Annotated in this window: 448 protein-coding genes, 13 tRNA genes, 1 other RNA gene, 13 pseudogenes and 1 other annotated feature (1 of these 476 running past the window's edge); of the genes and pseudogenes, 224 read left to right on the top strand and 251 right to left on the bottom strand. The window is 55.2% G+C overall.

The window, feature by feature from the left end:
• The first annotated feature begins 180 nt into the window (after window positions 1–180).
• Window positions 181–1,089 carry a uridine diphosphate-N-acetylglucosamine-binding protein YvcK gene (gene yvcK, locus AAGR22_RS07725; RefSeq protein WP_067702508.1) on the top strand — a complete coding sequence of 303 codons (909 nt, stop codon included), beginning with the start codon at window positions 181–183 and terminating at the stop codon, window positions 1,087–1,089.
• A 14-nt stretch (window positions 1,090–1,103) separates the two neighbouring features.
• Here yvcK and uvrB read toward each other — a convergent pair whose 3' ends face one another.
• Together uvrB and AAGR22_RS07715 are read right to left on the bottom strand one after the other, a co-directional pair.
• Entirely contained in the window at window positions 1,104–3,131 is a 2,028-nt protein-coding gene (uvrB, locus tag AAGR22_RS07720; RefSeq protein WP_067702504.1) for an excinuclease ABC subunit UvrB, read from the bottom strand.
• Between the two features lie 293 nt (window positions 3,132–3,424).
• Complete coding sequence (locus AAGR22_RS07715; protein WP_345831184.1) at window positions 3,425–3,631, bottom strand: hypothetical protein; 207 nt, start codon at window positions 3,629–3,631, stop codon at window positions 3,425–3,427.
• Window positions 3,632–4,059: 428 nt separating this feature from the next.
• On the opposite strand from AAGR22_RS07715, the gene AAGR22_RS07710 reads away from it, so the two are divergent.
• Entirely contained in the window at window positions 4,060–4,776 is a 717-nt protein-coding gene (locus AAGR22_RS07710; protein WP_067702498.1) for an ATP-binding cassette domain-containing protein, read from the top strand.
• Between the two features lie 71 nt (window positions 4,777–4,847).
• On the opposite strand, the gene bioD is transcribed toward AAGR22_RS07710, so the two are convergent.
• The 4 genes from bioD to bioB form a co-directional block, all read right to left on the bottom strand.
• A complete protein-coding gene (bioD, locus tag AAGR22_RS07705) occupies window positions 4,848–5,522 on the bottom strand; it encodes a dethiobiotin synthase (protein ID WP_067702495.1) in 675 nt (224 codons plus the stop codon).
• A complete protein-coding gene (bioC, locus tag AAGR22_RS07700) occupies window positions 5,515–6,273 on the bottom strand; it encodes a malonyl-ACP O-methyltransferase BioC (protein ID WP_345831183.1) in 759 nt (252 codons plus the stop codon). The genes bioD and bioC overlap by 8 nt, the downstream gene beginning before the upstream one ends.
• Window positions 6,270–7,478: an 8-amino-7-oxononanoate synthase gene (bioF, locus tag AAGR22_RS07695; RefSeq protein ID WP_345831182.1), complete on the bottom strand. Its 1,209-nt coding sequence runs from the start codon at window positions 7,476–7,478 to the stop codon at window positions 6,270–6,272. Before bioF ends, bioC begins: the two co-directional genes overlap by 4 nt.
• Window positions 7,479–7,557: 79 nt before the next feature.
• Complete coding sequence (bioB, locus tag AAGR22_RS07690; RefSeq protein ID WP_067702489.1) at window positions 7,558–8,589, bottom strand: biotin synthase BioB; 1,032 nt, start codon at window positions 8,587–8,589, stop codon at window positions 7,558–7,560.
• Between the two features lie 90 nt (window positions 8,590–8,679).
• On the opposite strand from bioB, the gene bioA reads away from it, so the two are divergent.
• The 4 genes from bioA to AAGR22_RS07670 all read left to right on the top strand — a co-directional run bounded on the left by bioA (window position 8,680) and on the right by AAGR22_RS07670 (window position 12,295).
• Entirely contained in the window at window positions 8,680–9,972 is a 1,293-nt protein-coding gene (bioA, locus tag AAGR22_RS07685; RefSeq protein ID WP_345831181.1) for an adenosylmethionine--8-amino-7-oxononanoate transaminase, read from the top strand.
• A gap of 96 nt (window positions 9,973–10,068) precedes the next feature.
• The gene (locus AAGR22_RS07680) at window positions 10,069–11,112 is read left to right on the top strand and encodes an NADP-dependent oxidoreductase (protein WP_345831180.1); all 1,044 of its coding nucleotides are present in this window, start codon (window positions 10,069–10,071) and stop codon (window positions 11,110–11,112) included.
• 10 nt (window positions 11,113–11,122) lie between these two features.
• Complete coding sequence (locus AAGR22_RS07675) at window positions 11,123–11,803, top strand: type 1 glutamine amidotransferase domain-containing protein (protein WP_067702480.1); 681 nt, start codon at window positions 11,123–11,125, stop codon at window positions 11,801–11,803.
• Window positions 11,804–11,818: 15 nt separating this feature from the next.
• Window positions 11,819–12,295, top strand: coding sequence for a kinase inhibitor (locus AAGR22_RS07670; RefSeq protein WP_345831179.1), 477 nt, complete (start codon window positions 11,819–11,821; stop codon window positions 12,293–12,295).
• 46 nt (window positions 12,296–12,341) lie between these two features.
• Here the strand turns inward: AAGR22_RS07670 and pgl are convergent, their stop codons facing one another.
• Window positions 12,342–13,340, bottom strand: a complete 999-nt coding sequence (gene pgl / locus AAGR22_RS07665; RefSeq protein WP_345831178.1) for a 6-phosphogluconolactonase — start codon at window positions 13,338–13,340, stop codon at window positions 12,342–12,344.
• Window positions 13,341–13,498: 158 nt separating this feature from the next.
• Here pgl and AAGR22_RS07660 point away from each other — a divergent pair, with 158 nt between their 5' ends.
• Complete coding sequence (locus tag AAGR22_RS07660; RefSeq protein ID WP_345831177.1) at window positions 13,499–14,317, top strand: pyridoxal phosphatase; 819 nt, start codon at window positions 13,499–13,501, stop codon at window positions 14,315–14,317.
• On the opposite strand, the gene modC is transcribed toward AAGR22_RS07660, so the two are convergent.
• The 4 genes from modC to AAGR22_RS07640 all read right to left on the bottom strand — a co-directional run bounded on the left by modC (window position 14,299) and on the right by AAGR22_RS07640 (window position 17,135).
• Window positions 14,299–15,375, bottom strand: a complete 1,077-nt coding sequence (gene modC, locus AAGR22_RS07655; protein ID WP_345831176.1) for a molybdenum ABC transporter ATP-binding protein ModC — start codon at window positions 15,373–15,375, stop codon at window positions 14,299–14,301. The genes AAGR22_RS07660 and modC overlap by 19 nt on opposite strands.
• Window positions 15,369–16,064 carry a molybdate ABC transporter permease subunit gene (gene modB, locus AAGR22_RS07650; protein ID WP_067702465.1) on the bottom strand — a complete coding sequence of 232 codons (696 nt, stop codon included), beginning with the start codon at window positions 16,062–16,064 and terminating at the stop codon, window positions 15,369–15,371. Before modB ends, modC begins: the two co-directional genes overlap by 7 nt.
• A complete protein-coding gene (gene modA / locus AAGR22_RS07645; RefSeq protein ID WP_345831175.1) occupies window positions 16,061–16,834 on the bottom strand; it encodes a molybdate ABC transporter substrate-binding protein in 774 nt (257 codons plus the stop codon). Before modA ends, modB begins: the two co-directional genes overlap by 4 nt.
• Before the next feature lie 145 nt (window positions 16,835–16,979).
• Window positions 16,980–17,135, bottom strand: coding sequence for an AcrZ family multidrug efflux pump-associated protein (locus AAGR22_RS07640; protein ID WP_073980956.1), 156 nt, complete (start codon window positions 17,133–17,135; stop codon window positions 16,980–16,982).
• Between the two features lie 144 nt (window positions 17,136–17,279).
• On the opposite strand from AAGR22_RS07640, the gene modE reads away from it, so the two are divergent.
• The 6 genes from modE (at window position 17,280) to gpmA (ending at window position 23,977) form a co-directional block, all read left to right on the top strand.
• Window positions 17,280–18,059 (top strand): molybdenum-dependent transcriptional regulator, encoded by a 780-nt coding sequence (gene modE, locus AAGR22_RS07635; protein WP_345831174.1) that lies wholly within the window; start codon window positions 17,280–17,282, stop codon window positions 18,057–18,059.
• Between the two features lie 75 nt (window positions 18,060–18,134).
• Window positions 18,135–19,610 (top strand): molybdate ABC transporter ATP-binding protein ModF, encoded by a 1,476-nt coding sequence (gene modF / locus AAGR22_RS07630; RefSeq protein ID WP_345831173.1) that lies wholly within the window; start codon window positions 18,135–18,137, stop codon window positions 19,608–19,610.
• 244 nt (window positions 19,611–19,854) lie between these two features.
• The gene (galT, locus tag AAGR22_RS07625) at window positions 19,855–20,901 is read left to right on the top strand and encodes a galactose-1-phosphate uridylyltransferase (RefSeq protein ID WP_067702456.1); all 1,047 of its coding nucleotides are present in this window, start codon (window positions 19,855–19,857) and stop codon (window positions 20,899–20,901) included.
• 2 nt (window positions 20,902–20,903) lie between these two features.
• Window positions 20,904–22,052 (top strand): galactokinase, encoded by a 1,149-nt coding sequence (gene galK, locus AAGR22_RS07620; RefSeq protein ID WP_345831172.1) that lies wholly within the window; start codon window positions 20,904–20,906, stop codon window positions 22,050–22,052.
• Complete coding sequence (galM, locus tag AAGR22_RS07615; RefSeq protein WP_345831171.1) at window positions 22,046–23,083, top strand: galactose-1-epimerase; 1,038 nt, start codon at window positions 22,046–22,048, stop codon at window positions 23,081–23,083. Before galK ends, galM begins: the two co-directional genes overlap by 7 nt.
• A gap of 141 nt (window positions 23,084–23,224) precedes the next feature.
• Window positions 23,225–23,977 (top strand): 2,3-diphosphoglycerate-dependent phosphoglycerate mutase, encoded by a 753-nt coding sequence (gene gpmA, locus AAGR22_RS07610; protein WP_067702447.1) that lies wholly within the window; start codon window positions 23,225–23,227, stop codon window positions 23,975–23,977.
• A 99-nt stretch (window positions 23,978–24,076) separates the two neighbouring features.
• On the opposite strand, the gene aroG is transcribed toward gpmA, so the two are convergent.
• Window positions 24,077–25,129 (bottom strand): 3-deoxy-7-phosphoheptulonate synthase AroG, encoded by a 1,053-nt coding sequence (gene aroG / locus AAGR22_RS07605; protein ID WP_067702444.1) that lies wholly within the window; start codon window positions 25,127–25,129, stop codon window positions 24,077–24,079.
• Between the two features lie 288 nt (window positions 25,130–25,417).
• Here aroG and AAGR22_RS07600 point away from each other — a divergent pair, with 288 nt between their 5' ends.
• Together AAGR22_RS07600 and zitB are read left to right on the top strand one after the other, a co-directional pair.
• Window positions 25,418–25,774 carry a protein YbgS gene (locus tag AAGR22_RS07600; RefSeq protein WP_067702442.1) on the top strand — a complete coding sequence of 119 codons (357 nt, stop codon included), beginning with the start codon at window positions 25,418–25,420 and terminating at the stop codon, window positions 25,772–25,774.
• 251 nt (window positions 25,775–26,025) lie between these two features.
• Window positions 26,026–26,949 carry a CDF family zinc transporter ZitB gene (zitB, locus tag AAGR22_RS07595; RefSeq protein ID WP_067702439.1) on the top strand — a complete coding sequence of 308 codons (924 nt, stop codon included), beginning with the start codon at window positions 26,026–26,028 and terminating at the stop codon, window positions 26,947–26,949.
• 1 nt (window position 26,950) lies between these two features.
• Here zitB and pnuC read toward each other — a convergent pair whose 3' ends face one another.
• The 3 genes from pnuC to AAGR22_RS07580 all read right to left on the bottom strand — a co-directional run bounded on the left by pnuC (window position 26,951) and on the right by AAGR22_RS07580 (window position 29,593).
• Window positions 26,951–27,670, bottom strand: coding sequence for a nicotinamide riboside transporter PnuC (gene pnuC / locus AAGR22_RS07590; RefSeq protein WP_067702437.1), 720 nt, complete (start codon window positions 27,668–27,670; stop codon window positions 26,951–26,953).
• Between the two features lie 35 nt (window positions 27,671–27,705).
• The gene (gene nadA, locus AAGR22_RS07585) at window positions 27,706–28,746 is read right to left on the bottom strand and encodes a quinolinate synthase NadA (RefSeq protein ID WP_345831170.1); all 1,041 of its coding nucleotides are present in this window, start codon (window positions 28,744–28,746) and stop codon (window positions 27,706–27,708) included.
• 319 nt (window positions 28,747–29,065) lie between these two features.
• Window positions 29,066–29,593 carry a methylated-DNA--[protein]-cysteine S-methyltransferase gene (locus tag AAGR22_RS07580; protein WP_067702430.1) on the bottom strand — a complete coding sequence of 176 codons (528 nt, stop codon included), beginning with the start codon at window positions 29,591–29,593 and terminating at the stop codon, window positions 29,066–29,068.
• 221 nt (window positions 29,594–29,814) lie between these two features.
• Between AAGR22_RS07580 and AAGR22_RS07575 the strand changes: the two genes are divergently transcribed.
• Window positions 29,815–31,266 carry an AlkA N-terminal domain-containing protein gene (locus tag AAGR22_RS07575; protein ID WP_345831169.1) on the top strand — a complete coding sequence of 484 codons (1,452 nt, stop codon included), beginning with the start codon at window positions 29,815–29,817 and terminating at the stop codon, window positions 31,264–31,266.
• A 95-nt stretch (window positions 31,267–31,361) separates the two neighbouring features.
• Here AAGR22_RS07575 and AAGR22_RS07570 read toward each other — a convergent pair.
• The 22 genes from AAGR22_RS07570 to sdhC all read right to left on the bottom strand — a co-directional run bounded on the left by AAGR22_RS07570 (window position 31,362) and on the right by sdhC (window position 51,422).
• A tRNA-Lys gene (locus AAGR22_RS07570) sits at window positions 31,362–31,437 on the bottom strand.
• A gap of 35 nt (window positions 31,438–31,472) precedes the next feature.
• Window positions 31,473–31,548 (bottom strand) — tRNA-Lys (locus AAGR22_RS07565).
• Between the two features lie 35 nt (window positions 31,549–31,583).
• Window positions 31,584–31,659: transfer RNA gene (locus tag AAGR22_RS07560), tRNA-Lys, on the bottom strand.
• Window positions 31,660–31,823: 164 nt separating this feature from the next.
• Entirely contained in the window at window positions 31,824–32,651 is an 828-nt protein-coding gene (gene cpoB, locus AAGR22_RS07555; RefSeq protein WP_067702427.1) for a cell division protein CpoB, read from the bottom strand.
• Between the two features lie 9 nt (window positions 32,652–32,660).
• Window positions 32,661–33,188: a peptidoglycan-associated lipoprotein Pal gene (pal, locus tag AAGR22_RS07550; RefSeq protein ID WP_067702424.1), complete on the bottom strand. Its 528-nt coding sequence runs from the start codon at window positions 33,186–33,188 to the stop codon at window positions 32,661–32,663.
• 44 nt (window positions 33,189–33,232) lie between these two features.
• Window positions 33,233–34,525 (bottom strand): Tol-Pal system beta propeller repeat protein TolB, encoded by a 1,293-nt coding sequence (tolB, locus tag AAGR22_RS07545; protein ID WP_067702421.1) that lies wholly within the window; start codon window positions 34,523–34,525, stop codon window positions 33,233–33,235.
• Window positions 34,526–34,646: 121 nt separating this feature from the next.
• Entirely contained in the window at window positions 34,647–35,996 is a 1,350-nt protein-coding gene (gene tolA / locus AAGR22_RS07540; protein WP_345831168.1) for a cell envelope integrity protein TolA, read from the bottom strand.
• Window positions 35,997–36,025: 29 nt separating this feature from the next.
• Window positions 36,026–36,457 carry a colicin uptake protein TolR gene (gene tolR / locus AAGR22_RS07535; protein ID WP_067702418.1) on the bottom strand — a complete coding sequence of 144 codons (432 nt, stop codon included), beginning with the start codon at window positions 36,455–36,457 and terminating at the stop codon, window positions 36,026–36,028.
• Between the two features lie 13 nt (window positions 36,458–36,470).
• The gene (tolQ, locus tag AAGR22_RS07530; RefSeq protein ID WP_197473287.1) at window positions 36,471–37,148 is read right to left on the bottom strand and encodes a Tol-Pal system protein TolQ; all 678 of its coding nucleotides are present in this window, start codon (window positions 37,146–37,148) and stop codon (window positions 36,471–36,473) included.
• Window positions 37,149–37,153: 5 nt separating this feature from the next.
• Window positions 37,154–37,558 carry a tol-pal system-associated acyl-CoA thioesterase gene (gene ybgC, locus AAGR22_RS07525; RefSeq protein WP_067702416.1) on the bottom strand — a complete coding sequence of 135 codons (405 nt, stop codon included), beginning with the start codon at window positions 37,556–37,558 and terminating at the stop codon, window positions 37,154–37,156.
• Window positions 37,559–37,893: 335 nt separating this feature from the next.
• Entirely contained in the window at window positions 37,894–38,187 is a 294-nt protein-coding gene (gene ybgE / locus AAGR22_RS07520) for a cyd operon protein YbgE (RefSeq protein ID WP_345831167.1), read from the bottom strand.
• The gene (cydX, locus tag AAGR22_RS07515; RefSeq protein ID WP_067702413.1) at window positions 38,187–38,297 is read right to left on the bottom strand and encodes a cytochrome bd-I oxidase subunit CydX; all 111 of its coding nucleotides are present in this window, start codon (window positions 38,295–38,297) and stop codon (window positions 38,187–38,189) included. The genes ybgE and cydX overlap by 1 nt, the downstream gene beginning before the upstream one ends.
• Window positions 38,298–38,312: 15 nt before the next feature.
• Window positions 38,313–39,452, bottom strand: a complete 1,140-nt coding sequence (cydB, locus tag AAGR22_RS07510; RefSeq protein WP_067702410.1) for a cytochrome d ubiquinol oxidase subunit II — start codon at window positions 39,450–39,452, stop codon at window positions 38,313–38,315.
• Window positions 39,453–39,467: 15 nt separating this feature from the next.
• Window positions 39,468–41,036 carry a cytochrome ubiquinol oxidase subunit I gene (cydA, locus tag AAGR22_RS07505; protein ID WP_067702407.1) on the bottom strand — a complete coding sequence of 523 codons (1,569 nt, stop codon included), beginning with the start codon at window positions 41,034–41,036 and terminating at the stop codon, window positions 39,468–39,470.
• A gap of 687 nt (window positions 41,037–41,723) precedes the next feature.
• On the bottom strand, window positions 41,724–42,596 hold the full coding sequence (sucD, locus tag AAGR22_RS07500; protein WP_067702404.1) for a succinate--CoA ligase subunit alpha: 873 nt from the start codon (window positions 42,594–42,596) through the stop codon (window positions 41,724–41,726).
• Window positions 42,596–43,762 (bottom strand): ADP-forming succinate--CoA ligase subunit beta, encoded by a 1,167-nt coding sequence (sucC, locus tag AAGR22_RS07495; RefSeq protein WP_067703655.1) that lies wholly within the window; start codon window positions 43,760–43,762, stop codon window positions 42,596–42,598. The genes sucD and sucC overlap by 1 nt, the downstream gene beginning before the upstream one ends.
• 103 nt (window positions 43,763–43,865) lie before the next feature.
• On the bottom strand, window positions 43,866–45,086 hold the full coding sequence (gene odhB, locus AAGR22_RS07490) for a 2-oxoglutarate dehydrogenase complex dihydrolipoyllysine-residue succinyltransferase (protein WP_067702401.1): 1,221 nt from the start codon (window positions 45,084–45,086) through the stop codon (window positions 43,866–43,868).
• Window positions 45,087–45,100: 14 nt separating this feature from the next.
• Entirely contained in the window at window positions 45,101–47,908 is a 2,808-nt protein-coding gene (gene sucA, locus AAGR22_RS07485; RefSeq protein ID WP_345831166.1) for a 2-oxoglutarate dehydrogenase E1 component, read from the bottom strand.
• Between the two features lie 283 nt (window positions 47,909–48,191).
• A complete protein-coding gene (locus tag AAGR22_RS07480) occupies window positions 48,192–48,908 on the bottom strand; it encodes a succinate dehydrogenase iron-sulfur subunit (RefSeq protein ID WP_067702395.1) in 717 nt (238 codons plus the stop codon).
• A 17-nt stretch (window positions 48,909–48,925) separates the two neighbouring features.
• On the bottom strand, window positions 48,926–50,692 hold the full coding sequence (gene sdhA, locus AAGR22_RS07475) for a succinate dehydrogenase flavoprotein subunit (protein ID WP_067702392.1): 1,767 nt from the start codon (window positions 50,690–50,692) through the stop codon (window positions 48,926–48,928).
• A complete protein-coding gene (gene sdhD / locus AAGR22_RS07470) occupies window positions 50,692–51,039 on the bottom strand; it encodes a succinate dehydrogenase membrane anchor subunit (RefSeq protein WP_067702389.1) in 348 nt (115 codons plus the stop codon). The genes sdhA and sdhD overlap by 1 nt, the downstream gene beginning before the upstream one ends.
• Window positions 51,033–51,422, bottom strand: a complete 390-nt coding sequence (gene sdhC / locus AAGR22_RS07465; RefSeq protein WP_067702386.1) for a succinate dehydrogenase cytochrome b556 subunit — start codon at window positions 51,420–51,422, stop codon at window positions 51,033–51,035. Before sdhC ends, sdhD begins: the two co-directional genes overlap by 7 nt.
• 636 nt (window positions 51,423–52,058) lie before the next feature.
• Between sdhC and AAGR22_RS07460 the strand changes: the two genes are divergently transcribed.
• Window positions 52,059–53,342 carry a citrate synthase gene (locus tag AAGR22_RS07460; RefSeq protein ID WP_067702383.1) on the top strand — a complete coding sequence of 428 codons (1,284 nt, stop codon included), beginning with the start codon at window positions 52,059–52,061 and terminating at the stop codon, window positions 53,340–53,342.
• 188 nt (window positions 53,343–53,530) lie between these two features.
• On the opposite strand, the gene AAGR22_RS07455 is transcribed toward AAGR22_RS07460, so the two are convergent.
• From AAGR22_RS07455 to AAGR22_RS07395, 13 genes are all read right to left on the bottom strand, one after another.
• Window positions 53,531–53,950, bottom strand: a complete 420-nt coding sequence (locus tag AAGR22_RS07455; RefSeq protein ID WP_067702381.1) for a hypothetical protein — start codon at window positions 53,948–53,950, stop codon at window positions 53,531–53,533.
• Window positions 53,950–54,642: a hypothetical protein gene (locus tag AAGR22_RS07450; RefSeq protein WP_345831165.1), complete on the bottom strand. Its 693-nt coding sequence runs from the start codon at window positions 54,640–54,642 to the stop codon at window positions 53,950–53,952. Before AAGR22_RS07450 ends, AAGR22_RS07455 begins: the two co-directional genes overlap by 1 nt.
• Window positions 54,643–54,987: 345 nt before the next feature.
• Window positions 54,988–55,779 carry an endonuclease VIII gene (gene nei, locus AAGR22_RS07445; RefSeq protein WP_345831164.1) on the bottom strand — a complete coding sequence of 264 codons (792 nt, stop codon included), beginning with the start codon at window positions 55,777–55,779 and terminating at the stop codon, window positions 54,988–54,990.
• A 24-nt stretch (window positions 55,780–55,803) separates the two neighbouring features.
• Window positions 55,804–56,451 (bottom strand): pyroglutamyl-peptidase I, encoded by a 648-nt coding sequence (gene pcp, locus AAGR22_RS07440; protein ID WP_345831163.1) that lies wholly within the window; start codon window positions 56,449–56,451, stop codon window positions 55,804–55,806.
• A gap of 7 nt (window positions 56,452–56,458) precedes the next feature.
• Entirely contained in the window at window positions 56,459–57,448 is a 990-nt protein-coding gene (locus tag AAGR22_RS07435) for a DUF979 domain-containing protein (protein WP_345831162.1), read from the bottom strand.
• Entirely contained in the window at window positions 57,448–58,176 is a 729-nt protein-coding gene (locus tag AAGR22_RS07430) for a DUF969 domain-containing protein (RefSeq protein WP_345831161.1), read from the bottom strand. The genes AAGR22_RS07435 and AAGR22_RS07430 overlap by 1 nt, the downstream gene beginning before the upstream one ends.
• 78 nt (window positions 58,177–58,254) lie before the next feature.
• Window positions 58,255–58,995, bottom strand: a complete 741-nt coding sequence (gene pxpA / locus AAGR22_RS07425; RefSeq protein ID WP_345831160.1) for a 5-oxoprolinase subunit PxpA — start codon at window positions 58,993–58,995, stop codon at window positions 58,255–58,257.
• Window positions 58,985–59,917, bottom strand: coding sequence for a 5-oxoprolinase subunit PxpC (pxpC, locus tag AAGR22_RS07420; protein ID WP_345831159.1), 933 nt, complete (start codon window positions 59,915–59,917; stop codon window positions 58,985–58,987). Before pxpC ends, pxpA begins: the two co-directional genes overlap by 11 nt.
• On the bottom strand, window positions 59,911–60,567 hold the full coding sequence (gene pxpB, locus AAGR22_RS07415) for a 5-oxoprolinase subunit PxpB (RefSeq protein ID WP_345831158.1): 657 nt from the start codon (window positions 60,565–60,567) through the stop codon (window positions 59,911–59,913). The genes pxpC and pxpB overlap by 7 nt, the downstream gene beginning before the upstream one ends.
• Before the next feature lie 177 nt (window positions 60,568–60,744).
• A complete protein-coding gene (locus AAGR22_RS07410) occupies window positions 60,745–61,488 on the bottom strand; it encodes a type 2 GTP cyclohydrolase I (protein ID WP_067703653.1) in 744 nt (247 codons plus the stop codon).
• Between the two features lie 17 nt (window positions 61,489–61,505).
• Entirely contained in the window at window positions 61,506–62,927 is a 1,422-nt protein-coding gene (phrB, locus tag AAGR22_RS07405; protein ID WP_345831157.1) for a deoxyribodipyrimidine photo-lyase, read from the bottom strand.
• Window positions 62,928–62,944: 17 nt separating this feature from the next.
• On the bottom strand, window positions 62,945–63,901 hold the full coding sequence (locus AAGR22_RS07400; protein WP_345831156.1) for a 2-thiouracil desulfurase family protein: 957 nt from the start codon (window positions 63,899–63,901) through the stop codon (window positions 62,945–62,947).
• 120 nt (window positions 63,902–64,021) lie between these two features.
• The gene (locus AAGR22_RS07395) at window positions 64,022–64,228 is read right to left on the bottom strand and encodes a YbfA family protein (protein ID WP_067702351.1); all 207 of its coding nucleotides are present in this window, start codon (window positions 64,226–64,228) and stop codon (window positions 64,022–64,024) included.
• 331 nt (window positions 64,229–64,559) lie between these two features.
• Between AAGR22_RS07395 and kdpE the strand changes: the two genes are divergently transcribed.
• Entirely contained in the window at window positions 64,560–65,243 is a 684-nt protein-coding gene (gene kdpE, locus AAGR22_RS07390; RefSeq protein WP_345831155.1) for a two-component system response regulator KdpE, read from the top strand.
• Between the two features lie 53 nt (window positions 65,244–65,296).
• Here the strand turns inward: kdpE and pgm are convergent, their stop codons facing one another.
• Complete coding sequence (gene pgm / locus AAGR22_RS07385; protein ID WP_067702344.1) at window positions 65,297–66,937, bottom strand: phosphoglucomutase (alpha-D-glucose-1,6-bisphosphate-dependent); 1,641 nt, start codon at window positions 66,935–66,937, stop codon at window positions 65,297–65,299.
• A 31-nt stretch (window positions 66,938–66,968) separates the two neighbouring features.
• Window positions 66,969–67,511 (bottom strand): replication initiation negative regulator SeqA, encoded by a 543-nt coding sequence (gene seqA, locus AAGR22_RS07380; protein WP_067702341.1) that lies wholly within the window; start codon window positions 67,509–67,511, stop codon window positions 66,969–66,971.
• Between the two features lie 258 nt (window positions 67,512–67,769).
• Here seqA and ybfF point away from each other — a divergent pair, with 258 nt between their 5' ends.
• The 4 genes from ybfF (at window position 67,770) to fur (ending at window position 70,476) form a co-directional block, all read left to right on the top strand.
• Window positions 67,770–68,534 (top strand): esterase, encoded by a 765-nt coding sequence (gene ybfF, locus AAGR22_RS07375; protein WP_345831154.1) that lies wholly within the window; start codon window positions 67,770–67,772, stop codon window positions 68,532–68,534.
• Between the two features lie 147 nt (window positions 68,535–68,681).
• On the top strand, window positions 68,682–68,963 hold the full coding sequence (gene ybfE / locus AAGR22_RS07370) for a LexA regulated protein (protein ID WP_067702338.1): 282 nt from the start codon (window positions 68,682–68,684) through the stop codon (window positions 68,961–68,963).
• A 163-nt stretch (window positions 68,964–69,126) separates the two neighbouring features.
• Window positions 69,127–69,657 (top strand): flavodoxin FldA, encoded by a 531-nt coding sequence (fldA, locus tag AAGR22_RS07365; protein ID WP_067702335.1) that lies wholly within the window; start codon window positions 69,127–69,129, stop codon window positions 69,655–69,657.
• Between the two features lie 375 nt (window positions 69,658–70,032).
• The gene (fur, locus tag AAGR22_RS07360) at window positions 70,033–70,476 is read left to right on the top strand and encodes a ferric iron uptake transcriptional regulator (RefSeq protein ID WP_067702332.1); all 444 of its coding nucleotides are present in this window, start codon (window positions 70,033–70,035) and stop codon (window positions 70,474–70,476) included.
• A 61-nt stretch (window positions 70,477–70,537) separates the two neighbouring features.
• On the opposite strand, the pseudogene AAGR22_RS07355 reads toward fur, so the two are convergent.
• The 5 genes and pseudogenes from AAGR22_RS07355 to nagE form a co-directional block, all read right to left on the bottom strand.
• Window positions 70,538–73,189: pseudogene (locus AAGR22_RS07355) on the bottom strand (beta-N-acetylhexosaminidase).
• Window positions 73,189–73,398, bottom strand: coding sequence for a lipoprotein (locus AAGR22_RS07350; RefSeq protein WP_345831153.1), 210 nt, complete (start codon window positions 73,396–73,398; stop codon window positions 73,189–73,191). The pseudogene AAGR22_RS07355 and the gene AAGR22_RS07350 overlap by 1 nt, the downstream one beginning before the upstream one ends.
• Window positions 73,399–73,449: 51 nt before the next feature.
• Window positions 73,450–74,853, bottom strand: coding sequence for an OprD family outer membrane porin (locus tag AAGR22_RS07345; protein WP_067702323.1), 1,404 nt, complete (start codon window positions 74,851–74,853; stop codon window positions 73,450–73,452).
• A 629-nt stretch (window positions 74,854–75,482) separates the two neighbouring features.
• Window positions 75,483–77,147 (bottom strand): glutamine--tRNA ligase, encoded by a 1,665-nt coding sequence (gene glnS, locus AAGR22_RS07340; RefSeq protein WP_067702319.1) that lies wholly within the window; start codon window positions 77,145–77,147, stop codon window positions 75,483–75,485.
• Between the two features lie 153 nt (window positions 77,148–77,300).
• Complete coding sequence (gene nagE / locus AAGR22_RS07335) at window positions 77,301–79,256, bottom strand: PTS N-acetyl glucosamine transporter subunit IIABC (protein ID WP_345831152.1); 1,956 nt, start codon at window positions 79,254–79,256, stop codon at window positions 77,301–77,303.
• 328 nt (window positions 79,257–79,584) lie between these two features.
• On the opposite strand from nagE, the gene nagB reads away from it, so the two are divergent.
• The 12 genes from nagB to AAGR22_RS07275 all read left to right on the top strand — a co-directional run bounded on the left by nagB (window position 79,585) and on the right by AAGR22_RS07275 (window position 86,508).
• On the top strand, window positions 79,585–80,385 hold the full coding sequence (nagB, locus tag AAGR22_RS07330) for a glucosamine-6-phosphate deaminase (RefSeq protein WP_067702313.1): 801 nt from the start codon (window positions 79,585–79,587) through the stop codon (window positions 80,383–80,385).
• Window positions 80,386–80,512: 127 nt separating this feature from the next.
• Window positions 80,513–81,661, top strand: coding sequence for an N-acetylglucosamine-6-phosphate deacetylase (nagA, locus tag AAGR22_RS07325; RefSeq protein ID WP_067702307.1), 1,149 nt, complete (start codon window positions 80,513–80,515; stop codon window positions 81,659–81,661).
• A gap of 7 nt (window positions 81,662–81,668) precedes the next feature.
• Entirely contained in the window at window positions 81,669–82,886 is a 1,218-nt protein-coding gene (locus AAGR22_RS07320; RefSeq protein ID WP_067702304.1) for an N-acetylglucosamine repressor, read from the top strand.
• A 17-nt stretch (window positions 82,887–82,903) separates the two neighbouring features.
• Window positions 82,904–83,671 carry an HAD-IIA family hydrolase gene (locus tag AAGR22_RS07315; RefSeq protein ID WP_067703648.1) on the top strand — a complete coding sequence of 256 codons (768 nt, stop codon included), beginning with the start codon at window positions 82,904–82,906 and terminating at the stop codon, window positions 83,669–83,671.
• A gap of 260 nt (window positions 83,672–83,931) precedes the next feature.
• Window positions 83,932–85,599 (top strand): asparagine synthase B, encoded by a 1,668-nt coding sequence (gene asnB / locus AAGR22_RS07310; protein ID WP_345831151.1) that lies wholly within the window; start codon window positions 83,932–83,934, stop codon window positions 85,597–85,599.
• Window positions 85,600–85,817: 218 nt separating this feature from the next.
• A tRNA-Met gene (locus AAGR22_RS07305) sits at window positions 85,818–85,894 on the top strand.
• A 7-nt stretch (window positions 85,895–85,901) separates the two neighbouring features.
• Window positions 85,902–85,986 (top strand) — tRNA-Leu (locus tag AAGR22_RS07300).
• 23 nt (window positions 85,987–86,009) lie between these two features.
• Window positions 86,010–86,084: transfer RNA gene (locus AAGR22_RS07295), tRNA-Gln, on the top strand.
• A 38-nt stretch (window positions 86,085–86,122) separates the two neighbouring features.
• Window positions 86,123–86,197 (top strand) — tRNA-Gln (locus AAGR22_RS07290).
• A gap of 37 nt (window positions 86,198–86,234) precedes the next feature.
• Window positions 86,235–86,311, top strand: a tRNA-Met gene (locus tag AAGR22_RS07285).
• 7 nt (window positions 86,312–86,318) lie between these two features.
• Window positions 86,319–86,393 (top strand) — tRNA-Gln (locus tag AAGR22_RS07280).
• A 40-nt stretch (window positions 86,394–86,433) separates the two neighbouring features.
• Window positions 86,434–86,508: transfer RNA gene (locus AAGR22_RS07275), tRNA-Gln, on the top strand.
• Between the two features lie 291 nt (window positions 86,509–86,799).
• Here the strand turns inward: AAGR22_RS07275 and ubiF are convergent.
• Window positions 86,800–87,978 (bottom strand): 3-demethoxyubiquinol 3-hydroxylase, encoded by a 1,179-nt coding sequence (gene ubiF, locus AAGR22_RS07270; RefSeq protein ID WP_067702298.1) that lies wholly within the window; start codon window positions 87,976–87,978, stop codon window positions 86,800–86,802.
• A 195-nt stretch (window positions 87,979–88,173) separates the two neighbouring features.
• On the opposite strand from ubiF, the gene miaB reads away from it, so the two are divergent.
• The 10 genes from miaB to AAGR22_RS07220 all read left to right on the top strand — a co-directional run bounded on the left by miaB (window position 88,174) and on the right by AAGR22_RS07220 (window position 99,482).
• Window positions 88,174–89,598 (top strand): tRNA (N6-isopentenyl adenosine(37)-C2)-methylthiotransferase MiaB, encoded by a 1,425-nt coding sequence (gene miaB / locus AAGR22_RS07265; RefSeq protein ID WP_067703645.1) that lies wholly within the window; start codon window positions 88,174–88,176, stop codon window positions 89,596–89,598.
• Between the two features lie 210 nt (window positions 89,599–89,808).
• Window positions 89,809–90,870, top strand: coding sequence for a PhoH family protein (locus tag AAGR22_RS07260; protein ID WP_067702295.1), 1,062 nt, complete (start codon window positions 89,809–89,811; stop codon window positions 90,868–90,870).
• On the top strand, window positions 90,867–91,340 hold the full coding sequence (gene ybeY / locus AAGR22_RS07255) for an rRNA maturation RNase YbeY (RefSeq protein WP_345831150.1): 474 nt from the start codon (window positions 90,867–90,869) through the stop codon (window positions 91,338–91,340). Before AAGR22_RS07260 ends, ybeY begins: the two co-directional genes overlap by 4 nt.
• 91 nt (window positions 91,341–91,431) lie before the next feature.
• Complete coding sequence (gene corC / locus AAGR22_RS07250; protein WP_345831149.1) at window positions 91,432–92,310, top strand: CNNM family magnesium/cobalt transport protein CorC; 879 nt, start codon at window positions 91,432–91,434, stop codon at window positions 92,308–92,310.
• A gap of 6 nt (window positions 92,311–92,316) precedes the next feature.
• On the top strand, window positions 92,317–93,855 hold the full coding sequence (gene lnt / locus AAGR22_RS07245) for an apolipoprotein N-acyltransferase (RefSeq protein ID WP_345831148.1): 1,539 nt from the start codon (window positions 92,317–92,319) through the stop codon (window positions 93,853–93,855).
• Between the two features lie 92 nt (window positions 93,856–93,947).
• Entirely contained in the window at window positions 93,948–94,220 is a 273-nt protein-coding gene (locus tag AAGR22_RS07240; protein ID WP_345831147.1) for a hypothetical protein, read from the top strand.
• A 2,019-nt stretch (window positions 94,221–96,239) separates the two neighbouring features.
• On the top strand, window positions 96,240–97,142 hold the full coding sequence (locus AAGR22_RS07235) for an amino acid ABC transporter substrate-binding protein (RefSeq protein ID WP_345831146.1): 903 nt from the start codon (window positions 96,240–96,242) through the stop codon (window positions 97,140–97,142).
• A 196-nt stretch (window positions 97,143–97,338) separates the two neighbouring features.
• Entirely contained in the window at window positions 97,339–98,079 is a 741-nt protein-coding gene (locus AAGR22_RS07230) for an amino acid ABC transporter permease (protein ID WP_067705536.1), read from the top strand.
• Window positions 98,079–98,756 (top strand): glutamate/aspartate ABC transporter permease GltK, encoded by a 678-nt coding sequence (gene gltK, locus AAGR22_RS07225; RefSeq protein WP_067705535.1) that lies wholly within the window; start codon window positions 98,079–98,081, stop codon window positions 98,754–98,756. The genes AAGR22_RS07230 and gltK overlap by 1 nt, the downstream gene beginning before the upstream one ends.
• Window positions 98,757–99,482 (top strand): amino acid ABC transporter ATP-binding protein, encoded by a 726-nt coding sequence (locus tag AAGR22_RS07220; protein ID WP_067705533.1) that lies wholly within the window; start codon window positions 98,757–98,759, stop codon window positions 99,480–99,482. It abuts the gene before it with no gap.
• Between the two features lie 127 nt (window positions 99,483–99,609).
• Here the strand turns inward: AAGR22_RS07220 and AAGR22_RS07215 are convergent, their stop codons facing one another.
• Window positions 99,610–100,092 (bottom strand): zinc ribbon-containing protein, encoded by a 483-nt coding sequence (locus AAGR22_RS07215; protein ID WP_067705531.1) that lies wholly within the window; start codon window positions 100,090–100,092, stop codon window positions 99,610–99,612.
• 223 nt (window positions 100,093–100,315) lie between these two features.
• Here AAGR22_RS07215 and leuS point away from each other — a divergent pair, with 223 nt between their 5' ends.
• From leuS to lipA, 13 genes are all read left to right on the top strand, one after another.
• Complete coding sequence (gene leuS / locus AAGR22_RS07210) at window positions 100,316–102,898, top strand: leucine--tRNA ligase (protein ID WP_345831145.1); 2,583 nt, start codon at window positions 100,316–100,318, stop codon at window positions 102,896–102,898.
• 14 nt (window positions 102,899–102,912) lie between these two features.
• Complete coding sequence (lptE, locus tag AAGR22_RS07205; protein WP_345831144.1) at window positions 102,913–103,509, top strand: LPS assembly lipoprotein LptE; 597 nt, start codon at window positions 102,913–102,915, stop codon at window positions 103,507–103,509.
• Entirely contained in the window at window positions 103,506–104,537 is a 1,032-nt protein-coding gene (gene holA / locus AAGR22_RS07200; RefSeq protein ID WP_345831143.1) for a DNA polymerase III subunit delta, read from the top strand. Before lptE ends, holA begins: the two co-directional genes overlap by 4 nt.
• A complete protein-coding gene (gene nadD / locus AAGR22_RS07195; RefSeq protein ID WP_067705525.1) occupies window positions 104,530–105,186 on the top strand; it encodes a nicotinate-nucleotide adenylyltransferase in 657 nt (218 codons plus the stop codon). The genes holA and nadD overlap by 8 nt, the downstream gene beginning before the upstream one ends.
• Before the next feature lie 82 nt (window positions 105,187–105,268).
• A complete protein-coding gene (gene rsfS / locus AAGR22_RS07190) occupies window positions 105,269–105,586 on the top strand; it encodes a ribosome silencing factor (RefSeq protein WP_067705523.1) in 318 nt (105 codons plus the stop codon).
• Between the two features lie 3 nt (window positions 105,587–105,589).
• Window positions 105,590–106,060: a 23S rRNA (pseudouridine(1915)-N(3))-methyltransferase RlmH gene (gene rlmH / locus AAGR22_RS07185; protein WP_067705520.1), complete on the top strand. Its 471-nt coding sequence runs from the start codon at window positions 105,590–105,592 to the stop codon at window positions 106,058–106,060.
• 34 nt (window positions 106,061–106,094) lie between these two features.
• Window positions 106,095–107,999 carry a peptidoglycan DD-transpeptidase MrdA gene (gene mrdA, locus AAGR22_RS07180; protein WP_067705518.1) on the top strand — a complete coding sequence of 635 codons (1,905 nt, stop codon included), beginning with the start codon at window positions 106,095–106,097 and terminating at the stop codon, window positions 107,997–107,999.
• Between the two features lies 1 nt (window position 108,000).
• Complete coding sequence (mrdB, locus tag AAGR22_RS07175; protein WP_067705516.1) at window positions 108,001–109,113, top strand: peptidoglycan glycosyltransferase MrdB; 1,113 nt, start codon at window positions 108,001–108,003, stop codon at window positions 109,111–109,113.
• Window positions 109,114–109,126: 13 nt separating this feature from the next.
• Window positions 109,127–110,335 carry an endolytic peptidoglycan transglycosylase RlpA gene (gene rlpA / locus AAGR22_RS07170; protein ID WP_345831142.1) on the top strand — a complete coding sequence of 403 codons (1,209 nt, stop codon included), beginning with the start codon at window positions 109,127–109,129 and terminating at the stop codon, window positions 110,333–110,335.
• Window positions 110,336–110,488: 153 nt separating this feature from the next.
• Entirely contained in the window at window positions 110,489–111,700 is a 1,212-nt protein-coding gene (gene dacA / locus AAGR22_RS07165; protein WP_067705512.1) for a D-alanyl-D-alanine carboxypeptidase DacA, read from the top strand.
• Window positions 111,701–111,843: 143 nt separating this feature from the next.
• Window positions 111,844–112,107, top strand: coding sequence for a DUF493 family protein YbeD (gene ybeD / locus AAGR22_RS07160; RefSeq protein WP_067705510.1), 264 nt, complete (start codon window positions 111,844–111,846; stop codon window positions 112,105–112,107).
• Between the two features lie 84 nt (window positions 112,108–112,191).
• Window positions 112,192–112,851 (top strand): lipoyl(octanoyl) transferase LipB, encoded by a 660-nt coding sequence (gene lipB, locus AAGR22_RS07155; protein WP_345831141.1) that lies wholly within the window; start codon window positions 112,192–112,194, stop codon window positions 112,849–112,851.
• Window positions 112,852–113,068: 217 nt separating this feature from the next.
• The gene (gene lipA, locus AAGR22_RS07150) at window positions 113,069–114,034 is read left to right on the top strand and encodes a lipoyl synthase (RefSeq protein WP_067705506.1); all 966 of its coding nucleotides are present in this window, start codon (window positions 113,069–113,071) and stop codon (window positions 114,032–114,034) included.
• Between the two features lie 110 nt (window positions 114,035–114,144).
• On the opposite strand, the gene tatE is transcribed toward lipA, so the two are convergent.
• From tatE to AAGR22_RS07120, 6 genes are all read right to left on the bottom strand, one after another.
• Entirely contained in the window at window positions 114,145–114,351 is a 207-nt protein-coding gene (tatE, locus tag AAGR22_RS07145) for a twin-arginine translocase subunit TatE (RefSeq protein ID WP_067705504.1), read from the bottom strand.
• A 132-nt stretch (window positions 114,352–114,483) separates the two neighbouring features.
• The gene (locus AAGR22_RS07140; protein WP_067705502.1) at window positions 114,484–115,254 is read right to left on the bottom strand and encodes an amino acid ABC transporter ATP-binding protein; all 771 of its coding nucleotides are present in this window, start codon (window positions 115,252–115,254) and stop codon (window positions 114,484–114,486) included.
• Window positions 115,251–116,339, bottom strand: a complete 1,089-nt coding sequence (locus AAGR22_RS07135) for an amino acid ABC transporter permease (protein WP_345831140.1) — start codon at window positions 116,337–116,339, stop codon at window positions 115,251–115,253. The genes AAGR22_RS07140 and AAGR22_RS07135 overlap by 4 nt, the downstream gene beginning before the upstream one ends.
• Entirely contained in the window at window positions 116,336–117,217 is an 882-nt protein-coding gene (locus AAGR22_RS07130; protein ID WP_345831139.1) for an ABC transporter substrate-binding protein, read from the bottom strand. Before AAGR22_RS07130 ends, AAGR22_RS07135 begins: the two co-directional genes overlap by 4 nt.
• A gap of 51 nt (window positions 117,218–117,268) precedes the next feature.
• Window positions 117,269–118,063: a deaminated glutathione amidase gene (locus AAGR22_RS07125; RefSeq protein ID WP_345831138.1), complete on the bottom strand. Its 795-nt coding sequence runs from the start codon at window positions 118,061–118,063 to the stop codon at window positions 117,269–117,271.
• Window positions 118,064–118,074: 11 nt separating this feature from the next.
• A complete protein-coding gene (locus AAGR22_RS07120; RefSeq protein WP_345831137.1) occupies window positions 118,075–119,025 on the bottom strand; it encodes a nitrate ABC transporter substrate-binding protein in 951 nt (316 codons plus the stop codon).
• Window positions 119,026–119,156: 131 nt separating this feature from the next.
• On the opposite strand from AAGR22_RS07120, the gene AAGR22_RS07115 reads away from it, so the two are divergent.
• Window positions 119,157–120,515 carry an aminotransferase class I/II-fold pyridoxal phosphate-dependent enzyme gene (locus AAGR22_RS07115; RefSeq protein WP_345831136.1) on the top strand — a complete coding sequence of 453 codons (1,359 nt, stop codon included), beginning with the start codon at window positions 119,157–119,159 and terminating at the stop codon, window positions 120,513–120,515.
• 11 nt (window positions 120,516–120,526) lie between these two features.
• Here AAGR22_RS07115 and AAGR22_RS07110 read toward each other — a convergent pair whose 3' ends face one another.
• Together AAGR22_RS07110 and cspE are read right to left on the bottom strand one after the other, a co-directional pair.
• Window positions 120,527–120,961 (bottom strand): GNAT family N-acetyltransferase, encoded by a 435-nt coding sequence (locus tag AAGR22_RS07110; protein ID WP_345831135.1) that lies wholly within the window; start codon window positions 120,959–120,961, stop codon window positions 120,527–120,529.
• Window positions 120,962–121,269: 308 nt separating this feature from the next.
• Complete coding sequence (gene cspE / locus AAGR22_RS07105) at window positions 121,270–121,479, bottom strand: transcription antiterminator/RNA stability regulator CspE (protein ID WP_004156612.1); 210 nt, start codon at window positions 121,477–121,479, stop codon at window positions 121,270–121,272.
• A gap of 1,004 nt (window positions 121,480–122,483) precedes the next feature.
• On the opposite strand from cspE, the gene AAGR22_RS07100 reads away from it, so the two are divergent.
• Window positions 122,484–123,785, top strand: coding sequence for a hypothetical protein (locus AAGR22_RS07100; RefSeq protein ID WP_345831134.1), 1,302 nt, complete (start codon window positions 122,484–122,486; stop codon window positions 123,783–123,785).
• Between the two features lie 85 nt (window positions 123,786–123,870).
• On the opposite strand, the gene AAGR22_RS07095 is transcribed toward AAGR22_RS07100, so the two are convergent.
• On the bottom strand, window positions 123,871–124,530 hold the full coding sequence (locus AAGR22_RS07095) for a hypothetical protein (protein WP_345831133.1): 660 nt from the start codon (window positions 124,528–124,530) through the stop codon (window positions 123,871–123,873).
• 452 nt (window positions 124,531–124,982) lie between these two features.
• On the opposite strand from AAGR22_RS07095, the gene AAGR22_RS07090 reads away from it, so the two are divergent.
• From AAGR22_RS07090 to AAGR22_RS07040, 11 genes are all read left to right on the top strand, one after another.
• Window positions 124,983–125,987, top strand: a complete 1,005-nt coding sequence (locus tag AAGR22_RS07090; protein WP_082804140.1) for a sigma 54-interacting transcriptional regulator — start codon at window positions 124,983–124,985, stop codon at window positions 125,985–125,987.
• 145 nt (window positions 125,988–126,132) lie between these two features.
• Window positions 126,133–126,423 (top strand): hypothetical protein, encoded by a 291-nt coding sequence (locus AAGR22_RS07085; protein ID WP_345831132.1) that lies wholly within the window; start codon window positions 126,133–126,135, stop codon window positions 126,421–126,423.
• A 113-nt stretch (window positions 126,424–126,536) separates the two neighbouring features.
• Window positions 126,537–126,908 carry an EscI/YscI/HrpB family type III secretion system inner rod protein gene (locus AAGR22_RS07080; RefSeq protein ID WP_345831131.1) on the top strand — a complete coding sequence of 124 codons (372 nt, stop codon included), beginning with the start codon at window positions 126,537–126,539 and terminating at the stop codon, window positions 126,906–126,908.
• A 7-nt stretch (window positions 126,909–126,915) separates the two neighbouring features.
• On the top strand, window positions 126,916–127,698 hold the full coding sequence (sctJ, locus tag AAGR22_RS07075; RefSeq protein ID WP_345831130.1) for a type III secretion inner membrane ring lipoprotein SctJ: 783 nt from the start codon (window positions 126,916–126,918) through the stop codon (window positions 127,696–127,698).
• A gap of 3 nt (window positions 127,699–127,701) precedes the next feature.
• The gene (locus AAGR22_RS07070; protein WP_345831129.1) at window positions 127,702–128,310 is read left to right on the top strand and encodes a type III secretion protein HrpD; all 609 of its coding nucleotides are present in this window, start codon (window positions 127,702–127,704) and stop codon (window positions 128,308–128,310) included.
• On the top strand, window positions 128,276–128,893 hold the full coding sequence (gene sctL / locus AAGR22_RS07065) for a type III secretion system stator protein SctL (protein WP_345831128.1): 618 nt from the start codon (window positions 128,276–128,278) through the stop codon (window positions 128,891–128,893). Before AAGR22_RS07070 ends, sctL begins: the two co-directional genes overlap by 35 nt.
• A 126-nt stretch (window positions 128,894–129,019) precedes the next feature.
• A complete protein-coding gene (locus AAGR22_RS07060) occupies window positions 129,020–129,247 on the top strand; it encodes an HrpF protein (protein ID WP_345831127.1) in 228 nt (75 codons plus the stop codon).
• On the top strand, window positions 129,234–129,629 hold the full coding sequence (locus AAGR22_RS07055; protein WP_345831126.1) for a hypothetical protein: 396 nt from the start codon (window positions 129,234–129,236) through the stop codon (window positions 129,627–129,629). Before AAGR22_RS07060 ends, AAGR22_RS07055 begins: the two co-directional genes overlap by 14 nt.
• 13 nt (window positions 129,630–129,642) lie before the next feature.
• Entirely contained in the window at window positions 129,643–131,751 is a 2,109-nt protein-coding gene (sctC, locus tag AAGR22_RS07050) for a type III secretion system outer membrane ring subunit SctC (protein WP_345831125.1), read from the top strand.
• A 19-nt stretch (window positions 131,752–131,770) separates the two neighbouring features.
• A complete protein-coding gene (hrpT, locus tag AAGR22_RS07045; RefSeq protein ID WP_067705472.1) occupies window positions 131,771–131,956 on the top strand; it encodes an HrpT family type III secretion system protein in 186 nt (61 codons plus the stop codon).
• Entirely contained in the window at window positions 131,953–132,276 is a 324-nt protein-coding gene (locus tag AAGR22_RS07040) for a hypothetical protein (protein WP_067705470.1), read from the top strand. Before hrpT ends, AAGR22_RS07040 begins: the two co-directional genes overlap by 4 nt.
• Window positions 132,277–132,288: 12 nt before the next feature.
• Here the strand turns inward: AAGR22_RS07040 and sctU are convergent, their stop codons facing one another.
• From sctU to sctW, 11 genes are read right to left on the bottom strand one after another with little or no spacing between them, the layout of a single operon-like run.
• Complete coding sequence (gene sctU / locus AAGR22_RS07035; protein ID WP_345831124.1) at window positions 132,289–133,380, bottom strand: type III secretion system export apparatus subunit SctU; 1,092 nt, start codon at window positions 133,378–133,380, stop codon at window positions 132,289–132,291.
• Window positions 133,380–134,183 carry a type III secretion system export apparatus subunit SctT gene (gene sctT, locus AAGR22_RS07030; RefSeq protein WP_067705466.1) on the bottom strand — a complete coding sequence of 268 codons (804 nt, stop codon included), beginning with the start codon at window positions 134,181–134,183 and terminating at the stop codon, window positions 133,380–133,382. Before sctT ends, sctU begins: the two co-directional genes overlap by 1 nt.
• Before the next feature lies 1 nt (window position 134,184).
• Complete coding sequence (gene sctS, locus AAGR22_RS07025) at window positions 134,185–134,445, bottom strand: type III secretion system export apparatus subunit SctS (RefSeq protein ID WP_067705464.1); 261 nt, start codon at window positions 134,443–134,445, stop codon at window positions 134,185–134,187.
• Between the two features lie 7 nt (window positions 134,446–134,452).
• Window positions 134,453–135,106, bottom strand: a complete 654-nt coding sequence (gene sctR, locus AAGR22_RS07020; protein WP_345831122.1) for a type III secretion system export apparatus subunit SctR — start codon at window positions 135,104–135,106, stop codon at window positions 134,453–134,455.
• Window positions 135,107–135,112: 6 nt separating this feature from the next.
• On the bottom strand, window positions 135,113–136,159 hold the full coding sequence (locus AAGR22_RS07015) for a FliM/FliN family flagellar motor switch protein (RefSeq protein WP_345831120.1): 1,047 nt from the start codon (window positions 136,157–136,159) through the stop codon (window positions 135,113–135,115).
• Entirely contained in the window at window positions 136,156–136,863 is a 708-nt protein-coding gene (locus tag AAGR22_RS07010; RefSeq protein ID WP_345831118.1) for a type III secretion system HrpP C-terminal domain-containing protein, read from the bottom strand. The genes AAGR22_RS07015 and AAGR22_RS07010 overlap by 4 nt, the downstream gene beginning before the upstream one ends.
• Entirely contained in the window at window positions 136,860–137,321 is a 462-nt protein-coding gene (locus tag AAGR22_RS07005; RefSeq protein ID WP_345831116.1) for a type III secretion protein, read from the bottom strand. The genes AAGR22_RS07010 and AAGR22_RS07005 overlap by 4 nt, the downstream gene beginning before the upstream one ends.
• The gene (gene sctN, locus AAGR22_RS07000; RefSeq protein ID WP_345831560.1) at window positions 137,305–138,678 is read right to left on the bottom strand and encodes a type III secretion system ATPase SctN; all 1,374 of its coding nucleotides are present in this window, start codon (window positions 138,676–138,678) and stop codon (window positions 137,305–137,307) included. The genes AAGR22_RS07005 and sctN overlap by 17 nt, the downstream gene beginning before the upstream one ends.
• Window positions 138,672–139,568 (bottom strand): FHA domain-containing protein, encoded by an 897-nt coding sequence (locus tag AAGR22_RS06995; protein WP_345831114.1) that lies wholly within the window; start codon window positions 139,566–139,568, stop codon window positions 138,672–138,674. The genes sctN and AAGR22_RS06995 overlap by 7 nt, the downstream gene beginning before the upstream one ends.
• 10 nt (window positions 139,569–139,578) lie before the next feature.
• Complete coding sequence (gene sctV / locus AAGR22_RS06990) at window positions 139,579–141,687, bottom strand: type III secretion system export apparatus subunit SctV (RefSeq protein ID WP_345831112.1); 2,109 nt, start codon at window positions 141,685–141,687, stop codon at window positions 139,579–139,581.
• Window positions 141,688–141,699: 12 nt separating this feature from the next.
• The gene (sctW, locus tag AAGR22_RS06985; protein WP_345831110.1) at window positions 141,700–142,860 is read right to left on the bottom strand and encodes a type III secretion system gatekeeper subunit SctW; all 1,161 of its coding nucleotides are present in this window, start codon (window positions 142,858–142,860) and stop codon (window positions 141,700–141,702) included.
• 298 nt (window positions 142,861–143,158) lie between these two features.
• Between sctW and AAGR22_RS06980 the strand changes: the two genes are divergently transcribed.
• The 3 genes from AAGR22_RS06980 (at window position 143,159) to AAGR22_RS06970 (ending at window position 146,054) form a co-directional block, all read left to right on the top strand.
• Window positions 143,159–143,701 (top strand): RNA polymerase sigma factor, encoded by a 543-nt coding sequence (locus AAGR22_RS06980; RefSeq protein ID WP_345831108.1) that lies wholly within the window; start codon window positions 143,159–143,161, stop codon window positions 143,699–143,701.
• A 198-nt stretch (window positions 143,702–143,899) separates the two neighbouring features.
• Window positions 143,900–145,363, top strand: coding sequence for a PAS domain S-box protein (locus AAGR22_RS06975; protein ID WP_067705444.1), 1,464 nt, complete (start codon window positions 143,900–143,902; stop codon window positions 145,361–145,363).
• A 49-nt stretch (window positions 145,364–145,412) separates the two neighbouring features.
• Window positions 145,413–146,054, top strand: coding sequence for a response regulator transcription factor (locus tag AAGR22_RS06970; protein ID WP_067705443.1), 642 nt, complete (start codon window positions 145,413–145,415; stop codon window positions 146,052–146,054).
• A gap of 58 nt (window positions 146,055–146,112) precedes the next feature.
• Here the strand turns inward: AAGR22_RS06970 and AAGR22_RS06965 are convergent, their stop codons facing one another.
• Window positions 146,113–147,222 carry a hypothetical protein gene (locus AAGR22_RS06965; RefSeq protein ID WP_197473320.1) on the bottom strand — a complete coding sequence of 370 codons (1,110 nt, stop codon included), beginning with the start codon at window positions 147,220–147,222 and terminating at the stop codon, window positions 146,113–146,115.
• Between the two features lie 1,205 nt (window positions 147,223–148,427).
• Between AAGR22_RS06965 and AAGR22_RS06960 the strand changes: the two genes are divergently transcribed.
• The 7 genes from AAGR22_RS06960 to AAGR22_RS06930 all read left to right on the top strand — a co-directional run bounded on the left by AAGR22_RS06960 (window position 148,428) and on the right by AAGR22_RS06930 (window position 156,661).
• The gene (locus AAGR22_RS06960) at window positions 148,428–149,852 is read left to right on the top strand and encodes a cytochrome ubiquinol oxidase subunit I (protein WP_067705442.1); all 1,425 of its coding nucleotides are present in this window, start codon (window positions 148,428–148,430) and stop codon (window positions 149,850–149,852) included.
• 1 nt (window position 149,853) lies between these two features.
• On the top strand, window positions 149,854–150,861 hold the full coding sequence (cydB, locus tag AAGR22_RS06955) for a cytochrome d ubiquinol oxidase subunit II (protein WP_067705440.1): 1,008 nt from the start codon (window positions 149,854–149,856) through the stop codon (window positions 150,859–150,861).
• A 21-nt stretch (window positions 150,862–150,882) separates the two neighbouring features.
• Window positions 150,883–151,032, top strand: a complete 150-nt coding sequence (locus tag AAGR22_RS06950; RefSeq protein ID WP_082804139.1) for a DUF2474 domain-containing protein — start codon at window positions 150,883–150,885, stop codon at window positions 151,030–151,032.
• Between the two features lie 288 nt (window positions 151,033–151,320).
• Window positions 151,321–151,548, top strand: coding sequence for a hypothetical protein (locus tag AAGR22_RS06945; protein ID WP_345831101.1), 228 nt, complete (start codon window positions 151,321–151,323; stop codon window positions 151,546–151,548).
• A 2,992-nt stretch (window positions 151,549–154,540) separates the two neighbouring features.
• Window positions 154,541–154,795, top strand: a complete 255-nt coding sequence (locus AAGR22_RS06940) for a CsbD family protein (RefSeq protein ID WP_067705439.1) — start codon at window positions 154,541–154,543, stop codon at window positions 154,793–154,795.
• Between the two features lie 272 nt (window positions 154,796–155,067).
• Entirely contained in the window at window positions 155,068–155,340 is a 273-nt protein-coding gene (locus AAGR22_RS06935) for a hypothetical protein (protein WP_345831098.1), read from the top strand.
• Window positions 155,321–156,661 carry a carbohydrate porin gene (locus AAGR22_RS06930; RefSeq protein ID WP_345831096.1) on the top strand — a complete coding sequence of 447 codons (1,341 nt, stop codon included), beginning with the start codon at window positions 155,321–155,323 and terminating at the stop codon, window positions 156,659–156,661. Before AAGR22_RS06935 ends, AAGR22_RS06930 begins: the two co-directional genes overlap by 20 nt.
• A 35-nt stretch (window positions 156,662–156,696) precedes the next feature.
• On the opposite strand, the gene fetB is transcribed toward AAGR22_RS06930, so the two are convergent.
• The 12 genes from fetB to AAGR22_RS06870 all read right to left on the bottom strand — a co-directional run bounded on the left by fetB (window position 156,697) and on the right by AAGR22_RS06870 (window position 168,399).
• Complete coding sequence (fetB, locus tag AAGR22_RS06925; protein ID WP_345831094.1) at window positions 156,697–157,464, bottom strand: iron export ABC transporter permease subunit FetB; 768 nt, start codon at window positions 157,462–157,464, stop codon at window positions 156,697–156,699.
• The gene (gene fetA, locus AAGR22_RS06920; protein WP_345831093.1) at window positions 157,451–158,119 is read right to left on the bottom strand and encodes an iron ABC transporter ATP-binding protein FetA; all 669 of its coding nucleotides are present in this window, start codon (window positions 158,117–158,119) and stop codon (window positions 157,451–157,453) included. The genes fetB and fetA overlap by 14 nt, the downstream gene beginning before the upstream one ends.
• Window positions 158,120–158,218: 99 nt before the next feature.
• On the bottom strand, window positions 158,219–159,298 hold the full coding sequence (locus AAGR22_RS06915) for an ABC transporter substrate-binding protein (RefSeq protein ID WP_345831559.1): 1,080 nt from the start codon (window positions 159,296–159,298) through the stop codon (window positions 158,219–158,221).
• A gap of 73 nt (window positions 159,299–159,371) precedes the next feature.
• Window positions 159,372–160,031, bottom strand: coding sequence for a response regulator transcription factor (locus AAGR22_RS06910; protein ID WP_345831092.1), 660 nt, complete (start codon window positions 160,029–160,031; stop codon window positions 159,372–159,374).
• 201 nt (window positions 160,032–160,232) lie between these two features.
• On the bottom strand, window positions 160,233–160,616 hold the full coding sequence (arnF, locus tag AAGR22_RS06905; RefSeq protein ID WP_345831090.1) for a 4-amino-4-deoxy-L-arabinose-phosphoundecaprenol flippase subunit ArnF: 384 nt from the start codon (window positions 160,614–160,616) through the stop codon (window positions 160,233–160,235).
• A 51-nt stretch (window positions 160,617–160,667) separates the two neighbouring features.
• Window positions 160,668–161,000, bottom strand: coding sequence for a 4-amino-4-deoxy-L-arabinose-phosphoundecaprenol flippase subunit ArnE (gene arnE, locus AAGR22_RS06900; RefSeq protein ID WP_345831088.1), 333 nt, complete (start codon window positions 160,998–161,000; stop codon window positions 160,668–160,670).
• Window positions 160,997–162,658, bottom strand: coding sequence for a lipid IV(A) 4-amino-4-deoxy-L-arabinosyltransferase (gene arnT, locus AAGR22_RS06895; protein ID WP_345831086.1), 1,662 nt, complete (start codon window positions 162,656–162,658; stop codon window positions 160,997–160,999). The genes arnE and arnT overlap by 4 nt, the downstream gene beginning before the upstream one ends.
• Window positions 162,659–162,664: 6 nt before the next feature.
• Window positions 162,665–163,558 carry a 4-deoxy-4-formamido-L-arabinose-phosphoundecaprenol deformylase gene (gene arnD, locus AAGR22_RS06890; protein WP_345831084.1) on the bottom strand — a complete coding sequence of 298 codons (894 nt, stop codon included), beginning with the start codon at window positions 163,556–163,558 and terminating at the stop codon, window positions 162,665–162,667.
• On the bottom strand, window positions 163,555–165,537 hold the full coding sequence (gene arnA / locus AAGR22_RS06885) for a bifunctional UDP-4-amino-4-deoxy-L-arabinose formyltransferase/UDP-glucuronic acid oxidase ArnA (protein WP_067705421.1): 1,983 nt from the start codon (window positions 165,535–165,537) through the stop codon (window positions 163,555–163,557). Before arnA ends, arnD begins: the two co-directional genes overlap by 4 nt.
• Window positions 165,534–166,523: an undecaprenyl-phosphate 4-deoxy-4-formamido-L-arabinose transferase gene (arnC, locus tag AAGR22_RS06880; RefSeq protein ID WP_345831082.1), complete on the bottom strand. Its 990-nt coding sequence runs from the start codon at window positions 166,521–166,523 to the stop codon at window positions 165,534–165,536. The genes arnA and arnC overlap by 4 nt, the downstream gene beginning before the upstream one ends.
• A gap of 1 nt (window position 166,524) precedes the next feature.
• Entirely contained in the window at window positions 166,525–167,664 is a 1,140-nt protein-coding gene (gene arnB / locus AAGR22_RS06875) for a UDP-4-amino-4-deoxy-L-arabinose aminotransferase (RefSeq protein ID WP_067705587.1), read from the bottom strand.
• Between the two features lie 513 nt (window positions 167,665–168,177).
• Complete coding sequence (locus tag AAGR22_RS06870; protein WP_067705417.1) at window positions 168,178–168,399, bottom strand: YdgH/BhsA/McbA-like domain containing protein; 222 nt, start codon at window positions 168,397–168,399, stop codon at window positions 168,178–168,180.
• A 209-nt stretch (window positions 168,400–168,608) separates the two neighbouring features.
• Here AAGR22_RS06870 and AAGR22_RS06865 point away from each other — a divergent pair, with 209 nt between their 5' ends.
• Entirely contained in the window at window positions 168,609–169,139 is a 531-nt protein-coding gene (locus AAGR22_RS06865) for an AAA family ATPase (protein WP_345831078.1), read from the top strand.
• A gap of 73 nt (window positions 169,140–169,212) precedes the next feature.
• Here the strand turns inward: AAGR22_RS06865 and AAGR22_RS06860 are convergent, their stop codons facing one another.
• Complete coding sequence (locus tag AAGR22_RS06860; protein WP_067705413.1) at window positions 169,213–171,606, bottom strand: glucose/quinate/shikimate family membrane-bound PQQ-dependent dehydrogenase; 2,394 nt, start codon at window positions 171,604–171,606, stop codon at window positions 169,213–169,215.
• A 149-nt stretch (window positions 171,607–171,755) separates the two neighbouring features.
• A complete protein-coding gene (gene pqqU / locus AAGR22_RS06855; RefSeq protein WP_345831075.1) occupies window positions 171,756–173,903 on the bottom strand; it encodes a TonB-dependent receptor PqqU in 2,148 nt (715 codons plus the stop codon).
• A gap of 501 nt (window positions 173,904–174,404) precedes the next feature.
• Here pqqU and AAGR22_RS06850 point away from each other — a divergent pair.
• The 3 genes from AAGR22_RS06850 to AAGR22_RS06840 all read left to right on the top strand — a co-directional run bounded on the left by AAGR22_RS06850 (window position 174,405) and on the right by AAGR22_RS06840 (window position 176,723).
• On the top strand, window positions 174,405–174,803 hold the full coding sequence (locus AAGR22_RS06850) for a hypothetical protein (protein WP_231877604.1): 399 nt from the start codon (window positions 174,405–174,407) through the stop codon (window positions 174,801–174,803).
• A 38-nt stretch (window positions 174,804–174,841) separates the two neighbouring features.
• Window positions 174,842–175,981: an iron-containing alcohol dehydrogenase gene (locus AAGR22_RS06845; RefSeq protein WP_067705409.1), complete on the top strand. Its 1,140-nt coding sequence runs from the start codon at window positions 174,842–174,844 to the stop codon at window positions 175,979–175,981.
• 172 nt (window positions 175,982–176,153) lie between these two features.
• Window positions 176,154–176,723 (top strand): RcnB family protein, encoded by a 570-nt coding sequence (locus AAGR22_RS06840; RefSeq protein WP_345831072.1) that lies wholly within the window; start codon window positions 176,154–176,156, stop codon window positions 176,721–176,723.
• Window positions 176,724–176,807: 84 nt separating this feature from the next.
• Here AAGR22_RS06840 and AAGR22_RS06835 read toward each other — a convergent pair whose 3' ends face one another.
• Window positions 176,808–177,017, bottom strand: a complete 210-nt coding sequence (locus tag AAGR22_RS06835) for a hypothetical protein (RefSeq protein WP_067705406.1) — start codon at window positions 177,015–177,017, stop codon at window positions 176,808–176,810.
• A gap of 602 nt (window positions 177,018–177,619) precedes the next feature.
• Between AAGR22_RS06835 and AAGR22_RS06830 the strand changes: the two genes are divergently transcribed.
• Window positions 177,620–178,438 (top strand): AraC family transcriptional regulator, encoded by an 819-nt coding sequence (locus AAGR22_RS06830; RefSeq protein ID WP_345831069.1) that lies wholly within the window; start codon window positions 177,620–177,622, stop codon window positions 178,436–178,438.
• On the opposite strand, the gene AAGR22_RS06825 is transcribed toward AAGR22_RS06830, so the two are convergent.
• The 3 genes from AAGR22_RS06825 to AAGR22_RS06815 all read right to left on the bottom strand — a co-directional run bounded on the left by AAGR22_RS06825 (window position 178,409) and on the right by AAGR22_RS06815 (window position 181,888).
• On the bottom strand, window positions 178,409–179,047 hold the full coding sequence (locus AAGR22_RS06825; RefSeq protein WP_345831067.1) for a LysE family transporter: 639 nt from the start codon (window positions 179,045–179,047) through the stop codon (window positions 178,409–178,411). The genes AAGR22_RS06830 and AAGR22_RS06825 overlap by 30 nt on opposite strands.
• Window positions 179,044–180,345, bottom strand: coding sequence for a hypothetical protein (locus tag AAGR22_RS06820; protein ID WP_345831065.1), 1,302 nt, complete (start codon window positions 180,343–180,345; stop codon window positions 179,044–179,046). Before AAGR22_RS06820 ends, AAGR22_RS06825 begins: the two co-directional genes overlap by 4 nt.
• Before the next feature lie 568 nt (window positions 180,346–180,913).
• Window positions 180,914–181,888 carry a nitrilase family protein gene (locus tag AAGR22_RS06815; RefSeq protein ID WP_345831061.1) on the bottom strand — a complete coding sequence of 325 codons (975 nt, stop codon included), beginning with the start codon at window positions 181,886–181,888 and terminating at the stop codon, window positions 180,914–180,916.
• A gap of 100 nt (window positions 181,889–181,988) precedes the next feature.
• Between AAGR22_RS06815 and AAGR22_RS06810 the strand changes: the two genes are divergently transcribed.
• A complete protein-coding gene (locus tag AAGR22_RS06810; protein WP_345831059.1) occupies window positions 181,989–182,867 on the top strand; it encodes a LysR family transcriptional regulator in 879 nt (292 codons plus the stop codon).
• A gap of 220 nt (window positions 182,868–183,087) precedes the next feature.
• On the opposite strand, the gene AAGR22_RS06805 is transcribed toward AAGR22_RS06810, so the two are convergent.
• The 10 genes from AAGR22_RS06805 to iraP (AAGR22_RS06760) form a co-directional block, all read right to left on the bottom strand.
• Entirely contained in the window at window positions 183,088–183,543 is a 456-nt protein-coding gene (locus AAGR22_RS06805; RefSeq protein WP_067705391.1) for an RcnB family protein, read from the bottom strand.
• A 206-nt stretch (window positions 183,544–183,749) separates the two neighbouring features.
• Window positions 183,750–184,160, bottom strand: coding sequence for a type III secretion system chaperone (locus AAGR22_RS06800; protein ID WP_345831057.1), 411 nt, complete (start codon window positions 184,158–184,160; stop codon window positions 183,750–183,752).
• Between the two features lie 9 nt (window positions 184,161–184,169).
• Window positions 184,170–189,500: an AvrE-family type 3 secretion system effector gene (locus tag AAGR22_RS06795; RefSeq protein ID WP_345831056.1), complete on the bottom strand. Its 5,331-nt coding sequence runs from the start codon at window positions 189,498–189,500 to the stop codon at window positions 184,170–184,172.
• A gap of 329 nt (window positions 189,501–189,829) precedes the next feature.
• Window positions 189,830–191,092, bottom strand: a complete 1,263-nt coding sequence (locus AAGR22_RS06790; protein WP_345831054.1) for a cytochrome c — start codon at window positions 191,090–191,092, stop codon at window positions 189,830–189,832.
• A gap of 5 nt (window positions 191,093–191,097) precedes the next feature.
• A complete protein-coding gene (locus AAGR22_RS06785; protein ID WP_345831053.1) occupies window positions 191,098–192,867 on the bottom strand; it encodes a GMC family oxidoreductase in 1,770 nt (589 codons plus the stop codon).
• A 45-nt stretch (window positions 192,868–192,912) separates the two neighbouring features.
• Window positions 192,913–193,638, bottom strand: a complete 726-nt coding sequence (locus AAGR22_RS06780) for a gluconate 2-dehydrogenase subunit 3 family protein (RefSeq protein WP_345831051.1) — start codon at window positions 193,636–193,638, stop codon at window positions 192,913–192,915.
• 343 nt (window positions 193,639–193,981) lie between these two features.
• Window positions 193,982–194,476, bottom strand: coding sequence for a DUF1198 family protein (locus tag AAGR22_RS06775; RefSeq protein WP_067705379.1), 495 nt, complete (start codon window positions 194,474–194,476; stop codon window positions 193,982–193,984).
• 537 nt (window positions 194,477–195,013) lie between these two features.
• Window positions 195,014–195,457 carry a DUF4186 domain-containing protein gene (locus tag AAGR22_RS06770; RefSeq protein ID WP_345831049.1) on the bottom strand — a complete coding sequence of 148 codons (444 nt, stop codon included), beginning with the start codon at window positions 195,455–195,457 and terminating at the stop codon, window positions 195,014–195,016.
• A gap of 61 nt (window positions 195,458–195,518) precedes the next feature.
• Window positions 195,519–195,815 carry a DUF3761 domain-containing protein gene (locus tag AAGR22_RS06765; RefSeq protein ID WP_231877603.1) on the bottom strand — a complete coding sequence of 99 codons (297 nt, stop codon included), beginning with the start codon at window positions 195,813–195,815 and terminating at the stop codon, window positions 195,519–195,521.
• 358 nt (window positions 195,816–196,173) lie between these two features.
• On the bottom strand, window positions 196,174–196,548 hold the full coding sequence (iraP, locus tag AAGR22_RS06760; protein ID WP_067705375.1) for an anti-adapter protein IraP: 375 nt from the start codon (window positions 196,546–196,548) through the stop codon (window positions 196,174–196,176).
• A 260-nt stretch (window positions 196,549–196,808) separates the two neighbouring features.
• On the opposite strand from iraP (AAGR22_RS06760), the gene AAGR22_RS06755 reads away from it, so the two are divergent.
• Complete coding sequence (locus AAGR22_RS06755) at window positions 196,809–197,705, top strand: substrate-binding domain-containing protein (protein WP_345831047.1); 897 nt, start codon at window positions 196,809–196,811, stop codon at window positions 197,703–197,705.
• 112 nt (window positions 197,706–197,817) lie between these two features.
• Window positions 197,818–198,261, top strand: coding sequence for a hypothetical protein (locus tag AAGR22_RS06750; RefSeq protein WP_067705369.1), 444 nt, complete (start codon window positions 197,818–197,820; stop codon window positions 198,259–198,261).
• A 268-nt stretch (window positions 198,262–198,529) separates the two neighbouring features.
• Here the strand turns inward: AAGR22_RS06750 and AAGR22_RS06745 are convergent, their stop codons facing one another.
• The 3 genes from AAGR22_RS06745 to AAGR22_RS06735 form a co-directional block, all read right to left on the bottom strand.
• Entirely contained in the window at window positions 198,530–198,769 is a 240-nt protein-coding gene (locus AAGR22_RS06745) for a hypothetical protein (RefSeq protein ID WP_067705367.1), read from the bottom strand.
• A gap of 348 nt (window positions 198,770–199,117) precedes the next feature.
• Entirely contained in the window at window positions 199,118–199,501 is a 384-nt protein-coding gene (locus AAGR22_RS06740) for a MarR family transcriptional regulator (protein WP_067705365.1), read from the bottom strand.
• A 4-nt stretch (window positions 199,502–199,505) separates the two neighbouring features.
• On the bottom strand, window positions 199,506–199,871 hold the full coding sequence (locus AAGR22_RS06735; RefSeq protein WP_067705363.1) for a DUF6516 family protein: 366 nt from the start codon (window positions 199,869–199,871) through the stop codon (window positions 199,506–199,508).
• Window positions 199,872–200,136: 265 nt separating this feature from the next.
• On the opposite strand from AAGR22_RS06735, the pseudogene AAGR22_RS06730 reads away from it, so the two are divergent.
• Both AAGR22_RS06730 and AAGR22_RS06725 read left to right on the top strand, forming a co-directional pair.
• Window positions 200,137–200,637, top strand: a pseudogene (locus tag AAGR22_RS06730) (tyrosine-type recombinase/integrase); the annotation flags it as partial.
• Between the two features lie 111 nt (window positions 200,638–200,748).
• Window positions 200,749–201,957: an IS256 family transposase gene (locus tag AAGR22_RS06725; RefSeq protein WP_345831042.1), complete on the top strand. Its 1,209-nt coding sequence runs from the start codon at window positions 200,749–200,751 to the stop codon at window positions 201,955–201,957.
• Window positions 201,958–202,145: 188 nt separating this feature from the next.
• Here the strand turns inward: AAGR22_RS06725 and AAGR22_RS06720 are convergent, their stop codons facing one another.
• From AAGR22_RS06720 to AAGR22_RS06710, 3 genes are all read right to left on the bottom strand, one after another.
• A complete protein-coding gene (locus tag AAGR22_RS06720; protein WP_345831041.1) occupies window positions 202,146–202,469 on the bottom strand; it encodes a hypothetical protein in 324 nt (107 codons plus the stop codon).
• Window position 202,470: 1 nt separating this feature from the next.
• Window positions 202,471–202,713: a DNA polymerase V gene (locus tag AAGR22_RS06715; RefSeq protein WP_345831040.1), complete on the bottom strand. Its 243-nt coding sequence runs from the start codon at window positions 202,711–202,713 to the stop codon at window positions 202,471–202,473.
• 1,257 nt (window positions 202,714–203,970) lie between these two features.
• A complete protein-coding gene (locus AAGR22_RS06710; RefSeq protein WP_345831038.1) occupies window positions 203,971–204,156 on the bottom strand; it encodes a hypothetical protein in 186 nt (61 codons plus the stop codon).
• 294 nt (window positions 204,157–204,450) lie between these two features.
• Between AAGR22_RS06710 and AAGR22_RS06705 the strand changes: the two are divergent.
• A pseudogene (locus AAGR22_RS06705) lies at window positions 204,451–205,559 on the top strand (IS3 family transposase).
• A 111-nt stretch (window positions 205,560–205,670) separates the two neighbouring features.
• Here the strand turns inward: AAGR22_RS06705 and AAGR22_RS06700 are convergent.
• The 6 genes and pseudogenes from AAGR22_RS06700 to AAGR22_RS06675 form a co-directional block, all read right to left on the bottom strand.
• Window positions 205,671–206,354 carry a hypothetical protein gene (locus tag AAGR22_RS06700; protein ID WP_345831037.1) on the bottom strand — a complete coding sequence of 228 codons (684 nt, stop codon included), beginning with the start codon at window positions 206,352–206,354 and terminating at the stop codon, window positions 205,671–205,673.
• A 37-nt stretch (window positions 206,355–206,391) separates the two neighbouring features.
• On the bottom strand, window positions 206,392–206,889 hold the full coding sequence (locus AAGR22_RS06695) for a hypothetical protein (RefSeq protein ID WP_013203184.1): 498 nt from the start codon (window positions 206,887–206,889) through the stop codon (window positions 206,392–206,394).
• Between the two features lie 68 nt (window positions 206,890–206,957).
• On the bottom strand, window positions 206,958–207,272 hold the full coding sequence (locus AAGR22_RS06690) for a hypothetical protein (protein WP_345831031.1): 315 nt from the start codon (window positions 207,270–207,272) through the stop codon (window positions 206,958–206,960).
• Between the two features lie 189 nt (window positions 207,273–207,461).
• Entirely contained in the window at window positions 207,462–208,166 is a 705-nt protein-coding gene (locus AAGR22_RS06685) for a Rha family transcriptional regulator (protein ID WP_345831029.1), read from the bottom strand.
• 84 nt (window positions 208,167–208,250) lie between these two features.
• The gene (locus AAGR22_RS06680; RefSeq protein WP_345831027.1) at window positions 208,251–208,478 is read right to left on the bottom strand and encodes a hypothetical protein; all 228 of its coding nucleotides are present in this window, start codon (window positions 208,476–208,478) and stop codon (window positions 208,251–208,253) included.
• A gap of 53 nt (window positions 208,479–208,531) precedes the next feature.
• A pseudogene (locus AAGR22_RS06675) lies at window positions 208,532–208,786 on the bottom strand (terminase small subunit); the annotation flags it as partial.
• A 19-nt stretch (window positions 208,787–208,805) separates the two neighbouring features.
• On the opposite strand from AAGR22_RS06675, the gene AAGR22_RS06670 reads away from it, so the two are divergent.
• Complete coding sequence (locus tag AAGR22_RS06670; protein ID WP_345831025.1) at window positions 208,806–209,066, top strand: hypothetical protein; 261 nt, start codon at window positions 208,806–208,808, stop codon at window positions 209,064–209,066.
• 14 nt (window positions 209,067–209,080) lie between these two features.
• On the opposite strand, the gene AAGR22_RS06665 is transcribed toward AAGR22_RS06670, so the two are convergent.
• Both AAGR22_RS06665 and AAGR22_RS06660 read right to left on the bottom strand, forming a co-directional pair.
• On the bottom strand, window positions 209,081–209,245 hold the full coding sequence (locus tag AAGR22_RS06665) for a hypothetical protein (RefSeq protein ID WP_345831023.1): 165 nt from the start codon (window positions 209,243–209,245) through the stop codon (window positions 209,081–209,083).
• A gap of 52 nt (window positions 209,246–209,297) precedes the next feature.
• Complete coding sequence (locus AAGR22_RS06660; protein WP_345831021.1) at window positions 209,298–209,864, bottom strand: hypothetical protein; 567 nt, start codon at window positions 209,862–209,864, stop codon at window positions 209,298–209,300.
• A gap of 381 nt (window positions 209,865–210,245) precedes the next feature.
• Here AAGR22_RS06660 and AAGR22_RS06655 point away from each other — a divergent pair, with 381 nt between their 5' ends.
• From AAGR22_RS06655 to AAGR22_RS06640, 4 genes are read left to right on the top strand one after another with little or no spacing between them, the layout of a single operon-like run.
• The gene (locus AAGR22_RS06655; RefSeq protein WP_345831019.1) at window positions 210,246–211,151 is read left to right on the top strand and encodes a RecT family recombinase; all 906 of its coding nucleotides are present in this window, start codon (window positions 210,246–210,248) and stop codon (window positions 211,149–211,151) included.
• Window positions 211,135–211,617 (top strand): siphovirus Gp157 family protein, encoded by a 483-nt coding sequence (locus tag AAGR22_RS06650; RefSeq protein WP_345831017.1) that lies wholly within the window; start codon window positions 211,135–211,137, stop codon window positions 211,615–211,617. Before AAGR22_RS06655 ends, AAGR22_RS06650 begins: the two co-directional genes overlap by 17 nt.
• Before the next feature lie 8 nt (window positions 211,618–211,625).
• Window positions 211,626–212,033: a hypothetical protein gene (locus AAGR22_RS06645; protein WP_345831015.1), complete on the top strand. Its 408-nt coding sequence runs from the start codon at window positions 211,626–211,628 to the stop codon at window positions 212,031–212,033.
• Window position 212,034: 1 nt separating this feature from the next.
• Window positions 212,035–212,556, top strand: coding sequence for a DUF551 domain-containing protein (locus AAGR22_RS06640; protein WP_345831013.1), 522 nt, complete (start codon window positions 212,035–212,037; stop codon window positions 212,554–212,556).
• Window positions 212,557–212,567: 11 nt separating this feature from the next.
• On the opposite strand, the gene AAGR22_RS06635 is transcribed toward AAGR22_RS06640, so the two are convergent.
• Window positions 212,568–213,251, bottom strand: coding sequence for an SOS response-associated peptidase family protein (locus AAGR22_RS06635; protein ID WP_345831011.1), 684 nt, complete (start codon window positions 213,249–213,251; stop codon window positions 212,568–212,570).
• A gap of 124 nt (window positions 213,252–213,375) precedes the next feature.
• Between AAGR22_RS06635 and AAGR22_RS06630 the strand changes: the two genes are divergently transcribed.
• The 6 genes and pseudogenes from AAGR22_RS06630 (at window position 213,376) to AAGR22_RS06605 (ending at window position 216,883) form a co-directional block, all read left to right on the top strand.
• Entirely contained in the window at window positions 213,376–213,624 is a 249-nt protein-coding gene (locus tag AAGR22_RS06630) for a hypothetical protein (RefSeq protein WP_345831010.1), read from the top strand.
• A gap of 409 nt (window positions 213,625–214,033) precedes the next feature.
• Entirely contained in the window at window positions 214,034–214,441 is a 408-nt protein-coding gene (locus AAGR22_RS06625) for a hypothetical protein (protein WP_345831009.1), read from the top strand.
• Between the two features lie 279 nt (window positions 214,442–214,720).
• Window positions 214,721–214,918, top strand: a complete 198-nt coding sequence (locus tag AAGR22_RS06620) for a hypothetical protein (protein ID WP_345831008.1) — start codon at window positions 214,721–214,723, stop codon at window positions 214,916–214,918.
• 161 nt (window positions 214,919–215,079) lie between these two features.
• Window positions 215,080–215,409, top strand: a complete 330-nt coding sequence (locus tag AAGR22_RS06615; protein ID WP_345831006.1) for a hypothetical protein — start codon at window positions 215,080–215,082, stop codon at window positions 215,407–215,409.
• 83 nt (window positions 215,410–215,492) lie between these two features.
• Window positions 215,493–215,558 (top strand): annotated as a pseudogene (locus AAGR22_RS06610) (DNA-binding protein); the annotation flags it as partial.
• 161 nt (window positions 215,559–215,719) lie between these two features.
• Window positions 215,720–216,883 (top strand): site-specific integrase, encoded by a 1,164-nt coding sequence (locus AAGR22_RS06605; protein WP_345831004.1) that lies wholly within the window; start codon window positions 215,720–215,722, stop codon window positions 216,881–216,883.
• 15 nt (window positions 216,884–216,898) lie between these two features.
• Here AAGR22_RS06605 and AAGR22_RS06600 read toward each other — a convergent pair.
• Window positions 216,899–216,975 (bottom strand) — tRNA-Arg (locus tag AAGR22_RS06600).
• A 183-nt stretch (window positions 216,976–217,158) separates the two neighbouring features.
• On the opposite strand from AAGR22_RS06600, the gene folD reads away from it, so the two are divergent.
• Together folD and ybcJ are read left to right on the top strand one after the other, a co-directional pair.
• The gene (gene folD, locus AAGR22_RS06595; protein WP_345831002.1) at window positions 217,159–218,025 is read left to right on the top strand and encodes a bifunctional methylenetetrahydrofolate dehydrogenase/methenyltetrahydrofolate cyclohydrolase FolD; all 867 of its coding nucleotides are present in this window, start codon (window positions 217,159–217,161) and stop codon (window positions 218,023–218,025) included.
• On the top strand, window positions 218,025–218,237 hold the full coding sequence (gene ybcJ, locus AAGR22_RS06590) for a ribosome-associated protein YbcJ (protein ID WP_067705357.1): 213 nt from the start codon (window positions 218,025–218,027) through the stop codon (window positions 218,235–218,237). The genes folD and ybcJ overlap by 1 nt, the downstream gene beginning before the upstream one ends.
• A 79-nt stretch (window positions 218,238–218,316) precedes the next feature.
• Here the strand turns inward: ybcJ and cysS are convergent, their stop codons facing one another.
• Window positions 218,317–219,705, bottom strand: a complete 1,389-nt coding sequence (gene cysS / locus AAGR22_RS06585) for a cysteine--tRNA ligase (protein ID WP_345830999.1) — start codon at window positions 219,703–219,705, stop codon at window positions 218,317–218,319.
• A gap of 229 nt (window positions 219,706–219,934) precedes the next feature.
• Between cysS and ppiB the strand changes: the two genes are divergently transcribed.
• The 5 genes from ppiB (at window position 219,935) to AAGR22_RS06560 (ending at window position 223,952) form a co-directional block, all read left to right on the top strand.
• A complete protein-coding gene (gene ppiB, locus AAGR22_RS06580) occupies window positions 219,935–220,429 on the top strand; it encodes a peptidylprolyl isomerase B (protein WP_345830997.1) in 495 nt (164 codons plus the stop codon).
• Window positions 220,429–221,154, top strand: a complete 726-nt coding sequence (gene lpxH, locus AAGR22_RS06575; RefSeq protein WP_345830995.1) for a UDP-2,3-diacylglucosamine diphosphatase — start codon at window positions 220,429–220,431, stop codon at window positions 221,152–221,154. The genes ppiB and lpxH overlap by 1 nt, the downstream gene beginning before the upstream one ends.
• 157 nt (window positions 221,155–221,311) lie before the next feature.
• The gene (gene purE / locus AAGR22_RS06570; RefSeq protein WP_067705349.1) at window positions 221,312–221,821 is read left to right on the top strand and encodes a 5-(carboxyamino)imidazole ribonucleotide mutase; all 510 of its coding nucleotides are present in this window, start codon (window positions 221,312–221,314) and stop codon (window positions 221,819–221,821) included.
• A complete protein-coding gene (gene purK / locus AAGR22_RS06565; protein ID WP_345830993.1) occupies window positions 221,818–222,888 on the top strand; it encodes a 5-(carboxyamino)imidazole ribonucleotide synthase in 1,071 nt (356 codons plus the stop codon). The genes purE and purK overlap by 4 nt, the downstream gene beginning before the upstream one ends.
• Window positions 222,889–223,217: 329 nt before the next feature.
• Window positions 223,218–223,952 carry a LuxR family transcriptional regulator gene (locus AAGR22_RS06560; RefSeq protein ID WP_345830991.1) on the top strand — a complete coding sequence of 245 codons (735 nt, stop codon included), beginning with the start codon at window positions 223,218–223,220 and terminating at the stop codon, window positions 223,950–223,952.
• A 47-nt stretch (window positions 223,953–223,999) separates the two neighbouring features.
• On the opposite strand, the gene ybbP is transcribed toward AAGR22_RS06560, so the two are convergent.
• Entirely contained in the window at window positions 224,000–226,417 is a 2,418-nt protein-coding gene (gene ybbP / locus AAGR22_RS06555; RefSeq protein WP_345830989.1) for a putative ABC transporter permease subunit YbbP, read from the bottom strand.
• Window positions 226,414–227,100, bottom strand: coding sequence for a putative ABC transporter ATP-binding protein YbbA (ybbA, locus tag AAGR22_RS06550; protein ID WP_067705344.1), 687 nt, complete (start codon window positions 227,098–227,100; stop codon window positions 226,414–226,416). Before ybbA ends, ybbP begins: the two co-directional genes overlap by 4 nt.
• On the opposite strand from ybbA, the gene tesA reads away from it, so the two are divergent.
• From tesA to AAGR22_RS06520, 6 genes are all read left to right on the top strand, one after another.
• On the top strand, window positions 227,071–227,691 hold the full coding sequence (gene tesA / locus AAGR22_RS06545) for a multifunctional acyl-CoA thioesterase I/protease I/lysophospholipase L1 (RefSeq protein WP_345830987.1): 621 nt from the start codon (window positions 227,071–227,073) through the stop codon (window positions 227,689–227,691). The genes ybbA and tesA overlap by 30 nt on opposite strands.
• Before the next feature lie 34 nt (window positions 227,692–227,725).
• Complete coding sequence (locus tag AAGR22_RS06540; RefSeq protein WP_067705342.1) at window positions 227,726–228,499, top strand: SDR family oxidoreductase; 774 nt, start codon at window positions 227,726–227,728, stop codon at window positions 228,497–228,499.
• A 76-nt stretch (window positions 228,500–228,575) separates the two neighbouring features.
• Window positions 228,576–229,433 carry a co-chaperone YbbN gene (locus tag AAGR22_RS06535; protein WP_345830985.1) on the top strand — a complete coding sequence of 286 codons (858 nt, stop codon included), beginning with the start codon at window positions 228,576–228,578 and terminating at the stop codon, window positions 229,431–229,433.
• A 105-nt stretch (window positions 229,434–229,538) separates the two neighbouring features.
• A complete protein-coding gene (locus tag AAGR22_RS06530) occupies window positions 229,539–230,453 on the top strand; it encodes an SPFH domain-containing protein (RefSeq protein WP_067705339.1) in 915 nt (304 codons plus the stop codon).
• A complete protein-coding gene (locus tag AAGR22_RS06525; RefSeq protein WP_345830983.1) occupies window positions 230,453–230,938 on the top strand; it encodes an NfeD family protein in 486 nt (161 codons plus the stop codon). Before AAGR22_RS06530 ends, AAGR22_RS06525 begins: the two co-directional genes overlap by 1 nt.
• A 19-nt stretch (window positions 230,939–230,957) precedes the next feature.
• Window positions 230,958–231,098: a hypothetical protein gene (locus AAGR22_RS06520; RefSeq protein WP_345830981.1), complete on the top strand. Its 141-nt coding sequence runs from the start codon at window positions 230,958–230,960 to the stop codon at window positions 231,096–231,098.
• Here AAGR22_RS06520 and cueR read toward each other — a convergent pair.
• Window positions 231,095–231,493 (bottom strand): Cu(I)-responsive transcriptional regulator, encoded by a 399-nt coding sequence (gene cueR / locus AAGR22_RS06515; RefSeq protein ID WP_345830979.1) that lies wholly within the window; start codon window positions 231,491–231,493, stop codon window positions 231,095–231,097. The two genes, AAGR22_RS06520 and cueR, sit on opposite strands and share 4 nt — an antisense overlap.
• 97 nt (window positions 231,494–231,590) lie before the next feature.
• On the opposite strand from cueR, the gene copA reads away from it, so the two are divergent.
• The 3 genes from copA (at window position 231,591) to ybaK (ending at window position 235,662) form a co-directional block, all read left to right on the top strand.
• The gene (gene copA / locus AAGR22_RS06510; RefSeq protein WP_345830977.1) at window positions 231,591–234,101 is read left to right on the top strand and encodes a copper-exporting P-type ATPase CopA; all 2,511 of its coding nucleotides are present in this window, start codon (window positions 231,591–231,593) and stop codon (window positions 234,099–234,101) included.
• Between the two features lie 94 nt (window positions 234,102–234,195).
• Entirely contained in the window at window positions 234,196–234,996 is an 801-nt protein-coding gene (locus AAGR22_RS06505) for a TraB/GumN family protein (protein WP_345830975.1), read from the top strand.
• Window positions 234,997–235,179: 183 nt separating this feature from the next.
• Complete coding sequence (gene ybaK, locus AAGR22_RS06500; RefSeq protein WP_067705330.1) at window positions 235,180–235,662, top strand: Cys-tRNA(Pro)/Cys-tRNA(Cys) deacylase YbaK; 483 nt, start codon at window positions 235,180–235,182, stop codon at window positions 235,660–235,662.
• 83 nt (window positions 235,663–235,745) lie between these two features.
• Here the strand turns inward: ybaK and AAGR22_RS06495 are convergent, their stop codons facing one another.
• Window positions 235,746–236,612 (bottom strand): LysR family transcriptional regulator, encoded by an 867-nt coding sequence (locus AAGR22_RS06495; RefSeq protein WP_345830972.1) that lies wholly within the window; start codon window positions 236,610–236,612, stop codon window positions 235,746–235,748.
• A gap of 87 nt (window positions 236,613–236,699) precedes the next feature.
• Here AAGR22_RS06495 and AAGR22_RS06490 point away from each other — a divergent pair, with 87 nt between their 5' ends.
• On the top strand, window positions 236,700–237,131 hold the full coding sequence (locus AAGR22_RS06490) for a multidrug/biocide efflux PACE transporter (RefSeq protein WP_067705328.1): 432 nt from the start codon (window positions 236,700–236,702) through the stop codon (window positions 237,129–237,131).
• A gap of 8 nt (window positions 237,132–237,139) precedes the next feature.
• On the opposite strand, the gene ushA is transcribed toward AAGR22_RS06490, so the two are convergent.
• Entirely contained in the window at window positions 237,140–238,855 is a 1,716-nt protein-coding gene (ushA, locus tag AAGR22_RS06485) for a bifunctional UDP-sugar hydrolase/5'-nucleotidase UshA (RefSeq protein WP_345831558.1), read from the bottom strand.
• A gap of 371 nt (window positions 238,856–239,226) precedes the next feature.
• On the opposite strand from ushA, the gene ybaL reads away from it, so the two are divergent.
• Entirely contained in the window at window positions 239,227–240,897 is a 1,671-nt protein-coding gene (gene ybaL, locus AAGR22_RS06480) for a YbaL family putative K(+) efflux transporter (RefSeq protein ID WP_345830971.1), read from the top strand.
• A 36-nt stretch (window positions 240,898–240,933) separates the two neighbouring features.
• Here the strand turns inward: ybaL and AAGR22_RS06475 are convergent, their stop codons facing one another.
• The 7 genes from AAGR22_RS06475 to AAGR22_RS06445 form a co-directional block, all read right to left on the bottom strand.
• The gene (locus AAGR22_RS06475) at window positions 240,934–242,238 is read right to left on the bottom strand and encodes an inosine/guanosine kinase (RefSeq protein ID WP_067705322.1); all 1,305 of its coding nucleotides are present in this window, start codon (window positions 242,236–242,238) and stop codon (window positions 240,934–240,936) included.
• An 84-nt stretch (window positions 242,239–242,322) separates the two neighbouring features.
• A complete protein-coding gene (gene hemH, locus AAGR22_RS06470; protein WP_067705320.1) occupies window positions 242,323–243,282 on the bottom strand; it encodes a ferrochelatase in 960 nt (319 codons plus the stop codon).
• Window positions 243,283–243,398: 116 nt separating this feature from the next.
• A complete protein-coding gene (gene adk, locus AAGR22_RS06465) occupies window positions 243,399–244,043 on the bottom strand; it encodes an adenylate kinase (protein WP_345830966.1) in 645 nt (214 codons plus the stop codon).
• 92 nt (window positions 244,044–244,135) lie between these two features.
• Window positions 244,136–245,038, bottom strand: a complete 903-nt coding sequence (locus AAGR22_RS06460) for a DMT family transporter (RefSeq protein ID WP_345830964.1) — start codon at window positions 245,036–245,038, stop codon at window positions 244,136–244,138.
• On the bottom strand, window positions 245,035–245,910 hold the full coding sequence (locus AAGR22_RS06455; RefSeq protein ID WP_345830962.1) for a DUF6024 family protein: 876 nt from the start codon (window positions 245,908–245,910) through the stop codon (window positions 245,035–245,037). Before AAGR22_RS06455 ends, AAGR22_RS06460 begins: the two co-directional genes overlap by 4 nt.
• The gene (locus AAGR22_RS06450) at window positions 245,910–246,308 is read right to left on the bottom strand and encodes an NUDIX domain-containing protein (protein ID WP_067705312.1); all 399 of its coding nucleotides are present in this window, start codon (window positions 246,306–246,308) and stop codon (window positions 245,910–245,912) included. The genes AAGR22_RS06455 and AAGR22_RS06450 overlap by 1 nt, the downstream gene beginning before the upstream one ends.
• 55 nt (window positions 246,309–246,363) lie before the next feature.
• The gene (locus AAGR22_RS06445) at window positions 246,364–247,071 is read right to left on the bottom strand and encodes a hypothetical protein (protein ID WP_067705310.1); all 708 of its coding nucleotides are present in this window, start codon (window positions 247,069–247,071) and stop codon (window positions 246,364–246,366) included.
• Window positions 247,072–247,274: 203 nt separating this feature from the next.
• On the opposite strand from AAGR22_RS06445, the gene AAGR22_RS06440 reads away from it, so the two are divergent.
• Window positions 247,275–248,150, top strand: a complete 876-nt coding sequence (locus AAGR22_RS06440) for a LysR family transcriptional regulator (protein WP_345830958.1) — start codon at window positions 247,275–247,277, stop codon at window positions 248,148–248,150.
• Between the two features lie 81 nt (window positions 248,151–248,231).
• Here the strand turns inward: AAGR22_RS06440 and htpG are convergent, their stop codons facing one another.
• From htpG to apt, 5 genes are all read right to left on the bottom strand, one after another.
• Entirely contained in the window at window positions 248,232–250,100 is a 1,869-nt protein-coding gene (gene htpG, locus AAGR22_RS06435) for a molecular chaperone HtpG (protein WP_197473319.1), read from the bottom strand.
• A gap of 104 nt (window positions 250,101–250,204) precedes the next feature.
• The gene (gene recR, locus AAGR22_RS06430; protein ID WP_067705306.1) at window positions 250,205–250,810 is read right to left on the bottom strand and encodes a recombination mediator RecR; all 606 of its coding nucleotides are present in this window, start codon (window positions 250,808–250,810) and stop codon (window positions 250,205–250,207) included.
• Window positions 250,810–251,139, bottom strand: coding sequence for a YbaB/EbfC family nucleoid-associated protein (locus AAGR22_RS06425; RefSeq protein ID WP_067705305.1), 330 nt, complete (start codon window positions 251,137–251,139; stop codon window positions 250,810–250,812). The genes recR and AAGR22_RS06425 overlap by 1 nt, the downstream gene beginning before the upstream one ends.
• 53 nt (window positions 251,140–251,192) lie before the next feature.
• Complete coding sequence (dnaX, locus tag AAGR22_RS06420; RefSeq protein ID WP_345831557.1) at window positions 251,193–253,220, bottom strand: DNA polymerase III subunit gamma/tau; 2,028 nt, start codon at window positions 253,218–253,220, stop codon at window positions 251,193–251,195.
• Window positions 251,790–251,851 (bottom strand) — a sequence feature (DnaX frameshifting element). Its footprint overlaps the gene before it by 62 nt.
• An 82-nt stretch (window positions 253,221–253,302) precedes the next feature.
• Window positions 253,303–253,854 carry an adenine phosphoribosyltransferase gene (gene apt / locus AAGR22_RS06415; protein WP_067705302.1) on the bottom strand — a complete coding sequence of 184 codons (552 nt, stop codon included), beginning with the start codon at window positions 253,852–253,854 and terminating at the stop codon, window positions 253,303–253,305.
• 331 nt (window positions 253,855–254,185) lie between these two features.
• Here apt and AAGR22_RS06410 point away from each other — a divergent pair, with 331 nt between their 5' ends.
• Genes AAGR22_RS06410 through rsmS form a run of 3 tightly spaced genes read left to right on the top strand, consistent with a single transcriptional unit; the run spans window position 254,186 to window position 255,200 of the window.
• The gene (locus AAGR22_RS06410) at window positions 254,186–254,716 is read left to right on the top strand and encodes a primosomal replication protein (protein ID WP_067705301.1); all 531 of its coding nucleotides are present in this window, start codon (window positions 254,186–254,188) and stop codon (window positions 254,714–254,716) included.
• Window positions 254,717–254,776: 60 nt separating this feature from the next.
• On the top strand, window positions 254,777–255,022 hold the full coding sequence (locus AAGR22_RS06405) for a GlsB/YeaQ/YmgE family stress response membrane protein (RefSeq protein ID WP_067705299.1): 246 nt from the start codon (window positions 254,777–254,779) through the stop codon (window positions 255,020–255,022).
• A gap of 28 nt (window positions 255,023–255,050) precedes the next feature.
• A complete protein-coding gene (rsmS, locus tag AAGR22_RS06400) occupies window positions 255,051–255,200 on the top strand; it encodes a pleiotropic regulatory protein RsmS (protein WP_345831556.1) in 150 nt (49 codons plus the stop codon).
• Here rsmS and acrR read toward each other — a convergent pair.
• Complete coding sequence (gene acrR, locus AAGR22_RS06395; RefSeq protein ID WP_067705296.1) at window positions 255,197–255,847, bottom strand: multidrug efflux transporter transcriptional repressor AcrR; 651 nt, start codon at window positions 255,845–255,847, stop codon at window positions 255,197–255,199. The two genes, rsmS and acrR, sit on opposite strands and share 4 nt — an antisense overlap.
• A gap of 140 nt (window positions 255,848–255,987) precedes the next feature.
• Between acrR and AAGR22_RS06390 the strand changes: the two genes are divergently transcribed.
• The 4 genes from AAGR22_RS06390 to ykgO all read left to right on the top strand — a co-directional run bounded on the left by AAGR22_RS06390 (window position 255,988) and on the right by ykgO (window position 260,996).
• A complete protein-coding gene (locus AAGR22_RS06390; protein WP_067705295.1) occupies window positions 255,988–257,169 on the top strand; it encodes an efflux RND transporter periplasmic adaptor subunit in 1,182 nt (393 codons plus the stop codon).
• 17 nt (window positions 257,170–257,186) lie between these two features.
• Window positions 257,187–260,339, top strand: coding sequence for an efflux RND transporter permease subunit (locus AAGR22_RS06385; protein ID WP_345830955.1), 3,153 nt, complete (start codon window positions 257,187–257,189; stop codon window positions 260,337–260,339).
• Between the two features lie 249 nt (window positions 260,340–260,588).
• Complete coding sequence (locus AAGR22_RS06380) at window positions 260,589–260,846, top strand: type B 50S ribosomal protein L31 (protein WP_345830953.1); 258 nt, start codon at window positions 260,589–260,591, stop codon at window positions 260,844–260,846.
• A gap of 9 nt (window positions 260,847–260,855) precedes the next feature.
• Window positions 260,856–260,996 (top strand): type B 50S ribosomal protein L36, encoded by a 141-nt coding sequence (gene ykgO, locus AAGR22_RS06375; protein ID WP_073980990.1) that lies wholly within the window; start codon window positions 260,856–260,858, stop codon window positions 260,994–260,996.
• Between the two features lie 90 nt (window positions 260,997–261,086).
• On the opposite strand, the gene AAGR22_RS06370 is transcribed toward ykgO, so the two are convergent.
• From AAGR22_RS06370 to AAGR22_RS06355, 4 genes are read right to left on the bottom strand one after another with little or no spacing between them, the layout of a single operon-like run.
• Window positions 261,087–261,965, bottom strand: a complete 879-nt coding sequence (locus AAGR22_RS06370) for a metal ABC transporter substrate-binding protein (RefSeq protein WP_345830952.1) — start codon at window positions 261,963–261,965, stop codon at window positions 261,087–261,089.
• Window positions 261,962–262,831: a metal ABC transporter permease gene (locus AAGR22_RS06365; RefSeq protein WP_345831555.1), complete on the bottom strand. Its 870-nt coding sequence runs from the start codon at window positions 262,829–262,831 to the stop codon at window positions 261,962–261,964. The genes AAGR22_RS06370 and AAGR22_RS06365 overlap by 4 nt, the downstream gene beginning before the upstream one ends.
• A 5-nt stretch (window positions 262,832–262,836) precedes the next feature.
• Window positions 262,837–263,520 (bottom strand): ABC transporter ATP-binding protein, encoded by a 684-nt coding sequence (locus AAGR22_RS06360; protein WP_067705577.1) that lies wholly within the window; start codon window positions 263,518–263,520, stop codon window positions 262,837–262,839.
• Window positions 263,520–263,645: a hypothetical protein gene (locus AAGR22_RS06355; RefSeq protein ID WP_345830951.1), complete on the bottom strand. Its 126-nt coding sequence runs from the start codon at window positions 263,643–263,645 to the stop codon at window positions 263,520–263,522. The genes AAGR22_RS06360 and AAGR22_RS06355 overlap by 1 nt, the downstream gene beginning before the upstream one ends.
• Before the next feature lie 286 nt (window positions 263,646–263,931).
• Between AAGR22_RS06355 and AAGR22_RS06350 the strand changes: the two genes are divergently transcribed.
• From AAGR22_RS06350 to AAGR22_RS06340, 3 genes are all read left to right on the top strand, one after another.
• The gene (locus AAGR22_RS06350; RefSeq protein WP_345830950.1) at window positions 263,932–264,285 is read left to right on the top strand and encodes a hypothetical protein; all 354 of its coding nucleotides are present in this window, start codon (window positions 263,932–263,934) and stop codon (window positions 264,283–264,285) included.
• Window positions 264,286–264,433: 148 nt separating this feature from the next.
• Window positions 264,434–264,814: an Hha toxicity modulator TomB gene (gene tomB / locus AAGR22_RS06345; RefSeq protein ID WP_067705573.1), complete on the top strand. Its 381-nt coding sequence runs from the start codon at window positions 264,434–264,436 to the stop codon at window positions 264,812–264,814.
• Window positions 264,815–264,843: 29 nt separating this feature from the next.
• Window positions 264,844–265,062, top strand: a complete 219-nt coding sequence (locus AAGR22_RS06340) for an HHA domain-containing protein (RefSeq protein WP_067705285.1) — start codon at window positions 264,844–264,846, stop codon at window positions 265,060–265,062.
• A gap of 62 nt (window positions 265,063–265,124) precedes the next feature.
• Here the strand turns inward: AAGR22_RS06340 and ffs are convergent.
• An RNA gene (gene ffs / locus AAGR22_RS06335) (signal recognition particle sRNA small type) lies at window positions 265,125–265,221 on the bottom strand.
• A 155-nt stretch (window positions 265,222–265,376) separates the two neighbouring features.
• Between ffs and AAGR22_RS06330 the strand changes: the two genes are divergently transcribed.
• Window positions 265,377–265,688 (top strand): MGMT family protein, encoded by a 312-nt coding sequence (locus tag AAGR22_RS06330; protein ID WP_067705283.1) that lies wholly within the window; start codon window positions 265,377–265,379, stop codon window positions 265,686–265,688.
• Window positions 265,689–265,714: 26 nt separating this feature from the next.
• Here the strand turns inward: AAGR22_RS06330 and AAGR22_RS06325 are convergent, their stop codons facing one another.
• Complete coding sequence (locus AAGR22_RS06325; RefSeq protein WP_067705282.1) at window positions 265,715–266,272, bottom strand: YbaY family lipoprotein; 558 nt, start codon at window positions 266,270–266,272, stop codon at window positions 265,715–265,717.
• 211 nt (window positions 266,273–266,483) lie between these two features.
• Between AAGR22_RS06325 and tesB the strand changes: the two genes are divergently transcribed.
• Window positions 266,484–267,347 carry an acyl-CoA thioesterase II gene (gene tesB, locus AAGR22_RS06320; protein ID WP_345830949.1) on the top strand — a complete coding sequence of 288 codons (864 nt, stop codon included), beginning with the start codon at window positions 266,484–266,486 and terminating at the stop codon, window positions 267,345–267,347.
• Window positions 267,348–267,423: 76 nt separating this feature from the next.
• On the opposite strand, the gene amtB is transcribed toward tesB, so the two are convergent.
• From amtB to AAGR22_RS06295, 5 genes are all read right to left on the bottom strand, one after another.
• Window positions 267,424–268,713 carry an ammonium transporter AmtB gene (amtB, locus tag AAGR22_RS06315; protein ID WP_067705572.1) on the bottom strand — a complete coding sequence of 430 codons (1,290 nt, stop codon included), beginning with the start codon at window positions 268,711–268,713 and terminating at the stop codon, window positions 267,424–267,426.
• A gap of 35 nt (window positions 268,714–268,748) precedes the next feature.
• The gene (glnK, locus tag AAGR22_RS06310) at window positions 268,749–269,087 is read right to left on the bottom strand and encodes a P-II family nitrogen regulator (protein WP_067705278.1); all 339 of its coding nucleotides are present in this window, start codon (window positions 269,085–269,087) and stop codon (window positions 268,749–268,751) included.
• Between the two features lie 376 nt (window positions 269,088–269,463).
• A complete protein-coding gene (locus tag AAGR22_RS06305) occupies window positions 269,464–271,233 on the bottom strand; it encodes a SmdB family multidrug efflux ABC transporter permease/ATP-binding protein (protein ID WP_067705276.1) in 1,770 nt (589 codons plus the stop codon).
• Entirely contained in the window at window positions 271,226–272,995 is a 1,770-nt protein-coding gene (locus tag AAGR22_RS06300; protein ID WP_345830947.1) for a SmdA family multidrug ABC transporter permease/ATP-binding protein, read from the bottom strand. The genes AAGR22_RS06305 and AAGR22_RS06300 overlap by 8 nt, the downstream gene beginning before the upstream one ends.
• Before the next feature lie 47 nt (window positions 272,996–273,042).
• The gene (locus tag AAGR22_RS06295) at window positions 273,043–273,513 is read right to left on the bottom strand and encodes an Lrp/AsnC family transcriptional regulator (RefSeq protein WP_067705272.1); all 471 of its coding nucleotides are present in this window, start codon (window positions 273,511–273,513) and stop codon (window positions 273,043–273,045) included.
• A 95-nt stretch (window positions 273,514–273,608) separates the two neighbouring features.
• On the opposite strand from AAGR22_RS06295, the gene AAGR22_RS06290 reads away from it, so the two are divergent.
• Window positions 273,609–274,553: a DMT family transporter gene (locus AAGR22_RS06290; RefSeq protein WP_067705270.1), complete on the top strand. Its 945-nt coding sequence runs from the start codon at window positions 273,609–273,611 to the stop codon at window positions 274,551–274,553.
• A 110-nt stretch (window positions 274,554–274,663) separates the two neighbouring features.
• Window positions 274,664–275,359: a 7-cyano-7-deazaguanine synthase QueC gene (gene queC, locus AAGR22_RS06285; RefSeq protein WP_345830946.1), complete on the top strand. Its 696-nt coding sequence runs from the start codon at window positions 274,664–274,666 to the stop codon at window positions 275,357–275,359.
• 93 nt (window positions 275,360–275,452) lie between these two features.
• Here the strand turns inward: queC and AAGR22_RS06280 are convergent.
• The 9 genes and pseudogenes from AAGR22_RS06280 to bolA all read right to left on the bottom strand — a co-directional run.
• A pseudogene (locus AAGR22_RS06280) lies at window positions 275,453–275,842 on the bottom strand (YbgC/FadM family acyl-CoA thioesterase); the annotation flags it as partial.
• 104 nt (window positions 275,843–275,946) lie between these two features.
• Window positions 275,947–276,282, bottom strand: a complete 336-nt coding sequence (locus AAGR22_RS06275) for a helix-hairpin-helix domain-containing protein (RefSeq protein WP_345830945.1) — start codon at window positions 276,280–276,282, stop codon at window positions 275,947–275,949.
• 139 nt (window positions 276,283–276,421) lie between these two features.
• On the bottom strand, window positions 276,422–278,293 hold the full coding sequence (gene ppiD, locus AAGR22_RS06270; protein ID WP_345830944.1) for a peptidylprolyl isomerase: 1,872 nt from the start codon (window positions 278,291–278,293) through the stop codon (window positions 276,422–276,424).
• 250 nt (window positions 278,294–278,543) lie between these two features.
• A complete protein-coding gene (gene hupB, locus AAGR22_RS06265) occupies window positions 278,544–278,816 on the bottom strand; it encodes a nucleoid-associated protein HU-beta (protein ID WP_067705265.1) in 273 nt (90 codons plus the stop codon).
• A 222-nt stretch (window positions 278,817–279,038) separates the two neighbouring features.
• Window positions 279,039–281,393: an endopeptidase La gene (lon, locus tag AAGR22_RS06260; RefSeq protein WP_067705264.1), complete on the bottom strand. Its 2,355-nt coding sequence runs from the start codon at window positions 281,391–281,393 to the stop codon at window positions 279,039–279,041.
• 191 nt (window positions 281,394–281,584) lie between these two features.
• Window positions 281,585–282,859: an ATP-dependent protease ATP-binding subunit ClpX gene (gene clpX, locus AAGR22_RS06255; protein WP_067705262.1), complete on the bottom strand. Its 1,275-nt coding sequence runs from the start codon at window positions 282,857–282,859 to the stop codon at window positions 281,585–281,587.
• Between the two features lie 115 nt (window positions 282,860–282,974).
• Window positions 282,975–283,598, bottom strand: coding sequence for an ATP-dependent Clp endopeptidase proteolytic subunit ClpP (clpP, locus tag AAGR22_RS06250; protein WP_067705260.1), 624 nt, complete (start codon window positions 283,596–283,598; stop codon window positions 282,975–282,977).
• Window positions 283,599–283,938: 340 nt separating this feature from the next.
• Window positions 283,939–285,243: a trigger factor gene (tig, locus tag AAGR22_RS06245; protein WP_067705258.1), complete on the bottom strand. Its 1,305-nt coding sequence runs from the start codon at window positions 285,241–285,243 to the stop codon at window positions 283,939–283,941.
• Between the two features lie 321 nt (window positions 285,244–285,564).
• A complete protein-coding gene (bolA, locus tag AAGR22_RS06240) occupies window positions 285,565–285,879 on the bottom strand; it encodes a transcriptional regulator BolA (RefSeq protein WP_067705256.1) in 315 nt (104 codons plus the stop codon).
• A 311-nt stretch (window positions 285,880–286,190) separates the two neighbouring features.
• On the opposite strand from bolA, the gene AAGR22_RS06235 reads away from it, so the two are divergent.
• The 8 genes from AAGR22_RS06235 (at window position 286,191) to AAGR22_RS06200 (ending at window position 295,113) form a co-directional block, all read left to right on the top strand.
• Entirely contained in the window at window positions 286,191–286,769 is a 579-nt protein-coding gene (locus AAGR22_RS06235; RefSeq protein ID WP_067705253.1) for a lipoprotein, read from the top strand.
• Between the two features lie 48 nt (window positions 286,770–286,817).
• Entirely contained in the window at window positions 286,818–288,299 is a 1,482-nt protein-coding gene (gene ampG, locus AAGR22_RS06230) for a muropeptide MFS transporter AmpG (RefSeq protein WP_345830943.1), read from the top strand.
• 512 nt (window positions 288,300–288,811) lie between these two features.
• Complete coding sequence (gene cyoA / locus AAGR22_RS06225; RefSeq protein WP_345830942.1) at window positions 288,812–289,738, top strand: cytochrome o ubiquinol oxidase subunit II; 927 nt, start codon at window positions 288,812–288,814, stop codon at window positions 289,736–289,738.
• A gap of 4 nt (window positions 289,739–289,742) precedes the next feature.
• A complete protein-coding gene (gene cyoB / locus AAGR22_RS06220) occupies window positions 289,743–291,734 on the top strand; it encodes a cytochrome o ubiquinol oxidase subunit I (protein ID WP_067705247.1) in 1,992 nt (663 codons plus the stop codon).
• Window positions 291,724–292,338 (top strand): cytochrome o ubiquinol oxidase subunit III, encoded by a 615-nt coding sequence (locus AAGR22_RS06215; RefSeq protein WP_067705245.1) that lies wholly within the window; start codon window positions 291,724–291,726, stop codon window positions 292,336–292,338. The genes cyoB and AAGR22_RS06215 overlap by 11 nt, the downstream gene beginning before the upstream one ends.
• Complete coding sequence (locus AAGR22_RS06210; RefSeq protein WP_067705243.1) at window positions 292,338–292,667, top strand: cytochrome o ubiquinol oxidase subunit IV; 330 nt, start codon at window positions 292,338–292,340, stop codon at window positions 292,665–292,667. The genes AAGR22_RS06215 and AAGR22_RS06210 overlap by 1 nt, the downstream gene beginning before the upstream one ends.
• Window positions 292,668–292,680: 13 nt before the next feature.
• Window positions 292,681–293,568: a heme o synthase gene (cyoE, locus tag AAGR22_RS06205; protein ID WP_067705241.1), complete on the top strand. Its 888-nt coding sequence runs from the start codon at window positions 292,681–292,683 to the stop codon at window positions 293,566–293,568.
• 180 nt (window positions 293,569–293,748) lie between these two features.
• Window positions 293,749–295,113: an MFS transporter gene (locus tag AAGR22_RS06200; protein WP_345830941.1), complete on the top strand. Its 1,365-nt coding sequence runs from the start codon at window positions 293,749–293,751 to the stop codon at window positions 295,111–295,113.
• A gap of 69 nt (window positions 295,114–295,182) precedes the next feature.
• Here the strand turns inward: AAGR22_RS06200 and AAGR22_RS06195 are convergent, their stop codons facing one another.
• Complete coding sequence (locus AAGR22_RS06195; protein WP_067705237.1) at window positions 295,183–295,674, bottom strand: YajQ family cyclic di-GMP-binding protein; 492 nt, start codon at window positions 295,672–295,674, stop codon at window positions 295,183–295,185.
• A 185-nt stretch (window positions 295,675–295,859) separates the two neighbouring features.
• Here AAGR22_RS06195 and panE point away from each other — a divergent pair, with 185 nt between their 5' ends.
• Both panE and yajL read left to right on the top strand, forming a co-directional pair.
• A complete protein-coding gene (gene panE / locus AAGR22_RS06190; RefSeq protein ID WP_345830940.1) occupies window positions 295,860–296,780 on the top strand; it encodes a 2-dehydropantoate 2-reductase in 921 nt (306 codons plus the stop codon).
• Window positions 296,734–297,339, top strand: a complete 606-nt coding sequence (gene yajL, locus AAGR22_RS06185; RefSeq protein ID WP_345830939.1) for a protein deglycase YajL — start codon at window positions 296,734–296,736, stop codon at window positions 297,337–297,339. Before panE ends, yajL begins: the two co-directional genes overlap by 47 nt.
• A 261-nt stretch (window positions 297,340–297,600) precedes the next feature.
• On the opposite strand, the gene AAGR22_RS06180 is transcribed toward yajL, so the two are convergent.
• Window positions 297,601–298,398, bottom strand: coding sequence for a LysR family transcriptional regulator (locus AAGR22_RS06180; protein ID WP_067705231.1), 798 nt, complete (start codon window positions 298,396–298,398; stop codon window positions 297,601–297,603).
• Window positions 298,399–299,124: 726 nt separating this feature from the next.
• Here AAGR22_RS06180 and AAGR22_RS06175 point away from each other — a divergent pair.
• Window positions 299,125–299,664 carry a DUF2514 family protein gene (locus AAGR22_RS06175; RefSeq protein ID WP_345830936.1) on the top strand — a complete coding sequence of 180 codons (540 nt, stop codon included), beginning with the start codon at window positions 299,125–299,127 and terminating at the stop codon, window positions 299,662–299,664.
• Between the two features lie 90 nt (window positions 299,665–299,754).
• Here AAGR22_RS06175 and thiI read toward each other — a convergent pair whose 3' ends face one another.
• A complete protein-coding gene (gene thiI, locus AAGR22_RS06170; RefSeq protein ID WP_345830934.1) occupies window positions 299,755–301,203 on the bottom strand; it encodes a tRNA uracil 4-sulfurtransferase ThiI in 1,449 nt (482 codons plus the stop codon).
• Between the two features lie 230 nt (window positions 301,204–301,433).
• On the opposite strand from thiI, the gene xseB reads away from it, so the two are divergent.
• The 4 genes from xseB to AAGR22_RS06150 all read left to right on the top strand — a co-directional run bounded on the left by xseB (window position 301,434) and on the right by AAGR22_RS06150 (window position 305,527).
• Window positions 301,434–301,676: an exodeoxyribonuclease VII small subunit gene (xseB, locus tag AAGR22_RS06165; protein ID WP_067705568.1), complete on the top strand. Its 243-nt coding sequence runs from the start codon at window positions 301,434–301,436 to the stop codon at window positions 301,674–301,676.
• Window positions 301,676–302,575, top strand: a complete 900-nt coding sequence (gene ispA / locus AAGR22_RS06160; protein WP_067705227.1) for a (2E,6E)-farnesyl diphosphate synthase — start codon at window positions 301,676–301,678, stop codon at window positions 302,573–302,575. The genes xseB and ispA overlap by 1 nt, the downstream gene beginning before the upstream one ends.
• 19 nt (window positions 302,576–302,594) lie before the next feature.
• Window positions 302,595–304,460, top strand: a complete 1,866-nt coding sequence (dxs, locus tag AAGR22_RS06155) for a 1-deoxy-D-xylulose-5-phosphate synthase (RefSeq protein WP_345830932.1) — start codon at window positions 302,595–302,597, stop codon at window positions 304,458–304,460.
• A 92-nt stretch (window positions 304,461–304,552) separates the two neighbouring features.
• Entirely contained in the window at window positions 304,553–305,527 is a 975-nt protein-coding gene (locus AAGR22_RS06150) for an aldo/keto reductase (protein ID WP_345830931.1), read from the top strand.
• A 162-nt stretch (window positions 305,528–305,689) separates the two neighbouring features.
• Here the strand turns inward: AAGR22_RS06150 and pgpA are convergent, their stop codons facing one another.
• From pgpA to nrdR, 6 genes are all read right to left on the bottom strand, one after another.
• On the bottom strand, window positions 305,690–306,196 hold the full coding sequence (gene pgpA / locus AAGR22_RS06145) for a phosphatidylglycerophosphatase A (protein WP_067705221.1): 507 nt from the start codon (window positions 306,194–306,196) through the stop codon (window positions 305,690–305,692).
• Complete coding sequence (thiL, locus tag AAGR22_RS06140; RefSeq protein ID WP_345830929.1) at window positions 306,174–307,151, bottom strand: thiamine-phosphate kinase; 978 nt, start codon at window positions 307,149–307,151, stop codon at window positions 306,174–306,176. Before thiL ends, pgpA begins: the two co-directional genes overlap by 23 nt.
• 54 nt (window positions 307,152–307,205) lie before the next feature.
• Complete coding sequence (gene nusB / locus AAGR22_RS06135) at window positions 307,206–307,625, bottom strand: transcription antitermination factor NusB (protein ID WP_067705217.1); 420 nt, start codon at window positions 307,623–307,625, stop codon at window positions 307,206–307,208.
• Between the two features lie 16 nt (window positions 307,626–307,641).
• Entirely contained in the window at window positions 307,642–308,112 is a 471-nt protein-coding gene (gene ribE, locus AAGR22_RS06130) for a 6,7-dimethyl-8-ribityllumazine synthase (RefSeq protein WP_067705215.1), read from the bottom strand.
• Window positions 308,113–308,227: 115 nt separating this feature from the next.
• The gene (gene ribD, locus AAGR22_RS06125; protein ID WP_345830928.1) at window positions 308,228–309,337 is read right to left on the bottom strand and encodes a bifunctional diaminohydroxyphosphoribosylaminopyrimidine deaminase/5-amino-6-(5-phosphoribosylamino)uracil reductase RibD; all 1,110 of its coding nucleotides are present in this window, start codon (window positions 309,335–309,337) and stop codon (window positions 308,228–308,230) included.
• 3 nt (window positions 309,338–309,340) lie between these two features.
• Window positions 309,341–309,790, bottom strand: a complete 450-nt coding sequence (gene nrdR, locus AAGR22_RS06120) for a transcriptional regulator NrdR (protein WP_067705210.1) — start codon at window positions 309,788–309,790, stop codon at window positions 309,341–309,343.
• Window positions 309,791–309,998: 208 nt separating this feature from the next.
• On the opposite strand from nrdR, the gene lysM reads away from it, so the two are divergent.
• Window positions 309,999–310,439, top strand: a complete 441-nt coding sequence (lysM, locus tag AAGR22_RS06115) for a peptidoglycan-binding protein LysM (RefSeq protein WP_345830927.1) — start codon at window positions 309,999–310,001, stop codon at window positions 310,437–310,439.
• A gap of 26 nt (window positions 310,440–310,465) precedes the next feature.
• Window positions 310,466–311,041, top strand: coding sequence for a DUF3251 domain-containing protein (locus tag AAGR22_RS06110; protein ID WP_345830925.1), 576 nt, complete (start codon window positions 310,466–310,468; stop codon window positions 311,039–311,041).
• A gap of 135 nt (window positions 311,042–311,176) precedes the next feature.
• On the opposite strand, the gene secF is transcribed toward AAGR22_RS06110, so the two are convergent.
• From secF to queA, 5 genes are all read right to left on the bottom strand, one after another.
• Window positions 311,177–312,145 (bottom strand): protein translocase subunit SecF, encoded by a 969-nt coding sequence (gene secF, locus AAGR22_RS06105; RefSeq protein ID WP_067705203.1) that lies wholly within the window; start codon window positions 312,143–312,145, stop codon window positions 311,177–311,179.
• 10 nt (window positions 312,146–312,155) lie between these two features.
• Window positions 312,156–314,003, bottom strand: coding sequence for a protein translocase subunit SecD (gene secD / locus AAGR22_RS06100; protein WP_073980989.1), 1,848 nt, complete (start codon window positions 314,001–314,003; stop codon window positions 312,156–312,158).
• Window positions 314,004–314,030: 27 nt separating this feature from the next.
• Window positions 314,031–314,363, bottom strand: coding sequence for a preprotein translocase subunit YajC (gene yajC, locus AAGR22_RS06095; protein ID WP_067705199.1), 333 nt, complete (start codon window positions 314,361–314,363; stop codon window positions 314,031–314,033).
• Window positions 314,364–314,387: 24 nt separating this feature from the next.
• Complete coding sequence (gene tgt / locus AAGR22_RS06090) at window positions 314,388–315,512, bottom strand: tRNA guanosine(34) transglycosylase Tgt (RefSeq protein ID WP_067705197.1); 1,125 nt, start codon at window positions 315,510–315,512, stop codon at window positions 314,388–314,390.
• An 86-nt stretch (window positions 315,513–315,598) separates the two neighbouring features.
• The gene (gene queA / locus AAGR22_RS06085; protein WP_345831554.1) at window positions 315,599–316,669 is read right to left on the bottom strand and encodes a tRNA preQ1(34) S-adenosylmethionine ribosyltransferase-isomerase QueA; all 1,071 of its coding nucleotides are present in this window, start codon (window positions 316,667–316,669) and stop codon (window positions 315,599–315,601) included.
• 190 nt (window positions 316,670–316,859) lie between these two features.
• On the opposite strand from queA, the gene AAGR22_RS06080 reads away from it, so the two are divergent.
• Entirely contained in the window at window positions 316,860–317,441 is a 582-nt protein-coding gene (locus AAGR22_RS06080) for an ACP phosphodiesterase (RefSeq protein WP_345830921.1), read from the top strand.
• A gap of 183 nt (window positions 317,442–317,624) precedes the next feature.
• On the top strand, window positions 317,625–318,227 hold the full coding sequence (locus tag AAGR22_RS06075; protein ID WP_067705193.1) for a peroxiredoxin C: 603 nt from the start codon (window positions 317,625–317,627) through the stop codon (window positions 318,225–318,227).
• Between the two features lie 41 nt (window positions 318,228–318,268).
• Here AAGR22_RS06075 and AAGR22_RS06070 read toward each other — a convergent pair whose 3' ends face one another.
• Window positions 318,269–318,445 (bottom strand): hypothetical protein, encoded by a 177-nt coding sequence (locus AAGR22_RS06070; RefSeq protein ID WP_156484979.1) that lies wholly within the window; start codon window positions 318,443–318,445, stop codon window positions 318,269–318,271.
• 118 nt (window positions 318,446–318,563) lie between these two features.
• Here AAGR22_RS06070 and AAGR22_RS06065 point away from each other — a divergent pair, with 118 nt between their 5' ends.
• The gene (locus AAGR22_RS06065) at window positions 318,564–319,841 is read left to right on the top strand and encodes a histidine-type phosphatase (protein WP_345830920.1); all 1,278 of its coding nucleotides are present in this window, start codon (window positions 318,564–318,566) and stop codon (window positions 319,839–319,841) included.
• Window positions 319,842–320,050: 209 nt separating this feature from the next.
• On the opposite strand, the gene proY is transcribed toward AAGR22_RS06065, so the two are convergent.
• From proY to AAGR22_RS06030, 7 genes are all read right to left on the bottom strand, one after another.
• Window positions 320,051–321,409: a proline-specific permease ProY gene (gene proY / locus AAGR22_RS06060; RefSeq protein WP_067705189.1), complete on the bottom strand. Its 1,359-nt coding sequence runs from the start codon at window positions 321,407–321,409 to the stop codon at window positions 320,051–320,053.
• Window positions 321,410–321,477: 68 nt separating this feature from the next.
• Entirely contained in the window at window positions 321,478–322,800 is a 1,323-nt protein-coding gene (brnQ, locus tag AAGR22_RS06055) for a branched-chain amino acid transport system II carrier protein (protein ID WP_067705186.1), read from the bottom strand.
• 404 nt (window positions 322,801–323,204) lie between these two features.
• Window positions 323,205–324,308 carry a cobalamin-independent methionine synthase II family protein gene (locus AAGR22_RS06050; RefSeq protein ID WP_345830919.1) on the bottom strand — a complete coding sequence of 368 codons (1,104 nt, stop codon included), beginning with the start codon at window positions 324,306–324,308 and terminating at the stop codon, window positions 323,205–323,207.
• A 232-nt stretch (window positions 324,309–324,540) separates the two neighbouring features.
• A complete protein-coding gene (locus AAGR22_RS06045; protein WP_067705182.1) occupies window positions 324,541–325,473 on the bottom strand; it encodes a phosphate ABC transporter substrate-binding protein PstS family protein in 933 nt (310 codons plus the stop codon).
• A 14-nt stretch (window positions 325,474–325,487) separates the two neighbouring features.
• Window positions 325,488–326,804, bottom strand: coding sequence for a phosphate regulon sensor histidine kinase PhoR (phoR, locus tag AAGR22_RS06040; protein WP_345830917.1), 1,317 nt, complete (start codon window positions 326,802–326,804; stop codon window positions 325,488–325,490).
• Window positions 326,805–326,825: 21 nt separating this feature from the next.
• Window positions 326,826–327,515: a phosphate response regulator transcription factor PhoB gene (gene phoB, locus AAGR22_RS06035; RefSeq protein WP_345830915.1), complete on the bottom strand. Its 690-nt coding sequence runs from the start codon at window positions 327,513–327,515 to the stop codon at window positions 326,826–326,828.
• 2 nt (window positions 327,516–327,517) lie between these two features.
• The gene (locus tag AAGR22_RS06030) at window positions 327,518–327,835 is read right to left on the bottom strand and encodes a hypothetical protein (RefSeq protein WP_345830913.1); all 318 of its coding nucleotides are present in this window, start codon (window positions 327,833–327,835) and stop codon (window positions 327,518–327,520) included.
• Window positions 327,836–328,876: 1,041 nt separating this feature from the next.
• On the opposite strand from AAGR22_RS06030, the gene sbcD reads away from it, so the two are divergent.
• From sbcD to AAGR22_RS06010, 4 genes are all read left to right on the top strand, one after another.
• Window positions 328,877–330,109, top strand: coding sequence for an exonuclease subunit SbcD (sbcD, locus tag AAGR22_RS06025; protein ID WP_345830911.1), 1,233 nt, complete (start codon window positions 328,877–328,879; stop codon window positions 330,107–330,109).
• 75 nt (window positions 330,110–330,184) lie between these two features.
• Window positions 330,185–333,859, top strand: a complete 3,675-nt coding sequence (locus AAGR22_RS06020) for an AAA family ATPase (protein WP_345830910.1) — start codon at window positions 330,185–330,187, stop codon at window positions 333,857–333,859.
• A gap of 47 nt (window positions 333,860–333,906) precedes the next feature.
• Entirely contained in the window at window positions 333,907–334,770 is an 864-nt protein-coding gene (locus AAGR22_RS06015) for an alpha/beta fold hydrolase (RefSeq protein WP_345830908.1), read from the top strand.
• A gap of 222 nt (window positions 334,771–334,992) precedes the next feature.
• Entirely contained in the window at window positions 334,993–335,406 is a 414-nt protein-coding gene (locus AAGR22_RS06010; protein WP_082804136.1) for a cell envelope integrity TolA C-terminal domain-containing protein, read from the top strand.
• 166 nt (window positions 335,407–335,572) lie between these two features.
• On the opposite strand, the gene AAGR22_RS06005 is transcribed toward AAGR22_RS06010, so the two are convergent.
• Together AAGR22_RS06005 and AAGR22_RS06000 are read right to left on the bottom strand one after the other, a co-directional pair.
• The gene (locus tag AAGR22_RS06005) at window positions 335,573–336,607 is read right to left on the bottom strand and encodes an AraC family transcriptional regulator (protein WP_231877608.1); all 1,035 of its coding nucleotides are present in this window, start codon (window positions 336,605–336,607) and stop codon (window positions 335,573–335,575) included.
• 289 nt (window positions 336,608–336,896) lie between these two features.
• Window positions 336,897–337,901, bottom strand: a complete 1,005-nt coding sequence (locus AAGR22_RS06000) for a phosphotransferase (protein ID WP_345830907.1) — start codon at window positions 337,899–337,901, stop codon at window positions 336,897–336,899.
• 234 nt (window positions 337,902–338,135) lie between these two features.
• On the opposite strand from AAGR22_RS06000, the gene eat reads away from it, so the two are divergent.
• The gene (eat, locus tag AAGR22_RS05995; protein ID WP_067705166.1) at window positions 338,136–339,500 is read left to right on the top strand and encodes an ethanolamine permease; all 1,365 of its coding nucleotides are present in this window, start codon (window positions 338,136–338,138) and stop codon (window positions 339,498–339,500) included.
• 50 nt (window positions 339,501–339,550) lie between these two features.
• Here eat and mak read toward each other — a convergent pair whose 3' ends face one another.
• Window positions 339,551–340,459 carry a fructokinase gene (gene mak / locus AAGR22_RS05990; protein WP_067705164.1) on the bottom strand — a complete coding sequence of 303 codons (909 nt, stop codon included), beginning with the start codon at window positions 340,457–340,459 and terminating at the stop codon, window positions 339,551–339,553.
• 144 nt (window positions 340,460–340,603) lie between these two features.
• On the opposite strand from mak, the gene rdgC reads away from it, so the two are divergent.
• The gene (rdgC, locus tag AAGR22_RS05985; protein WP_067705162.1) at window positions 340,604–341,515 is read left to right on the top strand and encodes a recombination-associated protein RdgC; all 912 of its coding nucleotides are present in this window, start codon (window positions 340,604–340,606) and stop codon (window positions 341,513–341,515) included.
• A gap of 42 nt (window positions 341,516–341,557) precedes the next feature.
• On the opposite strand, the gene ppnP is transcribed toward rdgC, so the two are convergent.
• From ppnP to aroL, 4 genes are all read right to left on the bottom strand, one after another.
• Window positions 341,558–341,848: a pyrimidine/purine nucleoside phosphorylase gene (ppnP, locus tag AAGR22_RS05980; protein WP_067705159.1), complete on the bottom strand. Its 291-nt coding sequence runs from the start codon at window positions 341,846–341,848 to the stop codon at window positions 341,558–341,560.
• A gap of 68 nt (window positions 341,849–341,916) precedes the next feature.
• The gene (locus AAGR22_RS05975) at window positions 341,917–342,771 is read right to left on the bottom strand and encodes an AroM family protein (RefSeq protein WP_345830905.1); all 855 of its coding nucleotides are present in this window, start codon (window positions 342,769–342,771) and stop codon (window positions 341,917–341,919) included.
• 298 nt (window positions 342,772–343,069) lie between these two features.
• Entirely contained in the window at window positions 343,070–343,261 is a 192-nt protein-coding gene (locus AAGR22_RS05970) for a YaiA family protein (protein WP_067705156.1), read from the bottom strand.
• A 103-nt stretch (window positions 343,262–343,364) separates the two neighbouring features.
• Window positions 343,365–343,889: a shikimate kinase AroL gene (gene aroL, locus AAGR22_RS05965; protein WP_345830904.1), complete on the bottom strand. Its 525-nt coding sequence runs from the start codon at window positions 343,887–343,889 to the stop codon at window positions 343,365–343,367.
• 301 nt (window positions 343,890–344,190) lie between these two features.
• Here aroL and AAGR22_RS05960 point away from each other — a divergent pair, with 301 nt between their 5' ends.
• Window positions 344,191–344,892 (top strand): DUF2076 domain-containing protein, encoded by a 702-nt coding sequence (locus AAGR22_RS05960; RefSeq protein WP_345830903.1) that lies wholly within the window; start codon window positions 344,191–344,193, stop codon window positions 344,890–344,892.
• A gap of 42 nt (window positions 344,893–344,934) precedes the next feature.
• On the opposite strand, the gene AAGR22_RS05955 is transcribed toward AAGR22_RS05960, so the two are convergent.
• Window positions 344,935–345,390: a YaiI/YqxD family protein gene (locus AAGR22_RS05955; RefSeq protein ID WP_067705149.1), complete on the bottom strand. Its 456-nt coding sequence runs from the start codon at window positions 345,388–345,390 to the stop codon at window positions 344,935–344,937.
• A gap of 178 nt (window positions 345,391–345,568) precedes the next feature.
• On the opposite strand from AAGR22_RS05955, the gene proC reads away from it, so the two are divergent.
• Window positions 345,569–346,378, top strand: coding sequence for a pyrroline-5-carboxylate reductase (gene proC / locus AAGR22_RS05950; RefSeq protein WP_067705147.1), 810 nt, complete (start codon window positions 345,569–345,571; stop codon window positions 346,376–346,378).
• A gap of 103 nt (window positions 346,379–346,481) precedes the next feature.
• Here proC and AAGR22_RS05945 read toward each other — a convergent pair whose 3' ends face one another.
• The 6 genes from AAGR22_RS05945 to cspA all read right to left on the bottom strand — a co-directional run bounded on the left by AAGR22_RS05945 (window position 346,482) and on the right by cspA (window position 351,127).
• On the bottom strand, window positions 346,482–348,017 hold the full coding sequence (locus tag AAGR22_RS05945; RefSeq protein ID WP_345830902.1) for an FAD-dependent oxidoreductase: 1,536 nt from the start codon (window positions 348,015–348,017) through the stop codon (window positions 346,482–346,484).
• Window positions 348,018–348,233: 216 nt separating this feature from the next.
• Entirely contained in the window at window positions 348,234–348,542 is a 309-nt protein-coding gene (locus tag AAGR22_RS05940; RefSeq protein ID WP_345830901.1) for a PsiF family protein, read from the bottom strand.
• Window positions 348,543–348,704: 162 nt separating this feature from the next.
• Window positions 348,705–348,965, bottom strand: a complete 261-nt coding sequence (gene iraP, locus AAGR22_RS05935; RefSeq protein ID WP_067705141.1) for an anti-adapter protein IraP — start codon at window positions 348,963–348,965, stop codon at window positions 348,705–348,707.
• 222 nt (window positions 348,966–349,187) lie between these two features.
• Entirely contained in the window at window positions 349,188–349,352 is a 165-nt protein-coding gene (locus AAGR22_RS05930) for a hypothetical protein (protein ID WP_156484978.1), read from the bottom strand.
• Window positions 349,353–349,538: 186 nt separating this feature from the next.
• Window positions 349,539–350,744 (bottom strand): multidrug efflux MFS transporter, encoded by a 1,206-nt coding sequence (locus AAGR22_RS05925; RefSeq protein ID WP_345830899.1) that lies wholly within the window; start codon window positions 350,742–350,744, stop codon window positions 349,539–349,541.
• Window positions 350,745–350,914: 170 nt separating this feature from the next.
• Window positions 350,915–351,127: an RNA chaperone/antiterminator CspA gene (gene cspA / locus AAGR22_RS05920; RefSeq protein ID WP_013200976.1), complete on the bottom strand. Its 213-nt coding sequence runs from the start codon at window positions 351,125–351,127 to the stop codon at window positions 350,915–350,917.
• A gap of 467 nt (window positions 351,128–351,594) precedes the next feature.
• On the opposite strand from cspA, the gene AAGR22_RS05915 reads away from it, so the two are divergent.
• The 3 genes from AAGR22_RS05915 to AAGR22_RS05905 all read left to right on the top strand — a co-directional run bounded on the left by AAGR22_RS05915 (window position 351,595) and on the right by AAGR22_RS05905 (window position 353,521).
• Window positions 351,595–352,266 carry a MarC family NAAT transporter gene (locus AAGR22_RS05915; protein WP_067705136.1) on the top strand — a complete coding sequence of 224 codons (672 nt, stop codon included), beginning with the start codon at window positions 351,595–351,597 and terminating at the stop codon, window positions 352,264–352,266.
• A gap of 202 nt (window positions 352,267–352,468) precedes the next feature.
• A complete protein-coding gene (locus tag AAGR22_RS05910; protein WP_345830893.1) occupies window positions 352,469–352,714 on the top strand; it encodes a biofilm development regulator YmgB/AriR family protein in 246 nt (81 codons plus the stop codon).
• Between the two features lie 294 nt (window positions 352,715–353,008).
• Window positions 353,009–353,521: a redoxin domain-containing protein gene (locus AAGR22_RS05905; RefSeq protein ID WP_345830891.1), complete on the top strand. Its 513-nt coding sequence runs from the start codon at window positions 353,009–353,011 to the stop codon at window positions 353,519–353,521.
• Between the two features lie 30 nt (window positions 353,522–353,551).
• On the opposite strand, the gene AAGR22_RS05900 is transcribed toward AAGR22_RS05905, so the two are convergent.
• Complete coding sequence (locus AAGR22_RS05900; protein ID WP_345830889.1) at window positions 353,552–353,848, bottom strand: I78 family peptidase inhibitor; 297 nt, start codon at window positions 353,846–353,848, stop codon at window positions 353,552–353,554.
• A 187-nt stretch (window positions 353,849–354,035) separates the two neighbouring features.
• On the opposite strand from AAGR22_RS05900, the gene AAGR22_RS05895 reads away from it, so the two are divergent.
• The 7 genes from AAGR22_RS05895 (at window position 354,036) to AAGR22_RS05865 (ending at window position 361,490) form a co-directional block, all read left to right on the top strand.
• Window positions 354,036–354,692 carry a CPBP family intramembrane glutamic endopeptidase gene (locus AAGR22_RS05895; protein WP_345830887.1) on the top strand — a complete coding sequence of 219 codons (657 nt, stop codon included), beginning with the start codon at window positions 354,036–354,038 and terminating at the stop codon, window positions 354,690–354,692.
• Window positions 354,693–354,831: 139 nt separating this feature from the next.
• A complete protein-coding gene (locus AAGR22_RS05890; protein ID WP_067705120.1) occupies window positions 354,832–356,400 on the top strand; it encodes an ABC transporter substrate-binding protein in 1,569 nt (522 codons plus the stop codon).
• Window positions 356,400–357,452, top strand: coding sequence for an ABC transporter permease (locus AAGR22_RS05885; RefSeq protein WP_345830886.1), 1,053 nt, complete (start codon window positions 356,400–356,402; stop codon window positions 357,450–357,452). The genes AAGR22_RS05890 and AAGR22_RS05885 overlap by 1 nt, the downstream gene beginning before the upstream one ends.
• The gene (locus AAGR22_RS05880; protein WP_067705112.1) at window positions 357,449–358,309 is read left to right on the top strand and encodes an ABC transporter permease; all 861 of its coding nucleotides are present in this window, start codon (window positions 357,449–357,451) and stop codon (window positions 358,307–358,309) included. Before AAGR22_RS05885 ends, AAGR22_RS05880 begins: the two co-directional genes overlap by 4 nt.
• Window positions 358,299–359,147, top strand: coding sequence for an ABC transporter ATP-binding protein (locus AAGR22_RS05875; RefSeq protein WP_345830884.1), 849 nt, complete (start codon window positions 358,299–358,301; stop codon window positions 359,145–359,147). The genes AAGR22_RS05880 and AAGR22_RS05875 overlap by 11 nt, the downstream gene beginning before the upstream one ends.
• Window positions 359,140–359,805, top strand: coding sequence for an ATP-binding cassette domain-containing protein (locus AAGR22_RS05870; protein WP_067705563.1), 666 nt, complete (start codon window positions 359,140–359,142; stop codon window positions 359,803–359,805). Before AAGR22_RS05875 ends, AAGR22_RS05870 begins: the two co-directional genes overlap by 8 nt.
• Window positions 359,806–359,912: 107 nt before the next feature.
• Complete coding sequence (locus AAGR22_RS05865; RefSeq protein ID WP_345830882.1) at window positions 359,913–361,490, top strand: ABC transporter substrate-binding protein; 1,578 nt, start codon at window positions 359,913–359,915, stop codon at window positions 361,488–361,490.
• A gap of 41 nt (window positions 361,491–361,531) precedes the next feature.
• Here AAGR22_RS05865 and AAGR22_RS05860 read toward each other — a convergent pair whose 3' ends face one another.
• Together AAGR22_RS05860 and AAGR22_RS05855 are read right to left on the bottom strand one after the other, a co-directional pair.
• Entirely contained in the window at window positions 361,532–361,726 is a 195-nt protein-coding gene (locus tag AAGR22_RS05860; protein ID WP_067705562.1) for a hypothetical protein, read from the bottom strand.
• A 139-nt stretch (window positions 361,727–361,865) separates the two neighbouring features.
• Complete coding sequence (locus tag AAGR22_RS05855) at window positions 361,866–362,222, bottom strand: DUF305 domain-containing protein (RefSeq protein WP_067705102.1); 357 nt, start codon at window positions 362,220–362,222, stop codon at window positions 361,866–361,868.
• Window positions 362,223–362,775: 553 nt separating this feature from the next.
• Here AAGR22_RS05855 and AAGR22_RS05850 point away from each other — a divergent pair.
• Together AAGR22_RS05850 and AAGR22_RS05845 are read left to right on the top strand one after the other, a co-directional pair.
• A complete protein-coding gene (locus tag AAGR22_RS05850; RefSeq protein WP_156484977.1) occupies window positions 362,776–362,997 on the top strand; it encodes a hypothetical protein in 222 nt (73 codons plus the stop codon).
• Between the two features lie 128 nt (window positions 362,998–363,125).
• A complete protein-coding gene (locus AAGR22_RS05845) occupies window positions 363,126–364,130 on the top strand; it encodes an acyltransferase family protein (RefSeq protein ID WP_067705088.1) in 1,005 nt (334 codons plus the stop codon).
• Window positions 364,131–364,200: 70 nt separating this feature from the next.
• Here AAGR22_RS05845 and AAGR22_RS05840 read toward each other — a convergent pair whose 3' ends face one another.
• Both AAGR22_RS05840 and AAGR22_RS05835 read right to left on the bottom strand, forming a co-directional pair.
• A complete protein-coding gene (locus AAGR22_RS05840) occupies window positions 364,201–364,431 on the bottom strand; it encodes a hypothetical protein (RefSeq protein WP_345830878.1) in 231 nt (76 codons plus the stop codon).
• Window positions 364,432–364,516: 85 nt separating this feature from the next.
• On the bottom strand, window positions 364,517–365,104 hold the full coding sequence (locus tag AAGR22_RS05835) for a methyltransferase domain-containing protein (RefSeq protein ID WP_197473318.1): 588 nt from the start codon (window positions 365,102–365,104) through the stop codon (window positions 364,517–364,519).
• A gap of 570 nt (window positions 365,105–365,674) precedes the next feature.
• On the opposite strand from AAGR22_RS05835, the gene yjbE reads away from it, so the two are divergent.
• Entirely contained in the window at window positions 365,675–365,920 is a 246-nt protein-coding gene (gene yjbE / locus AAGR22_RS05830) for an exopolysaccharide production protein YjbE (protein ID WP_345830875.1), read from the top strand.
• Window positions 365,921–366,298: 378 nt separating this feature from the next.
• A complete protein-coding gene (locus tag AAGR22_RS05825; protein WP_067705077.1) occupies window positions 366,299–366,502 on the top strand; it encodes a hypothetical protein in 204 nt (67 codons plus the stop codon).
• Window positions 366,503–366,641: 139 nt separating this feature from the next.
• Here the strand turns inward: AAGR22_RS05825 and iraP (AAGR22_RS05820) are convergent, their stop codons facing one another.
• The gene (iraP, locus tag AAGR22_RS05820; RefSeq protein ID WP_067705074.1) at window positions 366,642–366,938 is read right to left on the bottom strand and encodes an anti-adapter protein IraP; all 297 of its coding nucleotides are present in this window, start codon (window positions 366,936–366,938) and stop codon (window positions 366,642–366,644) included.
• A gap of 363 nt (window positions 366,939–367,301) precedes the next feature.
• Between iraP (AAGR22_RS05820) and AAGR22_RS05815 the strand changes: the two genes are divergently transcribed.
• The 4 genes from AAGR22_RS05815 (at window position 367,302) to AAGR22_RS05800 (ending at window position 370,396) form a co-directional block, all read left to right on the top strand.
• Window positions 367,302–367,682: a hypothetical protein gene (locus tag AAGR22_RS05815; protein ID WP_345830872.1), complete on the top strand. Its 381-nt coding sequence runs from the start codon at window positions 367,302–367,304 to the stop codon at window positions 367,680–367,682.
• 178 nt (window positions 367,683–367,860) lie between these two features.
• The gene (locus tag AAGR22_RS05810; protein ID WP_067705072.1) at window positions 367,861–369,315 is read left to right on the top strand and encodes a sugar porter family MFS transporter; all 1,455 of its coding nucleotides are present in this window, start codon (window positions 367,861–367,863) and stop codon (window positions 369,313–369,315) included.
• A gap of 111 nt (window positions 369,316–369,426) precedes the next feature.
• Window positions 369,427–369,624: a hypothetical protein gene (locus AAGR22_RS05805; RefSeq protein WP_067705068.1), complete on the top strand. Its 198-nt coding sequence runs from the start codon at window positions 369,427–369,429 to the stop codon at window positions 369,622–369,624.
• Between the two features lies 1 nt (window position 369,625).
• Window positions 369,626–370,396 (top strand): hypothetical protein, encoded by a 771-nt coding sequence (locus tag AAGR22_RS05800; protein ID WP_345830868.1) that lies wholly within the window; start codon window positions 369,626–369,628, stop codon window positions 370,394–370,396.
• 58 nt (window positions 370,397–370,454) lie between these two features.
• On the opposite strand, the gene crcB is transcribed toward AAGR22_RS05800, so the two are convergent.
• Window positions 370,455–370,832, bottom strand: a complete 378-nt coding sequence (gene crcB, locus AAGR22_RS05795) for a fluoride efflux transporter CrcB (protein WP_067705062.1) — start codon at window positions 370,830–370,832, stop codon at window positions 370,455–370,457.
• A 160-nt stretch (window positions 370,833–370,992) separates the two neighbouring features.
• Here crcB and AAGR22_RS05790 point away from each other — a divergent pair, with 160 nt between their 5' ends.
• Entirely contained in the window at window positions 370,993–372,021 is a 1,029-nt protein-coding gene (locus AAGR22_RS05790) for an FUSC family protein (protein ID WP_345830866.1), read from the top strand.
• Window positions 372,022–372,151: 130 nt separating this feature from the next.
• On the opposite strand, the gene AAGR22_RS05785 is transcribed toward AAGR22_RS05790, so the two are convergent.
• From AAGR22_RS05785 to AAGR22_RS05760, 6 genes are all read right to left on the bottom strand, one after another.
• The gene (locus tag AAGR22_RS05785) at window positions 372,152–372,349 is read right to left on the bottom strand and encodes a hypothetical protein (protein ID WP_067705055.1); all 198 of its coding nucleotides are present in this window, start codon (window positions 372,347–372,349) and stop codon (window positions 372,152–372,154) included.
• Between the two features lie 337 nt (window positions 372,350–372,686).
• Window positions 372,687–374,003: an MFS transporter gene (locus AAGR22_RS05780; protein ID WP_345830864.1), complete on the bottom strand. Its 1,317-nt coding sequence runs from the start codon at window positions 374,001–374,003 to the stop codon at window positions 372,687–372,689.
• 109 nt (window positions 374,004–374,112) lie between these two features.
• Complete coding sequence (locus AAGR22_RS05775; protein WP_345831553.1) at window positions 374,113–374,670, bottom strand: dienelactone hydrolase family protein; 558 nt, start codon at window positions 374,668–374,670, stop codon at window positions 374,113–374,115.
• Window positions 374,671–374,723: 53 nt separating this feature from the next.
• Window positions 374,724–375,695 carry a glutathione S-transferase family protein gene (locus tag AAGR22_RS05770; RefSeq protein ID WP_345830862.1) on the bottom strand — a complete coding sequence of 324 codons (972 nt, stop codon included), beginning with the start codon at window positions 375,693–375,695 and terminating at the stop codon, window positions 374,724–374,726.
• Window positions 375,696–375,706: 11 nt separating this feature from the next.
• The gene (locus AAGR22_RS05765) at window positions 375,707–376,114 is read right to left on the bottom strand and encodes a DoxX family protein (RefSeq protein WP_345830860.1); all 408 of its coding nucleotides are present in this window, start codon (window positions 376,112–376,114) and stop codon (window positions 375,707–375,709) included.
• A gap of 100 nt (window positions 376,115–376,214) precedes the next feature.
• Window positions 376,215–377,123: a LysR substrate-binding domain-containing protein gene (locus AAGR22_RS05760; protein ID WP_345830858.1), complete on the bottom strand. Its 909-nt coding sequence runs from the start codon at window positions 377,121–377,123 to the stop codon at window positions 376,215–376,217.
• A gap of 204 nt (window positions 377,124–377,327) precedes the next feature.
• Here AAGR22_RS05760 and AAGR22_RS05755 point away from each other — a divergent pair, with 204 nt between their 5' ends.
• The 9 genes from AAGR22_RS05755 to crtB all read left to right on the top strand — a co-directional run bounded on the left by AAGR22_RS05755 (window position 377,328) and on the right by crtB (window position 386,794).
• On the top strand, window positions 377,328–378,092 hold the full coding sequence (locus AAGR22_RS05755) for an SDR family oxidoreductase (protein WP_345830856.1): 765 nt from the start codon (window positions 377,328–377,330) through the stop codon (window positions 378,090–378,092).
• Between the two features lie 189 nt (window positions 378,093–378,281).
• A complete protein-coding gene (locus AAGR22_RS05750; RefSeq protein ID WP_345830855.1) occupies window positions 378,282–379,046 on the top strand; it encodes an SDR family oxidoreductase in 765 nt (254 codons plus the stop codon).
• 40 nt (window positions 379,047–379,086) lie between these two features.
• Window positions 379,087–379,641: a YtfJ family protein gene (locus AAGR22_RS05745; protein WP_345830854.1), complete on the top strand. Its 555-nt coding sequence runs from the start codon at window positions 379,087–379,089 to the stop codon at window positions 379,639–379,641.
• Window positions 379,642–379,829: 188 nt separating this feature from the next.
• Window positions 379,830–380,735, top strand: a complete 906-nt coding sequence (locus tag AAGR22_RS05740; protein WP_067705034.1) for a polyprenyl synthetase family protein — start codon at window positions 379,830–379,832, stop codon at window positions 380,733–380,735.
• A gap of 111 nt (window positions 380,736–380,846) precedes the next feature.
• Window positions 380,847–381,890 carry a type 2 isopentenyl-diphosphate Delta-isomerase gene (gene fni / locus AAGR22_RS05735; protein ID WP_345830852.1) on the top strand — a complete coding sequence of 348 codons (1,044 nt, stop codon included), beginning with the start codon at window positions 380,847–380,849 and terminating at the stop codon, window positions 381,888–381,890.
• On the top strand, window positions 381,887–383,158 hold the full coding sequence (locus tag AAGR22_RS05730; RefSeq protein ID WP_345830851.1) for a glycosyltransferase: 1,272 nt from the start codon (window positions 381,887–381,889) through the stop codon (window positions 383,156–383,158). The genes fni and AAGR22_RS05730 overlap by 4 nt, the downstream gene beginning before the upstream one ends.
• A complete protein-coding gene (crtY, locus tag AAGR22_RS05725) occupies window positions 383,155–384,321 on the top strand; it encodes a lycopene beta-cyclase CrtY (protein WP_345830850.1) in 1,167 nt (388 codons plus the stop codon). The genes AAGR22_RS05730 and crtY overlap by 4 nt, the downstream gene beginning before the upstream one ends.
• The gene (locus AAGR22_RS05720; RefSeq protein WP_345830848.1) at window positions 384,318–385,799 is read left to right on the top strand and encodes a phytoene desaturase; all 1,482 of its coding nucleotides are present in this window, start codon (window positions 384,318–384,320) and stop codon (window positions 385,797–385,799) included. The genes crtY and AAGR22_RS05720 overlap by 4 nt, the downstream gene beginning before the upstream one ends.
• Window positions 385,796–386,794, top strand: coding sequence for a 15-cis-phytoene synthase CrtB (crtB, locus tag AAGR22_RS05715; RefSeq protein ID WP_345830846.1), 999 nt, complete (start codon window positions 385,796–385,798; stop codon window positions 386,792–386,794). Before AAGR22_RS05720 ends, crtB begins: the two co-directional genes overlap by 4 nt.
• Here the strand turns inward: crtB and AAGR22_RS05710 are convergent.
• The 3 genes from AAGR22_RS05710 to AAGR22_RS05700 form a co-directional block, all read right to left on the bottom strand.
• Window positions 386,733–387,266 (bottom strand): sterol desaturase family protein, encoded by a 534-nt coding sequence (locus AAGR22_RS05710; protein WP_067705011.1) that lies wholly within the window; start codon window positions 387,264–387,266, stop codon window positions 386,733–386,735. The two genes, crtB and AAGR22_RS05710, sit on opposite strands and share 62 nt — an antisense overlap.
• Window positions 387,267–387,903: 637 nt before the next feature.
• Complete coding sequence (locus AAGR22_RS05705; protein WP_067705008.1) at window positions 387,904–388,329, bottom strand: VOC family protein; 426 nt, start codon at window positions 388,327–388,329, stop codon at window positions 387,904–387,906.
• A 178-nt stretch (window positions 388,330–388,507) separates the two neighbouring features.
• Window positions 388,508–388,753, bottom strand: a complete 246-nt coding sequence (locus AAGR22_RS05700) for a YmjA family protein (RefSeq protein ID WP_067705005.1) — start codon at window positions 388,751–388,753, stop codon at window positions 388,508–388,510.
• A 275-nt stretch (window positions 388,754–389,028) separates the two neighbouring features.
• Between AAGR22_RS05700 and AAGR22_RS05695 the strand changes: the two genes are divergently transcribed.
• A complete protein-coding gene (locus AAGR22_RS05695; RefSeq protein ID WP_345830845.1) occupies window positions 389,029–389,637 on the top strand; it encodes a hypothetical protein in 609 nt (202 codons plus the stop codon).
• Between the two features lie 8 nt (window positions 389,638–389,645).
• Here the strand turns inward: AAGR22_RS05695 and AAGR22_RS05690 are convergent.
• Window positions 389,646–389,963, bottom strand: a pseudogene (locus AAGR22_RS05690) (transposase); the annotation flags it as partial.
• A 502-nt stretch (window positions 389,964–390,465) separates the two neighbouring features.
• Between AAGR22_RS05690 and AAGR22_RS05685 the strand changes: the two are divergent.
• The 6 genes and pseudogenes from AAGR22_RS05685 to AAGR22_RS05660 all read left to right on the top strand — a co-directional run bounded on the left by AAGR22_RS05685 (window position 390,466) and on the right by AAGR22_RS05660 (window position 398,167).
• Window positions 390,466–390,903: a DcrB-related protein gene (locus AAGR22_RS05685; protein WP_345830844.1), complete on the top strand. Its 438-nt coding sequence runs from the start codon at window positions 390,466–390,468 to the stop codon at window positions 390,901–390,903.
• 17 nt (window positions 390,904–390,920) lie between these two features.
• Window positions 390,921–395,126, top strand: coding sequence for an RHS repeat-associated core domain-containing protein (locus AAGR22_RS05680; RefSeq protein ID WP_345830843.1), 4,206 nt, complete (start codon window positions 390,921–390,923; stop codon window positions 395,124–395,126).
• On the top strand, window positions 395,123–395,575 hold the full coding sequence (locus AAGR22_RS05675; RefSeq protein ID WP_345830842.1) for a hypothetical protein: 453 nt from the start codon (window positions 395,123–395,125) through the stop codon (window positions 395,573–395,575). The genes AAGR22_RS05680 and AAGR22_RS05675 overlap by 4 nt, the downstream gene beginning before the upstream one ends.
• Window positions 395,568–395,711 (top strand): annotated as a pseudogene (locus AAGR22_RS05670) (helix-turn-helix domain-containing protein); the annotation flags it as partial. The gene AAGR22_RS05675 and the pseudogene AAGR22_RS05670, both read left to right, overlap by 8 nt.
• Window positions 395,712–395,730: 19 nt before the next feature.
• Window positions 395,731–397,779 (top strand): annotated as a pseudogene (locus tag AAGR22_RS05665) (RHS repeat-associated core domain-containing protein); the annotation flags it as partial.
• A gap of 10 nt (window positions 397,780–397,789) precedes the next feature.
• Window positions 397,790–398,167 (top strand): hypothetical protein, encoded by a 378-nt coding sequence (locus AAGR22_RS05660; protein WP_345830841.1) that lies wholly within the window; start codon window positions 397,790–397,792, stop codon window positions 398,165–398,167.
• A 53-nt stretch (window positions 398,168–398,220) separates the two neighbouring features.
• On the opposite strand, the gene AAGR22_RS05655 is transcribed toward AAGR22_RS05660, so the two are convergent.
• The 5 genes from AAGR22_RS05655 to proB form a co-directional block, all read right to left on the bottom strand.
• Window positions 398,221–398,565, bottom strand: a complete 345-nt coding sequence (locus AAGR22_RS05655; protein ID WP_345830840.1) for a hypothetical protein — start codon at window positions 398,563–398,565, stop codon at window positions 398,221–398,223.
• Between the two features lie 191 nt (window positions 398,566–398,756).
• A tRNA-Thr gene (locus tag AAGR22_RS05650) sits at window positions 398,757–398,832 on the bottom strand.
• 217 nt (window positions 398,833–399,049) lie between these two features.
• Window positions 399,050–399,679, bottom strand: a complete 630-nt coding sequence (locus AAGR22_RS05645; RefSeq protein ID WP_345830839.1) for a LysE family translocator — start codon at window positions 399,677–399,679, stop codon at window positions 399,050–399,052.
• A 49-nt stretch (window positions 399,680–399,728) separates the two neighbouring features.
• Window positions 399,729–400,982, bottom strand: a complete 1,254-nt coding sequence (gene proA, locus AAGR22_RS05640; RefSeq protein WP_067704942.1) for a glutamate-5-semialdehyde dehydrogenase — start codon at window positions 400,980–400,982, stop codon at window positions 399,729–399,731.
• A 10-nt stretch (window positions 400,983–400,992) separates the two neighbouring features.
• Complete coding sequence (gene proB / locus AAGR22_RS05635; protein ID WP_067704940.1) at window positions 400,993–402,096, bottom strand: glutamate 5-kinase; 1,104 nt, start codon at window positions 402,094–402,096, stop codon at window positions 400,993–400,995.
• A gap of 243 nt (window positions 402,097–402,339) precedes the next feature.
• On the opposite strand from proB, the gene AAGR22_RS05630 reads away from it, so the two are divergent.
• On the top strand, window positions 402,340–403,455 hold the full coding sequence (locus tag AAGR22_RS05630; protein ID WP_345830836.1) for a porin: 1,116 nt from the start codon (window positions 402,340–402,342) through the stop codon (window positions 403,453–403,455).
• A gap of 56 nt (window positions 403,456–403,511) precedes the next feature.
• Here the strand turns inward: AAGR22_RS05630 and crl are convergent, their stop codons facing one another.
• The 3 genes from crl to gpt all read right to left on the bottom strand — a co-directional run bounded on the left by crl (window position 403,512) and on the right by gpt (window position 405,811).
• Complete coding sequence (gene crl, locus AAGR22_RS05625; RefSeq protein ID WP_067704923.1) at window positions 403,512–403,913, bottom strand: sigma factor-binding protein Crl; 402 nt, start codon at window positions 403,911–403,913, stop codon at window positions 403,512–403,514.
• Between the two features lie 69 nt (window positions 403,914–403,982).
• Complete coding sequence (frsA, locus tag AAGR22_RS05620) at window positions 403,983–405,233, bottom strand: esterase FrsA (protein WP_345830834.1); 1,251 nt, start codon at window positions 405,231–405,233, stop codon at window positions 403,983–403,985.
• A gap of 119 nt (window positions 405,234–405,352) precedes the next feature.
• On the bottom strand, window positions 405,353–405,811 hold the full coding sequence (gene gpt / locus AAGR22_RS05615; RefSeq protein WP_067704917.1) for a xanthine phosphoribosyltransferase: 459 nt from the start codon (window positions 405,809–405,811) through the stop codon (window positions 405,353–405,355).
• 262 nt (window positions 405,812–406,073) lie between these two features.
• Between gpt and pepD the strand changes: the two genes are divergently transcribed.
• Window positions 406,074–407,531, top strand: a complete 1,458-nt coding sequence (pepD, locus tag AAGR22_RS05610) for a beta-Ala-His dipeptidase (protein ID WP_345830831.1) — start codon at window positions 406,074–406,076, stop codon at window positions 407,529–407,531.
• An 84-nt stretch (window positions 407,532–407,615) separates the two neighbouring features.
• Here the strand turns inward: pepD and dinB are convergent, their stop codons facing one another.
• On the bottom strand, window positions 407,616–408,671 hold the full coding sequence (gene dinB, locus AAGR22_RS05605) for a DNA polymerase IV (protein ID WP_345830829.1): 1,056 nt from the start codon (window positions 408,669–408,671) through the stop codon (window positions 407,616–407,618).
• Between the two features lie 242 nt (window positions 408,672–408,913).
• Between dinB and dpaA the strand changes: the two genes are divergently transcribed.
• The gene (gene dpaA, locus AAGR22_RS05600; protein ID WP_067704908.1) at window positions 408,914–409,654 is read left to right on the top strand and encodes a peptidoglycan meso-diaminopimelic acid protein amidase; all 741 of its coding nucleotides are present in this window, start codon (window positions 408,914–408,916) and stop codon (window positions 409,652–409,654) included.
• Here dpaA and AAGR22_RS05595 read toward each other — a convergent pair.
• Together AAGR22_RS05595 and lpcA are read right to left on the bottom strand one after the other, a co-directional pair.
• Window positions 409,625–410,392, bottom strand: coding sequence for a class II glutamine amidotransferase (locus tag AAGR22_RS05595; RefSeq protein WP_067704905.1), 768 nt, complete (start codon window positions 410,390–410,392; stop codon window positions 409,625–409,627). The genes dpaA and AAGR22_RS05595 overlap by 30 nt on opposite strands.
• 46 nt (window positions 410,393–410,438) lie before the next feature.
• Window positions 410,439–411,017: a D-sedoheptulose 7-phosphate isomerase gene (lpcA, locus tag AAGR22_RS05590; RefSeq protein ID WP_345830825.1), complete on the bottom strand. Its 579-nt coding sequence runs from the start codon at window positions 411,015–411,017 to the stop codon at window positions 410,439–410,441.
• Between the two features lie 209 nt (window positions 411,018–411,226).
• On the opposite strand from lpcA, the pseudogene fadE reads away from it, so the two are divergent.
• A pseudogene (fadE, locus tag AAGR22_RS05585) lies at window positions 411,227–413,632 on the top strand (acyl-CoA dehydrogenase FadE); the annotation flags it as partial.
• A gap of 347 nt (window positions 413,633–413,979) precedes the next feature.
• Here fadE and mtnK read toward each other — a convergent pair.
• Window positions 413,980–415,179, bottom strand: a complete 1,200-nt coding sequence (mtnK, locus tag AAGR22_RS05580; RefSeq protein WP_067704901.1) for an S-methyl-5-thioribose kinase — start codon at window positions 415,177–415,179, stop codon at window positions 413,980–413,982.
• Between the two features lie 157 nt (window positions 415,180–415,336).
• On the opposite strand from mtnK, the gene mtnA reads away from it, so the two are divergent.
• Window positions 415,337–416,371, top strand: coding sequence for an S-methyl-5-thioribose-1-phosphate isomerase (mtnA, locus tag AAGR22_RS05575; protein WP_345830824.1), 1,035 nt, complete (start codon window positions 415,337–415,339; stop codon window positions 416,369–416,371).
• Here mtnA and AAGR22_RS05570 read toward each other — a convergent pair.
• From AAGR22_RS05570 to AAGR22_RS05560, 3 genes are read right to left on the bottom strand one after another with little or no spacing between them, the layout of a single operon-like run.
• Entirely contained in the window at window positions 416,353–416,895 is a 543-nt protein-coding gene (locus tag AAGR22_RS05570; protein ID WP_067704896.1) for an acireductone dioxygenase, read from the bottom strand. The genes mtnA and AAGR22_RS05570 overlap by 19 nt on opposite strands.
• Window positions 416,892–417,581, bottom strand: a complete 690-nt coding sequence (mtnC, locus tag AAGR22_RS05565) for an acireductone synthase (RefSeq protein WP_345830821.1) — start codon at window positions 417,579–417,581, stop codon at window positions 416,892–416,894. The genes AAGR22_RS05570 and mtnC overlap by 4 nt, the downstream gene beginning before the upstream one ends.
• Window positions 417,578–418,192 carry a methylthioribulose 1-phosphate dehydratase gene (locus AAGR22_RS05560; RefSeq protein ID WP_067704892.1) on the bottom strand — a complete coding sequence of 205 codons (615 nt, stop codon included), beginning with the start codon at window positions 418,190–418,192 and terminating at the stop codon, window positions 417,578–417,580. Before AAGR22_RS05560 ends, mtnC begins: the two co-directional genes overlap by 4 nt.
• A 201-nt stretch (window positions 418,193–418,393) precedes the next feature.
• Here AAGR22_RS05560 and AAGR22_RS05555 point away from each other — a divergent pair, with 201 nt between their 5' ends.
• Window positions 418,394–419,554 carry a pyridoxal phosphate-dependent aminotransferase gene (locus AAGR22_RS05555; protein WP_345830819.1) on the top strand — a complete coding sequence of 387 codons (1,161 nt, stop codon included), beginning with the start codon at window positions 418,394–418,396 and terminating at the stop codon, window positions 419,552–419,554.
• Window positions 419,542–420,309, top strand: coding sequence for an amidohydrolase (locus AAGR22_RS05550; protein WP_345830817.1), 768 nt, complete (start codon window positions 419,542–419,544; stop codon window positions 420,307–420,309). The genes AAGR22_RS05555 and AAGR22_RS05550 overlap by 13 nt, the downstream gene beginning before the upstream one ends.
• Here the strand turns inward: AAGR22_RS05550 and AAGR22_RS05545 are convergent.
• The gene (locus tag AAGR22_RS05545) at window positions 420,299–421,102 is read right to left on the bottom strand and encodes a helix-turn-helix transcriptional regulator (RefSeq protein ID WP_345830815.1); all 804 of its coding nucleotides are present in this window, start codon (window positions 421,100–421,102) and stop codon (window positions 420,299–420,301) included. The genes AAGR22_RS05550 and AAGR22_RS05545 overlap by 11 nt on opposite strands.
• Window positions 421,103–421,219: 117 nt before the next feature.
• Here AAGR22_RS05545 and AAGR22_RS05540 point away from each other — a divergent pair, with 117 nt between their 5' ends.
• Window positions 421,220–422,008, top strand: coding sequence for a sulfite exporter TauE/SafE family protein (locus tag AAGR22_RS05540; RefSeq protein ID WP_345830814.1), 789 nt, complete (start codon window positions 421,220–421,222; stop codon window positions 422,006–422,008).
• Window positions 422,009–422,120: 112 nt separating this feature from the next.
• Here the strand turns inward: AAGR22_RS05540 and tssD are convergent, their stop codons facing one another.
• From tssD to hpxU, 12 genes are all read right to left on the bottom strand, one after another.
• Window positions 422,121–422,600, bottom strand: a complete 480-nt coding sequence (tssD, locus tag AAGR22_RS05535) for a type VI secretion system tube protein TssD (RefSeq protein WP_345830812.1) — start codon at window positions 422,598–422,600, stop codon at window positions 422,121–422,123.
• 47 nt (window positions 422,601–422,647) lie between these two features.
• Complete coding sequence (locus tag AAGR22_RS05530) at window positions 422,648–422,836, bottom strand: hypothetical protein (RefSeq protein WP_345830810.1); 189 nt, start codon at window positions 422,834–422,836, stop codon at window positions 422,648–422,650.
• 2 nt (window positions 422,837–422,838) lie between these two features.
• Window positions 422,839–423,531, bottom strand: a complete 693-nt coding sequence (locus AAGR22_RS05525) for a hypothetical protein (RefSeq protein WP_345831552.1) — start codon at window positions 423,529–423,531, stop codon at window positions 422,839–422,841.
• 269 nt (window positions 423,532–423,800) lie between these two features.
• Entirely contained in the window at window positions 423,801–424,136 is a 336-nt protein-coding gene (gene uraH / locus AAGR22_RS05520; protein WP_345830808.1) for a hydroxyisourate hydrolase, read from the bottom strand.
• Window positions 424,123–424,626, bottom strand: a complete 504-nt coding sequence (uraD, locus tag AAGR22_RS05515; protein WP_067704865.1) for a 2-oxo-4-hydroxy-4-carboxy-5-ureidoimidazoline decarboxylase — start codon at window positions 424,624–424,626, stop codon at window positions 424,123–424,125. The genes uraH and uraD overlap by 14 nt, the downstream gene beginning before the upstream one ends.
• Window positions 424,627–424,653: 27 nt before the next feature.
• On the bottom strand, window positions 424,654–425,922 hold the full coding sequence (gene hpxK / locus AAGR22_RS05510) for an allantoate amidohydrolase (protein ID WP_345830806.1): 1,269 nt from the start codon (window positions 425,920–425,922) through the stop codon (window positions 424,654–424,656).
• The gene (locus AAGR22_RS05505; protein WP_345830805.1) at window positions 425,922–427,160 is read right to left on the bottom strand and encodes an alanine--glyoxylate aminotransferase family protein; all 1,239 of its coding nucleotides are present in this window, start codon (window positions 427,158–427,160) and stop codon (window positions 425,922–425,924) included. Before AAGR22_RS05505 ends, hpxK begins: the two co-directional genes overlap by 1 nt.
• A gap of 15 nt (window positions 427,161–427,175) precedes the next feature.
• Window positions 427,176–427,928, bottom strand: coding sequence for an amino acid ABC transporter ATP-binding protein (locus AAGR22_RS05500; protein WP_345830804.1), 753 nt, complete (start codon window positions 427,926–427,928; stop codon window positions 427,176–427,178).
• Window positions 427,909–428,565, bottom strand: a complete 657-nt coding sequence (locus AAGR22_RS05495; RefSeq protein WP_067704854.1) for an amino acid ABC transporter permease — start codon at window positions 428,563–428,565, stop codon at window positions 427,909–427,911. The genes AAGR22_RS05500 and AAGR22_RS05495 overlap by 20 nt, the downstream gene beginning before the upstream one ends.
• Complete coding sequence (locus AAGR22_RS05490) at window positions 428,562–429,230, bottom strand: amino acid ABC transporter permease (protein ID WP_345830803.1); 669 nt, start codon at window positions 429,228–429,230, stop codon at window positions 428,562–428,564. Before AAGR22_RS05490 ends, AAGR22_RS05495 begins: the two co-directional genes overlap by 4 nt.
• A gap of 7 nt (window positions 429,231–429,237) precedes the next feature.
• Entirely contained in the window at window positions 429,238–430,023 is a 786-nt protein-coding gene (locus AAGR22_RS05485) for a transporter substrate-binding domain-containing protein (RefSeq protein WP_067704848.1), read from the bottom strand.
• Window positions 430,024–430,313: 290 nt separating this feature from the next.
• Window positions 430,314–431,153 (bottom strand): MurR/RpiR family transcriptional regulator HpxU, encoded by an 840-nt coding sequence (gene hpxU / locus AAGR22_RS05480; RefSeq protein ID WP_345830800.1) that lies wholly within the window; start codon window positions 431,151–431,153, stop codon window positions 430,314–430,316.
• A 154-nt stretch (window positions 431,154–431,307) separates the two neighbouring features.
• Between hpxU and AAGR22_RS05475 the strand changes: the two genes are divergently transcribed.
• The 13 genes and pseudogenes from AAGR22_RS05475 (at window position 431,308) to AAGR22_RS05415 (ending at window position 444,353) form a co-directional block, all read left to right on the top strand.
• Entirely contained in the window at window positions 431,308–432,894 is a 1,587-nt protein-coding gene (locus AAGR22_RS05475) for a gamma-glutamyltransferase (RefSeq protein ID WP_345830798.1), read from the top strand.
• Window positions 432,895–432,903: 9 nt separating this feature from the next.
• Entirely contained in the window at window positions 432,904–433,092 is a 189-nt protein-coding gene (gene hpxX, locus AAGR22_RS05470) for an oxalurate catabolism protein HpxX (protein ID WP_067704839.1), read from the top strand.
• Window positions 433,089–434,489: an AtzE family amidohydrolase gene (locus AAGR22_RS05465; protein ID WP_345830796.1), complete on the top strand. Its 1,401-nt coding sequence runs from the start codon at window positions 433,089–433,091 to the stop codon at window positions 434,487–434,489. The genes hpxX and AAGR22_RS05465 overlap by 4 nt, the downstream gene beginning before the upstream one ends.
• The gene (gene hpxZ / locus AAGR22_RS05460; protein WP_067704831.1) at window positions 434,486–434,869 is read left to right on the top strand and encodes an oxalurate catabolism protein HpxZ; all 384 of its coding nucleotides are present in this window, start codon (window positions 434,486–434,488) and stop codon (window positions 434,867–434,869) included. Before AAGR22_RS05465 ends, hpxZ begins: the two co-directional genes overlap by 4 nt.
• A gap of 270 nt (window positions 434,870–435,139) precedes the next feature.
• Window positions 435,140–435,215 (top strand) — tRNA-Phe (locus AAGR22_RS05455).
• 782 nt (window positions 435,216–435,997) lie between these two features.
• Window positions 435,998–436,285, top strand: coding sequence for a Bor family protein (locus tag AAGR22_RS05450; protein ID WP_345830793.1), 288 nt, complete (start codon window positions 435,998–436,000; stop codon window positions 436,283–436,285).
• Between the two features lie 371 nt (window positions 436,286–436,656).
• Window positions 436,657–436,816: pseudogene (locus AAGR22_RS05445) on the top strand (IS6 family transposase); the annotation flags it as partial.
• A gap of 256 nt (window positions 436,817–437,072) precedes the next feature.
• Window positions 437,073–437,897, top strand: coding sequence for a winged helix-turn-helix domain-containing protein (locus AAGR22_RS05440; protein WP_345830792.1), 825 nt, complete (start codon window positions 437,073–437,075; stop codon window positions 437,895–437,897).
• Window positions 437,894–438,358, top strand: coding sequence for a hypothetical protein (locus tag AAGR22_RS05435; RefSeq protein ID WP_345830790.1), 465 nt, complete (start codon window positions 437,894–437,896; stop codon window positions 438,356–438,358). Before AAGR22_RS05440 ends, AAGR22_RS05435 begins: the two co-directional genes overlap by 4 nt.
• Before the next feature lie 901 nt (window positions 438,359–439,259).
• Window positions 439,260–440,003 (top strand): hypothetical protein, encoded by a 744-nt coding sequence (locus AAGR22_RS05430; protein ID WP_345830788.1) that lies wholly within the window; start codon window positions 439,260–439,262, stop codon window positions 440,001–440,003.
• Window positions 440,004–440,027: 24 nt separating this feature from the next.
• Window positions 440,028–440,516, top strand: coding sequence for a CS1 type fimbrial major subunit (locus tag AAGR22_RS05425; RefSeq protein ID WP_345830787.1), 489 nt, complete (start codon window positions 440,028–440,030; stop codon window positions 440,514–440,516).
• Window positions 440,517–440,622: 106 nt separating this feature from the next.
• Entirely contained in the window at window positions 440,623–443,118 is a 2,496-nt protein-coding gene (locus tag AAGR22_RS05420; RefSeq protein ID WP_345830786.1) for a CS1-pili formation C-terminal domain-containing protein, read from the top strand.
• A gap of 8 nt (window positions 443,119–443,126) precedes the next feature.
• Window positions 443,127–444,353: a hypothetical protein gene (locus AAGR22_RS05415; protein WP_345830785.1), complete on the top strand. Its 1,227-nt coding sequence runs from the start codon at window positions 443,127–443,129 to the stop codon at window positions 444,351–444,353.
• A 123-nt stretch (window positions 444,354–444,476) separates the two neighbouring features.
• Here AAGR22_RS05415 and AAGR22_RS05410 read toward each other — a convergent pair.
• Window positions 444,477–444,642: pseudogene (locus AAGR22_RS05410) on the bottom strand (IS6 family transposase); the annotation flags it as partial.
• 323 nt (window positions 444,643–444,965) lie between these two features.
• On the bottom strand, window positions 444,966–445,151 hold the full coding sequence (locus AAGR22_RS05405) for a hypothetical protein (RefSeq protein WP_345830783.1): 186 nt from the start codon (window positions 445,149–445,151) through the stop codon (window positions 444,966–444,968).
• Window positions 445,152–445,500: 349 nt separating this feature from the next.
• Here AAGR22_RS05405 and AAGR22_RS05400 point away from each other — a divergent pair.
• Window positions 445,501–445,641, top strand: a pseudogene (locus AAGR22_RS05400) (hypothetical protein); the annotation flags it as partial.
• A 231-nt stretch (window positions 445,642–445,872) separates the two neighbouring features.
• Here the strand turns inward: AAGR22_RS05400 and AAGR22_RS05395 are convergent.
• The 4 genes from AAGR22_RS05395 to AAGR22_RS05380 all read right to left on the bottom strand — a co-directional run bounded on the left by AAGR22_RS05395 (window position 445,873) and on the right by AAGR22_RS05380 (window position 450,301).
• A complete protein-coding gene (locus tag AAGR22_RS05395) occupies window positions 445,873–446,400 on the bottom strand; it encodes a hypothetical protein (RefSeq protein ID WP_345830781.1) in 528 nt (175 codons plus the stop codon).
• Between the two features lie 165 nt (window positions 446,401–446,565).
• Window positions 446,566–447,033, bottom strand: coding sequence for an AfaD family invasin (gene afaD / locus AAGR22_RS05390; RefSeq protein WP_345830779.1), 468 nt, complete (start codon window positions 447,031–447,033; stop codon window positions 446,566–446,568).
• Window positions 447,034–447,061: 28 nt separating this feature from the next.
• A complete protein-coding gene (locus AAGR22_RS05385; protein WP_345830777.1) occupies window positions 447,062–449,545 on the bottom strand; it encodes a fimbria/pilus outer membrane usher protein in 2,484 nt (827 codons plus the stop codon).
• Window positions 449,546–449,578: 33 nt separating this feature from the next.
• A complete protein-coding gene (locus tag AAGR22_RS05380) occupies window positions 449,579–450,301 on the bottom strand; it encodes a fimbria/pilus periplasmic chaperone (RefSeq protein ID WP_345830775.1) in 723 nt (240 codons plus the stop codon).
• 1,318 nt (window positions 450,302–451,619) lie between these two features.
• On the opposite strand from AAGR22_RS05380, the gene AAGR22_RS05375 reads away from it, so the two are divergent.
• Window positions 451,620–452,120, top strand: coding sequence for a hypothetical protein (locus tag AAGR22_RS05375; protein ID WP_345830773.1), 501 nt, complete (start codon window positions 451,620–451,622; stop codon window positions 452,118–452,120).
• 318 nt (window positions 452,121–452,438) lie between these two features.
• Window positions 452,439–453,164, top strand: a complete 726-nt coding sequence (locus AAGR22_RS05370) for a phosphatase PAP2 family protein (RefSeq protein ID WP_345830771.1) — start codon at window positions 452,439–452,441, stop codon at window positions 453,162–453,164.
• 401 nt (window positions 453,165–453,565) lie between these two features.
• Here AAGR22_RS05370 and AAGR22_RS05365 read toward each other — a convergent pair whose 3' ends face one another.
• Entirely contained in the window at window positions 453,566–453,739 is a 174-nt protein-coding gene (locus tag AAGR22_RS05365) for a Tn3 family transposase (RefSeq protein WP_345830769.1), read from the bottom strand.
• A 797-nt stretch (window positions 453,740–454,536) separates the two neighbouring features.
• Between AAGR22_RS05365 and AAGR22_RS05360 the strand changes: the two genes are divergently transcribed.
• Together AAGR22_RS05360 and AAGR22_RS05355 are read left to right on the top strand one after the other, a co-directional pair.
• Complete coding sequence (locus AAGR22_RS05360) at window positions 454,537–455,229, top strand: fimbria/pilus periplasmic chaperone (protein WP_345830767.1); 693 nt, start codon at window positions 454,537–454,539, stop codon at window positions 455,227–455,229.
• A gap of 14 nt (window positions 455,230–455,243) precedes the next feature.
• Window positions 455,244–456,498, top strand: the 5' portion of a protein-coding gene (locus AAGR22_RS05355) for a fimbria/pilus outer membrane usher protein (RefSeq protein ID WP_345830765.1). 1,313 nt of this gene lie beyond the right edge of the window; the window shows 1,255 of its 2,568 coding nt (coding positions 1–1,255); its start codon is at window positions 455,244–455,246; the stop codon falls past the right edge of the window.

Genomic DNA, 456,498 nt, shown 5'->3' with positions numbered 1-456,498 from the left:
TAAACCATGGTCTGGAAATTCTACCGCTAAACCGTCCGGGATTCCAACATCATCTTTCGCTATGTATTTTGATATATAACGTATTTTAGCCGCCTGTTCCCTGCCAGTTTAGGGTAAAATGGCACAAATGCATGTGGCCCGTTTCGGGTCAATAAACCGCTTCAAAACAGAAGGAATTTTATGCGTAATCGCACATTGGCCGATCTCGATCGCGTGGTGGCTATCGGTGGCGGGCATGGTCTGGGTCGCGTGATGTCGGCGCTCTCCCCACTTGGATCGCGGCTCACTGGCATCGTCACCACCACCGATAATGGCGGTTCAACCGGGCGCATTCGTCGTGACGAAGGAGGCATTGCCTGGGGCGATATGCGTAACTGCCTGAATCAGCTGATTACCGAACCGAGCGTGGCCTCTGCCATGTTTGAGTATCGCTTTGCCGGAAACGGCGAGCTGGCCGGACATAACCTCGGTAACCTGATGTTGGTAGCCTTGGATAACCTCAGCGTGCGCCCGATTGAGGCCATTAATCTGATCCGCAATTTGCTTAAGGTAGATGCGTTTCTGATCCCCATGTCAGAGCAGCCGGTGGACCTGGAGGCCATTGATGAAGAGGGGCAACGGGTGCACGGCGAGACGGAAATCGATCGGATGTGTCGTCCCCCCCGCGAGCTGATGCTCTCTCCTGCGGTGACGGCCACCCGCGAAGCGGTTGAGGCCATCGCCGAGGCCGATCTTATCCTGATTGGGCCGGGCAGTTTTTACACCAGCCTGATGCCGGTACTGCTGATGCCCGATATGGCACAGGCGCTGCGCCGTACGCCAGCCACGATGGTATTTATCGGAAATCTGGGTAAAGAGCTGAGCCCTGCCGCCGCTCAGCTCACGCTGGCCAACAAGCTGGCAATTATGGAAGAGTACATCGGTAAAAAGGTCATTGATGCCGTTGTCGTCGGCCCCGGTACCGATACCCACAACGTCACCGATCGCCTGATTATCCAGGAGCCGCTTGAGGCGGCAGATATCCGCTACCGGCACGACCGACAGCTGCTCCACATTGCGCTGGAGCATGCTATTCAGTCGATTGTTTAAGCGGAAACGCGCGGCTAGGAAGCCGCAATAAAGAGCTCGCGCGCCTCGTGTAGCCGATCGCGTACGCGCGCGGCCTCCTCGAACTCCAGGTTCTGCGCATGCTGCTGCATCTCCGACTCCAGCTCGTGGATCTTCTTCTGCAGCGCCTGCGGCGTCATTGCCAGGTAAGGGCTGTCGTCCTCAACAACAGGATGGGAGGTTTTGCCGCCGCGCCCCCGGGTTTTGGTCTTGTTAATGCCCTGCCCCAGCTCAAGAATATCGGCGATTTTCTTGTTGAGACCCTGGGGTACGATGCCCTGCTCCTTATTGTGCAGCTCCTGCTTTTCCCGACGACGCTCGGTTTCACCAATCGCCCGCGCCATGGAGGGCGTAATTTTATCGCCATACAGAATTGCCTTACCGTTAAGGTTTCGCGCGGCACGGCCGATGGTCTGGATCAGCGAACGCTCGGAGCGCAGGAAGCCCTCTTTGTCGGCATCCAGTATCGCCACCAGCGACACCTCCGGCATATCCAGCCCTTCCCTCAGCAGGTTGATCCCCACCAGCACGTCAAACTTGCCCAGCCGCAGATCGCGGATAATTTCCACGCGCTCCACGGTATCAATGTCCGAGTGCAGATAGCGAACGCGCTCGCCGTGCTCTTCGAGATACTCGGTTAGGTCTTCCGCCATCCTTTTGGTCAGTACCGTCACCAGCACGCGCTCATTGATCACGGCGCGCTTGCGGATTTCAGACAGCAGGTCGTCAACCTGGGTACCGACCGGGCGCACCTCAATCAGGGGATCGAGCAGCCCGGTAGGACGCACCACCTGGTCGATCACCTCACCGCCCGATTTCTCCAGCTCATAATTACCCGGCGTGGCAGAGACGTAGATGGTCTGCGGTGCCAGCGCCTCAAACTCTTCGAATTTCATTGGGCGGTTATCCAGCGCGGACGGCAGCCGGAAACCATACTCCACCAGCGTCTCTTTACGCGCCCGGTCACCGCGATACATCCCCCCGATCTGCGGAATGGTGACGTGTGATTCGTCAATAACCAGCAGCCCGTCGGCAGGCAGGTAGTCAAACAGGGTCGGGGGCGCTTCGCCCGGACCGCGCCCGGAGAGATAGCGCGAGTAGTTTTCGATCCCCGAGCAGTAGCCCAGCTCGTTCATCATTTCAAGGTCGAACTGGGTACGCTGGGTGATGCGCTGCTCTTCCAGCAGCTTATTGTTTTCCAGCAGAACGCGTTTACGGTCGACCAGCTCCACTTTAATCTCTTCCATCGCCTGCAAAATGCGCTCGCGCGGCGTTACATAGTGCGTTTTGGGATAGATGGTATAGCGTGGGATCACCGATTCGATCTGCCCGGTCAGCGGGTCAAATATTGACAGCCGTTCCACCTCTTCGTCAAACAGCTCTACGCGCAGGGCATAGTCATCGGACTCCGCCGGGAAGATATCGATCACCTCGCCGCGTACCCTGAACGTCCCGCGCTGGAAAGCCTGATCGTTGCGGGTATATTGCAACTCGGAGAGCCGACGCAGGATCGAGCGCTGGTCGATAACCATACCCCGCGTCAGATGCAGCATCATTTTGAGATAGAGATCGGGATCGCCCAGACCGTAAATGGCCGACACCGACGCCACCACAATCACGTCGCGACGTTCCAGCAGCGCTTTGGTCGCTGACAGGCGCATCTGCTCAATGTGCTCATTCACCGAGGCGTCTTTTTCAATAAAGGTATCGGAGCTGGGCACATAGGCCTCAGGCTGATAATAGTCGTAGTAAGAGACGAAATACTCCACCGCGTTATCGGGGAAAAACTCCTTCATCTCGCCGTAAAGCTGCGCAGCGAGGGTTTTGTTAGGTGCCAGCACCATGGTCGGGCGGTTCAGATCGGCAATAACATTGGCCACGGTGAAGGTTTTGCCCGATCCGGTCACCCCCAGCAGGGTTTGATGAGCCAGCCCATCCTCCAGCCCCTCTTCAAGACGGCGAATAGCCTCAGGCTGGTCACCTGCTGGCTGGAAATCGGAGTTGAGTTTAAAGACTTTGCTCATTGGATTGCTACCTGATGATAAATGCTCGCGGACAGGAGATTAATTTTACTCTGCCGTGGCGATTTTGCCAGCAAAAAAGACTGGATATATCCACAGTTATTTTGCATGATAAAGTGAACCTGCCGTTAAGTCCTTATAGATAATCGGTTAAATACTTAATCAAACAGGGAATAGTGAGGTTATCCCCAGAAGGGTCTGCCACTTTAACATTTGTCAAGCGTGGCTGACAAAATGCGGGAAGCGCGCGGCCGGTTTTTTTATCCTGCTTGATTTTCATCAAGTCGTTGATAGTGTTATGCATTCACCGTAAGATGAGTTTCACAGCAACTCGTGCCCAGGCCGCGCTGGCTCTCGCCTGGCGTGAGTTTTAAGCCGCTCATGCACATGGTTATCCACAGGAATGGTGGATAACTGATTTGAGCGCCCGAACCGTCTGCTGTGTATAAAGCTGCGCTGCCGGTAAAAAAGGATGCTAAAAATTTTTTTTTGCTTTTTTTCACTGTCAATCTTCAGCATTGGCATGATGAGTAAGCATAGTTTTGGTGCCGCCGCCAGCCCTGGTTACCCCTTATTTACTTATATCCTTTCCCCTCTCACTGCTTCTCAGACAGGCAACTGCACCATCACCAGCCTGCACGGGGCACCGCCGCAGTGCAGCACCAAATCACTACCGGTAATTATTAAATAAACATTACCAATAACCGCAGCAAAATGCCTGTCGGTATCATGATTGCGTGCAGCACTTAACAACCTGGCCTGTCAATTGCAAGACACTACGGGAAGCAGGTCACCACCCGGCGAGCTCCTTACACCAGAACGAAGCTCAGAGCCGCAGGTTTCTTATACAAGGCATTGAAGACTGTTTGACAGACGACGGAGAGCGGATGCAATCAGGTGCGATCGATAACTGTCTGAAGGAGAGTGTCAGATGCTCAGCTTACGTTCAATTAATCAGTTTTACGGACAAAACCATATTTTGTGGGATGTCGATCTCGAATTACCGCCTGGCACCTGCACCGGCGTGCTGGGCCGCCCCGGCATGGGCAAAACCACTCTGGTTAACTGTATTATGGGTAATCTGCCCATTAACAGCGGCTCGATTATCTGGCAGGAGGGGAGCCTGCCGCCGCAGGATCTGCTGCTGCAGCCAGTAGAACAGCGGGCCGCGCTGGGGATAGGCTATGTTCCGCAGCGGCGTCAGCTCTTTTCACAGCTAAGCGTGGAGGCCAATCTGCAAATCGCGCTGCTTGCCGGTGCGGGTCCCGATAGGCATCGGGCCATCCCCCCGGTGGTGTACGATCTCTTTCCGGCGCTCTGGTCCCTGCGCCACCAGCGCAGCGGCGATCTGCGTGCCGATCAGCAGCAACAGCTGGCCCTGGCGAGGGCGCTGGTGCTGGAGCCCAGGCTGCTGATTTTGGATGAGCCGATGGAGGGAATGTCCTCCTGGCTGGAGGAGGAGATGGGCAATCTTATCCATCGCCTTAACCATGACTTCGGCCTGACCATCCTGCTGCTTGAACAGCGCATTTCGTTTATCCGCCGGGTGGCCGACTACTTTCTCCTGCTGCACCAGGGCCGCAACGTGGCGCACGGCACCGTTGCTCAGCTTGATGAGAATATGGTTAACACCTGGCTGGCGGTTTGAGCGCTCTGTAGCGGCGCGTTATACCGCTCCAGCATGCTGCCTGCCCCGGTTGCGCTGTCTGGCGCCGCTATTCACACCGGCAGTCTGACGTATTGCCCCAGCTGTTCAAAGTCCTCCGCCTCGGTCAGGTAGGGAATTTCGCCCAGCATCGGCGCCGGGAGCCGCTGCGCCAGCGTGGTCAGATACTCCTGATGCCGCTTGCCCGGCGGCTGAACAGCGTTTGCTATCCACCCTGCCAGCCTCAGACCGCTGGCCAGAATTGCCTGCGCGGTCAGCAGCGCATGGTTAATACAGCCCAGCTTAATCCCCACCACCAGCACAACCGGCAGCTGTTCAGCCCGCACCCAGTCGGCGAAGGTTGCGCTGTCGGTGAGCGGGGTGAACCAGCCGCCAGCCCCCTCGGTCAGCACCCAGTTCGCCTGCTGCGTCAGGGCCTTCAGCCCGGCAGAAAGCTGCTGAAAATCGATAGGCCTGCCCTCCTCCGCGCTGAGGATATGCGGAGCGGTAGGCTCCACAAACGCCATCGGATTAATGCTGTCGTAAGGGAGATCCACGGCGGACGCCTTTTGCAGGGCTAAGGCATCCTCATTGCGCAGCCCCTGTGGCGTGATCTCACTGCCGGAAGCGACGGGCTTGTATCCCACGCAGCGAAAACCCGCCTGCCTGGCCGCCTGTAGCAGGGCGGTGCTGGCGACGGTTTTCCCCACTTCGGTGTCCGTTCCGGTTATAAACCAACGTTCAGTCACGGTTAATTACTCCATAAATCAGATGGTAGCTAAGCAGGCAGCCGCGCGCGTCGCGGGGCCAGACCTGTTCGAGCTGATGAAGATGGCGGCGGGTCAGCAGGGCGCCATTCCGCCCCTGATGCAGGTGCGTTGCTCCAATCCCCTTCAGCGAGCGCAGCGCACTCAGCACGTCGGGGAAGGCCAGCGTCAGCGTCTGGCGGTGTAACGTCAGCGCCATCCCCTCTCCCGCTTCGGCAATCTGCCCGGTGGATAAAAACCGGTTAACCGGCGCGGGAAGGTTGAGATGCTGCCAGGCGAGCTGAACTTCGCCGAGTGAACCTGCTTCCAGGGTGGAAAACAGAACCTGTCCTCCCGGGCGGGTCACCCGGCACAGTTCAGCCAGGGCCTGGCGCAAATCACTGCACCACTGCACCGCAAGGTTGCTCCAGCAGAGATCAAATTCTGCTGCGTGAAAGGGCAGCGCTTCGATATCGCCCTGGCGGTAGTCATTGGCGGTCTTTCCGGCTCGCGCCCGCTCCAGCATCTGGGCGGAAAGGTCGAACGCGGTAACGTGGTTTCCCGCCTCGCGCCAGCGCTGGCTGAACCAGCCGGTGCCACAACCGGCATCCAGCACGTTCAAATCCCGCTGGCGGGTGGCAAAACCGGCCAGCGCCTCGCCGCTCAGACGCTGAAGTTCAGCATGCTGGTTGTAACCCTCTGCGGCGCGACCAAAGGCCTGGGCGATGGCCTGTTTATCGACAGCGTGCGTCATGCTCCTCCTCCGCACGCCGGGTGAGGCGCGGCGTCAGTCGGTAACCCGTCCGCCGGACAAGTCGCCTGATGCAGCAGGTCCAGCAGTTGTTCAATATCCTCCGCCTGATGCGCCGCGCTGAGCGTAATGCGCAGCCGCGCCGTGCCCGGGGGAACGGTGGGCGGTCGGATGGCCGTCACCCAGCAGCCAAGCTGACGCAGCCTCTCTGCCAGCGCCAGCGCGCGATGCTCATCACCGACAACCAGCGGCTGGATAGCGGTGAGAGAGGGAAGCAGCGTCAGGCCTCGCGCGCGCGCGCCGTCGCGAAACTGATGGATATTCTGCGCCAGTCGCTGACGGCGATCGTCTCCCTGCTGAACGCAGGTCAGTGCGGCAGTCAGCGCACAGGCCTGCGCGGGCGGCATGGCGGTGCTGTAAATCAGGTGGCGGGCAAATTGCAGCAGGTAGTCGGCGGTGTCCTGCTGGCAGAGTACCGCCGCGCCGCTGACGCCAAAGGCTTTGCCAAAGGTCACTACCAGCAGCTCGGGACGGACATTTTGCTGCCAGCAGCTGCCGCGCCCCTGCTCTCCGACGGTACCGATGCCGTGAGCGTCATCCACCATTAGCCAGCCGCCATACTGACGGGTCAGCCGATGGATCGGTGCCAGCGGTGCGCTGTCGCCATCCATGCTGAACACCCCCTCGGTGACCACCAGCGTTTCCCCCGCTGCGTTGCCCGCCAGCAGCCTGTTCAGTGCGTCAGGCTGGTTATGCGCGAAGCGGCGCAGCGTCGACGGGCTGAGCACCGCGGCTTCCAGCAGCGAAGCGTGGCTGAGCTTATCGGCGAAAAGCCGATCCCCTTTCGCCATCATCGCCGTAATGACCGCCTGGTTAGCGGCAAAGCCAGAGATAAACAGCAGCGCGCGGGGAAAGCCCAGCCACGCGGCCAGCTGCGTCTCCAGCGCCGCACAGGGGGCGCTGTAGCCGGTGACGTGGCCGGAGCCGCCGGCCCCCACGCCATACTGTTCCGCCCCCTGCTGCCAGGCACGAATAATGCGCGGCTCGTGACTCAGCCCAAGGTAGTCATTGGCGGAAAAGTTGAGATAGCGACGCCCGTCGATCTGTAATGTCCGCGCATCGCCCTGCTGGTTGATCCGCCGCTGGCGAAACTGCCCCTTCTCCCGGCGTTCGGCGAGGGCGAGATCGATCCGTTGCTGCCAGCTCATAGGGTCCACCACAGATTTAAACGACAGCCTGTCTGGCTCATACAGGCCACCGCGAATTTAAGGCACATCCAGGACGCATTCAGACCGCCGCGTTATAGAACTGCTCGGTATCGGCGTTCAGCAACTGTCCGGCCAGAGACTGCTGCTGCTCGTTATCGCCCGCCTCGGTGGTGGTGTGCTGCGGATTGAGGCCCAGCTTGCGGAAGAGCAGCATATCCTTATCCTCTTCAGGATTGGGGGTTGTCAGCAATTTACAGCCGTAGAAGATAGAGTTTGCGCCGGCCATAAAGCACATTGCCTGGGTCTGCTCGCTCATCTGTTCACGCCCGGCAGAGAGACGCACGTGCGAGGCTGGCATCATGATGCGGGCGACGGCAATGGTGCGGATAAAATCGAAGGGATCGACGTCATCATTGTCCGCCATTGGCGTGCCTTTGACCTTGACCAGCATATTAATCGGTACGCTTTCCGGCGGCGTGGGCAGATTTGCCAGCTGAACCAGCAGCCCGGCGCGGTCGCTGACGGTTTCACCCAGCCCGACAATGCCCCCGGAGCAGACCTTAATTCCGGCATCGCGGACTTTGCCCAGCGTATCCAGACGTTCCTGATAGCTGCGGGTGGTGATGACGCTGCCATAAAACTCCGGGGAGGTGTCCAGGTTATGGTTGTAGAAATCCAGCCCCGCCTCTGCCAGACGCTGCGCCTGTCCGTCGCTCAGCATGCCCAGCGTCATACAGGTTTCCAGCCCCATCGCCTTCACGCCTTTTACCATCTGCTCAAGGTAAGGCATATCGCGGTCGTTGGGGTTTTTCCAGGCGGCCCCCATACAGAAGCGATCGGAGCCGGCGGCCTTCGCCTTACGCGCGGAGCTCAGCACCTCCTCCACTTCCATCAGCCGTTCGGACTCCAGCCCGGTTTTGTACCGCGCGCTCTGCGGGCAATATTTGCAATCCTCCGGGCAGGCCCCGGTTTTAATCGACAGCAGTGTACTGACCTGCACCTGACGCGGGTCGAAGTGCTGACGATGCACCTGCTGCGCTTCAAACATCAGTTCGAGAAAAGGCTTATTAAACAGGGCTTGAGCCTGTGAGACCGTCCAGCGAGTTGCCATTGCTTGCTCCAAAAAAGTACTGTCGTGTCGGGTCGTTGCCCGGTTATACTTGTAAACTAATTTTTTTGAAATTGGTTTACAAGTAATTTTATGACCCCTTCAGACCTCGCCTTCGATCGCAGCCACATCTGGCACCCCTATACCTCAATGAGTCAGCCGCTGCCGGTCTACCCGGTGGTCGGTGCCCAGGGCACCTCGCTTCAGCTGGCCGATGGCCGTACGCTGGTGGACGGCATGTCCTCCTGGTGGGCTGCGATTCACGGTTATAACCATCCCCGGCTTAATCAGGCGATGACCGCGCAAATAGCACAGATGTCGCACGTGATGTTTGGCGGGATTACCCATCCTTCTGCGGTCGCACTTTGTCGCAGGCTGGTCGACATGACGCCAGCCGTGCTGGAGTGCGTGTTTCTGGCGGATTCGGGATCGGTAGCGGTAGAAGTCGCCATGAAAATGGCCCTGCAATACTGGCAGGCACGCGGCGAGAAGCGGCAGCGTTTTTTGACGCTGCGAAATGGCTACCACGGCGATACCTTTGCTGCCATGTCGGTGTGCGATCCGCACAATTCGATGCACAGCCTCTATCAGGGCTACCTGCCCAGCCATCTGTTCGCCGCCGCCCCCGCCTGCCGCTTTGATGAAGCGTGGCGCGACAGCGATGCCGATGACATTGAGCGGCTGATAACGCATCACGCTGGCGAGGTCGCCGCAGTGATCCTGGAGCCGGTGGTTCAGGGCGCGGGCGGCATGCGGTTCTATCACCCGCGCTATTTGCAGCGCGTACGGGCGCTGTGCGACAGGTACGGCATCCTGCTGATTGCCGATGAGATTGCCACCGGCTTTGGCCGCACCGGTAAGCTGTTCGCCTGCGAACATGCTGATATCGCGCCGGATATTCTCTGCGTGGGTAAGGCCCTGACCGGCGGAACCATGACGCTCTCAGCCACGCTGACCACCCGTCACGTCGCCGATACCGTCAGCAACGGCGAGGCGGGCTGCTTTATGCATGGGCCAACCTTTATGGGTAACCCTCTGGCCTGCGCCGTCGCCAGCGAGAGCCTGGCGATGCTCCAGGAGAACCAGTGGCCGCAGCAGGTCGCGGATATTGAAGCGCAGCTCCGCCGCTCGCTTCTGCCCCTTGCCGACCACCCTGCAGTAAAAGATGCGCGCGTACTGGGCGCTATCGGGGTGATTGAAACTCATCAGCCGGTCAATATGGCCGCTTTGCAGGCATTTTTTGTCGAGTGCGGCGTGTGGATACGCCCGTTTGGCCGGCTGATCTACCTGATGCCGCCTTATATTATCAGCCCTGAAGCATTGCAGCGCCTGACGGATGCCATTGCCGGGGCGCTGGAAAAGCCCGGCCACTTTATCGGGGCCTGAGGGTCTCTGATGCGGTAATGGCACAGGGCGCCAGGCATCAGGTCCGCTGATGCACTACGCTTTTACCAGGCCGCATTCCGCATTAAGGAGAAAATTATGCCGCAAGATAAACAGACTAATCGCCGCATCGTACTGGCATCCCGCCCGCACGGCGCACCGACAGAAGCTAATTTCCGGCTTGAAACCGGGCACGTTCCGACGCCAGCGGCAGGACAAATTCTGCTGCGCACCATCTGGCTTTCGCTGGACCCGTATATGCGTGGACGGATGAGCGAGGGCCCCTCCTATGTCCCGCCCGTGGCGATTAACGAGGTTATGGGCGCAGGCACCGTCGCCATTGTCGAACACTCTGACCACCCTGACTATGCCGAAGGTGACTGGGTGGTCAGCAACAGCGGATGGCAGGACTTCGCACTCTCTGACGGCAAGGATTTGTTTAAGCTGAGCGGCCCGGTATTAAAGCACCCCTCATGGGCACTCGGGATGCTCGGTATGCCGGGCTTCACCGCCTATATGGGGCTGCTGGATATCGGTCAGCCGCAGCCGGGTGAAACGGTGGTCGTTGCCGCCGCCACCGGCGCGGTAGGATCCATCGTCGGGCAGATTGCGAAATTGAAAGGCTGCTACGTGGTGGGAATTGCGGGCGGCGCCGATAAGTGCCGCTATGCAGAAGAGTCGCTGGGCTTTGACCGCTGTCTGGATCACCGCGCCGGCGATTTCGCGGAATCCCTCAGGCGCCACTGTCCCGAGGGGATTGACGTCTACTTCGAAAGCGTTGGCGGTAAGGTATTCAGTGCGGTACTGCCGCTGATGAATACAAAGGGACGCATACCGGTCTGCGGACTGATTGCCGACTATAACAGTACCGAACCTGCCGCCGGCCCCAACCAGCTGCCACAGTTTCAGGGAACTATCCTGCGCAAACGCCTGCGCGTTCAGGGCTTTATCATTACCCAGGACTATGGCCACCGCTTCGGCGAATTCTTTAGCCAGATGAGTCAGTGGGTGGCAGAAGATCGCTTTGTTTTCCGTGAAGATAGTGTGGAGGGTCTGGACCATGCGCCGGAGACCTTTATCGGCATGCTTGAAGGTAAAAACTTCGGCAAGGTACTGATTCGCGTGGCCGGTGACCAACCCTGAGGATAGAAAAATGAAAGTATTAATGGTGCTGACTTCGCATGACAGGCTGGGTGATACCGGTAAAAAAACGGGCTTCTGGCTGGAAGAGTTCGCCGCGCCCTGGTATGTCTTCCGTGATGCGGGGATAAACGTGGTGCTGGCCTCACCTGCCGGGGGACATCCCCCGCTCGATCCAAAAAGCGACGAGCCAGACGCCCAGACCCTGGACACCGAACGCTTTCGCCAGGATCTCGTGGCTCAGCAGGCGCTGGCCAACACGCAGATGCTGGCCAATATCGAAAGCAGCACGTTCGATGCGGTGTTCTACCCCGGTGGACACGGTCCCCTGTGGGATCTGGCAGAGGATCGTAAAAGCATTGAGCTGATAGAGAACTTTTATGCCAACGGCAAGCCGGTAGGTGCCGTTTGTCACGCGCCGGGCGTACTGCGCCACGTTAAAAAACCTGACGGTACCCCGCTGGTCGCCGGTAAACGGGTCACCGGCTTTACTAACAGCGAGGAAAAAGCCGTCGGCCTGACAAATGTGGTACCTTTTCTGGTCGAGGATGTGCTGAAAGCGCTGGGCGCGGACTATGAAAAAACCGATGACTGGGGCGTGTTCACCCTGACGGATGGGCATCTGGTGACCGGTCAGAATCCCGCGTCATCGGCCGCCGCCGCCGAAGAGCTATTAAAACTGCTTCACAAATAATAACAGGGAGATGGAATGAAACTGACCAGTCAGGATTTCAACAATGGCGATAAATTGCCCCTCCGCCATGTGTTTAACGGCATGGGCTACCAGGGAGATAACCTCTCCCCACATTTAGCCTGGGACGAGGTGCCGGAAGGCACCAAAAGCTTTGTCATTACCTGCTTTGACCCCGATGCGCCTACCGGTTCAGGCTGGTGGCACTGGGGAGTGGCGAATCTTTCCGCCGATACCCACACGCTGCCGCAGGGAGCCGGTTCAGGCGTTGCTGCGCTTCCCGCCGGTGCGGTGCAAACCCGTACGGATTTCGGCAGCCAGGGCTACGGCGGCGCCGCGCCGCCAAAAGGCGAGAGCCACCGCTATATTTTCACCGTCTATGCGCTGGACGTGGATAACCTCGAGGTGGATGAACATGCCAGCGGCGCGATGCTCGGCTTCAACGTCCATTTCCACAAGCTGGGCAGCGCCTCGCTAACCGCGCTTTACGCGTAACCAACAGGGCGCTTCAACAGGGCAGATATCTGCCCTGTTTCCTTTCTCAGTCAAGCCGGTGAATCACCACCCACATTGGGCCCTGGCCAACCGCGTAGCGTGCCCGCGGCGTGAGTGCGCCCTGCTCGCCGTCGATGCTGTACACTTCGATATGATGTGACTTCTGCCCGGCCGCCACCAGATATTTCCCGCTGTGATCAATGTTGAAGCCGCGCGGCTGCGTTTCGGTTGGCTGATAGCCGGTTACCGTCAGCAACCCACCGTCTTCACTGACGCTAAAGTGCGTCAGGATACTGGCGGTGCGATCGCAGCTGTACAGATGGCGGCCATCCGGCGTCAGGTGAATATCCGCCGCCCAGCGGGTGTCGCTGAATCCGGCAGGCATCATGTCCAGACTCTGCACGCGTTCGACCGTGCCATGCGCATTCGCCAGCTGCCACACGTCCACGGTACTGTCCAGCTCATTGACGCAGTAGGCGTACTGCTGATTGGGGTGGAAAACCATATGGCGCGGCCCGGCACCTTCCACGGTAGTCACCTGCGCCTGGCGGTGCGGCTGAAGCTCACCGCTGCTTTGCAGGTCAAACAGGCAGATACGATCCTGCTTCAGCGCCGGAACAAACAGCGTTTTATTGCTGAGATCGATATTGGCTGAATGGCAGCCCTCCAGCCCTTTAATCACCTGGAGCGGCTCGCCCGGCAGGCCATCAGCGCCGATCGGCGACACGCTGACGCAGGCATCGTTATAAGAGCCAACGAAGATAAAGCGCCCCGCTTTGTCGGTTGAGATATGCGTTGGGCTGCCGGGTAGCGGCGCCTGTCCGGCTTCGGTCAGCTTACCCCCGGCGTCAATGCGGTACGCTACGATGCGAAATCCCGGGCGCACGCCCACATAGAGAAACTGCTTATCGGGGCTGACCACCATCGGCTGCACCTGGCCTGGGGCATCCACGACCTGGAGCAGCGTGAGCGCGCCCTCGCTGTCAAGCTGCCACGCGTGGATCTGGTGGCTCTCCGGGCTGGCGGTATAGACGATCTGTTGCATAAATTCTCCTTTCAGTGGGAAACCTGGCTGCCGCAAAGCGTAGCGTATTTTCAGGAAATAATAACGCGACGATCCCCTCTGCGGGGCGTGTGATTTTGTGGCGGACGGCACAGGGTGTAGACTACTGGCGTTTATTTAACCCCCATTCGGAACTGATTATGAGCTATCGCGTTATTGCGCTGGACCTGGACGGCACCCTGCTGACGCCGCAAAAAACCATTCTGCCCGAATCGCTGGACGCGTTAAACAAGGCCCGGCAGGCAGGAGCAAAGGTGGTTATCGTTACCGGACGCCACCACGTGGCTATCCATCCTTTTTATCAGGCGCTGGCGCTGAATACACCTGCAATCTGCTGCAACGGTGCCTATTTGTATGATTATCAGGCGAAAAAGGTCTTGCAGTCTGACCCGCTTCCTACCGCTCAGGCGCTGCGGGTGACTGAGATGCTGGATGAGGCCGCCATTCATGGGCTGCTCTACGTGGATGATGCGATGCTTTATCAGCACGAAACCGGGCATGTAAGCCGCACCATTAACTGGGGGCTGTCGCTGCCGGAAGCGCAGCGTCCGGTCTTCAGGCAGGTGGCCAGCCTGGCGCAGGCGGCAGCGGAGGCGCAGTCAATCTGGAAGTTTGCCCTCTCCCACGCCGACACCACCGCGCTCCAGCAGTTTGCGCAGCGGGTGGAAAAGGAACTGGGCCTGGCCTGTGAATGGTCATGGCACGATCAGGTGGATATTGCCCAGGCGGGCAACAGTAAAGGCCGCCGTCTGGCGCAGTGGGTTGCCGCTGAGGGCTACCAGATGAGCGACGTACTGGCGTTTGGTGATAATTACAACGACCTCAGCATGCTGGAAACGGCGGGGCTGGGGGTGGCGATGGGTAACGCCGATGAGGCGATTAAAGCCCGGGCGGGCCGGGTCATTGGCACCAACCTGGAACCGGGCATCGCCGAAACAATCTATCGCGAAGTGCTGTAATCCGTGGTGAGTGAGACGCTTTTGATTTGCGCGTACAGCCACATGCCCGTTTTAATCATCAGTTCGTCCCGTGCCCAGGGCGTGATCCGCGCCCACAGCTCGCTCTGCCCGATGCGCAGTTTGACTTCAATCTGATCCTCCACCGTCAGCAGCTCGGTCACCTGCGCCGGGATGACGTTGCGGATCGAGCTGTTAACCGGAGGCTGTAGCACCAGCGAGACGTCAGCGGACTGAATGCGGATGCGCAGGGGCGTTTTCACTGGGGCATTTACCCGGCTGACCCAGATATGCTGATCGCCCAGCGACAGCGCGGTCATTTCATAGCGGGGATGCTGCTCCAGAACCTGGACGCGCAGCACGCTGCTCAGATCGGCGCGCGGCAGCCAGGGGCGCATTGCGCTGCTGGCCCACACCTTTTCCAGCGGGCCCGACGCCTTAACCCGGCCATTATCCAGCACCAGCACGCTATCGGCCAGCTGGAGGATTTCATCCAGGCTGTGGCTAACGTAGAGGATCGGGATAGCCACCTGCCCTGCCAGCCGCTGGAGCCAGGGCAGCAGCTCACGCTTGCGGGGCAGATCCAGCGAGGCCAGCGGCTCATCCATCAGTAGCACCTCCGGGGCGGTGAGCAGCGCCCGGCCAATGGCCACGCGCTGTTTTTCGCCGCCGGAAAGCGATGCCGGATAGCGCGTCAGCAGCGCCTCCAGCCCCAGCAGCCCGACCAGCGCATCAAACTGGGCGCGCATACTTTTCGCCATACCGTATTGCAGATTTCCGCGCACGCGATAGTGCGGGAAAAGGCGCGCGTCCTGGAACACGTAGCCGATGCGCCGCCGCTCGGGCGGCAAATGCACCCCGGCGGCGGCATCGCTCAGCACCCGGCCATTCAGTACGATGCGCCCCTGTTGCGGTTGCGTCAGACCACCAATCGCATTAATCAGCGAGGTTTTTCCCGCGCCGGACACGCCGAAGATAGCGGTGATCCCCTGCGCAGGGAGCTGAACGTCCAGTTCGAGCTGATGGTCGCCAAGACGCTGGCTGAAGCAGAGTTCTAACATTCTCCCCCCAGTTTTTTCCGGCCCCAGCGGGCCAGCCACTCGGAAATCAGCAGCGAGCCCAGCGCCAGCGCAATAGCAATGATGCACAGCCGCGCGGCGGCGTCTTCCGCACCGGGTGTTTCAATCAGGGTATACATGGCGGAAGGTAGCGTGCGGGTTTCACCCGGGATATTGGAGACGAAGGTAATGGTCGCACCAAACTCACCCAGCGAGCGGGCAAAGGCCAGAACCGTTCCGGCAATCACGCCCGGCAGCGTCAGCGGCAGCGTAATGGTAAAGAACACCCGCCAGCGCCCGGCCCCCAGGGTGCGCGCCGCCATTTCCAGCCCGGCATCCACGCCTTCCAGCGACAGGCGAATGGCGCGAACCATTAACGGAAAAGCAACCACCGCCGACGCCAGCGCCGCCCCGCGCCAGCTGAAAGCGAAGGTAAAGCCAAACCAGTCATACAGGGCGGCACCAATGACGCCGCGCCGGCCAAAACCTATCAGCAGCAGATACCCTACCACCACCGGCGGCAGCACCAGCGGCAGATGGATCAGACTGTCGAGCAGCGCTTTACCCGGGAAACGACAGCGAACCAGAATCCAGGCCATCAGTATCCCAAACGGCAGGCTAAACAACACCGCCACCGACGAGACCTTCAGGCTGAGGGCGACGGCCTGCCATTCCGGTTCGCTAAGGATCATGAGGCAGGCGTGAAGCCATACTGTTTAAAGATAGCCGCCGCCTGCGGGCCTTTCAGGTAGTCGTAAAAGGCCTTTACGCTGGCGCCGGTATGGTTTTTGACGATGGCCATCGGATACTCCACCGGCTTATGGCTGTTTTCAGGGAAAACGCCGACTACCGTCACTTTCTTGCTGGCGACGGCATCAGATCCGTAAACGATGCCATACGGCGTTTCGTTACGTTCGACCAGCGCCAGCGCAGCACGGACGCTGTTTCCGCGTGCCAGCAGCGGGGAAACGGTTGGCCATGCCCCCAGCGACTCCAGCGCCTCCTGAGCGTAAATCCCCGCCGGTACATGGTCGGGATCGCCCACGGAGAGGCGCTGCCCTTTCAGCAGGTTTTTCCAGTCGGTAGTTTTAGAAATCGTCACCTGCGGCGCATGACTTTCCGTCGGCGCCACCAGCACCAGCTGATTACCCAGCAGGGTAAAGCGGCTGGCCTCATCAATCGTTTGCTTCTGCGCCGCGTAGTCCATCCACTGCCGATCGGCAGAGATAAACAGATCCGCTGGCGCGCCCTGCTCTATCTGCCGCGCAAGGGTGGACGACGAGGCGAATGACGAGACAATCTTCACCTCTTTGCCCTGCTGATACTGCTCAGCAATGGCCTGCAGGGCATTGGTTAACGAGGCGGCAGCAAAGACGGTGATATTCTCCGCCGCAACGGCCTGCCCCGCCACGCTGGCGCTCAGTACCGCACCGGCAAAGAAAAGACGTAGTTTTACGGACATGGTGTTCTCCAGAGGGTTTCGTTATATGGTTGATAATATAACGAGAAAAAAAACACTGTCATGAAATTTATCGGCAGAGATGAGAAGAAGTTGAGCAGGCGCAGGAAAAAGCGCGCCCGGCGGGTGCCGGGCGCGGCGAGAGACGTTACTGAGGGTTTTTAGCCTGCCGATCGCGGCGATGACCAATTTTAGAAATAACGTTAAAGACTTCACCCAGACCGTAAATCAGGCCAAGGATTATCGCCATTACCACCGGAACCATCAGGATCGCGACGGCCAGGCCTTTTAATAACTCCAGCATTGAAGCCTCCCTTACTGAATAAAAAAGCCATTGTAACCAGCAAGCCGAAAAGTGCACTGTTCTTTTGTGCGTTTCCGCACAATTTATGCCCCGGCCGCCTGACGGTGTACACTTTGCAGATCGTCGTTTTTAACAGGAGCCGCTATGCAGGCCGAAATCTCTCTGACCCTTAAATTGCAGCAGCGCCTGTTTGCCGATCCGCGCCGCATTGAGCTGCTAAAGCAGATCCAGCATACCGGATCTATCAGCCAGGGCGCGAAGCTGGCCGGGATCAGCTATAAGAGCGCCTGGGATGCCATCAACGAGATGAATCAGCTGGCCGATCGCACGCTGGTCGAGCGCGTTACCGGCGGTAAAGGCGGAGGCGGGACGCAGCTGACGGCCTACGGCGAGCGGCTGGTGCAGCTGTTTGCGCTGATGGAGCAGATTCAGCAGAAGGCGTTCGACGTGCTACAGGATGACGTGCCGCTCGGCAGCCTGCTGGGAGCCATTGCGCGCTTTTCACTGCAAACCAGCGCGCGCAATCAGCTTTCGGGAACGGTGGTCGGGCGTGACCATATGCGCGTCCAACAGCACGTTGAGGTGCAGCTTGCCGACGGCCAGACCCGTATAAAAGCGGCAATCACCGAACAAAGCGCCAACCGCCTGGCGCTGAGCGCCGGAAAAGAGGTGCTGGTATTGATTAAAGCGCCCTGGATTGAGGTCACGCTGGAGGCCAGTACGGCAGATAACCAGCTACGCGGTACCGTCGCCGAGGTGCTGCGCGGCGAAACCCATAGCGAGGTGCTGATCGCCCTGCCGGGCGGGGAGACGCTTTGTGCCACGCTCAGCAATGAGGCGGTTGACCAGCAAAAACTGCAGCCTGACCTGTCCGTAACCGCACATTTTGATGCGGATAAGGTGATCATCGCGACGCTGCTCTGATCGGGATGCAGGGATTTGACATTAGTCCGGCTGACGATTATTAGTTTGGGTACCCTGCACAAAATGGAATAAATAATGACATCGTTGCATATTTCGCAAGGCACGTTTCACCTCAGCGCAACCCGCTCCCTCTCACTCCCGGCGCTGACGCTTGCGGCCGGCGAAAGCTGGGCCTTCGTTGGGGCCAACGGCAGCGGTAAATCATCGCTTGCCCGGGCGCTGTCTGGCGAGCTTAGCATCGCCAAAGGGGAATACCTGAACGGTTTTGCCCGTCCCACCCGTCTTTCGCTCGAACAGCTCCAGAAGCTGGTATCCGAAGAGTGGCAGCGTAACAACACCGATTTGCTGAGTGCGGATGAAGATGATACCGGTCGCACCAGCGCGGAAATTATTCAGGAAACGGTCAGAGATGCCAGCCGTTGCCAGCATCTGGCCGGCCTGTTTGGGATAACCCACCTGCTGGATCGGCGATTCAAATATCTCTCGACCGGCGAAACCCGTAAAACGCTGCTTTGCCAGGCACTGATGACCGGGCCGGACCTGCTGATCCTTGATGAACCCTTTGACGGGCTTGACGTTGCTTCCCGCGCCAGTCTGGCAGAGGTGCTGGCCGCGCTGCATCAGCACGGCCATACGCTGGTGCTGGTGTTAAACCGGTTCGACGATATTCCCGACTTTGTCGATAAGGTCGGCGTGCTGGCAGAATGTACCCTCACCCACGTCGGGCCGCGGCAGGAGATTCTGGCCCAGGCGCTGGTCGCCCAGCTGGCCCATAGCGAACTGCTGGAGGGCATGGCCCTGCCGGAAGCGGACGGCGTTGACAGCGAAGCGCCACGCCTCGCGGGCGATATCTCCCCCATCGTGCTGCGCGACGGCGTGGTGAGCTACAGCGATAAGCCCATCCTCAATCATCTTAGCTGGGAGGTGAAGCCGGGCCAGCACTGGCAGATTATCGGCCCCAACGGTGCCGGGAAATCGACCCTGCTGAGCCTGGTGACGGGCGATCATCCTCAGGGCTACAGCAACGACCTCACCCTGTTTGGCCGCCGTCGCGGCAGCGGGGAAACTATCTGGGATATCAAACAGCATATCGGCTACGTCAGCAGCAGCCTGCATCTTGAATACCGCGTCAGCAGTAGCGTCCGTAACGTGATCCTCTCGGGCTACTTTGATTCCATCGGTATCTATCAGGCGGTGTCCGACCGCCAGCAGCAGCTTGCCGGCCAGTGGCTCCATCTGCTGGGAATGAGCCCTGCGGCGGGCGATGCGCCGTTTCATGGACTCTCCTGGGGTCAGCAGCGGCTGGTACTGATTGCCCGTGCGCTGGTGAAACACCCGGCCCTGCTGATCCTTGATGAACCCTTGCAGGGGCTGGACCCGATTAACCGACAGCTGGTCAGGCGATTTATTGATGTGCTGATCGGGGAAGGCGACACCCAGCTGCTGTTTGTTTCTCATCATGCTGAGGATGCGCCACGCTGTATTACCCACCGCCTGACCTTTGTGCCCGACGGGGATAGCTACCGCTACGAGCAGGCATCGCAGCGGTAGCGGCCTGAATAGCCTGCTATAGAGTACCGCCGCGTGGGGTGAAGGAGAAGTGTAACCGCTTCCACTTATTGGTATTGTTCAACGTTCTCAACGCTAAATATATTGTGCTATCAGCCGAAAGTTCGGAATTATCAGCTTGTGTAAACGATTCCATTTATCCAGACTTGATCACGCTTTGTTTTTTCCCACTGTGCTATTTTTCTTTAAGGCTTCCGACGCATAGAGAAGGTTATCAGGACGCAACATGCAAAAATTTAATCCGGTCGATCACCCCCATCGCCGCTATAACCCGCTGGCTGACCAGTGGATTCTGGTTTCTCCTCACCGTGCTAAACGCCCCTGGCAGGGCGCGCAGGAGACGCCTTCTCAGCAGCAGCTTCCGTCCCACGATCCGGACTGCTTTCTCTGCCCGGGCAACACGCGAGTAACGGGTGACAAAAACCCGGACTACACCAGCACCTGGGTGTTCACCAATGACTATGCGGCACTGATGACCGACACCCCGGACGCGCCGGAAAGTGACGATATGCTGATGCGCTGTGAAAGCGCGCGCGGCACCAGCCGGGTGATCTGTTTTTCCCCGGATCACAGTAAAACGCTGCCGGAGCTGTCGCTTCCCGCCCTTGAGCAGATAGTCAGAACCTGGCAGGAGCAAACCGCCGATCTCGGTCAGCACTATCCCTGGGTGCAGGTGTTTGAAAATAAAGGCGCGGCGATGGGCTGCTCCAATCCGCACCCGCATGGGCAGATCTGGGCCAACAGTTTTCTGCCGAATGAAGCCAAACGCGAAGACGATCTCCAGCGCCGCTGGTATCAGCAGCACGGATCGCCCATGCTGGTGGATTATGCCGCCCGCGAACTGAAAGATGGCAGCCGCACCGTCGTGGAAACGGCGCACTGGCTGGCCGTGGTGCCCTGGTGGGCCGCCTGGCCGTTTGAGACCCTGCTGCTGCCCAAAACGCCTGTTCGCCGCCTGGTGGATTTGACCGACGCGCAGCGTCAGGATCTGGCGCTGGCGCTGAAAAAACTGACCAGCCGCTATGACAATCTTTTCCAGTGCTCTTTCCCTTACTCAATGGGCTGGCACGGCGCACCCTTCAACGGGGAAGCTAACGAACACTGGCAGCTGCACGCGCACTTTTATCCCCCGCTGCTGCGTTCCGCGACGGTGCGTAAATTTATGGTCGGCTACGAGATGCTGGCTGAAACCCAGCGCGATTTAACCGCGGAACAGGCCGCCGAGCGCCTGCGTTCCGTCAGTGATATCCATTTCCGCGAGACGGGAGCATAACCATGACGTTAAAGACCTCTGCCCAACAGATCTTCCAGGACAATTTCGGCTACGCGGCCGACCATCACATTCAGGCGCCGGGTCGCGTCAATCTGATAGGTGAACATACCGATTATAACGACGGATTTGTCCTGCCCTGCGCCATCAATTATCAGACGGTGATTGCCTGCGCACGCCGCGATGACCGCCAGGTACGGGTGATTGCCGCCGATTACGAAAATCAGCAGGATACTTTTTCACTGGATGAGCCGATCCTCAGCCACAGCGACTGGATGTGGGCAAACTACGTCCGGGGCGTGGTGAAACACCTCCAACAGCGCCATAAAGATTTTGGCGGCGTGGATATGGTGATTACGGGTGATGTGCCACAGGGTGCCGGCCTGAGCTCCTCGGCATCGCTGGAAGTGGCGGTCGGAACGGTATTCCAGCAGCTCTGGCATCTGCCGCTCGACGGCGCAGAGATCGCGGTGAACGGACAGGAAGCCGAGAATCAGTTTGTCGGCTGTAACTGCGGCATTATGGATCAACTTATCTCCGCGCTGGGTAAGAAAGATCATGCGCTGCTGCTGGACTGCCGCACCCTGGGAACGCGCCCGGTCCCGGTCCCAGCGGACGTGGCGGTAGTGATTATTAACTCCAACTTCCGCCGCAGCCTGGTGGGCAGTGAGTACAATACCCGCCGCCAGCAGTGCGAAACCGGCGCACGCTTTTTCAGCCAGCCGTCGCTGCGTGACGTCGACCTTAACCAGTTTAAAGCGGTGGAGCATGAGCTGGATCCGCAGGTGGCGAAACGCGTCCGTCACGTACTGACTGAAAATGCCCGTACGCTGGAAGCCGCCGACGCGCTGGCGAAGGGCGATCTGGCGCGGATGGGCGAGCTGATGGCGGCGTCCCATGCCTCCATGCGCGATGATTTTGAAATTACCGTCCCGCCCATTGATGCGCTGGTAGACATTGTGAAAGCAACCATTGGTGAGCGCGGTGGCGTACGCATGACCGGCGGCGGCTTCGGCGGCTGCGTGGTAGCGCTGGTCCCGCTGGCGTTAGTGGATGCCGTGCAGGTAGCGGTGGCGGAACAATACGAGGCGAAATCCGGCATCAAAGAGACCTTCTACGTCTGTAAAGCCTCAGCGGGAGCCGGTCAATGCTAACAGAACCGCATTCTCATGCTCCTGACGGCCAGCCGTGGCGGATCACCCACCTGCGTAATGCGGGTGGCATGGTCACTACTTTTATGGACTGGGGCGCGACCTGGCTGTCGGCGCGGGTGCCGATGAAAGATGGCTCGGTGCGTGAAGCACTGCTCGGCTGCGCCACACCGTCAGACTACCTCATCCAGACCGCCTATCTGGGCGCGACCGTGGGCCGCTATGCCAATCGCATCACCAATGCGACCCTTCACGCCGGCGGCAGGACGGTGCAGCTCGCGGCGAATCAGGGCGCCCACCAGCTGCATGGCGGTCCCGATGGTTTTCATAATCGCCGCTGGCAGATCGTGCGTCAGGCTGAGCAGGAAGTGGAGTATCGCCTGGACTCACCAGCGGGCGATCAGGGCTATCCGGGACAGCTGCTGGCCTCGCTGGTCTACCGTCTGGAGGACGATAATACGCTGACGATAAGCTACCACGCGACGGTCGATGCGCCCTGTCCGGTGAATCTGACTAACCATGCCTATTTTAATCTGGATGCTTACCACGGCGATGCACGTGAGCACCGGCTCCAGGTCAGCGCCGATCGTTATCTTCCGGTCAGCAGCGAGGGGATCCCCAATGCCGATCTGAAGCCCGTCGCCCACACCAGCTTTGATTTCCGCCAGGCAAAAACGCTGGCGAAGGACTTTATGCAGGATGAAGATCAGCGCGCGGTGAAGGGCTACGATCACGCCTTCCTGCTGAACGCGCGCGACGCGGCCACCCCTGCCGCGCAGCTCTGCTCTGCCGATGGGCAGCTGATGCTAAGCGTATTTACCTCTGCTCCCGCCCTACAGGTTTATAGCGGTAATTATCTGGCGGGAACGCCCGCGCGTGAGCAGGGCGTCTACGCGGCGCACCAGGGTATTGCGCTGGAGAGCGAGTTTTTACCCGATTCGCCGAATCATCCTGAATGGCCGCAGCCGGACTGCTGGATTAAACCGGGTGAATCGTTTCAGTCTGTCACCCGCTACCGGCTGACGGCGGTTTGATTAAGCGCATGAAAACGTGCATCCTGAGTGCTTCAGGCTTACGTGCCGTGAAGATTTCCGCTATGGTAGGTCACAATCAAATTGCCAGGGCAATTTGCAGTTTACCAATATCATAGAAACGTCAGATTAAGGAGTTGAGCTATGGCTGTAACTAAGCTGGTTCTGGTACGTCACGGCGAAAGCCAGTGGAACAACGAAAACCGCTTTACCGGATGGTACGATGTTGACCTGTCCGATAAAGGCCGTACCGAAGCCAAAGCAGCAGGTGAGTTATTGAAGAAAGAAGGTTTTACCTTCGACTTTGCTTACACGTCCGTGCTGAAACGAGCCATCCATACCCTGTGGGCTATTCTCGACGAAGTTGATCAGGTCTGGCTGCCGGTTGAAAAATCATGGCGTCTGAACGAGCGTCACTACGGTGCGCTGCAGGGGCTGGACAAAGCTGAAACCGCACAGAAATACGGTGACGACCAGGTTAAGCAGTGGCGTCGCGGCTTTGCCGTTACGCCACCGGAACTGGATCGCAGCGATGAGCGTTTCCCGGGCCACGATCCACGCTACGCGGGCCTGACCGCTGAGCAGCTGCCGACCACGGAAAGCCTGGCGCTGACCATCGATCGCGTGCTGCCCTACTGGAATGAGTCCATTCTGCCGCGCATGAAAAAAGGTGAGAAAGTGATCATCGCTGCTCACGGTAACTCACTGCGTGCGCTGGTGAAATACCTGGACAACATGAGCGAAGAAGAGATCCTCGAGCTGAACATCCCAACCGGCGTACCGCTGGTGTATGAGTTTGACGAAAACTTCAAGCCGATCAAACACTACTATCTGGGCGATGCCGACGAGATTGCCGCTAAGGCAGCCGCCGTGGCTAACCAGGGTAAAGCGAAGTAAGCTTTCTCCCTTCCCTTTTGGGAACAAAAAATCCGCCCTTGGGCGGATTTTTTTATGCCTGTTTCCGGGAGCAACAGCGGCTGTCACCCCCTTCTGCCATCAGCCGCGACGGACTCTGACGGCCTCGGCCAGCTGGCGAAGCACCTTAGTGGTATCGTCCCAGCCGATGCAGGCATCGGTCACGCTCTGGCCGTAAACCAGCGGCTCACCGCTCTCCAGGCTCTGGTTGCCTTCAACCAGATGGCTTTCAATCATCACGCCCATAATAGCCGCTTCGCCGCCAGCAATCTGCTGAGCAACGTCACTGGCAACGTCCATCTGCTTCTGATACTGCTTACTGCTGTTGGCATGGCTAAAGTCGATCATCACCTGCGGGGTCAGCCCGGCCTGCTCCAGACCGCGCTTAACGGTATCGACATGCTCAGCGCTGTAGTTTGGCTCTTTGCCGCCGCGCAGGATGATATGGCAGTCAGCGTTTCCGCTGGTTTCGACAATGGCTGAGTGGCCATATTTGGTCACCGACAGGAAGCAGTGCGGCGCACTGGCCGCATTAATGGCATCGATCGCCACCTTGATGGTGCCGTCGGTACCGTTTTTGAATCCTACCGGGCAGGAGAGGCCGGAAGAGAGTTCGCGATGAACCTGCGATTCGGTGGTTCGGGCACCGATTGCACCCCAGCTCATCAGGTCAGCGACATACTGCGGGGTGATCATATCCAGAAACTCACCGGCGGTGGGTAAACCGGAATCGTTAATTTCCACCAGAAGGTTACGGGCAATGCGCAGCCCATCGTTGATCTGGAAGCTGCCATCCATATGCGGATCGTTGATTAACCCCTTCCAGCCTACGGTGGTACGCGGCTTTTCAAAATAGACCCGCATTACCACTTCCAGCGCATCACCCAGCTCTTCGCGCAGGCTGAGCAGGCGCCCGGCATACTCTTTTGCCGCCGCCGTGTCATGGATGGAGCACGGCCCAATCACCACTAAAAGGCGATCGTCCTCTTTTTTAAGGATAGCGTGAATGGCCTGGCGGGAGCGGGCTACGGTCTGTGCCGCCAACTCCGTGGCCGGAAACTTTTCGAGCAGAGCTACAGGGGGTAAAAGTTCCTTTATCTCTTTGATTCTTAAGTCATCATTCTGATAGTTCATAATCTTTCCAGTATCGTAGTCGCAGTACTGCACACCTGGCGCATCCCGCCCAATTTATCGCGTGCACAGGTTGGTGTAAATCGACGGAGAGAAATTCCTGATAAGGATATTTGCCGTTTTTCCATCCTTAACTACACTTTATTGTGCATACACCTAAAAAAAACGCATAAAGATCACCAGCTTCAGGCGGGCGAACGTTATGCGTCTGGGTATTTATCACCATACTCAGCGTTATTTGGACTGCTTTTATGCCGACTTTTCGGCACTACACAAAATGAATGGGGCAAAATGATGAATAAGATCGCAATCGTACTTCTGGCAACCGCAATGACTTTCGGCAGCACCGCAGCAATGGCTGCAGGCAGCGGCGAAGGTAATTCCAACAACGCCGCCGCAGCGGGCGCGGTAGCCGGTGGCGCAAAAGATAACCTTGCACCTAATAATGTTGATAACAACAAAATCAACACCGGGAGCGAAACCACCACGCATCCGGTGAAAAAGCATCATAAAAAGGCCCAGCATCATAAAAAAATGACCGCTGACCAGATGGATAAAAACGCCCAGTGTAAAGACGGCAAATGCCCGGACATGAACAAAAAAGTGGGTCCAGGCGCGGATACTAAAACCGATGGCACCACCAACTAATTCGTCCTTATGACAAAAGGGGGCGCTGCATACTCCCTTTAGTTGGCCGACAAACCCCACTCTCAGGTGGGGTTTTTCATTTTTAGCGATTTTATCGGCGGGCCCGACATCGGAGTAAGCAAACGCTTTCACCTCTCCCTGACCCAGTCAACCCTCGCGGACCACAACGGCTAAAAGCCCGACCGCCTGATATGACCGCGCTGAATTTATTGATATCATTAGCAGAAGTATACTGACGGAACTGGAAATTTATGGCTCACACCCACACTGAAGATAAGGGCAACCAAAACCGCCTGCTGGCGGCGTTTATTGTCACTGCGGTATTTATGGTGGCAGAAATTGCGGGTGGCCTGCTTTCAGGCTCACTGGCGCTGCTGGCCGATGCCGGACATATGCTGACCGATACGGCTGCCCTGCTGATGGCGCTTCTGGCGGTGCATTTCGCCCGGCGTAAACCGAGCGCGCGTCACACGTTCGGTATGCTGCGTCTGACCACGCTGGCAGCCTTTGTTAATGCCATCGCCCTGCTGGTGATCACCGTACTGATTGTCTGGGAAGCGATTCGCCGCTTTATGCATCCGGAGCCTGTCGCCGGCGGCGTCATGCTGGTCATTGGCGTGGCCGGGCTCTTTGCCAACCTGTTCTCTTTCTGGCTGCTGCATCACGGCAGCGAAGAAAAAAACCTCAACGTACGGGCGGCTGCGCTGCACGTACTGGGCGACCTGCTCGGCTCGGTCGGCGCCGTCGCGGCCGCGCTGATTATTATGTATACCGGCTGGACGCCAATCGATCCGCTGTTATCCATTCTGGTCTCCCTGCTGGTGGTGCGCAGCGCCTGGGCACTGCTGAAAGAGAGTCTTCATGAACTGCTGGAAGGTGCGCCATCACGGCTGGATGTGGAAAAGCTCACGAAGATGCTAAAGCGCGGCATCCCGGAAGTGCGCAATGTGCATCATATCCACCTGTGGCAGGTGGGTGAGAAACCGGTCATGACGCTGCACGTGCAGGTTATTCCCCCGCACGACCACGATGCATTGCTGCACCGCATTCATGAGTATCTGCACGAACACTATCAGATAGCCCATGCCACGGTGCAGATGGAGTATCAGCACTGTGAGGAAGCGGACTGTACGCTAAGCGCAGAGTCAGCCGGACACGCGCACCATCACCACTGAGTTATAACGAGAGCGCCCGCTCACCCTGCTGCCGGGCGCTCCGGATCCACAGCCAGCTACCATTGAGCGCAATCAGCGTCAGAATGACATATTCTACCGCCATCGCCCAGACGCCCTGCCGGGCAAAAATCATTACGCTTATCACGTTAATGACCACCCAGATCAGCCAGTTTTCGACGTATTTTCGCGTCATTAAGATCATCGCAACAATGGATAGCACCATCAGACAGGAGTCCCAGAACGGGAACGCGTCCGGCTGCAGCGTCGGCTGCGTCACCGCCAGCCCCATCGCCTGCATGCCCTCCACCGCAATGGCGGTCAGCCAGGCAAATACCGGATTGATATAGCGCGTCATCAGTGCGATAGCGACAACGCAGACCACCAGCCAGGCCAGCGCCTTCGGCAGTCCCATCCAGCGGATTTTTAGCGCCTGCTGATGATCCGCCGTCTGCCTGCTCCAGGCATACCAGCCGTAAATATTGGCTACCAGGAAAAAGAGCTGGAGCAACAAACTGGCGTAGAGTTGGATCTGAAAGAAGATCACCGCGAAAAGGGTGACGTTTACCAGACCAAACGCATAGTTAATTATTTTTTCCTGGCTGGCAAGCCAGATGCAGAGCAGCCCTGCCAGCGTGCCTATGGCTTCAATCCACGAGAGATCGTAACCGCCTGCGCCGAGGGGAATGTGAACCAGAATATTATGCGTGCTGAAAAAATCCATATTGACACCTTTTGCTGAGCAGTAAGGAGGCCCGTTTATTTTTTTAAACCCGCTGCGAAGGTTAACATACGATTCAGCGGGATCAACGCCGCTTCACGCAGTGTAACCGCCACCTGAATTTCATGCGTGTCGCCCGCCTGTTCCAGCCCGTCGGCAATCGCTTTCAGCCCGTTCATGGCCATCCAGGGACAGTGCGCGCAGCTGCGGCAGGTGGCTCCCTCTCCTGCCGTCGGCGCTTCAAGCAGTTCTTTTTCAGGGCAGGCCTGCTGCATTTTGTAGAATATGCCCCGATCGGTGGCGACGATAAGCTGCGGATGCGGCAGCGTTTTAGCCGCCTGGATAAGCTGGCTGGTGGATCCGACTGCATCAGCCAGGTCGACAATGGCCTGTGGCGATTCAGGGTGTACCAGCACCGCCGCCGCCGGATAGAGCGACTTCATACGATGCAGCGCCTGGGTTTTAAACTCATCATGGACGATACAGGCTCCCTGCCAGCAAAGGATATCGGCTCCGGTTTGCCTGGCAACATATTGCCCAAGGTGACGATCCGGCGCCCAGAGGATCTTCTCACCCAGACCGTCCAGATAATCAATCAGTTCTACGGCAATGCTGGAGGTCACCACCCAGTCAGCGCGGGCTTTGACGGCCGCAGAAGTGTTGGCATAGACCACGACGGTGCGGTCGGGATGGAGATCGCAGAAGCGGCTAAATGCTTCGTCCGGGCAGCCAAGGTCGAGGGAACACTCCGCTTCAAGGGTGGGCATCAGGACGGTTTTCTCCGGGCTGAGGATTTTAGCCGTCTCCCCCATAAATCGTACGCCTGCCACCAGCAGCGTTGAGGCGCTATGCTGGCTGCCAAATCGCGCCATTTCGAGCGAATCGGCCACGCAGCCGCCGGTCTCTTCCGCCAGCGCCTGTATTTCCGGGTCGGTGTAATAGTGGGCCACCATCACCGCATCACGCTTTTTCAGTAATTCTTTGATTTTTTCCCGGTAGAAAGCCTTCTCATCGGCAGTTAGTCGTGCGGGTTTAGCCGGGAAAGACCAGGCCGTCTCAGGATTGAACATCAGGCTCATATCGCGACTCTCGTTTCTGGAACTTAACCCATTCAGCAGAATTAAGGCTTCATTACGCTTAAATTCGGATTTTTGTTTGATATGCTAAACAAGATAGCCGAATTTTTTTTCCCTGTCGTCGGTTTTTTCATCTGTGGCGAGAGGGGCCTGCTCCGTCTCGCAGTGAAATATTTGCGGCTGAGGGCAGTTTCCCGCTCGCAATGCATTGTTTGCCGGTGTGGGCTGCTTCCCGCTCGCAATGCATTGTTTGCCGGTGTGGGCTGCTTCCCGCTCGCAATGCATTATTTGCCGGTATGGGCTGCTTCCCGCTCGCAATAAGTTATTCTCCGGTGTGGGCAGGGCTCAGCAGGCTGCCTGAATCACCATAGTGGGTGGCTTCAAGTCGTAGCAGCAGCGCCTTGACCTCAAGCCCGCCAGCAAAACCCGTCAGTTTGCCATTGGCACCGATCACACGGTGACAGGCGGCAATGATTGAGATTGGGTTTTTTCCATTGGCCGCGCCCACTGCGCGCACCGCCGCAGGGTGGCCGATTTGACGGGCAATCTGCGCATAGCTGCGGGTTTCACCAAAGGGGATGTCCAGTAGCGCCTGCCACACCTTTTTCTGAAAATCGGTGCCGACAAAATCGAGAGGCAGGCTAAAACGGGTACGCTCACCGGAAAAATACTCGTTAAGCTGTCGCGCCGTCTCCAGCAGTACCGGATGCGTGGGATCCTCCTGCGGCGACATCTGCCGGACACGCTTAGGGTTTTCATTTTCCCACAGTACCGCCGCCAGCCCTCTGTCGCTGGCGATCGCCGTCAGCTCACCCACCGGTGAAGATATCCTTTTAAAGAAGTAATTCATCATACTCACCCTGCGTTACGCCTTGTAGAAACAATAACGCTTATTATCCTTAATCCTGCAGGGTCTGCCAGCCGTTTTCGGACAGGGGAATAAACCGGTTTGCCGTCCGAAAACCGCCAGTTATAAAAATGAATCATTGCTATCTTCGGTGTCAGGCGATGCCTCCGGAGAGCAGAAAACTGCATGCTCTTCCCCTCCACCCGATGCAATAAGGCAGCAGAATGATCGATCGTACCGTAGCCTGGCGTGCCATGACCTCACGCGATGTCCGCTTTGACGGCGTGTTTTATGTTGGCGTCACCTCGACAGGGATTTATTGTCGGCCCGTCTGCCCGGTCAAACCGCCCCATCAGCAGAACTGCCTGTTTTTTGACAGCGCCGAAGCTGCAGAAAAAGCCGCCTTTCGCCCCTGCCTGCGCTGTCGGCCTGAGCTGGCACCGGGTAATGCGCCGATCGATAACGGCCAGCGAATCGCTAATCTGCTTATCCAGCATATTGAAAACGGCCAGATCGATGCGGCAGAAGGATTAGAGCAGATTGCCGCCCGCTTTGCGCTCAGCTCCCGGCAGCTACGACGCATCATGCATAAAGAACTCGGCGTTTCTTTCGTTGAGCTGCGGCAAACCCGGCGTCTGCTGCTGGCAAAGCAGCTGCTGACCGAAACAGCACTGTCAGTCACCGATATCGCCTATGCCAGCGGCTTCGCCAGCCTGCGGCGGTTTAACGAGGTGTTCAGCAGGCAGTACCGGATGCCGCCTGGGCGCCTGCGTAAAACCGTTCGCGAAACTGGATCCGCGGTCCAGGGGGAAACCTCAACGCTGCTGCTGAGCTATCGCCCACCCTACGACTGGGCGTCCCTGCTTGACTTCCTGCGCCTTCGCGCACTAAAAGGCATAGAGACCGTGGATCACGAGAGTTATGCCCGTACGGTGCGTCTGGGGCAATATACGGGCTGGGTACGCCTGTCACATCAGCCGCATAAGAACAGTTTGCGCGTGGAGTTTACACACTCCCTGATACCGGTCCTGCCCGTACTGCTCCGGCGGCTGAGACATTTATTCGATCTGGACGCTCATCCCGATCGCATCACCACCCACCTTGAGCAATCCCCGCTGCTGCGGGAAAGCCTGCAAAAAAACCCGGGGCTCAGGCTTCCCGGCACGTTTGATAGCTTTGAAACGCTGGTCAGAGCCGTTCTGGGCCAGCAGATTACGGTTAAGGCCGCTACCACGCTCGGAGGGCGCTTCGCCGCAGCCTTTGGCGAGCCGTTCGCCACCCCGCTGCCGACGCTTACGCATCTGACGCCGCGGGCGGCAGACTTGGCTCAGGCCAGCCTGGATGAGGTTGCCCGCCTGGGTATTATCAGCGCACGCGCACGGACGCTTATCGCCGCCGCGCAGGCCTGTGACAGTGGGGCGCTGACGTTTGATGCCGTAGCGCATCCGGAGCAGGCTATTGCCGCACTGACTGCCCTGCCCGGCATCGGCCCCTGGACCGCACACTATATCGCCATGCGCGCGCTGCACTGGCCGGATGCCTTTGTCAAAGAGGATGTGGTCGTGAGGAAGAATCTGGGCGGCGTTACCGCCAGAGAGGCGGAGGCGCTTGCGGAAGCCTGGCGTCCATGGCGCGGCTATGCCGTTATGCATATCTGGAAAAATCTGGCGCCCTGAGCGTGAGCTTCGTTATCAGACCCGACCTGCTGTAGCTTCGCACCCTGCACAAATGCAGAAAAGCAAAAAGGCGCCTTTAGGGCGCCTTTTGACATTGGTGGGTCGTGCAGGATTCGAACCTGCGACCAATTGATTAAAAGTCAACTGCTCTACCAACTGAGCTAACGACCCGCTGAAGCGGTGTACTGCCTGTTATTACCTGATAGTGGTGGGTCGTGCAGGATTCGAACCTGCGACCAATTGATTAAAAGTCAACTGCTCTACCAACTGAGCTAACGACCCGCTGAAGCGGTGTACTGCCTGTTACTATCTGATAGTGGTGGGTCGTGCAGGATTCGAACCTGCGACCAATTGATTAAAAGTCAACTGCTCTACCAACTGAGCTAACGACCCACTTTCGTGCTGTCAGAACGTTTTAACATATGTCCCGGCAACGGCGGCATATATTACTGATTTACCGATTCAGCGCAACCACTATTTTAAACTAACCCGTTCAACTGACTACCTTTCGCGCGTATGGACCAGAAATCACGCGATAACAGGTCAAAGCGTGACACTTACTGCGCGCCAGCCCGTTTTTGCGCATTTTTCGCCGCGTCACTGTTCGGATAAAGTTTGACCACCTGCTGCCAGACGGCTTTCGCTTTTTCCGTGTCGCCCTTCTCCTGCATGATCACGCCAACCTTGTAGAGTGCGTCAGGACTTTTCGGTGACTTAGGGTATTTCTTGACCACGGTGGCAAAATAATAGGCCGCGTCGTCTTTTTTACCTTTGTTGTAATTCAACTGCCCCAGCCAGTAGTTCGCATTTGGCTGGTAGGTTGAATCCGGGTATTTTTTTACAAATGCCTGAAAAGCAGTAATCGCCTGGTCGTTCTGTTTTTTCTCCAGAACAAGGGCGACCGCCGCATTGTAATCGGTATTGGCATCTCCGCTTTGCACGCCAGCCGCCGCCGCGCCGCCGTTAGCGTGCGTGCCGCCTGAGGCCGCTGCGGCATCCTCACCCGATACGGTCGGCTGAGCCTGAGCATCAGAACCTGTATTGGCACCAGCAGTAGCATTAGCGCTGCCAGCGCTGCTGCTTAGCGTATCAATCTGCTGATAAAGGTTTTTTTGACGCTCGGTGACCTGATTCAGCTGATACTGATTTTCCTGAATCTGTCCACGGAGGGAATCGATATCGCGCTGGGTGTCGGAGAGCTGCTGCTGAAGCTGCTGGAGAAGTTGTCCCTGAGCATTCGAGATACGCTCAAGGGTAGTGACGCGGTCATCGACCGAGCCTGAGCCAACGTTACTGATTGACGCCTGGGCATTAGCGGCCCAGGGAGCCGCTACGCCAACCAGTAACGACAGACCCAACAGGTGAAGTCTGAAGTTACTAATCATGTGATTCTCTTAGTAGACCAGTACGGCACGACGGTTTTTAGCATAAGCCGCTTCGTCATGACCCAGCACCGCTGGCTTCTCTTTACCGTAGGAGACGATAGAGATCTGATCGGCAGAAACGCCTTTGCCCTGCAGGTACATTTTAACCGCAGTCGCACGACGTTCGCCCAGGGCGATGTTGTACTCAGGCGTTCCGCGCTCATCCGCATGACCTTCTACGGTCACTTTGTATGATGGGTTGTTACGCAGGAAAGTCGCATGCGCGTCCAGCATCTGAGCGAAGTCAGACTGGATGTCATACTTGTCCAGACCGAAGTAAACGATGTTGTTTTTCTGCAGTTCCTGCATCTGCAGGCGAGCCTGCTCGTCAGAAGACATGTTGCCGCCGCCGTTCATGCCGCTGTTCATGCCGCTATTTGCACCATCGCCCATACCGCTGGTCTGGTCGTTGTTGTTGTTTTTGTGTGAGCTACAAGCAGCCACTGCGATTACTGGCAGTGCCAGCATTAAGCCTTTCAGCACTTTATTCAGTTGCATTTCTACAATCCTATTATTGTTTGCCATACATATTTACACATGCATCACAGATACGGCGACCAGGCAGGTGATTTTACCTGTCCATCGGTTGCCGGAAGACGCGCTTTGAAACGCCCATCAGTCGAAACCAGCTGCAGAACGGAACCCATACCCTGTGTAGAGCTGTAGATTACCATCGTGCCGTTTGGCGAGAGGCTTGGCGTTTCATCCAGGAACGTGTCCGTTAATTGTTGCACGGCTCCCGTTTCCAGATCCTGCCTGGCGATGTGCTGCGCACCACCGTTGGTGCTAACCATCACCAGTGATTTACCGTCAGTGCTGACGTCGGCATTCTGATTCTGAGAACCTTCCCAGGTCAGACGCTGGGCTGCGCCACCGTTAACACTGATTTTATAAATTTGTGGACGACCTGCCTGATCGGAGGTATAGGCCAGCGTCTGGCTGTCCGGGAACCAGGTAGGTTCGGTATTGTTATAGCGACCGTCCGTTATCTGGCGGATCTGACCGGAACCCAGATCCATCACGTACAGGTTCATGCTGCCGGTCTTCGACAGGGTGAAAGCCAGCTTAGTACCATCCGGTGAGAAAGCCGGTGCGCCGTTATGGCGTGGGAATGAGGCCACCTGACGGATAGCACCGTTTGCCAGCGTCTGAATGACCAGCGCTGATTTACCGCTTTCAAAGGTCACATAGGCCAGTTTGCTGCCATCTTTTGACCAGGCCGGAGACATCAGCGGCTGCGGTGAACGATGAACGACAAACTGGTTATAGCCGTCATAGTCGGAGACGCGCAGTTCGTACGGGAACTGACCGCCGTTAGTCTGTACGACATAGGCGATACGCGTACGGAATGCACCCTTAATGCCGGTCAGCTTCTCGAAGGATTCGTCACTGGCGGTGTGCGCGGCGTAACGCAGCCACTGTTTGGTTACCTTATACTGGTTTTGCGCCAGAATAGCACCGGGATTCCCTGATGTATCCACCAGCTGGTAAGAGACCAGATAGCTGCCATCAGCCCCCGGCTGTACCTTACCCACTACCACGGCATCAATGCCCAGTGCGGTCCACGCCGCAGGCTGGACTTCCGCCGCCGTCGTCGGCTGCTGTGGCAGACGGGCGCGATCCAGCGGATTAAATTTCCCGCTGTTGCGTAAGTCTGCCGCCACGATGCCGCCGATATCTTCAGGTGCGGCACCCGGACCGTCCCATTTGAAAGGCACGACGCCAATTGGACGCGCGGTGTTCACCCCCTGGGTGATTTCAATACGAACTTCTGCATGCGCGACCGCGACAAACAGCAGTAAAAAACTCAGTGCTACACGAAATGCCTGCTTCATCTTTTCTCCCTTACCTGAACGCGATGTCCACGATAATTAGCAGTGTTTCAAAGAACCGTGAATGCATATGTAGAGTCCGGCACGAGAGTTTTGGTTCCCCCTGCCGGAACATACCGGTTTATTATGGCTTGAATATCAGCGTTGCGTCTTTCACCGCCTGATAAACATCCGCGCTTGGCGGCTTCGGTATCCGCGCCATTCTGGCTGCATTGATTGCCGCCTGGCACAGCGCCGGATCGCCCCCCGACTGCACGGCCGAAATTAACAAACCATCAGGTGCAAGTTTGATGCGAACGTCGCAGGTTCTGCCCTTGAACGTATCTGAATCATAGAACTTACTCTGAATTGCGCCCTGCACCTGGCCAAGATAGCTGTCAATGGCCGCGCCGGAAGCGCCGGATTTTTTCTGGTTACCCTGCCCCGCCGCGCCACCGGATTTACCCTGCTTTGGCGCATTCTTGCCAGAACTGAGTCCGCCCAGCAGATCGTCAACATCACTGCTGTCTTTTGCGGCTTCAGCAGCTGCTTTTTTCTTCGCATCGGCCGCGGCTTTTGCTTTGGCAGCAGCGGCGGCTTTCGCTTCCGCTTTTGCCTCTGCTTTGGCTTTCGCTTCTGCCTGAGCCTCAGCTTTCGCTTTCGCTTCCGCCTTAGCCTCTGCTTTCGCTTTCGCCTCTTCCGCAGCCTGTTGTTTGGCTTCCTGCGCCGCTTTGGCCTCTTCGGCGGCCTTCGCTTTCGCATCGGCGGCGGCTTTGGCTTTCGCCTCCTGCGCAGCCTTCACCTTAGCGGCTTCAGCCGCAGCCTCTTTGGCCTCGGCTTCCGCCTGCTTTTTAGCCTCGGTGGCTGCTTTTTTGGCTTGAGCCTCCGCTTTCTTGTGCGCATCAGCCGCCGCTTTAGCCTGCGCGTCAGCTTTCGCCTTTGCGTCAGTCTGAGCTTTAGCCTGCGCGTCAGCTTTGGCCTTTACCTGCGCGTCTGCCGCCGCCTTAGCCTGCTCATCCGCCTGCGCCTTCGCATCAGCCTTAGCCTGGGACGCAGCAGCCTCAGCCTGCTTCTGCTGCTCCTGGGCCTGCTTTGCCGCTTCCTGCGCCTGCTTCTGTTCTGCTGCCTGCTCGGCCGCCTGCTGCTTCGCTTCCTGCTGCGCCTGCAAACGCTCTTTTTCCATCTGCTTTAGCTGCTGCTGTTCCGCCGCCTGCTTCTGCTGTAGCTCTTCCGCCTGCTGTTTTGCCTGCTTCTGACGCTGCTGCTCGGCACGCTTGCTGTCGCTCTGTTGATTCTGCTGACGATTGTACTGTTCAACCACCGCGCCAGGATCAACCATTACTGCATCAATATCACTACCGCCGCCGCCGCCGCTGGCTTCGATATGTTCGTCAAAAGAGCTCCAGATCAGCAGTGCAATCAAAAAGATATGCAGAATAACTGAAATGATAATCGCTCGTTTTAACTTATCGTTTTGCTCGGTTGCCTTCGACACTCTCGGTTCCCAAAAACGGTTCGAATGAATTAAATCGGCTGCGTCATTAAGCCAACAGACTTAACGCCTGCCTGATGCAGCAGGTTAAGCGCCTTGATGATCTCGTCATAGGGCACGGTCTTCGCACCGCCAATCAGGAAAACCGTCTTCGGATTCGCCTGGATACGACGCTGCGCTTCAGCAATGACCTGTTCAGGAGGGAGCTGCTCCATGCGGTCGTGATCGACCACCAGGCTGTACTGCCCTACTCCCGCCACTTCCACGATCACCGGTGGATTATCATCGCTGGAAACGGTTTTTGAATCCGTTGCGTCCGGCAGGTCAACTTCCACGCTCTGGGTAATGATGGGAGCCGTTGCCATAAAGATCAGCAGCAGCACCAGCAGCACGTCCAGTAAAGGCACGATGTTGATTTCGGACTTCATGTCGCGGCGACCGCTGCGACCACGCTTTCTGGCCATAGAGCCTCCGCTGTTACTTGCTGACGTCGCTGGAGAACGCCTGACGATGCAGAATGGCCGTGAACTCTTCCATAAAGTTATCGTAATTCTGTTCCAGCCGGTTCACGCGCTGATTCAGGCGGTTATACGCCATGACCGCCGGGATTGCCGCAAACAGACCGATCGCCGTGGCAATCAGCGCTTCTGCGATGCCCGGTGCCACCATCTGTAGCGTGGCCTGTTTAACCGCGCCCAGGGCGATAAAGGCATGCATAATCCCCCAGACCGTACCAAACAGCCCGATATAGGGGCTGATCGACCCCACGGTGCCAAGGAAAGGAATATTGTTTTCCAGCGCTTCCAGCTCGCGGTTCATTGAAATGCGCATAGCGCGCGTCGCCCCTTCCACCACCGATTCAGGCGCATGGTTATTGGCGCGATGCAGGCGGGCAAACTCTTTGAAGCCCGCATAGAAAATTTGTTCAGATCCCCCCAGCTCGTCGCGACGCGCCTGGCTCTCCTGATAAAGGCGCGAGAGTTCGATTCCCGACCAGAATTTATCTTCGAATGCGTCCGCATCACGCCCTGCCGCATTCAGAATGCGGGTACGCTGAATAATGATTGCCCAGGAGGCGATAGAAAACCCAATCAAAATCAACATGATAAGTTTGACCAGAAGGCTCGCCTTCAGGAACAAATCAAGAATGTTCATGTCAGTCACTGCTTGAACTCCGCGACAATAGACTTGGGAAGCGCAATTGGCTTCATTAGGTGTGGATTAATACAGGCGATAAGGACTTCCGCTTCGTTCAGCGTCTGCCCCTCTGCATTCACAATTCGTTGTGCGAAAGTCATCGTCGTTCTGGTCATCCTTACTACCTCCGACTGCACCTCGAGAAGATCGTCAAGGCGCGCAGCGGCAAGATAGTCAACCGTCAGGCGACGCACGACAAACGCAACCTGCTGTTCCAGCAGCGTCTGCTGATTGAAATGGTGCTGGCGCAGCATTTCAGTTCGTGCCCGTTCATAAAAAGCGACATAGCTGGCATGGTAAACCACACCACCGGCGTCCGTGTCTTCGTAGTAAACACGCACCGGCCATCGAAACAGCGTTGTACTCACTTCTACATCCCGGTATGGCTTTTAAAAAGTCAGGCTGCATCCCCAGGGGACGTAGCGTTGTTGCTATCTCTGGCGTTAGCGTAGAGACGGCTGAGGCAATAACTCCCCGCGTAACGGCTTAAAATTAACGTAACGCTTGCCGTACTATACGCAAGAGATATGCCCTTGGGAATGGGTTGCCAGAGGGGAGAGAAAATAATTATCGTTTGGAAACAACTTGATTGTTTTTGACAGACTTTTCAGACAGAACATGACAGTGCCTGAAGCAGATAGAGAGGGGTAAACGTAACCTGACGCAGCCGGGATAAGGGCGACGTAAAAGCCGCCCGACACGCTCACTTAAAAAAGAATAACAGCCCTGCCAGCAGCACGCACCAGGCTAGGGGGGGAAAGAAAAAGGCCTGCCAGCACAGCCGCCGTGGCCGGAACCCTACGCCGTGTATAACGCCTGCGCAGACGGCCCAGATCGCTAACAGCCCCTGCCAGACCGCCAGCTCACCGCTGTTAGCCGCAAAGCGGGCGGGCTCCCAAAAGATACAGCCTGCCAGCAGCAGTGCCATCAGCAGGGACAGCGCCCGTATTGGGCTGCTGTCCATCACCTTAAGCGCACGAAAAATTCCCGTTGTCATCAGCGTTCGTTTTTCACTTCGCTCTCTTCGATATGCTCTATCGCCAGCGCCGTAATGATGCCAAAGGCGCAGGCCAGCAGCGTGCCAAGTATCCAGGCAAAATACCACATTGTGCAGCTCCTCGATCAGTAGAGTGAATGGGTGTTATTTTCAATCTGCTCACGCGTGATGCGACCGAACATTTTGTAATAACACCAGGTTGTGTACGCCAGAATAATCGGCACAAAGATGATGGCGGCCACGGTCATAATTTTCAGCGTCAGCAGGCTCGAGGTCGCATCCCACATTGTCAGGCTGATATTCGGAACCGTGCTGGATGGCATAATGAACGGGAACATCGCCACCCCCGCCGTCAGGATCACGCAGGCCAGCGTCAGGGAAGAGAAGAAAAACGCCCAGGCGCCCTTCTCCAGCCGCGAACAGAGCACCGTCAGCAGCGGCAGTACCACGCCCAGCGCCGGGATAGCCCAGAGTATTGGGGCACGGTTGAAATTCACCAGCCAGGCACCCGCTTCACGCGTCACCACCTTAGCCAGCGGATTCGACGGGGCATTGTGATCCAGCACAGAGCTCAGCACGTAACCCTCTATGCCCTTCATCACCCACACGCCGGCCAACACAAAGCACACCATCATCACCAATGCTGAAATCTGCGCGGCCCCGCGAGAACGGATGTGCAGTTCGCCAGTGGTGCGCATCTGTAAATAGGTGGCGCCCTGCGTCAGGATCATGCTGACGCTGACGATACCCGCCAGCAGCGCAAACGGATTCAGCAGCTGGAAGAAGTTGCCGGTATAGAACAGACGCAGGTATTCATCGGTATGAAAAGGCACACCCTGCAACAGGTTGCCGAAGGCCACGCCAATCACCAGCGGCGGCACAAAGCTACCGATAAAAATGCCCCAGTCCCAGGTACGACGCCAGCGTGGGTCTTCAATCTTCGAACGGTAGTCAAAACCCACCGGGCGAAAGAACAGCGAGGCCAGCACCAGGATCATTGCCACGTAGAAGCCGGAAAAGGCCGCCGCATAGACCATTGGCCAGGCGGCAAACAGCGCTCCCCCGGCGGTGATCAGCCACACCTGATTGCCGTCCCAGTGCGGGGCGATACTGTTGATCATAATGCGTCGATCGGTATCGGTCCGCCCGAGAATGCGTGAGAGCATGCCCACGCCCATATCAAATCCGTCCGCCACGGCGAAGCCAATCAGCAGTACGCCGATCAGTGCCCACCAGACGAATCGCAGCAGTTCATAAGTAATCATCAGTAGACTCCTGTCTTAGCGTGCTGCCGGTGTGGTAAGGGGAGACTGTTCATAGTGATAGCGACCCGTTTTCAGGCTGCTTGGGCCCAGTCGGGCAAACCTGAACATCAGATACATTTCAACCACCAGGAACATCGTGTAAAGCCCGCAGATTAGAATCATCGAGAACAGCAGATCGCCAACCGTCAGTGAGGAGTTCGCCACCGCCGTCGGCAGCACCTCGCCGATAGCCCAGGGCTGACGGCCATATTCCGCGACAAACCAGCCGGACTCGATGGCGATCCACGGCAGAGGAATGCCGTAGAGCGCGCACTTAAGCAGGAAGGTACTTTTGCCAATGCGGTTACGGACTACCGCCCAGAACGCAGCGCCGATAATCAGCAGCATCAGGATGCCGCTGGCGACCATGATGCGGAATGAGAAGTAAAGTGGCGCGACCTGAGGAATGGAGTCTTTGGTCGCCTGGGCAATCTGCGCTTCAGTGGCATCGCTGACGTTTGGCGTATAGCGTTTCAGCAGCAGGCCGTAGCCCAGATCTTTTTTCACCGCGTTGAAGGCGGTGCGTACCTGAGCGTCATCGTTGCCGGATCGCAGCTCGGCCAGCAGCTGATAAGCTTTCATCCCGTTACGGATGCGCACCTCATGCTGCCCCATCAGCTCTTTCAGCCCGGTCACCTGCTTATCAAGTGAGCGGGTAGCAATCAGCCCCAGCGCCCAGGGGATCTGAATAGCGTATTTATTTTCCTGTGCCTGCTGATCGGGTATACCAAACAGCGTAAAAGGAGCCGGCGCAGGCTGGGTTTCCCATTCGGCTTCAATCGCGGCCAGCTTCGTCTTCTGAACGTCGCCGATTTCATAACCTGACTCGTCCCCGAGCACGATAACCGACAGTATTGCCGCCATGCCGAAGCTTGCCGCAATCGCAAAGGAGCGTTTAGCGAAGGCCACGTCGCGGCCGCGCAGCAGGTAAAAGGCGCTGATACCCAGAATAAACATCGCGCCGCAGGTGTAGCCCGCCGCCACGGTATGGACGAATTTCACCTGAGCGACCGGATTGAAGATAAGCTCTGAGAAGCTGACCATCTCCATGCGCATCGTTTCAAAGTTGAAGTCAGAGGCGACGGGGTTCTGCATCCAGCCATTCGCGACCAGGATCCACAGCGCAGAAAGGTTTGAGCCTAATGCCACCAGCCAGGTCACCGCCATATGCTGGACTTTTCCCAGTCGATCCCAGCCGAAGAAAAACAGCCCGACAAAGGTCGATTCCAGAAAGAAAGCCATCAGACCTTCAATCGCCAGCGGTGCGCCGAATATATCCCCGACGTAGTGTGAATAATAGGACCAGTTGGTCCCGAACTGGAACTCCATGGTCAGTCCGGTAGCCACGCCCAGGGCAAAGTTAATACCAAATAACTTGCCCCAGAATTTAGTCATATCTTTGTAGATTTGCTTACCTGACAGCACGTAAACCGTTTCCATTATCGCCAGCAAAAACGCCATTCCCAGCGTTAAGGGCACAAACAGAAAGTGATACATAGCGGTCAGAGCAAACTGTAAGCGCGACAGTTCGACAATATCAAACATCTTGACTCCTTGCTCCTCGTTCGAGGGTGTTGGCCCTTGAGATGCGCCCTGCCAGGCGGGGCGGTGGGCCAATGCCAGTAACTAAAAAAGATCCCACGGGTGAGTAAAATAAAGATAATTAATCTCTTTTCAGCGCGCTTTATTTGAAATACCCGCGCTTAAAGGGATATCCGTGGCAAAAAGGGAAAGCGGCCACCTTTAATGATAAATAAAACTTAATTATTAAGAATTATAAATTTCAGCGTGAAGATCATTCTTCAAAATAGGCACCCGACAGGTGCATTTTGATGTAACGCAATTTAATCCAAAAGGCTGCATCTAATCCAGAACTAACAATTTAAATAGATTGTACTTTCTTGATATTAATCAAGGTGTGTACTTTGATTTATATGCTAGCGAGGTTTCGTTGTTAATTTATTGTATTTTTCTGGACGGCATTGGAAATAATAAAACAATAATCACCTGGATTATTTAACCGAAGCGGCAGGCGGGAGGGAGGCGAGGTAACAGAATAATAAAGGCTGAAGCACGAAGGACCAGGATTATGCTGAACAGGATACGGCCCAGCCCGCCATAAAAAAGCCTGAATCCGCCGATGTGGCGAACTCAGGCCGGGGGTGCTGCCGATTCAACCTCCCCTGCGCAGGCTTAGCTCAGGGCGGCGGCACAGTAATGCAATACGTCGGGTTAGCGAGGCAGAACGGCTTTCACCGCTTCGCCGATGTCGGCCAGGCTGCGCACGGTTTTCACCCCTGCGGCTTCCAGCGCGGCAAATTTCTCATCCGCTGTGCCCTTGCCACCGGCAATGATCGCGCCCGCATGGCCCATACGTTTGCCTTTTGGCGCGGTCACACCGGCAATATACCCCACCACCGGCTTGGTGACGTTTGCCTTGATAAAGGCGGCCGCCTCTTCTTCAGCGCTGCCGCCGATCTCGCCGATCATCACAATCGCTTCGGTCTGTGGATCGTCCTGGAACAGGGTCAGAATATCAATAAAGTTAGAGCCGGGGATCGGATCGCCACCGATACCAACGCAGGTTGACTGGCCGTAGCCGATATCCGTGGTCTGCTTAACGGCTTCATAGGTCAGCGTACCCGAACGGGAAACGATACCGATACGTCCTGGCTTATGAATATGGCCCGGCATGATGCCGATTTTGCATTCGCCGGGGGTAATAACGCCCGGACAGTTAGGGCCAATCATGCGCACGCCCGCTTCGTCCAGCTTCACCTTCACCGTCAGCATATCCAGCGTAGGGATACCTTCGGTAATGGTGATGATCAGCTTAATCCCCGCTTCAATGGCTTCCAGGATACCGTCTTTACAGAAAGGAGCCGGAACATAGATAACGGATGCGGTCGCACCGGTCGCTTCTACGGCTTCGCGCACGGTATTGAAGACCGGCAGGCCCAGGTGTTCTGTGCCGCCTTTGCCCGGCGTTACGCCGCCCACCAGCTGCGTGCCATAGGCCAGCGCCTGTTCAGAGTGGAACGTCCCCTGCCCGCCGGTGAAGCCCTGGCAGATTACTTTGGTGTTTTTATCGATCAGAATGGACATTATTTACCCTCCGCTGCGGCCACAACGCGCTGCGCCGCGTCGCTCAGGCTGGTTGCTGCAATGATATTCAGGCCGCTGTCTGCCAGTTTTTTGGCACCCAGTTCGGCATTGTTTCCTTCCAGACGCACCACGACCGGTACGTTGACGCCCACTTCCTCAACGGCGCCAATAATGCCGTCTGCAATCAGATCGCAGCGAACAATACCGCCGAAGATATTAACGAAAACCGCTTTGACCGCGTCGTCGGAGAGGATGATTTTAAACGCTTCGGTAACGCGTTCTTTCGTCGCACCGCCGCCCACGTCGAGGAAGTTAGCAGGCTGGCCGCCGCTGAGCTTCACGATGTCCATGGTGCCCATCGCCAGACCGGCACCGTTGACCATACAGCCAATATTCCCTTCCAGCGCCACGTAGTTAAGTTCCCACTGTGCAGCCTGCGCTTCACGGGCATCTTCCTGGCTCGGGTCGCGCATTTCGCGCAGATCCGGCTGGCGGAACAGCGCATTGCCGTCGGCACCCAGCTTGCCATCCAGGCAGATCAGATCGCCCTCTTTGGTGATAACCAGCGGGTTAATCTCAACCAGCGCCAGATCGCGCTCCAGGAACAGATTTGCCAGGCCCATGAAAATTTTGGTGAACTGCCCTACCTGCTTGCCGGTCAGACCAAGCTTAAACGCCAGCTCACGGCCCTGATACGGCTGCGGACCGGTCAGCGGATCGAGCGCCATTTTGTGGATCAGGTGCGGGGTTTCCTCTGCGACTTTCTCAATTTCCACGCCGCCCTCGGTAGAGGCCATAAACACCACGCGACGGGTGCCACGGTCCACGACCGCGCCCAGATACAGCTCCTGGTCGATATCGGTCGCCGCTTCCACCAGGATCTGGTTAACCGGCTGACCCTGAGCATCGGTCTGATAGGTGGTCAGGCGTTTGCCTAGCCAGTGCTCGGCAAAGGCGCGGATCTCTTCTTTGCTTTTCACCACTTTCACACCGCCCGCTTTACCGCGGCCTCCGGCATGAACCTGACATTTCACTACCCACGGACCGGCGCCAATCTTGGAGGCGGCTTCTTCTGCTTCACGTGGTGTGGTGCAGGCATAACCGGTGGGTGCCGGTAAACCATACCGTGCAAACAGCTGTTTTGCCTGATATTCGTGTAAGTTCATGATGTTAATCCATTTAGTCGGGATAAACTCAGCCGCATCCGGCAGCGTGCCAGAGTATTGGCTCTCATAGGGTGGGCGCGGCATTCACCGCGCCCGACAGGGTTCAGACGTCCAGCAGCAGACGAGTGGGATCTTCCAGCAGCTCTTTAATGGCGACCAGATAGCTGACCGACTCTTTACCGTCGATCAGGCGGTGATCGTAGGAGAGCGCCAGATACATCATCGGCTGGATAACCACCTGACCATTGACCGCCATTGGGCGATCCTTGATGGCATGCATTCCCAGGATGGCGCTCTGCGGTGGGTTGATGATCGGCGTTGACATCAGGGAACCAAAGACGCCGCCGTTGGTAATGGTGAAGTTACCGCCGGTCAGTTCGTCAACGGTCAGCTTGCCGTCGCGGCCTTTGATCGCCAGCTCTTTGATTTTCTTCTCAATGTCGGCCATACCCAGCGCATCCACATCTTTCAGCACCGGCGTCACCAGCCCGCGCGGGGTGGATACGGCAATGCTGACGTCGAAGTAGTTGTGGTACACCACGTCTTCGCCGTCGATTGAGGCATTCACTTCCGGGAAGCGCTTCAGCGCCTCCACTACCGCTTTCAGGTAGAAAGACATAAAGCCCAGGCGTACGCCGTGACGTTTTTCAAACGACTCGCCGTACTGCTTGCGCAGGCTCATGATCGGCTGCATGTTGACTTCGTTAAAGGTGGTCAGCATGGCGGTGCTGTTTTTCGCTTCCAGCAGACGCTCCGCTACGCGCTTGCGCAGGCGGGTCATTGGCACACGCTTTTCACTGCGTCCGGCCAGCGCGGGTGCTGCTGCTCCTTCCGGCGCTTTCGCTTCCGACGGAGCCGCAGCAGGTTTTTTCGCCAGATGTTTTTCGACATCTTCACGCGTCAGTCTGCCACCCACGCCGGTGCCGCTGATGGCGGCCGGGTCGAGGCCGTGTTCGGCGATCAGACGGCGAATGGCCGGGCTGAGTGCGTCATTGCTCTCGTCACTCAGGGACGCGCTCTGGCGCTGCGCAGGCGTAGAGGCTGCGGCTTCAGACTTCGCTGAACTCTCTTTTCCACCGCTGTTACCCTCTTTCAGACGGCCCAGAGGCTGGCGTGAGGTCACCGTTGCGCCCTCATCTTCCAGAATGGCTTCCAGTATGCCGTCTGCGGAGGCCGGAACTTCCAGCACCACTTTATCGGTTTCGATCTCTACCAGGACTTCATCGCGCTGCACGGCATCGCCCGGTTTTTTGTGCCAGGTCGCCACGGTGGCATCGGCAACGGATTCAGGCAGGTCGGGAACGACAATATCTACGCTACTCATTATTTTTCCTTTAATTAATTAACGTTCAGCGCATCATTAACCAGATCTTGCTGCTGCTGCTGGTGAACGGACATATAACCTACTGCCGGCGAGGCCGAAGCTGGACGGCCGGCATAACGTAATGAAGCCTGAGCGGGTACGGCTTCGCGGAAATGATGCTGACTGCTGTACCAGGCGCCCTGGTTCTGCGGCTCTTCCTGACACCAGACAAAATCAGTGACGTGCTTATAGTGCTTAAGCACTTCCTGTACCACTTTGTGCGGGAAGGGGTAGAGCTGCTCAATACGCACGATAGCGACATCGGTCTGCTCGTTCTTACGGCGTTTTTCCAGCAGATCGTAATAAACCTTACCGGCACACAGCACCACGCGCTTCACGCCCTGCGGATCGAGGTCGTCGACTTCGCCAATCGCGGGCTGGAAGCCGCCGTTCGCCAGCTCTTCAAGAGAAGAGACCGCCAGCGGATGGCGCAGCAGGGATTTCGGTGACATGACCACCAGCGGACGACGCATCCCGCGCAGCGCCTGACGGCGCAGCATGTGGTAGACCTGCGCCGGGGTGGAGGGTACGCAAACCTGCATGTTCTGCTCGGCGCAGAGTTGCAGATAGCGTTCCAGGCGGGCGGAGGAGTGCTCCGGCCCCTGCCCTTCATAGCCGTGCGGCAGCAGCATCACCAGCCCACACATGCGGCCCCACTTCTGCTCACCGGAGCTGATAAACTGATCGATAACCACCTGCGCACCGTTGGCGAAGTCGCCGAACTGCGCTTCCCAAATGGTCAGCGTACGCGGCTCAGCCGTCGCATAGCCATATTCAAAGGCCAGCACGGCTTCTTCCGACAGGACAGAATCCCAAACCCGGAAGGTGCCCTGCCCGTTATGAACGTGCTGAAGCGGAGTCCAGGTGGAGCCATTAGCCTGGTTGTGGATCACCGCATGACGATGGAAGAAGGTGCCGCGCCCCATATCCTCCCCGGAGAGACGGCAGGGAATGCCCTCATCGACCAGCGTGGCATAGGCGAGATTTTCCGCAGCGCCCCAGTCGAAGGGCTTGTTACCGGCGGCCATTTCAGCGCGATCGTTGTAGATCTTCGCCACGCGCGACTGCATTTCGATCGACTCCGGCACCGTGCTGATGCGCTTCGCCAGATCCTGCAAGCGCTGGAAGTCCAGGGTTTCCGGGTAGCTCTCATCCCAGTCATGATTCAGATAGGGTGACCAGGTGAAAGAGTGCAGGCTCATCGGACGCCATTCTGGCACCACGCACTCGCCCGCATCCAGCGCATCGCGGTAGAGATTAACCATCTCCGTCGCGTCTTCCAGGCTGGCAACCTTCTCTTCCTGCAGGCGGTCGGCATAGATCTTACGCGGCGTAGGATGCTTTTTGATCTTCTGATACATCACCGGCTGCGTGGCGCTTGGCTCGTCGGCCTCGTTATGGCCGTGACGGCGATAGCAGACCAGATCGATAAACACATCGCGCTTGAAGGTGTTGCGGAAATCCAGCGCCAGGCGGGTAACAAATGCTACCGCTTCGGGATCGTCAGCGTTGACGTGGAAAATCGGTGCCAGCACCATTTTACCGATATCGGTACAGTACTGCGTCGAACGGGCATCTTTCGGATTGGAGGTGGTAAAGCCAATCTGGTTATTGATCACGATGCGCACCGTGCCGCCCACCTCGTAGCCGCGCGCCTGAGACATGTTCAGCGTTTCCTGAACCACGCCCTGACCGGTTACCGCGGCATCGCCGTGAATAGTAATCGGTAATACCTGATTGCTGCCCGGCTGGTCCAGCCTGTCCAGACGCGCGCGTACCGATCCCATTACTACCGGGCTGACAATCTCCAGGTGCGACGGGTTGAACGCCAGCGCCAGATGAACCATGCCGCCTTCGGTTTCAACATCGGACGAGAAGCCCATGTGGTACTTCACGTCGCCGGTGCCGAGATGCTCTTTGTGCTTGCCGGAGAACTCATCGAAGAGATCCTGCGGCTTTTTACCCAGCACGTTGATCAGTACGTTCAGGCGGCCACGGTGAGCCATCCCCAACACCACTTCACGGGTGCCGCTTTTACCGGCGTGACGGATCATTTCATTCAGCATCGGTACCAGCGCGTCGCCCCCTTCCAGCGAGAAGCGCTTCGCGCCGGGGAATTTAGCCCCGAGGTAGCGTTCCAGACCTTCCGCAGCGGTGAGCTGTTTCAGAAAGCCCTTTTTCTCATCGGTTGAGAATGAAGCCTGGCCCGCCACCGATTCGATACGCTGCTGGATCCAGCGCTTCTCTTCGGTGTTGGTGATGTGCATATATTCCGCACCAATCGAACCGCAGTAGGTCTGCTTCAGCATCGCGAACAGGTCGCCCAGCTTCATCGTGTCCCTGCCAAACGCAAAGGACCCCACGTTGAAGGTTTCCTGGAAATCCGCTTCGGTCAGATCGTGGAAGGCCGGATCGAGATCGGGCACCGATTCCTGCTGCCACAGGCCTAACGGATCGAGGTTAGCCAGCTGATGGCCGCGGAAACGGAAGGCGTTTATCAGCTGAAGAACCTTCACCTGTTTGGCATTGGTATCGGGATCGCTAACGGAAGCGGTGTAGCGGGTGGCATCTTTCGCCAGGCGCTTGAAGTACTCGCGGGTGGTCGAATGGAATTGTTCAGGTCTGACTCCCTGACCTGGAAGCTGTTCAAACAGCGATTTCCAGGCAACATCAACAGAGTCAGGATCGGTCAGGTAGTCCTCATAGAGCTGCTCTATGTAGGTCTGATTCGCGCCGGCCAGCCAGGATGAGTCTAGCCAGGGTTTCATCGCGCTGTTCTGCATTGTGATCCCTTAAGCATTTGTGCTTTCTTTCGCCGTGATTTATTTAAAGGGGAGCTTTACAGTTCCCACGCCGCACAGGCGGCTTGCCCTCGGTCGTGTTCCGCAACGTGCTGCGGGACGCGGCCTGAAAGTTCATCGATACGAGCGCTGTGCGCAACTGCTGGCGCCCGGGCCCGTAAGGGAACCCTGGTGAAAAGTTTCTGTTAGGCGTTGTCGAAACCTTTCATCAGGGCCACCTGATATCTGCGATCCGGGAACCTTTCGGTTCCCGGTTTACGGCTAATCAGGCACTGCGCTGCAACAGCATTGACTTAATATGGCCGATGGCGCGCGTCGGGTTCAACCCTTTCGGACACACGCTCACACAGTTCATAATGCTGTGACAGCGGAAAACGCTGAAAGCGTCATTCAGATTATCCAGACGCGCATCGGTTTCCGTATCGCGGCTGTCAATCAGGAAACGGTAGGCGGCCAGCAGGCCTGCCGGGCCGATGAATTTCTCCGGATTCCACCAGAATGACGGGCAGGAAGTGGAACAGCAGGCGCAGAGAATACACTCGTACAGGCCATCCAGCTTTTCACGCTGTTCCGGTGCCTGCAAATGCTCACGCGCCGGTGGTTTCTCCCCGTTATTCAACAGGTAAGGCTTGATCTTCTCATACTGAGTATAGAACTGGCCCATGTCCACCACCAAATCCCGGATTACCGGTAACCCCGGCAGCGGGCGAATAACAATCTTTTTCTTACCGCCGCCCAGCGCCGAAACCGGTGTAATGCAGGCCAGGCCATTTTTACCGTTCATATTGATGCCGTCGGAGCCACATACCCCTTCCCGGCAGGAGCGACGAAACGCCAGCGTCGGATCTTTCTCTTTCAGGCGGATCAGCGCATCCAGCAGCATCATGTCGCGCCCTTCATCCGATTCCAGGCTGTAATCCTGCATACGCGGCGCGTCATCGACGTCCGGGTTATAACGATAAATAGAAAATTCGAGTCTCATCGTTTTATCTCCGCAACCTAGTAAGTACGTGCTTTTGGCGGGAACGCCGCGCGCAGCTTCGGCGCCATGTTCACCTCACGGCGAGTCATGCTTTCGCTCTGCGGCAGATACACGCTGTGGCACAGCCAGTTTGCATCGTCACGTTCAGGATAATCGAAGCGGCTGTGTGCGCCCCGGCTTTCGGTACGGAAGTTAGCCGCAACCGCAGTGGCGTAGGCCGTTTCCATCAGGTTATCCAGCTCCAGGCACTCTATACGCTGGGTATTAAAGTCGGCGGAACGGTCATCCAGACGGGCATTTTTCAGGCGTTCACGCAGCAGTTTAAGCTCAGCCAGCCCTTTCGCCATCGCCTCGCCTTCGCGGAAAACGGAGAAGTTGTTTTGCATACAGGTCTGCAATGCTTTACGCAGCTCGGCGGGATCTTCCCCGGTGGTATTGTTGTTCCAGCGGTTCATGCGGGCCAGCGAGGCGTCGATCTCTTCATCGGTCGCTTCCAGCAGTTCACCCTGTTCCTGAATGGATTCCTGCAAATGCAGGCCCGCAGCGCGGCCAAATACCACCAGGTCCAGCAGTGAGTTACCGCCGAGGCGGTTAGAGCCGTGCACGGAGACGCAGGCAATTTCACCCACGGCAAACAGCCCCGGCACCACCACGTCTTCGCCCTGTTCGTTAACCGTAATCGCCTGACCGGTCACTTTGGTCGGAATGCCGCCCATCATGTAGTGACAGGTCGGGATGACCGGGATCGGCTCTTTTACCGGATCAACGTGTGCGAAGGTGCGCGACAGCTCAAGGATGCCAGGAAGACGGGCTTCCAGCACTTCGCTGCCCAGATGGTCCAGCTTGAGCTTGATATGCGGTCCCCACGGACCTTCACAGCCGCGCCCTTCACGAATTTCAATCATCATTGAGCGGGCAACCACATCGCGTCCTGCAAGGTCTTTCGCATTAGGGGCGTAGCGCTCCATAAAGCGTTCGCCGTGCTTATTCAGCAGGTAACCGCCTTCGCCGCGGCACCCTTCGGTCACCAGCACGCCCGCCCCGGCAATACCGGTCGGGTGGAACTGCCACATTTCCATATCCTGCACCGGTACGCCCGCGCGCAGCGCCATACCCACGCCGTCGCCGGTGTTGATGTGCGCATTGGTGGTGGACTGATAGATGCGTCCTGCGCCACCGGTAGCCAGCACCGTCGCCCGCGCTTTGAAGTAGACCACTTCACCGTCTTCAATATTGAGTGCGGTACAGCCGACAATCGCACCGTCGGCGTTTTTCACCAGATCCAGCGCGTACCATTCGGAGAAGATGGTGGTTTTGTTTTTCAGGTTCTGCTGATAAAGCGTGTGCAGCAGGGCATGACCGGTACGGTCAGCTGCAGCGGCAGTACGTGCAGCCTGCTCGCCGCCGAAGTTTTTCGACTGTCCACCGAAGGGGCGCTGATAAATGCGACCGTCATCAAGACGGGAAAAAGGCAGCCCCATATGCTCAAGCTCCAGAATCGCTTCCGGGCCGGTTTTACACATATATTCGATGGCGTCCTGGTCACCGATATAGTCGGAACCTTTTACCGTGTCATACATATGCCATTCCCAGTCATCTTCATGGGTATTGCCCAGGGCAACGGTAATGCCACCCTGCGCAGAGACGGTATGGGAACGGGTAGGGAAAACTTTGGATAACAGAGCACAGCTCTGTCCTGATTGTGAAATCTGTAGCGCCGCACGCATGCCCGCACCACCTGCGCCGACAACCACGGCATCAAATTCTCTTACTGGCAACTTCATTACGCACCCCACACAACAACGGTTCCATAAATTGCATACACTAACAGTGCAACGACCACAATCAGTTGCAGTATCAGGCGTGTAGCCACGGCCTTGACGTAATCTGTTAATACCTGCCACATCCCAATCCAGCCATGCACCAGAATGGAGAACAGCGTTAAAAGGGTGAAGACCTTGGTCAACGGAGAGGCGAAAAAGCCCCGCCAGATCTCATATGTCAGCGTGCCAGACATAACGATAAAGCCGAGAACATACAGAACATACAGGGTGATAATCATGGCAGCGGCGCGAAGCAGCAGCCAGTCATGAACGCCGTTACGACCCAGTGCAGAAGCGTTGCTTACCATACGAGGACTCCAGCCAGAATTGAAAGCACGACAGTAATAACAAATGTAATATGCGCAGAGCGCTTACCCGTCTCCATTGTTTCGGCCAGAAAGCCAAAGTCCATCAGCATGTGGCGAATGCCGCCGGCGATGTGATACGCCAGTGCGGTCAGAATGCCCCAAACGATGAATTTGACGAAAAAGCTGCCCATAACGGCTGAGGCTTGCAGGAAGCCCTCGGGAGAGGAGAGTGACAGGCCCAGTAACCAAAGCAGAATTCCAACGGCCACAAAGGTTATGACGCCAGATACGCGGTGGAGAATAGACGCTATTGCAGTAACGGGAAACCGGATCGTGGAGAGATCCAAGTTGACAGGTCTTTGTTTTTTCACGGTTTTGCCCACACAGCCTTTCTTATTTTGCTTCCTCCGGTCCTGAGGGCGGGTCAGACAGCGTTTAATCAAGCACTGCGCCAGGCACTAAAACTTCAACGTCCAGAACTTCAACGTCCAGTGTCAAAACGACGCGTATAAAACGCTGGGTGGCTCCTACAGCAGGGTTTTCCGGAGACCTGGCCGAAGTATAGGGGGTTCACAAACTCATTACAATTCCCCTACAAACATCCTTGTCACATTTAGGTGGAACAGTGATCATCATCACATTTTTCACAATTTATACAAATTTAATTATCTGATTTGACAAAAGTTCAACATTCCTGTTACAAACTAGCGATCGAAATTTATATGATGCACAAAAGTTAAGGGGATACACTTCCCCCTCATGACAAGTTATGTAACATTGGCTTCAACTATACTTAAAGAACCCGATAATAATCACCGACAAGTTATGACCAGAACGGATCTTTAACAACCGCGAAACGCAGACAGATTGTACCCGCCGACCTGCACGCGCCCATCGCTCTGTACCCTGCACGATAAAAGATGCCACAGAGTCGATCACCTGCGCACCAGTATCAACCGCGGATACAGCGGCATTTCCGTTGTCAAAGGTTCACCGATAAGGCGCTAAGGAGACTGTAAATGGCTGATAAAAAAGCAACGCTAACCCTACCAGGCGAAGCTCCTATTGAACTTGATGTGCTGAAAGGTACGTTAGGCCAGGAAGAAATTGATGTCCGTAGCCTGGGTTCACAGGGATACTTCACCTTCGATCCGGGTTTTACCTCTACTGCGTCCTGTGAGTCGAAAATCACCTATATTGATGGTGACGAAGGTATTCTGCTGCATCGTGGTTTCCCTATTGATCAGCTGGCCCTGCACTCCAACTATCTGGAAGTGTGCTACATCCTGCTGAACGGCGAAGCGCCGACCAAAACCCAGTTTGAAGAATTCCGCACTATCGTTACCCGCCACACCATGATTCATGAGCAGATCCATCACCTGTTCCGGGGTTTCCGTCGTGACTCTCATCCGATGGCGGTCATGTGTGGGGTGACGGGCGCGCTGGCCGCGTTCTATCACGATGCCATGGACGTTAACATTGAACGCCACCGTGAAATCGCGGCATTCCGCCTGCTCTCTAAAATGCCTACCGTGGCGGCGATGTGTTACAAGTATTCGATTGGTCAGCCTTTCGTTTATCCACGCAACGACCTCTCCTATGCCGGTAACTTCCTGAACATGATGTTCTCGACGCCCTGTGAAGAGTATGTGGTTAACCCAATCCTTGAACGCGCTATGGACCGCATCCTAATTCTGCATGCAGACCATGAGCAGAACGCCTCTACCTCTACCGTCCGTACCGCAGGCTCATCCGGCGCCAATCCGTTTGCCTGTATCGCTGCCGGTATTGCGTCTCTTTGGGGGCCTGCACACGGCGGGGCAAACGAAGCCTGCCTGCGGATGCTGGAGGAGATCAGCAACGTCGAGCACATTCCTGAGTTCCTGAAGCGTGCGAAAGACAAAAATGACTCTTTCCGCCTGATGGGCTTTGGTCACCGCGTATACAAGAACTACGATCCACGCGCTACCGTGATGCGTGAAACCTGCCATGAAGTGCTGAACGAACTGGGCATGAAGGATGACCTGCTGGAAGTCGCCATGGAGCTGGAGCATATCGCCCTGAACGACCCGTACTTTATCGAGCGTAAGCTCTATCCTAACGTCGACTTCTACTCCGGTATTATCCTGAAGGCGATGGGTATTCCGTCCTCTATGTTTACGGTGATTTTCGCTATGGCGCGTACCGTGGGCTGGATCGCGCACTGGAAAGAGATGCACGATGACGGCGTTAAAATCGCCCGTCCCCGTCAGCTCTATACCGGCTACGATAAGCGCGATTTTAAATCAGAGACCGCGGAGTAACGCTTTCCGTTCGGGCGGGAAACCGTCCGGACGGGCTGATGCCTTCGCGCTTAAGCTTAACGGTGGGCTATGCTCACCGTTCTCCACCCTGGATGGCGAATTCCAGATCATGCGCTATCTGGCGAGGTCAATCTCCATATGCAGAAGATTTTAGGGTGTGTCTGCTGTTCGGTGCAGAAAGCTTAAAGTTAATTAGACAAAATTGAATCAACCCCACGTATCAAGCCGGGGAAATATGACTGGTCTATCACTATTCCGCCCTTGAGCATCCAGCCTTCATCCTCGTGCGGACTGGCTGTGAAATTGAAACCAAACTCATCAGCACCCACCACCTGCCGGACTTCACAGGTGAAAGTTTCTATTCTCGGAACAAATGCGATCGCTGCGGGTTTAACTTTATAGGGAAGGCATTCGTAAAATGCCGACAGTTTGTCGCGTAATTCTTCAAGCTCAAACTGGGCTAGCTCACACTGGCATTGTAGTTTTATGCAAGGTTCTTCGATCTCCAGCCAACACATGATGAGGTCCAGGCTACGTTCTTCCGGTTCTTCGAGTCTTTCGATAAAAGAGAGGCGAAACAGCACGTCTTCATTTTTGATCTCAAACATTATTTGATTTCCTTAATATGGAAATGCATAACTGTCCAGTCCTTCTCTCGCATCAGCACATGTAAGGTATACGATTTCGGTTTATAAACTACCGCCTTACCCACTATAGATCTCGTTAAGCGGGTCATTCCAATGCTATATATGAAAAGACCGGCCTTTCTGCGCGGATCTGGGCTTCGGACTCCATACCGAATGGCTTTTTCGATTATCTGAATGGGTATGTAGCGACCAGAATCGGCCATATGTAAAGCGGTTGTTTTAGAGAACTTTATGCTTACTGCGGACAAACCAACTTTAAAGCGCCCCCTTAAAATACTCAGGGTCGCCTCGCTCATTGCAACCTTCATCCGGTTAATTGCAGCCCCTTCAAGTAATGCTTTTCCGGTACGAAGTAGGCGAAACGCGCCAAACATAAACAGAGCAATATCAAGAGGGTCAACGAGCGGCGTTTCTAGCGGAGATTCTTCCAGCGTGATGAATCTCCCGTCAGCATCATAAATCTGCCATAGCCCTGGTGCCTGAGCCACAGAGTAGCCAAGACAAACATTTGTTTGTTCGTCGACTATGGGTTTCGCAATATGCGGCGGACGAAATGAGGGGGTAATTGCAAAATATTCACCCGGCCGCAGGTGCGTTCTAAAGGTGTAATATTGCCCAGGCTCGTTCGGATCAATAAGATCATACTCAGTCATCATATTCCCTTTAATGATGAACTTCTGGTACCGATTAAATCACCACAGTGGGAGTAATGGCAAACAGTAATAACTGCCCAAATTTATAACTCCTCCAAGATTAGACAACTTGCTAAAGAAATATTCAGGGAAGGAAAAGTTGTTCTTCCACGTCATCGCTAAACGGTATAAAAAAAGCGTGAAGATCCTATGCTCTGATCTCTGATAACCTGGATGCCTGCAAGGGGATCACACGACATCCCAACGGCTATATTTATCATGGTGAAACACCAGAATTTATTAAGGGGAAAAAATATCCCTATGGCAACGGGTGACACAGATGGGAAGGCTCAGCACAGTACCCCCTTAATGCTGGCAGCCCGGGCACCAGTAAAAGGGCCGCGATGAAAGCGTGGTCCGCTCGATGATGCCGCCGCAGCGCTCGCACGCCTTCCCTTCGCGATGAAAGACCTCAAAACGAAATAATGCGCCGTGATGCCGTTTTTCACTGACTACGCCCCGCGTCTGATACGAAAGGCGCGGCACCGCCAGCAGCGCCTCCGCCAGTCGTTGCAGCGCTTCTGGCGACAAATCCTGAGCGCGATGGTGTGCGGCAATCCCCGCCTGCCAGAGAATTTCAACCCGCAGGTAATTGCCAAGCCCGGCCAGAAAAGCCTGATCCAGCAGCAGACCGCTGAACTGACGCCGGTGAAAACGCGTTGAAAGCAGGCGGCCCGCCACCTCGGCCACGGTCAGCGACATATCCAGTACGTCTGGCCCCACGCGCTGCAGGAAAGGATGCGTTGTCAGCGAATCGCAGTCCAGCATCTCAATGTCCGAGGCGCTATAGAGCAGAATAGTTTTATCCTCCGCCCCCAGCCTGACGCGCAGTACGCGATTAGAGTCAGGCGTTTTACCGCTGTCGGTCACGCGCCAGACGCCGTAAAGCTGATTGTGGCTGTAGAGCGTCTGACCGCTGGAAAAGTGGCTGAGTATCGCTTTACCACGGGTCTCAATAGCCTCGATGCGTTCACCAAGCAGCACCGGCTCCCAGACTTTCAGTTCAGGGAACGCGAACCACACGTCGGTCAGCGTTTTGCCTTTTATTGCCTTTTCCAGCGTGTCGGCCGCACGGCGAATTTCAGGTCCTTCTGGCATCAAATATGCCCTCCAGATAACAGGTTAATGCGTTGCGCCGCCTTCCAGACGACGATCTTCCTCGACGGTCAGGGCAATACTTATCGCCATTTCCAGCGCCAGGTCTACCGTCTGCACCGGCATACTCGCCAGGCCTGGATGCTTAACCGCCTGCTCAGGCAGCAGGGGAATATGGATAAAGCCGCCGCGCACCGGGTCTTTCTGCTTAGCCAGGGCGTGCAGCAGGCCATACATCACGTGGTTGCAGACATAGGTACCCGCAGTCTGCGACACCGTTGCCGGAATACCCGCCTCGCGGATCCCTTCCACAATGGCCTTTATGGGCAGAGTAGAAAAATAGGCTGCCGGACCGTCTTCGACGGTGGCCTCATCAATCGGCTGATTGCCGGCGTTATCGGGAATGCGCGCATCGTTGATATTGATTGCCACCCGTTCAACGCTGATATCGGTCCGTCCTCCCGCCTGGCCGACGGCAATAACCAGGTCAGGTTTGAGTGCATCCAGCGTCTCATTAAGCACCCTCAGGGACTCATTAAACACGCAGGGTAGCTGTTTAGCCACGACGTGTGCCCCACAAATCATCCGCTCATGCAGGTGGCGGACCGCCTCCCATGAGGGATTCACCCGCTCGCCGTCAAAAGGTTCGAAGGCAGTAATCAGAACCGTTTTCATCTAAGCCTCACAGAAACATCAGATACCAGAGTAGGAAAATATTCACTATTAACAATAGCACGCCGGTCGGCACCTGAGCTTTGATCACCGCGTTGCGATCGGGTAGCTCCAGCAGCGCAGCCGGAACGATATTGTAATTAGCCGCCATCGGCGTCATCAGCGTGCCGCAGTAGCCCGAGAACATCCCTATTGCCGCCATCACCGCCGGATTGCCGTGGTGCTGGAGCACCAGGACCGGAATGCCAATACCGGCGGTAACAATCGGGAAGGCGGCAAACGCATTGCCCATCACCATGGTCAGCAGCGCCATGCCGATGGCATAGCTGGCGACGGCGACAAAGCGGTTATTAACGGCCAGATAGGTTTCCGTCAGGTGCGCAATCGCGGTCCCCACGCCCGCGCTGGTAAACAGCAGCCCCAGCGTCGCCAGCAGCTGCGGCAGTATAAAGGCCCAGCCGATGGCATCCAGCAGGCGGCGCGCCTCCTGAACCGACTGCGCCGGGGTATCCCGGGTCATTTTTAGCGCAATCAGCCAGCCCGTCAGGCAGCCGACCATCATGCTAAACAGCGTGACCAGGGTGGCATGATTACCCGCACCAAATACGGCGTTTTGCAGGCCGGGCAGATTATTAAAAGCCACTACCCCTGCCACGGTCACTACTGGAATTGCCAGCGCGGGCAGAAACAGGCGGTTACGCAGCCGTGCGGCACTCTCATCACGCTGCTGCTGGCTGCGCTGATGATAAGAGCCCAGTTTTACGCCGCCCAGCCCGGCAATAAGCGCGGTGATCACCACCAGAACGCCGGTGAGGATATGCAGGTTACGCGCCCCCAGCAGGTTTTCCGCGCCGTCCCCGATAAAAAAGATCGCGCCGTACAGCGCCCAAAACAGTCCGGTCGTCAGACGGCGGGGATTAGCCTTATCGCGCCATGACATGCCCGCGACCCCCAGCAGAATGACACCCGCCAGCCAGAAGAGATAGTGCTGTTGAAACATTAGCGTTCTCCTTTGGCTTTCAGGGCCGTGCCGTTCAGCGCCGAGAGTTCGGCCGCCAGGGATTTATCCAGACGCCGCAGGCGGAACGCATGGATCAGAAAAGCGCAAAGTGCCGTAGGTAAACCCCATGCGGCAATATGCAGCGGCTCGGTCTGGATACCCGCCGATTCCTGCATAAAATTATGCATAAAGATGATGGCCCCAAAGGCAACGAATACGTCCTCGCCAAAGAACAGCCCGACGTTATCGGTTGCCGCCGCCATCGCGCGTAGCCGATAGCGCACCTCAGGCGGCAGCTCGCCGTAGCGGTTTTCCGTTGCGCCCTCGGCCATTGGGGCCAGCAGCGGGCGCACCATCTGTGGATGTCCGCCCAGGCTGGTCAGCCCCATGGCGGCGGTGATTTCACGAACCAGCAGATAAACTATCAGCAGACGCCCCGCCGTCGCCGTTTTGATTTGAGCTATCCACGCCTGTGCGCGCTCTTTTAAGCCATGCCGCTCAAGCAGTCCGATAATCGGCAGCGGCAGCAGCAGGATCAGCGCCAGATTGCGCGTATTGAGGAAGCCGGAGCCGATCTTATCCAGGATATCGCCGATCGGCATATGGGCTGCCAGCCCGGTGATCCAGCCGGCAATCAGCACCACCACCACCGGATTAAAGCGCAGTAAAAAACCCACAATAATCGCTGCGATACCGGCCAGCGGCCACAAATTCACTGCAGTTTCCATCTCTTCTCCTGGTTTTTCTGAATATCGCCCGCGCCGTACCGGGAAACTGAAAATATTGCACCCTGCCCGCTTTTTAAATTAGCGTTCGCTGGTCACAAGGATATGCTGTTCGGCAAAAGCATTGCGCAGCTGGCGGGCAAAGGCCAGTGCATGTGCGCCGTCCCCGTGTAAACAAACCGTTTCTGCCCGCACCCGCACCCACTCGCCGCTCAGACTTTGCACCTCACCGCGCGCGACCATGCCCAGCGTCTGGGCTATCGCCTGTTCGTCGCTGTCGACCAACGCGCCAGGCTGAGAGCGCGGCACCAGTGAACCATCTGACTGATAGCCGCGATCGGCAAACACCTCTTCCCGGGTGCTCAGCCCCAGGGCCTGCGCCACGCGGATTGATTCGCTGTTCGCCAGCCCTACCAGCACCAGCCTGGGATCCACCGCTTTCACCGCACGGGCGATGGCGTCGGCCAGCGCGGGATCCTGCGCGGACTGGTTATAGAGCATCCCGTGCGGCTTAACGTGCGCCAGACTTCCCCCTTCACTCTCCGCCATCGCCTTCAGTGCGCCAATCTGGTAAACCACCTGGGCGTAAACGACCCCGGGCGGCAGCGTCATACGCGTGCGGCCGAAATTTTCACGATCGGGGAAGCTGGGGTGGGCGCCAATCGCCACGCCACTGGCCAGCGCCCAGCGCACGCTTTGCAGCATGGTCTCTGCATCACCCGCGTGAAAACCGCAGGCAATGTTGGCAGAGGAGACCAGCTGTAGCAGGGCGTGGTCGTTGCCGCACCCTTCGCCGAGATCGGCGTTTAAATCAACCTTCATGTGCTAACCCCCAGGCCATCTGATCGAGTGAGCGCTGACGTTCGCGTTTTGCCTGTAGCGCCTCTTCTAACGTGCAGTGAACAAAGTGGATCGGTTCACCCAGCCGGATCTGCGCAAGGTGATAAAGATCGGCCTCGATCACGCAGCCAATACGGGGATAGCCGCCGGTGGTCTGCGCGTCGGCCATCAGCACAATGGGCTGACCGTTGGGTGGAACCTGAATGACGCCGGGCATCAGCCCGTGCGACAGCATATCCCGCATGGCGATGCGTTTTAGCGCCCTGCCCTGCAGGCGATAGCCCATACGATTACTCTGCGGGTTAAGCTGCCAGCCGGTCCGCCAGAAGGCCGCCCGGCTCTCCGGGCTGAACTCATGAAATTCAGGGCCAGCCATGGCGCGGATGCGGTTGCCAAACAGCAGCTGACGAACGCCAACAGGCTTGCTAAAGCGCTGCTGCGGTACGGCCTGCGGCAGCAGGTCGCCCTCTTCGAGTTTTCTCCCCCCGAAGCCGCCAAAGCCCGCTTTAACATCCGTGCTGCACGAACCCAGCACCGGCAATATGTCAAAGCCGCCGTCAAGCGCCAGATAGCTCCGCATACCGCGCTGCGGCATTTTTAGCGTCAGGCGCTGACCCTTCCTTACCGCCGTACGCCAGCCTGTCCACACCGGCTGGCCGTCAATATCCGCACTGCATCCCGCCCCGGTAAGCGCAATCCAGCCGTCGCGCCCGAACTCTGCACAAAACTGCCCCAGGGTTATCTCCAGCACGGCGCTCTGCCGGGGGTTGCCCACCAGCATATTGGCCGTTTCCATTGCCGGATGATCTAATACGCCCCCGACGCTGATGCCAGCGTCCCGCCAGCCTGTCCGTCCCGCATCCTGTAGCGTTGTGCTCATTCCGGCGCGAATAATCTTCAGCATATGCCCTCCTTTTGCGGGATAAATCGCACGCTGTCGCCAGGCCTGAGCCAGGTCGGCGGCCGGTTTTGCGGATCGAACAGCGCCACCCCGGTATGGCCAATCAGCTGCCATCCGCCCGGCGCGGAAAGAGGATAGACGCCGGTTTGACTGCCGCCAATACCCACCGAGCCGGCCGGAACCGCCACGCGCGGCTCGGCGCGACGCGGCGTATGCAGCCGGTTATCCAGCCCGGCGAGATAAGGGAAGCCCGGCTGGAAACCGATAAAGAAGACCTGATATTCCGCAGCGGCGTGCGCCTCCACCACCTGCTGCGGGCTAAGGCCGCTGTGGCGCGCCACCACCTCGAGATCGGGGCCAGCCTGGCCACCATAGACCACCGGGATCTCGATTCGACGGGTTGCCAGCTCCAGCGCCTCGCTCTTCTCCCACCAGAATTGCATCCATTCAATCGCATCCGGCGCCGTGCTCTGTGGGTCGCTAAGCAGTACCGTAATGTTGTTCATTCCCGGTATCACCTCTGTGACTTCAGGGCGAGCGCTGAGCGTGGCCGCCAGCCCCCAAATGCGCTGCTGGCTGCCGAGTGAAACCGGCGGCGCCAGCTCAAGCACTACCGCGCGCTCGCCTAACAGGTAACAACGTGCTTGTTGCAAAACGCCCTCCTGACCCGCAATGCGGCTTTTTTTCTCATTAAGGCAAACAGTTATGCGTAAATGTGATTAAGGTGTCAACAAGGCGTGTATCTGTCGTTACTGCGATGAGGGTGAGATAAGCGGTTTTGCGCGGAGCATTGAGGCGTATAACGGGCGACGGTACGCCGCCCGGTTTCATCAGGCGGGATTGGCAATATCAATAAAGGTGACGTCCAGGCCATGTGCCTCTGCAAGCCACTCGCCCAGCGCCCGGATCCCTGCACGTTCCGTCGCGTGATGCCCCGCAGCAAAGAAGTGCAGGCCCTGTTCACGCGCGCTATGGATGGTTTGTTCAGAAACCTCCCCACTAATAAATGCATCCACGCCAAAGGCGGCGGCATCGTCGATAAATCCCTGCCCGCCGCCGCTACACCAGGCCACGCGGCGGATAAGCGCGGGCGCATTATCGCCACAGTGAAGCGGCTCACGGCCAAGCACCTGAGCGATGCGGGCAGCAAGCTGCTCTCCGGTCAATGGATCCTGCAATTCACCCCAGGGAACCAGCGGCAGAACGTCGCCTTTGACGGTGATGCCCAGCAGCCTCGCCAGCTGTGCATTATTCCCCAGTTCGGGATGCGCATCTAAAGGCAGATGCCAGCCATAGAGATTGATATCGTTCGCCAGCAGCGTTTTCAGGCGGTTTCGCTTCATGCCTTTGATGGTTGGCGCTTCGTTTTTCCAGAAGTAACCGTGATGTACCAACACCGCGTCGGCACCCAGGCGCACGGCTTCGTCGAGCAGCGCCTGGCAGGCGGTCACGCCGGTGATAATTTTAGCGATCGCTTCCCGACCCTCAACCTGAAGTCCGTTGGGGGCATAGTCGCTAAAGCTCGCAGCGTTGAGTTTCTGATTAACAAGGTGTTCAAGCTCTGTATTACGCATAGTCATTCCCGATTATCTTATTTTCGCGCGGCCTCATAGGCGTCAAGGGTCTGCCTGCGCGCCTCTTTATGATCAACAATCGGGACCGGATAATCCAGCGTGACATTATTCTTTTCCGCCCAGCTGTGCGGCTGATGGATCCATTCGTCAGGCACCTCTTTCAGGGCGGGCAGCCACGTACGGATAAATTCGCCCTGCCGGTCAAAGCGTTCTCCCTGGGTGGTGGGATTAAAAATGCGAAAATAGGGTGCGGCGTCGGTCCCCGTCGACGCGGCCCACTGCCAGCCACCATTATTCGAGGCCAAATCGCCATCAACCAGCTGCGACATAAAGTAGCGCTCGCCTTCCCGCCAGTCGATCAGCAGATCTTTGATCAAAAAGCTGGCGACGATCATTCTCAGGCGGTTATGCATCCAGCCCAGCTTATTCAGCTGGCACATGGCAGCGTCAACAATTGGGTAACCGGTTTTTCCCTGTTGCCAGGCGGCAAAATGCGCGGGATTATTCTGCCACCTGACGCCGCGCGTCCAGGCAATAAAGGGCTGATAGCGGCACAGTGAAGGGTAAGCGACCAGCAGATGGCGGTAAAACTCACGCCAAATGAGCTCGTTCAGCCAGACAAATTCCCGGCCGCCGTCAAGCGCCTGCGGGTGCTCCGTCAACAGGCGGTGCAGACACTGGCGGGGAGAAAGTACGCCGGTGGCCAGATAGACTGACAGGCGACTGGTGCCATCCACCGCCGGAATATCCCGGTTATCGGCATAATCGGTAACCGTCTGCTGACAGAAATGCCGCAATCGCGCAATCGCGGCGTCCTCTCCGCTGGGGAAAAGGGTTTCATCAACCTCCTCGAAGGGATAGTTAAAGGGCGTCAGCGCGGGTACATCCCGCAGCGGCGCATCCGCGCGCGCGGCCGGTGCGGAAACGCACTCCGGCAGGCCAGCATGCAGACGCTTGACAAAGGCACGACTGAAGGGAGTGAACACCTTATACATCTCGCGATTGCCGGTCAGTACGCTACCGGGAGGCAGCAGCAGGCTGTCATCAAACCCCTGTGAAACCACACCAATATCAGACAGCTCACGCTCGGCCGCCGCATCGCGGTTGCGTTCGTTGACCTCGTACTGATAATTGTAAAACATGCGTCCGACCTGATGCTGCTGGCAAAAGGATTTCAGAACCTCAATCGAGGCGGTAAAGTCATCGCACTCGACAGAGTGTAGCGGTATGCCCTTTTCAGCCAGCGATCGTTGCACGTCCTGAAGACTGCTGAAAATAAATGCCGCCTGTCTGGGGGACATTGAGTGTGATTTCCACTGGACGGGCGTGGCAATAAACAGCACCAGAACCCTGGCATCAGCATCGCGGCAGGCCGCATTTAGGGCGTAGTTATCGTGGATGCGCAGATCGTTACGCATCCAGACCAGATGGGTGACCATGAATCTCCCTGATAAGTTTAGTGACCGTAACGCAGTCGAAGCGCTTCCGGATAGGGTTCAAAGTAGCGCTGCTGCGCGAGATAAGGATCGGGAAACTCAGACATGTAGTGCTTTAACAGCGTGATAGGTGCCAGCAGCGGCTGAAGCCCCTGCCGATAGTGATCAATCAGTGAAGCCAGCTCCTGACGCTGCCTTGAACTCAGCTGGGGCCGGAAATAGCCCTGAACATGCATCAGAACGTTAGTGTGGTTGCCCCGCGTGGCCGGATGTTTCAGCAGATCCATCAGCCGCTGGCGATATTCAAGGGCATACTCCTCCAGTGAACTCCAGCTTTCAATGGCCGCAACGAACCGCCCCAGTTCACGGTATTCCGCCTGAGAATGTGCCAGCAGTGACAGCTTATAACGACTGTGAAAAGCGATGAGTTTGCCGCGGGTCAGCCCACTCCGCCACAGCGCATTAAACTCATGCAGGGTATATACGCGTTCGACAAAATTCTCACGCAGCGGCGCATCCTGTAACCGGCCATCCTCTTCAACGGGCAGCCAGGGGATTTGGCGCATCAGCTCACGCGTAAAGACGCCGACACCCTCTTTACGATTATTATTGCTGTCCGGCTGATAAACCCGAACGCGTTCCATGCCACAGGTCGGCGACTTGGCACAGACGATGTAGCCGCATAAATGCTGTAGGTTAGCCACTCGCTGTTCGGAATAGTGCTGCATTTTTTCGGTAACCGGCTCGCCGTGGCCGTTACTGAATGCCAGCTCCGTTTTACTCTCCGCAGTATCGATCAGCCTTAACGCCGGGCGGGGAGCAGGCAGACCAATGGCCATTTCCGGGCAGGCCGGCTCGTAATGAATATAGGGAGCGAGTTCATCCGTAGCGAAGGTACATCGCTTATGTCCGCCGTCAAAACGGACTTTGTCGCCCAGCAGACAGGCACTGATGCCAACAGGAATTTTCTCGCTCATAGTTGTACAACCTCTAACTTCTTGTAGAAGTTTAAGTGTAGCCCAGTTGTACCAGTAAAGGCGAGAATATTAAGAATTACTGAATGAAGGGGGAAAAAAAACCCGCCGAAGCGGGTGAGATTAATAGAATTCGCAGCCAGCGGCTTCTGAGTTCGCCAGCCAGACCGGCTGGCTGCTGGTTTTAGACCAGACGCGATGGAGATAGCTGTAAAACCTCGAGCGGTCATGACGAAATAGCATGACCGGCAGTGCGATAAACCCAATGATAACCACCGCGATACGGCGCAGGATTATTCGATGTAAAGAGTAAGCGTGATAGAGCAGCATAAGCCCTCCCGACAGGCCAGCAAGATAAGAGAAGATTTGCCGAAAATAATACGCGTTATAGTGTAATTTTTCATCTCATCTGACCACTTTCAGCGATAAATCCTCTCTTTTATCCTCTCTGAACCGTAATAAAGTTACATTAAGGTTAATTAATTACACTTAATTAACCTTAATGTAACTTAAATGTCTTAATCCACTATTTTCGGCAGCATGACGTGCCGCGTCTGCCTTTACGGGCATCTGTGCACCCCCGGGAATAATTTGGTAGATTGAGAGCTATAGCTAAGCCGCAGAATGTTGGCATACGAATGTATTTATTGAGCGAGACAGCGTGACTACGATCCTGATTATTGAAGATGAAAAAGAGATCCGCCGCTTCTTACGCCTCGCGCTGGAGGGTGAAGACCTGCGCGTTTACGATGCCGATACGCTCCAGCGTGGCCTGATTGAAGCGGCCACCCGCAAACCCGACCTGGTTATTCTCGACCTTGGTTTACCTGACGGTGATGGCGGAGAGTTTATTCGTGAGTTTCGCCAGTGGAGCGCCTCCCCGATCGTGGTGCTCTCTGCCCGCAGTAATGAACAGGACAAAATCGAAGCGCTGGATGCGGGTGCTAATGATTTCCTGACTAAACCCTTTGGAGTGGGCGAGCTGATGGCAAGGGTGCGGGTCGCACTGCGCTATCGCGCAGATCCGAGTCCGTCTGCACTCAGCCCGGAAGTGAGCTTTGGCGATGTCACGGTCAATATCGCCGATCGCCGGGTTACGCGGAACCAGCAGGATTTACACCTGACGCCGACTGAGTTTCGCCTGCTGGTGAGCCTGCTCAATCACGCCGGTAAAGTGATGACGCAGCGTCAGCTGCTGAATCAGGTATGGGGTCCGAATGCCGTGGAGCACAGTCATTATCTGCGCATCTATATGGGGCATTTACGCCAGAAGCTGGAAGCCGACCCGGCCAGGCCGCGCTATCTGATCACCGAAACCGGCATAGGCTACCGTTTTATGCCCTGAACGAAAAAAAGGCGCTACGAATAGCGCCTTTTTTGCGGTTCCACCCTGAATAATCAGGCGTTTTTCAGCACTTCACTGACAATCTCTACCGCTTCTTTTTCGATCTTCTCGCGATGCTCGGCACCGAGGAAGCTTTCACAGTAGATTTTGTACGCATCTTCCGTACCGGAAGGACGCGCAGCGAACCAGCCGTTCTCCGTCATCACTTTCAGACCACCAATTGACGCACCGTTGCCCGGCGCTGCCGTCAGGCGGGCGGTGATCGGGTCACCGGCCAGCGTATCGGCACTGACCATTTCAGGAGAAAGCTTCGACAGCGCCGCTTTTTGCGCCGACGTGGCGGATGCCTGCAGGCGATTGTAGCTGGGTGCGCCAAACCGCTGTGCCAGCTCATCGTAATGCTGCTGCGGGTTTTTACCGGTTACCGCGGTAATTTCTGCCGCCAGCAGGCACATGATGATGCCGTCTTTATCCGTTGACCACGGCGTACCGTCAAAGCGCAGGAAGGAGGCCCCTGCACTCTCTTCGCCGCCGAAGCCAAAGCTGCCGTCAAACAGTCCGTCGACGAACCATTTGAAGCCGACCGGTACTTCTACCAGCCTGCGGCCAATATCATTGACGACGCGGTCGATCATCGCGCTGGAGACCAGCGTTTTGCCGACGGCCACATCGCTACCCCACTGAGGACGATGCTGAAACAGGTAATTAATAGCAACGGCCAGATAGTGGTTCGGATTCATCAGCCCGGCAGGGGTAACAATGCCGTGGCGGTCATAATCAGGATCGTTAGCAAACGCCAGATCGAACTTATCCCGCAGCGCCAGCAGGCCAGCCATCGCGCTTTCAGACGAGCAATCCATGCGGATCACGCCATCTTTGTCGAGATGCATAAAACGGAAAGTCTGATCCACTGAATCATTCACGATGGTCAGATCCAGCTTGTAGAACTCGGCAATACGCTGCCAGTAAGCGATACCGGAGCCGCCCAGCGGGTCGACGCCAATTTTCAGGCCTGCTTTCTGAATGGCCGGGATATCAATGATCTGTGCCAGACCTTCGATATAGGGCTGAATAAGGTCTTTTTCCTGCAGGTGCCCACTGGCCCATGCTTCATCCAGTGCGATACGCTTCACGCCTTTCAGTCCGTCCTGAATCAGCGCGTTGGCGCGGTCCTCAACGACTTTGGTAACGTTGGTATCGGCCGGTCCACCGTTCGGTGGATTGTATTTGATACCCCCATCTTCCGGCGGATTGTGTGACGGCGTAATCACGATACCATCAGCCTGTGCGCCACCCGCTTTATTGTGCTCAAGAATGGCGTTAGAGATTGCAGGGGTTGGCGTATAACCATTATCCAGCTGCACGATAACGTCCACACCGTTAGCCGCCAGCACTTCCAGTACGGAAATGATTGCGGGTTCAGACAGCGCGTGGGTATCTTTCCCTACGTAGCAGGGACCGGTGATGCCATTCTTTGTACGCTCTTCAGCAATCGCCTGCGCAATCGCCAGAATATGCGTTTCGTTGAAGCTCTGACGCCCTGCACTGCCGCGATGGCCTGAGGTACCAAATTTCACCGCATGTTCCGCATTACCCGGATTGGGTTGCAGGACATAATACTGTGAAGTCAATTGTGCAACGTTAATCAAATCGCTCTGCTGGGCCGGCTGCCCGGCACGGGGGTGATTAGCCATGGGCGCTTCTCCCTGATTATCAGGTTATCAGTTAGAGGGTGCCGCAAACTTTGTCGATCAGCTCCGCCGGGAACTGCATCGACTGCATGATATGTTCAATCATGCTGCGTTTACGACCTGTGTTAGTGTTGGTGATCACCCAATACGGCGTGCCCGGAATATGCTGCGGCTTGGTATGGGTGCCGTTCTGTACCAGGGTTTGTTGATTACCCGCAAAGTAGACGCGCGTACGACCGAGCAGTGACTCGGTGCCTGTAGCAAATGCTTTGGGATCAAGACTGTACAGCGTCGAAAGAATCAGCATAAAGCGATTTACCGCTTTTTTCTGATCGGCATACTCATCGGACAGCAGCAGCTCACGTACGGCACGGACGCGATCCTGAGGACGCGATTGTACTTCCGCAGGTGCAGCACTTTTCGCCATCGCTGGCGGCGTTGCTGCGCCCTTTGGCAGCGGCTGACCGGCTGAGAATTTAAGCATACGCCGTAAAATGTCAGAGGCACTTTCACCAATATGCTGAGTGTGGCTGGCGATATAACGGTACAGCTCTTCGTCGACTTCGATAGTTTTCATCATGATCCAGTACGATTATTGCTTATAAGAGCCGCCCGGTGCCGTGTTACAGGGTTCGGTTACGCAGCACGGTTCACAGACCAGCTCTAACATGTGGATTATAAAGTTAAATCCTGCCAGGGTGTAGCGCCAGACCCCAATACAGGCAAAAGTCAGACTATGCCGCAAAAAGGTGGCCTGGAAGCCGTTTATCGTTTCGGCAGAAAAATGTGGATCCATGATACCCTAACCCCTCGTTTCAACTGTAAGAACTTTGCTATGAAATTGAATGCCCGCTTGCAAACCGAACAATCCGCTGCCGCGAATCTGCCCACCGTACTGATCCACGGCCTGTTTGGCAGCCTGGATAACCTTGGCGTACTGGCCAGAGAGCTGAAGGCGACGCGTCCGGTGGTCCAGATTGACGTACGCAATCATGGCCTTTCCCCGCGATCGGATGAGATGAGCTATCCGGCGATGGCGCAGGACGTGCTGGAGACGCTTGATGAGCTGGGGATCGCGCGTTTTGACCTTGTAGGTCATTCGATGGGCGGAAAAATCGCCATGGCACTGACGGCGGCCGCGCCGGAGCGGGCTGGCAAGCTGGTGGTAATTGATATTGCGCCCGTCGCTTACCCTGAACGCCATCATGACGCCATTTTTGCCGCACTGAACGCGGTGATGGCAGCGGGAATAACCACCCGCAGCGAAGCCGCCGCGCTGATGCGCCAGACAATAGAGGAAGAAGGGGTGATTCAGTTTCTGCTGAAGTCCTTTCACGAGGGGAGCTGGCGCTTTAACGTCAGGGCGCTGGAGGCCCGGTACCCAGAGATCATCGACTGGCAGCCGATCCCCGCCTGGCCGCATCCGGCGCTTTTTATCCGCGGCGAACGCTCAGCCTACCTTGACGACAGGTGGCGTGACGCCCTGCTGGCGCAGTTCCCCCAGGCACGCGCACATGTGATTGCCGGTGCCGGACACTGGGTACATGCAGAGAAACCTGATGCGGTTCTGCGCGCAATTAGCCGTTTTTATGCGCGTTAGAAACAAATGCTCCCTCAAATTGTTAAATCGTTGTCGTCTCGACTTTCACTGGGGTATGATGGCGCGCTAAAATTTTGTCGCGGGTGAAAATCCCTTTGGCAACATGGCTCAATCCATCAGAACTCCAGCCTTCAGTACCACGATTCTATGGCAAAAGAAAACACGGACCGCACCACGATCGATCTCTTTGCAGACGAACGCCGTCCGGGACGACCTAAAACTAATCCGCTGACGCGTGATGAGCAGCTGCGCATCAACAAACGCAATCAGCTTAAGCGTGATAAAGTGCGCGGGCTTAAGCGCGTCGAGCTGAAAATCAATAGCGATGCGGTTGATGCCCTTAATCACCTTGCTGACCAGCGTAATATGAGCCGCAGCGAGCTGATTGAAGAGATGGTGATGGCGCAGTTAGCCAGCCAGAACCCCTGAAGCGGTGGTTATCTCGCAGTAAGGGACAGCTGAGGGCACAGCACAATGCGACAAAAGCAGGAGGATTACTCGTTTATCCCCCTGTGGCTGTCTGCTATCATTGCCGTTATCTTTTTTAAGTTAGCCATCTCATATCATTAAGTTTCAAGAGGTTATTAAACTCATGGCAATCGTAGGCATTTTCTTTGGCAGCGATACGGGCAATACCGAAAATCTTGCAAAAGTGATTCAAAAGCAGCTTGGCACAGACGTTGCTGACGTTCACGATATCGCTAAAAGCAGCAAAGAAGATCTTGAAGCCTTTGATATTTTGCTGCTGGGTATTCCCACCTGGTACTATGGCGAAGCGCAGTGCGACTGGGACGACTTCTTTCCGACCCTGGAAGAGATCGACTTCAACGGCAAGCTGGTGGCGCTGTTTGGCTGTGGCGATCAGGAAGATTATGCCGAGTACTTCTGCGATGCCATGGGCACCATCCGCGACATCATTGAGCCCAGGGGCGCGGTGATTGTCGGGCACTGGCCAACGGCGGGTTACCATTTCGAGGCCTCTAAAGGGCTGGCGGATGACAACCATTTCCTCGGTCTGGCCATCGACGAAGACCGTCAGCCTGAGTTGACCCAGCAACGTACCGAGCAATGGGTTAAACAGATTTTTGACGAGCTGCAGCTGAAAGAGATTCTTGAAGCCTGAGTGCAGCGGCCTGATGTGGGCGTTGTCTCATATCGGGCCAGTGGTTTTACCTGTAGAAGTAATAGGTACATCTTTGTAATTTTCATCTGCAAATCTGTAAAATATCGCCATCGGTCACCTCACTTATTCAGCGTTCCTCGCTCAACGAGCGATAAGAGTGCTGAGCAAAATGTTAATCCCGTTTTTATTGGGCGTTTGCTTTCCTGGACGTATCGGGTTCTCAACTTTACATCCCACAGCGGTTGCGCATCCCACTCGTGGTTTCCATTTTGAAGTATCAGTTCTATAATGAGACGCACCTAGCTTTCTGCGTCGACCGATGTTTAAGGCTTTTCAGCCACTTAGTGACTAGCAAAGTAACAGGACAATATCCGCATGACTGACAACAATACCGCATTAAAGAAGGCCGGCCTGAAAGTCACGCTTCCCCGACTGAAAATTCTGGAAGTGCTTCAGGTACCAGAGAGCCATCACGTCAGTGCGGAAGATTTATATAAACGCCTGATTGATATGGGCGAAGAGATTGGGCTGGCAACGGTCTACCGCGTACTCAACCAGTTTGATGATGCCGGGATTGTAACGCGTCATAACTTTGAAGGCGGCAAGTCCGTATTCGAACTGACTCAGCAGCAGCATCACGACCACCTGATCTGTCTGGACTGCGGAAAAGTGATTGAATTCAGCGATGAGTCTATCGAGACACGTCAGCGTGATATCGCTACCCGCCACGGTATTAAACTCAGCAACCACAGTCTTTATCTTTACGGCCACTGCACCACAGGTGACTGCCGTGAAGACGAAACGCTTCACGACAAATAATCTTCCGCGTTGCTCAACATAAAAAACCGGTGATCACCACCGGCTTTTTTTTACGCTTTTTTCAGACTTCCTCCACCCTGCTGTAGCGTTTGCCGTCGGCGCTGACCGCGCGCACCAGGACGTTGCCCTCCTCAACCTGCGGTTTGGCCGTGGCCTCATAGCGCTGCCAGCTTTTGCCTGCATCAACGCTGTACTCAATGGCGATGCCAGGCAGCGCGATATTCGCCTCCAGCATTCCGCCAATAATACGCGCGCCCGGTACCGGGATGCGGTACTCAATTCCCCGGCGATCCAGCTTCGACAGCTCGCGTTGACCCAGCAGGTTGGCAAAACGCTGCCACTCTTTCAGCTGAGTCTTACTATCGACAAAATGCGTCTCGCCCCGGGTAAAGGCTTTTCCTGGCTGGTAATCCTGCTCCCAGCCCGCGCGGTGCCATGCTCGCTCCGCCACGGCCAGCAGACGCGGAAACATCATATATTCCATCTGTCCGTCAGTGCGTACCGTCTCGCTCCACAGCTGGGCAGAGAGTCCGGTTGCACCAGGCCAGGGCTTGTCGGATTTAGCCGTAAAGGTTTTCCCGTCGCGATCAAACGACATTTCTGCATTCTGCGGCAGGTTATCCGGCACAAAGCTGAACATTTTGCGCTCGTCGCTGAAACGGGTTCCCCAATAGTAACCCCGCTCAAGCGGATTCACTTCATTGGGGAAATCGAGATAGACGTAGTCCGGGTTGGAGACGATCACCTCGTAGCCCTTGTTGGCCCAGTCGTTAGCGCTGTCATACCCTCCCCAGTAAAGCGTATCCCAGAAATTCACCGCCACACGCTTCGTGGCGAAGGCACCCGCATTTTCAGCATCCTTCAGGCCGTCCTGCCACGCCTGCATTTTCTCTATGCCGTGCGCATTGACCTGCCTGCTAACTTCCCGCGCAAAATAGCTCGGGAGGTGATCAAGGTCAGTTATTTTTCCCGCTTTGATCATCGCCTGACAGACGGAGGATTTTGCCTAGGGTTTATCTTCCTTGCGCATATCCAGCCTGCCTTTACCTTCTTCGGGCTTCTTCTCATCGGTATAGCCTGCGCCAAGACGAATATTTTTCGCTTCATCACCGCCAAAATGCCAGGCCTTCATTGGCTTTCCCGCCGCCAGATGCATCGCCTGGATTTCACTAATCACCTTGTCGGTAAAGCGCAGCGAGGATGTCAGGCAGGGATTGAGATAGCTGGTACGATCGTAAAGCTGGACGGAGGTGGTATTGGAGTCGTCGGTGGGATCCACCAGCCGGTATGCCTCCGCGTCGGCCTGTTTCCCCCCGGCCATCAGGCGGGCATAGCGTGCCTCCATCGACACCACCGCCGCCCGGGCATGCGCAGGCATATCAATTTCCGGGATCACCTCAATACCCCGGGCCCCTGCGTATTTGACGATATCAATATAGTCCTGGCGGCTGAAATGCCCGGAGCCGTTATTATTACTGAAAGGCCCCGATCCCAGCTGTGGCAGCAGGCAGGTTTTCTCGCTGAGATCGTGGCAGCGCTTACTACCTACATCGGTCAGCTCTGGCAAACCGGGGATCTCAATACGCCAGGCTTCATCGTCAGAAAGATGGAAGTGAAAGACGTTCAGCTTCCAGGCCGCCATCTGATCCAGCAGCCGTAAAATCGCCTCTTTGCTATGAAAATTACGGGCAACATCGAGGAATACTCCACGATAAGGGAAACGCGGTGCATCGGCTGCTTTCAGCGTCGCAATTTTGAGGCCGTCAGCGGGGATCAGCGACAGGATCGACTGTACGCCATTCATCACGCCGCGCTGATCGAAGCCGGTCACCTCCGCCAGGGCTTCGCCAATGGTTAGCTGATAGCCGCCCGGGATGGACTGCTGTTTCCCCAGCGCGCTGGCAGCAATCCGGGTCTTGATGGTATAGCCATTAGCCCGTTCCTGAACGCCCAGTAAACTGAAACGCTGACGCAGTGCATCGGCCTGATCGGCCGATAACGTGGCGAAATCGAACCTCACGCCCGATGACAGGTCGGCGTCCCCACTGTAGATCTCCACGCTCATCGGCGTAGGTACAATATGCCCGCGCAGAGTTTGCGCCGGGAGCGTGGCCACGTCGCTATTTTTAGCAAAGCGGCTGGCCGCGTTCATCAGCACGTTTTTGTCATCCGGCGTGCGCCGCCATTGATCGCCAAAAGGCTCGACGAAGCGGGACAGCTCTTCCGTATCCGTTATGGCGATGATTTTTGGGCTGGCGTTGCTGGAGGTAACATACCAGCGTGGCATCACGTCGGTGATAAACAACTGCCAGTACTCATTGATAATCGGAATATCGACCGATGCACCGGCGGCAAAGCCGGTGAATTTGTCCGTCGGCTCAAGCCGGGTCAGGTCGCCGACGACGTGCACCATGCGAAACTGATCGCTATCGACCTTAAGCGTTTTATGCACGTTGGACATGTAAATGGCCCAGTCTTTACTGTTAATGGCCCCGCCTGGGTTGGTTAAGGTGAGGGTGGCCCGGTTGCAGGAAACCCAGTCAGCGCCCAGCGCGGCGCAGTCCACGCCATTCTGGGCAGCAAGGTTATCGGTCACCTTATACTTAACGCCAAACTGACTGATCCTGTCGACCAGTTGCTGATCCGCCAGCACACCCGTGCTGCCGAGCGCTGATATCAGCGCCGCCGCGATCGCACTTTTGTACATTTTCATTATTTCACCTGTTCCTTCTGGTTTTTATGTTCAATCTCTTCAGACAGCCTGCCACAGCGATCCTGAACCTCATCGCCGCCGCCCATCTGCTCTGCATCAAGACAATGCTGATAGTCCCGCGCCGGAATGCGCTCAGGGCGTGGCGCAGGGCCTGACGAGCAGGCGGCTAACACCAGCACGCTGGCGATGAGCAGTAATATTTTTTTCATTTCACCCCTCCGTGGTTTTCTGGCGGGGCCTCTGCCCCGCCTGCGGAATGGTTAAAAAATAGTGAATGGTGCGATGACTATAAATTTCACGTCCTGCTCATCCTGGAAGATATTGCCGTATCCCCCACTGAAGCTGGGCAGCGAGGAGTGGTTGTCGTAGCGGGTATAGTGCAGTTTGTACAACGTGCCTTTGGCCCAGCCCGCCTGCACGGTGTGCATCAGATCGAGATTCCAGGCTGATTCTTTCAGGCGGGCGTGGCGATCCCAGGCCGGGCTGCTGGCAGGTTTGGCATCCCATCCCCAGGCACGGGAGGTGCCAAGGCTCCATCCGGGGAGCGACCAGTTGGTTAGATCCCAGCTCACCCCGGCAAACAGGGCTTTTTCACCGTTAGCATTAAAGTCAGAGCGTGAATCCCACCACACGTCCAGCCGCCCGTTCGACGTGGCATAGCCTGGCGTCATCCGTTGCAGGAAAAATCCCTGATTCCCTTCGGCCTTCACCCAGGTGCCTTCCAGTCTGAAATCAAAGGCTCCCAGGGTATACCCCAGCGTCAGCGCCTGTAGCCAGGCCAGGCCGTCATACACATCATTAACGTTCGCAACGCCGCCGTGCGCCTTATCTTTTGCGCCATAAAACTGCCAGCTGGTTCTCAGATTATTCCCGGCAACCGGAAAATCATAAGAGACTTTAGTAAAGTACTGATCCATATAATCCGCGGCCTGCCCGAATGCAGCTTCCAGCACCAGCTGATTTTTGAAATCATATTTCATGCCGATTGAATGCAGATAGCGAACGGGCGTTTTCCCGTCTGCCTGCCGAAAATGATAGGTATTTCTATACCAGGGGGCTTTATATCGGTCGCTCCACATCCATGACATCGAGAGCGCACCCGCGTCATCGAAATCACGATTAAAGCCAACTTCAGCGCCACGATAAGTGCCGGGTAAAAAACTCCAGTGCGATGCCATCAGCGTCTGGCCGGTGGGCTGTAAATAGCCAGCACGTAGCCAGTAATCACCCTGCTTAAACTTTAACGCCGCTTTATATATTGACGCGCCGTTTTTATCCCCGCCCCACTTTTCATCCCAGCGCGTTTTCGCGTCGCTAAAGCCTATTTCGTTGGGTGCGGCAGGCCCCTTGCCTGACATCTCCAGCGCGCCAAAGGCGGCCAGATCGAGACCAATAAAATCAGCCAGATAGCCGGATGAAAAATCCAGGCTGCCGTTGAATGTCGAGTGATGGAGGTTTTGTTGATAGTTACCGTATTTATCGCTGTCGGGGTTAAGATCTTTTCTTTCTCGATGTCGCTGCCAGTAATAAACCCCACCACTCAGGGTAGAATCCTCGATAAATCCCGTGGCGCTGGCCTGAGGACTTATCGAAAGCGTGGAGAGAGTAGAAATAATGGCAACGGATAGCGTCAGCGCACGACGCGCCGGGTCAGAGATATGCATTGAGAAATCCCTCTCATTGTAAATTTAACAATCCTGAAACAGTAAAAATAATATTTCTTATAAAGAAAGGCACCCTTCAGATGCTGTATGAATGATATTTTTCGCGACGCGAATTATCAATATATAAATAAAGCCAGCTGCCAAAGTATGATCGGCGACACATAATATCGGCTGCTCTGGCTATTATTGGAATAATAAAGGCTAATTTAATCATTACGGAATTAATTAACAGCAGGCTGTAATGCTTTGTGCCGCGCTTATCTGATTAAGCAAAAGCGGATACGCAATTCACCCCGCAATTATTTTTCCTGGCGGGAATCGGGATAGCGAATAAAAGGTATGCTGTCTCACTGATAAGCACCTGCCGATCGCCTTATAGTGGGTTTACTCGATTGAGGTGCAAAATGCGATGAAGTGGAGCGTCAGGGGGAGTGGAACGCAATGGGAAGTGGAACGTAATGGGAAGTGGAATGTAATGGTAAGTGGAATGTAATGGTAAGTGCAACTCACGATGTAAACCCGCCGGTAATCCATTTTGCTGCAAGAATCAGCCAGGGGATTCCCCCCGGCCAATTCTAAACCCACAGGGTTATTTCAGCGCACAGCGCTTACCCGCACAGGGCGAAAGATTACTCTCCCGCCTTCGCCCAGGTGTCACGCAGACCCACGGTACGGTTAAACACCAGCCCGTTTGCGCCTGAAGTGCGGTCGGCACAGAAGTAGCCTTCACGCTCAAACTGATACGGGCTTTCTGCCTGTGCACCCGACAGGCTGCGTTCCACAAATCCTGAACGAATCACCAGCGACTCAGAATTGATGGTGGTCAGGAAGTCCTCTGCCGCTGCCGGATTAGCCACGCTGAAAAGACGATCGTAAAGGCGGAACTCGGCGGGCAGCGCATGCTCAGCCGACACCCAGTGGATAACGCCTTTCACCTTGCGGCCATCAGCGGGATCTTTACTCAGTGTGTCGGTATCGCAGGTACAGAACAGGCAGGTGATGTTACCCGCTTCATCCTTCGCCACGCGCTCAGCCCGGATAACGTACGCATTGCGCAGGCGCACTTCTTTGCCCAGTACCAGACGCTTATACTGCTTGTTAGCCTCTTCACGGAAGTCAGCGCGGTCAATGTAAATTTCGCGGCTGAACGGCACCTCACGCGTTCCCATTTCCGGCTTATTCGGATGATTAGGCATGGTGAGGATCTCTTCGTGATTAGCTGGCAGGTTTTCAATCACCAACTTCACCGGATCAAGCACGGCCATAGCGCGCGGCGCATTTTCATTAAGATCGTCACGGATGCACGACTCAAGCGAGGCCATTTCAACAATGTTGTCCTGTTTGGTCACGCCAATGCGGCGGCAGAACTCACGAATAGCGCCTGCAGTGTAGCCACGACGACGCAGGCCGGATACGGTCAGCATGCGCGGGTCGTCCCACCCTTCAACAATCTTTTCGCTGACCAGCTGGGTCAGTTTACGCTTGGACATAATGGCGTATTCAAGATTCAGACGAGAAAATTCGTACTGCCGGGGGTGGGCAGGAATGGTGATGTTATCCAGCACCCAGTCATAAAGGCGACGGTTATCCTGGAATTCCAGCGTACAGAGCGAATGAGTTATCCCTTCCAGTGCATCGGAAATGCAGTGGGTGAAGTCATACATCGGATAGATGCACCACTTATTACCGGTCTGGTGATGCTCGGCAAATTTAATGCGGTACAGCACCGGGTCGCGCATAACGATAAAGTTGGAGGCCATATCGATTTTGGCGCGCAGACAGGCGGTTCCTTCGGCAAAGCCGCCGTTACGCATTTTTTCAAACAGCGCGAGGTTATCGCTCACGCTGCGATCGCGATACGGACTGTTTTTCCCCGGCGACGTTAGCGTCCCACGATATTCGCGGATCTGCTCCGGCGACAACTCATCAACGTAGGCCAGGCCTTTAGTAATAAGCTCGACGGCGTAGTGATGCAGCTGATCAAAATAATCAGATGAGTAACGGACCTCGCCGCTCCACTCAAAACCAAGCCACTGCACATCTTTCTTAATTGACTCCACGAACTCCAGATCTTCTTTCACCGGGTTAGTGTCATCAAAGCGCAGGTTACATTGACCCTGATAGTCCTGAGCAATGCCAAAATTCAGGCAGATTGATTTGGCATGACCAATATGCAGATAGCCGTTAGGCTCGGGCGGAAAGCGGGTATGAACACTATTGTGCTTACCGTTCGCCAGGTCTTCGTCAATAATCTGACGAATAAAGTTAGTTGGGCGGGCTTCTGCCTCACTCATCTCAATGTCCTCAGGGATGCTTAGCGTAAATTAGTACGTGAAATAACGGAGTATGATCCACAAAGCAGGGAAGGGAAACAACCGTTTGTTAGCGGCGAGGCAAAAAAAAGGGCGGGGATCTCTTCCCGCCCTGATCGGCTATCTCTTCAGAGGCTAGCCGTGGACGTCAAACAGGCGGGTCTCACCTGCAATCACCGTTCCACCCGCCGCCAGTTGCAGGCTGCTGTAGTCGTCAATATTACTCACCACAACCGGGCTAATCATCGAACGGGCGTTGGCATTCAGCCAGGCCAGATCCATCTCCAGCACCGGCTGCCCGGCAGTGACGACCGCGCCCTCTTCAACCAGCCGGGTAAAGCCCTTCCCTGCCAGCGCCACGGTGTCCAGCCCCATATGCACCACCACTTCGACGCCCTTCTCCGTTTCAAGACAGAACGCATGGTTAGTGTTGAATATTTTAACCACCGTACCCGCTGCCGGTGAAACCACGATGCTGCTGGTCGGTCTGATAGCCAGTCCGTCTCCGACCGCTTTGCTGGCGAAGGCTTCATCCGGTACCTGTTCAATCGCAACCACCTCACCGCTAACCGGGGCCACCAGCGTCGCCACGATACCTTTCGCCGCGTTTGGCACCGCCTGCGGCGGGGCAGAAGCACTGGCCTTTTCAGCTACATCATGGGAAGCAAAAGGGGCAACGCTCGCTTTAGCGATGACCTTTTTCATCTCTTCAGCGATAGATTCCGCTTTGGCACCCACTATCACCTGAACCGTTTGTTTATTCAGCTTGATGACGCCGGACGCGCCGAGGCGCTTACAGGCTGCATCATTGATCATGGCTGCATCGTTCACGGAGAGGCGCAGACGGGTGATACAGGCATCAATAATTTTGAGATTATCACTGCCGCCAACCGCGCCAATGTACTGACGGGCAAGCGTTTCCATCCCTTCTTCGGTATTACTGTTAGCACTCTCTCCGGCAGACTGGTCATCCGTGCCGTCATCGCGCCCCGGCGTTTTCAGATTGAACATTTTGATAATCGCGGTGAAGAGCACGAAGTAAACGATAAAGGCGATTGCTCCCATCACCAGCAGCATCCAGACATTGTGGCTGGCGGCGGGTAGCTTATACATCAGCACATAGTCAATTGCCCCCGCCGAGAAGGAGAAGCCCGCGTGAATGTTCAGTGCCGTGGCAACAAACAGGCTGATGCCGGTCAGGATGGCGTGGACCAGATACAGCAGCGGCGCAAGGAACATAAACAGGAATTCCAGCGGCTCGGTCACACCGGTAAGGAATGCAGTGACCGCAACCGACAGCAGCATCCCTCCAACGAGGGGACGGCGAGCCTTAGGTGCACCCAGGTACATTGCCAGCGCGGCACCGGGAAGACCAAACATCATGATGGGAAAGAAGCCTGACATAAACATGCCCGCGCTGCCGTCACCGGCATAGAAGCGGTTGATGTCGCCGTGGAAAACCGCGCCCGCCGCGTTGGTGTACTCACCAATCTGGAACCAGGCAATGGTATTCAGCACCTGATGGAGACCCGTTGGGATCAGCAGGCGGTTAACAAAGCCAAATATGCCCGCACCCAGCGCGCCCTCAGAGACTATCCACTCGCCCCCGCTTTGAATGGCGGCCTGAACGGGCGGCCAGATATAGCCAAATACCGCCGCCAGAATCAGACAGAAAAACCCGGTCGCTATCGGCACGAAGCGTTTGCCACCAAAGAAGCTCAGGAACTCCGGCAGTTTAATATCCGACCAGCGGTTATAGGTCATTCCGGCCACCAGCCCGGTAATGATCCCCGCCAGTACGCCCATATTAATCGCCGGATTTATGGTCACCATAGCCTTGGTCATAATGAAATAACCCACGGCTCCGGCCAGCGCAGCGGGGCCCGCATTGTCTTTTGACCAGGTAGATGCGACGCCGATAGCAAAAATCAGCGCGAGGTTGTCAAAAATTGCCCCACCGCCCTGGGCGATAAACGGCATATTCAGTAAATCGGGTTGCCCAAAGCGCAGCATAAGGGCCGCAACAGGCAGCACCGCGATGGGCAGTTGCAACGATCGCCCCAGCCTTTGAAAAAATCCTAAAATGTTCATCCTTCCCCCTAAAGACCCGTTAAGGCACCGATTACCGTTTTGCGTTTTTATAACGGCCAGTTTGATTTTGCATCATAGTAAAATCACCTGACGGAGTGTAAGAAAAAATTAATTCGCTTCGCAAATTAAAAGCGCTGTAATGTGACTTTTATCACCCAGAAATGCAGATAAGCGCACAATAGTCTGGTCATATGCAGCCACTTATTTTATGATCCGAAATATCAGCACGGATTTATCCCTCGCGGATGATGCCCGGAACACGTTACGCTTGCTTACTGCTACGCGCCTTACACTGCTGACCCCCTTCAATGTTTAAATGAGGTGATACATGAGACTGATTCCTCTCGCAACCCCCACACAGGTGGGCAAATGGGCCGCGCGCCATATTGTCGATCGCATCAACGCCTTCAACCCGACGGCAGACCGCCCTTTTGTGCTTGGCCTGCCGACCGGTGGAACGCCGCTTGAAGCCTATCGCCATCTGATTGATATGCATAAAGCGGGCCAGGTCAGCTTCAGGCATGTGATCACCTTCAATATGGACGAGTATGTCGGCCTGCCGAAGGAACATCCGGAAAGCTACCACAGCTTTATGTACCGCAACTTTTTTGATCATGTTGATATTCCAGCGGAAAACATTAATCTTCTTAACGGTAATGCGGAAGATATTGACCTGGAGTGTCGTCAGTATGAAGAGAAGATCCGTGCGCTCGGTAAAATCCATCTGTTTATGGGCGGCGTAGGCAACGATGGTCATATCGCTTTTAACGAACCGGCCTCTTCCCTGGCTTCACGTACCCGTATCAAAACCCTGACGCATGAAACCCGCCTGGCTAACTCGCGCTTCTTTGGCGGGGATGTGGAAAAAGTGCCTAAATATGCCCTCACCGTCGGCGTGGGCACCCTGCTTGACGCGGAGGAAGTGATGATTCTGGTCATCGGTCACGCCAAGGCCCAGGCGCTACAGGCCGCCGTTGAGGGGAACGTCAACCATATGTGGACCATCAGCTGCCTCCAGCTCCATGCCCGCTCCATCGTGGTCTGTGATGAACCCGCAACAATGGAACTGAAGGTCAAAACCGTTAAATACTTCCGCGAGATGGAAGCGGAAAGCGTGAAAAGTCTGTAAATCATCAGCTCAACACAGAGCGGCAAAGTGGCTTTCGCCTGTACCACAGCGTACGCGGCCGGGCTGGGTGACTGCCCCCAGCCAGGCAAAAGCGTTAGCCATTAAGCCGGATATGCCGGGAGAAAATATGTACGCTTTAACCAATGGCCGCGTTTTTACCGGCCATGAGATACTCGAAAATCATGCGGTTGTCATCAAAGATGGCCTGATTGAACGCGTTTGCGCCGCCGATGAACTTCCGGCAGACATTGAAAGGCGCGATACGGGCGGCGCGATTATTGCTCCCGGCTTTATCGATCTTCAGCTTAACGGCTGCGGCGGCGTGCAGTTTAATGATGATATGGCTGCACTTAGCGTCGACACCCTGAACACCATGCAGAAAGCCAATGAGAAAGCGGGCTGTACCAGTTTTCTGCCGACCCTTATTACCAGTACTGACGACATGATGAAGCGTGCCGTCGAGGTGATGCGGGCTTATCTGGCGCAGAATACCCACCAGGCTCTGGGCCTGCATCTGGAAGGCCCGTGGCTCAGCCCACGCAAGCCCGGCACCCATAACCCAGCCCTGATCCGTCGCCCTTCTCAGGCGCTGGTCGATTTCCTGTGTGAGAATGCCGATGTTATCAGTAAGATAACCCTTGCGCCGGAAGAGGTGGAACCCGAGATTATCCGTCAGCTGGTCAGTGCGGGCATTGTGGTGTCCAGCGGTCATTCTCATGCCACCTATCATGAAGCCCGTACTGGCATTAACGCCGGGATCAGTTTCTCCACCCATCTTTATAACGCGATGCCTACCCTCACTGGACGTGAGCCGGGCCTGATCGGTGCCCTGTTTGACGCACCGGAGGTCTACAGCGGGATTATCGCAGACGGCCTGCACGTGCATTACGCGAATATTCGCAATGCTAAGCGTATCAAGGGTGACAGGCTAATACTGGTGACGGATGCCACCGCGCCAGCCGGGGCTAATATTGACCAATTTATTTTCGCAGGAAAAACAATATACTACCGGAATGGGCTGTGCGTTGACGAACAGGGCACGCTGAGTGGTTCTGCACTGACGATGATCGAAGCGGTGGCGAACTGCGTCGAACATGTCGGTATTTCTCTCGATGAGACGCTCCGTATGGCAACGCTTTATCCGGCCCGGGCAATGGGAATTGAGAAAAAGTTAGGTTCAGTTGAAGCCGGAAAAGTGGCGAACCTGACCGTTTTCACCCGTGATTATAAAATAATCCAGACTATCGTTAACGGTGACGAGGTCTTAAGCGAGTAGATACGGAATGACCAGCGGCGGACAGGCTCAGATAGGAAACGTTGATTTAGTTAAGCAGCTTAATAGCGCAGCCGTATACCGGCTTATCGATCAGCAAGGACCGATTTCACGTATTCAGATTGCCGAGCACAGTCAGCTTGCTCCCGCCAGCGTCACCAAAATTACCCGTCAGCTTATTGAACGCGGGCTGATCAAAGAAGTGGATCAGCAGGCCTCTACCGGAGGCCGCCGCGCCATCTCAATCATTACCGAAACGCGGGGATTCAACACCATCGGCATCCGTCTGGGACGCAGCGATGCCACACTCACCCTTTTCGATCTCAGCGGAAAATCCCTGGCTCAGGAAGATTATGCCCTGCCAGAACGCACCCAGGAAACCCTGGAACACGCCCTGTTTAACGCCATCGCCCGCTTTATGGAACAGTACGAGCGAAAGCTGCGTGAGCTGATTGCCATTTCCGTTATTTTACCCGGGCTGGTCGACCCGGTTAACGGGATTATCCGCTATATGCCACATATCAACGTCAACTGCTGGCCGCTGGTCGCAAACCTGCAGGCACGGTTTAACGTCACCAGCTTTGTCGGCCACGATATTCGTAGTCTGGCCCTGGCCGAGCACTACTTTGGTGCCTCCCGCGACTGCGCTGACTCCATCTTAGTGCGCGTACATCGCGGTACCGGTGCCGGGATTATCGCCAATGGCCATATTTTTCTCGGCAGTAATGGCAACGTTGGCGAGCTGGGTCATATTCAGGTGGATCCGCTGGGGGAGCGCTGCTACTGCGGCAATTTCGGCTGTCTGGAAACCATTGCAGCGAATAGCGCGATTGAAAAACGCGTACGTCACCTGTTGTCCCAGGGCTATGCCAGCGTCCTGCGCGAGGAGTGTGGTATTCACCAGATCTGTCAGGCTGCTAACCGTGGAGATGCGCTGGCGACCGAAGTCATTGAACACGTTGGCCGCTATCTCGGCAAAGCCGTTGCCATTGCAATAAACCTCTTTAACCCACAAAAGGTGGTGATTGCCGGTGAGATTACTGAGGCGGAAAAGTTGTTATTGCCGGCCATTGAGGGCTGCATTAATACGCAGGTGCTGAAAGCCTTTCGCAAAAATCTGCCGGTCGTTCGTTCCGAACTGGACCATCGTTCAGGCATCGGCGCTTTCGCTCTGGCGAAACGTGCCATGCTTAACGGCATCTTATTACAACACTTACTGGAAGGTTGATGAGCGCTTTAACCCTGATGAACAGCGAAAGCAGTACGATTAAAAATGTCATCTGCGATATTGATGGCGTGTTAATGCACGATAATACGGCGGTGCCGGGTGCCAACGATTTTCTGCAACGCATTTTAGCCAGGGGATTACCCCTGGTGGTGCTGACGAATTACCCGTCGCAGACCGCGCTTGACCTCTCCAACCGTTTTGCCTCGGCAGGAATCGATCTGCCGGACAGCGTCTTTTATACCTCCGCCATGGCGACGGCTGATTTTCTGCGGCGTCAGGAGGGGAAAAAAGCGTATGTGGTCGGCGAAGGCGCGCTGATCCACGAACTGTACAAAGCGGGCTTTACCATCACCGATATCAACCCGGATTTTGTCATTGTCGGGGAGACCCGCTCATACAACTGGGACATGATGCATAAAGCGGCCTGGTTCGTTGCTAACGGCGCCCGCTTTATTGCCACCAATCCGGACACCCACGCCAGGGGTTTTGTGCCAGCCTGCGGGGCCCTCTGCGCCGGGATCGAAGTCATTTCCGGGCGTAAGCCTTTTTACGTTGGCAAACCAAGCCCATGGATCATCCGCGCCGCGCTCAATAAAATGCAGGCGCACTCGGAAGAGACGGTTATCGTCGGTGATAATCTGCGTACCGATATCCTGGCCGGTTTCCAGGCCGGGCTGGAGACAATATTGGTGCTATCAGGCGTCTCAACGATGAGCGATGTTGATGCTATGCCTTTCCGTCCCAGCTGGATTTATCCGTCAGTGGCCGATATCGATATTATCTGATTCGGGCTCACCCTCCCGCACCTGCTCATCTTTTAAACACAATCACCCGTAAATTGACGATTATGCAATTTTAATCGCAGTTTACTGGTGATCCATCAATATTATCCGCAATGCAACAGACTATTTTTCAGAGAATGGCTAAAACGCTTGCATCATCCGGGGCAGATAGCGCATTTTCATAGTCACAGGGCGAAAACTGTCGCCGTTGACGATTCACATTACCATCATCACCGTTCAGGGATGTCGAGAGGGAGTTAGCTATGTGTTCAATTTTTGGCGTGCTGGATCTGAAAACTGATTCTGCCGAACTGCGTAAGAAAGCCCTGGAGCTTTCACGTCTGATGCGTCACCGTGGCCCCGACTGGTCCGGCGTTTATGCCAACGACCACGCGATTCTTTCACACGAACGCCTGTCAATTGTTGACGTGAACAACGGCGCGCAGCCTCTGTATAACGCCGCCCATACGCATGTGCTGGCCGTGAACGGTGAAATCTATAACCATCAGGCACTGCGGGCCGAACTGAGCGACCGCTATGAGTTTCAGACCGAATCCGACTGCGAGGTGATCCTCGCGCTCTATCAGGAAAAAGGCGTCGACTTCCTTGACGAGCTGCAGGGCATGTTCGCCTTTATTCTGTATGACAGCGTTAAAAACACCTGGCTGATTGGTCGCGATCATATCGGTATTATCCCGCTTTATATGGGTAACGATGAGCACGGTAACCTGTTTGTTGCCTCGGAAATGAAAGCGCTGGTGCCGGTTTGCCGCACCATGAAAGAGTTTCCGCCGGGCAGCTACCTCTCCAGCACCGACGGTGAGATCCGCCGCTACTGGCAGCGCGACTGGTTCAGCTATGAGGCTGTTGAACACAACAAAACCGATGCACCAGCGCTGAAAGAGGCGCTGGAAGAAGCGGTGAAAAGCCATCTGATGTCTGACGTGCCTTATGGTGTTCTGCTGTCGGGTGGGCTGGACTCCTCGATTATTTCTGCCGTGACCAAAAAGTATGCGGCGAAGCGCATTGAGGATCAGGATAAGAGCGAGGCCTGGTGGCCACAGCTGCACTCCTTCGCCGTCGGTCTGGAAGGCTCACCCGATCTGAAAGCCGCCAAAACCGTTGCTGACCATCTTGGTACCGTCCACCACGAGATTCATTTCACCGTGCAGGAGGGTCTGGATGCCATCCGCGACGTGATTTACCATATCGAAACCTATGACGTCACCACCATTCGCGCCTCTACGCCAATGTACCTGATGTCACGCAAAATCAAAGCGATGGGCATTAAAATGGTGCTGTCGGGCGAAGGGGCCGATGAGGTATTTGGCGGCTATCTCTACTTCCATAAGGCACCGAATGCCAAAGAGTTCCACGAAGAAAACGTGCGCAAACTGCTGGCCCTGCATATGTTTGACTGTGCCCGTGCCAACAAAGCGATGTCTGCCTGGGGCGTGGAGGCACGCGTGCCCTTCCTGGACAAAAAATTCCTCGACGTGGCGATGCGCATCAATCCGGCAGATAAACTGTGCGGTGCCAACGGCAAAATGGAAAAACACATCCTGCGCGAGTGCTTCTCCTCTTACCTGCCGGAAAGCGTGGCATGGCGCCAGAAAGAGCAGTTCTCTGACGGCGTCGGCTATAGCTGGATCGACAGCCTGAAAGAGGTGGCCGCACAGCAGATCTCCGATCAGCAGCTGCAAACGGCGCACTTCCGTTTTCCGTACAACACGCCGACCTCTAAAGAGGGCTACCTGTACCGTGAAATCTTTGAAGAGCTGTTTCCTTTACCCTGCGCGGCGGAATGCGTCCCCGGCGGTCCTTCGGTCGCCTGTTCATCGGCAAAAGCCATTGAGTGGGATGAAGCGTTCAAAACCATGGATGATCCATCCGGTCGTGCCGTGGGCGTGCATCAGTCAGCCTATAAATAAGCGAACACTTTATCTGTGAAAACGGGGCCTTACCGGCCCTTTACCGTTTGTTTTGCGCACGTTACCTTCAGAATTTGTTGATTTAATCATCAGGCTGGTTATAACCCAGACAAACGAAGCATTTCAGGGCAAAAACGGGAAAAAACTTGTTGACGCTTTCAGGTCAACTCCGCATAATGCGCCCCGCAACGCCGATGAAGGTAGCGCGAAATAAAGATGGCTACGTAGCTCAGCTGGTTAGAGCACAGCACTCATAATGCTGGGGTCACAGGTTCGATTCCCGTCGTAGCCACCATCTTTTTGCGGGAGTGGCGAAATTGGTAGACGCACCAGATTTAGGTTCTGGCGCCGCAAGGTGTGCGAGTTCAAGTCTCGCCTCCCGCACCATTATCATCGCGGTTTTGCACGGATGGGGTATCGCCAAGCGGTAAGGCACCGGTTTTTGATACCGGCATTCCCTGGTTCGAATCCAGGTACCCCAGCCAGTTTTCTTGATGGTCGCTGTACTGAGTGAAACGGACATTGGGATATCGCCAAGCGGTAAGGCACCGGTTTTTGATACCGGCATTCCCTGGTTCGAATCCAGGTATCCCAGCCATTAAGAAATATGTTAGTGTAGTAACGCAGTAAAATTAGGCTACTTAGCTCAGCTGGTTAGAGCACAGCACTCATAATGCTGGGGTCACAGGTTCGATTCCCGTAGTAGCCACCAATTTTATTGGGGTGTCGCCAAGCGGTAAGGCACTGGTTTCTGATACCAGCATTCCGGGGTTCGAATCCCTGCACCCCAGCCATAAAAAAGACGATTTGCATTGCGAATCGCACCCAAGAAATTGGGGTGTCGCCAAGCGGTAAGGCACTGGTTTCTGATACCAGCATTCCGGGGTTCGAATCCCTGCACCCCAGCCATTAAGTAAAGAAGCCCGCTTTTGCGGGCTTTTTTACGTCTGCTGTTTATCAGGGCATCCTCCTCCTGGCCAGATAGCAGAATTCACATCCAGACTACCCGCAATATACTAATAACTGAGCAGAACACTGCGCCATTTAGTTGCCTGGCCAGGTTGCGCCATGCACAACGCGGGTAGGGTGAGAATCTCTCTGTTGAGCCCCGGCGCGCGCATCCCTGCGTCCGGCGGTCTGCCTGTTACGTTGCCGCCACCGGTAGCACTATTTGAGACCGCCATTCAGCGGGAGAGCGATTTAAAGGCCCAGCGCGTAGCGTAACGCCTGGCGCTTCAATACGCCCGAGCGCTCTGCCACCATCAGCCCAAGATTACGCATAACGCGCAGCGGCGCAGACGGATTGCTAAAGGCGAAGTAAAAGAGATCCATCCCGCTTTGCATCAGCAGATTGTCGGTTTGCCGCTGACGCTGATAGCGGCGCAGTACGCCCGCCGATGCCCAGTCCTCGGCTTTATCACGCGCAGCCGTTAGCGTGTTAATCAACGCGTCCACGTCGCGATAGCCCAGGTTAACGCCCTGCCCGGCCAGCGGATTGATGGTGTGTGCGGCATCGCCTACCAGCGCCAGTCCGGGTAACACATAGCGAATCGCGTGGCGGCGCACCAGAGGAAAGGATCCGGCGGTAACCGGCTTGACGTGCCCCAGCCTTGCCGGAAAATGTTTGATAATTTCCAGCTCCAGCTGCTGCATGGTCATGGCCTGAAGCTGCCGAATACGTGCCGGGCTGTCGTACCACACCAGCGAAGCCCACCCGTCGGACAGCGGTAAAAATGCGCGCGGGCCATTCGGTGTGAATTGCTGCCAGGTACAGTCACCGGCATCCCGATCGCAGCGGACGCTGATAAGCATGCAGGACTGGGCATAATTCCAGCCGTGAATGCCCATTCCTGCCAGCTGCCTCACCTGAGAGTTGGCACCATCGGCACCCACCACCATCCGGGCGGTCATCTCCTCGCCGCTTTCCAGGCGCAGACGCCAGCCGCCGTTGCAGGGTTGCAGGTCCTGAAGGCGGGCAGGCGCAATCAGACTCACATCCTGCTGCGTGAGCCGCTGCCAGAGCGCGCTTTGCAATACGCTGTTTTCCACCATAAAACCTAATTCCGGCAGCCCCAGCGACTGCGCGTCAAACCCCACCTGTGCGGTATGCCACTCCCAGGTTTCCAGCCGGCGGTAGGGTGTGGCGCGCATCTGCTGCACCCGAGGCCAGACCTCAAGCTGCTTAAGCAGGTCTACCGAGGCTGCACTGACGGCAGAAATCCTGACGTCGGGATTGCTCTGTGGATCAAACTGGGCAGGTGCCTGCTGTTCAAGCACCACCACCTTAAATCCCTGCGTCGTCAGTCCGCTGGCCAGCGCGGCTCCCACCATCCCGCCGCCAACAATGACGATATCCTCGTTCCGCGTATGTCCTGTCATTATTTTATCCTTTACCGGTGGACTACGGTGCCCTTACCTCTACACCTGTAAGGGACAATTTGTTACCCTTAGTGTATCGGATTTTGCGGGGCCAGTTGAAATCGTAAACGTAAAAGCCTGTATGCTGGTCACCACCGCAGCAAAGCATTACAATACGCGCCCTGCATTCCTTCCTGCATGATAAATGGCAACCAGATGACCCAAAAACTGCATATCAAAACCTGGGGCTGTCAGATGAATGAGTACGACTCATCCAAGATGGCTGACCTGTTAAACAGCACGCATGGCTTCACGCTGACCGACGTCGCGGAAGAGGCCGACATTCTGCTGCTTAACACCTGCTCGATTCGTGAAAAGGCCCAGGAAAAAGTGTTTCATCAGCTTGGACGCTGGAGAACGCTGAAGGAGAGCAACCCTGACCTGATTATTGGCGTCGGCGGCTGCGTGGCTTCGCAGGAAGGCGAGCACATTCGTCAACGTGCCAGCTATGTTGATATCGTTTTTGGACCCCAAACGCTGCACCGTCTGCCGGAAATGATCAATACCGTACGCGGTTCGAAAAGCCCGGTTGTGGATATCAGCTTCCCGGAAATCGAAAAATTCGATCGGCTGCCCGAACCCCGCGCAGAAGGGCCATCGGCCTTCGTCTCCATTATGGAAGGCTGCAACAAATACTGTACCTTCTGCGTGGTGCCCTACACCCGTGGTGAAGAAGTTAGCCGCCCCTGCGATGATATTCTGTTCGAGATAGCCCAGCTTGCTGCCCAGGGCGTGCGTGAAGTTAACCTGCTCGGTCAGAACGTGAACGCTTACCGGGGTGAGAGCTTTGATGGTGAGATTTGTAGCTTCGCCGATCTGCTGCGTCTGGTGGCCGCCATTGACGGCATCGACCGCATTCGCTTTACCACCAGCCACCCTATTGAGTTCACCGACGACATTATTGATGTCTACCGCGACACGCCTGAGCTGGTGAGCTTCCTCCACCTGCCGGTGCAGAGCGGTGCGGATCGTATTCTGACCCTGATGAAGCGTGCTCATACCGCGCTGGAATACAAGGCGATTATTCGCAAGCTGATTGCGGCGCGCCCCACCATTCAAATTAGCTCCGACTTCATTATCGGCTTCCCTGGCGAAACCGAACAGGATTTTGAGCAGACAATGAAGCTGATTGCCGATGTGAATTTCGATATGAGCTTTAGCTTTATCTACTCCGCACGCCCCGGCACCCCGGCGGCCGATCTGCCGGACGACGTACCGGAAGAGGAGAAAAAGCAGCGCCTGTGGCGTCTTCAGGAGCGTATTACCCAGCAGGCGATGGTATGGAGCCGCCGGATGATGGGCACCGTACAGCGTATTCTGGTGGAAGGCACCTCACGTAAAAACGTGATGGAGATGTCCGGCCGTACGGAAAATAACCGCGTGGTGAACTTCGAAGGAACGCCAGCGATGATTGGCAAATTTGTCGATGTCGAGATTGTTGACGTTTACACCAACTCCCTGCGCGGCGTGGTGGTGCGGACGGAAGATCAAATGGACCTGCGCAGCATTGAATCCCCGGCTTCCGTCATTGCGCGTACGCGTAAAGAGAACGAGCTGGGCGTAGGCTCCTTCCAGCCCTGATCCTACCCTTTTGCGGCAGGCCTCCGGGTTTGCCGCATGAATTCCCGCGCAGCGCCCTTGGTTTCCGGAACCGTCGCCCAAATATCTTTTTATACGCTTGCACATTCATGTGCAGCCATAAATAATTCTCTTATGCTATTGCCGCTAAACAGTGCGGCGCTGCCATAATACACCGTCCTCAACTGGCCCTGAGCGACCCAAAGGATTAGTTTGAATATCGAAACACGCGAAATTACCTTAGATCCCGCTGATAACCACCGTCTGCTGAGCCTCTGTGGCCCGTTTGACGACAATATTAAGCAGCTTGAGCGTCGGTTAGGCATTGAAATCAACCGCCGTGACAACGCGTTCAAGCTGGTCGGCAAAGCCCTGTGCGTCAATGCTGCCGCGACTATTCTGCGCGATCTGTATGTGGATACGGCACCGGTGCGGGGCCATATTCCGGATATCGATCCGGAACAGATCCATCTGGCGATTAAAGAGAGTCGGGTGCTGGAGCAGGCTGATGACCACGTGCCCGAGTTTGGCAAGGCGGTAAACATTAAGACCAAACGCGGCGTAATTAAGCCGCGTACGCCCAACCAGGCGCAGTACGTTGCCAACGTGCTCGATCACGACATCACCTTTGGCATCGGTCCGGCGGGTACGGGTAAAACCTATCTGGCCGTGGCTGCCGCCGTTGATGCGCTGGAGCGCCAGGAAGTGCGCCGCATCATGCTGACGCGTCCTGCGGTCGAGGCCGGTGAAAAGCTCGGCTTCCTGCCGGGCGATCTCAGCCAGAAGGTAGACCCCTACCTGCGTCCCCTGTATGACGCGCTGTTTGAAATGCTGGGCTTTGAGCGCGTGGAAAAGCTGATTGAGCGAAACGTGATTGAAGTTGCGCCGCTGGCGTATATGCGCGGTCGTACGCTCAACGACGCCTTCATTATTCTTGATGAAAGCCAGAACACCACCATTGAACAGATGAAAATGTTTTTGACACGCATCGGGTTTAACTCTAAAGCGGTCATCACCGGCGACGTGACGCAGATTGACCTGCCGCGTAACCTCAAGTCCGGCCTGCGCCACGCCATTGAGGTGCTTTCAGAGGTGGACGACATTAGCTTTAACTTCTTCCACAGCGAAGACGTGGTACGCCATCCGGTGGTTGCTCGCGTGGTTATCGCTTATGAAGCCTGGGAAGCGGCCGACCAAAAACGCCGTGACGCGCAGGCCGAAGAGCGCAAGCGTGAAGCCCTGGCGCTTCAGCTCGCCGCGCAGGAGCCAAAATGAGTACCGTAATCCTTGATTTGCAGCTTGCCTGCGAAAAGGTGGAAGGCCTGCCGGCTGAATCCGATTTTCAGGGCTGGCTGGAGGCGGTTTTGCCGCAGTTCCAGGAAGAGAGTGAAGTGACAATTCGTGTGGTTGATGAAGCGGAAAGCCGCATGCTGAATCACACCTACAGAAGTAAAGATAAGCCGACTAACGTCCTCTCTTTCCCATTCGAAGCCCCACCGGGTATCGAGCTTCCGCTGCTTGGCGATCTGATCATTTGCCGCCAGGTTGTGGAGCAGGAAGCCGCTGAGCAGGAAAAACCGCTGCTGGCCCACTGGGCGCACATGGTTATTCACGGTAGCCTGCATTTACTGGGTTATGACCACATTGAAGACGACGAAGCCGAAGAGATGGAGTCGATCGAGACCGAGATAATGCTTGCTCTTGGCTATGACGACCCGTACATTTCGGAGAAAGCGTTACCCTAAGCAGGCCAGCTGGCCTGATACCATCCCTGCCTCGCCCGTCGCGGCAGGGATATCTTCTTCTCACGACAAGAGTGACAGAAACAAAAACGCCATGAGCGATGACCATTCACAGAATAATGACAGTCCCAGTAGTAAAAAGGGATTCTTTACCCTTCTCCTCAACCAGCTATTTCACGGTGAGCCTAAAAACCGTGATGACCTGTTAGAGCTTATCCGCGACTCCGAACAGAACGAGCTGATCGATCCCGATACCCGGGACATGCTTGAAGGCGTGATGGATATCGCCGGGCAGCGCGTTCGGGACATCATGATCCCCCGCTCACAGATGGTCACTCTGAAGCGTAATCAGACGCTGGAAACCTGTCTGGATACCATTATAGAGTCGGCCCACTCCCGTTTCCCGGTCATCAGCGAAGATAAAGATCACGTTGAAGGTATCCTGATGGCAAAGGATCTGCTGCCGTTTATGACCAGCGGATCGGCGCCGTTCAGCATGGAGATGGTTTTGCGCCCGGCCGTGGTGGTGCCAGAAAGCAAGCGCGTTGACCGTATGCTCAAGGAGTTCCGCTCTCAGCGTTATCATATGGCGATTGTCATTGATGAATTTGGCGGCGTTTCCGGGCTGGTGACCATCGAGGACATCCTTGAGCTGATTGTGGGTGAGATCGAAGATGAATATGACGATGAAGAAGATCGTGATATCCGTCAGCTGAGTCGCCATACCTATACTCTGCGCGCCCTGACGCCGATTGAAGATTTCAATGACATTTTCGACACCAGCTTCAGCGATGAAGAGGTCGATACCATCGGCGGTCTGGTGATGCAGGCGTTTGGTCACCTGCCTGCGCGCGGTGAAAGCATCGAAATTGACGGCTATCAGTTCAAAGTCGCCATGGCGGACAGCCGTCGTATCATTCAGGTTCACGTCAGAATTCCGGAAAATTCGCCGCAACCGATTTTGGAAGAATAATTCGCAATGGCTATTGCTTCACTCTATCAGCGCCAGCGGGTTCGCCTGCTTTTAGCGCTGTTGACGGGTGCCTGTGGCACCCTTTCATTCTCGCCTTATGATTTCTGGCCAGCGGCTATTGTGTCGCTGGTGGGCCTGCTGGCATTGACCCTTAATCGATCGGTCCGTCAGGCCACGGCGATAGGCTTTGTATGGGGGATGGGCCTGTTCGGCAGCGGTATTAACTGGGTCTACGTCAGTATCGCCACCTTCGGGGGAATGCCGGGGCCGGTCAACGTTTTCCTGGTTATCCTGCTGGCCGCCTGGCTGTCGCTGTTCACGCTGCTATTTGCCGCCGTGCTTAACCGCCTGTTTCCCCGAACCACCTTTGTTCGCCTGGTTATTGCGGCACCGGCGCTATGGCAGGTCACCGAGTTTCTGCGTGGCTGGATCCTGACGGGCTTTCCATGGCTACAGTTCGGCTATAGCCAGATTGACGGTCCGCTCAAAGGACTGGGTCCATTACTGGGCGTTGAAGGCATTACCTTTGTGCTGATGATGGTCGCGGGGCTGGCGGTTTACGCCGTGGTGAAGCGCCACTGGATAGCCGCCGTTGTGGCGCTGGCTTTGCTTCTGCTTCCCTGGCCGCTGCGTCAGCTTAGCTGGTATCAGGCAATGCCAGAGCGCGCCATTAATGTCGCGCTGGTGCAGGGAAATATTCCTCAGTCGCTGAAATGGGATCCTAACCAGCTGATCAATACTCTGAAAACCTATACTGCGCTCACCCGTCCGTTTGTGGGCAAAGCACCGCTGATAATCTGGCCTGAATCGGCCATTCCGGATCTTGAAAGCAATCAGCAGCCTTTCCTGAAGTCGGTCGATGAGGAGTTACGTTCTCAGGGCAGTAGCCTGGTGACCGGCATCGTTGATTCCCGTCTGGAGCATAATCGCTATCATGACTATAACTCGATTATCGTGTTAGGCGGTGAGCAGCCCTATAGCTATAGCAGTAAGAACCGCTATCAGAAAAATCATCTGGTGCCCTTTGGGGAGTTTGTCCCGCTGGAGAGTTTGCTGCGACCGCTGGCACCCTTTTTCGATTTACCGATGTCTTCTTTCAGCCGGGGTGACTATATTCAACCCCAGCTGAAGGTGGCCGGGGTGAATCTGACCGCGGCTATCTGTTACGAGATCGTGCTGGGGCAGCAGGTCCGGGATAATTTCCGTCCGGATACGGATTTCCTGCTGACCATCTCTAACGATGCCTGGTTTGGCCACTCAATCGGCCCATGGCAGCATTTCCAGATGGCCAGAATGCGGGCGCTTGAGCTGGGCCGTCCTTTGCTTCGCGATACCAATAACGGCGTAACGGCGGTGATTAATGCCGATGGCGATGCGGAGGAGATGATCCCACAGTTTACCGCCCGCGTATTGGCGATGCAGGTGGTGCCCACTCAGGGTCTGACGCCTTATGCCCGCTTCGGTAACGCATCTGTATGGGTTATCACGCTGTTGTTTGGTTTCATCGCCGTAGTTCTCGGTATCAGAAATCGCCATCGCGCCTGATGTCGGTATTATTTGCCAGGCCCCTTTGGTTTCGACAAACTGTTGGAATTGCGGTGCTGGTCTCTAATACAGCGGCAATATCTGAGTAGTCGGTGGATAATCCCAGCGGTTGCCGGGCTGCACTATTTGCTGTGTCGGTGGATAATCCCTGCGGGTGCCGGGCGTCCTCGCGCCAGGCTTTGCCTGGTGCCTTTGGCTCCGGCTCCAGGCCGGACGGCCCGGTCGCGAGCGGGCATCCCTGCCCGCCGCTCCCTGAGTGCAGCATCCCTGCTGCCCTCGCCTGGCCTTCCGTCTTCGCCGCAGCGCTGCGGAATGCCCGTCACCCGCAGGGATTATCCACCTCTCAGGCTTCCGGGCCGCTTTGAGTAAAACCGTTTATCTGTCCGCAGTCTGCTGAGCTGCTCCGGTAAAAACGTTTATCTGTCCGCGGGCTACTGAGCTGCTCCGGTAAAACCGTTTATCTGTCCGCAGATTTCATAGCCTATCCCCGTTAAGGTTTGCTCTCGCGCAGGATTCGGCTCACTTTTCGATTTAGTTTTTGGTGCCGCTATTTAGGTCATTTAACTGCACCACAAAAAAACCAGTCACAATAAACTGTGCACTCTCAGTCTTCTAATTTTCTTCAAATCCCAACTATTTTGGTCATTGCATATTTCCTGTACGCATTCATATCTGGCGAAGAGTTTCCGGGAATCTCCGGCACCGCCCTTAAACGCAGCCAGCACAATGCAATAAGCAGACGGGTGGGGCCCGGTGACAGGCATTACGCAGCGCTGAACGCAGGGAGGAAGACCCGGATGGGCCAGCAGGGAGGCTGGCACAAGGGCATGCCGGGACAGGGATGTCACGTCACTGCCCGCTCCGAAAGATCGACGAGCGGAGCGAAGGAACCGTGCGAAGCGCGGCGTGAGGACCGCCAGGCACCGGGCACCACCCGTTGGCGACACCCCAGGCCTGTGCAGCACCGGGCTCCACCCGTAGGCGACCAGGCCCTGCCCTTACAGCTATGGGCTCAATACGCAGGCGACATTCGCAGGTCTCCCGCATACCAGATACGACCAGCTGGCGACGGCACTGAATCTTTAGCAGAGGAGTTTTCTTGTTTTTTTGCAGACTTCTTTCCATTTTCAAACCTGCCAAAAGAGTTTATGTAACCCCCGGAACCGCTCTTACCCCGCAGCCAGCACAATGCAATAAGCCGGCGGGTGGGGCCCGGTGCCTGGCATTCCGCAGCGCTGAGTGCAGAGAGGAAAACCCGGATGGGCCAGCAGGGATGCTGGCACAAGGGCATGTCGGGACAGGGATGTCACGTCATGACCGCTCCGAAAGGTCGACGAGCGGAGCGAAGGAACCGCGCCACGCGCGGCGCGAGGACCGCCTGGCACCGGGCACCACCCGTTGGGGACCACACAAGCCTTTGCCACACCAGGCCCTACCCGTTGGCGACCATAGGGGCCTCTGTCGCACCGTGCACTACCCGTAAGCGACGGCACTGAGTCTTTAGCAGAGGAGTTTTCTTGTTTTTTTGCAGACTTTTTTCCGTTTTCAAACCTGCCTAAAGAGATTATTTACCCCCCGGAACCGCTCTTACCCCGCAGCCAGCACAATGCAATAAGCCGGCGGGTGGGGCCCGGTGCCTGGCATTCCGCAGCGCTGAGTGCAGAGAGGAAAACCCGGATGGGCCAGCAGGGATGCTGGCACAAGGGCATGCCGGGACAGGGATGTCACGTCATGCCCGGTCCGATAGGTCGACGAGCGGAGCGAAGGCACCGCGCCACGCGCGGCGCGAGGACCGCCAGGCACCGGGCCCCACCCGTAGGCAACACCCCTGGCCTGTGCAGCACCGGGCCCCACCCGTTGGCGACCACCCCAGCCTTTGCACCACCCATTGGCGACATCCCAGCCCTTACAGCACCAGGTACCAGCCACAGACGACACTCCCGGTCTTATCGCACCCAACGTCGTGCCATCTAAAAACAGAACAACATCCCCCGCTGATTTTTTTTGGAACCCCTAACCCAATTGCCCCACATAACCTCCTGTGTCCACAACGGTTTCAGCAAACACACGTTGGCACGATGATTGCAAAATATTACGCAGAAATTGTATCCGGCCTGCAACATTCCTCTTAAAACAGAGTGTCCGCACTGTAACGGTTCATTTCCCGCCCCACGGCGGCGCAGCGCAAAAAAGACGCCCCTCTTTGGTGCGGCACAGTTCGCAAAAAGGAAACTTTTTTGTTTCATTACGTTAACATTCGGCTATGTTAGGGCTGTCCACCGTGCGGCTATGCCCTGGGATATAAAGAAAAGCAGCAAGCAGTCAAAAACCATAACATCATAATCGGCGCGCTTTATTGAGCGCACTAAATGAAGGAGTTGGAGATGAAATTTCGGAAGCTTGGGCTATGCCTTGCACTTTCTGGCCTTGCAGTTGGGATGACCCACGCAGCAGATGCACCTCAAACCACCACCCTGGACAAAATTGCCAAAAATGGCGTGGTAGTTGTCGGCCACCGCGAATCGTCGGTTCCTTTCTCTTATTACGATAACCAGCAGAAAGTTATCGGTTATTCACAGGACTACTCGGACGCCATCGTCGCAGCGATTAAAGCCAAACTGAATAAACCGGATTTACAGGTGAAAATGTTACCCATCACCTCACAAAACCGTATCCCCCTGCTGCAAAACGGCACCTACGATTTTGAGTGTGGATCAACCACCAACAACGCAGAACGCCAACAGCAGGCCGCTTTCTCCGACACCATTTTCGTTATCGGCACCCGTCTGCTGGTGAAAAAAGGCAGCCCGATTAAAGACTTCCCCGATCTTAAAGGCAAAACCGTGGTGGTCACCTCCGGCACCACCTCCGAAATTCTGCTGAATAAGCTCAATGATGACAAAAAAATGGGCATGCGCATCATCAGCGCCAAAGACCACGGCGACTCTTTCCGTACGCTCGAAAGCGGCCGTGCGGTGGCCTTTATGATGGATGATGCCCTGCTGGCCGGTGAGCGAGCTAAAGCGAAAAAACCGGATAACTGGGAAATCGTGGGTACGCCTCAGTCGAAAGAGGCCTATGGCTGCATGCTGCGCAAGGGTGATAGCGATTTTAAAAAGCTGATGGATGACACCATTGCGAAAGCCCAGACGTCCGGCGAGGCAGAAAAATGGTTTGGTAAGTGGTTCAGCCAGCCCATTCCTCCTAAAAACCTCAATATGAACTTTAGCCTGTCGGATGATATGAAAGCGACATTCAAAACGCCAAACGACAAGGTTCTGAACTAATAATGAAAATAAGGGCGTTCATCTTCGCCCTCTGATTGTTGAACACAGGCCCGGACAGACAACAGCCTGACCGGTCGTGACCGTAACGGCCGTACCAGGCGAAGAGTGTAACGTGGTCGTTCCCCACGGCGCACTGAAAGAGCCTCTCATCAATCTTCAGGGTAGCCTCGCTACCCTTTTTTTAACGGAGCCATTTATGTCAATCGACTGGAACTGGGGAATTTTTCTGCAACAGGCCCCATTCGGTAATACCACCTATCTGGGATGGCTGTGGTCCGGCTTTCAGGTCACCATTGCCGTCTCAATCTGCGCATGGATAATTGCTTTCCTGGTCGGCTCGCTGTTTGGCATTTTGCGAACCGTGCCCAATCGCCTGCTTTCCTCCCTCGGCACCTGCTACGTCGAGCTGTTTCGTAACGTTCCGCTGATCGTACAGTTCTTCATCTGGTATCTGGTGGTACCGGAACTGCTGCCTGAAAGTATCGGCATGTGGTTTAAATCGGAGCTCAATCCCAATATTCAGTTTTTTAGCTGCTCGGTCATCTGCCTGGGGCTGTTTACCGCCGCCCGCGTTTGCGAACAGGTGCGGGCCGCTATCCAGTCACTCCCGAGCGGTCAGAAAAATGCCGGGCTGGCGATGGGGCTAACGCTCCCGCAGACCTATCGCTACGTTCTGCTGCCTAATGCCTATCGGGTTATTGTGCCGCCGATGACCTCAGAAATGCTTAATCTGGTCAAGAACTCCGCTATCGCCTCAACTATCGGGCTGGTCGATATGGCCGCGCAGGCGGGCAAGCTGCTGGATTACTCCGCACATGCCTATGAATCTTTTACCGCTATCACCGTCGCCTATATCGCGATCAACGTGGTGGTGATGCTGCTGATGAGCCTGGTTGAGCGCAAAGTGCGGCTCCCCGGCGGCATGGGAGGCAAATAATGTACGAATTTGACTGGAGCACCATCGTCCCTAATCTGCCTTATCTGGCAAAAGGTCTGGTCATCACGCTGAAAATCACCGTGACGGCCATTGTTTTTGGCATTATCTGGGGGACGCTGCTGGCGATTATGCGTCTGTCCAGCATCAAAGCCGTCAGCTGGTTTGCGAAACTTTATGTCAATCTGTTCCGTTCGGTGCCGCTGGTTATGGTGCTGCTATGGTTCTATTTGGTGGTCCCCAGCTTTCTGCAACAGGTACTGGGGATCTCGCCAAAAACCGATATCCGTCTGATCTCGGCGATGGTGGCCTTCTCGCTGTTTGAGGCGGCCTACTATTCGGAAATTATTCGCGCCGGGATTATCAGTATCGCGGGCGGACAGGGGAAAGCCGCGCTGGCGCTGGGGATGACCCCGTGGCAGTCAATGAAACTGATTATACTGCCGCAGGCCTTTCGCGCCATGATCCCCCTGCTGCTTACTCAGGGGATTGTACTGTTCCAGGATACCTCCCTGGTCTACGTGCTTAGCCTGGCAGACTTCTTCAGAACCGCAGATACCATCGGCATTAATAACGGCACGGAGATTGAAATGGTGCTGTTTGCCGGTGCGGTCTATTTCGTTATCAGCCTTAGCGCTTCACTGCTGGTCAGCTACTTAAAGAAAAAAAGGACAGTTTAAATGATTACCCTGAAAAACGTTTCTAAGTGGTACGGTCACTTTCAGGTGCTGACCGACTGCTCTACCGAAGTCAAAAAAGGCGAAGTGGTGGTGGTGTGCGGCCCGTCAGGTTCGGGTAAGTCCACGCTGATCAAAACGGTCAACGGGCTGGAGCCGGTGCAGAAAGGCAATATTGAAGTCAACGGCACCGCCGTTAACGACAAGCGTACCAATCTGGCCCAGCTGCGTTCTCATGTCGGCATGGTATTCCAGCATTTCGAGCTGTTTCCTCATCTGACGATTGTCGAAAACCTGACCATTGCACAGGTAAAGGTGCTGAAACGCAACAAAGACGAAGCGCGGGAGAAGGGACTGAAGCTGCTGGCCCGGGTTGGCCTTTCAGCTCATGCCAACAAGCACCCAGGCCAGCTTTCGGGCGGGCAACAGCAGCGCGTAGCCATTGCCCGGGCGCTTTGTATGGATCCGATCGCCATGCTGTTCGATGAGCCAACGTCGGCGCTGGACCCCGAGATGATCAACGAAGTGCTGGACGTGATGGTGGAACTGGCTAATGAGGGGATGACCATGATGGTGGTCACGCACGAAATGGGCTTTGCACGTAAGGTGGCTAACCGGGTTATCTTTATGGATGAGGGAAAAATCGTGGAAGACTCGCCAAAAGATGATTTCTTCAATAACCCGCAGTCCGATCGCGCCAGAGATTTCCTGGCGAAAATACTGCACTAATGTGGCTTTGGTTAAAGCCTGAGCTTGCATGGCTTTGGCTAAAGCCTGAGATTGCGTGGCTTTGGTTAAAACTAAGCTCGCTGTCTGGTGGAAACCTAAAAGGCGACTCGCGTCGCCCTTTAAGGGATCACGGCTCAAAGGGTTGGCGATTAAACCGGTCATGGCCGCATTCCGGGCAGCGGGTAAGCGCTTCTGGCGTATAGATTGCGCGGGTAAAGTGGCACTGTTCACAAACCAGATTTCCCAGTCCGACAACCTCACCACTTTGATAAACCCCATGATGGTTGAGATCCTGAAAGACCTCGCGCCACTCGAGCTGGCTTTTATCCGTGATGTCTGCCAGCTCCTTCCAGACGCTTTCACGTATGACCCGCATAAAAACGCTGTCGCTGCTGTCGCGCGTGTTTTCGGTATAGCTACGGGCGAACTCCTGTAAATCGCGGCGAACCGCCCGGGTTACGTCGTCAATCTGTGCGTGAGTCAGCTCCCCCCGGTTGATCATCCGCTGCCTGCCGCTTTCGACCAGCGCATCAATATTATGCTCGCCCTGATTAATTCTTTCGGTCAGCGAAGCGACCAGTTCATGGTAATACTGAGCAACCTTGTTCATTTTCTCTCCTGAACGTTCCAACGCGTTTCGCTTTAAAGTCTAGCCTGAAACCAGAAATTGCGCGTAGAAGTCCTCCACCGACAGCAAAATTTGCCTGCCGTCTTCCAGCTTGCAGAGAAATGCCACCCGGGCGGCCAGTTACTATTGTTGCGCTGGTTGCTTATCAGCTATGCTATGCCGATCTAAACGAAATCATAAAGTTTACAAAGGACCACTGGCTGCCATGCAAGAGCAATACCGCCCGGAAGAGATAGAATCCCATGTTCAACAGCACTGGGATGAGAAGCAAACGTTCAGCGTTACCGAAGATACAGGTAAAGAGAAGTACTACTGCCTCTCCATGCTGCCCTATCCTTCTGGTCGCCTACATATGGGCCACGTGCGCAACTACACCATCGGTGACGTGATCTCGCGTTACCAGCGCATGTTGGGTAAAAACGTATTACAGCCTATCGGTTGGGACGCTTTCGGCCTGCCCGCTGAAGGCGCGGCGGTCAAAAACAAGACTGCTCCCGCCCCCTGGACCTACGAAAATATCGACTATATGAAGAAGCAGCTGAAGCTGCTGGGCTTTGGCTATGACTGGAATCGCGAACTGGCGACCTGTCAGCCGGAGTACTATCGCTGGGAGCAGTGGTTCTTCACCAAACTCTATGAAAAGGGCCTGGTTTATAAAAAAACCTCGGCGGTTAACTGGTGTCCGAACGACCAGACCGTGCTGGCTAACGAACAGGTTATTGATGGCTGCTGCTGGCGCTGCGACAGCAAGGTTGAGCGCAAAGAGATCCCGCAGTGGTTCGTGAAAATCACTGCGTATGCCGATGAGCTGCTGAACGATCTGGATACGCTGGAGAGCTGGCCTGAGCAGGTCAAAACCATGCAGCGTAACTGGATTGGTCGCTCAGAAGGCGTCGAGATCGCTTTTAAGGTCGAAAACAGCAGCGAAACGCTGCGCGTTTATACCACGCGCCCGGACACCTTTATGGGTGTGACCTACCTGGCCGTTGCCGCGGGTCACCCGCTGGCAGCCCAGGCGGCTGCCTCTAACCCTGCCCTGGCAGACTTCATCGCTGAATGCCGCAACACCAAAGTTGCCGAGGCCGAAATGGCCACGATGGAGAAAAAAGGCATGCCAACCGGCCTGTACGCCCAGCATCCGCTGACCGGTGAAACCGTACCGGTATGGGCGGCTAACTTCGTGCTGATGGAGTACGGTACCGGCGCGGTGATGGCTGTTCCAGCCCACGATCAGCGTGACTGGGAGTTTGCTACCAAATATGCCCTGTCGATCAAACCGGTTATCCTGAACGCCGACGGCAATGAACCAGACGTAAGTTCTGCGGCCATGACCGAGAAAGGCACCCTGTTCAATTCTGGTGAGTTCAATGGGTTATCCTCTGAGGACGGCTTTAACGCCATTGCCAATAATCTGGTGGCGAAAGGCGTTGGCGAGCGCAAGGTAAACTATCGCCTGCGCGACTGGGGTGTATCACGCCAGCGCTACTGGGGTGCGCCAATCCCGATGGTCACGCTGGAAGACGGCACCGTTATGCCAACGCCTGAAGATCAGCTGCCGGTCATTCTGCCGGAAGACGTCCTGATGGACGGCATCACCAGCCCGATTAAAGCCGACCCGGAGTGGGCGAAAACCACCGTTAACGGTCAGCCTGCGCTGCGTGAGACCGATACCTTCGACACCTTTATGGAGTCGTCATGGTACTACGCCCGCTACACCTGCCCGGATTACGATAAAGGCATGCTGGACCCGGCGGCGGCAAACTACTGGCTTCCGGTGGACCAGTACGTTGGCGGCATCGAGCACGCGATTATGCACCTGCTCTACTTCCGCTTTTTCCACAAGCTGCTGCGCGACGCGGGCCTGGTCACGTCCGATGAGCCAGCTAAGCGCCTGCTGTGCCAGGGCATGGTCCTGGCCGATGCCTTCTATTACACCGGCGAGAATGGTGAACGCAACTGGGTTTCACCGGTTGAGGTCACCCTCCAGCGCGATGAGAAAGGCCGCATCACCGAGGCAACCGACAGCACTGGCCGCGAGCTGACTTACGCGGGCATGAGTAAAATGTCCAAGTCGAAGAATAACGGTATCGATCCGCAGGTGATGGTTGAGCGCTACGGCGCAGATACCGTCCGTCTGTTTATGATGTTTGCTTCTCCGGCCGACATGACGCTGGAATGGCAGGAGTCCGGCGTGGAAGGTGCCAACCGCTTTATGAAGCGCGTGTGGAAGCTGGTCTTTGAGCATACGGAAAAAGGCGCATGCGCGAGTCTGGATATCGCCACCCTCAATGATGAGCAGAAAGCGCTGCGTCGCGATCTTCACAAGACCATTGCTAAAGTCTCCGACGATATTGGTCGCCGTCAGACCTTCAATACCGCGATTGCGGCGGTGATGGAGCTGATGAACAAGCTGCTGCGCGCTCCGCAGGAGAGCGAGCAGGACCGCGCCCTGATGCAGGAAGCGCTGATGGCGGTTGTGCGGATGCTCTATCCTTTCACCCCGCACGCCAGCTTCGTGCTGTGGCAGGCGCTGGGTGGCGCTGGCGAGGTGGATAACGCCCCGTGGCCGCAGGCGGATGAAGAGGCGATGGTCGAAGATTCTCTGCTGGTGGTGGTCCAGGTTAATGGTAAAGTACGTGGCAAAATTACCGTTCCGGCTGATGCCACGCAGGAACAGGTTCAGGCGCGGGCCGCGCAGGAGCATCTGGTCGCCAAATATCTTGATGGCGTCTCCATTCGTAAAGTGATTTACGTACCGGGCAAGCTGCTTAACCTGGTCGTGGGTTGATGTCAGGAGGAATTGTGCGAAATCCAGTAATGTCATTGTTAGTTGGCCTGGCGGTGTTGATCACCGCGGGCTGCGGCTATCATCTGCGCGGGACCACCTCGGTCCCACCGGAGATGAAAACCATGATCGTCGACACCGGAGACCCCTACGGTCCGCTGGCCCGCGCCGTGCGCGAACAGCTCCGTCTGAATAACGTAACCATCCTTGAAAAACCCGGCCTGCGTAAAGACGTTCCGTCGCTGCGCCTGCAGGGTGAAACGCAGGGACGGGATACCGCCTCAATCTTCCAGGACGGTAAAACCGCCGAGTACTCACTGATGATGACGGTCAATGCCCAGGTGCTGATCCCGAACAAGGGGATCTACCCGATCAGCGCAACGGTCTATCGCTCCTTCTTCGATAACCCGCTGGCGGCTCTGGCAAAAGACTCAGAGCAGAACATAATCATCACCGAAATGCGGACCCAGGCGGCCCAGCAGCTGGTGCGTAAGCTGTTGACCGTGCACGCGGCGGAAAACGACAGCGCGATTGATACGCTGAACGCCTCCCCGTCCGCGATCGATCAGATGTCCCCACGTTCTGTCCTGCCTGACAGTTCTCTGGCGAAATGATCAGGATTTATCCTGAACAGCTCAGCGCGCAGCTCCATGAGGGGCTGCGCGCCTGCTATATCCTTACCGGTAATGAACCCCTGCTGCTTCAGGAGTCTCAGGACGCCATACGTGCAGCGGCTCAGCAGCAGGATTTCACCGAACATTTCAGCGTTGTCATTGATGCCCATACCGAATGGGACACTATTTTCTCTACCTGCCAGGCGCTGAGCCTGTTTGCCAGCCGCCAGACACTGCTTCTCACCCTGCCGGAAAACGGGCCGAACGCGGCGATCGGCGAGCAGCTGGTCACGCTGTCCACGCTTCTTCATGCCGATATCCTGCTGATCCTGCGTGCCACAAAGCTGACCAAAGCCCAGGAGAATAGCGCCTGGTATAAAGCCCTTAGCGCCCATGCCGTTGTAGTGCCCTGCCAGACCCCAGAGCAGGCACAGCTCCCCCGCTGGGTATCCGCCCGGGCAAAAAGTCTTAAGCTAACGCTGGATGACGCGGCAAGGCAGCTGCTTTGCTACTGCTACGAAGGTAATCTGCTGGCGCTGGTTCAGGCACTGGAGCGACTGTCGCTGCTGTGGCCGGACGGCAAGCTAACGCTGCCCAGGGTTGAGGAAGCAGTCAATGATTCTGCACACTTTACCCCTTTCCACTGGGTGGATGCGCTACTGGCGGGCAAGAACAAGCGCGCCCGGCACATTCTCAGGCAGATGCAGGCGGAAGACAGCGAGCCGGTTATTCTGCTGCGTACCGTCCAGCGGGAGCTGATGATGCTGCTGAATTTGCAGCGTCAGATGGCAGGCACGCCGCTGCGTACGCTATTCGATCAGCATCGCGTCTGGCAAAACCGGCGGGCGCTGTACGGCGAAGCGCTACAGAGACTCTCCGCCCGGCAGCTCGCCCAGGCTTTCAGCCTGCTAACGCGTATTGAGCTGACGCTTAAACAGGATTACGGTCAGGATATCTGGCCCGATCTGGAAACGCTGTCGCTGCTGCTGTGCAGCAGCACCTTCCCCGAGCATTTTTGCGATGTCTGATAACCCTGGGCTGCATGCTCTTTTTGGCGGGACCTTCGATCCCATCCATTACGGCCATCTGAAACCGGTTGAGGCACTGGCGGCGCTGACCGGCCTGAGTAAAATTACGCTGCTCCCTAATAACGTACCGCCGCACCGCCCTCAGCCTGAAGCCACACCGGCCCAGCGGGTCGCGATGGTCAGGCTGGCGATTGCCGGTAATCCGCTTTTTGATGTTGACCTGCGCGAAATGCAGCGTGAAACGCCCTCCTGGACGTTTGAAACGCTCACCGCGCTGCGCCAGGAGCGCGGTGAACAACAATCTCTGGCGTTTATCATTGGCCAGGATTCACTGCTAAGTTTACACAAGTGGCATCGCTGGCAGGATTTGCTCTCTCTGACGCATCTGCTGGTGCTTAAGCGTCCGGGCTACGATAGCCAGCTGGAAACGCCTGAGCTGCAACAGTGGCTCTCAAAACACCTGACCACCGATCCCCGGCAGCTGCATGCATCTCCGGCAGGCCTTATTTATCTGGCCGCCACCCCGCTGCTGGCAATTTCAGCAACGGAAATACGCGAACGGCGCCATCATAATCAATCCTGCGACGGGCTTCTTCCCGCCGCCGTGCTGGCATTCATCAATGATGCGGGTTTATATCGCAACCCATAAGCTCATGGTATACTTCGCCGCTAAATTTTCCGGATCCACCGGAAAAAATCACTGTCAGGCTTAAAACCCAAGGGGGAACCTTTTGCAAGGTCAAGCACTCCAAGACTTCGTCATTGATAAGATCGACGATTTAAAAGGCCAGGATATTGTTTCTGTTAACGTTCAGGGCAAATCCAGCATCACCGACTGCATGATTATCTGCACCGGTACCTCAACGCGTCACGTCGCCTCCATTGCCGATCATGTGGTACAGGAAAGCCGTGCCGCAGGCCTGAAGCCGCTCGGCGTCGATGGCAAAGCGACCGCCGACTGGGTCGTTGTCGATCTCGGTGACGTTATTGTGCATGTTATGCAGGAAGAGAGCCGCCTCCTCTACGAACTTGAAAAGCTCTGGAGTTAAGACGTGAAGCTGCAGCTTGTCGCCGTCGGCACGAAAATGCCGGACTGGGTGCAAAGCGGATTTATGGAATATCTCCGTCGCTTTCCGAAAGATATGCCGCTGGAGCTGGTTGAGGTTCCGGCAGGCAAGCGCGGCAAAAATGCTGATATCAGGCGCATCCTCGATAAAGAGGGTGAGCTGATGCTGGCAGCGATGGGTAAAGGAAATCGTATCGTTACGCTGGATATTCCCGGTCAGCCGTGGGAAACCCCACACCTGGCTACCCAGCTGGAGCGCTGGAAGCAGGATGGCCGGGACGTCAGCCTGTTGATCGGTGGACCGGAAGGGCTGTCTCCCGCCTGCAAAGCGGCGGCAGAACAGAGCTGGTCACTCTCTGCGCTTACCCTGCCCCATCCGCTGGTTCGCGTGCTGGTGGCTGAGAGCCTGTATCGTGCATGGAGCATTACTGCGAATCATCCTTATCACCGCGAATAGGCGATAGGATCAACCGGATACACTAAAACAGCGGATGAAACTACAACGCAACTCTTTTCGTGACTACACCGCCGAACAGACGCTGTTTGTCCGCCGGGCGCTGACCGCTTTTTTAGGCATTTTACTGCTCTCCGGCGTACTGGTGGTCAACCTGTATCACCTGCAAATTATTCGCTACGGTGATTACAGTACCCGTTCTAACAATAACCGCATCAAGCTGGTGCCGGTCGCTCCCAGCCGCGGGATTATTTTCGATCGCAACGGCGTTCCTCTGGCACTCAACCGAACCATTTATCAGATTGAGCTGGTGCCGGAAAAGGTGGAAGACCTTGAAAAAACCCTTCAGGCCCTCCGACCCATTGTCGATCTGAGTGATGAAGATCTGATTGCCTTTCAAGCGGAGCGTAAACGCTCCCGCCGCTTTACCTCTATTCCGGTAAAAACCGCCCTGAACGACGTTCAGGTTGCCCGGTTTGCCGTCAATCAGTACGCTTTTCCCGGTGTGGAAGTCAAAGGCTATCAGCGCCGCTACTACCCCTATAATTCCGCACTCACTCACGTGTTGGGCTATGTGTCCAAAATCAACGATCGCGACGTTGACCGGCTGGATAAAGAAGGGAAATGGCCTAACTACGCTGCCACCCACGATATCGGCAAGCTGGGGATTGAGCGCTTTTACGAAGAGATGCTGCACGGTAAAACCGGTTATGAAGAGGTGGAAGTTAACAACCGCGGCCGGGTTATTCGCCAGCTTCATGAGCAGCCACCTCAGGCGGGACAGGACATTTACCTGACCATCGACCTCAAGCTCCAGCAGTATATCGAAACCCTGCTGGCGGGCAGTCGCGCGGCGGTGGTCGTCACCGATCCCCGCAGCGGAGACATTCTCGCGCTGGTCTCCATGCCCAGCTACGATCCTAATCTGTTTGTGGATGGCATCAGCAGTAAGGATTACAACATGCTGCTCAACGATCCCAACCGTCCGCTGATTAACCGCACCACGCAGGGAGCCTATCCTCCTGCCTCGACGGTGAAACCCTATATTGCCGTTTCCGCGCTAACCAGCGGGGTGATTAACAGAAATACCAGCCTGTTCGATCCGGGATGGTGGCAGCTTCCCGGCTCTGAGAAACGCTTTCGCGACTGGAAACACTGGGGGCATGGACGTTTGAATGTCACCAAGTCCCTTGAGGAATCGGCAGATACCTTTTTCTATCAGGTTGCCTACGATATGGGCATTGACCGCCTGTCGGAATGGATGAACAAATTTGGCTACGGGCACCTGACCGGTATTGACCTGGTGGAAGAGACGCCGGGCAATATGCCTACCCGCGAGTGGAAAATGAAGCGGTTTAAAAAACCCTGGTATCAGGGCGATACCATTCCGGTCGGCATTGGTCAGGGCTACTGGACCGCGACCCCGGTACAAATGAATAAAGCGATGATGACGCTGATTAACGACGGCGTGGTAAAAACGCCTCATCTGATGATGGCGAACGTCGTCGACAACGTCAAAGTCCCTTATCGTCAGCCCGAGACGCCTCCCATTGCGGATATTCATTCCGGTTACTGGGAGATTGCGAAAGATGGGATGTACGGCGTGGCTAACCGCCCCAACGGCACCGCGCGTAAAAGCTTTCAGGATGCACCTTATAAAATTGCCGCGAAATCAGGTACCGCCCAGGTCTATGGCCTGAAGGCGAATGAAACCTATAATGCGCACCGGATCGCCGAGCATCTGCGCGATCATAAGCTGATGACCGCCTTTGCCCCTTATGATAATCCTCGCGTGGCGGTGACGATGATTCTGGAAAACGGCGGTGCTGGCCCTGCGGTTGGTACCATCATGCGACAGATTCTGGACCACATCATGCTTGGCGACAACAATACCAATCTGCCCGATGCGGCACCCGTTCCGTCGGGCTATGAAGGTGAGTGACATGAACGATCGTCATCAGAAGCGTACTTTCTGGACCAGAATACACGTCGATCCGACATTCTTTATTCTGATTTCGGCTCTGCTGGTTTACAGCGCTCTGGTTATCTGGAGCGCCAGCGGCCAGGATCCCGGCATGATGGAGCGAAAAATTGGCCAAATCGCCATGGGCTTTGTCATGATGATGGTTATGGCGCAAATCCCGCCCCGGGTGTACGAGGGGTGGGCACCCTATCTCTATATTCTCTGCGTGGTGCTGCTGATTGCCGTTGACGCTTTTGGTCATATCAGTAAAGGTGCCCAGCGCTGGCTTGACCTGGGGATCGTGCGTTTCCAACCCTCGGAGATAGCAAAAATTGCCGTGCCGCTGATGGTGGCCCGCTTTATTAATCGCGATGTTTGCCCCCCCACGCTTAAAAACACCGCCATCGCGCTGGTGCTGATCTTTATGCCCACGCTGCTGGTGGCCGCACAGCCGGACCTGGGAACCGCGATTCTGATCGCCGCCTCCGGCCTGTTTGTCCTGTTTCTGTCTGGCATGAGCTGGAAGCTGATCCTTGTGGCGCTCCTGTTAGTGGCTGCCTTTGTGCCTATCCTGTGGTTCTTTCTGATGCATGACTATCAGCGGGACCGGGTAATGATGCTGCTGGACCCGGAAAGCGATCCGCTGGGCGCGGGCTATCATATTATTCAGTCCAAAATTGCCATCGGCTCCGGTGGCCTGCGCGGCAAAGGCTGGCTGCACGGCACCCAGTCGCAGCTGGAGTTTTTGCCCGAACGGCATACCGACTTTATTTTTGCCGTGCTGGCTGAAGAGTTAGGATTAGTCGGCGTGCTGGTATTGCTGGTACTCTACGTGCTGCTGATTATGCGCGGCCTGGTCATGGCCGCCCGCGCGCAAACGACCTTTGGACGGGTGATGGCGGGCGGGCTGATGCTAATCTTCTTTGTCTATGTTTTTGTTAATATTGGCATGGTAAGTGGCATTTTACCTGTGGTGGGCGTTCCGCTTCCGCTGGTGAGCTACGGCGGCTCGGCACTGATCGTCCTGATGGCCGGGTTTGGGATTATTATGTCAATCCACACTCATCGAAAACTGTTGTCGAAAAGCGTTTAAAGAGGCTTGGAAAATGCGTAAGGATTGGCTTTGGATTGGCCTGGCGTCGGCTCTGCTGGCAGCCTGTACCACCACCGACCAGCAGGCACCGGTGCAGCAACACGCGCCAGCCTACAACGGCCCGGTGGTCGAAATTAGCGGCGCAGACCCGCATTACGAACCGATCAATCCTGCAACCAGTCAGGATTATACGGTCAATGGAAAAACCTGGCGCATTATAAAGGACCCGTCGAATTTCAGTGAAACCGGGCTTGCCAGCGCATATGGCAGTGAGGCCAGCGGTAACCGTACCGCAACGGGTGAGGAGTTTGATGCTAACGCGCTGACCGCCGCCCACCCTACTCTGCCGCTCCCCAGCTATGTTCGCGTCACTAACCTGGCGAATGGCCGGATGATTGTGGTGCGCGTTAACGATCGTGGTCCCTATATACCTGGCCGCATTATTGACCTGTCGCAGGCGGCGGGCGATCGTCTGAATATTTCCAACAATACCCGCGTCAAGGTGGACTACATTGCCGTGGCACCGGACGGCTCGCTTTCCGGCCCTGGCACCATCGGGACCACCGTGGCGAAACAGAGTTACGCGCTGCCACCGCGTCCGGATATTGCCGGCGGCATGACGGTAATGGGCGCAGGCGCAGCGGCCAGCGCGGCGTCACCGCAGACCGCAACGCAGCAGCCAGATACCCAGCAGTCGGGTTATCTGCAGCCCGCCGCACAGCAGACTGAATCCCACCCGGTTGATAACAGCAGTCTGAATAGTGATGATAACCTGGGTGCGCCGGTGCGCAGCAACGGCTTCCTGGGTGCGCCGCAGCCGCTGCGCAACGGCGTACTGGAAGGCAGTGAAGCGTCCACGGTTGCGGGATCGACCGCTTCCTCCGGCGCCTCCTCCGCCACAGTTTCAACGGCACCCTCTCCGGTCGCCTCGCAGGCCGCCGCTGCACCGGTCACTTCACCAGCCGCCGCCGCTTCAGCACCCGCCGCTGCAAGCGGTGGCAGCTGGGCTGTGCAGGTCGGTGCACTGAGCGACAGCGCCCGGGCTCAACAGTTGAAAAATGCCCTGAGCAGAAAGTTCGGCGTTCCCGGTACCGTCAGTAACCAGGGCAAGGTTTACCGGGTTCAGCTGGGGCACTTCAGCTCACGCCAGCAGGCCAGCGAACTGCAACGCAGATTGTTAAGCGAAGCGCAGCAGCAATCATTTATAACCGTCGCCCACTAACGAAACCTGAAGCTGTTTGGCAGGCGTATGACGGCTAGCGGACCGATTAAATCCGTTAGCCGTCAGCAGGTAAAGACGGATGCCGGGCAGGACTGATTTTGCTATAGTGAGTCACTTTTTCTAACTTAGCCCATGGATGTTGTAGTCCTTAATATGAACAATCTTACCTCCTACCACCTGATTAAGCGCCTGACGGCGGGTTCGCTGATTGCACTCAGCCTGACCTCCTTTGCTCACGCAGACGACGTAAATATTAAGACCATGATCCCCGGCGTACCCGATATCGACGCTGAAGCTTATGTGCTTATCGACTACAACTCGGGCAAAGTACTGGCAGAAAAAAATGCCGATGCGCGTCGCGATCCAGCCAGCCTGACAAAAATGATGACCAGCTATGTTATTGGTCAGGCAGTTAAAGCCGGGAAAATCCATCAGGATGACATCGTTACCGTCGGTAAAGATGCCTGGGCAACCGGTAACCCGGTGTTTAAAGGGTCGTCCCTGATGTTCCTTAAACCGGGTGACCGCGTACCTGTCTCACAGCTTACCCGCGGTATTGTGCTCCAGTCAGGTAACGACGCCTGTGTGGCCATGGCAGACTACGTTGCCGGCAGTCAGGATGCCTTTGTTGGCCTGATGAACAACTATGTTAAAGCCATCGGTCTGCAAAATACCCACTTTCAGACCGTACACGGCCTGGATGCTGACGGACAATACAGCTCGGCTCGCGACATGGCGCTGATCGGCCAGGCGCTGATCCGTGACGTCCCGGATGAATACGCGGTTTATAAAGAGAAAGAGTTTACCTTTAACAATATTCGTCAGACCAACCGCAACGGTCTGCTGTGGGATACCAGCCTCCAGGTCGATGGGATTAAAACCGGACACACTGAGGCGGCGGGCTACAATCTGGTTGCTTCCGCTACCGAAGGCCAGATGCGTCTGATCTCTGCGGTAATGGGCGGTCACACCTATAAAGGGCGTGAAACCGAAAGTAAAAAGCTGCTGACCTGGGGTTTCCGCTTCTTTGAAACCGTCGCGCCGCTGAAGGCAGGTAAAGAGTTTGCTTCTGAGCCGGTGTGGTTTGGTAACAGCGATCGCGTCCAGCTGGGCGTGGAAAAAGACGTTTATCTGACCATCCCACGCGGACGCATGAAGGATCTTAAGGCGAGCTACACGCTTAGCAATACTGAGCTACATGCCCCGCTGACCAAAAACCAGGTCGTTGGCACGATCAACTTCCAGCTGGATGGCAAAACCGTTGAGCAGCATCCCCTGGTGGTGCTGAACGATATGCCGGAAGGTGGCTTCCTGGGTCGCATCGTCGATTATATTAAGCTAATGTTCCATCACTGGTTTGGCTAATCGCTCCGGGCAGGCCACCCCGGCCTGCCTTATACACTGTCATATTGCCTCTTGATTTCGACCCGAAAGCCCCCCATATTTGAAGGATGTTCAGGTTCCCGCTCAGGCGGGAACCTTTGATTTTGCGTTACCGGAGCCCCCCAATGAAAACCAATCTTAAAGAACTGCTCGAATTCCCCACGCCCTTTACCTATAAAGTTATGGGCCTGGCACAGCCAGAGCTGGTTGATCAGGTCGTGGAAGTGGTTCAGCGTCATGCGCCAGGCGACTACTCCCCGGACGTTAAGCCGAGCAGCAAAGGCAATTACCACTCCGTCTCTATCACCATTAATGCGACCCACATTGAGCAGGTAGAAACGCTTTATGATGAACTGGGCCAGATTGAAATTGTTCGCATGGTGCTGTAATCCCGCCAAACTGCGGTGGGTAACTGGTTGTTGCCCGCCGCAAACGCTATACTCCCCTGCCGAATATTGAACGGACCACTCGTTTTGTCACCAGATACGCTGCTTATTCGCCAGCTGGGTCTCCAGCCCTGGGAGCCTGTTTCACAGGCCATGCATACCTTTACCGATCGACGCGACGACGCGACGCCCGATGAAATCTGGCTGGTTGAACATCCGCCGGTATTTACTCAGGGACAGGCAGGTAAGGCAGAACATCTGCTTATGACCGGGAATATCCCTGTCGTTCAGAGCGATCGCGGCGGTCAGGTAACCTATCACGGCCCCGGACAGCAGGTGATGTACGTAATGGTTAACCTCAAGCGCAGAAAAATCGGCGTGCGACAGCTGGTGACGGCTATTGAGCAAACGGTTATCGACACCCTCGCCTGCTTTTCTCTCTCCGCTTGTGCAAGACCCGATGCACCGGGCGTGTACGTGGATGACAAAAAGATCTGCTCGCTGGGACTGCGCATCCGTAAAGGCTGCTCGTTCCACGGTCTGGCGCTAAATGTCGCGATGGATCTCTCGCCTTTCCTGCGCATCAATCCCTGCGGCTATGCCGGTCTGGAAATGACGCAGCTTAGCGCGCTTAAGCCGGACGTTCAGCCCGCTGAGGTTGGCCCGCTGCTGATTGAAAACTTCGCCCGGCAGCTGGGCTGCTCCGAGGTTATCTGGCTGGAAGGCAACAGTCTGCCGCTCGTATAAGCGCGAGTTGATTTACAATTCCGTCACATTTAATGCGGCGGCCTGGCTGAAAAGCGGCGGCCGGGATGATATAATTTTCGCGCTTTTATCAAAAAAAGTTGAGCCTCACCCCTGGCCTTCAGGAAACAGCCCCGCTGATTATCTGAAGGATGATGGTTAAACAACTCATTAAGTGTTATGCGCACCCGGCGCATGCCAACCTGGAACCTGCTAGATTATGAGTAAACCCATTCAGATGGAACGCGGCGTAAAATACCGCGACGCAGACAAAATGGCGCTGATCCCGGTAAAAACCGTCGTCACCGAGCGCACGGAAATTTTACGCAAGCCGGAATGGATGAAGATCAAGCTCCCCGCGGATTCCAGCCGCATCCAGGGTATCAAAGCGGCCATGCGGAAAAATGGCCTGCACTCCGTCTGCGAAGAGGCTTCCTGCCCTAACCTGGCAGAATGCTTTAACCACGGCACCGCCACTTTTATGATCCTCGGCGCCATCTGTACCCGCCGCTGCCCCTTCTGTGATGTCGCCCACGGCCGTCCCGTTGCTCCTGATATGAATGAGCCGGAAAAGCTGGCACAGACCATCGCGGATATGGCGTTACGCTACGTGGTCATCACCTCCGTAGACCGCGACGATCTGCGCGACGGCGGCGCTCAGCACTTTGCCGACTGCATTAGCGCTATCCGCGCTAAAAACCCGACCATCAAAATTGAAACGCTGGTGCCTGATTTCAGGGGTCGTATGGATCGTGCGCTGGAGATCCTCAACGCCACGCCGCCGGACGTCTTTAATCACAATCTGGAAAACGTGCCGCGCGTTTACCGGCAGGTTCGCCCCGGTGCAAACTACGACTGGTCGCTTAAGCTGCTGGAGCGTTTTAAAGAGGCCCACCCCGAACTGCCGACCAAATCAGGCCTGATGGTCGGGCTGGGTGAAACCAATGCGGAAATTATTGAGGTGATGCGCGACCTGCGACGTCACGGCGTGACCATGTTGACGCTCGGCCAGTATCTCCAGCCCAGCCGCCATCATCTGCCGGTTCAGCGCTACGTCAGCCCGGCGGAATTTGATGAAATGAAAGAAGCCGCAATGGAAATGGGCTTTACCCATGCCGCCTGCGGTCCCTTTGTGCGCTCGTCGTATCATGCGGATATGCAGGCAAAAGGGCTGGAAGTGAAATAATGTGACGGGCGTGCGGCAGCCCGCCCATTTGTCATATTTATTTACATACATGCAACACAAACAAAAAACGGATGACTGTGTCATCCGTTTTTTTATTCACCCAACGGCGATTAATCTTTGTGAATAACCTGCTCTGCGGGCTTTTCTTCGGCAACCGGCGCTTTTTTAGCGGAAGAATCGTCGTCACTCATGGCTTTTTTGAAGCCTTTGATCGCCGACCCCAGATCGCCACCGAGAGAACGCAACTTATTGGTTCCGAACAATAATACGATCAGAGCACCGATAATCAGCAGCTTCGCAATACTGATACCTTCCATACACACCTTCTTTTCTAATCTGACCCGTGTTACGGCCAATAACGATAACGTGTATTAACGCGCAGAACGCCGGTCAATACAACCGCAATCTGTAACAGAGTAATATCTGCACAGATTGACCGCTAAATGATATCAGATAAAACGGCTGAGAAAAGTCTGGAAACGGGGATGTCGCGGATTAACCAAAACGTCTTCTGGCGGCCCCTGCTCAACCACCACCCCGCCATCCATAAATACCACCCGATCTGCGGCTTCACGGGCAAAGCCTATCTCATGCGTCACCACAATCATTGTCAGTCCCTGGTCAGCCAGATTGCGCATGATTGCCAGCACTTCGCCCACCAGCTCAGGATCCAGCGCCGAAGTAGGCTCATCGAAAAGCATCAGCTCGGGACGAATCGCCAGCGCTCTGGCAATGGCAACGCGCTGCTGCTGACCGCCGGAGAGATTCCCCGGCCAGGCATCCGCCTTGTCACTCAGTCCCACCGTGGCCAGTAGCTCTCTGGCATAGCGCGTAGCCTCGTCACGCGGCACCTTGTGTACCCCAATGGGTGCCTCGATGATATTTTGCAAAACGGTCATATGCGGGTAAAGATTGAACTGCTGAAACACCATGCCAATTTTCTGCCGCTGCCGGGCGATTTTACGCGGCGGCAGGCGCTGTAGCCGTCCTTTTTTCAGGATATAGCCGGGCTGGCTACCGCTCACCATAATCGAACCCGCATTTAGCTCTTCAAGGTGGTTAATGCAGCGTAGAAAGGTCGATTTTCCCGAGCCGGACGGCCCGAGGATCACCACCACCTCACCCGACATAACATCCAGATCCACCCCTTTGAGCACTTCATTATCGCCATAGCTTTTCTGCACGTTTCGCGCCCGCACCAGCGGCTGAGTCTCGTTCACAGATCCTCCTTATGCATAAAAGGACGGTTAACCATCGGAGTGGCTTTGCTGTCCGCTGCGGGTAATCGCCGACGGGTTGCCGACAGCGTGCGTCGGACGCTGCGTGAGTAGTAGCGCTCAATCGCCGACTGTCCGACGTTCAATACAGAGGTGATGAGCAGATACCAGATAACGGCCACCAGCAGCATCGGAATAACTTCAAAGGTGCGGTTATAGATCGACTGAACGGAATAGAGCAGATCGCCCATCGCAATCACGCTCACCAGCGAGGTCGCCTTGATCATACCGATCAGCTGATTGCCGGTAGGGGGAATAATTGACCGCATGGCCTGGGGAATAATGATACGGCGCAGCGCACGCGCGCGGCTCATGCCAAAAGCCTGGGTGGTTTCCACCTGCCCGCTGTCGACTGATTGCAGACCTGCGCGAATAATTTCTGCCATATAGGCCGCTTCATTCAGCGCCAGGCCTGCAATAGCCGCCGTCAGGGGAGTGATCAGATCGTTGGTATTCCAGCTGGCCAGTACTGGCCCACCAAAGGGAATACCCAGGGTAACCGTCGGGAAGAGCGTCGACATGTTGTACCAGAAAATTAGCTGTACCAGCAGCGGCGTCCCGCGAAAAAACCAGATATACAATCCGGCCAGTCCGCTCAGCAGGCGGTTATCCGCCAGCCGCGCCACCGCCAGCAGCAGCCCCAGTAGGGTGCCCAGGATCATGGAGACGACCGTCAGCCCCAGCGTGACCTGCAAGCCCTTGAGCACCGAGCCTTCGGTAAACCATTTGCCCACCACGCCCCATTCAAAATTGGGGTTAGTAGCCACCAGCCACAGGACGCTGGCGGCGATCGCCAGTACCAGGACCCAGCTGACCAGCCGTCCGTAGCGCGGGGCGCTGCGGGCACAGGCCACATCGCGCAGCTGCACGTCAGCCCATTCGCCAGCGCTCGCACTGCCCCCAGCGCGCGGATCGCTGCCGCCTGGGGTCACAGCGTTCGGCCCTGCCTCAGCGCGCGGATCGCTGCCGCCTGGGGTCACAGCATTCTGCCCTGCCTCAGCGCGCGGATCGCTGCCGCCTGGGGTCATTTTGCTGCCCCTTTCGCCAGGTTAATCCCCGGGGCAGTCAGTGCGTTCCCCTCAAGCTTCCACTTCTTCATAATGGCGGCATAGGTGCCGTTAGCGAAAAGCTTCTGATACCCCGCAAGCACCACTTTGCCAAGCGCGGCGTCTTTCGGCACCACGGTGCCCTGGAAAATATCGCCGAAGCCATTTTTCTTACCCTGCCCGGTCAGCTCAAGCTGTCCGTTCGCCTGGTCAACAAACCACACCAGCGGTGCCTGCGAAGAGAAAAAGGCATCCGAACGCTTAGAGCGCACCGCCAGAATCGACGAGGGCTGATCGGCGAATGACTGGATAACCACCGCTGGTTTACCCGCCCCGGTACAGACGTCAGACTGCCTGCGAATGACCTGTTCCGCCGAGCCTCCCGCCATTACCGCAATTCGCTTACCGCAGGTACTCTCCAGATCGTTAATCTGCAACGGATTGCCCTTCTGTACGGCAAACACCACGAACTCCTGCACAAAGTCGATGAAATCATTTTTCTGCTGGCGCTCCGGATAATCCCCAATGGGGCCAATCGCCAGCTGATAGCGGCCAGATTTGATGCCGGCCAGCACGCCCGACAGCCCGCTGACGGTAGCGTGCTCGATTTTGATACCCAGCAGCTGTGCCAGCGCCTCGGTGAGGTCGGCTGATGCACCGCTCATCGAAGAGGGCCCTTCTACAATTTCATAGGGCGGAAAGGAGCCATTATTCACCGAAATCATCCTGCCCGCCTTTTGGATATCAGGCGGCAGACGGTCATGCAGTGCCTGGTCGACCTTTTGTACAGGAATGGCCTCTGCGGCCTGTGCCAGGCTAACGGATAAGCCCAGAGCCAGTGCCAGCGCAATTTTTTTCATTGTTCGTTTCCCCGGTGTCTTAATGGTGGATAGCCTGCCATGCCCTTTATCTCAGGGTTGGATCAGTTCAGGACGATCAAAACGACGATTTTCGAGAACCGGCAATACGCTGCGCGCGTGGGCGATACGGGCCGGATCCAGCTCGGCAAAAACCAGCGCCGGCGCTTCTGCGGCTTTCGCTATCGACACGCCAAGCGGATCCACGACCAGGCTGTTACCGATATTGCGCGGGCCACACTCACCCACAGCCACCAGATAGCAGGTATTTTCCAGCGCACGGGCGGTTACCAGCACCTCCCAGTGCATTTCTTTCAGCGGGCCTTTGACCCAGGCGGCGGGCAAGACCAGAACATCGGCTCCATCGAGCACCAGGCGGCGGGCCAGCTCGGGGAAACGCACGTCATAACAGGTCATCAGGCCGACTTTCATTCCGGCCACGTCCACCAGCGGGGGCACGGTCAGACCCGCAGAAACATTGCGCGACTCCTGCATCGCAAAGGCATCATAAAGATGCAGCTTGTCATAACGGGCGATAATTTCCCCATTGCGAATAGCAATCAAAACATTCAGTGCCTTACCCTCGTCCGCAGGCACATGTACGGTCATCATGGTGGTGAGCGTATTTCCACGACTGGCGGCATATATTTCGCTAAGGAAGGGGCCATCCAACGGCTGGGCGGCCTTTAGCACCAGATCCGGGTCAGCAATATCCCGCGCCAGTACGCCCTCGGGCAGCACCAACAAATCGGCCCCCCCTGCTTGAGCCTTCGTCATCAGATCGGTGCAAATCGCGGCATTTTCCTGCCATTCGCGGCTGACCGCAAACTGTCCTAATGCAACTTTCATTTCAGTGCTCCTCAGGTTACTGCCGGAAATAGCATGGCGGGCGTCAGGCAGGTGGTGGTAATGCCCTGTTCGAAAAGTTCTTTGCCAAACGCAGCAATCATCTCTTTGTTAGCGTCAAAACCGTTGTCATTCCAGCTGGCCGGCAAATCCTGCGCGGTACGTCGCAAATCATCCAGCAGCCAGGGGGTGGTATCCGCATATTTCTCACGTTTTGCCTGCCACAGTCTGGCCGATTGATCGATCAGATCACTCAGCTCCTTCACGATGTCAGGGTGGGCGTTAGCGATCTCGTGTTTGTAGGCCAGCAGGTGATGACCGGGGATATAACCCACCCGATCAAAATATTCGCGTTCGGCCTGACGAAAATCAGTCTGCAACTGCCGCAGGCCCGACCCTTTCAGGAAGAAGCCCTGCGGCATAAAAGGGGTAAATACCGCATCCAGTTCACCTGCCCTCAGCAGCTCAATCAGCGGGCGCTCTCCCGGAGCGGCTTCAATCCGTCCCGGACGACCAAACCCGGCGAGCCGATCCTCTACAGGATGGTCTGCCGTTAAGCGGCCGGCAAACCAGTAAGCCCTCCCGATATCAACGCCGGCCTCACGCAGCAGCGCCCGGGTCCAGGTATTGCCTGAATCCTGCCAGCCGGTAACGCCTATTTTTTTCCCCTCGAGCTGATCGAGTGATACCAGCGGGCTGTGTTCGGTCGTAATGATGCAGCGCTGACGAAAGCCGCGCATCAGAAAATGGGGCAGCGCCAGCACCGGGTCTTCTCCCCTGGCCCTGCTCTGAGCATAGCGGCTGAAGGATATCTCAGCCGCATCATAGTCGCGGCTGTTCGCCAGATCGCCCACCAGCGTTCCCACGCGGTGAACTTCCAGCCTAAAGCCCTGCGGCTTAATATCGCCCAGGGCCAGCGGGGTAAAGTAGTCCCAGTCGCGTACTGCCAGTCTGATGGTAATCATGACATTCTCTCTGTATCAGGGATCGGCCGCTAAACCGTGTAAAAAGCGTTCACTTTTTGCTTGAATTCGATACTAGATCGAGAATAATAGCTGTACAATATTTACTTTGTTACTGAACAAAGGGAATTCTTATGACCGGATCGCTTGACGTTAACTGGCTGGCAGAACGGATTACCGACGCCAGCGTAAAGGGCATTGCGGCAGTGACGTCAGCGCTGATCCGCGATGGAGAGATCCCGATGGGTACCCACCTGCCTTCGGTACGCGGGCTGGCGGAAGCGTTGGCAGTCAGCCCGGCTACCGTTTCTGCCGCCTGGGGGCAGCTTCGGAAGCAAAAGGTCATTGCGGGAAAAGGACGAAGCGGCGTCTGGGTATGTGGCGACAACATCTCGCCGCGTCCGGTGCGTTTTGAGAAAATCGGCAACTATGGCGATGCCATCCGTGCCGATCTCGCCATGGCCTCGCCCGATCCCGCTCTGCTACCCAATCTGCAGGAAGCGATGATGCAGGGTATTGCATGCCCGCAGCTCAATAGCTACCAGCGTGAACCTATCGCGCCTGCGCTGCTGGCTGCGGTAAAACCCCGCTGGCCCTTCCCTGCCCAGGCATGGCTGGCGACGGATGGCGGCTTCGATGCCATGAACTGCATTATGCAGACGCTTATCGCCCCAGGAGAGAAAGTGATCATAGAAGATCCCAGTGCGGCCCGGCTGCTGGATATGCTGGACAATGTCGGTGCCGATGTCTTGCCGCTTGCCTGTGATGAGCATGGACCGCTGCCGGGGGCACTGGCAAAGCTGCTGACTAAGGGTGCGACGGCGATGATTTATCAGCCGGGAACGCATTCCGCCACCGGTATCAGAGTCAGTGAAGCCCGAAACGAGGCGCTGGCAAAAGTGCTGCTGGGAACGCGGACGCTGATTATTGAGGATGATGGGATTGGGGAACTCTCTGCCCACCCCGTATGGAGCCTGGGGCGCTACTATCCGGAGAGGACGCTGCATGTACGCTCATTTTCTAAAGCCTATGGCCCGGACCTGAGGCTTGCAGTGTTATCAGGGCCAGAACCGCTGATTAAACGCATCCACTCGTGGCGTAATTTTGGTGCCAGCTGGACCAGCAGGATCCTCCAGCATGCTGTCGCGTGGATGCTCGATGACCGCAACACCCAGCAGCTGATCCAGCAGGCGAAAGTCGTCTACGCCACGCGGCGGCGTCTGCTGCTGAACGCGCTGGAAAAACGCGGGCTGTCGCTGCCGGACAGGGATGGCTTAAGCCTTTTTGTGCCGGTGCAGTCAGAGCAGTTTGCGATGATTACCCTCGCGGCACGGGGGATTGCCGTCCTGCCAGGCGAACGCTGCCGCAGCGGCGGCGTACAGTTTATTCGCGTCGCCACGTCCAGGCTAGCCGATGAAGATATTGCTCCCATCGCTGATGCCTTGATCCTGGCCAGTGGTACGGATCTCAGCCCCTTATCAGCAGAGGTTTAACCCTACGGATCTCAGCCCGCTATCAGCAGAGGTTTAACCAGATAGCAGGGTGATTCGGTGTAGCCTTCGCGGGCATAAAACGCATTGGCTTTAATACGGTGTTCATGGCAGTGCACTTCCATCCGGTCGCAGCCGCGCGCCTGAGCCAGGTTTTCAGCATGTTGCAGCAGCTGCTGACCAGCGCCTTTACTGCGTTCGCCATCGGCGATGCAAAAGTAACTGACCCGGGCAAAATCACCCTCCAGTGCCAGCTGAGGAATAAAATGCAGCGAAAGAAAGCCCAGCACGCTGTTATCCTGTTCAGCCACCAGAAGGCGTTCGGTATCATCGTTAATTAACTGCGCCAGCCGCCGCTCAATAAAGCGATGGGTACCTTCATAACCTAATTCGGTTAACAGGGCGCTAAGGGCAAAACTGTCTTTTTCTGCGGCGAGTCGAATTATCATACTTTTGCTCCACGTTAAGCCTGCAATACTGGGTGGGATGTCAGTCGGGGCGTTTTAATGTTTCCTTCATAATCCTTCGTCACACTCTTGCTTAAGAATAAAGACAGAAGGAAGCAGAATGAGCGCATTACCTAAATCTGTAAGTGAAGCCGTTGCTGTTATGATAAGCGTCCTGATTGCCGTACTGTGGCTTCAGCAGTTCTTTGCCCGATAAGCCATCGCGGTTATCGCAACGCGTCTTAATTAAGGGTGAATGGGACAAAAAAAAACCCGCCGATCGGCGGGTTTTAAAAATTCTGTCTGATAACTTAAATAGCGGCAACGTTAGCAGCAGATGGGCCTTTGGCACCGTTGGTGATTTCGAACTCTACGCGCTGACCTTCAGCGAGAGTTTTGAAACCATTGCTCTGGATGGCAGAGAAGTGAACGAACACGTCTTTGCTACCATCTTCAGGAGTAATGAAACCGAATCCTTTGGACTCATTAAACCACTTAACGCTACCTTTGATCTTAGACATCTATATTACCTTTACATGAAAAATGGACACAAAACTGTGTCGACGGTTAGTACAGCAATTGCCGAGCCTTTTGTCCAGTAGCGAAACGCGAAAAAGTGATAAATATCGCCTTTTTTGCTGACACATTATTATTCACGCCGCGGTTTCAGATCCAGGTACACGCCTGAAACTCCCCATCGTGCCACCCCCAGGGCGAGTCAGAAAAATGATAAGCACAGCACACCGATATTGTCTTTATTTCCTGCGTCTTAACTAAAATTTGATCTCAATCAATTTAAAATTATTTTACGCCTTTCAGACTCTATTAAAGCATTTTCAGTAACCTACATCTTAAGTTTCCGGAAAATTAATTTCATTAAAAAACAATGCTCAGCAAGAATCAATTAACATATCTTATGGATATCCTGGTAATCTTTGATAATATCACCTCAAGTAAATAGGATAAGTCCTGAAATTCGAGAGAAGCATGATGGTATTAAAATGCGCGAAATGTGGCTGCGGGAAGTTTATCTTTACCAGTGGGCAGAAGCGTTACGGGGGGCATTATGGTGCGGTTTGCGCGGACTGCATCAGGCCTCTTACGCTGTCAGATACCCCTTACTATAAGATTTTAGCAGGTGGAGACGTAACGCAGGAGGGACGCTTAACCTCACTTCATCAGGTAAATAATGAGTGCTGGACGTCATCCGGGGAGCGGTTAATTGAGTCGAAGCGAAAAGGATGACAGCCGCGTTTGCGCAGCCGTCATCCCTTTACCATCAGAACAGTATTTTAAACACGCCAGTAAGCGTTAGCAGACCCACGATAAAAATGATGGCAATAATCCAGAGAATAATCTTCATTCCATTTCCCTCAAACAAAATTAAAAGTCACTACGATGTAGTGGCTTGAGTATAGATGAAGATTTCAGGATGTGCTTTTGCCGTCTCGCTTTATTGCCTGAGGGAACCCTGGCCTGCTCTTTACCACTTAGCCTTATTCGTCTGTATCGATAAGGTAAACCCATGGTCACACCTGCTCTCCCTTCATCCGGCAACAGCATAACACCTGACATTCATGATGCCCTTCCGGAACATCCCCAGGCATCCTCACCGTCAACACACAGCGATGCCAGCCAGACCCAAGCCGCAACCCAGCGCGGCGTCTATCATATTCAGGGCACTGAGTATCACTCTGCTAACGAAGCGGCCATTCATTACAAGCTGGCTGCGCTGTTTGAGAATCACACTGACGGCGATAATCAGGCTGATTTTCACCAGCTGATCGAAGATCGCACCCGCCAGCTTCATGCAATGAATGAAACACCCGAATCAATTGAAGCGGTACTCACAAAAGGTAGCCGGCTTGACCGCGTGGCACAGGTTAGCCGAGGCGCTGTTCGCGCCATCCCGTTTGCTGTGGCATCGGTTGCCTTTGACCGCATCCCTCAGCTCAGCGCCTTTGCCCATAGCGCTGCTCAGCTTGGTATGCATGCAGGATTACAGTCGGGGATTGCCGACACCTTTGGCTGCGCGTTACTTGATAAAGCCACGGCGGATACGCAGTGGCTGGCCGCTGAACACAACGAGCTTGAACCGGTAATGCAGCAGGCGGCTGAGGCCAAACAACCGACAACCGGGCGACTGGCAGCGGAATATGCCGCCGCTATCCAGGCCTACAGCGTGCGAAATGTGGTGCGTCTGGGAACCGCTGCCGCCGTAACGGCAACCGCAGGGGCTAAGACGGCAGCAGCGGTAGACAGCTGGCTTACTGCGGGAGGCGGCCTGGCGGCCGGTGGAGCGATGTCCGCCGTGACCCATGCGGTAAACAGCAAATATAGCCGCGAGGGCGCTGAATACCTTTTTGGCCGGATGGACTGGAAGCAACGCTACAGCGCACTGAAAAATAGCCACGGCCTGACTGCGCCATTACAGGGCGCGGGTAAACGCCTGGCTAAATTCCCCGTTGATGTGGCAACGGAATCGCTTCGTGCGGGTCGTGAAGTATTAACGGCCAGCGGGATGACCAAAAATGCCCTGCTGGCAGGCGGATTTGCGGCTACGCTTTCGGCGCGTACGGCCGTCAGTCAGGCAATGTCGAGCAAAGGATTCAATGCGGCTTCTACGGCAGCGATGAATCACCTGACCAACCTGGCTCTCTCGATGCCCGTTTTTGCCTCCGTGCCGGCCGCTGAAATTCTTGCCCCCCTGGCGGCAGAACGTGCCAGCAAAGCGCTGCAGAAAGCACTGCCAAAAGCCGTTGACTGGGGCGCCAGACAAATTGAAGCGCGGTTGACTTCGCGCCTGTCCGATACATCAGGTAGCTGAATAAGCCGGGGAATAAGCGTTACGCGCCATATTCCCCCATTTGAAATAAGGGAGCGGCCCCCCTTTTCTCAGTTAAAGCACACATTCACTTGCTGACATCACCACTGCCCTGCGCGCTGGCTCCGCTGCCCTGAAGAGCCGAAAGGATAGCCCCCAGACCCAACATCTGCAGGGCGGCGCCCAGTTTACCGGCAATACCGTTACTCTCCGAGCCGCTATCCTGAGTGCCATTGCTGCTCTGTGCCGACGCGGGTGCGGCAGCGCTGTCGCCATTCGCTGACTGGCCTGCGCTATCGCTGCCTTCAGAGGACTGGCCCAGCATCTTCTTAATCATGTCCATTAGCTGAGTCAGCATATCGCTACTGCCCTGCTCATTCTGGGTAGCCGTTGGTCCGTTAGCGCTGGCGTTACTGCCGTCGCTGGCCTCACTGGGGCTTTTACCGCTATCACCCGTTTTTCCCTGCCCCTGTAGCAGTTGAATGATCGCGTTTAGCAGTTGAGTAATCGCGTTGGTGCTATCCTGATCCCCACTTACTTCCTGACCGCTTTGGCTATTTTTTAGCGGTATGGCCAGCGCACTGTTCGCCGTACCGTTGCTCCCCTGCGTGCCAAAGTTAACACCCTGCCCTGCGAGCTCAGATTTAGCCGGATTAATCATCTCCATCTGACTTAAAAAATCGCTGTTATTTGCTGTACTGCTACCGCCTAACTGACTACCAATATTTACGCTATTCATGGGATTCATGAGTATCTCCAGTAAGTGAGATAAGTGCCACTGTGAAACAGCGCACCCTAATAGCCCGGAAATTTTCCGGCTTCTTCGCGTTTTTTTGGTGGGGAACTAACCAGAAAGGTTCCAGCAAAAGAAATTTAAGACACAAATCTCGCAATTATAATTACTAAATCCTAACGATTAATAACAATAATAATGCAATTACTTACATGAACTTATCATCAGACACGACCCGTCAGGTAAGGATTTCCTTACTTTATGGCACGGAGATCCCCACAACAAGTTCAGAGGAAACTGATAGCCGCCTGCATCGGGCTGGTAAATAGTGAACGAAAGTTAAGGATCATTACGGAACAATCTGATGCTGAAAGCGTGCCTCGCAGCAGATGCCGTTCCATCTCTTATTTCGTATCAGGGTGCTAACAGAATTTTTCAAATTCGTCTGAGGGAATCCAGGAGAAATTATGATTACAGATAGTGATAAGCAGCCAATTAAAAGGATTATCTGTCACGATGTTGCCGGGCGGTGTAAGGAGATATTTCCCTTAACGGGGGATAACACAGCGTCAACCAGCGTTATTGGACCCGCGATGGCGGATATTCATGCCAATCTGTATCCCATGGTTAATACGCTCGCTCCGCTGAAGGTCGATCTGCTGCTGGAAGGCGAGACCGGGACAGGTAAAGACACGTTAACCCGCCGCATCTATCAGCTCTCTGGCGTGACGGGGCCGCTGGTGCCGGTAAACTGCGCGGCTATTCCTGAAAATCTGGCAGAAAGCGAACTGTTTGGCGTGATGGCCGGTGCCTATACCGGGGCCAGTCATTCGCGTGCAGGTTATATTGAGGTGTCGGATAAGGGCATCCTGTTTCTGGATGAAATAGACAGCATGCCGCTGACTCTGCAGGCGAAGCTGCTGAGGGTACTCGAAACCCGTTCAATTCAGCGGCTGGGGTCGACTCAGCCCGTGCCCCTCGACCTGCGGGTGATCGCCGCTTCGCAGACGCCGCTGGCGGAGCTGGTTGAGCAGGGGCGTTTTCGACGGGATCTTTACTTTCGCCTTTCGACCATCAAAATTGAGACGCCAACGGTGCGTTCTCACGCCGAGCTGATTATTCCGCTGTTTCGCCGCTTTACGCTGGAGGCGGCCATGCGGTTGAAGCAGTCCGTGCCTCCCTCATCGTTAACGCTGGACGAAGCGCTGCTTCTGCATAGCTGGCCGGGAAATATCCGTGAACTGAAAGCGGCCGCCGAGCGTCACGTATTACGCCTGCCGCCGCTGTGCAATATTTCAGCGGGCGATGGCGAGGCGACCCTGTTAAAAGATCGTCTGCGCCGCATCGAACGCAGCCTGATTAAAGACTGTCTGAACCGACACGGCCATAAAATTGATGATGTGGTGCATGAACTGGGTATTCCGCGTCGTACGCTTTATCATCGCATCAAGTCCCTGAATATCGTTGCCTGAGAACATTTTTCATTCAGTCATTTTGGGATTAACTCTCTGCAGAAAAAATTAAAATTAATTTGGAACCCTTTACGCGCTGCTCCCACTTAACAAATGAAGACGCTGATGTTAATTATCAATATCCATCTTAATCAGGAGCGAGAATATGTCAGGTTCAATTGGTACTAACCTTACCAGTCAGCTTGCAAGCTTTATGGGCGGTGCAGCAAGTGATGCCTCAACGTTAAAAACTGCTGGGGATGCAGCAGTGTCTGAAACCAAAAGCGCAGACTCCGGTACCGATTTTATGAGTCAAATGCAGGCGATTCAGGCTCAGACGCAGCAGGACTCTATCGAAAAAGCGAAACTTGATCAGCAGAATAGCAAAACCAAGGGCATTGCGGACAGTGAGGCTCAGGCCGCTTCTGCTGCTACTCAGGTTAAAATCCAGTACTAATTAGCTGTTCTAACCACTGCTATTTATTTGCACGCTATGGCGTGGGCATCATACATAAATGCCTGCGCCACCTTCACCGCGTATTTCCTCTTTTCAACAATGAGCCATTCGCCATGAAAATATCACAATTGCCATCAGGGCCAGGCCATACCGAGCTTAATGACAAGTCCCTGCTGCCGCAGCCTGAACAAACTGACGTTGATTTTTTTTCCGCCCAGCTAAAAGAAGACCCACAGGTTGAAAAAGTTTCCGCACCTAATGGCGTGAGTCACTTTATGAATGGCCTTGCCAGCTCCTTTAGTAATAGCGAGCGGCAAAGAAAAGAGACCTTTCAGGATTTACAGAAAGCATCACGCTCATCCAATTTACTGGAATTTAGCCAGGCTAATTCGGCTTTATCGAACTATTATATTGAAAATTTAATGAACGCGAAAATTGTCGCCAAAGGCGTACAAAGCATCGATAAACTGACCAACCTACAGTAGCGACGTAATGAAAACACTTTTGCTGAAATGGCTGGCGTGCCTGGCGCTGGTGCTGCTGCTTGCGGGCTGCGGTGATAAAACCGTGCTGTTTAGCGGGCTGGCAGAAAATGACGCAAATGACATTATTGCCGAGCTGAATCAGCACCAGATTGCCGCGCAAAAGCTGATTGAGAAATCGGGCATCTCCGTCGCGGTGGATGCAGAGAATATTGAACGCAGCGTGAAGATCCTCGACTCTGCCGGGCTGCCGCGTAAGGCGCGAACCAACCTGGGTGAGGTATTTCAGAAAAGCGGGGTGATTTCCAGCCCGATGGAAGAACGCGCCCGTTATATTTATGCGCTTTCTCAGGAAGTTGAATCCACCCTGGCGCAGATTGATGGCGTTGTTGTTGCCCGCGTACACGTCGTTCTGCCTGAGCGCCTCGCGCCCGGCGAGCCTGTCCAGCCGGCTTCCGCCTCGGTATTTATCAAGTATCACAACAATCTCGATCCCGACAGCATTGAGCCACGAATTCGTCAGATGGTCGCCACCAGTATTCCGGGGCTGGCCGGAAAAAGCGATAAAGACCTCGCGATTGTCTTTGTTCCGGCACAAACCTATGAAGATCGCGTTGAGGTGGTGCAGATGGGGCCTTTCCAGCTCTCACCGGGAAGCTATTCGACCGTCAAGTGGATTTTTTCACTGTTGGCCATTGTGGCTCTGGCAGCCGTTGGCCTGACGCTGTTCAGACCTGGCAAAAAGCTCAGGCTCGGTAAAGCGAAAAATGCTGCTGCCGCAGCGGGGAAATAGCCGATGGAGGTGAGCGAACAGCAGGCTGAGCGCTGGCTGCAGTGGTGGCATCAGGGATACTGGCAGCAGGCGGATGAAAGCTGGCATATTAACGGCTTCTTTGCGCTGCCTGCCGCGCAGCAACAGGCACTGGCATGGCAGCATCCCCTGGCGGTCGCCGCCGGATTTGATATTCGCCCTGCCCTGCCCCCGGCCCCTCAGGAGCGGTTACTCGCGCTGGTAAGTCTGCCCGATGCCTGCTGGGCGCGTCTCCTGACGCTGCTGGCGGGCGTTTGCGCACCGCACCTGGCCCCTGATGAACTGAGCCCCGCCAACCGTATCTGGTGCAGACGCCTGACTAAGGCCCTGCGCTGTGAGAGCTGGCTGGGTGAGGACTGTTTTTACCCTTATACCACCGGTAGCCTGCTGTTACTGCATACGCTGTCGCCCGCCTGCTGGCCCCGGCTGCGGCTGCGGTTTCCGCGGGAATGGGTCAAACAGGTCAGCGAGTATCCTGTGCCTGACCTGCCTGAGTCCCGGCTGGCCGCCCTGTGGGATGCCGTAATCTGGCAAAGCCAGCAACCGGAGAAGATGATACATGTGGATCCGCAAGAAAATCCCCTTACTGAGTGACCCACGGCTGTTATCGGGTGGCATCATCACCCGGGAGGCTATTGCTGAACATCAGCAGGCGCTGTCGATCCTTGAGGCCGCTGAGCAACAGGCGCAGCAGCGGCTTAACGACGCCAGTCATCAGGCGGATCGGCTCAAGAGACAGATGCGTGAGCAGCACGAACAAGTGCTGGCTGAACAACTCGCTCAGCATCAGCAGGATTTTCTGCATCAGGCTGAACAATTTTTCGCTGAATGGCAGCAGCAGCAGGCGCAGTGGCAGGCAAACCTGTTGCCCAATGCGGAAGCCCTGCTGAGTCAGGCGCTGGCGCAGCTGATCGCCGAACTTCCCCCATCAGAGCGCGTCCAGGCCCTGTTGCAGCAGCTACTGAAAGCGCAGGGGCGCCCCGCTCCCGCCACCCTGCTGTGCGCCAGTGAACAACACCCGGCGGTTGAACGCTGGCTGGCGACCCGTCCCCAGCTTGAATGGCAGGTTAGCAGCGACGGCTCGCTGGCAGCGGACAGCATGATCCTTACCACGCCGCAGGGCGAACTCCACCTCAGCTGGGCGCAGATCTGCCCGGCCCTGATACCTGATACCTGATATCTGATACCAATACCCGGGCAACCTCTCCTGACCCTGGTATCCTGCCACTATTTTTTCGCCTCAGCGGAACCCTAAGCCGTTGCGCGCCACATAATCCAGGCACCCTTACAGGAGACCCCTATCATGAGCAGTAATGACCCGATCCAGCGCCGCTTAACCAGTCAGGTGGTTCACGCGCAAAAGGATATGTACCAGTATGCCAAGGAGAGTCAGGACCAGCCCTTTAATGCCGCCGACATATATGCTTTTCAGAATGAAATGCAGGATCTCTCCAATGCTAACTGGGCCAGTTCACAGTATACCCAGTACAAGCACGGCATCCGTAAGGCAATTATTGATGCCATCAACTGATGTTGCGGCACTGATTGAACACCGTTTTGAACAGACGAACGGTGAACTGGCGCTGTGGATTGATGATATGTCGGTCAGGCTACAGCGCCGTCCCGGTGGCTGGTTTTATCTTGCAGAGATCCCCCTGGCTCTTGAGGTTAATCAGCAGGTCCTTGACATGGCACTTCGGCTTACCCGCCCCGCGCTCGAGCATTTCGGCGAACGCACGGCAGCCTTGTGCCTTAACCCACAGAATGCGTCACTGAATTTACTTGTCCGTCTTAAAAACGATCGGACCGAAGATGCCGTCATCCTGCTGGAAAGCCTTTGTAACCAGTGTGAAGTCTGGCAGGAAACCCTGCTGAGTCTGTTAACGCGGCAGCGCACTGCAATGCCCGTATAATAAGGAGAGAAGCGTGCCCCGACCGCTGACGACTTTTTTGCCGTTTCGCCCGTTACTGTTAACGCTGGCGCTCGGCTTATCCGTAACACACAGCTATGCCAGTACGCCCGACGAATGGAAAGAGGGGGCCTACGCCTACTCTGCCGACAATACGCCGCTCAGCGTGATACTCCAGGATTTCGCCAGCAGTCATGGCGTGGATGCCAACGTGACCGGCCTGCCGGATACCTTTGTTACCGCACGCCTGCGTTCCGATAACGCCGAGGCCTTTCTGAACCGGCTGGCGCTGGAGTATCGCTTCCAGTGGTTTGTTTATAACAACACGCTTTACGTCAGCCCGCAGTCTGAGCAAACCTCACGCCGTCTTAAAATCAGCCCCGATGCCGCGCCAGACCTGAAACAGGCGCTGGAGGGCGTAGGCCTGCTTGAATCCCGCTTTGGCTGGGGCGAGCTGCCCGACGAGGGCGTGGTGCTGGTCACCGGTCCGCCGAAATATGTCGATATGATTGCCGAGTTCAGTAAAAAATCCGAGCCGGAAACCAGCGAAGATAAACAGATGATGGCATTCCCGCTGAAGTATGCCGACGTGGCTGACCGCACCATTAAATTTCGCGATCAGACGCTGGTGGTGCCCGGCGTGGCCACCATGCTGAATGAACTCCTTGGGCAAAACCGCGGCGGTACGGCCAGCGGCACCACCACCTCGCAGGATGGACGCGGCGGGAGCGATCCTTATCAGGCCATGCAGGAGCAAAGCCGTGGGATTATGGAGCAGATGATTGGCCGCAATACCCGCCTGGGCCGCAGCAACGCGCAGGACCAAAGTCAGGGTAAAGATCTACAGGGCAAAGTCTCCGCCGACGTGCGGAATAATACCCTGCTGGTGCGCGACAATAAAAAGCTGCACAGTGAGTATGCCGCCCTGGTGAAGATGATTGATGTGCCACAAAAGCTGGTTGAGATTGACGCGGTCATTGTCGATATCGATCGTAACGAGCTGGCGCGTCTCTCCTCAAGCTGGGGAGGACAGGCTGGCAACGTGGCCGGTGGGTCAAACATGCTTAATGGTTCGAGCACCCTGTTCGTCACCGATTTTAACCGCTTCTACGCGGATATTCAGGCACTGGAAGGAGAAGGCACCGCATCGATTATTGCTAACCCGTCCGTGCTGACGCTCGAAAATCAGCCTGCGGTTATTGATTTTAGCAACACCGCTTATATCACCGCAATTGGTGAGCGGGTAGCGGATATCCGCGAAGTGACCGCCGGGACCAGCCTGCGCGTTACGCCTCGCTCGATTGGCGATAACCCCGGTAAAGCGGCGGTACAGCTGGTGGTGGACGTTGAGGATGGCCGGCTGGACAAAAATCAGGACGGTAGCGCCCAGGGGACGGAAAATGGCGTCATCAGCACGCAGGCGCTGGTACAGGAAAAGCGTTCGCTGGTGATGGGCGGCTTTCATACCCGGCAGAGCGGGGATGATGAGCAGCGGATACCGATTTTGGGCCGGATCCCCTTTATCGGCAAACTGTTTACCTCAAATAATCACACCACCTCCCAGCGTGAGCGACTGTTTATTATTACGCCGCATCTGATTGGTGACCAGGTGGATCCTTCACGCTATGTGGACGCGGAAAACCGCGATCAGGTGAACGATACGCTACGGGATATCAATCGCCGTCATCAGTTTGGCGATATGAAACACACCATTGAGAGCGCGATGCAGGATCTGGCTGAAGACCGGCTGCCCGGCGGCTTACAGGCTAATCAAACCGGCCTGACGCTGAGTTCGCTGTGTAATATTCCGCTGACCTTTCGCAGCAGCGCGCGTCATCAGTGGTACGGCAATAGCTCAATGCAGATTGCCGTCGGCGTATTAACCAATACCAGCAGCGCGGAAGCGCGTTTCGACGAGTCGTCCTGCCGCAGCGATCGCACGCTTGCCGTGTCGGCATGGCCACACAGTAAGCTGAAACCTGGTGAGTCGACCGAGGTGTATGTCGCCTACGATACACAGATACCCGCCCGTCCGGCCCGGGTATCACTGCTCAAATCCAGCGACGGCTATATGCCTGCCGACTCCGCGCCTGTCCGTTCATCGGATCGCTTACTGTCGCGATAAAAGAGAGGGAGAGAAAAGTATGAAAAAGCCGCTGGGGATTCTGGCGCTGGTCACCTTATTATCGGCCTGCGCCCACCCGAAATTTGCTGGCTGTAACGATGTGTCCTGCAGGCCGGTCTCTGACGATCATGCAATGACCATCTGGTGGCAGCCGGATATGCGCAACGGGCCATTCGATTACTCCCGGGCATCGGTGAATGAATGACGCAGGTTGATAGCATAGCGGCCTTTATGCATGCCTGGCAGCAGGGTGAGGCCTGCTGCTGGGCCTTACAGCCCGGGAACGCGTTAATTTTTGCCCCCCTGCCCGCCCCCGTGCTGACGCTACGCATCCTGCCGGGTTCACGCCGTGACGACCTCGTGCGTCAGGTGTTAACCTGGCGCTTCCAGCATTCCGACCGCTACGAAGGGTGCTATATCAGTATGGATGCCGGGGGTGCCCTTAGCCTGATCTGTTTCCCCACTGACGATGATGACCCGCACGATCTCATTACCACACTCTGTTCGCTGGGGGATTTACGCTAGGCAGTAAGAAAATTAAACGTCATCCATCTCCAGCACCTCATCAAGCTCCTGATCCTCCAGCTCCCTGAGCAGCCGGTAAACCTGCGCCACGGCCTTCAGCGTTTCGCGAGGAATGTATTCGCCCTCTTTAACCGTGCGGAACAGCGTACGGGTCAGCCAGACAAAGCGGATAACCGGCATATTTCGCTGCTGCGCGTAAGCGATAATATCCTGCGCTTCGTAGCCCTCTGCCTTATAGAGCAGTCTCGGCAAGGGGGTTTCACCGGGGCGATAATAGAGTCCTACCGCGAAATGCGTCGGATTAATTAACACCATATCCGCCTCCTCGACCGCCACTTCTCGCCGTGCCGGTTTCGGCGCTTCATTAAGGATCTGCTGCGACATGGATTTACGGTGCCCCTTCATATGCGGGTCGCCTTCGCTCTGCTTGAATTCATTGCGGATATCCTCATGACTCATGCGCTGCTGCTTAAGAAAGAAGTACTTTTGCAGGCCGAAATCCAGCGAGCTCATCACCAGCAGCAGGGCCAGCGTTTCCCGGACAATTTTCATAAACAGCGCCAGAATGGACTGCCAGAAACCGTTGAGGTCGTCACTGTAAGCAAGCTGCGCCAGCGGGCCGAGATCGGGTTCGATCGCCAGATAGAACACCACGCCGATAGCCACTGACTTCAGCACGCTGGTGAGCAGCGAGGTGAATTTTTTGGCAGAAAACATGTTCTTCAGCTGGCCCACCGGATTGATGGCGTCAAACTTAGGCTTAATGGCCTCGGTCGCGAACAGCGGGCCAAACTGGATCCAGCCGCCAATAATACGCAGCAGGAAAATCAGCGCGCAGACAATGCCGCAGAAATAGAGCAGCACCATTAACCCGTCGGTGGCCACCTCCTCCATTGCATGACCAAAAGGATCGTTTAGCCGGGCAAGAGGCAGCATTATCATCGCCTCCAGCCGCGCCATGCCGCCCTGTACCAGCGCAAAAATCGTCTCCATAACGCCGATGCAGATCAGCAGCTTAGGGATATCCGGCGTCTGACCGACCTGGCCCTTTTTACGCGACTCCTTTAGCTTTTGCGGCGTTGCATTTTCGGTTTTTTCGGCCATTACCGCGTCACCCCGCGCAAAATCTGGCTCATCTGTGGAATGAGATCTTTGAGTTCAAACAGGCGTTCGCCTGCAACGTAGTTCAGGATCGGCAGATAAAGCACGAAAAACAGCATCCCCAGCAGGCATTTTGCCGGCATGGCCAGCACCGTCGCCTGGAGCTGAGGGCTGTAGATACTGAGGATGCCAATGCTAAAATCAACCAGCAGCAGCAGGGCCACCAGCGGACCCGCGTAGAGAACGATGTGCGTAAACACGCCCGCCAGCAGCGTCTGATACACCTTGAAACCCGCTTCGCCGGGAAAGGGGAGCCACTGCATCGCCGGCCACAGGCGGTAGCTGTCCCAGATAATTTGCGTCAGCGTTGACAGCCCTAAACCCAGTACCAGCAGCAGGATAACCGACTGCTGCATCAGTACCCCCAGCGGGGTGGCATCCGGGCCAAGCTGAGGATTAAGCTGTCCGCCCATTAACGCGCCGCGCTGGTTATCAAACAGCGCGCCGACCGATTCAAACAGCCAGAACGGCATCGCCATCAGCAGGCCGATCACCACGCCGATCGCTATCTCTTTCAGCGCCAGCGCGGCCAGCAGGAACAGGGAAGGATCCTCCAGCGCCAGCTGCTGTTGGATCATCGGCGAAGGGAACAGCGCCAGTGCCAGCACGATGGCCGATCGCAGGCCGCCCTTTATGACATTAAACGAGAAAACCGGCGATAGCAGCAGGCAGGGGAAAATGCGGGCCATGGCGAGCGTGATCGCAAGAATAAAGTGGTAGCCATCGTAGAGGACACTGTTCCACATATCAGTACTTCACGTAGGGCATCATGGCGAACGCGTTCTGCGTCAGCTCAATCAGCTGAATACCAATCCATCGCCCGCTCAGCGCCAGCGCCAGCCCCACCGCCACCAGTTTGATGGCGAAGGGCAGGGTCTGATCCTGAAGCTGCATCACGGCCTGGAGCAGCGAGACGATCACGCCAACAATGACTGCCACAATCAGCGGCGGCGCGGAGAGCACCACCACCAGCAGCATCGCCTGGCGAAACAGCGTTAGAATATCCATCTGTTCCTCACATATAGCTGTAGAACAGGCCGTCAAGCAGCCGTGTCCAGCCACTGACCAGCACGAACAACAGGATTTTTAGCGGCAGGGAGATGGTCATGGGTGACACCATCTGCATCCCCAGTGCCAGCAGGACGTTGGAGACAATCAGATCGACGACGATAAAGGGGATATAGATCAGAAAGCCAATCTTGAAGCCGTTCTGTAGCTCCGAAAGCACAAAGGAGGGAATTAACAATAGCGGGCTGTCGTGCTGCACGCTTTGTGCCATCTCTTTTGGCCACATGCGCTGCGCATTTTCCTGCAGATGCGTCAGAATATCGGCATCGGTGTTCTTCACCATAAATCGCTTCAACGGCTCCACGCCGTTGCTCACCGTATAATCCAGCCGTTCGGTCGACTGCGTATCAATCGGCAGTGCCTTAACCCGCTGACTCATCTCATTGAATACCGGTGCCATGACAAAGAGCGAGGCCGCCAGCGCAATGCCATAGATAGCCATATTTGGCGGTACCTGCTGGACCCCCATCGCGTTGCGGGTGAGCATCAGCACCATGGATATTTTTAAAAAACAGGTGCAGACAATCATCAGAATCGGTATCAGCGACAGTGCCCCAAGAAACAGGGCAAGCGTCATCGGGTTGAGCGAAAGTGAATCCATTGATTATCAAACGCTCCCGCACAGAGGGTCTTTGCTGGCGGGCAGCAGGTGGGTGATTTGCAGGCCCAGCCTGCCCTCTACGTCGACCAGCTCCCCCCTGGCCAGCGGATAGTCCCCGTGGCAGAGCAGCGCCTCGCCGGGCTTTACGTTATCAATCATCACCATCGCGCCGGGGCTGAGACGAGTCAGTTCACCCAGCGTCAGTTTCAGCTGGCCGCAGCGAACCGACAGAGCGAGTGGCAGAGGGGCAAAGTCTGTTGCCCCGCCGGTCGGTTCGGCGTCCCGGCTGGGATCCGCTGGGTTAAGATTCTCTTGCTCATACTCGTCATGGGTAAGGGTCACGTTACTTCTCTCCATCTCGGTAAGATAAAAATGGGCCATCGTGCCGGGCTGCAGCTGCAATTCGCCCTGCAGCTGCCAGCCAGCGCTGCGAATCGTTCCCCGCCCCTCTGGGGTGAAGTGGAGCGTCTCAGGCAGCAATACATCCCCGCAGCGCAGGGACTGTAGCCCGGCAGGCGACAGCACTAATTCGCCGACGGTAATCGGCAGGCTAAGCATCATGCTATCCGGTAAAGGTTGCGCGTCCTGCTGCCATCCGGTTTTATTAATAAGGTGTTCCAGGCTCGCGGTGCTGAGCGCCAGCAGGCTTTCAGCCTGCTGTTCCCCCCGCACCAGCGTTAACGTCAGCAGCATGTCAGCGGGTTCGGCAACAGACTGCGTAAGAGATAAGTGGACGAACAGCGCAAGAAGTTCGGCAGAAAGTTGCTGTTGCCACCACGGCCAGTACCAGGCCTGCTCGGGCGCTTCCGGCTCAAGGGCAAATAGCGGACAGGTGGACATCAGCGAACAGACCGCCTCCGCGTCGGAAAACTGTAGCGAACCCGCGTCACAGACCCAGTGGCTCATCCCTTCGGGACAAGGCATATTCGCCAGCGTCAGCCGCATTACGCCGGGCTGGCCTGCCAGCGTAAAAGGCCATGAACAGCCCGCACCGATGCGCTGCCGCAGACGGGCATGTTGCGCAGAGACCTGCCGTAATGACAGGGCCGTCATGCTTCAATCGCCTGATAGTCATCGGGCTGACGACGCTCAACGCGCAGTCGCACCCGGCAGGCCATGCGCTGGCGAAGCGAGAGGCGACACCGTTCCTGATGAGGCAGCAGCGCCTGCCAGGCCCCGGACTCGAGGCGCAGCGCGATATCCCAGCCGCCACCGGGCAGCGCGGCCATCTGCGCGTCAACGTTGCCAAGCTTCGGCAGCATCAGGGTCAGCATCATCTCACCCGGCGGGATCCCGGTTAGCGACGAAGCCAGCGCCGGTTCAATCTCCTGCCACAGGGCCATCGCAGGCGGAGCAGACGGCGTTGCCGTCTCCGCCATCGGGGTAAAATTCTGCTGCGGATCCGAACCGCCCCCGTTGAGCGTCAGTAAAGGCATCATCACATCGTCACCCTTTTCCAGCAGGGCGCTAAACAGATCGTCTTCCTCCTCTGAAGGCCGCCTGAACTCGCTACGCGAGGCAGGCCGACCCGATGCGGCACGCTCCTGACTACGGCTGGCAGGCGACGGGGCGCCGCGCTTCTGCCCAGCGGCAGGCTCCGGCAGTCGCGCGGCTCGCGCATCCGGCCGCGCGGTTCTTCCCGCCGGGGCCGGATGCACCTGCGCTCGTCGCTGATTTTCACGCTGCTGTTGCGCCTGGCGCTCAGAGGCCTGACGAAGCTGATGCGCAATGGCCGATTGTGAAAGAGTACGGATCATGCAAACCTCTCCTGCTGTAGCAAATATTCCAGCTTTTCTACTTCCCGCAGGCGACGCCGCGTCTCCTGCTGGGCCTGCTCCACCTTTACCTGCTGCTCGCCGTGCTGCTGCGCCAGCTGGTCAATATTCATCCGCTCCCTACCCACCCGCTCTGCCGCCTGCTGCTCCTGCTGTAGCGCACGTTCCAGCCGAAATTTTTCCTGGCGTACACCGCAGTTCTGCCCGTCAAATGCCCGACGCACCTGCTGGTAATCCTGCTGCCGCCCGGCCAGCCGCTCGTCGGCCTCGGCCTTTTTATCGATCAGGGTACGAAGCGTCCTCTCCTGCTCACGCTGCTGACGCTCGCTGCGGCTCAGGCGCTGCCGCCGGATGGGCAGCAGCAGATTAAGGGTATGCTGTAGCTCGACCGCCGAGGGGTCGGTGGTCAGTTCGGGTTCGGGATTAGCGTGGCGGCGCATGACGGCTTACCTCGGCAAGTTGAGAACAGGTGAGATCGAAGCTGGAGGGATCGCGCATCGGCTGCTGGAGATAACCGTTTATCGCATCCTGAGCCTGCACTGCCGCATCGGTCAGGCTGTCGTTACCCGGCTGGTATTCGCCGAGGCGGATCAGCATTTCTACCTGCTGCCAGGCGGCCATCAGACGACGCACGTCGGTCGCCTCGCTCACCTGCTGCCGCGCCACCACGCTGCTCATGGTTCGACTCAGGCTGGCCAGCACGTCAATCGCAGGATAGTGGCCGCGCTCCGCCAGCTTACGGGTGAGCACGATATGCCCGTCAATCAGCGATCGCACCTCGTCGGCCACCGGATCGTTCATTGAGTCCTGTTCGATCAGCACCGAATAAAGGGCCGTAATTGCACCGGTGGCGGTCTGCCCGGCGCGCTCAAGCAGCGTTGGCAGCAGGGTATAGACCGAAGGCGGCAGGCCACCGCGACCGGGCGGTTCGCCCAGCGCCAGACCGATTTCTCGCTGGGCGCGGGCAAAACGCGTCAGGGAATCGAGGATCAGCAACACACTTTTCCCCTCGTCACGAAAGGCTTCCGCAATGGCGGTGGCGGTAAAGGCCGCCCGTGCGCGCTCCATGCTGCTGCGGTCTGAGGTGGCGCACAGCAGCACGGTGCGGCTGCGCAGTTCGCTGTCCAGCTCGTGGTCAAGAAACTCGCGCAGTTCACGACCGCGTTCACCAATCAGGCCAAAAATAATCACATCACAGGGCGTATTGCGCGCCAGCTCCGCCAGCAATGTGGTTTTACCACAGCCTGCGCCGGCGAAAATCCCCACGCGCTGCCCGACCCCCAGCGTCAGCAGGCCATCAATGGCCCGCATACCGGTCGGCAGCGGCGTATCAATGCGGGGGCGTTCGGTGGGCGGAGGCGCATCACCCAGTACGGGTTTGATCCCGTCACGGTAGCCCTCTTCCGGCTCGGCAAAGGCGCTGATGCCGCCCTGCTCGACGGCACGACCGAAACCATCCAGCACGCTGCCTAACAGCTGCGTTGAGACGCGAATACTGTGGGGCTGATAGAGCGGCGTCACTCTCGCGCCCTGGGCGATGCCATCCAGCTGACCCAGCGCGGAAAGCAGGGTGTGCTGCGGGTTAAAGCCGACCACCTCGGCCAGTACGCGACGGTTATTTTTGCCCTCAATGCGGCACAGGTCGCCAATCCGTGCGCCGGGCAGGCTGCTTTCAAGCAGAATGCCGCTGATGCCCGTAATGCGACCAAAGACGCTAACCGGCGCAAAGTTTGCCAGTCGCTGCTGATGTCGCTGCGTCCAGTCGCGGATGAGCCCGTTGACGTCCAGCCTCACCAGTTCACCTTGATATGCTCACTGCCGGCGAATTCAACTTCACTGGAGGTAATGGCCACCAGTCGCAGATCCTTGACCTGATCGCCAATAAACAGGCGCTGTCCGGCGTCGGTCACCACGTTCGCCCGTTTGCCGGTGGTTATCTGCACAATGCGGAACGGCAGTTTGGCGCTGCGCAGGCGGGTGGTATTGACCAGTTTTGGCACCACGTTGTACTGCGCCTCAAAGCGCACCAGCATTCTTTCCAGGATCTGCAGCTGCTCTTTGTTTAACTCTCCCTTCAGAATCATCGTGCCTTTGCCCATATCGATTTTAACGCCGGGCGTCAGTCCACGATCGCGCAGCATCGCCACCAGCGGCGGGCGAACTTCCTGCAATGTCTCCAGCACCTTACGGTTTGAGCCGCCGGTAGAGGTTTGCGCCACGGTGGGCTGTAGGATCCAGCTAATAATGGTAAAGCTCAGCAGCAGGATCAGGCTGATGGAGAGCACCTGAACCCCGCGCGAGAAGGTCGGTGACGCTACGGGTGGCGCCTCTGGGGGGGCAGGTTGTGCTACCGATTGTGCTACCGGCTGAGGCGCCGCGGTCATGGCTTCCCACGGGCTGTTCGCGGGTGAGAGGCTGAGCCAGACCTCCCCCAGTGCGAACGGCTGGTCAACAGGAAGAGGATCCAGCAGGTCGATATTCTCTCCGGCTGCGGTACGCACCTTGCCTTCCACTGCCTGCAGCAGCCAGCGATCCTCCGCAAAAATCAGCGTCGCATGTCGTGCGGCCACCCCCGCATCCGTCAGTTGCAGACCGGCGTCCTCACTCTGTCCCAGGGTCCATTCTCCCCCGGTGACGGGAAGTGCCGCCCCCTGGTGACGGCCTGTTAACACGCGTAGCTCAAACATTTTTCAGCTCCTAAGCATCAAAGGACTCGGCTGAATCGTCCAGGTCCAGGCGACCCACCACATTAATCGACAGGTTTGATTGCAGCTCGGCGAAAGACAGCACCGGCACCTGATGAAATTCATCCTGAATCAGACCGCGTAGCGGACTGCGCAAATCCTGTGCGACCAGCAGCACGGCGGAGGCGGCATTTCCCGGCGCAAAAGCGTTATGCATCTGGGCGAGAATGGCCATATTCTGCTCCTGCGTCAGGGCGAAAAAGACTTCGCTCTGGGTCTGGCGCAGCGCGTCACGCAGCTGCTCCTCCATTTCCGGCGTAAGCAGCCAGACGTGCAGGCCATCCTCCTGGCTGTACTGGTAGCAGATGTGCTCTTTTAATGAGATGCGGACCAGATCGGTAAGCAGGCTGATATCACGCTCATGCTGACCATGTTCGATCAGCGCCTCCGCAATCGCCCGCACCGAGCGCAGCGGAATACGTTCAGAAACCAGGTTTTGCAGCACGTTAGAGAAACGGGCGATGGGCATAACGCGCTGTAGCTCCTGTGCCAGCTCTGGCTGCTCCGTCTCCAGCCAGCCCATCAGCGCCCGCGTCTCCTGTAGTCCAATAAAATGCGGTGCGCTGGCGTGGATGGCATTCTCCATCCGCTTCATCAGCAGATCGTGAAAGCCCCAACGGGCCGGTTCGTCACTCTGCAACAGGGGATGGTCGGGCGGCAGCCACAGCAGGTCGCCCTCCCGCCGGGCATCGCTGCCGGGGACTACCCCCTCCTCCTCTGCCAGCCTCTCATGCTCTTTACGGCTCACCGCCAGCAGGGGCACCCGAAACGTGCCGATCACCCGGGGAATTTCATACACGGAATAGCGGAATTCATCGGCAGGCAGCTGATCCTGAAACTCAATATCAAACGCAGGCAGCGTAAAGCCGTAGTTATAAACAATGCTGTTGCGCATCCGGCGAATGGCCTGGACCAGCTCCAGCGTCTCTGCCGTCCCGCGCGCGGCGCTGGGGAACTGCAGAAGATAGGGCCGGGTGGGATTAAACTGGCGCAGATCCTCGGTGCCGTTAAGTTCGGGCGGCACCACCTCGTTCTCCATCTGCGGCTGGTTTGAAACCAGCTCGCGCCGCGCCCGCCACACCTGAAAGCTGCCGGTCGCCAGCGTCAATACCGACAGCACCACGAATACGCCGGTGGGCATACCCGGCAGCAGCGCAAACCCGAACATGCCGATGGAGGAGAGGATCCAGGCTTTCGGCTGGCTGGTAAGCTGCTCGGCTATCTCACGGCCAATATTGTTATCGACGCTGTTATCACTGTCCGATGAGACACGCGTGATAATCATCCCGGCGGTCAGCGAGATAAGCAGCGCCGGGATCTGCGCGATCAGGCCGTCACCCACGGTCAGTACGGAGTAGGTCTGCATGGCATCGCCCGCTGGCATTCCCAGCTGCATTACGCCAATGCTGAAGCCACCAATCAGGTTGATAAACAGAATAACCAGCCCGGCAATCGCATCCCCTTTAACAAACTTCATTGCCCCGTCCATTGCGCCAAACAGCTGGCTCTCCTTGGCCAGATCCACCCTGCGGCGTTTAGCGGTACCGACGTCAATCAGACCGGCACGCAGATCGCTGTCGATCGACATCTGCTTGCCCGGCATCGCATCCAGGGTAAAACGCGCGGCAACCTCGGCCACCCTATCTGACCCCTTGGTGATAACCAGAAAGTTCACCACGGTGAGGATTAAAAACATCACCATGCCCACGGCCAGGTTACCGCCGACCACAAAGGTTCCGAACGCCGCCACGATATGACCCGCATCCTGCTGTACCAGGATCTGACGGGTGGTGGAGATCGACAGCGCCAGGCGGAACATGGTGGTCAGCAGCAGCACAGCCGGGAAACTTGAAAAGGCCAGCGGTCGGGGCAGGTACATCGCCAGCACCACCAGCAGAGAAGAAATACAGATATTGACGGCAATCAGGGTATCAATCAGCCCCAGCGGCAGCGGAATGATCAGCATGAAAACAATGGCCATCGCAAACATGGCGCCAATGATTTCAGAACGCTGCATCGCGGCCAGGGCAATGCGATTTAATATTAAAAAGATGCCGTTCATCGCTTTCCCCTGCTAGCCTTTCGCCGCTGCATTATTTTCGTTGTTCACCAGAACCCTGATCGTATCGCGCAGCATATTCATCGCGGGCGAGCGTTGTTTACGGTCCTGCCACAGCATGACGGGCATCTCGTGCACCAGTGGCAGCAGGCCGTTGAAGAACAGCATCTGGGCCGCCGGATGCGTACCTGCATAGTCCTTACCTATTTTTTGGATATCCCGCCCCGTCACTCCGTTATGAGCAAAGCCGAGCAGGCTGCGGGTCAAATCAATGGCGCCCAGCGACGCGGAAGGGATTTTCCCCCCCGCGCGCAGCCGTTCGAGGAGCTTACCGCTGCCCGCGAGGACATGGCTTATCTGTCCGGCCTCGCTGAGGCCCGTGTGGATTTTGTGCAGCGACTGGGAGGAAAGTGAGGGCGTCAGCGAGGCGATATCCTCGGACAGCGCCCGCTGAAGCGTACGGAGCCCCGGCATAAACTGCTCGTGGCCAAAACGTTCCAGCAGGCTGTCGAGGATCACCGAAGCCGACTGGTGTTTCACAATGCCGCGATAATAGAGGTTACGCATCGACTGCTTTTCGGTGGGGTCGGTAGTAAAGCTGGCGATGGCGGACGCGGTATTCAGACCGGCTCTGACCTCATCGCCGTAGCGGGCATGCAGCTTATCCAGACTGCTGCTGGCGGCGGCGGCGGTCTGATGGTCACCGGCCCGATCGGCCTCGCGCAGGGTCATCCGCAGCAGCAGGTCACAGCGGGCCGGATCCCCTTCCGCTGCCTCGACCAGCGCACTCGCTTCCGGCTCCCCTTCGCCGCGTAACACGCTGCTCAGCGCGCTCAGGCGCGTCTCCAGCCGATCCTGCTGCTGGCCATCGAGCATTTGATAAAGCTCACCCAGCCGCTCAATACGCTCTACGGCACCGCGATTACTGCGCAGGTGCGCCGTATTAATCTGACGGCGCGCCAGTCCTTTGCTCCTTTTCTCCATCTTCTCGCTGAACAACATACCAATCTCTTCCAGCGAGTCTGACAGGGAATCCGCTGCCGACCGGGTATTCACCGCTCGCGTCTGCGTATTCGCCCCAGCCACGGCACTCGTAGCCGCGGACGGGGTATCCTGTTTCAGCAGCATTTTAGACAGTGCCTGCTGAGAATGAAAAGTGGACTGGATTTTGATCATGGCAAACTCAATGTGGTGAACACGATGCCATTACGTGGTCGAAAATGACCATAAGTTCCCAACCGCGTTAACCCTTCCCTGCAAAAAAAATAAGTCTTTTCGGGGGAAACTTTACCCGCGCGTTATTAGTGAAAATTATGGCACAGGTATTTTCCCCGAAAGTAAGACTTTTGTCTCAGATAATTCTTAAGCAAAGAGCCCCGTGTAGCAATAATAAGGCCTGAGCAAAATCTACCGGTCTGGCACACTCCTTGCAGTGTCTATTGAAACCCGTATTCATTATTTCAGGAGTGATGCAATGTTAGCGACCTCAATAGCCGAAGTGTCATATACGTCTGAAGCACCCATGCCCGTTTTATGGCAGGATATTCTTTGCCAGCAGAATCGCAAGCTGATTAACTTTATTCGCAAGCGCGTATCCAACCGCGAAGACGTTGAGGATATTGCCCAGATGACCTGCGTGGAAGTGCTGCGCAACAGCCATAAGTTTCTCGGCGCATCGCGCCCTGAGACGTGGTTGTTTGGTATTGCCGCCAACCTCATCCGCAACTACTATAAAACGCATCAGAATCGTTTTTTGTTCGACAGCCTGAATGAAGATAATGTGATTGAGCTGGTCCAGGAGTGCGACCCAAGTGATATTATTGCCAACGATCAGCTACTTAACGTGATGGCGACCTCCATTGATAAACTCCCTGCGGATACCCGTGAAATGCTCTCGATCCTGGTCGAGCGCAATGGCAGCTACCAGGATGTCGCCACGTCGCTCGATATCCCGCTCGGCACGGTGAAATCGCGTCTGTCACGCGTTCGTGAGACGCTTAAAAGCACAATAAGCTGACTAAAGCTAACTTTTTAGCGGCAATATGGGAGGGAAGTTTTATATTTGGCGCTGGGTCAATATTCAGATCATTTCAGGTAGTCACTGTAGTAAATATTTGTTGTAATTAGTCTCTCAGGTGTAGAATCTTAGTTAATGTAACTGAGTGGTAATAGTTATGCCTGAATTTTCTTTTCTATTTGTCATACAGAGAGAGCCATGCTTTCATCTGAAATATTCAGTCTCAACGTGAGCAAAATTTCGCTTGATGCGCGGGCTATCCTGCCCGACTTTGCGCTTGACAAAGTGAATGACGCTATTTATTTAGTCGGCCAGGACTCCAGGCTGGTATATATCAATAATAAAGCCTGCGAAATGTTAGGTTATAAATATCAGGAGCTGATACGTTTAAGCTATTCCGACGTTGAGGGCGAACTCCAGGATCCCGATGTCGCCGCGCTATGGTGGAAACTGAGTTTGCGTCCTGAAGGTATCCGCTTCACGTCTCAACACCGGATGAAAAACGGTGAGATTATCCCGGTTGAGGTCAGCTCCAGCGTGTATGAGCATCAGGGGCAAAACCTGGTACTCTGCGTGGTACGCGATGTTCGTGAACTCAGGCAGCGGACCGAGCGCTATCTGCAACAGGAGCAGCAGTTTCGCTCGCTGGTGGAAAACTCACCGGATCTGATTGCGCGTTTTGATACCCAGATGCGCTGTCAGTATGCCAACCCGCTGGTGCTTGAACTGACCGGCTGTAGTGAAGAGCGTGCGCGCGGGTGGCGTCTGACAGATTCCATTCCCTTCGATGAGGTGGGAATGCGCCTGTTCCGTCTGGTATCGAACACGCTGGCCAGTGGAGAAAAGAGCGAGGCCGAGCTGGAAGCCCACTACGGTAAACGCTCGATGGTCCTTCACGTTCGCTGCGTGCCGGAATACGATCTTAAGGGCGATATCGTGTCAGTTTTAGCTGTGGGTCGCGACATCAGCCGCCTGCGCGAAGTCGAAAATGAAGTGCGGGCCGCGCACTATCAGCTGCGACTGCTGGCCAGTAAGCAGCAGCAGCAGTCCGAGGATGAGCGTAAACATCTGGCACGCGAAATCCATGATGAGCTGGGTCAGCACCTGACCAGCCTGCGGGCTGGCCTGTCGCTGATTGGCATGCAGGCCAGCAGCCCGTCACAGGTGACGCAGCAGGTAGACTATCTGATGACGCTCATCGACAGCACTATTCAGGTGGTACGCGACGTCTCCACACGCCTGCGGCCAAATATGCTGAACATGGGGCTGGTGCCCGCGCTGGAGTGGCTGCGCGACGAGTTTGTAAAAACCAGCGGCTGTAGCTGCATGCTGCTCGTTCCGGAAACGAAACCGGTCACGCTGTGCGATCGCGCAGTAACGACAATATTTCGCGTTGTCCAGGAGTCGCTAACCAATATATCCCGACATGCCCAGGCCAGTAAGGTATCCATTATTGTGCAGGCTTCGCGCGACGCGCTGCTTATTCAGATCCGCGATAATGGTCGGGGTTTCCAGATGCAATCCGTGCGTAGGGATGCTTTTGGCCTGCTGGGCATTCAGGAACGGATGGATATGCTTGATGGTCAGGTCACTATCAATAGCCAGCCCGGTGAAGGCACCCAGCTGGAATTGACCCTCCCTCTGCCGGCAAAAAAGCCGTGATCGCCGGCTGCGCCGGGCTTAATAAGGCAGTATCGACGAGGGAAACCGAATGAATGACGTGATACGACTGGTCATTGCCGATGACCACGCGCTGATGCGTGAAGGATTAAAGCAAATTTTTGCTCTGGATAAGCGTCTTTCCGTAGTGGGTGAAGCGGGAGATGGCGGTCAGGTACTTGAGCGGCTGCGCCTCGGCGGGCTGGATCTGCTGCTGCTGGATATTTCTATGCCCGGCATCAGCGGTGAGGAACTGATCAAACGCATTCACCTGCAATACGAAAACCTGCCGATCCTGGTGCTCAGTATGTTTAATGAGCCGCAGATCGCCCGCCGGGTTTTGAACTGTGGCGCACTGGGCTATATCACTAAGGATAAAAATCCCGATGCGCTGCTGACCGCGATCCGCAGCGTGGCGGGAGGATCGCGTTATATCGATCACGACCTCGCACAGGAGATCGTTTTTGCTGAATACCAGAACGGTAACCGGGCGCTACACGAGACGCTGACCACCCGCGAACGGCAAATTCTGATGCTGCTGGCACACGGTGAGACGATCAACGCCATCGCCCAGACGCTTTCAATCAGCAATAAAACGGTCAGTACCTATAAGTCACGCATGATGGACAAAATGCAGTTCAGCAGCAACGCCGATATTGTGAAGTACGCGATAAGCCATCATCTTGTGCAGTAAATTCAGTCTGGCGGCTCGCTGCCGCAATGCATACTCTCCCTTGCCCCGTGCGTGATCCTCAGGATGGCGGTAGCCTGTCGTCCTGCTCTCGCTTTTCATCGGTGGGGCTGGCTGGCGCGACCGGGGCTATTGCATCATAGCGGCGGCGCATCCGCTTACTGACCAGGAATACCGGCGTTGCCATAAACAGTAAAAGGCTACCGGCCATCCCGCAGACCAGCAGGCTGATACTGCCCGTCCAGCCCTTGCCAGCCGTGACGCCCGCCACAACCAGCGATAAAATAAAGCAGAAGGAGAGCGTCAGGCTGACCGGCCAGATATTGGTGATATCCATATCGCTCAGCGCCATTTTCACCGGTTTAATCGCCTGTCTTGCCGCTTCCTGCTCGGCGCGCATCCGCTCTTTTACGGCAAGCAGATCAACACAGGGCGCAATAAAATCCTCAGCCGCCACCGGCGTGTACAGCTCGTCAAACACTCTGCTGACCGGCGGGAATAGCAGCGACCAGCTGCCGGTATGCACACCGTAGGCGGTCAGTGCAGGAAGCGTTATCCGCGGCCATATTACGGGCTGCAAATAGCGATCGTTTAGCACGATCCAGCTTTGGCGCGTTTCCCCCCGCGTGACGTGGTACAGGCGGAACCGGTCGGCCGGGGGGTAGTTCAGGTTACTGACGCGGGCAGTAATAAAGGGAATATTATGCTGGCGACAGTAGTTTACCCGTCCCTGCCCCTGCGCCGCCAGCAGGACGCCTAACGCAGGTAAAAAGTAGAACGAGGTACCACTGGCGGCAAAAGGGCTCTCCAGATGCTCTTTCAGGCGCGCTTCGCTGTTGGCGCTAAGATGTTCAGGCCACCAGCGCCAGCTGCGGCCGATAACGCGCTCGGTTGGCACCTGGAATATTCCAAGGGATTCTGTTTCCGCAGGCAGGCGCGCAAAGGGGAATATTTTGCTAAAAAAGGTCAGCGCATCATCCGGTCCGTTCCATTCGCCGCTTGCCTCAAGACCGTGCAGATTCGCGGTCAAATCCCCCCAGCCGTTTTTACCCAACATATCTATCTGATATTTGGTATCAGCCAGACGTTTACCCAACCGGAGGATGGCCTGCGGAATACCGTCCAGCGCCAGTTCCGGCACCGGCGCTGCATTATTTTCTTCATGTTCCATACTGCGTATCCCCAAAGGCAACGGCCCAAACAAGATTCAAGCGACAAAGGGTTATACCGCTAAGGTAATACAGCGATAAATAAGTAACTGGGTGTTGGATGGCGTACGCCTAAATGTGGCAAGTATTCAATATAAGACAATGATTTCAAACGGCAGTGAATTTGACTTTAGTCAAAAAAATCAAAGCTTTTCAAGGTGATAGTATACTTATGAAGTGTTATTCAGTGCAATAGCGCCTGCGGTTTTCCTGCCTGACGATCCACTTCTCCCTGCCTGTAGTTCGCTGTTTTTTGCCCTGGCCGAGCGTATTAATTCGTTTAAATTTAAGCGTTAAATCTCCTTCATCGGGGCGACGCCGCAGGATTACCCTGCCGCTAAAATTCGGATTTTAGCCGCTAAAAAAATTATCCCTAAGTCGGATGCGCCAAAGAATAACGCCAGTCGGCTCGACCATTGCTGTCACTCATTTGCATCAGGTCATCTCGTTCCCGCTGGGATACAGGCAATTGACGACGCACTCACAGTAAAGTGGCAATAACTTTGACCTTCGACATAAAATTGCGATAAATTACGAGCGTAAATGTAACTAATTAATTCTATCAGAATCAATATATGTCATTATGGTTTAACATTTACATGCGCTTACTGCGGCTGGGTTATCCACCAGGGTGACGAAATCATTGATAACATTAAATCTAATTTTTATTAAACGCTTGCGACCCTTAATGCAACAATTAAACAACAACACACCTGCCCATGACACCATTAAGCGTAATAATTTCCAATTTGTGCCTTAATCGACAGCTAAAACAACCAAATAGTTATAGCCGCCCGCCGCGATATAAATAATTCTTACATCGGATAATGGGGATCGGTATGACGGAAGGAGACGCCCACGGCGCGAAAAAAACCTTTAGGGCTATGCGGATACATTATTTTTACATAACAGCATCATTCCCAGATCCCATTTTAACAGTATGGACAACCGATTTAACGCAGCGGTGAAACAATTCATCGCAAAGAACCCCGTTATTATTGCCGTAATCGCTATTACTGTTGTCACTCCTTCTAATGATTTGGTCTCTGGATCAATCCTTCGATGAAATACTCGCCTGACGATCGCCCCATCACATCAAATGTGGCCTTGTTGTCAGGTGCGAGTTAATTAATAAGAAAAGGCAGTCTATGTTAGATCGAGGTAAGCAATGTTCGGATTAGATGCATTCCACCTGGCAAGGATACAGTTCGGCTTTACCGTCTCCTTCCATATCATTTTCCCGGCTATCACCATCGGGCTTGCCAGTTTTCTGGCAGTGCTGGAAGGGATGTGGCTGAAAACCAGAAATGAGGACTATCGCGACCTCTACCATTTCTGGTCGAAAATTTTTGCCGTTAACTTCGGCATGGGCGTGGTATCAGGCCTGGTGATGGCCTATCAGTTCGGCACCAACTGGAGCGGCTTCTCCCAGTTCGCCGGCAGTATAACGGGCCCGCTGCTGACCTATGAAGTGCTTACCGCCTTCTTTCTTGAGGCTGGCTTCCTTGGCGTTATGTTGTTTGGCTGGCATCGTGTGGGCCGTGGCCTGCACTTCTTTGCGACCTGCATGGTTGCGCTGGGCACCATCATTTCAACCTTCTGGATCCTCGCCTCTAACAGCTGGATGCAGACCCCACAGGGCTACGCGATTCAGAATGGCCTGGTGGTCCCGGTTGACTGGTTTAAGATTGTTTTCAACCCCTCTTTCCCATTCCGACTGCTGCACATGTCCACCGCCGCTTTCCTGGCGAGCGCCTTCTTTGTTGGCGCTTCTGCGGCCTGGCATCTGCTGCGCGGCAATGACACCCCAGCGATTCGCAAAATGCTGTCGATGGCACTGTGGATGGCGCTGATCGTATCGCCGATTCAGGCGGGACTGGGCGATGCACACGGTCTGAATACGCTGGAACACCAGCCTGCCAAAATCGCGGCAATTGAAGGCCACTGGGAGAATAAGCCGGGCGAAGCCACGCCGCTTATTCTCTTTGGTCTGCCGGATATGGAACAGGAAAAAACCCGCTACGCGGTGGAGATCCCATATCTGGGCAGCCTGATCCTGACCCATAGTCTGCATAAGCAGGTTCCGGCGCTGAAAACCTTTCCAAAAGAAGATCGTCCCGATTCCACTATCGTATTCTGGTCGTTCCGCGTAATGGCAGGCCTGGGCATGCTGATGGTGCTGCTGGGCGTGGTCAGCCTGTGGCTGCGCATACGCAATCGCCTTTATACCTGTCGTCCCTTCCTGTGGTTCGCACTGCTGATGGGTCCGTCGGGTCTGATTGCCATTCTGGCCGGTTGGTTTACCACTGAAATAGGGCGTCAACCCTGGGTGGTGTATGGCCTGCTGCGAACGAAGGATGCGGTATCCGCTCACGGCGATTTGCACATGAGCCTGAGCCTGATCGCCTTTATTCTGGTTTACACGTCAGTGTTCGGCGTCGGCTACATCTATCTGTTTAACCTGATCAAGAAGGGTCCGAAACAGGGTGAAGGTAATGACGATCCGGATGGTGGTCCTGGCACCAAACATACCCCTTCACGTCCGCTGTCTGCCGTGCAGGAAAAGTTAAACGCGCAGAAGGGGGAGAAATAACGTGGTCATTGATACTTCTGTCATCTGGTTTGGCATCATTGTTTTTTCAACGCTGATGTATATCGTGATGGACGGCTTCGACCTGGGTATTGGTCTACTGTTTCCATTTAATAAAGATGCAGCCGAGCGCGATATGATGGTGAATACCGTTGCGCCGGTGTGGGACGGTAATGAAACCTGGCTGGTGCTGGGCGGTGCGGCGCTGTACGGCGCTTTCCCGCTGGCCTATGCGGTGATCCTCGACGCCCTGTCGGTGCCGCTGACGCTGATGCTCATTGGCCTGATTTTCCGCGGCGTCGCCTTTGAGTTTCGCTTTAAGGCGACCGAGGAGCATCGTCCGTTCTGGGATAAGTCTTTTATCGTGGGCTCTATTCTGGCGACGTTTAGCCAGGGTGTAGTGCTGGGCGCCTTTATCAACGGTTTCCAGGTAACGAATCGTGCCTATAGTGGCCCGGAACTGCTGTGGCTGACGCCGTTTTCGATGTTTTGTGGTCTGGGTCTGGTGGTGGCATATGCGCTGCTGGGTAGTACCTGGCTGATTATGAAAACCGAGAACGAGCTGCATCGCAAAATGACCGCGCTGGCGAAGCCTCTGCTGCTGGTGCTGCTGGTGTTTATTGCCATCGTCAGCGTCTGGACGCCGCTGGCCCACGCGGACATTATGCATCGCTGGTTTACCCTGCCAAATCTGTTCTGGTTCCTGCCAGTACCGGTGCTGGTTCTGCTGGCTGCATGGAGTTTGCTGCGCGCCCTCAAGCGCCATGCGAATTACTCCCCGTTCCTGCTGACGCTGGCGCTGGTTTTCCTGGGCTTTACCGGCCTTGGTATCAGCATTTGGCCGAATATCATTCCACCGTCCATCACTATCTGGCAGGCTGCCTCACCGCCGCAGAGTCAGGGCTTTATGCTGGTCGGCGGGCTGTTGATTATTCCGGTTATCCTGGTTTATACCTTCTGGAGCTACTATGTGTTCCGAGGGAAAATCAATCCGGATGAAGGCTACCACTGATTGAGTGAACGGGAGATGAGTATGATTGAAACACAGCAGGCGACACCTTCACCGGTGTGGAAACGCATTTTGTGGATGGCGGTCATTTATGCAGGCAGCGTTATGGCGCTGGGCGTGGTGGCAACGCTGTTTCGTATGATGATGACCGCGGCCGGTATGAAATCACACTAATCGCACGTTGTCCGGAGGGCTGCCCTGTCATTAAAAGGCTGTCGATATGCCGCCCGCTGGACAGTTTCTGGCGCTAATAAACTTACATCGAAGCCCGGTAGACATAAGTGTCTGCCGGGCTTTTTTCGTTGTGGGTTGGTGGATAATCCCTGCGGGTGGCGGGTGGCCCACAGCGCAGGTTTGTTGCGCAGGCTGCGATATCTTCGGTGCTGGTGGACAGTTCCGATGTATGCCGGTTGGTTGTGTCGGCTGCAATGTCGGCTTTGCCGGTGGACAGTTCCTTTGCCGGTGGATAATCCCAGCGTTTGCCGGGCGTCCTCGCGCCAGGCTTTGCCTGGTGCCTTTGGCTCCGACTCCGGGCCGGACGGCCCGGTCGCGAGCGGGCATCCCTGCCCGCCGCTCCCTGAGTGCAGCATCCCTGCTGCCCTCGCCTGGCCCTCCGTCTGCGCCGCAGCGCTGCGGATTACCCGTCACCCGCTGGGATTATCCACCTCTCAGGCTTCTGAGCCGCTTTGAGTAAAACCGTTTGTCTGTCCGCGGGCTGCTGAGCTGCTTTCAGTAAAACCGGTTGTCTATCCGCAGGCATCATCAGCACGACTTTAAGTTAAGCCCTAATAACACTCAGGCTTTGTAGCCCGCCCGGCCCATTAGCAGGTAATTCGGTAATGTGCATTTGACAGCGCCTGCCCAGCCGATGGCTCTGAGTCTTAGCACAAAGGTTTTCTTAATTGCAGAGTTCTTCCTTCTTCCAAACCTGCCGAAAGAGTTTATGTACCCCCCCGGAACCGCCCTTACCCGCACCAGCACAATGCAATAAACAGACGGGTGGGCCCGGTGACAGGCATTCCGCAGCGCTGAGTGCAGAGAGGAAGACCCGGATGGGCCAGCAGGGATGCTGGCACAAGGGCATGTCGGGACAGGGATGTCACGTCATGCCCGGTCCGAAAGGTCGACGAGCGGAGCGAAGGCACCGTGCGAAGCGCGGCGTGAGGACCGCCAGGCACCGGGCCCCACTCGTTGGCGACACCCCAGGCCTGTGCAGCACCGGGCCCCAACGGTAGGCGACCACCCCTGCCCTTACAGCAATGGGCTCAATACGCAGGCGACATTCGCCAGGTCTCCCGCATACCAGATACGATCAGCTGACGACGGCACTGAGTCTTTAGCAGAGCAGTTTTCTTATTTGTAGAGTTCTTTCTTCAATAAAACCCGGCCACAGAGTTTCCTGAAACCCCCGGAACCGCTCTTACCCGCAGCCAGCACAATGCAATAAACAGACGGGTGGGCCCGGTGACAGGCATTCCGCAGCGCTGAGTGCAGAGAGGAAGACCCGGATGGGCCAGCAGGGATGCTGGCACAAGGGCATGTCGGGACAGGGATGTCACGTCATGCCCGGTCCGAAAGGTCGACGAGCGGAGCGAAGGCACCGTGCGAAGCGCGGCGTGAGGACCGCCAGGCACCGGGCCCCACTCGTTGGCGACACCCCAGGCCTGTGCAGCACCGGGCCCCACCCGTAGGCGACCACGCCCTGCCCTTACAGCAATGGGCTCAATACGCAGGCGACATTCGCCAGGTCTCCCGCATACCAGATACGATCAGCTGACGACGGCACTGAGTCTTTAGCAGAGGAGTTTTCTTGTTTTTTGCAGACTTCTTTCCATTTTCAAACCTGCCAAAAGAGTTTATGTAACCCCCGGAACCGCTCTTACCCCGCAGCCAGCACAATGCAATAAGCCGGCGGGTGGGGCCCGGTGACAGGCATTCCGCAGCGCTGAGCGTAGAGAGGAAGACCCGGATGGGCCAGCAGGGATGCTGGCACAAGGGCATGCCGGGACAGGGATGTCACGTCATGCCCGGTCCGAAAGGTCGACGAGCGGAGCGAAGGCACCGCGCCACGCGCGGCGTGAGGACCACCAGGCACCGGGCCCCAACCGTTGGCGACCACCCCAGGCCTGTGCAGCACCGGGCCCCAACGGTAGGCGACCACCCCAGGCCTGTGCAGCAATGGGCTCAATACGCAGGCGACATTCGCCAGGTCTCCCGCATACCAGATACGATCAGCTGACGACGGCACTGAGTCTTTAGCAGAGCAGTTTTCTTATTTGTAGAGTTCTTTCTTCAATAAAACCCGGCCACAGAGTTTCCTGAAACCCCCGGAACCGCTCTTACCCCGCAGCCAGCACAATGCAAAAAGAGCAGACGGGTGGGGCCCGGTGACAGGCAATCCGCAGCGCTGAGCGCAGGGAGGAAGACCCGGATGGGCCAGCTGGGATGCTGGCACAAGGGCATGTCGGGACAGGGATGTCACGTCATGCCCGCTCCGAAAGGTCGACGAGCGGAGCGAAGGCACCGCGCCTCGCGCGGCGTGAGGACCGCCTGGCTCCGGGCCCCACTCGTTGGCGACACCCCAGGCCTGTGCAGCACCGGGCCCCAACGGTAGGCGACCACCCCTGCCCTTACAGCAATGGGCTCAATACACAGGCGATATTCGCCAGATCCCCCGCAGACCGGATACGACCAGCTGGCGACGGCACTGAATCTTTAGCACAGCGGTTTTCATATTTGCAGAGTTCTTACTCTTCCAAACCTGCCAAAAGAGTTTATGTAACCCCCGCAACCGCCCTTACCCGCAGCCAGCACAATGCAAAGAAGCAGACGGGTGGGGCCCGGTGACAGGCATTCCGCAGCGCTGAGCGTAGAGAGGAAGACCCGGATGGGCCAGCAGGGAGGCTGGCACAAGGGCATGTCGGGACAGGGATGTCACGTCATGCCCGGTCCGAAAGGTCGACGAGCGGAGCGAAGGCACCGTGCGAAGCGCGGCGTGAGGACCGCCAGACACCGGGCCCCACTCGTTGGCGACACCCCAGGCCTGTGCAGCACCGGGCCCCAACGGTAGGCGACCACCCCTGCCCTTACAGCAATGGGCTCAATACGCAGGCGACATTCGCCAGGTCTCCCGCATACCAGATACGATCAGCTGACGACGGCACTGAGTCTTTAGCAGAGCAGTTTTCTTATTTGTAGAGTTCTTTCTTCAATAAACCCGGCCACAGAGTTTCCTGAAACCCCCGGAACCGCTCTTACCCGCAGCCAGCACAATGCAATAAGCAGACGGGTGGGGCCCGGTGACAGGCATTCCGCAGCGCTGAGCGCAGAGAGGAAGACCCGGATGGGCCAGCAGGGATGCTGGCACAAGGGCATGCCGGGACAGGGATGTCACGTCATGCCCGGTCCGAAAGGTCGACGAGCGGAGCGAAGGCACCGCGCCACGCGCGGCGTGAGGACCGCCAGGCACCGGGCCCCACCCGTTGGCGACCACTCCAGGCCTGTGCAGTACCAAACACCCATCAATTCACGAGGTAGACATTCCGAGGCTAAAAAAACACCCCAACTGCCAAATTCTTTACCTTCGTCATATTTTTTCACACAACCGCAGCGGCAACTCGTACGGGATGGTCTACTCTTAATGTTCCCTATGAGGAAATCATGCCACTAAGAAGGAGATATTATGAGTCTGTTAGATAAAGCGAGTGACAAAGCTGACGAAGCACTGGGTAAAGGCCAGGAGCAGCTCGGTAAAGCGACTGATTCTCCCGAGCATGAGTTAAAAGGTAAAGTGCGTCAGGGCGCGGCCAAAGCATCTTACGCTGTTGATGATGCGCTGGACTGTGTGAAAACCAAAACGCAGGATGCCCCATTTGTTTCGCTGGCGATTGCCGCTGGCGTTGGCTTCCTGGCGGCGAAGATTTTCGGCCGTCGCTAAGCCCGAGGCGCTAAGTTAATCGCTAGCGCTCCCCCTGAAAGGCCGACATCGTCGGCCTTTTTCTCGCCTTTATCGCCGCGTTGGTACCGATCGGTTACCTCGCCATTCCCCTCTTTTTTGCTAAATCCCTCACTGCTGCACCCCCTTACTCACTTCGGCTTCCGTGCCCCGGTTAATACCCTCAATTCGACCCGCCCTGCTCCCGACACACCTCGTTTTTGAAATAAACCGAATTAATTGACGCCCCCTCTTGTGCCTGCGCGCTTAAATATGTGATCGACATTTCAAATCCAGCAATTTCAATTAGCAGCCAAATCATTTCAGCACTATTTATAACAACTATCTCCGCTAATGGTGGTTTCATGCCGTCCGTACGGACCGTAAAACCCGCTCATGTCAGGCATTTTCCCTTTTCCGCGCCTGATAAGCCGGAGAAAAAACTGACCTCAGGCGCAACGGCCCAGACCCTCCTGCCTGACAGGCAACAGAAAAAAAATTATTCCAATAACAAGAAGGTGTTCCAAAATGAAAAGCAAGCTCCCTAAAACCACATTAAAAAGATCGGTGGCGTTCTGTGGTTTGGGATTAATGCTGGCATCAGGATCTGCACTGGCAGATTATGCCCCGCTCAGCATTGATTCCCCCTATGCTTTTGGCGACTGGGGCGGCTCCCGCACCCAGTTAAAAAACGACGGTGTGGATTTCCAGGTTAACTACACCATGGAATCCGCCAGCAACTTCTCCGGTGGATATAACCATTCAACTACCGCCCGCTACACGGACCAGTGGGCATTCGGCACCACGCTGGATTTGGAAAAACTCCTCAACTGGAATGACACGCAGTTCCAGACCACTATCACCAGCCGTAATGGGCAAAACCTGTCGGATTATATTAATGACCCGCGATCCGGTGGGCTCTCATCCGTGCAGGAAGTCTGGGGACGTGGACAAACCTGGCGCCTGACTCAGTTCTGGCTGAATAAAGGCTTTTTTGACCATGCGGTTGAAGTGAAGGCAGGACGCGTTACCGTTGGCGAAGACTTCGATGCGTTTCAGAGTAACTTCCAGAACCTCGCATTCGGTAGCGGTCAGGCGGGTAACTGGCGGGGCGATCGCTGGTATAACTGGCCGGTATCTCAGTGGGGCGGCAGGGTAAAATTTAACTTCACGCCTGAAGTATTCTTACAGGTTGGCTTCTATAACCAAACTGCCTCGAACTACGATACCGGTAACGGCTTCCGCCTGGATACCAGCCACACCGAAGGGAATATGGTCCCGGTTGAATTGGGCTGGCAGCCAGCCTTCGGCGCCGACAAACTGCCGGGTAACTACCGCGTAGGGATGTATTACTCCTCGGTGAAAGGCGATAACTACAGCTCATACCGTGACGGACAGTACGGCGAACAGAATCACGCCTACGGTGGTTACCTGCTGCTGCAACAACAGCTGACCTCAATGGACGGCGACAATCAGCGGGGTCTGGGCGTAATCGTACAGGCGGTGATGAACGATCACAAAACCTCTAAAACGGATAACTACCAGTCGGTCTCTTTTGTCTGGAAAGGCCCGTTTGCTTCCCGTGCTAAAGATGAAATTGGCATCGGCGCGGCGCGCATTCACGTCAACGATGACTACGGCAGTATGCTGCGTCAGACTAACCGGGATAATGGGGTAAATGACTACAATAACCCGACTTATCTGCCGATCCAGAGCGGATCGGAGTACGACTATGAGATTTACTACAATGCCCATCTTACCAGCTGGCTGAACCTGCGGCCGAACCTGCAATACGTCGCTTCTCCGGGTGCGGTAGGCGAAGTGAAAGATGCCTTTATCGGCGGCATTAGCGCCAACATCAACTTCTGATCCTCAGTCCGGGCCGCAATGCGGCCCGGCCCTGTTCAAATTCCCGCTTTTAACTGCGCCCGCGCGTTATAAAAACGCCGATAGGCGAGGTAGCCGGCAATAATGGTCGAGAAGCTGGCGGTACCGAGCAGCATAAACGTCACCATAATCTGGTATTTAATCGCCTTAACCGGATCGATCCCGGCAAAAATCAGCCCGGACATCATGCCCGGCAGACTCACCAGGCCCACGGTTTTCGCTGCATCGACGGTAGGGATCATCGCGGCGCGAATGCTGTCGCGGATTAGCGAGCCGGAAGCCACTTTAATTGACGCGCCGAGGCTAAGCCTTTCAAGTATTTTCTGGCGGTTGTCGGCAAAACGCTGATTCAGGTTGCTGTAGCACAGCCCCACGGCCACCATCGCATTGCCCGCGATCATGCCTGATATCGGAATAACCTGCATCGGCAGGAACTCAATGGAGCCGGACAGCACCAGAATTGTCAGCGTCAGGGTGGTACTCAGGGTGATGGCGACAAAAGAGATAGCCAGCGCCCGGTCGATATTGCGGCTACGCTTACGGGCGTTCAGCGCCGCATTGGTACAGATAAACAGCACCATCAACACGGTCACCCAGCCGTTGTTGAGCATAAAGATATACTTCAGCACGTAGCCGACGATAATCAGCTGAACGATGGCCCGCGATACGCTCCAGATAATATCTTTTTCCAGCCCCAGCTTCTCTTTCCTGCTGACCAGCAGGGCAATCAGCACCAGGATCAGCGCCAGCCCCAGGGATTCGTTTGTAATGTTATGCTGGTTCATCTGCACTCCCGGCTGAGGATGGGCTGAGCGTCAATACCTGCTGCGCCCGATGAATTTCGGCGCTATCGTGACTGATCCAGATGGCGGCCATGCCCTTTTCAGCCATCAGCTCGTTGATCAGCCCATTGATGGCCTGCTTGTTTTCATCATCCAGCGCGCTGGTGACTTCGTCCAGCAGCAGCACGTCAGGTAAGAACTGCAGATTACGCAGTAGCCCCACCCGCTGCTTTTCCCCGCCGGAAAGCGTCTCAATCTCTTTGTCCAGCGTCTCTGCCGGGAGATTGACCCGTTGCAGCCAGCGTTGCAGTCCCTCTCTTTCAGCTTTTTTGTGGCGGATTTCCCACGGCAGCGCCAGGTTATCCCATACCGTTTTGCCAAACAGCGCGGGCGTCTGACAGCACCAGGAGACCTGCTGACGGTAGGTTTCGGGCCTCAGTTCACTGACGGGCTGACCTTTAAACAGCACGCTGCCGTGCGTGGGATCGAGTAGCGAAGCGATAATTTTTAATAGCGTGCTTTTCCCGCAGCCGGACGGTCCGGTCAGAAGGAGAAAATCACCCGCGTTAAGCGTAAGCGATACGGGAGCCAGCAGCGTGTTTCCGGCCAGTGCATAGCTCACACCCTGTACGTCCAGCAGGGGAGGATGGGTCGACATAGTGGCGTCCTGCAAATTATTTATGCCGCCGATCATAACGCGAAAAGGCAACAAAATGTCGCCTTTTCAGGGATGAAATCTATTTGGTATGGCTTTAGTTTACGGCTTGTCTGAGGGATAGCTCAGGGTGACAGGTCCATCCGGAATTTTTGTGAAGCGGGTGAGGATTTGATGGAAGTCTGCCGTTGGATTCAGATCGCTGAACTGCGCCGGGTAGAGGTCCTTCGCCAGGATTTCCATGCCGATAATATTGTACGGATGGTTATAAAAATGGTGATAAACCCCGTAGACACGCCCCGCTTTGACCGGCGCTATCTGCTGGAGACCATTGCGTTCGATCAGTTTCTTAAAGGGGGCCGTGACCTCCTGCGGTGCCACGCCGAAGCCAAACGGCAGCACGTTTTTATCCGGGCGTTTTGATCCGGTCATAATATAGACGTCAGGCTTCATCGCAATAATCTTCTCAAGCGCAACAAACCCTGATGCACCGGGCAGCAGGCTGGAGCCAATATTCTTCCCGCCTACCGCCTCGACCAGACCGCCCCAGCCATTGTGTCCGTGGGTAAAGCAGCAGCCATCTGAATTCCCGGCAATAGGTTCGATAAAGACCGTGGGCTTAGGCTTAATCGGTTCAATTTTCTGCTGTAAAGTGTTCCAATGTGCCTGGTAGAAGTCGGTGTACGCTTTTGCCCTGGATTCCTGATTCAGAACGGTTCCCAGCAGGGTGATGCTGTTTGCCGTATTCTGCGCCGGGTGCAGTTCATAGTCGATGAACACCACCGGGATATGCAGCTTTTGCAGCTGGTCCAGCACGCCCGTCTGCTTAAGAGCAGGCTTCGCGCGCAGTTGGGCAATCATCAGGTCGGGCTTTTCAGCAATGACGCTTTCAAGATTGACCTCTCCGCGATCGCTGAAGCCCATATCGATAATTTTCGTCGCTTCAGGCCAGGTTTTCTTTAGCAAATCCCAGGTCTGGGTATCCTGTTTTTTCGGCAGGTTATTCCATGCGACCACCCGCCGAAAGGGATCTTCCCTGTCCAGCAGGGCCAGAGAAAGTACATCCCGTCCGTCCTGCAGGATCACATGCTGTGGCTCCTTACTCAGGGTGATTTTTTGATTGTCCATATCGGTGATCTGCACCGGATAGGTGGTGGCGGCACAGCCTGCGCTGGCCAGCATGGTTCCCAATAACAGCCACGAACGAGTTTTCACTAATTGTCTCCATGAGAATAAGAATCAGAGCAAGAATCATTTATGATGATACCATCCATCCCACGCCCCGAATGTTCTTAATGGCGCCACTGCCCATTTTTTTTCGCAGCGAATGGATAAAAAATTCAACCGCATTGCTCTCAATCCCTTCTCCCCAGCCGTAGAGTTTAGACTCAAGCTCACGCCGTGAAAGCGGCCTGCCCGGCTGGGATATCAGTGCCTGCATTAACGCGAACTCGCGAATAGACAGGCGGTGCACCTCACCGCTGAGCAGATTAACGGCCTGATAGCTGGCAGGATCCAGCACGATTTCACCATTGCTGATCAGCGGTGCGCCCTGCCCCTCCCGCCGTCGCCGGGCATTATGCAGGCAGGCAAGCAGTGATTCGGCATCGAAGGGCGTGGCAATGTAGCCGTCAATGTCGGTATCTGTGCAGCCTGAACGTTCGCCTGCCGCCTCCGAACACGTCATCATAATCAGCAGGGGTAATTCACGGCCCGTCACGCGCAGCAGATCCTTCAGACTCTCCTTCTCGCCTGGCGGCAGTCCGGCACTGAGAATGACAATATCAAAATGGCCATCCGCCAGCAGCTCCCCCGTCGGGTGTTTTATGCACTCCATGGCGTAGCCTGCCTCTCTGAGCGGGGGGAGAATTGCTTCACTTTGCAGGCAATTCTCTTCAGTCAGCAGAATTCTCATCCCACCCTCCGAATAACAGGTGTTAACTGCGTGAACCTGACGTTTTTGCGGCTTGCCGCCGCTAGCCCAATGGCGTAATGCATCGTTCCCCTCCAGGAAAACAGAGATGAACTCAGTTTGCCGGGGGAAACTTAGCATTACATTAGGCTGGACCGATAACGGCTCAGAAAGGAATAAAGAAGGTGAAGAAGAAGGAGGCGTTCAGCCTTTTACCCGCGAGGGCCAGCAGATCAGCAACAGGCCGCCAAAAATCAGTACTACCCCGGCCAGCTTACTCCAGACGAAGATTTCATTAAGCGCGGGCAGGCAGAGCGCTGCCCCCCACACCAGCACATAGCTCAGGCTTAACAGCGGATACGCCTTGCTGAGCGGTATTTTCCGCAGCGCCAGAAACCAGCACAGCATTGATAACGCATAGGCAAACAGGCCGCCGAGCAGGGCCAGAGCAGCCGGCGGCAGGCTGAGCAGCGCGTTAAACAGCCGGGCCGGATCGCTGGCCGACGGCAGGTTCATCATCGCCCAGCGCATCAGCAGCTGTGCGCCGCTGACCAGCAGGACGCTACAAAGTGCCAGTACAATACCCATCAGACGCTACCTCTGGTCATTCTGCTGCCTGCAAACATCGGTACATATCCATTATGCCCGTACGCCCATTACCACTACGCCAGCCACAATCAGCACAATGCCCAGCCAGTGACGGAGGGTAACCGGCTCTTTCCACAGCCAGCGGGCCGCCAGCACGATAAAAATAAAGTTCAGGCTGAGCATGGGATACGCCACGCCTACCGGCACCTTTTGCAGCACCATCAGCCATACCAGCATGGCGCAGCCAAGCAGTATGGCGCTAAGTCCCAGCCAGAACAGTAAATGCCATCGCCCCTTCAGCAGGCCATGCTGTGCGGCCTGCTTCTGACAGAGCTGGCCGGCACAGCTTAACAGGCTGGCAAAGGCGATAAACAGGATGTTCATGGCAGCTGTCTGTACTGGAACATCACCAGCCGTCCCCGGCGGAGTACCCGGTCCGCTTTGGGCAGATCGCCTGGAGTAAGCTTCTCATCGTGCGACAGCAGCATTATCAGTGAGACCTCCCCCTCATGGCGATGCGCAGCCAGCCAGCCGGCGAAATCAGCCCCGGTAATAAATGTCCCTTTTGCGTCGGGATAGCTTAATCCATACTGCACCTCACCCGGCTGGTCGTAAAGCTTGATATCGCTGCGCTTAAGCTCCCAGGCCAGTCCGGAGGCGATCCCCGGGTTATTTGCCAGTACAAACCGGCTCGGCGCGATGTCGCTTTTAATGGCACGGATAAACTGCTGCGGCTGCTTGGAGTCAATGACCCGATTGGGGATCACCATTCCGACCACCAGAGCCAGTGCCAGCGGACAGCAGGCTGCCCAGCTCCAGCGCTTCGCGGGTGATGCCAGCGTCAGCCAGCCTGTAATGCCCCACAGCAGAAAGGCGCCCCCGCCCAATATGACCTTGAGCAGCTCGCTATGGCCGTATACAGGATGTCGTGCCAGCCCCCAGGGGGCCAGAAATCCAATAATCGCCAGGGTACACAGCAGCCCAAAAGCAAAGTTTATCCAGCCATTCACTTTAAGGGCTTTGCCGCTGACCAACATCAGATCGGTGGCCCGTTTCGCCATTAAAATAGCCAGCGGGGCAAAGCAGGGAAGGATGTAGGTCGGTAATTTGCCTTTAGCAATGCTGAAAAACAGCAGGGGGATTACCGTCCAGCTTAGCAGGTAGAGGCTTCCACCGTTCTCTTTGCGCTTTTGCCAGCCGGTACTCAGTGCGCCGGGTAACAGCCCCAGCCAGGGCAGGCAGCCGATTGCCATAATCGGCAGGTAATACCAGAAAGGCGCTTTATGCTGTGCACTCTCATCGGCGAAGCGCTGAATATGTTCCACCCAGAAAAAGTAGTGCCAGAAGTCGGGTTCGCGTTGGGCAATCGCTATCGCCCAGGGCGCGCTAATTGCCGCTGCACCGATCACCGCCAGCGGGCCGAAGAGCAGCAACTCTTTGAAGCGCCGTTGATGAATCGCCCAGGGCACAATGGCGATCACCGGTACGGCAAGCGCGAGGAAGCCTTTGGTCATAAAGCCCATACCGCAGGCCAGCCCCATCACCAGCCAGGCCAGCACCTTTTCTTTACGGCTGGACGCGGCAATGGTCAACCAGTAGCTACACATGGCCGCCACCAGCCACAGGGTAATCATCGGGTCGAGCACCGCATAGGTGCCAATGCTAAACACCAGCAGGCTGGTCAGGAAAATAACGCTGGCCATTATCGCCGTGTAGCGTTCGCGCCAGATGCGTAGCGCCAGCCAGTAGACCATCAGCGCGGTCAGCGTGACGGAAAAAACGGAGCCAAAGCGCACGGCAAAGTTGTTATGGCCCAGCAGTAGCTGGCTGAGGTTGTTTATCCAGTAACCGGCGATGGGTTTTTCAAAATAGCGCAGGTTAAAAAAGTGTGGCACCACCCAGTCGCCATTGGCGAGCATCTCCCGGCTGACTTCGGCATAGCGGGTTTCATCAGGTTGCCACAGGTCGCGGAACTCAAGAGGTACGAGGTAGTACAGGGCAAACAGTGCCAGCAGCAGGGCACCGTTTCTCATTATTTTCATACTGGCTTACTCAGATAGTTGCTGGTATCCCAGCCATCCCTCACGCCCGGGAAGGGTTCCCCGGAAAATTTTTCCCGTCGGCAGGCCAGACAGGTCATCAGGCAACAGGTCACCAAGCGGGCAGAACTGAATGCCCTGCTCTGCGGCCAGCCGCAGCAGTTCGTCAAACTGGCTGCTCATGGCGATACCTTCAACTTCAGCGTGGATGGTGTAAACGGGCGTACCTTTATCCTGGTGAATTTTCTCCAGGATAAAGGCGTTGTACGCCTCTTTACTGACAACCGAACCGACGACCTCATCCCAGGTGGGCAGCGTAACGGGGATCTGCACCGTACCCAGTGCGCCATTCGGCAATAGGGGCAGGAAAGGCGTCGTCCCCCGGCAGTCGCTGTTATAGTGAAAGCCGAAAGACTCCTTTGCGTGAATCACCCGACCATCTGCCCGCCAGCCCGCGGCCGCTGAGCAGGTCACCGGCTGCCCGGTTACGTTTTGCAGCGCATCGCGCCCCCGGCGGATCTGCTCTGTTAGCGTCTCCTCAGGCCATACGCCTGCCCAGGTCTGCCAGGCGAAGTGATCCCATGCATGCAGACCGACTTCATGATGTTCGGTTGCGGCGGCGATCGTTTCTGACAGGCCCTTAGCAATGTTGCGTCCGGGCCAGGCCGTACCGGCCAGCAAAATATCCCAGCCATACAGCGAGGCCGCGCCCGAGCGCAGCATCTTCCACAGGAATTTCGGCTTCATCAGGCGCCACAGGTGGCGCCCCATGTTATCCGGCCCTACGCTGAAGAAAAAGGTGGCCTGAGTGCGATGTAAACTGAGCGTTTCCAGCAGCCGGGGGACGCCGTCACGCGTCCCCCGCCAGGTATCGACATCTATACGGAGGCCGACTTTTTTCATTTCTCCGTATCCACGCCGTCAACCGTGCGCAGGAAGAAATCGAGCGTAGCATCGATGGTTTTTTCCATCTTCACTTCCGGCGTCCAGTTAATCAGGCGGCGGGCGTTGCGGATGGCGGGCTTACGGTGCACCACGTCCTGATAGCCCTTGCCGTAATAGCTGCTGCTTTCAACGTCGCGGAAGCCGGCAAAAGGAGGGAAATGGCTGCGGAGCGGATGGCGATCAAAGCTCTCCAGCAGCTGCTGTGCCAGCTCTTTGATGCTCGCCTCGTTGTCCGGGTTACCGATATTAATAATCTGGCCGTCGCAGTTATTGTTTTTGTTTTCAATAATGCGAAACAGCGCCTCTACCCCGTCGCTGATATCGGTAAAGCAGCGCTTCTGCCGCCCGCCGTCCATCAGTTTAATGGGCGACCCTTCAACCAGATTCAGGATTAGCTGGGTAATCGCACGGGAGCTGCCAATACGCGCGGCGTTAAGGTTATCGAGACGCGGCCCCATCCAGTTGAACGGGCGGAACAGCGTAAACCGCAGTCCTTCTTTATCGCCGTAGGCCCAGATCACCCGGTCAAGCAGCTGTTTGGAGACCGAGTAAATCCAGCGCTGTTTGTTGATCGGACCGACCACCAGATTTGAGCTGTCTTCATCGAAATTAGGATCGGTACACATGCCGTACACTTCGGAAGTCGACGGGAAAATAATGCGCTTTTTATATTTCACGCAGTCGCGGATAATTTTCAGGTTTTCTTCAAAGTCCAGCTCAAACACCCGCAGTGGATTGCGCGTGTACTCAATTGGCGTGGCAATGGCCACCAGCGGCAGAATGACGTCACATTTTTTAATGTGATATTCAATCCACTCCGAGTGGATGCTGATATCCCCTTCAACAAACTGAAAGCGCGGATGGCCAACAAAGCGGCTGATAGCGTCTGAACCGATATCCAGACCGAAGATATCGAAGTTATCATCCTGTAGCAGTCGCTCGGTCAGGTGGTTACCGATAAATCCGTTAACGCCCAGGATCAGTACCCGGGTACGGCGCTTAACTGCCGATACCGGCTGGTTGTGCAGTAGCGCACCGCTAACCAGGCCCAGCGTTTGCGCGAGCTGTGAACCCTGCATATACACGCCGTTTTCGCTCTGCCCCGTCATCACTTCCAGCGCACCCTCACCGCAGGCAATGATTAATGGTGCGACCGACAGTACCGTACCGGCTTTGGCCGCAGGCAGGTCATGATGAACCTTCCCTTTCCAGACGATGAATTTTGCCGAGCCAACGTAGCCATACGCGCCAGGCCAGGGATCGGTAACCGCACGCACCAGGTTGTTGACCTTCTCTGCGGGCAGCGACCAGTCGATACAGCCATCCTCCGGCGACCGGCGTCTAACCGTTGTTGCCTGGCTTTCATCCTGCGCCCATCCCTGAAGTTTGCCCAGTTTGAGCGCGGGCAGCGCGTCGGTAAGCAGCTCAGTGGCCGCGCTGGTCAGCTTACGGTGCAGGGTTAACGCGTTATCTTCTGGCGCGATCGCCACTTTCTGCTGCGCCATAATCTCACCGGCATCCGCGCGGGCGACCATACGGTGCAGGGTAACGCCGGTTTCGGTTTCGCCATTGACCAGCGCCCAGTTCAGCGGCGCGCGGCCACGATATTTCGGCAGCAGAGAACCATGCAGGTTAAATGCGCCATGCTGAGCACAGTCCAGAATCTTGTCACTCAGCAGATTACGGTAATAAAACGAGAAGATAGCGTCCGGTGCCATCAGTTGAATGCGGTCAACCCATAATGGGTGATTAACGTCTTCCGGCGCAAAAACCGGGATACCCAGCTCCGCTGCCGCACGCGCGACCGAACCGAAAAAGTGGTTTTCATTGGCGGAATCAGGATGGGTAAAGATGGCTTCAATCTGATAGCCGGCCTCAACCAGCGCATTGATGCCGACGCATCCCATATCGTGGTAGGCAAAAACAACAGCTTTCATTCTTTGTTATCCTCTGAGGATTCGGAAACAGAAACGGATGAGTTGACAACGCGCTGGATGAAGTAGCGCGGGCGGGCACGGACGTCGTTATAAATGCGGCCAATATACTCTCCGAGCAGACCCATTCCGACAAACTGTGCGCCGATGAAAATAAACAGCACGGCGAAAAGGACAAACATGCCGTCGCCAGCCCAGTGCGAACCGAAAAACAGGCGCGCGACGATCAAAAACAGTGAGAAGGCGAACCCCGCCAGGGCAATCAGGCTACCGACCACGCTGAGCATACGCAGCGGCGTGGTGGTCAGGCAGGTCACCAGGTCATACATCAGATTGATCAGGCGCATCAGGCTGTATTTGGAATCACCAAATTCGCGCTCGGCGTGATGAACCGGGATCTCAATGGCCCGGCGGGCAAAGGTATTGGCCAGAATGGGGATAAAGGTGCTGCGCTCATGGCAGTGCAGCATGGCGTCAATAATATGGCGGCGATAGGCGCGCAGCATACAACCATAATCGCCCATCGCTTTACCGGTGGTGCGCTGGATCAGATGATTGATCAGGCGCGAGGCGCGCTTGCGGAACCAGCTATCCTGGCGATTTTGCCGCACGGTCCCCACCACGTCATACCCCTCGGCAGCCACCGCAACCAGTCTCGGGATCTCTTCAGGTGGGTTCTGTAAATCCGCATCAAGGGTGATGATAAGGTCGCCGCTGACGTGGCTGAAGCCAGCCATAATGGCCGAATGCTGGCCATAATTACGATTAAGCAATACCGCAACGATATGACTGCCCTCTTCGGACGCGGCACTCGCCAGCATCTCGGCAGAGTTATCGCTGCTGCCATCATCGACCAGCAGGATTTCATAGTCCATCGGCAGCTGGTCGCAGGCCGCTGTCGTGCGGCGGAGCAGTTCGGGCAGGCTCTCCTGCTCGTTATAAACGGGAATGACAATAGAAACTTTATTGATAGGTTGTTCGGGCGTCATGTTATCTCTCGGCAATATCGCGCAGGGCGGTAATGACGCGGCTGACATCGCCGTCGGTCATACCTGGAAACAGCGGTATCGAACAGATGCGATCGGAGTTCCATTCGGTTTCAGGCAGGGTTAAATCGGGAAAGCGTTCACGGTAATATTTCTGCGTGTGCGCCGCACGGAAATGCAGGCCGCTGCCAATATTACGATCCTTCAGGGCCTGCATCAGTTCGTCACGGGACAGCCCGCAGCGCTCAGGATCAACGCGGATAATAAACAGGTGCCAGGCGTGCTGATGGGCCCACTCCGGCACGGACAGCGGTAAAAACGGCGTATCCGCCAGCTCCTTCAGGTAGCGGGCGGCAATCTCCGCACGCCGGGCGTTCAGTTCGGGAAGTTTATCCAGCTGCACCAGCGCAATAGCGGCGCTGATGTCGGGCAGATTATATTTATAGCCGGGCGCAATAACTTCAGCCTGGGGCGCGCGGCCGTGGGTCTGACGATCAAAGGCATCGACACCCAGACCGTGGAACTTCAGGCTGCGGATACGGCTCGCCAAGGTTTCATCATCGGTTACCACCAGGCCGCCTTCCGCACAGCTCATGTTTTTAATGGCGTGGAAGGAGAAAATAGCCGTGCCGGTTGCCCCCACGTGGCGGCCTTTGTATCCGGTTCCGGCCGCATGCGCGGCGTCGTCAATGACCGGAATGCCGTAGCGCTTACCCAATGCGTGAATGGCATCAATATCCGCCGGAGCGCCTGCATAGTGTACGGGCACAATGGCTTTAGTACGCGGCGTAATCGCGGCTTCAATAAGCTCAGGGGTCACCATCAGCGTGTCACGATCGACATCAATCATGACCGGCTCTGCGCCCAGTAGCGCAATCATATTCAGGGTGGAAACCCAGGTCAGTGAAGGGGTGATAACTTCGTCCCCGGGACCGATGCCCAGCGCCATCAGCGTCACATGCATGCCTGCCGTTGCCGAACTAACGGCAATCGCATGCTGGTTACCCGTTAACTGGCAAAAAGCCTCTTCGAGCAGCTGATTTTTAGGCCCGGTAGTGATCCAGCCGGAATTCATCACGTCCCTGACCGCTGCCAGCTCAGCTTCCCCCATTGCGGGGCGCGAAAAAGGAAGAAAATCCGACATCATTAAAATTTCCTTAATTGTAACCAAAATAAACTTTAGCAGAGTGTGCTATTTCCAGTCCACTGGCAACTGTTATGCGTTGAAATTTAGCCATCACATATAATTTGCTGTGAATTTTCTCATCGGTGACTCTCTTTCTCCGCGCAGGTCATAAATGGCTAACTTTTCAGCGGCGGCATTATCGCATGAGCAAAAAGGCCAAATTTCAATGCTTAATGAACGATAAACAACAATTCTTAGTTGAAAATTAAGAACTCCCGATAAATGCGGTCGAACCGGAAATTATCTAAAGATGATTTAGAATCGGTTTACTCTTAGAGGATGTTTGCGAGGGGGTGGGACTGGAAAATGGGGGGGGAAGATTGAAACTTAAGCAAAGTTTCATATTTATGACAGTGTCCGAAACGACTCAGGCGCGCTCAGCGCGGCGCTTTGCCCTGCCCGGGACAAGGACCCAATAAAAAAGGCTGCCTGATGGCAGCCTGTTCTGATTTGCTACGGTACGTCCCGGGTTTATTTATAGATTTCGGCGGTCATATAGACGCCATCTTCGGCACGGGCGCTGGTGATTTTATAGCTGGAGGCACCGGCCGCTTTAGCCTGGGCGGCGATGTGCGCCTGAGCGCTGTCCAGCGTACTGCCGTGAGCCGAAATGCTCTGGGCAGCAAAGCTACCGAAAGAGATCATAGAGAGCGCGGCAACGGCGGCAATACTCAGTGTTTTGATGGTTTTCATGGTCAAATTCCTTCTTTAAGATGTTTGGGACAAGGCAGCTCGCCTTGGATGCACTTATAATAAGCCTGCTAACTATTAGCATCTTAACCATTTGTGCGATCCAGATCACATTTTGTCCACCAACGGTTCCATGGACAGTAGTGCCCGATTCCCGGGCGGCTGATCGCCAGGCTATAGTGGCCCGCTGCACTCTCTCTTCCGGGAAGAATATGAATCTGAACGCATTAGGCCCGCGGATTTGCATTCTCGGTCCTTCAAATAGCGGGAAATCCACACTTGCAACGGCCATCGCCCGAAAGTGCGAACTACCGATTATTCATCTCGACCGGCTTTATCACCACTACCCACAGTCCAGCTGGTATCCCCGCCCTGCTGACGAATTCCTGGCCCTTCATGAGAAAGCCATTGCACAAGAAAGTTGGATAATGGAAGGAAATTATTCACGCTGTCTTCCACAGCGCCTTGGGCGGGCAACCGGCGTGATTCTGCTCGATATTTCAACGCCTTCCAGCCTGCTGCGCTATATCCGAAGAACGTTATGGCAGCCCGGGCGCTATGGCGGAATGGATGGGCAGGATCGGTTGAGCTGGGAAATGCTCCACCACATTCTCTTTGTCACCCCCGGGGGACGGAAACGTAATGCCGCCCTGTTTGAACAGTTGAGATTACCCAGGGTACGGGCAGGATCGGTCAAAGAGATCGAGCGGCTGTATATGGAATGGGGTCTTAATACCGGATAAAAAAACAAAAAGGGCAGCCCATGGGCTGCCCTTTTTTTATCGTTTGACGCCGGGCAGGAGCCGGCGCCAGGCGTTACTTCTTAGCGTCGTCCGGCAGTGCATAGGCCACAATATAGTCGCCCAGCTTAGTGCCGAATGAGCCATGGCCACCGGCAGCGATCAGCACATACTGTTTGCCATTCACTTCATAAGTCATTGGCGTGGCCTGACCGCCCGCTGGCAGGCGAGCTTCCCACAGCGGCTTACCGTTGGTGACGTTAAACGCACGCAGGTAGTTATCTGCCGTTGCCCCGATAAACATCACGTTACCGGCAGTCGAGATTGGCGCACCCAACATTGGCATACCCATCTTGAACGGCAGAGGAACCGGCGAGCTGTCACGCACGGTACCGATGCGTTTTTTCCACACGATATCATTTGTTTTCAGATCAACGGCGGAGATATAGCCCCATGCCGGCTGCTTGCAGGGGAAGCCAAGCGGTGACAGGAACGGATTCAGCGTCACGCCAAACGGTACGCCGTACTGAGGCTGTACGCCCGTTTCAGTGCCGCTACCGCCTTTATCTTTCTCGCCTGGCCACAGTGGGTTATTTGGCCCACGCGGGATCAGACGGGAAACAAACGGCAGCGCCATTGGGTTAGTCACGGCGATCTGACGGTCGGTATCAACAGAAATACCGCCCCATTCAAACATGCCCAGGTTACCCGGGAATACCAGGGTGCCCTGCTCGGATGGCGGAGTGAACGGGCCGTCATAACGCAGCTGGTGGAACATCACGCGGCAGATCAGCTGGTCATAAATTGTTGCCCCCCACATATCCGCACCGGTCAGGTTTTTCTTCGGACGGTAGGTCAGCTCTGAATAAGGCTGAGTTGGGGAAACATGGTCACCTTTTGCGGCACCCTGTGGAACCGGCGTTTCTGGTGCAGGCACAACCAGCTTACCGTTACGGCGATCCAGCACGAAGATATTACCGGTTTTGGCCGGAACATAAACGACTGGGACTTTATTGCCGTCTTTGTCATTGATATCGGCCAGAGTTGGCTGTGCCGGTACATCCATATCCCACAGATCGTGGTGAACGGTCTGGTAGAACCAGGCTAGTTTGCCGGTGGTGGCATTCAGTGCCAGCAGGCCGCTGGCAAAGCGTTCCATTTCTGGCGTACGGTTGCCGCCCCAGATATCTGGCGTAGCAACGCCGATAGGCAGATACACCAGATCCAGCTTCGCGTCATAGGCGGCAGGTGCCCAGGAGTTAGGCGAGTTGGCAACGTAGTTCTGCTCGCCCTGCGGCAGGATGTTAGGGTCTTTCGCGCCGGTATCAAATGCCCACAGCAGCTTACCGCTGTTCACATCAAAACCACGGATGACCCCGGATGGCTCTTTGGTCGAGTAGTTATCGGTTACCGCACCGGCAATAACGATAGTTTTATCGGTAATGACGGGAGGTGAAGTCGGCTCATAGGCCCCTGCGCGTGCAAAAGGCATATTCTGCTGCAGGTTCAGTTTACCGTTGTCGCCGAAGCCCGGGCAGAGCGCACCGGTTTCAGCATCCAGCGCATACAGATGTCCATCGTTCACCGGCAGGATAATGCGGCGTGAGCACAGAGCAGGCTTACCGCCCGCAGGCGTTGCAGCAGCGTCAGGCGTCTCATGATAAGAGACACCACGGCAGGTCACGTGCTGGAAAGAGGGATCGGTTTTCAGCTGTGGATCAAATTTCCATTTCTCTTTACCGGTAGCCGCATCCAGTGCAAACAGGATCTGGTGCGGGGTACAGAGATAGAGCGAATCACCAATTTTGATTGGCGTCACTTCATCCGTCAGCTCACCCGGATCGGTTGGGCGCTTCATATCACCGGTACGGAAAGTCCAGGCTTCTTTGAGCTGACCCACGTTCTTATCGTTAATCTGCGTTAACGGTGAGTAGCGCGTTCCCGCCTGGGTACGGCCATAGGCTGGCCAGTCACCGGCTGCAACGCCGTCAGCGGATTTCTCCACGTTCGCCGCCTGTGCCGGGCTAAGCGAACCGTTAATTTCCTGCGGGTCGTTAAAGACCGACCAGCCCAGGGCAATCACCGTGACCAACAGCACCACGCCCAGCGCACCGCGTGCAAACCGCCCCGTGCTCAGGCCGCGGTAAATGAATGGCAGAACCATCCACAGGCCGAGGAAGAAGGTGACGTCCAGACGTGGCGTCAGGGCCCAGAAGTCAGTCCCGACTTCCCAGAGCGACCAGACAAGGGTCGCGAGCAGGAACACCGCATACAGCAACAGTGCTGATGAGCGGCGACGGAACAGCAGCCAGGCGACAGCCAGTTCTACCACACCAGCGATGATGTAATAGACTGAACCACCCAGCTTAGCCAGCCAGATACCGCCAATCAGCAGGTATAACCCGCTGAGGGCGGCAAACACAGCCGTGAGGATCACGAGGTTCCGTGATAACGGTGCTTTAGTTTGCATAGTATGAACCTTACCAATATTTAACGTCTTCGATTTAGATCGGGATCTTAACCGCTTAAAACACCCGGTTTCTTACTGCTTATCCATGCCGGTGTTTTTACCCTGCCCGCTGGCCTACGCCAGAGTGGCAGACTGTTGTGGATATCTGATTAAAAAGCATAGGTGAGGGTTGCTCCTCCACCATAATTTCGGCCCGGTGCGGGTTCGTAAAAGCGGCCATTGCCCTCATTGACAATAACCGAGCCCACGTACGCCCTGTCGAAGAGGTTATCGACGCGGCTGAACAGATCGAGCGACCACTTGTCCCAGTTGAAGCGATAGCCGGTATTCAGGCTGACCACCGTCCAGGAGGGCGCCTTAGCATCATTTTCATCATCGGCCTGAATGCTGCTGAGATAGCGGATATCCGCGCCCGCGTGCCAGCCCTGCTCCGGTGCCCAGGCCAGCGAGGCGTATCCCATATTACGCGCAATACCCGGCAGGCGATTACCAGAGGGTGTGCAGTTACCACTGTCGTCGCAGGACTCATTGCGGTAGGTGGCATCAAGATACGTCCAGGCCGCTTTCATCTGCCAGTTTTCAGCGAACTGCTGATCAAACGAGGTTTCAATACCCCGTCGACGTGTTTTACCGGCGTTTTTATAGACCGATCGCCCGTTGCTGCTGTCCGCCACCACCAGCTCATTGTCGGTGTTGGTCTGGAAAATCGCGGCGGTCAGGAGTCCATAGCCGAGGCGGGTTTTGCTTCCCAGCTCGAACGTGTCGCTGGTCGCAGGTTTTAGTCCCAGATTAAGCCCGGTTTGACTGCCATCAACGGAGCGGTAGGAGAGCTCATTAATGGTGGGCGTTTCAAAGCCGCGTCCGGCGGAGAAGTAGAGGTTCCATGCGTCTGTCAGCGCATAGTTCAGCGATCCCATCGGCAACAATTTATGGTAGCGTTTGCTGCCGCTGTCATCGCCGTTCCCGGTGGTCACGTAATAATCTTGTGAGTCAAAGCTCACCGTACTGTAGCGCACGCCCGCGTCCAGTGCCCACTTCTGCGTTAGCGCCCAGTGCGTTTGCAGATAGGGGTCCAGATTCCACATCTGGTTCCTTTCATTGCGCCGCTGGCGGCCCTTCTCGCCAAACGCCGGCACGCCGTTAACAAGCTGATAGTTTTCAAAACCCTGGCGGCGTTCGGTCATGGTTTCATAGTCCAGACCGCCAGTAAGCGAGAACGGCACGGTACCTATCTGGTCGTCATGCCTGATACGGGTATCAATGCCGGAATATTTCCGCTCAAGCACAATCACGCCGCCGGGATAGGCGGGCTTTAGCTGAGGTGCCAGCGGGATAGATTGATACTGGGTGGTGTGCCGCTCACCGTGCCAGGTGGTCAGGGTTAACTGGTCATTATCCGTCAGTTCACGCTGGTAGCGCAGGCCCACCTGGGTCTGATCGAGACTTTTGCGCGTATTAAAACTATCGCCGCGAGGAGACTGACGGGGATTATTTTGCCATTCCGCTTTCGTCAGTCCACCGGGGTCGTTGGCATCCACGGAGACGGTGTTAAACATCAGCGTCAGCGTGCTGGCTTCATCCAGGCGCACGCCAAATTTACCGTTACCGAGACTTTTTTGCGTTCCGCTATGATCGCGATAGCCGTGAGTAGTAAAGCGCGAAGCTGAAAGGGTGTAGTTCACATCGCCGACGTGCGTGCCATCCCCCGTTGCGCCGCTGGCTTTGACGCTGTTTCGCCAGCTGCCGTAGCTGCCAAAGTATGTCCCGGCGGTAAGGGTGGCTGGCTGGCTGCCGGTTTCGGTATCGATGTTGACCACGCCTCCGGAAGCGTTGCCATAGAGCGCTGACCAGGGGCCTCGCAGCACTTCTACACGCTCAATTGAATTGATATCAATATTCGAGGTTTGCCCCTGCCCATCGGGCATCGTGGCTGGAATACCATCGACGTAAACCCGCACGCCCCGCACGCCATACATGGAGCGGCTACCAAAGCCACGTATCGACAGCTGTAAATCCTGCGCATAATTCTGGCGATTCTGGATTTGCAGACCGGGTACGCTCCCCAGACCTTCGGAAAGGTTGACCTGAGCATTATTGCTACGCAGATCCTGGCCGTTCAACACGCTGACCGCAGCCGGCGTATCCAGTTCGGATACCCCACTGCGCTGACGAATGACGATAAGGGATCCCTCCGCCGCAGCCGATGCCTGAGCGGATGAGTTCGGCGCAGAGCTGGCTGCAAAAGCGGGCAGGCAGAGTAGCGGCGTTAGCAGAAAAGCAGAGGTTTTGTTTTTCACTGGGTCGATTCAATATCTAAAGAGTCATCCGTCATTTAGCCATTTCAGCCTGAAGCCCGGCAGCAGAAATCCTTCTCCTGCCCGGTCGCCAGCGCGAAAAGCCCGTGCGCATCATTGCAGCGAAAGTATACAAGCAGTTTGAAAACTTGCCCGCCTGCCCCGCTTTGCTGATAAAAAAAGAGCAAAAAAGCGCCTGTCCAGTGGGCCATGCGGTACGCATTTCAGGCCACCAAAGTGTGGGGCAGCGGCGTGCATATCAGGCCACCGAATAAGAGACGGGGGTATTAAAGGCGGCAAAAGTGTAGCACTCAATAATGACTTTGCGAATCGTTGTTATGATTTTCGCCCATTTGATTTACTAAAAGCCACAAAATGGTAAAAAGGGTGTGAAAGTTAATATATAAGGTGTGTTTAACCATGATTTATAAGCGGTTTTTTTCAGACTCATCCGTACAGGAGTAGCGACTATAATCAACTTACACCTACAAAAAAGGACCGGCTATGCGCAGGAATGCCACCAACAGGCTTATGCAGTTATGCTCACCCGCTCGTATCATTGGCGGGGGGATTCTCCTTACGCTGATGCTGCTGAGCGGCTGCTCTTCAGATAACCACAGCATGGCCTGCCACGGGAAAATGGAAACGCTGGCCGGTGCGCCGTTAGGCAACGTTGAAGGAAGGGTCACCGATCGCTTCACCTCGTTCAGGCTCACCCTGTCGCAGCCTGAACTCGCTCTGGAAAGCGGGCCGCTTAAGAGCAGCGATCCACGCCAGTATATTCCCTCGGCGGTAACCAAAGAGGGCTGGCTGGCGCAGAGGCTTTCCGACACCCGCTTTAGCGTTATCGGCGCGCCACAGGACAGGATGATAATTTTGTCCTGCCCTGCCCGCGCGCTCTGACCTTTACCCTTTTAACTCTTCCTCTGAGGATAATGCCCATGTTCGCCAGCCAGATGATCAACAACCGACAGACCTTTTTTGGTCGTGGCAGCCTGCAGCAGCTGCTGCCGATACTGCGCGCGGCACCGATGCCCACGCTACTCTTCTGCGGACGCTCTTTTCTGAATGGCACAGCGTGGCAGACACTGAAATCTGAGCTGGAACCGCTCCTTATCGGACATGAAATTGTCAGCCATGAGGCCTCTCCGGATGAAATTGACGCCTGGGTAAGCCGCTGGCGCGGCGATGCCCGGCGCGTGGTGGCGATAGGCGGAGGAAGCGTACTGGATGCGGCAAAAGCCTTTGCTGCGCTGAGCCAGCATCCACTTAACACGCTGCGCTATCTGGAGAAGGTGGGCGATACGCCGGTGAGCGGTGACACGCTGCCGCTGATCGCCATTCCTACCACGGCGGGAACCGGTAGCGAAGTAACGCAGAATGCCGTCGTCACGGATAAGGCGGAGATTAAGGTAAAGGCCTCGCTGCGCCACGCTAATTTTGTGCCACAAATAGCCATCCTCGATGCTGACCTGCTGCGCGGTGCGCCCGACCACGTGCTTGCCTGCTGCGCCATTGATGCATTTACCCATCTGTTTGAGGCTTACTTCTCCAACAAGGGGAACATGCTTACCCGCCTGACGGCGCTGAACGGCATGCGTGCATTTATTAGCGCCTGGCCCCATCTCAACCGCACTGATGCGCTGGGCGACAGCGCGCGTGAGCAGATCCTGTTTGCGTCATGGCAGGGAGGATTAAGTCTCAGCATGTCGGGCCTGGGCGTTATCCACGGCATTGCCGGCGAGTTGGGCGCGATCAAAGACTACCACCACGGTGAAGTCTGTGGCCGTCTGCTGCTACCCTTCCTGACCATACTGGAACGGAGTGAAAACACCCAGCAGCAGGAACTGATGAGCGCGCTGGGCGACGCGCTGTTCCCCGGATTTACGCTCCCGCCTGCACGGCAGCTGGCCCAGTGGTTGAAGGACAATGCCATTATGCCCTTCTGGCAGGAGCCACCGACGCTGACGGAGGATGAGATGCAGTGGATCCTGGCCCGTTCGGGCAGCAAAAACTCGCTGGTGAATTACAGCGTGGAGCAGCAGCGCCAGATGCTCGAGGCGGCATTTACCCTGGTGTAAATACTGATGGCGTAACCCTTTGGCTGCACAGGGATAGTGGGCGGTTTTAGCAAACGAAGCGTAAATTTTACGTTAAGGTCGCCCGGCTTAGGATTATTGACATTGTTATACGCCGGCTTCGCCCGCAGATTGTGCCTGTCCGTCAGCAAATGAATCACACCAGAAGGGAACCATGATGAAAAAATCAGGCATTATTGCCCTCAGCGCACTGCTGTTTGCGACAGCCAGCACCGGCGCGTTTGCCGATGGCCCCCAGCCGGGACAGGGTAACACACAGCAGTCACCGCTAAAGCGTCCGCCTCAGGGCGAACAGAATGGCAACGCACGCCAGCAGGGTGGCGGTGAACACAATGCGCAGGCGCAGCACGGCGGGCAGGCGCAGCAAAATTCACAACCCGGGCGCGGAGATCGGGCACAGCAGAACTCCCAGCCCGGGCGCGGTGGGCAGTCTCAGCATTCTCAGCCTCAGGGTGGCGAACGCCAGCAGCCGCAGCATATGGCTCAGGCAGATCGCGCACCGGGGCAGCGTCACCACCAGCAACCCCGTCATGCACAGCCCGACTTCCGTCAGGGTCGACCGCTACCGGAGAAATACCGGGGTGAAGGCTACCAGGTCAATGACTGGCATCAGCGCGGCCTGAAGGCACCTCCTGCCGGTCATCGCTGGCAGAATATCGATGGTAACTACGTGCTGATAGCCGTCGCAACGGGCGTTATCACCTCCGTTATCACCCACCACTAATGTCACTCACCTGGTGAAAGCCTCTTTTCGCCAGGTGCTTCATACGACGATGTACCCACTGGCATTATTCAGCCACGGGTACCCTCAGTTCAGCCACCGGGCCAGACCCAGCCAGACACCCGGTACAATCAGTAACACCCCTACCAGCCATTTAGTCAGCGTAGAGAGCGAGGAGTGGAGCGCTATTCTGACGCTTTCGACATCTTCCCGTGTGGCGTAGTTGGCCTTGATAACGGCAACGTCAATCAACAGCCTTTCCACCTTACTTTCCAGCAGCGTAACGCGTTCAATCATCGTTTTCTCCTTTTAACGACATGTTCAAATTCTCAACAAAACGATACCCGATCAACAAACACGAGTCAGCTAAAAGGCGACGTATTCCTGCGAGGCCACCTCCAGAAATTGCATGAAAAGTATGCAACCTGGTCTGATAATGAATTATGCATGGCGCATCCGGGGGGAGTAACACGCTGAAGTGGTATAAGGTGCAGTTGACCGTATCCCCTTTGTAGTAATTTGCTGGCTGATGCCATGCTGCGGCCTTATCCTTTTTGGGTGTGCCCAGTACTCATATTTTACATAACTCTGCTGGGGTCTACAGTTGATAAGAAGGTCCGCTCATGACACAAAGCGGACATCAGGAACAACGTCCTTCTGTCCCTTTCCTGCATTACCAGTCCATGTGTCCTGGTGAACTAACCGACAAAGCCAGCTAACTTTACTAAGCCGCGCGGGCACGGTCTGGTCAGGAAGGGACATGTCCGATTGCTGGCAGACAGCAACCTGTGGGTAATTTATTCGCTGGAGCTCTAAGACCACCAATTGAAAAATGGTTCAATTAGTGGTTTTATAATTCATTAATAATTATTCACTATTGCTGCATGAGGTCTGATACGTTGTCACTAGAGTCTGCCGAATGGTTTAGCCAAAATGGTATAGAGTGTTCGCGGGTCAGAGCCCGTAATTCGGGCTTTCCGAAACATATTCACGATGAATATGTCATCAGTGCAAACCTGACGGGGGTAGAAGAAATCTGGCTGGCAGGGAAAACCGCCTATGTTAAAAGTGGTCAGGTTACCTTATATAATCCGGGAACCATTCAGGCTTCGCGTTTTGAGACTCAAGCAGTGGAATTCATCAGTGTGCACATACCCCAGGCAGTGATAAAAATGCTTGCAGATGAGGACAATCTCACTAGCGTTCATGAAGCCCCTGTTCTGCGAGAAGGCATAATCAATAACACTCGCCTGTTTGACGCGCTGTACCGTTTTGCAACTTCAGCCCGACTGGTGCGTGGCATGGATGAGGAGCAGGAACTGATTTTACTTTGTGGTGAGCTGCTCGAGACGCCAGCTCTACTTCAGAGATGTGACGAACAGAAAATCAATGTTGTTATCGAGTACTTGCGGGAGCACCTTAGCGTAAAACCGCAGTTGGAGATGCTCGCGCAGCTTGCGGGGATGAGCAAATATCATCTAGTTCGCTTCTTCACCCGGCATACAGGTATGCCGCCTCTGCAGTATCATATGCAGCTTCGTCTGCAGTATGCCCGCGACTTGCTTCGCAGAAACGTGCATCCTCTCGATGCGGCGATAATGCTGGGATTTTACGATCAGAGTCATTTCATTAATGCATTTCGCAAAGTGATGGGAACAACCCCCCATCACTATGCTTCGCAGGTCAGATCAGGTCACCATAAACTCCCGGTACCCTGACACAATCACGTAAAGCGCAAAATAGCTGAATATTAGCGCTGAAGCTATGTAGGAATATTTAAGCAGGCGTTGACCAAGCAGTCTGCCTCCAAAACTTCCAACCAGGCACAAGACACAGGTCCAGAACATTCCCGCGATGAAAAAGCCACTCAGAAACCAAGACGTTGCCGTAACGCTGTGCTGGCCAATCCGGGATATCAGCGCACCGCCTACTGTCGCAAACCATAGAATGGCCGTGGGGGAGGACATGGCAAGCACCACGCCCCGGCCAAATTCACGCAGCAGCGGGCGATACTGATGGGTTTCGCTCACGTTAAGCTCCGAAGCCTTCCTGAAAGCGGCAATCAGCATTTTGCCGGCGAACCACAGAAGCATTGCTCCACCGCCAATCCACAGTATCCAGCGTACGGCTTCATACTGAAGCAGTACGGCCATTCCCGCCAGCGCCAGTAATGCATATGCTAGATCACCCACACAAGTCCCCATTCCCAGCCAGAAACCATGAAAATATCCGCGTTGCATGGCAAGGGTAATCATGGCGATATTGGCAATCCCGATATCAAGACAAAGCGAAAGGCTCAGTAAGAAACCGTTTGAAAACTCGATCACAACGTAAAGCCTTTAATCTTCTGATCGTACTCGATCATGTCGACAGTTTTACCCAGCCGGTTCAGCAGCAGATCCGCCTCTTCACGCTGATGATGAGGTGAATAGCATTGCAGGAATGCCAGGGCTGCCTCTGTATCACCCTGTAATACAGAGCGTGTCATTGCTGTTGCCAGTGCCGTCACAGCAGGCTTCATCGCGCTGAGGTCCACCACATAATGCGTCCCATTCCAATTCAGACACCGGTGTTCAGTTAGCCACTTAAGCTGTATATAGGCCGCCCCTGCATCAGGATAATCACATGGGCCGCGGCGCAAATATCTCAGCATTTCCAGCAGGAAAATTTTTAACTGTAACGTCTCATTCAGCTGTAGGGCCTGCCGGGAAGGCTCTGTCAGGCACATCAGCAGCCCAAACACATCGGCCAGTGCTTCCTGCACAACCATTGATCCCCATCTGTCCTGTTTACTTAATTTGCCAAACATCATCTTTTCAAGGACAACGGAATGTCCCAGATCATGCCCGCGGAACCAGGCGATCAGGTGGCGGGCACAGAGAGCGCTGTCTGCGATAGGTTCATGCTGCCAGCCAAGTAGGGAAGCCTGGGACCGGGAAAAGCGTTCAAACAGGTTTAAATAGGTGTTTGCAAACACTATGGTGCGCTTCTGGGGGGCGTATTTCACCCCTTCATCTTCAGGAAAGAAATAGGCGAAATGCTTGGGGTAGCTGTTAGCTTCGCCAGCAATTGCAAACAGATCGACAATTTTATAGCGGCATCCAGGCAGCGCAACCAGCCGCTGGTCGATATGATTTTGCAGCCAGCACAGGTTGTCCGGAAAGAGCTCATCCACCACATCCGAAACTTCCTGCAGCCCGCGATCGGGTAACCCAAACCAGGCGGAATAATGCTGCGTGCGAGACTTACCAACCCATGTCGACATGTAACCTATTCCCTGCACCAGCTCCTGTTCATCCAGCCCTGCTATCTGCGGGAGAAGCTCTTTTGCTGTGCTGGCGTCAGAGAGGATTTCTGCACGTAACTGCAACGCTTTGCAGGTGTCCGGATCGTCAAATTCCTGAGCAAGCTTGAAACAAATAATGCTGAGCTTTTCTTCAACAGACTTAAGCAGCGTACTCCCTGTCCCTGTGGAAACCGGCTGAATATGACTGGCCGCCTCTACAAGACGCGTGGCCTGGTGGATAAGGTCCAGCGCAGCGGGCGAAAGTGAGTCAGGCAGAGGAATATCCATCATGTGGATATGATATGAGTCAGCAGCGGGCCAGAACGATGTCGTAAACATAAAATTCCCTTCCATTATCAGTAACGAGAGGTTTACTTAACCATTGCATCTGTAATCGGTATTGGAAGGAATTGCGCGAAGGGGTTAGAAAGAACGGTGCCCTTCAGAATCATAACCGACTACTTCGCTTAGCAGTAAATTAAAGGGCACGTAGTAAAGCGTGACAAGGGGCAGTCTAACGCAGTGACAGAGCGACAAGGTGCGTTATACACGCGAGAAGTGCCTTGCACCGCATAAATCAACAGGGTTCGGTACAGCAACGTCCGCTCCTGCCACAAAGCGGACATCGTTTGCGATGTACAGCAGGTTAAAAGCGAAAGCGGATATGCGATCTCAAGAGGATCATCTGCACATAACACTTATTTGCACAGGCGTTATAGCAGTTTTCTATAAATATCTGTTTCAGGCCACAATTGTGGGAAAATTTTCTCAAAGCTGCATAACTGCGATGCAATGATTTACTCTTCAGGTTTAGGCCGCTGCGTTATGACCGGATGCAAATCCTGTTTATTGCACGCGTTTCCGGAAAGAAACACCGCAGCCAGCTGCGATTCCATGCGGTTTCATTTTACGGTATCTCATCCGAAAATCGTGCGCTGATCGCATCACGTTCATAACCCTGCGGTTGTGTCAGAATCTGGTATAAATCAGGACGGCGACCGTGGATCCAGCGACGTCCGGTACTCATGGCAAGCAGGCTTAAATCCAGTTCTGCGCTCACCATAAAATCTTTAGCAGCCCAGGTTTCATTAATGATTCTTCCATAAGGATCCAGGATCATGGCATTGCCTGTGCGGACTTCGTCATCATCTGCGCCTACGCCGTTACTAAAGAGAAGAAATAACCCGTTGTCGTGCGCACGGGCAGGTAGCCATCGCATCAGCCATTCCCGACCGCTTGCCCCCTTGAATGCAGCAGTAATTTCTTCCTTTCGCGTTTCACGTTCCGCCCAGAGCGCCAGCGAAATAGGTTTCATCGCATAAGGGCTGCGGGAATCGGTACCACCTGTTTGATGTGGCGCGAGAAGGATATCTGCACCCAGCAATGCCGTAGCGCGCACGTTTTCCACCAGATTATTGTCCCAGCAAATCAGGATCCCTACTTTTACTCCCCAGGGCGTATCAAAAACGGTAAACCTGTCACCGCTGCTAATGGCCGGATGCTCAAAGGCATGAAGTTTGCGATGCGTCTGCATTGAGCCATCCGGCATACAGGCAACGTAGGAATTGTAAAGGCGGTCATCATCGGCTCGTTCAATCAGCCCGGCGCCAATAATCATTTGATGTTTTATCGCCAGAGCGCGAATTAACATCATGGAGGGACTGGTTGCGATCGGTTCTGCAAGAGCATAAACCTCCGCTGTAGTGAGCTTTGGCACATGCCAATAGCCAGTGATACACATTTCCGGAAACGTGAGGATCTTCACCTGCTGGATGGCCGCCTGTTCAATAAACTTTTCCATTATCAGCAGATTATATTTTTTGTCGTTTGCCTGATGCTGAAACTGTACGGTTGCAGCCTTTAAGGACGTAAGCTCGTGCATGTTGCTTCTCCAGTTGTTGTTGAAACTGAATTACATAACGATTTCCAATAACTGTATAATCATATAATTTCTATTTTCGATAACTTTTTGGAATGAAATATTGAATATCCGGTTGCTAAAGGCCTTTTTAATACTGTCTGAAAAAGGAAATTATGCCGACGCGGCACGGTCACTGTGTATTTCGCAACCCGCATTGACTAAGCAGATCAATCTTCTTGAGTCGATGGTAAAGGTGTCACTTTTTTCACGCGGGCGTCACGGCGCAACACTGACCGCCGGGGGGAGACGCCTGGTGCCAGAGGCTGAAAAAGTGGTAAGACAAGCCCAGTTGTTTATGCATCACGCAGGACGGGTATCAGACGGTATTGAGGGGCATATTGCCGTTGGATTTGGCCTATCAAGCTTTTATCTGGCACCACGCTGTATTGCTGAATTTCGCAGAGACAATCCGGGAATAGAGATGTCTTTGACGGATCTTCCCTCATTCCTGCAGTACGAGCTACTGCAAAATGATGAGCTTCAGGTAGGATTTGTCAGGGTACCTCCACCGATAGCGCTTGATTACCTGCCATTATTTACCGATCGGCTGGTTCTGATTGCACCCACAACGCCGTCGTTATCATTGTCTGCTGCTGACTGGCTAAAAAAATGTCCTTTGCTACGTCTTCATCCCGAACGAGGACGGGGATTAAATGCGCAGATTGACCGCTTTCTGCATGATAACGGTCTTTTTATATCATCCACCCAGCGGGCTGATGATATACAAACTATTGTCGCGTTGGTGATCGCGGGTACAGGTGTTGCCATTTTGCCCTTTAGCGTTCTGCATATCGCACCACCGGAACGGGTTATTATTCCGTTAACAGGCAAGTCAATAAGCTGGAAAGTTGGGATTGCCTGGAACGCAGGCAGGGAGAACGTCATCCGGGATAATTTTATTGCCAGTATAAGAAAGCGTGTTGCGGTCGAAAACGAGTAATCAGCCTTACAGTTTCATTTCTGTCTGAAGCTGCACAATGCTAATAATCGGCTGCTGGGGATTGATTCATGCGCATGTTGTCGATATCTGCGACTGGCACATACCAACCTGGCAGATTAGATTTGGCCCTGTATCGGGGTTGTGCCCGGTCTAATCGGAGCTAACAGAGATAATTGCTGGAAAAGATGCGGGCCCTGACGGACCCGCAGCAGAACAGGGATTAGTGGAAAGCGTTGTTCAACAGGATTGAGGTGATGACGCCGGTAGCGGCTGCAATCAGCACATAGTTACCGTCAATATAAGCCCAGTGTTGACCACGCGGTGGCTCGCGCAGACCGCGGTCGTTCCAGTCGTTAACCCGGTAGTCGTCACCGCGGAAATCCGGCGGCAACGGGCGTCCCCTGCGGAAGTCGTGCCCCTGCCAGGCAAAGCGATCGCGCTCTTCAAAGTGGCGATCGGGACCATGACCGTCGTGATAATCGCCACGATCGTGAGGGCCAGGGCCGCGATCGCCAGGCCCACGATCCGGACCACGCCCCGGCCCATCACCGTGGTCGCCATGCCCACCCTGCTGGTGCCACTGCTGATCCGGCGGGCCATCTGCCTGCGAGACGGTGGAAAACAGGGTGCTTGCTGTGAAGACGGTCATTAAAAGTGCCAGAGTCGTTTTTTTCATCGGTACATCCTCTCATTTGCGCACGGCTTATCATCCGCCGCTGAAGGACACTATCGACGAAACCCGACGGTAAAAAAATCTCTAACTATCCTAAAACCCCTTATTTTGCGGTAGCTTAACCAAGACTTTCGCTTTCTTAACAGTGTGAAGGAATTAAGCATCTTCCGCCTGCGCAAAATTTGTGTTAAAGAGCAGAACACAGAGCCTCAGGCCGCCTCGCGCAGTGAGGTGATAAATTCATTGACCTCCCGCGCCTGGGTCATAAAGCCGCTCAGCGCCATCCGAAATCCCGTGGCATCCAGCCCGCTGACGGAGAGCTGACTACAGAGTCTCAGGCTCTCCTCGTTGTCCAGCGCCAGCCAGCAACCGCGCATGGCGTTCATTTCAAAGTTCAGGGACATCAGCGTTCGCAGGTAACGCTCGCTGCACGGCTCGTGAAGATCCTCTATTTTGCAGTGAAAGATCAGGCTGTCGCTGCCCGGCGGCAGCTCGATAACTGCCGCCTCGCGGTTATCGCGATCAACCAGGGCGCATACGCCATCTTTAAGCGTGAGTGCACTATTATGCTGCCGACCATAGTGCTCAAGCAGGTGATTAAGCTGTTCGGTTGCTGACATCGTGACCCCTTAACTTTTTAACTGATAGTGTGCCTGCTGCCCATGCAAAAGCGCAGCAGCCAGCTCATCGTTTATCTTCGCGATGCGGCCATCCAGGGTATATCCGGTCGGTTTGTCCTCATCTTCACCGTAGCTAAAATTGATTTTCCCCAGATTTCGCTTCATCGCCACCGCTGCGCTGTTTCCGCCGCCCAGAAGGAACGCCGGGGTTGAAAAACCATCGCTTTTTGACTGGCCCTTGCTAAAACCAATCGCTTTAAGCCTGAGATTATTACGATCCGTTAGCTCAGCCGTTAATTCATCAGCCCCGATCCCCTCTTTCAGCCAGCGCTGCTCCAGCCGTTCACGAACATCATTTTTTAGCTCGAGCGTGACGGTAGCATCGGTGCTGACATTATCTTTCAACCGGGCAATCAGCGTTTGCAGCCGGTGATCGTCCGTCATCAGCTGGCGAATTCGGGTGGCATTACTGGCGTTGAGTTCACCATCCAGCCAGTGAGAAAACTGATGCCAGAGCCCGTTGTTATCCACTTTAGAGGTATTCGCATAGGTCGTCTGATATTCACCATTTTGCAGCAGCGTTAGCCCCCGCTCAGCGGCATATTGCTGGCGCAGATGCTTATCCAGCTCGCGCAGAGCGGCCTTCTGCCCGTTAGTCCCCTCTTCCCCCCGTCGACTTTCAAAATGCACGTCAAGCGCATTGAGTTTCTGCCGAGCCGTGCGGGCTGTGCTCTGCCGGTCTTCAGCGGCTGACGCCTGCTGAGGCTCACTCTCTTCGTCGTTTTTCAGCGACGCCAGCAGCGCGCTGGTTTCAGGGTCGCTGAAGCTCTTGCCCAGTGACTCCATCAGTTTTGCCATATGCGCGGGTTCCAGCAGCTGTGCCCTTTTGGTTTGCAGCGACAGGCTCTGGCGAGTTCGATCATCAATCGAGAGCTGGAAAGTGGCCGCCGGGCCGGCAAATAGCGCAAAACGCCCCTCATCGCTTTTGGTTATCGTCCCTATCGGTAGCGCTACGTTTGCGCCGACGGAGGCTTTATTTAGCCCTCGCAGGCGGTTGTTACTCTGGCTGAGGGTCGTGCTCTCTTCGGTGGTAGCCCGGCCGCGCTCGCGGGTGCCAGACATCAGGTTAACCCCCACGTAAGCGCCACCGCCTATCCGCGAACTGGCTGACGCCTGTCCGGCATTTTTGTCGGTGAGCGGAAACCCCACCGAGGCCAGCGCGGCAGCGTTGACATCCAGGCTCACGTTCATCACGTTACCCTGTTTGACGCTGTGTTGATTCCCGCGGTTAATCAGCGCCAGCGGGTCAAGTGTCCCCTCGGTCAGCCCGGCAATAAAGTGCGGCAGTTCGGCATCGGTAATATCAAAGCTGACGCCGTTTTGTTTTTTAATGTCGAGTGGGGTGACGGAAACCACCGCGCCGAGGCGCGCGGCAGGCGCAAGATCGCGCCGATCGTCCAGATGAGTTTTATGCGTTTCTAAATAGTCGGTAAGCAGGTTATAACCCATTCCCACAAAGGGTGTGAAGGTTCCGCCCCCGTCGCGGCCAAAGCTAACGTTAACGCCACCCTCTCCCCGGGTGAAGCTCAGATTATAGGTGCGATCCAGACTGCCTCGTCCCCCGGCGCCCGCAATCACCTGGGTTCCCGGAATGCCTGACACCGTGGTTGCCGCACCATAAGAGCGGCTGAAAGAGAGACTTTCTCCCTTCTCCATCGACCTGACCGTGTCCTCCAGCTTTTGCGCCAGTACCGACCGATCCTTCGCATGCATCACCGTCCGCGCCGTGACGTTGATACTGTGGTTTTCCTTAGCGAAGGCTTTTGTTAGCGATTTCACCGCATCATAAGACGCCTCAAGGGCACTAATGCTGTTGTAGCCAAAACTGGTCACCTGGCGAAGCGGATTGTCATCCCAATCCTGATAAAGCGCATGAAAGTCGGTTTCAATGGCTGCCAGCGCCTGGCGCTTTTCAGCCTCCGGGAGTGCCGTCGCTGCGGTTAACCGATCGATGAGGTCATGCATTTTTACGTGGGCTAAGCCATCAATAATAAGACGTGATTTCGCCAGCCCCATCTCATCGTATTTATCACGGCGATGACCCAGCGGGATCGCTTCACTCGCCTTCTGATGCGAGAGCTTCACGCCGTTCTCTTCCAGCGCCGCAAGCGCCAGCAGCGCGGTATTTCCCTTACCGGTGGGGTAGCGTGAAAAAATATCTTTCAGCTTCGCCGTCAAATCGCCGTCGCGCGTCATGGCCGGGTTGAGGCTTCCGGTCAGATTATTAAGCTGTTTTTTCACTTCTCCCTGCTGTGAATAGTGCTGGTTAAGCTGATCCGCTTTGTGTCCGCTGCTGTCGGCCAGGCGAACGCTAAATTTCTGCATATCATCAAACCAGGCGGGCAGGTCCCCCTGACCGGCAAGAGTTTTTAGCTTAAGGCTAAGTGGCTCGGCCGGGTCCCGATCGGCAGCGGGCTTCTCCAGATGTTGATTAAGCTGAGCGAGCTGATCGTTCTGAAGTTCATAAATATGCGCCAGCCCGTTTCGCCCGCGATGACCGTGCTGGGCCAGGTAGCTAAGATTTTTCAATGGCCTGGGCGTTTGCAGCGTGGGGCGAAAGACAAAGGTGCTCAGACGGGTGCGAAACGGCGTATGCACTTTGTGACCGTCGTGGCCCGTTTGCCCGAACGTGTTCACCTCCCGCTTATAGGTCATGCCGGTGCGGCCAAGGCGGGAATCTCGGGTGGCGCTCATCAGCCGACCGTAGTGCTTATCGGCCATATTTTTCTTCTCTTTGCCGCCGGGCGGGGTGACCTCATTTGCAGGCGACGTTGGCACCGCCGCCACCGGGTGCCAGAGATCATCCCTGAGCGACAAAAGCTTGCCGTTATCCATTTCCAGCATCAGATGATTATTACGGTCGTTATACAGCTTTGCGGGTTTTGCGGACAGCTGGACCTGGCGCATCTGAGCCATGTTTCCTTTCATCCAGCTCTGCTCCGGTACGCGGTACATTTCGCCCCGGTCGGTAACTAAAAAGAGATCGCGCCCCGGCCCAATGGCCACGTCCATGACTTTTTGATCCTCAGGTGTGCCACCTGCGGGGGAATGTGACCTGATAGCCTGCTGGATAGCCCGGTTAATCGACGCGCGACTGAGCGTGACAGGCAGCCTGATATCGCGCCGGGTTTCGCCGTTGACATGGTGAAGATGCAGATCGCCCCCTTCATCCAGGGTGATAAATCGACCGTTATCGAGCACGGCGGCCGAGGTGAGCGTCTTGTCTTTGTTGATCCCCGGCAGGGCCAGGTCGTCGCTGACGCTTTTCTTAACCTGCGGCAGGGCGAAGACATTGCGATCGGCGTTAATCTTGTTGCTGGAGACATTTATCTTCAATCGCTTGAGTTCATTATCCTTTAACACCCAGGCCTGCCGATCCTGCCCGAGCCGGAGCTGGTCGGCCTTAACGTCAGAGGCCTCCCAGCTCTGCGTCGTCCCGTTGAAAAAGTGGACCTTTCCCTCTTTCAGCGCCAGATGACTGCCAGTACCCAGATCGACAATTTCGTGGCGCGAGGGCGTCACCAACGGCAATCCTTTCTGATAGTTCATTACCATGCTGTCACTCAGGTTCCAGTGCGAAGGAGCCTGCCGGGGGCTGCCCGAGGTATTAAGCGTAATGGCATGCTGGCGGTCCGCCCCGTCTTTTACCACCGCGTGCAGCTGGCCATTTTCACCATTCAGAATATCCTCCAGGTGAAAGCGTTCGCCCACTACCGCTTTTATCTGGTCGTGCAGATGCTGTTGCAGGCTGCGATTCTCTACCGCAGCAAAGTCCAGATCGCTCTGCTCAGGGCCAGGACGGCTGGCAACCCGAATTTTCCCCTGATAATCGGCGGCAATAATGTGCTGCGCCGTTTGCGCCAGGGCAGCCAGCCGGATGTCAGGGGGGGAAACGCTGAGGGTTCTGTGGCTGTCGACGGCTGCATCGGGCTGCGGCAGGAGTTTGATGCTTTGCTGGTGCGTTTTTTCATTTTTAAGCAACAGCAGCGTCTGACCCTCTTCGGCGACCGAGACCTTACTGATTTTATCTTCCAGCGGCTCGCTATGACCCGACGTGGACACATTGTGCAGCTGCCTGTCGTCATAAACACAGTAAAGCTGATTATCACCCTGTCTGGAGAGCTGCCCGTACGACTTCTCCTCGTCGGATTCGCCCTGCTGTGCCGCATGTTGCCTGCTACCGGGAAGCGAGGCTGGCTGCCAGCCGGTCTGATGATCGTTCAGCCGATAGAGTTTACCTTCATGTACTCGCCATGACTGCTTACCCGCGTCGGTCCGTTCAGGGTATATGCCCGAAATCTGCCCGAGTAGGGTTGCATCGGGTAATTTCATTCTGCCCACTGCCATTGCCGGGGTGTCGGTTCGACTGACGCTGACTTCATTTTCTGCCGCATCCAGCGCCAGCCTGTGCGAGAGAGCCGCCTTACCACTGGTGCCTGACCAGGGACTCTCCTTCACGGCGTTAGTGTGTTTCCATTCAGGCTTAGCGGCGCTGCCCGACACGCCCACCAGGCTTACAGGCGACGAGTGCAGCGCCAGCAGGCGACCGCTCTCTTCCAGCAGGGCATGTTGCTCTCCGCTGGCACTGGACACCGCGCTCTGGTAGTGCTGTGTAGCCTGTCCGAGGGTTTGTTTCAGCAGCGTGTGGCGCAGCGCGGGTGCCGTGATTTGTGGCTTCCCGTGCGCGTCCAGACTTAGCGTAACGGCGGCTTCCCCCTGGCTCTCCCGTAGCCTGTGCACCGCCGCCATGCTGACGCTTCCTCCTTCGGCACCCGATGGGTGAGCCTGCCCGGCCGCAAGCGCCTGATTAATGTCCTGCTCCAGAGAGCCGGGTGAGGTATGCGGGATCTCGTGTTCCAGCACGATCTGCGGGGCATTGCGCTGGCCGCTTAACCCGACCATTTCGATTGATTCTGCCGCCTGCCCCGGCGATATGCGGGAGGACGCTGCTCCCTGCCCCGGCGATATACGGGAGGACGCTGCTCCCTGCCCCGGCGATTTACGGGAAGATGCAGCATTGCGGCTAAATAACGGCAACCTGCTGAATGCCCTGAACCGACTATTCGATGACGTTGGCCGGGCTTCTCCCTGGACCAGGTCCAGCGTCGGTTCCCCCTGCTCCTGCGCGACGGTTTGAAGCGTATCGCTTCCGGTAATTCTGGCTGCTGCCGGACGCTGAGCCAGGGCAGGATGACTCTGCTGAGGACGTTGTACGGCTGCCGATCGCTGGGTGTTGTGCAGGCTGAAAGCCGAGGCAAGTTTTTGGGTTACCGAAGACATGGGCTTTTCTCCTGAAAGGTTCACATCAAAGCTCGGTTATTACGTGGTCCTGGATCCGTCGAGGTTCCCAGCCAGGGGGGATTTATTTCCGCGCCATCGATTAAGAACAATAACTTAGGGTAAGCCGGTGGGCCCGCCGATGCAGCGTGCGCTACAGAGAGGATAAAAGGGATGTGAAGAGGCATAACGGCTGGAAAGGTCAGAAAAGAGTAGAAGGGTTAAAAGGTCGAGTCATGTCAGAATGGGGTGGATGGGGCAGAAAGAGGTGGAAGGGTCAGAAAGAGGTGGATGGGGCAGAAAGAGGGTTTTCACCCCCTTTCTGTGTCCTCTTAGTGTTGGAGGGTTTTTCTTACCTTCTCCACCTGGCTGGCCGTGACGGCATCGGCCTTGTTGCTCCAGCCCTGACGAATAAAGGTCGCGAGCTGCGCAACGTCTTCATCACTAAGACGGTGAGCAAAACCCGGCATCGCCAGCGTAGAAGGCGCTTTCGCCGTTGAGGGCTGCTGTGCGCCAGCCAGAATCGTGTGGATCAAACCCGTTGGATCCGACGCGTTAACAATGGTGGCACCATCAAGCTGTGGAAAAACGCCTGGCGCGCCTTTACCGGTGACAAAGTGGCAGGCACCACAGTTATCCAGATAAAGACGTTCGCCTTCCGACAGGTTTTTCGCTGTGGTCAGCTTCGCTTCCGTCGCGCTGGCGGCTTTGTCATCCGTAGCCGGGACGGCAGGATTACCGCCGAGGAATTTAAGATAAGCGCTAATCGCCTGCAGATCCGCTGGCGTCATCCATGAGGTGCTGTGCTCCACCACGGAGGTCATCTCTCCGCCGGTAGCCGCTTTATCATTACGCCCGGTCTGGAGGTAATCCACGGTTTCCTGCGCGGTCCAGCGCGGCAATCCGCGCAGCGAAGGCACTTCCCATCCGTTGAGGCTACCGCCAGAAAGGAATTTCGCATCGCTGCTGTCCATGGCTTTCTCGTTCATTCCCAGTCCGCGCGGCGTGTGGCAGCTGCCGCAGTGGCCCAGGCTTTCAACCAGATAAGCCCCACGGTTAACCTCGTCAGACGCCCCGTCTAATGGCTTGAAGGGCTTGTCAGAGGTAAACGCCCAGTTCCAGAAGCGCATTCCCCAGCGCTGGCTGAACGGGAAGCTCAGATCGGTTTCTGGCGCCTGCTCAGCGCTGGGCTTCACGCCCTGCATAAAGTAGGCGTAAAGGGCATGCATATCAGCATCGCTGATCTTCGCATAATCCGGGTAAGGCATAGCCGGGTAAAGACGCTTACCGTCGGGTAACACGCCTTTACGTACCGCATCAGAGAACTGCTGCTCGCTATAGCGCCCTATTCCGTGCTCTTTGTCCGGGGTGATATTGGTTGAATAGATGGTGCCCAGATTGGATTCAATCGCCAGCCCTCCCGAAAACGCCGGTTTGCCAGGCAGTGAGTGGCAGGCGCCGCAGTCACCCAGGCGGGAGATATACTCCCCCTGCTTGATCAGGGCGGCATCATCGGCCTGCGCCAGCTGCGCATATCCCCCGCTTATCAGCAAAACATTAGCGAGTAACAATCCCTTCAGTGTCATTTTTTTCATATCGCCTATGCCTGTACCAGTGGGCCGGGGTTCTTCAGATACATATCCTTAATGGCCTGCGCAGCCATCAGCGTCAGCGCGCCGATAGTATCGGTCGGGTTCGCCTGGAAATTCTGTGGGAAAGCATTGCCGCCCGGCACAAAGACGTTGTGGACATCCCAGCTTTGCAGGTAGCGGTTCAGCGCAGACGTTTTCGGGTTATCGCCCATGATTGCGCCGCCCACGTTGTGGGTGGAAACATATTTGGTCAGGTCGAAGTTGGCATCCATTGGCAGGAAACTTTCACTGTAGCTGTCAGGGTTCAGCTCTTTGGTAATGTTACCCACGATCCCTTTCAGGTGCTGTTGCAGCTTCAGTTCGTTCTCTTTCCAGTTAAAGGTCATGCGCAGCAGCGGGTAGCCGTGCTCATCCTTATAGTTTGGATCAAGGTCAAGATAGATATCGCGATATGACATACAGGTGGTGGTGATGCTGATTTTCATTGAGTGGCCGTACCACTCCTCCATACCCTCTTTCCAGCCCGCACCCCAGGTCGGCGTGCCTTTTGGCAGCGCGGTGCTGATTGGCGTACCGGTCGCCTGCGAGCTGTGAATTTTTGCCCCGCCGATAAAGCCCAGTGAAGGACCGTCGAAGTTGCCCGGGGAGATATCATTAAACATCTGGCCGGTGGCGCCTGCGGTAGCAAACGGGTTGAAGTTTTTATCCTTAAAGAACAGCGTGGCACCGCCGTTGCTCAGGAACGCGTAGTTGCGCCCGATCACCCCTTCGTTGGTAATCGGGTTATACGGCTGGCCAATACCGGATAGCAGCATCAGGCGCACGTTACAGAACTGGAAGCTGCTCAGCACCACGATTTTTGCTGGCTGGAAGCACTCGTTGCCCTGGGCATCAATATAGATAACGCCTTTGGCGGTTTTCTTATCGTCGTGCAGCACAACTTTCATTACGTTGGCATGAACTTCGTATGAGAAGTTATCCATACGCTTTAGCGAGTCCATGACGGCGGTTTGCGGCGACGCCTTGGAGTAGTTCAGGCAGGGATATTTACTGCAGTAGCCACAGTAGTTGCAGGGTGCAATCTGGTTGCCGTAAGGGTTGGTCCATGCGCGAGACACACAGGCGGATGGGTTCGGGAACGGGTGGTATCCCAGCTTTTTTGCCGCATCAACAAACATCGTGTTGTTGAGCGTATCCTCCAGCGGGGGCAGTGGGTAAGGATTCGCGCGCGGACCTTCAAAAGGATCGCCGCCGGGCATAATCTGGCCGCGAAGGTTACCCGTCAGGCCAGACTGGCCGCAGATATGTTCAAATTTCTCATAGTACGGCTCAATCTCTTCCCAGGTGAACGGGAAGTCGCCGATAGTCATATCGTCCTGCAGAATACCCGGCTTATAGGCCTGGTCCGCATAGGTTTTCAGCTTCAGGTCGGTTGGCGTTGGACGGATCAATACCGCCGTCCAGTGCAGGCCCGATCCCCCGACGCCATTACCCGGGCAGAATGCGCCCCATTTGCGGGTCGGAAGTGCGGTCTGACTCATATTATAACGTACGGTTACTGCCGCCTCTGCGGGTGTGGCAAACACCTTATTACGCACCGCATAGGCATATTCGTCCGCCGGTTTCGGGTAGGCGAAATCAGCATAATCGCGATCGCCGCCGCGTTCCAGCGCACGCACCTTCAGCCCGGCCATCGCCAGTTCAATACTCATCAGCGAGCCAGCCCAGCCCAGGCCGACGACAACGACGTCGACTTCTTCTTTATTTACCAATGCCATCTTAAATCCTGCCAGTATCAAAAAACGGGAAAGTACTCAGTGAATTCAGGCACGCTGGCCAAGAAGACTGACCGGACCCAGCGGATAGGGCACGTTATGCTGCTTGACCCACTCGGTGTAACTGGCGCGCGAGCCGGGGAAGCCGATGGCGATCCACGCCTTCATCCCCTTATTGCCGCCGTACATCGGGTCGGAAAGGTAGCCGTGTTTGGTATCCGAAAGCAGTTCGCTAAAGAACTGCGATCCCTTCAGTGAGCCTTCGCCCAGTTCGGCGAAGTTAATATCGTTTTTCTGCACCTGGGTCAGGACCGCGTCTTTATCGGCCGTCGACAGCGCATGGAAAGGCTGCTGATGCTGCTGCTGACACCAGACGTCAATCAGCCGGATGCCCGTTTTATAGATCTGCTGGGGACGGAAAGGGATCTGATAGCCCATAGTTGCGGGTGCGTGAACATCGAACGGCCCCTGCATATAGATTTCGTCGCCGATATCGCCATGCATCTGTTGATCGATGAAGATCGGCACATTGGTTTCCAGCGCGCCTGGGGCTTTACCCTTCCCGCCCGCCGGGATCAGGCGATCGCAGGCGGCCATAATGAACTGCCACTCATCTGCGGAAAAGAAAATCGGCTTATAGTCGACCAGCTCGGGTGCGGCCATTTCTGCAGCCTGCGCTGCGGTTAATCCTTTGAATACCATGTCACTTAATGGCAATGCCAGTAGCGACCCTAGTAAAAACTTACGACGGGTAGTTTCTTTTTGAAGAAGCATAACATTACGACTCTCACATGCTAACGAAATGTAATTTGAGTTAATTAAAATAGTTATCGACGGATCTATTCGTAATGTTATGGAAACAAGAGTTACAGAATGTAATATTTGAAGAGGAAATATATATTTATTAAGCGTTGCTCATGTGTTTGCGGGAGGCAGTCACAGGTATCCCGCATCAAATATGTGGGAAAGCCCCGCTTCCTGCGTTATTAGTGCCCAAAACCCCAAAATTACGGCAGACAGTGCCGGAAATTAATATGGAAATGAAATCATACCCCCAGTAAATAAATGGGAAAAACTCGTCTAAAAAATACCCTTTTTTTCAACGAGGGGGGACCGATCAGTGGCGTCCTGAGCGAGTATTGAGAAAGTAGACATTATTGTACTCACCCTCTATGACTATCGCTTCCGGCGCGAAACGGGCGTTATACCGCAGACGAAAGGCCTGCATTTCCTGCGCATCAGGCTCTGTCTCACGAAGATATTCGAGCGCAAGCCTGACCTGCTCATGCGTTATTTCAACCGGAATGTTTGCTTTACGCAGCACACCGTGCCAGAAAGTGAGGCTTTCATCCGATTCATCAAGAATAAATACCTGATAGATAAGCAGCACGCTGGCTGCGTTGACGGTATGAGCCTCATCGTCAGCGGAAAGGTAGTCGACAAACTCCCCCCCTGCGGTTTTACCCATCTGACTTATCAGTGATTCCACATAGACAGGATCGAGATTCAACCGTCGGTTTAATGCCTTAGTGGCACGGCGCACCTTTGAGTTAAGGACGCGAAATCCAATAATAAACACCACCACCAGCGTTACAAGCATCAGCCAGATCATTCATTGTCCTGTAGAGGGTAAGACTTTCGGCGACAGAGTATCAGCGGTACCGCAGGCAGGCAATAAGGAGAACGCGCTGCCTGCGGCCGCTATTTAGCGCTTTTCCTGGCAGCAGAGAGGACAAAGCCCACTGCGACCATAACGCTTTTTCGCTATTAACAACGCATCTGCTGAGGTGTAGAAAGTACCTAAAAACTCTCTCTGCCGTCTGAGGATCCCTAGCTTCTGGCATCCGTTGCGGTGAACTACATTAAGAGTCTGCTGGTGCGGTTTTTGCTCCAGATAATAATAATCGCCCATCATGATCCTATAGCTGTCACGTTATACAACGACGGGATAATACACCTTCAAATAGGGAGGATATAACGAAACATACACTTTCCTATTACATTCAGAATTTTTACCAAAAAAACCCTGTAGTCGTGGTGGTTAAATCTTCACGGCTGGGTAAATAAGTGGAATTCAGGCCTTGCCGCAGGAAAAATGTCGGAGATTTATACCCGCTGTAAACTGGAAATCTTTAGCATTAATAATCACTCAGAGCAGATCGAGCTGTTGCGGCTGAGGGGATCCCTCTTTTTTCGGGCGGGATTTTTGAGACTTTCGGGGTTTGGTCAGGGGAGCGGGACGCTGCATCTCCTGCCCGATCCAGCGCAAAATAGCCGCTATTGCCCTGGCCTGCTGTTCAGCGGTCATCTCCTGGTGCTGATTAACCCCGTGCCATTTATGCAGACAGCTGCGACAGCAGGTTGCTGTCGCATGCTGAGCAATAAATACCGGGTGACCACGCATCGGTGTCTGCCGGCCATCATTTGGCGGCTCTGCCGGTGCCAGCCGCGCGCTGATAAAGTCCGTCGCATGCTGTCCGATCGCCTCTTCCCCTTTACTGAGGCAGTATTGGTACTCTGCGCTACCGAGCTTAAAGCGCCGGCGAAAGGGGGAGTGCGAAAGCCGCTGAAAGAGATCGTCAAGTGAGTGCATAAAGTGCCGCAGGGTTCGGTATCAAACTATCATCATACCAGCGACAAGGGTGATGTCATCTTTACTCCTGGTCCAGCCACTCCGCTACGCCGCCATGGTGCGAACAGGTTCCCCGATGATGGCGACTAAAACTGTAAGAGCCGTCGCGACAGCGTGCGGTGGCCCCTTCGGGCACCTGATTGTTTTTTGTATGGGCAGGCCGATGAATCCTTTCACCGTCAGCATTAACGTAGCTGCCCTGCTCCATCAGCGCGCTGTCAGGTGCTGTTTGATGAGATTTTTTTGCTAAAGCAGGCGTGGTAACAAGCGTTAACGCCAGCAGGATCAGTGCACAATACCTTCTAAGCCCTTTATTCACAGTCAGTTACCTAAATGTTCAGCCGTATTCACATTATCGACCCTTCTGTGGATATATTTACGTTTTTTGAGTAAATTCATGACGTGAATGATATTGTTCTGCTCTTAACTCCACTGGATGACGGGAAAATGACGATAAAGCGGCTTTATGTTGTTCTGACGTTGGCAGCATTACTCACCTTAGCGATTGGCATCTCAGACCGGCTGATTGATACCATTATTACCCTATGGGCAGAGGGAAGGTAGCGAGGGGCAATCTCACCGCCCTTTAGCGGGAGATTACGGGCGGGTCTGTGAATAATCAGACATGACGTTTATTGACCACGGCTGTTTGAATCAAAAACAACGTTATTTGAACATTATATTTTACTATCAGATTCGCCTTTATTATCCAGCTGGCCGCCGGGCGAGTTGATCAGCTTAGAGAGATCGTCGTGGTTGATTTCAGCATCAGCCGTTTCGATCAGTTTGGCGATCAACAGTAAATCCTGAAATTCTGCAAGCAGCAGTGCCGCGTCGGAGCGCAGGAGTTCATCAGCCTGAGACGTTTCAATCACCGTATTTATGGCCTTATTCGCGCTCTCAATCATGCGTGTCACCCCGCCTTTCTTTCCGACGGCTAACACCAGCGCGCTGATAAGCAGAGACTGTGCTTCCACTCTGGCGGTTAGCCGTTTGGTTTCCGCATCCAGTCGGGATATCTTTGCCAGCATGCTCAGTATGACATTTTTCATAAATTACCCTCTTTCAGTGAAGGGGATTCTACTCAGTAATGACTCAGTCACAATGCTATAAAATCTTAAAAGCGCCCATTTAATCCTGCAAAAAAGCCGATGTGCTCTCGCGGCTACAGACTATTTTAGGCCGCAGAGGGATTTAAAAATCGAGATGTGCCGCAAATTTCAGACGCCAGACTGTCGTAAGCGGACTGATTCCTTTACTTTGTAACCTGTTGATATGTCGTTCTGTCCAACGTGAAATCGGATAAACCATAATGAATAACGCCATAAATGAGCATCCGGTGAAGTCCCCTGACACCCGAACTGTCGGCGTGGTCATTAACGGGCTGACCCATCCCTGTACCCTGAACATGCTGGGTGAAGTTACCAGGCAACTTAATAACCGCGGCGCTTTGACGCTGTTGCTGAACGTTGAATCTGATAATCACTGGCAATCGGTGCTGAAGGGGGCACAGCGTTCACTGCCAGACGGGCTGATTATCATCGGGACGGATCACAACGACGCGCTAATCAGCACCCTCAAAGCGCTGTCGGATATTCCCGTCGTCTGCCCGGGCAGTATCAGCGAAGCCAGCACAACCTGGACGGGCGCTGACTACGCTGCGGCAGGTGCGGAGACGGCACGCCTGCTGCTGTCGCAGGGATTCCAGCGCTTTGGCTACCTGCAGGAACGGGAGAGCAATCCCGCGTCTGCCCAGAAAATGACAGGCTTTGCCGATGCCTTAATCCAGCAGGATAAAACGCTGAACAAGGTGCTGACGGCAGGCGGCGCTGACCGTGAGCTGGCGTATCAGGCGATGCTCGGTTACCTGAAAAAGACGCGAGCATCCGAACGCATTAATGCCCTGTTTTGTGAAAACGATCTGCTGGCATTTGGTGCTATGCAGGCGATTCGTGATTTCGGCCAGGGAGTGCACATTGGCGTGGTGGGATTTGCCGACGTGGATGAAGCGCGCGCGTCTACCTGGCACCTGACCAGCTGGGCACCGCCCTGCGACCAGCAGATTGCCGAAGCACTGGATCAGCTGCTGGGCGGCAGTGCCATACAGAGCGATGCACGCCGTAAAAGCGAGCTGCAAATCAGACATTCACATCTGGGAAAAGAGGTCCATGGGACAATGACAAAATGCGGCTGCGCCAGTCGCCATTAATCCCCGTACGCGCTGACGGGCAAGGGTAGAAATTATTGCCCGAAGGCCTCTGGCAGGTCCGACAGAGGTCTGATATGTTCATTCGTACAGGAATATCAGATAAGGCCATCCAATGAGTCACTACAATGTTCTGTGGGACGTTATCGCTGCCAGAGTTTGCCAGAATAGCGGTACAACGCCTGCGGAGATCAGCGACAGCAACAGTGCAGCGGGAAACGCGGCAAAACAGCGTATTGCGCAGATTTTTATCCTTGAGGTGCTGCTGGCCAAACACCGCAAAACCTATTCAACGCGCTACCTTCCCCTTTCAGGCGAGGATGCCCTGCACCATCTGATTTTCAAACGCACCGGCTGGCTGCCCGTCGAGATCAGATCGCTATCGTTTAACGACAGCCTGTTTGTACTGGCCGAACTTTTCAGGGAAGAGAACCTGCCAGCCGGCGCCAACGATTTTATTTTAAAGTGTGGCCTGAGCGCACGAACCTACCCAACGGATGATTTTTCCGAGAAAGACTGGGCACCAAGAGAGAATGAACCACTTTTGTCAGAGAGCTGATGTCTGCCGTGTGTTTTCACGGGCCATTTCGGCAGTGGACTGGATACCGTGATACCTGACAGTTTGGAGCGGGATTACACAGTTATTCAGGCTATACCGCTCCCGTTAGGTTATTACCCAACGGACACCCCGGTCGCGCCAGCAAACAGAGGTTTTGTAAGCTTCACCCTGCCCCGTCAATAGCTGTCACACTGGGGCTTCATTAGCAGCCCCAGCCTTGCCGTTTTTCACTGCCACGCAGGCAGTGGCGGTAAGTAACCCTGTAATATTACTTGCCGACTGGATCCAGCGAACTAAACCACGCCGGGTTATCCCTTAGCGCGGCATCAAGCTCACTCCAGGTAATATTATCCGCCGTGATGCCTTTCTTTACCTCAACGTTAATGATGATTCTCAGCGCATCAATATTACTTTGCTTCGTTGAGAAACTATTCCGGTACAGCCAGTCCCTTAATTCATACTGCTGCTCTTTGCCAGTGTTGACAAACTTACGATCGGACTTGGGCATAGCAGTTTATCCTTTTTAAGTTGGCTCTGTTACGATGCCATAGTGTTCCCAGTGCGGCTTCATCCGCATGAATACTATGTTTATATTAGTTCCATTTCACAATAGAATTTCTTAGATATAGATCCAGGGGACGTGAGGGGTTTCACAAACTTAAAAAGAAAGGGCAGCGTGAGAATGCCCGGCTGACCTGCTACCCGTTGATTAATACATCGCGATGTAAGTGATGTCTTCATCGCGTCATCGACATATTGATTTTGTTGGAACACAAAAGGCCCACCTGAGTGGGCTGATTACAGATAGCAAAACCTGCCGGGTAGTGAGTTTATTGTTGCTTTAAGTCGATCACAATCAAGCAGCCTTTGGCCCAAACTTAGTAATGAATTCTTGTTTGACCTGAATGTCAAATTCAGTAAAAAGCGCCACAGGCTTAATGCCTCTACCTTGCTTCTCAAGCCGAACAAAACCGCGAGAGCTAAGGGTCTTTAAAGTAACGGAAAGATTGCTTTTCTGACGGCAAGACATCTCAGCCAGTTCGGTAATAGTTTCTGGCTTTTGCTCTTCCATTAGTCTTAGAAGTTCAATGTTCTCGTTACTAAGGACCTGAGCCAGTGCATTTACTGATGTAAACCAGACTCTTGGCTCCCCCGGTTCAGGGTTGTACTCGCCTTTAACGATCGCAAGCATCCTTTGACGGATGTGCTCTTCAGGCATAATACCAATGAGAGCTTTCATATTGTTAACCTCGGTTTTCTCGTTGCGCGATGACTTCGTCTGATTTTATGAAAAAATCTTCAATAAGCTGCGCTGCTGACACAAACTCGTACGGGTACCCTTTATCATAGGGGGTACGATGCATATGGTCATAAACCAACCTGCCTGAGTAACAGCCTTTTTTAGGCGATTTTATCCCGTGAGCATTGTCTATGCCAAAGACACGAGTGTTGTATTTGTCATGTAGCGTTAAGGTGTAACGTATACCATGCGGAATGAAAGATGTTGGCTTAACTTCCCATACCTCGACTTTCCACCAATACCCATCATCCCGGTACACTGTCGAGCCATGTAGTGAAAGTAAATAGTCTAAACCGTCATCTCTTTCCATAGAGTCATCCGTTAATGTTATGACCTAATCATAACTATAAATGCTGCGATGTCAAACGAAGCCGAATGGATACGAACGAATCAGCACATACTTTGAATCCTGCGATTACATTTTGACTAAACGTTTTGCCTTTTTCGCCATGTAGTCATCGGCCACAGCATCGTACTCATCTGTCGTGAAGCCCTTCTGGTCTGAATATTTTGCGTTAAACATGCGCTGAAACTTAGTTATTGTCAGCTGTACTGTAGTGATGTGATGGACACATGTTGATAGGCAAAGGATGGGCGCCTGGATAAATCCGGAGAGCGCCAAAGCGGGCAAGGCTATTGGCGTGGCTCTAAGTAATACGGCTTGCAGGATAATGAAGGAGCAGATAGGAAAGCATTCACGGTGGGTGTTTGTCCACACCAAACCGGCCACCAGGAACGATGGAACGATGGAACGATGGAACGAAAATGGTCGCAGTAAGGAAATGCGAAGAGATGATAATACATCATGGAGGCTGGCGCTCAGGAGTGCAGGTATTGAGGACTTCCGTTTCCATGACCTGCGCCATATGTCGGCGAGCTGCCTAATACAATCAGGCGTCCCGCTATCTGCATTGCAGGAAATGGGTGGCTGGGAGTCGATAGAAATGGTGCGCCGGTACGCGCATCTGGCACCGAACCATTTGAACGAACATGCACGTAAAATTGACTCACTTTTGTGGAGTGACGACACAAATACGACACAATGCGGAAATCAGGCAGGATTGAAGATAGCGTAATATATTGATAATTAATGGTACGCCCTACAGGATTCGAACCGAGCCTGTAATTTAAATTGTGTATCTGCCTGTTTTTGATATCTTCACTCTAACAACGGAGACAGGCAAATTATGGACGAAAAGAAACTCAGGGCCCTTGCGACTGAACTGGCTAAAGGCCTTAAAACCGAAGCCGATCTCAATCAGTTTTCCCGTATGCTGACAAAGCTTACCGTTGAAACAGCGCTCAATGCTGAGCTGACTGATCACATCGGCCACGAGAAGAACGCCCCCAAAACAGGCTCCAATACCCGTAATGGCTACTCGTCAAAAACCTTGCTTTGTGATGATGGTGAGATTGAAATCAGTACGCCACGCGATCGTGAAAGCACCTTCGAACCGCAACTGATAAAGAAAAATCAGACACGTATCACCCGGATGGACAGCCAGATTTTGTCCCTGTACGCCAAAGGCATGACCACGCGAGAAATCGTCGCCACCTTCAAAGAGATGTACGACGCGGATGTTTCACCCACGCTGATTTCTAAAGTCACCGATGCGGTTAAAGAGCAGGTCGCAGAGTGGCAGAATCGCCCCCTGGATGCACTTTATCCCATTGTTTATCTTGACTGTATTGTTGTAAAAGTTCGCCACGGTGGTAGCGTGATTAATAAAGCCGTCTTCCTCGCACTGGGCATTAATACCGAAGGCCAGAAAGAGCTCCTGGGCATGTGGCTGGCAGAAAACGAAGGCGCAAAGTTCTGGCTCAGCGTGCTGACAGAGCTTAAAAACCGGGGCCTTCAGGATATCCTGATTGCCTGCGTGGACGGTCTGAAGGGCTTCCCGGATGCGATAAACAGCGTTTATCCCCAAACGCATATCCAGCTGTGCATTATTCACATGGTGCGTAACAGCCTGAAATACGTGTCGTGGAAGGACTACAAAGCCGTGACTGGCGGGCTGAAAGCGGTATATCAGGCTCCAACAGAAGAGGCGGCGTTAATGGCTCTGGAGCAGTTCGCAGGGGGCTGGGACGATAAATACCCGCAAATCAGTAAAAGCTGGTATGCACACTGGGAAAATCTCAATACGTTTTACAATTATCCACCGGATATCCGTAAAGCTATTTACACTACGAGCGCCATCGAATCGCTGAACAGCGTGATCCGTCAGGCAATAAAGAAACGCAAGGTGTTCCCGACGGATGACTCGGTGCGGAAAGTCATTTATCTGGCGATCAGGGATGCTTCAAAAAAATGGAATATGCCGATCCGAAACTGGCGGCTGGCGATGAGTCGCTTTATTATCGAGTTCGGTGACCGCTTGAGCGATCACCTCTAATACGTTGGCAGTTACACAGAATTATTTACAGGCTCTTCGAACCTGTGACCTACGGCTTAGAAGTTCCTAGATTTACCCTATAACACAGTAACTTACCGCATCACACCGCGCTCACACGTCCCATGATGCTAAAACATGCAAAGGCTTGGTAAAGGGTACAAACCTTTGCATGTCCCAATCTGGTCCCATCAGATTGTCGGCCGGCGCTCCTCGTAAACGCGTCGGGCGCAGAAGGTTACCTTGCCGATCACATTTAGCTCATCCAGCACCTCTCCCTCTATGCTTTCGCCGGCACTCGTCACCAATGCCCCGCCCATCATCCTGCCCAGCCCTGATTCACCCAGCAGCTCGTAATAGAATGGCTCTCCCGGCTTCGGCCGCATTGACCGGTCAATCACATGCAGCGTGTCACCATCGGTATAGATGGTTGTTGCCGACGGCCTGATCACCATTATCTCGTTAAGGTCGATCCGCGATTCTACGTAGTCCTGCGCCGGTGATGGAAATCCCATATCAGTGGCCCCCGTTGTTAGGATTGAACAGGTGGAACATCCGGCGCTCACCCTCTTCTGTCGAAATGTCTCGGAAGCAGCCCTGATAGTGCTCAATCCAACGGTTGGCCTCAGCCAGGGTGAAATCGTGGTTTACCTTCGTCAGATGCTCCACGAAGTCGACCGTGGTAACCGTGCGCTTGCCGTTCTGCGCTATTTTGATGCTTGCTCTGAATGCTGCTGCTATGTCGTCTCTGCGTGCCATGATAATCTCCTTCGTAAAATACTGTATGTATATACAGTAATATTGATCGGTGCAGGCTATCAAGGGGATTTTGAGGATGCTGAAGGAAGGGGTTGGCAGGAAAGGAAATTTAGGTGGGTGAACTGATTTTGTAGGTTACGCACCATGCAGGCTAATGTATGATTGGAGTTATAAATGCTAGGAAATAATGATAATATTATGCTGAAATCGACTACTGAACGAGATTCTTCGTTGGACCTAATAAAATTCATTTCAATATTAATGGTTATCGTGCTTCACGTTTCATCAAATGGTTTCACTAGCTCTGAAAGCAGACTATGGAATGGCGCTAATTTTTTCGAAAGTTTCACGCGAATCTGCGTACCTCTTTTTTTCATGACAACAGGCGCATTGCTAGGTAATCTACCCTGCACATTCCAATCGTCACTTTCAAGAATAAAAAGAATTACTATACCTTTGATTTTTTGGTCTGTTGCATACCTTATATTTTTTCACTTTCTTAATAATCAGGAAATCTCTTTCTTAGAAATCATTTCCAAGCCAGCGGCAGGACATCTTTGGTATTTGTACGCATTAATCGGCGTCTATATAACCCTACCATTATTGAGTATCCTGATGATTAACACAGACCAGAGACAGAAATACTATATACTATTTCTCTGGTTTGTATCATGCATAGCTTTACCTTCTATGAAGAGTTATGGGTTGGTGGTTTCATCTTACCTTGATCTGTCATCTATTGGACTATATCAAGGGTACTTCTTATGTGGTGCAATTATTGCTAAAGCTAGAAAAACTCGAACAACTCGGACTATTGCAGTTGCTATATCTCTACTTATGTCGTTGATGATAATGCTATTTACTAAGATCCTTTTTGATAATGAAGGTTTGCACGACGTGAGGAATTGTCTAAACTCATCTATTTTCGTCTGCTTAGCTTCAGTCTCGGCATTTTTTGCATTGCATGGAATTCGTAATATTGGTGGATTTGTTGGGAAATTGATAGGCCTGCAATCAAAATACATCTTCGGAATTTATCTGTTCCACCTGTCACTCATTTATATAATGGGTGCGGTGGGTTTATCAATAAGCAGTTCCAATGTTTATTACTTCATACCGCTGGCATCAATCACAATATACTTAATGTCTCTTGTGGTATGTTATTTAATTCATAAGATCGGCATGAAAGCAGTCATATCCTAGAGGTACAGAAATTAAAAAACTGCCACAATAATATCATGGCAGTTAAATAACCATTCATTCAGGTTTAGGAAGCATCCACTGAAGGGCTAATCCAGCAGAGTTATAATACTCAAGCCACCGCTCATCAGTTAACTCAACGGTGCCCTGATTTGGATAAGCCTTCAAATCGTCCTGATAGTCAGACAGGTATCCGCAAATTACTTTTTTATCCGAAGCTGTGAATTGAACATTAATACTCATAACAATCCCCTTTAAAATTCATATGCGCCCATACCAATAGCAAATGTTGGTGTTCCTGCTGTATTACCAGAACTCCATCCGATCGTTTGGTTTGTGACGGACACAGCTGAGAATGTTGCAGCATATGCCCCGCCTGCAACTACCGTTTGTGAAAATGGCATCCCACCCACTTGGGAGTTCGCCCCCCAAACTACTACGGAACAGCTTGACGATGTGACCCTGACCCAAAATCCTGCTCCATTCAGAAACAGAATTCCGGCATGATAAACACTCCCCTGAACGGAGGATGTGCCGATGAAAAAGTCACGATTCACCGAAGAGCAGATTGTTTTTGCCCTCAAGCAGGCTGAACTGGGTACGTCAGTGCCGGACGTCTGTCGCAAGCTGGGCATTTCGGATGCCACTTTCTATACGTGGCGTAAAAAATACGGCGGCATTTCTCCTTCGGAGCTGAAGCATATGCGGCAACTGGAAGAGGAAAATCTGCGGCTGAAGAGGCTGGTTGCCGATCTGAGCCTCGACAAGGCGATGCTGCAGGACGTGCTGGCAAAAAAGAGCTGACGCTGGCACGCCTGCGCGAATGGGTCAGGGATTTGCAAGCCCGCTACGGTGCCAGTGAGAGACAGGTCTGTTTTGCGCTGCGGGTCAGCCGCAGCTCGTTTCGATATCGTTCTGTGGCCGCCGACGACAGCGCACTGCGGCTACGCATCCGTGAGATAACCGAAACCCGGGTTCATTACGGGTACCGCCGGGTACACGTGATGCTCAGGCGGGAAGGCTGGCGCGATAATCACAAAAGAATCTACCGCCTCTACTGTGAGCAGGGTCTGTCGCTGCGCCTCAAACGGCCACGCCGCAATAAATCGGCCCAGCGCCGACAACCGCAGCCTCAGGGTCTGTATCCGAATCACGTCTGGGGCATGGATTTTGTCTCGGACGCGCTGTTTAACGGGCGACGACTGCGCCTGCTGACGGTTATCGACCTTTACACCCGCGAATGCCTGGGGATCTGCGTAGGGCAGAATCTGCGTTCAACAGAAGTGGCAGAAATGCTGAACAGCATAGCGCTCAGGCGTCCCTTACCGCAGTTGCTGAAAACCGATAATGGATCTGAATTTGCAGGAAAAATGCTGGATAGGTGGGTGTATGAAAGAGGTATTAGGATCGACTTCTCACGGCCGGGAACACCGACGGACAACGCCACGGTCGAGTCCTTCAACGGCAGGTTGCGGCAGGAATGCCTGAACGAGAACTGGTTCATGTCTCTGGAGGATGCACGGTGCAAAATCGAGGCCTGGCGCATACACTATAACCAGAGTCGTCCCCATTCTGCACTGGGCTGGATGACTCCCTCTGAATTTGCCGAAAAATCTGCCGGTTGCCAGAATACGCAACCAACATGAAGCCGGTTATTCCTGATTATGAATGGATCACATACGGGGAGCGGGTCAGAAGCCGGTTATTCCTGATTATGAATGGATCACATACGGGGAGCGGGTCAAATGAAGACATTACTAACATCGGGGTGTACTAATCAACGGGGAGCAGGTCAGCAGCTTGAAGCCAAGATAACCTGTAGCAAGATTTGTCATGCCATCAGCATGAGAACCCGGCCCGAATCCGCGATTAGATGAGCCATTGCCTCCACCACCAGATCCGCCACCACCCCATCCACCGGGTGGAAGACCATTATTCCATCCGCCCCAACCGCCTCCCTGACCTTGTGGCCCTGGCAATGCCATTAGTCCATTACCCCGGCGAGCCCCGCCACCGCCGCCAGCACTACCAGCCGATAATGCAAATGCACCCGCAGCCATAGCTGGGAATGCAGACCCACCGCCATAACCACCGGTCAGCGCAGGAAGATTTCGGGTGGCAGTACTGGCTCTTTGTGCATGATCCGCTGCAGACCGCATAGCGCTGGCATATTCATTTGCACCACGCGTCGCACCTGAAAACTGGTTATTCATTGCGCTGTTCATGGAGCGCATTGCTGAGGTAGCTTCTTTGGCGGCACTGGTTACAGCCTTGATGTTTTTCGCCAACTCAACGAACTTCTTATTGAGCTGAATGGCATCACGGCTCACCTGCATCATGTTCCGGGTGATCTGGTCATCAAGAGCGATGCGGACAGCTACGCGGTAAGCCTGAACATCCATATAAACCTCTTTGTTTGGGCATAAAAAAACCCAGCTCATTGGCTGGGTCTGAGATGTATCTAGCGAGAGCTAATTACTAAAGCTTAATCTCACATGCTGTAGCGAACTGGTTAACAGCTTTACTGGAACCAGAAACATTTGCTGTTACTGAGTGTTGCCCGATCACATCGCTGGAAATCCCAACTATCATCTTGGATTTAGCCTTTGCAGCCTCTTTCAAAATTTGAGTTATGATGTCTTTGTCATCAACTCCAGCCTGAATATATTTATCATTTCTTTCTTCAAATGATGATTTCATTTTTTTTATATCACCCGAATCAATCTTGACAAACATATCTACTGGTAGATGGGAAGCTTTTTCAGGCTGATTGGAACGCTCGATATACGCGAAGGATAGTTCATTTTTTGTGCAATCAAATATAAGTGCGCTACTGTCGTTGTAATCTCCGATTGAAGCAACCATAGTCGCTTTCTTACCACCAGAGAAGATGTCGTCGTCTACACTAGTTGCCCATTGGGCGTGTGCCACACCTGTTATAGACGCCAATAAAATCACTAATCCTATCTTCTTCATATCCCTGCCCCAAGAGTAATGTTCGGAGTAATCCTAAAGGGAGTCTTATGCAAATGGAAGCAAATTGGTTACTTTAGAGAAGATGTCTGCTTGCTGTCGCGTGCGCGTTCTTCACGAAGAGAAGTCACTAATCCTTTGTTGTAATCGAGATTTTTTTGGCACGACTTGAGATCTTTTGCGATATTATCCAAGTCGTTACCTCTGATGGACATTTCATCGCCACTTAAGAGAGACGCGAGAGAATTTGAAGCATCTTCCCCGCAGTTCGCCATTTGCTTAACGTAAAAACCGTTGTGAATGTTAAGGCTAAGCATAGAAGTTGGTATATAAATACCTAAAATCCCGCCAATGACCCACACGATAGCTTTAAGCTTAAAAGGCATTTTAATCCCCCTCAATTTGTTTTGAGAAGATATCGACCTGTTGAGCATTAACATTATGATATTTACAGTCATTTACCGTATATCAGCAGCCGTACACCACCAAACCCGCACTCGCGGGTTTGGTGTAGACTCAAACATCAAGCTTTGGTCGCGATTCTAAAGATGTAAGTTCAACTTACACCTTTACTTTTAAGCTACGTCAGCGCCGTGAATCAGGTGGCGCAATGCTTTGACGCCTTCGGCGTTGTAACGGAACGCTTCGACCTGCTTGCTACTGTAGGCTGACTTATCCATTACGAAAATTCCGTACTGGTCAGTTTTCAGATCATTGGCATTCGCGATGCGGCCAATCTTTTGAGCTGAAACGCCAAGCATATCGCCCACTTCCCCAGCTGTATGATAATGCTCTTCAACTTTCGGCAGTGGCAAAAGCTCAATCCCGGCAGCATCATTCACCGCGCGGGCCATTGCTGTCTGCTTTGCCACATCACTCAACTTGGGCATAAATGAAAGAGCCAGGCTCATTGCCTCAACTTCCATCTTAATAGCGCGGGCGCGACGATATTCAGGCAGGTGCGACTTTGATTTCTGGAGAAGAACCTCACCAGACTCAAGCTGACGCCAGCGCGTGGCTACTTTATGGCGAAGTGGGATGCTGTAGCCGGTCATTAGCGTTAGGGTCAGATCCTGGTCGAGCCAATACTCCTGATATGTGCGCCCCTTTTCATCTTGGTAATCGGCTGAGAACTCAGCCGATTGAAAATTGAGCGCTTCAAACATTGCTCTGCAATCCGCCATAACGTTTTTATGTTGTTTGCCGGTCAATTTAGCAATTTCACGGCTCGACATTTTCGTGACAGCAGATCTTTGGTTTGCTACAGTTAACTTAGTCATTTGAACCTCGAAGTTTGATTTGACACCTGATAACCGCCAACTCCACATTGGCGGTTTTTCTTTTTACGCCATCCCATACACCTGTCAGTGTAACTCCCTCGTACTGCGTAATTTCCTGAACATACCCTCTGCGTTTTCCACATACCGGTTTTTCTTATCCAGATGTTCGGACTCGCGCAGAAGCGCTTCTTTGGTTCCTTGGGTGAAAAAACGAGTCTCATGAGCCAGATCGTAGAAGAAGCCAGAAAACTCAGAACGCAACTGCTTCATCGCCGGGTAAACCTCTTTGCCAGCCTGCTGGGCTTTTTCCATCCACAATTGCATGTAGCAGAGGCTAACCACTGGACTGACCCCACGTCATCTTTCAGAATGTCCAGCACGTCCATTTCGTCAATCTCAACCAGGCGGCGTAGAACGTAATCTGCGTTTACCTCTACCCTTTCATTGCGACTTGATTTAAGTTCAATGATGCGTTGCGCAATATCAGGTTTTGACAGGTTTTCAGATCCGGTTCGGTTTGCAGTCTTTTCGCTATACCCCGCCCGAATGGCCGCTTGCGTGGCGTTCAAATCGATGAGGTACTCGCGACAGAACATTTCTTGTTTGTCGGTGAGTGCCATAAATACCTTTAGGATTTATATGGATATTATTTTTAAGCTCATTTCTGAATATCGAATTTTCTCAATATCTGCTGGTGTTCTGTCGGCTTTGTACTGGCTTTACTCTGCATTTGTTACCTCGAAAGAGAAGCCACACAGGGTGGTTCTGACAATGAAAGAACCAGATGATAAAGTCGATATGCATAATTTTGTTCTCACCGCTCGTTTGCAAGCCAAATACAATAGTCGCGCAGCCTTATGTGCAGCGGCATGCGCCTTATTGCAAATAATGGGGCTTTAACTACTTTGCAGTACCTACTCCATCTTGAGCAAGTCGTCTGGCGCCAGGTAAACCCATGAACCGTCTTCTTTGGCTACACCGATGAAGCCGTTAACCATCTCAGGCTGTGATCGGTTCATCAGGCCTTCGTGGGTTTCACCTGACTTTGTGGTTACTGTGATGCGGTAGGTGTCAGGCATATTCGCTCCAATAAAAAACCGCCCGGAGGCGGCTTAATGAACTTCATTATCTTCAATCGAAAATGAATCTCTGATCCCTAATGCGTATCATTTTCCCGAGCTTTGTAATTACTTCTGGCCTTGAGGCCATATCGATCTCCCATGCTTTAACGGCTTCTATGATGTCTTCGCAAAAAATGCTTGCATCAATCTGGACTATTCCACCAGTCTTATCATGGGTGAGGTGATGAACATTGTTCAATGCATCTGGAACCGTAATTCTGAATTTCTTTAACTTGTCCTCATCCATGCCTTCATGCAGCGTCGCATTTCTAAGCGCCCAGCAACTCTCAGCGGTGAATTTAACCTTAGTTGGCTCTTTTTTATAACCATCCAAGATTTCTTGAGGCAAGATTTTAATCCTTTCTGGATGGTAAGCCTCTACGTACTCATAATAATTAGCTGAGTCATACTTTTTCTTCATGTACCGATTGAACCAGTCCCTGTATCTAGCACCGTTTCCACTAACTACATTCTCAGTAGCGGCGCAGATATCTGGCAATGTTATTGCCATGTATAAAGCAGAAAGCCAATTCTTGGAATTTAATGTATTTTGAATTGAATCAACCAGTTGTTTCATTACCACCTCCTGTAGTGAGTTGGTAATAATAACTTAAAAAGTTTTAAGCTTTCAGTGTTTTTAGATACGAAAATATCCCTACTGAGCTGCTCTATACCACGCCTGCCAGCGATAAATGTTTAATCGCAACTGTCTTACACACTCAGCACTTTCGCTGTCAGACTGCAGGTCGGCGTCACTGTCACTTCCCGCCGGACTTAGCTTGCACGGAGGCGTCATCAAATCCTGCGATATTGTTGGCAGCGTTGATGGCACGTTGGCGCATGCTGACAGCATCATCATCAAACCGGCACACAGTGCGATTCGGATCCTGAACATATTTCACCACCGTTACGCGTTGGACATTTTTAAATCTAAGCACAGTTATTCAGAGGTGGCGTGATGAACCTAAGCATCGTTGAGTTTGTGAAACAGCAGGAACCGCTGTTTGTTGGAGCAGTAACGGACCAGTCAGTGGTGTGGGCTAAGGAAAGCCAGTTCGCTATTCAGCTTTTCCAGAAGAATGACTTTCTGGCAAAGACCGCAATTTCTAACCCTACCAGCGCGCAGAACGCCATCATCAATGTGGCGGCCGTGGGTATCACTCTTAACCCGGCAAGTAAGCTGGCCTATCTGGTGCCACGTGATGGCATGGTGTGTCTGGATATCAGCTACATGGGCCTGCTTCATCTTGCCCAGTCTGCCGGATCAATCCTGTGGGGCCAGTGCAAACTGGTTTACTCCCACGACACATACGAATCTAACGGGCTCGATACGGCACCAACTCACAAATATAACGCTTTCGGTGACCGCGGCACGGTCGTCGGCGGTTACTGCACCGTTAAAACTCCCGGCGGTGATTACCTCACGGAAGAGATGAGCCTTGCAGAAATCAAAGCAACGGAAGCAACAAGTAAGGCCAAGAATGGCCCATGGAAGAACTTCTGGGAAGAGATGGCAAGGAAGACAATCGTTAAGCGCGCCAGCAAGTATTGGCCCCGCGCAGAGCGTCTGGATAACGCTATTCACGTCATCAATGAAGATGAAGGGATTCACACCGAGCCCATGATGAGCCATGTCCCTGAGGAAAAAGTCATTCAGGACGAAAATCAGCGCAGGGCAGCGCTTCAGGAACAGGTCAGTGAAATATGCGACAGGATGCCTCTGGCTGAGGGACTTAACGAGCTGAAAGTTCTGTTCCAGCAGGCATACAAAATGACCACTGGAAACCCATTGCAGAAGAACGTTCAGGCCATCTATGCCGAATGCAAAGCCAAGTTAGAGGTGTCTCATGAGCAAACTGTATGAGATCGCAAATAGCTACGTGAAGCTGACTGAATCTGACATGACGCCGGAGATGATTGCCGACACCCTCGAAGGAATTGAGGGTGAGTTTTCAGACAAAATTTGTCAGCTACTCGCTATCTGCAAAAACGAATCGGTTTACGTTGATGCACTCAGGAACGAGGCCAAATCGCTTACAGAAAGAGCCGCCACGGCCGAGAACCGCATAACCAGCATTAAGACCTACATCGCCCAGACGCTTCAGCACGCAGGACTTAAAAAGATTACTGCCGGCCTTCACCAGGTATCAGTCAGAGCGCCAACAAAGTCTGTCGACATTACGGATGCTGGCGCCCTTCCCCCGAATTTAGTCGAGTACGAGACAACCATAAAGCCCGACAAATTAGGTATCAAAAAGCTATTGGATGCCGGGCAGGATGTTCCTGGAGCCAAAATAAAAGTTGGAAAACTTTCACTGATTATTAAGTGAGGTCGACAGTGAAGAATAATCCCTTTTACCGCCGCCGTACCGGATGCAAGAACGATGGTTTCAAAGAATTAGCATGCTGGCAACTCAGCAAGCGGCCAATGACCGGTACGGAGCTGGCGAAGATATTGAAGATGACTGTCACCGACCTTCACGCTCAGATGCGGTGGCAGGTCGGCGCCAATCAGACAGCCACCATTGAAGCCAGTGAATGGATTACCGATAGCGAAGGGAATCGCGACCGCATCTACACCCTCACCTCTCGCCCTCATCGCATTACCCCGAAAGCCGGCAAGACGATCGTGGTTAGTGTGAGGTCATTCAGCCTGGCGAATGAAGAGCAGCGCCAGAAGCACATCATTGCAGCCCAGCGCCGTGCGCGCCTGATTGCTGCCGGTTTGTATATAACGGAGACATGAAATGACTAACCCAATCGTGACCCTCAGCCGGGAAAGGCTGGAGCAACTTGCAGACGAGAACACCATTTGCAAGGTGTCATGGGATGAACGAATCGAAATGGCCCGCGCACTTCTCGCGGTGATGGATGCGCAGGATAAGCCTTTCATGTTTGGTATCGCAGACTATGACGGAAAACCACATTTTGATGAAGTATGCGTTGATGCCGACGGCGGCTTACTTGCGGATGTGGTGGATTCTCTAAATGATTTTCGTGAAGAAGGAGATGCCGGTTATTCCGTTGTGCCGCTCTACACCACCCCGCCAGCGCCCAGCGCGCCGGATGGCTGGATTAAGTGTAGTGACAGGATGCCGGAATGCGGTGAATGGGACCACGCAGCGGTTATGGCTAGCGAGGGTAGTAATTCATTCGTTGCTTATTACAACAAACATGAATGTAGATTCTTAAATGAACCTTTTGGGGAGTCACTGGGTAATAAGATCACCCACTGGATGCCACTACCATTAGCGCCGAGTGGTGAGTGAGTTGACCTCACTCACAACACCGGATCATCAATCTCCTCGACCAACTCACTCCCATGATTCTTCACGCTGCCCACTGACTTCGATACAGGATGCCAGGTGAACTCATCTGAGGGTATGGATTGCTCTTTGGCGATGCCCTGTGCCTCTTCAGAAGTGGTTTCAGGATTGAGCCAGTCCAGCACAGCGGATGTGCTCAGAACCAGCGGCCGGCGGTCATGGATATCGACCAGACCTTTATCGCTGGCGGCGGTGACTATCACAAAGCCTTCGCTCTCATTCTGCTTGTCATAGGGAACTTTGCCGATTACCGCGAAGAAGATGGGCTTACCGGATTTGTGGTAGATGAAGTAAGGCTGTTTTTTGCTGTCATCACGCTTCCACTCATACCAGCCATCTGCCATGACGATAGCACGACCGTTGTTCCACAGCGGCTTAAACATGCGGCCGGTGGCTGCGGTCTCTACCCTGGCATTGATCAGCGGTGCTTTGTGCCACCACTCAGGCCCATATCCCCAGTGAACCGGATCGAGATGAAGGGAATCATCGCGCTGGTTTAGCAGCAGGACATTGGTGCCGGGCGCCACGTTATACCGGGCGATCGGTTCAGGGTCGTAAGCAATCTCTCGCTCTACTTCGTCGGCAAACTCTTTCAGGTATTCTTCGCGTGTTCTGTACTGCGTGAATCGTCCGCACATAGGCACCTCCGAATTAAGAGTAGTCTAAACTGTTATTTTTCAGCATTAGTTAAGCGGTAATGATAATTTGATGAACAAACCATTACTTCAATCATTCCGATTTATAACTAAGGGTAACTAAGCTATGGCCTTAACAAAAATTACCTATCAGGGCATCCTTCTAGATGCTGATGTTTCAGTCATACATTCAGGCCATCCGAATGCTTTGACGGCAGAAACTACCGTTGTAATCCCAAAAAATAATACCAGCGTTCAATATTTCATGGGCTGGCCGAAAAGCCAAGGTGTTCATTTTGAAAGTGAATTGTTTGAAAATGGTGATTATTTTTTGGTAGAAGAAACACCTAGCCACTATATCTTTATGAATCGTTAGTCTAAAACTAAAATCCTAAAACCTCGCTCTGGCGGGGTTTTTTATTGCCAAAAGTGGAGGAGATAACGATGGTTGGAAACTACCGGAGAAGAGGGAATCAGCTTTCTCTTGGTCGTCGATGGACTCCTGATGAAAAGGATTCTCTAAAGAGAATGTCCTCTTCTCTACCTCCGAAAATAATCGCCCGGAAAATAAACCGCTCATGTGAATCAATTCGTCAAATGGCTAAGCGAATGGGCATCAGATTCATAACTGCTCGCGGCGTGAATCTGTCAGCAAAATCCAAGCCAGATTTATGACACAAAATACTGTATTTATATACAGTATTTTGCTTTGAGATTGATTATATTTCGGTTAGTATTTTTCCTGAGTTATTACGATAAACCATTAAACTGAAAAGGAATTAATCATGTCTGATACAGCTGAACAACTTGCCAGTCAAGCAATTGAAAAAGTCAACGAATTGAAAGAGCTCGCTATTAATGCGGACGCAGCTCTGAGCGATGCGCAGTCACAGAATGAAGGCTATTTCAATCAGGTCGCGGAATTAGAAAGCAAAGTTGACGATCTCGAAAACCGCAGTGAAATGTATCGAAACGAGATTTTGACCGATAGCGAGATGATTGGTTTAGCCATTGAAATCATGGATAAGATTAAATCAAAGAATGATTCTGGTGTTATCACCATGCCTATTGATGAGCAAAATCAGCTCAATGAGACATTGATGTACCTTAAGCAACGCAAAGAAAGCATTGAGCAGTATCGTACTGCCACCGATCCCAAACCACGCACCTATGAAGAATATCGTAATCCTTAATACAAATTTTTGATTTATGTGACCGCCTCCGGGCGGTTTTTTGTTTTCTAAATTCAGGAGCCACCTCATGCATGCAGACGTAACTGACCAGGCCGCTGAGCTTGAAGAGCTGGAAAGGACTATCGCTTTGGCTAACAGGAAGAAGCCGGAACCGCCTTCACCCATTTGCCGCAACGGAGATTGTGGGGAGCCATCTCAGCCGGGTGCGAGCTACTGCTGCCCAGAGTGCAGGAAAGATGATGAGCTTAATCAGTGGGCAACCAAACAACGGAGGGTGGCATGAATGAAGCAGAGAAAGCCTTTGAGCACTACATGGATGAGATTATCCAGTGGGCAGGCCAGACCGGAAAGCGCCGCTTAATCTGGAGCATACCGCGCTGCACTCTGGCCCGTGAGGTGTGGATGGAATGTATGGAGAGGCAGAATGTCGCCGGAGTCTCAGAACGCGATCAACAGCACAGCCCGAGCTGCAGTTAAAGAATACACCAACAAATCAAACACCCTCACCTACCGACAGATACTCGATAAACACGCCAAGCGCATTGAAACCCTGATACCTGCACAACATCGTGGGCGGGCATGGCTATGGCTGAATTGCGTTTGTCAGCGCCTGGGTCGTGGTGGATAGGAGATAGATCATGTCCCAAGAAGAAATTAATGAATTGAGCGACCGGGAGCTTAATAAGCTTTCTTTGATGTCTGCAGAGAGCTGCTCGCATACCGGAAAGGATAAGTTGTCACTCAGAATGGTTATGGGCTGGGCATGGCAACCTCAGATTGATACCTCGCAGGCTATGCATCTCGCCAGCCTTCTCGATATGAACATCACCTTTGGTGACCGCGTGGTTTTGGTTAGTGAGCCAGCTGGCGCTCAGTCCAGAACGGTGGAGTATTCAGAAACCGGAAGAGTTGCTGCAATGCGCCGAGCCATCACTTTGCTTTCGGCGGATTACGCCCAGCAGCTGTGATCACCCATCCCCACATTCTCATCGCAATAGCATTCGTGATCGCCGTCTGGGCGATATTCAAAATACTCTGAACGAGGTCAACTATGGAAGCGTACTCACTGACGCTGGATGAGGCCTGCACGTTTCTCGGCATTTCCCGGCCGACCGCCAGCAACTGGATACGGAGCGGCCGGCTCACCGCGACACGTAAAGACCCCAGCAAAAACAAGTCACCATATCTTGTAACCCGGCAGGCGTGTATTGCCGCCCTGAATAATCCGTTGCACACTGTCGCCGTGAGCGCGGGTGATGCACATGATAAGGAGAGAGCATGTCATTATTCCGCAGAGGGGATGTCTGGTACGGCAGCTACACAACGCCGGGCGGCAAAAGGATTAAGGAATCTTTTGGGACAACGGACCGAAAGCAAGCTCAGGAGCTGCACGACCAAAGAAAAGCTGAGCTGTGGCGGATAGAGAAACTCGGTGATTTTCCTAGCGTGACTTTTGACGAAGCCTGCATGCGCTGGCTTGAAGAGAAAGCACACAAGAAGTCACTGGATGCCGATAAAGGCCGGATGGGATTCTGGCTGATTCACTTTGAGGGTGTTTTGTTAAAGGACATTACCGAAGCGAAGATTTACACCGCTGTAAGCAGGATGAATAACAGGAAGTCTGAGGTGCGCTGGAGGCAGCGTGCTGCAGGGATGCAGAAGAAGGGAATCGATATGGGGGTTTATAAGCCGGAGCCGGTTTCAACTTCAACGAAGGCGAAGCACCTGGCTTTAATGAAGGCATTGATGCGGGCTGCGGAGCGTGACTGGAAGTGGATCGAAAAAGGGCCGGTGATCAAGGTTCCTCAGGAAAGGAACAAGCGGGTTCGGTGGCTCGAACCCGTTGAAGCCCAGAGACTGATTAAGGAATGCCCGGAGCCACTGAAGTCTACCGTAGAGTTTGCGCTGGCAACAGGCCTGCGCCGCTCTAACATCGTGGATATGAAGTGGCAGCAGATAGACATGCAGCGCAAGGTGGCGTGGATTTATCCCGAGGACAGCAAGTCAGGCAGAGCTATTGGCGTAGCGCTGAATGACCTGGCATGTTCTGTATTACGCCGGCAGATAGGGAATCATCAAAGCTGGGTGTTCGTACACACCTCGGCGGTGAAGAGAAATGACGGAACGCCAACGCCGGCGGTAAGGAAAATGCGGGTTGATTCCAATACTGCCTGGAGAGCTGCACTTGTTCGGGCGGGTATAGAGGATTTCCGTTTTCACGACTTGCGACATACGTGGGCGAGCTGGCTTATTCAGGCGGGCGTGCCACTGTCAGCGTTGCAGGAAATGGGGGGTTGGGAAAGTATCGAGATGGTACAGCGTTATGCTCATCTGGCACCGAACCATTTGACCGAGCATGCACGTCATATTGATGCGATTTTTAGTGTCTCTGTCCCAAATCTGTCCCACAAGGAAAATTTGAAGACGGGAGGAAGTTGTTAATTGATTGATAATTAATGGTACGCCCTACAGGATTCGAACCTGTGACCTACGGCTTAGAAGGCCGGTGCTCTATCCAACTGAGCTAAGGGCGCATAGTGAACTGCGTCGAATTATACGGAGCGGGGCTGCTGAGTCAACGATTTTACCTGATGCGGCGCGCTGTTGCTGCACTATTGCACAGTAGCCAGCAAAACTGTGCCTGACAGCGGCCGCCGCTTCTGACAAAATAGGCGCCATTCCCCGTTTTAACTCAACACAGATGGATCCCCTCTCTGATGGTAGCAAAGATTATTGACGGTAAAACGATTGCGCAGCAGGTACGACAGGAGGTTGCTGAGAAAGTGCAGCAGCGTCTGGCCGCTGGAAAACGGGCGCCTGGACTGGCCGTGGTTCTGGTGGGTGAGAACCCGGCTTCGCAGATTTACGTAAGCAGCAAGCGTCGCGCCTGCGAAGAGGTGGGCTTTATCTCCCGCTCTTACGACCTGCCCGCGACCACCAGCGAAGCAGAGCTGCTGGAGCTGATTGAGCAGTTGAATAACGAGGGTGAAATCGACGGTATCCTGGTGCAGCTGCCGCTGCCGGCAGGCATTGATAACGTTAAGGTGCTGGAGCATATTTCGCCAACCAAGGACGTGGATGGCTTCCACCCTTATAACGTTGGCCGCCTGTGCCAGCGTGCGCCTAAGCTTCGCCCCTGTACGCCTCGCGGCATCGTTACCCTACTTGAGCGCTATAATATTGATACTTTCGGGCTTAATGCGGTGGTGATTGGTGCATCCAATATCGTGGGCCGTCCGATGAGTATGGAGCTGCTGCTGGCGGGCTGCACCACAACCGTAACTCACCGTTTTACCAAAGATTTGCGTCGTCACGTCGAGCATGCGGATCTGCTGGTCGTTGCCGTCGGCAAGCCCGGCTTTATCCCCGGCGACTGGATTAAGCCCGGTGCGATTGTGATAGATGTGGGCATTAACCGCCTGGAGAGTGGCAAGGTCGTGGGCGATGTGGATTTTGAAGCCGCCTCCGCGCGCGCGTCGTATATTACGCCGGTTCCTGGCGGCGTTGGCCCGATGACGGTCGCCACGCTTATCCAGAATACCCTTCAGGCATGTGAAGAATTTAATGATGGAGCAGCACAGTAATGGCAACGTTCTCTTTAGGTAAGCATCCGCACGTCGATCTCTGCGATCTGCTGAAGCTGGAAGGCTGGGTAGAAAGCGGCGCGGTGGCGAAATCGCTGATAGCCGAAGGCTATGTCACCGTTGATGGCAAGGTTGAAACCCGTAAGCGCTGTAAAATCGTCTCCGGCCAGAAGGTGGAGTTCGACGGTAACAGCATTACGGTGACCGAATAAGGTTACCTCTTCCCAGTGCCCCGCCCGCGGGCTGAGCACCGGGAGCAGCGTCAGGAGCGAGCGCCCCTGACGCTGTTTACTACTTCCGACGCCAGCTGGTGCCCTGCGGGCCATCTTCCAGCACAATGCCCAGTTCGTTCAGCTTGTCGCGCGCAACATCCGCCTGCGCCCAGTTTTTCTCTTTACGCGCGTTAATCCGCATCTGCACCAGCGCATCAATTTCCGCCGAGTTATCATTCGCGTCCTGTGCACCGCTCTGCAAAAATAGCTCCGGATCCTGCGCCAGCAGGCCCAGTACGCCAGCAAGCGAACGTAGCGTTGCGGCCAGACCGTCAACGGCGGCAACGTTCTCAGCCTTCATGCGGTTCACTTCGCGCGCCAGATCGAACAGCACCGAGTAGGCTTCCGGCGTGTTGAAGTCATCATCCATCGCCTCGCGGAAGCGGGCCTCGAATGCCTCACCACCCGCGGGTAACGCCGACGCATCCGTATTACGCAGGGCAATATAGAGGCGTTCCAGCGCCGATCGCGCCTGTTTCAGGTTATCTTCGCCGTAGTTTAGCTGGCTGCGATAGTGGCCCGACATCAGGAAGTATCGCACCGTTTCCGCATCATAATGTGCCAGCACGTCGCGCATAGTGAAGAAGTTACCCAGCGACTTCGACATTTTCTCACGGTCTACCATCACCATGCCGGAGTGCATCCAGTAGTTCACATAGGGACCGTCGTGCGCACAGCTGGACTGGGCGATCTCGTTTTCGTGGTGCGGGAACATCAGGTCTGATCCGCCGCCGTGGATATCAAAATGGTCGCCCAGCTGCTTGCAGTTCATCGCCGAGCACTCAATGTGCCAGCCCGGACGGCCTTCGCCCCAGGGTGAATCCCAGCCCGGCTCGTTGGCTTTCGACATCTTCCACAGCACAAAGTCCATTGGATTGCGCTTGACGTCTTCCGCCACGTCCACACGGGCACCGGCCTGGAGCTGATCCAGATCCTGACGGGAGAGCTGGCCATAATTCGGATCGCTGTCCACCGAGAACATCACGTCGCCGTTGCTGGCAACATAAGCGTGATCGCGCGCGATCAGCTTTTCGACAATTTCAATAATTTCGCTGATATGGCGCGTGGCGCGTGGCTCGCAATCCGGCGGCAGGATGTTGAGAGCAGCAAAATCTGCATGCATCTCGCTAATCATCCGGTTGGTCAGCACTTCTATCGACTCGCCGTTCTCGTTGGCACGTTTGATTATCTTGTCGTCAACATCGGTGATGTTACGCACGTATTTCAGCGAGTAACCCAGATAGCGCAGGTAGCGTGCCACCACGTCAAAGGCAACAAACGTGCGTCCGTGTCCAATGTGACAGAGGTCATAAACGGTAATGCCGCACACGTACATGCCAACAGCACCAGCATGAATGGGTTTAAATTCCTCTTTTTGACGACTCAGGGTGTTGTAAATCTTTAGCATTGAGACATTCCGTTTTTAACGTGTGCGGGATAAACCAGTTTGGTATTCTGCCGTATTGTTAACGTAACCGCCACGCAAAGCAAGGCGCTAGCGCGGTCCCGTTATGCAGCAGGGCTGACTCGACATGACAATTTGTGATATAAAAGCGGTCTGCCAAAAGCGTGCGAATGCCCTGAGGGCACCGGCACTTGCTTACCGATAAATACTTCAATTTCTACAGGATGATAATATGGTTACTTTCCAGACTAATCATGGCGATATCGTTATCAAAACCTTTGATGACAAAGCGCCAGCTACCGTTAAAAACTTCCTGGAATACTGCCGTGAAGGTTTTTATAACAACACCATCTTTCACCGCGTTATCAACGGCTTTATGGTTCAGGGCGGCGGTTTCGAACCGGGCATGAAGCAGAAAGATACCAAAGAAGAGATCCGCAACGAAGCCAGCAACGGTCTGAAGAACACCAAAGGTACGCTGGCCATGGCCCGTACTCAGGCTCCTCACTCCGCGACCGCGCAGTTTTTTATCAACGTGGCGGATAACGACTTCCTGAACTTCCGCGACGAAAGCCTGCAGGGCTGGGGTTACTGCGTATTTGCAGAAGTAGTTGAAGGTATGGACGTGGTTGAGAAGATCAAAGCCGTTGCAACCGGCCGCAGCGGTATGCATCAGGACGTGCCAAAAGAAGACGTTATCATTCAGAACGTGATCGTTAGCGAATAATGTCCTGCACGCTGTTTATCGCAGATTTGCATCTCTGCACTGAAGAACCGGCAATCACTGCCGGTTTTCTTGCTTTTTTGCGCCGTGAAGCTTTCCACGCCGATGCGTTATATATTCTCGGCGATCTGTTTGAAGCCTGGATCGGCGACGACGACCCTCAGCCGCTGCATGCAGAAATCGCCCTTGCCCTTAATGCGCTAAAGCAGCGTGGCATTCCCTGCTACTTTATTCATGGCAACCGTGATTTCCTGCTGGGTAAGCGCTTTGCCGCCGCCTGCGGCATGACGCTCCTGCCCCAGGAGACGGTGCTGGAACTGTACGGTAAACGCATTCTGATTATGCATGGTGACACGCTCTGCACCGACGATGCAGGCTACCAGCAGTTTCGCCGCCGGGTTCATCAGCGCTGGCTGCAAAAACTGTTCCTTGCCCTACCCCTCTCTCTGCGCCAGCGCATTGCCGCGCGTATGCGATCCGGCAGTAAACAGGCTAACAGCAGTAAAGATGTCGCAATTATGGACGTCAATTCCGCTGCGGTCAGCGAGTCAATGTCGCATCATCAGGTGCAGTACCTGATACATGGCCATACCCACCGACCCGCCGTTCATCAGCTCGAGGTTAACGGTCAGCCCGCCGAGCGCCTGGTGCTGGGCGCATGGCACACCGAAGGCTCGATGATCCGCGTCAGCCCCGATGAAACGGCATTGATCGCTTTCCCCTTTTAGGCGGTTAAATGCGGTTTTTTTGCGGATGAAGGGCATACGCAACCGTTTTCCTTGCCCTCCAGTCATGTTATTCTCTCAGCCCTTCCCATCCGGCGGCCCGCTCAAGTAAGTGCAGGTCTTCCGATGACGTATGTATAATCACAGGAGTCAGACCCGCATGTCTTCCAACGCCGCATCGGCCCGCATTGCTATTGTTATGGGTTCCAAAAGTGACTGGGCAACCATGCAGTTTGCTGCGGAAATTCTCACCAGCCTGGCCGTCCCCTTTCACTGCGAAGTCGTTTCGGCCCACCGCACGCCGGACAAGCTCTTTAGCTTTGCCGAACAGGCGCAGGAAAATGGCTTTCAGGTGATTATTGCCGGTGCGGGCGGTGCGGCCCATCTTCCGGGTATGCTGGCCGCGAAGACGCTGGTGCCGGTCCTCGGCGTTCCGGTACAGAGTGCAGCCCTGAGCGGCGTCGATAGCCTTTACTCCATTGTGCAGATGCCGCGCGGTATCCCGGTCGGTACGCTGGCCATCGGCAAGGCGGGCGCGGCAAACGCAGCGCTGCTGGCTGCGCAGATCCTGGCGCTGCATGATGCAGGCCTGGCTACACGCCTCGCCGACTGGCGCAAAAGCCAGACCGACGAGGTGCTAAATAATCCAGACCCACAGGTGAACCCATGAAGCCGGTCTGCGTACTGGGTAATGGACAGCTGGGGCGCATGCTGCGTCAGGCCGGTGAGCCGCTGGGCATTGCCGTCTATCCTGTTGGCCTTGACGCCGAGCCAGAAGCGCTGCCCATTCAGCAGAGCGTGATCACCGCTGAGATTGAACGCTGGCCGGAAACGGCGCTGACGCGCGAGCTGGCCAGCCATACTGCTTTTGTTAACCGCGATATCTTTCCGCTGCTGGCAGATCGGCTGACGCAAAAACAGCTCCTCGATCGGCTGGGCCTGGCTACTGCGCCCTGGCAGCTGCTGGCCGATGCCAGCGAGTGGCCGCAAATTTTTGCGACTCTGGGCGAACTGGCGATCGTTAAGCGCCGCACCGGCGGCTACGATGGCCGGGGCCAGTGGCGTTTACGCCAGGGTGAAACCGATGCGCTGCCCGCTGCCGGCTACGGTGAATGCATTGTGGAACAGGGCATTAACTTCTCCGGCGAAGTGTCGCTGGTTGGTGCCCGGGCATCTGATGGCAGTACGGTTTTTTATCCCCTGACGCATAACCTTCATCAGGACGGCATTCTGCGCACCAGCGTGGCGTTGCCTGAGCCGGATAAGGCCCGTCAGCAGCAGGCAGAAACGATGCTGTCGGCCATTATGCATGAGCTGAACTATGTCGGCGTGATGGCGATGGAGTGCTTTGTGGTGCCGGAAGGTCTGCTGATCAATGAACTGGCCCCACGCGTGCATAACAGCGGGCACTGGACGCAAAACGGCGCCTCCATCAGCCAGTTCGAGCTGCATCTGCGAGCAATCCTGAACCTCCCTCTGCCGAAGCCGGTGGTCAGCACGCCGTCAGTAATGATCAACCTGATCGGCACCGGGGTTAATGTGCAGTGGTTAGATCTGCCGCTGGTGCATCTCCACTGGTACGAAAAAGAAGTTCGCGCGGGCCGGAAGGTTGGACATCTCAATCTGAACGATGTCAGCGTGAAATCGCTACAGGTGGCACTGCATAACCTGGTGCCGCTGCTGCCGGATGAGTACGCCAGTGGGATAGCCTGGGCGATTGAAAGGTTAGAGGGTTAAGTTCAGGCAAAAAGAATCAGATGCAGCCTGCGGGCTGATCCGCAGACTGCATCTTTCCGTACGAGTGACAGGGTTAAAAAAACGCCACTAACTGTACTTAAGTAGAGCTATCATTTTTGCTAAAGAAAATTTATCTTAGAGCCAAACAAAATCAGTGATCCGATATTTTTAATTGCCAACACACAGGGATATTTTTTTATAACGTTATAAAACCCACTCACTTATTGATGGTGTCTGCTGAATTAATTTAAACCTGCGTTAAAGACAGGTAAACGGTGTTCCCGGTCGGTTTTCTTATAAAATCAGGCAGGGTTTTGCGAGGAAATGATATGATCCAGCCTTTGTTCAATAAGGAAGCTATAAATACCGTCATCCAGGACTATCTGGAAGTGGAACTGAAAACGCTTAAAAATATTAACTACGCATACGCAATCCGAAATAAAAATAATCCAGCCGACTTTTCAATTATCTCAAACAGGCGCGAATGGTTCGAGGTCTATATCGATAATAGCTTTCACCATATCGATCCTGTCCTGAGTCGTGCCCAGCAAAGGCTTACCCCCTTTTTTTGGGATGAAAAAAGCCTTATGCAGCGAGGGGTCCAGATACCACGTCTGTTTGATATGGCATGTCATCATAATATCACCAGTGGCTGTACCTTCGTTGTCCATGACCAGCACAATAACCTGGTAGTGCTGTCTCTTTTCCTTAATCCCTACAGTGACAGTCAACTTAAGAATGCTTTGCACTGCAATAAAGACCGGGTTCAAATGCTCCTGGTCACAGCACATGAGCAGCTAATAACGCTTTATCAGGAACAAAGTAAAGCGCCAGCTAAAAAGATGACGACGGGTCAGCTTCTATCAAGACGAGAGAACGAAATTTTTTACTGGGCAAGTGTTGGAAAGTCTTATCAGGAAATAGCATTAATCCTCGGGATCAAAGTGACAACAGTGAAATTTCATATCGGTAATGTGGTCAGAAAGTTAGGGGTGAGCAACGCCAAACACGCCATCAGGCTGGGTGTAGAATTAGATATCATCCGACCCCACTACGCCATTTAACCACCAGGCTGGCTACCGAGCGGACCCCCGCCAGCCAGCCTGATTACCTACGCTGCGTTATACCCTCTAAACAGCGCTTTCCCTTTCAGCAGCCGCACGCCCAGCCATCCTCCGCACAATGACAGCAGTAGCGCGCCTGCAAGCGGCAGTACAAGCCAAATCAGCAGGTCAGGCTGCCACGGGAAGTCAAATACGTAGCGTTGCAGGCCCCACAGGGCCGCTTCGGCACCGGATGCGGCGGCCAGTCCTGATACGGCACCCAGTAGCGCAAACTCACACCACAGCGTATGCCGCAGGAGTTTTTTGCCGGCTCCCAGCGTACGACAGACCACCAGCTCTTGTCTGCGCTGGCGCATTCCAACCTGAATCTGCGCCAGCAGCAGCAGGATGCCACAGGCGGTCACCAGAATAACCATTACTTCCAGCGCCCTGCTGACCTGGGCAAGAACCTGCCCAATCTGGCGCAATAGCGTACCGATATCCAGCAGGCTGAGAGTAGGAAACGCGCGGTTTAACTGGGCCAGCATCGCCGTGTTGCCCTCAAGCCGAAAACTGGTTAGCCAGGTTTGCGGCTGGGTATCCAGCGCGCCTGGCGGGAAAATAAAGAAAAAGTTAGGTTTCAGGCTCTCCCAGTCCACCTTGCGCAGGCTGGTAATTTTGGCTGAGAAAGCCTGAGTGTCACCGGTGAAGGTCAGCGTGTCACCCAGCCCTACCCCCAGCCGACCGGCAAGGGCCTCCTCCATTGACACCTCTCCCGTTTTTGGTGGCCAGCTACCCGCGACCAGTGGGTTGTGATCGGGGAGCTGCGTTTGCCAGGTTAAGTTAAGCTCGCGGTTAAGAGCATTATCGCGCGTCGGATCGGCAGGCTGGTTGTTGATCCCCGTCAGCCTGACCCGGGCGATGGGATAAAAGGTCTGTGGCTGGACCTGATGCTGTTCCAGGAATGTCCTGACCTGCGGGACCTGATCCTGCGTCAGGTTCAGCAGAAAATAGTTAGGGCTGCCGGGCGGCATCTGCTGTTGCCAGCGATCCAGCAGATCCCCGCGCATAATCAGCAGCAGCGCCAGCAGCATAAATGAAAGTGAGAAGGCCGCCAGCTGGCTGAGGGTCGTCCACGGCTGGCGCAGCAATCGGTTTATCGCCAGACGAAATGGCAGACTCCGTCCGGTCAGTCGACGCAAAACCATCAGCCCGGCCCAGCCGACTGCACCCAGCAGTAGTGAAAGCAGCGCAATACCCGCAATCAGCGCCCAGAGCAGGCCGCTGCCGCCAACCAGTATGGCCAGCAGTGCCACCACCACCAGCCCCATGACGGGCAGATAGAGCTTCAGGGGCCAGACGTTGGCGACAGCATCCTGCCGGAGAACCCGCAGCGGCTGCGTAGCCAGCAGCAGACGATAGGGGCGCAGCCCCACCAGCAGTGAAATAATAAACAGCGAACCCAGCGCCCAGAGCCACGGCCAGCCGCTCGCAGGCGGCAGCTGCGCCGGCAGAACCGGCCCGAGCATATGCAGCAGAATGCCCTCAAAGGCCAGCCCCAGCGCGCTGCCGCCTGCTGCCGCCAGCAGCAGTACTGCCAGCCACTGGCCGACAATCAGCTTTCTGAGGGCGGTGCGGCCCGCTCCCAGCGTCTTAAGCACCGCCACCAGATCGTAGCGGCTGCGGCAGTAGTGGCTCATCGCAACGGCGACTGCCGCAATGGCCAGCATCAGCGTTAACAGCGCCGACAGCAGCAGGAACTGCTGCGCACGCTGCATCGATTTGCCCAGGGCATCCTCTGAGTTTTCGACGCTTATCCAGCGCTGGTCGGGTTGGAGATGCGCGGCAATGAAGCTGTCATACCGGCTGAGCTGGGCGGGCGTACCGGCGAACTTATAGCGCCAGGTCACCCGGCTGCCAGGCTGAATTGCGCCGGTCTTCTCCACGTCGGCCAGGTTCATTAACAGCCGTGGCGCAGTCTGGAACGGATTGAAACCCGCATCCGGCTCCTGAACGACCACGCCCGCGACGCGCAGCGTCGCATCCCCGACGTCCAGATGACCGCCTGCGGGCAGGTTAAGCAGCGCCTGCAGGCGCGGTGCCACCAGCACCGTCCCCACTGCGGGTTTAAGTGCCGCAGGTTCGGTAGCCAGCTGTCCTGCCAGCGGGTAGCCGTCGTCAACGGCCTTCACCGAAGCCAGCTGGGGCGTATCACCGGCAAAGGTCATGGTCATAAAGGTGAGCTGCCGCCCCACCCTCAGCCCCAGCTGGTGCGCGTTATCAAGCCATGCCTGGGGTACCTCGCGGGCGCTTTGCAGCGTGCGATCGCCTGCCATGTAGTCGCGACTCTGCTGAGTCAGCCCTTTTTCCATCCGGTCGCTTAGCGATCCGAGCGCCAGTACGCAGGCCACCGCCAGCGTGAGCGCCAGCCAGACAATCAGCAGCGAGGGGGACTTCCACTCTCGCCAAAACCAGCGCCAGATCATGCCTCCTCCCACAGTTTACCGTCACGCACGCGTAGCCGCCGATCGCAGCGGGCGGCCAGCTGTTCATCATGCGTGACCAGAATCAGCGTGGTCGCAAAGTCGCGGTTGAGTCCGAATAGCAGGTCGGCAATGCGATCGCCGGTTTTACGATCGAGGTTACCGGTAGGCTCGTCGGCAAACAGCAGCGCCGGACGTCCGCTGAACGCACGGGCCAGCGCTACGCGCTGTTGCTCACCGCCTGACAGCTGTGCGGGCAGGTGCGTCATGCGCGCGGCCAGGCCAAGCTGGGTTAGCAATTCCTGCGCCTGAGCACGACTCTGCCTGTCGCTATCGCCGCGCAGCAGCGCCGGAAGCTGAACGTTCTCCAGTGCGTTGAGCGTGGGAACCAGCATAAAAGACTGAAAAACAAAGCCAATACTCTTCGCCCGCAGCGCGGCTCGCTGCTCTTCATCCATCTGGTGAAGCGGCGAACCCAGCAGCGTAACCTCTCCCTCGGTCCCATCATCAAGCCCGGCTAAAATACCCAGCAGGGTTGACTTGCCGGAGCCTGACTCGCCAATCAGTGCGAGGGTTTCAGCTGGTTTGACAACCAGCTCAACTCCGGTAAGGATGGAGAGCTGATGCTCACCCTGACCGACGGACTTACTAAGACGATGAACTTCAAGAATGTTTTCCGCTGGCATTACCCTGTCCTTTTATTACTGGCTTTGATATCGCTACGCGCGGCGGCGGCAGATACGCTGCTGGTGCTCGGTGACAGCCTGAGCGCCGGTTATCGCATGTCCGCCAGCGCCGCATGGCCCGCGCAACTCAATGATAAGTGGCATAGCTCGCCTGCTATCGTTAACGGTAGCATAAGCGGCGACACCGTGGCGCAGGGGCTGGCTCGCCTGCCAGCCCTGCTTAAACAGCATCAGCCGCGGTGGGTATTGATTGAGCTGGGTGGAAATGATGGACTGCGCGGCTTCCCGCCACAGGCTATCGAGAAGGATCTTAGCGCGATTATCAGCCAGGTCAAAGCGGCCAATGCGCAGCCTCTGCTGATGCAAATTCGCCTGCCTGCCAACTATGGCCGACGCTATACCGAATCCTTCGGTGCCATTTACCCCCGGCTGGCGAAAGCGAACGCCATTCCGCTGGTACCTTTTTTTATGGAGCAGGTCTACCTGAAGCCGGAATGGATGCAGCAGGATGGTATTCATCCTAACCCTGATGCCCAGCCCTTTATTACCGGGCTGATGGCCAGCGAGCTGGCTCCGCTGATTAAGCAATAATGACCGGTTGTGATGACCGCTCACAGGTAACTCTATGCAAAAAAATATCGTTATTACCGGCTGTTCCAGTGGAATAGGCTTTATCGCTGCCAACGACCTGCTACGTCGTGGCTACCGGATTCTGGCGGCCTGTCGTAAACCCGAGGATGTACAGCGTATGAACGCGCTGGGTTTTACCGGCATCCAGCTCGATCTCAACGACAGTATCAGCGTGGAGCGGGCTGCCGCGGAAATTATCGCGCTGTGCGATAACCGCCTGGATGGGCTCTTTAATAACGGCGGCTATGGCGTGTACGGGCCGCTGGCCTCCATCTCTCGCCAGCAGCTGGAGCAGCAGTTTGCCACCAATCTGTTTGGTACACATCAGCTCACTACGCTTCTGCTGCCCGCGCTGCGCGCCAGCGGCGATGCGCGCATTATTAATACCAGCTCGGTACTGGGGCTGATTTCCACGCCCGGACGCGGTGCCTACGCGGCCAGCAAGTATGCGCTGGAGGCATGGACTGATGCGCTGCGCATGGAGCTGCACGGTAGCGGTATTCGCGTCAGCCTGATTGAACCCGGGCCAATCAGCACCCGCTTTACCGACAACGTTAGCCAGGCCGAGCGCGATAAGCCGGTAAAAAATCCCGGTATTGCCGCACGCTTTACCCTGCCGCCGGAAGCAATATTACCCAAGTTGCGCCATGCTTTGGAGAGCAAACATCCACGGCTGCGCTATCCCGTGACGCTGGTCGCGCACGCCATGACGGTATTACGGCGCTTACTTCCGGGCTGGATACTGGATCGCATTTTGCGCGGGAAGTAGCCTTACGGTGATATCAGGCCTTGAAGCGCACGCGGTCGCCCCAATACAATGAGAAACACTGAAAAGAGACGAATTCATGTCACCACAAGCTAGCATTATTACGATTGACGAAACTAACCTGCAGCAGACGCTTGAGCAGTCTATGCAGGTACCCGTACTGTTTTATTTCTGGTCTGCACGCAGTCAGCACTGTCAGGAATTAACGCCGGTGCTGGAGCGCCTCGCACAGGAGTATGCCGGGCAGTTTGTTCTGGCAGAGCTGGATTGCGATGCACAACCCGCCGTTGCGCAGCAGTTTGGCCTGCGTTCCATCCCGACCGTTTATCTGTTCCAGAATGGTCAGCCGGTGGATGGATTCCAGGGCCCACAGCCGGAAGAAGCTATCCGCGCGCTGTTGCACAAGGTGCTGCCTAAGGAAGAGGAGCTGAAAGCACAGGAAGGTATGCGCCTGATGGATGAAGGCAAAGTGCTGGATGCCCTTCCCCTGCTTAAGGAAGCCTGGCAGCTGAGTAATCAGAACAGCGAAATGGGCTTTTTGCTGGCCGAAGCGCTGATCGCCCTGAACCGCAGCGAAGAGGCGGAAGAGGTGCTCAAAGTCGTGCCGCTCCAGGATAAGGACACGCGCTATCAGGGGCTTATTGCGCAAATCGATCTGTTAAAACAGGCCGCCGATACGCCGGAAATTCAACAGCTCCAGCAGCAGATTGCGTCCCAGCCGGACAACGCTGAGCTGGCAACGCAGCTGGCTTTGCAGCTGCATCAGGTAGGACGCAATGAAGAAGCGCTTGAGCTGCTGTTTGGTCATCTGAAAAAAGATCTCGGCGCGGCTAACGGCCAGGTACGTAAAATATTGCAGGACATCCTTGCGGCGTTGGGCACCGGCGACGCGCTGGCAGCCAGGTATCGCCGCCAGCTTTACTCCCTGCTTTACTGATTGCTTCTGTACCATTAAGAAGCAGCTAACCGCCCGACATGCTGTAGAATGACGGGCACGGGCCGAATGATTCGGCCCTGGCAGCAACAATCCGGAGGTTAATTTATGCTTACTGTTATTCCTGTCATTATCATCCTGGCGTTGATCGTCGTCTGGTCAGGCATCAAAATCGTTCCACAGGGCTATCAGTGGACGGTAGAGCGGTTTGGCCGCTATACCAATACGCTCCAGCCCGGCCTTAACCTGATTGTGCCCTTTATGGACAGAGTAGGCCGTAAAATCAATATGATGGAGCAGGTCCTCGATATTCCTTCGCAGGAAATTATCTCCCGCGATAACGCCAGCGTCACCATTGATGCGGTGTGCTTTATTCAGGTGGTCGATTCTCCTCGCGCCGCCTATGAAGTGAGTAATCTGGAACTGGCAATCATCAATCTGACCATGACCAATATGCGTACCGTGCTCGGTTCAATGGAGCTGGATGAAATGCTGTCACAGCGTGACAACATTAATACCCGCCTGTTACGCATTCTCGACGAGGCCACCAACCCCTGGGGCATCAAAATCACCCGTATTGAGATCCGCGATGTTCGTCCCCCTGCCGAGCTGATCGCCTCAATGAATGCCCAGATGAAAGCCGAACGAACCAAACGCGCGGATATCCTGGAAGCTGAGGGGGTTCGGCAGGCAGCGATCCTGCGCGCCGAAGGGGAAAAGCAGTCGCAAATCCTGAAGGCTGAAGGCGAAAGGCAGTCGGCATTTCTACAGGCGGAAGCGCGTGAAAGAAGCGCCGAAGCGGAGGCGCAGGCGACTAAAATGGTGTCGGAGGCTATCGCCGCGGGTGATATTCAGGCCATCAACTATTTCGTCGCGCAAAAATACACTGATGCGCTGCAAAAAATTGGCACGTCCAGTAACAGCAAGATGGTGCTGATGCCGCTGGAAGCCACCAGCCTGATGGGCTCCATCGCCGGTATTTCTGAGCTACTCAATGAGAGCAAGAAGGATCGGAAAATCTGATGATAAGCGATCTGTTAGCAACACCCTGGGTGATGTGGCTGACGCTGGGCGGTGTCCTGCTGGCGGCCGAAATGCTTGGTGCCAGCGGTTACCTGCTGTGGAGCGGCGTTGCCGCCGTGCTGGTCAGCCTGCTGGTGTGGCTGGTACCACTGCCCTGGGAGTGGCAGGGGATCAGTTTTGCTCTGCTAACAATCCTGTCGGCGCTGTGGTGGAACCACTGGTTGAAAGGTCAGGACCGCAAAAAGCCCATTTCTACCCTCAACCAGCGCGGTAGTCAGCTAATTGGCCGACAGCTGACGCTCGACGAAGCGCTGTCAGATGGTTTTGGGCACGTGCGGATTGGGGACAGTAGCTGGCGCGTTCAGGCTGGGGAAGACTTTCCTGCCGGTACGCCGGTTACCGTGGTTGCCGTAGAAGGTATTACCCTGCGCATAATCAGACGCCCAGCCAATGCTGGAGGGTCGGACACCCGGGTTATACGCTAAACTGGCCTGCCGGGATGCGATGCTGCCAATGCTACATTGCTGCGATGCGGCGATACGGCGATGCGGCGATGCGGCTGAGGCTAACAGTGCTGCCAGTACTGATAATGCTACTCTTGCTGCGATGCTGCCGGTGCTGCTGGATTTGGCCGATGCGGCTTAACGGTGGCAGCAGCCCGCAAGGTTGTTAATAATCGGGCAATCGGCGCTATCATCGCCGGGACAACTCTCTGCCAGGGCCAGCAGGCGCGTACGCATCAGGTTCAGCTCATGGATATGCGACTCAATTTCCGCCACTTTATCCAGCGTACGGGCTTTCACATCCGCACTGTGCCGCTGAGGATTATTGAACAGGCCGATCATTTCACGGCACTCCTCAAGATTAAATCCAACCTGCCGTGCCTGTCGCAGCAGCGTGAGCTCCTCAATGTGCTTACTGCTGTAGCTGCGATAGCCATTTTCACTACGCAGCGGAGGTGTTACCAGCCCCTTCTCTTCATAAAAACGGATCGTTTTGCTGGTTAATCCGGTCTTTTTAGCCACATCGCTGATATTCATGGTGTGCTCCTTGACCTTCCCCTTGATGGAAGGTTTACCCTTCTTATCTACTGGAAATTCGTTTTCCGGTCAAACCGAACTATCAGGAGGCTTTACTATGTCACAAACCACTCTGCTAACGCTGGACGGCCTGACCTGTGGCCACTGCGTGAAGCGCGTGAAAGAGTCGCTCGAAAAGCGCGATGATGTTGAACAGGCGGATGTCTCAATTACCGAAGCCCGCATCAGCGGCAGCGCCCGTGCCGACGATCTGATCGCTACCGTTGAGCAGGCGGGTTATCACGCCAGCCTTAACCAGGGCGACCCGCGCCCAAAGCCTGAACCGCTGACAGTAACAGAGACCCAGCCGGAAGCGCTGACAGCGGCCCCTGCAAAGCTTCCGGCACAGGACATCGACAGCTTTCATCTGCTGATTGATGGCATGAGCTGCGCCAGCTGCGTCAGCCGCGTGCAGAACGCGCTGACGCAGGTACAGGGCGTCAGTCAGGCCCGCGTTAACCTTGCCGAACGCAGTGCGCTGGTGATGGGCTCCGTGCCGCCACAGACGCTAATCGACGCGGTTAAAAACGCGGGCTATGCCGCAGAAATCATCGAAGATGACGGCGCGCGACGTGAGAAACAGCAGCAGAAAGCGGAGCAGGCGACGCGACGCTTTCGCTGGCAGGCCATACTGGCCCTGACGCTGGGCATCCCGCTAATGATCTGGGGGATGATCGGCAATAATATGATGCTGACCGCCAGCAACCGCAGCGGCTGGCTGGTGGTCGGTATACTGACGCTGCTGGTGATGATCGTGGCGGGCGGCCACTTCTACCGCAGCGCGGCAAAAAGCCTGCTTAAGGGCACTGCCACTATGGATACGCTGGTGGCGCTGGGTACGGGTGCCGCCTGGCTCTATTCCGTCAGCGTTAACCTCTGGCCCGACGTTTTCCCCCCGCAGGCCAGACATCTTTACTACGAAGCCAGCGCCACCATTATTGGTCTGATCAATCTCGGCCATATGCTGGAGCAGCGCGCACGCCAGCGTGCTTCCCAGGCGCTGGAACGCCTGCTTGACCTTACCCCGCCCACTGCCCGCGTGGTCACCGATGAGGGCGAACAGACCCTTGCACTCAGTGATGTCATGCCGGGAATGATCCTGCGCCTGACCACCGGCGATCGGGTTCCGGTCGACGGCACCATTACCCGTGGCGAGGCCTGGCTGGACGAGGCAATGCTGACCGGTGAAGCCATCCCGCAGCAGAAAGCCAGCGGTGATGCCGTGCATGCTGGTACGGTGGTGCAGGATGGTAGCGTGCTTTTCACCGCCGAAGCGGTCGGGAAAAATACCACCCTGTCGCGCATCATTAATCGCGTTCGCCAGGCCCAGAGCAGCAAGCCGGAAATCGGCCAGATGGCCGATAAAATTTCCGCCATTTTTGTGCCTGTTGTTGTTGCTATCGCCCTGCTGAGCGCGACGGTGTGGTACGCGGTTGGACCGGCGCCGCAGCTGGTGTATACGCTGGTGATTGCCACCACCGTCCTGATTATCGCCTGCCCCTGTGCGCTGGGCCTGGCCACGCCCATGTCGGTGATTGCGGGCGTGGGTCGGGCGGCTGAGTCTGGCGTGCTGGTCCGCGACGCCGATGCGCTACAGCGAGCCAGTACGCTAACGACGCTGGTATTTGATAAAACCGGTACGCTGACCGAAGGCGCACCGCGCGTGGTCGATATCCAGCTGTTTAACGGCGCTTCGCAGCAGCAGGCGTTAAGCTGGGCGGCCGCGCTGGAACAGGGATCGCAGCATCCCCTGGCGAGGGCGGTCCTCGATCGCGCGGGTGATCTGCGTCTGCCCGACATCACCCAGTTCCGTACGCTGCCCGGTTTCGGCGTGAGCGGCAATCTCGACGGCGTGCCGCTGATGCTGGGCAATGGCGCACTGATGGCGCAGCAGGAGATTGATATTTCGGCTGTCGACGATCTGATCTCCACGCAGGCCGCCCAGGGCATCACGCCGATACTGCTGGCCGCAGAGGGCAGGCTAACCGCGATGCTGTCAATTCGCGATCCGCTGCGCGCTGAGACGAGCGCGGTGATGAAACGCCTGCGTCAGGAGGGCTATCAGTTAGTCATGCTGACCGGTGATAATGAGAAAACCGCACGGGCGGTCGCTCGTGAAGCGGGTATCGATCGGGCGATAGCGGGCGTACTGCCCGAGGGAAAAGCGGAGGCTATTCAGCACCTGCAGCAGCAGGGGCATCGGGTGGCGATGATTGGCGATGGGATTAATGATGCCCCGGCGCTGGCCCAGGCTGACGTGGGGATTGCCATGGGCAGCGGCAGCGATGTGGCGATTGAAACAGCGGCCATCACGCTGATGCGCCAGGATTTGAATGCCGTAACGGATGCGCTGGCGATCGCTAAAGCCACGCTGAGAAATATGAAGCAGAATCTGCTGGGTGCCTTTGTTTATAACGCTATTGGTATTCCCATCGCGGCGGGCGTCCTGTATCCGCTAACCGGCACCCTGCTCAGCCCGGTGGTTGCCAGCGTGGCCATGGCGCTCTCGTCCATCACCGTAGTCAGCAACGCAAATCGCCTGATCCGCTATCGGCTGCCCTCCGCGTAATCTCCCTCAGTCCAGTCTGGAAGTGACCCTTTTCTCTGTCGCCCGATACGCTAAACCGTTAGCATAGAATGATAACGGGCAGGAGACAGAGAGCATGGGAAAATTATTGCACCTGATAAGCGCATTCTGGCAGGTGCTGTCGCCGCGCCACTATGCCTATCCGGCACAGGACATCACTCTGGGTGACAGGCAGCTTCACCTGGTGGGCAGTATCCATATGGGAACGCAGGGTATGCTGCCGCTGCCTGCCGTGTTGCAGTCGCGGCTTGCGCAGGCAGACGCGTTAATCGTGGAAGCCGATATTACCGCCGGAGCCTCTCCGTTTACGGAAAGTGAGCGTTGTTCGCCCCTGAGCGAACGATTGACCCGCGAGGAATACGCCCGGTTCTGTCGCCTGTGTGACGAGGTCGCCATCTCCCCGGAGGCAGCAGATAGTCTGCCTGCCTGGCAGGTCGCGCTGATGTTACAGGCCCAGCAGGCGCAGATTCTCGGCCTGCGGGCCGACTACGGCATTGATTTTCAACTACTTAATGCGGCGAAAAAGCAGGAAAAGCGGGTCATTGAGCTGGAAGGTCCGGAAACTCAGCTGGCCCTGCTGCGCGCGCTGCCCGATAATGGCCTGTCCCTGTTACAGGACACGCTAACACACTGGCAGACTAACGCACGTCTGTTGCAGACGATGATCGGCTGGTGGCTTGAATCGCCGCCGCGTACCGGTCAGTCCCAGCTTCCCGGGACGTTTAACAGCGCCCTGAATGACGTTCTGATGCTACAGCGTAATCAGCGCTGGAATGACGCGCTCAGGGCGCTGCCTGCTGGGAAATATGTCGTTGCGGTGGGGGCCCTGCATCTTTATGGTGAGGGAAATCTGCCCGATTTACTGAATCATAGATAAAAAAAAGGGCCAATATTATTATCGGCCCGTCAATAAGGAAGTTTTTATGATTTTAGTTATTCACTGACAATCAGGTTGTCGGTGAGGGGCGAATTGTCGCTTAAAGCCTGGTTTTTCGCCACCATTATTGTTAATTAATTAGCCGCAACCTGTAGCGACTGGCACGCATTAAGGACGGGATCAATGACGCCTGCAATAAAACTTCTCGAAAAACAAAAGGTCACCTTTTCTCTGCACGCTTACGAGCATGATGCGGGTGAATCGAACTTTGGTGATGAAGCGGTACGTAAACTCAATCTTGATGCTAACCGGGTTTATAAAACGCTGCTGGTTGCGCTGAATGGCGATAACAAAACGCTGGCGGTAGCGGTTACGCCGGTGGCGGGAAAGCTGGACTTGAAGCTGGTCGCCCGGGCATTAGGTGCAAAAAAAGTGGAGATGGCCGATCCTCAGATCGCGCAGCGCACTACCGGTTATCTGCTGGGGGGGATCAGCCCGCTGGGTCAGAAGAAGCGCCTGCCTACCGTTATTGATGCGCCCGCACGGCAGTTTGCCACCATTTTTGTGTCCGGCGGCAAGCGCGGATTAGACATTGAGCTTGCCCCGGCGGATCTGGCTGGGCAGCTGAATGCCAGCTTCGCCGATATTTCCCGACGCGATGAGTAGCCAGGTGCCAGGGAGGGAACCCCGCGGCATCTGCGTTATGCAGGGCACAACCGGGACAGGCAAAATGTCACGGTATTATGCGTTTAGCCCGCCTGCTGGGCCATGAGCTGGTCGAGCATCCAGCGTCCTGCCGGTCCCGGCGGCGTTCGTCGGGACCAGCAGGCATCCACCGAAATCTTCCGTGGCCAGCCTTTAACCGCCAGCTCGCGTAAGAGCTGATGACCAAATTGCTCTACCATCCAGCGCGGCAAAACGCTCCAGCCAAACCCCTGCTCGGCCATCTCCAGCAACAGCAGGTAAGATGGCGCGGTCCAGACTTTACCAGGCTGATAATGCTCCTTCTCAATCCAGGTATTCAGGCTGAGCTGACGCATCTCCCTCAATTCCTCTTCACTGACCAACGACTGTTGTGCCAGCGGATTGTCCTGACGCAGAAAGATGCCCATTTCTGCTTCCACCTGCAGGCGGGAGGTGGCTATTTCCGGCGGATACTCTGGCTGCACGCGGATCACGCCAATATGTGCCCTGCCCGTTTGCAGCAGATCTATTACATCGTCATCTTCAGCGATCATGCATTCAAATTCGATATTGGGGTAGCGAGCGGCAAAGCGCTTTAGCAGTGACTCATGATAATCCGCCTGCCAGAAATCAGAGATAGCCATACTGAGGCAGGGCTCTACCTCTCCTGCCAGCCTGACGGCCAGCTCATCCAGCTTCCCGCTGGCTGAGAGGATTTCCCGGACCTGTGCCAGCGCCCGCTTACCGTTGTCGGTAAGCACCGGCGAACGTCCCTCCCGGCTGAATAACGCAAAACCTAAGTCGGCCTCAAGATTCGCCACGGCGGTGCTAATGGTTGACTGGCTTTTACGCAGTGCGCGCGCGGCGGCCGAAAAGGAGCCGCTCTCGACGGTCTGCACAAAAGCTTCCAATGATTCCGGTGAATAACGCATTAATGTATCGCTTTTATCGATGCTTTCTAACTTCATCTTATCAGATGGACGGCGGAAAATGGCGCTCATATCAAATAAGGAGCAACTATGCGTCACTGGACGTTGAAAGAACGTTTTTTCCATGCCGTAGGTTATGAAGGTCTGGCACTTATGCTGGTCGCCCCGGTGGCGGCGTGGGCGCTGGACAAACCCCTGTTTCAGATGGGCGCACTGGCAATTGTACTATCGACCCTGGCGATGGTCTGGAACATGGTTTATAACGCCGTTTTCGACAGGCTGTTCCCGCGAGAGAGCGTTAAAAGGGGCCTGCCGCTGCGCATCGTGCAGGCCGTGGGCTTTGAAGGCGGGTTTATCGCCATTGGCCTGCCGGTTGCCGCCTTTATGCTGGAGACAAGCCTGAAGCAGGCCTTTATGATTGAGATCGCCTTTTTCCTGTTTTATCTGCCCTATACCCTGCTTTACAACTGGCTATACGATACGCTGCGTAAGCGCTGGGTCGGGCGCAGAGCCTGCTATTAAACCCGGGCCTACTCCAGCATCGCCGTCAGAAAGGTCGGCAGTCGCCACTTTTTCGGCTTGTCCGACGGCTTTGCTGGGGGCGCATTTTCTGCCTTATGAACGATCTCTCCCTTTGGTTCATACGCTGCGGCGTCAAGCGGTGAATGGCTCTGGATATACTCTTTTAACACTTCGGCATCGACAAAACCGGTATTCACGTAGCCCGGTAACTTGTCTATGGCCGGGTAGCCATCCCCGCCCGACGCGTTAAAACTCAGGGTGGTCATACGGTAAGTTTTGTCGGCTTCCAGCGGCTGCCCTTTGATTGTGATCTGGCTGACGCCCGTGCCGTCGGCAACCAGGCTAACGTTGGCAAACTGCGCGTAGCCGCCCGAATCCGGTTTGATATTCGCCACCACCGCCAGATATTTTTCAACGTCACGCCCTTTCATCTCCACCCAGGTCAGCGTGTTGCCGAACGGCTGTACCTTCAGCACATCCTTATAGGTCAGGGTGCCCGACTCAATAGAGTCACGTACGCCCCCGCCGCTCATCACTGCAAAATCGGCGCCGGTGCGAGCTATCTGCGAGGCCAGCATCAGCCTGGCCAGGTTTGTCTGTACAAAGCGAACCTTGCTGCGATCCCCCTCGAAGTGCCCGTTTGCACTGCCAATTTTCACCCCAAGCTGCGCCTCGCCCTTTTTCTGGAAGGGGGTAAGCAGCTTCATCATGGCAGGATTTTTCGCAATCTCCGGGGTGTAGTTAATCCAGCTGGTGCTGCCGTCGGCATTGGCGACCTTATGCTTCAGATTGATCGGCACCAGCTCATAGTGTTCAAGCGTCAGCGTGCCGTTAAGAAAGCTAAAGTCTGCACGACCAATGTATTTGCCCCATTCGTGCGCCTGGACAATCCAGGTGCCGTTTTGCTTATCGGGCTGACAGGGCGTACCCGGCACGTAATCGACCTGCCTGACGTTGGGCTTCGCCATACACACCGGATTCTGCGAGTGGCCGCCTACAATCAGGTCCAGATAGCCTGCCGGAAGCGCCCGGGCCATCTCCACATCGCCCGGCGCGTTGGAACCGTGCTGCCCGTTGTCGTAATGTCCCATGTGGGTGGCGGCAATAATCACGTCCGGCTTCTCTTTACTTCGCAGCGTCTCAACCACGGCCTTAGCCTCGATAGCGGGTGGGCGAAATTCCATGTCGGTGAAATACGCCGGGTTACCGATTTTGGCGGTGTCATCGGTGGTCAGCCCGATGACCGCGATTTTCAGCCCCATGCGGTTAAACAGCGCATAGGGCTGGAAAAGGCGTGTTCCGGTACTTTTTTGATAAATATTGGCGGAAAGAAGCGGGAATTTTGCCCACTTTTGCTGCTGGCGCAGGACGGAGAGCGGGTTATCGAATTCATGATTACCAATCGCCATCGCATCATAGCCAATCAGATTCATGCCGCGAAAATCAGGCTCGGCATCCTGAAGATCGGATTCCGGCACGCCGGTGTTGATATCACCGCCGGAGAGGATCAGTACCTGTCCGCCGTGGGCCTGCACATCGTAGCGGATCTGATCCATCATGGTTTTCTGCGCTGCCAGCCCATACTGATCGTGTTCATCCGGCCAGAAATGTCCATGGTGATCGTTGGTGTGAAGGACGGTGAACTTATAGACGCGATCTTTTACCCAGGCCTGTGCCGGGAGCGATACGCACAGAATCGTTAGCGTTAGCGCTAATGGCGTCAGCGTTGTTCTTAAGAGTGATGGCACAGTGAATTCTCCTTGTTAAATAAGTGATCGGACCCTGCTGATTATTATCCTTTACGACCCATGCATACCGGCCTCTGTCTCACAAAACCTTAAATACGCGAATTTTGGGCGGCTAACTCCCCTCTCTTTCTCTTAACCGGGCGGAATGATTGCCTACTGGGTACAAAATCCCAATGAGAAATCAGCCGCATAAGCATCAAAATAACAGAAAAACGCTTTATGCACTTTTTCAGGCCGGTGAGCGATTTTTTCCCTGATTAAAGCCGATTAAACCGCGATAAAAATGTCATTATATCTTACAATCATTAATTACAACTGGATACATTTGCATACATAAGGAGGAGAGCATGCACCACACTACCCCGCTTATCACCACCCTTGTGGGAGGCCTGGTTCTGGCCTTTATTTTCGGTATGCTGGCCAACCGGCTCAGAATCTCTCCGCTGGTCGGCTATCTGCTGGCGGGCGTGTGCGCCGGTCCCTTTACGCCTGGCTACGTGGCCGACCAGAATCTGGCCCCCGAGCTGGCTGAATTGGGCGTCATACTGCTGATGTTTGGCGTCGGGCTGCACTTCTCTCTGAAAGACCTGATGGCGGTCAAAGCCATCGCCATCCCCGGCGCGATAGCGCAGATCGCCGTTGCCACGCTGCTCGGCATGGGGCTGTCAACCATGATGGGCTGGCCCTGGCTGACCGGGCTGGTGTTTGGACTCTGCCTCTCCACGGCCAGTACGGTGGTGCTGCTGCGCGCGCTGGAGGACAGGCAGATGATTGACAGCCAGCGCGGGCAAATCGCAATTGGCTGGCTGATTGTTGAGGATCTGGTGATGGTGCTGGCGCTGGTACTGCTGCCCGCCATTGCAGGGATGTTTGAAAAAGGTAGCGCCAGCCTGGGTCTGGTGCTGCTTGATCTGCTGATTGCCATCGGCAAGGTGGCGGCCTTTATGGTGCTGATGATGGTGGTTGGCCGCCGGGTGGTGCCATGGATCCTGGCGCGCAGCGCAGCCACCGGCTCGCGGGAGCTTTTCACCCTCTCAGTGCTGGCGCTGGCGCTGGGAATTGCCTTTGGCGCTGTTGAATTTTTCGACGTCTCATTCGCGCTGGGTGCGTTCTTCGCCGGTATGGTGCTGAATGAGTCTGAACTCAGCCACCGCGCAGCGCACGATACGCTGCCGCTGCGGGACGCTTTTGCCGTGCTGTTCTTTGTCTCCGTCGGCATGCTGTTTGACCCGACTATCCTGCTGAAGGAGCCGCTGGCCGTCCTGGGCGTGCTGGCGATTATTGTGCTGGGTAAATCGGTGGCGGCGCTGGCGCTGGTTCGCCTGTTTGGCCATTCGCTACGCACCGCCCTGACGATCTCCGTCAGCCTGGCGCAGATCGGGGAGTTCGCCTTTATCCTCGCCGGGCTGGGGATTTCACTCAATCTGCTGCCTGAAGAGGGGCGTAATCTGGTGCTGGCCGGCGCGATCCTCTCGATCATGCTCAATCCGATCCTTTTTGCCCTTCTGCAACGTTACCTGGATAAAGCGGATGCCCGCCAACAGCAGGACGCGACAGTAGAAGAGGAACAGCTACCGCTGGATATCTGCCATCATGCCATTGTGGTGGGCTTTGGTCGGGTTGGCAGCCTGCTGGGTCGGCGGCTGATTGAACAGGGCATTCCCATTGTGGTGGTGGAGAACAGCCGCAGCCGGGTGGAGGCGCTCAGGGAGCAGGGAATTCTGGCGGTATTGGGGAACGCCGCGCGTGCCGAAACGATGGATCTGGCCTCTCTGGCGTGCGCGCGCTGGCTGCTGCTGACCATACCCAATGGCTATGAGGCGGGTGAAATTGTCACGGCGGCGCGGCAGAAGCACCCCAGCATTGAAATTATCGCCCGCGCCCACTATGACGATGAGGTGGATTATATCACCGAGCGCGGGGCGAACGAGGTGGTGATGGGAGAACGGGAAATTGCCAGCAGCATGCTTCATCTGATGCAGATCGCACCCGCCAACCCCCCGTCCTGCCCGGTATAACCGGTTGGGCTCCCCACTGGTGGGGCAGCCCGCGCGTTACCGATCCCAGTAGGACTCTTCCAGACTGTCTTCCCGCTCGGGAAGACCTCGCGTCAGACGCGGTGAATGCTGGTTCAGTACCTGATAGCTGACCCGGTTGGCATATTTGCATACCTGCGCCAGAGAGGAGTAGGTCAGATACTCCCGACCGTGCTTACTGGAGTTAGGTACGTTTGAACGGTGATAGTTATTGGCGGTGATATCGTGCAGCAGCGCCGCAAGCGCGCCATCACCCGCGCCGTTGGTATTCATAATTTTTTCTGGCCCGCCCATATAAGGGGCGATATGAGAAAATATTCTGGCGGGCTGCTGGCAGTCCTGATGCCGCATCGCGCGGCTGAACTCATACTGGTTAAACTCCGGGATCGCCCCCGGCAGAAGAGGATGCTGCGTTTTACGTTTCCCTTCGTCTTCGGTAAAGCCAGCCATATACAGCCCATGCGGCCCGGCGGTGCAGAGAACCAGATCCACCCAGTCCAGCGCCATATTGGCCGCCTGAAGCGGATCGCTGAGACCGGTCAGCGCCTCGGCTTCCTCTTCATTCATCGCCACGATGGAGACATGCTCGCGCAGGAATGCCCGCCAGAACTCAGGATTATCCCCAATCACGTATTTGGTTCCCAGCGTCAGCACCACCGGCACGTTATGCTTTTTCGCAAAGGCGATGGCCTGCATGGTGGCATCCGGCATCGGCTCGCCCGGCTTACAGCGGATCAGATAGGAGGTCAGTACCAGCGCGGATGCCCCGGCAATCACCTCTTCGGGAATACTTTCCCGGTTTAGCTGGTTCATCATCCCCGGGCTGATGGCAAAGGTTCGCTCACCGCGATCGCCAATCAGCGTAAAGCAGCGCCCAATCGCGCCTTCCACGCCCTGGAGATAGTTCAGGTCGGTCCGGCTGGAGGTATTGCACAGATAGCGATAGGCATAGCCGCCAATCTGCACGTTGCTGCACATCACGCCCAGCAGCACCGAGCGGTCGTCTGCCAGCACCGAGTAATTGTGCAGCGTGTTGCCAATGGTTCCCCCGGCAAACTGATGGGTAATCAGATTTTCCTTCATCAGCTCGTGATAAAGCGCTTCGGCTACGTCATCCTCAATCACCAGCGAGTGCCCGCTACTCAGCCCGAAACGACGGATAAAGTCATCATCGACTTTGGCTTCAATATCCACCAGCGTCTGATCTATGCCGACGATCCAGCTGGTGGCAACGTCGCTTTCGGGCAGCGTTTGCTGAAGTAAAGGGTCACGGGCGCTAACGGGAAAATAGTGTTTAGATTTACGCTTGCCGGGAAATTTCATCGTTCAAAATTCAGAAAGGGGTCAGGCGGGGAAGGATAACACAGGGATGCCCGACAGCGCGCGCATCCCCGTTACTCAAACCGGTTACAGGTGTTCGTTAACCAGTTCTACCATCATATCAATATGCAGTGCATCAGCGTTAAGCGCAGGAATATAGTTAAAACTTTTGCCGCCTGCGTGCATAAAGATTTCGCAGTTCTCTTCGCTGATCTCTTCCAGCGTTTCCAGGCAGTCGGAGGAAAAGCCCGGGCTCATTACCTGCACGGATTCAATGCCCTTACCCGGTAGCGACTTCATCGTTTCATCGGTATAAGGCGTCAGCCAGGGTTCCCGGCCAAAACGCGACTGAAAGGTCAGCATCGCATTCTTATCGGTCAGTCCCAGCGCGGTCTTCAGCGCCTCGAAGGTGGCGTAACAGCGCTGAGGATAGTCATCGCCCTGATCGGCAAAGCGTTGCGGAATACCGTGGAAAGACGTCACCAGCAGATCCGGCTGGCCGTGGGTGGCAAAGGACTTCTCAACGGAGGCCTTCAGCGCGGCAATATAGGCCGGATGTTCGGCATAATCACGGATAAAGTGTACCGATGGCAGGCTGCGGTAGCCGGCAAAAACCTCAGTGATACCGTCCCACACGGCGGCCACCGTTGAACAGGAGAATTGCGGATAGAGCGGCAGCACAATCAGGCGGGTCACGCCCTGCGCCATCAGGCTGTCGAGCGCGGATTTCAGGCTCGGGCTGCCGTAGCTCATACCCAGTTCTACCGGCATATCCACGCGCGCGGCCAGCGCCTCGCGCTGCCGTTTGCTGTAAACCATCAGCGGCGAGCCCTCATCCATCCACACCGATGCGTAGAGTTTGGCGACGCGTGGCGATCGGATCGGCAAAATAGCGCCGTTTAGGATCGGCCACCACAGCCAGCGTGGGGTATCCACGACGCGTTTATCACTGAGGAATTGTTTCAGATAGCGTTTAACTGCGGGGGTGGTCGGCGCATCGGGTGTGCCAAGGTTCACCAGCAGCACGCCGGGTTTTTCTTGCCTCATTGTTATTCCTTATCAGGGCAGCTGTGGAGAAGAAAACAAGGCTTATTCTAGCGGAAAAATGCGGGGTGAGAACCAATTGCTGTAACAGGGGCCAGGAATGCCTGGCCCGGAAGGGATTAACCGAGGATGTCAACCAGCTCGTCACGCACTTCAGTCACCTTCTGGGTGCCATCAATTTTATGATAAGTGGTGTTGCCCGCTGCGGCCTCTTTGCTGTAATAAGCAATCAGTGGAGCAGTAAGCTGATGGTATTCAACCAGGCGCTTGCGCACGGTCTCTTCCTGATCGTCTTTACGGGTGGTCAGCGCTTCGCCGGTCACATCATCTTTACCTTCGACCTTCGGCGGGTTGAAGTTAACGTGATAAACGCGGCCAGAAGGCGCATGAACCCGGCGGCCCACGATGCGTTCGACGATCAGCTCGTCCGGCACCGCGAATTCCAGCACGTAGTCTACCTTGATTCCGGCATCCTTCATCGCATCCGCCTGAGGAATGGTGCGCGGGAAGCCGTCCAGCAGAAAACCATTGCGGCAGTCTTCCTGAGCGATACGCTCTTTGACCAGCGCAATAACCAGCTCATCGGTCACCAGCTTACCGGCGTCCATGATCGCTTTGGCTTGTTTACCCAGCTCGCTACCTGCTTTAACGGCTGCACGCAGCATGTCGCCCGTAGAGATCTGCGGAATACCGTATTTCTCCATAATAAACTGAGCCTGAGTTCCCTTACCTGCACCCGGTGCACCGAGCAGAATAATACGCATTGCGTAAATCCCCTTGCGAATCGCTTAAATTTTAAATTTGTCCAGCCTGAAACCATACCATTATGACTCTTTCTCCACAAGGAACGCGGTGGTTAACCTGCGTCTGCATAGCGCGCGGACGAGACCTGTCGCCGCGCGTACAGCGTTTGCGAGATGACCGCGACCACGATAATTGCCCCGCCCGCCACCGCATGGAGGGTTGGCATTTCAGCAAGAAAGATCGCCATCCACAGCGGGGCAAGCGCCGTCTCAAGTAGCAGAAACAGCCCGGCATTGGCCGGTGAGACGTAGCGGGTCGATAATGTGATTAATCCCATCGCCAGCGGCATCACCAGCATCCCCTCAGCCAGCGACCAGCCATACTGCGCCAGGCTCAGCTCTCTGAGCGTAGTGAACATATCCTCGCCTGACCAGAGCAGGATTGCCACCGACGCCACGACCGCACCCAGCGACGGCAGCGCGAGCGTCCCTCCCTCCACCCGAGCGGTAAAGATAAACGCCAGCGCCATAGATACCGCCGTAGCCAGCGCATAGAGGTTAGCTACGGCTGAGTCGCCCGCCGAACGCCCGGACATAACGATGACCACTCCGGCAATCCCCGCCAGAGCGGCAACCATGACGCTGCGATCGCACTTAACCTGAAAGAATAAGCGGGAAATCAGCGCGGAAACAAACGGCGTGGAGGAGATAATCACCAGCACCGTCGCCACGTTACCGCGATTCAGCGCGTTCACAAAACAGGCGGAAGCAATGGCAAAAAACAACGTTGGCAGCGCATTCTCCCGGGTCAGCCACGGCTTACCGAGCGTGGAACGACTCCGCCGTCCCAGCGCCCACACCAGCAGACAGACCGCCCACATAAAAAAACCGCGCAGCATGACAATCGTCCATGAGTCCTGGATGCCCATCAGCCGAATGAACACCGAGTCAAAACTCAGGATCACGCCACCCAGAATGCCGATCAGGCTGCCGTTAAGCGGTTTGGTCTGTTTCATTGCTGCTCCCATAAGTCAATCAGGTTCTGTTTTATCTGCCCGGTCACATCAATCCCCCTTCTGCCGTCGCCCCTGGCCCAGCCGGAGATACGCAGCGTATTAACATGGGGGAAGTAGCTGGCACCTGCGGCTTTGACCTGCTTTTGCAGCGCCGCACTCAGTGGTGGCACCTCAAAACAGCTGAACGGCAAGCGGGTATCGCTCAATGAGGTGAAATGCCAGCCCGCGACATCCTTCAGGGCAATGCTATTCACCTGTGCCACGTTATAGGGCTGCCAGTCGCTGCTGCGAATGTTATGCAGTGCCTCATCCAGGGGTTTTGCGGAAGCCGTCGTTCCTTCAAACAGCCGTAGCTCACTGCGCAACAGGGTGCTGAAGTGCTCAGGGCGTAGCGCAATGACCGCCAGCCCGATGGTCAGCGAAGCATGCTTATGCAGCGGCGCGACGAAGATTGAGCTCGACGCAATCAGCTCATCGTGCAGATTCGTTGCGAAGCTGTGTGAAGCATCCACCACTCCCTTGCCTTTACAATCGGTTAGCGGATTGACCTCGCCGGTATAGGGGCTGACATGGGTGATAATCGGCACATTGCCCGGGCCGGTACAGAGCGATGTCGGACGCTGGAAAAGCTCGCTGACCGGCTGATAATGCGCCTGCTTAGCCAGACAGAGCGTCGTCTCCTGCTTATAGAAAAGATGCGACAGAATAACCAGGCCAACCCGCACGGACTGGACGAAGTAAAGCTCATAATCCTGCAGATGGTAGACGCGGGTTAATTCATCCCGTAATTCATCTCGCTGCATAAGCGCTCGCTTATAAAATTGTTCGCCGTGGCGTTTTTGTAAGTCGGGAGATAACGAAGAAGCATCCATTAATTGATTAACTCTTGCTGATAAAGCAGTGGCATGACGTTGTCGCGAAAGATGGAACCGACTGCGATTTCACAGGGCGGTCGGCGGTAGTTAACCCATGCAATTTCCTCTATCTCCGCACCCGCGCGGGGCAGGCCAACGATCTCGACGTGATACACGTGATTCTCAATCGCCATGGATTCAAACTCCGCCCTGCCGTGAAAAAGACCAAAGGGCCGGAAGGACTTGACCTGCACGCCCAGCTCTTCCTGGAGCTCCCGTTTCAGGCAGCTCAGGTGGTCTTCCCCTCGTTCGGGTTTACCGCCGGGCGAAATAAAGATTCGCGTACCGCGTTTTCGCGTCAGCAGCAGTGAACGCTGATGAATAATCACCGCCGAGCACTTGACGATCACATTCATATCAGCCTCCCGGGGAGAACGTAGCCCCTCGGCTACGTCGGGGGTACATGTGCGATCAGGCTGCGGCACTGGCGGTTTTCTCCACGGGTGTCATCAGCGTTTCTCCGGCCAGGAAGCGCACGATATTCAGGGCCAGCGGCGTTTTATCTTTCAGGTAGGCGAGAATGGTGTCATCACCCGGCGTCGAGAAGCTGTCAGCAAAAATACTGATCCCTTCCAGCGATTTGGTTGAGATCCCCAGCTGTAGCAGGCGATATTTTACGTCATCCGCCGACTGCGCAAATTCATAGATGGGTGACTGATAGTTGATGTCAAACTGCGCCATCATCTCCATCAGGAAGGTTTTGGCGATCGGACGCTGTTCGGGGAACTCCATCTGGTAATGCGTAATGCCATCATTGATAGTGTTAATGTCATTGCGGCGGCAGAAGTCGACCAGATGCGCGTGAATTGCCAGCTTTTCGCCCAGCAAAACCAGATTTTTGCGGTATTTCAGAATGTCAGCTTCAAGGTGTTCGATAGCGATGGAGCGAAATGCACCGCTGATATCAGCCACGGTATGACCGACAACCAGCTCGCCAAAGCGGGATTTCAACTCTTCAACGCGATGCGACAAAATGCCGCGGTGCAGTGAACATCCGCTGTTGCCTGACCAGAGGTGAACGGGGATCCCCTGTAACATTAAATAACATGCTGCCAGCGTGCTGTCCCGGCCACCGGTAAACATGACGAGCTGTGTTTTTGCTGTATGCTGAATGGTCATTTTCCTGTCCTTCACATGGCTGATAGTCGTCATCGCTGACTGAATAAGGAGGATCCGCTCTGTAATGCGTCTTCCCTGAAGGGGCGCTTAGCGTTAACGAGCCTGTGCCGTTTCGCCTCTGAAATCAGATTATGGAAAACGCGCTGGACATTAAAATGATATAAACAGACACTGGCTGTTAGTTTTACTAACAGGGTTTACTTATGACTGGCCTCCCTTCCCTGCGCGCCCTGCGCTATTTTCATTCGGCAGCGCTGCATCAAAGCTTCAGCCAGGCTGCGCAGTCGCTCAACGTCACCCACAGCGCGGTAAGCCATCAGATCAAGCTGCTGGAAGAGTGGCTGGGGAAACCGCTGTTTAATCGCGCTAACGGCAGGGTGCATCTCACCTCAGACGGCGAGCGGCTGAAGGTTTGCTGCATGCAAACCTTTCGTGAAATTGAGACCACCTGTGAGAAAATTCGCGCCCGCAATATCAACAGCCTGACCGTCTCCTGCGCCCCCAGCTTTCTGGCCCAGTGGCTTATCCCGCGCATCAGCCGTTTCTCGGCACTTCATAGCGATATAGCCCTGACTTTTCAAACGCATGTTGATATCGAGCGCGTCAGAAACGAGCAGTCTGACGTGCTGATCCTCAGCCATGAGCAGCCGGTACAGGATGACATCGCCGCCACGCTGATTACCGTTGATTATATTGGCCCGGTTTGTGCGCCCGGGGTCGCCCGGAATCTCACCTATGAAACGGACTTTTCCACCCTTTCCCTGCTGCATGCCGATACCAAGCTGCACGCCTGGGCAGAATGGGCAAAAAAAACCGGCGCAAAGGGGGATTTCTGGGCGGGAAGGCATTTTGATAATCTGACGCTGGCCATTCAGGCCGCGCGAAACGGGCTGGGGATCATCATGACGCCGCAGATTCTGGTGCGTAAAGAGATCCGTGAAGGCACCCTGATAGCGCCATTGGGGTTCGCAGAAGTCGACCGGGCAACCTGGATGATGGTAAAGGCGTCGCGTATTGAGGAGCGGGAGATAAAACTGTTTCGTAGCTGGCTGCTGGAGGAGGCGGCCAGCGTCGGATGATGATAAGGCAGCCCACAAACAATAAGGCCCCGCCAGCGATTGCGGGCGGGGCCTGTGAGCAGGATGCTGTAGCGCTAAGGTTTACGCCAACAGCAGCTGATTCATACGGCGAATAAACTGGTTCGGATCGTCCAGCGTACCGCGCTCGGCAAACATCGCCTGATCCAGCAGCAGCTCAACCCATTCGCCAAAGCGGGCCTCATCCTCGGTATCGGCCGCGCGCTTAACCAGCGCGTGATCCGGGTTCAGCTCAAACAGATACTTCACTTCCGGCACTGCCTGCCCCGCTGCCGCAAACAGTTTCGCCATCTGGGTACTCATGTCATTGGCTTCGGTGGTGACAATGGCTGGCGTATCGGTCAGGCGATGCGTCAGACGCACTTCCTTCACGCGGTCGCCAAGCAGCGTCTTCACGCGTTCAACGAAGGGTTCCAGCGCCTTTTCGGCCTCTTTCTGCTCTTCGCTCTCTTCGTCGGCCAGCTTGCTTAGCTCATCATCTGCCTTACTGACGGACTGGAATGATTTACCATCAAATTCAGTCAGGTAGCTCATCATCCACTCATCAATACGGTCAGAGAGCAGCAGGACTTCGATACCTTTCTTACGGAACAGCTCAAGGTGCGGGCTGCTTTTCGCTGCGGCATAGCTGTCAGCGGTGATGTAGTAAATTTTTTCCTGCCCTTCGACCATGCGGCTAACGTAGTCTTCCAGCGACACGGTCTGCGCCGGGCCTTCGCTGCTGGTAGAGGCAAAACGCAGCAGTTTAGCAATGGTTTCCGCGTTTGCGTTGTCCTCTGCCGGCCCCTCTTTCAGGGCCAGTCCGAACTGCTGCCAGAACTGCTGGTACTTCTCTTCATCATCCTTCGCGACTTTTTCCAGCATCTGCAGCGCACGTTTGCTCAGCGCATTTCGCAGGTTCTGAGTGATGCGGCTATCCTGCAAAATTTCACGGGAGACGTTCAGCGGCAGATCGCTGGAATCTATCAGACCGCGCACGAAGCGCAGATAGTTCGGCATAAACTGCTCAGCGTCGTCCATGATAAACACGCGCTGGACGTACAGCTTCAGGCCATGCTTGTGGTCACGATTCCACATATCCCAGGGGGCCTGGGTCGGGATATAGAGCAGGCTGGTGTACTCCTGCTTGCCCTCAACGCGGTTATGGCTCCAGGTCAGCGGGTCGGCGAAGTCATGCGAGACGTGCTTATAGAACTCTTTATACTCTTCGTCGCTGATGTCGGCCTTATTGCGCGTCCACAGCGCCTGCGCCTTGTTGATCTTCTCCCAGGCGGTGGTGTTCTCTTCCTCGTTATGGGTTTCGATCTCAACGGGCAGCGCAATATGATCGGAATACTTGCTGATGATGCTGCGCACGCGCCAGGCATCCAGGAACTCATCTTCACCTTCGCGCAGATGCAGGGTGATCTCCGTTCCCCGATCCTCTTTGGTGATATCAGCAAGGGTATATTCGCCCTCACCCGCTGATTCCCAGAATACGCCCTGATCGGCGCTGGCGCCGGCGGCACGCGTGCGAACCGTCACCTTGTCGGCAACGATAAAGGCCGAGTAGAACCCAACGCCGAACTGACCGATCAGCTGGCTGTCTTTTGCCTGGTCCGATCCCAGCGACTCGAGGAAGGATTTGGTGCCGGATTTGGCAATCGTCCCCAGGTTCTCAATGACTTCGTCCCGGCTCATGCCGATGCCGTTGTCACTCAGCGTCAGCGTCCGGTTTTCCTTATCAACCGAAACCCGAACGCGAAGTTCACCGTCGCCTTCATAGAGATCCGGCACGGACAGCGCACGAAAGCGCAGCTTGTCGGCAGCATCGGAGGCGTTGGAAATCAGCTCCCGCAGGAAAATTTCTTTATTTGAATAGAGGGAATGGATCATCAGGTGCAGAAGCTGTTTTACCTCTGACTGGAAGCCACGCGTCTCTTGTCCTTTCATGGTCATTTCTACCTCAACTGATTCAGGTTGATCTACGTTGAGAAGTAAGGTGGGGGCAATGCTGGGGATTTCAAGACGGCACAGGCGATCGTGCCGTTGAGTGGTCAGAATCTAATCTTATGGCGTCCGGCAAGGGAGTGTGACAGCGTGGTGCCATCCACCATTTCCAGTTCGCCACCGACCGGTACGCCGTGGGCGATGCGGCTGGCGTCAACGCCATACTGTCCGCACAGTTCGGCGATGTAGTTAGCGGTCGCCTCACCTTCTACCGTCGGATTGGTGGCCAGAATGACCTCATGTATCGTCTCTTTTTCCAGCCGCTGTTCCAGCCGATCCAGCCCGATATCGTTCGGGCCAATGCCGTCCAGCGGAGAAAGATGGCCCATCAGCACAAAGTAGCGTCCGGCGAACTGCCCGGTTTGCTCAATGGCATGAATGTCGGCCGGGCTTTCAACCACACAGATCAGGCCATTTTGCTGACGACGGGTATTTGCACAGATGGTACACACGTCCTGCTCGGTAAAGGTCCGGCAGTCCGCGCAGTGCCCAATCTCTGACATGGCGCGCGTCAGGGCCTGGGCCAGGCGCATGCCGCCGCTACGGTCCCGCTGTAGCAGCTGGAACGCCATGCGTTGGGCCGACTTTGGCCCAACGCCCGGCAGGCAGCGCAGCGACTCCATCAGGCTTTCGAGGAGCGGGCTGGTCTGCATCAGAACGGCATCTTGAAGCCAGGTGGCAGCTGCATACCACTTGAAACGGCCGCCATTTTTTCTTTCTGCGCTTCGGCAACGCGACGTGCCGCATCGTTGAAGGCGGCTGCCACCAGATCTTCCAGCATATCTTTGTCGTCTTCCAGCAGGCTTGGATCAACCTCAACGCGACGGCAGTTATGCGCACCGTTGATGGTGACTTTCACCAGGCCAGCGCCTGACTCACCGGTTACTTCCATGGCAGCAATCTCTTCCTGCACATGAGCCATTTTGTCCTGCATTTGCTGGGCCTGTTTCATCAGGTTACCCAGTCCGGCTTTTCCAAACATAGTTTTCTCTCTCGGATCGGGCCGCAATCATGCCAGAGCAGTGATGCAGCGTTTCAAAGGGGGCGAATACTCTCTTCATCCACATCGGCGTCAAAAAACTGACGCAGGGTCTGAATATGATTATCCGTGCTAATCGACTGGCGCGCCTGCGCCAGCTTCTCTTCATAAATCGCCTGACGCCACTCCAGCGGCGTTAACACCGCAGGATTATCGTCTTCTACGAGTGTAAGTTCAACCAGCTGACCCGCCGCCTGACTCATCGCTTCACTCAGCACCTGCTGCGCTGCGGGTGAATTCAGATGGCGCTGGCTGGACCGCAGATGGAGGCAGATGCCGCTTTCGCTGACCTCTTTCCAGGCGTTCAGCGCCAGCTGCTGTACCAGCTTTGGCAGGGTCAGGGTCGCCACTTCTGCCGCCCACGCATCGCGCAGCAGCGATTCAGCCGCCAGCCTGGCCATCAGTTCGGGCGTTTTCTCATGCTCCAGCGCGGTACGCAGCGCTTTTGGCGTAGCTACCGGGGCCGGTTTAGCCTCGTCCGGCTTTTGCGTTTTCCAGCGATAGGCCTCTTTTTTTACCGGGGCGGACGGCGCTGCAGCGGCTGACCGCTTCTGACCCCGCTCGGTAACGGAAGCCAGTCGCTCCAGCGCTGATGCTGCCGGCCGCGCACTTAGCGCCGCCGGCTCACTCTTTTTTAATTTGGTTACTCCCTGCTGACGCATCAGCTGGGTACGCGCCTGTAGCAGCTGACTGGTACTTTCAGGCAGCGAGGCGGGAGGGGCATCCTGCTGCGTCGGCGCAGGTGGACTGGCCTCAGCGGGTGCCGCCCCCGGCGCAGCATTTTGCTGCGCCGGGGGCGACCCGCCGGAAGCGTTACCCGGCTGCACCGTATGCGGCGGCGCAATACCGCCAGGTGCCCGTACCGGATCGGACTGAACGGCCGCAGGCTGGGCCTGTGGCGTCATCACCGGGCGAGCCACCGGCTCGGCGATCACCTCGCGGGGGTGGAATGCCAGCGCCCTGAGCAGCGTCATCTCGACGCCCATCCGACGATCCGGCGCCAGCGGCAGCTCTTTGCGCCCAACCAGCAGCGTCTGGTAATAAAGCTGAACCTCCGCCGGGGGGATAACGCGGGCCAGCTCCCTCAAGCGCTGTTCGACAGCGGCAAAATCGTCGCCCAGCGCCGAGGGCAGAAGCTGAATCATCGCAACGCGATGCAGCAGCGTCAGCATTTCCACCAGCAGCGCTTCCCACTCCACGCCACGCGAGGCCGCCTGGTTGAGCAGCGACATCAACTGCTCACCCTGCGCATCCACCAGGGCTTCAATCAGCGCCAGCGGCTGCTCGTCGTCCAGCGTACCCAGCATGGCGCTGACGGTAGCGGTGGTCACCTGCCCCTGCCCCATAGCGATAGCCTGGTCGGTCAGACTGAGGGCATCACGCATGCTGCCGTCAGCCGCGCGGGCAATAAGCTGGAGCGAACGCGCCTCCGCGTCAACCTGCTCCTCGTGCAGGACATGCTCTAGCTGCCCACGGATCTGCTCAACATCCAGCGCCTTCAGGTGGAACTGAAGGCAGCGGGAGAGGATGGTCACCGGCAGCTTCTGCGGATCGGTGGTCGCCAGCAGAAATTTTACGTGGCCCGGCGGCTCTTCCAGCGTTTTCAACAGCGCGTTAAAGCTGTGACGGGAGAGCATATGGACTTCATCAATCAGATAGACTTTAAAACGACCGCGCGCCGGGGCGTACTGCACGTTATCCAGCAGATCGCGCGTATCCTCAACTTTGGTACGCGAGGCGGCATCAATCTCGATCAGATCGACAAAGCGCCCCTGTTCGATTTCACGGCAGTTATCGCACTGCCCGCAGGGGGTGGCGGTGATGCCAGTTTCGCAGTTCAGCCCCTTGGCGAGCAGACGGGCAATCGTGGTCTTTCCGACCCCTCGGGTGCCGGAAAAAAGATAGGCGTGATGGATGCGGCCGAGCGACAGGCCATTCGCCAGCGCTGTCAGGACATGCTCCTGACCGACAACATCAGTAAACGCTTGTGGACGCCACTTGCGGGCCAGTACCTGATAGCTCATTAATTCGCAGAATGTGTTGGGTGGACCGGAGGGTAATGCTATCACAGCCCCACCCTGACGGCGAGGCTGAACGCAGAAGGGATCAGTGTCCCGGGAACTTCACGAGGCTGAACGATTCGATGCCCTGAGCTTTCAGGCGCTCTTCACCGCTCAGGTCAAAAAGATTGATCACAAATGCGGCCTGATTAACCGTGCCGCCCGCGCGGCGGATCAGCTTAACCGTTGCCTCAATGGTGCCGCCGGTTGCCAGCAGATCGTCCACCACCAGCACGGTATCGCCGGGCTGAATCGCATCGCAGTGCAGTTCCAGCCGATCGCTGCCGTACTCCAGCTCGTAGGTTTCAGCGAAGGTTTTACGCGGCAGCTTGCCGGGTTTACGCACCGGAACAAAGCCAACGCCCAGCCCTAAGGCCACCGGCGCGCCAAACAGGAAACCCCGGGCTTCCGTACCCACAACTTTGGTAATACCTGCATCACGATAGCGTTCAACGAACAGTTCAATACTGAGTGCGAACGCTTTAGGATCTTCCAGCAGGCTGGTTACGTCACGAAACAGGATGCCCGGCTTAGGGTAATCCGGGATACTTTTGATACTGTTTTTAAGAAATTCAAGCTGCTGCGCAGTCGCGGTCATAGTGTTATGCCTGGTAAATACAAATCTGACTCGCGCAGCTCCGGCTGCTCTTGCGAAAACCTTCGCAGAGCAAAACGATAACGTCAGGGGGAAGCCGCGCACGAAAACGACCAAATCTATGCAAACTCCCGGACAAATGCAACCATGGTAAGAAAAATCACGGCATTTGTTGCGCGGTATCAACCGCCGCTGCACGTCGACGCGGGGAGAACACCCTGTCATCCTGCGAAGTAACAGCCCTGGACGACAATAATCGGTAGAATAGAAGACTGAAGCGGGAAGCCCCTGAAATGAGGGTATCATAACGATGCGCTCACCGGAGAGAATCAAGATGAAAAGTGCCCTTCTGCTGCAACAGCTGGAAGAAAAACTCGACCTTCTGGCCCAGGCTGTGGCACCCCATGCGAATAAACGCACCCCCAGCGCCCGCTTTGACCACCAGCTGTTTTATTGTCATACCACCCGGCTGGGGGATTATCTGCTGGAAGTCCGGCAAAGCCTCGCGCAGCTGAGGCAGAGCGTCGATGATCGCCGCACCGATAGCGTCGCCTGGATGGCCGAGCGGATCGTACTGCAAATGGGTGCACTCCAGCGCGAGCTGGCTACCCAGCGCCTGCGCAAAGGTGAAGCGCAAAAGGAACCCGTCAGCGTAAACCTTTATGAGAAGCTGGCGGAGCACCAGGACTATGAGCGCCGCCTGCGCGCCATGATAGCGGATCGTGAAAGCCAGCTTGCGACGCGTGAAACCCTGGCCCAGCAGCAAACCCTGCAGCGCGAGATCGCCGCGCTGGAGGGCAGATTGCAGCGCTGCCTGCAGGCACTGAAGCGAATCGAGCGGGCGATTGAGTTTCGGGAACGCTAGGCGGCTACCGGTTCGTCTGTGTCGTATATACTGTGTTAAATTTCTGACTGGAGAGTAAGGATGGGGCTTCTCTGCTGGATTATCATCGGGCTGCTGACCGGCCTTGCCTCACGTATCGTTTTGCATGGCCGCCCCGGCGGCCGGGTCCCCGCCCTGGTGCTTACCGTCGTGGGCGCGCTGATTGGCGGCTATATTAGCGCTTTCTTAAATGATGCGATGCTGGCGGAACTGTCGCCTGAGGGGCTGCTTGCAGCGCTGGCTGGCGCACTTGTCATGCTGCTGGTCGTAAGAAAGCTGCGCATATAACCTGAAGGTTGAGATTAAGGAGATAATGATGTCGCTGGAAACCGCTCCCGAAGAGGTCAGGCTGGCCGTGGATTTAATTATGCTGCTGGAGGAGAACAATATTGCGCCACAAACGGTGCTGGCCGCGCTGGCGATTGTACAGCAGGATTTTGAAAAAAAGCTGTTCCCTGGAGATTAAACGGGTTGCATCTGCGGCACGCGAAGCGTCTGGCCGTGCTGCATCATATCAATCAGGACGTCGATCAGCTGTGGCGCATCGGCCGCCATATCGAAGCTGTCAGGCATAAACAGCCAGTTCTCCATGATCCCCGTCATATAACCGCGTAGCACAATCGCGGTGCGGCGGGTATCAAGATTCACCGGCAACTGCCCCGCTGCCATACACTCCCGCAGGACATCTTCAATTTTTTCGTAGCATTCCAGAAACAGCGTCCGTTGTATAAACTGCAAAGTCGCCATTTCGCCGACAAATTCGCATTTGTGGAAAATTATTTCCATAAGCGAACGTCTTCGCCTGTCCCGGGCTGTGGCTTCAAGGACATACGTTAGCATCGCTTTCATAACGGATAGTGGATCAGAAGGATGTTTTAACTGATACTCATGTTCTAAGTCTTTCAGGCCTGATTCGGACTGAGCCCAAATCTCATTCAGCAAATCGCTTTTGTTTTTGAAATGCCAGTAAATTGCACCACGCGTCACCCCTGCTGTATTCGCAATATCGGCCAGTGACGTTTTAGACACACCGTGCTCGGAAAATCTTTCTATAGCCGCATCAAGGATGTGATTTCGCGTTTCTAACGCCTGCTGTTTGGTTTTTCGTGCCATAGGGAGTTTTTTACAAAAAGGTGGACTTACATACATTTGCGAATGTATGTACCATAGCACGACCATAATTTAAACGCAGCAATGGGTTTATGGGTTTGTGATCCATTGAACAATCGATATCGGACACTCGAGGTTTATTTATGAACAAAAACAGAGGGTTAACGCCTCTGGCGGCCGTTCTGATGCTTTCAGGCAGCTTAGTGCTAACAGGATGTGATAACAAAGAGCAGCAGACTGGACAACAGAAACCACCTGAAGTCGGTGTGGTGACGCTGAAAAGTTCCCCGCTCACCATTACTACCGATCTTCCCGGTCGTACCTCGTCGTTCCGTGTTGCTGAAGTTCGCCCACAGGTTTCAGGCATCATTTTGAAGCGCAACTTTGCTGAAGGTACGGATATTAAGGCGGGGGAATCTCTCTACCAGATTGATCCTGCACCTTATAAAGCCGCATGGGACAGTGCAAAAGGCGATTTGGCTCAGGCTCAGGCCAATGCGAATATTGCCGCAGTGACGGTGAAACGCTATAAGCCGTTGCTGGGCACCAAATACATCAGCCAGCAGGATTACGATCAGGCGATGGCCACCCAGGGTCAGACATCGGCAGCCGTTCAGGCGGCACAGGCGAATGTCGAAACCGCACGCATCAATCTGGCGTATACGCGTGTCACCTCTCCTATCAGCGGGCGCATTGGTAAATCTTCCGTAACGGAAGGCGCACTGGTGCAGAGTGGACAAACGACTGCGCTGGCAACGGTGCAGCAGCTCGATCCCATCTATGTTGATGTTACCCAGTCCAGTGAAGACTTTATGCGCCTGCGTAACGAGCTGAGATCGGGCACGTTAAAGCAGGTTGACGGTAAGGCTAAGGTCAAACTGTTAACGCAGGATGGTAAAGAATATCCGCAGAGCGGAACATTAGAATTTTCTGAGGTTACCGTCGATGAGAGCACCGGTTCCATTACGCTGCGCGCGGTTTTCCCGAATCCTGATGAGAGCTTACTGCCCGGAATGTTCGTTCGCGCGCGTCTGGAGGAGGGCACCAATCCTGATGCACTGTTAGTTCCGCAGCAGGCCGTAACCCGTACGCCAACCGGCGAAGCCTCCGCACTGGTCGTTGGGGCAGATAACAAAGTCGAATCCCGTACGATCACAGCCGAGCAGGCGATTGGTGATAAGTGGCTGGTGACTGCCGGACTGAAACCTGGCGATAAAGTCATTACGACTGGCGTTCAGCGTGCGAAACCTGGTGCTCAGGTTACGCCACAGGAAGTCAGTACAGATGATGCCGACAAGGCAAAGTCTGAACAACCTAAGTCTTAAACAGGAGCCGCTGATACATGGCTAAGTTCTTTATCGATCGCCCCATTTTTGCGTGGGTCATCGCCATCATTATTATGTTGGCGGGTGTGCTGTCGATTCTAAAACTGCCGATTGAGCAATATCCCAATGTTGCGCCGCCGTCAGTTCAGATTCGAGCGACTTACCCGGGTGCGGATGCTAAAACGCTACAGGACTCAGTTACCCAGGTAATTGAACAAAATATGAACGGCATTGATGGCCTGATGTATATGTCATCAAACAGCGATTCATCCGGTACGTTGCAGCTTACGCTGACCTTCCAGTCAGGTACCGATCCCGATATCGCACAGGTTCAGGTGCAGAACAAACTGCAGCTGGCTACGCCTCTGCTCCCGCAGGAAGTGCAACAGCAGGGGATTCAGGTTCAAAAATCCTCCAGCAGCTTCCTGATGGTAGCCGGGTTTGTTAGCCAGGACGGCAGTATGACGCAGAACGATATTTCGGACTACGTTGCCTCCAACATCAAAGACCCCATCAGCCGTACGCTGGGCGTGGGTGACACCCAGATATTTGGTGCGCAGTATGCAATGCGTATCTGGATGGACCCGCACAAGCTGAACAACTATCAGCTGACGCCGGTGGACGTGATTAGCGCTATTACCGCGCAAAATGCCCAGGTGGCAGCCGGCCAGTTAGGCGGTTCACCACCGGTACCGGGCCAGCAGCTCAACGCCTCAATCATCGCGCAAACGCGTCTGACCTCAACCGACGAATTCGGCAAAATTCTGCTGAAGGTGAATACGGATGGGTCGCGCGTACTGCTCAGGGACGTGGCGAAAATTGAGCTGGGGGGTGAAAACTACGAGATCATCGCACGCTATAACGGTAAACCGGCCTCCGGTATCGGTATCAAGCTGGCGACCGGCGCTAACGCACTGGATACCGCCGCCGCGGTAAAAGCAGAGCTGGGCAAACTGGAGCCTTTCTTCCCGGCAGGGATGAAGGTGGTTTACCCTTACGATACAACGCCGTTTGTTAAAATCTCCATCAATGAAGTGGTGAAAACCCTGATTGAGGCGATTGTGCTGGTGTTTATCGTGATGTACCTGTTCCTGCAAAATTTCCGCGCAACGCTGATCCCGACGATCGCGGTGCCGGTCGTTCTGCTGGGTACGTTCGCGATTATCAATGCTTTTGGCTATTCCATAAACACGCTAACGATGTTTGGGATGGTGCTGGCGATAGGCCTGCTGGTCGATGATGCCATCGTGGTGGTAGAGAACGTCGAGCGTGTTATGGCCGAAGAGGGCCTGCCGCCGAAGGAAGCGACCCGTAAGTCGATGGAGCAGATCCAGGGCGCGCTGGTCGGTATCGCCATGGTCCTGTCGGCGGTATTTATTCCGATGGCATTCTTTGGCGGTTCAACCGGCGTTATCTATCGTCAGTTCTCTATCACCATCGTATCGGCAATGGTGCTGTCAGTTATTGTTGCACTGGTACTGACGCCAGCACTCTGCGCCACCATGCTAAAACCTATCAAAAAGGGCGATCACGGTATCACGACCGGCTTCTTTGGTTGGTTTAACCGCATGTTTGAAAAGAGCACCGATCACTATACCAACAGCGTAGGCCATATCATCCGCAGCACGGGCCGCTATCTGCTGATCTATCTGGCGATTGTGGCTCTGATGGCGGTGATCTTCGTTAAGCTACCGACCTCCTTCCTGCCGGAAGAAGATCAGGGGCTGCTGCTTGCGCAGGCACAGCTACCTGCTGGCGCAACGCAGGAGCGTACGCAAAAAGTGCTCGATCAGGTGACTGACTACTTCCTGACCAAAGAGAAGGCTAACGTTAATTCGGTCTTTACCGTTAACGGCTTCGGATTTGCGGGTCGCGGACAGAATACCGGTATTGCCTTCGTCAGTCTCAAACCCTGGGACGATCGTAGCGGTGCGGCAAACAAAGTTGATGGTATCGCGGGCCGTGCGATGCAGGCCTTCGGCGCCATCAAAGATGCCATGGTCATTCCGTTCAACCTGCCGGCGATTATCGAACTGGGTAACGCAACGGGCTTTGACTTTGAGCTTATCGATCAGGCTAACCTTGGACACGATGCACTGACCAAGGCCCGTAATCAGCTGTTAGGCATGGTTGCCCAGCATCCGGATACGCTGGTGGGTGTTCGTCCAAACGGTCTGGAAGATACGCCACAGTACAAGCTGATGATCGATCAGGAGAAAGCCGAAGCCCTTGGCGTATCGATTTCTGATATCAACACCACCATCGGTGCCTCCTGGGGCGGTTCCTACGTCAATGACTTTATTGACCGTGGCCGCGTGAAGAAAGTGTATGTGATGGGCCAGGCCGATTCCCGTATGCTTCCGGATGATATCAATAAGTGGTACGTCCGCGGCTCTAACGGCCAGATGGTGCCTTTCTCAGCCTTCGCCAGTGCAAAATGGCAGTATGGTTCACCGCGTCTGGAACGTTACAACGGGCTGCCGTCAATGGAGATCCTTGGTCAGGCAGCGGAAGGCAAAAGTTCGGGTGAAGCGATGAATCTGATGGAACAGCTGGCCTCGAAGCTGCCGCAGGGCATTGGCTTTGACTGGACCGGTATGTCCTATCAGGAACGCTTATCCGGTAACCAGGCACCCGCACTCTACGCTATCTCGCTGATCGTGGTATTCCTCTGCCTCGCGGCGCTGTATGAGAGCTGGTCAATTCCGTTCTCCGTTATGCTGGTGGTGCCATTAGGTGTTATCGGGGCGCTACTCTTCACCGCGCTGCGCGGGCTCAGTAACGACGTTTACTTCGTGGTAGGGCTGTTAACAACCATTGGCCTGTCAGCGAAGAACGCCATACTGATTGTTGAGTTTGCTAAAGATCTGATGGAGAAAGAGGGCAAAGGGCTGGTTGAATCTACGCTTGAGGCGGTACGTATGCGTCTTCGTCCGATTCTTATGACCTCTCTGGCCTTTATTCTCGGCGTACTGCCGCTGGCTATCAGCACCGGTGCAGGTTCCGGTGCGCAGAATGCGGTAGGGACTGGCGTGATGGGCGGGATGGTGACCGCTACTATTCTTGCCATCTTCTTTGTTCCGGTATTCTTTGTGGTGGTCCGCCGCCGCTTCAGTAAAAACAAAGAAGAGCTTGAGCACGGTCATCCCGATGACCAGCATCAGCACTAATCTTTCCTGAACGAAACATAAAAGAGGCCGCCCGCGGCCTCTTTTTTTTGGAACGACTCCCCCGCGACTTCAACTCCCTGCCTCATTCATCCTCGCTGAACATCTCCATCTTTACACCCACTCTGTTCCAGCACCCTGAGCGCTGACGTCCTTTCCTCCGCTGGTCTTCCCTCCGGCTGCACTTGCATTTACGTAGTGGTGGGGGCATAATTAATGTTATGTTATAACGTATCAAAAAGGATGCACTTTATGAAATCGAATATTCATCCGGCCTACCGCACCGTCGCGTTCCATGACACCAGCGCCGATGCCTGGTTTATGGTGGGCTCGACGATTAAAACTGACCGTACCGTGGAGCGGGATGGCAAAACCTGGCCTTATGTGCCGCTGGATACCTCTTCAGCCTCTCATCCGCACTATACCGGCAAGCAGAAAGATTTTGCCAAAGAGAGCAGCGCGCATCGGTTTAATGAGCGTTTTGGCCGTTTTTTTTCTAAAACTCAGTAAGGTCGCATCATGCAGGTTTTAAGCTCACTGGCTTCAGCTAAAAAACGCCACAAGGATTGCCGGGTGGTGCGTCGTAAGGGGCGGATTTACGTCATCTGTAAAAGCAATCCACGCTTTAAGGCAGTACAGGGAAGAAAAAAGAAACGCTAATCTCCGCTTATAAAAAACGGGCCATTAATTGATGGCCCGTTTTTTTTGGCGCTGACGCTTGCTCAGCTCACATCAGCGCCCTTGTCTTCGTTATTTCATGCTGGCGACCATGACATTGACATTATGCGTAAACGCCGCGGTATAGGTTGCCGCGTCTCCCCCTTTGCGGGTTAGCGCTTCCGGGTAGAGTTCCCCACCGGGCTGAGCGCCTGAGGAGGCAGCGATCTGCTTCACCAGACGAGGATCCGTCTGATTTTCAATAAAATAGGTGTGGATATGCTCGCTTTTGAGCTGGGTAATAAGCGCCGCGACATCAGATGCGCTGGCCTCAGACTCGGTTGAGAAACCAACAGGGGACATAAAGCTCACGCCGTAGCGCTGGCCGAAGTAGCCAAAGGCATCGTGACTGGTCAGCACCTTGCGTTTTTCCAGAGGAATGGCCGCGAAGCTGGATTGTGCCCAGCGGTCCAGTTTCTTAAGCTGCGCAATATAGGCCGATCCCTGCTGACGAAAATAATCCGCATCAGCCGGATCGGCTTTGATCAGCGCGTTCATTACGTTAGTGGCATAAACCACGCCGTTCTTCATGCTATTCCAGGCATGGGGATCGGTAATGGCTCTCCCCTCCTCCTCCATTGAACGCGTGGCGATCCCTTCAGAGCTGACGATCACCTCCCCTTTATAGCCTGATGCCTTAACAAGGCGATCCATCCACCCTTCCAGGCCCAGGCCGCTGACAAATACAACATCGGCTTTAGCCAGTGCCTGACTATCCTGGGGCGTGGGTTCAAAACTATGCGGATCGCCATCCGAACCCACCAGACTTTTAACGTTGACGTGAGAGCCTCCCACCTGCTTCACGATATCAGCCAGTACTGAAAAACTGGCTACCGTGTTGACGGTTTTAGCCATAGCCAGGGGCGCGACCAGTAATGATGCCAGCGCCAGCGCGACGGGTAACTTTTTCATGCTTTCTCCTTACCACCAGAAAAACGACCGTGCGAACGGAAGAGGCCGCCGCAGGGTCCCAAAAGAATTGAGATAAAAAACAGCATGGCCGCGCTGAGCACGACCGCCGGCCCCGCGGGCAGAGAGAGGTAAAATGACCCCATCAGGCCGCTAAAACTGGCCGCAACGGCCAGGATCATCGCTGCCAAAATCGTGCCCGGTAGCGTCAGGCTCCAGAAACGGGCGGCGGCAGCGGGGAGCATCATCAGCCCCACGCACATCAGGGTGCCCAGCACCTGGAATCCCGCGACCAGATTGATAACGACCAGTATCAGAAAAATGCCGTGTACCAGCGGAGCGGCCCAGCGGTTTTGAGCGCGCAAAAAAGTGGGATCAAAGGCATCAATGACCAGCGGGCGGTAAATTATTGCGAGTATCAGCAATGACCCGGCGGCGATACCGCTCACCAACATAATGGAGGGATTATCTACGGCTAACAGGGAGCCAAAGAGGACATGCAGCAGATCGACGCTGGATCCGCGCAGCGAAACGAGGGTAACGCCCAGCGCCAGCGATCCGAGATAAAATCCGGCAAAGCTGGCATCCTCCCGCAGCGGGGTGTAGCGGCTCACCGCCCCTGATAGCAGCGCAACGGATAATCCGGCAATCACCCCGCCGGTGCCCATTGCGACCAGAGACAGCCCGGAAATCAGATAGCCAATTGCTGCACCGGGTAAAACGGCATGGGAGAGTGCGTCGCCCACCAGGCTCATTCTGCGTAACAGAAGAAATATTCCCAGTGGCGTGGCACTGAGCGAAAGCGCAATGCAGGCCACCAGCGCGCGACGCATAAAACCAAATTCAATAAAGGGATGCATTACGGACAGGATCATTACGCCCCCAAAGAACGCGGGGAATGCTGCCGGGACAGCACGCTATCGGAAACGGACCATTCGGCATGATGCTCCTGCAGGCGTATACGCTGTGGAAAATAGTTCTCCACCGTTGCCATATCATGGAGAACGACAATCAGCGTACAGCCTGCTTCGTGGCGCTCTTTGAGCAGCGATAGCAGCTGTTGGGTTGTCTGACTATCAATGCCTGTGAAGGGTTCATCAAGCAGCAGCAGGCTGGCCTCCTGCACTAATAAGCGCGCGAATAGCACGCGCTGCAGCTGTCCACCGGAGAGCGTGCCTGGCTGAGCGAAGGCAAAGTCGAGCATATCGACCTTTTCCAGCGCTGACATAACGCTTCGCCGCATGGCCTTATCTATACCACCGAACCAACCGCATTTTTTCCAACATCCCATCGCCACCAGATCGAACAGGCTTATGGGAAAACTGCGGTCAATTTCAGACTGCTGCGGCAGCCAGGCGATATTGACGGATGAACGAGGCAGACTGAGTGACCCACTGACCGGGTGCAATAAACCGGCCAGCGTTTTCAGTAAGGTTGATTTTCCGGAACCATTAGCGCCAACCAGGGCAGTCATTGAGCCCGTCAACAAGGTGCCATCCAACGCCGGGGTGACCGCCCTGCCCTGATAGCCCACGGTAAGCTGTTTGAAGGTAATCATCAGGCCAACGCCCACCCGGTGAGTAGCAGCAGAATAAATGCCAGCCCTGCGGCAAGCATCAGGCGCAGCCCGGACGAGCGGCAAAAAAGTGTCGCATGCTGCGACAGAGTGAAGTTTGAACTCATTATGACACCCTTTAGTTATGTTATAACATAACAATATACCGGATTTTTTATTTAAGAAGATATCGGCAAAATGTATCTAATTATTTCCAAAATAGGGCTGAGGCATGGGCGGTTATATAAAAAAAACTCAACTTCCGACTTTTATCTATCGCAGTAAATGGTTTTATCTACTAAGATAAATAATAGCCAAATCATCAAGATAGTTAACAGCACTGTTTAGGGGCTTGATTAATAGCCTCTTAAGACTAATTATCTCTATAAGCATTAATTAACTCATGGGGAAAAAGTGCGCAAAACCATCTCATGTAATTTAGAAAAAACTGAGGGTAACCCGGCGGCATTGGCTGAGGTTATTCAGCGGATTATTCCCAAAATAGCGGATGAACTTACAGGATCATTGATTTGGTATTCACAAAATGCCCAATATGTTCCCGAGAGTATCAAAATTATTTCTATAGAATATTTAGGTGAATCAAGTTATAAGATGGCCTATAGTTTTCGTTGGTCCCTGTTCAACGCCTGCCTCGATATTGATGCTGAGGAAACCCTAAGCGAAACGGTCATTTTTCATCACACAGGCGATGCGCTCGTTTTTGATTTTATTGATACTGAACCAGCAACAGCCGCAGACGAATTTTGATTTACAAAACTGTTATTAAAAAGACATATTATCTACGTTATATTTTAGCAGGGGTTAATAACGAGATAACCCTTATCACTTCCTGGCACACAACTCGCTGAAAAGCCCGCACATGCGGCATCTTTCACTAGCTATGGAGGGGAAAAAGATGGACGAATACTCACCAAAAAGGCATGATATCGCCCAGCTTAAATTCTTGTGTGAAAACTTGTATGATGAAAGCATGGCTACATTAGGTGATAGCCATCATGGATGGGTTAATGATCCTACTTCGGCAATCAATTTGCAGCTTAACGATTTGATCGAGCATATTGCCGGATTCACCATGAATTACAAAATTAAACATATTGAAGATGATGAACTCATAAGTCAGGTAGATGAATACCTGGATGATACGTTCATGCTCTTTAGTAATTACGGAATCAACGTTCAGGATTTACAGCGCTGGCAAAAAACAGCGAAGCGTTTGTTTAATATTTTCATAGAGGAATGTGCTCAGGTCGTCTCGCAGGCAAGCCATTCATTTTAGCAACCCATTATTTTTTCAACGGTTTAACAATGACAGACAAACTTCTAACCAAAACTGATTATTTGATGCGCCTGAGGCGCTGTCGGTCAATCGACACCCTTGAGCGTGTAATAGAAAAGAATAAATACGAATTATCTGAAAACGAGCTGGCCGTATTTTATTCCGCTGCCGATCATCGTCTTGCCGAACTGACAATGAATAAACTCTACGATAAAGTCCCGGTCGCGGTATGGAAATTCGTTCGTTAAATCAAAATTATACGATTAAAAGTAGCGAGTTAAGAAAAGCTGGAGGGGGAATTGGGTGGGGGCCCTGCCAGCTACATCCCGGCACACGCGTCACCTGCTGCGGCTGCTTCCTTCCGGATCTGACCGAGTTCACAAGTTAGCATTGCGGGAGAACCAACCGGGCCCCCATTGACAAGCTCCATGTTATGGAGCGAGGGCATTATCAATGAACCCCTCCTCAATTGCAACCTATCGCGCGGTGACCGTTGTTTTCTTGTTCGATCCCTTCAATTTTTGCCCAATTTTTATTACAGTTCCGCTGAGAGGGCAAAAATATGCATGAGCAAGATTCATTCCCACAGCGCATTTGGCAGATTGTTGCTGCAATACCGACAGGTAAAGTCGCCACCTATGGTGATATCGCCCGTATGGCTGGCTCCCCACGCGCTGCGCGCCAGGTTGGCGGCGTGCTTAAACGCCTGCCGGAAGGGAGCACCCTCCCCTGGTTTCGCGTCATCAATAGCATGGGTGCAATTTCGCAGACGGGTGAGGATCTCACGCGTCAGCGCGATGCACTCTTGCGCGACGGAGTAGAAGTCAGTCGTGAGGGAAAAGTTTCGCTACGGCGTTATCGCTGGATAGAATAACCCGCCCCAAAAGAGGCGGGAAAACGTTACAGTGAGGTCGGTGCGGGTACGGAAGATGAAGGACTAACCTGCGTTGGAGAGGTCGACGGCAGGGTTGTCGCCGCCCCGCTCTGTGTTGGCAGAGCCATGGACGGAACCGGAACCAATACCAAATCCTGTTTATGACCACCGGTATTAACCGCCTGCTTGACGCTATCGGTGATAAACATCATCTTGCCATTAACAGTAATGGCGGCGCTGAGCAGGATACGCGCGTCAGGCTTAATATCAGACGGGTTAAACGGCAGGATAAATTTGAACGGTGCCTGTTTTCCATCCGTGCGAACGACGCGCTGTGAAATAACTTTCGAAGGAGCATCAGCCACGGTCGCATCAGAGAGCGTTACCGTTAAAACGGCATCCGGCGGTAATGCAATGCGTTGGCGGATGTAGATGCTACCGCTGACGTTGGGCTGGCGAAGAGTAGCCTGCTGACCGGCTACCTGTGATGCCAGCGTCGCGGTAGGCACATCGTGACCTTTTTGAGCGCATCCGGATAATGCGACAGCCAGTGCGGCGCCCGTTAATATTGGTAAAACTTTCATTGACTTATTCTCCTTATGATCAATGTTAATAGCGTGATCTCGGTGAGTCACCGGGAGTAGTGCAACACTAACCCGTTGAGTTTATTCTGGCACAAGTTACTGATTTTTTCCTGTTACTGCCGTTTAACCGCCTTTTATGTTGATTGTTAGCCTGCATGCTGCGCTGACGACTCCGACTGAAAAACTAAAAAAACACCACAGAGAGGCCATAATGAGCCAGGCATTACAAAATTTATTGAATCTGCTTCATCTCGAGAAGCTCGAAGAAGGGCTGTTTCGGGGTCAGAGCGAAGATTTGGGGCTTCGTCAGGTATTTGGCGGGCAGGTTGTGGGTCAGGCTCTCTGTGCCGCCAAGCAGACGGTACCCGCCGAACGCGTTATCCACTCCTTCCACAGCTATTTTCTCAGACCGGGCGACAGCCAGAAAGCCATCGTCTATGAGGTAGAAACGCTGCGCGATGGGCAGAGTTTTAGCGCTCGCCGCGTCAGCGCCGTGCAAAACGGTCAGCCTATATTTTTTATGACCGCCTCTTTCCAGGCACCTGAAAGCGGATTTGAGCACCAGAAGACCATGCCAGATGTTCCCGGGCCGGAAAATTTAGCCAGTGAGAGTGAAATTGCAGCACAGCTCGCACCTTTTATCCCCGAAAAGTTGAGAGAGAAGTTTCTGGCGGAAAAGCCCTTTGAGTTCCGTCCGGTCAGCTTCCATAACCCCCTTAAAGGGCACGTAGAGGAACCCCGCCGCTACGTCTGGATAAAAGCTAACGGCAACGTGCCGGAAGAGAAGCGGATCCATCAGTATCTGCTAGGGTACGCGTCCGACTTCAACTTTCTGCCGGTTGCTCTTCAGCCGCATGGGAAAGGGTTTCTTGAGCCGGGCATGCAGGTTGCCACCATCGACCATTCAATGTGGTTTCACCGCCCGTTCGATTTAAATCAGTGGCTGTTGTACAGCGTTGAAAGTACCTCGGCATCCGGGGCCAGGGGTTTTGTTCGTGGAGAATTTTATAACCTTGACGGCACGCTGGTGGCATCGACCGTTCAGGAAGGCGTTATGCGTCTTCGCCAGGCCTGAAACTGATTTGTTTTCGTAAAAAAACGGCTCCCACTTACCGGGAGCCGTTGGCTGTTGTCAATCTCGTGCTTTACGCTTACTGGTTATAAGCGTTTTCACCATGGCTGTTAACGTCCAGACCTTCACGTTCCTGATCTTCTGGTACGCGCAGCCCAACCGTCATATCCGCCACTTTGAAGGCGATAAAGGCGACGACGCCAGTCCAGACGATGGTCACGCCAACGCTGAATAACTGAACGCCAATCTGATGCCCCATGGTCACGCCCTGAGCGTAACCTACGCCACCCAGTGAGGAGGAGGCAAATACGCCGGTCAGGATACAGCCCAGAATCCCGCAAACGCCATGGACGCCGAACACATCACAGGGGTCGTCAACGCGCAGCCATTTCTTCAGGACGGTCACGCCCCAGAGACCCGCCAGACCACCCGCGATACCAATAATCAGAGCACCGCCGACCCCAACGTAACCACAGGCAGGCGTGATCGCGACCAGACCACCAATGGCACCGGAACAGACGCCCAGTAAAGAAGGTTTGCCGCGAAGGGCCCACTCGCCGAACGTCCAGCTAAGCATCGCACCCGCTGTCGCCATCACGGTGTTCAGGAATGCCAGACCCGCAATTTCGTTTGCCGCGCTGGCCGAGCCCGCATTAAAGCCGAACCAGCCCACATAAAGGATTGCCGTACCGGTGAAAACCATGGGCAGGTTATGCGGTTTGAATGCCTCTTTACCAAAGCCCGCGCGTTTGCCCACGAGGTAAGCGCCTACCAGTCCCGCCACTGCGGCATTGATATGCACCACGGTGCCACCCGCGAAATCCAGTGCTCCATCCTGCGCCAGCAGGCCACCGGACCAGACCATATGGGCGATAGGTAAATAAGAGAAGGTCAGCCAGATAGCGACAAAAATCAGCACGGCAGAGAAGCGGATGCGTTCTGCAATTGAACCGACAATCAGTCCCACGGTGATGCAGGCGAACGATGCCTGGAAAGAGACGTGGATATACTGATAGAAAGTGCCCACCAGCGACGTGAGCTGAATGTTTTTCAGCATCGCCATGCTGAAACCGCCGAAGAAGGCGTTACCGTCGCTAAAGGCGAGAGAGTAGCCGTAAATCATCCACAGTACGCAAACCATGGCGAAAGTGACAGAAACCTGTGTCAGCATGGAGAGCACATTTTTGGCGCGGATCAGGCCACCGTAAAACAGTGCAATTCCGGGTAAGGTCATAAAAAGCACCAGCGCGGTGCAAATCATCATAAAGGCGTTATCGGCTTTATCCGCGACCGGTGGCGCTGCTGCCATCGCCAGCGACGGTAACATTGCCAGGCCTGCGAGGCCCAATTTAGCAATTTTTTTATTCATTTTATCCCATCCCATCACAATTCTTAGCCCCGGGGTTACAGTGCCGCTTCGTCCGTTTCACCGGTACGGATTCGAATCACACGCTCCAGCTCAGCAACAAAAATTTTGCCGTCACCAATTTTGCCGGTATAAGCGGCTTTACCAATGACATCAACCACTTCGTCGAGCTGATCGTCTGCAATTGCAATATCTATTTTTACTTTTGGCAGGAAGTTCACGCTGTATTCAGCACCGCGATAGAGTTCTGCATGGCCCTTCTGGCGACCAAACCCTTTTACTTCAGTTACGGTAAGCCCCTGAATACCAATAGAGGAGAGTGCTTCTCGCACATCTTCCAGTTTAAACGGTTTGATTACCACGGTAACCAGCTTCATACGATCCCCTCCAGGTATTGAAAATGGCTGATTCGCCCGACACCGGCTAAATAAAGCAAAGCCTGTGCCATAAATCTGAAAGTGGTCCGTTTCAGATGCTAAACCAGGTTGGGCCAGGTATTGTCGGCTTATCAGCATGAAGGGATTTTTATAGCGGCCCGCCGCGGGCAAAAAAAACGCACCATTAGAGTGCGTAACGCCTCAGGTGAGTGCAGATGGGATTGATACGAGGAACCCGACGCCAGAAAATAGTGCAGCGAAGCGGCAGGTTGATAAGGTGTTAGCTGTCACCAGCTATCTGTTATCTGCTATCAGCTATCTGTTGTCAGTTGTCAGTTGTCAGTTGTCAGTTGTCAGCCAACAGCCAGCATAGTAGTTAGCTGGCCAACACATTACCGGCCTCAAGATCCTGCCCTACCTGCTGTAGCTGGTACATTTGCCAGTAGCGCCCTTTCTTCTCCTGGAGCTGTCGGTGGGTACCCTGTTCCACGATGCGGCCACGGTGTAACACCAGGATTTCGTCCGCCTCGGTAATAGTGGATAACCGGTGGGCGATCACCACCAACGTGGTTTGCTGCCGAACGATCTCCAGCGCTTTCTGAACCGCCTGCTCCGTGCCTGAATCGATATTCGCCGTGGCTTCATCGAGGATTAGAATCTGCGGAGAGGCCACCAGAACGCGCGCCATGGCCAGCAGCTGTTTCTGTCCAACCGACAAATTATTACCCTGCTCACCAAGACGGGTATAGATACCGTCGGAGAGACTATGGGCAAGTTCAGCAAGCTGTACCGTTTTCAGCGCCTGCCAGACCTGCTCTTCGCTGATATCACGTCCCAGCGTAACGTTGGCAAAAAAAGTATCAGCCAGCACCACAGGATCCTGCTGAACCATGGCCACGCCCAGCCGCAGTGCATCATGGCTTAAGGAATCAAGCGGCCGCCCATCGAGGCGAATTTCTCCCTGCTTCAGCGGGTAATACCCCATCATCAGGTTAACCAGCGTACTTTTGCCGCTGCCGGTATGCCCCACCAGCGCGATAAAACGTTGGGAGGGAATGGTGATGTTGATGTCATTAAGCACGGGCCGGTGGTCATCGTAGGCGAAGGTCAGATCGGTAATCTCAATGCTGCCCGTCACAAGCGGTCTTGCGTCTGCGCCGTAGTGCTGGCGAGGCGCATCCATCAGTTCAAAAATGCGCTCGCCCGCCACAATGGCCTGCTGCAGCATCGACTGCTGGGTCGTTAGCTCTATCAGCGGTTCGTTAAGCCGGCCGAGATAATTGATAAAGGCATAAAGCACACCGACCTGAACGGAACCCACCGATGAAAAGCCAAACAGCATCATCAGGCCGCAGAGGATAATCGCTGAAAAGAGGCTCAAGAGTGGACGCAGTAGAAAGCCATCCAGCCTCAGCGTTTCCATACGGGCAAGATAGTGCGATCGGCTGGCTTCACCCATCCTCTCACCAAAGCGGGCCTGTTGACGAAACTGCTGGATAACGCTCATGCCGCCAATCACTTCATTGAAGCCATTGTTAATATCGGCCAGATAGCTTCGGACCCGCCGTACAATTGGCGTACTGTAGCGTTGATAGATAAGCATCACCGTCAGCACTGCGGGGAAAATGGTGACAGCAACCAGCGCCATTCGCCAGTCCAGACTGAACATCGCTACCAGCATGGCCCCGATTAAGGCCGCGCTGCGCAGGACGGTGGCAACTACCGTCACATAGAGATCCCGCACGACTTCGGTATCGTTAGTGACCCGCGAGATAATCTGACCAACGGGCTGCGTATCAAAAGCACTCAACGGCTGACGCAGAGCGGCATCCATTACGTCAGTCCGCAGCTGCTGCACAACGCCTACCGCAGCCTGATTGAAAAGCAGCGCCTGCCAGTAATGCAGCGCGGCAGCGAGTCCCTGTAATAACAGAAAGCTGAACGCCAGTCCGGTGACAATCCCCAGTGGCATGTTGTGCTTTGCCAGCAGGTTATCAATAAAATAGCTCACCAGTATGGGACCAATAACCTCTGCACCCGCGGCAATCCATAATAGCAGCACCGCCAGCCCAATTGATTTGCGCCACGGTGAGCCATAAGACAGAAGACGCTTCAGCGTCGGCCAGAGCTGTGCAAGATTATTCATTGCCTGTTTCCTTCACGGTCTCATCTTCATCAAGCGCTGCTTCAAGCTGCTGATAGCGGTACATCTCCTGATACCATCCCGGCGTTGCGGCCAGCGCCTCATGCTGTCCACGCTGGGCGACCGTTCCCTTCTGCATAACCAGTATTTCATTTGCCTCGCTGAGTGCAGAAAGGCGATGGGCAGCGATGATAATGGTTCTCCCCTCACCCCAGCGCCGCAGGTTTTGCAATATCTGATGTTCGGTGCGGCCATCCACTGCGCTAAGCGCATCGTCCAGTATCAGGATTTCAGCATTCAGCAGCAGCGCCCGGGCAATGGAAATACGCTGCTTCTGACCACCGGAAAGCATAACGCCACGCTCACCGACCTCCGTGGAATAGCCCTGGGGCAGGCGAAGAATATCCTCATGAACGTAGGCCAGCTTCGCCGCCTGCTCAATGTCGCTCTGACTGGCACCCGGCCTGCCCAGCGCGATATTGTTGGCGACCGAATCAGAGAAGAGAAACGGCGTCTGGCTGACCACGGCTAATCGGCTGCGCCAGCTATCCAGCCGCAGCTGCGTCAGTGGAATGCCATGAAAGCGAATATCGCCCTGCGCAATATCGAAATGTCGCTGGATAAGACTGAGCAAGGTGCTTTTCCCGGCGCCGGTTGGGCCACACAGCCCTAACATCTGGCCCGGTTTCAGGCTGACGTTAATATGTTTTAGCGAGGGGCGATTTGCACCGGGATAGCTAAATTCCCGCACGGCGATCTGCAACTGACCGCGATCCGTCGGGGGAACTTTGGTGCCATCCTCAACGCCCGGCATCTCTGCCAGCAGGGAGCGTATACGGCTCCACGCCGCGCTTCCGCGCTCGACGATGTTGAACATCCACGCCAGGGCTAGCATTGGCCAGATCATTAGGCCAAGATACATCACAAAGCTGGTTAATTGCCCCAGCGTCAGCTGTTCATGCCAGACCAGCCAGCTGCCTCCGACGAACGTCAACAAATTCGACATGCCAATGGCAATATAGATGGTGGGATCAAAGCGGGCATCCACGCGGGCGACACGCAGATTTTTTTGCCCGGTATCACGCGCGGCCGCGGCAAACTGCCCGGACTGGTTGTCTTCCAGTCCGAACGCCTTAATCATACGAATACTGGTCAGGCTCTGCTGCGTCTGGTCGTTAAGGGAAGAGAATGCCGCCTGCGCCGCCTTAAATCGCTGATGCAGTTGGTCACCGTAGCGCTTAATCACCACCGCCATCACTGGCATGGGCAGAAGTGCCAGCAGCGTAAGCTGCCAGCTAATTTGGGTACTCATGACAATCAGCACCGCCATGCCCATTACCAGCGAATCAACCAGCGTCAGCACGCCTTCGCCAGCCGCAAATACCACCCGGTCAACGTCATTGGTCGCGCGGGCAATCAGATCGCCGGTACGGTGTCGCAAGTAAAATTCTGGCGGCTGACGGCTGAGCTGACGGTAGAAATCCTGCCGAAGCTCCACTGCAAGCTGATAGGAAGCGCCAAACAGCAGTACGCGCCAGACGTAGCGGAGAAGATATACCACCACAGCGGTGAGCAGCATCACGCCAACCCACATGATAATTCCAGAAGCATGCATCCGATGCGCTGTGGCACCATCAACAATGATACCGACGATTTTGGGCGGCAGCAGTTGCAGCAGAGCAATGATGATTAGCAGGAACACCGCGCCCAAATAGCGCCGCCATTCACGAATAAAATACCAGCTTAATTGCTTAAACAATCGCACAAAAACCGTCCTGGATAGGGGTAAGCCTCAACATCAATACGTAACCATCAGCTTAGCGGAAGTGCCGTGGTGTATTTTATCTCTTCCATGGCAAAGCTCGAAGTCACATCAAGTAAACCTGGAACACCGTTCACCAAACGTTTATAAAAAGCGTCATAGGTTTTCATATCGGCGACCTGGACCCGCAGCAGGTAGTCATATTCGCCCGCCATACGGTAGCAGCCCATCACTTCCGGCATCGCCTTCACAACCTCAACGAATTGTTGGTACCAGCTGCTGCTGTGCTGCTGCGTTTTAATCAGCATAAAGGCGGTTAATGACAGTGCCAGCTTATCCGCATCAAGCAGCGCTACCCGTCCGCGAATATAGCCTTCATCCTCCAGGCGTTTCAAGCGCTTCCAGCAGGGTGTGGTGGTCAGGTGTACGGCATCCGCCAGCGCCTGCAATGAGAGCGTACAATCCTGTTGAAGCAGTGAAAGGAGCAAAAAATCCTTCTTATCCAGCGCTGAATCAGGCATTTTTTCTCCTCATCCCCAAATTGACGCCATCAGTATAGCAAAAATTGCTCAGGATAATTCGCTAACCTGTGCCAACGGTTACTGAGGGATCATTTATGCAAACGCACTCTTATAGAAAATTGATTATTGTTCTGCTGTTTATCGTCGTTTCATTAACATGGGGAACAACGTGGATGGCCATGAAAATAGCCGTCGGGTCAGTACCTCCACTTTTCGCCACCGGATTACGTTTTCTTTCGGCTGCCCCTTTTCTGCTATTGCTGTGCTGGATAATGAAGGCACCCTTTCTGTTTCCTCGCGGCAGTCGGCTGTTTCAGGCGGCCGTCACGATCTTCTACTTTGCGATCCCCTTTACCCTGATGATATTTGGGGAGCGGTATACTTCATCCAGCCTTGCCGCCATCATTTTTTCAACCATGCCTGCGGCGGTACTGGCCGCCTCCATTATCTTTCTCAAAGAGAGTACTTCGCTGCAGCAGGTCTGTGGGTTAGCGATCAGTCTGACCGCGCTGGCCGCTATTATCTGGCTGGAATCGCACCAGCATGACGGTAGCCTTTTTACAGGCGTGCTGGCACTGATCGCAGCAGTCTGTCTGCATGCGATTATGTACGTGCAGTGTAAAAAGCGCTGCCATCAGGTATCCGTCATGACCTATAACGCCCTGCCCTGCCTGATGGCAGGGATGATGCTGACCGCCACGGGGTGGCTGGTTGAAAAACCCAGCGTGGCGGACTTTACTCAGGGTGCATTAATGGCAATCGTCTATCTTGGCGTGGTGGCAGGCGTAGCCGGTATCCTGTGCTATTTTTTGTTGCAAAAGCTGGCCAGAGCCTTTCAGGCATCACTGGTCTTCCTTGTGTTTCCGCTGATTGCCATTGCGCTGGAAGCCGCAATAAACGGTAATCCCATCTCTCCGCAGTCGCTGTGGCTCATGCTGCCGTTCCTTAGCGGAATACTGCTGACGCTTTTCAAACGTTCGCCCGCAGTGGAAAAAATGGCATGCGGCGCTGAATCCGTCAAAAATTTGCAGAAGATGTAGCCCATTTTTGCCCGGCCTGCGCCGTTTCGCCACCTGGCCTGGCGCTGAGGCTACCCTTCTGCCGCGGCAGGGATTACCATAGGCCGCAATAAATGAATAAGGTTAAAAGTATGAAACGTGCAGTAGTGGTCTTTAGCGGTGGTCAGGATTCAACCACCTGTTTGATACAGGCGTTGAAACAGTATGACGAAGTGCACTGTGTCACCTTTGATTACGGTCAGCGTCACCGGGAAGAAATTGAGGTGGCGGCAGCGCTTTCTCAATCTCTGGGCGCGCGGGCGCATAAGGTGCTGGACGTTACGCTCCTTAATGAGCTGGCAATCAGCAGCCTGACGCGCGACAGCATCCCTGTCCCTGCCTGGAACCCTGATGCCACGGGTCTTCCCAGTACCTTTGTACCGGGTCGCAACATTCTGTTCTTAACTCTGGCAGCAATTTATGCTTATCAGGTAGAAGCAGAAGCCGTGATCACCGGGGTCTGTGAAACTGACTTTTCTGGCTATCCCGACTGCCGGGATGAATTTGTTAAGGCCCTCAATCACGCAGTTACCCTGGGCATGGCTCGCAACGTTCGCTTTGAAACGCCGCTGATGTGGCTGAATAAGGCAGAAACCTGGGCGCTCGCCGACTACTGGCAGCACTTGCCTTTGGTACGCAGCGAAACCTTAACCTGCTATAACGGCATTAAAGGTGCAGGTTGCACAGAGTGCGCTGCCTGCAACCTGAGGGCCCGTGGTTTGCAGGAATATTTCGATCAAAAAGAGGCCATTATGCAGGAGATGAAGCGTAAAACTGGCTTAATCTGAAAGCCTCTATTTCTGGTCGGCTCGTGATGCTGACATCTCTTTCTGGCCGGCTCGGGATGCAGGCATCTGTTTCGTGTCGACCCGGGCTGTAAGCATTGCTTCCATCCTGCGCTTTAAATCGCCCTCCATCGGCTGCGCTTTTTGCGTGCGCAGATCGATGCAAACGAAGGTCAGCATGGCGTCAGCCACTACCTCGCCGTTCGGTGCCAGCGTCACCGTCTGACCAATGACCCCACTTTTTCCTCCCAGTTGTACAAGCTGACTCTCTATCTGCAGTACGTCACCCATAACGGCGGGCCGCCGATAGTTGATGTTGATGTTCACGACCACAAAAGCCAGATGGTTATCGTTAAGCCAGTGGAACGATTCCAGATTCTCCAGCCATTCCCAGCGCGCTTCCTCCAGAAATTCCAGATAGCGAGCATTGTTGACGTGCTGATAAATATCGAGGTGGTAACCACGTACTTTTATTGTTGTGTGCATAATCACTCAGCCATTAAGAGGGCCATACCCACTGGTATGACCTCCTCAAGATTAGCAGGCAGTCAGAACATCTGACGGGGAAGCGGTGGATCCCGCGAAGCCGATCACAATTTAAGCCGCGACAGATTTCGCTCCACCAGGGCGTTACCCATACCGGGAACCTCTTTTAACTGTTCGATTTGCGTGAAGGCTCCGTAGCGATCGCGGTAGCTGACAATGGCTTCTGCCTTTTTCAGGCCTACCCCGTTAAGCGCCGCGGCAAACTCTTCCGCAGTGGCGTGATTAATACTGATTTGCCCGTCCGTGGCCGTTCGGCCTGATTCCATCTGTAGGCCCGGCTCAGCGCCCCGGCTGGTCGCGGTTTCTGCCTGTGCCACTGAGAGAGCCAGAGGGCTAAGGGCTAAAGCAAAAAATAGTGCAGACAGTGAAAGGTGTTTCATGCTGTTTTCCTCCGTGTATTTGACAGCACGTCCAAACTAAGTCAGAGGCAGTGCGGATACAAACGGCGGATAACAGAAATGGAAAAGGCCGCGAATGCGGCCTTTTCTTTTTCAGTACGTTGCAAAAAAACTGCGAGGCTTACTGAGCCTGTGCCGCTGCACCGTACTTAATTTTACCTTCTTTGCGCAGGTTACTCAGCAATGCTTCAAACGCGATTTGCGCATTATTCTGCGTGACGCCCTGAACCATGGCCTGCTTCTGCGCGTCCGGCATGGTGCCCGTTTTCACGCTGTCGAGCGCGATAAGGACGACATTGCCCTGACCATCTTCGCTTACGCCCCATGACGGTTGATCCTTCGCAGGAGGCGTCATAGCAAAGACAGCCTGAGTGATGGCATCCTGGCCGTTACGGCTAAGCGTTTGCTGCTGACCGAAGCTCAGGTTAGCCGCTTTCATTGCCTGCTCGCCTTTGCCGGCTTTGAGCGCGGCCAGGAGTTTGTCAGCCAGCGCCTTCGCTTCCTGCTGAGCCTTCTCAGTTTTCAGCGTATCAGTAATCTGTGCGGTCACTTCACTCAGCGGTTTCACTGCTTCAGCTTTATGCTCGCTCACGCGCAGGACAAAAGCACGATCGCCATCAACGGTGATGATGTCAGAATTGCTTCCCGGTGCACCGTTATCCCCTACCAGGCCGCCATTGAAGATGGCCTGCTGAACGGGTTTGAAGTTAAGTTCAGCAGGCACGTTGTCATGGCTGAACCAGCCGGTTTCAACAGCCTTAACGCCCGCAACCTCTTCAGCACCCGCCAGGGATTCGTTGTCGTTGCTGGCCGCCTCGCTTACTTTCTGCTGTAACTTGTAGTAAGCATCAATGGCTTTTTCCTGCTTCACCTTCGCCGCGATATCTTCGTGAACGGCAGAGTACGGCTTAATTTGCTGCGGCTGGATATCATCCAGGCGGGCAATAATGAAACCGACGGACGATTTAATGACGCCAGAAAGCTGGCCTTTCTCTTTCAGACCGGCGCTTTTCAGCTCATCTGGCGTGGTGTCCGGCTCAAGCCAACCCATATCCCCGCCGTGACGAGCCGAGATAGGATCGCTGGATTTCGCTTTCGCCAGCGCGGCAAAATCACCGCCCTTTTTAAGCTCGGCCAGCAGTGCCTGTGCTTCAGCATCGGTTTTGGTCTGGATAATGCTGTAGCGGGTGCGCTCAGGCTGGGTGTAGTCAGACTGATGTTGATCGTACCAGCTTCTGATTTCGCTCTCGCTGACGTTTTCGTGCAGCGAGGCCGCATCCAGCTTGATGTAACTCACCCGATACTGCTCAGGAGACATAAAGCTGTTTTTGTTTTGCTCGTAATAGTTTTTAACGTCTTCGTCAGTGACGGCCTGCTTCGCTACAAGCGCACCCACGTTGATTGTCGCCTCGCGAACCTGGCGCTGTTGAGCCACCAGCGCCGCGAGCGCATCCGTTTCGCCATTCAGCATAAAGTCAGTGCCGGTAACGGAGGTGATCAGCTGCTGTGTAGTCAGCTGTTTGCGCAGTGCTTCTGCATACTGATCGGCAGAGAAGCCCATATTATTGATAAGGCCGAGATATTTGGCGTTATCGAATTTACCGTCAGTCTGGAAAGCGGGCTGAGAAAAGATAGCCTGCTTAATCTGATCGTCGCTGATAGCCAGCTTCAACGTTTTCGCGTACTGATCCAGCAGCTTTTCATCAATCAGCTGGGAAAGCGCCTGCTGACGAATCTGCTGCATATAGCCTGGATTGCTGGCCAGGGTTGAGAACTGTTCGCCCAGCATTTGCTGCTGACGTGAACGCTCGCTGGAAAAAGCCCTTTCAAGCTGCGCCCGGCTGATTTCGTCACCGTTAACCTTTGCAGCAAAATCACCGTTACCGCCGATCAGGTAGTTGCCCACCCCGGTCAGGACGAAAGAAAGGATGATCAAACCCAGTATAATTTTGAGCACGACATGGTTCGATGCCGCACGTAAATTGTCCATCATGGTGTGACAACACTCCGCTGTAGTGTGAATATAAACCGTTAGCGCTACGACCCACATTCCCGGGGACGTTTCGCGCCACTGCGTGATTAAGCCCTGCTCCTTCACGCCATGTTGACCAACGCGCTACGCGTTTGTCATTGATAGATAAAAAAAGGCACATCAGAATTGTGATGTGCCCAGTATGGTACATGAGAACGCGATGACAATCCTCACTCCACCAAAGAAAATGCTCTGGTGGTGCATACCGCAGTTAGTTAACCGCGTCTTTCAGCGCTTTACCGGCACGGAAGCCAGGTACTTTACCCGCTGGGATAGTAATCTCTTTACCCGTCTGCGGATTGCGGCCGGTGCGCTCTGCGCGATCGCGCACGGAGAAGGTACCAAAACCAACCAGCGCCACTTCATCGCCAGACTTCAGAGATTCTGATACAGATTCCATAAATGCATCTAATACACGTCCTGCTGCAGCTTTAGAAATGTCAGCACCTGCAGCGATTTTGTCGATCAACTGTGACTTATTCACTCTATCATCCCCTCTATTATTATTTACATCGCGTTCGGGCTTCCCGCCGACAACAAACGCGCGTTAGTTATCAAGATAGCGTTAACCTGTCTCGGGCACGGTCATCCAGTGGATTTTGCCAGCCCGAGTCAGACAGCTATCTAAATTAACGGCACAAAAAAAAGCTGGCAAGCCCCAATTTGCCTGCCAGCCCTTGTTTCGTCCTGTTTTTGTCTTAAATCATCATTTAGCCGTGGCTACCTGCATGCCGTAAGGCGCATTGACAAGGGCCAGCGTTAAGACTTCTTCAATACGCTTAACCGGATGAATGTCGAGATCGGCGATGACGTTATCAGGGATCTCTTCCAAATCACGCTTATTTTCGTCAGGGATCAGGACCGTTTTAATACCACCGCGATGGGCAGCCAGCAGTTTTTCCTTCAGACCGCCTATTGGCAGAACCTGGCCACGCAGGGTAATTTCTCCTGTCATCGCAACGTCCGCACGAACCGGATTACCCGTCAGGCAGGAGACCAGCGCGGTACACATCGCTATACCCGCACTCGGGCCATCCTTCGGCGTGGCACCTTCGGGTACGTGAACGTGAATATCACGTTTTTCGTAGAAGTCCCCGTTGATCCCCAGCTTTTCGGCACGCGCACGCACTACGGTCAGTGCAGCCTGAATCGACTCCTGCATCACCTCGCCCAGCGAACCGGTATAGCTCAGCTTACCTTTCCCCGGTACGCAGGCCGTTTCGATGGTCAGCAGATCGCCACCCACTTCCGTCCATGCCAGACCGGTCACCTGACCTACGCGATTTTCACTGTCGGCGCGACCGTAATCGAAGCGCTGCACCCCAAGGAAATCCTTCAGGTTATCAGCGTTAATTTCGATATGCTTGACGGTTTTGTCCATCAGCAGCGTCTTCACCGCCTTACGGCACAGTTTAGACAGCTCACGCTCAAGGCTACGCACGCCGGCTTCGCGGGTGTAATAACGGATAATGCCCACAATCGCGCTATCATCGACGGTGATTTCGCTGCTTTTCAGCGCGTTACGTTCAATCTGCTTCGACAGCAAATGCTGTTTAGCGATATTGAGCTTTTCATCTTCGGTATAGCCGGACAGACGAATCACTTCCATTCGATCCAGCAGCGGTGCCGGGATATTCATCGAGTTGGACGTTGCCACGAACATCACATCTGACAGATCGTAATCCACTTCCAGATAGTGATCGTTGAAGGCAATGTTCTGTTCCGGATCGAGCACTTCCAGCAGCGCTGATGCAGGATCGCCGCGCATGTCCGAAGACATTTTGTCGATCTCATCCAGCAGGAACAGCGGGTTCTTCACCCCAACCTTGGCCATTTTTTGAATCAGTTTGCCGGGCATAGAGCCAATATAGGTTCGGCGATGACCGCGAATTTCCGCCTCGTCACGCACGCCGCCCAGCGCCATACGGACATATTTGCGTCCGGTGGCTTTAGCAATAGACTGGCCCAGCGAGGTTTTACCCACGCCCGGAGGTCCAACCAGGCACAAAATCGGGCCTTTGATTTTGCTGACGCGACTCTGTACCGCTAAATACTCAAGAATACGATCCTTGACCCGCTCCAGTCCGAAGTGATCGGTATCCAGGGTTTCCTGCGCTTTCAGCAGGTCTTTTTTCACCTTGCTACGAGCGTTCCACGGAACCTGGACCATCCAGTCGATATAGCCGCGAACCACGGTCGCTTCAGCCGACATCGGGGACATCATTTTCAGCTTTTGCAGCTCGGCTTCGGTTTTTTCGCGCGCTTCTTTCGGCATTTTAGCCGCGTCGATTTTACGCTTCAGCGCCTCATTTTCATCCGGCGCATCATCCATTTCGCCCAGTTCTTTCTGAATAGCCTTCATCTGCTCATTCAGATAGTACTCGCGCTGGCTTTTTTCCATCTGTTTTTTGACACGATTACGAATGCGCTTTTCAACCTGTAACAGGTCGATTTCCGACTCCATCATCGCCATCAGATATTCCAGACGTTCATTCACGTCGGACATTTCCAGCACGGACTGCTTATCCGCAAGCTTAAGCGGCATATGCGCTGCCACCGTATCTGCCAGGCGTGCAGCATCTTCAATGCTGTTTAACGAGGTCAGAACTTCCGGTGGGATTTTCTTATTCAGCTTGATATAGCCTTCAAACTGGCTGATAGCGGTACGCACCAGCACTTCCTGCTCACGCTCATCAATCTCAGGCGAAGCAAGATATTCAGCCTGGGCCGTAAAATGATCGCCATTATCGCCAAGCGTCGTAATGTGCGCACGCTGTAAGCCTTCAACCAGCACTTTAACGGTGCCGTCAGGCAGCTTCAGCATTTGCAGAATGGAGGCGACGGTCCCTACTGAGAAGAGATCGTTAATGTCAGGTTCATCCGTTGAAGCTTCTTTCTGAGCGACCAGCATGATTTTTTTATCATGATCCATAGCGGCTTCAAGGCAGCGAATCGATTTCTCACGACCGACAAACAACGGAATTACCATGTGCGGATAAACCACTACGTCACGCAACGGCAACACAGGGATTTCAATGCGTTCAGAACGCTCAGGATTCATAGAGCTCTCTCTTAGTTTAATTTCCGCCAGGGTGATGGGAACCGCAACAGACCATTAAAGTGCAGTTTTACCCACAGGTAGTTGAGTATATGGGGATGAATACGGGACATTCAATGATATGTGCAAGAGAAAAGCAAAAGGGGGAATAATTCCCCCTTTTTTAAGGTAACTCGCTGGAAAGATGCGGTTATTTATTCACCGGAAGCCTGCTGAGCTTCAGGTTTAACATAGATGAGCATCGGGTCAGTTTGATTTTCAATCACCGAATCATCCACCACGACTTTTTCCACATCATCCAGTGAAGGCAGGTCGTACATGGTATTGAGTAACGCGCCCTCAACAATGGAACGCAGACCACGCGCGCCGGTTTTGCGCGACATCGCTTTTTTGGCGATTGCGGTTAACGCTTCATCCCGGAATTCCAGCTCAACGCCTTCCAGGTTGAACAATGCCTGATACTGTTTAGTCAGCGCATTTTTCGGCTCACGCAGGATCTGAATCAGCGCCTCTTCACTCAGCTCATTCAGCGTTGCCACCACGGGCAGACGACCGATGAACTCCGGGATCAGACCAAACTTGATCAAATCTTCCGGTTCAACCTGCGCCAGCAGTTCCCCTTCGGTCGCTTTCTGCGCCTTGCCTTTCACCGTGGCGCCAAAACCAATACCTGACCCGGTTTCAACACGCTGGGAAATGACCTTATCCAGGCCGGCAAACGCGCCGCCGCAGATAAACAGGATTTTAGAGGTATCAACCTGCAAGAATTCCTGCTGAGGATGCTTACGCCCACCCTGAGGTGGCACGGCCGCAACGGTGCCCTCAATCAGCTTGAGCAGCGCCTGCTGTACACCTTCACCCGACACGTCACGGGTGATAGAAGGGTTATCCGATTTGCGGGAAATTTTATCAATTTCATCGATGTAAACGATCCCGCGCTGCGCCTTCTGCACGTCATAGTCACATTTTTGCAGCAGCTTCTGGATGATGTTCTCAACGTCTTCACCTACGTAACCCGCTTCGGTTAGCGTGGTGGCATCCGCCATGGTGAAGGGAACATCCAGCAGACGAGCCAGGGTTTCTGCCAGCAGCGTTTTGCCGCTACCGGTTGGGCCAATCAGCAGAATGTTACTTTTACCCAGCTCAATACCGTTGCTGGTGTCGCCATTTCGCAGACGCTTATAGTGGTTGTAGACCGCTACGGCCAACACTTTCTTCGCCCGTTCCTGACCGATAACATAGTCATCAAGGTGATGGCGAATTTCATGCGGCGTGGGGAGCGCACTGCGCTCGCGATGCGGTGATACTTCTTTAATCTCTTCACGGATGATGTCGTTACACAAATCGACACACTCATCGCAGACATACACTGACGGGCCGGCAATCAGCTTGCGCACTTCATGCTGGCTTTTGCCACAGAAAGAGCAGTACAGCAGCTTTCCTGAACCGTCTTTGCGCTTATCTGTCATCAGTTACCTCTTCTATTATCTTCGCCCGCACTCGGTTGCGGTAAAGGCGCCGCCCGGCGGCACCCTGATATATCACTCATACCCTTACTAACTATAGACGACGCGGGCGCTGAGCTTAAGTACGATGCGTCAGGATGGAATCAACCAGACCATACTCTACAGCTTCGCTCGCGGAGAGGAAACGGTCGCGCTCGGTGTCTCTCTCTATTTCTTCAAGAGTTTTGCCCGTATGCTCGGCCATCAGCTCATTCATACGCTGCTTCACCTTAAGAATTTCACGCGCGTGGATCTCAATGTCCGACGCCTGTCCCTGGTAACCGCCCAGAGGCTGGTGGATCATTACCCGTGAATTAGGCAGACAGTAACGTTTGCCCTTCGCACCGGCGGTAAGCAGGAAAGCCCCCATCGAACACGCCTGACCCATACAGATGGTGCTGACGTCAGGCTTGATGAATTTCATCGTGTCGTAGATAGACATCCCTGCAGTAATCACGCCACCAGGAGAGTTGATATAAAGGTGGATGTCTTTTTCCGGATTTTCAGCTTCCAGAAAAAGCATCTGTGCGACGATCAGGTTCGCCATATGGTCCTCAACCTGCCCCGTCAGGAAGATAATACGTTCCTTGAGCAGACGAGAAAAAATGTCGTAAGAACGCTCTCCGCGAGAGGTTTGTTCGACCACCATCGGCACCAGAGCCATATGAGGTGCCGTTTGTTCACGTTCGCCACTGTAGGACATTACCGTCTCCTGATAAATTTCGTTTGGCAATACTTTGTACCAATTCTACTTGAGAGTGGTTCGGAACACTACGTTTCCCACCCCTCTCCCGATGTCCTTCGGGACTCACCCTGCCACGCGCAAATATTGCTACAGCTTTCTATTTGGGGATCGTGCCCCGCTGATTCAAGCATAACAACGTTTTTTTCAACTGCTAACCTGGAAAAGTAGCTTAGTCGAAAATTTACCGCTTCAATGGGCGAATAAACACATTAAGGCACATCGGCCCGAGGGATAAAAAGCAAAAAGCCCGCGGTCACAGTGACCGCGGGCTTTGATTAACTCGTCAGAATCAGATCAATCAGGCCGGTTGGGTCTGGTTCATCAGTTCCTGGAAGTTAGTGGCTTTCTCGGTCACTTTGGCTTTTTCCAGCACGGCTTCCACCGCCTGCTCTTCCAGTGCAACGTTGCGCATGTTGTTCATCAGCTCATTGTTTTTGCTGTAGAACTCAACAACTTCAGACGGATCTTCGTAGGCAGAAGCCATCTCTTCGATCAGCGCCTTAACGCGGTCTTCGTCTGCTTTCAGCTCGTGAGTGCGAATGACTTCACCCAGCAGCAGTCCGACGACAACGCGACGTTTTGCCTGCTCTTCAAACAGTTCGCGAGGCAGTTCAAGCGCTTGCTTCTCATCACCGCCAAAACGCTGTGCAGCCTGACGCTTAAGCACATCGATTTCACCGTCGATCAGTGCAGCCGGCACGTCGATGTCGTTCGCGCTCACCAGACCGTCGATAGCCTGAGTTTTAACACGGTTACGCACGGCGCCTTTCAGCTCACGCTCCATGTTTTTACGCACTTCAGCACGCAGGCCATCTACGCTGCCATCTTCCACGCCAAAGCGCTTGATGAATTCTTCGGTGAATTCTGGCAGTTCGCTCTCTTCCACTTTCTTCAACACGATTTCAAACTTCGCTGCTTTCCCTTTCAGGTTTTCAGCATGGTAATCTTCCGGGAAGTTTACGTCGATAGTGAAGGTTTCACCCGCTTTGTGGCCTACAACGCCCTCTTCAAAGCCTGGGATCATACGGCCCTGGCCCATCGCCAGAACGAAGTCAGAGGCTTTACCGCCTTCAAACTCTTCACCGTCAACGGAGCCGCTAAAGTCGATAGTGGCGCGGTCGTTAGCTTCAGCAGCGCGATCGGTCTCTTTCCATGTTGCCTGCTGCTTGCGCAGGGTATCCAGCATGGTATCAACGTCTGCGTCAGTGACTTCGACAACCGGTTTTTCAACTTCGATTGCGTCCAGCCCTTTCAGCTCAACTTCCGGATAGACTTCAAACTCTACGGTAAACGTGAAGTCTTCGCCCATTTTGTACTCGCCCGGCACGTAGTTAGGTGCGCCAGCCGGATTGATCTTCTCTTTAATGATGGCGTCAACAAAGTTGCGCTGCATCAGATCGCCCAGAACGTCCTGGCGAACGGAAGCACCGTAACGCTGTGCAACCACCGTCATTGGCACTTTCCCTTTGCGGAAACCGTCAATGCGCACTTTTTTCGCTACGCTCAGCAGTTCGCTTTTTACCGCATTCTCGATCACATCTTTATCTACGGTAATCGTTACGCGACGGCCCAGGCCCTGAGTTGTTTCTACTGAAACTTGCATCTTGTTACCTCAAAAAATCACGTGCTCGGTCAACTTCAGACCTACCCCGCTCCGCAAGAAACGAGGAGAGCTCTAAGAACCGGGACGGCCTCTGATGGCAGAACCGCATTCCCTTTCGCCAGAAGCGTCCCGAAGACATTCAGGAAAAATAGACGCAGCATTATAGCGGTAACATTAAAGCGAGTCGAGGCTACACCGCGTTGCCGCCCCTTAACTTATGTCCTTTTTGCCAGTAATTCGCCAAAAGCGTCGTCAGGTTCACTCTTTTAGGGCATAAACAACAAAGCGGCCCGCAGGCCGCTCAAATAAAACAGGTTACAATCAGGCCAGCGTACCCGCCCCCCGACAGTTAGGAGAGGACGGAACGGCATCCTGTAGCCCTTCCCACTCTTTAATCGTGTAGGTGTGTAACGCCAGGGCATGAACGCTGCCCGCCAGCTCATCGGCCAGTTCGCTGTAGATGGCACGATGACGCGCCAGGAAGCGCTGACTGACAAAGCTGTCGCTGACGATCACAACTTTAAAGTGGCTTTCTGCACCGGCAGGCACGTTATGACGATAGCTTTCGTCATGAACTTCCAGATGTACGGGTGTAAACGCCGCTCTTAATTTTGCTTCTATCTGTTCACGGATCATAACCACGCTCCTCGACCGCCTGTTCGCCCCATCTGTTTAAATATTAGCTGGTTTTTTCCTTTGCCGATAAGGGGAAATAAATTATCACGGCGCCTGCCGGGGCTACTTTGCATTTTCTGCTGGGGGACTGCAACCGCGGGCAATTAAAAAGGTCATAATCGGTAAGCCGAAAAGCGAGACCGTTCGGTAGCATGATAAAACTGCAACACGATGAATTTACGCGCTATCAGGACTTCCTCTTGCCACAGGCGATGTTATGATGAGCGCAGTTTTGTCGGCACTACACACCTCACGTTAACGAGATAATAAGCATGTTAAAAAAATTAATTTTACCTCTCATGGCCGTGTTGATTCTGGCTGGCTGTGCAACGACCAGCACGACGCTTGACGTTTCCCCAAAAATTCAGCTGCCGCAGCAGGATCCCAGCCTGACAGGGATCACCCTCAGTATTAACGGCGCAGACCAGCGTACCGATCAGGCGCTGGCAAAAGTTAACCGTGATGGCCAGCTGGTCACGCTGACCCCGTCCCGCGACCTGCGCTTCCTGCTGCAGGAAGTGCTGGAGAAACAGATGGGCGCCCGGGGCTATATGATTGGTCCAAACGGCGCGGTTGATCTGCAAATTGTCGTGAATAACCTCTATGCCGATGTTACCCAGGGCAGCGTGCGCTACAGCATTACCACCAAAGCAGATATCTCCATTATCGCCACCGCCAAAAATGGCAGCAAGCAGGTGAAAAATTATCGCCAGACCTACAGCGTTGAAGGTGCGTTCAACGCAACCAATGACAAAATTACCAAAGCGGTCAACGCGACGCTAAGTGACGTTATTGGCGATATGGCTCAGGACACCAGCATCCACGAGTTTATTAAGCAGAACGCTCATTAATTTGCCTCAGCCCGTCGGTTAACCGGCGGGCGTCGTTTTAAGGTTTGTATGTCCAGCCAATATCTGCAAATTTTCACTCAGCGTAATGCGGCGCTTCTGCTGCTGCTGGGGTTTTCATCCGGCCTGCCGCTGGCGCTCACCTCAGGTACGCTTCAGGCCTGGATGGCCGTTGAGAACGTCGATATTAAAACCATCGGTTTCTTTTCGCTGGTAGGTCAGGCTTACGTTTTTAAATTCCTCTGGTCCCCGCTGATGGACCGCTATACCCCCTCTTTTCTGGGCCGCCGTCGCGGCTGGCTGCTGCTCACGCAGCTGCTGTTAATCCTCGGCATTGCGCTAATGGGGTTTATGCAGCCGTCGCGCGACCTCACCCTGCTTGCCGCCCTGGCGGTGGTGGTGGCTTTTTGCTCCGCGTCCCAGGATATCGTGTTTGATGCGTGGAAAACGGACGTGCTGCCGTCCACCGAGCGCGGCAGCGGCGCGGCCATTAGCGTTCTGGGCTATCGGCTGGCAATGTTGGTTTCGGGCGGGCTGGCGCTATGGCTGGCAGACAGGTTTCTGGGGTGGCAGGCGATCTGGTGGCTGATGGCGGCAATGATGATCCCCGGGGTTATCGCCACGCTGTTAGCAAAGGAGCCAACGGATATTATTGCCCGGCCGCATACGCTTGAGGAGGCGGTAGTGGCCCCGCTGCGCGACTTTTTTAACCGGAATAACGCCTGGCTTATCCTCTCACTGATCGTACTTTATAAGCTTGGCGATGCCTTTGCCGCCAGCCTGACCACCATTTTCCTCATCCGCGGCGTTGGATTCGATGCGGGCGACGTTGGGCTGGTAAATAAAACGCTCGGTCTGCTCGCCACCATTATCGGCGCACTCTATGGCGGCATGCTGATGCAGCGACTGAGCCTTTTCCGTGCTCTGATGCTGTTTGGCATCCTTCAGGCCGTTTCCAACCTCGCATACTGGGCGCTGTCGGTAACCGATAAACACCTCTATAGCATGGCCGCCGCCGTCTTTGTTGAGAACATCTGTGGGGGAATGGGCACCGCTGCTTTCGTGGCGCTGCTGATGACGCTGTGCAATAAATCGTTTTCAGCCACCCAGTTTGCCCTGCTTTCGGCGCTGTCTGCCGTGGGTCGGGTCTACGTCGGCCCGGTCGCGGGATGGTTTGTCGAAGCCTGGGGATGGCCCACGTTTTACGCATTCTCCGTCGTTGCTGGCTTGCCGGGGCTGCTGCTGCTGGCGGGCTGCCGTAAAACGCTGGAACATGCGCAAAATTATCAGACGTTTTTGCCACGCGTACGCTTTAAACAAGGATACCGCTGGGCGCTAAGGGGATTGATGATGGGCGCGGTGCTTATTGCCACCTGGCTGCTGCTGCTGGCGTTAAGGTCAACGGGCCTCGCTGACGCGGGTACCGTCATCAATACGCTGTTTATCGCCGGGCTGACCTTCGCTCTGCTGGGCGTGGTGGCTGGAAGCCTGCTGGACTTCATCGCCATGCGTAAAAGTTACCCGCTGGGATAATTATTGCCCGGGACGTGGCCGCTGCCTTTAGCGGTGAGAAGTGTTAAAATTCGCGGGATATGTGGTGCCGATTTATCCTGAAGGCTTCTTCAGAAGCCTCCTTTTTTTTAACATCCTTGCGGCTACGCTTCCGGCAGATTTTAATAAGTTTCATAAAATATTCTCATCGTTAAGCGCCTTTATTGACCGATATTAAAAAACGGTGCGTAATTATTATCGCCCTAATAACATCAATAAAATGATGCCGGAATGTTAAATACTTGAGTCATAAACTCGCTATTTATAGCAATGCGCTTTCCCCTTACAAATTTTCCACCTATTTTTGTTATATTAGCGGCAAACCCCTGCTATCCTTAATATTTTGTCACCCTTGGCAACATATGTGACAGTCTTTGCAAATGGTGTCAACACGGCGCTGACACAACATGTTGCTGGTTTACAGTACTGAAACCTTCCCGTAAAATGCCGCCACACTTAAACGACAATAGAGCCCTTGTCATTGAGGTCGTTAAATGAGACTCAGGAAATACAATAAAAGTTTGGGGATTTTGTCACTGTTTGCAGGCACTTTATTGTTAAGTGGCTGTGATAGTGCATTGTTGAATCCCAAAGGACAGATTGCAATGGACCAGCGTTCGCTGATTCTGACAGCTTTCGGCTTGATGATGATCGTCGTTATCCCAGCAGTCTTAATGGCCGTGGTGTTCGCCTGGAAATATCGGGCATCCAATACCAATGCAAAATACAGCCCTAACTGGTCACACTCGAATAAAGTGGAAGCCGTGGTTTGGACTATTCCCATTTTGATTATCGTCTTCCTTGGCGTGCTGACGTGGAAATCCACCCATGCACTTGACCCAAGTAAGCCGCTGGTTTCTAACGTGAAGCCTGTGGAGATCGATGTGGTTGCATTGGACTGGAAATGGCTGTTTATCTACCCGGAACAGGGTATTGCAACAGTTAACCAGATTGCCTTCCCGGCAAACACCCCTGTGAGCTTTAAGATTACATCTAACTCCGTTATGAACTCCTTCTTCATTCCTACCCTCGGTAGCCAGATTTACGCTATGGCGGGCATGCAGACTAAATTACATCTGATTGCGAATGAACCCGGCACGTTTGACGGTATCTCCTCTAACTTCAGTGGTCGCGGCTTCTCTGGTATGAAGTTCAAAGCGATCGCCACCCCTGACAATGCAACATTTGATCAGTGGGTAGCGAAAGCCAAACAGTCACCAAACACCCTGATGACGATGGACGATTTCGACAAACTGGCTGCGCCAAGCGAAAATCATCCGGTTGAGTTCTTCTCGACGGCAAATCCTGAATTGTTCAAGCAGATTATTGGCAAATTCAAGATGAACCACGGGAAAATGGCCATGCCTGAACACGAAGGTATGGACATGAGCGAAGCCTCACACGCGGGAGCCGAGGAATAATACGATGTTGGGAAAATTAACCCTTGATGCAGTACCGTATCACGAGCCGATTATCGTGATTACGGTGGCCGCCATCATTCTTGGTGGTCTGGCCGTTGCAGGTGCAATCACTTACTTCGGTAAGTGGCAGTACCTGTGGTCCGAATGGTTAACTTCTGTTGACCATAAAAAACTCGGTATCATGTACATCATCGTGGCATTCGTTATGCTGCTGCGCGGCTTTGCCGATGCGGTGATGATGCGTAGCCAGCAGGTGCTGGCCTCGGCAGGTGAAGCCGGATTCCTGCCACCCCATCACTACGATCAGATCTTCACCGCCCACGGCGTGATCATGATCTTCTTCGTAGCGATGCCGTTTGTTATCGGTCTGATGAACATTGCTGTTCCGCTTCAGATTGGTGCACGCGACGTGGCCTTCCCTTTCCTGAACAACCTGAGCTTCTGGTTCACGGCTGTGGGTGTGGTGCTGGTTAACCTGTCACTGGGTGTGGGCGAATTTGCTCAGACCGGCTGGCTGGCTTATCCGCCGCTCTCTGGCGCGGAATACAGTCCGGGGGTCGGCGTTGACTACTGGATATGGAGTCTGCAGCTGTCGGGGATTGGTACGACATTAACCGGGATTAACTTCTTCGTTACTATCCTGAAAATGCGTGCTCCTGGCATGACCATGTTCAAGATGCCGGTTTTCACCTGGGCGTCGCTTTGTACTAACGTTCTGATCATCGTCTCCTTCCCGGTTCTTACCGTGACGCTGGCGCTGCTGACGCTGGATCGCTACCTGGGCTTCCATTTCTTTACCAATGAAATGGGCGGCAACATGATGATGTACGTCAACCTGATTTGGGTTTGGGGTCATCCGGAAGTGTACATCCTGGTTCTGCCGGTCTTTGGTGTGTTCTCCGAAGTGGTCGCAACCTTCTCTAAAAAGCGTCTGTTTGGTTACACCTCACTGGTTTGGGCGACGATTGTTATCACCATCCTCTCCTTTGTCGTGTGGCTGCACCACTTCTTCACCATGGGTGCCGGTGCGAACGTTAACGCCTTCTTCGGTATTATGACGATGATTATCGCCATTCCGACCGGTGTTAAAATCTTTAACTGGCTATTCACCATGTACCAGGGCCGCATTCAGATGCACTCTGCTATGTTGTGGACCGTTGGCTTCCTGGTCACCTTCTCCGTAGGCGGTATGACCGGTGTTCTGCTGGCGGTGCCGGGCGCAGACTTCGTGCTGCACAACAGCCTGTTCCTGATTGCTCACTTCCATAACGTGATTATCGGTGGTGTGGTATTTGGTTGCTTCGCAGGTGTGACCTACTGGTTCCCGAAAGCCTTCGGCTTTACCCTGAACGAAAAATGGGGTATCCGTGCATTCTGGTTCTGGATTATCGGTTTCTTCGTTGCCTTTATGCCGCTGTACGCACTGGGCTTCATGGGTATGACGCGTCGTCTGTCTCAGGACATTGATCCACGCTTCCACTCACTGCTGGTCGTTGCTGCCTTCGGTGCTGCCCTGATTGCCTGTGGCGTGATCTGCCAGGTAACTCAGTTCTGGGTATCGGTCCGTGACCGTGAACAGAACCGTGACCTGACTGGCGATCCATGGGGTGCGCGTACGCTGGAATGGTCAACGTCTTCACCACCACCGTTCTATAACTTTGCCGAAGTGCCTGTTGTCCATGAGCGTGATGCGTTCTGGGAAATGAAGGAAAAAGGTGAAGCGTATAAACAGCCTGCTCACTACACTGAAATCCACATGCCGAAAAACAGCGGTGCTGGCGTGGTAATCGGTGCATTCAGCCTGGTGTTTGGTTTCTCCGCTATCTGGCACATCTGGTGGCTGGTAGGTTTATCGTTCCTCGGTATGATCTTAACCTGGATCATCAAAAGCTTTGACGAAGACGTGGATTACTACGTTCCCGTTGCCGAGATCGAAAAAATCGAGAATCAGCACTTTGACGAAATTAGCAAAGCAGGTCTGAAAAATGTCGACTGAAACTCTGACTAAACACCACGACGCCCATGCGGAGCATGGGCATCACGATGCAGGAGCCAATAAACTCTTTGGCTTCTGGATCTACCTGATGAGTGACTGCATTATCTTCGCAACGCTGTTTGCGACCTATGCAGTTATGGTCAACAGCACGGCTGGTGGCCCGGCAGGGAAAGATATCTTTGAGTTACCCTTCGTACTGGGCGAGACAGCACTGCTGCTGTTCAGCTCCATTACTTACGGGTTTGCCGTTATCAGCATGGAAAAAGGCACCAAAGCCACCGTTTTAGGTTGGCTGGCGCTGACCTTCCTGCTGGGTGCGGGCTTTATCTCAATGGAAATCTATGAGTTCCATCATCTGATCACCGAAGGTTTCGGTCCGCAGCGCAGTGGCTTCCTGTCAGCATTCTTTACGCTGGTCGGGACTCACGGTCTGCACGTGACGTCTGGTTTGATCTGGATGCTGGTGCTGATGTATCAGGTTGCCACTAAGGGCCTGACATCCACTAACCATACCCGTGTGATGTGCCTGAGCATGTTCTGGCACTTCCTTGACGTGGTCTGGATTTGTGTATTCACCATCGTTTATCTGCTGGGGGCCATGTAATGAGTAAGACATTAACCGATCATGGTACCTCCCACGGTAGCGTGAAGACCTACATGATCGGCTTTGTTCTGTCGATCATCCTGACTGCCATTCCTTTCTGGATGGTGATGCACGGCGGCGCGGCTAAATCGACTATTCTCGCCGTTGTGATTGTCACCGCAGTCATTCAGGTGCTGGTGCATCTCTATTACTTCCTGCACCTCAGCACCTCTACCGATCAGCGTTGGAATCTGGTGGCGATTATCTTTTCCGCCGTCATCATTCTAATTGTTGTAGTGGGCTCTATATGGATTATGTGGAACCTCAATTACAACATGATGGTCCACTAAAGAGCTGCCTGTGATGATTAAGCAATACCTGCAAGTAACGAAACCAGGAATTATTTTCGGGAATTTAATTTCTGTCATCGGGGGATTCCTGCTGGCCTCTAAAGGCAGCATCGACTATGCCCTGTTTCTCTCCACCTTAGTCGGCGTCTCGCTGGTGGTCGCATCGGGTTGTGTTTACAACAACTTTATCGACCGTGACATCGACGTAAAAATGGAGAGAACCAGAAATCGAGTGCTGGTTAAAGGCCTCATTTCTCCGACTGTCTCTCTGGTTTATGCAACCGTTCTGGGTATTGCTGGATTCGCGTTGCTGTATTTCGGAGCAAACCCGCTGGCCATGTGGCTGGCGGTGATGGGCTTTGTGGTTTATGTCGGCGTCTATAGCCTGTATATGAAGCGCAAATCCGTCTATGGCACCTTAATTGGCAGTCTCTCTGGCGCCGCGCCACCGGTCATTGGCTACTGCGCGGTAACCAGCCATTTTGATGCAGGCGCGCTGATCCTACTGGCTATCTTTAGCCTGTGGCAGATGCCGCACTCCTATGCGATTGCCATCTTCCGCTTTAAAGATTACCAGGCAGCGAATATCCCGGTTCTGCCGGTGGTAAAAGGTATCTCTGTGGCAAAAAACCATATTACGGTGTACATCATCGCCTTTATGGTTGCCACGCTGATGCTGACGCTGGTGGGCTATGCAGGCTACAAATATCTGGTTGTGGCTGCTGCCGTAAGCGTGTGGTGGTTGGGGATGGCACTTTCAGGCTACAAGACGCAGAACGATCGCGTCTGGGCGCGTAAGCTGTTTGTCTTCTCCATCGTGGCGATTACAGCACTTAGCGTGATGATGTCGGTCGACTTCATGACGCCGGCTTCCAAGGATCTGCTGACATACGTCTGGTAACACTACTCCGATCGTCAGGGGCGTGACGATACCTGAAGTAACTGGCGCTGTAGCAGCTACAGCGCTAACTACCCAGGGTATCGCACGCCCTTTCTTTTTGTTACGACTTCGCATGAAGTATCGTTTTACCCGCCCTGCCCCGCCGCCTAAAATATGTCGACCAGATAAACTGAGGTAGTAATGAACGATAATAAAATGACTCCAGTCGAGCTGCGCGCGACATGGGGTTTAGGCACGGTATTTTCCCTGCGAATGCTGGGAATGTTTATGGTGTTACCCGTTCTGACCACGTACGGGATGGCACTCCAGGGAGCAAGCGAGGCACTGATTGGACTCGCTATCGGTATCTACGGTCTGGCTCAGGCCATTTTTCAAATCCCCTTCGGACTGCTGTCCGATCGCATCGGCCGCAAACCGTTAATTGTCGGCGGATTGCTGATATTTGTCCTCGGTAGCGTGATTGCCGCCTGCACCACGTCCATCTGGGGCATTATCCTGGGGCGTGCGCTACAGGGTTCGGGGGCGATTGCCGCAGCGGTGATGGCGTTACTCTCTGACCTCACCCGTGAACAAAACCGGACCAAGGCGATGGCGTTTATTGGCATCAGCTTCGGTGTGACCTTCGCCATTGCGATGGTGCTGGGGCCCATTATTACGCACGCGCTGGGTCTGCATGCGCTGTTCTGGATGATTGCCCTGCTGGCTACGGGCGGCATTATCATCACCCTGCTGGTGGTCCCTTCCACCCCGGTGCATATTCTCAACCGTGAGTCGGGGATGGTTAAGGGGAGCTTTCGTGATGTGTTATCCAACGGTCGGCTGGTCAAGCTTAACTTTGGCATTTTGTGTCTGCATATCCTGCTGATGTCGAGCTTTGTCGCGCTGCCGGGCGAGTTTGAGCAGGCAGGATTCCCTGCTGAACAGCACTGGAAAGTCTACCTGGTGACAATGTTGATCGCCTTTTGCAGCGTTATTCCTTTTATTATTTATGCCGAAGTGAAGCGCCGTATGAAGCGGGTATTTATCTGCTGTATCGCGCTGATGCTGATTGCCGAAATTGTGCTGTGGGGTGCCGGTGCGCATTTCTGGACCCTGGTGGTCGGCGTACAGCTGTTCTTTATCGGATTCAATCTGATGGAAGCTATCCTCCCCTCGCTGGTCAGCAAAGAGTCCCCCCCTGGCTATAAAGGCACGGCGATGGGGCTGTATTCAACCAGCCAGTTTATCGGCGTTGCCATCGGCGGTAGCCTGGGTGGCTGGCTGTTTGGCCATTTTGATGCCCAGACGGTGTTTCTTGTCGGCGCGATGGTGGCGGCAGTCTGGCTGTTAGTCAGCTGTACGATGAAAGAGCCACCCTATGTCAGTAGCCTGCGCATTATGCTGGGCGATCATCATCAGGACAGCGCAAAGCTGGAAAAACGCTTAAAGGCCCAGCCCGGCGTCGCGGCGGTGTTTATTGTTCCGGAGGAGAAAAGTGCCTACGTGAAAATTGACAGTAAAGTGACCAGCCGCGTGGAGCTTGAAGCCCTGGTCGCCTCGGCCTGAAGGGTTTGCTGCTGTAAAATGAATATCCTATGCGGAGAGCGATTCTCCGCATAGGCGCTCCACGAAGGTTTAGTCGCGGAAGTTTTTAAACTGGAAGGGCTGACCTAAATTCCCCCCACGAACCAACGCCATCGCACTTTGCAGATCGTCGCGAGATTTGCCGTTAACCCGCACTTCTTCTCCCTGAATCTGCGACTGCACCTTTATCTTGCTGTCTTTAATCAGCTTAACAAGCTTCTTCGCCACGTCTGTCGGAATGCCCTGCTTCATTTTGGCCTCGACGGTCCAGCTTTTGCCGCTGTGCTCAATTTCTTCTGGCACCTCCAGCGCTGCACCTTCAATACCGCGCTTTAATAATTTCTCGCGCAGGATATCCACCAGCTGTTTAACCTGAAAGTCAGATTCGCTCAGCACCTTAATGGACTCGTTTTTCTCGTTAAGCTCGTAGCTGGCCGTGACATTGCGGAAATCAAAGCGCGTTGAGATCTCACGGTTAGCATTCTCAACGGCATTACGGACTTCCTGCATGTCAATTTCTGAAACGATATCGAAAGATGGCATGATGTATTCTCCTGAATCTAAAGTGACGTGCATAATACCCACTTCGCCACGGTAAAAAAACCACCGCTGTCGAAAGCTATACCAGGGGGAGTTACACGCAGTGTGCCTGGTGGTAATTTTTGGCCTGGCTGGCTGACTACCATAACCCAGCATCACTGAATACCATCCGCAGGCGGGGAGGATTAATGAAAATAACCGTATTGGGGTGCGGCGCGTTAGGGCAGATCTGGCTTGCAGCCCTCGACCAGCAGGGACATGAGGTGCAGGGATGGCTGCGTGTGCCGCAGTCTCACTGTTCTGTTGACGTTGTTACGCTTGCAGGGGAGACGATCGGTAAACGCTACCTTGCTAACGACGCCGCGTTTCTGTCAGAAAGCAGTCTGCTGCTGGTTACGCTTAAAGCCTGGCAGGTTTCAGAAGCGGTTAAAAATTTACAGCCTGCGCTACGGGGATCGTGCCCAATCCTGCTGCTGCATAATGGCATGGGCACGCTGGAAGAGCTCAGTGCGCTACGACAACCGCTCCTGCGGGGAGTAACGACTCACGCAGCCAAACGTGACGGCAGCAGAGTGATTCACGTGGCTTCCGGGGTGACGCATATTGGCCCCACGTCTCCCGAAGCGGCAGAGTTTAGCGGCCTTGCCGAGATGCTACATCATGCCCTGCCCGACGTTGCCTGGCACAATAACGTGGCCTCTGCCGCCTGGCAAAAGCTGGCGGTCAACTGCGTGATCAACCCGCTGGCTGTACTGTACGACTGTACCAACGGTGAGCTGGTAAACTATGGTGACGAAATTACCGTCCTCTGCGATGAATTAGCCATGGTCATGGAGCGTGAAGGCCAGCACACCTCGACAGCGTCGCTGCTCGCCGTGGTGATGGATGTGATTCACAGCACGGCAGCAAATACCTGTTCCATGCTACAGGATATCCGGGCCGAACGCCGTACTGAGATTGAATACATTACCGGTTACATTATCCGTCGCGCACGTGCACAGGGCCTGTCTACGCCACAAAACAGCCGACTTTATGAAATAGTGAAACGAAAGGAGCAAAATTATGACCACGAACGTATCGGTACTGGTCTGCCTGGCACCTGGCAGTGAGGAAACTGAAGCTGTTACCACCATTGATTTACTGGTACGCGGCGGGATTAGCGTCACCACTGCCAGCGTCACGGACGAGGGGAGCAAAGAAATCGTCTGCTCCCGCGGAGTGCGACTACTGGCCGATGCCCCCTTAGTAGAGGTTGCTGACAACGATTTCGCCGCTGTCGTTCTGCCAGGCGGCCTGCGGGGTGCTGAAGCGTTTCGCGACAGTCCCCTGGTGGTCGAAACCGTTCGTCAGTTTCATCTTTCCGGGCGCATTGTTGCCGCCATTTGCGCGGCGCCCGGCACCGTACTGATTCCCCACAATCTGTTTCCGGTGGGTAATATGACTGGCTCGCCGGGTCTGAAGGCAACTATCCCTGAAGAGAAATGGGTGGATAAACGCGTTGTCTGGGACCCGCGAGTTAATTTACTGACCAGCCAGGGGCCGGGTACCACGATAGATTTTGCGTTGAAGCTTATTGACCTGCTGGTCGGTAAGGATAAGGCACAGGAGGTGGCTGGACAACTGGTGCTGGCCGCTGGCATTTACGACTACCGCGACTGGGAAGCCTAAGCTTTGAGGTGAAGTCACGCTGTCAGAGTAAGGCCAGGGTTAGCTGGCCGGGAAACAGGCAAGGTGAAAGAGGCGTAATAAGCGTCCTGAAAATAACAGCCTCGCCCTGAGGCATTGCCAACCTGAATCGCCCCAGATGACATCAACCGCTAAGCTGCGGTTGATAAAAAGGTAGAGTAATAGCCCATTTCGCGGTGCTTAACCTGGTCTTTTCATTTTTATCACTCTGTAGTTTCTTTAAGAAATGACCATTGATAAACCTTAAAGCCCTACGATCTCATGGGATAGGTAATCCAGCATAAGTTCCGAACTGGGCATTTTTCTGGCCTGATTAATATAAATATAAAGCGAGAGTGAAAAGTTAAACGGCAGGATGGTTTCTGCATCGGGATGCGTGGCATTTACATTCAGCATAATGCACTCACCCTGTTTGAACTGCAGGAGCTGAAGATCTGCATTATCAATCTGTTTTATTTTACCTTCAAACCCCTCATTGCGCAGAACAAGAACGATGTTCTGAAACTCGTCGGTATCCAGCAAACTATGATCCACCACTAAATCCAGCTGCTTCCACCCTTCCCGCACGGAAGGCGTGCAGCAGACGACGCAGGGAAGAATGAAGTGATGCAGTAAAAAATCATCTGAACTCTGCATCTGGCAGAAAGAAACATAAACATCATCCTCGTGATAAATACGACTGGAAAATTTCACCCTGGGCATAGTGGACAGTTTTTTTATAAAGGGCTGCATGACATAGCTGAAGAAGGAGGAATGTGTCAGCGATGATGAAATGGTAAACTGATGATTTTTGTTATCATTCAGTATCTCATTAAGCAGCGAATAGTGTGGCATCAGTTTTTTATAAAGCGCTTCTGCCGCAGGCGTGGGGATGGCTTTATTACGTTCGATTATAAATAACTTAACCCCAAGCCACTCCTCGGTATTTTTTAACATACGCGAGACGGGCGGTACGGTGAGGCAGAGCTGGTCGGCCGCCTGCTTAAGGTTTTTCTGCCTGTATAATGTGATAAAAACCTGCATAGATTTACTTATAAACATGCGCCTGTCCTTTTATTCAGGGAGAAATGCCATTCAGATAAAATCCTGATCGTTAGAGCCATTAATTCTAAACTAAAACATTCTTCACGTGTCCAAAAAGGTAAAGATAATAAGATCCAATGCAAAAAAAATTTCGAAACCCATGGCACTAATGGGTTTTATTTATAGTAATTAAAAATTAAATAAAAACTCATCCTAAACTCTGAGAAGAAAATCATTTACTTCGCCAATTAAAAATAAGGAATAATTAAGTAAGTTTCAGCTTTTTTACGAATCAATTTCTATTTTCTAAAAATCAATTTTTAAAAAAACACGTTCACTTCTTAACCGCATTAAGTGGCGGAAGGTAATTATTAGTTCCAGTTAATAGTGATATAATCACTTAAAATCAAAGCATTAAATGTATGGGGACTTATGCGGGCATGATGAGAGTTCACTGCCATGGTCCTGCAGAAATCAGGACCATGGCGCAGCAAAAAAAAAGTTTAATAAAAGGCCATTCATTATTATTCTTTAGTCAACGTCCTAATTAAAAAAACACGCATTGTTTTTAAAAAATTACACAGTGTGTTTTTTACATTAAAAAATAATTATTCCAGAGGCCCCTGGTTCGACAACGAATCGTTATAATAAAAGTGTCTTCATGCCAGCAAACCTTCATCAACGGAGTGGCGCACGCTGTCAGGAAATTGTGAATGACGGCATCGCTAAGCCAGGGGATTTAAAATGGCAATAATGAAAGCAATCAACCTGGCCATTAATTACTGGAAACCTGTAGCGATTATTTTATTATTCCTTGGCGTTGGCGCGGGCATTTATTACTCAGGGTTTCGTGCCTCAGAGAGGGAGTGGACGGGTAAATGGCACGAGAGGGATCTGGCAGAGTGGCGTGCCAGGGCACAACAAGAGGCGGCAGAGCGCAGTAAGGAATTTGCCCGTCAGACTATCATCGGCCAGGTAAACGATAATGCCAGCAAACAGCTTGAACAGGCGCATGCTGAGACCGCTAATGCTAAGTCTTCTGCTGAGCAGTTGCAGCACACCATCGGTAAACTACGTAAGCAGCTTATCGCCGGTCATGCCCGCCAGAATGCTCCCGCTGCCGGAAAATGCCAGACAGAGACCCGCTCCTCCCTTTTGCTTGCCCAGCTGCTCGAAGAATCTGTCGAGCGCAATAGAGCGCTGGCAAACTATGCTGACCAGTCAGCTATACGAGGCGCAGCCTGTGAAAGAATCTGGGACAAAACAGTAGAACAGGCGCCCTGATGCGGTGAGAACAATGTCATATGGCCATTGAAGGGTAGCCAGGCTTCAGGCGCAGGACGGCTGCATAATGCAGCCATCCGCGTTTTGTGGTTAAGGTCTGTAAACCTTCACATTAGTAAATCCCTGCTCGTGCAGATAGAGCGCCTGCAGGCGGCTCATCACGCCACGATCGCAGTAGAGAAGCCAGGTTTTGCTCTGATCCAGATCGCCAAACTGCGTGCTGAGTTTGTAGAACGGCAGGCATTTAACCTCCGCGCCTTCCAGCATAAGGGGATGGCTGTCCTGCTCGTCGGGAGAGCGGATATCCAGCACCACATCATTGTTGCCAAAGGAAATCACGGTTTCAACGTCTACCACTTCCTGCTGGGTCTCTTCCGCAATTTGCCGGATATCAACGTTGGTTGCTTCAGCCACCACCCTGTCAAGGAGGGCGAAGTCAAAATTTTGCTCTTCGGCTTCAATTTTTGCTTTCACCGCTTTTACCGTCGGGCTTTTTGAAATGACGCCACAATACTCCGGCATGGTCCGGGCAAAATCCTCGGTACCAATTTCACGGGCCAGATTGATGATGTGTTCCTTATCATGGGAAATCAGCGGCCGCAGGATCAGCGTGTCTGAAGCATTATCAATCAGCCGCAGATTAGTCAGGGTTTGGCTGGACACCTGGCCCAGCGCTTCACCCGTGACCAGCGCCTGAACGTCATAACGCTCCGCTATCTTAGAGGCCGCACGAACCATCATGCGCTTAAGCACCACGCCCATCTGACCATCCTCAACTTTTTCGAGGATTTCACCCACCACCGGCTCAAAGTTGATGGCGACAAAGCGCACCTTATGCGATCGACCATAGCGGTTCCACAGATAGTGCGCCACCTGGCGGACACCAATTTCATGCGCTGCACCGCCCAGATTAAAGAAGCAGTAATGCACGCGGCATCCGCGACGCATCAGCATATAGCTGGATACGCCGGAATCGAATCCACCGGAGATCAGCGACAGTACATCTTCCTGCGTACCAATCGGGAAGCCACCGATACCTTCATGCCGGGCGGTGATCAGCATCAGGCGATCGTCTTCGATTTCCAGATTGACCGTTACCTGGGGATGGTTAAGCTTCACCTGCGCTGAGGCAACGTGCTGATTCAGACCGCCGCCCACGTAGCGCTCAACGTCCTGGGAGCTGAAATCATGCTTGCCACGACGCTTAACGCGTACGGCAAAGGTCTTACCCTCCACCCGCTCACGGTTCAGCTCGAGCGTCTGCTCGAAAATATGGTGCATATCGGTCCAGGGACGATCTTCAACCGACAGAACATGATGAATACCGGGGATACGCGTCAGCTCATCAATAATGACGGCGCGCTTGCTCTCATCCTTTGAGCGAACCTCGATATGGTCCCAGTGGCGAACGACGGCAAGCGTCTCATCGCTCTGTTTCAGCACGTTACGGATGTTCGTGGTCAAAATTTTGATAAATCGCAGGCGAACAGACTGACTTTTGATGGTAATTTCGGGGAACAGCTTAATGATAAACTTCATGGCGGCATGGGTTCGTTGGGCAATTAAGTGCTGAAAGCGTACGCACTTAGCTGATAAAATCATCGTATTGCAAAGCAGCTTGCGCCCTTTACATCCAGGACGGCAGTCTACCACATCCGTTGACCGACCGCTTCTTCATCCGTTAACAGGATCATTATTTTGCTAATCATTTCCAGTCGGCTAACATGAGCGACTTCCACGTCAACAAAACGACCGGGTCGAAAGCCATTATGCCAAAAAAAGCCGAACAGCCAGCCAGCTTTGAAACCTCGCTTACGCAGCTGGAACACATTGTCTCACGCCTTGAAAGCGGTGAGCTTCCACTGGAAGAGGCGCTGACCGAATTCGAGCGTGGCGTCCAGCTGGCGCGCGCGGGGCAGCAAACGCTGCAACAGGCCGAACAGCGCGTGCAGATCCTGCTCAGTGATGATAAGGACGCCGAATTAACGCCTTTCACACCGGAAAATGACTGATGGATTTCGCTGCTCTCCTGACGGCGCACCACGCACGCGTAAACCAGGCGCTACAGCGCTTTATTTCGCCGCTGCCCTTTCAGAGTTCTCCTCTGGTGAATGCCATGGAATATGGTGCATTATTAGGCGGCAAGCGCATACGTCCTTTCCTGGTGTATGCCACCGGTGAAATGCTGCTGGCCAACGGTGAGGCGCTGGACGCACCTGCCGCGGCGATAGAGTGCATCCACGCCTATTCGCTGATTCACGATGACTTACCCGCTATGGATGACGACAGCCTGCGCCGTGGGCAGCCAACCTGCCATATTAAATTTGGTGAAGACACGGCTATTTTAGCGGGCGATGCCCTGCAAACGCTGGCCTTTACTATACTTGCCGATACGCCAATGCCGGGCGTCCCTGACGCAAACAGGATTGCGATGATTTCAGAACTTGCCCACGCCAGCGGCGTAGCCGGTATGTGCGGCGGCCAGGCGCTGGATTTAGCGGCTGAAGGTCAGCAGACAGATCTGGCAGCGCTGGAGCAAATACACCGTCATAAGACGGGCGCACTCATTCGCTCAGCCGTACGTCTCGGCGCACTGGCGGCCGGTGAGCGTGGCCGCCAGGCGCTGCCAGCGCTTGACCGCTATGCCAGCGCTATTGGCCTGGCGTTTCAGGTGCAGGACGATATTCTGGATGTGGTCGGTGATACGGCCATCATTGGGAAACGTCAGGGGGCCGATCAGGACCTGGGAAAAAGTACCTACCCTGCTCTGCTGGGGCTTGACGGCGCGCGGCAGAAGGCGCGGGATCTCTATCAGGAATCCCTCAGCGCATTAGACGTTCTGGCGGCGCAATCCTGTAACACAACCTCACTCCAGGCGCTGGCAAGTTACATAATTGAACGCGACAAATAACCTCTACAATGAGTCTCTGATGAGTTTTGATACTGCAAAATACCCGACGCTGGCGCTGGCCAGCTCGGTACAAGAATTACGTTCTCTGCCTAAGGAGAGCCTGCCAAAACTCTGTGACGAGCTGCGCCAGTATTTACTCAGCAGCGTCAGTCGTTCCAGCGGTCATTTTGCCTCCGGGCTGGGCGTGGTGGAACTCACCGTTGCATTGCATTACGTTTATAATACGCCTTTCGATCACCTTGTCTGGGACGTCGGTCATCAGGCCTATCCGCACAAAATTCTGACCGGCCGCCGCGATCGCATCGGGACTATCCGCCAGAAGAATGGCCTGCACCCTTTCCCGTGGCGCGACGAAAGTGAATATGACGTGCTTAACGTGGGTCACTCGTCCACATCAATCAGCGCCGGGCTGGGCATGGCCGTTGCCGCTGAGAAGGAAGGCAAAGGCCGTCGTACCGCCTGTATCATTGGCGATGGTGCGATTACTGCGGGCATGGCGTTTGAGGCGATGAACCACGCCGGAGATATCAAATCCGACCTGCTGGTGATCCTTAACGACAATGAGATGTCCATTTCGGAGAACGTGGGTGCGCTTAACAACCGCCTGGCGCAAATCCTTTCCGGCAAGACCTATTCGCGCCTGCGCGAAGGCGGCAAGAAAGTGCTGGATGGCCTGCCGCCCATCAAAGAGCTGGTGAAGCGTACTGAGGAACATCTGAAAGGTATGGTGGTGCCTGGCACCCTGTTTGAGGAGCTGGGCTTCAACTATATTGGCCCGGTTGACGGGCATGACGTGCTGACGCTGGTGCAGACGCTAAAAAACATGCGCGGCCTGAAGGGCCCGCAGTTTCTGCACATCATGACCAAAAAGGGGAAAGGCTACGCCCCGGCGGAAAAAGATCCGATCTCCTGGCATGCGGTGCCAAAGTTTGATCCCGCCAGCGGCCTGCTGCCAAAAGTCGCAGAGGGCTTACCGTCCTACTCTAAAATTTTCGGTCAGTGGCTGAGCGAAACGGCAGCCGATGACGCTAAGCTCATGGCCGTGACGCCCGCGATGCGCGAAGGATCCGGCATGGTAAGCTTCTCGCGCGACTATCCCGCGCAGTATTTCGACGTCGCGATTGCCGAACAGCACGCCGTGACCTTTGCTGCGGGCCTGGCTATTGGCGGCTATAAGCCGGTTGTCGCGATCTACTCTACTTTCCTGCAGCGTGCCTACGACCAGCTGATCCATGACGTGGCGATCCAGAAGCTGCCCGTGCTATTCGCGATTGACCGTGGCGGTATTGTCGGCGCGGACGGCCAGACTCATCAGGGTGCGTTCGATATCGCCTTTATGCGCTGCATTCCGAATATGGTGATCATGACGCCAAGCGATGAGAACGAATGTCGGCAGATGCTTTATACCGGCTATCACTACTCCCACGGGCCGAGCGCGGTGCGCTATCCGAGAGGGACCGGCACCGGGGCCGAGCTTAAGCCGCTCGCCTCGCTGCCGCTGGGTAAAGGCATTGTGAAGCGTGAAGGTGAAAAGCTGGCGATCCTCAATTTCGGGACGCTGCTGCCCGAAGCGGCGGCGGTCGCTGATAAGCTGAACGCCACGCTGGTAGATATGCGCTTTGTTAAGCCGCTGGATGAGTCGCTTATTGCAGAGCTGGCCGCCAGCCATGAGGCGCTTATCACCCTGGAAGAAGGCGCAATCAAGGGAGGAGCGGGCAGCGGGGTGATCGAAACCCTGATGGCACGCCGACTGCTGGTGCCGGTTCTGACGCTGGGTCTTCCCGATGAATTCATTCCCCAGGGAACGCAGGATGAGATCCGTCATGATTATCAGCTGGATGCAGAGGGCATTGAGCAGCAAATCAGCCGCTGGCTGGCACAGTAAACCGCACGATGCTCCCCATCCGGGGAGCATCTGAACTGCTATGCTTAACGGAATAAACGGCTACCCGCCATTTCCGCTATGCAGGAGCACGAATGAAGACTATTCAATTAGGCAGCACCGACCTGACCGTTTCCCGCCTCTGCCTGGGCTGTATGACCTATGGTGAACCTGATCGTGGCCGCCACGCCTGGACTCTGCCAGAAGAGAGCAGCAGGCCGCTGATCAAGCAGGCGCTGGACGCGGGGATCAACTTTTTCGATACCGCGAACAGCTATTCCGACGGCAGCAGCGAGGAGATTGTGGGCCGCGCGCTGAAAGAGTACGCCCACCGTGACGACATCGTGGTGGCGACCAAAGTCTACTTCCCGATGAGCAATCTCTCAGGCGGCCTGTCCCGCAAAAATATTCTGCAATCCATTGATGACAGCCTGGGTCGCCTTGGCATGGATCACGTTGACCTGCTGCAAATCCATCGCTGGGACTACGAAACGCCGCTGGAAGAGACGCTGGAAGCGCTTCACGACGTCGTGAAGTCAGGCAAAGCCCGCTATATTGGCGCGTCATCCATGTACGCCTGGCAATTCGCGAAAGCGTTGTACACGGCTGACCTTCACGGCTGGACGCGCTTTGTCAGCATGCAGGACCAGTACAACCTGATCCAGCGTGAGGAAGAACGCGAAATGCATCCGCTCTGTCAGGCTGAAGGTATTGCTGTGCTGCCGTGGAGCCCGCTGGCGCGTGGACGCCTGACCCGGCCGTGGGGTGAAGCCACTGCGCGCTCGGTATCGGACGAATATGGCAGCACCCTGTATGATAAAACCGAAGAGAACGACGGCGCGATTGCGCAGCGCGTCGCCGCGCTTGCCGAAGATAAAGGCGTCAGCCGGGCGCAGATCGCGCTGGCATGGATGCTGGCTAAACCCGCCGTTACCGCACCTATTATCGGCGCATCGCGGGCGGAGCAATTAAGCGATCTGGTTAAGGCCGTTGACGTTGCGCTAACGCCTTCCGATATCGCCGAGTTAGAGAGCGCCTATCAGCCGCATAATCTCGTAGGGTTTGAATAATCTCAGGGCGTGCTGAAAACCCGGACGAATAAGCCTGCCGCACAGTAGACGAAAAAGCCTGACGTTAGATAATGTCAGGCTTTTTTATTCTTACGCTATCTGGTGCCAGACAGCGTGATCGGTCGTGTAAGCTGGCTTGTGTACGGCCGCTCACCCTAACGGCTACAGCGCCAGATAATGCCCGGCATAGTAAAGGATCCCCGCCGAAATAATCCCGGCAACAATATCATCTACCATAATGCCCATACCGCCCTGCACGTTGCGGTCAAACCAGCGTATCGGCCAGGGCTTCCACATATCCAGAATGCGGAAAATAATGAAGCCTGCCAGCACCCACTGCCAGCTGTTCACCGGAATCGCCATCAGCGTTATCCACATACCGATAAACTCATCCCAGACGATGCTGCCGTGATCGTGCACGCCCATATCTTTCGCCGTGCGGTGGCAGAGGTAAACGCCAATACAGATACCGAACATCACTACCAGCGAGTAGATATCCGGCGGCAAAAAGGTCATCAAATACCAGAAGGGCAGTGCGGCAACAGAGCCAACCGTGCCGGGTACGTAGGGGCTAAGCCCGCTACCGAAGCCCGTTGCCAGCAGATGCCAGGGGTTACTCATTTTCAAACGGCCTTTGGCCGCGTATTTATCCGCGATCAAAATGGTCAAATCCTTTCCAGTGACTCTCTACCGGTTTGCCGTTTTGCAGCAGGACCAGCCCTTCTGAGAGCGGCGCAATCTGTCCGATGCAGGTAACGGGAACGCCATAATGACTGAGGGCAACATCCAGCGCACCGCGATTAATCTCAGGCACGGTAAAGCAGAGTTCATAATCCTCTCCGCCGCCCAGCGCCCAGCGCAGGGCCTGCCCGGGGTCAATATTCTGCTTCATCACCTCCGACAGCGGTAGCGCATCCAGATTAAGTCGGGCGCCGCAGCCGCTGGCTTTCAGAATGTGCTGCACGTCGGAGATCAGGCCGTCAGAGAGATCGATGGCAGCGCTGGCAAGATTACGCAGCGCCTGCCCCTGCAGGATACGCGGCATCGGACGCAGATGACGCTTGATCAGCGCCTCATGGGCGACCGGGTCGCCAATCTTCACCCGGTGCTGGAGCAGCGCCAGACCCGCGGCGCTGTCGCCCAGCGTACCGGTGACAAAGATCCAGTCGCCGGGCCGTGCGCCCGACCGTTTCAACGCCCTGCCCTGCGGCACCAGGCCGTGAATGCCCAGCGTCAGGCTCAGCGGTCCGCGCGTGGTATCGCCACCGATGAGCTGCATATTGTAGTAGTCCAGCAGCTCAAACAGGCTGTCGCTGAACGCTTTAAGCCAGGGTTCATTCACTTCCGGCAGCGTCAGCGCCAGCGTCAGCCAGGCGGGGTCAGCACCCATGGCAGCCAGATCGCTCAGATTAACCGCCAGGGCCTTATAGCCCAGATCGGCAGGATGAATATCACGAAGGAAATGCACGCCTTCCACCAGCGTATCGGTGCTGATAGCCAGGGTTTGCTTTTCGGGGAGGGTCAGTAATGCGCAGTCATCGCCAATGCCTTTTTCCACATCGCGACGGGAGCTGGTCACACGATCAAAATAACGTGTGATAAGTTCGAATTCGCCACATGCCATACGCTGCGTTCCGGGGTTAAAAAAGAAGAAGGCCGGTAAACCGGCCTGGGAGGATTACTTCTTATTGGGGCGGATAGTGGGAGCGGCTTTATCCAGCACGCCGTTGACAAATTTGTGGCTGTCTTCGGCGCCAAATATTTTCGCCAGCTCGATCCCCTCGTTGATGGCCACTTTGTAGGGAACGTCGGCGCGTTTGCTCAGCTCATACAATGAGATCCGCAAAATCGCTTTCTCAACCTGACCCAGCTCTTCCAACTGACGAGACAGCCAGGGCTTCATCAGGCCATCGAGATACGCGCTGTTGGTCGCAACCCCGGTCAGCAGCTCGCGGAAATAGCTGATATCAACGTCCTTGACGTCTTGCTCCGCCAGAAACTGGTATTCGACATCAGAGATGTCGTTCTTAGACAACTGCCAGGAGTAAAGCGCCTGGACAGCACATTCACGGGCGCGGCGACGAGCAGCAGGTTTCACGAAATTCCCCTTTAAATCAGGCTTTGATGGCTTTCAATACGTTAATCATTTCAAGTGCGGTCAGGGCAGCTTCCGCCCCTTTATTACCCGCTTTTGTTCCGGCGCGCTCAATGGCCTGCTCGATGTTTTCAGTCGTCAGGACGCCGAAAGCAACCGGAATATCACTGTTCATTGCCACACTGGCCAGGCCAGAGCTGGCTTCACCCGCGACGTATTCAAAGTGGGCAGTGCCACCACGAATAACCGTTCCCAGGGCGACCACGGCATCATGCTTGCCGGCATTGGCCAGCGCGCGCGCGGTCATCGGCATTTCATAGGCGCCCGGCACCCAGACCACGGTGATGTTTTCATCTTTGACCTGGCCAATACGCTTCAGCGCATCGAGGGCACCGCTTAGCAGGCTGTCGTTGATAAAGTTGTTGAAACGCGCGATAACAATCGCCACGCGCGCGTCAGGAGTAGCAACAGCAGCTTCAATTACGTTCATAATCTTCCTTTAAGGGTTCTGTTGAGGCCCCGCAGGGGGGCGGATTCTATCACACTCTTCACCGGTCTGCTTCCGCTTTCGCGCAGACGGCGGGTCGCATCATCAATAATGCTAACTAAGATGCAGTCGGCGTGAGCGTAAGACGTAAATCAGGCCCGACCTGACGAATATCGCTGAATGAGAACGCTGGCGCTTCAGCAAGATGTGCGATGCCGGGCAAATGGCACAGACCACGGGCGGCATCGCCCAGCAGCCTGGGCGCAAGATAAATAATAAGCTCATCAACCACGCCCGCGCTAAGCAGCGCGCCGGCAAGGCCCGCACCCGCTTCCACCCAGACGCTGTTGATCTGACGGCGGCCTAACAGCAGCAGCAGCGACACTAAATCCGTCTGGTTACGATGCAGCGGCAGGGTAAATTGTTCTACATTTGCGGGCCAGCGCTGCGTATCAGCCTGCTCGCGCACCAGCCAGGTGGCACCGGGCTGATTAATCAGGCGGTGCTCGGGCGTGACGCGATTCTTACTGTCGACGATCACGCGTATCGGCTGCCGCAGATCCGTTTCCGGGAACAGCGCCTGACTCTCGCCGGACAGTTCGTCCCAGCGTACATTCAGGGAGGGATTATCCGCCAGCACCGTTGCACTGCTGCTGAGAATAGCGGAACTTTGCGCGCGCAGCCGCTGCACGTCGCGCCGGGCTTCCGGTGAGGTAATCCACTGGCTTTCGCCGTTGGCCATCGCCGTTCTGCCATCCACCGACGCGCCCATTTTAAGCTGCACCCAGGGGAAGCCGGTACGCATCCGTTTCAGAAATCCGCGGTTTAGCGCTTCCGCTTCCTGCATCATCAGCCCGTGGCTGACCTCAATACCTGCCTGCCTGAGCCTGTAAAGTCCGCGCCCCGCCACTTCCGGGTTAGGGTCCTGCATCGCTACCACCACGCGGCTGACACCCGCGGCAATCAGTGCATCGCAGCAGGGCGGCGTTCGCCCATGGTGGCTACAGGGCTCCAGGGTGACGTAAGCCGTCGCCCCGCGCGCTTTGTCACCCGCCATGCGTAATGCGTGAACTTCGGCGTGCGGCTCACCCGCACGGTAGTGATAGCCTTCCCCTACCACCTGGCCTGCACGTACAATAACGCAGCCTACGTTAGGATTGGGCGTCGTGGTGAAGCGTCCCCGGCTGGCCAGCTCCAGGGCGCGCGCCATATAGATTTCATCACGCATGAGTTAGTCCTGTAAGCGGGCAATCTCTTCGCCAAATTCGCGAATATCTTCGAAACTGCGATAAACCGAAGCAAAGCGAATGTAGGCCACTTTATCCAGCTTCTTCAGTTCGTCCATGACCAGGTTACCGATCATTTTACTGGGCACCTCACGCTCACCGGTCGAGCGCAGCTGGCTTTTGATATGGCTGACGGCGTTTTCCACGTCATCGGAGTTAACCGGGCGTTTCTCCAGCGCTTTCATGATACCGCTGCTGAGCTTATCTTCATTAAACGGCTCGCGAATATCATTGCTTTTCACCACCCGCGGCATTACCAGCTCGGCCACCTCAAAGGTAGTAAACCGCTCATGGCACACCAGGCATTGACGACGTCGACGCACTGAGGTTCCCTCCCCCACCAGGCGGGAGTCGATCACTTTGGTATCCACAGCAGAACAGAACGGGCAGTGCATGATGCTTCCTGATAGTCTGGAAATAGACATACAGTGTAGCGCGAAGTCAAAGTGAACAAAATAACGTACCGACCTTTTGACCGCGATTATCCCTTAGCCTTCAGGCCTCTTTCAGACCTCCCCTGAAAGCAGCTCCCGTTTTTCCCGCTATAATTATCCCCTGACGTGAAATAAATCATTCAGTGAGCAACAATTAACCGGAGGATATATGGGACTTTTCAACTTTGTAAAAGAAGCGGGTGAAAAACTGTGGGATTCCGTTTCAGGCACCGGTGAGGACCAGAGTAAAAAGCTGCACGACTATATCAACAAACTGGGCCTGCCGGGCAGCGATAAGGTCGATGTGAAGGTTAATGATGGCAAAGCCAGCATCAGCGGTGACGCTATTTCTCAGGAACTGAAAGAGAAAATCCTCGTTGCAGCAGGTAACGTAGCGGGCATTACCGCAGTTGATGACAACGTGAAAGTGGCTGAACCTGCCACAGAAGCGAAATTTTATACCGTTAAGTCGGGCGATACCCTGAGCGCCATATCTAAACAGGTCTATGGCGACGCGAACAAGTACAACAAAATATTTGAAGCGAACAAGCCAATGCTCTCTCATCCGGACAAGATCTATCCCGGACAGACGCTGCGTATCCCTGAGTAAGCTGGCTGCAAGGAGCCCGGAACAGAATGGTAAAGGACAGAGTAAAAGCCCCTCTGCTGGTAACAGCAGCCCTGCTGTTAGCCAGCTGTGCCACCCCCGCGCAGCAGCCGCAGCTGAACAAATTGCACCATGAAGTGGGTAAGCTGAACAATCAGATGCAGCAGCTTACCGCTCAGGCCTCGCTGTTGGAGCAGCAAAATAGCCTTAACGGCGGTGCCGCACAGGGTGCGTGGCTATTGCCATCCACCCACACGGCAGTGGTGTTGCAAAGTCAGGCGGGGGATCTTCGACTGTCGCTTGGTTCGCTACAAAGCGAAGCCGACGGCACGCGGGTGATGTTGCATATCCATGCGGTGTCAGATAAGCCAATTCCGGCGTTGAGCGCGCAGGTTGAATGGGGTGAAACAGATAGCGCAACGGGTAAACCACTGGAGGCCAGCAGTCAGAGTCAGACCCTTCACCTGACGGACGCGCTGTTGCCGAGACGTGATGCAGCCGTTTCGCTAAGCCTGAAAAATGTGTCACCCGAGCAGTTAGGCTACGTACGTATTCATGATATCCAGCTGGCTCCTTCCGAACAGCTGGCAACACCCGCCCAATAATTCCGGGCAGCCTTCCACACCAGCCAAATAAAAAGCGCCGCATTAGCGGCGCTTCTGACGGTCAATCAACCCCACCTTAGCGTGGGGTTGTTTTTTTCAACTGCCGCTCAGACTTGAGAACGGCAATTCTCCCGCTTACGGCATGATTGAAGGTTGATCGGCACCCTCTTTCTCAACCTTCTGCTGAAGCATATGCTCACGCTTCATTCCCAGCTTCAGCGCCAGGGCCGAGGCAACATAGATTGAAGAGATGGTCCCGATGGACACACCAATCAGCATGGTCAATGAGAAGCCTTCCAGCAGCGCACCGCCAAAGATAAACAGCATCAGCACCACCATCAGCGTGGTCGCAGAGGTCATGATGGTACGGCTCAGCGTCTGCGTCAGCGAGACGTTGAAGATCTCGTAAGGCGTTCCGCGACGAATTTTGCGGAAGTTTTCACGAATACGGTCCGATACCACGATACTGTCGTTCAGCGAGTAGCCGATAACCGACATCAGCGACGCGATAATGGTCAAATCTATCTCAATATGGAACAGAGACAGCACGCCCATAGTAATGATCACGTCGTGCGCCAGCGCCAGTACGGCCCCTAACGCCAGTCGCCATTCGAAGCGAAAACCAACGTAGATAAGGATGGCGATCAGCGCCACCAGCAGTGCCATACCGCCGGTCTGCGCCAGATCGCTGCCCACGCTGGGACCGACGAACTCAATACGCTTCACGGTAGCCTGCTGCTGGCTGGCCTGATTAATGGTGGTGACCACCTTGTTACCCAGCTCCTGGCCCGCATTCCCCTCATGAGGAGAGAGACGGACCAGGACGTCACGGCTGCTGCCGAAGTTCTGGATTTGTGGGTCCACAAAGCCAGACTTCTCAAGCGCACCGCGCAGGCTGTCGAGATCGGCTGGTTTTTCCAGGGTAATTTCAATCACCGTACCACCGGTGAAATCCAGACCCCAGTTAAACCCTTTCACGCCCATTATTGCAAAAGAGGCGATCAGCAACAGGCCGGAAAGGGTAAAGGCCAGTTTATCCCAGCGCATAAAGTCATAGACTTTACGGCCGTAGTTCAGTTGTTCAACGCTATAGTCCTGTGCCACAACGCACTCCTCAGATAGACAGCTTGTTGATGCGTTTGCCGCCGTACAACAGGTTGACGATGGCGCGGGTACCGACAATGGCGGTAAACATAGACGTCACCACACCGATTGCCGTGGTGATAGCAAAGCCTTTAATCGAACCCGTACCAACCGCGTACAGGATAATCGCGGTGATCAGCGTCGTCACGTTGGCGTCGATAATACTGGAGAACGCACCGCTGTAGCCTTCATGAATCGCCTGCTGAACGGAGCGACCGTTCTTCAGCTCTTCCTTAATACGCTCATTGATCAGTACGTTTGCATCCACCGCAACCGCCAGCGTCAGTACGATCCCGGCGATGCCCGGCATGGTAAGGGTAGCGCCCGGCAGCAGGGACATAATCCCCACGATCAGCACCAGGTTAGCGACCAGCGCCGTGGTAGCAATCACCCCGAATTTACGGTAGTAAACCACCATAAACACGATAGAGGCGATCAGGCCCCACAGGCAGGCTTCCAGACCCTGAGTGATGTTCTGCTGGCCCATGGTTGGACCGATAGTACGCTCTTCAACAATCTGAATAGGCGCAATCAGCGCACCCGCACGCAGCAGCAGCGAGAGCTGACGGGCTTCGTTAGGATTACTGATACCGGTAATACGGAAGCTGTTACCCAGTCGGGACTGGATATTCGCCACGTTAATGACCTCTTCCTGCTTCGCCAGAATCGCCCGACCGTTGGCATCTTTCTTACCGCTGTCTTTATACTCAACAAACAGCGTTGCCATCGGCTTACCGATATTATCCTTGGTGAAGTTGGACATGATGTTACCGCCCGCGCTATCCAGTGAAATGTTCACCTGCGCCTGGTTGTACTCATCCTGGCTGGACGTGGAATCGGTAATATGATCGCCGGTCAGAATCACGCGCTTGTAGAGCGTTACCGGCTCGCCTTCACGGGTTTTTTTGACTTCAGAATCACCCGGTACGCGGCCATTCGCGGCGGCGGTAGGGTCAACAGAGGTGTTCACCAGGCGGAATTCCAGCGTCGCCGTCGCGCCCAGAATCTCTTTCGCCCGCGCCGTATCCTGAATACCCGGCAGCTCGACCACGATACGATCGGAGCCCTGACGCTGCACCAGCGGTTCGGCCACGCCGAGCTGGTTAACGCGGTTACGCAGGATGGTAATGTTTTGCTGTACGGCGTATTCGCGAGCCTCACGCAGACGATCGTCGGTCATGACCGCGCGCAGCGCATTGCTGCCGCTGCTGTTGATCACCAGATCGCGATGGCGGCCAGAGAGATAGCTGACGGCATCATCACGCGCCGCAGCATCGCGGAAGCGGATTTCCAGACCGTAGTTATCCGTTTTGCGCACGTTGGTGTAGGGGATGTTTTTATCGCGAAGGTCGCTGCGGAGGTTATCAATATTTTGCTCCTGGAGCTTGCCCAGGGCGGTATCCATATCAACTTCCATCAGGAAGTGCACGCCACCGCGCAGATCCAGACCGAGCTTCATCGGTTCAGCAGCCAGCAGGGATAACCATTCAGGCGTCGCCGGTGCCAGGTTGAGCGCAACGACATAGTCTTCGCCCAGTACCTTGATCATCGCATCACGCGCGCGCAGCTGGGCATCACCGTTGGCAAAACGTGCCAGGATAGCGCCATTTTCCAGCGCGATGGATTTGCTCTGAATATTGTCTTGTTTTAATACGTTCTGGATCTGGACCAGCGTTTGCTCACTGGCGGCGCTTCCGCGCGCACCAGTGACCTGAACAGCCGGATCCTCACCATAAAGGTTAGGAAGCGCATACAGCAGGCCGACGATAAGCACGACGACCAGCATGATGTACTTCCACAAAGGATAACGGTTTAACACGGCATTTCCCTTAGGGAAGACAAAAAATTAAAGCGCTTTCATCGTACCTTTCGGCAGGACGGCAGCCACGAAATCACGTTTAACCACTACTTCCGTGGTCTCGTTCAGCGCGATGGCCACGTAGCCCGTGTCAGCCACTTTGGTTACGCGACCTACCAGACCACCGGTGGTCAGCACTTCGTCACCTTTAGAGATGGAATCCATCAGCTTTTTATGTTCTTTCGCACGTTTCTGCTGCGGACGCAGGATCATGAAAAAGAAGATCAGGCCAAATACCACCAGCATAATAACCAGTGAATAAGGACTTGACTGAGACGGCGCGCCTGCGGCAGCCACTGCGTCAGATATGAACAAACTCATTTAATTTCCCTCTTTGTTTAATTATCAGACGTTCAACGGCGGAACCGCTTTACCCGTCAGTTCATAGAATTCGGTAACGAAGCGCTCTAATTTACCCTCTTCGATAGCCTGCCGCAAACCTGCCATCAGGCGCTGATAGTAGCGCAGGTTATGGATCGTATTCAGACGCGCGCCCAGGATTTCATTGCAGCGATCGAGATGATGCAGATAGGCGCGGCTGTAGTGACGACAGGTATAGCAATCACAGTCAGCATCGAGTGGCGAGACGTCATCTTTGTACTTCGCATTGCGGATTTTTACCACGCCGCGGGTCACAAAAAGATGTCCGTTACGGGCATTGCGGGTCGGCATCACGCAGTCAAACATATCGACCCCACGACGCACGCCCTCAACCAGATCTTCCGGCTTGCCCACGCCCATCAGATAGCGGGGTTTGTCCTCGGGGATCTGCGGACAGACATGCTCCAGAATGCGGTGCATATCCTCTTTTGGCTCACCTACCGCCAGGCCGCCCACAGCGTAACCATCAAAGCCTATCTCCACCAGCCCTTTTACCGAGACATCTCGTAAATCTTCGTAAACCCCGCCCTGAATAATGCCAAAGAGCGCATTTTTATTCCCCAGAGAATCAAAGCGGTCGCGGCTACGCTGGGCCCAGCGCAGGGACATCTCCATTGAGCGCTTAGCATAATCCCAGTCGGCAGGGTAAGGAGTACATTCGTCAAAAATCATCACCACGTCGGAGCCGAGATCGAACTGGATCTCCATTGATTTTTCCGGGTCGAGGAAAATCGCATCGCCGTTAATCGGGTTACGGAAATGCACGCCCGCTTCGGTGATTTTGCGGATGTCACCCAGGCTGAAGACCTGAAAACCGCCGGAGTCGGTAAGAATGGGGCCTTTCCACTGCATAAAATCGTGAAGATCGCCGTGCAGCTTCATGATCTCCTGGCCAGGGCGCAGCCATAAATGGAAGGTGTTGCCGAGAATAATCTGCGCACCGGTATCCTGCACTTCTTCCGGCGTCATGCCTTTTACCGTGCCATAGGTGCCCACCGGCATAAATGCAGGGGTTTCAACCACGCCGCGATCGAAGACCAGACGGCCACGCCGTGCGCGCCCGTCGGTAGTATCTAATTCAAACTTCACATTGCCTCCACCAGATATACAGTCTGATGATCAGTAAAAAGGAGCGCATTCTACCAACCCAGGCAGCTGCGATACAAGCGAGCGCGTTAACCGCCCACCTGTTCATCTGCGGCCTGCGGATTTTGGGTGATAAACATGGCGTCGCCGTAGCTAAAGAAACGGTACTGTTCAGCAACCGCCTGCTGATAGGCATGCAGGGTATTGCGGTAACCGGCAAAGGCGGAGACCAGCATAATCAGCGTTGATTCAGGCAGATGGAAGTTGGTTACCAGCGCGTCAATAACCTGGTAATGGTAGCCGGGATAGATAAAGATTTTCGTGTCATCGAAAAAGGGTGCAATCAGCTGGCCCTGTGCCGCCTTCGCCGCGCTCTCCAGAGAACGAACGGAGGTTGTGCCTACCGCGACCACGCGGTTGCCGCGTGCCTTGCAGGCCAGTACCGCGTCCACCACCTCCTGTGGCACCTCGGCATATTCGGCATGCATGATGTGGTCTTCAATGCTCTCTACCCGCACCGGCTGGAAGGTACCCGCGCCGACGTGCAGGGTCACAAAAGCGGTTTCAATACCTTTCTCACGCAGCGCATCCAGCAGCGGCTGGTCGAAATGCAACCCAGCGGTCGGCGCGGCTACCGCACCAGGACGCTCACTGTATACGGTCTGATAAAGCTCGCGGTCCGCGTCTTCATCCGGGCGATCAATATAAGGCGGCAGCGGCATATGCCCCACGGCATTCAGGATGTCCAGTACCGCACGCTCATCCTCAAAGCGCAGCTCAAACAGCGTATCGTGCCGCGCGACCATGGTGGCTTTGACACTTTCGTCATCACCCAGCAGAAGTTCAGCGCCTGGCTTAGGTGCCTTAGAGGAGCGGACATGCGCCAGTACGCGATGGTCGTCAAGCATACGCTCGACCAGCACTTCAATTTTACCGCCGCTGGCTTTGCGACCAAAGACGCGCGCGGGGATCACCCGCGTATTGTTGAACACCAGCAGGTCGCCGGGGTTGAGCATATCCAGCAAATCGGTGAAGACCCCGTGCGTCAGCGTGCCGTCAGCCCCATTCAGGGTCAACAGACGACATCCGCTGCGCTGGGCCTGCGGATAGTGGGCAATCAGGGACTCGGGCAACTCAAAGGAAAAATCGGCAACGCGCATGGTCATTCACTGTCAGGGAAATCAGGGCGCACAGTCTAGCTGAAAACCGACCATTTCTAAACAGGGAGTGAGTCCGACGCGCTTACTCAAGTAAGTGAATCCCGATGAGCTTACTCAAGTAAGTGATTCGGGTGAGCGAACGCCGCAAACGCCGCTACAGCGTCAAGGGCGAAGGCGGTATACTGTGGGGATGAACTATCTCGCCCACCTCCACCTCGCCACGCTGGCTGACAGCTCCCTGCTGGGTAACCTTATGGCTGACTATGTTCGCGGTAATCCGCGTAACGACTGGCCGGATGCCGTTGCTGAGGGCATTTTGCTGCACCGCCGTATTGATGCGATGACCGATGCTTTACCTGAAGTTCGCGCGGCAAAGGCATTTTTTCGCGATGAAACGCGCCGGGTGGCACCCATTACGCTTGATGTTATCTGGGATCACTTCTTATCCCTTAACTGGGGCCGGTTGCATCCCGACAGGCCGCTTAGCGAATTTTTAACCCTTGCTGAGGATGAAATTACGCCTCACCTGACTGGGACGCCGGAACGCTTTCAGAGCCTTAATCGCTATCTGTGGCGCGAGCGCTGGATGGAGAGGTATGCCGATCCGGCCTGGCTTGAGAGAGTGCTGAACGGCATGGCCAGCAGTAGGCCCCGGCTGGCCGCGCTGGCGCCGTCCTATTATGATTTCATTGATAACTATCAAACGTTTAGCGACTATTTTTGGCAGTTATATCCGCGAATGATGGAACTTGCCTCGCAAAAAGCCCTCTGAATAATGAAAAGCGTTGCCCTTTTGCAGAAATAGACTACTGTGGTGGACTGCCTGAAGGAATAACACCTTTTGATAGCTTTAGCCTATCTCATTAATCGGCCTGTTGCGCTGGTTCACGCGCGGAAGCCACCTTTATACTGCGTCTAATTAACGTTAATTCACTCACTTTTTACAGGAGTACATATGGTCCTGGTAACTCGTCAAGCCCCTGATTTTACTGCTGCTGCCGTGCTGGGCAACGGTGAAATCGTTGAAAACTTCAACTTCAAAAAACACACCGCTGGCAAGGCCACCGTGGTGTTCTTTTGGCCAATGGACTTCACTTTCGTGTGTCCTTCTGAACTGATTGCCTTCGACAAGCGTTACGAAGAGTTCCAGAAGCGCGGCGTGGAAGTTGTGGGCGTTTCTTTTGACTCCGAGTTCGTTCATAACGCCTGGCGTAAAACCCCAATTGATAAAGGCGGCATCGGCGAAGTGAAATATGCGATGGTTGCTGATATCAAACGCGAAGTGCAGAAAGCGTTTGGTATTGAACACCCGGATGCTGGCGTTGCGCTGCGTGGCTCATTCCTGATCGACAAAGCCGGTGTGGTTCGCCACCAGGTTGTTAACGATCTGCCGCTGGGCCGCAACGTTGACGAAATGCTGCGTATGGTAGACGCGCTGCAGTTCCACGAAGAGCACGGTGAAGTGTGCCCGGCTCAGTGGGAAAAAGGCAAAGAAGGTATGGGCGCGTCTCCAGACGGCGTAGCTAAATACCTGTCCGCAAACGCAAATAACCTGTAACTCCCGCGTTTTGCAATGGCTCGCTTCGGCGAGCCTTTTTTTTAGCTGTGCTGATACGGCAGCCCGTCACCGGCATAACTCTCCCCCTCCTTAATCGCCACCTTAGCCAGCTTCAATCCCCTCTCCTTAATCGCCACCTTAGGCAGCAGCATCTTTCCCTTAACCTCTGCTGATCCAGCGCTGAATGGCTTCACTCCGCGCATCGTACGTAATTCCAACGTGTTAAGCCCTTACACCTCGGGTCTTAAGGTTTCATTAGTGCTGCAATCAGGCTATTGTTTCGCACACTGGAGCCAGTCTGCTCTTCCCCCAATGATGACAACGCACAGGGATCCGATGTTGGTGAAAACGCCCGTTCTGTCTGCGCTTATCAGCGCTATTCTGCCCGCCCTGTTCACGCTTAATGCCTGTGCGGAGAGCACGCAATACCAGCTGGAAAAAGTGGTTGAGGTCAGCCGCCACGGCGTGCGACCGCCTACCCCCGGTAACCGGAAGCAGATTGAAGCCGTTACCCAGCGTTCATGGCCCGTTTGGCAGACAGCCGACGGAGAGTTAACCGGGCACGGCTATACCGGGGCCTGGCTTAAGGGCCAGTTTGAAAGTCAGCGCTATCGCCAGCTGGGCCTGCTAAAGGCGGGCTGCCCGTCTGAAGATGAGGTTTATATCCGCGCCAGCACCCTACAGCGTACGCAGGCTACCGCCGCTGCGCTGTCATCGGCTGCTTTTCCCGGCTGCGGTGTGCCCGTCCATGCGCTGTCCGGCAGGGACCCTCTGTTTCAGTATCCCGAAGTCAATGCCAGCCCGGCAGAAAAGGAAATAGCAAAGCAAGAAGCACTTAAGGCAATCGGAGGCGACGTTAGCCGCGCGCAGCAGCGCCTGGAGCCACAGATCGCGGCCCTGAAGCGCGCCTTATGTCATCCGGGAAGCGCCTGCCCTGATTTCGATCGCCCCTGGTCACTCCATGTCTGGTCGAACGGCCGCATAGGTATTACCGGTCTGGACAGCCTGGGCGCCATGGCGGAAACCCTTCGGCTGGCGTGGAGTGAAAATCTGCCTGTCGCACGGGTGGCTTTTGGTCAGGTAAGCACCACCGCCGGGGTCGCCAGGCTTCTGCCACTGTTAAGCGCCAAATACACCTACAGCAACGATCTGCCTTATGCGGCGCGTCGCGGCGGATCGATACTGATGGGGCAGATAGCCGCTGCGCTGGATAATAATACGCAGCCCGATGCGCCACCGGACGTTCGCTGGCTGCTGTATGTGGCAAGCGATATTAATCTGGCGTATCTGCGTACGCTGCTTAATTTCAGCTGGCAGCAGGGTGAATATCCGCCTGGCAATATCCCGCCCGGCGGCAGCCTGGTCTTCGAACGCTGGCGTGATAGCCATCAACTGCGTTATATCCGGGTGACCTTTCAGGCCCAGAGCCTCGATCAGCTGCGCCAGCTCACGCCGCTCAGCCAGAGCAATCCGCTGCTTATTACCGAGTGGCAGTTCCCCGGCTGTAAAACTACTGCGGTGGGTACGCTTTGCCCTTACGATGCAGCGCTCACGCGCATAAAGCAGAATATCGATCCGGCGGTGATGGTCCCGGTGAGCTACCCGAAATCCTGATGTGTTGGATGTCAAAACACGTTCGCCTGGCGGCTTAAGTCGGCACAGGCTAAAAGCGTACAAAGTCGGGTGAATTATTTTCGCCAGGTATCAGTAACAAAAAAAGGGCCGGAAATTATCCGGCCCTTTTTTTTATCGGCTGTTGGGTTCTTCTCCACCCGGCGGGGAGTGACAACCGGGCGACGCATTGCTGTCGTCGATGGCTGAGATTAATGAGCGCTGACTTTTTTCTTCACAAACAGCCAGCTCACCAGCAGCAGCGCGATCCAGCCTACCCCAACATACAGCGACACGCGCGTATCGGGAAAGTAGCCAATCAGGCCGATAATAAAGGCCAGCGACAGCACGCCTACCATCGCAGTGAACGTACCGCCAGGCATGGCAAACTTCAGCGCCCGCGCCTGCTCTTTGCTCAGCGTCCGGCGGAAGCCAATTTGAGCGAAGAGGATCATAATCCATACCCAGACGGTGGCGAACGTCGCCAGTGAAGCGATCACCAGAAACACCTTGCCCGGCATCAGATAGTTAAGATAGACCGCGATCAGCATAGCTAACATCATCACCAACACGGTTACCCAGGGGATGCCGCGCCGCGAAACCGTGGCGAACATTTTTGGCGCATGCCCCTGTTCAGCCATACCATGCAGCATGCGGCCCACGCCGAATACATCACTGTTGATGGCCGACAGCGAAGCGGTGATCACCACAAAATTCAAAATAGCCGCAGCGGCAGCGATACCCATATGCTGGAAGGTCAGCACGAAGGGGCTACCATCAGTGCCGACCTGATTCCAGGGGAAGATCGACATAATCACGAACAGCGTACCCACGTAGAACACCAGAATACGCAGCGGGACGGTGTTTATCGCACGGGGAATAGAGGCTTCAGGGTCTTTCGCTTCACCGGCGGTGATACCAATTATTTCTATCCCGCCATAGGCAAACATCACAATTTGCAACGACAGCACCATACCGATCACGCCGTGCGCAAAGAAGCCGCCGTTAGTCCATAAATTATGGATGCCGGTCGCCTGACCGCCGTTACCAATACCCCAGAAGATGATACCGATACCCGCCACGATCATGATAATAATGGTGGCGACCTTAAACAGCGACAGCCAGAACTCCACCTCGCCAAATACCTTTACGGTCGCCATATTGATGGCGCCGATAATCAGCACCACGCTCAGTACCCAGATCCAGTGCGGGACGTCCGGAAACCACACGCCCATATAGATGCCGAAGGCGGTCACGTCGGCAATAGCGACAATCAGGATTTCAAAGCAGTAGGTCCAGCCGGTAATATAGCCAGCCAGCGGCCCCAGATAGTCCTGCGCGTAACGTGAAAAAGAGCTGGCCTGGGGGTTATTCACCGACATCTCGCCCAGCGCGCGCATAATAATATAGGCGATAGCCCCGCCGATGATGTAGGCGAGGATAACGCTCGGACCGGCCATTTTCATTGCATCAGCCGAGCCGTAAAAAAGCCCGGTACCAATTGCCGATCCCAGCGCCATAAAGCGAATGTGTCGGGTACTCAGTCCCTTTTTGAGCGTATTTTTTGTCATTTCTCTGCTTCCGATCCTGCTACATTTGCCTCCCCGACGCATTGACGACGGGGAAGACGGATGATCGATTACTGTTGCGACACGTGAGCGGGTTGGCCACCGCGTACGCGGTCATAGATAGCGGCCACGACCAGCATAGCCAGTGAAGGCGGCAGCCATGCCAGCCCCTGCTCTGCCAGCGGAAGATGCTGGGCAAAAGCGGGCAGCATGGACGTCAGCTCACCGGCCTTGATCGCATCAATAATGCCGAACAGCAGGCTGATAAGCATCGTTGGCGCGATAATGCGACTGCTTTTGTTCCACCAGTTCAGGGTAAAACTCAGCAGGATCAGCACGATACAGGGCGGATAGATACCGGTCAGCACGGGGACAGAGATGCGGATCAGATGGCTCAGGCCAAGGTTAGATACCAGCATCGAGAACAGGCCGAGAATAAATACCAGCTGACGGTAGGTCAGCGGCAGATACTGCTCAAAGAACTCCGCGCAGGCGCAGGTCAGGCCCACTGCCGTTACCATACAGGCAACAAAGATCAGCGCCGCCAGGAAGGTGCTTCCCATGCCGCCAAAGGTCTGCTGCACGTAGGCGTGAAGGATAGCTGCACCGTTAGCGCTTTGCTCAACCAGTCCCGCGCTGTTGGAACCCAGCTTGAACAGCGTCAGATAGACCAGCGTCAGGCCCACGCCGGCAATAAGACCGGCCATAACGGTATAGCGCGTCAGCAGCTTAGCTTCACTGACGCCGCGCGAGCGGGCCGCATTGACAATCACAATGCCGAACACCAGCGCACCGAGGGTATCCATGGTCAGATAGCCATTGACGAAGCCGGTGGAAAAGGCCGCCTGTTGGTAAGCGTCCGTCGCCGGTGCCACCCCCCCGGCAGGCCAGATCAACGCTGCAATTCCCAGAATGGCCAGCGCCACAATTTTCAGCGGCGCGAGGACATGACCGACGGTATCGAGCAGCTTACCGGGATAGAGAGAAATACCGATAACCAGCGCAAAGTAGATCAGGCTGTAGATAAACAGCGGTAGCGGGCCGTCACCGGTCAGCGGGGCGATACCCACCTCGAAAGAGACCGTAGCGGTGCGCGGTGTGGCAAACAGCGGACCGACGGCCAGGTAGCACACGGTCGCCAGTACCAAACCGGCGGCTTTGCCAATCGGCGTGCTGAGTGCGTCGATGCCGCCGCCCACGCGCGCCAGCGCAATGACCGTAATCACCGGCAGGCCGACGGCGGTAATCAGAAAGCCTATTGCTGCGATCCAGACGTGTGCGCCCGACTGAATACCCACCATAGGTGGAAAAATAATATTACCTGCCCCCACAAACAGGGCAAAGGTCATAAAGCCCAGCGCGAGGATGTCTTTAGAAGATAATCGATTTGTCATAATCAGCGAAGCTGCCTGTACTGGTGTTAAGTGGAATCGTGATGTCAGAAATATCGCCCCGTGTGCGCTGAAAACACCGCCTTATCAAACCGATACAGGGAAATATATTGACCCAACGTCGCTCTGGCAGCGAATGTACGCTGATTTTGGTTTTCTAACGGGGGATAATGTAAAAACGGCGCTAAGTAAACCGTTTATAGCGGAGAAAGGCAATACGGGATCGGGAATGCAGAGTGATATAGCGTAAAAAAAAGCTTATCCAGTGAATCAGTTCAGTTTATCGGCTGGTTGCCTTACATGATTTGTATGATTTGCATGCAGTCCAGGGGGTTTTCCTGCATTACCGCCCGCTTAAATGCACAAAAGGCGCACCCGGGCGCGCCTTTATGACCCTTTGCGGTGTTTTACCAGACGTCTTTAGCGATATCGACCACCAGTCGCAGCTTTTCCCACTGTTGCGCTTCGCTCAGGCTGTTCCCCTCTTCCGTAGAGGCAAAGCCGCACTGCGGGCTGAGGCAAATCTGGTCGAGGCTGACGAACGGCGCGGCTTCCGCAATACGTTTTTTTACCGTCTGCGGATCTTCCAGCTCACCCGTTTTGGTGGTGATCAGCCCCAGCACTACCTGCTGCCTGCCCGGTTTGATAAAGCGCAGCGGTTCAAAGCCACCGGAGCGTTCGTTATCGTATTCCAGGAAGAACGCATCAATATTTACGCTGCCAAACAGAATTTCAGCCACTGGCTCATAGCCGCCTTCCGAAATCCAGGTTGATCGGAAGTTACCCCGGCAGACATGCAGACCGATGGTGAGATCCTCAGGCTTGCCTTCGAGAGCCTTATTCAGCACCTGCGCATAGATGTGCGCCAGCTCTTCAGGGTCTTCGCCGCGCTCGCGGATTTGTGCCTTTTGGTCTTCGGAGCAGAGGTACGCCCAGACGGTGTCGTCCAGCTGCAGGTAGCGGCAGCCCGCGTTATAGAAAGCCTGAATCGCATCGCGATAGGTTTGCGCCAGATCGTCAAAATAGGCATTCAGATCGGGATAAACGGTGGCGTCTATCGCCTTACGGCCGCCGCGGAAGTGCAGCACGCTTGGGCTGGGAATGGTCATTTTCGCGATGGCATCGCCGCTGATGCTGTTCAGATAGCGGAAATCTTCCAGCATAGGATGCTGACCAAAGCCCAGCTTGCCCGTGACGCGTACGCTGTGTGCTTTGGTCTGCACGCCGTTAAACTGAATACCCTGCTCTGATTCATAAAGCTCCACGCCCTCCAGGCCATCAAAGAAATCGAAGTGCCACCAGGCGCGGCGGAATTCGCCGTCGGTCACCACCTTCAGGCCGCTGGCGCGCTGATGTTCCACGACGTCACGGATCGCCTCATCCTCAATACGACGCAGCTCTTCGGCGTTGATCTCACCGTTCTGGAACTGCTCACGTGCTTTTTTGATTGCGGCGGGACGCAGAAAACTGCCGACCACTTCGGCACGGTACTGAGCGGAATCTCTTTGCATGTTAGGTTACTCCTGGCCTGCGCGCACGGCGCATAATTTACCGGTGAAATAGTTACAACGGGTTACTTTTAGACTTCTGGATGTCTATATGTCCAGACGCAAGAATGTCATGAGAAAGTTTCAGGCGCAAACGAGGAAAATTCATCACAGGTGAAAAAAATTCACTTTGGGGAGGGTCGGGTAAAGCTGCTGGCTTACAACCGGACCCGTTGCCTCAAGCCGGGGATAACCTTTACTTCGTGGCCAGCCCGGCCAGCCTTAGCGCTTCCAGACGCTGTGCGTCAGAAAGCGGCAGGTAGCCAGCCCGACTCACCTGCGCCTGTCCCTGCGGTGAAAGAATATGCCGCAGAAAGGCGGCAGTCAGCGGTGCCAGCGGCTGGTTTGGCGCCTTATTGATGTAGATATAGAGCGGTCTGGCCCAGGGGTAGCGCCCACTGCGAATATTCTCTGCGTCAGGCGGGATCCAGTCATTCCCCTCACGCGCAATGGGCAGCGTTTTAACCCCGCTGATATGGCTACCCATGCTGGCATAGCCGATACCGTTCAGCGTGGCGGCAACGGCCTGCGCGACCGCCGCCGCACCGGGATACTCCCCGACGTCATTGCGAAAATCACCGTGGCAGAGCGCCTGCTGCTTGAAAAAACCCCAGGTTCCCGAGGCGGAGTTGCGGCCAAAACGCTGTAGTGCCCGCGTTTGCCAGCCGGGCTGGGTCAACCCGAGATCACCCCACTGACGGATGATTGCAGTATCGCCACAGCGGCGGGTAATGGAAAAAATTGCATCGAGCTGGCGGGTATTTAGCCCGGCCAGCGGATTATCCTGATTCACCATCACTACCAGCGCATCCATGGCAACCGGCACGGCGAGGGGCGGATAGCCGTAGCGGGTTTCAAACAGCTGACGCTCCCCCTGCTGCATTGGGCGACTCATTGCCCCCAGCTGAGCCGCCCCGGCTGCCAGCGCGGTAGGCGCAGTTGAGGAACCGGCTGCCTGAATCTGCACGTTCACGCCGGGATACTGACGATTAAAACTCTCTCCCCACAGCGCCATCAAATTACCCAGCGTATCCGAACCTACGCTGCTCAAATTACCCGCCAGCATTCCTTCGTTTGCCCGGGCCAGCAGGCTAAACAGCAGCAGCCCGGCAATAATCAGCTTTTTCATTATTGTTATCCGCATCAGTGATGAAGGGCATTCTGTGATGATTCAGCGCTGACAAGCAACTCCGGCGGCAGGACAAAACTGAAGCAGGTCTCTTCTCCCGGCTGGCTGCGTATTTCCAGACGACTGTGATGATGACTCAGCGCATGTTTTACAATAGCCAGGCCCAAACCGCTGCCGCCCGTTTGTCGCGATCGGGCTTTATCCACCCGATAGAAGCGCTCCGTCAGGCGCGGAATATGCTCTGCCGCAATGCCCGGGCCGTTATCCTTCACCCTGAACTCAGCCCCTTTCGCAGTTTTCAGCCATGCAATGTCAATCCGTGTGCCGTCCGGCGTGTGGTTTACCGCATTGTAAACCAGATTAGAAAATGCGCTGTGCAGCTGCTCCTCATTACCGTAAACCCACAGATGAGGATCGGTGGAGAACTGCAACAGGTGACGTCCCTGACTGAGCGTGGCGGCTTCCACCTCCAGCCGCCGCAGCATCGCGGGTATATCAACCTGCTCGTCCCTTCCCTGCGCCGGTGCGGCTTCAATACGGGCCAGCGTCAGCAGCTGCTTCACCAGCCCATCCATACGGCGGGTTTGGTCCTGCATAGTCTGTAATGCTTTCTGCCGCCGCACGCCTTCCATCTCTGACGTTTCCATCATCTCCAGATAGCCCCCCAGCACCGTTAACGGCGTACGCAGTTCGTGACTGACGTTGGCAAAAAAGTTGCGCCGCGCGCCTTCAAGCTGGTGCATCTGCGTGACGTCCCGAGCCACCAGGAGCCACTGCCCTTCGCTGTAGGACATTACGCGAAATTCAAGGTGACGCTGACTGTTAAGCACCAGCATCAGCGGGCGGGTAAATTCGCGCTGGCGCAGATAGCGGGTGAACTCAGGATAGCGCAGCAGGTTGAGGATATTTTGTCCGTTATCTTCGGGCCAGCGCAGACCGAGCATCTGCTGAGCGAGGCCGTTGCACCAGAAGATGCTGCCCTCTTCGGTGGTCAGCACCAGCGCATCAGGCAGTGATTCGGCGCCGCTGCGAAAGCGTTTGATCAGATGGCCCAGTTCGCGACGTCGACGGCGGTTTCGCGCCTGCATCTGGTAAATACCGTAAAAAAGGGGTTCCCAGCTGCCGCGCCCACCTGGCGGCGTCATGCTGCGGTCGATCCACAACCAGTGCGAAAGACGAAGGATGTTGGCAAAATGCCAGCCCAGCAGGGCCAGCACGGAGAGCAGCAGCAGCCACGGCAGATAGCCGATCAGCAGGCTGAGAGCCAGCGCGGGCAGGCACGCCAGCAGCAGTTCAAGCAGTAATCTCTTCCAGGAGAGGCGTTCCAGCACGGTGGATACTCCGTTGCGAGATCAGTAGCGTGAGGAAAAACGGTAACCTGTGCCGCGCACCGTTTGCACCATGCGATCGTGCCCGGTAAGTTCGAGCGCTTTGCGCAGTCGGCGAATATGCACATCAACGGTACGATCTTCGACGTAAACGTTAGTGCCCCATACGTGATTAAGCAACTGTTCACGGCTGTAAACGCGCTCGGGATGGGTCATAAAGAAGTGCAGCAGCTTATATTCCGTCGGCCCCATTTCAACGGGCTGGGTATCGGACATCACCCGGTGGGAGGAGGGATCCAGTGTCAGTCCCTGCATTTCGATCGCTTCTTCCACCGCCATCGGTGAAATGCGGCGCATGACCGCTTTGATGCGGGCGATAAGCTCTTTTGGTGAGAATGGCTTGGTGATGTAGTCATCGGCTCCCACCTCAAGGCCCCGAACGCGATCTTCTTCTTCGCCGCGCGCCGTGAGCATCATGACCGGTATATGTCGGGTCATGGCTTCACGCTTCAAGTGCCGGATGAGCTGAATGCCCGATCCGCCGGGGAGCATCCAGTCCAGCAGTATCAGGTCGGGCCAGGGTTCAATGAGCAGGTTGATGGCGCTGTCATAGTCTTCTGCTTCAATCGGTTGATAATCATTTTGTTCCAGAACGAAACAGAGCATTTCACGGATGGGGGTTTCATCTTCAACCACCAGAATGCGCTTAGCCATTATTACTCCTGCTGCGGTAACGGGATGTCATTGAGACTCGCGGCGTTATTATGCGTCACTTTTATGACATATTTATGAAAAAAGCCCCAGCCCCAGACGCAATTATGCTGCATGGGACGAATATCTGCGCTGCCGGTGGATAATCCCTGCGGGTGACGGTGAGTTGTGCAGGCTGGGATTTTTGCTTTGTCGGTGGATAATCCCTGCGGGTGACGGGCGTCCTCGCGCCAGGCTTTGCCTGGTGCCTTTGGCTCCGGCTCCAGGCCGGACGGCCCGGTCGCGAGCGGGCATCCCTGCCCGCCGCTCCCTGAGTGCAGCATCCCTGCTGCCCTCGCCTGGCCTTCCGTCTGCGCCGCAGCGCTGCGGAATGCCCGTCACCCGCAGGGATTATCCACCTCTCAGGCTTCCGGGCCGCTTTAAGTAAAACCGTTTATCTGTCCGCAGGCTGCTGAGCTGCTCCGGTAAAAACGTTTATCTGTCCGCGGGCTACTGAGCTGCTCCGGTAAAACCGTTTATCTGTCCGCAGATTTCATAGCCTATCCCCGTTAAGGTTTGCTCTCGCGCAGGATTCGGCTCACTTTTCGATTTAGTTTTTGGTACCGCTATTTAGGTCATTTATCTGCACCATGAAAAAACCAGTCAAAATAAACTGAGCACTCTCAGTCTTCTGATTTTCTTCATATCCCAACTATTTTGGTCATTGCATATTTCCTGTACGCATTCATATCTGACGAAGAGTTTCCGGGAATCTCCGACACCGCCCTTAACCGCAGCCAGCACAATGCAATAAGCCGACGGGTGGGGCCCGGTGACAGGCAATCCGCAGCGCTGAGCGCAGGGAGGAAGACCCGGATGGGCCAGCAGGGAGGCTGGCACAAGGGCATGTCGGGACAGGGATGTCACGTCATGCCCGGTCCGAAAGGTCGACGAGCGGAGCGAAGGCACCGCGCAACGCGCGGCGCGAGGACCGCCTGTCACCGGGCACCACCCGTAGGCAACACCCCAAGGCTGTGCAGCATCGGGCACCACCCGTAGGCGACACCCCAGGCCTGTGCAGCACCGGGCACCACCCGTAGGCGACACCCCAGGCCTGTGCAGCACCGGGCACCACCCGTAGGCGACACCCCAGGCCTGTGCAGCACCGGGCACCACCCGTAGGCGACAGCACTGAGTCTTTGCAGCCCGGCACCACCCGCAGGCGACAGCACTGAGCCTTTGCTGCACTGGGCACGTAACACAATGCATTGCGCCCCCGGCGCGATAAATTACCGCTTTATCAACCGGGTTATCCCTTTCAGGCTGGGGTTTTGCCGCGCGACGTTTATAATCGGCGCATCGGGTTTGCTGACCAAAGGATTTTCATGCGCATTATTCATACCTCCGACTGGCATCTGGGACAGTTTTTCTATACGAAAAGCCGTGCGCCCGAACATCAGGCTTTCCTCGACTGGCTGCTGGTACAGGCCGTTGAACAGCAGGCTGATGCTATTATTGTCGCTGGCGACATCTTCGACACCGGATCGCCGCCGAGCTATGCGCGTGAGCTCTACAACCGCTTCGTCGTGAAGCTGCAACAGGCGGGTTGCCAACTGGTGGTGGTGGGCGGAAACCACGACTCCGTTGCCACCCTGAATGAGTCCCGCGAACTGCTCGCCTGCCTGAACACCACCGTTATCGCAGCAGCCAGCGACACCCCAGGCGAGCAGGTTCTGCTATTGAAAACCCGTGACGGCCAGCCAGGCGCCCTGCTCTGCGCCATCCCTTTTTTACGCCCGCGTGATATCACCCTCAGCCAGGCCGGGCAGTCGGGCCATGAAAAACAGCACTCCCTGCTGGAGGCCATCACTCAGCACTATCAGCAGTGCTGGCAAGAGGCGCAGGCACAGCGCGAAGCCCTCGGCCTGTCGCTGCCGATTATTGCCACCGGACACCTCACGACCGTCGGCGTGACTAAAAGCGACGCGGTACGCGACATCTATATCGGATCGCTGGATGCGTTTCCGGCGCAGGCGTTCCCCCCCGCTGACTATATCGCGCTGGGCCATATCCACCGCGCGCAACGCATCGCCAACACCGAACACATTCGCTATAGCGGCTCACCTATCCCACTGAGCTTTGATGAGCTGGGTAAGGAAAAAAGCGTCTTTATCGTCGATTTCGCTGACGGGAAACTGAGCCGCGTCGAACCGCTGACCATTCCCCTGTATCAACCTATGCAGATGATCAAAGGCACGCTGGAAGAGATTGAGCACCAGCTGGCGGCAATTGAACCTCGCGAGGATGGCAAAAAGGTGTGGCTGGATATTGAGATTGTTACCCAGGACTGGCTGAATGACCTGCAGCGCCGTATCCAGGCGCTGACCGAGCAGCTGCCGGTTGAGGTCGTGCTGCTTCGCCGCAGCCGCGAGCAGCGCGAGCAGACCCTCGCCCGCCAGGATAACGAAACGCTCAGCGAACTCAGCGTGCAGGAGGTTTTCGCCCGCCGACTGGCGTCAGAGGAAGGGAGAGACCCCGGGCAGCTGGCCCGCGCCAGCCTGCTGTTTAGCCAGACGCTGGCAGAAATGGAAAATGAGGAGCCTTCATGCAAACTCTGAGGCTGGCTGAACTCCGTCACCAGGAACCGTCATGAAAACGCCAACGCTGGCCAAAATAAGTCACCGGGAATCGCTATGAAAATCCTGACGCTGCGCTTTAAGAATCTGAACTCGCTAAAGGGCGAGTGGAAAATCGATTTCACCGCCGAGCCGTTCGCCAGCAACGGTTTATTTGCCATCACCGGCCCGACAGGTGCCGGCAAAACCACCCTGCTGGATGCCATCTGCCTGGCGCTGTATCACGAAACGCCCCGGCTGGGTAAGTTATCTAACGCGCAAAACGACCTGATGACCCGCGATACGGCGGAGTGTCTTGCCGAAGTGGAGTTTGAAGTCAAAGGTGTGGCGTGGCGTGCGTTCTGGAGCCAGACCCGCGCGCGCGGCTCAGCAGAGGGAAACCTTCAGGTGCCCCGGGTCGAGCTGGCCCGCTGCGACGATAACACCATCGTTGCCGATAAGGTGAAGGATAAGCTTGAGATGCTCACCGCCCTCACCGGGCTGGACTTCGAACGTTTTACCCGCTCAATGATGCTCTCGCAGGGGGAGTTTGCCGCATTCCTCAACGCCCCTGCCAACAAACGCGCAGAGCTGCTGGAAGAACTGACGGGCACGGAGATCTATGGCCGGGTTTCGGTCAGCGTCTTTGAGCAACATAAGCGCGCCCGCGCCGCGCTTGATACTCTTCACGCCAGAGCCAGCGGCCTGTCCCTGCTGACGGAAGATGAGGTTACGCAGCTAACCGGGCAGCTCCAGCAGCTTGAAGCAGAGGAGCAGGCGCTTACTTCACTTTCGCACCAGCAGCAGCATCTGCTTAACTGGCACCGCCAGCAGATGGCGCTAACGGATGCCGTTACCGCCGCCCGTGCTGAGCACCAGCTCTCTGAAGATCGCTGGCTGGCGGCCCAGGCCGAGATGGGTAAACTCACACTCGCGGAGCCAGCGGAAAAGCTACGGCCCCTCTGGCAGCAGCGTAACCAGCTCAGTCAGGATACTGACAGCCTGCAACAGCAGTTGCAGGTGCTGTCCACCCGGCAGCAGCAGGCTCGCGAAAGGCTGGAAAGCAGCACTCAGGCGCTGCAAAAAGCCGAAGAAGCTCAGCGACAGCACGAAGTGCAGCGTCAGCAGCAGGAAACGCTGATTACAGATACGGTCGTGCCGCTGGATAACCGCTTAGCGACGCTGGGTCAGCAAAAGGAAGAACTGACAAAAGAAGTCAGTGAGTACCAACACGCGCTGACGCAGCGTCGCGCAGCCCTGCAAACCAATCATCAGGCGCAGCAGGATAAACTCGCCCGGCAGGCACAGTATCAGCAGTGGCGGACGGATCATGTACGACTGGCCGACTGGGGGGAATCCCTGCAACCCTGGCGGATGCAGTTTGAGCAGCAGCACCAAAGTGAGCAGGCGCTTACTGCGTTACAGCAGAGTCGGGTTGAACAGCAGCATAGCGTTGCCGCCCTACAGCAGCAGCTCGATCGGCTGGACCTCACACTTCGCCCGCTGCAACAGCAAAGCGAACTCGCCCAGCGCAAAGTCAGCGAAGCTGAGCAGCACTGCGCCACTCTTCAGCAGCAGTTTCCCGAAACGGCACTCCAGGCCAAACTGACTACGCTCCATCAGCAGCGCCCACTTCGACAAACCCTGGCGCTGCTGGTGCAGCAGTGGCAGCAGCACGCCGCGCGTCGTCAGCGAACGGATGACGCGCAGCAGGCTCTGCAGCAGCAGCTGGAGCAGGCAGAACAGCAGCTACAGCGCTTACGCCGCGACTGGAAAGAGAAGCATCAGCACCAGCAGGATCTGGATACGCGCTACAGGCTTGAACAACGTATCGTTAGCCTGGAACAGCACCGCGCGCAGCTGACTGCCGGGCAGCCCTGTCCGCTGTGCGGGGCCTGCGAGCATCCCGCCATTGCCGATTATCAGGCCCTGCAGCCCTCAGAAACACAGCAGCGCCTCGCGCAGCTCAGCGCTGACGTGCAACTGTTGCACGACCAGGGGACGGCGAAAGGCGTGGAAGTCAAAAACCTGACGCAGCAGGCCGAACGGCTTAAACAGGAACGGGAAGAGGCAGAGGCCGAAGCCATCCGACTGCACAGCCAGTGGCAGACTACCGCTGACGCGCTTTCGCTGTCACTGGCACCGGAACAGCAGCCGTCGGTAACGGCGTGGCTGGACGAGGAGGAGCAGCAGGAAATCACGCTTCAGGCGCAGCTCACCCAGCTTCAGCAGGCTGCCCGAACGCTGCAGCAGCATAAGGATGCGCTGATTCAGCAGCAGAACCAGCTTAACGCTCTCCAGCAGCAGCGGCAGCTTACCGAACAGCAGCAGCTTACTGCGACCCAGACGCTGAATGAGCGCGAGCAGCGCCTGACGCAGGCGCAGCAACAGCTTGACCATCAGCGTGCTACGCTGGCCGCCTCGCTCAGTAAATGTGGGCTAACGCCGCCAGAAAACGGCGAGCATCAACGCTGGTTAACACGCCGCGAAGAGGAATGGCAGCAGTGGCAACAGGCGGAGCAGGCGCTAACTCACCTTGGCCCTGAGCTGGCCGCGCTGGCTACCCAGCAGCAGGCGCTGACCGAAGCCATCGATGACAGGCAGGCCAGCCTGGAGGGGCTGGAAAAGCGCCTTCAGGCAAAAACTGCCGAGCTGACTGAAGTCAAACAGCAGCGTCACCGTGCCTTCGGCGAGCAGCAGACGGCGGAGGTGCAACAGCAGCTCAGACTTACGTCAACGCTGCGAGCGGAAGCCTGTCAGGTTCTGCAACAACAGTGGCAGCAGCAGCAAAACCAGTTAAATACCCTGACCGGACAGCATAATTCACTGACTGAGCAGTTATCTACGCTGGCCGAACGCCTGGCACAGCGGGAGCAGGCCTTTAATACGGCGCTGGCGGCCAGCCCTTTTAGCGACGAAGCTGAGTTTACTGCCGCCCTGCTGGACGAAGAGCATATCCAGCGGTTGCAGATCCAGCATAAACAGCATCAGGCACGGCTACAACAGACCGCCACCCTGCTGCAACAGGCAGAGAAAAACCTGGCGCTGTGGCTGGAGACCCGGCCGGAGGCGTTTCCAGAGGATGCCAGCAGCCTGCCGGGCGCGGTCGACGACACGGCGCGGGCGCTGCGGGAAAATGCCCAGCGCCAGGGTGAAGCGCGTCAGCAGCTCAACAGCGACGCGGCCCGCCGACAGCAGCAGCAGGCGATGCTGAATGAAATCGCCGTCAGCGAACGCCAGGTTGAAGACTGGGGCTGCCTCAATGACCTTATTGGCTCCAGCGGCGGCGACAAATTCCGCCGCTTCGCCCAGGGGCTGACGTTGGATCACCTGGTATGGCTGGCAAATAACCAGCTTAACCGTCTGCACGGACGCTACATGCTACAACGCAAGGCAGGTGAAGCGCTGGAGCTACAGGTGGTGGATACCTGGCAGGCCGACGCCCTGCGCGACACCCGCACCCTTTCCGGCGGAGAGAGCTTCCTGGTGAGCCTGGCGCTGGCGCTGGCGCTCTCCGATCTGGTCAGCCACAAAACGCGCATTGAGTCGCTGTTTCTCGACGAAGGCTTTGGCACCCTGGATGCGCAAACCCTCGACACGGCGCTGGATGCGCTGGATGCGCTAAATGCCAGCGGTAAGACCATTGGCGTGATAAGCCACGTCGAGGCGATGAAAGAACGTATTCCCGTTCAGATAAAAGTACGTAAAATGAACGGGCTGGGCTACAGTAAGCTGGAAACCCCCTCGCATTAATATTGCGGAGGCGGGTCAGAAAGCGTTCACTTAAGGAGAAGTAAACCATGGAAACCATCAGTCATCAGCTCGACAACGGCATTGCCCTGACGCTCAGGAAACCCCTCTCTACGCTGGGTAATCTGCCGGTCATTATCCTCTGCCACGGCTTTTGCGGCATTCAGGAGATCCTGTTACCGCCCTTTGCTGAAGCTTTTACCCGGGCAGGATTTTGCACCGTAACCTTTGACTACCGGGGCTTTGGGGCCAGTGCAGGCGAGCGTGGGCGTCTTGAGCCCGCCATGCAGATCGAAGATATTCTTACGGTTACCGACTGGGTGAAACAACATCCTTTCTTTAACAATCAGCGTATCGGCCTGTGGGGCACCTCCTTCGGCGGCTGCCACGTATTTGGCGCGGCGGCGGATAACGCCGATATCCGCTGTATTGTCAGCCAGCTGGCTTTTGCCGACGGCGAGGATATCGTTACCGGGCACATGTCGCCGGAGGAGAAGGAAGGGTTTATCGCCACGCTAACGAAAATGGCAGATAAAAAGCGCGCTACGGGTAAAGAGATGTTCGTTAACATCACGCGCGTGCTAAGCGATGAGGAATCAAAGGCATTTTTCGAGCAGAATAAGACGCGCTATCCGGCGATGGATATCAAGATCCCCTTTCTCACCGTCCGGGAAACGCTTCAGTATAAACCCGCGGAAAACGCCGCGCGCGTCACCTGCCCGACGCTGGTCGTGGTGGCCGGCAAGGATAACGTTAATCCTGCCGCTCAGGGGCAGGGCTTGTATAACGCGGTAAAAGCGACCGATAAGCAGTTTTATTGTGAAGAAAACGCCCGCCATTATGACATCTACAGCGGCGCGCATTTTGACAGCGTTATCCAGGTCCAGCTCGACTGGTTCAATAAGCACCTGTAACTGACGGCGCATGTCCGGTAAAGGATCGCTCCTGGCGCGATCCTTCTTTTCATCAGGATCGCAATCATACCGGGCGATCCTGCATCCTGTTCATCGTGCATCCTCCCGGTGCGACCCGCGAATAATCTGTAAATTCCCCGACAGCCGCGGATTCCCCTGTCAGCCCCTCGCTAACGCGGTAAACTGATGGGTAACATCGAAATTTTGCTATCAGGGTGAAAAATGGCATCAAACGGGAACCGGTCCGCACTTATCGCGGCGGGAATGGCGGGTATGTTGCTGCTGCTGGCGGGATGTCAGTCAGCGCCAAAAGACAGATCGTCGCTGGCAGACTGGCAGGCTCAGGGAAAGAAAATCTGTGCAACCCGCAGCAGCATTCCACAGGATGCATGCGTGTACAGCTACATTATGCGTGAAGGGATCCAGTCTGAGTTTCCCGAAGCCGCCCGCTATAAAGGCCGTCAATGCACGCTGGAAGTAGAGTATGGCAAAAACCACCGTTATAGCGTGCTAAGCACCGCTGGCGACGAAGCGCTCTGCCTGAAAGCCTGGAGCCTGGTCAGCAGTAACGGCAACCTGCCGCCACCGCCGCCCGCCCTGTCAGGCAAAAACATTGTCACAATCGCGCCGCGCTGATGAATACGACCGCCGGGATGGCTGACCGCGCAGGTATCATACGTTGTCGCGTGCTCGCCTGGCCGGCTGCGCGAATGCTGCGGCTCCTGGATCCTGTCTCGCTAAGCTGTGCGTAATACCGCTCCACGTTGCTACGTACGCGGATTGCACTGCCTGAGAGCGCTATTTAGCTGGCCAGCTCATCCTGACGCCACTGGCGGGGGCTGATGCCAAACCAGCGGCGAAAGGCACGGGAGAAGGCGCTGACTTCGGAGTACCCCAGCAGCAGCGCCATTTCAGAAATCGGTAGCTGCCGCTGCTGAAGATAATGCGTCGCCATTTCACACCGCACTTTGTCCACCAGCGCGCTAAAGGTTAAACCCTCTTCACGCAGCCGCCGCTGTAGCGACCAGCTGGACATGCCCAGCTTCCCGGCGACGTCCTCCAGTACCGGTTCTCCCTTCAGCAGCAGCAGATGAACCTGGGTACGGGCGCGATCGGCAAGGCTCTGCTGCGGTGTGGCACGGTTCAGACGGCGAATCGCATCCTGCATCACCGTTAGCAGCATCGGATCGCTGTCCGGCATCGACCGGGTGAGATCTTGTTTGGCGATCAGCAGCGAGTTATAGGGTTGATCAAACCAGACCGGTGCATCAAACACTTTGCAGTGTTCATGCCACTGCCCAGGACGGGGATGCTCAAAATGCACTTCACGCGGTGCCCAGTGCTTACCGGCAACGTGGCGGATCAGATTCAGGAACATGCCCAGCGTCAGCTCGGCATCCTGACGGCGGCAGAGTATCGCGCCGTGGCGTACCTGATAGTCCAGACGCCAGCAGTCGCCCTTATCCACCAGACGGGTCAGCGTATTATGCTGATGATAGGGAAAGGCATTCACCACATTATGCAGCGCCTGCTCCAGGGTCGCGGAGCAGAGTCCCACGTAGCCTATCAGCCCCAGCGACTGTGGCTTAAACTGTTTGCCATAGTGCAGACCAAAGTTGTCAAACCCCGAGGCGCGCGCGGCCTCTTCCATCACCCGACAGTAGTTAACTAAGCCCAGGCTAAGCGTCGGGCTGGCCAGCTGTTCAGGGTCAATGCCGCTCATGCCAAAGATACGGTCGGCGTCGCCCCCCTTCTCGCTGATAAATTCGCTCAGGCCGCTGGCGGCGGCGGCCAGCACGCCCCGGTTGCATACCTCGCTGGCGTTCAGCGCTTTCATCACGGCGGGCTGTTTAATCAGGCCACTTTCCATCATCATCGCCTCAGCGTTGGGAACATACTGAGGGTGCAGCAATTATCGTACCAATGCGCAGACTACGGGAAAACAGTCGTTTACGCCGCTCCCCATCGGGGGCGGCACTGCCCTGGCGCGGCTTCTGCCCACCAGCAGTGCATCAGCAACGCAGGCAGCAGCGTTTCACTCAGCAACCAGCTATACGGCAGCATTAGCTGCACTTTCCCCGTCCCCCGGCTGTCAGCCTCTGCCCACGCCCAACCAGGGCCTGCCCTCATGCGCCAACGGGCAGTGCATCGGTTTCCAGATAGCGTCGGCACAGGCGCACGCTGTGATCTGCCCACTGCGGCCCCAGGCTTAGGGCCATTTCGGTCTCCGCATGGGATCCTACCCAGGCCAGCAGCTGGATCCGTCGCTGGATCAGCAGCGTCGGCACCAGCGCCATCTCTTCATCGCTGATGTGCCCTGCCCGCTCATAGCCGGTTATCCAGTGATCCACCCACTGGGCCGCGCGGGGATGATGCTCAACAAAGCTGATCGCCGCCGCCAGATCGTGGAGATACCAGCCAAAGCCGCAGTCGTCAAAATCGATCACCCGCGTTTCACCCTTATGGAGCAGCAGATTAGTCAGGCGCAGATCGGCGTGGATCAGTCCGTAGCGCGATCCCGCCTTACCGAAACGCTCCAGCGCGTTTCCCGCCTGCGTGATGGCCTGCTGTACCGTTTGATGATCGGTCACGCGCAGGCCGGGCGCGTCTTTCCAGTCACCCCAGTGGCTTTGTGGGCTGACCATCGTCTGGTGATCCCAGATAATGCGCTGGAAGCCGGCTGGCTTTTGCCAGCGCCTGCTGTGCTGATGCAGTCGGGCCGTAATCTCTCCCAGCTGCTGGAAGGCTCGGGGATCGACATCGGTCCCGGGCATCTCGCCGTCGATCCAGTGAAATAACACCGCATGGCGTTCGCCTCCGTCAGCAAGCGGCAGCGACTGCACGCGCTGCCCTGTTTCATCCGGCACGGCCTGGGGTACAACAATCCCGGTTTCGCGCAGGGCATCCAGCCAGTTCAGCTCGCTCTCAATATCGCCACGCTGGTGATAGTCGCCGCGATGCAGACGCAGGGCGTAGCGCGTCCCGGCGACCTCCAGCAAAAAGGTGGCATTTTCAGAGCGGCACAGCAGGCTCAGCTTCCCCTCTCTGGCAAAGGGATAAAGGCTAATCGCCCGTCGGGCCAGCGCCATCAGCGCGCTGTTATCAAGATGTTCAGATTGCCTGGCTGTCATAATGTGGCTCCCCTGTAGATGGGTGTGGGTTATCCGGCGTGGTGAGACCAGCATGGCAACCTGAAATCGGACAGGCTTGACGACGGACGACACTCTTTTGACTTTAGCGTGCATCCGGCGTTTTAGGCGGCAGGGAGTTGACCTCAGAGCACAAAATTGATCACGGCAGCGTCAAGTTTATTCACCGCTCCCGACGGCATTATCGACAGACACGCTTCTGACGGGGATATCGGTATGACAAGCACGTTAAAGCCCACCCTGGGCACCATACATCTGTGGGGGATTGCGGTAGGTCTGGTTATCTCCGGCGAGTATTTTGGCTGGAGCTATGGCTGGGGCGTAGCGGGGACGCTGGGCTTCCTAGTCACGACTCTGCTGGTCGCCACCCTCTATACCTGCTTTATATTCAGTTTTACTGAGCTTTCCACGGCGATTCCTCATGCTGGCGGCCCCTTTGCCTACAGTCGCCGCGCCTTTGGTGAAACCGGCGGGCTGATTGCAGGTATGGCGACGCTGGTAGAGTTTGTTTTCGCACCCCCGGCCATTGCCATGGCGATCGGGGCTTACCTTAACGTGCAGTATCCGCACCTTAATCCCAAATATGCCGCCGTGGGTGCCTATATTCTGTTTATGCTGCTGAATATCCTGGGCGTCAAGCTGGCAGCGATGTTTGAACTGGTGGTGACCGTGCTGGCGGTGATGGAGCTGCTGGTCTTTATGGGCGTGGTGGCTCCCGGTTTCAGCATGGCGAATTTCGTCGCCCACGGCTGGGCGGGCAGCGATCATCCCGGTATGACCGCCGTGTCCGGAATTTTTGCCGCCATTCCGTTCGCGATCTGGTTTTTCCTGGCGATTGAAGGCGCCGCGATGGCCGCCGAAGAGGCCAGAGATCCGAAGCGGACAATCCCGCGCGCTTATATCGGCGGGATCCTGACGCTGGTGGTACTGGCCGTGGGCGTGATGCTGATGGCAGGCGGCGCGGGTGACTGGCGCAGGCTTTCAGACATTAACGATCCGCTGCCGCAGGCGATGAAAATGGTGGTGGGCGAGCATTCGGGCTGGATGCATATGCTGGTGTGGATTGGCCTGTTTGGGCTGATTGCCAGCTTCCACGGCATTATTCTGGGCTACTCGCGTCAGTTTTTCGCCCTGGCGCGCGCGGGCTACCTTCCCGCTGGCCTTGCGAAGCTGTCCCGCTTCCAGACGCCGCATCGGGCCATCATCGCGGGCGGGCTGATTGGCATCGCCGCCATTTTCAGCGACGGCTGGATCAATTTGCAGGGCATGACGCTGACGGCGGCGATGATCACCATGGCGGTGTTCGGCGCAATTGTCATGTATGTAATGAGCATGCTGAGTCTGTTTCGCCTGCGCCGTACCGCTCCCGAGCTGGAGCGTAGCTTTCGCGCGCCGGGATATCCGATTGTACCGGGGATTGCACTGGTGCTGGCGCTGGTTTGTCTGGTCGCGATGCTGTGGTTTAACCCGGTTATAGGTGGGCTGTTTGTCGCCTTTATGGCGGTCGGTTATCTCTATTTCCTGATGACCAAAAAACAGCGTGACCGCGCCCCGCGCGACGCCATGCTGTTTGGTGAATAACGCCTGGACCGTCCTGGTAATGCGCGTAAAAAGGCTTTACGCGCAGTTATTTACTCAGCTGGCCAGAGCCACGCCGCGCCACGTACGCCGCTGGAGTCTCCGTGTCGGGCTTTGAGAATGGGCGTTTCGCATTCGCCGCCAAACACCCACTTTTTGATAAGCGGCGGCAGGGTCTGATAGAGACGATCGACGTTGCTCATCCCGCCCCCCATCACGATCACATCCGGGTCGAGAATATTCACCACCTGCGCCAGCGATTTAGCCAGCCGCAATTCATAGCGGCTTATCGCCAGTTCGGCCACCGGGTCCTGCTGCTCCAGCAGGCTGATAATATCAGCGCCCTTGCGTTTGATGCCGCTCAGGCGATGATAGTCGGTGCCAAAACCGGTGCCGGAAATATAGGTTTCGATACAGCCAGATTTGCCGCAGTAGCACGGGACTTCATCACGAAAGCGCTGCTCATCTTCATCCATCCAGGGCAGCGGATTATGCCCCCACTCCCCGGCATTGCCGTTGCCGCCCGCATGTGCCTGCGCGTTGAGCGCCACACCCGCCCCGCAGCCCGTGCCAATAATCACGGCGAAGACGGTCTGCTGGCCCTTAGCCGCACCGTCCACCGCCTCGGAAACCGCCAGGCAGTTAGCATCATTGGCAATACGCACCTCGCGCTGCAACATCCTGTGCAGATCCTTGTCCAGCGGCTGCCCGTTAAGCCAGGTAGAGTTGGCATTCTTGACCCGATGAGTATAGGGAGAAAGAGTGCCTGGAATACCTAACCCCACGCTGCCACGCTGTCCGGTTTTTTCCTCGGCCAGGTTCACCAGCCCGGTAATGGCCTCCAGCGTTTTGGTGTAGTCATTCCTCGGGGTGTCCACCCGATGGCGAAACAGCGTTTCTCCCTGTTCGGATAGGGCAATCACTTCGATTTTCGTTCCACCTAAATCAATTCCAATACGCACTGTTATTCCTCATTTTTTAGCGCCCGCCCCTTAACCTTAGAGAGGCATTAACCTAAAGGCAATGAAACGCTGCCGCCGATTCGCTATCATGCGCGCTGTCGTTGAATTCGCGCGCCTGATGCGCGCATGGAGAGGGAAAGCATAATGCTGTGGTTTAAAAATTTAATGGTATATCGTCTGAATCGTGAGATCCCGCTGGCGGTTGACGAGATGGAAAAACAGCTTGAGGCCTTCACCTTTACTCCCTGCGGCAGTCAGGATATGGCGAAAACCGGCTGGGTATCGCCAATGGGACCGCGCGGCGACGCGCTGACCCACGTTAATAAAGGCCAAATCCTGATCTGTGCCCGTAAAGAAGAAAAAATACTGCCTTCGCCAGTGATTAAACAGGCACTGGAAGCCAAAATTGGCAAGCTCGAAGCCGAGCAGCAGCGTAAGCTGAAAAAAACCGAGAAGGACTCGCTAAAGGATGAAGTGCTGCACAGCCTGCTGCCCCGCGCCTTCAGCCGCTTTAGCCAGACCTTCGTGTGGATCGACACCGTCAACAATCTGATTATGGTTGACTGCGCCAGCGCAAAAAAGGCCGAAGACACGCTGGCGCTGCTGCGCAAATGTCTGGGTTCGCTGCCGGTGGTCCCGCTGACGATGGAAAGCCCGATTGAACTGACCATGACCGAATGGGTGCGCTCAGGTGAAACGCCAGCCGGATTCGCCCTGATGGATGAAGCCGAACTCAAAGCCCTGCTGGAAGATGGCGGCGTTATCCGCTGTAAGAAACAGGACCTGGTCTGCGATGAAATCGCTAACCATATTGAGGCCGGCAAGCTGGTGACCAAACTGGCGCTCGACTGGCAGGAGCGCGTACAGCTGCTGCTCTCTGACGACGGATCGCTGAAGCGCCTGAAGTTTTCAGATACGCTGCGCGAGCAGAACGATGATATTGATCGTGAAGATGTCGCGGCGCGATTTGATGCAGATTTTATCCTGATGACCAGCGAACTGGCGGCTCTGATCGTGAATACCGTCGAGGCGTTAGGCGGGGAAGCTCAGCGTTAAATCGTGAGGGGAACGGGGGCGGTGACACCGCCCCTGATAAGCTTAATCTTTCAGATAGCGACACAGGTAAGAAGAGGGTTCAGCCACCTGTAAGTGAAATTCGCTGTGGCCCGGAACGTTAAAGACCTGGCCTGGCTCAAACAGCTTCCATTCCGTTTCACCCGGCAGTAAAGCTTTCAGCGAACCGCTTACCACGGTCATCTCTTCCGGCTGGCCGGTGCCAAAAGTATATTCTCCCTCTGCCATTACACCGACGCTGGCACGGCCCGTACTGGCGCTGTCAAAACCAATTGATTTCACCTTTCCGTCGAAGTACTCACTGACGTTGAGCATATCACTATCCTTACATTATATTGAAAGACACAGGTATTGTGGCGGGCAAAAAAGCCAGGCTTCCTTGCTTACTCCATGAGTTCCACCGCCAGTTTTGCAATAAGCATATTTGACAGTACTACAGGGATCCCAAGTAGTTTCTGTAAAAAATCTCGATGCCGCTGATGATAACCAAGACAGTCCAGTACCACGACGTCTGCCCCTTTCTCCTGGAGCAACAGCGCCGCATCGATCAGCTCCTCGTCGCTCAGCGCCCACGGGCTGGCGACGGCAAAGTGAGGCCGCTGACTCAGGCTACGCCATTTACGCGCCTGTTCCGTAAGAAACTCTTCCCGCGCGACGACAATGCCTACCTGATGTCCGGCAGTAATCGCCTCCACCAGCGGAGGGAGCAGGCTGTAAGGCTCAAGCAGGGCGGCGCTGCGGGTAACGAGGTTTTTATATTCTCCGCTACAGAGCAGGAGCAGGGTTTCATATCCCTGCTGCTCAAGCCCATCAATGCGCTTTTGCAGTTCAGCCTCAACGCGCGCAGCGGACAGTATCAGGTGACTGCCATCTTCCAGACGCGCCATAACGATGCTCTCACCGTCGATAGGAGCATACAGGCTTTCGATTTCCTCAGCGGTGAGATTATCCAGCAGGCCGACGTGAACGATGTGATCCTCGGGCATCAGTTCGGTCAGTAGCGGTCGCAAATCGCTGCTCGATGCCGGGCCAAGGGTCAGGGCGACCAGTCGTTTCGTCGTCGCAGCCGCCTCAGTGGGGGCCGCCTGCTTCACCGCTGGCTGCTGGAACCGGTCATCTTCGGGGGGCGTCGTCGATACAGTGAGCGTCTCCTGCCCGGTCGTGGACAAGGTCTCTGGTGATGAAAGGGGATCGGTCAAATAATCAATCAATGCTCTGTCCAGTAGAATTTCGGTCATACGCGTTCGCGTAGCCGGTAAATAACGCGGGTGTCACTCAGCCGAAAATAAGGGGATGCCGCTGCCGGGTCAAGCGAGTATCCGATTAAACAGCCCAGAGTAGCCAGCAGAATATGTTAGAAACATCGCCTGCCCCCCAATTTAGATCCAGTTATTTTCGTTAACTTTGCACATTAAGCGGCATAAGCGCGAATTATCAGCCAGATAAGCTAAATGCCGGGGGATATTCCGAAGTTGAACATGCCCGGGCTGACGGAATAAAAAAACGCAGTGCATTACGGCATCCCTGCCGGTGGCGTCACTCTTTCTCTTTATCTTCGTAGCGCGCCTTGGCATCCTGCGCTTCCTGCTCTGATTCATGTTCGCTAATAAGCGTACCCGCCTTAGGATGATCAGCACGCAGTTCATACCAGGTTACCGTGCTGCCTGATACACCCTTTTCTACCGGGACAATCGTTGCGACACGAGGATACGGTGGTCTTGTTGGCATATAACTCCCCTTCCTTTATCAATAAGATTCTGTCCGCCGGTGAAGCCGGACACCATCAGGTCTGAATTAAGTATAGACAATTATTGACATTTTTCGGGAAGAATCAAACCGCGCGCGCCAGTGAGAGTGAGTGAATAATCGCTTCCACGACGCTCTCTGGCGTTTGCATCGCGTTGATTATCCCATGGGCCGCATCATGGTAAAGGCCATCGCGAGCCGCCAGTACCTCGATCATTTCATCAGCAATAGGACGCCCCGTAAGCGTCGGGCGCTGGTCCTTTTCTGGATAGGCCTCAAGACGTGCGGCAAGCACGCCCGCGTCAGCATTCAAATAAAGCACCCTTCCCTGTTCGCGCATATACCGACGGTTTTCCGCCGCCAGTACCATGCCGCCGCCGGTGGCGATCACCGTAAAGGGTGCGGTGACATCTTTAAGAGCCTGGGTTTCACGCTGTCGAAAGCCACTCCATCCCTCTTCCGCCACGATCTCCGCGACGGTACGCTGCGTGATAAGCTGGAGATGACTGTCGGTATCACGAAAGGTGTAGCCCAGCGCAGAGGCTAATGCCTGACCGACGGTGGTTTTTCCGCATCCGCGTGCGCCGATCAGATATAGGGGTAACGACATAACTGGCACTTCCTCACCCGTTTGCGGCACGCACCGCAACATCAGGCCGATAATGATTAACTTTGCACCGCATGATACCGATAAAATTCCTGCACCACCAGCAGTAACGTTTTCCTTACACCACCAGTGCGGTATAAAGCTTAAAAGCCGATATTTTACATAAGGTTAATAGCTGTAAATTTTTATTTACATAAACGCCCTTTTACCCTATTTTGCTGGCAACATTTCCTTACCCGAAGGGCATTTACTTTCCTTACGGGTGGCTCAAAATAGCGTTATCGCCCGTTTCGGAGGATTACCTGTGCAGATCGAAGAACAAAAGTTAATAGAAAGTCTGTTTGGCCGTTTAAAGCAGGCTGAAACTCAGTCGGGCCCGCGAGACGCGTCAGCTGAAAAGCTGATTCAGCAGCAGCTCCAATCGCAGCCGGGCGCGCCTTATTATATGGCTCAGGCTATCCTGATTCAGGAAGCGGCCATGAAACAGCTGAACAATCGCGTCAGCGAACTGGAAGCGAAGCTGGCGCAACAGCAGCCTCAGCAGAGCAGCGGCGGATTTCTTTCCGGCCTGTTCGGCGGCGGCCAGCGTCAGCAACAACCGACGCAGCAGGCACCTCAGCAGTCAGCCTGGAGCAGTGCACCTGCGCCTCAGCAGCAGCAGCCGGCATACGCGCCTCAGCCGGCCGCGGCCCCTACCGCTTCGCGCGGATTTCTGGGCGGCGCGCTGCAAACCGCAGTTGGCGTGGCCGGTGGCGTGGTGATGGCTGATATGCTGACCAGCATGTTCCATAAATCACAGCCAGAAGAGATTGTGAATATTATCAATGAGCCTGCCATGCCGCAGGAGAGCTTCGATAATAACCTTGATACCTTTAACGGTAACGACGGTCAGTTTCTGAATCAGGACGCCGGGCTACAGCAGGATAACGGTAGCAGCGATTTTGCTGGCTTCGGCAATGACGGCTATGACGATGACGACTTCGGAGACGACGACAGCTTCCTCTGATCCTGCCAGCGGGTGGCGATATGCCACCCGCTACGCTTCCCCTCAGCCGTTATTTTTTTGCGACCGCAGCCATTTATCCAGTTCATTCGCAAACTGCTGCCGGTCGCGCTGATTGAGCACCGCTGGCCCGCCCGTTTGTACGCCGCTGGCGCGCATCGTATCCATAAAATCACGCATGGTCAGCCGCTCACGAATCGTGGCGTCACTGTAGCGCTCCCCACGAGGATTCAGCGCCACGGCGCCCTTCTCCATTACCTCCGCCGCCAGCGGAATATCGGCCGTTACCACCAAATCGCCCGGCTCAGCACGCCGTACGATTTCGTTATCCGCGACGTCAAACCCCGCAGCAACCCGAAGGGTACGCAGGAAGCGCGACGGCGGCACGCTTAGCGACTGATTAGCAACCAGCGTCACCATCATCTGCTCGCGTTCGGCGGCACGGTAAAGTACCTCTTTGATCACTTTTGGACACGCATCGGCATCTACCCAGATTGGCATCGCCCTTTCCTTTTACATAATGACAAAATTAAGCACGATCTTGCCGTTCTTTTCAGAAATGGCAAATGTAATCTGCTGGCGTTGCCCCCTCTTTTTACTGACTCGCGATCCACGCTGAATTAAGGTAGTGAATGCAGTAAGCTGTTTACAGCGTAAACCAGATAAATAAGGGAGCAGGATGATGGATAAGAAAATCGGCTTTATCGGCTGTGGCAATATGTCGCAGGCCATTATCGGCGGACTGGTCTCGTCCGGTCAGATAAAAGCTGAGGACATTTGGGTTTTCGACCATAAGCCCGCAACCAATCAGGCCATGCAGCAGAAGTATGGCATCACGCCCGCCGACAGCGCTGAGCAGGTAGCAAAACAGGTCGATATCCTCTTTGGCGCCGTCAAACCTAACGTTATCCTTAACGTGCTGAACGACGTGGCGGGCAGCCTGAACAAGGATACCGTCGTCGTGTCCATTGCTGCGGGTATCACGCTGGATGCTCTGGCTGGCGTGCTGGGTCACGATCGCAAATTGATCCGCGTGATGCCAAATACGCCTGCGCTGGTCAATGAAGGAATGACCTCTGTTACGCCGAACGTACTGGTGACGAAAGAGGAAGCGGACGAGATCGTGGCCATTTTCCGCGGCTTTGGTAAAGCCGCGCTGGTGCCGGAGTATATGATCCACGCCGTCGTGGGCGTGAGCGGTTCAGCGCCGGCCTATGTCTTTATGTTTATTGAAGCGATGGCCGATGCAGCCGTATTGGGCGGCATGCCCCGCGCGCAGGCGTATGAGTTTGCAGCGCAGGCGGTGAAGGGCGCCGCCCAGATGGTACTGGAAACCGGTAAGCATCCTGCCGAACTGAAAGATATGGTTTGCTCACCGGGTGGCACCACCATTGAAGCGGTCAGAGTGCTGGAGGAGAAAGGCTTTCGCACGGCAGTGATAGAGGCAATGCAGAGCTGCATGGCGAAATCGGACAGCATGAGTAAATAAACGCGATTCCGTCAGGCAGGGGGAAGGTTCTCTTCCCCCTGCGCATAACTTCCCGATTATCAGAATAAATGGCCTGTCGCGGCATCGGCCAGACCGGCCGTATTTACTCGCTTAGCGCCTTTTCTGCCAGCGCTGCGGTTTCCTGTATGCTCATCGGCTTCTCCATTCTTTTGATCAGTTCGGCGGTAAAAGTGTACATTCCACAGGACGCCGCGGCCACCAGCCTGCCCTCCTGACCATAGAGCGCAATAAACTTATCCTCTAACGATCCCACCAGCTGATAACTATCCCACTCGCTGGCGTGCCCAAGGTACTCATAGCGCGTCCCAAACTGTGCGGTCCAGAAAAAAGGCACCCGATCAAAGGTTTCACCCCGTTGCAGCATATTCTTAGCCGCCGTCCTGCCCTGCTGCTGAGCCACGCGCCAGTGCTCAATACGCTGGTAGCCTTCAGAGACCGGATAGCTGACGATATCCCCCGCAGCCCAGACGTTTGGCGCGACTTCCAGCGTATCGTTGGCGGTCAGGCTGCCGTCGTCACGCAGGGGGATATCGTGAATAAACTGCGTGCCCGGCGCGACGCCCGTTGCCAGTAGTACCACGTCGGCCACTATCCGCTGACCGTTCTTTAACATCACGGCACTGACTTTGCCATTGTTTCCCTCCAGGCCCGCGACGTCGCCGTCGATAAACCGGACGCCCTTGCTTTCATGCAGCTGGCGAAACCAGGCTGCCAGCTGTTCGCCAAAGGGCTTCCTGAACGGTAGCGGATCGCGGGCGATAACCTGAACATCCACCTCCTGGCTACGCAGCGCGGAGGCCAGTTCCATACCAATAAAGCTGTTACCGACGATCACCAGTTTCTTCGTGCTATCCACGTCCTGCAGCAGTGTGTCCGCCTGCTCAATACTGCGCAGGACATGCACCCCGGCGAGCGCCTTGCCTTCGAGATCCGGGCGCTGGGGAATGCCGCCGCTGGCAATCAGCAGTTTGTCATAGCGGAGCTGGCTGCCGTCCGCAAAACGCAGGATCTGCTGGCGGCTGTCAAGCTGCTCGACATCGCCCTTTTTTTGCTCAGCAAAGGCGAAGAAGTCTTCATCCAGCGGGGACGGAACCTCATCTATAGCCATATTGCCGGAGGGAACAAATTTAGTCAGTACGGTGCGGTCATAGGGCGCTTCCGACTCGCGATCGACGACTACCAGCGTGCCCTTAAAACCCTCCCGGCGTAGCGTCCAGGCGGCGGCGCTTCCCGCGGCCCCCGTGCCCAACACCACATAAACCGGCGCGTCCTTCTCTGCCGATGCCGCCAGGGGATAAAGCGGGGGCAGAGGCTCGGGATCAATCTGCACCATACCGTTTTCAATTTTTACCGGATAACGCTGCAAATCGCTTAACGCCAGGGGTTCACACAGGCTGCCGTCCTCCAGGCTGAAGTTAGCCTTATGCCAGGGGCAAACCAGTCTGCCATTATAAATTGCCCCCTGCTCCAGCGGCGCGCCTGAATGCGGACATTTTGCCTGAAAGGCCTTAACCGCTTCGCCTTCGCGGATCAGAAGTATGTCGGTATCACCGATCGGTACCCTCACCGGCTCCAGTTCGGGAAGATCCTGTAATACGATTGCATTTTGATAGCTCACGACAATGCTCCTTATTATTTTCGCGCGAAATTTTTTGCGCTGTAATTTTATGACATGCAGGTTAAGCCTGGCATTGACGAGGGTATTTTTAGTGAAACTGGCAGGATCAAAGCGTAAATTAATGGCTAAATGGCTGTATTTCGGGGAGTTTAAAAGTTTAAGGAAATATGAATGTTAAGCGCGGGCGATCAATGGGCCTCGTGAGGCCCATCGCTGTTAACTCTTTTTCAGGCAGCTGCTCATAAAGGTTTTACGCTCGGCTCCCTTGAGTGATTTCTCACCGGCCTGTGTATTACAGGTTTTCATTTTTGCCTGCTGTGGCGTGATGTTACTCGCCGTACTGTCCTTTTTCAGACACTGGCTCATAAAGGTTTTACGGGCATCCCCCTTCAGCGATTTTTCACCCGCCTGCTGGTTACAAAGGGTCATTTTTTGCTGCTGGACGGTTTTTTCTGCCGCGTTAGCGTATCCGCTGGCTAAAAGTGCAAGCCCCAGGGTGGCGGCAAGGCAGGTTGTCTTGATCATTTGCTACCTCTTAACGATTAATTTCGTATTAATTCTGGCAGGGATTTCTTCTCACGCAAAAAAATTCAGGCATAAATACGCTGCGGCGATCGCAAAACTGTCTGTAAGGGACACATTGCCCGGGAGCACAATGGGCGGGATGCTCCCGGACGACAGAGGCGCTTAGTGACGAGGGTGGATAAGCAGTCGCTGAATATAATTTTCCAGCAGGGAAGCATCGCTGCCAGGGGTGGCATGCTCATCCGAAGCGAGTTTCAACGCCGTACTGACGCTGTCGGTAATTTGCTGAAGATGATCGCCATCCAGTTTACGCAGCAGGGCAGTAACCACAATTTCCAGTGCTTCTACCTGGGCCACTAACTCTTTGGACTCTTCTTCTTTTTCCGCCAGTCTGACTAAAAGTTCTGAAATAAGGATTTTCATGCGAATGTCTCAGCGGTTAAAGGCGGAACGTTACCACCACCACCGGCAAAAGAGAATAAGCCATAATAGGTATTTTTATACCCTATAAGATAATCTATTCAACAACCTGGAGATGACGGTACGGTAAAACGGATGTTAACAGGCGAAGGGGTTAAATGGCGGGATACCGGGTACTGACGCGGGCGATAAACCAGAGGCATAGCGCCTCTGGTTTAGTCGTGCTTAGCGGCCAGCGCCCATATCAAAGCCACCGCGTGGACCGCCGCCGCCGCCGCCGCCCCCCCAGCCGCCACCACCACCGCCGCCGCCGCCCGGAGGTGGGAACAGGCAACCGCTCAGAGCGGTAACCAGTGCAATCACACTTACTGCTTTAATTAAACGACTCATTATTATCACCTCATGGTAGCGTTGGCGGTGATAGTAAGCGGCCGCGTCACTCCCCACAATGCAGAATCATCCGGTTAAGGGCCATTTTTACCCAGAGTAACGACGCTTAACGCTTTGCTGTCAATAAGCCGCGTAAAACCTGCCTGTTCGCGCAAACCGGCCTTTGTCATCAGACAGGAAAGTCGCTTAAAGGACAGTATGGCCGCGCTTTACTCTGCGCCAGTGCCAGAGTAGCTGTATGGTATTCGCCAGTACCGCGACGGCGGTGGCCGCAAAAACCCAGCGAAATCCTCCCACGGCGGAAACGCCAGCGCCAATGAGCGGCCCCACCACGTTGCCGAGGTACATAAATGACTGGTTATATCCGAAGATGCGCCCTGTTACCCTGTCGCTGGAGTAGCGGAGTAACAGGGTCTGCACCGCAGGCATCATCGCCCCTTCGGCAAAGCCCATCAGAAAACGTAGTATGCCCAGCTGAACGACACCATTTACCCATGACATCCCTATAAACAGTATGATGGTCAGCGCCAGAGCGGCAAAAAGAATGCGCTCGGCACCGATTCTGTCGCCAAGCTTACCCAGCCGGGGAGCCGATAACAGCGCAGATACGCCCGGAATTGCCGCCACCATCCCACTGATAAAGGCAATATTCTGCGCGTCAGGCGCGAGCTGCCTGACAAAAAGCGTCAATATTGGACTAATGGATCCGTTGCAGAGCTGGATAACCATCGTGGTGACAAACAGGCTGATAATCAGGCCGGGGTGCGACAGCGATCGAAACACCCCGCTCCCGCTGAGCTTCTCCTCACGGCTCACCCGTTTAACCCCACCCTCTTTAATCAGAAAGAGGGTGATCAGGAAGCTGGTAAGTAACAATGCCGACGTGACAAAAAAGACCGCGCGCAGCCCCACCCAGTCGGCAAGAAAACCGCCCATCAGCGGCCCCATGATCACCCCACAGATTTGCGCCGTTGACACCATGCTCAGCGCCCATCCGCTTCGATCGCGTGGCACCTGGGTTGCCACCAGCGCCAGCGCGTTGGGAATATAGCCAGAAGTCAGCCCCATCAGCGCCCGCAGCAAAAATAGCTGCCAGACGTTGGTGACAAAAGCCTGTAAGAAAATCACCAGGCCCATGCCCAGCGAGGCGCGCAGCAGCATCAGCTTTCGCCCCTTTCTGTCAGCCAGGCTGCCCCACATCGGCGAGACAATAGCGGAAATCAGGAAGGTAATACTAAAAATCAGCCCTGACCACAGGGTAAGCGCCCTGGGATCGGTCACGCCAAGCTGTTCTACGTAAAGGGGGAGGAAAGGAATGATCTGACTGATAGCCAGTCCGGTAAACAGACAGCCAAACCAGACTGAGATGAGGTTAACTTTCCAGGATTCCATTGGCGGGTAAACATAACCTTATGGCAACAGCGTAGGGTTTCCTATTAAACCGCGTTTATGCTGAATGATAAACGCAAAAAACCCGCCATAAGGCGGGTTTTTATTCACTTTCAGCATGAGCAATATCGGGAAACCCTTACTGCTCGCTGCAAGTGGGAGTCTCTAAAAACTTACAGCGCAGTTACGTTAGCTGCAGCTGGGCCTTTCTGGCCGTTTTCGATAGAGAACTCAACTTTCTGGCCTTCTTCCAGCGTCTTGAAGCCGCCGTTCTGAATTGCAGAGAAGTGTACGAACACATCTTTGCTGCCGTCGGTTGGAGAGATAAAGCCGAAACCTTTCTCAGCGTTGAACCATTTTACTAAACCAGTCATTTTGTTAGACATTTGTCTTTCCTTCAAAAAATGTAATAAGCCGCAAGGGCACGGGGTTTGTCAACAGGGCGGACTTATGAGGCACTTAAGAAGGAAGTCAGGAAGAAGAGATATCTGAGATAGCGCTTTAACTGATAACTGCTTTAATAAATTTGCTCGCATACGTTGTCTGTTTCAAAACCGACGGTGCATTTACTCACAATGAAGAAGTCAGCACAAGCACTCAGTGATAAAAAAAAAGGCTTCGCACATAACACTCTGAAATATAATGTTTTTATTTTTGTTTGTTTTTTAACCCCTCATTCTGTTATCCCTAAATACACACGCCATTAACTTCACCATCACTAAAATCCGCATTTTTTAACCTTACTGCCGGACCCTTTATTAGGATAATTTCCCTTTAACACTTCGCAGGAAAAGGATGCCAGGGCATCATAACGGCATCACTCTGTCTGTCTGATATCTCAAGGAAAGAAAGCATGTTTGAACTGATGAAGGCCGTGGGCCTCGGATTAGTTGTGATTCTGCCCCTCGCCAACCCTTTAACCACCGTGGCCCTGTTCCTGGGGCTGGCGGGAGATATGAATTTTAGCGAACGGAACCGGCAGTCGCTGCAGGCATCCATTTACGTTTTTATCATCATGACCGTGGCCTTTTATGCGGGTAACGCCGTTATGGATACCTTCGGTATCTCTATTCCGGGATTACGCATCGCAGGTGGTCTGATAGTGGCCTTTATTGGCTTCCGTATGCTGTTTCCACAGCAGCAGGCGGGCCACTCGGTTGAGGCGGAACATAAGCTGGATGAGCTGAGCGAAAGTAAGACGGTCAATATCGCCTTCGTGCCACTGGCCATGCCCAGCACCGCCGGGCCAGGCACCATTGCGATGATTATCAGTGCGGCCTCTACCGTTCATCACAACAGTGAATTTACCCCCTGGGTGCTGGCCGTTGCTCCCGTTCTGACCTTCTTTATGGTGAGCCTGATTTTGTGGATTTGCCTGCGAAGCTCAGGTGCGATTATGCGCCTGGTCGGTAAAGGCGGCATTGAAGCCATATCCAGGCTGATGGGCTTCCTGCTGGTGTGCATGGGCGTTCAGTTTATTATTAACGGTACGCTGGAAGTGATCAGAACGTATCCCGCCAGTTGAGGAGCATAAAAGCGGAGAGGAAATATTTCTGATTGTTACTGGACTTCCTGCCGCCCCCATCCAAAATATTAATATCCTTTATGATAATTAATCATAGAGAGGGGGCCTGCGTAGTGAGCTAAGCGGAGCGCGCGTGGGAATGATCACCCGAATCTACCGGTACGCCGCCGGGGGATTCGGTGCCGTTTATCCGGAGCAGGCTATGAGCCACCAATCAGCGGGTGCAGGACGCGCCATCACCGATTACTTTAACAGTCCGGCCTTCCATGCACCGGCCGAAGGTGAACTGCTGGCGGTGATTATGAACGAACTGCTACGCAGCGGCAGGCCAGCCACCCGAAAAGCGATCATTAGCAGCGTGATCGCCAGACTGGAGGGCGAAGCGGATGAGGCGTTACTCCAGGGATATCGCAATCTGCTGTACCGCCTGCTGGATGAGAACAGGTAATCGCATTATCAGACCCGCCGCACGTGGTTAATCCCCCCCCCTCTCCACCCACCCGCAATCTATTCTTAACCTGCTGCCTACCCCCTGGCCGCACGTCGGGCTTACCCAAATTTACAGTAGTAATAGTTACGAGGGGAAATTATCGGGTTATCATAGCCTTGCCTTTCCGAAAACAGCGCAGGCAGCTCTGTCGGACACAGGGATAAACTTCAAGGGAAATGAATATGAAAACACCATCTCTCCTCTTCTACGCTGCCCCACCTCAACCCTGCTACTGGCCTCTGCGAGGTAAGTATGTTTCAGGATGAACCCTACCGACCAGCCTGGCTGCTGCCGCTGATGATAATCGTGGTTATCGGCCTTTATCTGTTAGCAGCACAGCGCGCGCCGCATCCCCCTGCAGGTTTTGCCGAGGTGTTGATGCACACCATCGACGGCAGAAGCGTCACCCTGACGACTCTGAGCGAAAAAAAGCCCCTGCTGCTGTTCATTTGGGGTACGGGGTGTGGTGCCTGTCCCTTTACCCTGCCCGCCGTCTTGTCACTTGGCGATAAGGGAAGGAATGTCGTTATCCTGGTACGGCAATCGGGGGATGATATTCACGTTATTCGCCAGTTGCAGAGTAAAAACCTGGCGCTGCCGGTAGTGAACGATCCTGGCGGCACGCTAACGGCAGACTGGGAGATCGACACCCTGCCCGCCATCCTTATTCTCTCGAAGGGGAAAATAGTCTCTTCCACGACGGGCTGGACCAGCGAATGGGGCATACGCCTGCGCCTGTGGTGGGCAAAAAAATCACATCGTTAGGCTCAGGCCGGCCATCTGCCGGCCTGAGGGTTAGCCACAGTAGGCGCGGGCAATATTGCCCTGGGCATCACCCATAAAGTTAAGTCGATTGAGGTTAAAGTCCATCGTTACCGCAGAGTTATAGGGGATGGCCCGCACGGGATGGTCAAACCTGAGCGCGTCGACTGACGACAGGGGCTTACCCACGAACTGCTGATACTCAGACGCGCCGCAGCGGTCCATCTCCGGATCAACCTGCGTATCCTTTGCGCCCTGTTTTCCAGACGACTGGCAACCCGCCAGCCCAGCCAGCATGATACCCATCGCGATTTTTCCATAACGGTTCATTTATCCACTCCTGTTTTGCAATTAACTGTGGCGATTAAGCGGCAGGTTAGCAGAGTTTCGCAACAATTGAGAAAGGCTTTTGAATTTGACCCTGGCCCTGTTCGCGTACACGACAACGTGACGTTCTGGCGCGCAGCGACAGGATAAATCAGTTACCCTTAGCAGAATTTGGCCTGGGGCGTACCTGATGAACAATCCTGATGAGAGAATAACCCGCACGCTGCTTTGCGCAGGCGTATGTCTGGTGTGGTACACCCTTACCCTGGTGGTAAGCGTACTGCCCGACCTCACCGCCCTGCGCCAAAACGGGATGCTGGTGCCGGTACTCTGTGGGCTGGAGTTTGCCGTGCTGGTGCCGCTCTATTTTTGGACTTCACGCCGCTACCCCCTCATTCCGCAGAGCAAGCTCAACCTTCGCCAGCTTCTTATCTTCATCGCGCTACTGCTGATGCTTATTCTTTCGCAGTCGTTTTACCTGTCTCACGAAAGCTGGACCGGTAGCCAGCTTGGCGACGGGCATCGCCGGGTGGTGATTTTTGCGCTGGCGGTCGTCCTGCTGGCCCCGGTTTTTGAAGAGATGGTGTTTCGCGGCTTTCTGCTTCAGGGGCTGCTGCTATGGGCACCACAGCAGCGGCTGGTCTGCGCCCTGATCGCCTCGTTAATCTTTGCCGCTTGCCATATGCAGTACACCCATCCCCAGACGCTTATTGCCCTGACCGCGCTTTCACTGCTGCTTTGCTACGCCCGCCTCGTTTCAAATGGACTTAAGCTGCCCATCCTGCTCCATATGCTGAACAATCTGATTGGCGTCTCTCCCTGGCTGTGGATTGCCGCTACCCGCTAACCGTTAGACAAAGGTTAAGCTTTTATAACCTGTACGATTTTCTTATAACCAAAACACATATCTATAGCGAATAATCTACTATTTATCTGACACAAGGGTCATCTACACTCGCGCAAAACATTAAAAGGTAAAAAAAGCCATGAAGATTGCGGTTCCATCAATTCTCGCCGTGGCGCTGGCCGCCTCATTTAACGCCTCTGCCGCCACGCCACCGGATACGCTGGTTATTGCCCAGTCTATTGATGACGCCAGCAGTTTTGACCCGGCTGAAGGGTTCGAGCTCACGTCGGTGCAGGCTTTTACTAACCTTTATCAGCGTCTGATCCAGTCTAATCCTGAGAACCCGACCGAGCTGAGGCCTACGCTGGCCAGCGCCTGGCAGCCCGGCAGTGACAATCGCAGCCTGACGTTTACCCTGCGCGCGGGGGCAAAATTCGCCTCTGGCAATCCGGTTCGCCCGGAAGATGTGATCTTCTCCCTCAGCCGCGTGGTGAAGCTGAACCTCGATCCCTCCTTTATTCTTACCCAGCTTGGCTGGAACAAAGAGAATATCGACGCGCAGCTGAAAAAAGTGGATGACCAACACGTACAGGTTAGCTGGACGGCAAATGTCAGCCCCACCTATGTGCTCAGCCTGCTCGCCGCGCCGGTCGCCTCGGTTATTGATGAAAAAACCGCCATGGCCAACGCGCAGAAGGGCGATTTCGGCAATAAATGGCTGGCCATGCACTCGGCGGGTAGCGGTCCGTTCCAGATCCGCAAATATATTCCGCACGAGGTGCTACTGCTCTCTGCCAACGCCAGCTCACCGGGCGGCGCGCCAAAGCTGAAAAACGTCCTGATTAAAAACGTGCCTGAGCCAGCAGCCCGCCGCCTGCTGCTTGAGCAGGGCGATGCGGATATTGCCCGCAACCTGGGTGCCGATCAGATGGCCGCGCTGAAGAATAAACCCGGCGTGAAGCCGCTGGCGATCCCTATGGCTTCGCTTTACTACATGCAGTTCAATACCGAAGCCAATCCGGTACTGAAAAATCCGGCGCTGTGGGAAGCCTCGCGCTACCTCTTCGATTATCACGGCATTGCTGACCAGCTGCTGAAAGGTCAGTTCCAGGTGCATCAGGCGTTTCTGCCGGAAGGGTTCCTCGGTGCGCTGAATGACAATCCGTATACCTATGACCCGGACAAAGCCAAAGCCATTCTGAGCAAGGCTGGGCTGAAAAATGTCAGCTTTAAGCTGATCGTCAGCAATCAGCCGCCCTACCTTGATATCGCTCAGGCGCTCCAGGCCAGCTTTGCCAAAGGCGGCGTGAAGGTTGAGCTGATCCCGGGGATCAGCAGCGAAGTCTCCACCACCGTTAAGGCGCATCACTATGACGCCACGCTGAATGCCTGGGGAGCCGATTATTTCGATCCCAATACCAACGCATCGGCTTTTGCCTACAACCCGGAAAACGGCAGCACCACGCTGGCCTGGCGTTCGAACTGGCATATTCCTGAGCTGAACAAGCAGACGCTGGCCGCCACCGCAGAAAGCGACAAGACCAAACGCATCGCGCTTTATCAGAATATGCAGCGTGAAGTGCAGAAGAACTCGCCCTACGTGATTGGCTTGCAGGCGCGCAACCTGATTGCCGTTCGTGACAATCTGCAAGGCTACGTGCAGGGTATCAACCCGGATATGGTCTACTACGGCCAGGTCAGTAAATAATGGCAGACGCTGCGGTGACCCGCGCATCTGCGCGGGTGTTTTGGCTCCGGGGCGGACGGCTACTGACCGGTATCGCCTCGCTGGCGGTGACGCTGCTTGGCCTGCTGGCCTTTACCTTTATGCTGTCGCACCTGTCACCGGTCGACCCGGTGCTGCAAATTGCGGGCGACCACGCCAGCGAATCGACCTATGCCCAGGTGCGGCGCGATCTGGGCCTGGACCAGCCGGTGCTAATGCAGTTCTGGCACTACCTGACGCATCTGGTGCACGGCGACCTGGGGATTTCCCGCCTCACCAGCCAGCCCGTGGCAGCCGATCTGCTGCGCACCTTTCCCGCCACCCTCGAGCTGGCGACCTGTGCGATGATCCTCGGTGCGACACTGGGGATTATGCTGGCGCTGCTGGCAGCGTGGAAGCCGGGTAGCCTGCTGGATAACCTGGCGCGACTGGTTTCACTCCTGGGCTACTCGGTGCCGGTGTTCTGGCTCGGTCTGCTCGGGCTGCTGCTGTTCTATGCAGTCCTTCACTGGTCCGCCGGGCCGGGGCAGCTGGATGACGTCTGGATTTATACGCTGGAGCCTAAAACCGGCCTGGTGCTGATTGATAGCTGGCTTTCAGGCGACCCGGAGATGTTCCGCAATGCCATCGCCCATCTCTGGCTACCGGTGGTGGTGCTGGCGCTGCTGGCAATGGCGGGCATAACCCGACTACTGCGCGCGGCGCTGCTGGAAGAGAGCAGTAAAGAGTACGTCACTCTCGCACGCGCCAAAGGTGCCAGCCGGGGTCGTATCCTGCTGCTGCACGTTTTTCCTAACGTCCGCGGTACGCTGATAACCGTGCTGGCGCTCTCCTACGCCACGCTGCTGGAAGGCTCGGTCCTGACGGAAACGGTGTTTGCCTGGCCGGGCGTGGGGCGCTATATGACTAACGCGCTATTTGCCTCCGATACGCCAGCGATCCTGGGTTCAACGCTGCTGATTGGCGGCTGCTTTATCACGCTGAATGCCCTGGCGGACGCGCTGACTTATCTTACCGATCCGAGAACCCGATGACGCAGAACCTGACTGAACTTGAAAGCGTCCCGCCTCGCGGACGCCGACGCCCCCGCGTCACCTCACTGGCCATCGGCGGTACGCTGGTTGCAGTGCTGGTGCTGGCCGCGCTGCTGGCGCCGCTGCTGGCCCCCTTCGACCCCAACGCACAGCTGATGACGGCCCGTCTGCTACCGCCCTCTTCCGCTCACTGGCTGGGAACCGACGGCTTTGGCCGCGATCTGCTCTCCAGAGTGATCTACGGTGCCCGTCCGACGCTACTGCTGGTCGCGCTGATCCTGGTACTGACCATTCCGGTGGGCATGCTGATCGGCATCTGTGCGGGCTATTTAGGCGGCTGGACCGAACGGGTGCTGATGCGCATTACCGATATTTTCCTGTCACTGCCGAATCTGGTTATCGCACTGGCGCTGGTGGCGATGCTGGGTCCGGGACTGATGAACGGCGCACTGGCGCTGGCGTTAACCAGCTGGCCGCCGTTCGCCCGACAGGCGCGCGCGGAAACTTTGGCGCTGCGCCGTAGTGACTATCTGGCCGCCGCCCGCATGCAGGGCATCAACGGCCTGCGCCTGATGTTTGGCCATATTCTGCCGCTCTGTATGCCCGGTGCGGTGGTTCGCGCCGCGCTCAGCCTGGGCGGTATCATTCTCTCCGCCGCCGGACTGGGCTTTTTGGGCATGGGCGTACAGCCGCCGACCGCCGAATGGGGCTCGATGGTGGCCGAGGGCAGCAAAGTGATTTTCGATCAGTGGTGGGTGGCTGCCGCGCCCGGCGGCGCGATCCTTCTCGCCAGCCTCGCCTTTAACCTGACGGGCGACGGCCTGCGTGACCGACTGGATACCCGACATGCCAACTGAAAACTCTTCTCTGATCGTGGCGGACCGCCTGCACATTGCCAGCGCCAGCGGTGCCACGCTGGTCAACAATATCAGCTTCACGCTGGGCCGCGAACGCGTGGCGCTGGTGGGCGAATCCGGCTCCGGGAAATCGTTAACCGCGCGCAGCCTGATGGGGCTGCTTTCCCCCTCGCTGCGGCTGAATGCGCAGACGCTCAACGTGGTGGGTGAAGATGCCCTGACGCTAAGCGAACGCCAGTGGGCACCGCTGCGTGGTGGCCAGCTGGCTATGGTGATGCAGGACCCAAAATATGCGCTTAATCCAATGCGCACCATCGGCTGGCAGGTGGCGGAGCCGCTAAAGCTCCACGCGAGGCTCAGCCGGGCGGAGATAAAAGAGAAGGTCTGCGAGATGCTCGACGCGGTCGGCCTGCCTCAGCCGCGCCAGCTCATGAGCCGCTATCCCCACCAGCTGTCAGGCGGAATGGGTCAGCGGGTGATGCTGGCCATTGCGCTGATAGCCGATCCCCAGCTGCTGATCGCGGATGAACCGACCTCGGCGCTGGATCACGCCATGCGCGACCAGGTGCTGGCGCTGATCCGCCGGATGGTGGAACAGCGAAATATGGGGCTGCTGCTGATCAGTCACGATCTTCAGCAGGTTGCCGAACACTGCGAACGGGTGATGGTGATGTATCAGGGTGAAATTCTTGACCGGCTACCCGCGGCCGATCTGCCGCGCGCGACCCATCCCTATACCCGCACGCTCTGGTCATGCCGCCCCAGCCTGGCAACCAAAGGACAACTGCTGCCGGTGCTTGACCGCGCGGCACTGGAGGCACACCGTGAACATCATTGAGCTCAGCGACCTGAGCGTTTCTCACCGACTGGGCTATGAAACCCGTACCGTCGTTCACGACGTGTCGCTGACGGTTGAGGCCGGTTCCTGCTTTGGTCTGGTCGGCCCGTCGGGCTGCGGCAAATCCTCGCTGCTGTGGGCGCTGGCCGGATTAAATCCCCACTGGCAGGGAAAGATGATGCTGGCAGGCCATCAGGCCAGGCCGGGGAGCGCGTTTACCGGCCAGCTTCGTCAGGACGTGCAGATGGTCTTTCAGGATCCCTATGCCTCACTGCATCCACGCCATCGCCTGCGGCGCACCCTGGCAGAGCCGCTGAAGCTGCTGAAGAAAAAGGATATCAATCTGCGCATCGACGCCGGTTTTCGCCACGCCGGTCTGGATCCTGAACTGGCCGACCGCTATCCGCACCAGCTTTCGGGCGGCCAGCGCCAGCGCGTGGCTATCGTGCGGGCGCTGCTGCTGGAGCCGAAGATCCTGCTGCTGGACGAGCCCACTTCGGCACTGGATATGTCGGTGCAGGCAGAGATCCTTAACCTGCTGAACCGCCTGAAGCAGGAGGATAAGCTGACCATGGTGCTGGTCAGTCACGATCCGCAGGTGATCGATCATATGTGCGATCGCGCGGTGCATATGGATAGAGGCTACATCGTGCCCTGAGGGAAACGCTTAATCTGTTAATCAGCTAACCCTTGCCGGAATCAGCATTTCCCCCCGCTGCGTTTCCCCCTATAGTCCTGATAACGCTACCATTCCAGGACTCCACAATGCGAAAAATTCTTACGCTTACCGCAGCGGTCACGCTGGGCTTAGCCCAGCTGGCTCATGCCGCTACGCCAGCCGATACGCTGGTGGTTGCCATACCGCTGGACGGCATTATCAGCTTCGACCCCGCTGAAAGTTTTGAAACGGTGAGCACCAGCAGCCTGATTAACGTTTATCAGGGACTGGTCGCCACCGATCGCACCGATCCGCGCAGGCTGGATCCCGCACTCGCCAGCGCCTGGCAGCCGGGCACAACCGATCGCAGCCTGCTCTTCACCCTGCGCCCTGACGCCACGTTCGCCAGCGGAAATCCCGTTACCGCGCAGGATGTGGTGTATTCGCTGAGCCGGGGCGTAAAGCTCAACAAGACGCCGGCGTTTATTCTCGGTGAATTTGGCTGGACGCCGGAAAATATCGACGGCCAGCTGATCGCACAGGGTGACCATCAGATAGAGATCCGCTGGACCTCGGCGATTGGCCGCGATCTGGCGCTGCGGCTGCTCAGCGCGCCGGTGGCCTCGGTGGTGGACAGCAAGCTGGCGCAGCAGCATGCCAGCAACGGTGATTTTGGCAACGGCTGGCTGCGCAACCATTCGGCGGGCAGCGCGGCCTACGCCATTCGCAACTTTGTCCCTCAGCAGGCGCTGGTGCTGGAGGAGAACCCTCACGCGGTGCCGCTGCCGAAGCTGAAGCGGGTCATTCTTAAGGGGGTGTCCGATCCCGGCTCCCGCCGCCTGCTGTTGCAGCAGGGGGATGCCGATGTCGCCTATGAGCTGGGTGCCGATCAGTTTGATGCGCTCAAAAAGGTGTCCGGGGTGAAAGTTGCCAGCTTTCCGTCCAGCCTGATTTATTATCTGGGCTTCAACACGCAGAACAAACAGCAGAGTGCGCTGGGTAACCCGGCGCTGTGGCAGGCCGCCCGCTGGCTGGTTGATTACGATGGGATTTCAAAGGATCTGCTGAAGGGCCAGTTTCAGGTGCATCAGACATTTTTGCCTGAGGGTTTCGACGGGGCCCTTACCAGTCAGCCTTTCCACTACGATCTGAACAAGGCAAAAGCGATTTTGCAGCAGGGAGGGATCAGGCCCGGCACGCGCTTCTCACTGACCATCGTAAACCAGCCACCCTACACCGATATCGCACAGGCTCTCCAGGCCAGCTTTGCCAAAGCCGATATCCAAATTGATATCCAGCCGGTGGCGGAAGCGGAGCTGTGGGCAAAAATGCGCGGACGTGACTTTCAGTCGATCTTTATTTATTGGGGGGCGGACTATGTTGACCCCAATACCAACGCCAGCACCTTTGCTTACAACGTGCCGAATGGCCCGAAAACCCTGGCATGGCGGCTGGGCTGGACCATTCCAAAGCTCAGTGAGCAGACGCGTGCCGCGGCGGCTGAGAGCAATGTGAAAACCCGCAATGCACTCTATCAGCAGCTACAGACGGAGATTCAGCAAAACTCTCCCTACGTCGTCACGCTACAGGGGCAAAAGCTGGTGGGCCTGCGCAGTAATATTCAGGGGGCGCAGCAGGGGATCGGCACCAGCATGCTCTACTACGATCGGGTGAGTAAAAATTGACGCCGGGCGATAAGCACGGGCGGCGAAATGCCGCCCGACACTTATGAGATGGCAGATTCCGAACTTTTTTTCTGCTTATCCGCTTCAAAGTGGGCTTTGAACTGCTCATAAATAGAGATCATATTGGAGGCGTCGCCCTGTAATGGGCTGAGCTTGCCCGCACGGACCAGTTCAATAACCAGCTGAAGTGCAGCCTGCTTTGGGCTGGTAGAGGGATGTGCAATTTCCGATGACATAATGTATTCCATGAGTTTGAGAGAGAAGTTAATTTTAACAACTTTCGCCTCAGCGGGTGAGTTTTTTCCTTCGCCCACGTTAATATCCTCTCACGCCAGCCCTATCGCCTTATTAAGCAGCATCAGCCTCACTGAAAGGCTATTTTTTCTGCTTTTTCAGCCACGCCTGCATCTGGTCAATTTCTGGCTGCTGCGCGTTAATAATCGCCTCTGCCAGCCTGCGCATTTCAGGATCTTTGCCGTATTTCAGCTCGGTCTTCGCCATATCAATGGCGCCCTGATGATGGGCCGTCATACCGTTAGCGAAGGCGACGTCCGGATCGTGCGAGGTCATGCCTTTTTGCATGCTGTGATGCATTTTATCCATCCCGCTCTGATAGCTGTGCTGAGCAGCCGTTCCCTGAGCCTGGCGGTCAGGCATAGACATCGTGTCATCCGCCATGGCGGCAGCGGACAGCAGAAGCGTGGATATCACTGCGGTTTTTACAATATTCATCAACTATTCCCTTTCAACGTTGAGCAAATGGTAGGGCATATCCTCTACCTTCCAGCAGGGGGAAGGTCAAGGAGAAATAACCGAATTGCCGCTCCTATTCGACCAGAAAACCCGCACTTAATTGAGTAATAACAAAAAACTTGTGTGGTAGTAAAAAACCGACTATTTTTCATCAGGTAACGAATTATGCATTTGCACGGCCTCGGGAAGTGCTGCTGGGTTTCCCACTTCCCGAGGCACTTTTTTGCGGCGAATGTTGAATTCCTCAGGTCACCTCTCAGAAATACCGCGTAAAATCGAAGAAGGTTTCCAGCATCGCGATAAAATCAATCCGCGATCGCAATCCCCGAACAGATCCACAATAAATAAGAAAACTCTGGTGGCAGTAATGTCGGCTTCATCCGATATTTCAGCAACGTTTGCACTCTGTTAGCATGAGCAATGGCGGTATACAAACTAAACGATCCGATGTTCCGATCGGAATTGCCTGCTGCTGGCATATCATTTTCTCCTTTTGGCCATGTTTACTATGAATAAATTATGCAGTGTCGCTGTGCTGAAAATTATGATGGTGTCTGCCCTCGCCTTCATTCCCCTGGTGAACGCCGCCGGGGCGGAACAAATTACCCTAAGACTCTCTCAGGAGCAGGACGGCGGAGAGGCGGGTCGCGCCTGCATGTATATCCATCAGGGAAAAGCGGAGTATCGCGTGGTTCAGGCCAATGAAGTCTGCCCGGCCACCCTTATCGTTGAACGCGCTTCCCAGCCCGGCTGAACAGCCAGGGTTATTTTTGCGCCCCGCGATTCGTCAGCGCGACGGAGTATGATACCTTTAGCGTATTGGCGATCGTCTGGCTTTTGGCCAGATGAGGCTTCTTAACGGGGAGTTAGGCGTTGAAAATAATGAATATTAAGCTGCTGTCTTTGGTAGCTACCTTTCTGGTTATTCTGTTGCACACGGCAGCGATACCTTTTAGCTACTTCCATTTAGCCTGGTCCGTGTCGGTTATGTATGAAGCCCTGGGGCGTATCGCGTTTCCGCTGTTTTTGCTCATTACCGGCTATATTTCTCTGAATAAAAATGAATCCCTGCTCAGTACGCTAAAAACACGCGTACTCAACCTGGTTATTCCGCTGGTCGCCTGGTCAGTAATCTACATTATCTACAGCCATTCCTTTAAGGGAGATACCACACCGGTCAGCCTGCTGGAACTGCTCAGTACGCCTGCGTATCCGCATCTGTGGTTTATCTATACCCTGATCCTGCTGTACCTGGTTACCCCCCTGCTGAATACCTTTATTCAAAATGGCAGCCAGCCGCGGGTAAATTACACGCTCACCGTGTGGTTTGTGCTGGCCTCGGTCTATATGCTGTTTGATAATGTAAAAGCAAATTTACTGGAGGGGCAAGCCATTCCTACGCCGAGTAATATCGACATGGTGGTGTACCTTTCAGGGTTCTATATTATCGGCGGCGTTGCGCGACGTTTTGACATCAACCCCAAGGTGATAATTTCAGCGATTATCTTTATTCTCTCTGCCGTATTGACGGCGGTCATGACCTATTCTCTCTCAATCAGCACCTTTAAGCCGAATGAAGTGTTCCTCTTTTATTCTGCGCCGACCCTTGTCGTGGTGTCGCTTGCCTGCTTCTTTATGTTACTCAACGCGCCAATAAACTATAGCCGACGGAGCATTACCCTTATTAAAACGCTATCGCGTTTAAGCCTGGGAATATTCTTTGTCCACCTGATGGTGCTGGAATTATTACTGCGCCTGTTTGATATTAACTTTGAGGGTTACTATTCGGCGCTGACGATCCCGGCGGTCGCGCTGATCTGCTATATTATTTCTGCCGCTATTTGCTGGCTACTGCGTCTTGTACCCTGGCTGCGCAGAATCATCTGAGCAACCAACAAAAACGGCCGCTGGCATAAGCGGCCGCTCGTCCGGCAATCCTGGCCGGGCATCGCCACCGTCAGTAAAGAGCCGAAGCAAATCTGTGGGGCTGATTGATTGCTTTACGCGCAATCCAGTAAAGCAAAATTCGTTCTTCGTCATTGTCCTGATCCGCCATCGCCAGCAGCTTCAATGCCAGCGTAGCTTTGTTGACGGGCTGGCCGGTAATGCTGAGATCCACTACCGCTTTGCCAATGATGTTACAGACTTCCTCATCGCTTGAATCGGGTATATCGGTTGCATTACTCATCTTCTCCTCCTGTCATGGGTGAAATTTAAGCCTGGCAGAGAATGCGGAGATTGCCATCTCATATTCTCCCCCCGGCCACGCCGGCTCAGCCATTCGCATCACGCGCAGCAGAATAAGCGCCCCGGGAATGACAGCGATAGACCCACGCGGGCGGCAGATTGCAAAGTACTCGCGTACGGTGCCAGGCAAAATGGTCCGATATCAGCGGCTCAGAGAGGGAGGTATACTGGAACTGAACGAATACGCCGTGGGGGCTGAGCAGTGAGGCCGCACGCGCCAGAATGGTGTCACGGACCTTCTGGGGCAGGGAGAGCAGCGGCAGGCCAGAAAAGATAGCATCGTACTCGTGGCTCAGCGTCTCTGCCGATGCCGTGGTGATGGTCAGCCGCGGATCGTCAATAGCCTGAAGCTTGGGAATAAACCGGGGGTTCGTTTCAAAGGCCAGCAGCTCTGCATCGGGCCGCATCCGGGAGAGCAGGTGTCGGGTCAGTACGCCATCACCCGCCCCCAGTTCGGCAATGCGCTGACAGCTTCCCCACTCAACGGCATCGGACATGGTTCTGCACAGGAAACCGGATGAGGGCGCAATGGTGCCTGTTTTGCGCGGATCGGTGAGAAACTCCTGCAAATAACCGGTCTTATCTTTGATATAGGAAAATGCAGACAACAGCATACTAACTCCCTGAATGAAATAAGTTCGTTCAGTAGGCCACAGTAAGCTTAATGAGTTCTTAAAAGTCAGGGAATTAAACAGAAAACTCGGATTAGTCGCATTAAGTATGTCAGTGCAGCATTGAAAGTTCACATCCTGTAACGTGCTTACATATCAGCATACAACGCACGTTGGCGATGACGGGATTTGAGTTAAGTAAAATCCACCTGGAAACAGACTAAAATTGTGACCGGTTTTATTCCTAAAATAGAAGCCCGATTCTTTATTGCTCTGGCTCTTATTTATAGCCAGCCGGATGTGTTGGCCCTGAGACTATTACCCTGCACCTGCTCTGAGGGTAATCCGATAAATAAACCGGGATAACGAAGCGGCAGGCTTCCCTGGCGTGACAGAGAGGCTTTATTCACGGAGCGGCCGCGTAGAAACTCCAGCTATTAACCGGATCTGTTTATTTCATCCCTCCACCAGCTAAGCATCAAAAAGCGATTTTTCCCCCTGTTTCAAACATCTGCATTTGAATTTATGCTTCAGCCGCTCTTACCCCCACCACTGCCTGAGGATAAATAAAAAATGGAAAAAATAACCGCCCTTGTCCTGTTTGTGACGCTTACCGGCAGCAGCAGCGTATTTGCTGCACCTGAAACCGGGGTAGCCGCAGGTAGCGAGGCCACCACGATGGCTCAGGGTAACTCAAACGCCATGGGCGTTGGGGCCATTGCCGCCCTGCTCGGCGTGGCGCTGGCCACGATGGGCGGCGGCGGTGAAGGTTCCAGTACCGGCACGGCGACCACCACTACCGCGACCATGGCGCATTAATTCCGCCCGCCTGCGGGTAACGGGGAATTTTCCCGCCTGCGGGTAACGGGGAATTTTCCCGCCTGCGGGTAACGGGGAATTTTCCCGCCCGCAGGCAGCGGATAATATTATTGACCGGGTGAGCGTCGCAGGCGGCATGCATCCTGCTATCCTCCGCGACGCGTTTTACCTGCTGGCAGGCTTTGAAGCCCGCATTATCAGCCACGCTGTTCTGTCTGCCGGCTGCCTCTTCAGCAAAAGCGCCCTGATAGCTGTCCCCTGGTGTGCCGAACAGCGCGATGGCCGTTACCCGCCTTCACCTCGCCGCCCCGCAACGCCACAGTGTTGCTCGCTTCGGCTATACTCAACGCTGAATGACCATCTTTAAAAGAGTGAGCTATGTTGATTGGCTTTGTTTTACTTGTGAGCGCCTGCGGGCATGATGCCTGTGACGCCCTGCCCGTTTCCGAGCATATTTTCCCTGACAAAAAAGCCTGTGAGCAGATGGCGGATCGCATTCATCAGCGTCGACCCAATGCGGTGCTGCTGTGTGGGGAAGTGTACCGGGATCGCCAGACGTCCGAAGCCGCCAGGCAACGTTAACGCACCAAACTTTCAGGTGTGGGGCCAGCCATGGCTAAAGCGCAAAGCCTTATAAGGATAATGGCGGGCGTTTTTCACGCTGTGCCAACATGTACTATGCCAAATCCGGGTCATGGAGGAATGGCATCGGGTCAGTGTGCTACTCCTGTTCTGTGCTTTTCGCCACTTCATCAACCCAGCTGGTGACGGCCAGCAGGCGGTTGACATGCGTTAACAGCAGATCAACATCCGACTGCATCACCTGCTCGCCAGCAGAAGATGCGGTAGCGATAGCATTGTGAATATTTTCCGAAATGGATGAGCTTCCCTCTTTACCGACGGTGATCATCAGCGCCGCCAACAGCAGCGACTGGGCCTCAACCTGTGCCGTCAGTTCTTTAGCACCGACTTCGATATTGGCCATTTTTAACAAAATATCGATCACTAACTGCTTCATGTTACGCCCCCAAATTATTTTGGTATGAAATTACCATCTCGCAGCGCGTTGAGTAAATATAAACTGACAAAAATAAGCACTCCTGCGATTGGCGATAAAACCCATTAAAATCATTAAAATCAAATACTTGTTTTAAATACAGGAATTTTCAGGCCGGGAAATTTTCCTAAAAATATCCTGCTGCTGGCGAAGCGGGGGATTTCGTCTAGATTTAACCAGCCGGCCCCAACGGGCAGGGCGCTGGCTCACTTCCTCTACTTGATTAACGTGTCACAACGTTATGCCGCCCTGAGAGGCCCCGGGCGCTGTATTTTTAGTGGAACGCCCAAATTATGACTAAAAAAACGGAGAGGTTAATCCGTCATGGATAAAACACATTTTTATCAACGACTCATGCGCTGGCAGCATCTGCGCTTTAACGACGTTATTGTACGTGAACGACCAGAAACACCAGCATGGGATAAAAAGTACGAAATTTACATACAGGACAAATCACGCACCTGCGCGCAGCTCTATATTCGTACCACTCAGGGTGGCGAAAATATCACGCAGGTCAGGGAAGATTATCTGCGCTGGCTGAATGAGTACCATGAACATTCTGCCCCCGATCGGCGTTTAGGGCCGCAGGAAAACGCACCGCTTCAGCGTGCACGCCCCGGTGGCACGCCTCACCGGGTGGCGCGCCTCGCTGCCGCCAGCTGGCCGCATGCCGCAGCCAAATCTGTTCATAACGTTCAGCACTAGTTACCCCTGCCGGAGTGCGCTCCGGCAGTCCTTACCTCCCCCGCCCCCCTCTGCTGACAAATAAAAAAATTATATTTCGTACTTTTCCTACCAAATTTGTCAACGTAGAGTAAATTTAGGGTGCGTGTGATCTTAGTCACATGAAAATCACAAAATAGCACTATTCGGGGAGTAGCAAGTGACAGACAAATCATACGGCGGTACCACCGGCGAGGCGTCCAAAACGCCGCAGTCGACGGAACCGCTGGTCAAAGTAATTGCCTTTATTGCCACTCTGGGTGGTTTGCTATTTGGTTATGACACCGGTGTTATTGCCGGTGCGCTGCTGTTTATGAAGCACGATCTGCATCTGACCTCACTGACCACCGGTATGGTCACCAGCTTCCTGATTCTGGGATCGGCTATTGGTGCCATTGCCGCCGGACGGGTTGCAGACCGCTTTGGCCGTAAAAAAATCATTCTGGCCATGGCGCTCATTTTTATCCTTGGTACGCTTGGCTGTGCCATGGCACCGAACGTCGTGATGATGATTACCTTCCGCTTTATTCTTGGACTGGCGGTAGGCGGCGCAGCCGCCATCGTTCCCATTTATATCGCCGAAATCGTCCCGGCAAATCGGCGCTGGCAGTTTGTTACCCTTCAGGAACTGATGATCGTCTCCGGTCAGCTGATCGCCTATACCAGTAACGCAGCCATCAATGAAGTCTGGGGGGGCGAAACGACCTGGCGCTGGATGCTGGGCGTAGCCTGTATTCCGGCGGTTATTTTGTGGGTCGGCATGCTGTTTCTGCCCGATACGCCGCGCTGGTACGCGATGCATGGTCGCTACAGTGAAGCGCGTGACGTGCTTGAGCGCACCCGCAAATCACGCATGGTCGAAAGAGAGCTGGGCGAAATTCGCAAATCGATGTCATCGAAAAGTGAAAAGCACGCTCGCCGTCAAAAAACCATTTCCGTATGGATGAAGCGGCTGGTGGCGCTGGGGATCGGTATTGCCATGCTGCAACAGCTTTCCGGCGTGAATACCATCATGTTCTATGCGCCGACCATGTTGCAGTCAACCGGGCTTGGCACTAACGCCTCGCTGCTGGCAACTATCGCCAACGGGGTGATTTCCGTCATCATGACCTTTGTCGGCATTATGCTGCTGAGCCGCTTTGGCCGCCGTCCGCTGCTGCTGACCGGGCAAATCGGCTGTACCTGTACGGTGTTGGCCATTGGGCTTATCACCTGGCTAATGCCGGAAACGGTCAACGGCCATCCGGATACGTTGCGCAGCTATATGGTCCTGGCAGGTATGCTGGTATTCCTGTGCTTTCAGCAGGCTGCGCTGTCGCCGGTCACCTGGCTGCTGCTGTCCGAAATGTTCCCGATGCGCATCCGTGGCATGGCTAACGGTATCTCGGTATTTGCCATGCAGATGACAAACTTCTCGATTGCCTTTATGTTCCCGATCCTGCTGGAGCACGTTGGCCTGACCTTCACCTTCTTTGCCTTTGCGGCGATAGGCGTGGCCGGAGGAATATTCGCTATCTTCTTCGCCCCCGAAACCCAGGGCAAGACGCTGGAGCAGATTGAGAAGCACTTCAAAAAGCATTTACAGGACGATCCGGCACCGCAGAGCGGCAGCTAATCGCCCGTGCGCAGGGACGCGCACCCTTCAATTCCCCCCTTTCATCATCGTCTCATGGCGAAGCCACTATTAAAGTGCCAGACTTATCCTATCTTGTTGATGGAGAAAGCCATGTTCAAATTTTTACGCGCTCTTTTTTCCAGTCCGGAACTGTTACTTCAGGTGATGAGTCAGCGCGATATCGAAGAGTCGATTGAAGACGGCGAACGCATCCTGATCGACGAAGACGGCACCGCTGCGGTCAATCTGTGCAGCAAAGAAGTCAAAGATGATTTTGCCCGTCACGTCAATGCGTTGAAGAGGGCATAAGATGGGTACGGCAATATTTATGGTGCTGATGGTGTGCGGGTACTGGTACACCAGCCGCGACCTCTCAACCCGTTTCAAAATCAAACGCTCGTTTGGCTGGGACGTCTATTTTCTGGTGGCGCTGTATGGCTGCATTTTCGTTCTCCAGGGCGTCATTGCCACCGGCATCGTCTGGCTGATACTGCTGGCCGCATCAGGTATTATGAACGCCATTCCGCAGCTCGGTGATGGCCTGCACCACCACTGGCAGGTCGAATTTATGACCTGGAGTTTCCTCGGCATCCAGGCACCGGTCGTTATCATGCTGGCCTTCGCCGTCGTTTTCTGTATTTATCGCTCAAGCTGGTCAGGCAGCGCGCGGCTCGACAGCAGCGGACGAAAAAAACTCTACAAAAAATTGTCCCGCTCCAATGGCGTTGAAGGGCTGCTGTTTCAGTGTATGGAAGAGGGAGAGCTGGCGTGGATCACGCTGAAGTCTCGCCGTATCTATATCGGGATGATCCATACGGCCTCTTTTGAGAATGCCTCCGTCTGCAACATTGTGATGATCCCAATGCTAAGCGGCTACCGCGAGGGCACCGCGTTGGATCTGCGCATCGAGCATAACTACAGCAAATGGTATGCCGATCACGGTATTACGCTGGATTCCGAGCCTAAATCAGCCATGGCCTTCCGTAAGGTCATCATGGTCGATCAGATTGAGAGTCTGTCGCTATTTGATGCAGCCAGCGCCAGCGCACTCGATCTGATGGAGGGTGGCACCCCGCACTAAAAACCCGCTTTGCCGCCTGGCGCATGGATGCGCAAGTCGGCGCCGGAGAGCGAGTAAATCAGAGAACCAGCGAAACCAGCCAGAATCCGGCAAAGGTCATCAGTAGCGAGCCCAGCACATGGGTCAGCACCGAGGTCATCGCCCAGGCATAGTTACCCGCCTGTAGCAGCGTAACGATCTCCAGCGAGAAGGTTGAGAAGGTGGTCATGCCTCCGCAGAGACCGGTGGTAATCAACAGTTTCCAGGCCGGGTCGAGATGCGGATTGCGCATAAACCAGGCCATCGCCCCGCCGATAATAAAGCCCCCGACCAGGTTTACGACCAGCGTGCCGGGCGGCAGGTTGGGGAAAAGTGCATTCAAACGAACCGCCAGCAGCCAGCGAATGATGCAGCCGATGGAGCCGCCAACGGCCACGGCGACCAGTGATTTGATCATAACGCCCTCAAAGAGAAAACGTGCGGTATACGCAGCAGGAAAGTGGTTTCAGCCTAATCATCGCCGTCGTTCAATGCAAGAATAAGCTACCCTGTTAACAACAATATATTATTGAAAGCTATCATTAATCTTTGCGAATGACAGGAGAAGCTGTAAACCGATGCGCCTTTCTGACGAACTGCAACACGACATGCTGCTGGGTCTGTGCTGCCTGCCCGCTATCATCGCTATCTATCTGGCCGGCTTCACCTTTGATCGCGTGCCGGTGGCCAGCGTAATTGCCGGTGGTGCCCTGACGCTGGCCTTTGGCGCGAATAAAACCTGGGGCGACTCTTCCTTTTCACTGCTGCTCACCACCACGCTCGGGCTGGCTTTCTCCTCCTGGCTTGGCTGCCTGACCGGCAACGTGCTGCCGATCTATATTGCGGGTGCCATGCTCTACGCCGGGGTTTATGTTGCGCTGGCTGACGTCGACAGCAGCGCCTGGTGGATGGTGCTCCAGTGGTCAATTGCCTATCTGGTGTCGGGTTACTATGCGGGCAACCTGGAACATGCGCTGGATCGCGCGGCGCTCACCGGCTGCGGCGGTCTGTTACAGATGCTATTTCTGTATGGCGTTTTCCGTCGCTACCCCTTTCATTTAAAAGATATTAACCCCCGCTCGTGGCTCACTTTTTTCAACACTACCCGGCAGCTTTATAAACGCAAAATCCACCTGCGCTGGTCAATTTTGTGGGCGCTGCTTTCGATGGGACTGGCGCTGAGTACGGTCCAGCTGCTGCACCTGAAAAACGGCTACTGGGCGGGAATGACCCTGCTGCTCTGTCTGCGCAATAACTACCGCGATACGCTGTCGCGGGTTCAGGCCAGAGTGTTGGGAACGCTGATGGGCAGCATCCTGGCCGCTTCGCTGATCTCAACCTGGCATAATCCGCTGTTCCTGGTGTGCGGCTTTATCACCGCCGGCTATATCGCGTTTACCTTTTCTTATTCGCTGATCTCAAAATCGTATTTTGTGTTTACTTTTTTCGTCACGTTGATGGTGGTGTTTATGATCTCAAGCCTGGGCATTTCTCAGGCGGGCGTAGCCACTCACCGACTGGAGGCCACCGCGCTGGGTGGGATTTTCGCGCTGGTTGCCATCGTCTTTACCCGCCTCTTTACCCGGCGGCAGGTGATAAAACGTTAACGCGGTGGCAGGCGCTGGCCACGCTGAGCGGGCGCTGCAGGTAGAAACGGTAGCAAAAGAAGCACAAGGTGGAAAAAGTTAGGGTCGCTGCCGGTTTCAGCGGGGGACAGCGCCGAATGATGGCAGCGGATCAGCAGCCGCTGTCATCATCCGGCAGGAGTGATTCAATAAAAGCGGTTTGCGCGGCACTCAATTCCCAGCCTTCCAGTATTTTCTTATTATTAAGCGGCTTACCGTCGTCATTCACGCCGGGATTGTTCCTGTTTTCTGCGGCCGCCTCGCTAATCAGGGAGCCATTTTCATTCACAATCTCTTCAGCTTTATTCATGACCACACTCCCCAGGCCACTACCCCCCAAAAAATAAAACAACAGGCAATGATGACCAGCCAGGTTTTCCCTCTGCGGGATAAACGACACTTCATACGGATTCCTTACCTGTTTTTAATATCACGACAGTATAAACAATCAAAAATATCGATCAACTTTCAGACTATCCCTAGGGACAACGGCAGCCATTTAAGAATTTTGTTCTGTTTCTTTGGGATAGCGCGACGGGTGGCGCTGTGCGTACGCCCAGCGCCCGGTGGGAAAAAAAACGGTTTACCTGGGTGTTAATCCAGTTTCGTTTCAGGTTTCAGAAGGGTTACAGAGGGTAAGACAGGCATCAGGATGCCTGCTGTTCGCTCTCTTCAGCGCTGTCGGCCCCGGCAGCATGTTCGTCGGTATTGACCATTACCGCCTGGATCTCTTCTTCGGTATTGGTCGGATTAAGTGCGGCAGCCAGCGGCGAGCTGGCCATCGTATCCGGCATCGGCACATGAGGAACCGGCGGTTCGCTGCTCTCCTGATGCGTGGTGCTGCGATACCAGCTCATTCCTGCAATCACCACCCCGCACAGGCAGAAAAAGAGGTAGAGCATATTGCCGCCCAGCGGCTGCATTATGGCCCCAATTGCCAGCGGCCCAATACAGGCTCCCACGCCAAAGGCCATCAGCAGGCAGGCGGTGAGCGATACCCGGCGCTCGGGCACGATGCTGTCATTCGCCATCGCCACCACCAGCGGATAAAGTGAAAACTGCATCATGCTGGCGATAAAGGCGGCGCAGACCACGGTAAGGTAGTGAAAATGCAACGGCAGCGTCAGCGGCAGTGCGGCAAGGGCATAAAGCAGGCCGGTGAAAAACAGCAGGCGGTGACGATCTACGCGGTCAGAAAGCCAGCTGAGAGGAAACTGCGAAATCAGCCCGGCGAAAATGGTAATACCCATAAACAGCCCGGATTGCTGCGTGCTGAATCCCAGCAGGCTGGTGTAAACCGGGGCCATCCCGTAGAAAGCCCCGACCGCCATCCCAATGACCAGCGTCATAAACAGAATTTTCGGAATGGCTTTAAAAAAATAGCCAAGCTCCATCGGCGCCGGTGACATGGGCTGTACGTTGGTGCGGGTGGTCAGAGCGATGGGCACCAGGCACAGTGCAAAGCAGAGGGCGACTATCAGCAGGCTGCTGCTGCCCGAGCCAATCTGCGTCATCAGGATTATCTGTCCCGCAGAAAGCCCCAGATAGGTTGCCACCATATAGAAGCCAAATATCATGCCGCGCTGTCCCGGCTCGGCCTGATCGTTAAGCCAGCTCTCCAGCACCATATACTGGCACATCATGCACAGGCCGATAATCAGCCGCAGAAAGATCCACATCGGCAAAAAGTCGGTGAGCCCGTGCCCCAGTACCGAGGCGGTAATGATCCCGGCGCAGGATACGTAAGCGCGAATATGCCCGACGCGGGCAATCAGGTTATGTCCAACCTTGCCGCCGATGACCAGGCCAATATAGTTCGCGGCGATAATCGCCCCAATCACCGCGCCACTCACCTGCTGATGGGCCAGCCGCAGCGAGACATAGGTGGTCAGCAGGCCAGAGCCCAGCAGCATTAACAGCGTGGTGGTATATAACGGTAAAAAAGCACCCAGCACTTTCTTCATGACGGCTCCCTGTCGCGCGTATTCCGGGAAAACTACTCTTAGCCGTTAACAATAGACGTAATCTGGCAACGCAGGCAAGCTTGCAGAGAAATCCCACCTGCATGCGTTCTCAATTCAGATCGAATCGCTGTCCGATAAACGCCGCCGCTCGCTGAACGCCATTCGTACTAAGCGTATGGGGCACGCCCGGCTCAAAAAGGGTACTGACCGCCACGCCAGCATCGGCCAGCGAGGCGGCAGCCCGCTCGCTCTCCTCCCACGGAATAACCGGATCGGCCTTGCCGTGGATCAGCAGCGCGGCCGCGCTGGCCGCGGGATGGTAAGGCCCGGGAGACGCCAGGCGCCCGGAGAAGGCCACTACGCCGCAAAGCGGCAGGCGATGGGATACCAGCGCGTCCAGCGCCATAATCGCCCCCTGGGAAAAGCCCGCCAGCATAATGCGGTCGGTCTCAGCGTGGATGTCGTGCTGCTGCAGGATGCCGTGCAGGACGCCATCGAAATCCTGCCGGGCGGCGAGAATACGCGCCGGACGCGACTGCTCTGTGATGCCCGCCAGGCTGAACCACTGATAGCCTGCCCCGCCACCGTCAAAGTGCGACGGACCGTCCGGTGTGGCAATCACTACCCCCGGTAGCGCAGGTTCAAGATGCCGGGCCAGCATTTGCATATCCTGCCCCGAGCTGCCCACGCCATGCAGCAAAATAAGGAGTTTTTTCACGGTTACAGACTCTCCTGCAGGCCGTAGTCACTCAGGTCTGGCCCAACGGGCACAATGCCGGTGGGGTTCAGCGCCCTGATAGAGTAATAGCCCTGTTTAATGTGATCGATACTGACCGTCTCGCGCACGCCCGCGACCGCCAGCACGCTTTGGGTATAGGCATGCAGACAGGCATACTCCCGGAGCTGACGGATATTGCATTTGAACAGGCCATGATAAGCCGCATCAAAGCGAATCAGCGTCACGAACAGGCGAATATCCGCCTCGGTGAATCGCTCGCCGGTCAGAAAGCGGCGTCCGTCGCTCAAACGCTGCTCCAGCTTATCCAGCATGCTGAACACATCGCGACAGGCTTCCTGATAGCTTATCTGCGTGGTGGCGAAGCCCGCACGGTAAACGCCGTTGTTCAGCAGCGGATAAATCTCCGCGTTCAGGGACTCAATCTCCTGCTGGAGGCCGGCTGGGAAAAGGTCAAACTCCGCACTGGCCAGCTCACCAAAGCCGCTGTTAAACATCCGCACAATATCCGCGGACTCATTGCTCACGATCGTCTGGGTCTTTTTATCCCACAGCACCGGCACGGTGGCCCGGCCCGTATAGTCCGCATCCGCACGGGTGTAGATCTGATGCATCCACTCGGCCTGATTCAGCGTATCCCGGTTAGCGCCGGGATAGTCACCAAAGTGCCAGCCCTGATCCAGCAGCCAGGGCTCGACTACCGATACGCTGACGACCTCATTAAGTCCTTTCAGGCTGCGGGCGATCAGGGTGCGTGAGGCCCAGGGGCAGATCAGCGCAACATAGAGATGATACCGTCCCGCTTCGGCCTGAAAGCCACCCTTGCCGGTCACCCCCGGCGCACCGTCCGGGGTTATCCAGCTGCGAAAGCTGGAGGTCTGGCGGACAAAGCCGCCCTTCTCATCTTTTGCCTGAACGGGATGCCAGTCGGCGGTCCATTGTCCATTTACCAGCATGGGGCTACTCCTTATCCTCTGACGGCGGTGGGCTTAAGGGCATATTTTCCGTCGCCGGTCAGGGCAAGCGCAATCAGGCCCACTATCCAGAATGCCGGGAATTCCCAGCCGCCGTTAGGGTTAGTAAAGAAGAAGCCCGCCGGACCGTGAACGGTGAAGATGGCACCGAGCAGGATGGGGATCAGCACCACGGCGACGATGCGGCTATAGATGCCTAAAATCAGGGCGATAGCCCCCACCAGCTCCACGGCCATCGTTAGCCAGGCCAGACCGCCCGGCAGTCCGAGCGAGGTAAAGAACTTTACGGTGCCTGCGGGAGTAAAAACAAAAAATTTCAGGCTGAAGTGAGCCAAAAACAGGATGCCCAGCGCGAGGCGCAGGATTAAAGCAGCCCAGGGTGCAGTACGATTGTCAGTCATGGTCTTTCCTCTCTGTGAGTTGATAAGAGAAAAGTAACTTATTTCCACTGAGATGATTATCCCCTCAAAAAGGGGATGTTTTGTTCCATATTGGAAATAATCACCAGCCTTTCTCCCACTCCGGCTCGCCCGCGAACGCCTCGACCAGGAAATCGATCAGGGTGCGGGAGCGGTGCGCCAGGTATTTTGCCGGCGGGTAGAGGGCGAAAAGGCCCAGCGGCGGGATTTCATAAGATACCAGTACCGGCACAATGGTTTTATTGCGCAGGGCTTCCCCCGCGACAAAGGCGGGCAGACGGGCGATACCCAGTCCAGCGCATGCCGCCTGCAAACACACTTCGGCGTTTGAAAACTTCAGGCGGGCGTTGACCGGCTCCTGAACCGTCTGCTCACCCTGTAAAAAAGGCCAGCGGAAAGGATCGCGGAAGTTGGTATCGATTATACAGTCATGCTGTGAAAGTTCGCCCCAGTGGGAGGGCGTGCCGCGCTGCTTAAGATAGTCCGGCGAGGCCACGGCGATAATACGGATATCACACAGCTTTCTGGCCATCAGCGCACTGTCGTTTAGCTTGCCGATGCGCAGCGCCAGGTCAAATCCTTCGTCCACCACGTTAACCACCCGGTCGGCAAAGCTGACGTCCAGTTCAATACCCGGATAGCGCCGGGCAAAGTCGATCAGCGGCTGGGTAAGCTGGGTGGTGCCAAAGGTCACCGGCGCGGAGACGCGCACCCTGCCGGAGGGGGAGTCTGAGGTGGTGCGCACGGAATCATTCAGGGCATCGTACTCAGCCAGCAGGACCCTGACCTTTTCGTAGTACGCTCTGCCGACATCAGTAGCGGTCAGCGCCCGGGTGCTGCGCCGGAAAAGCTGCACGCCCAGCTCCTTTTCCAGACGTGAGATCAGCTTCGACGCCTGGCCGTGGCTGGTGCCCAAACGCTGCGCCGCGGCCGTAAAACTTCCGGTTTCCATCACGCCAATAAACATCCTGTCGCAATCCAGTCTTTCCACTTTGCTTCCTCACCACTCGCTTAGCCGGAAACTAACATAGCCCTATCGGCGCGGTGAGTCATCCGACAGATGCACAATTTGAAATTTTGCGCCTGATGTAACAACGGGTTATCAACAGGATGGAACAGACCTTGCACTTATTTCCGGGATTGCCAGGCTTACATTGATGATTTAATGCACTAATCACGTTAACCGGAGGTTCAGATGGCACGCTTTCAGCAAAAGGTCGTGGTGGTCACCGGGGCGGGTTCTGGTATTGGCGAGGCCACGGCGCAGCGCTTTGCCCTTGAGGGCGCGTCGGTCGTGCTGGCAGGCCGCACGGTTGAAAAACTACACAGCACGCTGGCAACCCTCGCGCCGGGAGACCATCTGGTTGCCCCCTGTGACGTCTCGCAGGCGGACCAGGTGCAGGCGCTGTCGCACAACGTCCAGGCTAAGTATGGCCGGGTCGATGTGTTGGTGAACAATGCGGCCATCGTTGTACAGGGACGCATTCACGACATCGCGCCTGAGGAGTGGAAAAATCTCATGGCCATCAATCTAGATGGCGTTTTTTACTGCGTACACTACTTTATGCCCGCCCTGCTTATCACCAAAGGTAATGTGGTCAATGTCTCCTCTATCTCTGGCCTGCGAGGCGACTGGGGCATAAGCGTATACAATGCGGCAAAGGGGGCCGTCAGCAACTTCACCCGCGCGCTGGCGCTGGACTACGGCGCAGACGGCGTGCGCGTCAACGCTATCTGCCCCGGCCTGACCATGACGGCCCTGACCGAACGGATCATGAACGCGCCACAGCTGTTGGAAAAGTTCACCCAGCGCATCCCATTAAATCGCGCAGGGGAACCCGCGGATATCGCCAGCGCCATTGCTTTTATCGCCAGCGATGATGCGCGCTATATCACCGGCGTCAATCTGCCGGTTGATGGCGGCGTTACCGCCTCTAACGGTCAGCCCGCCCAGGGGTAGTCCTGCCCGCCCAGGGGTAGTCCTGCCCGCTGCCCGCTGCCCGCGGCCCGGCATGATTTATGCAAAAAACCCTGTGCAATTACAACTAATTAGCCCTCCCGCGCCGCGCCTTCACTTGCACTTCGCGCTAAGCCTGCCAGGCTTATACCCATGATTTAATTCGGTAATAATGATGAACAGGAGTTCAAAATGGCACGTTTTCAGCAAAAAGTAGTCGTCATCACCGGGGCAGGTTCAGGTATTGGCGAAGCCGCGGCGCAGCGCTTCGCCCGCGAAGGCGCATCGGTGGTACTGGTAGGCCGTACCGCTGAAAAGCTGGAAAAAACGCTGACCACGCTGACCCAGGGCGATCATCTGGTGGCCCCCTGTGACGTCGCCGACGCGGGCCAGGTCCAGACGCTTGCGCGCAAGGTGCAGGATAAGTATGGCCGGGTGGACGTGCTGGTGAATAACGCCGGCATTATCGTTCAGGGGCGCATTCATGAAATCGCGCTTGAAGACTGGAAAAAGCTGATGGGCGTTGATTTGAACGGTGTATTCCACTGCGTCCACTACTTTATGCCCGCGCTGCTGAAAACCAAAGGCAACGTCGTGAATATCTCCTCCGTTTCCGGCCTGGGCGGCGACTGGGGTATGAGCGTCTATAACGCAGCGAAAGGCGCGGTGACCAACTTTACCCGTTCGCTGGCAATGGATTACGGCGCAGACGGCGTACGCGTCAATGCCGTCTGTCCCGGTCTGACCATGACCGATCTGACGGAAGGGATGAAGGATGACCAGCAGCTGCTGAATAAATTCTATGAGCGTATCCCGCTAAACCGCGCGGGTGAGCCGGAAGATATCGCTAACGCGATTGCCTTTATCGCCAGCGATGACGCCCGTTACATTACCGGGGTCAATCTGCCGGTAGACGGGGGCATCATGGCCTCAAACGGACAGCCTAAGCAGGCATAAGCCCGCCTTCCCTGCGCAGGGCGGCTTAATGGAGAGATGCATGTCGGCTCGTCTACTGGTTGTCGCCCTTGCCCTGTTTCTGCCCTTCTCCGCGCTGGCGAACCTGTTTACGGTTGGCCAGCGCCTTCCTCCTGTAGGCGTATATGATGCAGGCGAAGTGATCGCCAGCGCCGGAGATATGGACTACCGGCCCTGGAACAGCGTCGGGTTAACCGGCAGGGTGCGCGTGGTGATGCATCTGGCCGGACGGCTTTCTGCCAGAGACGAAAATGCGCCGCTGAGTGCGGCGTTAGCGGCGGCTCACCTGCCACCCGCGCGCTTCCAGACGTCAATCATTGTTAACGCAGACGATGCCATCCCCGGCAGCGCCGTATTCGTGCGCGCCAGCCTGCGGTCCGCCAAACGCGAGTCGCCCTCGACACAGTTTATTATCGACAATCGCGGCGCGGTTAAGCGCGCCTGGCAACTGACCCCCGGCAGTGCAGCCGTGGTGGTGGTCGATAGCGCGGGCCTCATTCGCTTTGCCAAAGAGGGTGCGCTGACGCCTGCGGAGATCAATCAGGTTTTGTCGCTGCTGCACCAACTGCTGCAATAAGCCGCTGAAACGCAGGCGCGGATTGCTCCATACGGCCCCCATCCTGCATCAGTTAAGCTTTTTTTCATCGTTTATCAGCGCAATTTCTAAATAATACTCTAGCCTTATCAACAAGGACCGTGCATTTATTCCTGTAGCGTCCATTCGCTTTCCGGCCCATTAATTTACTGATTCGATTAAGAGTGACCATGACAGTGTTAGCAGAAAAATCCCCCGATATGGATACCGAATTGCTGGCGCTGCGTGAGGCCCTGGAGCGGCGGCTCGACTCGTTGCTGCCTGCCGGTGGCGAGCGGGACCGCGTAAGGGCTGCTATGCGCGAAGGCACGCTGACGCCTGGAAAGCGCATGCGTCCCCTGCTGCTGCTGCTGGCCGCCTGTGATTTGGGGTGTGATAAAAGCCACCCCGGCCTGCTTGATTTAGCCTGCGCCGTAGAGATGATCCATGCCGCCTCGCTGATCCTTGATGATATTCCCTGCATGGATAACGCCCTGCTGCGTCGTGGCCGGGCCACCATTCACCGTCAGTTTGGCGAGGACGTGGCGGTGCTGGCTGCCGTCGCCCTGCTAAGCAGCGCCTTTGGCACCGTCGCGGCCGCAGAGGGGTTATCAGGAAACTGTCGCGCGCAGGCGGTGGCGGAGCTGTCTGCCGCCGTCGGTTTGCAGGGGCTGGTACAGGGTCAGTTTCAGGATCTTAAAGAAGGCGGTGCATGCCGCAGCAGTGAAGCTATCGCCACCACAAATGATTTGAAAACCAGCATGCTGTTTGACGCCACCATCCAGATGGCGGCGCTGGCCGCCGATGCGCCCCCTGTCGTGCGCCAGAAGCTGCGCGGCTTCGCACAGGATCTGGGGCAGGCGTTCCAGCTCCTTGACGATCTGGCCGACAGCCATAGCGGCTCCGGCAAAGATCTGAATCAGGATGCGGGCAAATCGACCCTGGTGGCCCTGCTGGGTGCCGAAGAGGTACACCGCCGCCTGCAAAATCACCTGCACAGTGCCGATCGGCACTTTGCCTTCGTCTGTCATCAGGGGCTGGCGACCCGGCGCTTTATGCACCGCTGGTTCAACCAGCAGCTGGCCACGTTGCGTTAACGTCTGTTTAAACGGGTGCCTGCGCGGGTGTTGAGCCTGTGTGGTTTGTCAGAAACCGCCCGCCGTAGTGACGCCTGCAAATGACCGAATAATGGATTCACCGGAGTACCCATGAAGGACGCGGATCTGATTCAGCGTAAAAACGATCACCTGGATATCGTGCTTAACCCGGCGCGCGCCGTCAGCAGGATCCGTACAGGATTTGACCACTGGCGTTTTGAGCACTGCGCCCTGCCCGAAATTGATTTTGATCGTATCGATCTCAGCACCTCTCTGTTTGGCAGGCCGATGAAAGCGCCGATTATGATCGGGTCAATGACCGGAGGAGCCCGTCGCGCCCAGGAGATTAATCTTCACCTGGCGTCCACGGCGCAGACGCTGGGCCTGGCGATGGGCGTCGGCTCGCAGCGGGTGGCGCTGGAGAGCGACGTCAATTTCGGCCTGAACAAAAATTTACGCGCTATTGCGCCGGACATCCCACTGATGGCTAACCTCGGCGCGGCGCAGATCGCCGGCCCAACCGGGCTGGACTATGCGCGTCGTGCGGTAGAGATGATTGAGGCCGATGCCCTGATCGTGCATCTCAACCCGCTCCAGGAAGCGCTGCAAAACGGCGGGGACCGCGACTGGCGTGGCGTACTGTCCGCCATTGCCGGGCTGGTTAAGCAGCTGGCAGTGCCGGTGGTGGTCAAAGAGGTCGGTGCCGGGCTCTCGCCTGACGTGGCCCGTCGGCTGGCTGAGGCGGGCGTGACCCTGCTGGACGTGGCTGGCGCGGGCGGCACCAGCTGGGCGGCGGTGGAGGGCGAGCGCGCCACCAGCGCGCAGCAGCGTGCCGTCGCCATGGCCTTCGCCGACTGGGGCATTCCCACCAGCGAGGCGCTGCGGGGAATACGCGCCGCCCTGCCCGACCTGCCCCTGATCGCCTCTGGCGGGATTGTTGACGGCATTGATATTGCCAAAGCCATTGCCCTGGGCGCGGATGTGGTCGGCCTTGCCGCCGCGATACTCCCCAGCGCCACCGCGTCAGAACAGGCCGTCACGGCGTTTTTCCAGGTACTGATTGCGCAGCTGCAAACCGCCTGCTTCTGCACCGGCAGCACTAACCTGCGCGAGCTGCGTCACGCGCCGATGCACTACGCAGGAAGCGGGGCATGAGCCACTACGCCGTGGTTGCGCCGCCGCTTTTCAGCCACGTGCGCGCGCTCCAGGCCCTGGCGCAGGCGCTGATGGCGCGGGGACATCGCATCACTTTTATTCAGCCGCCCGAAGCGCGAAGCCTGCTCAGCGACGCAAACATCGCTTTCGAGCCGGTAGAGAACCTGCCTGCGGGCACGCCCACCCGCGCCTTCAGGCTGACCGTTAACCCGCGAAGCCTCTCCCTCTTCGGCGTGATTGATGATATGGCCCACGCCACCGATCGGCTCTGCTGCGCCCTGCCTGCCATCCTGAACAGACTGGCGGTGGACGGCCTGATCGTCGACCAGATGGAGCCTGCCGGTGGGCTGGTCGCCGACGCGCTGGGGCTCCCTTTTGTCTCGGTTGCCTGCGCCCTGCCGGTTAACCGCGAGGCGGGCCTGCCGCTGCCGGTTATGCCGTTTGCCTGGGGCACCGATCGCCGGGCGCAAAAACTTTATCATTCCAGCCAGCAGGTCTACGACTGGATGATGCGCGGACATACCAGGATCATTAATCGCCATGCGCGCGCCTTTGGCCTGACGCCCCGCCAGGGATTGCACGACTGCCTGTCGCCGCTGGCGCAAATCAGCCAGACCCTGCCCGCGCTGGATTTCCCCCGTCGCGCGCTGCCCGCCGGATTTCATGCCGTCGGGCCGCTGCGATCCCCAGGCAAAACGGGCAGGGCAGCCTGGCCGCTGGATCCCTCCCGGCCCTTTATTTTTGCCTCACTCGGCACCCTGCAGGGGCATCGTTTCCGTCTGTTCAACACTATCGCCCGCGCCTGTCGCCGCCTGGACGCCCAGCTGCTTATCGCCCACTGCGGCGGCCTCAATTCGCGCGAAGTGGAAAAATTACGTCACGCCGGTGCCAGCTGGGTCACAGACTTTGCCGATCAGGATGCCGTTTTGCGTCAGGCGCAGGCGGTGGTGACGCACGGCGGCCTGAATACCGTGGCCGACGCGGTGAAAAATATCACGCCAATCCTTGCCATTCCGATCGCCTTTGATCAGCCCGGCGTTGCCGCGCGCGTCGCCTGGAGCGGCACTGGACGGCGCGCCTCTCGTTTCAGCAGCAGCAAAACGCTGGCGCACCATCTCGACGCGCTGTTAAACGACAATCGCTACCGGGAAAACCTGTCAGCCATGCAGACTCAGCTCAGCAGCGCGGGTGGCGCGTCTGCCGCCGCACTCATCGTCGAGCAGGCGTTAAGCCCGCGTTTTTCCACAGCGGATAAGGTGGCACCGTGAAGAAATCGGATGTGATCCTGCTGGGCGGCGGCCTGGCCAATGGCCTTATCGCCCTGCGCTTAGCGCAGCGTCAGCCCACGCTCCGCGTGTTAATGCTGGAGGAAAGCGCGCGTTGCGGCGGTAACCACACCTGGTCCTTTCATCAAAGCGACCTGACGCCTGAACAGCAGGAGTGGATCGACCCGCTGGTCGCCCACCGCTGGGACGGCTATGACGTGCAGTTTCCACAGCTGACCCGCACCCTGCCCGGCGGCTATATGACGGTAACCGCCGGGCGCTTCGCCGGGGTTGTCGAACAGGCCCTGGGCGACAATCTGCTGACGGGGTGTCCGGCCATCCCGCTCTCCGCGAACAGCGTCCAGCTCGCTGACGGGCAGATCCTGCGGGCAAAAGCGGTAATAGATGGCCGTGGCTATCAGCCCGGTCCCGCGCTGACGGTCGGCAGTCAGGCCTTTTTTGGCCAGCAGTGGCGGCTGGCCCGGCCACATGGCCTGACCCACCCCATTCTGATGGACGCCACGGTGGATCAGCGGGCGGGCTATCGCTTTGTCTATACCCTGCCACTCACGCCGGATACGCTGCTGATTGAGGATACGCACTATATTGACAGCGCGGCGCTGGACGCCGATCGGGCGCGGCAGCGTATTGCAGACTATGCCGCTGAAAAAGGCTGGCTGTTACAGGAGCTGGAGCGCGAGGAGCAGGGCATTCTGCCCATTACGCTGGCGGGTCAGCCTGGGGCATTCTGGCGACAGCGCGACGGACTGCCGTGCAGCGGCCTGCGCGCCGGGCTTTTTCACCCGACCACCGGCTACTCACTGCCGCTGGCTGTTCAGCTGGCCGATCTGATCGCCAGCCAGCCCTCGCCGGATAGCGCCCAGCTGTTCCGACTCATTCAGGATTTTGCGCTACGCCAGTGGCGGCATCAGCGCTTTTTCCGCCTGCTAAACCGCATGCTTTTCCTGGCCGGTCCTCCGGCCGGGCGCTGGCGCGTCATGCAGCGCTTTTACGGCCTTAGCGACGGGCTGATTGCCCGCTTCTATGCCGGTCACCCTACCCACTTTGACCGGGTACGGATCCTGTCGGGCAAGCCGCCGGTTCCGGTAGGCGAAGCCCTGCGCGCCATCCTTAAACATCACCCCAGGCTGCGAGCCCTTAAATGAAAAGAACAATTGTTGTAGGAGCCGGCTTCGGCGGGCTGGCATTAGCCATTCGGCTACAGTCGGCGGGCATTCCCACGCTGCTGCTTGAAGGGCGAGACAAGCCCGGCGGGCGCGCTTACGTCTACCAGGATCAGGGTTTTACCTTTGACGCCGGGCCAACGGTGATTACCGATCCCACCGCCATTGAGGAGCTGTTTGCCCTGACCGGTAAACGCATGGCAGATTACGTCGAACTGCTGCCGGTTAAACCCTTTTATCGCCTCTGCTGGGAAACGGGCCGGGTGCTGGACTACGATAACGATCAGCCTGCACTGGAGGCGCAGATCGCCCGCTTCAATCCCCGCGATGTAGCGGGCTATCAGCGTTTTCTCGACTATTCGCGCGCGGTGTTTAAAGAGGGCTACCTGAAACTCGGCACCGTCCCCTTTCTCTCTTTCCGCGATATGCTGCGTGCCGGGCCTCAGCTGGCCCGCCTCCAGGCCTGGCGCAGCGTCTACAGCATGGTTGCCTCGTTTATTGAGGACGAACACCTGCGTCAGGCTTTCTCTTTTCACTCGCTGCTGGTCGGCGGCAACCCCTTTACCACCTCCTCCATTTACACCCTGATCCACGCCCTGGAGCGGGAATGGGGCGTGTGGTTCCCCCGGGGCGGAACCGGGGCGCTGGTGCAGGGCATGGTGAAGCTGTTTGAGGATCTCGGCGGAAAAATTGAGCTGAACGCGGAGGTTGATCGGCTGGAAACCCAGGGCGATAAGATTTCAGCGGTTCACCTGACCGATGGTCGCCGTATTGATACGCCCGCCGTCGCCTCAAATGCGGATGTAGTGCATACCTATGAAAAGCTGCTCGGCCACCACCCCAGAGGTGCGGCGCGCGCGACCTCTCTTAAGCGTAAGCGCATGAGCAACTCTCTGTTCGTGCTCTACTTCGGGCTTAATCATCATCACAGCCAGCTGGCGCACCATACGGTATGCTTCGGCCCGCGCTACGAAGAGCTGATCAGCGATATTTTTACCCGCAACAGCCTGGCCGACGACTTTTCGCTCTATCTGCATGCCCCCTGCGTCACCGACCCGTCGCTGGCCCCGCCGGGCTGCGGCAGCTACTACGTGCTGGCCCCCGTGCCGCACCTGGGTACTGCCGATCTCGACTGGGACGTGGAAGGGCCGCGCCTGCGCGATCGCATCTTCGACTATCTGGAGGAGCGCTATATGCCTGGCCTGCGCCAGCAGCTGGTCACCCACCGGATGTTTACCCCCTTCGATTTTCGCGACGAACTGGGCGCACATCTTGGTTCGGCCTTCTCGGTAGAACCGATTCTGACCCAAAGCGCCTGGTTCCGCCCACATAACCGCGACAGTCACATTACTAACCTCTACCTGGTGGGCGCCGGCACACACCCCGGCGCAGGCGTACCGGGCGTGATCGGCTCCGCCAAGGCCACCGCCGGCCTGATGCTGGAGGATTTAGCCCCTTGAATCAGCCTTTACTTACTCACGCTACCCAGACTATGGCGGTCGGCTCGAAAAGCTTTGCGTCCGCCTCAAAGCTGTTTGACGCAAAGACGCGTCGCAGCGCGCTGATGCTCTATGCCTGGTGCCGTCACTGCGACGACGTTATAGATGGCCAGGAGCTGGGTTTCAGCCGTGACGGGGCGGAATACAGTCCTCACTCTGCGTTTAGCAACCCGCTATCTGACAGCCCGGACGCTGGCGCGGGCTACGTAACCGCTGACAGCAGCCCGGAGCAGCGGCTGGAAAGGCTTAAAGTCCTCACCCATCAGGCGCTTAGCGGCGCCCCTGTGTCGGAACCCGCCTTTGCCGCCTTTCAGGAAGTAGCCCTGGCCAGCGCCATTCCAGAACGGCTGGCTTTCGATCACCTTGAAGGTTACGCCATGGACGTGCGGGGCGAGGCTTATTACACCCTTGATGACACCCTGCGCTACTGCTATCACGTAGCCGGGGTCGTCGGGCTGATGATGGCGCAGGTGATGGGCGTGCGCGATCCCGCCGTGCTGGATCGGGCCTGCGATCTTGGGCTGGCCTTTCAGCTCACCAATATTGCGCGTGATATTGTGGAAGATGCCCACGGCGGGCGCTGCTACCTGCCTACTCGCTGGCTGGCTGAAGAGGGTATGGACAGGGCGAACTATGCCAGCCCAGTCAACCGGGCCGCGCTGGCAAGAGTATCCCGGCGGCTGGTCGACGCCGCCGAGCCTTACTATCAGTCGGCCCGGGCGGGCCTGACCGGATTGCCACTTCGCTCCGCCTGGGCGATTGCTACTGCCCGTGGCGTCTACCGGGAGATCGGCGTCAAGGTCAGCAACGCCGGAGAACAGGCCTGGGACCGGCGTCAGGGCACCAGCAAAGGCGAGAAACTGGGGCTACTGCTCTCGGGGGCTGGGCTGGCGCTTACTTCTCGTCTTGCGAAGCCGGGCCCGCGTCCCGATTCGCTCTGGCAGCGTCCTCGCTGACCGGCTTACCGTGCCGCTGGCGCAGCGTTTTTTGCAGCTTCGACAGCGGCGGCGCATACAGGAATCCGAAAGAGACGCAGCCCTCGCGGCCCCGGACGGCGTGATGCAGACGATGCGCCATATAGAGACGCTTCAGGTAGCCGCGCCGGGGTATATAGCGAAACGGCCAGCGCTGGTGCACCAGCCCGTCGTGAACGATAAAATAGAGCGCGCCGTAGGCGGTCATGCCCGCACCAATCCACTGGAGTGGCCAGACGCCGGTACTGCCCAGATAGATCAGCACAATGGCAAGCACCGCAAAGACCACCGCATAAAGGTCATTTAACTCCAGCCCGCCCTTATGTGGCCGGTGATGAGAATGATGCCAGCCCCACCCCCAGCTATGCATAATGTACTTATGGGCCAGTGCCGCCACCACTTCCATCACGATGATGGTAAACAGCACGATTAATGCGTTGTACAACAGCTGCATCTTATTCGCTCTTCTCCGGTTCGATGGCAGTAAGCTTAATAGATAAACTGCCCGACGACTGAGTTTTACTGAATTAACGCTTTGTTTCTGAGCCAGGCAGAGCCATACGCTGAATTAACTGCGTGACTTAACGGCGGATGGGGGAATGCTAACCACGAAGGTCAGGGAAAACCTTGAAATTGGGGGCGTTGTGCCAAAGAGGCTACTCGCTTATGGTGAGCAAAGCTGACGTGTGCTGAACGGAAGGTTTAACGGTAAGTGCAAGTGCGAAAAGGTTTTTTTATCGTTTTTTTATTAATTATATTGCGTATTCCCTGGTGGATCTCTTAGCTATCGATGTGGGTAAGGCCAGCTATGATCGACGCCTGTTGCAGAAAAAACGCCTGTTATTATCAGATAGCCCAGCAGGACAACAAACAATAACAATGCGATTTTTTCAAATAATACAAACACATTCGCTAACTTCATGGCGAGCACCTCAACGTTTACAGGGTTAAAGAACATTCTGAAAAGTTAGAATGTTACCGGTAAAATCGCAAGCGCCGAGGCCGTGATAACTCATTAAGTTTGTTAATTGATATTTCTACCCACCCGCTCCTCAAAAGGAACGGGGCTGGCGTAGGTCGTTATGGCGGGATCAGACTTCATCGATCGTAAAGCCGATCTGCTGCCCACAGGAGAGTTCAAGCGTATTACCGTCCGGGTCAGCAAACAGCGCCCAGTAGCCCACTGGCGGGCCGGATTGCTGTGGCGGCTTGCGCAGCACTCCTTCCCGTTCGGCCATGCTCACTTTTATATCAATTTCATCAATGGTTGCGCAGGCCACGCCCAGATGCCCAAACGGACCAAGAGGCGTATCCCTTCCCGCCTGCGTCTGCACCAGCACAATGGCAAAGCGCCGGGTAAGATCGCTGAGCCATGCCACTTTCTCAGCCTCCGGTACGCCCGGCTCACGCTGATGAACGACCTTCATCGCGGCATAGCGCTGATAAAAATCGATACTTTTCGCGATATCTTTCACTTCAAAGGCAACGTGGGTCAAACCAATATCAGTCGCTGTCATCATCTTTATCCTGCGGCGTTTATGTCCTGCAAGAATATGATATCGCGCGCAGCGCATTTATCCGCCAGTGCGCCCCGGGGTAACGGAGAGCACGGCGGGCGACATTGCTGTGGGGGATATTATCTAAAGCGTTGAGGGTGCGGGGTAAAGGATTGAAAAATCGGCTGTCTTAAAAGAGCTACTCATTGCCCCACTGATTCAGAAACGTCGCAATGTCATCAATACGAAGCGCGTCGATGCCCGCCTCCCTGGCCAGCTCAGTTTGTGTACTCTCGCTGATCTCTTCGTTATTCATTAAGCGGGTGACTAGCAGCTGGAAATAACGCGCCAGAGGGTCACGCTCCAGGTCGCTTACCGGCTTTGCAGATTCCGTCGAATACTCATCTACGATGTCATAAAATTTTAGCGGTACGTCATTGTTCATCATTCATCCCCGGGAGTTAAGGTGGGTGTCAGTTACTGCCTCAGTCGGCTGGTGTGGATAATAGCATTTTAAGGGGTTTTCGTGTCATCCTGGGCATTGATCCCACTGTTCTCCCGACCGGGCCAACAAAAAACTGTATATAAATGGGTCTTCTCCGATTATGGTGTGAAAAATTCGCTCATATTGTCTTTATAGGGGTTAAACACGTATAAGATAAACTCTGTTTCTTGATATTATTCCCCCTTCATTTACAGTCAGTCTTATCAGGAGGGCGTATGCCTTTTAATATCAATTCATGCTTATGTAATTCAACCTTAAGTATCGATTCCTTTGTCGATACCTCATCCACCTCAAAGAATTCAACTCAAAATATCCATTCATCTGGCGGATATGTTACAACCAGTACGAACGTTAAAGCCTCAGACATCAAGCCGCGATGTTCGTCTTTGCATCCCAAATTAAGAATGAGTGCTGAAGAATATACTCACTTCAAAGAACTCATGGCTTCAGTAGGAGAATCGAATAAAAAAGTTCACTTTGATGATGTTCCGTCCAGGAAACAGAGTGCCTCTCATGATGTATCTGATACCCATAAACCGTTAACCGCCCCCATCAGCACTGTAGATGACAATGATACTGATTTCGTTCCATTTGAAGAGTTTGAGCAATGGCGTTTGCAGCGATTAAAAGATCAATTAAGTACAACCCCGTCCGATTCGGATGCTATTCCAGCAAGTAAGCAATCCGAAAGATCTGCATTTTCTGTAGAACATGCGATCTCAACCAACTACGATAATCCAAGAGAACAGGCAATCCCAATCACTTACGATTTTCCAAGAAAACAGGCAATCTCAATCAACGAAGATATTCCAATTAAGAAATAAACGGTTAATCAAAACGCGCAGAAGCTCATATTCAGCTTACCGTAATGGAACATTACTCCCAGCTTAAAGCGCTCCCTGTTCCGGTAACCTCTGGCTTTTATTCTCAGCAACCTTATTTAGCTGTTCAGGGCTTCAGCATTGCCATTTGAGACGTTATGCCGTATGACATTCAGTATCCCGTATAACCTTTTGCTGATTGTACCGGCCATGTTTCTCATTACCGGTACATCGCAACTTCTCGCCAGCGCTATCCATTGCTGCCAGTCCGTTCGCCGTTCAGTACTCCACGGTCGGTTCCAGATGTCTTTTGCCAGCTCCTTCATCGTCTGCTGGCGACGTGGCCTTTTACTCTTTCAGCTCCACAACCTTTACAAACTGACAGATGCTCCTGGATTCCTGTACCGCCAAACGGACATCCTGACATACCCCCCCACCAAATATCATCTAATTAGTTGATATAATTGATCTGAAGAAAGAACCTGTCAGAGCGGTTTTATCGATAAAATTCATTACAGTTAGTAGTCATAAAATATCAATGTTAATTTATCGATTGATTTAGACAATTAATTACCAATCGACATGAAATTATCAATCGCCATAACTATCAATTTAACCACATCGATCGATTTCACAGATCAATAACTCAAAGAGATTTTAATCAATTAATGGATTTGTGAGACGGGAAAAGGATGCTTGCTGACCCACTGCTCTCTGGAAGTCAGTCTTTTTATGTCTCGCTTTGGGTTAGTGAAAACCCGGTTGCGCATATAGCCAGTGGGCATACCCTGTGGCAAACTTACGTTTTCTCAGGCACAGGGAATCTGCTCAATGTCCGAAAGCCACGCTACCTGTCTGTTCACAGAAGGCCGGATAACGCTTCCTGACCAGTATCAGGACCGCACGGTTAATGTTTTTACTCTACCCGGCGAGAACGCCCCCGCATTTAACATCTCACGAGATACCCTCAGTAATGGAGAGGTGCTGCAAGACTATATCGACCGCCAGACAGCGCTCATGGATAAACATCTTAAAGGATGGAAACTGTCTCTGCGCGTGGCAGCCGTGCTGGGGGAAAATATTGCACACGGTGAATGTGTGCATGCCAGCTACTTTCGTGATAACCAGAAGGTCTTTCAGCAGCAGGCCGTCTTTAATACAGCGGAGAAGCATATTTTGGTGTTCACTATGTCCCGTGTGGAAAAAATCAGGGACATGGACAGCCAGTGCTTTCAGGCACTCCTCGGCAGTTTTCGGTTTAACACCTGACAATAAGGAACGTTGTTATGTTTGAAGCGGCACGCGTGGACGATGATATCGGCCATTCTCATGCGCTGGCAGGGATGATTGCCGGAACGATTGTCGGTGGACTGATTGCGGCTGCCGGTGGTATTGCCGCCGGGGCAATGATGATTGCCGGTCTCGGTGCGTCCTGTCTCGGCATTGGCGTGCTGCTGGTCGGGGCCAGCCTGGCGGTGGGATACCTGACCGGTGAACTGGCGACGGCAGCACGGGACAGTATCGCGGATGCGGGCGCGGCCAGCATGCAGAAGGAAGGCGTTATCGCCACCGGCTCTCATAACGTGTTCATTAACGGCAGACCTGCCGCCGTTGCGACAAACAGCATGGTGGAATGCGCTAAGGACGGTGGTTCACAGCAGATGGCCGAAGGTTCCTCACGCGTATTTATTAACGGCCTGCCGGCTGCCCGTACAGGTGACCAGACCACCTGTGGCGGCAAAGTGATGACGGGTTCAGGGAACGTGCGCATTGGCGGTGAGCCGCAGCCGACCCTGCCCATACAATCTGAAGTCCCTGAAAAACTGTATAAAGCCTCTGACCTGACGTTGTTATTTGCAGGACTGCTCGGCGGAGCAGGTGGAGCGGCTGGCAAAGTCGGTGCACTGGGCAGACTGTTCAGTAAAATTCCGGGTATCAACAAGCTGGCCCGTATCGCCTGCCGCGCTGGTGTGCTGATGACCGGTGCCGCTGCCGTGGGCATCATCGCGCGTCCGGTGGATATCGTCAGTGGGCAGAAGTTTCTCTCGGGTGATGACGAGCTGGATTTCGTATTACCCTCCCGTCTGCCGGTGGTCTGGCAGCGTTACTGGCGCAGTGGCAATCCCGGCGACAGCGTGCTGGGCCGTGGCTGGTCACTTTTCTGGGAAACCCGGCTTGAACGGTATCAGGACGGGCTGGTGTGGCGTGCACCGTCCGGCGATTACGTGTCATTTCCTCCTGTTCCGAAAGGTCAGCGAACCTTCTGTGAACCGGAGAAGCGCTGTCTGGAACACCATCAGGACGATACATGGTCAGTGTATGATATCAGCGGCGAACGCTGTCATTACCAGCCATTACGCGAAAATGCCCCTTCCCTGCCGCTACGCCTCACAGAACCCTGTGGTAACGATATTCTTTTTGACTGGAACGACGACCATACCCTGCATTCACTCACCGACAGCGCCGGGCAGCGCGTGGTCTGCCGCTACACAACCGTCAGCGGACAGGTTCGCCTGACCGGGGCCTGGCTGGATAATGAAATCTGCCTGGTCAGCTACGGCTTCGATGATAAGGCCAGGGTGATTAGCGTCACCGGACGCGGCGGTCAGGTACGCCGCCGCTTTGGCTGGTATGACGACGGGGACGGAATGGATTTACTGCGCAGTCATGAGGACGGCAACGGGCTTGTGAATGAATATCTGTGGCAGAACATTGATGGTCTGCCGCGCGTGGTGGCGTACCGCAACAGCGCGGGTGAGCAGCTTGATTTTGAATACGATTTTGAAAATGGCACCCGCCGCGCCACCCGCGAGGATGGCGTACAGGCAGACTGGCTGGTTGACGACGATAATAACGTCGCCCGTTTCACAGATTATGACGGTCGCCAGACCAGCTTTGTTTACCACAACGGTGAGTTATGCGATGTCATCCTGCCTGACGGAGCCATGCGGCACAGCCAGTGGGACCGCTATGGCCGCCTGACGTCAGAGACTGACCCGGCAGGCCGCACCACAGAGTATTACTGGTTTCGCAACACTGACCGCATCGCCCGCACGGTTTACCCGGATTCAACAGCCACACAGGCGACATATGATTTAAACGGCCGCCTGCTGTCGGAAACCGACGCACTGAATCACACCAGCACTTACCACTATCCTGATGAAGAAGAAACGCTGCCGGACCGCATCACCGATGCCAGTGGCGGTGACGTGCTACTGGAATGGAACCGCCAGGGGCTGATGACACAGCGCACCGACTGCTCCGGCAGCATGACCCGCTTCACCTATGACCGCTTCGGGCAACTCCTGAGCAGCGAGGACGCAGAAGGCAACGTCACACGCCGCAAATGGAACGATGCAGGCCAGCTTACAGCTCTTATCCGCGCCGATGGCAGTCAGGAAACGCTGTTGTGGAACGAGCACGGACAGCTCACCGCCTGGCGTGACCCGCTGGAAAGCGACGTGCTCTGGACGTATAACCGCCTGGGCCTGCCGCTCAGTCAGACCGGCCGCAACGGTATCATGCGTCGCTGGCACTATGATGCACGAGGCAATCTGCTGCGTCTGGAAAACGGCAACGGCGGTGAGTACCGGTTTACCTATGACCCCTCAGGACGTCCTTTAAATGAGATTCGCCCGGACCACACAACCCGGCAGATGGAATGGAACGAACGGGGACTGCTCATCACCCTGCTGGAAAGCGGCAGACCGGACAACGATGGCGGCATTCCCCGGCGTGTTCAGCAGTTCAGCTATGACAGCAGCGGCCTGCTGACCTTCCGGACAACCCGCGATGCCCGGTACCATTACCAGCGTGACAACAGCGGGCAGCTTACCGGCCTGACGCGCACACCGACTGCTGAAGGCCTGGCGCTGGGTATCGAAGCAGATGACGTTCAGTTTACGTTTGATGCGGCAGGAAAACTGCTCACTGAACAGGGGGTGAACGGTGAGCTGCATTCTGCGTATGACGTTCTGGGTAATCTTACCGCGCTGACCCTGCCCGGCGGGCAGCAGATAAGCTGGCTGCACTACGGCTCCGGTCACGTCAGCGCCATCCGCTTTAACCAGCAGACCATCAGCGAATTCACCCGCGACCGCCTGCACAGGGAGGTCTCACGCACTCAGGGAACCCGTGAACAGACCCGCCAGTATGACAGTATGGGCAGACGTACCCTGCAACGCAGTATCGGCGGCTTAGCACCCAACCTGCCGGAACAGGCAATCTTCGAACGCGCCTTTAACTACACCGGGCGCGGAGAAGTGTCTGACGTCAGTGACACACTGCGTGGCAGCACGATTTATGGCTATGATGGGGAAGGTCGTCTTCTCAGGCACTACGAAGCCCGCCCGGAGCACAGCACCCGGACGTTCCGCTACGACGCTGCGGATAATCTGCTGCCGGATAATGACCTGTCTGCCCTGCCACTGACGGAGAACCGCCTGACGCACTGGCAAAATCTGTTTATGAAATACGACTGGTGGGGAAACCTGGTCAGCCGCCGTAGCGGCCTGTATGAACAGCATTACGAATATGATGCGGAAAACCGGCTGATACACGCAGAAGGCACCGGCCCGGAAGGCCGCTTTACCGCGCACTACCATTATGATGCCCTGGGTCGTCGTACCCGTAAAACCGTCACCACCCAGCGCGGAACAGCCGAAACCCGTTTCCTGTGGCAGGGTTACCGCCTGTTACAGGAGCAGCAGCAGAATGGGCAGTGCCAGACCTGTATTTACGACCCGAATGAAGCATACAGCCCGCTGGCACGGGTTGACCATTTGTGTGACGACAGTCGCGGAGAGATTCTCTGGTTCAGTACCGATCTGAACGGTGCACCGCTGGAAATTACCGATGAAAGCGGCGAACTGCGCTGGAGTGGGCACTACGGTAGCTTCGGTGACGTCGCCCGGCAGACGGAAGGTTTTCACCGACTTGCACGGCAAACTGCCCTGCACCATCAGCCACTGCGCTATGCCGGGCAGTACGCTGACAGCGAGACCGGACTGCACTATAATCTGTTCCGGTATTACGATCCGCAGATTGGACGCTTTACGGTACAGGATCCGATTGGGCTGGCGGGTGGCTGGAACCTTTATCAGTATGCGCCGAATCCGCTGGGCTGGATTGATCCGTGGGGGCTTAATAATGAGAATATTGGTAGTGAAAACAATCCTTTCTCTACTTCAAGAGCTGCGCGAAGAGAAGCAATGAGGCAGAGTGGTATTCCAACTAGCCAGCAGCCCCTTAGCCAGTCAATAAATAACTCTGGCCGAGAGTATTCCTATGAAGCTCAAAAACCGGGGGGAGGCACAGGAATGACATCAGTCCAGGAGCAAACGATGGACATCAGCCACCCTGATAAACCGCACTGGGAAGCGGGAGCAGTAAAAACTGATGATGCTGGCAACCCGCGAATTAATAAATATGGTCGCCCACAACTCCGTAACGGAAAGGGTAAAGCTTATTATGCAAAAGGTACCTGTAAATGAATGAACTAAAACAAAAAAAAGATTTTTTATATAGAAAAGCACAAGGCAATTTACTCAAGGATAAGTATTATAAAAAAATTGAGTCTTTAACACTTAATCCTGTAAACACCTCAAACTTCATGAGCCTTGAAGATACTGACTTAATAATAGAAAAACTAAATGAAATAGAAGAAATATCAAGAAAAAAAATAGAACTGACAAATATGTACAATCTAATTGATTTAGTAGGGGGGGGGATAACCACAAAAAAAATTTACATGCTATTAGATGAAGAATGGAAATTTCTTGGAGCTTACAAAGTTGATGGTATAATATATATAAACTCTCATTATGATTTTGAAAAAATGGAGTCAGATGAAATAAGGCTAATAGCAGAAGACTTTTCATTTTACATTCAAATAGATTATGATTTCAATGAAATAACCTGTGAATTTTTTATTTATAAATAATCCCCACAGCGGCGATTTCAGTCAATATAAAGCTGGTTTGCTTAATCTGGCTGAAGAATCCAGCAATGTATCGAAAACCTGTAAAATCATGGGCGTTTCACGTGATACATTTTATCATTACCGCGAATTGGCCGATTAAGGTGGGATACTTACAGTATAACCGCCTGGGCCAGCCGCTCAGTCAGACCGGTAGCAACGGCGTCAGCCGACGCTGGCACTATGACCCGAGAGGCAATTTGCTGCGTCTGGAAAACGGCAACGGCGGTGAGTACCGGTTTACGTATGACCCGACAGGCCGACCGTTGAGCGAAGTCCGCCCGGACGATACATCCCGGCAGATGGAATGGAATGAACGGGGACTGCTCACCACCCTGCTGGAAAGCGGCAGACCAGATGACGATGGCGGCATCCCACGACGCGCTCAGAAGTTCAGCTATGACAGCAGCGGACTGCTGACCTCCCGGACAACCCGCGATGCCCGGTACCATTACCAGCGTGACAACAGCGGGAAGCTTACCGGCCTGACGCGCACGCCGACCGCAGCAGGTATGGCGCTGGGTATTGAAGAGGACAAAATTCAGTTTACCTTTGATGCGACAGGAAAACTGCTCAGTGAGCAGGGGGTGAACGGTGAGCTGCATTCTGCGTATGACGTTCTGGGTAATCTTACCGCGCTGACCCTGCCCGGCGGGCAGCAGATAAGCTGGCTGCACTACGGCTCCGGTCACGTCAGCGCCATCTGCTTTAATCAGCAGACGGTCAGCGAATTCACCCGCGACCGCCTGCACCGGGAAGTGTTCCGCACTTAGGGAACCCGTGAACAGACCCGCCAGTATGACAGTCTGGGCAGACGTACCCTGCAACGCAGTATCGGCGGCTTAGCACCCAACCTGCCGGAACAGGCAATCTTCGAACGCGCCTTTAACTACACCGGGCGGGGGGAACTCTCTGACGTCAGCGACACGCTGCGTGGCAGCACGATTTATGGCTATGATGAGGAAGGTCGTCTTCTCAGGCACTACGAAGCCCGCCCGGAGCACAGCACCAGGACGTTCCGCTACGACGCTGCGGATAACCTCCTGCCGGACGATGGCCTGCCTGCCCTGCCGCTGACGGACAACCGCCTGATGCACTGGCAGGATCTGTTTATGAAATACGACGGGTGGGGCAATCTGGTCAGCCGCCGCAGCGGGCTGCATGAACAGCATTACGAATATGACGCGGAAAACCGGCTGATACGGGCTGAGGGCAATGGACCAGAAGGCCGCTTTACCGCGCACTACCATTATGATGCCCTGGGTCGTCGTACCCGTAAAACCGTCACCACACAGCGTGGCACTACTGAGACCCACTTCCTGTGGCAGGGCTTCCGACTGTTACAGGAGCAGCAGCAGAACGGTCAGTATCAGACATACATATACGACCCCAAAGAGGCATACAGCCCGCTCGCGCGGGTTGACCATTTGTGTGACGACAGTCGCGGAGAGATTCTCTGGTTCAGTACCGATCTGAACGGTGCACCGCTGGAAATTACCGATGAAAGCGGCGAACTGCGCTGGAGTGGGCACTACGGTAGCTTCGGTGACGTCGCCCGGCAGACGGAAGGTTTTCACAAAATCGCGCAGCAAACTGCCCTACACCATCAGCCACTGCGCTATGCCGGGCAGTACGCTGACAGCGAAACGGGACTGCACTATAATCTTTTCAGGTATTACGATCCGCATGTCGGACGCTTTACGGTACTGGACCCGATAGGGCTTGCAGGTGGCTGGAATTTTTATCAGTATGCTCCGAATCCGCTGGGGTGGATTGATCCGTGGGGGCTATCATTTGGTTCAGGTAAAGGTACACATACCGCCAATGCCACGTTATTTGATTCTGATGGCAATGTAAAAGCCCAGGGCATATGGCAAAGTGGCAATATGACACCAGAAGAAAAGGCTCTTGGCTTCCTACAAAGTTCACTAGCGACTCATACAGAAGTGCGGATAACACGCGAGTTAGATCAGATTGCTTTGCCGGGAGATAAATTGGTTATTGATGGCCAATACCCTCCCTGTACTTCATGCCGGGGAAAAATGAACACATTTAAATTGAATACTGGTTCAGATGTCGTTTATACATGGCCTGACGAAAACGGTGAAAGAAATGTCTGGTCTGCTGCTGGTAAAAAATCAACAAGAGCCAGAAGTTGTTCTGGTTAAGGAATAATCAATGAATTCTACTAAAAAAATCGAAGCTGTTTGTGTTGACTGCATTGATGAAGACGATGTGCTTACACTGGCTGTCGGTGATGACAAAAACGACCCTAAAAATTTCTTAATCATCGGCAGATTTGACGAAGATAGTTTATCTGTTGATGAATGTATTGGGTTTCAGAATGAATCTACTAAATATGAAATCGCCTCAGCAATAGAATATGTTGAACTAAACGATGTAGAACTGGTAATTACAGTTAATGATAAAGCGTCTAGTGAAGCAGGTGCCAAGAATTTCCATGCTATATTTAAACACCCCATTGACAAATTCAAAGTGTCACAATATTTACGTGATATATTTAAAAATAGCAGCACTAGAGTAATTATAAAATGAATATTTAAAAGTATCATATTGACATTCTAGCCCTTAAAGTTGACCACAGTAAGTCAATGGGTAGAGGTTTCGGAAAAGCAGATGTGAATGCCCCTTTGGGTTAAGCTAACCTGAAAATGTTTAATGTGGTAATCGCTTTCCAGATTATGCTCCCCGACTGCATGATTGTTCTCACCTAACGAAGCGGTGAGTATCGGGTGGCCTGAGAATATCTGTTCTTCCTGATTTTGGTTAAGCGTTGCAAACTGCTGTTCAATGGTTGACTCAAAATTTAAATATATTTGCTGGCTGTACCTGAACTCCTGGCGAAGCTCATCCACGTTAAGATCCAGTAAGGCATCATAGCTATCAAGGTTGAACCGCTTTCTCAGCGCCAGCATTTTTTCTTTTTTTGTCATTATGTTGCCCGGTCTTTATGTCGTTACACCACTATATGCAACATCAACATTTAGCCAATGGTCAAAGGCTAACGCTTTCAGGGGAGGTTATGGTAAGGGGTCTGTACCGTGCTAAATAAGTACGCCAGTAAGTATGCGAGAGAAAAAATGAGAAGCGTTATGACAGAGGATTTCGTAACTGATTGATTTTATGGTGCCGATACCAGGAGTCGAACCTGGGACCTTCGCATTACGAATGCGCTGCTCTACCAACTGAGCTATATCGGCTTGGGGAGGTGAACTACGGGGCGTTACGTTAAGAAAAAATGCCCGGGGAGTCAAGGGGGCGCGAATCAGTCGCCGCTTTTTTCATCTGGCGGCAAGGCAAACCTCGGGGGATTCTCCTCCCTCCCTACCCTGCTGCTCTTTCTCTACCCCCAACTTACTTCCCCCACTCACCTGCTGCTCTTTCTCTGCTCCCAACTTACTTCCCCCACTCACTACCCTACTTCCTTCCCTCCATAACCATTCTGACCGCCAGGCCTGCCAGTACCGTGCCCATTATCCAGCGCTGGAGCTTCTGCCAGCCGGGGCGCTGGGCGAGAAAGGTGGCGATAGTGCCGGCGGCGAAGATAATCATACTGTTGACGATAATGCTGGTCACAATCTGGGTGAAGCCGAGTATAAGCGACTGCATCAGCACCTGCCCCTGTTCGGGACGGATAAACTGCGGCAGCAGGCTGAGGTAGATGACGGCGGTTTTGGGGTTTAACAGGTTGGTCAGCAGGCCCATGGTGAAGAGCTTAGGATCGCTGTCGGGCGGCAGGTTGCGCAGTTGAAAGGGCGATCTGCCGCCGAATATCGCCTGCCAGGCCATATACAGCAGGTAAAGCGCCCCGGCAATGCGCAGCGCGTCGTACGCCAGCGGCACCGCCATAATCAGGGCGGTGATGCCCATTGCGGCACAGAGCATATAAAATATAAAGCCTAGCGCCACGCCGCTTAGCGAGATATAACCCGCGCGGCGGCCCTGGCACAGCGAGCGGGAAATCAGGTAGATCATATTTGGCCCCGGCGTCAGCACCAGCCCAAGGGCGATGGCGGCGAAGGGAAAAAGCTGTGAAAACGTTACCATACTTGACTCTCCCTGCGCACCTGGCGCCGGTGGTTATGATGCTAAAGCGTTAACCGCGCACGGTATCGCTGCCAAAACCTATCCATTTATAGGTCGTGAGCGCCTCCAGACCCATCGGGCCGCGCGCATGCAGCTTCTGCGTGCTGACCGCCACCTCTGCGCCCAGGCCAAACTGACCGCCGTCGGTGAAGCGGGTGCTGGCGTTAACGTACACCGCCGAGGAGTCGACCTCATTCACAAAGCGGTTTGAGTTGTGCAGGCTGCGGGTGAGGATCGCATCCGAATGCTGGGTGCCATATTCGCGAATGTGCGCGATGCCCTGATCCAGAGAGTCCACCAGCACCACGTTCAGATCCAGCGACAGCCACTCGTCGCGCAGCTGGGCGTCGGTGACCGGGGTAACGTCGGCCGGGCCGTTTTGCAGCAGCGGCAGCGAGCGCGGGTCGGCGTGAAGCCTGATGCCCGCCTCCGCCATGCTGTGGCTCAGCACGGGCAGGAAGCTTTCTGCCACGTCCGCATGAACCAGCAGCGTCTCCAGTGAATTACAGGCGCTGGGGCGCTGTTTTTTGGCGTTGATAATCACCTTCAGCGCCGCCTGCTGCTCGATATCGCTGTCGACAAAGATGTGGCAGACGCCAATGCCGCCGGTGATCACCGGGATGGTCGACTGTTCGCGGCACAGCTTATGTAAATTCGCGCCGCCGCGAGGGATCAGCATATCCACATAGCGATCCAGCTTCAGCAGCTGATTAACCCATTCGCGATCGGGGCTTTCAATCGCCTGGACGGCCCCGGCCGGTAAACCATGCTGACGCAGCGCGTCCTGAATAACGCGAACCGTTGCGCCGTTAGTGCGCCAGGTTTCCTTCCCTCCGCGCAGGATAGAGGCGTTGCCGGTCTTCAGGCAGAGCGCGGCGACGTCGATAGTGACGTTGGGGCGCGCTTCATAAATAACCGCCACCACGCCCAGCGGCACGCGGCGACGCTCAATGCGCAGGCCGCTGTCCAGCAGGCCGCCGTCCAGCACCACGCCGACCGGATCGGCCAGGCGGCAGACCTGGCGCACATCGTCGGCGATGGCTTTCAGCCGTGCCGGGTTGAGCATCAGGCGATCCAGCAGCGCTTCGCTCAGGCCGTTCTGGCGCGCGTCGGCCAGATCGCGCTCATTTGCGGTGAGGATTTCAGCGCTCTGCGCTTCCAGGCGGTCGGCGATGGTCATCAGGACCCGGTTTTTCTCTGCGGTGGAGAGCACCGACAGCGCATAAGATGCCGCTTTCGCGGCTTTACCCATTTCTTCCAGCATGCCCTGCTCCTTAGCTGACGATCATATCATCGCGGTGAACGGCAACCGGACCATATTCATAACCTAAAATTTCGCTGATTCGCTGGGAGTGATGCCCGGCAATCATGCGCATCGCATCGCTGTTGTAGCGGCTGACGCCGTGCGCCACATCCCGCCCCTGGAGGCTGCGGATACGGATCACTTCGCCTCGTGAGAAGTTGCCGCCGATATCGCGAATGCCCTTTGGCAGCAGCGAGCTGCCCCGCTCGAGGATCGCCGAAAGCGCACCGTCGTCGACGGTGATTTCGCCCGCTGGCGGCGCGCCGAAGATCCAGCGCTTGCGGTTCTCAAGCGGCGTTTCCAGCGCGTGAAAGCGGGTACCGACCGGGTTGCTGGCGATGACGTCACCAATGACGCCTGCACGGCTACCGGCGGCGATAATCGTATCAATGCCCGCCCGGCAGGCGATATCCGCTGCCTGTAGCTTGGTGGTCATGCCGCCGGTGCCCAGACCAGAAACGCTGTCACCCGCCAGCGCGCGCAGCGCATCGTCAACGCCGTGCACGTCGCGGATCAGCTCCGCTGACGGGTTGTTACGCGGATCGGCGGTAAACAGCCCCTGCTGATCGGTCAGCAGCAGCAGCTTATCCGCACCGGCCAGAATCGCCGCCAGCGCTGAGAGGTTATCGTTATCGCCCACTTTGATTTCCGCCGTGGCAACCGCGTCGTTTTCATTGATCACCGGCACGATGTGGTTATCCAGCAGTGCCCGCAGCGTATCCCGCGCATTCAGAAAGCGTTCGCGATCTTCAAGGTCGGCGCGGGTCAGCAGCATCTGCCCAATGTGGATGCCGTAAATAGAGAACAGCTGCTCCCACAGCTGAATCAACCTGCTCTGCCCCACCGCAGCCAGCAGCTGCTTTGAGGCGATGGTCGGCGGCAGTTCCGGGTAGCCAAGATGCTCACGTCCGGCGGCCATCGCCCCGGAGGTCACAATCACAATGCGGTGGCCCGCCGCGTGCTGCTGCGCACACTGACGCACCAGTTCGACGATATGTGCCCGGTTCAGCCGACGCGATCCGCCGGTTAATACGCTGGTCCCCAGTTTCACTACCAGGGTCTGGCTGCTGCTCATTATTTCCTGCCGTTACGTGAGAGGTCTGCAAGAAGACGTTTTATCAGGTGTGGTGCTGGAAGCCAACAGGGGAGCGGGAAAAAGGCAAAAAACAGCCTTATTTCAAACCCGTTAAGTAATTCATTTTAATTCCAAATGTGTAAATATGTAATAAAAATATCATATTCATCCTGTAGAACGTCTCTGCGTTCAGAGCACTCTGGAAGCCAAAATAATATTCAGACATTCGGGATTGATAGCAAAATGAAGAACACAGCACTGACCTTTTTAATCACAGCACTGGCTTTATCCTCTTCTGCTCAGGCCGCGGAAGTTTATAACAAAGACGGTAATAAATTAGATCTCTACGGGAAAGTCAAAGGCCTGCACTATTTTAGCGACAACGCGGGATACAGCGGGGACAAATCCTACGTGCGCATGGGCTTTAAGGGCCAGACGCAGATTAACGATTTGGTGACCGGTTACGGCCAGTGGGAATACCACTTTAACGCCAGCAACTCTGAAGGTTCTGATGCCAATACGGGGAACAAAACGCGCCTGGGCTTTGCCGGGCTAAAGTTCGGTCCTTTTGGTTCCATCGATTATGGTCGAAACTATGGCGTGCTTTACGACGTTGAAGCCTGGACAGATATGCTGCCGGAGTTTGGCGGCGGCGCAACCATGCGCTCCGACAACTATATGACTCAGCGCACCAGCGGTGTAGCGACCTACCGCAACAGCAACTTCTTCGGGCTGGTTGACGGCCTTAAGTTTGCTTTGCAATACCAGGGTAAAAACGACGCCGGCTCGGCTAATTCTCGCACCGATGTGAGCCGCCAGAACGGTGATGGTTACGGCGCCTCTACCGCGTATGCGCTGGGCAATACGGGCGTGAGTATCAGCGGGGCTTACACCTCTTCTGACCGCACCGACCAGCAGACCGCTCGCCGCTGGGGCAAGGGTGATAAAGCGGATTCGTGGGGAACGGGCCTGAAATATGATGCTAACAGCGTTTATCTGGCGGCGATCTACACCGAAACGCGGAATATGACGCCCATCAGCGGTACAGCGGTCATCAATAACGTGAAAACCTCTGTTTCTGGCGCAGCGAATAAGGCACAGAATATCGAACTGGTTGCACAGTATCAGTTCGACTCCGGCCTGCGTCCTTCCCTGGGCTGGGTACAGACCAAAGGTAAAGACATCGAAGGCCTGGGCGACGTTGACCTGGTGAAATATGTTGATGTGGGCGCCACCTGGTATTTCAATAAGAACATGAATACCTATGTCGATTACCAAATCAACCAGCTTTCCAGCGACAACAAATTGGGTCTGAAGAATGACGATGTGGTGGCGGTAGGAATTGTCTATCAGTTCTGAATATTACCCTCATGACAGATAAAACAGGGCTGGCAATGTCCAGCCCTGTTTCCTCGTCAGGCGGTCAGCTTAACCGGTTCATCCGCAAAGTCGGCGGCGGGCTTCAGGCCCAGCTCCAGCTCTTCCAGCAGCGCTTTAAGACGCACGTGGAAATTACGCAGCGTCTCTTCCAGTCGCTCGTTGTTTTCCTTACCCTTAATGGCGCTCGGCTTCCAGTTTCCTTCTTTGTCGAACAGACCAAAGTAGTATTCGTAGGTGAAGTGGTCGCTTTCAGCATTCAGCTCCATCCACCAGCCCCAGAACTCACGCAGCTCCGGTGCCGGTTTCACATTGACGCAAACGGCCAGGCAGTCAAAGAAAAAGCGATCGCCTTCGCACTTAGCTTCACGGATATAGGGTCCCAGAGAACCAAAGCGCTTCATTAAGCGGCTCTTAGGATGCCCACTTGGTAACGTCATTGTAAAACCTCCATCATTGAGCCTGTTATCACCCCGCTCAGGAGCAGGAAAGTGCTGAACTATAGCAAATCATCGCAGCAACCGCTTTGCTATCCAGTCAACAATATCACGTAAAGCCTTATCGAAGTTACGCATCGCCGGCGTCAGCGATACCGGTAGCAGCCTGCCGTCGCTGGAGGATTGCACAATCAGCTTCGACTCCTCCTCCGGGCTGAAGAGGTCGTTCGGCCAGAAGGCGGAAAGCAGCGGCGTGGTGGTGCGTCTGCCCAGCAGCCCCTGGGTTTTCAGGGAGTATCGGCCCAGCTCGGCGCGCAGGGCTGAGTCCGCCGCGTTCATCATGCCCAGGCGGCTGGCGAGCACGTCCATCATCATCTCCGGCACCTGGTCCTGGAGCACGCTATCGCTGAGGAGATGATGCACCACCGGGCCGACGCAGGCGACCGCGCGCAGACGCTGTGACTCAAGATAGGCCAGCCGCACCGCCACGTTAGCGCCAAAGCGGAAGCCGAAGGCCGCCACGCGGGTGTGATCGACCCAGGGTACATTTTCCAGCTGACGCAGCACCTGCTGGTGCAGAAAGCTGGTGTCCTGGGTGAGTGTCCACTTCGACGAAAACCCCACTGAAGGCATATCGATGGTTAGCATGGCGATCCCGCGCGGGGCAAGGTAGTCATGAAACAGGCGATAGCTGTCGGTTTGCAGCGCGTCCAGCGTGCCGCACAGCAGCACCGTAGGATAAGGCGCACTGACGCCTGCGGGCATATGCAGAAAGCCCTCAATCGGGCTGCCGCCGGGGATAGCGAACGTCAGCGCTCTCAGCTCGCCCGACAGACGCTTTGTGGCCTCTTCGTAGGCGCGGTTAGCCATCAGCTGCGCCTGGTCGGCCAGCTCATCGCCTTTCAGATGCGGGTAGCCCGCCACGCCGAGCAAATTGGCGGCATGCAGCCAGCAGCGCCCCGCCTCTTCATCGCGGGTGGCGGCGCTGGCCCGTTGCTGCCACTGCGCCGCCTGGGAAGACCACTCGTAAATCCAGTTGCCGCCGCGATAGCCGATCACCGTATCCAGCAGGCTTTCATCGGTGTGCTCCGCGCGGCTGTTGGCGATTCTGGCAAGCACCTCGCCGATCTCAAGCGGCGGCAGGCCGCGCCACGTCCAGAGTACGCGGTTAATCATCCGGTACCAGCCAGCGTGACTCTCCCCCTCCAGCGCGGAATGAACCGGCAGCGGCTTATGCAGATGTCGGCGACGCACTAAGGATGAGGTTTCAGGGTGTTTGAAGCGCGGTTTGAACAGCTCTTCGCTCAGATTTTTCGGTGACATAGCGTGGCGGTCCTCCGGCGCACAGGGCATGGGACCAGTCTACCCCAGGCCCTGCGGCTGCGCTAACCGTAAAAACAGCAACGCCCGGCAGAACCGGGCGTTGCGTTGACCGGGATCAATCAGCCTTTAACAATGGGCGGAATATAGGCCACGCCCATATCCCACGGCTGTTCAATCCAGGTGTTCTGCGGAATATCAACCACATAGTCGTCAACCAGCGGGCGACCGGCAGGCTTGGCGAAAATGGTCACAAAGTGGGCTTTCGGATACATCTCGCGGATCGCCTGCGCGGTACCGCCGGTATCCACCAGATCGTCAATGACGATAAAGCCTTCACCGTCGCCTTCAGCGCGCTTAAGGATTTTCATTTCACGCTGATTGTCGTGATCGTAGCTGGAGATGCACACGGTATCCACATGGCGAATACCCAGCTCACGGGCCAGCAGGGAAGCGGGAACCAGTCCGCCGCGGCTGACCGCGATAATGCCTGTCCACTGCTCAACGGGAAGCAGGCGCTGAGCCAGTTTACGGGCATGGATCTGCAGCATGTCCCAGGTGACGATGTATTTTTCGCTCATAAAGGTGTCCCGACCAGTGGTGTTGGCTTAAAAATGTACTATGGGTGAGGTTGCGCGGAATTATAGAGATCTGAGGCGCTAAAAACCAGCACCGATCGGCCTCCAGCCCGCTTTTTTGCTGTTGCGAAGTAAGCATCCCCGTTGAAACGATGATATTCTTTGCCAACAGCGTCAGATCCGCTGACGCGAGCTGTTTAACCGCTAATCTTGCTCGCCATCCACGGCTCATGCTAAACGATGGTGCTGGCACAGGAGAGTTATCGTGTCTGAATTATCTCAACTGTCACCACAGCCGCTGTGGGATATCTTTGCCAAAGTCTGCTCTATTCCGCACCCCTCTTATCATGAAGAAGCCCTGGCGCAGTACATTCTGGGCTGGGCGAAAGAACAGGGCTTCTGGGCCGAACGCGATGAAGTGGGCAATATTTTGATCCGCAAACCTGCCACCGCCGGGCTGGAAAATCTGAAGCCGGTGGCGCTGCAGGCGCACCTGGATATGGTGCCGCAGAAAAACAACGACACGGTTCACGACTTCACGAAAGATCCCATCCAGCCGTGGATCGACAGCGAATGGGTTAAGGCGCGCGGCACCACGCTGGGCGCGGATAACGGTATTGGCCTGTCCTCTGCGCTGGCGGTGCTGGCGGATAAAAACGTTGAGCACGGCCCGCTGGAAGTGCTGCTGACCATGACCGAAGAGACCGGCATGGCGGGTGCGTTTGGCCTTCAGCCCAACTGGCTGCAGGCAGACATCCTGATTAACACCGATTCGGAAGAAGAGGGTGAAATCTACATGGGCTGCGCGGGCGGCATTGATTTTACCGCGACGCTGCCGATCGACCGTGAAGCGGTACCCGAAGGCTTCGCGCATATTCAGCTCTCCCTTAAGGGCCTGAAGGGCGGCCACTCCGGCTGTGATATTCACGTCGGCCTGGGTAACGCTAACAAGCTGCTGGCCCGCTTTCTGTTCACCCAGGCTAAGGCACTGGATCTGCGCCTGGTCGACTTTACCGGCGGTACGCTGCGTAACGCTATCCCGCGTGAGGCCACGGCGACGCTCGCCGTCCCGGCAGACAGGCTGGACGTGCTGAAAAGCAAGGCACTGCACTATCTGGAGACGCTAAAAAGCGAGCTGGCGCTGAAAGAGAAGAACATTAATCTGGTGGTGGAGAACGTGGCGGCCAGTGGCCCGGCGCTGACCGCAGCCAGCCGCGACGCCTTTATCGCGCTGCTGAACAGTACGCCAAACGGCGTTATCCGCAACTCTGACGTAGTAAAGGGCGTGGTCGAAACCTCGCTAAACGTCGGCGTGGTGGCGATCCGCGAAAACGAAGCGGTAATCAACAGCCTGATCCGTTCGCTGATCGACAGCGGTAAAGAGTACGTGGTGGAAACCCTGACCGCGCTGGCTGAACTGGCCGGCGCCACGGCGCGGGCGAAAGGCAGCTATCCTGGCTGGCAGCCGGACGCAACTTCGCCGGTGATGGCGCTGGTGGGGGAAACCTACAAAAAGCTGTTTGGCAGAACGCCAAACATTCAGGTGATCCACGCGGGTCTGGAGTGCGGTCTGTTTAAAAAGCCCTATCCGGACATGGATATGGTTTCCATCGGGCCAACCATCACCGGGCCACATTCGCCGGATGAGCAGGTCCATATTGCCAGCGTGGGCCTCTACTGGCAGCTGCTGACGGCGCTGCTTAAGGCTATCCCGGCGAAATAAGCCTGACCGGCAGGCGGACCCTGTTCCGCCTGCCGCTTCCCTGCGGGCCGTGCGCCTGCCCCTGTTGCTGCCCGCTCTTACCCGCTATAAACCCAATAGCAGCTGACGTTCAATCTGGGGATTGAGCAGCGTCACGTGCAGCCCGACCAGCCTGACGCCGCGCCCACTTCGCCGCTCCTCCCAGGCCTTCTTCGCCACCGCAATCATGTCGTCTTTATTCAGCTCGGGCCAGACGTGCTCCTGCGTGGTCTGCTGGAAATCATTAAACTTTAGCTTGACGCCCTGGCGGGCAATCAGCCGGTCCGGCTTAATTTTAATCAGGCGGCGCTCCAGCTCCTCATAAAGGAAGTCGATAATTTTCAGGCACTCTTCCCAGCTGTGGATATCCTCCGACAGGGTACGCTCAACGCCGAGGGATTTGCGCAGGCGATCGGTGACCACCTCCCGCTCATCAATGCCGTTACAGCGCTCCCACAGCACCCGGCCAAACTTGCCAAAGCGCCGGAGCAGCGCGGCAAGATCGGTCTTCTGCACGTCGCCGCAGGTCATCAGCCCCATTTCCTCCAGCTTTTTGGCCGTCACCTTGCCGACGCCGGGGATCTTCGCCAGCGGCAGCGTCAGCAGAAACTGCGATATTTCATCAGGGGTTATCACGAACTGCCCGTCGGGTTTATTCAGATCGGAGGCAATTTTGGCGACAAATTTCACCGGCGCTACCCCTGCCGAGGCGGTCAGATTCAGCTCCCGACTGATGGTCTGGCGAATTTCGCGCGCCATCAGCGTGGCTGAGCCGTGGCAGTGCAGGCTGTCGGTGACGTCAAGATAGGCTTCATCCAGAGAGAGCGGCTCAATCAGGGAGGTATAGCGCGAGAATATTTCACGAATATGGGCGCTGGCTTCTTTGTAGGCATCGAAACGGCCAGGCACCACCTTAAGATGCGGGCAGAGCTTAAGCGCCATCGCGGTGGACATGGCGCTGTGTACGCCAAACTTGCGCGCCGGGTAGTTGGCGGTGCTGATCACCCCCCGCTTAAGATGGCTGCCGCCGATGGCTATCGGGATATTGCGCAGGCTGGGATCGTCGCGCATCTCTACTGCGGCATAAAAGCAGTCCATATCGACGTGAATGATCTTCCGCATATCCCCCTCCAACTGTACTGGATAAGTATACAGCGAAATAAGCGAATGACAATATTACCCGTTTGGCCAAAGCACAGCGGCAAAGGGCTGAGCCACACTTTTATTCAGTATTTTATACTCTGCTCTCTTGATAAAAAAATAGACAATGCTAATGTGACGCAGCAATAGCGGCTATTAACTGATATTGCCTGTAAACGCGTCCCGGACGCCGCATCCACCCCTCCTTTTTCAAGGGAACCAGAATGGGCAAAATCGCACTCCTTTTTGCGATGTTTTTTCTGCCAGCCGTTGTTTTCGCCAGCGTACCCACCACCCCGGTACTGCCGCTGGCACCGGTAAGCAAAGAATTAAAGAAACAGCTAATTGGCACGCCTGTGTATATTCAAATATTCAAAGAAGAACGCACGCTTGAGCTTTATGGCAAAATTGGCAACGATTATCGTTTAATAGACAGCTATCGAATTTGTAATTTCTCTGGTGGCCTGGGGCCTAAGCGCCGTCAGGGAGATTTTAAAAGTCCGGAAGGGTTTTACAGCGTCGGGCTTTCCCAGTTAAAACCTGACAGCCGCTTTTATCGGGCGATTAACGTCGGCTTCCCCAACGCCTACGATCGTCAGCAGGGATATGAGGGGAAATATCTGATGATCCACGGCAGCTGCGTGTCTATCGGCTGTTATGCGATGACCGATACCAATATTCAGGATATCTATCGTTTTGTGGAAGCCGCGCTGCGTAACGGTCAGCCACGTATCGAATTAAGCATCTATCCGTTCCGCATGACCGAAAGCAATATGCAGCGTCACCGTAACTCGGTGTACTACAGCTTCTGGCAGCAGCTGCAACCGGGCTACGCCCAGTTTGTACAGACCCACCTGCCGCCTTCGGTCAGCGTCAGCGACGGTCACTATGTGCTGAATAGCCCGGGGTCACTGCTCAGCGCCCCGGCTACCGGTTCAACGCTGGCGCTCACCCAGACAAAATAGCGCCCAGTCGCCTGGCGCAATTTTGTGCCAGGTTTCATTGCCCGTCAGGGGCTGGGTAGCGATCACCGTGACCACGTCATTCGGCGTGGTCTGCTTCTGAAAATCAATCTCAACGTCCTGATCCAGCAGCGTCGCCTTGCCAAACGGTGCCCGACGGGTTATCCAGAACAGATTCGTCGAGCAGAAAGCCATCAGATAGCGGCCATCCGACAGCAGCATATTGAATACGCCCTTTTTCCGCAGCTCCGTCGCCAGTTCGGCAATATAGCGAAATACCGCAGGCCAGTTGCCCGGCGTGCGCGGATAGCGCGTGGTCAGCTTGTGCAGCAGCCAGCAAAATGCCTGCTCGCTGTCGGTCTCGCCGACCGCCCGAAAGGGACCGGTATCCAGCGTCCGGTAGCCTTTCAGCTGCCCATTATGCGCATAGGTCCAGTTGCGGCCCCACAGCTCGCGGGTAAAGGGATGCGTATTTTCCAGCGCCACCTCACCCCGGTTCGCCTGGCGAATGTGCGCCACCACGGAATGCGATTTAATCGGATACTCCTGCACCAGCCGTGCGACAGGCGAATTAAAGCTGGGTTGGGGATCCTTGAATGTGCGACAGCCTTTTCCTTCATAAAAGGTAATTCCCCAGCCATCCTTGTGCGGACCGGTTCCCCCACCGCGCTGGACAAGACCGGTAAAGCTGAAACAGATGTCCGTAGGAACGTTGGCGCTCATCCCGAGCAGTTCACACATAGCGACTACCTCGCAGTAAGGCCCTGCTACCAGGGCCGGGAAAGGGTTACTTCGCCATCTCTTTTTCAATCAGCAGGATCAGGATATGAATAACCTTGATGTGGATCTCCTGAATGCGATCGGCATAGCCGAAGTGCGGCACGCGGATCTCTACGTCAGCCAGGCCATCCATCTTGCCGCCATCTTTGCCGGTCAGGATGATCACCTTCATGCCCTGCGCACGCGCGGCGTCAATCGCCTTCAGGACGTTGGCCGAATTACCCGAGGTTGAGATACCAAACAGCACGTCGCCCGTGCGGCCTACCGCCTCAACGTAGCGTGAGAAGACATAGTCGTAGCCGAAGTCATTGCTGACGCAGGAGATATGGCTGACGTCCGAGATGGCAATGGCCGGATAGCCCGGACGGTTTTCCCGGTAGCGTCCGGTCAGCTCCTCAGCAAAGTGCATCGCATCGCAGTGCGATCCGCCGTTGCCACAGGAAAGGACTTTGCCCCCCGCTTTAAATGCATCTGCCAGCAGCACGGCCGCGCGCTGAATGGCATGGATATTGGCGTCATCGCTCAGGAAATGGGTGAGCGTTTCGGCGGCTTCATTGAGTTCTGCACGAATGATGTCCTGATACATAGAGAGATCCTTTTAAGTGAGGTCGCCGCCAGTTTATCAACTTGCAGGAGGGGGGAACAGCACCCTTCCTGCCGGTCCAGACGTTTCACGCGTGATACACGCGGAGTGTGAGCCAGGTTGTAATTATTATGTAACCAGATTGCTAATAAAAACCATCTCAACTACATATACTCCTAACAGGTCAGACCTCTTACTTCTGGAGAAATTTTATGCTGGCTCTTAGCTGCCTTGCGACGATCGTCCTGATTGCCGCCCTGTTTTATCATCGCGTAAACCTGCCGTTAAGCAGTCTCGCCCTGCTGGTATGGTGCATTGCCTGGGCCGCAGGTGGCGTCTGGACGCCATGGCTGCTAATTCCGCTGGCGGTGATTCTGCTGCCATTAAACCTGCTGCCCGTAAGGCGGGCGATGTTCTCTAAGCCGATGCTGCGCACCTTTCAAAAGGTGATGCCACCGATGTCGCGTACCGAAAAAGAGGCGATTGAGGCGGGCACCACCTGGTGGGAAGGCGAGCTATTTCGCGGCAATCCCAACTGGCAGAAGCTGCACGACTACCCGCAGCCGCGCCTCACCGCCGATGAACAGGCTTTTCTGGCCGGGCCGGTAGAGGAAGCCTGCCGTATGGCAAACGACTTCGCGATTACCCATGAAATGGCCGATTTGCCGCCCGAGCTGTGGGCCTTTCTGAAAGAGCACCGCTTCTTCGCGATGATCATCAGGAAAGAGTACGGCGGCCTGCAATTTTCCGCTTACGCCCAGGCGCTGGTATTGCAGAAGCTGGCGGGCGTCTCCGGCATTCTGGCGATCACCGTGGGCGTGCCCAATTCGCTTGGTCCCGGCGAGCTGCTTCAGCATTACGGCACTGATGCGCAGAAAAATCACTATCTGCCGCGTCTGGCCCGCGGAGAGGAGATCCCCTGTTTTGCCCTGACCAGCCCGGAAGCAGGTTCCGATGCCGGTGCCATTCCCGACACCGGCGTTGTCTGCATGGGTGACTGGCAGGGACAGCAGGTATTGGGTATGCGCCTCAGCTGGAATAAGCGCTACATTACCCTCGCGCCGATTGCGACAGTGCTGGGGCTGGCGTTTAAGCTTTACGATCCCGATCATCTGCTGGGCGATACCGAGTCGCTGGGTATTACCTGCGCGCTGATCCCTACCCATACGCCGGGCGTGGAGATCGGTCAACGTCACTTCCCGCTCAACGTGCCTTTCCAGAACGGCCCGACGCGCGGCAAGGATATTTTTGTTCCCATTGATACCATTATCGGCGGGCCGAAGATGGCCGGGCAGGGCTGGCGGATGCTGGTCGAGTGTCTCTCGGTGGGACGCGGTATCACCCTCCCCTCCAACTCAACGGGCAGCCTGAAAAGCATTGCAATGGCTATCGGGGCCTACGCCCATATTCGCCGCCAGTTCCGCCTGCCGATAGGCAAAATGGAAGGTATTGAAGAGCCGCTGGCGCGTATCGCCGGTAATGCCTGGATGATGGATGCCGCCGCTTCGCTGATCACCTACGGTATTGTGCTGGGTGAAAAACCGGCGGTGCTCTCCGCCATTGTTAAATACCACTGCACCCATCGCGGGCAGCGGGCGATTATTGATGCGATGGATATCGCCGGTGGCAAAGGGATTATGCTCGGCAAGGGCAACTTCATTGCCCGTGCCTATCAGGGTGCGCCGGTGGCCATCACCGTGGAAGGGGCAAATATCCTCACCCGCAGCATGATTATCTTCGGCCAGGGGGCGATTCGCTGCCATCCGTATGTGCTGACCGAAATGGCGGCGGCACAAAATCACGACCTCGCTACTTTTGACCGCGCGCTGTTCAGCCATATCGGTCACGTCGGCAGCTGCGCCGTGCGCAGCCTGTGGCTGGGTATTACCGGCGGACGCACCAGCCGCGCGCCAACCCGCGATGCCACCCGCCGCTACTATCAGCACCTTAACCGCGTGAGTGCCAATATGGCGCTGCTTGCCGATGTCTCGATGTCGGTAATGGGCGGCAGCCTGAAGCGACGTGAGCGCATCTCTGCCCGTCTGGGCGACGTGCTCAGCCAGCTTTATCTCGCCTCTGCGGCACTCAAACGCTTTGAAGATGAAGGCCGCAATAAGGCCGATCTGCCGCTGCTGCACTGGGGCGTGCAGGATGCGTTAAAGCAGGCGGAAGACGCTACGGACGCGCTGTTAAGGAACTTTCCTAACCGCGCCGTCGCGGGTCTGCTTCGCCTGACGATATTCCCGCTGGGCCGCCGCTGCCTGCCGCCGTCAGACCGGCTGGATCACCAGCTGGCGCGCATCCTTCAGGTGCCGTCCGCGACCCGCAGCCGCATTGGTCGCGGCCAGTATCTGACCGCGTCAGAGCATAATCCGGCCGGACAGCTGGAAGAGGCCCTGCTGGACATAATGGCAGCCGAAATCATTCACGACCGCCTGTGCAAAGAGCAGAAAAAAAACCTGCCCTTTACCCGCCTGGACGCGCTGGCGAAGCAGGGGCTGGAGCAGCAGTGGCTGAATGAAGAGGAAGCCGCCATCCTGACCCGCGCCGAAGCCAGCCGCCTGCGCTCGATTAACGTTGATGAGTTTGAGGCCGATGCGCTGGCGACCCAGCCGCTTAGCAGGGCGTCCGGGCCTCAGCCTCCATCTGCGTCTGAGGAGCAGGAGCAGGATCAGGAGCAGGAGCAGGAGCAGGAGCAGGAGCAGGAGCAGGAGCAGGCTACATTGCAAAAGATACCTGATGATGCAAGAAAAACGGCCATAGCCTGACGTTATTGACTCAACCTCCCTTCCCCTTCAACGCAAATCAGCGGCTGAAGGGGGAGGATAGCGACGAACGAAAGCTGAAAATCCACCGGGCCAATAACCGCCGGTGGGAAGCGTTCAGCGTTAACGGAAACCCATACCCCGCCAAAGAGAAAGCTGTACAGCGTTAACCGTCCTGCCTCACGCCAGTCGTCAGTATCTCAACCGTTCTGCCGCACGCGAGCGATCAGCGCGTCGATATTCTCCACATGATCCGCGGCCAGAATCAGCGTTCTGCCCAGCGCGATCGCCTGGCGTACGCACTCCACCTTCATCACCTCATCTTCAATCGTTTTGATGTCAGCCACCTGCGACATCCCTACCGTACGGCGGATAAGCTCGGTACCGCAGTATCCCAGGGTATCGCACCACACCTTACGTAAAAAGGCCGCGCCGTAGCCCGGCCAGGCCAGCGCGCGATCGCGCGATTTCTCAGCGGTCAGCGTCAGGAAGCGATCCGCAAAGCTTTGCCAGGTGACACGTACGTCGTTCAGGCGTTTCTCGCGGGCGTCTGCCGCCTCTCGGGGGGCCAGCAGCCCCGGGAGCGCACAGTAGTTAATCAGCAGATTGCCGAGCGCGCTACCCACGTCAAACCCGATCGGGCCGTAGTAGCCAAACTCTGCATCAATCAGCTTCAGCGTATTGTCACCCACGAAGATTGAACCACTATGGACATCGCCGTGGAGCAGCGCTTCAGCATGAGAGAAAAAGCGGTGCTTAAGCGCCGCCACCTTGAGACGAAGCTCGTCGTCATCCCGCAGCGAGGCGGCCAGCGGCTCCAGGGCGCGCGGATAGCCGTTACGCTCATGCACTTCGTACGGCTCGTTGAAAAACAGCTCTTCGGTAATGTCGCACAGCTCGGGATTGGTAAAGCGAATCACCTCCGCTTTTTTCTGATACGGATGCTGGTAGAAGTCAGAGGTATGAAACAGCGTCTGCGCCAGATATTCACCAAGCTGCGCGGATGCCTGCGGATAGTCCCGCCCCCTAACCTGCTCGCCGCGCCAGATCGCCAGGTGGGAGAGATCTTCCATCACCATCACCGCCAGCTCGGGATCGTGATGCAGGATCTTCACCGTATATTCCGGGCAATACTGACCGTGGATCTGCAATACCTCGGCTTCAATGCGCGCGCGATCGAGCGTCAGCGGCCAGGATTCACCCACGCAGCGCACATAGGGTAGCGCCTGCTTGACAATGACCCGGCTGTTGCCGTCGCGGTCGAATATCTTAAATACCAGATTAAGGTTGCCGTCACCGATCTCCTGCGACTCAACCAGACTGTCCGGATTTTCAACACCGCCATACTGGCGGGCATATTCCACGGCATCCGCTGCAGTGAAAGTACGATATTGCGACATCAACTCACCCTCATTAGCCCATTGCTGTCTGCCCGCTGCCTCACAGAAACGTTCGCGTGACGTTAATTTGTTGCAAACAAGCCGTGCAGACGTCTATACATCCGTCAGGCATGTTGGCACAATATCGCCTGACGACGCAACCAGGATTTTACTTCTCATGCAGACACTGAGCACAACCAGCTTACAAGTTCGTGACAATCAGCTTTGGATCCTCGATCAGCAGGCGCTTCCGCAGCAAAAAAACTGGTGCCCGACGCCTGATGTGGCCTCGCTGGTGGGTCATATCAAAGCCCTGCGGGTGCGTGGTGCGCCGCTCATTGGCCTTTCTGCCAGCCTGCTGCTGGCGCTGCTGGCGGAGAACGGGTTGCCAAAAGCCGAACTGGCGGCGGCGCTGGAGGTGTTGCGGGCCGCCCGCCCCACCGCCGTCAATCTGATGAATAATCTCGACCGCATGAAGCAGGTACTGGCTCAGGCACCGGACAACGTAGCCGCCGCGCTCAGCAGGGAAGCCCTGCGCCTGGTCGGGGAGGATAAGGCGCTGTGCGACAGTATTGCGACGGCGGGGGCTGCGCTTATCAAACCGGGCAGCCGCCTGCTGACCCACTGCAATACCGGCGGGCTGGCGACTGCCGGTGTGGGCACCGCGCTGGGGGTCATTGCGCGCGGCTGGCAGCAGGGCAATGTCGAAAACGTCTGGGTGGACGAAACCCGCCCGCTACTTCAGGGTGGACGCCTGACGGCCTGGGAGCTGGGCGAACTGGGTGTGCCCTACCAGCTGATTTGCGACAGCATGGCCGCCAGCCTGATGGCGCAGCAGCAGGTTGACGCCATTTGGGTCGGTGCCGATCGCATTGCGGCCAACGGCGACGTCGCCAATAAAATTGGCACCTACAGCCTGGCGGTGCTGGCTCACTATCACCGCATTCCCTTTTACGTTGCCGCCCCGCACACGACGCTCGACAGCAGCTGCCCGGACGGTAACGCTATCCCTATTGAGCAGCGCGCCGCCAGCGAAGTCATCGGCGTGGCGGGCAGCTTTGGTGACGTGCAGTGGGCCCCGGAAAACGCCCGGGTTTATAACCCCGCCTTTGACGTCACGCCCGCCGCCCTGATTAGCGGCTGGGTGCTGGATACCGGCGTGGTCACCCCGGCAGAGGTTGCCGCAGGTGCTTTCTACGGCAGGCGCGGATAAGCATCCGCTATCGCGTCGCCGGTAAAGTTGGCAATCCAGCCTTCCTGATTATCGAAAATGCGGATAGCGGTAAAGTGGGGTGACGAGCCCATATCAAACCAGTGCGGCGTGCCTGCCGGAACGGAAATCAGATCGTTCTTCTCGCAGAGGATCTGATAAATATGTCCATCCAGATGCAGGCAGAACAGACCCGCGCCCTCCACAAAGAAACGCACCTCATCTTCACCGTGCGTATGCTCAGACAGGAACTTCGTGCGCAGCACCTCCCTCTGCGGGTTATCGGCACGCATGCTGATAACGTCCCAGCTCTGGTAGCCTTTCTCCGCCACCAGCCGGTCAATCGCATGCTGATACGCGTTAATCACCGTGTCAGCATCGGGGTTTTCACCCAGATCGCGATCCGCTTCCCAGCGCTCAAAGCGCACGCCTTTTGCATTTAGCTGCTGGCGGATTTCGTCAGCATCGGTGCTGTGCCACACCGGCCTGGTGGCTTCGCTGTCGGTAAACAGGGTCAGTGCACTCATAGTGAAAACGACTCCAGGTTAATCTGATCAAAACGGTTTACCTGACGGTGCCGACTCTGTGTGTCTGCCCCGTCACGCACCAGCTGTAAGGTCTGCCAGCCCGCGTCTTGCGCGGCATCCAGCTCCTGATGAATATCGGATAAAAACAGGTGTTCGTGCGGCTGTAAGCCGGTCTCATCGGCGATATTGCGATAGGAGAGCGTATCGCGCTTGGCTCCCACGTGGGTGTCAAAGTAGCCGCTGAACAGTCCAGTAATATCACCCTCGTCGCTGTAGCCAAATAACAATTTTTGCGCAGCGACTGAGCCTGAGGAATATACATAGAGATCAATCGCCTGCTGTCGCCACTTTTCCAGCGCGGGCAGGACATCCGCATAGAGATGACCCGTAAAGCTGCCGTTAACATAGCCGTCGCGCCAGATCATGCCCTGGAGCGCTTTCAGCGCGGTGGACTTGCGATCCTCGTCCATAAATGCGAACAGCACGGTAATCAAATCTTCCGTGGTGGCCTGCGGCTGGGCTATCTCATCGCGCAGATCGTTCAGCACCTGGGCCACCTCATCACGATGCTGAAAGGCGGCAATAAAGGCCGCGAGGTTTTCCCGCGCGTAGGGGAAAAGCACATCATGAACAAAACGAATATCGCTGGTGGTTCCTTCAATATCGGTAACAATTGCGCGGATCATTTGGCCTCCAATAGCCGACGTTGTAGTTCGCACTGGAAGAGAAACTCCAGCCCTTCAAGATGGCGTCTTGCCTCACTGACGTCCCGTCCCCAGCACGTCAGCCCGTGTCCCCGCAGCAGAAAACCATAGCGCAGCGGCTGATGCTGAGCGTACTGGTCAATACGGCCCGCCAGGGCATCAATATCCTGATCGTTATCGAACAGTGCAACCGACACCCGATCAAGATGCGAGGTCTGTCCGGCCAGCGTTTTCTGCATTTCATAGCCCTGCAATTCTAATGCGGCCCCCTTCGCAATACGTGAGAGGACGGTCGAATTAACGGTGTGGGTATGCAGTACCGCGCCCGCATCGGGAAACAGCCGGTAAATCAGCGTGTGCAGCCCGGTCTCTGCCGACGGCTTTCGGCCAGAGGGGACGAGATTGCTGGCAATTTCAACCTGAATAAAGTCATCGCGGGTCAGCGCGCCTTTATCTTTGCCGGACGCGCTTAACAGGCAAAACTCAGCATCCTGACGTATCGACATATTGCCGCCGGTGGCCGGTGCCCAGCCCCTGGCACCGATCCAGTGGCAGGCGGCCACCAGCTGATCTAACTGCGGAGTGAGGGTCATAGGTTTCCTTTTCTCTGCCGGATCGGCGAGCATAACGTTAGCGTTTAGACGTCTAAGCGTCTCGATTGCCAAATATTAACATCGAGGCTATAGTGGCAGCAAGACACCTCAAACACATCATTAATTCCCAACGGATTTCACTCTGCCGCAACAGTCACAGGGTGCCAGTCCGGGATAAGCGTTTCGCAAGGGTTACCGATAATGAGCCAGACGTCACTGACACCGCAGAGCAAGCTTCCCGCTCTGGGCACCACTATTTTCTCGCAGATGAGCGCGCTGGCGCAGCAGCACAACGCCATTAACCTTTCTCAGGGCTTTCCCGATTTCGACGGGCCGGACTACCTGAAAGCGCGTCTGGCCCACCACGTCAGCGCGGGCGCAAATCAGTATGCGCCCATGACCGGCGTGCAGCCGCTGCGCGAGGCCATTGCCGCGAAAACAGCGGCGCTTTACGGCCACCAGCCCGACAGTAACAGCGAAATCACAGTCACCGCCGGTGCTACCGAGGCGCTCTTCGCCGCCATTACCGCCCTGGTGCGGCCGGGTGATGAGGTTATCTGCTTCGATCCCAGCTATGACAGCTATGCGCCTGCCGTCACCCTCGCGGGGGGCATCATGCGGCGCGTGACTCTCCAGCCGCCGGGGTTTCACGTCGACTGGTCGGCGTTTGCCGCCCTGCTCTCGCCGCGTACCCGACTGGTTATTCTGAATACGCCGCACAATCCCTCTGCCACCGTCTGGCAGAAAAGCGATTTTGAATCCCTGTGGCAGGCCATTCGCGGACAGGAAATTTACGTGTTAAGCGATGAAGTGTATGAGCATATCTGCTTCGCGGAGGCGGGCCACGCCAGCGTGCTGGCCCATGCTCCGCTGCGCGAGCGCGCTATCGCCGTCTCTTCGTTCGGGAAAACCTACCATATGACCGGCTGGAAGGTGGGCTACTGCATAGCGCCGCCCGCGCTGTCGGCTGAGGTGCGCAAGGTACATCAGTATCTGACCTTTGCGGTAAATACGCCGGCCCAGCTGGCGCTGGCCGATATGCTGAATGCCGAGCCGGAACACTATCGCGAACTGCCCGAATTTTATCGTGCCCGACGCGACCGCTTTATTCAGGCGCTGGAACCAAGCCGCCTGAAGGTGCTGCCCTGCGAAGGAACCTACTTTCTGCTGGCCGACTACAGCGCCATTTCCGATCTGGATGACGTGGCGTTCTGCCAGTGGCTCACGAAAGAGGTGGGCGTGGCGGCTATTCCGCTGTCGGTATTCTGCGCCGGACCTTTCCCTTATAAACTGATCCGCCTGTGCTTTGCCAAACAGGAAGCCACGCTGGATGCTGCCGCGGAGCGCCTGTGTCAACTTTAAATCTGACCGTTCTCCAGCAGCCGCTGGTCTGGATGGATGGCGAAGCCAACCTGCGCTTTTTCGATACGCTGCTGGCCGACCTGAAGGGGCGCGATCTGATTGTGCTGCCGGAGATGTTTACCACCGGGTTTGCCATGGAGGCGGCGAAAAGCTCCCTGCCGGAAGCGCGGGTGACAGACTGGCTGCATGAGAAAGCGAAGGCCACCGGGGCGCTGGTCGGGGGCAGTGCTGCCATTCAGACCGCAAAAGGCGCGGTTAACCGTTTTCTGCTGGTGGAGCCGGGCGGTAAGGTGCATCGCTATGATAAGCGACATCTGTTCCGCATGGCCGATGAGCATCATCATTACCTGGCGGGCGACCGTCGGGAGATAATCGAGTGGCGCGGCTGGCGGATCCTGCCGCAGGTCTGCTATGACCTGCGTTTCCCGGTGTTCTCACGCAGTCGCAATGATTACGATCTGGCGCTTTACGTGGCTAACTGGCCCGAAGCGCGCGCCGCCCACTGGCAGGCGCTGCTGCTGGCCCGCGCCATTGAGAATCAGGCGTACATCGCCGGGTGCAACCGCGTGGGCAGCGACGGCAACCACCATCACTACAGCGGCGACAGCCGAATTATCAGCCCGCAGGGTGAGATCCTGGCGGCGGGCGAGCCGCATCAGCCCGCCGTGTTAAATGCTGAACTGTCTATGGAAACGCTGAGCGACTATCGCGAGCGCTTTCCGGCGTGGCGCGATGCGGATACCTTTACCCTCTGAGCGGGTGTTCTGTACGCGCCAGCTGACCGCCAGGCAGGTAAAACGAAGGCGGCTGGCCGGTAACCCGGCGGAACATGGTGGAAAACGACGATCCGCTGTCGTAGCCCAGCGCCAGCGCCACCCCGGATACCGGCGTTCCCTCCACCAGCCTGCTGAGCGCGACAACCACACAGGCCCGCTGCCGCCAGGCCATAAACGACATCCCCGTCTGCTTAAGGAAGTAGCGCCGGAAGGTGCTCTGGCTCATAAACAGCATGGCGGCCCAGTCATCCGCCGCATCGTGGATATCCGGCGCGGCCAGAAAGGCCTGACACCGCTTCAACAGCTTTTCCTCACGTGGCAAGGGGATATCAAACTGGCGGCAGGGCATCAGTGCCAGCTCTTCCAGCAGCAGCGAGATCAGCAGGCGATCGCGCGGCGAGTCGTAGAGCGGATCCAGCATTACCGCCTCAATCAGTAGCTGCCTCAGCAGCGGCGACACGCTGATAATTTTGCACGCCTCCCCGCCGTTCAGTCTGCTGGCGCTGGCGGGTTCGATATAGAGGCTGCGCGTTGAAACGCCGGTAAACTTCACGCTGTGCGCCATCTGCGGCGGGATCCATACCGCATGCTGCGGCGGCACGGTCCAGCGCCCCATATCCGTGGTGACTTCCATCAGCCCGGTAGCGCCATATAAAAGCTGCGCCCGCCGGTGGCGGTGCGTGGGAAGCCGATACCCCTCCGGATAGTCGTTACCCACCGCCACCACTTCGCGGGCGAGCGCATCATAATCATCAATATGCACGTTACGCATCTACACCGTCACCACCCAGCCTGACCGATTCGCAAGGGTAAATGAGCGCCGCAGAAATGGGAAGCGCCAGGTTCCCACGTTAGGATCGTCGCTTAACGCATCTGATGGAATAAATGAATGGCGGAGTTAATAACGATTTTACTCGCGGGTTTTGCCACCGGCATCACCACGGTGCTTTTTGGCTTTGGCGGCGGCTTTGTGGTGGTGCCTTTTATCTATCAGATGCTGGTGCGCCAGCCCGACCTGTCCGACAGCGCCATGCATATTGCCGTCGCGACCTCCACGGCGGTGATGATATTTAACGCCGGCTGGGCAAGCTGGCAGAACTGGCGGGCGGGCAGGCTGTCAGCCGCCATGCTGTTTCCGCTGGCAGGGTACATCGCAATAGGGGCTGTAATGGGATCGCTGCTTGCCGGAGAGATTGCCGATCGGACCATCCGGCTGCTGTTTATGATTTATATGCTGGTTACCCTGGCAGATTGCCTGATGCGCAAAGGCTTTCTACTCCGCCCCACCCGGCGCAGGCTTTCGGCCTTAACCTCTGGCGTCGGCGGGGTGGCGATCGGCCTGGTGGCGGCACTGCTTGGCGTGGGCGGCAGCGTGATGACCGTACCGCTGCTCAGGCGACATGGCTACACAATGCGCGACTGCGTAAGCGCGGCGAATCCGCTCTCCCTGCCCGTTGCCGTTTGCGGCGCGGCTGTCTATATCGTAAGCGGGCTACAGGCGGTCAAGGCCCCCGGCTACCTCGGCTTTATCAATCTGAAAATCCTGGCGCTGCTGACGCTGGCAGGCTGGCTGGGCATTCTGTTTATCCGCCGCGTTGTTCCGGCCGTACCGGATGCCCTGCACGCCCGCGTTTATATTGCCCTGCTGTTGGCGGTGCTGGTCGCGATTGTGCTGTGACGTGGCCAGCACACGACAGAGAGTGTTATACCGGAACCGCTGAAATTTCCGAACGGTGATTTTTTCAGTACCCTCTTCTTTAAAGGATGGCCTCTACCGATGCCCGCCGTCGTCAGGCACAGACGCGATCGTTCCATGCGTCGCGGTAGATAATATTTCCTTCCGTAAACGTCCAGGTGATTGCCTCATAACGCACTTCAAGCGTTTCAAGGTGGGTGCTACTTATGCCGTTAGGGGCAAGATAAGGCGAAACCGTGGTAATTTTGACGTTTTCCATGATGATATTGAAATATTCAGACTCAATGCCTGATTCTAAAATTCGGTACATCCTGACCAGGGCTTTTTTCAGTGTGCGACCTTCACATACAGCGCGATAAAGGAGTGGCGTTGTCTGATCGAACTCTTTCACTATTACGACAGGCCGATGAACGCGCGTGCCCGTAAGTTTTCCCCAGCCCGACTCTACAGGAATGGTTACACCATGAGAAAAAGATTTTAATTCGATCGAGCCTAAGCGTTGTGGAATTAAACAACTGCCAACAACAGGAGAGCCATTTTCATCTTCAAGCCACAAATGTGCGGGAGCAGACATGTTATTTCCTTATAAATAAATTTTGAAGGGCGCTAACGTTCAGTAGGTTACCATTTCACGTAGCGGCCAAAAATAAATAGCATGAAAAGGAGAAATATGGGTACCGGCCATATTGGGCCATCAGGGAAAAAATGCACCAGAACGACGGCAAAAATCAGTGTTAGCACTGCGGGGCCGTACATCGAAAACAATGACCTGAACAATCGTCTAAAAAACCTTCGGATAAGATTCATCATGGCTATCTAATCATGTTGATAATGATATCTTTAATGTCATCATCCGACGCCCACCTTGCTTTAAGCGCACCCGCTCTTTCAAACAATGGCTCTGTCAGGAAGTAAATCATTTCCAACTCTCGAGCATAGAGCGCAGCGTAGAATGCAGGGTAAGTAAATTGAAGGCGATGTGCGCTTTCTGCTGCTTTCTGAATGATGCCATATATGCCAACAGCCGCGATGCCCCTCGAAGCCCAGTTGCCTAAGAGTGCGCTGATTTCGAGATTTAGGTTCAAACCAACGGCGACGGACGATGCTGCCGCTAAGGTGAATCCGGCGTTGGTGAGTGAGCTGGCGGCTATATGGACATTCACTGCCATAAGCATTTTTTTGATATGCTCAAGTTGTTCTGAGGTCCTGTATCGGAAGAGTTCTTCAAAGTAAATCTTAAGCATTTCATATACAACATCTTCATGTCGCAGAAGATAATATACCCCTTTAGCAAATCGAATATCTTCGATCTTTTGCTGCTGGCAGACGTCCTGATATTCGTCAGTAAAGCAGGATGTGTAATACAGCGCACGTTTTGCACCTGCGCTTATTGTATCCACCTTCTTTGATACCACCTTACCGACGCCTGTAAAGGCGTGGTCGAGCTTCAGTGCGAGGATTTTATTGGACTGTAAAAAGCCTATAATTTCATTACCGTAATACATTATCGCTCCATGATAATTTTTACTCATCCCTTTCGGAGAGTATATGCCTTCGGTACTGATGAGTAAATGAGCATTTATTTCATAAAATGAGAGGCGAGTCTGAATTATAAAAAATTCCGCTCTTTTATTTTCAGTAATATTCCAGTCATTCCAGTCATTCCAGTCATTCCAGTCATTGCATCTGTAATAGCTGAGCATCACCCATCATTATTTGAGGGAATTGGCAGGGATGCGCAAGCCGGGGCGGATGAGGTGGATTCACGGCCGGTTTAACTGCCCCGGTAGGTGGACCATGACCAGGGGGAGATCAGAAATGGCAGATGGTAATGACTGCCCGATTCAGGCAGGACAAAATCAATCTGTGCGCTGACGTAAAGGGCATCGCGCCCGCTGGCTGCGAAGTAGTCACCAATCTCTGCCGTCAGGCGATAGCGCCCCGGCGGCAGCGGGTTCGGGGTTAAAGCCTTCAGTCGCCCGTCACCATCTGTATGGCCCTGAGCGATCGGCCGCCAGCCACGCTGCTCCTGTTGTTCCAGCGCAATAGCTACCCCAGCCGCCGGTTTGCCCAGCGCGATGTCTAATACATGCGTGCTAATCGTGCTCATTAAACGTCTCCTTCAGGCGCAGCAGGGTGATTTCCCGCAGCTGATCGAGCGCTTCCTGGCGTTCCTGCTGCGGCGTATTAAGCAGGCGGCGATGCAGCTCGGTCAGGATCTCTTCGCCGCTGCGGCCCCTGGCGCGGATTAAAAATACCTGTGCGAAACGCTGCTCGTAGGCCATGTTCCCTGCCCGCAGCGCCTGCCGGAGTTCACTATCCTCGCGGCTGACCTGCTGCTGCTCACCTCTGGACAACCTCGCCTCTTTGCTATTCCCCGAGGCATTTTCGCCAATGCGCGGATGCGCAGAGAGCGCAAGGCTTAACGCCTGCTCATCCCAGCGACGGGCCAGCTCGCTTCCGGCCCTGAGCAAATCGTCCAGCGAGGCAAAGGGGCGGGCCGCGACCAGGGCGGCGGCCCACGCCTCCAGCGCCACGCAGTGTGCAATCTGGTTTTTAGCCTCATCAGCCGTCGCCTGATTAAAATATTCCAGCGTCATAAGATTCCTCTAAACCTGCCCATCCCGTTACTCACTTAATGATAGCGCCAAATTGCATACGGCCTGCTGATACGCCTGAAGCGCCAGCGCCACGTCACTTTCCATCACCGATTCCGCCGGATGGTGGCTGATCCCCCGGTCGTTACGCACGAACAGCATTCCCACCGGCCAGCGCTCCGCGATGGCGATTGCATCATGGCCCGCGCCGCTGGGCAGCGACAGGCTGCGACCCTGAACCCGATCCACAGCGAGGCTCAGCGCCGCCTGGAGTTTCTCATCGCAGCCCGTCGCCGGGATGTGATAATACTCATCGGCGCTGAAGGTCAGCCCACGGCGCAGCGCAATCGATTCACCCTCGTGCAGTAATTCCGCCAGCAGCTCGGCCAGCGCCCGATCGTCCGGCCCGCGTACGTCCAGCGTCAGCTGAACCTCGCCGGGAATAACGTTTACCGCGCCCGGCTGGCACTGTAGCGTACCGACGGTGGCGACCAGCTGCGGATGGCGTTTTTGCGTGGCCTGTTCAATAAATACCATCCATCCGGCGGCGGCGGCCAGCGCATCCTTACGGTGCGTCATCGGCACCGTTCCGGCATGGCCCGCCTCGCCGGTAAACCGGCAGTTCAGACGACGGGCACCGTTGATGGCGGTCACGACCCCCAGCGCAAGGCCTGCCTGCTCCAGGCATGGCCCCTGTTCAATATGCAGTTCGAGATAGGCAGCGATATCCTCTGCCCTGCGCGCGGCGTTCTGCACCGCGGCCCCGTCCAGGCCGACCTGAGCCATCGCCTGCGCCACCGTGACTCCGTTAGCATCAGGATGGTTAACCCAGCTCTCCGGCCAGCGGCCGGTCAGCCCCCGGCTCCCCAGCAGCGTAATGCCAAACCGCGTGCCTTCCTCATCACCAAAGCCTATCACCTCAATCGCCAGCGGCAGACGCTGGTTTTGCTGATGCAGCGCCTGCACAACTTCTATTGCCGTCAGGACGCCCAGCATGCCGTCGTAGCGACCGGCATTACGCACGGTATCAAGATGCGACCCCAGCAGCAGCGCAGGCGCGTCTGCGCTTTGTCCCTCGTAGCGACCGCAGATATTGCCGACGCTGTCCTGCCAGACGCGCATGCCCGCCGCTGCCATCCACGCCCCCACCTGCGCATTGGCGCGCAGATGCTCGGGCGACAGATAGACGCGGGTCAGGGCGCCTGCCGTTTCACTGATTTCAGCCAGTGCGTCACAGCGTGCCATCACCCGTGCAGCGGCCAGCGTGGCGCTGGCTTCGCTCATCTGGCAATCACTCATCAGCCGTTCTCCTGCGCATAGCGATCCCACGCCGACTGCATGGCCGCGCCCTGGGTCGTTTGGTAGCCAAGATGCGTCAGCACCGACTCCAGCGCGCTCAGGGTGGTCATCACGCACGCTTTGCGCGCGTTGTAGCCCATGGTGCCAATACGCCACACCTTGCCGTGCAGCGGGCCAAACGAGGTGCCGATTTCAATGCCAAAATCCTCCAGCATCAGATGGCGCACCTGGTCGCCGTTGATCCCCTTTGGAATCACCACCCCCAGCACGTTGCTCATCTTATGTTGCAGATCGCCAAAGACCTCCAGCCCCATACCCTGAATGCCTTTCAGCAGCGCATCGCCGTGCAGCTGGTGGCGGGCAATCCCCTTTTCCAGCCCCTCTTCCAGAATCACCCGGGCGCATTCGCGTGCGCCGAACAGCGCGCTGGTGGCCTCGGTATGGTGATTCAGCCGCTCCGGTCCCCAGTAGTCCATGATCATGCCGAGATCGAAATAGTTCGACCAGATCATCTCCTCTTCACCCTGCTGGTGATCGGCGGTGCGGATCCCCTGCTCCACGCATTTACGCCGGCGGATCGCCGCCTCGATTTGCGGGCTGAGGGTGACAGGCGAGGTGCCTGACGGGCCGCCGAGGCACTTCTGCATCCCGGCGGAGACCGCGTCCAGCCCCCAGGCATCGGTTTCCAGCACGTTACCGGCCAGCGACGCGGTGGCATCGGTGTAGAACAGCACGCCATACTTTTTACAGATGGCACCCAGCTCGTTCAGCGGCTGAAGCATCGTCGTGGAGGTATCGCCCTGCACGGTCAGCAGCAGGCGCGGGCGCACGGCTTTGATCGCGTCCTCGATCCTGTCCGGCGTAAAGACCTCGCCCCAGGGCACCTCGATGGTGTGCACCTCCGCGCGGCAGCGGCGGGCAATTTCACACAGCAGATGACCAAAGCGACCGAATACCGGCACCAGCACTTTGTCGCCGGGGCGGATCGACGACAGTAAAATCGCCTCGATCCCGGCGCGGGAAGTACCGTCAATCAGCAGCGTCCAGCGGTTTTCGGTGCGAAACACGCCGCGATACAGCGCCATCACCTCGTTCATGTAATGGGTCATCGCCGGGTCATACTGGCCGAGCAGCTGGCTGGACATCGCGCGCAGCACGCGGGGGTCGGCATTGATCGGGCCGGGGCCCATCAGCAGGCGCGGGGGCGGGTTAATCTGCGGGTAGTGGCTTAATTCCATCTGTTCTCTCCTTTGTCAGTCGCCCTGCGCCTGGCCGAGGCCGCGCACGGACGAGATAAACTGTTTCAGTTCCTGGGTCTGCGGGTTGGCAAATACCGTCCTGCTGTCTCCCTGCTCCCAGACGCGGCCCTGATGCATAAACACCACGCGATCGCCCACTTCCCGGGCGAAGTTCATTTCGTGAGTGACCAGAATCAGGGTCATGCCCTCGCGGGCCAGCTGCTCAAGCACCTTTAACACCTCGCCGACCAGCTCGGGATCGAGCGCAGAGGTGATTTCGTCGCACAGCAGCACCTTTGGCGACATCGCCAGCGCACGCGCAATCGCCACCCGCTGCTGCTGTCCACCAGAGAGGTTTGCCGGGTAGTAGTTCATCCGGTCGCCGAGCCCGACCTTTTCCAGCATCTGCGCCGCCAGCGTGCGACACGCGGCTTCGCTCTTTTTCAGCACGCGGCGCGGCGCCAGCATGACGTTTTCCAGCGCGGTCATGTGCGGGAACAGATTGAAGTTCTGGAAAACCATGCCGATCGATCGGCTGATCTCGCGCGCCTGCGAGTCGCGGTGGGTGATGGTCATACCGCCCAGCTTAATGCTGCCCTCCTGATAGGCTTCAAGGCCATTCATACAGCGCAGCAGGGTGCTTTTGCCGGAGCCGCTGCGGCCAATAATCGAGATCACTTCGCCCATATCGACGTCGAGATCCACACCCTTAAGGACGTGGTTATCACCGTAGTATTTCTGTACCTGATTAATGGTGATGAGCGGCATTGAATTTCTTCTCCAGATACTGGCTGTAGCGGGACAGCGGATAACACATCAGGAAGTAGCCCAGCGCCACCAGCCCGAACACTTTAAAAGGTTGATAGGTCACGTTATTCAGGATGGTGCCGGCTTTGGTCAGTTCGACAAAGCCGATAATCGACGCCAGCGCGGTGCCTTTCACCACCTGTACGGCAAAGCCCACGGTGGGGGCAATGCCGATGCGCAGCGCCTGCGGCAGCACCACCCGCCAGAGCGTCTGCCCGGTATTCAGTCCCAGGCAGCGTGAGGCTTCCCACTGCCCTTTCGGCAGCGCGCTGATGCTCCCGTGCCAGATATCCACCAGAAAGGCGCTGGTATAGAGCGTCAGCGCCAGCGAGGCGGCGGTCCAGGGCGAGACGTCAATGCCAAACAGCGCCACGCCGAAAAAGGCCAGAAACAGCTGCATCAGCAGCGGCGTCCCCTGAAAAAGTTCGCTGTAACAGCGCACCAGCCGCGTCGGCCAGCGTCGGCGACTGAGGCGAACCAGTACCAGCGGCAGCGCCACCACCGTGCCGCCGAAAAAGGCGGTCAGCGACAGCAGCAGGGTCCAGCGTGCGGCCAGCAGCAGATTGCGAACAATGTCCCAGTCGGTAAAAGTGGTCATCTCTGCGCTCCTCTCAGCCATTTACGCCCGGCGGCCAGCAGCAGCTGCCGCATCGCCACCGACAGCGCAAGATAAATCAGCGTGGTCACCAGATAGACCTCAAAACTTAAAAAGGTCCGCGACTGGATCAAGCTGGCGGCAAAGGTCAGTTCCTCATACGAAACCTGCGATACCACCGACGACCCCAGCATCACGATAATGCACTGGCTGACCAGCGCCGGATAAATGCGCTGTAGCGCGGGCGGCAGCACCACCCGAAGAAACGTCTGGCTGCGGCTTAGCCCGAGCACGCGCCCGGCTTCCCACTGCCCCTGCGGGGTGACCTGGATCCCGGCGCGAATAATTTCCGTGCTGTAGGCCCCGAGGTTAATCAGCATCGCCAGCAGCGCCGCCTCGCCCGCGGTCATTTTCAACCCCAGATTCGGCAGGCCAAAAACAATAAAGAACAGCTGAACCACAAACGGCGTGTTGCGGATCAGCTCCACGTAGCCGCCCCACAGGCGGCTGAGCAGCGTGGGCCTGCCGCTACGCAGCGCGGCGCCCAGGATCCCCAGCCCCACCCCGCCCACGGTGGCCAGCACCGTCAGCTGGACGGTAACCCAAAGTCCGGCCAGCAGTTCCGGCCAGAAGGGCCACAGCGCAGGGAAATTAAGTTGTCCCATCATTGCTCCCTCAGGCGCCGAAATCGGCCGGAAGCGGTGCTTTCAGCCACTGCTGCGACAGGCCGTTGAGCGTTTTGTCCGCCAGCGCCTGGGCGATAAGCGCATCCACCTTCGCCTTCAGGGCGGGTTCGTCCTTACGCATACCGATAAAGCACGGCGAGTCCTTCAGCATAAATTTGGTGACCGGCGCTTTACCGGGGTTTTGACGCGTGATGGCGGCGACCACCAGGTTGCCGGTCGCCACGTATTGCACCTGGCCCGACAGGTAAGCAGAGAGCGTGGTGTTATTGTCCTCATACCGCTTCAGCTGCGCGTTCTTCGGCGCGATATCGCTCAGCACCATGTCCTCAACCGCCCCGCGCGTCACGCCGATGGATTTACCGGCCAGCCCGGCCGCGCTCTTAAGGTCATCCTCTTTTGGACCAAACACGCCGAGGAAAAATGGCGCATAGGCGCGGCTAAACGCGATAACCTTTTCCCGCTCCGGATTTTTCCCCAGGCTGGAGATCACCAGATCGACCTTATCGGTTTGCAGGTAAGGCACGCGGTTGGCACTGGAGACAGGCACCAGCTGCAACTTAAGTTTCATCTGCTTCGCCAGGTACGTGGCCATATCAATGTCGTAACCCTGCGGCTGAAGGTCAGTCCCTACCGAGCCGAACGGCGGGAAGTCCTGCGGCACGGCAATGCGTATAACGCCTCTTTTTTCAATATCCTGTAGCCGATCCGCCCTTGCCTGGGTGACCTGAGTCAACATCAAAGCTGCGCCCAACACTGCCAAAAATGCTCTCTTCATTCTTATCTACCCCGGTTAATAAAACATGAAACGAAAGATTCTTAAAGAATTTATTTGCAACTAATGTGCCATCATCGGAGGCGACAGATAATTACTTTTCGCTACTGTTCCGCCAGAAGAGCGCGGAGCGTAAGTAGCAGAAAAGCGCGATTTATTCGAAATTTAAGAGGTTATGACCGGGTTACAGCCGTGAGAGGCATTTCTTTAGCGCACTCGTCGCAGCTCAGGGAGATAAAGAGTGATGCGGGGAAGCGCCCCATAAAGAGGCAGAGCACCAAAACAGTGCCCCACTAGCGCCACTCCAGCTCGTCAAGCTGCCCGTAGAGATCGGCAATATGATGGATCCGCTGCCGTCCTTCGCTGAGTGATTCATGCAGCAGCGCATTGGCAAGCAGGTTGATCAGGCTGTTTGCCGAAGCATAGCTGTCAAAGGCGGAGACGCTGTCCAGCGGGGTGCACAGCTGCCAGCGGGCCAGCGCGATAACCGCCTGTGCCTGCGGCTCGCAGATGACCAGCGTGGGAATATCGCGGCCCTGTAACGCAAGCAGCAGGGGTTTGATAATGCGCGGACGTCGGCGAAACGCCAGCACCACCACCGTATCATCCGGCGTCATCTCCACCAGCTCCTCTGCCAGCGTTTGTCCCGGCTGCGGCAGTACCATCACACCGCCTCTGGCCTGCTGGAGCTGCTGACGAAAGTGCAGCGCGACCGGATAAGCGTTGCGCATCCCAATGATAAATATGCGTTTACAGCGGGCGAGCTGCTGCACCACCTCGCCAAACTGCCCGGGATCAATCGCGCTAACCCACTGCGTCAGATTGGCCATTTCCTGCTTGTAGTGCCGCGAGAGCAGCGTGTTGCCCTGAACCGCATCGCGGTTGTCGGTCAGGGGCATACCGCTCTGGCGCAGAGTACGCAGCTCGTCACGCATATCCTTGTATTTCTCGTAGCCCAGCCGCTTAAACAGGCGGCTGACGGTCGCCTTTGAGACGCCGCTGAGCCGCGCCAGCTCTGCGCTGTTATAGCCGATCAGATCGTCGAAATGATCGAAAACGAAATCCGCGACCCGCTGCTCCTGCGGGGAGAGCTGGGGATAGTGACTTTTCAGGCGCTCATCAAGCTGTTTCATCGCTTACCTTGTAACTTTCGTTTCATTTTTCCCAGCATAACCAAATATTATCGCCCTTGAGGAGAAAAATTTGTCGGCAGCGAAACATTACCGACGGCAACCTGGAACATCTCTTGCTTTACTTCACTTATGTACCCGATAAAAAGAGACTGAAATGATTCAGAGTCATATCGCCCCGCTCGGCATGGCCGTCGCCCCTCACCACCTCGCCAGCGAAAGTGCGCTGGCCGTATTGCGCGATGGCGGCAACGCCATTGAAGCGATGGTCGCGGCTGCGGCCACCATTGCGGTGGTCTATCCGCATATGAACGGACTGGGGGGCGATGGCTTCTGGCTGATCGTGCCGCCAAAGGGCGACCCGATTGCCATTGATGCCAGCGGCGCGGCCGGATCCCTCGCCAGCCTGGCCTTTTATGAACCGGCGCAGGCTATCCCGCACCGCGGACCCAGGGCGGCGCTGACCGTGGCCGGCACCGTCAGCGGCTGGGCCGAGGCGCTAAACGTCTCTGCCGGGATGGGCGGCGCAGCCCTGCCCCTCTCCCGCCTGCTGGCCGATGCTATTCGCTATGCCGCAGACGGCATTCCGGTAACAGGTTCTCAGGCCGATGCCACCCGGTCTAAATATCATGAGCTGGCCGATCAGCCCGGTTTTGCCGCCACCTTTCTGCCCGATGGCGAGGTGCCTGAAGCGGGCAGCCGCTTTACTCAACCGGCGCTGGCGAACACCCTCAGCATACTGACCGAACAGGGGCTGGAGAGCTTCTATCGCGGCACGCTGGCAAACCATATGGCGGGAGAGATGTCCCGCCTGGGCATGCCGATCACCCTGGAAGACCTGAATAATCATCGGGCGAAGCGGCGCGCCCCGCTGCGTCTCCGCCATCAGTCCGGCGACATTTTCAATATGACGCCCCCCACCCAGGGGCTGGTTTCGCTGGCTATTTTGGGCATCACCGATCGGCTGAATATGCCCGCTGCGAATGAGGCGCAGACCGTTCACCGCATTGTCGAGGCCACCAAGCTGGCGTTTGGCCTGCGTGACCGCTACATCACCGATCCGCTGCATATGCAGGAAGAGATGCAGGCGCTGCTGGACGGCGACGTCCTGGACGGGCTGGCAGACAGCATTGACGATCGCTGCGCTGCGCCATGGGGAGAAGGTAAAGGCCCGGGCGATACGGTGTGGATGGGGGTAATGGACAGCAGCGGCCTGGCCGTCTCCTTTATTCAGAGCATCTATCACGAATTTGGCAGCGGCGTGGTGCTACCCGGCACCGGCATTACCTGGCAGAACCGCGGCGCGGCTTTCAGCCTCGATCCACAGCATCTGCTGGCGCTGGCCCCGGGCAAGCAGCCTTTTCATACCCTTAACCCCGCAGCCGCGCGCCTGAATGATGGCCGCACGTTGGTATACGGATCAATGGGCGGTGACGGCCAGCCACAGACGCAGGCGGCTATCTTTACCCGCCATGTATTACAGGGCATGCCGCTCCAGCAGGCCGTTAGCGCCCCGCGCTGGCTGCTGGGACGCACCTGGGGCCAGGCATCGGACTCCCTGAAGCTGGAGGGCCGCTTTTGCCAGGCAACTTTCGATACCCTGCGGGCGCTGGGTCATGAGGTCGAAAAGCTCCCTGACTTCAGCGAGGCCGTCGGCCATGCAGGTGCCATCGTCCGGCATACCAACGGCATGCTGGAAGGTGCCTGCGATCCCCGCAGCGACGGCAGCGCAGCCGGTTTTTAACAGGAGAACATCATGAGTAACGAGCCTGACTGGGCAGTGTGGCTGGAACAGATGGAGCAGGTGTTGGGCGTGACGCTGGACGATGCACGCCGCGACGCGCTGCGGGTGCAGTTTACGCGTATAGCCACCATGGCGCAGCCGCTGATGGCCTTACCGCTCGATGAGCGTCTGGACGTGGCGGGGGTGTATAAAGCATGAGCGTGACCTTATCCATTGCCGCCGTGCGGGCGGCGCTAACCCGTGGCGAACTGAGCGCCCGCGATATTGCCCGGCAGACTCTGGCTGATATTGAGCGGCACAATCCGACCCTTAACGCCTGGACGCATATCACCCGCGATCGCATGCTCGGCGAGGCCGACAGGCTTGACGCCCGGCGAAAATCCGGCCTGCCCCTCCCGCCGCTCGCAGCGATACCCTATGCGGTAAAAAACCTGTTTGACGTGGCCGGGCAGACCACCCTGGCGGGAGCCAGCCTGTTTAGCGATCGCCCGGCGGCCACAGAGGATGCCTGGGCGGTGCGCAGGCTGGCTGACGCGGGTGCGCTGCTCTCCGGCATGCTGAATATGGACGCCTATGCCTATGGTTTCACCACTGAGAACAGCCACTACGGCGCCACGAAAAATCCGCACGATCTGCGGCGTATCGCCGGTGGCTCCTCGGGCGGATCGGCAGCGGCAGTCGCCGCCGGGCTGGTTAACTTCTCACTGGGCAGCGATACCAACGGCTCGATCCGCGTGCCCGCCTCGCTGTGCGGCATTTTCGGCCTGAAGCCCACCTTTGGCCGCCTCTCCCGCAGCGGCAGCCAGCCATTTGTTGCCAGCCTTGACCATATTGGTCCCTTTGCCCGCAGCACGGAGGATCTGGCCTGGGTATATGATGCCCTCCAGGGCCGCGATCCGCAGGACGGATTTCAGGCCGAAAAAGCCCTGCATCCGGTCTTTAACCAGCTGGAACGCGGCGCTGATGGGCTGCGCGTGGGAATACTCGATGGCTACTTTCACACCTGGTGCAGCGAAAACGCGCGTACCGCCGTCGCCACCGTCGCCCGGGCGCTTAACGCGCAGGATAACGTTACCCTGCCGGACGCTGAACTGGCACGTAATGCAGCCTTTCTGATTACCGCCTCCGAAGGGGGTAATCTCTACCTGCCCGCGCTGCGCAGCCAACCCGAACGCTTCGAGCCCCTTTCGCGCGAGCGGCTGCTGGCCGGGGCGATGATCCCCGCCGCCTGGTACGTGCAGGCACAGCGCTTCCGCCGCCGCTTTCAACAGCAGACGCTGCCGCTGTTTGAGCAGTTTGACGTGCTTATCGCCCCGGCCACGCCGGACAGCGCCACGCTGATTGGTCAGGAAACCCTGCGCATTAACGATACCGACCTGCCCATTCGCGCCAGTATGGGCATGCTCACCCAGCCCATCTCCTTTCTCGGGCTGCCGGTGACCACGGTGCCGCTGCGCACGCCGGAAGGCCTGCCGATTGGCGTACAGCTTATTGCCGCCCCCTTTAAAGAAGACGCCTGCCTGCGCGCCGCCTGGGCGCTGGAGCAGATGGGCATCACCACCGCACTGCCAGCAACAATGGGAGCCACTCTATGAAGAGCGAATATATCGACCGCCCGGTGATTCTGGCGGAGGTCACCGCCGCCTTTTACCGCTATGAAGAGGCGCTAATCAGCAACGATACGGTGGTGCTCGACGAGCTGTTCTGGCACGACGGCCGCACCGTGAGGCTGGGTGCCGGAGAAAATCTGTATGGCATAGACGCGATCCGGGCCTTCCGCGCCTCGCGCCCTGCCGCCGGGCTGGATCGCCAGCTGCGCAATACGGTTATTACCACCTTTGGCGAAGACTTCGCGGTATGCAGCACGGAATTTACCCGTGACAGCAGCGACCGGGTGGGCCGCCAGCAGCAGACCTGGGTCAAACTCCCCTGCGGATGGCGCATTGTCGCCGCCCAGGTGAGTTTAATGAGCTAAGGCGCTTATCTCCAGAGGCCACAGGGTTCGGGGGTTCGGGGGTTCGGGGGTTCGGGGGTTCGGGGGTTCGGGGGTTCGGGGGTTCGGGGGTTCGGGGGTTCGGGGGTTCGGGGGTTCGGGGGTTCGGGCAGGTAGCCTGTCAAAATTTCGCCGTAGTGCACAGAAAAGTGTCGTTTACCGCCCGCATTGATGGAAAAGAGTGCAATCGGTTCAAATTCCACAATAAAGCCATTGACGGTTTTCCTCCAAAAGGGTTTAATGCGCCCCGTTGCCCGGATAGCTCAGTCGGTAGAGCAGGGGATTGAAAATCCCCGTGTCCTTGGTTCGATTCCGAGTCCGGGCACCAATTATTCAAAGCACGCGGGTCAGAAGTAAGAAAACTGACGGGCGTTTAGCGGGAGTAGTACCTGTTGATGTTGACCCTCACATCAGCCTACATCAGAAAGTTATCGTCCCGAAAAGGGAGCCTGTTACCGCAGGCTCCCTTTTCGCGTTCGCGGTGGATAATCACAATAACGTGATTAAATACCAGTCATTGTATACCACCTTTCCAGCCTCTTCGGTGTAAAGCGCCATTTCATTTTTTCACATGAACAGGCAGCATTTGATTCTGTCACAAACCAAGACCATTAATCACGAGATGATTACCCTCCACTCGATAATGGCATTTTGCCCGGCTGGGATTTTCCAGGTAATGTTTTTCTCCAGTCGCGCTAAATGAAAACCCACACACTAACAGTGGATAAAGTTAATGGATATATAAATCCAGAAACCTGTTTTGATAAATAAAATATCCTTAAGGGTTATGATGAGCGGAGGATAAGCCGTCGGTTTGTTAACTCAACAGAGGTCTTAAGGCTGATGAAACTAAAACGTACATTAGTGAAGTAACTGACGGGGATAATGAAGGCCAGAAGAGGCTGGCTGGTGCTGCTTTCGTCCTCTGAGCTACCTATCATTAAAATTATACTCACCTGGTGGCGCATCCATTATTGCTGAGTAATATCAGCATATAAATGTAATCAAATGTAAAGTAACGCCAGTACTTAAGAGAGTTTAGGATCAGTTTAAACACCGGGTGACATTTAATGAAATAATTTATTCTTAATTTAAACTTCCGGGGAAACTATGAAAACGTTTATTATGTTGGGCCTTATCATTATGCTGAGCGGATGTGCAAAGCAGTCATTTGATATGAGAAAGAACGATACCGATCGGCCAGCTAAAGTAGAAACACATCATTTCTTCATTTCTGGACTGGCACAGTCAAAAACTATTGATGCGGCCACTGTTTGCGGCGGCGCAGATAAAGTTTCGCGCACTGAAACGCAGCTCACATTCATGAACGGATTTCTCAACGTCATTACTTTCGGTATCTACACACCTCGTGAAGCACGTGTTTATTGCACGAAATAAAATCTGAGGATGAACATGTTTAGAGCAGTCAGGATGTGCAGTTCACTCGGCATTCTTCTTTTATGTATGTATGCTGCTGGATGCTCGCAAGGAACAGTTTTCAAACCGGGCCTACTGAACCAGAAAAACGATATCTGCCCGGGAAATACGGCTGCATCCGTTATTTCTGGGCAATGCAGCTAAAGAGGTTATGGTGTATTGAGGCGTGGGCGCGTAAGATGATGTTTTATTCGTGATGTTGCCTGCCTGAGTCTCTAATCTGGAAAACCTCCAGCCACCTGCATTACCTTACTGATGTTATTGCTCAGTGTGTCCGGGGTGTCTGGCTTACGCAATCTGGAAAGAGAGGATGGCTGAAGCCCGGCACCCATGTTGACTACTCCCCGCTCCATCGCTGGATTACCCGCCTGATACTCTTGCTGGATAAGGCATTTCGCCGATACTGCAGTTCAGACCATTGATTTCCTGGTGACTGACCGGCTGGACACCGCCGCTGCATTGCGCTTCTTTCTTAAGGGCATTCGATATCATGGTCACCAGAGGTGCTCACTATCGAGTGGACCTCCTCAATTTAGCCCCCTTTAAGTCCTCGGATCAGATACATGGCCAGAAAACATCACCAAAACGACAAGATATCAGACAACCCCGTAATGCAAAAGAACCCGATATTTTCCATTCAAAATGTTCATTCTAACATCTTGTAATGGTTATCTTGATTGACAACTACATTTCAATCTTAATACAGATTATCCTGAGGTTTATTTCACCTTTAGTTATGGAGGACATTTTGAGTCGGATTATAAAGATAAACAATAAAATTTCTTTTGAACCTGAAAAAAGGAGAATTTCCTGGGGAGATGAATTTTCCGGGCTGAGCGTATCCGCAGCCTTATGCCTTGAACTACTCATTGATAACGCTGGAGAACTCGTTACTCATCAGCAGCTATATGATTTTGCCTGGCGTCGTTTTGGTATGGAACCTACGTCTACTTCGTTGTATCAGAATATCTCTAGTCTTCGACGGACTTTTAGTAAAACAGGCCTTAGAGCAGATATTATTCGTACTATACCCCGACGCGGGTTTCTACTCTCATCTTCGATAGAAATTACCAGAGAAGTTAATGTAAATCCTGACTCTTTTTCCGGGGAACAGGAAGACAGAAAGCATGAGATAATAGAAGAAAAACCCCTTCCACAGCCTGATATCCCCCATACTTTTGTTGAGCAGTCTGGCCATCACGAAAACCATAAGCGTGCAGAAAGAAAATATATATATTTTTTTTATGCCACAGCTGGTGCATTATTATTAATGATTGTGATATTTTTTCCCGTTTTTCAGTCTCATAATGAAATTGGTGATTTATTCTACCCCGAACCGTTAGACTATAAGGGATGTCAGATTTGGCTGAACAGCGATAGTGCCATGACACGCGAACGGGTATTAAAACTTGCTGAAAAACTGAACATTAATTGCGAAGATAAAAACCACCTTTATATGACAGCCTACAAAAATTCCGGCAGAGTATCTGTTTTTGCCTGTCAGAACCCCCTGTATTCAACGCAGCACGCCAATTGCCACTCCATTTATTACATTAAGAAACATAAAGAATGAAAAAAAAATTGTTAATGCTTTCTTCATTGATTGCTTTTACCATGATATTTATCTTTATTTTCAAAAACCATAAGGAAAAAGGTATTTCCTGCAAAGCAGAAATCACGTTTTTAAAGGGTAACGATCGCGTGGATGTCGTCTCTTTCCATACACTCATTAATGGCAAAGGTACGATTTCAATGTCTGGTGTCGTGCATCATGGTGAAAAAAAGGCAGGTTACATCAGTAAAAGCATCCGCTTTTCTTATAAAAAAAGTAAAAACATCTATCTATTACGTTCTGATTTGATATCGAACTCACCTTATATGACCCTCTCCCCTGAAGTGGAAAATCAGTGGTTCCCCCTTTTTTTCAGTACCAAAGGCGAACATCTGTTATGGAAAATAAAGCCTGTGGGTGATAAAGCATGGCTGTTCTACTCGAAAACCGCGCCACTGTTTATCTGCGAAGAGGCGAGTTAGCTTCTGGCATAAAAATTAATATTTTTTGGTAAAGGTTATAGAAGGTTGTGCATCTGACCATATGACAGATGCACCGCCATATTCCAGCCTCCTCACGTTGACCTCTTTCTGTCATTCCTGCAGTAAAAACCTCGTGTCATTTTCATCTATATGCGGAACTGTGAGTTCATTCGCTCAAAAAAAAGACTATTAGACATACCGTCAAACCGAAAAATTAATCCCACACCCACACCTGTCAGGAATTTATATACGATGATGAAGCGGGTAGATTAATTATTTTTAACAGGAATATATAAAAACCTGGATCACGTTTTTTTTCAGATAAATTCCTACAACTCACTGATAGTAAAGGATTTATTTATTTTCATAAAAACAGAGATATTTTAAGATGAGTGATATTGGTTCGTACGGTAGTATCTCCTGGCAATGGATGTCAGGTTTTTACTATTTGCCAGTAAATTATGTACGTGGTGGTCCGGGAAACTGTCGCCTGGCAGCACGCAGGTATTCATTTACAGCACAATTAAAATATTTTAAACAGCAATAATAAGAGGCACGCATTTCAATGCTGAGCGAGAGATTAATATGTCTTTTTTTATGATTAAGAAAATTAGCGGTACCTTGTTTGTTTATGACATGCTTTTACTGCACCAACGTTTCCGCTGGAATCGCGATCGTTGGCAGCCGAATCATTTATCCGGCTGACGCACGGCAGCCCTTTGTATCTGTTAAAAATGACAGCGGATCTGCCAGCCACCTTATACCGTCATGGGTTGAGAAAGAGGATGGCACCCGCACCCTATGATGATACCTGCTGTGAAAGTATGCAGCCTCATAGAGTAAAGGCTTTCCTTGATTCCCGGCACTACACGGGATGTCTGGTGAACATTATGAGATTTAAATGCTGAAAACTATTTTTTTTACAGTTATTACACTGACTTCGATGCCCGCGATGGCGGGACCTGCGATAAACGTCGGGGAATTAAACGAATATATTCAGCCAGAGAAAAGCACCCTGGCGAAAAGAATTAACAACACCGGTGATGCCACCGCCTTTGTGCGCGTAAGCGTGGATGAGATGATTTTTACTGACCGGGGTTATACCGAAAATAGACTCGATACAAGCGCTCTGATTAAAGGCACAGGCACCGGTTTAATCTCAAGTCCCGCGCGATTAATTATTCCTGCGAAAGGGATGCAGACTAACCGCTTAGTTTTTACCGGCAGTCGTGACAACGAACGCTATTATCGTGTGCGCTATATCCCGGTTATTCCGCAGGACGCACAGGAGTTTGGTCTGAGCAAAGACGACGCGAAAAAATATCAGGATGAAATCAGTGCCGGGGTCACTGTACTGACCGGATTCGGCACCATTGTGACGGTGTTGCCGTCCTCTGCACGATTTAACACCAGAATAACCGAAGACAGCCGCACCCTGAAAATCAGCAACAACGGTAACGCCAGTATTGTTATTCAGTCGCTGAAAGAGTGCGATAAAAATTTAAAAAATTGCACTAACGTGACCACTCATCAGTTACGTCCGGGCATGAAGCTTGAAAAACCGGTTACTACCGGAAAAGTATGGCAGTACGTCCTGCATGAGGGGATGCAGAATAAATCCCTGACGTCAGGTAAACCTCTTTAATCAACCACTCTCTGGAGAATTATTATGTCAGTAAAAATCATCAGCGCCGCGGCGATTATGATGGCTTCATCCTTTGCGGCACAGGCATCACAGATACAGTTTAGCGTGGAAGCTTCAATCCCGGATAACAGTTTTTATGTTCTGGGCACGGGTTGGGAAGTCACCACGCAGAGAATGGCCTGGAGCGAAGCTAATCTTTCCTTACGCCCCTTCTCAAAAAATTTGAAAATGAAAAATGCGGCGGGAGGCATTAAGGCCTATCTGCAGGATGACGCGGTGCTGACGTCCTCAACTAATGCTAACCCTATCCCGCTGACCGTCAAAATTTTCGATAAGACCCTGAGTACCGGTGCTACTAACGCTGTTGAGGTTTTGTCAAACACTGATGCCGCCAGTGAGAAAACCCGTGTAATGCAGGTATCACAGACTGCGCCATTTAGCGACAAAACGCGTCCTGAGGCCGGGGAGTACAACGGCACTATCACCATGATGTTCGACAGCGTGCCAGCGTAAACCATAAACGTCCACGGTTAACCTGTCATATGGACTGAAGAACTTTTAACACTGGCTAAGGAGAAAGGAAACTTTCTCCTTTTTAACCCTGCCCTGGACCTTTATCGTGGATTTTTCCCGTTTCATCACTGGCTTTACGCTGTTGCTGGGCATTACGGTAGCAATGCAGGCGACTGCCGCGCAGTCACCACGTTCACTGTCACTTGCCAAACAGGCGGCGGCGATGCCGGAGGATTTTCGCGCGTATTTTTTTAACGTCCCGCTCTCTGCGCGCGTGATGCTGGATGGCAAACTGCTGGGCGATGCGAGCATCGTGCTTAGTGAAGATGAGCGCGTGCAGCTCATTAATTTTACCGATGTCAGCAGCAGTGAATGGAATGAAGCCGAGCGTCAGCGCTGGCTGAAAGCCATGTATCGGCCAGTGGCGCTGGGGCAGTGTAACCGCCAGTGTCCGGCGGGCCTACTAGCGGCAGACTACAACCTCGCCAGTGCGCAGTTAACGCTGGTCACAGCAGCCCATCGGCAGAGCGCACGACAGCAGTTATGGCATGCGTTACCCGAAAAAAGCAGCACCGGCTTGATGTTATCTCACCAGCTAAATCTCTCTTCAGCACAAAAACAATCCACTGCAGTAAGCTGGTTAGGCGGGCTTGAAGCCGCCGTCGGTAACTGGAGCGTCATTGGTCAGTATCAGCTGGAACGCAGTCAGGGCGGGAAAGCCGAAACCCGCCACGCGCTGACCTCACTCTATCTGCTGCGCGAAAGCCAGCACACCTTTTATCGTGGCGGACTGTTTTCTCCTGACAGTCAGGGCGTACTGCGTCAGCCCTATTCGCGCGGCAGCGGGATAACCACGCTGGCGGGAGTGATGACGGGCAGCAGCGATACCCTAATGAAAAAAGGCAGCACGCCCGCACTCTACCCGGTCTGGGTTACGGCAAACCGCGAAGGTGTTGCCGAAATCTACCGTAATGGTGTGCTGATTAATTCACAGCCGGTGCAGCCGGGTTTACAGGCGCTGGATACTACGCCGTTACCCGAAGGAATTTACGATGTTGAAGTGCGTGTCCTGGAAGATGGTCGGGAGACCGGCCGCAGTAATGAAACCGTCAACAAACCGGCAGGATGGCGTAACCCTGACCAGCGACTGCGTTACAACCTGTTTGCCGGTCAGCAGACCGTTTTAGCGAACAACGCGCGCAGCGAGCCACAGGGCAAAATAGCGGCAGGTGCCAGCCTGAATTACCTGATACGGCCCCGTCTGACGGGCGGTGCCGCCGTTCTGAACGTGGGCAAAGAGACACAGGCCGGTGCCTCACTGGACTGGCAGGCCAGTCAGCAGGTGAAGCTGTACAGCAGCCTGTGGCACAGCAGCGTCACCGGATATGGCTTTGATTCGCAGGCAATGTGGACACACGAAAAAGGCAGCGTGGCACTCAACCACAGTCGCAGCTGGTATATGCCGGAAGACGCACCGGGACGCCGGACTAATTATTCGCGTCCGCTCACTGCACAGAACTCGTCGTTGTTTGCCAGCTATCGCCTTGACAGTGAACGGAGTGTGAATACCCGCCTGACTCACCGCAGCAGTAATAACGGTATCGGCGTTGATGCCGGATACAGCACGCGCCTGAGCATTGGCGGCACGCCGGTTAACTTACGGCTTGACGCGTTTGATCGGCCCTACCGTGATAACAGCAATACGCGCAACCGTGGCGTGGCGCTGAGCGTCAGTTTCTCTCCCGGCACTCAGAGACGCAGCGTCAGCGTCAGCATTGGCAGCCGTATGGATGCCCGGGGCGGTCATGATGCGTATGCCTCTGCCACCCTGAATCAGGAGTGGGAAAACAGCATCATAAAGCAGAGCAGTGTGACGGCTACCGCTGACCGCTACGGTGCAGGACTGAGCAGTTATAACCAGTTTGACGCCCCGCTGGCCAGCGGCAGCTTCTGGGGCCAGCGCTCCAGCGCCGGTGGCCTGCTAAGCGGGGGGGTTAACCTCGGCAGCACGTTAGCAATAGGACAGGGGAAGGGGTCGCTCGGTCATGACGCGCAGCAACATCAGGGCGGCGGCATGATTGTGGATGTGGCATCTGATGATGCCAGCGCAGAGTTAGTCGCTTACCACGAATCGGGCGCCACACCACTGAAGCCAGGGCGAAACTTTATCCCGGTTCCGGCCTGGAAACCGGGTACGGTGCAGATTGCTTTCCCCGGCAAAGAGGCTCCTGCCCTGAAAGCCTCGCCGCAGTATCTGGATTATCACCTTGTACGCGGCGGCGTCAGCAGCCATGAAGTCCGCGTCATGAAAACTCTCACCATAATGGGACGCCTGGTGGACAACCAGGGCCGCCCCCTGGGGGGAGCCAGCGTGATTAACCACGCCGGGCGCACCGTCACCGAGTCTGACGGCATGTTTACACTGGAGCTTCATGAAAAGGAGCCGGTCATCCGTATTGAACACCCTTCCATGACGCAGTGCGAAATTCGTCTTGATCCGGAAACCAAAAAGCGCGATTCGCTGATATTTGCCGGAAATGTGGCCTGCGGGAAAACGACGCTGGCGGATAACCAGACACCGACTGAAGGTAAAAAAGGTTGAAAAGACAGATGAAAAGAATATCAGGTTCAGGTTTCACGGGGCTAAAAGCCGGGTGCAGGAAGCTGTGTTTTGCAACGATGCTGCTGGCAGGCGGGGCTGATGCCGCAACCCTGGATATTACCATGCAGTTTAAAGCAGACATCTATGCACCCGCGGAGAATGAATTTAAAAACACCACGCCCGTGTCGGGCTATTGTATGTACTACCCTATTAACTGTGCAAAAGGGGAGTTCAGCATTCTTATTCCGGGGCTGAGTGCGGTAAAGACATTTGAAAAAGCATCACCGGAAATTAAAAACCATACCTATATCGCCATCGACGGGCGGATAAAGCACGTTACTCTGACCAATACAAAAACAGGGGAAACAACCACCGCGGAATTCAGGTGGGCATTTATTGGTATGACCTATAATCGCTTGAGTAGCTGGCAAAACATTATAGATGCAATGAATGGTTCTGGATACTTTATCAAAGGGGATTGTTCCGGAAGGAGAGGAATGTTTGGTGATAACTTTTACGATATTGCATGGAGTATCTATGAAAAACAGGCCGTCTGTTATCGGCGGTTAAATTACGACAGCGCTGACGGAAAGATAAAAGTGAAAGACTTCAGTATCGGTTATGTTATCAAAACGCCAAAACCACTTGAACTTCCGGCTGGCGAATACGAAGGCGAGGTGGTTTATACCGTTGGTGACGGAATGGATGTGGATGTTGGTGCACAGTCGTATTCTGACAATGAAGTCCGTATTCGCATCAGAGCCACCGTAGAGCATGCTTTTTACCTACATTTCCCGCGCGGCAGTGAGAATGTGCAGCTGTCGCCGCCGGACGGCTGGAGCGCGTGGATTAACGGTGGAATGATACCGCAGAGACTGTCCAGGGAAGTGCCCTTTACCCTCACCAGTTCCGGCAGTTTTAAAGTGTCGATGCAGTGTCAGTATGCGGCGGGCCAGGGTTGTGGATTACAAAATCCGGCATCGGGTGAAACGGTGCCGCTGGATGTAAGAATGACCGTTCCGGGTTTAACCTCTGGCCGACAGCCGGTGCATAATATGCTGCTGAACACGGATACAGCCGGGCAGATTATTGATAATTCAGGGTGGTTTGCCGTGGATTTACGCTCGAAGCTCGATTTTGTGGTAAACCGGCCGGAAGTGGAAAAAATGGTCAAAGCACCAGGTTCAGACTGGAAAGGGGTGGTCACTCTTATCTTTGACAGTGACGTCAGGTAGGAACTCGGTCGCATGCTTATCTGCCTGTGCCCCTGCAAAGTTCAGTCTGTCGCCACATCAGCACCGTAAACGGCGCTGTCGCATTAACGTAAGCAGGCGGACAAAAGTCGTGCGGCCTGTTTTTCAGGCAACTCGCAGATAAAACGGTTGCGCCGGGGACAGTCCGTCCCCTGCCCCCATATTGCCCCTTTCGTATCATGTGGACCAGCTCAATCCACGCCAGAATGGTCTGCGCATGCCGAAATGATTTGCATCCCGTTATCGGCTTTATCTACCGTTTAATCTGACGATCAGAGGCCTAGGTGAGCCGGAACAGATCGAATTGTGCAGTCATAATGCCGCTGCAGGAGCGCCAGAGATATTCAAGAGGCTGGCGCATTTTGCCGGCGGGCCGTATTTGCGGCCACGTCCGAAGAGCCACTGGATATCAATCGCGACGTTCCTGGGAAAGCATTTTTGCTTCTGAGCGGTGGCCAGCATGGTGCGGGCAACGTCGAGTTTGCCCTGTAATAGCGCTACGTTCTCTCCCCACCACTCAAGAGTAGTGGGGAGAGAAATGACACTTGGATAACTATTTAAGATCGTAATTAAAATAAAATGCAGGCATCTTATTTAAGGTAATTCCAGCCACCACTTACCTTGTACAATGACACACTTTTTATTTACGCTGGGCCATTTTGCATCTGCAATATTAGTTTTGAAACTCTCACAATGCTCCCTGTTAGCAAAGGAACCCATCATGGAACCTGCGAATGAAGGTAGAGATATAAATAACAGAAGCAAAATGGTTTTTTTCATATTTAATCGCCTTATAATTTTATTAAAAAGTAGATTTCATGTTATTTGGTGATTATTCATTAATCATGAAATTATTGTATTAATAATATGCGAAAGGCGATACAAAATTTTACTGTAAGCTGCATTTTGTTATTGATCTGTTTATTTTAACATACTGAAAACTGGTTAATGGCCGACTTGAAGCGATTTACTCCGTTAATGCGAGAATGTTATCCACACATTCTGTTGCTGATAAAATGTCTGTATCCATTTGCAGATGTTCTCTGTCGCAGGGTTCATCAACGTACGCTAGTGAAGTCACTGTCTGATAGACAAAAATATAATGGACATGACAGACCGCCCTCAAATTCGTGCAGTTGGCCCTCAAACCCCAAAAAAACTACCGATAGCGGGCTCCCGGCTGGCACACTATGCCGGCGGCGCGGCGCTGAGCTTACGCTACCACGATACAGGCGAGCAGGCCAAAGAGACGCTAACGCAGCGTGACATGGTTTACCTTCGCGCAGTTGCGGGTCTGAATGTACAGGGGGTGAAAACCCACGTGCGGGAGAAAAGTCTGATCCCCGGGCCAGTCAACGGAGGCTCGCGACTTGTTTAAAGATGCTGATTTAAACGTTAATTAAAAATAATAAGATAACGACCTGGTTCATCTTTCAAATCAGGTCGTTATTACGTTGCTTATTTAATACTGAACTTCAGGTTTAAATCGCAGAGTCAGGCGTTATAAATTATAGACATAAGCTTCAGTCTGAACGGTATAAGTGTCAGCAGTGATTTTGCCTCCATTTACAGCATTATTGCCAAATGTATTGACAGAATAATTTCCTGAACTCACATTAGACCCGACAGTGTAAACAATACCATCAATGACTTCTGTTTTAAATCCTCCAGCGCCATCTATACTAACATAAACGCTTAATTTATTTTCACCGTCATTATTCCCGGAAATAATCTTCATGCCATCATCATAGTTGGGATTAACCTCACCATTCATGACACGTACGGCATATCTGTTTCCACCGCCATTCGTGGTTGCAAGTTTCCCCTGAGCAAGGAGAGTGTTTTCTTTTACGCTTCCGGCAGACAGGCCAGATACTGCAGTCAGGGTATTAGTCAACTCCGACGGAGTAGTGAAAACAAGATCAGCAGATGCCGTCGCCGCATTACCGATCAGGGTGCCTGCATGGGCCATCCCAACAAATCCTGCACCGGCAATCATTACGGATAAAACACTTTTACAGATATTCATTATGGTCATTCCTTATTTTATTAAAGATATTGATATACACGTAAATAAAAAACATCACTTACAGTTGAAAACCTGTTCGTCTACTCAGATAAAAAACATGTATTCTCTGTTATCGCGCTCCTTCTTCAGATGTAATGATTTAATATTCATTGCCCGCGTCAGCCGCTATTCTTCTTCGGCTGCCAGTAGCACACTTTTAATTTCAAGCGTATAGCTGTCGGGGTTAACCTTCTGCTCACCGTCAGCCAGCACGTCAAATTTCAGTTGTTCATCAACGGTTCGGAGCACCATCCCCCTCAGGGACACGTCTCCCGCGGGCGGTTCCTGTTGCGCAGGCTGCAAACGCACCCTGAGCTGATTCCGGGCATTCTGCGTACCGGTCAGGACGTAACGGGGGCTCAGCCCCTCAAAGGAAAGGCACCCTGACTCGCACCACACCTGAAATCCGCTGTGGCCGTCACGGCTGACGACGGCGCCCTGACCGATGCGTGTGCCATCCATGATTTTTCCGGCCTGCAGCCCGGCGCTCATTTTCAGCATCAGCCACGGCGCTTCTGCGGACTGGGCCGGGGAGGCCACCAGTCCGCATGACAGGATCAGGCCTGAAACCAGTCGGGTAATATATGGGGCCATAACAGGTTCTCCAGTCATTCAGCCGGTATCACCGGCACACTGCCTCAGTAATATAAAGTCCGGCCGCTACCTTTTTAGCCGGCAGGCGGTAATCCGCCCGGCACTCCAGTGCCTCTCCCCACCGCACCGTCAGCTGCCCGTCATCGGGTAATCCGGTCAGGTAAACCTGCCCGCCGTCACCGACGACACCGCTGGTTCTGCCGGCCTTGCTGTTCAGCGTGGCCATCGCACCGAAGGGAAGCGCCTCACCACCTGAGTGCTTCAGTGCAATTAGTGCCCGCCCGCCGATACTCGTGGCAAATGCGGCGCGCGTTACCGCCCCTTTTGTTGGCACAACCCTGACATCTGTCTGCCTGACTTCCGCATCTGCAGGCAGTTGGGTCGGATCCAGGCTGACCATGTTTTCCTGATAAGGGGTCATAAAAGGCAGCGTGGTGTACCCTCTGAAATCCGTCTTAACCCCCGGCCAGCCGCCTACCGGTACCCCTGCCGCGCCGGGGGCCACAACCAGTGCCACACCGTTGTTCATGTCCAGAGGCTGTGCCAGCGTCATCCCCTCATTGCTGATGACTATTCCGCCGGCCGCATCCACGCCCAGCTGGCGTGACGTGGTGCTGTAGCTGTAGCTGCCGTTCAGCTGCCCGTAGCCGCCGCGCCAGCCCAGCCGCATCATGCTGGAGTCGGCGCTGCTGCTCTGGGCTGAGCGGTGGCTCTGGCTGACGTTCCAGCTCAGCTGCCGATCAAAGGCCAGCCCACTCAGGCCTGCCTGCTGTGTGCTGTCACCGGAAGACGGGGAGGTCATCTGATAATTCGCCCGCGTATTGCCGCCCAGCCAGCGGTCCAGCGGCACGCTGGCGCTGGCGCCGAACAGCGTGTTATTTTTCTGCTTCCCGGCGCGGTTACTGTGGTTCTGCGTCCAGTTCAGCGACAGAGAAACGCTTTTCACCGTGATACCGTAACTGGCACCGTAAGCATTCTGATGGCCGGTGCGGTTGCTGTAATCTTCCCGGCTGCCGTTGAGGCTGACATAGCCCAGACTGCCCAGAGACTGGCTCAGCGTCAGCGTGCTGAGACTTTTACGGTGCTCCCGGCCGTTGTTATCCCCTCCATACCGCGACGCGTTTCCCTTACGATAGCTGTCCAGCACCTGCGGGAGCGTGTTATACCGGGTAGAGGCATACTGGTAGCTTGCCAGTGAAAATGAGGTGTTCGTGGCCTCAATAGATTTGTTATAACGTACCCGCCAGGACCCGCCGGTTTCATTTTTCCCGCCTTTTCGCTGCCCGTGAGACCGTGTGGCGTCAAGTGACAGGCTTCCCCAGCGCCCTAAAGAGGCGCCGAGGCCAAGTGAAGCCGCACTGTAGTTCTCCGCAGCCTGAAGCCCGCCATACACCGTCAGGTTCAGGGGTAGACCGTACATTACCGTTGCCTGCCCCACCGCACTGTCCGACGGGCGGTACTGCCCGGCCATAGCGCTGTAACTGAGATAACCGGCCTGCAGGGCAATGGCGGGGGTCTGCCAGGGCACGGTAAATACCTGCGGATAACCCTCTGTTTCCCATACGGTAACCTGAAGGTCGCCGCCGGAACCGGCCGCGCCCAGGTCAGTCAGGGCAAAGGCACCTGGGGCAACCGTTGCGTTATAAAGGGTGTAGCCATTTTGCTTAACCTCAACCCGGGCCTGCGTGCGAGCCATACCGCGCACCACAGGGGAAAAGATGCGCATGCTGGCCGGAACCATGGCATCGTCTGAGGCGAGCATCACTCCACGAAAAGGCACGCTGTCAAATATGTCAGCGGGCGTGAACCGCTCCCCTAACGTCAGGCGGCTTTTTATATTGTTCAGTCCACGCTCGGCAAAGGTATAAGACGTCTGCCAGCGTCCGGAGTTACCCTGACTCTTCTGCCAGGTGGTGTTATTACGCAGCCGCCATGCCCCCAGGTTCACTCCCGGTTCAAGCTGGGCATAGTGACTGCTGTTCCTGTTGCTGTATTTCCCCCGGTACTCTGTCTGCGTATTGCTGAGCCGGTAATTCATCAGAAATGCGGGGATCCCGTCGTCCCACAGTGTTTCCGGGGCAATGCCCCGTAACTTCAGTCGCATGGCGGCCTGCGGGATGCTCAACAGCAACTGTTGACTGTTGAACTGAAACTCTGCCTGCGCCTGAGGAATTGCAGACAGGTCGACGCAGCTTTCGTCAACACCGTCCGCCAGGCCCGGAAAGTCCTCCACCTTCACGCCGTACCGTGACAACTGCTCCAGGCTCAGGCAGGCTTCCAGCTCACTCTTTTCCTGTGCTGCCTTACGCACGCGGAAAACAATATCTCCCGAATCGACATGCTCTCCGTTTACCAGTACGTCGACGGTATACGTGCCAGGCAGCTGCCCGCCCTGATTAAAAAGCGCGATATCGGCGTTGCTGATATCGCCTCGCAGCCGGTGGGCATCAAAAACATAGGTTTTTGTGGTCGCAGCCGCAGGGAGCAGGGCTGACAATACGTTCAGAAGCATGAGAGAAAATCGGACGCGCATCATGAGCCACGCTCATAAGGAGGTGGGGGACAGGAAGGCCCGGCTTTCTCCGCCGACATCCGTGATGATTTTCCATTCTACTTTTCCTGATGCGCCTTCCGGCAGGGTGAAACTGCGCTCAGCAAAGGGCGCGACATAATCCAGGCCTTTGACGGGCCTCCCGCCAACGGTCACAGACGACAGATTCATGTAAAACGGCGAGGCGTTGTACCCGGAAAGTTTATTTCCCTGCCGCCTCCAGGTCAGGGCAGCAGCAGCCCTGACCGGCGTGCCTTTCACGCCTGAAGGGCGGACGAGCAGCTTAATGCAGTTATGCGCGCTAACCTCCAGATTGAGGGCTACGGACTTTGACGATTTTCCAGCGTTATCGCCCGCCCATACGTCGGTGTCTTTGGGCGGGATCCCGCCAATACAAAGCCACTGCAGGCTTTCCCGGTCGGGAGCTGCCGTGCCACCTGTGCGAACAATGCGCAGGCGACTCTGTTGTCCTGCCTCCAGGCGGAACAGCGGTGGCGTGACAATAAAGGGCGCGGCTGACTTTTTATCTTCAGCATACACTTTGCCCTGGACGAGAATGGGGAAGTCCTGCTGATTACTGACAGACAGCGCTGCTCCGCTGGCATCGGGATTATAAATGACGCGTGTCGCACCCAGTTTAAGCTTAAACTCTTTTGTGTTTGGTTTTACAGGATTGACTGTGGCATATGACGGCGCTGTTATAATATTTATACTCAACAGAAAACATGCAATGGCTGATTTTTTTAAAAAATAATTCATCATATATCCTTATAAAGTGGGATGAAGATCACGTAAAATAATGTACTAAATGATTTACCCTGGCATTAAAGGCTGGTTTTATATCTAAAAAATTTTTATTAAAAATACAGGCAAGCTACCTGTTGCATAATAATATAAACACCGAACCCCAAAAAAGGTGACACCTTTACTGTACAGCACCCTGACTTTTCGCCCTCCCACTAGCGCAGAGTGGTTTATTAGTTTGTAAACATTATTAAGTTAGAATTCATAAGATCAGATGCGTGAGTCATCACACATAAAAAATCAGCGTCAATAATTTATTTCTGGCCCAATGTGAGACATCATGCAATCTAAATATCATATTCCCCCTTACGTCAGATGTATCTGAGAACACAATTTATATGCGAACAATCAATGTGAACGCAATGTAAAAAAAACGATCAATTAATTAACTCTAATAGCCAAAAGCTATCACTAATGTAATATTGATCGCTAATTTCGATCATTTTAGTAACATTTATCACCTTGATTATCCATACTTACCTAGAGTTACATCATGAAATAAATCTTATGCATGATCACTTCTGTAACACTTTAATAACAAGTTGATAGCACTTACAAAGAGATGTCATTACGTTTTGTTTAGACTTAATTTAAGTTAAGTCAACTGATGTCAGAGCGGGTTCTTTCGCATTGCTTGCATAACATTGGCAAGAACCAGGCAGCCTGACGGCTGGAGTTTAAACTTCGCCGTCTGCCTGTTGATGCCGTCCTACTCTTCTGCTGGCAGCAGATAAACTTTCTCAGCGGGGACGAGGACCTCATGAAGCATAGGGAGCTGCTAACGGGGTTTAAAGGCCAACCGAACGAGAACATACTGTAAGAGAGAAATTATCGCCTGAAAAAACGACTGGCAGACAGTGACTTCACTGGCGTACGTTTCCGCGCCGTCAAACCGCAGACCCATAAAACGGAAAGGCTCAATGAAGCCGTATATTTTCTGAAGGTTCATCAGGCGCGGAACTCAATTAGCTACTGGATCCTGGTACGGTGAACAATCGCATGGCCCCGATTGTGAAGTTCCACCGCTGGGCTAGGCCGTGCAAGATGTGGGAACGCCTGAGCCCACCGATCTTGTTCGGTTACTCGGTCTTCGTGCGCTCAAAGATCGGTGGGCGGATAGCTACTGTAAATTATTTTCAAAAACTGTTCGGTGCTCTTTAAGCAGACTTATTAAGAACTATTTACTTAGCATTTCATTAAACGGGTACATACTCCAGTTTAATGACGGTTTATGAAGACAGACTCAGAAACCTTAGTCGTAAGAGTTAACCATAAAGATCAGATGAAAAAGCCCACCGAACTCAGCTTGAGTTTATTCAGCAAAAGGAAAAATATGAGAAAAATAAAATCTCTGCATATTATTGCCCTGATTATTACACTGGGCCTGACCGGGTGTTCAACCTACCGTAACATCGGAGTTCTCCACCAGACCACCCAGACGGCTGCCAGCTATCAGACAGTGCCCCCACTGTGGAAAGGTGACCGTGTTCGGTACATTCTGAAAGACGGTCGAAAAGGAGAAGCAGTTATTCAGTCTGTCAACAGCAGTTCTTTAATCGGGCAGGATAGCGCAATGGTTCCCCTGGAGCAGGTTGTCACGCTGGAACGCAAAGAAGTCTCTGGCGGAAAAACAGCTGCTGCCACTGGTACGGGACTTGTCATAGGCGCTATTGTGGTTGCGACGGTTCTTTCCGTAGGGCTGGCGACTGCTCTCATTACGGCAGGCGGCTGAAGATGACGGATTATTACTTCCGACATTTCCCGTGGCAGTTACAAATCAGCCTCTTTGATGAAATCCCTGGCAGACGTGCTGCAACAACTGCATTTCTCCTCGCACTTGCCGTTTGTGGTGTACCGTATGCCCACGCAGAGATCCCTGGGAAAAAGCATCCTGGAGCAGCCATACTATTAACGTTAACGTGCGGTAAAAGTAAATTATTACCCCTAACCGAATTCATCCAGCATCACGTGGGTCACGGGTATTGTTGATAATACGCCTCTCGGGAATATAATAATCAGGATTTTGGACATGGTTTATAAGGAGATTAACATGAAATTAAAAGCATTTTTTTTTACCAGCATTGCCGCAGGTATGATGTTTACTTCACCGGCAAATGCCCTGAAACCAGAGGGTTTTCTGACGCAGCAGACCTCACCGGACAGCCTGGCTATACTGCCACCACCACCGGCGGAAGATTCAGCCAGATTTCAGTACGATAAGGCACGCTATGAGTCAGGCAGGTTACGCCAAAATGCTGACAGAACACGCCTCGCCAGCGAAGATGCAAATTATAAGAATTTCGGTCAGGCGTTCTCCGTTGCCTATGGCATGGAAATATCAGAAATACAAACGCCTGTGCTGTATCACCTGCTGACGCAGGTATTGCAGGACAGTCATGACTACGCGATGCGCAGTGCCAAAGAGTACTATAAGAGGGTTCGCCCGTTCGTCATTTATAAAAATGTTACCTGCACGCCAAAAAAAGACAAGAAAATGGCTACCACGGGCTCTTATCCCTCTGGCCATGCTTCCTTTGGCTGGGCGGCGGCACTGGTACTGTCAGAAATCAATCCGCAACGTGAAACGGCAATACTCCGCCGCGGCTATGATTTTGGTGAGAGCAGGATCGTCTGTGGTGCGCACTGGCAGAGCGATGTGGATGCAGGAAGACTGATGGGCGCAGTCGTTGTTGCAGCACTGCATAACAACCCCGGATTCACAGAGCAGCTCCGCGAAGCCAAAAATGAGTTTGCGAAGTTAAATGCCGGGAACTGAGCGAGGCCTGAGCGGTCGCCACGGTCGCTGGTGTGTCAGACCTTGTTGAGCGTCCGTCAGGAGGCTATGGTCAGCGCGTTCCGGGTCAGTGGCACCCCATCCATTTATGTGAAGGGTCGCTATCTTATAGATAACAGAGTAGTGAAAGCGGAGACACCTGATGGCCAGGCTGCTGCGTATGCTGGCCTCGTTTCAGAGTTAATGAATAAATCACCAGGATTTTACTCCCCACGCCGGTATTCAGGCAGTTTACGTATACTTGCCAGGGCGTAAGGATTCGTGTGTAAGATCTCCCGCCCTTACTCTGTCTGCTCTGTCAAAATGTAACGTCATAGTATGCGGGTGGGCGCCCAGATGATTATATTTTATTACCTTCAGCTGTTCGTCACGTACGTAATCCGTCATTTTTCGCCCCCGAAATCGACCCCATTACCTGAACCCTCAAAACCTTCACATTTATTTTTTGTAGCCTGAACGATGCGGCGCAGTTCTTCATCACCAGTATATTCCAGCAGAAGCTCCGTTTTTATCACCCGACCCGGTTTGCAAATGCAAAGTACAGCTTGTTTTTCCAACGGTCAGTGTCCGGTTTTCGCCAAGCAGTGATAAAAAAAGAACATAATGATGTATTCCTTTTACCTGAAAGGTACGTGATCGATTAGGTAGAAAAATTTAAAACTCCGTTTTTGCAGAATCCAGCCCGTTCAGGCAAACAGCTTTATCTTAACTTTATGAATTTTTAAACTTCCCGAAACTCAATACATGAGCGGGTACTCATGGAGCCTCCTGCAGGATTTCTCAGGTTTACCCGAACTTGCGCGCCTGTAAAACCAGGGCCCGCAGCAATTTTTTATATCGCAGTCACGGGGAAAAAATAAAGTGTAGCCATTGTAGTCGATCGCTTATGCAGCTCATGACTTTCATATTGGAAACATAAACTCATTTATTGATACAGGCAGTAGTATGACGCTGGATTTTAACAGAGCAGATGTGGCAGGGGCTGGGACTCGATCTTACACGTCCCTTTAGGGATCCTTACGCCTGGCGAATTATATTTAGTCGTTGAAGTGTAAAGCCCTGCCTCATGCTTTTTTTTCAGAGAAATACGAGCAACCTATTGATACTAAGGTATTTATTTATTTTCATGAAAACAGAGATATTTAGAGATGTTTTAAGGTGAGTGATTTTAGTCCGTACGATAGTATCCCTGGGCACTGGAGGTCAGGTTTTTAATATCTGGCAGTAAATTATGTATAGGTGGTCCGGAGAACTGTCGACTGGCAGCACGCAGGTATTCTTTTACAGCACAATAAAAATATTTCGCACAGCAATAATAAGCAGCGCGTATTTCAACACTGGGTGAGAGATAAAGATGAAATTTTTTAATATTAATAAAATGGTCGGTGCCTTGTTTGTTTATGCCATGCTTTACTGCACTAGCGTTTCCGCCGGGATCGTGCTCGGTGGCAGCCGAATCGTTTATTCGGCTGACGCACGACAGACCTCTATATCTGTTAAAAATGACTCCGGATCTGCCAGCTACCTTATACAGTCATGGGTTGAGAAAGAGGATGGCACCCGCACCACGGATTTTATTATCACGCCTCCGCTCTATTTAAGTGCGCCGGGAAATGAAAATATTCTCCGCGTAATTTACGCCGGTGCACCGCATGCATCGAAAAATGAGCGTCTCTATTACTTTAATGTCAAGGCCGTGCCGTCCGTGGATAAAACAGCCATTCAAAACAAAAATAGCGTCGTGGTGGCGACCACTTTAAAAGTAAAACTCTTTGTTCGCCCGGCGGGGCTGAAGCCTGCCCGTGAACAGGCCGAGAATGAGCTGGTTTTTACCCGCAAAGGCAGCCTGCTCGATATACACAATCCGACCCCCTACTGGCTGACGCTTACCGGCATAAAAACCGGCGGCAGGAAACTGGAGGACGTGATGATATCGCCTCAGGGGCGTAAATCAGTCAGTCTGCCTGCCGGCAGCGGCACGACTATCAGCTGGAACGCCATCAATGATTATGGCGGCGTTAAAAAAGGCAAAGGCCGCATTCGTTAGGGCGGACGGACATCATGGCGAATAGACAAATCTCAGCATTAAGGCTGACAGTTCTGACCGCATCCCTGGTGCTCAGTCTGCGTCCGGCTGAAGCAGAGCTGTGGTTCCCGCCGGAGTTGATCTCAGAGAGTAAAGAAATTGCCGATCTGTCACGGTTCAGTCGAGGTCAGCAGTTACCGGGGCACTACACCGTCAGCCTTTATCTGAACCAGCATCTGCTGGGCGTTCGTAAAATGGCGTTTGTACCGGCAGATACGGACGGGAAACGTGCCGGAGTGACCGATAATACCGGCCTGATGGCCGTCCTGACCCGCAGCGACCTTATTGCCGCAGGCGTGCGACAGGAGGCATTTTCCGACAGTCCATTAACGCAGAAGAATGCAGCAGAGCCTCTTTCCCCGGGCAGTGTTATACCGCACGCGACCACGCACTTTGATTTCCAGAAAATGCGTCTGGACATCAGTATTCCTCAAAGATGGGTGCAGAGACGCCCGCGTAACTGGACACCATCGGAGCGCTGGGATGAGGGCATAACCGCCGGCCTGCTGAACTGGTCATTCAGCGGAAACAACACGTTCGGGCGTAATGACAGTGGGGGCAATGATTATTATCTCCGCCTGCATAGCGGCGTGAATATCGGTCCCTGGCGACTGCGCGATGAGCGAACCCTGAGCGTTAACGATGACAGAAGAGACTGGAGCCACGAGCGACTCTGGCTTGAACGCAGCATTTCTGACTGGCGCAGCAGGCTGAAAATGGGCGATATCGTGACCCGGGGTGAGATTTTTGATTCATCCAGCATTCGCGGCGTGAACCTGATGACCGACGACGACATGTATCCCGATACCGAGCGCGGGTATGCCCCGGTGGTTCGCGGAACGGCCCTGTCCAATGCCCGCATCAGTGTTCGTCAGAACGGGTATGTGGTGTATGAAACCAACGTCGCGCCTGGCGAGTTTGTTATTGACGATATTGATCAGGTTTATTCCAGCGGCGACCTCGAAGTGACCGTGACAGAGGCGGACGGCGGGAGGCGCATCTATACCGTGCCTTATGCCACGGTGCCTAACCTGCTCAGGGAGGGGCGCACGAAGTACGCATTAAACGCCGGGCAGTTGCAAAACTATGGGGAGCACGCATCACGCCCGTTAGTGCTGCATGGCACTCTGATGCGGGGAATGCCTCATGGCATCACCCTCTATGGCGGCCTGCAATATACCCGTAAATATCAGGCTGCCGCGCTGGGTGCCGGTATCAATATGCAGGCCT

It is taken from the genome of Erwinia sp. HDF1-3R, assembly GCF_039621855.1.
Lineage (GTDB): Bacteria > Pseudomonadota > Gammaproteobacteria > Enterobacterales > Enterobacteriaceae > Erwinia.
This window is presented reverse-complemented; position numbering and strand designations above follow the sequence as displayed.

Bases quoted from the DNA above. Each gene is read 5' to 3' on its own strand.
- ppiD (WP_345830944.1), bottom strand. From the start codon at position 278,293: ATGATGGACAATTTACGTGCGGCATCGAACCATGTCGTGCTCAAAATT.
- AAGR22_RS07660 (WP_345831177.1), top strand. From the start codon at position 13,499: ATGAGCTATCGCGTTATTGCGCTGGACCTGGACGGCACCCTGCTGACG.
- ybbP (WP_345830989.1), bottom strand. From the start codon at position 226,417: ATGATCTGGCGCTGGTTTTGGCGAGAGTGGAAGTCCCCCTCGCTGCTG.
- fetB (WP_345831094.1), bottom strand. From the start codon at position 157,464: ATGAACCAGCATAACATTACAAACGAATCCCTGGGGCTGGCGCTGATC.
- nagA (WP_067702307.1), top strand. From the start codon at position 80,513: ATGTACGCTTTAACCAATGGCCGCGTTTTTACCGGCCATGAGATACTC.
- AAGR22_RS07220 (WP_067705533.1), top strand. From the start codon at position 98,757: ATGATTACCCTGAAAAACGTTTCTAAGTGGTACGGTCACTTTCAGGTG.
- AAGR22_RS06795 (WP_345831056.1), bottom strand. From the start codon at position 189,500: ATGTCTTCGGTAACCCAAAAACTTGCCTCGGCTTTCAGCCTGCACAAC.
- AAGR22_RS05790 (WP_345830866.1), top strand. From the start codon at position 370,993: ATGCGCCTTTCTGACGAACTGCAACACGACATGCTGCTGGGTCTGTGC.
- AAGR22_RS06725 (WP_345831042.1), top strand. From the start codon at position 200,749: ATGGACGAAAAGAAACTCAGGGCCCTTGCGACTGAACTGGCTAAAGGC.
- pxpC (WP_345831159.1), bottom strand. From the start codon at position 59,917: ATGCTGAAGATTATTCGCGCCGGAATGAGCACAACGCTACAGGATGCG.
- fni (WP_345830852.1), top strand. From the start codon at position 380,847: ATGAAGGACGCGGATCTGATTCAGCGTAAAAACGATCACCTGGATATC.
- yajL (WP_345830939.1), top strand. From the start codon at position 296,734: ATGACCACGAACGTATCGGTACTGGTCTGCCTGGCACCTGGCAGTGAG.
- mtnC (WP_345830821.1), bottom strand. From the start codon at position 417,581: ATGATCCGCGCAATTGTTACCGATATTGAAGGAACCACCAGCGATATT.
- seqA (WP_067702341.1), bottom strand. From the start codon at position 67,511: ATGAAAACTATCGAAGTCGACGAAGAGCTGTACCGTTATATCGCCAGC.
- sctV (WP_345831112.1), bottom strand. From the start codon at position 141,687: ATGAACGGCATCTTTTTAATATTAAATCGCATTGCCCTGGCCGCGATG.
- nadD (WP_067705525.1), top strand. From the start codon at position 104,530: ATGTCTGATAACCCTGGGCTGCATGCTCTTTTTGGCGGGACCTTCGAT.
- hpxK (WP_345830806.1), bottom strand. From the start codon at position 425,922: ATGAGTGATTGCCAGATGAGCGAAGCCAGCGCCACGCTGGCCGCTGCA.
- tesA (WP_345830987.1), top strand. From the start codon at position 227,071: ATGAACTTCAAGAATGTTTTCCGCTGGCATTACCCTGTCCTTTTATTA.
- AAGR22_RS07090 (WP_082804140.1), top strand. From the start codon at position 124,983: ATGATTACAGATAGTGATAAGCAGCCAATTAAAAGGATTATCTGTCAC.
- clpX (WP_067705262.1), bottom strand. From the start codon at position 282,859: ATGACAGATAAGCGCAAAGACGGTTCAGGAAAGCTGCTGTACTGCTCT.
- AAGR22_RS05815 (WP_345830872.1), top strand. From the start codon at position 367,302: ATGGATAAAACACATTTTTATCAACGACTCATGCGCTGGCAGCATCTG.
- AAGR22_RS06030 (WP_345830913.1), bottom strand. From the start codon at position 327,835: ATGCTGCACTCAGGGAGCGGCGGGCAGGGATGCCCGCTCGCGACCGGG.
- sdhA (WP_067702392.1), bottom strand. From the start codon at position 50,692: ATGAAGTTGCCAGTAAGAGAATTTGATGCCGTGGTTGTCGGCGCAGGT.
- AAGR22_RS05765 (WP_345830860.1), bottom strand. From the start codon at position 376,114: ATGACTGACAATCGTACTGCACCCTGGGCTGCTTTAATCCTGCGCCTC.
- AAGR22_RS06380 (WP_345830953.1), top strand. From the start codon at position 260,589: ATGAAATCGAATATTCATCCGGCCTACCGCACCGTCGCGTTCCATGAC.
- mrdB (WP_067705516.1), top strand. From the start codon at position 108,001: ATGAACGATCGTCATCAGAAGCGTACTTTCTGGACCAGAATACACGTC.
- queA (WP_345831554.1), bottom strand. From the start codon at position 316,669: ATGCGCGTTGCCGATTTTTCCTTTGAGTTGCCCGAGTCCCTGATTGCC.
- AAGR22_RS05695 (WP_345830845.1), top strand. From the start codon at position 389,029: ATGCCTTTTAATATCAATTCATGCTTATGTAATTCAACCTTAAGTATC.
- ppnP (WP_067705159.1), bottom strand. From the start codon at position 341,848: ATGCTCAACGTCAGTGAGTACTTCGACGGAAAGGTGAAATCAATTGGT.
- AAGR22_RS05845 (WP_067705088.1), top strand. From the start codon at position 363,126: ATGAATATTAAGCTGCTGTCTTTGGTAGCTACCTTTCTGGTTATTCTG.
- AAGR22_RS06670 (WP_345831025.1), top strand. From the start codon at position 208,806: ATGGATATTATTTTTAAGCTCATTTCTGAATATCGAATTTTCTCAATA.
- AAGR22_RS06790 (WP_345831054.1), bottom strand. From the start codon at position 191,092: ATGAAAAAAATGACACTGAAGGGATTGTTACTCGCTAATGTTTTGCTG.
- xseB (WP_067705568.1), top strand. From the start codon at position 301,434: ATGCCAAAAAAAGCCGAACAGCCAGCCAGCTTTGAAACCTCGCTTACG.
- AAGR22_RS06605 (WP_345831004.1), top strand. From the start codon at position 215,720: ATGTCATTATTCCGCAGAGGGGATGTCTGGTACGGCAGCTACACAACG.
- ybaK (WP_067705330.1), top strand. From the start codon at position 235,180: ATGACGCCTGCAATAAAACTTCTCGAAAAACAAAAGGTCACCTTTTCT.
- ybfE (WP_067702338.1), top strand. From the start codon at position 68,682: ATGGCAAAAGAAAACACGGACCGCACCACGATCGATCTCTTTGCAGAC.
- AAGR22_RS06635 (WP_345831011.1), bottom strand. From the start codon at position 213,251: ATGTGCGGACGATTCACGCAGTACAGAACACGCGAAGAATACCTGAAA.
- lpxH (WP_345830995.1), top strand. From the start codon at position 220,429: ATGTCCTGCACGCTGTTTATCGCAGATTTGCATCTCTGCACTGAAGAA.
- AAGR22_RS06860 (WP_067705413.1), bottom strand. From the start codon at position 171,606: ATGCAAACTAAAGCACCGTTATCACGGAACCTCGTGATCCTCACGGCT.
- AAGR22_RS05595 (WP_067704905.1), bottom strand. From the start codon at position 410,392: ATGTGTGAACTGCTCGGGATGAGCGCCAACGTTCCTACGGACATCTGT.
- AAGR22_RS05805 (WP_067705068.1), top strand. From the start codon at position 369,427: ATGTTCAAATTTTTACGCGCTCTTTTTTCCAGTCCGGAACTGTTACTT.
- miaB (WP_067703645.1), top strand. From the start codon at position 88,174: ATGACCCAAAAACTGCATATCAAAACCTGGGGCTGTCAGATGAATGAG.
- dxs (WP_345830932.1), top strand. From the start codon at position 302,595: ATGAGTTTTGATACTGCAAAATACCCGACGCTGGCGCTGGCCAGCTCG.
- ybgE (WP_345831167.1), bottom strand. From the start codon at position 38,187: ATGACAACGGGAATTTTTCGTGCGCTTAAGGTGATGGACAGCAGCCCA.
- AAGR22_RS07040 (WP_067705470.1), top strand. From the start codon at position 131,953: ATGACGCAGGTTGATAGCATAGCGGCCTTTATGCATGCCTGGCAGCAG.
- AAGR22_RS06330 (WP_067705283.1), top strand. From the start codon at position 265,377: ATGCATGAGCAAGATTCATTCCCACAGCGCATTTGGCAGATTGTTGCT.
- AAGR22_RS05930 (WP_156484978.1), bottom strand. From the start codon at position 349,352: ATGAGTCGTTTAATTAAAGCAGTAAGTGTGATTGCACTGGTTACCGCT.
- aroL (WP_345830904.1), bottom strand. From the start codon at position 343,889: ATGTCGTTACCCCTATATCTGATCGGCGCACGCGGATGCGGAAAAACC.
- nrdR (WP_067705210.1), bottom strand. From the start codon at position 309,790: ATGCACTGCCCGTTCTGTTCTGCTGTGGATACCAAAGTGATCGACTCC.
- lnt (WP_345831148.1), top strand. From the start codon at position 92,317: ATGGCTATTGCTTCACTCTATCAGCGCCAGCGGGTTCGCCTGCTTTTA.
- AAGR22_RS05900 (WP_345830889.1), bottom strand. From the start codon at position 353,848: ATGAACCGTTATGGAAAAATCGCGATGGGTATCATGCTGGCTGGGCTG.
- AAGR22_RS07120 (WP_345831137.1), bottom strand. From the start codon at position 119,025: ATGATTACCATCAGACTGGCAGTACGCGACTGGGACTACTTTACCCCG.
- AAGR22_RS06815 (WP_345831061.1), bottom strand. From the start codon at position 181,888: ATGCACGAGCTTACGTCCTTAAAGGCTGCAACCGTACAGTTTCAGCAT.
- AAGR22_RS07670 (WP_345831179.1), top strand. From the start codon at position 11,819: ATGAAACTGACCAGTCAGGATTTCAACAATGGCGATAAATTGCCCCTC.
- AAGR22_RS05925 (WP_345830899.1), bottom strand. From the start codon at position 350,744: ATGGAATCCTGGAAAGTTAACCTCATCTCAGTCTGGTTTGGCTGTCTG.
- AAGR22_RS05525 (WP_345831552.1), bottom strand. From the start codon at position 423,531: ATGTATTACGGTAATGAAATTATAGGCTTTTTACAGTCCAATAAAATC.
- AAGR22_RS05855 (WP_067705102.1), bottom strand. From the start codon at position 362,222: ATGAATATTGTAAAAACCGCAGTGATATCCACGCTTCTGCTGTCCGCT.
- uraD (WP_067704865.1), bottom strand. From the start codon at position 424,626: ATGACGCTGGAATATTTTAATCAGGCGACGGCTGATGAGGCTAAAAAC.
- purE (WP_067705349.1), top strand. From the start codon at position 221,312: ATGTCTTCCAACGCCGCATCGGCCCGCATTGCTATTGTTATGGGTTCC.
- AAGR22_RS07600 (WP_067702442.1), top strand. From the start codon at position 25,418: ATGATGAATAAGATCGCAATCGTACTTCTGGCAACCGCAATGACTTTC.
- AAGR22_RS06950 (WP_082804139.1), top strand. From the start codon at position 150,883: ATGATTGAAACACAGCAGGCGACACCTTCACCGGTGTGGAAACGCATT.
- ybeY (WP_345831150.1), top strand. From the start codon at position 90,867: ATGAGTACCGTAATCCTTGATTTGCAGCTTGCCTGCGAAAAGGTGGAA.
- glnK (WP_067705278.1), bottom strand. From the start codon at position 269,087: ATGAAGCTGGTTACCGTGGTAATCAAACCGTTTAAACTGGAAGATGTG.
- gltK (WP_067705535.1), top strand. From the start codon at position 98,079: ATGTACGAATTTGACTGGAGCACCATCGTCCCTAATCTGCCTTATCTG.
- ybfF (WP_345831154.1), top strand. From the start codon at position 67,770: ATGAAATTGAATGCCCGCTTGCAAACCGAACAATCCGCTGCCGCGAAT.
- AAGR22_RS06655 (WP_345831019.1), top strand. From the start codon at position 210,246: ATGAACCTAAGCATCGTTGAGTTTGTGAAACAGCAGGAACCGCTGTTT.
- AAGR22_RS05910 (WP_345830893.1), top strand. From the start codon at position 352,469: ATGAGCCACCAATCAGCGGGTGCAGGACGCGCCATCACCGATTACTTT.
- AAGR22_RS06940 (WP_067705439.1), top strand. From the start codon at position 154,541: ATGAGTCTGTTAGATAAAGCGAGTGACAAAGCTGACGAAGCACTGGGT.
- AAGR22_RS07680 (WP_345831180.1), top strand. From the start codon at position 10,069: ATGCCGCAAGATAAACAGACTAATCGCCGCATCGTACTGGCATCCCGC.
- sucD (WP_067702404.1), bottom strand. From the start codon at position 42,596: ATGTCCATTCTGATCGATAAAAACACCAAAGTAATCTGCCAGGGCTTC.
- AAGR22_RS06065 (WP_345830920.1), top strand. From the start codon at position 318,564: ATGTTGGTGAAAACGCCCGTTCTGTCTGCGCTTATCAGCGCTATTCTG.
- cyoA (WP_345830942.1), top strand. From the start codon at position 288,812: ATGAGACTCAGGAAATACAATAAAAGTTTGGGGATTTTGTCACTGTTT.
- zitB (WP_067702439.1), top strand. From the start codon at position 26,026: ATGGCTCACACCCACACTGAAGATAAGGGCAACCAAAACCGCCTGCTG.
- AAGR22_RS06620 (WP_345831008.1), top strand. From the start codon at position 214,721: ATGAATGAAGCAGAGAAAGCCTTTGAGCACTACATGGATGAGATTATC.
- AAGR22_RS06845 (WP_067705409.1), top strand. From the start codon at position 174,842: ATGTTCGCCAGCCAGATGATCAACAACCGACAGACCTTTTTTGGTCGT.
- sctL (WP_345831128.1), top strand. From the start codon at position 128,276: ATGTGGATCCGCAAGAAAATCCCCTTACTGAGTGACCCACGGCTGTTA.
- AAGR22_RS06200 (WP_345830941.1), top strand. From the start codon at position 293,749: ATGAACGATAATAAAATGACTCCAGTCGAGCTGCGCGCGACATGGGGT.
- galT (WP_067702456.1), top strand. From the start codon at position 19,855: ATGCAAAAATTTAATCCGGTCGATCACCCCCATCGCCGCTATAACCCG.
- AAGR22_RS06715 (WP_345831040.1), bottom strand. From the start codon at position 202,713: ATGGCACGCAGAGACGACATAGCAGCAGCATTCAGAGCAAGCATCAAA.
- arnD (WP_345831084.1), bottom strand. From the start codon at position 163,558: ATGAAAAAAGTCGGCCTCCGTATAGATGTCGATACCTGGCGGGGGACG.
- AAGR22_RS05755 (WP_345830856.1), top strand. From the start codon at position 377,328: ATGGCACGCTTTCAGCAAAAGGTCGTGGTGGTCACCGGGGCGGGTTCT.
- AAGR22_RS06080 (WP_345830921.1), top strand. From the start codon at position 316,860: ATGAACTATCTCGCCCACCTCCACCTCGCCACGCTGGCTGACAGCTCC.
- AAGR22_RS05685 (WP_345830844.1), top strand. From the start codon at position 390,466: ATGTCCGAAAGCCACGCTACCTGTCTGTTCACAGAAGGCCGGATAACG.
- pgl (WP_345831178.1), bottom strand. From the start codon at position 13,340: ATGCAACAGATCGTCTATACCGCCAGCCCGGAGAGCCACCAGATCCAC.
- AAGR22_RS07410 (WP_067703653.1), bottom strand. From the start codon at position 61,488: ATGCGTAATACAGAGCTTGAACACCTTGTTAATCAGAAACTCAACGCT.
- lon (WP_067705264.1), bottom strand. From the start codon at position 281,393: ATGAATCCTGAGCGTTCTGAACGCATTGAAATCCCTGTGTTGCCGTTG.
- uvrB (WP_067702504.1), bottom strand. From the start codon at position 3,131: ATGAGCAAAGTCTTTAAACTCAACTCCGATTTCCAGCCAGCAGGTGAC.
- mrdA (WP_067705518.1), top strand. From the start codon at position 106,095: ATGAAACTACAACGCAACTCTTTTCGTGACTACACCGCCGAACAGACG.
- AAGR22_RS06820 (WP_345831065.1), bottom strand. From the start codon at position 180,345: ATGTTTACGACATCGTTCTGGCCCGCTGCTGACTCATATCATATCCAC.
- AAGR22_RS06050 (WP_345830919.1), bottom strand. From the start codon at position 324,308: ATGCAAAGAGATTCCGCTCAGTACCGTGCCGAAGTGGTCGGCAGTTTT.
- htpG (WP_197473319.1), bottom strand. From the start codon at position 250,100: ATGAAAGGACAAGAGACGCGTGGCTTCCAGTCAGAGGTAAAACAGCTT.
- AAGR22_RS05675 (WP_345830842.1), top strand. From the start codon at position 395,123: ATGAATGAACTAAAACAAAAAAAAGATTTTTTATATAGAAAAGCACAA.
- AAGR22_RS05570 (WP_067704896.1), bottom strand. From the start codon at position 416,895: ATGAGTGCACTGACCCTGTTTACCGACAGCGAAGCCACCAGGCCGGTG.
- AAGR22_RS06930 (WP_345831096.1), top strand. From the start codon at position 155,321: ATGAAAAGCAAGCTCCCTAAAACCACATTAAAAAGATCGGTGGCGTTC.
- hpxZ (WP_067704831.1), top strand. From the start codon at position 434,486: ATGAAGAGCGAATATATCGACCGCCCGGTGATTCTGGCGGAGGTCACC.
- AAGR22_RS06780 (WP_345831051.1), bottom strand. From the start codon at position 193,638: ATGCTTCTTCAAAAAGAAACTACCCGTCGTAAGTTTTTACTAGGGTCG.
- AAGR22_RS06450 (WP_067705312.1), bottom strand. From the start codon at position 246,308: ATGAATGTGATCGTCAAGTGCTCGGCGGTGATTATTCATCAGCGTTCA.
- cyoB (WP_067705247.1), top strand. From the start codon at position 289,743: ATGTTGGGAAAATTAACCCTTGATGCAGTACCGTATCACGAGCCGATT.
- AAGR22_RS05545 (WP_345830815.1), bottom strand. From the start codon at position 421,102: ATGCGTAACGTGCATATTGATGATTATGATGCGCTCGCCCGCGAAGTG.
- AAGR22_RS07455 (WP_067702381.1), bottom strand. From the start codon at position 53,950: ATGTTTGAGATCAAAAATGAAGACGTGCTGTTTCGCCTCTCTTTTATC.
- AAGR22_RS07230 (WP_067705536.1), top strand. From the start codon at position 97,339: ATGTCAATCGACTGGAACTGGGGAATTTTTCTGCAACAGGCCCCATTC.
- AAGR22_RS06390 (WP_067705295.1), top strand. From the start codon at position 255,988: ATGAACAAAAACAGAGGGTTAACGCCTCTGGCGGCCGTTCTGATGCTT.
- AAGR22_RS05710 (WP_067705011.1), bottom strand. From the start codon at position 387,266: ATGCAGCTGTTGTACAACGCATTAATCGTGCTGTTTACCATCATCGTG.
- dinB (WP_345830829.1), bottom strand. From the start codon at position 408,671: ATGCGGAAGATCATTCACGTCGATATGGACTGCTTTTATGCCGCAGTA.
- sctR (WP_345831122.1), bottom strand. From the start codon at position 135,106: ATGGATTCACTTTCGCTCAACCCGATGACGCTTGCCCTGTTTCTTGGG.
- iraP (WP_067705074.1), bottom strand. From the start codon at position 366,938: ATGAAGCAGTTAGTGATCGATATTTTGTTAAAAATGGCCAATATCGAA.
- AAGR22_RS05645 (WP_345830839.1), bottom strand. From the start codon at position 399,679: ATGGTAACGTTTTCACAGCTTTTTCCCTTCGCCGCCATCGCCCTTGGG.
- AAGR22_RS06425 (WP_067705305.1), bottom strand. From the start codon at position 251,139: ATGTTTGGAAAAGCCGGACTGGGTAACCTGATGAAACAGGCCCAGCAA.
- AAGR22_RS06970 (WP_067705443.1), top strand. From the start codon at position 145,413: ATGAATGACGTGATACGACTGGTCATTGCCGATGACCACGCGCTGATG.
- ubiF (WP_067702298.1), bottom strand. From the start codon at position 87,978: ATGACAGGACATACGCGGAACGAGGATATCGTCATTGTTGGCGGCGGG.
- AAGR22_RS05430 (WP_345830788.1), top strand. From the start codon at position 439,260: ATGCTGAAAACTATTTTTTTTACAGTTATTACACTGACTTCGATGCCC.
- AAGR22_RS06520 (WP_345830981.1), top strand. From the start codon at position 230,958: ATGCTGCCAATGCTACATTGCTGCGATGCGGCGATACGGCGATGCGGC.
- cspE (WP_004156612.1), bottom strand. From the start codon at position 121,479: ATGTCTAAGATCAAAGGTAGCGTTAAGTGGTTTAATGAGTCCAAAGGA.
- bolA (WP_067705256.1), bottom strand. From the start codon at position 285,879: ATGATCCGTGAACAGATAGAAGCAAAATTAAGAGCGGCGTTTACACCC.
- AAGR22_RS05700 (WP_067705005.1), bottom strand. From the start codon at position 388,753: ATGAACAATGACGTACCGCTAAAATTTTATGACATCGTAGATGAGTAT.
- AAGR22_RS05730 (WP_345830851.1), top strand. From the start codon at position 381,887: ATGAGCCACTACGCCGTGGTTGCGCCGCCGCTTTTCAGCCACGTGCGC.
- AAGR22_RS06640 (WP_345831013.1), top strand. From the start codon at position 212,035: ATGACTAACCCAATCGTGACCCTCAGCCGGGAAAGGCTGGAGCAACTT.
- AAGR22_RS07320 (WP_067702304.1), top strand. From the start codon at position 81,669: ATGACCAGCGGCGGACAGGCTCAGATAGGAAACGTTGATTTAGTTAAG.
- AAGR22_RS06745 (WP_067705367.1), bottom strand. From the start codon at position 198,769: ATGCCCAAGTCCGATCGTAAGTTTGTCAACACTGGCAAAGAGCAGCAG.
- sdhD (WP_067702389.1), bottom strand. From the start codon at position 51,039: ATGGTAAGCAACGCTTCTGCACTGGGTCGTAACGGCGTTCATGACTGG.
- galM (WP_345831171.1), top strand. From the start codon at position 22,046: ATGCTAACAGAACCGCATTCTCATGCTCCTGACGGCCAGCCGTGGCGG.
- AAGR22_RS06910 (WP_345831092.1), bottom strand. From the start codon at position 160,031: ATGAGAATTCTGCTGACTGAAGAGAATTGCCTGCAAAGTGAAGCAATT.
- AAGR22_RS06915 (WP_345831559.1), bottom strand. From the start codon at position 159,298: ATGCTGGCCAGCGCAGGCTGTGCCGCCACCACCTATCCGGTGCAGATC.
- AAGR22_RS06005 (WP_231877608.1), bottom strand. From the start codon at position 336,607: ATGAAAGCGCTGAACGCCAGCGAGGTATGCAACCGGGGCGTGCTGGCC.
- thiL (WP_345830929.1), bottom strand. From the start codon at position 307,151: ATGGCATGTGGCGAATTCGAACTTATCACACGTTATTTTGATCGTGTG.
- holA (WP_345831143.1), top strand. From the start codon at position 103,506: ATGATCAGGATTTATCCTGAACAGCTCAGCGCGCAGCTCCATGAGGGG.
- AAGR22_RS06850 (WP_231877604.1), top strand. From the start codon at position 174,405: ATGCGCAGGAATGCCACCAACAGGCTTATGCAGTTATGCTCACCCGCT.
- cpoB (WP_067702427.1), bottom strand. From the start codon at position 32,651: ATGATTAGTAACTTCAGACTTCACCTGTTGGGTCTGTCGTTACTGGTT.
- ybbA (WP_067705344.1), bottom strand. From the start codon at position 227,100: ATGCCAGCGGAAAACATTCTTGAAGTTCATCGTCTTAGTAAGTCCGTC.
- AAGR22_RS06625 (WP_345831009.1), top strand. From the start codon at position 214,034: ATGTCTGATACAGCTGAACAACTTGCCAGTCAAGCAATTGAAAAAGTC.
- AAGR22_RS06840 (WP_345831072.1), top strand. From the start codon at position 176,154: ATGATGAAAAAATCAGGCATTATTGCCCTCAGCGCACTGCTGTTTGCG.
- AAGR22_RS07710 (WP_067702498.1), top strand. From the start codon at position 4,060: ATGCTCAGCTTACGTTCAATTAATCAGTTTTACGGACAAAACCATATT.
- phoB (WP_345830915.1), bottom strand. From the start codon at position 327,515: ATGGCTAAGCGCATTCTGGTGGTTGAAGATGAAACCCCCATCCGTGAA.
- AAGR22_RS05970 (WP_067705156.1), bottom strand. From the start codon at position 343,261: ATGCCAACAAGACCACCGTATCCTCGTGTCGCAACGATTGTCCCGGTA.
- AAGR22_RS05560 (WP_067704892.1), bottom strand. From the start codon at position 418,192: ATGACCCTCACTCCGCAGTTAGATCAGCTGGTGGCCGCCTGCCACTGG.
- AAGR22_RS07435 (WP_345831162.1), bottom strand. From the start codon at position 57,448: ATGTTTCAACAGCACTATCTCTTCTGGCTGGCGGGTGTCATTCTGCTG.
- AAGR22_RS06785 (WP_345831053.1), bottom strand. From the start codon at position 192,867: ATGGCATTGGTAAATAAAGAAGAAGTCGACGTCGTTGTCGTCGGCCTG.
- AAGR22_RS06995 (WP_345831114.1), bottom strand. From the start codon at position 139,568: ATGTTTGAGCTACGCGTGTTAACAGGCCGTCACCAGGGGGCGGCACTT.
- ispA (WP_067705227.1), top strand. From the start codon at position 301,676: ATGGATTTCGCTGCTCTCCTGACGGCGCACCACGCACGCGTAAACCAG.
- AAGR22_RS05385 (WP_345830777.1), bottom strand. From the start codon at position 449,545: ATGCTTCTGAACGTATTGTCAGCCCTGCTCCCTGCGGCTGCGACCACA.
- amtB (WP_067705572.1), bottom strand. From the start codon at position 268,713: ATGAATAAAAAAATTGCTAAATTGGGCCTCGCAGGCCTGGCAATGTTA.
- AAGR22_RS06505 (WP_345830975.1), top strand. From the start codon at position 234,196: ATGGGAAAATTATTGCACCTGATAAGCGCATTCTGGCAGGTGCTGTCG.
- recR (WP_067705306.1), bottom strand. From the start codon at position 250,810: ATGCAGACCAGCCCGCTCCTCGAAAGCCTGATGGAGTCGCTGCGCTGC.
- AAGR22_RS07055 (WP_345831126.1), top strand. From the start codon at position 129,234: ATGCCATCAACTGATGTTGCGGCACTGATTGAACACCGTTTTGAACAG.
- AAGR22_RS06690 (WP_345831031.1), bottom strand. From the start codon at position 207,272: ATGCCTTTTAAGCTTAAAGCTATCGTGTGGGTCATTGGCGGGATTTTA.
- AAGR22_RS05705 (WP_067705008.1), bottom strand. From the start codon at position 388,329: ATGACAGCGACTGATATTGGTTTGACCCACGTTGCCTTTGAAGTGAAA.
- AAGR22_RS05895 (WP_345830887.1), top strand. From the start codon at position 354,036: ATGAACAATCCTGATGAGAGAATAACCCGCACGCTGCTTTGCGCAGGC.
- apt (WP_067705302.1), bottom strand. From the start codon at position 253,854: ATGACCGCGACTGCGCAGCAGCTTGAATTTCTTAAAAACAGTATCAAA.
- AAGR22_RS06975 (WP_067705444.1), top strand. From the start codon at position 143,900: ATGCTTTCATCTGAAATATTCAGTCTCAACGTGAGCAAAATTTCGCTT.
- AAGR22_RS06770 (WP_345831049.1), bottom strand. From the start codon at position 195,457: ATGCACTCACTTGACGATCTCTTTCAGCGGCTTTCGCACTCCCCCTTT.
- AAGR22_RS07095 (WP_345831133.1), bottom strand. From the start codon at position 124,530: ATGAATCCCATGAATAGCGTAAATATTGGTAGTCAGTTAGGCGGTAGC.
- dnaX (WP_345831557.1), bottom strand. From the start codon at position 253,220: ATGAGCTATCAGGTACTGGCCCGCAAGTGGCGTCCACAAGCGTTTACT.
- frsA (WP_345830834.1), bottom strand. From the start codon at position 405,233: ATGTCACCGAAAAATCTGAGCGAAGAGCTGTTCAAACCGCGCTTCAAA.
- AAGR22_RS05775 (WP_345831553.1), bottom strand. From the start codon at position 374,670: ATGCAAATGCTGGCCCGGCATCTTGAACCTGCGCTACCGGGGGTAGTG.
- AAGR22_RS05800 (WP_345830868.1), top strand. From the start codon at position 369,626: ATGGGTACGGCAATATTTATGGTGCTGATGGTGTGCGGGTACTGGTAC.
- acrR (WP_067705296.1), bottom strand. From the start codon at position 255,847: ATGGCACGAAAAACCAAACAGCAGGCGTTAGAAACGCGAAATCACATC.
- pnuC (WP_067702437.1), bottom strand. From the start codon at position 27,670: ATGGATTTTTTCAGCACGCATAATATTCTGGTTCACATTCCCCTCGGC.
- AAGR22_RS05485 (WP_067704848.1), bottom strand. From the start codon at position 430,023: ATGAAGAGAGCATTTTTGGCAGTGTTGGGCGCAGCTTTGATGTTGACT.
- purK (WP_345830993.1), top strand. From the start codon at position 221,818: ATGAAGCCGGTCTGCGTACTGGGTAATGGACAGCTGGGGCGCATGCTG.
- AAGR22_RS06490 (WP_067705328.1), top strand. From the start codon at position 236,700: ATGCGTCACTGGACGTTGAAAGAACGTTTTTTCCATGCCGTAGGTTAT.
- AAGR22_RS06665 (WP_345831023.1), bottom strand. From the start codon at position 209,245: ATGCCTGACACCTACCGCATCACAGTAACCACAAAGTCAGGTGAAACC.
- pgm (WP_067702344.1), bottom strand. From the start codon at position 66,937: ATGGCTAATCACCCCCGTGCCGGGCAGCCGGCCCAGCAGAGCGATTTG.
- AAGR22_RS05745 (WP_345830854.1), top strand. From the start codon at position 379,087: ATGTCGGCTCGTCTACTGGTTGTCGCCCTTGCCCTGTTTCTGCCCTTC.
- AAGR22_RS06700 (WP_345831037.1), bottom strand. From the start codon at position 206,354: ATGAGCTGGGTTTTTTTATGCCCAAACAAAGAGGTTTATATGGATGTT.
- AAGR22_RS06720 (WP_345831041.1), bottom strand. From the start codon at position 202,469: ATGGGATTTCCATCACCGGCGCAGGACTACGTAGAATCGCGGATCGAC.
- AAGR22_RS06530 (WP_067705339.1), top strand. From the start codon at position 229,539: ATGCTTACTGTTATTCCTGTCATTATCATCCTGGCGTTGATCGTCGTC.
- pxpA (WP_345831160.1), bottom strand. From the start codon at position 58,995: ATGAAGGTTGATTTAAACGCCGATCTCGGCGAAGGGTGCGGCAACGAC.
- nadA (WP_345831170.1), bottom strand. From the start codon at position 28,746: ATGAGCCTGATGTTCAATCCTGAGACGGCCTGGTCTTTCCCGGCTAAA.
- hpxU (WP_345830800.1), bottom strand. From the start codon at position 431,153: ATGAAACAGCTTGATGAGCGCCTGAAAAGTCACTATCCCCAGCTCTCC.
- AAGR22_RS06740 (WP_067705365.1), bottom strand. From the start codon at position 199,501: ATGAAAGCTCTCATTGGTATTATGCCTGAAGAGCACATCCGTCAAAGG.
- ybaL (WP_345830971.1), top strand. From the start codon at position 239,227: ATGCACCACACTACCCCGCTTATCACCACCCTTGTGGGAGGCCTGGTT.
- crl (WP_067704923.1), bottom strand. From the start codon at position 403,913: ATGACGTTACCAAGTGGGCATCCTAAGAGCCGCTTAATGAAGCGCTTT.
- AAGR22_RS07315 (WP_067703648.1), top strand. From the start codon at position 82,904: ATGAACAGCGAAAGCAGTACGATTAAAAATGTCATCTGCGATATTGAT.
- AAGR22_RS06325 (WP_067705282.1), bottom strand. From the start codon at position 266,272: ATGAAAGTTTTACCAATATTAACGGGCGCCGCACTGGCTGTCGCATTA.
- fetA (WP_345831093.1), bottom strand. From the start codon at position 158,119: ATGTCGACCCATCCTCCCCTGCTGGACGTACAGGGTGTGAGCTATGCA.
- gpt (WP_067704917.1), bottom strand. From the start codon at position 405,811: ATGAGCGAAAAATACATCGTCACCTGGGACATGCTGCAGATCCATGCC.
- ribE (WP_067705215.1), bottom strand. From the start codon at position 308,112: ATGAACGTAATTGAAGCTGCTGTTGCTACTCCTGACGCGCGCGTGGCG.
- rdgC (WP_067705162.1), top strand. From the start codon at position 340,604: ATGCTGTGGTTTAAAAATTTAATGGTATATCGTCTGAATCGTGAGATC.
- AAGR22_RS06015 (WP_345830908.1), top strand. From the start codon at position 333,907: ATGGAAACCATCAGTCATCAGCTCGACAACGGCATTGCCCTGACGCTC.
- AAGR22_RS06615 (WP_345831006.1), top strand. From the start codon at position 215,080: ATGTCCCAAGAAGAAATTAATGAATTGAGCGACCGGGAGCTTAATAAG.
- queC (WP_345830946.1), top strand. From the start codon at position 274,664: ATGAAACGTGCAGTAGTGGTCTTTAGCGGTGGTCAGGATTCAACCACC.
- AAGR22_RS06755 (WP_345831047.1), top strand. From the start codon at position 196,809: ATGAATAACGCCATAAATGAGCATCCGGTGAAGTCCCCTGACACCCGA.
- AAGR22_RS06370 (WP_345830952.1), bottom strand. From the start codon at position 261,965: ATGAAAAAGTTACCCGTCGCGCTGGCGCTGGCATCATTACTGGTCGCG.
- bioA (WP_345831181.1), top strand. From the start codon at position 8,680: ATGACCCCTTCAGACCTCGCCTTCGATCGCAGCCACATCTGGCACCCC.
- sctS (WP_067705464.1), bottom strand. From the start codon at position 134,445: ATGGATATTCTAACGCTGTTTCGCCAGGCGATGCTGCTGGTGGTGGTG.
- brnQ (WP_067705186.1), bottom strand. From the start codon at position 322,800: ATGACAAATCGATTATCTTCTAAAGACATCCTCGCGCTGGGCTTTATG.
- AAGR22_RS05875 (WP_345830884.1), top strand. From the start codon at position 358,299: ATGCCAACTGAAAACTCTTCTCTGATCGTGGCGGACCGCCTGCACATT.
- AAGR22_RS07130 (WP_345831139.1), bottom strand. From the start codon at position 117,217: ATGAAAAAAATTGCGCTGGCACTGGCTCTGGGCTTATCCGTTAGCCTG.
- AAGR22_RS07430 (WP_345831161.1), bottom strand. From the start codon at position 58,176: ATGGAAACTGCAGTGAATTTGTGGCCGCTGGCCGGTATCGCAGCGATT.
- AAGR22_RS05540 (WP_345830814.1), top strand. From the start codon at position 421,220: ATGGCGGAGTTAATAACGATTTTACTCGCGGGTTTTGCCACCGGCATC.
- asnB (WP_345831151.1), top strand. From the start codon at position 83,932: ATGTGTTCAATTTTTGGCGTGCTGGATCTGAAAACTGATTCTGCCGAA.
- tomB (WP_067705573.1), top strand. From the start codon at position 264,434: ATGGACGAATACTCACCAAAAAGGCATGATATCGCCCAGCTTAAATTC.
- AAGR22_RS06195 (WP_067705237.1), bottom strand. From the start codon at position 295,674: ATGCCATCTTTCGATATCGTTTCAGAAATTGACATGCAGGAAGTCCGT.
- modF (WP_345831173.1), top strand. From the start codon at position 18,135: ATGACATCGTTGCATATTTCGCAAGGCACGTTTCACCTCAGCGCAACC.
- AAGR22_RS06535 (WP_345830985.1), top strand. From the start codon at position 228,576: ATGTCACCACAAGCTAGCATTATTACGATTGACGAAACTAACCTGCAG.
- AAGR22_RS05835 (WP_197473318.1), bottom strand. From the start codon at position 365,104: ATGCTGTTGTCTGCATTTTCCTATATCAAAGATAAGACCGGTTATTTG.
- tolR (WP_067702418.1), bottom strand. From the start codon at position 36,457: ATGGCCAGAAAGCGTGGTCGCAGCGGTCGCCGCGACATGAAGTCCGAA.
- odhB (WP_067702401.1), bottom strand. From the start codon at position 45,086: ATGAGTAGCGTAGATATTGTCGTTCCCGACCTGCCTGAATCCGTTGCC.
- modA (WP_345831175.1), bottom strand. From the start codon at position 16,834: ATGTCCGTAAAACTACGTCTTTTCTTTGCCGGTGCGGTACTGAGCGCC.
- AAGR22_RS06475 (WP_067705322.1), bottom strand. From the start codon at position 242,238: ATGAAATTTCCCGGCAAGCGTAAATCTAAACACTATTTTCCCGTTAGC.
- AAGR22_RS05780 (WP_345830864.1), bottom strand. From the start codon at position 374,003: ATGAAGAAAGTGCTGGGTGCTTTTTTACCGTTATATACCACCACGCTG.
- AAGR22_RS07675 (WP_067702480.1), top strand. From the start codon at position 11,123: ATGAAAGTATTAATGGTGCTGACTTCGCATGACAGGCTGGGTGATACC.
- AAGR22_RS06735 (WP_067705363.1), bottom strand. From the start codon at position 199,871: ATGGAAAGAGATGACGGTTTAGACTATTTACTTTCACTACATGGCTCG.
- AAGR22_RS06710 (WP_345831038.1), bottom strand. From the start codon at position 204,156: ATGAGTATTAATGTTCAATTCACAGCTTCGGATAAAAAAGTAATTTGC.
- AAGR22_RS06305 (WP_067705276.1), bottom strand. From the start codon at position 271,233: ATGAATAATCTTGCACAGCTCTGGCCGACGCTGAAGCGTCTTCTGTCT.
- AAGR22_RS06960 (WP_067705442.1), top strand. From the start codon at position 148,428: ATGTTCGGATTAGATGCATTCCACCTGGCAAGGATACAGTTCGGCTTT.
- AAGR22_RS06000 (WP_345830907.1), bottom strand. From the start codon at position 337,901: ATGACAGCCAGGCAATCTGAACATCTTGATAACAGCGCGCTGATGGCG.
- AAGR22_RS06685 (WP_345831029.1), bottom strand. From the start codon at position 208,166: ATGACTAAGTTAACTGTAGCAAACCAAAGATCTGCTGTCACGAAAATG.
- AAGR22_RS07395 (WP_067702351.1), bottom strand. From the start codon at position 64,228: ATGCTGCTCTATCACGCTTACTCTTTACATCGAATAATCCTGCGCCGT.
- ribD (WP_345830928.1), bottom strand. From the start codon at position 309,337: ATGCGTGATGAAATCTATATGGCGCGCGCCCTGGAGCTGGCCAGCCGG.
- AAGR22_RS05740 (WP_067705034.1), top strand. From the start codon at position 379,830: ATGACAGTGTTAGCAGAAAAATCCCCCGATATGGATACCGAATTGCTG.
- phrB (WP_345831157.1), bottom strand. From the start codon at position 62,927: ATGGTCACCCATCTGGTCTGGATGCGTAACGATCTGCGCATCCACGAT.
- AAGR22_RS06460 (WP_345830964.1), bottom strand. From the start codon at position 245,038: ATGAAACAGACCAAACCGCTTAACGGCAGCCTGATCGGCATTCTGGGT.
- AAGR22_RS06290 (WP_067705270.1), top strand. From the start codon at position 273,609: ATGCAAACGCACTCTTATAGAAAATTGATTATTGTTCTGCTGTTTATC.
- AAGR22_RS05500 (WP_345830804.1), bottom strand. From the start codon at position 427,928: ATGCCGCTCATCACCATTAATCAGGTACAGAAATACTACGGTGATAAC.
- nagE (WP_345831152.1), bottom strand. From the start codon at position 79,256: ATGAACATTTTAGGATTTTTTCAAAGGCTGGGGCGATCGTTGCAACTG.
- yajC (WP_067705199.1), bottom strand. From the start codon at position 314,363: ATGAGTTTGTTCATATCTGACGCAGTGGCTGCCGCAGGCGCGCCGTCT.
- corC (WP_345831149.1), top strand. From the start codon at position 91,432: ATGAGCGATGACCATTCACAGAATAATGACAGTCCCAGTAGTAAAAAG.
- AAGR22_RS06360 (WP_067705577.1), bottom strand. From the start codon at position 263,520: ATGATTACCTTCAAACAGCTTACCGTGGGCTATCAGGGCAGGGCGGTC.
- AAGR22_RS07070 (WP_345831129.1), top strand. From the start codon at position 127,702: ATGGAGGTGAGCGAACAGCAGGCTGAGCGCTGGCTGCAGTGGTGGCAT.
- AAGR22_RS06210 (WP_067705243.1), top strand. From the start codon at position 292,338: ATGAGTAAGACATTAACCGATCATGGTACCTCCCACGGTAGCGTGAAG.
- mtnK (WP_067704901.1), bottom strand. From the start codon at position 415,179: ATGTCGCAATATCGTACTTTCACTGCAGCGGATGCCGTGGAATATGCC.
- AAGR22_RS07085 (WP_345831132.1), top strand. From the start codon at position 126,133: ATGTCAGGTTCAATTGGTACTAACCTTACCAGTCAGCTTGCAAGCTTT.
- AAGR22_RS05425 (WP_345830787.1), top strand. From the start codon at position 440,028: ATGTCAGTAAAAATCATCAGCGCCGCGGCGATTATGATGGCTTCATCC.
- AAGR22_RS07640 (WP_073980956.1), bottom strand. From the start codon at position 17,135: ATGCTGGAGTTATTAAAAGGCCTGGCCGTCGCGATCCTGATGGTTCCG.
- lysM (WP_345830927.1), top strand. From the start codon at position 309,999: ATGGGACTTTTCAACTTTGTAAAAGAAGCGGGTGAAAAACTGTGGGAT.
- proY (WP_067705189.1), bottom strand. From the start codon at position 321,409: ATGACAAAAAATACGCTCAAAAAGGGACTGAGTACCCGACACATTCGC.
- AAGR22_RS06075 (WP_067705193.1), top strand. From the start codon at position 317,625: ATGGTCCTGGTAACTCGTCAAGCCCCTGATTTTACTGCTGCTGCCGTG.
- mtnA (WP_345830824.1), top strand. From the start codon at position 415,337: ATGCAGACACTGAGCACAACCAGCTTACAAGTTCGTGACAATCAGCTT.
- AAGR22_RS05890 (WP_067705120.1), top strand. From the start codon at position 354,832: ATGAAGATTGCGGTTCCATCAATTCTCGCCGTGGCGCTGGCCGCCTCA.
- arnA (WP_067705421.1), bottom strand. From the start codon at position 165,537: ATGAAAGCTGTTGTTTTTGCCTACCACGATATGGGATGCGTCGGCATC.
- AAGR22_RS05555 (WP_345830819.1), top strand. From the start codon at position 418,394: ATGAGCCAGACGTCACTGACACCGCAGAGCAAGCTTCCCGCTCTGGGC.
- hemH (WP_067705320.1), bottom strand. From the start codon at position 243,282: ATGAGGCAAGAAAAACCCGGCGTGCTGCTGGTGAACCTTGGCACACCC.
- dpaA (WP_067704908.1), top strand. From the start codon at position 408,914: ATGGGCAAAATCGCACTCCTTTTTGCGATGTTTTTTCTGCCAGCCGTT.
- AAGR22_RS06650 (WP_345831017.1), top strand. From the start codon at position 211,135: ATGAGCAAACTGTATGAGATCGCAAATAGCTACGTGAAGCTGACTGAA.
- cydX (WP_067702413.1), bottom strand. From the start codon at position 38,297: ATGTGGTATTTTGCCTGGATACTTGGCACGCTGCTGGCCTGCGCCTTT.
- fur (WP_067702332.1), top strand. From the start codon at position 70,033: ATGACTGACAACAATACCGCATTAAAGAAGGCCGGCCTGAAAGTCACG.
- cyoE (WP_067705241.1), top strand. From the start codon at position 292,681: ATGATTAAGCAATACCTGCAAGTAACGAAACCAGGAATTATTTTCGGG.
- AAGR22_RS06870 (WP_067705417.1), bottom strand. From the start codon at position 168,399: ATGAAAACCATCAAAACACTGAGTATTGCCGCCGTTGCCGCGCTCTCT.
- AAGR22_RS05865 (WP_345830882.1), top strand. From the start codon at position 359,913: ATGCGAAAAATTCTTACGCTTACCGCAGCGGTCACGCTGGGCTTAGCC.
- AAGR22_RS07460 (WP_067702383.1), top strand. From the start codon at position 52,059: ATGGCTGATAAAAAAGCAACGCTAACCCTACCAGGCGAAGCTCCTATT.
- AAGR22_RS05530 (WP_345830810.1), bottom strand. From the start codon at position 422,836: ATGATGAATCTTATCCGAAGGTTTTTTAGACGATTGTTCAGGTCATTG.
- AAGR22_RS06965 (WP_197473320.1), bottom strand. From the start codon at position 147,222: ATGGAACATGAAGAAAATAATGCAGCGCCGGTGCCGGAACTGGCGCTG.
- AAGR22_RS05880 (WP_067705112.1), top strand. From the start codon at position 357,449: ATGACGCAGAACCTGACTGAACTTGAAAGCGTCCCGCCTCGCGGACGC.
- AAGR22_RS07010 (WP_345831118.1), bottom strand. From the start codon at position 136,863: ATGATCCGTACTCTTTCACAATCGGCCATTGCGCATCAGCTTCGTCAG.
- AAGR22_RS06865 (WP_345831078.1), top strand. From the start codon at position 168,609: ATGAATCTGAACGCATTAGGCCCGCGGATTTGCATTCTCGGTCCTTCA.
- AAGR22_RS07450 (WP_345831165.1), bottom strand. From the start codon at position 54,642: ATGACTGAGTATGATCTTATTGATCCGAACGAGCCTGGGCAATATTAC.
- ykgO (WP_073980990.1), top strand. From the start codon at position 260,856: ATGCAGGTTTTAAGCTCACTGGCTTCAGCTAAAAAACGCCACAAGGAT.
- arnF (WP_345831090.1), bottom strand. From the start codon at position 160,616: ATGGGTATTGTACTGGCACTTTGTAGCGTCCTGCTGGTCAGCGGCGCA.
- AAGR22_RS06410 (WP_067705301.1), top strand. From the start codon at position 254,186: ATGAAAAGTGCCCTTCTGCTGCAACAGCTGGAAGAAAAACTCGACCTT.
- cspA (WP_013200976.1), bottom strand. From the start codon at position 351,127: ATGTCTAACAAAATGACTGGTTTAGTAAAATGGTTCAACGCTGAGAAA.
- AAGR22_RS07005 (WP_345831116.1), bottom strand. From the start codon at position 137,321: ATGCGCCGCCACGCTAATCCCGAACCCGAACTGACCACCGACCCCTCG.
- AAGR22_RS05465 (WP_345830796.1), top strand. From the start codon at position 433,089: ATGAGCGTGACCTTATCCATTGCCGCCGTGCGGGCGGCGCTAACCCGT.
- nei (WP_345831164.1), bottom strand. From the start codon at position 55,779: ATGCCAGAAGGACCTGAAATTCGCCGTGCGGCCGACACGCTGGAAAAG.
- dacA (WP_067705512.1), top strand. From the start codon at position 110,489: ATGAACAATCTTACCTCCTACCACCTGATTAAGCGCCTGACGGCGGGT.
- AAGR22_RS06540 (WP_067705342.1), top strand. From the start codon at position 227,726: ATGCAAAAAAATATCGTTATTACCGGCTGTTCCAGTGGAATAGGCTTT.
- AAGR22_RS05750 (WP_345830855.1), top strand. From the start codon at position 378,282: ATGGCACGTTTTCAGCAAAAAGTAGTCGTCATCACCGGGGCAGGTTCA.
- eat (WP_067705166.1), top strand. From the start codon at position 338,136: ATGACAAGCACGTTAAAGCCCACCCTGGGCACCATACATCTGTGGGGG.
- AAGR22_RS06445 (WP_067705310.1), bottom strand. From the start codon at position 247,071: ATGACCATTCAGCATACAGCAAAAACACAGCTCGTCATGTTTACCGGT.
- adk (WP_345830966.1), bottom strand. From the start codon at position 244,043: ATGCGTATTATTCTGCTCGGTGCACCGGGTGCAGGTAAGGGAACTCAG.
- yjbE (WP_345830875.1), top strand. From the start codon at position 365,675: ATGGAAAAAATAACCGCCCTTGTCCTGTTTGTGACGCTTACCGGCAGC.
- AAGR22_RS05405 (WP_345830783.1), bottom strand. From the start codon at position 445,151: ATGAAAAAAACCATTTTGCTTCTGTTATTTATATCTCTACCTTCATTC.
- AAGR22_RS06215 (WP_067705245.1), top strand. From the start codon at position 291,724: ATGTCGACTGAAACTCTGACTAAACACCACGACGCCCATGCGGAGCAT.
- leuS (WP_345831145.1), top strand. From the start codon at position 100,316: ATGCAAGAGCAATACCGCCCGGAAGAGATAGAATCCCATGTTCAACAG.
- AAGR22_RS06275 (WP_345830945.1), bottom strand. From the start codon at position 276,282: ATGAAACACCTTTCACTGTCTGCACTATTTTTTGCTTTAGCCCTTAGC.
- AAGR22_RS07350 (WP_345831153.1), bottom strand. From the start codon at position 73,398: ATGAAAAAAATATTACTGCTCATCGCCAGCGTGCTGGTGTTAGCCGCC.
- gpmA (WP_067702447.1), top strand. From the start codon at position 23,225: ATGGCTGTAACTAAGCTGGTTCTGGTACGTCACGGCGAAAGCCAGTGG.
- AAGR22_RS07060 (WP_345831127.1), top strand. From the start codon at position 129,020: ATGAGCAGTAATGACCCGATCCAGCGCCGCTTAACCAGTCAGGTGGTT.
- modC (WP_345831176.1), bottom strand. From the start codon at position 15,375: ATGTTAGAACTCTGCTTCAGCCAGCGTCTTGGCGACCATCAGCTCGAA.
- cysS (WP_345830999.1), bottom strand. From the start codon at position 219,705: ATGCTAAAGATTTACAACACCCTGAGTCGTCAAAAAGAGGAATTTAAA.
- AAGR22_RS05395 (WP_345830781.1), bottom strand. From the start codon at position 446,400: ATGAATATCTGTAAAAGTGTTTTATCCGTAATGATTGCCGGTGCAGGA.
- lpcA (WP_345830825.1), bottom strand. From the start codon at position 411,017: ATGTATCAGGACATCATTCGTGCAGAACTCAATGAAGCCGCCGAAACG.
- AAGR22_RS06045 (WP_067705182.1), bottom strand. From the start codon at position 325,473: ATGAAAAAGCTGATTATTGCCGGGCTGCTGCTGTTTAGCCTGCTGGCC.
- AAGR22_RS05825 (WP_067705077.1), top strand. From the start codon at position 366,299: ATGTTGATTGGCTTTGTTTTACTTGTGAGCGCCTGCGGGCATGATGCC.
- fldA (WP_067702335.1), top strand. From the start codon at position 69,127: ATGGCAATCGTAGGCATTTTCTTTGGCAGCGATACGGGCAATACCGAA.
- AAGR22_RS05885 (WP_345830886.1), top strand. From the start codon at position 356,400: ATGGCAGACGCTGCGGTGACCCGCGCATCTGCGCGGGTGTTTTGGCTC.
- AAGR22_RS07100 (WP_345831134.1), top strand. From the start codon at position 122,484: ATGGTCACACCTGCTCTCCCTTCATCCGGCAACAGCATAACACCTGAC.
- AAGR22_RS06495 (WP_345830972.1), bottom strand. From the start codon at position 236,612: ATGCGTTATTCACCGGAATCATTGGAAGCTTTTGTGCAGACCGTCGAG.
- lipA (WP_067705506.1), top strand. From the start codon at position 113,069: ATGAGTAAACCCATTCAGATGGAACGCGGCGTAAAATACCGCGACGCA.
- AAGR22_RS07125 (WP_345831138.1), bottom strand. From the start codon at position 118,063: ATGAAAGTTGCATTAGGACAGTTTGCGGTCAGCCGCGAATGGCAGGAA.
- arnT (WP_345831086.1), bottom strand. From the start codon at position 162,658: ATGAAAATAATGAGAAACGGTGCCCTGCTGCTGGCACTGTTTGCCCTG.
- AAGR22_RS06775 (WP_067705379.1), bottom strand. From the start codon at position 194,476: ATGATCTGGCTGATGCTTGTAACGCTGGTGGTGGTGTTTATTATTGGA.
- AAGR22_RS06235 (WP_067705253.1), top strand. From the start codon at position 286,191: ATGTTAAAAAAATTAATTTTACCTCTCATGGCCGTGTTGATTCTGGCT.
- bioB (WP_067702489.1), bottom strand. From the start codon at position 8,589: ATGGCAACTCGCTGGACGGTCTCACAGGCTCAAGCCCTGTTTAATAAG.
- ampG (WP_345830943.1), top strand. From the start codon at position 286,818: ATGTCCAGCCAATATCTGCAAATTTTCACTCAGCGTAATGCGGCGCTT.
- rsmS (WP_345831556.1), top strand. From the start codon at position 255,051: ATGTCGCTGGAAACCGCTCCCGAAGAGGTCAGGCTGGCCGTGGATTTA.
- AAGR22_RS05940 (WP_345830901.1), bottom strand. From the start codon at position 348,542: ATGATCAAGACAACCTGCCTTGCCGCCACCCTGGGGCTTGCACTTTTA.
- sctW (WP_345831110.1), bottom strand. From the start codon at position 142,860: ATGATCAAAATCCAGTCCACTTTTCATTCTCAGCAGGCACTGTCTAAA.
- AAGR22_RS07110 (WP_345831135.1), bottom strand. From the start codon at position 120,961: ATGATAATTCGACTCGCCGCAGAAAAAGACAGTTTTGCCCTTAGCGCC.
- proA (WP_067704942.1), bottom strand. From the start codon at position 400,982: ATGCTGGAAGAAATGGGTAAAGCCGCGAAAGCGGCATCTTATGCGCTG.
- AAGR22_RS07345 (WP_067702323.1), bottom strand. From the start codon at position 74,853: ATGCATATCTCTGACCCGGCGCGTCGTGCGCTGACGCTATCCGTTGCC.
- tatE (WP_067705504.1), bottom strand. From the start codon at position 114,351: ATGGAAGGTATCAGTATTGCGAAGCTGCTGATTATCGGTGCTCTGATC.
- AAGR22_RS07215 (WP_067705531.1), bottom strand. From the start codon at position 100,092: ATGAACAAGGTTGCTCAGTATTACCATGAACTGGTCGCTTCGCTGACC.
- pcp (WP_345831163.1), bottom strand. From the start codon at position 56,451: ATGAAAACGGTTCTGATTACTGCCTTCGAACCTTTTGACGGCGAGCGG.
- AAGR22_RS05360 (WP_345830767.1), top strand. From the start codon at position 454,537: ATGAAATTTTTTAATATTAATAAAATGGTCGGTGCCTTGTTTGTTTAT.
- arnB (WP_067705587.1), bottom strand. From the start codon at position 167,664: ATGTCGGATTTTCTTCCTTTTTCGCGCCCCGCAATGGGGGAAGCTGAG.
- ppiB (WP_345830997.1), top strand. From the start codon at position 219,935: ATGGTTACTTTCCAGACTAATCATGGCGATATCGTTATCAAAACCTTT.
- ybeD (WP_067705510.1), top strand. From the start codon at position 111,844: ATGAAAACCAATCTTAAAGAACTGCTCGAATTCCCCACGCCCTTTACC.
- sbcD (WP_345830911.1), top strand. From the start codon at position 328,877: ATGCGCATTATTCATACCTCCGACTGGCATCTGGGACAGTTTTTCTAT.
- AAGR22_RS05955 (WP_067705149.1), bottom strand. From the start codon at position 345,390: ATGCCAATCTGGGTAGATGCCGATGCGTGTCCAAAAGTGATCAAAGAG.
- AAGR22_RS05475 (WP_345830798.1), top strand. From the start codon at position 431,308: ATGATTCAGAGTCATATCGCCCCGCTCGGCATGGCCGTCGCCCCTCAC.
- modB (WP_067702465.1), bottom strand. From the start codon at position 16,064: ATGATCCTTAGCGAACCGGAATGGCAGGCCGTCGCCCTCAGCCTGAAG.
- AAGR22_RS06340 (WP_067705285.1), top strand. From the start codon at position 264,844: ATGACAGACAAACTTCTAACCAAAACTGATTATTTGATGCGCCTGAGG.
- sctU (WP_345831124.1), bottom strand. From the start codon at position 133,380: ATGGCCGAAAAAACCGAAAATGCAACGCCGCAAAAGCTAAAGGAGTCG.
- bioC (WP_345831183.1), bottom strand. From the start codon at position 6,273: ATGACGCACGCTGTCGATAAACAGGCCATCGCCCAGGCCTTTGGTCGC.
- AAGR22_RS07235 (WP_345831146.1), top strand. From the start codon at position 96,240: ATGAAATTTCGGAAGCTTGGGCTATGCCTTGCACTTTCTGGCCTTGCA.
- AAGR22_RS07575 (WP_345831169.1), top strand. From the start codon at position 29,815: ATGATCGATCGTACCGTAGCCTGGCGTGCCATGACCTCACGCGATGTC.
- AAGR22_RS05490 (WP_345830803.1), bottom strand. From the start codon at position 429,230: ATGATGGGACAACTTAATTTCCCTGCGCTGTGGCCCTTCTGGCCGGAA.
- tolB (WP_067702421.1), bottom strand. From the start codon at position 34,525: ATGAAGCAGGCATTTCGTGTAGCACTGAGTTTTTTACTGCTGTTTGTC.
- AAGR22_RS05915 (WP_067705136.1), top strand. From the start codon at position 351,595: ATGTTTGAACTGATGAAGGCCGTGGGCCTCGGATTAGTTGTGATTCTG.
- AAGR22_RS05415 (WP_345830785.1), top strand. From the start codon at position 443,127: ATGAAAAGAATATCAGGTTCAGGTTTCACGGGGCTAAAAGCCGGGTGC.
- AAGR22_RS05975 (WP_345830905.1), bottom strand. From the start codon at position 342,771: ATGACCGAAATTCTACTGGACAGAGCATTGATTGATTATTTGACCGAT.
- AAGR22_RS06750 (WP_067705369.1), top strand. From the start codon at position 197,818: ATGAGTCACTACAATGTTCTGTGGGACGTTATCGCTGCCAGAGTTTGC.
- AAGR22_RS05370 (WP_345830771.1), top strand. From the start codon at position 452,439: ATGAAATTAAAAGCATTTTTTTTTACCAGCATTGCCGCAGGTATGATG.
- AAGR22_RS05785 (WP_067705055.1), bottom strand. From the start codon at position 372,349: ATGAATAAAGCTGAAGAGATTGTGAATGAAAATGGCTCCCTGATTAGC.
- cydB (WP_067702410.1), bottom strand. From the start codon at position 39,452: ATGATTACTTATGAACTGCTGCGATTCGTCTGGTGGGCACTGATCGGC.
- AAGR22_RS06560 (WP_345830991.1), top strand. From the start codon at position 223,218: ATGATCCAGCCTTTGTTCAATAAGGAAGCTATAAATACCGTCATCCAG.
- AAGR22_RS06175 (WP_345830936.1), top strand. From the start codon at position 299,125: ATGGCAATAATGAAAGCAATCAACCTGGCCATTAATTACTGGAAACCT.
- AAGR22_RS07115 (WP_345831136.1), top strand. From the start codon at position 119,157: ATGACCGGATCGCTTGACGTTAACTGGCTGGCAGAACGGATTACCGAC.
- afaD (WP_345830779.1), bottom strand. From the start codon at position 447,033: ATGGCCCCATATATTACCCGACTGGTTTCAGGCCTGATCCTGTCATGC.
- AAGR22_RS06110 (WP_345830925.1), top strand. From the start codon at position 310,466: ATGGTAAAGGACAGAGTAAAAGCCCCTCTGCTGGTAACAGCAGCCCTG.
- crcB (WP_067705062.1), bottom strand. From the start codon at position 370,832: ATGATCAAATCACTGGTCGCCGTGGCCGTTGGCGGCTCCATCGGCTGC.
- AAGR22_RS05905 (WP_345830891.1), top strand. From the start codon at position 353,009: ATGTTTCAGGATGAACCCTACCGACCAGCCTGGCTGCTGCCGCTGATG.
- yvcK (WP_067702508.1), top strand. From the start codon at position 181: ATGCGTAATCGCACATTGGCCGATCTCGATCGCGTGGTGGCTATCGGT.
- sucA (WP_345831166.1), bottom strand. From the start codon at position 47,908: ATGCAGAACAGCGCGATGAAACCCTGGCTAGACTCATCCTGGCTGGCC.
- iraP (WP_067705141.1), bottom strand. From the start codon at position 348,965: ATGAAAATCCTTATTTCAGAACTTTTAGTCAGACTGGCGGAAAAAGAA.
- thiI (WP_345830934.1), bottom strand. From the start codon at position 301,203: ATGAAGTTTATCATTAAGCTGTTCCCCGAAATTACCATCAAAAGTCAG.
- AAGR22_RS06020 (WP_345830910.1), top strand. From the start codon at position 330,185: ATGAAAATCCTGACGCTGCGCTTTAAGAATCTGAACTCGCTAAAGGGC.
- panE (WP_345830940.1), top strand. From the start codon at position 295,860: ATGAAAATAACCGTATTGGGGTGCGGCGCGTTAGGGCAGATCTGGCTT.
- AAGR22_RS05435 (WP_345830790.1), top strand. From the start codon at position 437,894: ATGAAAAAAAAATTGTTAATGCTTTCTTCATTGATTGCTTTTACCATG.
- AAGR22_RS06660 (WP_345831021.1), bottom strand. From the start codon at position 209,864: ATGAAACAACTGGTTGATTCAATTCAAAATACATTAAATTCCAAGAAT.
- AAGR22_RS06680 (WP_345831027.1), bottom strand. From the start codon at position 208,478: ATGGAAAAAGCCCAGCAGGCTGGCAAAGAGGTTTACCCGGCGATGAAG.
- AAGR22_RS06835 (WP_067705406.1), bottom strand. From the start codon at position 177,017: ATGATTGAACGCGTTACGCTGCTGGAAAGTAAGGTGGAAAGGCTGTTG.
- sctJ (WP_345831130.1), top strand. From the start codon at position 126,916: ATGAAAACACTTTTGCTGAAATGGCTGGCGTGCCTGGCGCTGGTGCTG.
- proB (WP_067704940.1), bottom strand. From the start codon at position 402,096: ATGAGCAGCAGCCAGACCCTGGTAGTGAAACTGGGGACCAGCGTATTA.
- glnS (WP_067702319.1), bottom strand. From the start codon at position 77,147: ATGAGTGAGGCAGAAGCCCGCCCAACTAACTTTATTCGTCAGATTATT.
- uraH (WP_345830808.1), bottom strand. From the start codon at position 424,136: ATGAGCACGATTAGCACGCATGTATTAGACATCGCGCTGGGCAAACCG.
- AAGR22_RS05450 (WP_345830793.1), top strand. From the start codon at position 435,998: ATGAAAACGTTTATTATGTTGGGCCTTATCATTATGCTGAGCGGATGT.
- AAGR22_RS06180 (WP_067705231.1), bottom strand. From the start codon at position 298,398: ATGTTTATAAGTAAATCTATGCAGGTTTTTATCACATTATACAGGCAG.
- AAGR22_RS06295 (WP_067705272.1), bottom strand. From the start codon at position 273,513: ATGCCTGATTCAGCGCTGGATAAGAAGGATTTTTTGCTCCTTTCACTG.
- clpP (WP_067705260.1), bottom strand. From the start codon at position 283,598: ATGTCCTACAGTGGCGAACGTGAACAAACGGCACCTCATATGGCTCTG.
- AAGR22_RS05505 (WP_345830805.1), bottom strand. From the start codon at position 427,160: ATGGAATTAAGCCACTACCCGCAGATTAACCCGCCCCCGCGCCTGCTG.
- pal (WP_067702424.1), bottom strand. From the start codon at position 33,188: ATGCAACTGAATAAAGTGCTGAAAGGCTTAATGCTGGCACTGCCAGTA.
- tig (WP_067705258.1), bottom strand. From the start codon at position 285,243: ATGCAAGTTTCAGTAGAAACAACTCAGGGCCTGGGCCGTCGCGTAACG.
- AAGR22_RS06385 (WP_345830955.1), top strand. From the start codon at position 257,187: ATGGCTAAGTTCTTTATCGATCGCCCCATTTTTGCGTGGGTCATCGCC.
- AAGR22_RS06010 (WP_082804136.1), top strand. From the start codon at position 334,993: ATGGCATCAAACGGGAACCGGTCCGCACTTATCGCGGCGGGAATGGCG.
- aroG (WP_067702444.1), bottom strand. From the start codon at position 25,129: ATGAACTATCAGAATGATGACTTAAGAATCAAAGAGATAAAGGAACTT.
- modE (WP_345831174.1), top strand. From the start codon at position 17,280: ATGCAGGCCGAAATCTCTCTGACCCTTAAATTGCAGCAGCGCCTGTTT.
- AAGR22_RS06440 (WP_345830958.1), top strand. From the start codon at position 247,275: ATGACTGGCCTCCCTTCCCTGCGCGCCCTGCGCTATTTTCATTCGGCA.
- AAGR22_RS05770 (WP_345830862.1), bottom strand. From the start codon at position 375,695: ATGCTGGTAAATGGACAATGGACCGCCGACTGGCATCCCGTTCAGGCA.
- rlpA (WP_345831142.1), top strand. From the start codon at position 109,127: ATGCGTAAGGATTGGCTTTGGATTGGCCTGGCGTCGGCTCTGCTGGCA.
- AAGR22_RS05720 (WP_345830848.1), top strand. From the start codon at position 384,318: ATGAAAAGAACAATTGTTGTAGGAGCCGGCTTCGGCGGGCTGGCATTA.
- arnE (WP_345831088.1), bottom strand. From the start codon at position 161,000: ATGAACATCCTGTTTATCGCCTTTGCCAGCCTGTTAAGCTGTGCCGGC.
- galK (WP_345831172.1), top strand. From the start codon at position 20,904: ATGACGTTAAAGACCTCTGCCCAACAGATCTTCCAGGACAATTTCGGC.
- AAGR22_RS05495 (WP_067704854.1), bottom strand. From the start codon at position 428,565: ATGACCACTTTTACCGACTGGGACATTGTTCGCAATCTGCTGCTGGCC.
- AAGR22_RS05680 (WP_345830843.1), top strand. From the start codon at position 390,921: ATGTTTGAAGCGGCACGCGTGGACGATGATATCGGCCATTCTCATGCG.
- copA (WP_345830977.1), top strand. From the start codon at position 231,591: ATGTCACAAACCACTCTGCTAACGCTGGACGGCCTGACCTGTGGCCAC.
- ybcJ (WP_067705357.1), top strand. From the start codon at position 218,025: ATGGCAACGTTCTCTTTAGGTAAGCATCCGCACGTCGATCTCTGCGAT.
- AAGR22_RS07015 (WP_345831120.1), bottom strand. From the start codon at position 136,159: ATGACGGCCCTGTCATTACGGCAGGTCTCTGCGCAACATGCCCGTCTG.
- AAGR22_RS06355 (WP_345830951.1), bottom strand. From the start codon at position 263,645: ATGAGTTCAAACTTCACTCTGTCGCAGCATGCGACACTTTTTTGCCGC.
- tssD (WP_345830812.1), bottom strand. From the start codon at position 422,600: ATGTCTGCTCCCGCACATTTGTGGCTTGAAGATGAAAATGGCTCTCCT.
- AAGR22_RS07135 (WP_345831140.1), bottom strand. From the start codon at position 116,339: ATGACCCCAGGCGGCAGCGATCCGCGCGCTGAGGCAGGGCAGAATGCT.
- AAGR22_RS06800 (WP_345831057.1), bottom strand. From the start codon at position 184,160: ATGTCAGCAACCGAACAGCTTAATCACCTGCTTGAGCACTATGGTCGG.
- tolQ (WP_197473287.1), bottom strand. From the start codon at position 37,148: ATGAACATTCTTGATTTGTTCCTGAAGGCGAGCCTTCTGGTCAAACTT.
- folD (WP_345831002.1), top strand. From the start codon at position 217,159: ATGGTAGCAAAGATTATTGACGGTAAAACGATTGCGCAGCAGGTACGA.
- cydA (WP_067702407.1), bottom strand. From the start codon at position 41,036: ATGTTTGATATTGTCGAACTGTCGCGCTTACAGTTTGCTCTGACCGCT.
- AAGR22_RS07400 (WP_345831156.1), bottom strand. From the start codon at position 63,901: ATGAGCGAGAAAATTCCTGTTGGCATCAGTGCCTGTCTGCTGGGCGAC.
- AAGR22_RS05630 (WP_345830836.1), top strand. From the start codon at position 402,340: ATGAAGAACACAGCACTGACCTTTTTAATCACAGCACTGGCTTTATCC.
- bioF (WP_345831182.1), bottom strand. From the start codon at position 7,478: ATGAGCTGGCAGCAACGGATCGATCTCGCCCTCGCCGAACGCCGGGAG.
- AAGR22_RS07480 (WP_067702395.1), bottom strand. From the start codon at position 48,908: ATGAGACTCGAATTTTCTATTTATCGTTATAACCCGGACGTCGATGAC.
- AAGR22_RS06150 (WP_345830931.1), top strand. From the start codon at position 304,553: ATGAAGACTATTCAATTAGGCAGCACCGACCTGACCGTTTCCCGCCTC.
- AAGR22_RS07080 (WP_345831131.1), top strand. From the start codon at position 126,537: ATGAAAATATCACAATTGCCATCAGGGCCAGGCCATACCGAGCTTAAT.
- AAGR22_RS06980 (WP_345831108.1), top strand. From the start codon at position 143,159: ATGTTAGCGACCTCAATAGCCGAAGTGTCATATACGTCTGAAGCACCC.
- AAGR22_RS06695 (WP_013203184.1), bottom strand. From the start codon at position 206,889: ATGAAGAAGATAGGATTAGTGATTTTATTGGCGTCTATAACAGGTGTG.
- AAGR22_RS06805 (WP_067705391.1), bottom strand. From the start codon at position 183,543: ATGAAAAAAACGACTCTGGCACTTTTAATGACCGTCTTCACAGCAAGC.
- sucC (WP_067703655.1), bottom strand. From the start codon at position 43,762: ATGAACTTACACGAATATCAGGCAAAACAGCTGTTTGCACGGTATGGT.
- sctT (WP_067705466.1), bottom strand. From the start codon at position 134,183: ATGTGGAACAGTGTCCTCTACGATGGCTACCACTTTATTCTTGCGATC.
- AAGR22_RS05660 (WP_345830841.1), top strand. From the start codon at position 397,790: ATGAATTCTACTAAAAAAATCGAAGCTGTTTGTGTTGACTGCATTGAT.
- AAGR22_RS05375 (WP_345830773.1), top strand. From the start codon at position 451,620: ATGAAGACAGACTCAGAAACCTTAGTCGTAAGAGTTAACCATAAAGAT.
- arnC (WP_345831082.1), bottom strand. From the start codon at position 166,523: ATGACGCCCGAACAACCTATCAATAAAGTTTCTATTGTCATTCCCGTT.
- AAGR22_RS06630 (WP_345831010.1), top strand. From the start codon at position 213,376: ATGGCCTTAACAAAAATTACCTATCAGGGCATCCTTCTAGATGCTGAT.
- AAGR22_RS05840 (WP_345830878.1), bottom strand. From the start codon at position 364,431: ATGAGTAATGCAACCGATATACCCGATTCAAGCGATGAGGAAGTCTGT.
- iraP (WP_067705375.1), bottom strand. From the start codon at position 196,548: ATGAAAAATGTCATACTGAGCATGCTGGCAAAGATATCCCGACTGGAT.
- hrpT (WP_067705472.1), top strand. From the start codon at position 131,771: ATGAAAAAGCCGCTGGGGATTCTGGCGCTGGTCACCTTATTATCGGCC.
- AAGR22_RS05860 (WP_067705562.1), bottom strand. From the start codon at position 361,726: ATGTCATCGGAAATTGCACATCCCTCTACCAGCCCAAAGCAGGCTGCA.
- AAGR22_RS05655 (WP_345830840.1), bottom strand. From the start codon at position 398,565: ATGACAAAAAAAGAAAAAATGCTGGCGCTGAGAAAGCGGTTCAACCTT.
- nagB (WP_067702313.1), top strand. From the start codon at position 79,585: ATGAGACTGATTCCTCTCGCAACCCCCACACAGGTGGGCAAATGGGCC.
- AAGR22_RS07580 (WP_067702430.1), bottom strand. From the start codon at position 29,593: ATGAATTACTTCTTTAAAAGGATATCTTCACCGGTGGGTGAGCTGACG.
- AAGR22_RS06455 (WP_345830962.1), bottom strand. From the start codon at position 245,910: ATGGATGCTTCTTCGTTATCTCCCGACTTACAAAAACGCCACGGCGAA.
- AAGR22_RS06405 (WP_067705299.1), top strand. From the start codon at position 254,777: ATGGGGCTTCTCTGCTGGATTATCATCGGGCTGCTGACCGGCCTTGCC.
- AAGR22_RS06525 (WP_345830983.1), top strand. From the start codon at position 230,453: ATGATAAGCGATCTGTTAGCAACACCCTGGGTGATGTGGCTGACGCTG.
- proC (WP_067705147.1), top strand. From the start codon at position 345,569: ATGATGGATAAGAAAATCGGCTTTATCGGCTGTGGCAATATGTCGCAG.
- cueR (WP_345830979.1), bottom strand. From the start codon at position 231,493: ATGAATATCAGCGATGTGGCTAAAAAGACCGGATTAACCAGCAAAACG.
- tesB (WP_345830949.1), top strand. From the start codon at position 266,484: ATGAGCCAGGCATTACAAAATTTATTGAATCTGCTTCATCTCGAGAAG.